We start from the raw sequence: 368,287 nt of genomic DNA on the forward strand, positions 1-368,287 counted from the left end.
CTGTGGACGTGATCCACGCAGCACCAAAACACAGGGCAAGTCCGCCTAGGATCAGAACCTCAGGTGCGGAAACACGCGTCACATAAGGAACGAGCCTTGGGAGAACAAAGCGCAGGCCAACAACAAGTCCAACCGTAACACCGATCAGAGTAACAATGCGGAGCACCACGTCCGCTATCTCTATTGTGCTATCAGACGTTAGCAGGGTGACAATGATCATCATGGGAACCACTGCAATGTCCTGGAAGATCAGGATACCCATTACAGCCCTTCCATGTGGCATTCCCAGCTCTCTCCTATCCTTCAGCATCTTGATACAGATGGCTGTTGAACTCAACGCCATGGACATACCGATCAGGATCGCCCCATTCAGACTGATCGCCTGTCCGGTAAGTGATGCCGCGATCAGCGCACCGCCACCGATCACAATCGTAGATAATGTTACCTGTAGTGGGCCTCCCAGGAGCACGATCTTTCGCAGGCGCTTCAGATCTTCAAGGGAAAACTCAAGACCAATGGTGAAGAGGAGCATCACTACGCCAAGCTCGGATATAGCCGTGATCACAGCCCCTTCTCGAACAAGTCCAAAGCCGCTGGGACCGATGAGGAGTCCAGCTGTGATGAGACCAATGATCGGTGGCAACCTAAATCGCTGAAACACCAAGATCACGGCAAGACCGGCAAAGCAGAGGAGTACGATCTCGTCGAGAAACTCAAAACCGTGCATGGTGCCCCCACGTCATAGTCGCTCGCCAAAGACTGCTGTTCCAACACGAACCATTGTTGATCCCTCAGCCACGGCCCATTCAAGGTCATCGGACATCCCCATGGATAAGTGCGAAGTTGTCCCGTGGTGTGCATCGAATTCGTCTCGGATCAAACGCAGCGATTCGAAACATCGGCGAACCACAACTTCGTCTTCGCTGAGCGCACCGATCGTCATGAAACCGGTGATCCGCATGGTTGAACGGGCCAATACGTCATCAATGACCTTCTGCACGGTGTGGACGGGAGCCCCATGTTTACTCTCTTCACCGGACGTATTCACTTCGATCATCACGTCCACTACGGTGCCTCGCTTCTTGCATTCAGCATCAACAGCTTCAACAAGCGAGGGTCTGTCGATCGATTGGATACACGAGACCTTTCCGATCACATCGCGCACCTTATTTGTTTGCAGGTGACCAATGAATTGCCACGTGATCGGTAGGTCTTTAAGCGCATCACACTTCGGAACAAGCTCCTGGACACGATTCTCTCCGTACAGGGATTCTCCTAATGCAAAGGCCCTACGCAGGATCTCCATGTCTTGCGTTTTAGTGGCTAACATCAGCCGGACCGATGACGGATCTCGACTGACCTGACTGGTAGCCTGTGCTATACGTTCATGGATATGGTGGAGTCTGTCAGCAAGTGTTGGCATAGGACAAATCTATCGGATTGCCTAGCTTTAGCGCCATGAAGAAAAATGTGTTCCTCCGTTTTCTCGATCTCGTTGAGCGCGCCGGCAATCGACTGCCAGATCCGCTGTCTCTCTTCGCCATCGCTGCCGTGATCGTTGTAGGGGGCTCATGGCTTGCCTCCTACCTCGGTGTATCGGTGATCCATCCCGGCACAGGTAAATCCATTGCTGTTGTGAATCTCTTAGCCCCGGAGAATATCCGGCGCATGTTCACTGATGCCGTTGCCAACTTCACAGCATTCCCGCCACTTGGTTTGGTGCTTGTGACGATGATCGGCATTGCGATCGCGGAACGGGGCGGATTCATCACTGCGTTGTTGCGCGTTTCTGTACACAATGTTCCTCGCCCCCTCCTCACAGCGTCATTAGTGTTTGCCGGCGTGAATTCAAGTTTGGTGGCAGATGCCGGATACGTTGTTCTTATCCCGCTCGGTGCTGTGATCTTCGCAGCAGTAGGAAGGCATCCCTTGGCCGGGCTTTCGGCAACGTTCGCCGGAGTGGCTGGTGGGTTCAGTGCAAACCTATCGATCACTTCGCTCGACCCATTGCTTGGCGGACTTACACAGTCAGCAGCCCAATTGATCTCGCCTACCTACGTGGTAAGCGCCGCCGCGAATTGGTATTTCATGATCGCCTCCACCTTCCTTCTTACCGTAGTGGGTACGTGGGTCTGCGATCGCATCATTGAGCCAAGACTGGGTCCGTGGACGTCGTCAACAAATGATGCCGATGACATGTCAAAGCTCTCACCCACTGAAAAGAAGGGGCTTCTGTGGTCGGGCATCGCATTCGTTGTGATGGCCGCCCTCATTGCTCTCATCAGTATTCCCGAAGGCTCCATCCTTCGAGACGAGCATGGAGGAATGAAGCCGCTTGAGAAGAGTATCGTTGTGATCCTGATGGTGATGTTCTTTGTGATGGGCTTGGTATATGGCAAGGTCACCGGGTCCATTCGTAACGACAAGGACATAGCGGATATGGCAGGCGAAGGTATGGCAACGCTCGGTGGCTACATTGTGCTTTCGTTTGTGATGGCACAGTTCATCGCCTACTTCGGCTGGTCCAATCTTGGCGTGGTCACCGCCGTTTCAGGCGCTGAGTTCCTCAAGTCCATGAGTCTCCAAGGTCCGGTACTCCTTGTTGCCTTTGTAGTTGTGGCAATGATCATCAACCTCTTGATCGCCAGCGCCTCCGCCAAATGGGCGATCATGGCACCGGTCTTTGTGCCGATGTTCATGCTCATGGGCATTTCACCGGAGGCCACCCAAGCGGCCTATCGTATCGGCGATTCATCAACGAACATGATCGCCCCACTCTTGAGCTACATTCCGTTGATCCTCGTGGCAATGCGACGGTATGTCAAAGACTCCACATTGGGAACATTGCTTTCGCTCATGTTGCCGTATTCGATCTTCACGGCGATCGCCTGGACGATCTTCATGCTCATTTGGCTCTACGCCGGCATACCTCTCGGACCGGGTGTAAGCGCCTTCTATGCCCCGTGATGATCAACGTTTGATCACGAGGCTCGACGAAACATTGGAAGTGCCGTATTTCGCCGTCACGGTATAGGTCCCGTTTGCAAGGCTTGATACGTCGAGCTGCGTACAGTCACTGATCGACGAGGTGAGCACCAACCGTCCTTCGCTGTTCACCACCTCCAATACCGTGTTCAACGCGACGTTGCTCGGAACGCATACGCGCACAGTGCTTGCTGCGGGATTCGGTTCGATCCGAAGTGATGTTGCACTTGTTTCGGTTTCGTTGAACGAAGACAGAAGCCCCGTAACAAATGATTGGCGATTGGAGAAGAGTCCGATGGTATCAGTGTTGGCACTCCGCACGCGCCAGAAATAGCGCTTGTTACTCTCCAGTCCACGAACGAGAATCGATGTGTCCGCGTGTCCGTCGGTCTTTGACACAACAGGATTGAATGCGGCATTCGGTGAGACTTCTATACCGTAGGAATATGCTTGCGGGACACGTTCCCATGTAAGGACGGCCTGCAGTATTCCAGTTGCACCCGGTGCAGGCGATAGAAGTAGAGGAGGTCGGACAGCGGTGGTAAAGGTCCATGTTTCAGACGGAGTACTGCTGCCGCCTGCTCCAAATGCCTCTACGTTCCAGCTATACACCACCGGTCCTTGCACGAGATCGGCTATCGAGAGTTTTGTCTCGCGGATACCAGCATATGTGCGGGTGTTTTTTGGGGTTGCTGTTTCCCAAAGTTGTACAGCATAGCTCGATGCGAGAGAAGCCTGACTCCACGTAAGGACAGTGTCGGGATAGATCCCATGTGAGCGATAGTCCGGCGATAAAGGAGTGGGCTTCTCTGGCTGTGAAGGCTTTGACGTGATCTTTCCTGTATACACACCGCGTCCATGTGTTGCGATGGCGAATTGACCATCTGAAGCCCTCCCAACAGCCATATCACACGGCACATTGCCGATTTCGTCCGATGCCGTTTGGGTCCACACCGTGGACATTCCAAAGGTAGTATAGGCCACATAGGGTCCGGTTGAGGTTGCTGCAATGAGCACCGTGGTCCACTTATCGTATGGAGCTATCCCAACCCAGTTTACAGCAGGTCCGCTGCCGGATCCGTTCGGCAACTCTTCGAGATTGCCCGATATAGCGCTCCAAGTGGCACCGGCATCGTGAGTCTCCCAGATACTCACAACTCCATAGTTCGAGAAGCACAATACAAGGTGATCCTTCTTCAGAGGATCAACACTGATACTGTTCACATAGGCACCGCGAGGCATGGCCGCAGAGGTAATGTCCACGGGAGTCGGTATACCAACCTCTGCGTTGTCTATCCTGTACACCTTGCCATTATCCGTTCCGAAATACACCACGTGGTGAGCATCATCAGATGTAGACGTAGCACACACTGAGGAGATCACATTTGGTGCAACATTTGTTGTTGACAGTGAATCCCAATTGACCGATGTTGAATCATTCAAACCAGCGGGGATGTCCCGAAGATCATTATTCCTCCACAACACGGAGCCCCCTGCCAGATACATGATGTGCTGGTCTGTAGGGTGAAGCACGTAGGGATTGATGAAGAGATAGTCCTTGCCGCCGCTTGGATCGATACGGGACCGATCAACTTCGTTGCCTGCCGCATCTCGTCGGATGCGGAACATGCGGCCTTGTTGGGAGGAGTAATATTCCGTTCGACCGCTATCGGCGAAGTAGCAATAGGCGCCATCACCGCCGCCAAGTCTCCGCCAGAACGACGTACCTGACGAGTTATCTGTAGCCCAGGTGGCATTGTCCTGCATACCGCCGATCAGTTTCGTACTTTCTGCATACGGCTCTTGGTCGATGGTGTAAAACTGTGTGGTGAGGTATCCTCTGTTGAGATCCGTCCAGCTCACTCGTGAAGCACGGATGCTGTCTGTTCGTTGTATCCCACCATCGTTCACACTCAACATCACGTTTGGCTTCGTGGGATGAAACACAACGTCGTGCTGATCCGGATGATGATTTGGATAGAGTGAGTACTTATCCCAGAACGGGTCGTCCTTATCATAGCCACCGATCCACCTGTTGTTTACCGTTGATGTAAAACCATCGGTAGAGCAATAGAGGTTGGTGCCACCGATCACAACAAGATTGGAATCGAACGGTGAAACGCGAAGGAGAAGGTCGTATCCGCCCTGTGAGTAGAAGTCGCCTCGCTTTGCATCTGTTAACGGAATGTTGGCGCTTCGAACATCCCATTGTCCGCCAGCGCCAGCACCGTCTCCGCTTACATATGTGTACTTCAACAGACTATGCCACTCGTATTGCAACTCACCGCGGTAGGTTGTTGAACCCTGGGCACCTACTCCCGGCGTCTCTGCCAGAACGAAGATCTGATCCGGATTCTGCGGCACGGGAGCAACAACGATACGGCGCGTCTGATTGTTGATCTCCTTTGGCGTGATGTTTACCCACGTTATTCCGTCTGTGGAACGGTACACTCCCCATCGAGATGCAACGCTACCAGTTTGACCCGTATAGGCGCTGAAGGCAGCGTAGAGTGTCCCGTTTGGAGTGATGGTCACATCGCTGAACAAGGCATTGCTTCCGGCAGCTCCTGTCCATGTTGTACCGCCGTTGGTAGAACGCTGAATACCGGATCGTGCGGTGGCTACATACAGTTCGTTGCTGTCTCGAAGCGGATGGGTGACGATCCGCCAGGTATAGGCGAACTGATGAGATGCCGGAGTAGACGCGGACGTTGTGGAGGGCAACACGAACCATGAAGCCCCATGATCGGTGGACTTCCAGATACCATTCCCAGAGATCTGTGAAGAATTGCCATAGATCTCACCCGTACCGTAGTACCATACATTCCGAGACGATGGCCGAGTGTCTTGTGCGATCGTTGTTACGCTGTGGAGTTGATCGGGCTTTGTGGTAAGGGTCCACGTTGAACCGTCATCCGTAGACATCCACATCCCACCGGAGACCGCACCAACGAGGATCGTCTGTTCATCACCAGCATCAAACGCCACGGCACGTGTGCGTCCGCCGATGTTCCAGGGCCCGCGATGTCTCCACTCCCCAAGGTCCTGTACTGTTTCGCCATTGTCCTTGCGCGACAACGAGCCGGGTTGAGTTCTCGCGAACAGCAATTCTCGAGCACGGATATCATCCGGGAATGTCCCCGTTGCCGGATCTCGATACTTCAGAAGTTCGAACTCCCGTCTACCCTGTGCTGATGGAGCGTCGGTAGAGTCATGTGTTGCACATCCGGAGAGAAGAACAGATGCAGTAGAACCCAACAAGATGAGGGAGCGGACGATGTTCATCGTTTGACCAATCGTAGAAGAGTGCGAATAGTTGATGCCCCAAGCACTCGCGTGACAACGAGCAGAAGCACATAGACCGGTAGGGCTGCAGAGCGAGCGATCAATTGTGTTGTGTCATCAGAAGGCAGCATCAGTACGCCTCCATAGATGACCGCGGCGATGATCAATGTGACTGCAACTCGCAGTAGATCATACGGTATCGGATATACCCGCAACAAGGCAATGTAGAGCAGGACCGCACTTGCAACATAGGCAGCAACCTTTGCCCATGCGGCACCCATAATACCGAACTCGGGCACGAGGAACCAGGTGGCTGCAACACTTACAACTGCTGCAACTCCTGTTGCTATTGGAAACAGCGAGGTTCGCTTCTGAATGTGGAATCCGGCTGCCATGTTGATGAAGACGCCGTTGAAGTAGTAAGCGAACATCACAACAGGAACGATGCTCAACCCCGACCAGTATTGTGGGTTGATGAACCGCCCACCGATGAATGGCAGCTGGACAAGGTAGGGCATGAACAGACTCGTCGCCAAGAACAGACCGCCGCAGACAATAGTGAAGAGCGTGAACACACGAGCAAGGAGCCCCTTTACTTCGGGATCTTCACGATGATTCAGGTAGAACGGCTTAAAGGCGTACTCGAACACCGTTACAAACATCATCATCGGGATGGCGAGTCGGAAATTGGTCTGATACATGCCCACCATGGCGCTGCCCGTGAGCATGAGCATGATAGGTCTGTCCGCTACTTGTACCATGATCGATGAAAAATTCGATGGTACCGTTGGGAGACCGAATCGCAGCATCTCCCGCAGCAGTGATGAGGACGCAGCTGTATTCTGACGGATCGTTCCGATCACACCGCGGAGAGAGGGAATGAAGTACAAGAACGTAACAGCACTTCCCAGAACGCCGGCCCACAATACACCTTCGATCTTCATCCCAAGACCAACAACAAACACAAGGTTGAGCGCTACCGTTACGACAATGGAAAGCAGTCGGAGAGCAGCAAAGGAACGGGGCTTCTGCTGCATCCGCAATCGAGCAAAAGGTATCAGCACCAACGCGTCGAGTAATGGAATGAGAGAGGCAATGGCAACGTAGAGCGCCCCGGCTTCCCCCAGCTGAAGGAAGGACGATGTGGCGATCGGACCGGCAAGGAGGGCCGTGATGATGGTAACGACGAAGCTGACACTCACTACGGTGAGGACGGCAACAGAGAACACTCGAGCATTCGATGATTCGTCGGACCGTTCCCAGAACCGCATAAAGGCCGGTTCCATGCCGAGCGAATAGACAATGTTCACAAATGCGATCATGGCGTAGATGGCCGTTACGTCTCCGATCTCCGATGCCGATAAAAAGTTGGTATAGAGCGGCGTTAGGAGAAACGTAAGAAAACGTCCCATCACGGTGGAAACACCGTAGACGATGGTATCGGATGCCAGAGACCGGATCTTCGACTGCATGAGCTATTCGTTGGTGCACGCCCTCGGAGGGACGTAAATTGTCAGCCTACAAACATATGCAGAGCACCATGCCCTACCTTCGCCGCATTCTTCTCGTCTTCGTCCTCTCCCAGATCTCCGCCCTTGCCCAACAGCCAACCACGCCGGAAGGCATACGGATAGCAGACCACGTTCGTGTTCTTGCATCTGACAGTTGCAGCGGCAGAGGACCTGCCACGTCCGGCATTGAAAAGGCCGCAGCCTATATCACAAAGCACTTCGCGGAGTACGGTCTGCAGCCGGCTGGACGGATCGCCTATGCCGACACCTTCAGTCTCACCACCGGCGTCAAACTTGGCGATCAGAACTCCGTTATGTTCGAGGTGGTGATCGAACGTCCGGGTGTTCCCCTTGACAAGACCAAACCAACGAAACTCGGATGGAAGCTCGGAACAGACTATCAGCCGTGGGGATTCAGTGAGTCCGGTACGGTAGTAGGCGACGTGGCCTTTGTTGGCTACGGCATCTCTTCATCAGGCTATGACGACTACAAGGACATCAACGTCAAGGACAAGATCGTTATTGTTCTGCGCGGACTCCCCAAGTGGGCAGAAAAGGACGAGGCACTTAAACAATCGGCCTCCCTCCGCGCCAAGGCTACCTTAGCACGCGACAAAGGTGCAGTGGCGGTTGCCTTTGTGAACGAACGGGGCGATTCAGCCGATGTCCTCGCTCGTTTTGGACTCGACCGCCTCGGCAAGAATTCCGGCATTATCGCGCTTCAAGTTCGGCGTACCCCATGCTCGAAGATCTTCCCACCAAAGGGTACCTCACTCTTCACTGCAGAGACGGCCATTGAGCAGACCAAGAAGCCACAGTCCTTTGTGTTCGCCAACACCAAGGCAACGGTCACTACCTCCCTCGCCTTTGAAGAAGGTACAACGCAGAACATCGTTGGAGTTGTTCGCGGTACGGATCCAACTCTCGCCGGAGAGTATGTGGTAGTGGGCGCACATTATGACCACCTCGGCATGGGTGATGAGAACTCGCTCGCAGCTTCCACAACGCCAAGCATCCACTATGGAGCTGACGATAATGCTTCGGGCACAGCTGGGGTGATCGAACTTGCCGGACGTCTGGCCCGAAATCCGGGTAAACGATCCGTGATCTTCATGACCTATAGCGGTGAGGAAAAGGGGCTCCTTGGTTCGAAGCACTGGGTTTCGAATCCAACGATCCCGCTGACGTCTGTGGTGGCGATGATAAACATGGATATGATCGGTCGACTCAAGGACGGAAAGCTCAACATCCAAGGCCTGGGAACATCCTCAATGTGGCCGGCGCTGATCGATTCAGCAAAGAAGGATCTGCCCCTTACCATCAGTACAACAGCAGACGGGTTCGGTCCGAGTGACCATTCATCGTTCACAGGCAAGGGTATTCCGGTGTTGTTCTATTTCACCGGACTGCACAGCGATTACCACCGCCCATCCGATACATGGGATAAGGTGAATGCCGACGGTGAAGCGTTGGTCCTCACCATGGTAGAACGTTCACTGCGCCTTGTTACCGATGCACCAACTCGTCCCGACTTCACGAAGGGGGCCGATAAACCCGCAGCCAATCAATCAAGCAGCATCGCCCTGAAAGTAACACTGGGTGTGATCCCCGACTATTCAGACGATCCGCAAGGACTTCGCCTTACCGGTGTGAAACCTGGCTCTCCTGCAGAAAAGGCCGGGCTTACCGGAGACGATATCATGACGAAGCTGGGCAACACGCAGATCAAGAACATCTATGATCTGATGACTGCGCTTGGTACGTTCAAGCCGGGCGACCAAGCAGACGTGGAATTCCTTCGCGATGGGAAGAAGATGACAAAGAAGGTCACCTTCTCCGGGAAGTAGGACGTCGAATGTCGCTTCGCACTATGTTCCGTCCGGAACGGCGATACCTTATCGCCTCGGTCCTGGCTTCAAGGTTCATCAACCTTGGAAAGGATCCGTCACAGGTGCGTCCGAAGTCGATCCTCGTCATCAAACTCGACGAGATCGGAGACATGGCAACGGCCGCCCATGTGTTCTCCATGCTCAAGCGCGATCATCCCGATGCCCGACTCACGGTGTTGTGCAAGCCCTTCGTGGCCCCGCTCATAGAAGCCGACCCGAACGTCGATCACATCATGACGTCCGCCGACGGATGGACGGAGCGGTACGATGTGGTGGTGGATCTACGCGGGTCGTGGCAGACGTTGCGGATCACGCTCCGACAGCGTCCCATCCTTCGTCTTGATCGCGCCGGCGTGCGCCTAGCAAACAAGCTAGGCGGAGGCCAGGTACACGAAACGGCAACGAACATCGCCATCATCGCTCCGATCCTGCGGGATGCTTCGCCCCTTACCCCTCGCCTCTACGTGACTGCGTCTGCACGACACCGCGTGGATGCGTTTCTCACACACCACGGCTGCGAGCGATATGCGTTGGTAGCGCCGGGTGCGCGGAGCGTCCTGCGCCGCTGGCCAGCAGATCGGTTCGCAGAGATCGTACGCGATGTGTCGCGTCGGCATGGTCTGCGCTTCATCGGTGTTGGTGGACCGGAGGACCGGCCGGCGATCGACGAGATCGTGCGCTTGTCCGAAGGTTCGGCCGTAGCTGCCCCGGATGACTTCACACTGCGAGAGCTCGTAGCTCTTTGTGAAGGGGCATCCCTGTTCGTGGGCAACGAGAGTGGTCCCATGCACGTGGCCGCATCGTTCGGCATTCCCGTAGTTGGCATCTTCGGTCCAGGCGTGCCGCGAGTCTTCGATCCGATCGGACCCCGCAGCACGAAGGTCCACCATGTGCTGTCATGCAATCCCTGCGATCAGGTCAACTGCGTGCGCCCGCACGACCCATGCATCCTCATGGCCACGGTGGATGAGGTGCGAACCGCTGCCACGTATGTCCTAGGCATGTGATCAACTATTGGCATAACACCAAGCCATAACAGCCATGGCATAGACACAGTCATTCACTTCGTTCTCCTTGAGCTTGTCGATCGTATCGCCCTCTGTGTGGTGATACCAGAAGTACCGTTCTCCCTGCACCATAAGCTCAATTGCAGGCACTCCCAACGGAAGTAATGGACTGGTATCTGCCCCACCCTCACCTGTCACGATCTGTGTTGCATGGATAGGCGCGAGAAGGGTAGCGATATCCTCGATCTTCTTGCGGACCTCATTCGTGTCACTGCACGTGAAACCTATTGGAGCAAAGACACCAGCGTCACTCTCCATCGCCAGAACATGCTTCTCGCCCTTGGTCTGTTCAGCATATCCCTTACCGCCGCGCAGACCATTTTCTTCATTCGTCCAGAAGCAGACCCGGATGGTCCGTTTTGGTCGCAGACCAAGTTCTCGCATCATGTGCAATGCACGCCACGTTACGAAGCACCCGCCGGCATCGTCCATGGCCCCGGTTCCCAGGTCCCATGAGTCGATGTGTCCGCCCATCACCACTACCTCATTCGGCAACTCCGAACCCTTGATCTCAATGATGATATTTCTAGAGGGGGCGTCCGGCATCCACTTTGCCTCCATCGATAGTTGAAGCTCCACCGCCTCGCCACGATCTTGCATGCGCTTCAACAGTAAGGCATCCTCGATCGTGATAGCGCCTGTTGGGATCTTCGGCAAAGAGTCACTGTAGCCCATTCCGCCGGTGTGCACGGTTTGGATACCGAACGGTCCAACACTGCGCACAAGCGAGGCTACCGCACCGTACCGTGCAGCTTCTGAGGCTCCGTTGTATCGATACGCCACGGTTTCACCATAGGTGGTGAACGGCACATTGTAGACAACGATCTTCCCCTTTGCCTCGGCTGAACGCTGGCGGAGCTCCGTCATGGAGCCTACAACGAGGACAGGAGCCGTCAGCGGGCCATTCTGGGTGCCTACGCTACCACCCAGACCACAGAACGGCATCGTTCGCTTCATTGGCTTTGTCATGCCCAAGGACTCATTCCCACGCTTCCAGTTCGGTACCATGATCGGCTGTGTTCGCACATCCCACCCGTCTGCCCGCATCGAAGCGATGATCCAGTCCAGCCCCTTTTCCAAGACCTCCGAGCCGCTGATACGCCGCGGATAGTGGTCTGTGAAGTCGGCGAGAAGTGGATAAAGACCCTTGTCAGCTCTTGTCCAAGCCAGCATGCGCTGGGCATCCGTACGGAACCGGTCAGCCCCTTCACCGGCCATGGCAGTTATGACGGATATGACAGTTATGACGGATATGACAACAGGACGGAGTGACATAGGGGGCTCCAAATGAGGGTTTCGTAGGAACGAAAAGATACGACAGCGAACGGTTGGTATCTTTGCATATGAGCCTAACCATCCGCGCCCTGAAAAAAAGCGAAACGCTGAAGTTCATCAAGGCCCAGTGGCTGTTCTATAAGGACGACCCGTATTGGGTGCCGCCGATGCTCATGGATCGGAAGAAACTGCTGAACGTGGACAAGAATCCGTTCTACAAACATTCCAAGATCCAGCTCTTTCTTGCCGAGCGAGACGGAAAGATCGTGGGGAGGATCGCTGCGATCATCAATGACAACCACAACATTGAGCACAACGACAAGGTTGGGTTCTTTGGATTCTTCGAATGCATCCAAGATCAAGGAGTTGCAACATCTCTGTTCACTGCTGCGGAACAATGGCTGCGTGACCGAGGGATGGAGATCATCCGTGGTCCGGTGAATCCTTCGATGAACGATGAGTGCGGACTGCTTGTCAACGGCTTCGATGGTCCGCCAGTGATCCTCATGACGTACAATCCTCCGTACTACGCCCAGCTTATCGAAGATGCTGGGTATGAGAAATCGCAGGATCTCTTCGCCTATCTCCTTCGGAATGCCAACTACGCTTCGGAGAAGATGAAGCGACTCTTTGACGTGATCGTGAAGCGCAATGATCTTGTCTTTCGTGGTCTTGATTTCAAGGACAAGCCGAAGTTCAAGCGCGATGTAGAGACGTTGAAGTTCATCTACAACGAAGCTTGGGAGAAGAACTGGGGCTTTGTGAAGTTTACGGACGAAGAGTTCGATTTTCTGGCAGCAGACCTCAAGCAGATCGCCGATCCGAACCTCGTCTTCATTGTTGAGAGTAAGGGGCGCATCGCCGGATTCTGTCTCGCACTACCTGACGTGAACCAGGCTCTCATCCATAACAAGAAGGGCAGCCTTTTGCCCGGTGCGTTTCATCTTCTTACGAAGAGCAAGAAGATCGACCTGTGTCGGATCATCGTCCTTGGCGTGCTGCCAGAGTTTCGCAACACGGGCATCGACGCGGCCATCTACATGGAGATCGGTGAACGTGCAAAGCAGCGCGGCATCCTTCTGGGAGAAGCCAGCTGGATCCCTTGAAAGCAACGAAATGATGAATAAGGGGCTTACCACAACAATGCATGGTGAGCGCTATCGAACATACAGACTCTACGACAAGGAATTATAAATGGGCAGAGCTTTTGAATTTCGCCGCGCACGTAAGGAAAAACGCTGGGCGAACATGTCGAAGACCTTCACCAAACTGGGGAAGGAAATTTCTGTAGCGGTGAAGCAAGGTGGTCCGGATCCGGAATTGAACCCACGCCTTCGTGTGATCATCCAGAACGCCAAAGCTGCCAACATGCCCAAGGACAATGTTGAGAACGCCATCAAGAAGGCGTCGGCCAAGGATGCCGCTACTCTCGAAGAGTCCAATTACGAGGGATACGGTCCGCACGGAGTTGCCGTGTGGGTTGAGACCGCAACGGATAATCCAACGCGTACAGTGGCCAACGTACGGTCATACTTCAACAAGGTCAATGGTCAGCTCGGCACATCCGGTTCTTTGGAGTTCATCTTTGATCGCAAGGGTGTGTTCACGATCCCTGCTGCCGGTATCGACCGCGACGAACTGGAGCTAACGCTCATTGAGAATGGCGCTGAGGATATTCAGGAACAGGACGATGACATCATCGCCTACACATCGTTCCAGGACTTCATTACAATGCAACGCGCTCTTGAAACGGCAGGCATCGCAGTAACGAGTGCTGAGCTTCGACGCATCCCGAACAACCTTGTGACGCTAACCGACGAGCAAGCTGAAGACATCATCAAACTCATCGACAAACTTGAAGAAGACGACGATGTTCAGAACGTCTTCCATAACATGAACGAAAGCGAATAATGTGCGGTATCGTTGGCGTCTTTAACCACCCGCAAGCTGCGGTTCTCTCCTACTATGCTTTGCACGCCTTGCAGCACCGAGGTCAGGAAGCATCGGGCATTGTTACGATGTACCATGACGGAGCAAAGAACAAGAAGCGCTTTGGTGTTCACAAGGGTGAAGGATTGGTGCTCGACGTGTTTTCGGAGCACGACGTCTTTACAAAGACGCTTCGCGGCGAGGCCGCTATCGGCCACAACCGATATTCCACAACTGGAAGTAATTCACTTGCGAACATCCAGCCGTTCCATTTCAATTACACGGGTGGAAACTTCGCACTGGCACATAACGGCAACCTGACGAATACTCGTTCACTGCGTGCGAAGATGAAGGACGACGGCGCCATCTTCCAGACCACTACAGACAGCGAGCTCTTCCTTCACCTGATAGCTCGGAGCAGACAGAAAACGCAGATCGAACAGATCCGTGAAGCCGTCCAAACTGCACATGGGGCGTATTCGTTGGTCATGCTGTCGGAAAACGCACTGTATGCCTCACGTGATCCGCACGGCTTCAGACCTCTCTGTGTTGGCCGTATCAAGCACGACGGTGGCTACGCCTACGTTGTGGCATCGGAAACATGTGCCTTAGACATCATCAGCGCCGAGTACATTCGTGATGTAGAACACAACGAGATCTTGGTGATCGACCAAAAGACCGTTGAAACGGGTGAGTTCACCTCGTACTACATCAACGAGTCGATGACGGAGGCTCGCAACTGCATTTTTGAATACGTCTATTTCTCTCGTCCGGATTCTAGGATCTTCGGCACACCGGTAGACAAAGTTCGACGCAAGCTTGGCAAGAATCTCGCTGAAGAGAGTCCGGTAGAAGGAACCGAGGACGACAAGGTGGTGGTGATCGCTGTTCCTGACTCAGGAAACACTGCAACGCTTGGCTACGCCCGCGTGAATGAAAAGAAGTATCCATCTCGATTTGAGATCGGTCTGATCCGCTCACACTATGTAGGCCGCACATTCATCGCTCCCGGGCAGGATAAACGAGAGTTCAAGGTCAAGACCAAATTCAACGTAGTACGCGGCGTACTTGAGGGGAACAAGGTTGTTGTAGTCGACGATTCCATCGTTCGTGGTACAACGTCGAAATCCCTTGTGAATCTCATTCGTGAAGCGAAACCGCGAGAGGTACACGTACGGATCACATCGCCCCCTGTTAAACATCCGTGTATGTATGGCATGGACTTTCCAAGCAGTGAAGAGCTGATTGCGAATCACTACGGTTCGGAGGAAGCCATCGCCAAGGAACTCGGTGCCGACTCACTCCGTTATCTCAGCGTGGAAGGCCTCATGGATGCTGTTCCGCAAGGTCCGGGCATTGGCTACTGTACTGCATGCTTCACTGGCTCGTACCCGGTAAAGGTAGACCTTGCTTCTACCAAACTCGCAACGGAAGACTGAGAATGAGCGAAGAATCAATGTTGCCACCGTCGTCTTCGAACGGTTGGAAGATCGTCTTTGCCTTGTTAGGACTCTTGGCTGTTACGGGGCTTGTCTTATCATTGGTATACCGAGACAGCACCAAGCCTGGTGAAGTGATCCGCAAGGCACAACGTAAGGCAGCAACACGCGTGGTCTACACGATCGTGTTCAGCAGGGTCGATGCAGCACAGTCTGATCGCATCATCACTGAGATCGTTCGCGACCTCGGCACTGATACAGCAACGGCCGACCTCATTATCGGTTCTCCTGTCACCGATCCGTGGTGCGCATCCATCAGCGAATACAAGCGCAACCTCCGCAAGGCAATGACGGAGACAAAAGATCTACCGATCGGCAAACAATCGGTGGTGGTCTCCATGGTAGCAGGCCTGCTCACCAAGAACGAACTTCCAGCGCGCGTCTATTTGGTTGGACGCATCAATGGTGACGATGTGGGTCCGATCGCACAACGCACATCAAAGACCGTAGCCGCAATTGAGCTCCGAGCTAACATCATGGGTCCTGTCTCTGTAGTGTCGTATTTATCGCCGGCAGATGCAGTGGCGAATAAGGGGTACACGAAGCTGTTTGAAAACAAGGGTTTCCCGTTCGAACAGCGAATAGCGAATAGCGAATAGCGAATAGCGAATGAGTTTGTAGCCCATGACGAAGTCATGGGAAAAGAATAGCGAATGAGTTTGTAGCCCATGACGAAGTCATGGGAAAAGAATAGCGAATGGCTATTTCGCGATGATGACGATCTCAGTGCGTCTATTAAGCCCCCTACCGAATTCGGTGCCGTTATCGGCAATAGGGCGTGATGGTCCGTGACCGATGGTCTGGATCCGACGTTGATCGATGCCACGCTGGACGAGGTAGGCCTTCACTGTCTCTGCACGTGCGAGTGAGAGGGCTTTGTTCGCACGGAGGGAGCCTGTGTTGTCGGTATGACCTTCAATGCGCACTTGGACTGCCGGACGGCTCTTCATGAACTCCATGAGAACTTCGAGTTCTTCTACCTTTGGCGGTAGTGTTGCACTGCTGGTTGGGAAGAGCAGGTTTTCAATGATGAACTTGCGGCCGATCTCCACGATCGGAATGATCTGCTTTACAAGTTCTCGCTTCCGCTCATCGAGGATAGCAACGTTGATGGAGTCCCGCACCATCTTGGAATCACTGCGGTAGGTAACTGCATAGAGATTCGTGAGCTGCGTGGAATATTGGTCGAGGATGCGCGAGAAAGGCTGCTTGATGTCAAACACTGCCCCGCGTGTTGCCTCTGTGATGACCTTGTATTCTTCCAGTTGGGGCGGGACGATGGCGAACAAACGGACATTGTTGTCTTTGAGCAATGGAATGATCGTCTCCGTTGTCATGTAGGTCCGCCCGTTCCCCTTCTCTCCAAATTGATGGTAGGGGGCGTCCGTGATGATCACAGCAACACGGTTGGCGGCCGGCACCCATTTCGTACGGGCTACGTCCTTGATGGCCTCAAGAGCATTTTCTTTTTCGTCGAAGCCGCCACTGGCATAAACCTTGGCCATCCACGACAGAAATTCCTTCACATCGGACGTAGGTTGGTAGGAACGCTCAACAAAGTCACTGAAGAGAATAAGGCCAAGGCGGTACTCAATACCGCGATTACGCAACGCCTCAACGAAGCCCTCGATGTTGTCCTTTACTCCGTTGATGTGTGCTTGCATCGTTCCCGTGATGTCAACGAGGAACATGAAGTCCACAGGGATCCGCTCTTGGATCGTGACCTTCTCTACGTTGATCACCGGCTTCTGAACGCCGTTCTCAACTACGATAAGGGTCTTTGGGTCAATCGTATCCATGACGCGAGCACTGTCATCGAGAACTTCCACGATCAGCTTGATCGTAGGGAAGCGCGTGATGTCAACGTTTTGGATCGTCATCCGCACGCCGTCCAGCGACGACTTCACACGGGCATCTTCTGCAACCTTGCGGGCCTTGTCGAGGGAGTCCTGACCATACAGGAGGACGTTTGACATCGCAAGAAGCGCAATGACCGAGAGTGTGAGGTATGGTAAACGTTTGCTCATTACTAAAAACGACAAAGCCCCTTCAATCCACATGAAAGGGGCTTTTGTCGATCATGGTATTTCGTTAGAAGTTGAGTCGGAGGACAGGTGAGAACATAAAGAAGTTCTCCACTTCGAATGGACGGGCATCACGCAATGGCGTTGAATAGCGACCTTCGAGGTAGAACCAATCTCCGAACACAGGGATGTAGGCACGAGCCAGAAGGATCTGATTTGAGAACTGGAGGCTGATACCAAATGGGAAGGCCGCTTGATTACGATACTCAACCTTGGCATAGATCCAATCAAGAGCTTCATTCGGCTTCCAGGTGTTCAGGCCATTCACGCCATCACGACCAAGGAACTGCACATTCTTACCGTCGGTAGTATCGAGGAATACAGCAGCTTCCTGAACTTCTGCATAGTTGAGACCTACGTCGAACCGGAAGAAGTTCTCTGGGACCTTACGATCCAGCCAGAGGTTGTAGAACAACGTTGCCTGGCCCGTTGAACGCATGATGGCCGTTGTTGCGTATGGATCGACAACATAGGACGGAGCAGTAACGCGACGGTTACCGATGTCGAAGATGTAGTACGATGTAACGTCGATCGTGTTGTTTGGATCGATGCTTTGCAACGGAAGTTCGATGTTCAAGCCCAGACCGAACTGCGGATGGAATGGCATATGGAAGTCGAGACCACCAACGATCTTACCACCAGCAGAACCGTTGAGCTTACGACCAGGGATGAAGTCGAGCAAGCGGCTCTGACCATCAAGATTCCCCGTCATGCGGTAGCCGAATCCAAGTCGAGCATTGATGAGATACGGGATAGCCTTACGTGTGTCGGGGTCCGAGTTCTCATACAGGGGGCGTTGCAGGAACACACGGCCTTCGCCGGATGACCAGAACGTGTAGCCAACTTGATCCGTACCGATAGAGGCCTTGAGCCAAAAGCCAGATGTTCCGATCTTCAGAGACTGCTCAAACGCAGAGAGCGTGAACGAGTGGGTAACATTCGTTGGCTCCATGTAGCTGATGATCTCGGCGATCTGTGGTGCAGACGGTGGGGCCGATGGAGGGATCTCGTTGTAGCAGTATGGTCGCTTGCCATCTGCGAGACGCATTGCCAAGCGCTTCATATTCGAGGAGATCTCCGATGCAACCATGCGCTCGGAACCACATTCAATCAGGATGAGTTCGAAGTCTTGTCCTTGCTCGCCTTCCTTGACTGGAGCGGCGGTCACTACGATGGACTTGTCATCGAGGTTTGCCTTCGGATACCCCATCAGGGCAAACGATTGCTTGATCTGAACTTGGAGATCAGGTTCACAGATTCTCCAACGAGGAAAATACTGGAGGATCTCGGGGTCGATCGTCTTCAGTGCCGTAAGTGCCGTATCGGCGAACGTCTGTGTCTGAGCCGGAACGGCTACACATGCGAACGCAACAACGACACTTAGGGTCAAACGGTACATGATCTGCATAAAGCTATTTCCTTCGTTGCGCGTTGGGTCAGAAGTTGAAGATGAAGTTCACGGCAGGCATCACTACAGCGTCGTTCTCCCACTGACGTGGGTCGCGGAACACCGGAGCGAAGATGCGCGCATCGAAGCGTACGGCAAATTGATCCATGATCGGCACTTGAAGCCAAGCTTTGCCGAGGATCGTTTCGTCGAAGTACGACAACGTGAAGCCGACGGGAGTCGACCATGCGGTTGCCATGAAGTCAACGGCTCCGGAGAGTCCGCCAACTGTCTGATTGTCCACCTTACGATAGATAACGGCTGTATCAAGATCCTGTCCGGCCGTTGTAGCCCATGACTCCATGTTATAGACGGTACCACCAAGGCGCATACGGAACATGAATGATTCATCGATCCGAATCGCAAAGGTGTATTGCATCGTTGCGTGGAAACGTACGAGGTAGTCTTCGTTCAGATTTGTCGCAATGTTGTAGACCTGATGGTCTGACTTTACAGCGTCAGAGAAGACATAGCTGCCACCAACGTGGAAGACACCGGATTCCGAGATCACGCGGATCGGGAAGTCAAAGGCACCATTGATACCCATGCCACCGGTTGTCATGCGTTGAGTTGCACCAAGGTCCTTAGAGATGCTGGACCAACCGCTGGTTGGAAGAACAACGCCAAGGTGTGATGCACCCCAGACAGCATTCAAGGTGAGACGCTCAGACCAGATCGACGGGTAGTTGATGTCTTCCAGTCCATACTTCAGCTCTACTCCATACTTCGGGAGATAGGCATTGGTTGGTACTGCTGAATCAACTTCACCTTCATTGATCACAGGACGCTCAAAGCGACGGTACGATACTCCGTCGAGCGCACTCACAATGATCTCATTGTTGTTTTGATAGTTCTGCGGAAGGCCTTCCGTGATACGCATATAGAGAGGCGACGAGTCTTCGTTGATGCCTTCCGTTGTGCCATACCGTTTCTTCACGAAACGAATGCCTTCTTCGCCGATACCTTGAGCTTCAGGAGTAACGTTTTCCATATTCCCCTGAATGACCTGGTTGGTCAAATACTCATACAATGTTGCTGTAGTTGTCTCGAGGATCTCGCGGCCCTTCTTGGCTACACCGCTGACAAGGATCTGCTCATCAAGCTGCTTTGCTTCGAGTTCATTGGCCAGATACTTCCCACTTGGTGGGTCGAGATCTTGACGAAGACCATAGAAACTCTCTGTGTTCTTTTGAACAAGAAGAGCGATCACTCGGAAAGGCTCACCCGGCTGATAGCGCGTGGTGACAACAAATGCCTTCTTGAACTGTGCCTTTTCCCAAGCCACTCGCTGAGAGTAGTAACGCTCGTAGGCTTTACAGCCAGGAGAACGCATCCACTTTTGATATTCTTTTTCGTCAGCACCTTCACCGCCGGAAAGGACATATCCTTCGATCTCGTCCTTGGTGCGACACTGCTTTGCTTCTTCAGGAATAACTGGCTCTGGTGGGCCAAGAAGCATATTCAGCTTATTGACCGTTCCATCTTCCTCATTTACGCGGAAGACGGAAATCATTCCGTACCGCCAGTTTTTGTATTTGTCCAGAATACTGGACACCTGCGAATTCTGTTGCGCCGGCATCGTCCCCACAGCGATGGCCGCAAACAGAAGTGAGCAGATGATTGTCCTCGTGGAAGTCATGGTGTTCCTTGACATGCTTCGAATCTTCAAATTCGGTTTTTAGTTGGCCACTTGTATCGGCTGCGTCTTTACACGTGGCTTTGAGGTTGCACCTTGTGATCGTGCTGTTGCGGAGATCGACAGCTGAACGTTCCCCTTGACCTGTCCCTTGGTCAACGGCAACTTTCCACCAGCAAGCTTCAATGTTACTTCGTACTCGTTGCCGGAGATCTTCCGTGCCTTACCAACCACGGCAACCTTGTACGTTGTGTTTGTCTTGAGGTCGCGAACATTGGATGACGAAACTTGAACTTCAACGTCACCAACTTCAGCTCGCTCAGAATCAGAGATCTGCGGTGGCTTCACCATGATCCCACGAACCTTGAACTCCGGATCACTATTGTTCATGATCGGGTCCACCTTGATGTCTTGGGTAAGGACAAGGGGCTTCTTCAAGCCCACTTCGCCACTGCCATTGAAGAGCTCAACCACATCACCGGAGTTCGGGTCCTTCCAGGAGATCGTCAGCTGAACGTTATCGGTCCCAGGTGGAACCTTGACGTTATCACTCTGACCGATCGACAGCTTACGGATAGGCGGTGTCTGTGTGCCTGCTCCAAGATTGAAGTTCATGATGAACTCGTCCGGCTTGATCGTGTTTCCGGAATTTGGCGAAGCAACAAGTTCAAGTGCATCGCCCCATGAGGCTTCAAGAGCACTCTTCACTTCGTCAGCATTAGCAAGACCGGAGCTATACACATACACAGAACATTGCACAGCTTCCGATGCCTTTGATGCATTCTTTTGCTGAAGCTCAAACACATATGGTTCTTCGCGTGGGGCAAGGTTCCCTGCAACTTGAATGCTCAGATCCTTATTGACCCATTTCGTACCACCACCAGAGGCCGAGGCTGAAGCTGCTCCACCAACGACCTGAGCGTTGCCCGGATTCTTCAAGAAGACCGTTTGGCCATTGGATGGAGTTACAGACATTGGAAGCTTCAACGATGCGAGCTTATCAAAGACACGCACCACGGTCTTCAGATCGGCGATCTTTGGATCTGTGATCTGAGGAGCAGGCTTGAGAACTCGAATGTTGAATTCGATCTCGCCCTGGTTCTGCTTAAAAGCATTCTCTGTCTTAATGCCTGGTGTTGTCAGCTTAATGATGGCACCATACAGTCCGATGCGGCTCTTCTCATTGATATCATCGGTGCCATTGGTTAGCTCATCGAGCTTTTGATCAAAGGCATCCAGATCAGTACGTGCAAGTTCAAGACTTGGGAGTCCTTCGGTATGCTTCACAAGCTGATCACGCACCTTGAGAAGGTCCTTCACTTTGAGCTGAACCGTACCGATATTCACTTTCTCTTCCGGATCGATCTCGAATCCGGCGCCTTCTTTAATGGAGACACCAAGGATCTTGTTTGTACGAGAGGAGAAGCGGAGCTTATACCAGCCGGCTTCCTTCGGTTCAAAGTTCACAACAAAGGAGCGCTTCTTCTTCGAAACCACGGCGCCGAGCTTGGTTGTCTCGTCCTTGGAATAATAGAATTCAGGCTCCGTTACGCGACCCGGCTTGAACATCGACGTCTGCGGAACGTTGTACGAGGCCGCAGTTAAAACATCGAGCATACCATCTGTGAAGGCTTGCGGATTGGTCTTGTTGCGTTCAAAGAGTGCCTCAACCTGACCTTCCATCTCCTGATAGTTCAACTTCAGATCTTGAACGATCTTTGGCTGCCACGTAGCAGGGTCTTGCGGTACCTGTTCGTCCGTCTGGTCGTTGTTATAGAGGATCTCGTATTTGATATCCGACACGTTGGACAAACGCAGGAAGCGCTTGATACGGTCGAGATACTCTTCCGGCTCCTCTGCCTCCGTCATCTTCAGGGCAGATGTAACGTCGGTAATGCCAACTTCAACAAGGTATTTTCGCTCAGGCTTGATATCTGCACCGATCGCCTCTTTGACGTTAACGCCGGGAGGTGGGATCGTGATCTGATCCTGAGGACGCGTATTGATACCTTCAGATCCGGCACCAACCTGCAATTGCGAAAGGATCGATTCGACGATGCGCATCGACTCCTTCTGTTTTGCAATAAGGTGCTCTTCAGCTTCATCTCGCTCCACGATAATGATCAGGAGCTCGAGAATAACAGCTAGATACAATACAAAGTAAACTTTGCCAGCTCCGCCCTTGGACATGGCGTTCCTCTAGGTAATGGGTGAACAGATCCCTCCGTTCAGGACAAGAACGGGAAGCCTGCTGCTTTAGCAGGATTCCCGTTTGTCTCACTTCTTCAATATCGTCACTTTTCCGTCGTGGACGGCGTTACAACTGCTGCTTCTGTAGATGGAGTGATGGCGGCAGACTTTACATCCTTGGCCTTCATCGAACAACATGAGGACGAGTTGCTGACCTTCTTAGCCTTTACACCGGTCGTTGAGCAAGAAGCGCTTTCTGAGCTTTCCTTTGCTTTTACAGCCGTTGTTGAGCAATGATCTTCCGTAGCAGAGACCTTCTTGGCGGCTGCCGTTGTGCTGCTGCAGCACGATGAGGACGATTTTGCCTTCTTTGCAGATGCTTTTTCGTCACACTTCACACCAGCTGTGGCAACGGCGAAGGATGCGGCGGCAACAATTGCCGTCATCGCGATCATGCGAATCTTCATGCCGAACTCCTGAATCGATGGGTAATCACGTTGTCTTTTATTGAAACGGCTCGAAAAATAGGCCGTAACTGCCTGTTCTCCAAAGGAATTTCCGTGCCAAGAGCAGTCATATTGTGAATGAATACCCTTCTACGAAAAAAAACGATCCCATTCTGAGTCTCAGAATGGGATCGTTGCTGAGATTCGCTGTATGCTTACTAGCTGCAACCCGTGGTGGTTCCACAGTTTAGGCACATCGTGCACGCACCGTTCCGAACCACTTGGGTGGACTGACATTTTGAGCAGGATTCGCCGGTATAGCCCATCTTCTTCGGGTCAAACTTGGTGGCATCGAACTTCTTGGGCTCCGTACCATCCGCCTGTGACTGAGAATCCCCATTTCCACTCACAGCTTCCATCACATCGTCGAAGGTGGCAGGGGGCTCACTGGACGTAGGGTCATCCGACGTTCCGCGTACATCAGACGGTGCGTCTGATGATGGCTGACCTCCCGGTGTGCCTTGGTCACCCTTTGGCAGGGTTGGCTGGTCCACAGCGTTCACATGCACAAAATCCGTCCGCTTCAGGTAATCGTATCCGAGTGTTCGGAAGATGTAATCCACGATTGACGTGGCATTCTTGATGGCTTCGTGTCCATCAACAAACCCGGCTGGCTCAAATCTCGTGAAGGTGAAGGTGTCCACGAGCTCATCCAGAGGAACGCCATACTGCAACGCCTTGGAGGCAAGAACAGCGAAACAATTGAGGAGCCCCTTGAACGATGCGCCTTCTTTGTACATGTCGATGAAGATCTCTCCAAGCTGGCCGTCATCGAATTCGCCGGTACGGAGGTAGACCTTGTGGCCGCCAACAGTTGCTTCGCGGACGTAGCCGTGCCGGCGCTTTGGAAGACGACGGCGTTCAGCGATCTGGTAAACGCGCTCAACGATGACCTTTTGAAGGGCCTTGTTGTCAACGGTCTCGTCCCAATCGTCCTTGTCACCCAACAGAACCAACTCGTCAAAGTGGTCGTTGCTGGCGTTAAGGGGCTGAGACAACTTTGAACCATCACGGTAAAGGGCAATGGCCTTTAACATGAGGCGCCAAGAAGCAAGGTGTACGTCGCCCACATTGTCTACCGAGGCTTCGGCAGGCATGTTGATGGTCTTGGAAATAGCGCCGCTGATAAACGGCTGCGCTGCGGCCATCATGCGAACGTGTGCCATGTAATCGATGTAGCGCTCGCCGCGCCGACCGCACTTGTTAGCACAGTCGAAGATCGGGAGGTGCTCGTCCTTGATGTGAGGAGCCCCTTCGATCATCATCGTTCCACAGACATAATCATTGGCTTCTTCAACTTGCTTGGAGGTAAAGCCAAGGCCGGTGAGAAGATCGAAGCCCGGATCGTCGAGCTGGGTATCTGTGAAGCCAAGTGCATGGCACAGTTCATCACCAAGTGTGTAGCGATTGAACGTGAACCGAATGTCGAAGGTGTCCTTCAGCTGCTTACCCACGGCTTCGAGGGCAGCATCTGTGAAGTTGAGGGCCTTGAGAGACTGACGGTTGATGTGCGGGCATCCTGCGATGGAGCCGTGACCCGTGCAGTACTTCTCGATCTCATCGATCTGCAGGTCGCTATAGCCCAGCTTTGTGAGGGCCTTGTGCACGGATTGGTTCACGATCTTGAAGTATCCGCCCCCAGAGAGCTTCTTGTACTTCACGATGGCGAAGTCCGGCTCGATACCTGTTGTATCGCAGTCCATCACAAGTCCGATCGTACCGGTTGGTGCGATCACTGTTGACTGAGCATTACGATAACCGAACTCTTCCCCAAGAGACAGTGCTCGATCCCATGCCTGGCGAGCTGCGGTAAGGAGCTCATCCTGACAATAGTTTGGATCGATGCCTTGCGGCTTGATCGTAAGACCTTCGTATTCCGCTTCCAATGCGTTGTATGCTGCACGCCTGTGATTTCGGATGACGCGGAGCATCGCGTCGCGGTTGTTCTTGAATTTCGGGAACGGCTTCACGTCACGCGCCATTTCGGCACTCGTGGCATAAGATTCACCGGTCATGATGGACGTAAGAGCACCGCAGAAGGCAAGTGCCTTAGGTGAGTCATACGGAATGCCCATCATCATGAGGACTGTTCCAAGGTTGGCGTAGCCAAGACCGAGCGTACGGAAGTCAAAGCTCTTTTGTGCCACTTCCTTGGATGGGAATTGGGCCATAAGAACGGACACTTCGAGCACGATGGTCCAGAGGCGGACGGCGTGACGATAGTCATCTACCTTCATCGTTTGCGTTTCTTCATCATAGAAGTGCGCAAGGTTCATCGATGCAAGGTTGCACGCTGTATCGTCGAGGAACATGTACTCAGAGCAAGGATTCGATCCGTTGATCCGGCCATCATTCGGGCACGTGTGCCATTCGTTGATGGTAGTGTCGAATTGAAGTCCCGGATCTGCACTCTTCCAAGAGCTGAGATTGATCTTCTCCCACAACATGCGAGCGCTCACCGTGGTGCGCTTTTCGCTGTTGGTCCGCCATACAAGATCCCATGATCCATCTGTCATCACGGCTTCCATGAACTCATTCGTTACACGAACGGAGTTGTTGGAGTTCTGGCCGGAAACAGTCTGGTATGCTTCACCCTCGTAGTGTGTGTCATACGAGGAGAAGTCCAACGTTGTGATACCCTGCTTCACCAAGGCAAGCGTACGCTTGATGATGTTGTACGGTACACCACGATTAAGGGCGCGCTGGATCAAGATTCGCAAACGCTCATTCGTTGCTTCATCAGCACCGCTTTCCACGGCTGTTTCAACGATGGCTTCGAGGAAGGTTGATGCGATCTTTGAACCGGCCACAAGTGCAGCCACCTTCTCTTCTTCCTTCGCCTTCCACTCAATGAACTTCTCGATATCCGGGTGATCAACGTTCACGATCACCATCTTCGCAGCTCGGCGGGTTGTTCCACCACTCTTGATGGCGCCGGCTGCACGGTCGAAGATCTTGAGGAACGACATCAGTCCGCTCGAAACGCCCCCTCCCGACAAACGTTCTTGTTCGCCGCGGAGATTGGAGAAGTTTGAGCCTGTACCCGAGCCATACTTAAAGATGCGGGCTTCGCGCGTGGCAAGATCGAAGATCCCGCCTTCGTTCACGAGGTCATCTTCTACCGACTGAATGAAGCAGGCATGGGGCTGTGGGTGGGTGTAGGCATCGCTCGAACGCGTGAGCTTCTTGGTGTCAGGGTCTACGAAATAGTGCCCCTGCGCGCTGCCAGTGATCCCGTACGCATAACTCAGGCCCGTGTTGAACCACTGCGGCGAATTCGGTGCCGCCATCTGCTTGAGCAGCATGTAGGAGATCTCGTCGTAGAATGCCTGTGCGTCTTCGGGCGTGTCGAAGTATCCATACTTCTCACCCCACCAACGCCAACATCCTGCCATACGGTGTACGACCTGACGCACGGAGGTTTCCGGGCCGGTCAGTGGCTTTCCAGATTCATCAAGTTTCGGTTGACCGTTTGCTTCGAGCTGTGGTACTCCCGCCTTGCGGAAATACTTCTGCACAAGAATGTCGGTTGCTACCTGAGACCACGCCTCAGGTACCTCAACCTTGTCCATCCGAAAGATCTCTTTACCACTCTGATTGCGAAGGACTGAGTCCCTCTCCAAGTACCGGAACATATCGTACGGGCTTGTCCCCGACGTCGTAAACCGGCGCGAAATATTCATGCAGTCCCTCCAAATGAGCAATTGTGTTCTACCCCCCTCGGGCAAAAACACCTAACGATCGCTCAGCCTGGCACCGATTCAAGAAGACGCTACCGCAGCGGTGCGGGTAGTATCCGTCCGTTGAAGGTCGTTTCGGGTGATGGGTTGTGGGATCGAAAAGGTTGGACGTTGTCTCTACGACGCGAGTCGTAAGCAAAGGTGCTTTACGGTTGTTCTTCCTCTTCGTGCTGCAACGTTTTGGAGACAACGGGGGGCAAAATAGTGTTAGTCCGGTACGTCGTCAACGTACATCAGTCCGTGTGGAAAACTATAGGTCGGATTGGGTGAAACACAACGAATTCTCAACAGGTCATATAAGGCTCCACGGCCTAAAAAAACCTAGGTTGCGCCCATGATCGATGCGCTCTATTCAGTGGATGTGTGGTTGTTCTACGCTGTCAACCACGGGCTTTCGAACCCGGTGTTCGATCTCCTCATGCCCCTTGTCACAACTACAAAGTGGTGGTATCCGCTCTATGCTGTGGGAATAGGCTATCTGCTTCTACGCGGATGGCAGCAACGTAGCAGTTCGGAGGGTAAAAACCTCATCTGGTGTGCAGCTCTTTTGCTTCTTGCCGTGGCCGTGTTGGATCAGGCAAGTCATCGACTTCTCAAGGAAGTCATCAGTAGACCAAGACCGTACCTCGTTCTAGGCGATGTGTATCAACTTGTTGGTTCGGGAGGGGGCTCCTTCCCCAGTAATCACGCGATGAATAATTCTGCGGCAGCTGTGATCCTCTCTGGGTTCTTTCCAAATAAGCGATGGATCTTCTGGACGATTGCGGCGACTATAACATTCTCTCGTGTCTACTGTGGTGTTCACTACCCTAGCGATGTACTGGGAGGTGCCATCATCGGTGCGGGAGCCGGATTCCTGTTCCTTGTTTCAGCACGGCGTCTGATGCGGTGAATCCGCTCCGGACAGCCCCCTCTAACGTAGCCGGAAGTCCGGTCCGGGTCCAGTCCCCAGCCAAGAACAGATTTCTGGCAGAAGGCGTACCGCACTCTACCCGTTTCTCATCGTCCAACGGAGTGAAGAGCGGTGTAGCCCACTTCTCCTTGATCACCACGCCGTTTATGAGAAGTATCGACGACAATTCTGGGAACAACAACCGCAACTCCTTATCGCATAAGGAGATGATGTCTTCCGAGGGTTCAGCAACGATCCCATGTCCGGCGCTTACCGTGAGTGCAACCAGCCCATTTCGTGTCCGACGTTTATCAAAGACCCACTGAACCGTGGCCCCAAGAGCAGCAGCAAAATCATACGGCATCCACGGTTTGTCATACCACAGATATACGCTGATGATCGGACTCATTTCGGGAGGGGGCGGAAGATCATCGGGAAGTTCAGAGGTCGCAAGGAGTCTACTCAACGCCCGCTGGGGGACTGCGCTGATCACGGCGTCAACGGACAGCGACGTGCCGTTGGAGAGCTCGGCAGAGCGGATCTCGCCGTCAGAGACGACAAGTCTGTCTACCGACGTGCTTGTCATGATCCTGCCGTTGTTCTCCTGCATCCACCGTGGGAATGGCTCAAGCAAAGCACTCAGGCCGGCGGTCGGGATGAGTAACTGCGCGTCCGTGGTAGACCCCAAGAACGCAAGCCGCATCACTTCAACCAGCAAGGACGCAGAGGCCTTCTCGAGTGGGGCGTTCAGGGTAGCAAGAACGATGGGTTCCCAGAACCGACGGATGATGTCGTCCGGCTGACTCTGCTGAGCGAGAAACTCGGCACAACTCATCCCCTTCCCGGTAACGCTCCCGAGTGAGATCCGGAGGGCCAGGCGGAGTCCGGCCAACCGCGAACGAAGCCCGATCCCTCGAAGCATCAACATTCCCACTGCGATCCCGGCCTTTCCCGGCAATCTAGATGCATCGAGAACATCGTGGATACCAGACGGGTCTACGAATGCCACGGTAAGTGCTTTCTGACGCTCCAGGATATGCTCAGTGCCCAGTTCTCGCACTACGCGCAAGAGATCGTGATAACATCCCATCATCACGTGCTGACCATTGTCGATCTCGTCCCCGCTCTGCCTGTCAACAAACGACCTAGCCCGGCCTCCAAGGTATGGACGCTCTTCCACCAAGACAACCTCACAACCGCGCATGGCAAGCCCCATCGCCGCCGCGATGCCAGACCAGCCGCCGCCAATCACAAGCACAAGCACAAATGACCAATGACTAATGACCAATGACCAATGACAAGTTACTCTGTGTTAGCTCAACAACTCCCAGACTACATCCGTACATATCTTGTTATCAGTCATCTGTCATTAGTCATCCGTCATTAGTCATTAGTCATTAGTCATTAGTTTTCTCATGATTACTTGGTCAGATTTCGAGCTCCTCGACATCCGCGTTGGTACCATCGTCCGAGCGGAGGAGTTCCCTGAGGCAAAAAAGCCGGCATTTAAGCTCTGGGTGGATCTTGGAGGGGGCGAAATTCGCCATTCCAGCGCCCAGATCACAGACCTCTACACCCCGGAAGTCCTTGTCGGCAAACAAGTTGTGTGCGTCTGCGGCTTCCCGCCAAAACAGATCGGACCCTGGCTCTCCGAGGTCCTTGTTACCGGATTCCATCAAGAAGACGGCTCCGTAGCCCTGTGTACCCCGGACATGCCTGTCCCCAACGGCACCCCCCTACGGTAGCGCACACGCTTCGCTGGTGGTGGTCATCGGGTCACGGCATGCCGTGACCTTACCGTCGCTGTTCGCTATTCACTATTCACTATTCGCTATTCGCTATTCACTATTCGCTATTCACTATTCACTATTCGCTATTCACTGTTATCTTTGCCGTTCTGCGGAAGTGGCGAAATGGCAGACGCACCAGACTTAGGATCTGGCGGGGCAACCTGTGAGAGTTCGAGTCTCTCCTTCCGCACTATTATCAATGTTGGCTACAAGGAGCCGGATCTTGGAACGTACCCTCATCGAGGTGGAAGCTTGTACGCGTGAAGTTCGTATCGAACTCACCGAGAGTGAGCTCAAGCCGCACTACGAACGCGCCTACGAGCAAGCACAAGCAGGCATCACCCTCCCCGGATTCCGCAAGGGCAAGGTTCCAATCCCGATCATCAAGCAACGCTTTGCTCGCGACATCGAGAACGACGCTCTAGATACCATCGCCGACGCCGAGTTCCGGAAGTTCGCAACAGAAGAAAAACTTCGCGTTGTTGGCAATCCTGCACTGACGGATATTCAGAAGTCGCCATCTGGAGTGACATTCACGATCAAGTTCGACATCATGCCCGACTTCGAACTAGGCTCGTATCGCGGACTCGTTGCCGACAGACATATCAAGCTCGTGACCGAAGCGGACGTTCAAGCTGAAGTGGATCGCATTTGCCTCCGCGCTGCTACGTTCGAACCTGCAGAGCAGATCACGGGAACGATGTTCGTTGCAACGATCTCCCTCCACGAGCTCGACCGCGAATCATCCATGCCGATCATCGGGGCAGAGCCGCGTGAAGAGCGCGTATTTCTCGAAGATGAGAATGTGGATATGCACCTTCGCTCTTCCCTGGCAAATACCAAGGTTGGCGACACATTCTCGTATGTCTCCGAAACGCAGGACGAGAACCAACAGCCAAGCAATAGTCGCGTTACGGTAACAGACATCCAACAGGTCATTCCCGCTGAATTCACGAATGAATTCGTTGAGATGGTCACGGGTGGCCGTTTCAAGACAACCGAAGAACTTCGCGCCGATATCGAACGCCAACTCAGTGAGTACTTCGATCAAGCATCACGCGAGAGCCTCGAGAATCAGATCGTGGACCAACTTGTGAAGTCGCACGAGTTCGAAGTCCCTGAGCCCCTTGTCCATGCCGTGATCCACCAGCTCTTTGACGATTTCAAGAAGCGTAATGAAGGGGCTCCCGGTATCGAGAACGTTACAGCACATGATGTAGAACCACAGTTCCGTCCGTCAGCTGAGCGCATCGTTCGTTGGGAACTCATTCGCGATAAGATCATCGATGCAGAGAAGCTCGTTGTAACAGATGAGGATGTGGCCGTTGCAGCCGGACGTTTCGGACTTCCGGAAGACCAGCTTCGCATGATCATGCGTCAGAATCATACTGTCGAAGATCAACTCCTCGCTGAAAAGGCAGTTCGTACGCTGATAGACTATGCCATTATCAACGACGTCAACGTCGACTCCGAACAACCTGTCATCTAGCGGAGTATAGTAGCCCATGCAGAACCAACTTGTGCCGATGGTCGTTGAACAAACGAGCCGTGGCGAACGTGCATATGACATCTACTCGCGCCTTCTCAAGGAGCGGATCATCTTCATCGGCACGCCGATCGATGACTACGTAGCAAGTCTTACCATCGCACAGCTTCTGTTCCTTCAGAGCGAGGATCCGAATAAGGACATCTCGATCTACATCAACTCCCCGGGTGGCAGTGTTTCCGCAGGTCTTGCCATCTACGATACAATGCAATTCGTGAAGCCGGATGTATCTACCATCTGTGTAGGCATGGCCGCATCAATGGCTCAGGTTCTTCTTTGCGCCGGTGCCAAGGGCAAACGATTTGCCCTACCGAATTCGCGGATCATGATGCACCAGCCTCTGGGCGGTACACAGGGACAGGCAACGGATATCGAGATCTACACGAAAGAGATGCTTCGTATTCGAGACACGCTGTATGGTATCATCCAGAATCATACAGGCAAGGACTACGAAACGATCAAGAAGGATGCCGATCGCGATAACTACATGTCGCCTCAGGAAGCCCTTGATTATGGTCTGATCGATAAGATCATGGAACGTACCGCCTGATCCCCAGTTGGGATTTCAGCGTTATGGTATGATATTGCAGGGAACATGAGTACAACCGACACTACGAATACCGGACATCCTGAGGAATTGCACTGCTCGTTCTGCGGGCGGAGTTCTCGTGAGGTTGTGAGCCTGATCGCTGGTAAAGGTGTCTACATCTGCGACATTTGCGTGCAGAATTCGGTTGAGATCCTCCGCAAGAATCAACCTGCTCCTACGCTACGTAGTGACGTGAAGTCACTGCCACGCCCCTCCGAGATCAAACGTCAACTCGACGGACACGTGATCGGACAAACCGAAGCAAAAGAGGTCCTCTCTGTAGCGGTCTACAACCACTACAAGCGCATTCAGGCTGAAAATCTCGTAAGCGCATTCGACGATGTTGAGATCGAAAAAAGCAACATCCTCCTCCTCGGTCCAACGGGAACCGGCAAAACGCTTCTGGCTCAGACTCTTGCTCGTATCCTTGATGTTCCGTTCGCTATTGCCGATGCAACAACGCTCACGGAAGCAGGATATGTAGGCGATGATGTTGAGTCGATCATCGTGAACCTCCTCCAGAATGCCGATTACAACGTAGAACGCGCCGAACGCGGCATCATCTATGTGGATGAGATCGACAAGATCACTCGCAAGAGTGATTCTGCGTCGATCACCCGTGATGTTTCCGGTGAAGGTGTTCAACAGGGTCTGCTGAAGATCCTCGAAGGGACGATCGCCGGAATTCCGCCAAAGGGTGGACGTAAACATCCGGAACAGCCCCTTATCTATGTGAACACGAGGAACATACTGTTCATCTGTGGTGGTGCCTTTGAAGGTCTGGAAAAGATCATCGCCCGACGGAAGCGTCCGTCCACGATGGGCTTTATGGCACAGACTGCGGCCACGGTCGAAGAGTCGAGCGAAATGCTTCGGCTTGTAGAGCCGGAGGATCTGATGCGCTTCGGATTCATTCCGGAATTCATCGGTCGACTTCCAGTGATCTCTGCACTTGATCCACTCAGTGACGAAGCCATGCTGGACATTCTTACGAACCCGAAGAATGCCATCGTAAAGCAGTATCAGAAGCTGCTTCTCCTGGAAGGCATCGAGCTCCAGTTCGAAACGGACGCCCTCGTAAAGATCGTTACCAAGGCCAAATCTCGCCGCACAGGTGCACGCGCACTTCGCGGTGTGATGGAAGAGGTGATGAATCCGATCATGTATATGCTGCCCGATGCAGGCAATGTTCGCAAGTGTGTCATCACAAGCGAAGTGGTTGAGCGTGGTGCTGCCCCGCTTCTCGAACTCAGCGAACAGGCTACTGCCCGCGGCCGCGCATAAGCGCTCTTGCAAAGACGTCGTTCAACACCGTACGCGTGTGCTCCATAGCATACGTGCTGGTCACATAGTTGCGTCCTGCCTCTGCTAACCGCTCCCTTTCGGCCTCATGCGCAAGAAGATCCATGATGTGCACGGCGAGAGAGTCCGGCGAATCTCCAACACGGATCTCGTCATCAGCTCGGGCGCCCACCGGTTCGTGGCTTATCGGGGTGGTAATACATGCTACACCCATTGCCATCGCTTCTAGAAGCTTGTTCTGAAGTCCCGTTCCGATCCTCATCGGAGCAACGAAGACTCGAGACGCAGCATAGCATGAGCGGATATCGTCAACCCATCCGGTGATCTCAACACGCTCTGATGCCAGTGCCCGCACACTTCGATGCGGCGATGCACCAGCGATCACAACTCGTGCATGAGGCATCGTTTGCCATACGATCGGCATGATGGTGTTCACCAAGTAGATGGCGGCATCAACGTTGGGTGGGTAATTCATGTTGCCAACAAAGGCCACATCCACGGTCTTCGGAACATCCTGTGGAGCGAAATATTCCGTGTCTATCCCATTCGGTAGGACCGTTACGTTGTGTCCACCAGACCGGAACATCACGACCCGATCCTGTTCAGAGATGATGATATGTTCGTTGAACCAAGCAGCAGAACGCGACTCATACGCACGAACGGTTCGCAACTCACGCTTGTACAAAGGAAGCAAGTACCAGGGGGCTGTGGAGACCCTCTGCTCTGTCCCTCGAGAAAACGCGTCTTGGTAGTCGATGACCGATGGAGCGTGTGAACCGCTCTCGGCAAAGTAGGTGGCGGTGCGTATGAGCTGACAATACACAAGGTCCGGCTGTAGAGTCCGCAGGAGCTCTCTCACGCGCCTCTGAGCATGCGGAGAGAGAAAGTACCCTACTTGAAGCGGAAGCCCCCTCACAAACGAACGTAGCAGATTGAACACACGCGTTGTGAATGAGAGTGGCAAGACTGTGATCGAAGCACAGAAGGGGCTCACCATTGCCTGATGTTCTGCGGTGACCGGTACGTCTGAAAGCGCGATCACATGCACCTCATGTCCCGACGCTGCGAGATTCTTGAGGTGTTGGTATGCGCGAAGTTTATCACCCTTCTCAAGCGGATAGGGAAACCGCGAGAGGATAACGGCGACTTTGGAGGGTGGGCAACTCATCGGTAAGGACGAATATACCCACCCTCAATGTCACGGTTATCGAACAACGACCATTGCCTGTGTTCTACGATCGCCGTTCGCTCTCAACTGCACCATGTAGGTGCCACTTGGGAGAGCACTCACGGCGAATGGAGTGGTGTACTCACCTGCGGCTTGTTCTTGATTCACGAGCGTAGCAACGTGGAAGCCGATGCTATCAAACACCTCAAGGCGAATGTACTGCGTGGTGCTAAGGGAGTACCGAATGTTCGCTTCTGAGCGAACCGGATTCGGCGCGATGGGATCAAAACGGAAGCCATTGCCAACTTCGGTCTCGGCAACGCTTGTTGGTGAGGTCTTGATGACGGGAACTGTTGTGAAGTCACCGAACAATACTGTTCGGATCACATTCGGATCGGCACCGAACCACTGTTGCAGAACACTGGCATAGATCTGTCGGAAGTCGTGCTGCATCTTGAGATTGCCGTTCTCCAGATCGGTCAAGCTCGGATTGTTTCCTACAATGCCGTCCTGCACCGGTATACCAAAGAAGAACAACGGAGCAGCCGTGCCGTGGTCGGTCCCCAAGCTTTCATTTGATGCGACGCGTCTGCCGAACTCAGAGAACGTCATCGAAACCACGCGTTCACCTACACCGAGTTTCTCGATATCCTTCTGGAAGGCAGAGACAGCATCGGAAACCTGCTTCAAGAGTCCGGCATGTGCACCGAGAGTTGTGTCCGCTCCATCAACCTGTGCAGAGTGTGTATCGAACCCCGTCATCTGCACCACATAGACCCGCGTCTTCATGCCGCCGGCGATGAGCCGAGCAACGATCTTCAACTGGTCTGCAAGCTTATTCGCTGTTGGATAGGTCTCAATGTTCTGAGCCTTATCTGCAGCGGCCTTGATCACCGTTGAATACTGCATCGATTTGTTCTGCACCTCACGAACGTAGGTGATGTTCTCCGATGCGAACTTTGTTGACGGAAGATCAGAGCCCGGTGCGTCGGAGCCACTGACCAGACGATAGAATGACTCCGGATCTTGCAGAGCGATCCCCATGGACTGATGCTGTAAGCCGGTGAGTGCCAAACCAACAACAGCCGACATCTGAATGGCGATCGGATCGGGCATCGTTGTGTTCGGATATCCCTCGGGATAGTTTGGATACTCTCCATTGAGATACCGTCCAAGCCAGCCTGTGGTCTCATTGATGTTGGAAGCGCTGCCACTCATCCAGATATCGGTTGACCGAAAGTGCGAGAGGTTCGGATTCGGATAGGTAACGCCCTGCACGAGATTCACCTTCTTCTGTCCCCAAAGCTCATGGATGCCGGTCATCACAGGATGAACACCAACGTCATCCCGGAACTTCAAGACCTTGTTCTCGGGGATGGCAATGTTTCCCCGAAGCCCCATATACGTACTGTAGTCACTCAACGGGATCACGGTGTTCAGTCCGTCGTTACCACCATTGAGCTGGATAAGGACCAAGACTCTGTCGGTCTCTGTTTCTACGTTGAAGAGATCGTGCAGTGCCGGACCGTCAAATGCATGAAGCGGGATCCCGTTCATGAACATCGGAAGAGCTAGTGCACCGGTTGTGCGTGCGAGGAATGATCTGCGATCGATTCCGTTCTTGGGCGTTTGGTTTTTCATGTTCAGCTCCTCAACCAAGTTGGAATTCCGCCATGCGGAACATGTATTTGAAAAGCCGATCAAGATTGGTCTTCACGGCGGTCCTGGCAGCGGCGTTGGACTGATTACTGAAGTAGGCATTCCACACATCGCCCCATTCATAATATCGACCACCACTCATCAGAACTTCTTCGGCTAGCATCATCCTGGTCTCTTCGGAGAACGGGACAGCGAACATCAATTCATTGATCTGATCGATCAGTTTGAGTGAATCCTCTACGTCGGTGAATGTCTTCACAAACTCCGGCGAGTCCAGGATTGGCTTCCGCCCGAGTGCATTATTGTTCACGAGCAGGGAGTCCGTGAACCCATTGCGAAGTGGCAGAGTAGCTGTTGTTAGCCAAATGCGGTAGAAGTCCGGTGACTGGTAGTATGCCTCCCATCCCGCAACACTCGCCGGTTCAACGAGATCCATCTGCAATCCTGCCAGTGCGGTTGGGAACGCTTGATAGAACCGATTATACAACGAAGGGTCCGTTGGGGGTGTCCAGGTCGTAGCGGTTCGCATCAGTCCCAACACGAGATCTGCCGGACTCCGCAACTGAGCGCCGCGGAGTTCTGCTTCAAAGAAGTGTTCGGATGCAAGTAGCTTACGCAACACCGGTCCAATCACAAATCCATTCTGCTTGAGTTCTGATGCCAGCGGGATGAGAACCTCATCATCCACTTCCGGCGGTACATAACTGTTCACGAACCAGCGATAGAGCTTGCCAACGATGTAGTGCGCGGTGGCATTCTGTTCGAAGATCATATCGATCATCTCGTACAGCTCGTCTTTTCCGCCATTGACGCCCGTGCGCCCCTTGATCACCTTGTTCTGATAGCGCTGTGAGAACTGCTTGTCCGTTGTGTCGTGATTGTTTGCAACGAATACAGTATTCGGATTGTCGGCGAACATCGGCGGAGTCTTCGGCTCATTGTCGCGCAGATCCCTGTCACCCGTTGTGAACACAAGATCTCTCGTACCAAAGTCTCTCCACCCGGTGAGGACCTTGGCTGCAGCCTGCACGTCTTGTTCAGTATACGTAGTGTAATCGCCCTGAGAGATCTCCGGTCCCTTACCGATGGTAAAGAGCTCTTGCAGTTCACGTCCGTAATTCTCGTTCGGACTCTTCTTTGTGTTCGTGTTGCCGTTGAGGTATCGGAGCATTGCTGCATCAAGGGAGACCCTGCGCGTCATGTCCTTGAAATTGCCGAAGGCATTCGCGCGAAGGTAGGCAAGCAGGTTGAAGGAGAAGATGCCATTCTGCACCGCACTCATTTCTGTTGCGAAATGGTTGGACCAGAAGACTGTGAGCTTTTCATGGATCGAGACGGGGTCGTGGATCATGTTCCGAACCCACCAGGTCTTCGTGATCCCATTGTAGAAGCCGCTCCCCTTTGTCACGTCATAGCCAGTTGACGTGGACGGGTCATTCCTGTCGGAGATCACCACCGTCTTTGTCCAGACCTGACCTTCATCTGGCACCCACTTCGATCCATCAGCCGAATTCACGGGAGGATCCTTCTTGGGAAGGGGCGTGAAGAGCTTGGTAAGGGTCTTGTCCAACCCATCTTTCACCGCCTGGTTCAACTGCTCATTGGATGCGCCGAAAGAAGCTCGCCGCAGCAAATGTGCTGCTTCCCTCCTCGTCCAGGCTCCGGAATATGCCGTAAGCTTTGCCATAGTTCCCTCGTGCTTGAGTTCTGCTCTTTCCCTCGTTCCATCAAACCCGGCCTCAGTGTTCATAAGGCATAAGGGGTTTAATACGTGGAATATACCATGATGATGAGGAGAGTTACGACGTAGGGGCGAGGCCCCGCCTCGCCCGGGGCAACGGTGTTATACCGGGGTTACGGGGTTACGGAGTTACGGGGTTACGGGGTTACGGGGTTACGGAGTTACGGAGTTACGAGGTTACGGGGTTACGGGGTTACGGGGTTACGGGGTTACGAGGTTACGACGTTACGGGGCGTCGTTACGCGTTTGATGGCGGAATTGAGCGAGTTTTCGTTCTCCACGAGGTCTTGGGCGGTTGCATTGATCATCCGCACCTTCCGGATGTCAATGAAGGATAGTCTACGGCGGACGATCGATTGAAGGAGACAGATCTCGATGTAGTTAGAGAGAAATGCAACGTATTCAAGCGGAAGGGGCTTACGAACAACAAATCCGAAGCGTTCGATGGTGTGGCTTGAGAGGAAGTACATCGTTCCGCGAAGCTTGGTATCCATTGGTACTTCGCCGGCTCTGATGGCATCGAGGAGCCCCTTGATCCCAACTCCCAGATGACTGAGGAGGATCTGCTGGCTCACGTTCTTTTGCCCAAAGAAATCCCAAGTAGTGCCGAGATGCAGTTCCAGCCTGCCGGATCCAAAGGGCTGTGTGAAGAACATCGGCGAATAGTAGCGATACAGGCCCAACCGTTTGAAGAGTGGTGTTGTGATGTAGCGGCCCACACGAAAGGCGAGCACAGCCACAAACACCCATAGAAGACTCAGCCCAATGGTAGCGAGTATCATGGTACCAACATCGTCCGGATAACGTTATCGGAACGTGATGTTCACGGTGTGCAACAGTAACCTCTGCGCAACATCACCATGAGCTAGTTTTGTGCAATGGCAAAGTCCCTTGGCACGATCGCACTGGAGAATACACTTACACCGTTCAATGTGGTGAATGTGGTTCTCGTTGCGGGACTGTATTCCGTCTATCTCCTCAATGATGATCAGCGCCTTGCTCTGGACTCCGTAGGGATCATTACGGTGATCGTTGCCAACACGGCCATCGCCATCGTTCAGGAATGGCGGGCACACCGGACGCTCGAAAAGGCCGTGTTATCGGTGAAGACGGCTGATGTCCATGTAGACGATGTCCTCGTCATCAAACGCGGGGACGTAATACCTGCAGACGGCATCGTGGTCACCTCTGAAGAGTGCGAGCTAGACACATCGCTTCTTACCGGTGAGACACATCCCCTAACACTGCATATCGCGGACGTTGTTCATGCAGGCACGTTCTGTGTTGCCGGTGCCGCTACGATACGCGTGACGGCCGTTGGACATGACACAATGGCACAGCGAATTGAAGCAACCGCAAAACGTGTCGATCTCACTGCTTCGCCCCTTCAAAGAACGGTCAACAAGATCTTTGAATGGTCCTTCGTCATGGCTCTGGTTCTCGCCCTCATCGATGTATCCGTAGGCGCAACAACCATCCTCCATGATGTGGACCGTGTTCGTCGTGTTGCAACTCTTCTGCTGGGTCTCATCCCGGAAGGTCTCGTATTCTTCTCGACCATTACCCTCACATTGGGTCTCATTCGCATCGCACAACGAGGCGTGGTGGTGCAGAAGCTGGCAGCATTGGAATCGTTCTCTCGTGCAAGCGTGGTCTGTTTGGATAAGACTGGCACGCTGACAATGAACCGGCTACAGGTGGAGCGCATAGTCCCCATCGGTGCCGTTTCCGAGTCAGAATGTAGGGGGCTCCTTGGCTCCTTTGCCCGTTCCATTGGTGATGAAGGACAGGTCATCGAAGCACTGCAACGCGCTGACACACAGTCGGAACCGCTTGATCCAGTACAACGCATCCCGTTCTCTTCGTCGCGTAAGTACAGCGCGCTTCGATGGGAATCCGGACCGTGGTACACTCTTGGTGCTGCCGAACGTGTACTCACAATAGCGCATGCTGAATGGGAGACGATCGACAGATTGGTAAAGGCGAACGGAATCGATGAGATGCGAACCTTGGTCTTCGCTCGGTCTGGTGAAAACGGTCACGATGTAGTGGGCGCAACCATGGAGCCCCTTTGTTTGATCTCGCTGGATGATGAGATCAGACCGGAAAGCGCTGCTACCCTTCAGCTCTTTGATGAGATGGGGATTCGCACGATGATCCTCACCGGCGACGCACCGGGTCCGGTTCGATCGTTGCTGCGAAGGCTAGGCCTGGAACATTCGGACATTGACGTGAGGTCCCGACTCTCTCCAGAGGACAAACAGGAGATCGTACGGACGCTGCGCACCACGGAGCATGTTGTGATGATCGGTGATGGTGTGAATGATCTGCCGGCCATTAAGGAGGCATCGGTTGGGATCGCTATGTCGGACAGTGCTCCTGTCACAAAGCTTGTGGCCGACGTTGTTCTTGAGCATGCCACGTTCGCTGAGTTCCCGGAGATGATCGCCGAAGGAAGAGCAGCCATTCGCACCGTCCTCAGTGTTGCGAAGCTCTTTCTTGCAAAGAACGTGATCCTTGTTGCGATGAATGCCTTTGCCGCGATCAACATTGCACCGTATCCGCTTACGCCTCGCCGCGGAGCACTTCTCAGCATCATCTCTGTTGGCATACCATCGATGTTCCTCGCGGCAACGGCACGCGTACGCAGAACAACCCATCATTTCATTCGAGAATTGTTCACGTTCGTTGCCGTAGCCGGATGCAGCGCCGTTGTTTCATCGCTGTTGGTTGCCAGCATGTTTTCAACGTCAGTCGATCTTCATGATCGTATGTTGTTTGCATTCCTTGGCAGCCTTTGTTGGTCATTCATTGTGGTGGATGACCTTCCGCGATCAACGCGTATGTGGGCAGGAGTGGTTGGATTCTCCAGCCTCGCGTTGTCCATTGCGCTTGCCCTGACGGATGTTTCTGTATTCCCGCTATCGGTCATTCAGAGCTTCTATGAGATCGGTGGTCCGGGAAGCATGACCGGCGTTGGCATCATCGGCTGCGCCGCCATCGGCATAACGTTTTCCATCGCTGGTCATGGTCTCATGCGTTGGGTATCTTCGCGAACCCACCAACACAAAGCATGATCGTGAGCCCCCTTCGCATTCGCATCATCATCGTACTTGTCTCGCTTCTTCTGTTCGTGCCGTTCCTTGGAAGCGTTCGGCTCTTCGATTGGGATGAGGTGAACTTCGCTGAATGTGCACGCGAGATGATCGTATCGGGCGACTATCTCCATATGCAGATAGACTACCGTCCGTTCTATGAGAAGCCCCCTATCTTCATCTGGCTTCAAGTAGCGTCGATGAAGGTCTTTGGGATCAATGAATTCGCTGCACGACTTCCCAATGCCCTCATCGGTGTAGTGTCCATGCTCGTTCTGTTCAGCATTGGATCCCGAGTGAACGGTACGCGTTTCGGCATCCTATGGTGTGTTGTATACGCAGGATCCTTGCTCCCGCACTTCTATTTCCGATCCGGCATTATCGACCCACTCTTCAACCTCTTCATCTTTTTGAGTGTTTGGTCGATGATAGGGGGCAGACCAGCCAGATTCGGTGACTGGGGTACGGGTCTCTATGCAGGCATGTGGGCAGGCCTTGCCGTGATGACAAAGGGTCCGGTAGGCTTTGGCCTCGTGATGCTCACCACTGCCGTTGCATGGATCGTCCTCCGCAAGCAGATGCCCCTTCCCTGGAAACAGGTCTTGGGAGCGACCATCTCAACCGTGCTTGTTACATCCGTCTGGTTCGGTGTTGACTATCTCCAGAACGGTCCAACGTTCATCATGGAGAACCTTTCGTATCAGGTTCGACTCCTTACCACGGGGGATGCCGGCCATGAACAGCCTTGGTACTACCACAGCATCGTGCTCCTCATCGGTTGTTATCCTGCATCGATCTTCTTCTTTGGCGGCATACGTGCACATGGATCGGAAGGGGCTCAACAGCGCGTGATGCGGATCTGGATGACGGTGCTGTTCTTTGTGGTCCTGGTGGTGTTCTCTGTGGTGAAGACGAAGATCATTCACTACAGTTCAATGACCTACCTTCCGCTGACCTATTTAGCAGCGCTTGCCATTGAACGTTGGATCTCGGGTGCATCACGTTGGACCTGGCGCAGAACCGCCGCGCTTGTAGTGATCGCCGTTCCCGTATCGATCCTGTGTTTTCTCGTGCCGTTGGCCTTTATGAACCGCGACTGGCTTCTCGCTCTGCCAACCTTTCGCGACCAGTTTCTTCGAGCTGCCATTCAAAGAGACGGTGGATGGATCGGCTATGAACCCTACGTGTCGATCGTGCTCGTTGCAGGACTTATCGGTGCATTGCTCGCAAAACGTACAAACCAACCCTTGATATCGATCGGAGTGTTATTCGGAAGTGTGATGCTCTTCATTTCCCTGTTCCTGCCACTCGTTGCACCGCGCATTGAGCCCTATACCCAAGGGGCAGCTCTGGACTTCTACGAGTCTATTCGCGGAAGAGACGTGTATGTAAAGCCCCTTACAATGAAGAGCTATGCCCATCTCTTCTACACTGCCAAGCCGCTATATCTCAGCGGCGCAGCCAAGGGTATTGGAGCTGATGATTGGGAGCCATGGCTGCTCAACGGTCCAGTGGACAAGCCAACCTATTTCGTAGCCAAGGTGAATGACGCCGAGAAATGGCGGTCGCTCCCCGTTCTCCGAGTGATCAAGGAGGAAGGGGGCTTTGTAGTATTCGAACGGATCAAGGCTTCTCAGGTGCCGGGAACGCAGAGCCATAGCCACTGAGTTCGATCTTCTCGTAACCAGGTAACGTTGTGTTCAGGACTGCCTGCACGTTGAACATGCCGGCTTTCTGCGGTGTATAGCGAAACTCGATCTCTGCGGTCTGACCCTTGGTTAGCGTCAGCGGCATAGGTGTGACGATCCGTACACCTTCTGATGGGGACGATGCTATGATCGTCACCGTGGTATCAGCATAGACAGTGAGTCCAACCAGCGCCCTTGAAGAAGCGCCTACATCTACTCTGTCAAATGCCAAGAAACTCGTAGCCAGTTGGATCGGACGTTGCACGAGGACCTTAAGACGCAGGACATGCGCTCCCGATGGGTCGTTGCTGAAGACCGTGACGTACTTCGATAGCTCACCGCTTCCGGTAGGAAGATTCAGTGTGATATTGATTGACGTTTCTTCGCCGGGTAAGAGGGTATCGTCTTCAATGGGTGCCGTGGTACAACCACACTGTACTCGCACATTGGAAATGATCAGCGTGCTGTCTCCAACGTTCTTCACCGGTACACGATACTTTACGCTTTGTGTTTCTGTGAGGGGTCCGTATGGCGTAACGGTTCCCCAGTCAACCTCGTTCTGCATCCCTAGCTTCGGCTGTGCATACCCCATCCCGCTTACAAGGACAAGCATTACCAGAACGTGACGTAGTTTACTCATGTTATGACCTCGATCTCACCAATAATGGCCGTGATAACGGCGTGTACAACCTTTTGCATGTCCGTTCTAACGGTGAACGAACCGCCGCATGTCTATCAAGGCGATGACAGAGCCCCTTCTCAAGAGATCGGTGTGACCCATCTTTCGCGTGCGGCTCGGATCGCTCGACAACACGGCGTTGATTCTACCTTCGTTGCATCCTTGCTGCGAACACCACAGACAGCATTCAACGACCGATTTGTGCGTATCAACGTCACAAACTACGCGCAGAAAACGGATTACTCACATAACTACAACGACCTAGGCGTACGGAAGGTCCGAGAGTTTGTAGACAAGCACGATTCCATCCTAACCCTCGTTGATTCCGTGTACAGCGTTCCGCCGGAAGTGATCGCATCCCTTCTTTGGGTTGAATCCAAACACGGCACTGTTCTCGGGAAGTATCACGTAGCAAGCGTCTATCTCAGCGTCTTGCTCTCATGTGAACCCGAGTTCTTGGAGCAAAACACAGCGTCTGTGATGTCGAGTATGGGGCTTGACTCAACCAAACTCGACAGCGTGCAAAAGGTTGTTGAACGCAAGGCGGTCAAGAAGGTAGCATGGGCTGCCGATCAACTGAAAGCTCTCGCTGAGATCGACAAGCGGGGCACGTTGAATCCTTACACACTTCAAGGGTCTTGGGCCGGAGCATTCGGCATGACGCAATTCTTGCCATCGTCCTATCTCTCGTGGGCCGTTGACGGAGACAAGAATGGCGCCATCGATCTCAACGATCTGGATGACGCCATCTTCAGTGTAGCGAATTATCTCAAGACGAATGGTTGGGGTAGGAGCACCGCTCAACAACGGGCGGCAGTCTTTCACTACAACAACAGTCAGGCCTACGTTGATGCCGTGCTTACGCTTGCTCAGCGATCGAGGCCTCGGCCAGACGCTCCGCCTCGCTGATGAATCGTTCGATGAAGTTCAAGCCTGTACTCCAGAACGTTGGGTCGTTGATATCGATCCCAAACGGCGTAAGGAGATCCTTCGGACACTTCGAGCCGCCATTTGCCAACAACCGCATGTACTTCGGAGTGAAGTCTTCCGGGTCCTTCTTGAAGATCTCATAGAGTGCCAGCACAAGTAGCTCGCCGAACGCATAAGCATAGACATAGCCCGGCGTATGGATGAAGTGTGAGATGTAGGACCACCACATTTCGTATCCGGGAGACAGAATGATGCTATCGCCGAACTGGTCACGCTGAGTACGCACCCAGATCTCGTTGATCTGCGCCAGGCTCAGCTCACCTTGTTCGTGACGTGTTGTGTGCATTGCTTCTTCGAATCGATTGAGGGCGATCTGGCGGAACACCGTTGCGATCATTCCATCGAGCTTCGACATCACAAGAGAGAGTCGTTCGGTGTCTGTAGTCGCACCTTCGTAGAGCTTCTTGAAGGTGATCATCTCGCCGAATACACTAGCCGTTTCTGCGATCGTCAACGGAGTATCCATGAGCAACGGCCCCTGTTGACGAGACAGATACTGGTGGATGCCGTGACCAAGTTCATGAGCCAACGTCTGCACATCGCGGGCGGTGCCTGTGAAGTTGACGAAGACGTACGGATGGACCGATGCTATCGTGCCTGCGCTGTAAGCGCCAGAGCGCTTTCCCTTACGAACAGGAGCATGGATCCAGTTCTTTTCAAAGAACATCGTAGCGATCTCGCCGGCCCGTGGATCAAAGCTTGAATAAGCATCGATCACAAGATCTCTCGCTGCTTCCCACGTCCACGTTGTTGTCTCGGATCCCACTACAGCATTGCGGTCGTAGTCATGAAATTCATCCAGCCCAAGAAGTCGTTGCTTCACACTGTAGTATCGACGAACGAGATCGTAACGATCAACAACGGCATTGATGAGTGTCTGCACTGACTCGTCGGAAACTTCATTCTCGAGGTTCCGAGATGATATCCACGATGGAAATCCTCGAAGGCGTTGATTGGTCTCGCAGTCAGCAATGACGGTATTGAATACAAAGGCGTGTGTCTTTGCTTCCTCAGCAAGTCCGGCTGAAAGCGCTTCTGTTGCCGCCTTGCGGGTCTCTCGGTCCTTCTCATAGCTCAACTTTGAGATCGCCGCCAACGTGAGCTCTTGACCATTGAATCTGAAAACCTGGCTATTGGCCACTTCGTCATGCAAGCGAACCCAGGATGAACGCGCCGTGATGGACTTTGCCGAAAGTGCGCGTTCCACATCTTCTGAAAGTGTGAATGGTTTGAATTCGAGGACACGCTCAAGCCAATGTCGCCTGCTCAACAACTCAGGTGCTGAGAGAAGCTCACTGAAACGTTTTTCCGGGAGATGAGAAAGTTGCGTAGACACAAAGATCAGTTGACTCGAGGCTCTTGAAAGTGTCTCGCGCACTGTCTGCAAGAGGCGTCCGAACTCCGTATTCTCAGAATCCGTAGACCAAAGAAGATTCGTATAGGAACCCATTCGATCAAAGGTTTCGACGAGGTTCTCATATTCTTCGACCATTGTCACGAATTCGGGAATACTGATCTCGTCAAGTCTTCCATTCCATTTTCCGCGGAATGACTGAGCTCTCTTTTCGATCGAGGCAAGATCGCCGCCAAGGCCGGCCTCATCAATGCCTGTGTAGAGATCTGTGAGGTCCCATTCGATGTTTTCGGCTCCGGTTTGGGAGGCCTTTGTTGGATCTGTCGTCATTGTCGTAGAGTAACCATGATGGGAATACAGCTGCTTGTGGTACTTTTCGGCCATGGCCGAACCACGAATGTACAGAAGGAACGTCTATCATCAGAGAGAAGTTGCATGGCTTCTCCTTGTTGCTTCGAGCGCCCTTCTCATCGCCTACCGCGTTCCAACAGTACTGGCGTATCACAAGATCTTTGATGTTCCATGGTTCATCATTGAGATCCTGATCACGGCAGTGTTCATTGTTGACCCATTCGTCAAGTTCGCTTCAGCTCGCCAACGTGGTCCTGAGTTCGTCCGACGGTATGTCCGAACCTGGCTTCCATTCGATGTGATCTCGGCACTGCCAATTGTACTTTTCATTGGCAGCTCTCCTGCATCGTTGTTGATGCTGTTGAAGATCATTCCTGTGTTTGGCTCTCTCTCTCATTGGAGATTGCAGCTCCGACGTGGGAGTAACATAGTGCGCTTTGTCCAGTTCGCCTATATCCTTGCCATCGTCATTCACCTTGTAGCCTGCGGATGGCTAGTACTCCGTTCACAAGGTGGAGAGGTTACAGAGGATCGCTATCTGGAGTCGGTCTATTGGACTGTGACCACTATGTGTACCGTTGGCTACGGAGACATCATCCCGAATAACAACATTCAGATGATCTACGCCACTGTGGTGATGCTCGTTGGATATGTTCTCTTCGCATATCTCGTTGGAAACATCGCCTCACTCTTCAACACTGTAGATCCGCTCCGACAGGAGCACGTGCGAACGATGGACCAGGCATCCTCGTTCATGCAGTATCACAACGTGCCGTCGCACTTGCAGCACCGGATCGTTGACTATCTCGGCTATATGTGGGAACGTAAGGTAACGTACGACGAAACCTTTATGCTGGACATGCTGCCATGGGGCTTGCGGTCTGAAGTGTCCATGTACTTGCGCCGCGAAGTGATCGAGCGTGTTCCTTTCTTCCGTGAGGCGAGTGAAAGTTTCATCCGCGAGGTTGCCGATTCACTTCGCCCTATCGTGGTCACACCGGGAGAATTCGTGTTTCGCTATGGAGACAGAGCCCGTTACATGTACTTCATCAGTCACGGCAGTGTTGAGGTGCTGAGTGCCGAAGACAAGCTGATAGGAACCCTTCAGACAGGCGACTTTTTTGGCGAGATGGCATTACTGGAGAAGCGTCGCAGGGGTGCCAGTATCCGCGCCATTGAATACACAGACCTCTACGTTCTTGATGCAACGGCATTCGATCACATCCTCACGAGTTTCCCCGAGTTTAGAGATGTGATGGAACAGGTATCCAGTGACCGGTCTACGATGGTGTCTGAGCTTCGCCGAATGGTTCAGTGACCGTACCCGCTTACGGTACGATCCTGTAGATCATGCGTGGGAACGGGATCACTTCTCGAATATGATCGGCACCGGTGATCCATTTCACCGTACGTTCTACTCCTAAGCCAAAGCCGGAGTGTGGCACGGAGCCAAACTTGCGCAGATCCAGATACCACTGGAATTCTTCCTGTGGCAGTTCCTCGTGTAAGATCCGTTGCAGAAGCAGATCGTGATCGTCCTCACGTTGTGAGCCACCGATGATCTCGCCAGCCCCCTCCGGAGCAAGCATGTCCATTGCCAGAGCTACCTTCTGATCTGCGGGGTCGCGCTTCATGTAGAACGCCTTCACCTCAGTTGGATAGCGGTGAATGATACACGGCTTATCGAACTGCTGCATGATCGCTTCTTCCTGTGGTGCCCCAAAGTCTTCGCCCCATGGGAAGTCAACCTGGATCTCTGTACCGTCTGCCTGTTTACGGTTGAGCTTCACGTTGTTTTTGTTGAGCCACTCCACTGCCTCTGTGTAGGACATGCGGTAGAAGGGGCGACGCACAGCTTCAAGCTTTGACACATCACGGCCAAGTGTTGCAAGTTCACGCGGACATGCCTTGAGCACACTCTGCACGATATACTCAACAAGGTCTTCTGCCAGATCCATATCGTCGTTCAGATCAAAGTATGCCATCTCCGGTTCCACCATCCAGAATTCCGTGAGGTGACGTCTGGTCTTGGACTTCTCAGCGCGGAACGTTGGTCCGAAGGTATAGACCTTACCAAGAGCCATTGCACTGGCCTCGGCGTAGAGCTGGCCCGACTGAGTGAGATAAGCCTTACCGAGATCGAAGTACTGCGTCTCAAACAACGTTGATGTGCCCTCGCACGCATTTGGTGTGAAGATCGGAGAGTCCATCAAACGGAAACCGTTTCCGTCGAAGAAATCGCGAATGGCCTTTACGACGATAGACCGTACACGCATGATCGCATGCTGACGAGCAGAGCGAAGCCAGAGGTGACGGTGCTCCATCAGGAACTCCACGCCATGCTCCTTGGGCGTGATCGGATAGTCGCGCGAGATCTGCCAAACTTTTACATTCGTCACATCGAGTTCAACACCCGTTGGAGAACGCTCTTCTTTTCTCACGGTTCCAGTGATCGAAACACTCGATTCTTGTGTGAGGGATTGTGCCGCTGCGGCGATCTCTTCCGATACATTCGGTTTGAAGAGGACGCACTGAACTATTCCGCTGCCATCACGAAGCTTGAGAAAGATGAGTTTGCCTTTTTCCGTTTTGTCGTACACCCACCCGTTCAGGGTGATCTCTTCTCCGATGTGCGAATCGAGATGTTCAACGGAAATGTAGCTCTTGTAGCGCGATGACATGTGGTACCTGCGGGGTCTTGGTTCAAAACGAACCACAAATCTACGACGAGCCGACACCACAGCCGAAGACTTACATCAAACGGAAGCCGACCGAGAGATGCACAAAGATGTTCTGAACCGTCCGATCAACCGTTGCAAAGTCCTGACTGAAGATGCTCGTAAGCCCATATATCCCCCTCAGATCAACCCGTAGGTCCTCAAAGATCTGGTATTGTCCACCCACCTGCAGCCCCATATCAAAGCCCTGCATCCGCTCACCGAATTCCAGATTTTTCGTGACAACCTCGGGTCGGATCCCAACAGTCCCTACTCCGGTAGCGTTGCTCTGCGTTTGGATCATCCATCCCACATAGCCCCCTGCCAATAGTCCCCATTGAGACGATGGTTGGAAGCGAGCCAGCACGGGCAACTGAAGGTAGTCTGTGATGAATGCACCGGTTGCCTCACCGGTGAACGTTGTATTCACTTCCAGAACCGTTGTGGAACCGTCCGGTGTTGTGATCGCCACCTTGTCGATGTAGGGCTGGTCTTCAAGGGGCGTATCGAACGTTGCTTCATAGCGAACGAATTGCGGTTCCATGCTTACGGACCAGGTGGCAGACACAGGCACGTCTAATGTCAGTCCGCCAATGAAGCCTGGCACCGGAGACCCGGAGGAACCTTCAGGAACATTACCCACAGGAATGGGAGCACCAACACAGGCGCCGATGCGGATATGGAGAGCAAGGGTGTTGATCGGCGCAACATCCTGTGCGATGACGTGGCATGTCATCAACAAAGCGACACAGATCGTCGCAGGCCATTTCAATGGATATAAAATCCAAGTGAGCGTGCCACAAGAGCGCCGTTGAGATCTCGTGCTGCGAGGAACCACATTCCGCCTCTGCATTGAGAGAGATCCACCTTGCCGTCGGAGCTTACTTGACCAAGGTTGAGCGACCGACCAGTGAGATCCACTGCTTGAACGGACCGTACACGCTCAGCATTTGGGATAGTGGCCGTGGTGCCGGACACGATGATCGCTACTGGTGTTGCTGATTCATGAACATCTGAGGTTGACCACGAGAAGGAAAGGTCATCTACCCATAACGTGGAACCAACGCTCCCTTTGAAATTCTCTCCATCAGCGCTGGATGCTGCTACGACCGACATCGAATCCGGCGCTTCATCAAACAACGGAATGATGACGTCAAACTCCGTCCAGTTTGTCGTTGCTGATTTGATCGAGATACGCGCCTCGTGGATCACAACCCTGGCATTGCCATTCCAACGTGTGAACATTGCATAGACAGCGCCGGAGTCCGTGCCAACAGGTTGATAACGATAGAAGCCGCGGAAATGCGACGGGACAGAGCCCGCAAACGGAATACCCCGCCTGGCGCTCGAAACTGGGTTAGCCAGATTCAACTTGAACACACCGAGGAACATTGAGCCGGATGCTATCTGTCCAAAGATGGAACGTGTTGTGAGTTTTGCTGCGAATTGTCCGCTATGAGCTTCGGTTGTTTTTTCACAAACCGGGTCGGTGCCAGGAGCAACATGGATAACACCATTGCCCGACGTCCAACCATCATTGGGTTCTTCATAGTCCTTGAAGGTGCCGGAACCGGGAACAAGCGTCCACGTCTCTAGTCCCCCGTTTGGTACCTGTTGTTGGGCACTGACCATGCCGAACATCACGATGCTCACAACGACAGCGATCACAAACCTCATAGTTCCTCCGATTGTTCGGAGCGAAAAATGGCGAATTTTGCGACATGCATAGCCCCCTGACCCTTAAGCGAACAAACGCCGTTGTCCTAAGCTCTACGTGGAGTGATGGATTTTCTTCCAGCATCCTCCTATCGGACCTACGAGAGGCATGCCCCTGCGCGCATTGTTCCGGGGAGGAGATCATGGGTCAAACCGTGTTCATCGGGATGAAAACGTTTCAGCCCGGAATGAATGAACTGGAGGCTCTCACGCCGGTTGGCAACTATGGCGTGCAGGCATCGTGGAAGGACGGACATGACACCGGCATCTACACATGGGAGATGCTACGACAGCTATTCGAGCTCAAGAAGCTCCGAGCCGAGACCCTTGCAGAGATCGATAAGCAAGTAGGGTAGGTGGTAGGGGGCTGATCATCGCGTGAGATTCTCGAGGATCACAAACGGGATGGCATTCTTCACCCAGTAGTCTACGAGGTCTTTGCGACCCTTCACTTCCATAACAAGGGATCCGAGGATCAGATCGAGATCCCCATCGTGGTCGATGTCCCCAGAGTCCATTACGATCCAACGTCCAGCGCCAACCTCGGGAAAGGTTGAAGTAGTATATGTTCCCCGTCCCTCGTTCTCGTAGTAGACAAACCCACGAATAGGCTTTTCATTGTGGTCCGGGAAGAACGAGATCGCAGAGATATCGGTATCGCCATCCAAATCGAAGTCTGCGGCTATCGCACTGTAAGCGCCGTGGAGAGGAAGGAACAAGGTGTCTGTAAACCTGTTCTTACCGTCGTTGAAGAAGACCCTCACACCGTGATACGGACGAAGCAGCGGACCGAAGTCTGCATTGTCGCCAGCACAGTGGATTATGTCGTTGTCGCCATCAGTATCGATGTCTTGAATAGCAAAATAACTGGAGCCCCATGACGGAGGAAACTGCAGTACAGTTTCGGCTTCAAAGGAACCATCACCATTGTTAATGAAGGCGGTGATGTTTTCATTGCCTTGAGCAAACAAAGCAACTACATCTAGTAGGCCATCACGATTCCAATCTCGGATCTCTACACGAGTAGCTCCAGGACCTTCACGCAACGAGATCCGTTCATATTCGCCCTTCTTCTTGCATTTCCACCAAGAAAGTCCACCCGTCCACTTTCCGAACTCACAGACAACGATATCATCTTCGCCATTCGCATCGAGGTCTGCAACAGCATGGTGGACGGGGCGTTGCAGTCCGGTGATGACCTCGGAAATGGAACGTTGAGGATCGGAGGGTATCCAAACCACCTTCCCAGTAGGTGCATCGGTAGGAGAGAACGATCCCATGATGGTGGCGATACGTGCTTCATCATTCGACGTGATCCATGCCGGCGCCTCTCCCGTGCTATCGCGGCGTATCACTGAAAGCTGTGGCGTGAGTGAGAATACATTCCCACTCACAGCATCACCGATCGTAACAGATCCGGTTTTGTCGTCGATGTTCACAAAGGTTGTTGACGGCGGTTGAAGTGAGAACGCAGGGCGCACGGCCTTAAACGTTTGGGAAACCGTCAATCGTGTCACTGTAGGTTTTGGCAGCTTAGAAGGGGCATTGCGGACATAGTAGTCTCGGACCTTCTTCCAGGTACGTGCGTCTATCGTAGGAACTTCCGGGTAAACGTTATGCGTGGTGATATACGTTTCGGCAGCACCCTTTTCGATTAACGAAGCCCTCGAGACACCCTTGGGATAGATCCCAAGGAACGTTCCCATTCGGGGTAATACAACGTCCCGCCATGATCTCTTGTCGAGTAGTTCTGGGGTTGGGGCAGAATGACAACTGCCACATACACGAGCCGATAACTGTGCCGTTGATTCGCGCGACGATTCCTGAGGCCACGCTTCTTCAACGCTGCAAAAAAGCAGGAAAAAGACGATAAGCATACCCCAACCTACACTAATAGATTAACGTGGGTGTTACCCTATTATCTCAGCGGTCATACGAAGCTCCTGGAGCTCTGCATCATGGATAACAATCGTCTTTTCTACACCGTCCGGTTGCAAGCCAATCCTCGAGTAGAATCCTATTGCCTGCAAATTCTCTTTGAGTACCCAAACGATAACATGAGTGTATCCTATCGAAGCAAGTGACTCTTTAGCATTCTTCCATAGTGCTTGACCAACACCCCTTTGTATTGCGTTTGGATGAATATAGATGGCCCAGAGTTCTGCCGTGGTTGGGTGTGCATCATCGTCCCTGCAATAGCCACTGTAGCACCAGCCGACGATGACATCATCAATCTCAGCAACGATCAATTTGCATGTGGTTCTCGAAAAGGACCGCATCCATCTCGCGGCGCTATCATCTACACTCATTGTGTCGAGAAACTCTTGCGGAACGATTCCTTTATAGGTGCTCTGCCATGATGCCACGTGAATCTCTGCGATCGCGTGAACATCATCCGGCGTTGCGTCTCGTACGAGCATACTCATTTTGCAAAGTACTCTGTGTACCATGGTGTGAGATGATGATCGGGCTTTCCGATGGAAACGAACTCCGGAGCCTGGCATAGGATGAGCAGCCGCTCGAGTGAGGCATAGTCTCGCTGACTCAATACGGGGATCCCGGCTTCCAGCAGCATTGCTGCAGCAACACCAACCCCTGCGGTGTACTTGCGTGGTTCGGTGAACCTGCAGCCATCGGAGATCACCTGACTTCCACATGCTGCGCTAGCATCGGTTAGGACTGCGAGTTCTATTCTACGATCCACAGCATACTCAACCATCTTCTCGGCTCCGCGGATCATCCCTACTGTGAGATCTGCACCGAACTGGTCGAGGACCCTTGCCGTGCCTCTTAGGACACCAAACCCGTCGCCGCCATGAATATCAGGCATGGTACGGGGCGTACCAATACCCGCATCTTCCGGACAGAATCCAAGAGCTTCAACCGTAGGAAGTGAAACGAGAGGCGTGAGCGCACCGCCCATTCCGTAATCACTTCCATCAACACCGCACTTCAGTCCAAGGATACAACCGCTGATTAGTACTCGAAGCGGATCTTCAATGGATGGTTTTCGTAGAGTATTCCAAAGCCTAGGGGAATGCGCAAGAAGCATCTGATGGAACTGGTCGGAGTTGCTCATGGTGGTTCAGAAATGAAGTTCGTAGTCGACCTTCTCACTGCAGTTCGTGATGTCCAGTTCTGGTCGCGGGTATGCACACGTTGTTTTTTTAGGATCGCTGCCCATCAGCGCTTTGTTCACAAACGTGATCTCAACGGTGTCTGGGAAGTCATTGATCTGACAGTAGCCACCATAGTTGTTTGAATGAATATGAACGATATCAAAACGTTGTTGCAGTTCCTCGATAGCGTTATTGAACGTCTCACTATCGGAAACCAAATCATGAAACTCAGCAGTGATCACACTGATCGAACGCTCATGTGCAACGATCTGCGAGATGACCTCATACTCACTACTCTCGATATCCATCTTCAGGAAGACCGAGTGATCTCGTGATGGTGTGGCCATACGCATGAGCGTATTGAAGGAAATGCAACCAACGCGGTCATCAGATGCTACCATTTTTCGAACATGAACGCTCGGCTGGGTAAAGAGTCGGAAGTAGTCGCCATAGTGCTCACGCAAACGGGTATACTTTCTTCTCTTCTGGTCGTTACGCAGTATCGTATAGATCCAGTTCTTGATCGTGCACCGAACGAGTCCGAACATGAAGGTCCTCGGTTGGATGGAATGGTCCACTCCGATGATCCGCAGAGCAGGATTACGTTCCTGCATTTCCATGTCAAACGTCCACTCTTCTGCCAGTCCCAGGGACAAGAGGACATCGGCTGTATCGACGAGTTTGTCCGGTACAACGTACCCTCCATCACCATTACGATTTCCTAGACGAATAAGGTCAGCGTATTCATAAGGTCTGAGTGTCTTTTTATTGATCATCATGAAGGCATCCGTTGTTGATTTCTATTCCAACAATCCAATCTAACAATCTACCTTTCTAACAATCTACCTTTCTAGCACTCTAACTCTCCACCATTCTAGCACTCTGACATATTAGCATATTTGCATCATGAAACGCATCATCCGTTCCCCTCGCGGCACCGAACTCACATGCAAGAATTGGCAGATCGAAGCTGCCTATCGCATGATCCAGAACAACCTTGATCCGGAGAATGCTGAAAAGCCAGACGAGCTCATTGTCTACGGTGGTTTGGGCAAGGCAGCACGGAATTGGGAGAGCTTCGATGCCATACTATCGTGCTTGCGAGAGATGGAGGTTGACGAGACCCTGCTCGTTCAGAGCGGAAAACCCGTGGGTGTTGTCAAGACTCATGAAGGGGCTCCTCGGGTCATCATTGCAAACTCGAACCTCGTTCCGAAATGGGCCACATGGGATGAGTTTCGAAGGCTCGATGCCCTTGGCCTGATCATGTACGGTCAGATGACGGCGGGCTCATGGATCTACATCGGCACCCAAGGCATCGTGCAGGGCACCTATGAGACATTTGCTGAATGTGCCCGTCAGCACTTTGGCGGCACGCTGAACGGACGCTTCCTGCTCACCGCCGGCCTCGGCGGTATGGGTGGTGCTCAGCCCCTTGCCGCTACTATTGCCGGAGCGGCTGCGCTTTGTATTGAGATCGACGAGGAGCGGATCGATAAGCGGATCCGCGACGGGTATTGCGACCGAAAGATGTTTGACCTCGATGCTGCATTGGCCGTGATCAGAGAATACCAGGAAAAGCGCGAGCCGATCTCCATTGGTCTTGTTGGGAATGCGGCAGAGATCCTGCCGGCATTGGTAGAACGCGGGATCATCCCGGACGTGGTGACAGACCAAACATCTGCGCACGATCCGCTCAATGGATATTACCCAGCCGGGTTGAGCAAAGCCGAAGCAGATAGTCTGCGGATCTCAAACCCCGACGAGTACTTGAAACGAGCCTACACGAGCATTGGCGCCCACGTGCGTGCAATGCTGGCCTTCCAGGCCAAGGGTGCTGTTACGTTTGACTACGGAAACAACATCCGTGGCGTGGCAAGGGATTTTGACGGCGTGGCCAATGCCTTTGACTTCCCGGGCTTCGTTCCCGCATTTGTACGCGAGTTGTTCTGTGACGGCAAGGGTCCGTTCCGCTGGGTTGCCCTCTCGGGCGATCCCGAGGATATCCGGGTGACCGATGACGCGATCATGGAGTTGTTCCCGGAGAATGAGGCCCTGCACAAGTGGATCCGTGAGGCACAGAAGCACATCGGATTCCAGGGTCTGCCGGCCCGGATCTGTTGGCTTGGATACGGGGACAGAGCCAAGGCGGGAAAATTATTTAACGACCTCGTACGCGACGGTAAGGTCAAGGCCCCCATAGTGATAGGCCGAGATCACCTCGATTGCGGAAGCGTTGCTTCGCCGCACCGTGAAACCGAATCGATGAAAGATGGTTCTGATGCTATAGCCGACTGGGTATATCTCAATTTTGCTCTTAATGCCGTTGGCGGGGCAACCTGGGTATCCCTCCACCACGGTGGCGGCGTTGGAATGGGTCTGTCACTTCACGCCGGAATGGTGGTCGTAGCTGATGGAACTATTCAAGCCGAAGAAAAGTTGGCACGAGTGTTGACTTATGATCCCCTAATGGGCATCTTGCGTCACGCCGATGCCGGTTACGATCGAGCGATCTCTAACTCACGAAAGTTTGGCATAGAAATACCACTACCTCTTTCTTGACCTCATCGGTCACTAACACAGGACATAATGGCATAACTGCTACGTCGTTTTTTCAGCCGACCTGACATATCGGCAGAACAATTTCACATACACGTAGCTGGAGGTGTCATGAAGGCAACCGACTTCCGTCGCAAGACGGGTATCACGCCAAGTCCGCGTTGGACAAGAAGTGGAATCACCACAGAGGGTAGTAATGCCATGGATCTAGCTCTGCAGATCGAACAGCTCTTCCGCACAGATCGGAAGAAATATCTCGGATTCATCCGCCAGCGTGTCCGCAACCAAGAGGAAGCGGAAGACATCCTACAGGATGTGTTCGCCAACGTGCTTGCTGCGTCCAAGGACGTGAACAAGCCGATCGACAACCTTGCGTCCTGGGTGTTCACATCCGTGCGCAACCGGATCATCGACTCCTACCGCAAGAAGCGGACAGACAGCTTTGCCGATCTCGGCACGGCCGAGCAAAAAGAAGAGGGAATGGATCATGTGGAGCGCTTTTTGGGCGATTTCTCCTACAATCCGGAACAAGACCTTGTCCGCAAGACCATTTGGGAAGCTGTGATCGAGGGGCTCGAAGAGCTCCCGGCCGAACAAAAGTGGGTCTTCGTAAAAAATGAATTCGAGGGTGTATCGTTTAGAGAGATGTCCGAGGAAACGGGTGTGAACATCAACACGCTCCTCGCACGTAAACGTTATGCTGTGCTGTACCTTCGCAAGAAGCTTCAGGAGCTGTACGACAACGTAAACGATTAGTAAGCCCCCTATGTCGTTATTGACGACCAAAACAGCCCGCTCGATGATGTACCTTCTTGGCATCGGCGGGCTGTTGGTATGTAATGGGCTGCTTGTCTCCGTGATCTGGAACGAGCTATTGTATGAAATGATGGGCAATGACCACCGGCTCACCTTCCTTGAGGGAACCGGGATCACGGCCTTTGCCTACGTGGTAGTTTTTGCCGTGAAGTATGGCAGTGCAACAGGGTCCATCGCCTCGAATAGAACATCACGGCAACCTGTAGAGCGTGAGAGTGGCGTGGCCAAGAAATGCGCCGGCATGACGCCTGAGCAGCGCGCTGCCCTACGTCAGGAACTGGTTCAAACCTGCGGATGCCGAGAAACAGAAGCGAAGTAGTACTTTCGCCCAGCTGATTCTCAATCATTTCCGGGGCAGAACATGAGCATGATCTCCGAATTCAAAGAGTTTATCTCCAAGGGCAACGTCATCGATCTCGCAATAGGCGTGATCATTGGCGGTGCATTCGGCGCTATCACGGCATCGCTAGTCAACGACATCATCATGCCTCCGATCGGCATGATCCTCGGTGGGATCAACTTCACGGACATCGCAACAACGCTAAAAGCCGCAGGTCCAGACGGCAAGGGTGCCGTTATGATCAACTGGGGCAAGTTCTTCCAAGTTGTCCTCAACTTCTTGATCATCGCCTTTGTGATGTTCTTGGTTGTGAAGACCGTCAACGCCATGAAGCGCAAACAAGAAGACGCACCTGCTGCACCTGCTGAACCATCAGATGAAGTGAAGCTCCTTACAGAGATCAGAGACTCGCTACGGAAGTAGCATACACGGTCTGATGGCCGCTTCCCACACGCATCACGATAACTACTCCCGGAGGACCTCCGCTTGCGAATGATAACGCACGGCGAAGGTCCTCCGGGTCGTTTTCCCAGCCGCGTTTCTTGAAGATGGTTGTGGAGCCCCATCCCAGTTCCCGAATCGACTCCTGAATACGCCGCACAGACACACCCTGATCGATCTTCAGCACTCGATACCGCTCATACCATGGCGATGGAGGGGGCTCCGCATTCATCGCACCATAGGCGATGTGTGGGTCAAAAACGGCGGCACCGATCTCGGCAAAGAAGTCTCCAACTCGACCGCTCGCGATGATGGCGTTGTGCGGTTCGATCAGATACTCAGCGGTTGGCACAACGAACGGATCAAGATCCGTGTTCGCCTGCCATGAAAACTGTCTGTCAACCAGCGTGACGGTGTCGACCGTTATGTGTGAAGACCGCCACAGTATTCGCTCCCGGCACTCCTTTCCAAAGCCCACGAACTCGCTCACATAGCCCGTGGTATCTACGTCGTCGCCCGGACCAACCTTGATCCCAACTACGGGAGCAGAAGGAATACTGGAGAGAGACGGTTCATAGGTTGCCCCGGAACGTTGTCTGCCACGCACGGATCTGCGCGAGGGATCGGCCCAGACACCATCATACGTATTGTCTACGGCGTCGGAAGGGGGCCATGCATTACGTACAACATCCACATTGGTGATCCCAGTTCGATGAAGATTCCCGGCAGTGATGTCGGCGATGATCGGATCTGCTTCAAATGATGTGACCCTGCCTGATACCGCTGCAAGAGCTGCTGCGTCGAGTCCGGCACCGGTGCAGATCTCTAGCACATGCTCGCGTCCGGTGAACGGCACAGCATGATGAGCGGCGATACGCGGATGAGTGCATTGTTCGGCCATTTTGTCGGTGAACAGCCAACCATCTCTGCGTTTGCCAAGGCGTTCAGCCCGGAGCGTGCCGAGTGCTACATCGATGATCAACGATGAAGATGCAGCAACGAAAGGGTCTGTTGAACGACGGACAGATTCGATCAGCGAGGGTGTTGGTGCACCACCAGCCCCTTTCAGCTCAATCATGATCCGGTCGATAAGCCCAACTACCTCGTCTCCGGCAAAGAAAGAAGGACGCTTCATCGAAAACCACGATATTTGTGACATTGTCATCTGATTTAACATCTATTGGGACGAGTCATGAGTACGGGAGCCGACCTAGTCGTCACGCAACTCCAGTCAATGGGGCTGCACAATCTCGGAGACATCAACTACAATCTCACTGCACCTGAACTGTATGAGCACGCACTGTCGTACGAAGAAGGTATTCTCTCCGAACACGGCGCACTCTGCGTGAACTCGGTACCGTACACCGGACGTCGTGCCAACGACAAGTTCGTTGTTGAAGAGGACGGAAGCAAGGAAGATGTGTGGTGGGGTAAGGTGAACAAGCCGTTCTCAACGGAGAAGTTCAACACACTCAAGGCCCGCGTCTTTGCATATCTGCAAGGAAGAGACGTGTATGTCCAGGACCTGATCGCCGGCGCAGATGAGAAATATTCCCTCCCTGTCCGTTTCATTCAAGAAGAGGCATACCACTCGCTCTTCGTACAGAACATGTTCATCAAGGCCACGGATGAACAACTCGAAAACTTTGTTCCCGGCTTTACAGTTGTAACTGTCCCTGGTTTCAAATCGATCCCGGAGATCGACGGCACATTGAGCGAAGTGTTCATCATCCTCAGCTTTGAGCAGAAGCTCATTCTCATCGGCGGCACATCGTATGCCGGCGAGAACAAGAAGGTGATCTTTACGGTACTCAACTACCTCATGCCGAAGCTCAAGGTGATGTCGATGCACTGCTCTGCCAACATTGGCAAGGATGGAGACACTGCGCTGTTCTTCGGTCTCTCCGGCACAGGCAAGACAACACTCTCCACAGATCCGGAACGTGCACTGATCGGTGACGACGAGCACGGCTGGAGTGATGATGGCGTGTTCAATTATGAAGGGGGCTGCTACGCCAAGGTCATCAACCTGAATGCAGAAGCAGAACCGATCATCTTCAATCTCACGCGCACCTTTGGCACGATCCTCGAGAATGTCGACATCGATGAAGACACTCGCGTTATCGATCTCGATTCGCAACTCCACACAGAGAACACACGCGCATCGTATACACGCGAGAACATTCCAAACATCGCACCCGGCAACAAGGGCGGTCACCCAAAGAATGTTGTCTTCCTTACAGCAGACGCCTTTGGCGTAATGCCTCCAATCGCAAAGCTCACACCTGAGCAAGCGATGTATCACTTCCTCAGCGGATACACCGCAAAGGTTGCCGGTACAGAAGCAGGCGTAAAGGAACCATCAGCAACATTCTCTACGTGTTTTGGAGCCCCGTTCATGGTGCACCATCCAAGCGTGTATGCGAATCTCTTGCGCGATAAGATCACGCAACACGGCTCACAAGTATGGCTTGTGAACACCGGCTGGAGCGGCGGACCGTATGGCGTTGGAAGCCGTATGAAGATCAAGTACACACGCGCCATGCTTCGCGCAGCACTCAACGGCGAACTCAACAATGTAGAGTTTGTGAAGGACAGCTTCTTCAATCTGAGCATTCCGGCTTCCTGTCCGGACGTTCCTTCAGAAGTTCTCAACCCGCGCAACACGTGGGCAGACACTGCGGCCTACGACAAGCAAGCCGCACATCTTGTGAATCTCTTCGAAGAGAACTTCACTCAGTTCGCAGATAGTGTTGCGGAGAATGTTCGAAATGCGATGAAGAAATGACGTTATGACAATTATGACGTTATGACTTTTATGACGTCATGACAATTACAAAACGTGCGCACCATCGTTGATGGTGCGCACGTTTTTCGTTTACAGATGTGTAGTGCGTGGCGTTGCCCCTCGACTACGCTCGGGGTGACCCCCAAGAAATGACGTAATGACAATCATGACGATTATGACGGTATGACAGTTATGACGTCATAGTTGTCATAGCGTCATAACGTCATAACTGTCATAACGTCATGTCTTCAACGTTATTCGTCGGCGAATTCGTCAAGGTCCAGATCGTCGCCACCAAGGTCTACGAGGTAGTCGTCATCGGAAGAGGCGCGGGCCTCAAGGATCTCCTTGGCTTCTTCAACATCGTCTTCGAAGACGAAGAGCTGAAAGCCGTCGGCCTTGTTTTCTTCGATCTTATGATCGATGCCTGCTTCGCGAAGTTGCGAGGCAAGGAGTTGCGCTTCCATCTCGTTTTCGAATGTCGATAGAAGGATCATGACCCGACTCCTACACTGATGACGTTATTTACCTGGTGCCTGCTGATATTTCTTTGCCTTCTCGGGGTTGGCCTTCATCCATGCTTCTGCCTGACGCCCGATGTTGTCAAATGTACGCTTTTGATGTGCTTCCTTGAGCTTCGACAGTGGTTTTGGGAATGACCATACGATAACCCAATCATCGGTCACGAGGATCTCATCATTGGTGTCCTTGCCGGCTGGCTTTTCATCTGCCTTGTACAAGACCCTGCAGATGGCTTTCCGTGCATCTTGAGGAAGGGGCTTGCCCCACTTGATATACATGATCACACCACCATCAGCTCCGGTGTATGCTTGAGCGATCTTTCGCTCAGGAGCACCAAATGCCGGAAGCACGGTTTCCCATGAATTCCAGAGTGATGTAGCGGCCTTCGTTGCTGGCTTGACGGTCTTGGTCTCTTTATAGCCCTTAGGAACCTCACTCGGAGCCCAGATGAAGGCATCAAGGTTCATCGTGATCTCACGGTTGAACTTCGAGAAGTCATATCTGGTCGTAACGGATTCAACCTTGACGGTGTGTCCCGGCGGTGCCTTGAAGTTTGGCATTTGGGGCATCTGCTGGCCGATCATCGGTGCAGCAACAAGGGCAAGTACAAGAGCGAGTTTCATCATATCAGTCACGGGTTAGTTTACGGTACGAAATGCGGTGCGGTCGGTCGGCCTCAATGCCGAGTCGCTTGCGACGATCCTCTTCATACTGTGAGTAGTTTCCATCGAACCAGACAACCTGGCTGTCTCCCTCAAACGCAAGGATATGCGTTGCAATCCGGTCCAGGAACCAGCGATCGTGGGAAATAACGACGGCACATCCTGCAAATCCTTGTAGGGCCTCCTCAAGGGCTCGGAGGGTGTTCACGTCAAGGTCATTCGTTGGCTCGTCGAGGAGGAGGACGTTAGCCCCCTCCTTCAACATCTTGGCTAGGTGGACACGGTTGCGCTCTCCACCGGAGATCTGGTCTACCTTCTTCTGCTGGTCGCTGCCGTTGAAGTTGAACCTGGAGACATAGGCGCGGGAATTCACTTCGCGAGTACCGATCATGAGAATATCGGCGCCGTCACTGATCTCTTCCCAGATGGATTTCTTGGGATCGAGCGGACGGTTCTGATCGATATAGCCGAGTTTGACGGTTTCGCCTACCTTGAATGAACCACTGTCTGGCTCGAGCTGACCGGTGATCATCTTGAACAATGTTGTCTTACCGGCACCGTTCGGACCAATGATGCCGATGATACCGCCGGGTGGCAATGAGAACGAAAGGTTCTCATACAGGATCTTGTCACCGAAGGCCTTGGAGACATCAACGGCATCCACTACACGCTCGCCGAGACGCGGTCCAACGGGGATGAAGATCTCCATCTCTTCGTTACGCTTTACACTCTCTTCATCAAGCAACTTCTCATAGGCAGAGATACGTGCCTTGCTCTTGGCATGACGTCCCTTCGGATTCATGCGCACCCATTCGAGCTCTTCCTTGAGCGCTTTCTGACGCTTGGATTCTTGCTTTTCCTCAAGTGCTAGGCGAGCAGTCTTCTGCTCAAGCCATGCAGTGTAATTGCCTTCGTATGGTATACCGGCGCCATTGTCGAGCTCCAGGATCCAGCCGGCTACGTTGTCCAGGAAGTACCTGTCGTGCGTTACAGCGATCACGGTTCCTTCGTAGTCATGCAGGTGACGTTCCAACCATGCAACACTGTCGGCATCGAGGTGGTTGGTTGGTTCATCAAGAAGCAGAACATCCGGACGTTTCAACAACAGACGCACGAGGGCTACTCGACGCCTTTCACCACCGGAGATCACACTCACAAGTGTGTCAGGGGGCGGACAGCGCAAGGCATCCATCGCCATCTCCAGCTTGGAGTCGATATCCCAGGCGCCGATCGCATCGATCTTCTCCTGGAGCTTTGCCTGCTGATCCATGAGCTTCTCGTAGTCGGCATCGGGCTCGGCGAACTTCTCGCTGATAGCGTTGTAATCACGTAGAAGACCCACGGCCTCCTCAGCCCCTTCCTCAACAACCTGCCTGACGGTTTTGTTGGGATCGAGTTCCGGCTCCTGGGAGAGGTAACCGAACGTGACGTCCTTGTTCTTGGTGATCTGGCCGACGTATTCTTCGTCGAGTCCGGCGATGATCTTCAACAGTGTGGACTTTCCCGCACCGTTCAGACCAAGCACGCCGATCTTTGCGCCATAATAGAAGCTGAGGTAAATGTCTCGCAGCACTTGGCGGTTTGGCTTGTAGATCTTGCCTACGCCAACCATGCTGAAGATGATCTTTTGGGGTTCAAATACTGCCATAGCCAGCAAAATTACGACTTTGCACGATGTCTCTCTTGGCCGTTCTTCTCGTTCTCTCCTCAGCGGTGATCCACGCGGTCTGGAATCTTCAGGCAAAGAAGGTGGGAGGGGGCCTTCCCTTCGTCCTTCTCACGGGCATCGTCTCCACGGTTCTCTACCTCCCGGTAGTGATTCCCGTCTGGATCTACTTCACCCCGGTGCTGGATGTGCAGTCGGTTCTGCTCATCGGCACGGGAGCAATGATCCACCTTGTCTACTTCATGCTCCTGATGCGCGGATACCGTCACGGCGAGATGTCGGTGGTCTACCCCCTTGCCCGCGGGACCGGTCCGGCCCTCACGATGATCTTTGCGTCACTGTTCTTCGATGAAGTGCCCACACCCGGTGCCGTAGTAGGGATGATCCTCATCGGCAGCGGCGTTGTGATCCTCAGCGTGCCGATGTTCAAAGCCGGACTCGAGCACCTGCGCAAAGGTATCGTATATGCACTCTGTACGGGGCTCCTCATCGCGCTCTATACCACGTTCGACAAACGTATCATGGTCTCCGTGGCCATCCTACCCCTGCTCTACGATTGGAGCGCCAGTGCAACACGAACCATTGCGCTATCGCCGCTGCTCTGGCGCAACCGCATGGGCATACGCGATGTATGGCGCGAGCACAAGGGCAAGGTTCTCTTCATCTGCCTGGTCTCGCCTGCGGGATACATTCTGATGCTCACGGCAATGAAGCTTGCACCTGTGACCAGTATCGCCCCCTTACGAGAGACCAGCATACTCTTTGGTGCGTTTCTCGGAATACGGATGTTGGGTGAGGGGGATCAACGCCGTCGACTCTTTGCCGCAGCAGTGATGGCCACCGGTGCGGTCTCGATCGCATTCTGGTGAGCAACAGTTCGCTAATTTTCGCAATGAAACAACCTACGTGGAAAGAGTTCTTGAGCGATCGCAAGGGAATGGTCCTTGCAGTGGTCACGTTTGCTACACTGTTCATTACGCTGTTCTCCTACACGCGCTTCCTCAACAGCGTGGAACAACGTCAAGGTCTGGTATTCCAGGACCCGATCCACGCCCTCGTTGGTCCAGTCGACATGACGTGGCCGATCTTCATCGTCCTCTACGGCGCACTGATCGTGGCCATTGTAGCGATGGCACGCACTCCAACGACGCTCTTCAAGGCCATACGCGCCTACACGATGCTTATTGGACTCCGCATCATCTGCATGTGGCTTCTGCCGTTGGATCCGCCAACAACGATGATCCCACTTGGTGATCCTTTGGTGCAGATGTTTACCTCCGGATCATCTGTGCCACTCACGCGCGACCTGTTCTTCAGCGGTCACACATCGATACTTTGCGTCATCGGTTTTGTGCTTCCGAACCGCGTGTGGAAGACGGTGTTCTTTGTACTTGCCGGGATCGTTGGCACAGCCGTTATCCTGCAACACGTCCACTATAGTATCGACGTGGTAGTAGCTCCACTTGCCGCATGGGCAGCCGCATCCTTGAGCGGTGCAGCTGAGTGAGTTTTATGATCTCAAGCGCTGAGCGAGGCCGATCAAGACCTCGTTGATCATCGTGGCGGCCAGTTTTGCTGTGCGACCGTCAACATCAAAGTGAGGATTGACCTCAACAACATCGAATGCCGCAAGTGAGCCCGACGCGGCAGCAGTGCGTAAACATGATGCTATCTCGTGTGGAGTGAATCCATCTGCAGCCGGCGCACTAACACCTGGAGCATAGGCAGATGCGAATGCATCCATGTCCAGCGATACATAGGTCCGCTGAGACAATGCAGCATGGGCATACATTCTGTCTCAGATGAAGGCGATGTTCTCACGTCGGATCTCATCAAGCATCACAACGTGCATACCAGCATCGCGCACATAGTTGAGATGTGCAGCGGAAACACTCGCCCCTTGCAGACCAAACTCCACAAAACCGCCGGGCAAGAGGTGGGATGATTCCTGAGAGAGCATCTGTCTGAACGGTGAGCCACTGTGTGCACGTGTTTCATCTTGGAGGGGGCGAACATCAGCGTGCGCATCGATGTTCACAACACCATATTCCTTGCCCGATGATTCCATCGCACGGATGGTTGGCCATGCGCAGTCGTGACCACCTCCAAGCACCACCGGTATGTGTCCGCGAGTTACAACGCGCTTCACTACATCGTGCTGTACATCATGGATCTGCTCAAGGGTCTTGCCCTCGGTACTGATATCACCCATATCTACGATACTCAACAACCCCTGCTCTACCACATCCTGGATCTGTGATGTAGCAAGTTTTTTGAGACTGGCACGAATCGCAGAAGGGGCTTCTGCCGCACCGGGCCTGCCGTTGTTGCGCGCTACTCCGATGTCCTGTGGAACGCCGATAAGGACAACCACGGTTTTGGCTGTTGACGGTACAGACCTCGCATCGGCCAGAAAGTGGCCAATGCGAGGATCTGCGGGATCTACTGGAGACATGATCAGCGTGTGATGACGAGTGGGATGGTCTGGCGGACCATTGTGGACTCAACGCTGATACGGTATGAACCGGACGGGATCGATGTTGGTAGCTCAAAGCGCTGCTCGCCGGCAGCAAGATCACCGCGATGGATCGCAACGATCTGACGTCCAACAAGATCACGCACGATGATCTGCGCGTCGCGCAAAAGTTCCGGACGATATACTTGCAGGCGTACCGTTCCATGGTCAGCAACCGGGTGCGGAACAACATCAAGAACGAAGACGGATGTTGGATCGATGACGTTGTCATCAACACTTGTCGTTCCTACGGTGCCTACCAGACGTACTTGTTTTGCGCTCTGACGTTCATCGTTGGAATAGACACGGATAGAACCGGAAGTGGTGCCTGCGTCAGGACGTTCAAAGGCGAGGATCACAACAATGGAGTCGCCCTTGGCAAGAGTAGCGGGCAGCGCTACCGATGTTGAGACAAGGAAGAAGTGTTTGCGCACAGAGAAGATCGCTAGACTGTCAACGCGCAATGGTGCATCGGTCATTGAGCGGATCACAAACGACTTCTCTTCACGTGCGGGAGCAGCGAGTTGCCACTTTACACTATCGGTGCTCGTTTGAATTGTTGGCTTTGGAGCAACGGTGAACTGCATCCACGCCTTGTTGCCGAAGTCCGGTTCAAACACCTTGATCGTAGCACCGCCGGATTTAAAGCTCAAGCTCCCGGTTCCGAGTTGCGAACGCAAGAACCAGAAGTCGAGACCGTAGCCTTCCTTGTTGACCAGTTCAAAGTCATAACAGCCGCTGGCAAGATCGAAGTCGTAGGTAAATGTTGTTTCGCTTGCAAGGTTCTCACCAGAACCGATCACCTCACCTGTTGTCTTCTTCAGTTTCCATACGTACTGTTCTTCAGCCTGTTTGTTCGTACGAAGAACGATCTGCAGATCATTGTAGTACGCCGGAGGCATTACGAATTGTGTTGCGCGTGTGTTGTTCGGTGCATACTGATCACCGGTGAGCACAACCGTAGCAGCAAAGGATGAAAGACCTTCGGCTGTTGGCCAAGATGCTTCCGGAAGAACAACGGTGTCGCGACCAAGGAACTTGAGATTCCCCGTCCAATTGAACGACTTCTTTCCGGCACCATTCACGGTGTATTCGATCGTGCAGGTCGTGAGGTCAGTTGATCCGGTGTTTTGAATGACGATCACGGGCTCGCCACAGATCGGATTGAGTCTGCCGTAGTACTCCCAATTGTTCGGAGAGATAATGTCTACAACTGCGGCATCCTTTTGGAAGTTGGCATCACCATATCCGATGAGTTGTGTTGACACTTCCCATCTGCCCCATGCTTCATTCGCAGCCTGCTTCTTGATGCCATAGTCGATGCTTACGCTGCTCTTGCCTGTTGCGAACGGCGTGAGTTCGAACTCATACATATCAACAGGTGCACCCGGACACCAACCAGTACGATCGATGAGCCACGTGCCCCCTTGAGGATAGACCGGATTATCACCACCCTCTTTCCAGAGCAACCACGAGAATCGCTCAGTTCCATCCACGCTGAGGAAGTGTGTACGTGGGCAAAACTCTGCGCAGTTGGTTTCATTGCTGAAGTCGTGACCACTTGTAACGGCTTTGAGACGGAAGGTCTTTGCTGCTGCATTGAGTTTCACATCAACCGGTGGCAGAGACGTTCCCGCAAGGACTGCCGGGAACATCGCACCACGATCATAATAGACCTGATCGATCTGCTTCACATCACGAGGCGGGGTGCCCTTGATGAAGATGAACGTCATGTCGATGAGTTCCTGTTGATTGCCTGCCGACAACGTAACATTGTTGCGAAGCAGCGGAGCAAAGTCCGTTACATCATACTCCCAACGGAAGCCATTCGGCCCGAGGTCGAGACCAATGCCATATGGAGTGATGTATCGACCGATCTCGAAGTCCACGATCGGATCGAAGTACGGAGAGAGAACCTTTCTGAGTGTAGTCTCAGCTGCCACGATCGTGGAATCCACCTTGAGACCGGCCTCATCGTACGTGTAGAGTTTCCCTGCTTCTTGAACAAGGAGTGTGTCTGTTGGGACCGACGGATGATCTGCAGCACCCGGACGATAGATGCGTGGCTGCACCGGACGCTCATACAGCACAACAGAGGTTCTGCGTGGTTCCATTGTGACGTCTACATCAACACGTGTTGTTGTTGCCGAAACGGTTCCGAGTTCAAATGTTGCAAAGGGGCGAGCAGTATTCGTCTGCGTCATATACCCCATTTGATCGAGCAGCAGACGGTCGCGTGTTGGTACACCAAAGAGTGCAGCCATAAAGCCCGACCCAGTCTCATCCCGTGCGATCAACGGATCCGTATCGAGCTCACCGCGGTAATAGGCAATGAGTTTCGGGTATTGAGGATGTGTATCGGAGATCTTGCGTGTCATCCACGTCTTGATCGTTGCTTCGTCAAGCGCCGTGTTCCACACCTGGATCTCATCGAGGAGACCCTCGTAGGAACCTGAGTTGCCCGAGCCAACCACAAAACGTGTGATCCCATTCATCTTCTTGGTCATGCCAGCGCCTTCATGGAAGAGGGCACCGTTCAGGTAGATACGCATCACGCCCGACTTGGACTTCGTATACGCCCAGTGATTCCAACGTCCTTCGTATGAGTCTGCAGCAGCGTTCTTCTCAATACGATCTCCGGAGCCATCAGCAGGATTGATCCCCGCATCCCAGTATATCGTGCCATTGTCCCACGGTGCGTGAATATTCAGAACACGTCTGCCCTGCGCATCGTACGCCTCGAGCGTGTTATGTGCACGTGGAAGTTTAGCTGCATTGCCCCAGCACCAATAGGAGATTGTGATTTCATCATTGATCAGCGTGCCGATCTCTCCCGGCACATCGATACGGTCACCTGCCGTAAAGTTGAACACCTTACGCGAGCCATCATCTGCCAATCCGTCCGGCGCACTAGCTGCACTGATCCCCACTATGGAGGGGGCTCCTTGGCACGAAAAGTCGATGATCAGATCCGACGCACCGTCCCACATGAATGGCGTTGAGAACGGGATATGATTCACGCCTTCTACAAAGGAGATGTTCCGCCTGACAACAGTCGTGAGATCTTCATTCTGCATCGTCTTGCCCAGCGTTGCATTCTGCGTTGCCCGGATGCGGATCGTGAACAGCGATACGTTTGGTGCCGCTGCTGACGTGGTCAGCTTTATACCGTTGATTGTCCCGGCCGTCATTCCGGCGGCAGTGAGTTCTGTGGCCTTCCAGATGTATCGTACTCGACCGCCCTCTGGACGGATCACAGCAGAGTTATTCTGTCCTCCGGCACCTATCGGGAAATACTCCCCTTCAGATGAGCGCTGCACGGTTGTTGTCCGGTAACGAACCGTGTTGTTCACAAACGAAGCACGATACGGGAACGAATCCGGAGTTGCTCCGCGTACAATGAAGTTCACCTGCGTTCTCCGCGTAGAGTCAAACTCGCCTGTTGAGTCGCGCAACACTGTATACGTGAGGTAGTCCCACTCTCCGCACGGATAGTTATCCTGCGTGGTTGCCGGGTCGCACTTGAGAGTGTACTGCATGAGCACCTTCTCGTACCGTCCTGGCGGCGGGAACAACCATGTTCCCGATCTCTTTGTGATGTCTGAGAACTGTAGGGTTTTGACCACCACAGTGTCACCATCAGCAGCTATGAGAGCTGCCGACCCAAGGAAGAGAAATAGCGCGGTAGCAATGAATAGGGGGCGTACCGAGAAGAACATAGAACCTCCGAATCGTAGACTCGAAAGTTACGCAGTACGGCGTTACCTCAGCACCACGAACCTACCCATTGCAATGGCCAATCCGTCAGCAAATGCGTACGCCGTATAGGTGCCATTGCCGAGAGTGGTGATGGGAATAGAAGATGCGTTTTCAGCCTGGAGTACAACTCGACCCAGGTGATCCATAATGCGAATGTCCGTTGGCTGTAGGGGGCCATTCACTACGAACGACACATGATCAGTGGCTGGACAAGGACTTACATGTGCTGCTTCGATTGGCAAGACATCGTCATCAACTGAAGTGCTCCCGCCCCCTTCCCCTAGAACCGCAATCTCACTCTCGGAAAGCAGTCGTCGGTAGATCTTCAGATCATCAAGAAGGCTCCCAACATCCTTGCCCGCAAGATGTAGGTAGTGTGCCTCCATAAACGAATTGGCTGAGAGATCACCGATGGTTTGAATCAGTTGTCCATTCCTGTACCCCTTAACCTCACTTGTAACACCCGTAATGCTCCAAACAAAGGCGAAGTGATTCCATGACGTATCAACGTCGATACATACTGCCTCATACCCATCGGCGGTGACTACCTTGAAGCAGAGCCGATCTTGCTGCTGGCTTGAGCGGTGAATGTCAATAGACCACCGTACCCCGCCGGCATTCGTATCAGGTGCTGCGGCTATCGGAAAGCCAGTTGGCTCAGATGGAAGTGAGACACCGTCGACGTTCTTCTTATACCAAAAACTTACCGACAACTGATCTCCATCAAGTTGCTTCGGAAAACTGTACATCTGACCGCTAGCTTCAAAGAAGATGCTCTTGCTTGCAGTCCCTGTTCTGTCAACACCATATCCGTATTCGCCAAACAGATTTCCGTTCGCTCGATTCACGGAGCTGTCAAGAGAATTCCCATCAAAGGCGTAATGAAAATCGGGCGCCTGTGCTGAAGCGCAAATGCTTGCGATCGCAAACGACAAGAGGAAAACCACATGCTTCATTGGAATTCGCCAGTAAAGTGAGACTCTGTCGAATATAGATACTGCCAAGGTCACCTACACAGGTCACCTACACAGGTCACCTTCAGGCTAGTGCCGTGCTACGCCCCCATCCACGTTGATCGTCTGCCCCGTAATGATCCCGGATGCCGGGAGAGCCAGGAAGGCAACCACATTGGCGATGTCTTCCGGTTCATCAGCTCGGTGGACGGCTTGGGCAGGGATGATGTGTTCTAGGAGGGGGCTCATCACGGAAGATGTTCCGGCATTCTGTGTAGCCGTAAGGCCAACCGTGATGGTGTTGACGGTGATTCCGTATTTCCCTACTTCTGCGGCCAATGAACGTGTGAAACCGATGACGCCCATCTTGGCGGTAACGTAGTGCGTGAGATACGGCGTGCCGAGCCAGACAGTATCGCTTGAGAACGTGATGATGCGACCGAATCCGGCGCGCTTCATATGTGGCAGCACTGCACGAACGGTATGAAAAATGGAGTCGAGCGTGATCTCCAAGGTCTTCTTCCATTCAGCGAACGAGAGCAATTCAAACGGCTCTTCGCTGTAGTGTCCAACGTTGTGGACGAGGATGTCGATGTGTCCGAATCGCTCAATGGCGGTGTGAACCACGCGCTCTACATCTGCCGGGTTGGTCATATCCGCACGGATGCTCACCACTTCTCCTCCGAGCTCGAGTACGGCGCGTTCCGTGTCCACAGCTTCTTCGAGATCGGCGATGATGAGCTTTGCACCTTCTTCGGCAAGCCGCTCACAGAATGCGCGGCCATTACCGATGGCTGCACCGGTGACAAGGGCTACACGATCCCGTAAGCCCCGTTCAAAACGTGTGATCTGCATGTCAGCGGTGCCTTAGGCGGAAATGAGGCCGAGCTCGATCCCAACTTCTTGGAAGATGTTGAGGATGGTATCGAGATGTTCGTCTTCGTGTGTAGCCATGTAGCTGGTCCGCATCATGGAGAGATTTGGCGGAACACCCGGTGGTACAAAGGCATTCACAAAGACGCCTTTATCGTAGAGTTTGCGCCAGAAGACAAGTGCGAGTTGTGCGTCGCCAACGATGATCGGTACGATGCCTGTGCGCGACTCAATGACGTTGAATCCGAGCTTCGTGAATCCGGCGCGCATCTTGTCAGCATTGGCGATGAGTTTTGTGATGCGTTCCGGTTCCGCTTCCACGATATCAAGGGCTGCAAGTGCCGATGCTACAGAGGCAGGTGTAGGTGAGGCACTGAAGATGAGTGCCGGGGAGTGATGCTTGATGTAGTTCGTTACGCGTTCCGGACCGGCGATGAAGCCACCAAGGGATGCGAATGTCTTGGAGAACGTACCCATCGTCATGTCGGTCTTTTCTACGAGACCAAAATGTGATGCTGTACCTCTTCCGCCTACACCAACTACACCGGTTGCATGGGCATCGTCTACAAGCACACGTGCACCGTACTTCTCGGCTATCTGTAGCATTTCCGGCAGGTGAACAAGCTCGCCGGAAACAGAGAATACGCCGTCTGTTACGATGAGCTTACCGGCACTGTCTGGGATGCGCTGCATCACGCGTTCGAGATCTTCCATGTCATTGTGCTTGTAGCGCACAAACTCGGCAAAGCCACCCTTTGCCAACAAAGCACCATTGATGATACAGGCGTGGTTCTCCTTGTCGGAGATCACATAATCACCCTTTTGCACGAGCGACGAGATAACGCCGAGTGCAGTCTGGTAGCCCGTTGAGAACAGCAGAACGTCTTCGGTGCCGAGATAGGCAGCGAGACGTTTCTCCAATTCAACATGGAGTTTGATCGTGCCCGTTAGGTAGCGCGACCCTGAGCAGCCGGTTCCATAGCGGTCGATGGCATCCTTGGCGGCCTGCTTCACCTTGGGGTGGGCTGTAAGACCGAGGTAGTTGTTCGAGCCGGCCATGATCACCTTGCGGCCTTCGATGGTGACCACCGGACCTTCGTTCTCTTCAACCGGACGGAAGTACGGATAGAGACCGGCAGCTTTTACTTCATCGGCCCGCGTAAAGTCTCGACACTTCTGGAACAGATCCACATAAACTCCAATTTTGGGAAAACAAATATCGGAAAAGCTAGGGGGCTAACGCAGGTTGTCAATCTGGACCGGAAAGCCGAGGTCGGCTTTTTGTACTGCCGCGATACAATCCTGCAGGTCGTCCTTGCTCTTACCCGTCACGCGAACCTTTTCATCGATGATCTGAGCAGTTACCTTGAGTTTCTGCTCTTTCACCAGCGACGTGATCTTCTTAGCGTCTTCTTTTGTGAGCCCAGCTTTGAGCTTAACGGTCTGGCGCACGCTCTTCCCGCTGAGGAGCTCCACCTTTTGCTCATCCAAGGCAAGTACACTGATGCCCCGCTTGATCATCTTGTTCTTGACGATCTCCAGGGCAGAAACAATGAAGTGCTCGCCGTCGGCCCGGATCTGAAACGATTTGTCGTTCCGCTTAAGTTCAACCTCACAATTCGACCCTTTCAGGTCATACCGGTGGTCGATCTCCTTGATGGCCTGGTTGATGGCGTTGTCCGCCTCTTGCATGTCGACCTCACTGATGAAGTCGAAAGAATACGTTGACATAGATCCTCCTGAGCACAAAGATACGGGGTCGGGAGAGTTTGTAGGGAATGTCAGGGGGCGTAAGTTGTCGTACGTATAATCTCGTACCGCCATCTTTGAGGGGTCATTCGTATGACGACGAACGTTCCGAGAGCCCTGCTGCTCATCCTTTGCCTGACGTTGCTACAAGGCTGCTACCACGTTCGCGTGAATACTGCCGCCTATGACCCATCAACAACCTACCGGTCCGAAACGGTTCACACGCTCTTCTGGGGTTTGGTGCAAGAAGATGTGATCGCATCGAACTGCGACTCCATCAACGTGAAGGGACTGGATGAGGTTCGAGTGACCAACAATTTTGGCTACTCCCTCATCACCGTCCTCACACTGGGCATCTGGTGCCCAACACAGATCGAATGGAAGTGCTCCAAGCCATGTCAGCGCGAAGGTGAACTATGATCATCAGCCGCACCGGTGAACGTCAGTGGATCAACCGCCACGAAACCTTTGAGCAGGAGATCGACGATCTCGTAGACCTTGGCAACAACGACTCCGGCAGCGTCCTTGATGACTACAATGACGCCACACTGGGCATTCAGCTTCTCATTCAAGAGGCAATCGACAAGGGTCAGCATATCCGTGCGGTAGGGGGCGAATGGTCCTGGACCAAGATCGCTTCAACTGACGGACTTCTGTTGAACACCAAGCCCCTTAACCTCACCTTCCGCATTTCGGCTGCCAGTGTCTCCGGGAACTATGCCAAGACGAACGATGACCTCTACTTTGCACAGTGTGGTGCGTCCGTACAGGAGCTGAGTATAGCTCTGAAACGGAGGGGGCGTTCGCTTCGGACCTCGGGCGCCAGCAACGGACAGACGATCGCCGGGGCAATGTCAACCGGGACCCATGGTGCCGCCATTGACTTCGGCGCAATTACGGAGTGTGTTGTTGGACTCCACATCATCGTGAACCCTACACGTCACGTCTGGTTGGAACGAGCATCGTATCCGGTGGCCTCTGACTCCTTTGTCTCGAAGCTCAATGCTGAACGCATCAGCGATGATGAACTATTCAACGCTGCTCTGGTGAGCTTTGGGTCGTTCGGTTTCATTCACGGTGTGATGATCGAGACCGAACCGCTCTTTCTGTATGAATGTCATCGCGTGAACCTACCGTTCAACGATGCGCTTCTGCCAATGATGAAACATCTCGACTTCACGGACTCACCTCTTCCGCACGGAAGTGAACGTCCGTGGCACTTCCAGATCGTTCTCAATCCGTATGATCTGGCAGGGGGCGTTTTGGTGACCTGTATGTACAAACGTCCGTACCGAACCGACTACACGCCTCCCGCCGGACTGCAAGGTGGCGTTGTTCCCGGCGATGACGTCCCAACCTTCATCGGCGGTCTTGTGGGTATTGCAACCGGTCTGATTCCGGCAACGGTCAATACGCTAGTAGGAGCAACCTACAAGCCGTATTCAGATGTATGGGGAACACATGCAGAGATCTTCTCCAACACGGATACCCATGGTAAGGTCCTAAGCAGTGCCGTAGGGATCGATCCGATGGATGTAGACACCGTGACGCAGATCTTGCTTACCATGAACGTCTCAGAACAGTTCTCAGGGATCTTCTCCTACCGATGGGTGAAGAGCACGGAGGCCACGCTTGGATTCACGCAGAATCCTCATACGTGCATTGTGGAGCTCGATGGTGAATACTCCTCACGTTCGGTGGACTTCTGTAGGGACTTCTGGAGAGAGCTGGACAAGGCAGGCATTGCCTATACCTTCCATTGGGGGAAGGTGCTGGAGCTCAACGCCACATCAATTCGCACCATGTATGGCACCGCAAAGGTTGCTTCTTGGCTGAGGGCACGTAGAACACTCATGCAGGATCCGAAGAGCATGGTGGCCTTTACCAATGACCTCATGGTTGACTGGGGGCTCGATTCCACTGCGGATCCGGATGTGATCGTCTAGGGGGCTTGCCATACGGTCCGGGTGCCGTAGATTCATAGTCACTATGAAATACGGTATTTCCCTCCCCAGCCTCTCCTTTGCCTCTCGGGATGTCCCGGCAGGTATTGTTGTTTTCCTTGTAGCTCTTCCGCTGTGCCTTGGAATTGCACTCGCCTCCGGAGCGCCGCTCTTTGCCGGAGTGATCGGTGGTATCATCGGTGGCATCGTTGTAACGCTCTTCTCCGGATCAGAACTTTCCGTGAGTGGACCGGCGGCTGGACTTGCATCCATTGTTGCCTCGGCGATCATCTCGCTTGGATCATTCCCCGTCTTTCTAACGGCGGTTGTTCTTGCAGGCATCATCCAGCTTGGTATTGCAGCAGTGCGTGCCGGCTCACTCGGCAACTTCATTCCGCACAGTGTGATCAAGGGGATGCTTGCTGCTATCGGGATCACCATCATCCTCAAGCAGATCCCTCACGCAGTTGGATACGATCACGGTTTCACCGACGAAGAGATGGCCTTTGCCGGCTGGGACTGGCTTAACATCTTCCTCGATCCGTTCCGCGCATTGGACATGAACATCCTGCAGCCTGGTGCAGTGGTAATCACTGCGGTGTGTCTAGGTATCATCCTATTGTGGGAATGGGGTCCGATCAAGCGTCAAGCATGGACGAAGATCGTACCCGGCGCTCTTGTCAGTGTTCTCGTGGGCGCGCTCATCAATCAAGCGTTTGGGGCCTTTGATACGGGGTGGCAACTCACGGCAGAAAAGGACCACGTAGTTGAGTTGCCGGTTATCACTTCTATTAGCGGATTCTTTGGCCAATTCACCTTTCCGGATCTCTCTGCCGTATTCCGAATCGATGTGTGGACTATTGCTGTAACGATCGCCATCATTGCGAGTATCGAATCTGTCCTCTCCGTAGAAGCCGTTGATAAAATGGATCCAGAAAAACGGATCTCCGACGTGAACCGCGAACTCTACGCCCAGGGCATCGGCAATACTCTGAGCGGTTTCATCGGTGGAATTCCCGTTACGTCCGTTATCGTTCGATCGTCCGCGAATGTCTATGCCGGTGGTCGCAGCAGACTGTCGTCCTTGGTTCACGGACTCCTGCTTCTCCTTGCCGTTGTCCTCATCCCAAGCTTGCTCAATACGATCCCCCTTGCCTGCCTTGCTGCCGTTCTCTTGGTAGTGGGGTACAAGCTTTCCTCCGTTAAACTCATCCGGGCAATGTGGAAGGAAGGGTATACGCAGTTCCTTCCGTTCATCGCAACATGTATTGTGATCGTTGCAACGGACATTCTGGTCGGTGTAGGGATCGGTCTGCTCGTGAGCGTGTTCTTTGTGATGAAGTCCTACCATCGCACTTCGATGACGCTAGTGAGCGAGGGTCGCAATTGGCTCCTTCGTTTCAACAAGGACATGACCTTCGTTCAGAAGTCGTCATTGAAGAATGCTCTTCGTCAGATCCCATCGGATTCGCACGTGATCATCGATGGCACCAAGGCCCTCTATGTTGATCACGATATCTACGAGACGATCCTCGATTTCAATCAGGCGGCGCATCACCGCAACATCACCATTGAGTATCACCACTTCTATGGCAAACAAGGAGCACATACCCATGGATGATTTCCGCAGACTTCTTCTGAACAATCGTGCTTGGGTCAAGGACAAACTCGATCTGCGCGCCGATTTCTTCACGGCATCAGCCCGTGAACAGAGGCCGGAGTACCTCTGGATAGGCTGCTCCGATAGTCGTGTTCCTGCCGAGGAAGTAACCGGCACACAGCCAGGAGAACTCTTCGTCCACCGTAATGTTGCCAACCTCGTTGTTCATACGGACTTCAACATTCTCAGCGTTCTGCAGTTTGCCGTTGACGTATTGCAAGTGAAACACATCATCGTATGTGGTCATTATGGGTGCGGAGGTGTGAAGACCGCCATGACGAAGAAAGACCTGGGCCTCATCAACAAATGGCTGCGCAATATCAAGGACGTATATCGATTCCATGCAGAAGAGTTGGATGCGATATCAGACCTTGAACAACGAACAGATAGACTTGTTGAACTGAATGTTATCGAACAGGTGAGCCACATCTCGGACATTTCCTTTGTCCAGCATGCATGGAAGGATCATCGCAGACCAATGCTTCACGGCTGGGTGTACGATATGAAAACCGGCAAACTGAACGACATCATCAAGGTAGACCCAGGTGAACATCCGCACGACATCTACGAATTCGAGTTTGAATAAAGGGCAGCGGCATGACATCCAACCAGCTAACACCCCTCATCGAGAACTTCTTTGAGGCACGGAAACAACTTGTGGCGGCTCTGCGCTCCACACCAACAACCGTTGAACCGTCGGACTATCAATTGTCTGAAGGGGGCTCTGCAACATCGATCACAGATCTCTTTGATGGTCGCAACGATCTGATCGTGATTCATAACATGGGCAAAAGCTGCGTCTATTGCACGCTGTGGGCTGATGGACTCAACGGAATGCTTCCACATCTTCAAAGTGGTTCGGCGATCGTCCTGATGAATCGCGATCTCCCCGAGATCCAGCGTGAATTCGCCGAGAGTCGCGGTTGGAAGTTCCGCATGATCCGCGATGACGATGGACATTTCACCAAGACCATGGGCTTTGCCTCAGAAACCGATAAGGGTCTTTCCTTGATGCCCGGCTTCTCAACATTCCATCGGAATGATGATGACGGCAGCATCACTCGTGTTGCATATGACTTCTTCGGTCCGGGCGACACCTACATGCCCATCTTCCCGATGTTCGAGCTTCTACACGATGGCGGATCCAACTGGGCACCACAATATTCGTATCAGCAGCCGATCACCATCACCCTCCCAGAAGGACATTGATATGGAACGCAACGCCATCAATTGGTTTGAGATCCCGAGTACCGACTTCGATCGAGCAACAACATTCTATGGTGCCGTCTTTGAAACTTCATTGCCGGTGATGGAAATGCCCATTCCTGGCGGAGACCCGCTGAAGATGGCAATGCTTCCGGCAGATGAGGGCAAGGTAGGCGGGGCCGTTGTTTACCTCAAGGATCATCGTCCAGGAACACAAGGCCCCCTACTCTATCTCAATGCAAATCCGGACCTGCAAGCGTATCTCGATCGTGCAGTAGCTGCCGGCGCAACACTTCTCGTTCCGAAAACAGAGATCGGGAATGGCTACGGTTTTATGGCAGTCTTCCTCGATAGCGAAGGCAATCACATGGCATTCCATTCTAACGCGTGATCGTCATGCTGAGCAAAGAGTACTTCGCGTTCTTTTCGCAACTCGAGAAGAACAACACAAAAGAATGGTTCGATGCGAATCGAAGCACGTATGAACAATACGTGAAGGCACCGTTCAAGAACCTTGTTCAAGAACTCATCGATCAGGTTCGCACCATCGAGCCTGCGTTGCACCTCGAGGCAAAGGATGCGATCTATCGCATCAATCGCGATATCCGGTTCTCGAAGGAGAAGATCCCCTACAAGACCCATCTAGCCGGACACATCAATCTTCGTGGGAAGAAGGCCATGGGCTATCCGGGGTTCTACTTTGAAGTGGGTGCAAAGGGTGGAGCAGTTGGAGGGGGCGCGTACATGCCTGAGAAGGAAGAGCTTGCATCCATCCGCGACCTTATCAGTCACGAAGGCAAGGACCTCCACAAGCTGCTCAAGGCAAAGTCATTTGTGTCGCTGTTCGGAGAACTCAAGGGCGAGAAGAACAAGGTGTTACCAGCTGAGTTCAAAGAGGTGGCTGTTAAGGAGCCCCTTATCGCCAACAAACAGTTCTACTATTGGGCCGACATACCAAAAAGCGTCTTCACCAGTCAGGACTGTGTGAAGACGCTTGTGGAATACTACAAGGCCGCTAAGCCTCTCAATGATTTCTTTGCTCAGGCGCTGGACTGAGCCCTGTACTTAGAAGGTGTACGAGATGGTTCCGGTTACTTGACGTCTGAGGATCGTACCACCGAACACTTCATAGTGTTGACGGTCCAATAGATTGAACACATTCACGGATGCACGCAGATCTGCTGTGATGTAGTAACCCGCATTGAGGTTGACCACCGCGTATGAAGGAACGAATCCTTCGAACAGGCCGGCGATCCACTTGAAGCCTTCCACATATCGGATCTCGATCCCTGCATCGTAGTTACCGGCATTGAGATACGAGATACCGCCGTTGATGCGATGACGTGATGTATTCGGAAGGATCTTTGCCGCCGGCACATCGTTGTCAACCACCTTGGTGTCGAGGTAGGCATAGTTCGCATTTACGCTGAGCTCGTTCGTAAGGAAGTAGGCAGCGCTGATCTCGGTACCGATCTCATTGACGATGGCAATGTTCGTTGGTGCGATCACAAGAGAAGCAAGACCCTTGTAGTAGGCAAGTCTGTTCGGGTCAACCGGCACTCCGCCGGCACGAACCTTGCGGACTTCGGCGAACATCACAGAGTCAGCGATGCGGTCCGTTTCCGCGTCACCCGTGTTACTGCGAACCGGCGCATACACATCAGGCGTGATACCACCCAGCGGCGCAGAGATGAAATCTGCGCGACGGTTGAAGTAGACGTTGAAGCCTACAAAGAGCTTTGCATCGAAGCTGCCTTTGTAGCCGAATTCGAATGACTGCGCCGTTTCCGGATCGAGTTGAACATTGCCCAGGTTCCACTGTGCGGTGTTTGCGGTAAGGGGCAGATTGGCCTGTACCGGACGTCCAACGAGCTGACTCGTAACCGAGTCTACGATACCCGGAATGGCACTGAGATTTGCCGGGGCACCAGCCGGAGAATACCGATAGAGTTCTGCATAGCTAGGACGAAGGAACGAGCGGTTATAGGTGAGGCGGAAGCTCTGTCCCTTCATTGGTTCGAGAACCACGCCGAGCTTCGGCGATAGTTGAAGATCGAACAGGTTCGAGGCATCTACTCGCAATGCACCAACAACGGTCACAACATTTGTAGGCTTCCATTCGAGTTGGGTATAGCCGCCGAGGAAGCGACCATACAATTGTTGCGGATCGGTGAGGCCTACACCTTCAAGGACGGGCGCACCGGTCTTTGTGTAATACGCAATGGTATCAACACGGGCCGGCGAATAGATGTCCTGATACTCGGCATTCACGCCAACGATGTAGTGAAGGTTGGCATCGGCAATGGTGTTGTTGTATTGGGCATCAACACCCATGATGGTCGATTCTTCGGGAGACGCAGCAACAGCATTGTAGACCACTTGCTTGAGCGGCGTTACCCGACGTTGCCAAAGACCCTGAACGTTGAAGTTCTCGCTTTGATAGGCAAGACGTGCAAAGGGTTTTTCAACTCGCTGAACAACTAGTCGACCCGTTTGATTCACATACATTTCGTCGCCGGATGCTGAGAAGCCCCCTTCAGCAAGAACCTTACTTGTTGGTGAGAGATCATAATCGAGACGTAGTGTGCCGCCTACAGCGAACGGATGTCGGTGCGCATCAGAGAGGATGCGCGAATAGCCGCGAGTAGTGTCTGTTACGTCGTACGAGGGACCCGGATATTCGAGACCGTTGTTCGGTTTTGTTGGATCGAGATTCCGCGGCACGAGCGAGTAGTTGTAGGAGTAGTTACCACCGATGGCAAGCTTGTAGGAGAAGTCTCCCATCGCGCCTGCGTGACGGATCGAGGCACGATACGTCTCCCATTCGCCGGCAGATACGGTCACACGGGTACCAAGAACTTCCCGCGGTGAAAAGGTACGCATGTTGATCACGCCGTTGTAGGCGTTAGGACCATAGAGTGCCGATCCCGGACCGTGTACCACTTCGATGGAAGCAAGATCTTCCATCACGGTCTGCATCGAATTCCATTCAATGAGGTTGATAAGGGGCGTTGATGGATCGCGTCCGTCGATGAGTACAAGCATTCGACGGTTGATCGAGCTATTGAAGCCCCGTGCATTCACGTTGAAGTCGTTTGAACCACTCTGCGCAACATCCACACCGGCAAAGTGCTCAAGGGCCTTTGCGGTCTGTCCGTGGGCAGCGGCTTGCTCGAGTGCCATGGGAGTGACGATGTCGATAGCTGCCGGAGCATCCGTGAGTTTCTCTCCTCTACGCGATGCGGCATAGACCATGATCTCGCCCATGTTCCGGTTCGTTGGGTCGAGGACGATAGCTACTCGGACAGTGTCCGATCCCACCACGTCTACTGTACGCTCCTGAGGCAGCCAACCAAGACCCCAGATCTTCACGACGTGCTGACCTGGAGGAACATTACCGATGATAAACGAACCATCACCACGCGTCGTCACCATCTTGGTGCGTCCGGCAAGTAACACATTCAGCCCGTTGAGGTTCTCCTTGGAGATCGCGTCCGACACCTGTCCAATGATCACACCCGAACCTTGCGCCAAAGCGGAAACCGAAAGAAGAACAAGAGCTGTCAAGAGAGAACCAAGCGTGCGCATATTGCTCCAAAATGAAGTCATCCCTGTGAAACCGACCAGTCGGTCGGAGTGCAAACCTATGAAATCTGCCCTTTTCAGCATTCTTTTTACGTTGGTAACGTTCTCTGTGACCGTCTTCATCGCATCCGCACAGCTGGACCATTCGGCCTATTCTGCAGTGCTAGGGTCTCACGTCCGTGATGGAAGAGTGGACTATGCTGGCATCAAGAAGGATGGCAGGTTTGCCCCCTACCTTGCTTCTCTGTCTTCGACCAAGGCGTCTGGGTTAAAGGGTGCAGATCGACTAGCCTTTTGGATCAACGTCTATAATGCGTTCACGATCAAGTTGATCTGTGACAACTTTCCGCTGAAGTCCATTCGGGATCTATCGAATGGAAAGGTTTGGGACCGACCCCTCGTAACGATCGAGCAGACTACGTACTCACTCAATGAGATCGAGAACGATCTGATCCGTCCACTCGGCGACAATCGAATTCATTTTGCTCTGGTTTGCGCAGCCCGGAGTTGTCCGCCCCTCTTGTCAGAAGCATACACAGCCGCGAACGTAGACTCCCTTCTGGACCTTCAAGCGCAGAGGTTTCTCAATGACCCAGCTTTGAACCGATTTGACAACGCAGCAGGAAAGGCCTATCTCTCACACGTATTCGAGTGGTATTTGGCCGATTTCGGGAAGACCCATGCGGACCTTTTGCGGACGATCTCGCGCTACCTGCAACAGCCGATACGGGCTCGTCTTGAAAAAGAGCCTAAGGCATGGACCATCGTGTGGAATGACTACGACTGGTCACTCAACGGCAAATGAGTCGTTGTGTACGGCGATGTCCGGCTGTGACATTCACAAGGATGTACACCCCTCTGCTGAGTCCGCTAACGATCTCTTCCTGCACCACACCTGTTGTGTGTGATACGAGCATTCCGCGTAGGTCATAGACAAAGAACTCACTGGCCGGATCGACGGGACAATACAGTGGGTCTTCAGTGTTGACGCTCACTGTTCGTATGATCGCCGAGATATCGATCGTACGTTCAGTACTGCAGGAATCGAGCGAGAATCTCAGTTTACCCTTCACCTCTCCATCGATAGATATCTGGGAGGGGGCGATGGACACACCGATCGACGTTTGACGTCCGTGAGGCAAGACCAATCCATCGGTCATGGTCGTGGTGAATGGCTCATCGATCCGCACATTCTGCGTTGTGATCTTGTTGCTGCCGATGAGTGACACATTGATTGTGAACATCCGCGTAAGAGACGCTTCTGAAGTGAGCACAGTATCAAAGGAGACCACACTCGGATGGTCGACCGAAAGACCAATAACCCGCATTGTAAGAGGGATGGTAAGAGCCCCTTCACATCCTTCGCTTACAAAGGAGATCGTAAGCGAGTCTGTGTGGACACCCGGAAGTCTCTTGATGTCCGTGGTGATCTGCACGGCCTGCTCGGATGTGGATGGAATGGTGACCGGACCGTTCACGAGAGAGATGTTGTTTCCGAATTGTTTTCCGGACACACTCGTTACCTGGATCGGGAACGGAGACGGATTATCGATCCGTATGGAAGCGAATCGTGGTGTTGGAGTGTCGCACACGATCTTTGCACCAAGATCTGCGGGCAGGGAAGACATGACACGAAGCGTCTCCCGCGAGCCTTGCACAGGGAGCTTGAATCGAGTGTTGCAGAGTCGAGAGATAAAGATCAGTGAGTCCTTGATCAGCCCTGTGGCTTTTGCCGAAACATTCACGTTCCACACAATGGCGCTCGCTGGCGGAATGATGATGGGCAGATCTGTGGAAACAGCAAGTGCTGACCCGGAACGAAGTGAATCGATCACGATGGTCTCAAGTCCATCATTTCGAAGTGTGATCCCCGACGTGAACGAGGCATCACACACCGTCAACGGTGGTATCACAAGCATCGGCGGATCAAGGACAAGTCTGTGGTCGGGCACAGTGATCACGATGTCCGACGTATCGGAGCATCCATTGAGATCCGTTACCATCAATCGGATCGAGGTAGTAGAATCGATTCGCGGCCAGACCATGTCCGATGTTGTGTCGATCACCGTTCCGTTCTTCAACCAACGGTACGTGTATGGAAGTCGTCCGCCGGTGAGCTGACTCGTTACCTCTACAACTGTACCTGTACAAACGCGGTCTTCCGTTGCATTGATGATCGCAAGGGGCTTTGCATTGACCGTTACGTTCGTCGAATCTGTGATCGTACTTCCAACAGAGTCTGTAACGGTAATAAAGAGTTTAAAGGAAGCTGCTGGTGCGATCACCAGCGTCTGACTCTGCGTGGTGGTATCTAGTAGCGGACCGCGCCAACGATAGGAAAGTCTGCCCGTTCCTCCCGTTGCTGTTGCAGTAACACTCGTTGGGTTGCCATTACAGACACTAACCGACGCTGGAACAGTGAGATCGAACAAGGATATGAGCGGCGTACAGGCACTTGCATTCAGCTTGTTCTTCATCAGCGTCACAACACGGCTGTGAAACACAAGCTCGGTTCCTTGTGCTGTGAGATGGCAGTACGACATGATCGTACCCTTCGTTGCCTTTGTTCCGGTGAAACAACTGCCTTCGGCAGTGTAACACGAATCGATCGGTGGATTCCACGTGCACGAATGTGTATGCGGTGAACCAACATTGTGTCCGAGTTCGTGTGAGAACACATCTGTGTCCCACACATAGCCGGCTGCCGGATAGGTAACGTTGTTATTCGTCCCCACCACTGCATAGCCCCATTGCTTATTGCAGAGTTGATCAACATAGGCGATACCACCAATGTTGTTCACGCCAGAGAACAGATGAGCAACGCTGCGATTCACAGTTCCGTTCAGTGTCCGCCATCGATCGCGGAATTGAACGAGCATCTCATCGGGCAAATTTGAGGTATACGGATCCGTTGTGGTCCACACCATCAGCGAACCGATGGTATGTGTAGCTGTTACGTCTCGTTCGTAGATCGCACTCGATGCCGCAACAACGGCTTCCGCATATTGAGTGGCCTTTGTGAGATCGCGACCATGATCGATGTAGAATGGCTCATCACACTCGATGGAGAGCTTGATCTGGCGGAACGTCACTGCCTGCGGACCGTCGGCATTCTTCTCGCTCGGTGTGTGCACATCCGTTGGATCCAACGTGCCGCAGTTCCAATCATTCACCGCCGGCACGTCTGCGCCATCATACACAACCATCGTCTGCGCACCACTCCCATTCGATAGGGGGCTGATGCGATATGTTCTATTCAACGCTAATGGGCCCGTAGTGATAAATCCCGTGCACCAGTTGGGATAGACGGCAAGGATCACATAACTGTCTGGGATGTCGATGATGCGTCCGCGGAGAAGAACACTCTGCGGTGGCGGCACAGGCATCGGACCATTTGCGGTCATGGCAGTAATGGTTGTTTGCTCGTCGATCACTCGGAACCGACTGGCCCTGATCTCTACGGTGCCGAGTTTAGGGAGCTGCACAGTGAGCATGATCGACTCGTCATCTGCCAATGATCGCGCTTGGGAAAACGCCGTTGCATCGATCGAATAGAATGAGGCCGCATGTTTCCCCGTGAACGAGGCAGGCCATTTCTCCGGCGTAAGAAGCGGTTGGTTCTCTGCTGCGAAAATGGGAAGTGTGGCAAACACGAAGAGACAGAGATAGAGAGTTCGCATACTTATTCGCCTTCAACGGTTTCACTGATCGATCCATCATCCCGTACTCGGATCGTGAGACCGGGAAGGGGCTCAGTACGGAGAAATTCATCCTTCTCGCAATCAAAATCATGGCGGAGTTGACCAACCCGAATTGACCCATCGTCTTCCATCGTACAGGCGCGGAGGAAGGTACTCTCGCACGTTGCCTGCAGTGATGCGATCAATGATCGGGCAATGATATTCTGCCGACTCGTTGTTACAACATAGACGTTTTCGTCCTTGGTTCCCTCTATCCCCAACACGCGGAACAGTCGGATCTCCAGTGTGTCGGATTCACGCCCTATGTTGCAGCCTGCGATCTCATCAACACGGATCTTGGATGGGATCGATCCTGTAGAATCGGCGTATCCGGCATTTCGGAGGAAGGTCTCGCGCTCCGCATCTTCAATGCGACGCATATTTGACCATCGCTCAGATACATCCAAGAGATCCTTTTCGCCGATCGTCAAGTTGGGGCGGAGTACTGCCAGGCAGGAGTCCACGGAAGCCGTGGCTGCAACGGTAAACGCGAAGAAGAGCGCGAGCGATATACGGCATTTCATGCCGAAATATAGCAGGTTATGAGCTGTGCTGCATGCGGGCTAAGCGCATGGACTTCGTGCGAAACTTCGGGATGAGGGCTCCGAGGAAGTAAACACGGAAGATGTACCACCAGAAACTCTTCTCGATCAACACAGGGTCGATGTTCTTGGCCACGGCCGCATGAAGTTCCGGAGCCTTGCTCCAATGGGAACCTGCTTTGTCGTGGTGAACAGTGTGATATCCATTGTTGAAGAGGAGGAGATTCAGCCAGCCGGTGAAGTTTCGGGAGTGATTCCACTGCGATTCTTCATCGGCATGCACGTGCTGTACGTAATTGAAGACCAACACTGCGAACAGGCCAACCTGTTGTGGAATAACGACGTAGAGAAGCGCCTTTTGCCAGTCCAGCACCAAGAACGTGCCGATCCACACAAAGAGCATCAAGTACTGTCCGGCCGCCAGTGCCCACTTGCGCCTGTCACCATTCCACATGTTGCGGAGATAGTCGCGGATAGGCTTCTGCTGGAAGTAGGAGCTCATGGTTGGGTAGAACAGCAGCATCAGAAGCGTGTTATTCTCCGTCAACCGATACGTGATCGTGTAGTCGCCCTCTTTGTTATTCAGGCGATGGTGATTCATGTTGTGGGTTGGAATCCACGCAAATGCTGGGAAGCCATAGAACACCGTAAGCCAATAGTCGGTAAGGGTGTTAAGGAATGGCTTGCGGAAAATCGGCAAGTGATTGTGATTGTGTGCGATCACCGTTACAGCAACAGAAAGGAAAAGGTAACCAACATAGAGAAGTGGTTGGAAACCGACGATGGTCCACTGAAGGACGAAGACGAGCGTGGTAACAGCCATATAGGCTACCGTGCGTCTGTCTTCTTTGAATCTGAGCAACATAGGGGGTCGGTCTTTTATGAAACTGGTCATCCTAGAACAACAAATTAACCCCAATGCACGGTTCCTCCGCTACGGTTTGTAACCGATACCCTGTATTTTGACCCATTGCATTCACATGAACCGCCCTAAAGTGTACCAGATGCGTACGATCTCTCTCATTGCCGCAACGTTTTTGATCCATATTTCTGCCATTTCTGGGGAGATTGGGATCGTCTTCAATGCGATGATGAATGGAAATCCATTTGTGATGGATCAACCGGTACCAATGGACAACGGACGGTATTATTTCTCTCCGCGGATGCTTCGATTCTACGTTGCAGAGATCAGCTTTGTCCATGATGGCGGACTACGCACCAAGGCCGATAATGTGTATCTGCTGGTTGATGTGAACGATGTATCGAGGTATGTAGTTGGCAACTATGATATCTCGCGCATCGATAGCCTTGAGATCCACATCGGTGTTGACAGAATTGCGAACCACAATGACCCTTCGATCTATCCACCGGAACATCCTCTTGCACTCAAGGACCCAACGATGCACTGGGGATGGGCTGCAGGATATCGGTTCATCGCTCTTGAGGGATCGGCCGGCTCAACAGCAGCAACAGCAAAGGCAGATGTTCAGGTCCACAGCGTTGGTGATACGCTCTACCGTCGAATCGTGATTCCTGTGACATCTACAGTGACCTCCTCCGGCGTGGACGTGGTCCTCAATGCGGAGTATAGTGCCTTGCTCAAGGATCTGGACGTGTCACAAGGACTCATCTTCCATGGATATGGACCAGAGACCGAGACACTGACCGAGAACATGGCAACGCGAGTCTTTACGGCCGCTGCTCCGTCATCCGTCAACGAAGGTGATCAGGCTATTTCCACATCGGTCCATCCAAACCCCGCTTCTGATGTGGTTTCGGTTACTGTTTCCGAAACAGCGGCGAACGTAATGTTGGTTGACGCTGTTGGTCGGGTAGTGACCACTGCCGAACTCACCGGCGGCAGGTCTTCCATTTCCGTTGCAACACTCTCGGTTGGTTCCTATACCATTGTCATCGACGCCGGAAACGGTCGTATCTCCCATGCTCCGCTCGTCATCATTCGGTAAGGGGCTCTGCACGGTTGGTATCCATGCGCTGGTCATTCTCCTAACAGCGTGTGCCAACGATGTACAGACACCTCCGCTCGATCTACCGCTGATTGACCAACCGCAGGGCTTTCCGGCGCAAGAGTTCCCAGCCGATAACGTTCCCAATGCAGATCGCATTGCCCTCGGCAAGATCCTCTTCTTCAGCACAGAGCTCTCGCGCACCCGCAGTGTTTCATGTGCATCATGTCACGTGCAGTCGAAGGCATTCACAGACGGACTCGCCGTTAGCGTTGGCGTTGACGATCGCAGTGGAACCCGCAATGCCCCTTCACTGTTCAATGTGGGGTACGGTCCATACTTCCTACGGGAAGGGGGCGTTCCCACATTAGAGATGCAAGTGCTTGTTCCGGTACAGGAGCACAACGAATTCGATATGAACATGCTGGAGGTTGTGGATCGGTTTGCGGCCGACACAGCCATTCAACGAATGAGCCGTGCGGCATACGATCGTGATATCGATTCCTACGTGATCACGCGTGCGATAGCATCATTTGAGCGAACACTCATCAGTGGTTCGTCTCGGGCCGACAACAACGATCTCAACGCATCAGAACGTCGAGGCAAGGAGCTCTTTGCCAGCGAGCGTGCTGGGTGCAGCTCATGTCACGGCGGCTTTCTCTACACCACCCACACCTTTGCGAACAACGGGGTCTATGCATCATACACCGACCCAGGGCGCCAGAGACTTACGTTTCGTGCCGAAGATCTGAACGTATTCAAAGTACCGTCCTTGCGTAATGTTGCACGCACAGCCCCCTACATGCATAATGGCGGTATCGGAACGTTGCGGGAAGTGCTGGAGATCTACAATGCAGGGGGCTATGCACATCCCAACAAAGACCCGCGATTGCATGCATTGGGATTGACGACAACGGAACTCGACGAACTTGAGGCATTTTTGAGAACACTTACTGATGAACGATCACTGACCGACCTGCGATATCGACAATGAAGAACTTCGCCCTCATCCTTACAACAGTGATCACGGTGTACGGCTGCACAGAAGAAGCTCCGGCTCCGCCTTCTCCGCCGGTTTACGACCCAACACCGTACGTGATCGACATGACCAGGCTGCCTGCCGGCACTGACATGGTTCCGTTACCTACAGATTGGCCGCTAACGAAACAACGTGTGCTGCTTGGCAGAATGATGTTCCACGACCCGTCGCTCTCGCGAGATGGCACACAGAGTTGTGCATCGTGTCACGTCCAAGGCGATGGCTTCACCGATCTCCGTCGTTTCAGCATCGGCGTTAAGGGACTAGCCGGCACCCGCCAGTCTATGCCCCTTTCAAATCTTGCATGGCACAAGAACGGTTTCTTTTGGGATGGGCGTGCTCCTCGTCTTCGCGAACAAGCTCTGCGTCCGATCCTCGACCCGATCGAGATGAACAACACTATGGCCAATCTCGAGGCCACTCTCAATGCGTCTCAAGTCTATCGCGACCAGTTCACGCGCGCCTTTGAATCAGACACGATCTCCTATGTAGAGATCGGTGTAGCACTTGAACAGTACATGTTCACCCTTATCTCAGGCGACAACAAATTTGATAGGGTGTTTCGCGGAGAGGCTACATTCACAGAACAGGAAGAACGCGGCCGACTTCTCTTCTTTCGAGAGTTTGACGTAACGGGAAAGAAGAAGGGGGCCGAGTGTTTCCACTGTCACGGCGGTCCCAACTTCACCAATGACCGCTACATGAATAACGGTCTTGATGATGATGCTTCCTTTGTTGATCTTGGTCGGGCGAAAGTGACGAAGGTCCCCGCAGATAACGCAAAGTTCAAAACACCATCACTCCGTAACGTAGCCGTCACTCCGCCCTACATGCATGATGGCCGCTTTGCTACCCTTGAGGAAGTGATCGACCATTACAACGCTGGTGTGAAGCAGAGCAGCACCGTTGATCCTCTCATGCAGTTCTTGCTAAATCCGGGCATCAAGCTCACTTCCGACGACAAAGCGGATCTCATTGCCTTCCTTAAGACCTTAACGGACCAGACGTTCCTCACGAATCCTGCGTACGCGAAGCCGTGACGCGTTAAACCCAGGGCTAAAGCCCTGGGTCAAGGCGCACCTTCACTTCAGGAGTCAGCATGCGTTTTTTCTGTGTACTTCTCTTCTTCGTGGTGGTGAGCCCCCTTACAGCACAGGAGCTGTATTTTCCACCGATCGCCGGCACCGAATGGGCAACTACGTCTCCGTCTGAGCTAGAGTGGTGCCAGGAACGCATCGACTCGCTCTACAGCTTCAACGAACGCTCCAACACAAAGGCGCTGATCATTCTCAAGAATGGGAAGATGGTCCTTGAGAAGTATTTCGGAACGTTCACACAGGACAGTCTGTGGTATTGGGCCTCAGCAGGAAAGACGGTAACGTCGGTTTTGGTTGGGCATGCCCAAGAGAATGGTCTGTTGGATATCACAAAGTCGAGCAAGACGTATCTGGGTGCGGGATGGAGTTCGTGCACACCTGAACAAGAAGACGCGATCACTGTTCGACATCACCTCACGATGACCACGGGTCTTGAAGGACGCACGCCTGACGATGATTGCAAGATCCCTACATGTCTAACGTATCGCACAGCTCCGGGGACTCTGTGGGACTACTACAACGCCGGCTATCTGCTTCTGCAAGATGTTGTGGCGAAGGCATCGGGGTTGAGCTATCAGCAGTACTACGCTCGCAATCTTGCAAGTAGGACGGGCATGGGCGGACTCTGGCTGGATGGCGTGTTGTATTCCAAACCACGCGCGATGGCCCGATTTGGACTGATGTTGTTGGCAGGGGGCGTGTGGAATGGAGATACCATCCTCCACGACCGAGAATATTACAATGCGATGAAGAACACATCGCAGGATCTCAATCCTTCCTACGGCTACCTCTTCTGGCTCAACGGCAAGGGGAGCTATATACAGCCGGGCATACCATTTGTTTTCTCGAGCGATATCATCCCATCAGCCCCCGATGATCTCTACTCAGGGCTTGGCAAGAACGACCAAAAAGTCTACGTGGTACCTAGTCAAGGCCTCGTTGTGGTGCGCATGGGCAACAAGGCAGACGATGAGCTCCCTGCGATCAGTGGATTCGATGAAGATCTTTGGACGTTGATATCACAACTGCCGTGCAGTACTACTGCAGTTACTGAAGAACGGGCCGCAAATGCCTCAACCTTCTTGTGGCCGAATCCGGCCATTGACGTACTCTACCACGATGGTGCGGAATACATCATACGATCCTTGGATGGCAGAATCGTGATGCAAGGCATATCACACAGCGTTTCACTAGGACAACTGCCCGCCGGCGTCTATGCCTTTGAATCTAAGGTTGGCTCAACCACACGTCGAACAGTTCTGGTTAAATCGCAGTAGATCACGGAATGTATAGGACTGGAATCTTGAAGACGTCTCTCAGGATCTCACGAGCCTTGTCCTTTCCAGGGAATCCTATTCCAATGTGTCGCTTGAGGTCACTCAACATGTAGTAACTAGGGTCACCCTCCATGTCTTCTATTCTCTGGTAGATGGCTGTTGCCTCGGCATACCGTTCTAACGTTAATAATGCGAGTCCATAGTTGCCTTGGATGTTTTGGTCATCCGGATACTTGTCAGCAAGTTCTTCACAAAGCTCTACGGCCGATCGATCGTCTCGTGCGAGATAAGCCGCCCAGGAAGCAGCCAGCCGTACGGATGTTGTTGTGTCACCATGCTGAATGCACCAGCGATACATGTCCCACTTTTTCTGCCAATCCTGAACAACACCATAACACTTCGCTAGCTCGAGGATCACATCTTGTTGCTCGCCATACTTTGCCATGATGCGAAGGAGCATGTCTAGTGCTTCTAGCGGCAGTTGGTATTCAGACAGAAGTTGGGCGTACTTCATCAAGGAGTCTCTTGATGTTGTGTCACGCGGAAGGAGCGGATCAACGAGATCGTGCTGGACCTTTCCATACCAAGGCAGTTCACAGCCTCTCTTTCGAGCGATATCATAGTCTGTCCGAGCTCGTTCGATATCGCCGTGAATGAATCTCACTCGACCACGACCATAGAATCGTTCTGTATAGTATAACACCCCGATGGTGTGTTCTGGCATATCAAGGAGAGCGTTGTAGTTGACTACAGCATGTTCGTATTGGTCGAGTCCATGGCCTCCATAGTGGCCCCCAAAGCTAAATCTGACATACGCTTCACCATTCGCGACCGCTCTGCCGTTGATCGCTCGAGGCTTAAATCGTAGGCTGCGTATGCCGGATATAACAGCGGAGTCTAGGGGATCACTCATTGAATTCACAATACGCCACGACTTCACATTACCACGCTCGTCAACGCGGACCCAGACGACCACTGTACCCTCAAGTTGATGATCCCTAGCTTCGGCCGGGTATGAGACGTAGAGATCACTGTAGTCCCACCGCACCGGCAGGGTATCCTGAGAGAGGATAGTAGTTGATCCCATGATCACGGCAAAACAGAACATCAATGAAAAGACAAACATGAAGTCGGGTCTCCGATTGCTAGTTAAACGACCTCCACATCGTGGCGAAGTTACGATCAAGAGGGGGCCATTCTTTCACCGACAAGACCTTCTTATAGGCTGGTGATGTAGATTGGAACATGCTTACGCTCCTTACAGTCTGCATGATCACCATGACCTTTGAAACACAGCCAAGGGATACAGTCCTCGTTCCATTGCATGTGGTTGTTCCAGACCTGCTGACTGACGTACGGTACGCCACAGCGGACAACTTCACGAAACGTGTCTTATACACCAGCGATACACTTTCCGCACGTCACATTGTGGCGGAGAGCCTGGCTGTGGCTCAGCGCGCGGCACGTGCACGTGGACTCCAACTCAAGGTCTATGATGCCTATCGCCCCCTAAGCATACAACGTCTGATGTGGAGCATCGTGCCCGACGAACGATACGTAGCAGATCCGGCAAAGGGTTCTCGTCACAATCGAGGATGTGCCCTTGATCTTACGTTATGCGATAGTAGCGGTAACGAGCTTAACATGGGTACCGGCTATGACGAGTTCACAGAACGTGCAGCTGCAACCTATACAAACCTCGATCCTGCAGTTCTTGAGAATCGTAAACTTCTTCAGAACATCATGTCCGATGCGGGTTTTGACGTGTTGCCGAGTGAGTGGTGGCACTTTGACCTGCGTGGGTGGGAGCGATTCGCCATCTTGAACGAATGACCATGCTCATTCGCATCATTACCATCCTTGCTCTTGCTGTAATCGCGCATCCCTTGGTGGCACAGGATTCGCACTATTGGACAAATCAATACGGAACAGAGTCATGGCTGCTCGGTGGCGCAGTGGTGGGATCTCGCACTGACCTTGCATCGACGTACTACAACCCTGCTTCATTGGCGTTCTACCCAGATACCACTGCATTGCAAACGGCGATCTCGTTCAACTGGTCGCGAACCGCAATTGAGGCAAAGGACCTCGATCTTGAGCTTCGGTCAGGATCTTCAGCGCCGCTGCCAACCCTCGTCTCCGTTAACCTTCCGATCAAGTTGTTTGGTTCAAGATCTCTCCAGCTCTCATTTCTTAAGCGCACAAACGTCCGAATGAACCTCAACGGCATCGCCTATTCACCTGCCGGTGCCGATACGAACTATGTTGTCACCGGGTCTATCATTCGCGAACTTTTCGACTCTTGGTTCGGGATCACTTGGTCCAGATCGTTCGGCAAAGAACATGCGATCGGCATCACCGGCTACTTCTCTGCTGTTGCGTCAACGTATTCTTCGGCGTTGACAACTGGGATATCCGGACCCAATACCTCCGGCGCTACAAGTCATACAGACTACCAGACGTACGACAACATTCGATTTCTCGCCAAGGCAGGCTATTTCTACGACGGAAGACCTATCAGTCTTGGCTTGTCCCTTACCACACCAAGCCTGAAACTCTTCAACACCTTTGGCGAAGTCCGTACCTCACAAACGAGTATCATCAACGATTCCGTTGTTACCCTCTACGGCAATAGACAGACCGGACTTGAGGCACAATACAAAACACCACTCTCCATTGCCTTCGGTGCAACGTGGTATGCGCCCAAAACAACGCTATTCCTCACCGTAGAGTGGTTCGACGGACTCGACTCCTATACCCCCCTGCAACCTGAACCCTTCACCGGTACTATTCCGGCAACAACCGTCATCTATGGCACAACAGTGAAACGGTACGGCATTGCCAATGTTGGCCTAGCCATGCGCCAACAAATGACCGCTACCACTTCATTGTACGTTTCCCTCATCCGCGATGGATCTTCGCTTAAGGCGGAGGATGAAGCCGATGAAGCCATTGTGAACTACGACCTCTACCATGCCACTCTTGGCTGGCAGTTCACCATTGATAAAACAGTGATCACAGCTGGTGGTATTGTTGGAGGGGGCTTTGTGGACGATGCATCGTCATCTTCCTTCGATCAGTTCGTAGGGTTACTTAGCGGTGTTCAGATCAATCGATACTTCCTGCGCATCGGTGCGCTGATCGGTATCGTAGCACGATTCTGATGCGATTCTTAGCATACATCATTGCTCTTATGGTGCTGACATCGGCGCGTGTGGTCTCTCAACAAGACACAAATGCGAACCAGATGCCCCCTACCATCGATCCCGTGAGACTGGGCGTTGTTGGTGGGGTGACCATTGCAGGTTTCGTAGTAGGGCATGCCTTGGTCAATGACTTTTGGTGGAAGGGTGAAAAGGTCCCCTTCCATGTGAATACCACAACAGACTACACCTACGCGCTCAATGCCGATAAGCTTGGACATATGGTTTTCTCCTATGCCGCATCAACGGTGTACTCCGATCTCTTTCGGTGGTGTGGAATGGACTCCACAACTGCCGCTTGGTCGGGCTTTGGCGTAGCGATGACCTACCAGACCTACGTTGAGATCCGGGATGGCTTTTCCGCCGGCTATGGTTTTTCCTGGGGCGATATCGCGGCCAATACTATCGGGGCTTCTCTGCCCGTGGCACAGCGATACATACCCGCCTTGCGCAGTATCGATCTTCAGCTGTCGTTCTGGCCTTCCGACGAATTCAAGAACGGTCAATACAACGCCATTATCGACGATTACACATCCACCACACATTGGCTAACGCTCAACGCCTACGATGTTGCCCCAACCTCATGGCAATCATGGTTTCCACCATGGCTCGGACTTGCCATTGGTCATAGCGTCCAGAACCTTGATGGCAACGGTGGCGGACAACACGTTGTGTATCTGTCTCTCGATTGGCAGCTGCACCGGATTCCAAACCTTGCCCCTTGGCTACGAGATGTGTTACGAGTACTCCACCTCTATCACCTGCCAGCACCTGCAGTACGGATCTTGCCGAATGTGGTGTGGTATGGAATCAGATTCTAATGACGGTTATGACGATATGACAGTTATGACGGTATGACGGTTAGTTCTCGGCGATGACGACTACGAGGTCATCGTTTGAGAAGGTGAGAGTTTCGGATTTAGGGATGTTTAGGCGTACAGCCCACTCTCCATTGACCTTGCACTTGAGTCCGATGGCGATCTCATTACACTGTGCCGCTGCATAGACCAACGTTGCCATTGTGTACTGATGAGTGGGAGAGATATACTCCGTGATGGGTTTCAGGTACAGTTCACTGCCTGCTGCATCAAAGAGATCGCGGAACACTGCATGTAGGTCTTGGTTCTCAGCGATCTGCGTAAGCAAGAGCGAAACGATCGTATTGCTGATGATGAAATCGTTGATCCCGTCTGTGGAGGCCAGGGAACGATTACGCTCATCCAACATCTCTGTTACGATGTTCACCGTTGGGAAGGCTGATGTGATATCCCGCAGATGGATCAGCGTCATGATCGTTCTGGCATCTGCTTGTTGCACGTCCAGCGTGGTATCAGCAAGCACGATCACACTATTGAAGGATGGAACATCAAGTTCATCGAGCACGCTGCGAGACGTGGTGCGAGATTGCCTGAATGAAGGACGTGAGCGCTTCACGTTCTTACGAATGATCTCCACGTCCTCAGCCCTGTCCACGTGATCGACAACAACGATCTCCGTTCCTTCCACGACGTATTCATCGAGTTCACGGATGATAAATCTGCCCCGTTCGTTCCATCCAAGCACAAGTATGCGCTCGGAAGCAGGTGTCCGCTGCAACCTTCTTGCCACCATAGATTCATTGATCGATGCACGTTGCTCACGCAGAACGATCGTATCGTCATCTGCACTGAGTGCAATGATCGAATCACCAGCTGCGATCACCGTATCCATCGGCGGATTCAGCTTCAACTGACCGTCGGCATACTTCAGTCCGACGAGACATGATGTTTCATACCATAGCAACGCCTCAGCGAACGTCTTGCCGGCGAGTCTCGGCTCACTATGGATGTAGAGTTCATCGCCGTCAAAATCGAGTAGCTCAGCGTAGACCAAGGACAGTCCGGGTTGACGGCATGTCTGTGTGATGATCTGCGAGATCATCACCTCACTGGGGATGATATGAGCCCGTCCGCCCGTTACAAGCTCCGCCACCTTGACGTTTGCTTCAGAACGCATGGTGGCCACGATCGCACCATTTGGCCGATCCGCATCTAGGCGATTCAGAGCCAGGAGGGTCTTGATCGTATATGCATCGCCGATCTCCGGATCTTCCGTCAACGGATCGAGGATAATAATGCTCTTTGCTTCTGATGGTCGAACGATCGCAAGATCAGTGACGTCGATCGGCGAACCGGACCGACACACGATAGGTGTTGAACCAGAATCGCCAACGCGTGTCCGAATCGCATCCTCCATCTCTACTTTGTCTGTATCAGCGAGGACAACGATGCATGCCCCCTTCACATTCGCGTTCGCAGCGATCAGCTCATGAAGAACCGAGAAGATCTGGTCGCCCCATCCAAGGACAAGCGTATGTCCCGACTCAACCACGATCGACTTTCCCTTGCGCAGAGTCTGAACGGCGTCTGCAAAGCCATTTGCCAGAATACCCACGAGCAACGAGAGGATGAAGATCCCACCCAGACTCGCGAGCAACATCAGTAATCTGTAGATCCAAACGCCATCTTCATACGGCACACCGGAAGGATCAAACGTGTACGTGAAGATCGTCCATATTGTGTCCCAAGATGTCGCTTCCTCTCCTGGTGATACTCCAGCGAACGCCATCGCGACAGCGATCACTGCGATCAGAACCACCATCGACGCACCCAAAACCAAAAGGAGCGCCCACGTACCCTTCGCAAAGAGGTTATCGATGCGATAGCGAATCTTCTCTATCATCCCTCGGAGTCACTCGCAGTTGCAGGCGGCACGGCTGAAGTAGGCGTGGAACTCGAAGTTTGTCCGGCCTTTGCAGCAGTCTGCTTAGCGACCTTCTGTAGTGCTTTCTTCAAGCGTTGCTGGGTTTCTTTCACCTTGTCTCCCTCAACTACCTCCCGCTTTAGGACATCATTCACGAGGATATCCAATATCTGTTCTTGTTCAACCTTGAGCTCTGGAAAGAGCCTCCGGAGCTCTTTGCGAACAACCGATACAGCCGGATCACTCATCAATATCTGTGCGATGGTAAACTTGTTAACCAATTGCGCTTGCTGATGAAAAACGTCCATCGCATCTGAGCTTAGTCCTTCTCTACAAAGCAAGAAGATCCTGTTCAGATCATCATCGTTCTTCAGATTAACAGAGGTGAGATTAAAGGATGACACCTCTTCGAAGTCGATTGGCTGACCAAACTTGATACGATAGAGTCGCCAATCAATGGCATTTGTGAGTACAACCCATTCGATACCCTGATTAGCTCCGTAGTTGACCGCCTGTCGCAGATGAGAGTCATTCAAAGTGACGCCTGCAGACTTCACTTCGATCAGATAGCGGATCTTGTTGTCGATCTTTACAGCGAGGTCGCAGTACGTACCTCGTATCTGCTGCTCGCTGGTGAGCTCTAGATACTTGTCAAAGCCAAAGGAATCAGCAAGAATGTCTTTAACAAGTGTCACAGTGTCGGCCTCTGACACATCTCTTGTCTTTTGAAGCACTGCTACTGCTTGGAATACCTTCACTGTCGCACCAAGGCGGTCTAATACCTTTTTCGGGATCTTCATACCCTCTACCCTCGTTAGAATCTATGAAACGACTATACTTGGCCGTAAAAGTACATATCTATCCTGAACCGAAGACGAAATGACGTCACAACGTCATAATTGTCATAACGTCATAACTCTTTAGCAACATCCACCGCCTGGCACACACACATTTACAGGCTTCACTCCGTATACGGTTGTGCTGATGATGCCTTGCCCCTTCTCATTCATTGCTGTGATCTCGTCTGAGGTGAGATACGCCGAGAGGATGTCATCCGGGAGAACAACGGGACGGGCTTTTTGGACGGTGATGTTTGTGAAGCCTACTTCAGAGAGCATGCGAAGGTAGTCTGATTCTTGGATGGCTCCCGATACACAGCCGGCATACATCTCCGCATCCTTGCGAAGGGGCTCCGGTAGTTCACCACGCAGGACGATGTCGCTCACGCTGAAGTGACCTCCGGGTTTGAGAATGCGGAACATCTCTTGGAAGGCCTTGAGTTTATCCGGTACAAGATTGAGAACACAGTTGCTGATGATCACGTCTGCACGATTGGCAGCAATGGGTATGTTCTCGATATCACCCTGACGGAATTCGACATTGTTGAAGCTGAGCTTGTCGGCATTCTCCCGCGCCTTGGCGATCATCTCGGGTGTCATATCGATACCGATGACCTTCCCACTCTCGCCCGTGATTGCTCTTGCTACAAATGCATCATTGCCGGCACCGGATCCCAGATCAACAACTGTGTCGCCTTCCTTGATCTGTGCGAATTCGGTTGGCACACCACATCCAAGGGCAAGATCCGCATCGGCTACATATCCCTTGAGCTTGGTGTAGTCCTCGGCAAAAATGGTGTAGTCCACCGTTGAACATCCGCCAACACCACAACATGATGCCGCGTTCTGCTCATGAGATTGCTGGGCGATCTCGCCGTATTTGGTGCGAACGAGTTCCTTGAGTTCTGTAGAGGTTTCCATGGTGGTTCTTTTACGTGAACGGGTTTGGGATTGCGATGATCCCTTGAGACAGCATTAACGAAGGATCGAGAGCGTTCGTGTTTCGATCGTGCTGCCGGAGATCATGCGAATCACATAGGTGCCAGTTGCAAGTGAAGAGATGTTGATCAGTGCAGGTGAAGCCACGAACTCGCCCTGGAGAACCGTACGTCCGGTTGCGTCCACAAGGTGATACGTACTGTTTCCGTAGTAGACCGTAGTGATCAGGAGGTGATCACTCGCCGGTTGTGGTTGGATCCATGTGTGTGGAGTGGCTGAAGCGTGTTCCACTGTGCTGGTAGTGGCCTCACAGACGATCTTTCTTGCAAAAGCTGAATCCAAGACGTCGCGTTGAAGACCAAGAGAAGGATCAACGCCGACAGCACTAGTTGGAAAAACATTCTTACTCATCGGACCAAACTCAGTGTACCGAGATGCATTGCCCCCTATCAACACGTTGTCGCTGAAACGTCGGTTAGCGTCTGTGATATCGGGAAAGTAGTGTTGAATGGTTCCATCGCCTTCTGCCTTACCCGGACCATAGATGCCTTGATATCCGCCGGCTGAACGGAAGCAATTCGCAACGTTCTTGGTGAAGACAAATCCGCTTGTGGGTTTGAATGCCCATGTGATGGGACCTGTCTGCTCTATCGTATTGCCGACCACGGAGACGTTCTCTGGGTTGCCGATCTTGAGGAAGGTACCGTCATTGGGACCACTCACGTTCCCATCGCCGAATGCCGGACCGTTGATGTTTGTGAAGAGGTTGTTGGCGATCAAAATCCGGGACGATCTGGTACTGGGAATATCATCCGATCCGGAGATCGTGATTCCTGCACCAACATTGCGAACGATGTTATTGGTGATCGTAACATCACTCACATCGGCTTGTGGTGCCTTGCCCCCTTCAGCTCGAACGGTAAGGAGGATGGCGTAGCCACTCTGACCGATCGGGAGATCTGCCCAAGAGTTCTCCAGCGTGTTTCCATCGAGGAGCACCCTTCTACCTGTCTTCAGTTCAAAGAGGTTCTTGATCGTCCAATGTTTGCCGGCGTAGGTAGCATCACTAACACGCCAGGTAAGGGGCTTATACATGTGGTTCTGACGGATCTCGATGTCCGACGGAACAAGGTTGGGAATGCTCGGCGCGCCTCCACCGAACATGATGTTTTCTCCCGATGCTTCGAGGTAGTTGTTGATGATCTTGAACGGTCCGGGACCATTTACGCCGGCAATGGCCTGTGCATCAAAGCCAATACTGTGAAAGTCCGAGATGTAGGAATCAATGATGGCGGCATTCGCACAATCGAGACGAACGCCAAACTTCATCACGGTTCCATTGGTGTGACCGTGGATGTAGCACCGATCGATGATGAGATGATGCGGCACTTCTTCGAGTGTTGTCTGCGCTGGACCGTTGTCACCAAGAAAGACAAGTCCGTAACTCTCCTGCACCTTTTCGTCGGCCGTGATCTCTATTCCGATCAGTCGATAGTGATGTGCGCCCGACTCTGTGCGCACCGCCGGATGACCTGCTGTATTTGTTGTTACAAAGCGCGGCATCACGGACGCCATGGTGGGTGAGATCCGTAGCCCTTGGTTGGGAAGTGCGTTGATGGTTGATGGCATGATGATGATCCATCCGCTGCCAACATCCTTCTTGCGTAGCACAATGGTTCCCTCGGTGACTTGATCTGCATCGACAACGATCACTGTTCCTAGCTGTGCTGCATCGATCGCCGACTGGAGATCTGTGAACATCCTGCCATTCGATCCAACAGTGAGTCGCGCATACCCCGTGGTGTCAGGGAAACACGTCACAACACTATCAGTATTCGGAAGTGCCGGTGTCACTACTTGTGAAACAGCTACAACCGAAGCAAACACGAGAATGAGAAGGGTTCGGATCATGCCGCCTGACACCCACAGTCTGGATTGGTGCAATGATGTTCATCACCATTTGTTATCTGGCCTCTTCTATTCACTTCAAATTGACAGCATGCCATAACCTGCTCTTTCAATTTGGCTTTGCCACGCTGAACTCTCGACTTTACACCAGAAAGGGAAATGTTGAGCTCATTGGCGATCACACGCATAGGCACACCATCGATCTCACTTCGATGCACAGCTGAACGATATGGTTCCTCGAGCGTTGCGATCATAGAAGTAAGGCACACGGCAATGTGATGTAGGTCTTCGGAAGTTGGCTGGTCCACTGGGTCAATGTCCGACAAAACATCATGATGCCGCACGCGATGATGGTCGCGCACGGCATTCATGGTGATCTGAAACAGCCACGGCAGGAGCATCGATTCATCGCGAAGTGTGGACCGTTTGGTCCATGCCTTCACAAGCGCGTCATGAACGATGTCTTCGGCAATCACATCGTTGTGAACCTTGCTTCGAACAAATCGAACCAGACGTGTTCGATACTCTTGCCAATTGTGTTCTACTTGCTGCATGAACACGTACAGGTGCAGGTGCAAGACTCACATGTACATGTGGTGCAGCAATCTGATGAAGTAGCCATGATCAAACTCCCTAGTGGATTGAAAAATACTGCTTGTATGGAGTAAGACGGTATGGGGCTAAAAAGGACGCAACATTCCTGAACGAACATCAGCTCGCCTTGACTACATTAGGGCTATGGGCAAATGGGGAATGCATCGACTACTGGTCTTGGCAGGGTTCATTACTGCCATTTCAACGGCCTCCGCACAACGTGGGGGTCGCACGGTATTGCAGGAGTGGTACCCTTCAAAACCGGCAGATAGCACTATGACCAGCTGGGCGTTGCGACAGGGCACAACCATGACTGTGCCGCGCGTTTCCCGGTCACCGCGTGGGATCCGGTTATTGGGTCCCTTTGGCGCTGCCGACGCGCTGCGGATGACCCTTAAGGGTCTTCCTCGACACTCCTTGGTGCGCATCGAACTGGGATGGCACATCATCGGACCGTGGCAGGGCACAGATGCCAATGACCGGTTCATGGTGATGGCAGACGGGAAGAATGTGGTTGATGCAACATTCTCCAACACCGCGGCTGCCCAAACCTGGCCGGACGCCTCAAATACGCGCCAACTGCCCCCTAGAACAAGAACTCGCAACAGTAACATGCTCGGCTATCCGTGCACATATGCGATCGACTATTCAGGGCCGATGGATGCCACGTATGAGACCGTTGGTACTATCTCGCATACTGGTAGTACGTTGAACCTCGACATAACAGCACTTCTTGCCTACGTGAAGCTTGATTCTTGTGAGAAACTCTGGGGAATTGATCACATCGTGATCTCTGTATTGGATGCCTACACAGAGAGTGAACTACCCGGACGCTCCTTCACGCGTCCGTTGGTTGATGCCGTGACGTATACCGAGGGTGATGTACGCGAGATAGCAGAGTTCGTTCAAGACGGTGATTTTCCGGGGCTGATCTCTACTTCTGCCCTTGCCAAGGACCTCCACGTTACATACCTCAACAGTGAGTGTCACTCCTGCGGTGATGTGTGCCTCATGTATCACTATCGTCTCTACACCGATGGGTGGATGAGCGTGTGGTCCAATAGAGCGGCACGCGGCAAGGCCACGTTCACTGCCATGCTCACTCCGGAAGAACTCGATACAATGTCGATGATGCTGGCTGACTGTGCTCAAGAGCCGATTATTCCGGCCTATCACGACTCTACCTACGAAGCAGAACACCCCGACCTCACACACTGTGAGCTCGTGATCATTGTGAACGACAAAGAGGCAAAGACCGAGGTGTTTGCCGGTGAGCCCCCTACCATCCGGCGTATGATGAACTACGCCATGGCCATCCTTGAGAGAAGGGGCTGGAGTCCGATCCCGCGGTAGCCTCGGGCTTAAGCCCGAGGCCAGTGCTACGTAACCTTTACAGCATTCTTTCTGTCCTTACCCCCATTATTGCCGCTGGCGAAAGCTGGTGGTTATACTTTTTTCACTCTGGGAGGTAGCATGTCTAAGGTTGTTCATTTTGAGATCCCTGCAGAGGATCCACAGGTTAAGATGACGTTCTTCACAAACGTCTTTGGATGGCAGTTCGAAGCATATGGTGACAGTGACTATTATCTGACAGCTGCAGGTGAAGAAGGGGCTATGGGGATCGGTGGAGCGATCATGAAGCGTAATGACCCAAGCCAACCGCTGGTGAATACGATCAGCGTTGCATCGATCGATGACACTGTTCCGGTGATCGAAGCGAACGGTGGAACAGTGGTTGTTCCTAAGATGGAAGTTGGCGAGATGGGCTGGGTGGCTTACTTCACCGACCCAGAAGGCATGATCCATGGAATCTGGGAGATCAAGCACGCAGGCTGACCTCGGGCTTAAGCCCGAGGCTAGGCAACGGGGATGTAGTAGTCCACCACTCCATCGCCACTCTTTGCGCTAAATCGTTCGTCGTATTTCTCAAAGTCCGGTGCATTGCGTTTGATGAGCCCCGTAGCTGGAAGGTGTTCTCTCCACACAGCATCAATGAACTGCGGGAATCCGGCTATGGGGCCATCGTACGTGAAAATTGCATATCGTCCGGCAGGCACGGGTACAGTTGTGATCCCATCGAGAGAAGGGGCTGAGGGGTCCACAGCAATTCCCACCATGTAGACAAATCCACAATCGGGTCCATCCCCTTCGATCATATCTATACATGCACCGTAGAGTGCTTGCGGATCATGACCAGGCAACGTGAACAGACGCGGCACAGATTCGTCCCATAATTGGGGGATCTGATGTCGCGTTTCTGTGTTGAATGTGCGTGCGATACCACGCAAGGTAAATGCTGGTAGGTCAACGGTAGTTGTTGTCATGGCAACAGATAACACGTGGCTGTAAGTTCGTTTAGTCCTGAGCACTTAGTTAACCTTGGAATTTTAACTCAATACGTTGAGTAATTCAAGGAACAACATCATACTTTTAATTCAACGCCGACTCATCAAGCACTGATGCCGGTGTGTTCTTCCCGTTGGGTTTTGAGGTAGGAACACTACTCGGCTACTCCGCTTATGGGCTTTGCATCTGTGATGGACGTCCTGAGGGCAAGGTAGTGGTCAGTTATTATGTCCAATTAATTGTCCAAGAGATCGTCCAAACCTTGGTCCGTGATCTTGGCAAGTCATTACATTGCTTATGGTTATTGCGTTAGCAAGATTGTCCAGGAGATTGTCCAGGAGATTATCCGGAGGACTGTCCAAGGATAGATCACTCCACTCCGCTGTTCTGTCTCGCAGCAACGCCTGAAACGCTGAGTTTCCTCAGGAGGGAGCGCTTCTTCGAGTGATGTTCTGCCATGCGATGAAGGATGTCGCTGAGAAACTGTACGGTATCAACGATGTACGGACCTTTGTTCAGCATCACACATTCTGCTCGTACAGACATCGCGGCATCACTAACTTCTGCGCGAGAAGGAATGCCTTTTTGCGCCATACCTTCAAGGACCTGAGTAGCCCATATCACCGGTACGTGGGCGGCTTCACAAAGCCAGAGGATCTCCTCTTGTACTTCTGCGAGACGTTCGAAGCCGATCTCAACGGCAAGATCTCCGCGTGCAACCATTATCCCGAATGGTGGGTGACGGAGTCCTTCAAAGAGGATCTGTGGCAGATGTTCAAATCCGTCCTGGGTTTCGATCTTCGCCACTACGCCACGATCTGTAAGACCAAGTCTCTCCATTTCGTTGAAGAGCGAAGCAACATCATGTGCTGATCGTACGAAGCTCATGCCGATGATGTCGGCAAACTGGCCGAGCTGCTCGAGATGTTTCACATCGTCGTTCGTAAGCGCATCGATCTGTAATGGCGTATCGGGCAGGTTGATCCCTTTTTCGGCGCGTAGCCAAGCACCGCCGTGTTTTGTGCGAACGATCTCCACTTCAAAGCCACCTTCGTAGACGTCGATCACACGTGAGGAGACCTTGCCATCATTGATCCACAACGGATCACCGGTTCGAACAGCATCGAATACCTCTTCCGGTTCACACGAGAGAAGGATCCGTTCTTCTGAGGGAGATCGCAGATCACAGGCGTAACCATGGAGCCCCTTTGCAAATCGAATGATGTCACCTTTACGAACCCTTACACGCTCCATCGGTCCGAGACGGAACTTTGGTCCGCCGAGATCGATGTAGACCTTGCACTTCTTCCCGGTCTGTTGTTCAGCCGCGCGAAGATTGCTGATCATCGCCTTCCACGCACCAACGTTGTCGTGTGCAGTATTGATCCGCATGATGTCCATGCCCGACCGTACGAGTTCTAGCACGTGCGTGGGGTCGGTTGCTGCATCGCTCGACATCGTAACCATGATACGCGCTGCTCTCTCACCGTTCGGTGTTCCCATCAACGTGCGAGCGTGATCTGAGAGATACATCGGACCGGTTCTGGCATTTACGGTAGTGGTGACCGGTTCTTCTGTAATGTACTCTTCTCCCATCATGCATTTCAGTGCTGCGATGACGTTTGTAAGCGTGCTAAGAACACATGGTTCACTTCTTCCCAAGGCGCTCAGGCCTAGGAAGTGCAGTTCATCCTGCAACTCACGAACATCAGACCTGCGAAGAGCCAGATAATGGGCAAGGTTCCTTGCCGAGTCACGATACTTTGGATGCACTCTCTCTATCGATTCGGCAAACTCGTCCTGAGTCTCAACGGCACTCGAACGTAGCTCGGAGAGAGCTAGAATCAGATCAGAATGAATCGATTCGGGTTCAAAGGTCATAGTCCAAACCTAGGAGTACCCCAAGGAGTGGACTATGACTTTTGACATGTTACCGGCTTTTAACATTCACGAACAGACTCGTCGCTACTTGAGCTTATAGCCGGCGAGCACATCATCATCCCACGTGATGAGAAAGGGGCTATCCTTAATACTGCTGATGGAGGCGTCATCGGCTATCTCATCTGACCAGAGAGTTAAACCTGTTGCAAGATCAAGGTAGACGATCTTACCTCGAACGGAATAGAGGAGGTTTGTCCCGATCATCCGAGGGACGTATTTCACCTTGTCTCTAGCATACCGCCATTCGTGGACCCAGGTTGTTTTGCCACTTGATGTATTCAGTGCTCCAATGGCGTCCTGACCGAACATGACAAGCGACTTTCCATCCCAGTTCAGTTTCACAGGTTGCGTGAGTACTTGTTCCTTGGTGTCGTAACCAAAGGCATTCTCATAATCAACATCACCGAGACCTGCGTCGTCCAATGACAGGGTCCATGCATGAGTGCCGCCTTGTGGGCCCATCTTCAATGCATATACGTTGTCAAGATCGGAGTAATACAGTTGCTTCTTTGATTCATCAAAAAAGTCACGGAACGAGAACATCTTCATCACCTTGTTACCACGGATCTTGAATTTCCCAACGGCCATTTCCGGATCGGTCTCTACTCCCATATGCCAGAGCAGTTTCCCCGTGGAGGCATCGATGGCGGTGAAGCCAAAGGGTTTGGATGACCATACGTCAGAGGCAGTGAACTTATCAGCACTGGACGTGCTTGTGTAGTTGGCTAAGAAACTGTCATTGCCAAGAGTGTAGACTGCTGTGTATTGCTTCCTTCCAATCTTCGCATATACCACACCATCGATCTGGTCTAGAGCAAAGGCCTGACCACCAAGTTCCTTGTCGATCGTCCACAACTTTTTTCCCGTTGCCAGGTCCACTGCAACAACAGATCTGTTACCAGCCATATAGGCCACTCCACGTATCCACTCAACGGGCGGCTCTCCATAGTCCTCGTCCATTCCCTGAGCAACTGCGAAATACTGGCCGTATTGAACAACTCCGGTCTTGCTATTGAAGGCAACAATTCCTTCTCCGGGCTCGGTTCTCGTAGTTGGATTCAGCAACGACTCGCGAGATGTAACGGCGATGCAAGAGGTACCCTTTAGCTCAAACAGGGAATACCACATGCCGATGTCCTTGAACTCCTTGGAAGAGATCACGTCCTTAGCAACGGTGATCACGTTCTTATACACCACCTTGCCTGTTTGGGCATTGATGCCTTGGGCATAGAGATATGTACCGGGATTGTCTCCGTCGGAGCGCGGTTCTACATAGGCGGCGAGGACAATTCCCCCGTTTTCATTTACTCCGCCCTTAGGAGCAAACACCGAATGAGCAAACCCGGCGTATTGTTTGTCACCAGCTGCAGATTCCCATAACAGAGCAGGTGCTTCTGCATCGAGAACAACCATCTTGTCAACAGATGCCATCCAGATCTGCCACTTGCCATTCACATTCAACAGACTTTGTCCACGCATGTCGGAGTAGGAGAACGGACGTTGCACAGACTTGCCGCTGGACGTGTTCACATACATCAATGCATCGGCACCAAGGATCATGCAGCCGATCGTGTCTGGATAAAGGGGCTTCAAGTCACCATCGATCTTGAAGGGGAGACGCGCAAGCTCCTTGCCATTCACTACATCAAGAATCACAACGTTGTCTTCATCCAGAAGGATAAGCGTATTCTCGGTTTCCGGGACATTCACCCATTCACTGCTCGTTCCCGCAATGTCCATGTTTGGCTTACAGGGAACGCTGAGGATCTTCTTTCCCGACGCATCGTCAAAGACATCCGCCGTTGCGTCCTTCGTAAACACGATCGTGCGTTTCGTTTTCGGGAGCATATAGAGGCTCACTTCGCCCTTCTCTCGCAGATCCATATTGATCGTGGATCTCCAATTCTCCTTGCCTGTAGTTGCGTTGATCTCCACGATCTTCTCCTTATATCGAAGGATGACGCGATCAGCATCGTCATCGGTATATGCTGAGTAGTCGCTTTGATCGATACCATCTAGCGTAAGCTCCCACAACTTCTTACCATCTGCGGTAGCATAACAGAGAACACTGTTCTTGGTTGAGCTCACAAGGAACCTGTCCTTGAGCATGACCATTGCAACTCCGTCACTCTCGTGATCCGGCACTTCAATTGTCCACTCGAGTTGACCTGTAGTGGTGTTATGCGACCACACCTTTGCACCATTTGCGAGCACAACGCGCCCCCGGTCCTGCGGATATCGGATGCTTGCAAAGTCATCCTGTGTCGTTACTCTCCATGCTGCACCGCTACCCTTCTGAGCGTGTGCCGGCCACATGACCAACAGCATAGACATGACCACGAGTGGTATCAGCTTGTTCATCGTCGCTCCTTCGAGAATCACATGATGGAATGGTACGATGATAACCGTCGTAGTAGAACCCAACCGTACTTAGGCCTACGTATTTGAATGTCCCTCGGTTTAGGTATCATTGAGCAGTGAATCTACCGATATATACCCCAAGCACGCTGACAATGTAGAGTCATGCAAAACCTGCTCCGCAAATACGTCCCACCGTCAGACCGCTTCGCAGAGATCCTGTGCGGACTGATCATGCTGCTTACCTTCACCTTGGCGGGCGGGGTAATGGAGGCGTCACCGGATGAGCTTGTGCTCGGGGCTGTGAGCTGTGCGCTCGCATGGGGAGTGATCGATGGTGCGATCTTCATGCTGAACTCACTGTTCCAGCGTGGACGTCAGGAAAAGCTGGTTGCAGAGATCCGTTCGCTTGATAGAGCTACAGCTATTGCCCGACTCCGCGAGGGATTCGATCACAAATATTCAGGGGTTATCAGTCCCGAGATGCGCGAGGAGATCTATCACGACATTGTAGATGTGGCGCGAGAGACTGAACCTCATCGGCCATGGTTCACGCGCGAAGAGGTGTATGGCGGACTCGGTCTTTTAGCCATCGAAGCCATTTGTTCCATCCCAGCCATCCTTCCACTCATCATTCTCGAAGATGATCTGAGAGCTCTTCGGTTCTCAAACGCTCTCTTGCTTGCCACGATGGCCGTGATCGGATATTACTGGGCCGGGTGGTCAGGATGGCAAGGGGCTATGCGGCTTGTGATCGCAGGTTTTGTCCTCGCACTAGGACTGGTAATGGTAGGTGTTGCTATTCTGATGGGCGGTTGAATTCTTACAACGCTATGTCTAGTGTCACGATCCAATACTGATAGTCTGAGCCGGGACCAAGCCAGTGTACTGCTGCATCGATCATATACACCGTTGCTCCAAAAAGAGGTCCGGCTGAAACGTCCTCCACGTCATGAAGTACACGTGTCCGCTGAAGAACGGCGCCGACTCTGAGATTATCCGTTATAGATCCAGTGAGCTCTGTCCAACTATAGAAGAACGTTCCATCAGACGACCGAACATCAACGACGTACTCGTTCTCGATATAGACGTTCAATATCCCATACGATGCTTCGGCCTCCACGCCAACACCCCATCCCATTGTGTTGCCGACCACAACACCTAGCATTGGAGTGACGTAGCCACCTACAGCCCCTTCCCAACTGAAGACGGGTCCAGCCCACAAAGAAGCGGTTTTGAAGTCCTCGTAGTTGTAGCGCAACTCCAAATGCCATTGGTCATTCTCCATCATCGCTACAGGGATCATAAAGAAACCCTCGTCCGGCGTGAAGTAGGCATACGCCATGGCATGAGGTTCCCACGATGGCTTCTCCGGAGTAGTCTGTACATCCTGTGCTTCAAGGAGAGCAGAACAACACATGAGTACGATGTATGATGTGAGCATGCGCATGCGTCATGAAATTACACTTTGAGGGCTTTGCAGATCGTCCTATCGCCGTATGTCATTCAGCTCCGTCCTCACAGCACTCATTCCCGCTCTCGGCGGTTCCCTCACCACAGACCTGATCGCTCGTTACGAGCGGTCACCTCAGTGGCGCAACGGTGAGTTCAGAAACTCAATACCTACCGAACTCAACGTTCATCTCCGTGATGTACCCGGTCTCCTCAAGGCCATGCTCGCGCGCAATACACAGCGTGAGCCGTCCGGTGATCTGCCGGTTGTCCGCGTGGATCCCGCCTCATTGCTTGTGCCGCCAGCCCATCCGCGTCTCACCTGGTTCGGACACTCTGCGGTAATGCTCGAGATCAGCGGCATGTGCGTCCTGCTTGATCCGATGTTGGGTCGGGTGCCTGCCCCCTTCCCCTTCCTTGGCAGAAACAGATACAGCAAAAGCACACCCATCGAGATCGAGGATATGCCGAAGATCGACGTAGTGGTGATCTCCCACGATCACTATGATCATCTTGATCACGGCTCGGTGTTGAGGCTTCTTCCGAAGGTCAAACATTGGGTTGTATGCCTTGGTGTTGCCCGACATCTCATTCGTTGGGGCGTATCACCATCGAACATCATTGAGCTGGATTGGCATGAGGCTGTGCAGATCAAGGATGTACACTTCACCTGTACACCTGCCCGACATTTCTCGGGAAGGGGCTTCTGGGATCGTCACAAGTCGCTGTGGAGTTCATGGGTGATCTCCTCTCCACTGACACGCATCTTCTTCAATGCCGACAGCGGATACGGTCCGCACTTTGCAGAGATCGGCAAGACATATGGTCCGTTCGATCTTGCCCTCGTAGAATGCGGACAATACAACCCCAAGTGGCAAGCCATCCACATGATGCCCGAAGAGTCTGTGCAAGCAGCCATCGATCTGTGCGCCGTTGTTGCCATGCCCATTCACTGGGCTGCGTTCACGCTTGCATTACATCCGTGGTATGAGCCCGTGGAGCGGTTCACGGCGGAAGCACTCCGATTGGGACTTCAAGCGACTACACCACGCATTGGCCAATCGATCACTATTGGCGACGAGCAGCCGAGTGATCGTTGGTGGGGATAGTTGGACGTGTTGCATCCACGGATTTTCCAGGGTAGGCCACCGCTATGGTCTCAAACTGATCATGCCACTCTGGATGGATGTTTACTACGTCGAGTAGCTCCATGTTGCGGCTGCTAACGCCGCCTGGCTTTAGTGTGCCTGAAAGCACGGGCTGCTTCAGTGCAAAGGCGGCATTGGATGCAATGCCAAGTGAGATCACTGCTAACATTGCAGTGACTGATATTCTAGTTATCATGATACCCCTCAAGACACCAAAGTGAGAAATGCGCGTGATTACCACGCGTGAGAAAGCTTCTACCTCGTCACTACAACTAGGTGATGTTCTTGGTTACCACCCCAGAACACAGCAAGGCTGTACACACCTGGGGCAAGGTTCTGCGTATAGAGTGTAGAAGTTGATGATGACTCTAGAATTCTGCCATCAAGTGTTGAGCAGGTAACTCGCGATATCGCTTCACCAAAGGCTTCGTCCGTTGCCGTCAACGCGATTGTGATTGGCGTTCCGATGCTTACTGGATTAGGGAAGACTCGCGAATCCTTGTCTGTTCTCTCAGGAGCATCACCAGCCACCGATGTTGTTCGCGGTGTGGACTTGATGGTATAAGAGTTTAGATACGTCGTTCGACCGGTCGTGCTGTCACGTAACAGAAGCTGATAGGAGCAGTATACTCCGTTGTCAAGGGGATCGATGATGATCGCACGCACACCATTGTACGAAGACATTCGGAGATCGTTCACTTTGAGTATCCACTGCCACGTATTTCCAAAATCAGATGTTGCAGCGACAAAGTTTCTCGGATGCCAAACATTGCCAACAAGCGTGTCGAACCTAAACTCCACAGCAAACGTCTCAGGTCTCTCAGGATGAAACGCAAGGCCGTCGATAGTGCCGGTGGTTTGGCTGCGCCCATAGAAGGAATATCTGAGTTTCTGTGTTGAGGGGTCGTAGTTGGGCAGCAGGGACTTGCGTACGTTGTCCAGCCAGGGCGGACAGATCGATTGGGTAGAAGAGCCGGGCGGAAGTCCAATAGAGTCCGTGGCTATGCAAATGCCAAAATCGTTTGCATATATCCCTCCACCCTTGCTCCATATTCCATACCCAGCTTCACGCATGGGATCGTTGGCATCCTGAGAGATGTAGAACGTCTCGCCATCGTCGTCCGTATAGTGATAGTGTGCCGGTGCGTCTGGATTCAATAGACCAGAACCATCAATCCAGATATAGAGCCTGTTAGGAAAGTTGTAATCAAAGCCGAGTGTATGACCTCTGGCTACGTCGCTCGGGTAGATGGGTGGATTGATCTCCTTCCACGTCTGTCCGTCATCGTTGGTAACGTACGTTGCCGTGTAAGTCCCGTCGAACTTGGTATACTCAAATTGGACATAGATCTTATGTGTGTTAGCTGGGTGTACACGAATGCGTTTCAACGGGGAGACAGAGATCCGGTCTCCTGGCCGACCTGTAGAGTCAATCCTTGTCGTACTTGCATCGCGCATGATCCAATACATCTCCGGGTCTGTGTCATTCTGCGAACCCGCCATCACACATCCCTTCATCGGCGCCTGCGCTTGCGCTCCTGATACTAGTTCTACAGAGTCCCACTGCGCATTTTTGCCGCGTCGGACAAAACCTCTAGCGGGTGGATCTCCAATTCCGGGTACCTCCTCGAAGATCATCACCGTATCACAGTAGGCCTGTACTTTCTGGAGCCATTCGGATACCCTAATAGTATCAATAACACCATATTCTTGAGCATTCGCATTTAACCCAATGAAAATGATCAAAAAACAAAAAAGCCCGAAGCTGAGATAGCCAGAGAAGACGGTCCTGGAAGCTGACATCAATAATCCCCTTGTTAGCGACATAACGACAAGACTTCCAAACTAGCTCTCGTAGCACCGTCCGAGCCGAACCCCCACCCCGATTATTGTATTTGCTAGAAGTCTGTAAAACAACCGAGCCCCTTACCAATCAACAGGCCCGTGCCCTGGATAAAGGTTACATTCCGGAACTGCACAAGGTGTTTTCCTTACTAGCTAGGACATCGTGCCTCACTTCTTCGGATAGATACTCTTATCCAGTCCGGTGAGTTTGGTAGGATCCATTATCTCCTTGATCTGTGCTTCCGTGAGGATCTTCTTCTCGCGGATGATCGTAAGGATTCCCTTCCCCGTCTTGTAGGCTTCTGCTGCAAGTTCTGTTGCACGCTCGTAGCCAAGTACAGGATTGAGTGCTGTTACGATACCCACTGTGGTTTCCATGTTGTGCTGAAGGGTCTTCTCATTCACCGTGATTCCATCGATACACTTCGTTCGGAAGATGATGGATGTGCGGTAGAGGAGGCTTTGAGATTCTATCACGGCAAGTCCGGCAAGGGGCTCATAAGCATTGAGCTGGAGTTGACCATGATGGGCTGCCATGGTAACACTGTAGTCATTACCCATCACGCGGAAGGCAACGATGTTCATCACTTCGGGCACAACGGGGTTCACCTTCCCCGGCATGATAGAAGAGCCAGGCTGCAACGCCGGAAGGTTGATCTCGAAGAGTCCGGCACGTGGACCGGATGTAAGGAGGATCAGATCGTTGGAGATCTTCGAGAGCTTCACTGCCAAACTCTTCAGCGCTGATGAATACACAACATACCCTTGCTGATCCCACGTTGCAGCGATCATGTCCTTGGCCGGTACGATCGGACGTTTGGTGAGCTCGGCCAAGTAGCCTGCACACTTCTCCGGATATCCCTTGGGAACATTGATACCGGTTCCGATGGCGGTTGCACCCATATTCACTTCATACAGGTACCGCTCGGCATCTTTGAGAAAGGCGATCTCGCCTTCAAGTGCGGCTGCAAAGGCGTGGAATTCTTGACCTACGGTCATTGGAACGGCATCCTGCATCTCTGTCCGACCCATCTTTACGATGTCGATGAAGGCATTGCCCTTTGCCCGGAAGGACTGTACCAACAGCTCTAGTTCGTCGATCAACCGTGCATTGCGCAGAATGAAGGCAACCTTGATGGCCGTTGGATAGGAGTCGTTGGTGGACTGCGACATGTTCAAATGATCGTGCGGATCGATGATCGCATATTCACCCTTCTTGTGTCCGCTCAACTCCAATGCAATGTTTGCCAACACTTCATTCGCATTCATGTTGGTGGATGTACCTGCGCCCCCTTGATACCAGTCCACCTGGAACTGATCGTGATACTTTCCGTCAAGCACGGCCTTGCATGCCTTCTCTATAGCATCGTACGTCTCCTTCTTCATCGCACCCACGTCGTAGTTCGCGTGGGCAGCAGCCAATTTCACCATTGCCCACGCTTCGATGAATCCCGGATAGTGATTGATCATCACACCGGAGATCTTGAAGTTCTCCATCGCACGCAGGGTTTGCACGCCATAGTAGGCCTCGCTTGGGATCTGCTTTTCACCAAGCAGATCCCTCTCGGTACGGAATGATTGTTGTGCCATTCCTGTTTGAGAAATGAACAGCATGTGTGAAACACACATTGCGAGTGCGGCAATTGACGTTTTCATGATAATGGTCCTGACGTAGGGTTCACTAGAGGAGAATATTGGCTAAGGCAAGAGCAATAAGGGTTGTTGAGATCGTTGTGACAAGTCCGGGCAGCATGAAGCTGTGGTTGAGCAGATATATCCCGATCCTCGTACTGCCTGTCTGATCAAACGACACAGCCGCAAGGACAGTACCGTAGGTGGGAAGGAAGAAGGAACCGTTGGTAGCCGGATAGACGCCAATGAGAATGGCAAGGGGCATTCCTAACGCAACAGCCACAGGCATAAGAGTCACAACAGTTGCTGCCTGACTGATGAGAAGAATAGAGAGTACGAAGAGTCCGATCGCAAACGCCCAGGGCGCCTGTTCAACGATCCCTCCAATGCCCTGCACGATCTCTGTTCTGTTCCCTTCAAAGAACGAAGAACCCATCCACGATACGCCAAGAATGGAGATCACCGCAACGATCCCACCGCGCATGATGCTGTTCTTCACTGTCTCGTCGGCCTTGGCCTTGAAGATGAGCATGATCAGTGCAGAGGCAGCCAACATCACGATCATCACGGCTTGACCTGTCTCTACATCCACCATTCCGGGGAAGATCCCAAGGATCACCACACACAGAATAGCCAGCAGAAAGATCATCAAGGAGCCGCGAGCGTTTCGAAGCTTCTCTCCTGTTGGTACCTCGGTCGACACGGAGAGGTTCACCTTTCCTGCTGCAACTCGCTCGAGAAACACCGGATCTTCGCTCAGCTTCTTTCCTCTCCATGCAACGGACAGTGTGCCGATCAACACACCAAGAAGAGTTGCCGGAATGATCACAGAGAGGATCTGTACAAGCGAAACGTTCCATGTAACAAGTGCACCGATCATGGCAACCATGGCAGCACTAACAGGTGATGCGATCACGCCCGCTTGCGATGCGATAACACTCATCGAAAGAGGTCGCTCCGGACGAATATCCGCCTTTGCCGAGACCTCTACGATCACCGGCATCAAGGCATAGATCACGTGTTGTGTTCCGCTTGCAAACACGAGCAGGTAGGTAACGTATGGTGCTACAAAGGTGATGTACTCCGGCTTCTTCTTCATCACCCGCGCGGCAAGCAACACGAGGTAGTCCAATCCACCCGCTGCCTGCATCGATGCCAAGGCGGTGATCACGGCGATGATCATTCCTAGTACAACTGTTGGCGGAGATCCCGGTGGCAGACCAAATGCGAACACAAGAATGGCAAGACCCATTCCGCCGGTAGCACCCAACCCAATGCCCCCTAATCGAGCACCGAGAACGATGCACGCAAGAAGGATCAGCAGTTCGATCCACATCATAGTTGTACCTCAACGATTTTGTCAGGGGGCAAGCAGTGAAATGATGATCGAGCCACCAAGTGCGAGAAGGATGTTGCCAAGTGCATAGGTCACTCCATATCCGAGCGTGGGGATCTGACTCTGTGCAGCCTCTTGAACGGCAGCTAGGCCTGGAGCAGACGTTCCGGCGCCGGCACTGATACCGAGCAAGATGCCGGGGTGGACCTTAAAGACATATCGGCCAATGAGGATGGTGGCGAGGTGTGGAATGACCGTTACCGCTACACTGCCGATCACGAGCGCTAGTCCTGAATCCTGGATCGACGTAACAAAGGCGTGACCGGCACATAGTGCGGTTACGGCCACAAATCCCGTGAGTCCCACAGAATCAAAGAACCACAATACCGAATCAGGTATTCGCGGCTGACGCGGATGTGTTGAATACCACCACCCGAGTACAAGTCCGCCGATAAGGATACCCACGCTTACGCTGAGTCCAAGATCTATTCCTGCTACCCTCATGGCTGGGATACCGATGAGTCCGCCTAGGACGATCGTGAGACCAACAACTACCATATCCGTGGAAACGGATGTCTCCTTTACCTTCCCCAACAACCGCGCTACTCTCTCTACGGCGTTCGCTCGTCCGGAGATCGTGAGTACGTCTCCGGACTGCAACACGGTTGACATCGACGTTGGCAACACCTGTCCGGCGCGTTCGTGTTTGACGAGGAATACTCCGCGTGCCTGTGTCTCCTGGCCAAGCTGACTCATCTGCTTGCCAGTGAAGGTGTTTGACGTGACAACAACAGATACGTTCTGGGTTGGAACATTGAGAAGGATCTTGTCGCTGATCTCCTCGCTTCGCAACGGATTGGACGAACTCACCAACACCTCATCCCGTCCGGAAAGTCCAACATGATCACCTTCATGCAGAACAAGATCTGGAGCCGAATCTCGCGATACACCGTCTACGACCACACGTTCAACAAAGACCCGTGCCTCATTGAACCGTGCTTCGAGATCGGCAACGGTGATCCCGGACATATCGGCAGGGATACGATACCCACGCATGACGATGGCGCGATAGGCAGACACTTGCTCCTCACCGATGGCCATCACACCCATTTCTGTCTCAAGGGATCTACAGTCCTCCACGATCTTAGAACGCATGATCACCGGACCCATGCGCGAGAGAAACCATGTGGTGATGATCACGCCGATGAAGTAGCTCGCAGCAAAGGCGCTGGTCATGTTCGACATCAACAATTGTCTCTCGGCTTCGGTAAGGGGCATCTTGGACACGAGGTCTCCCGCAACACCAAGTGCTGCCGAGGCCGTGAGTGCACCTGCAAAGAGTCCAGCCCCTGTACCGGCATCAAATCCGAACAGAACCGCGCAGAGATAGACCACGGCTAGAGCTACAACAAAGAAGACAACGGTAAGTCCGATCTGAACCGCACCGCTCGACCTCAATCCGTGTACGAACTGGGGTCCACATTTGAAGCCGATGGCAAACAGGAAGAGGTAGAATAAGATCCACTTCACATCATCGGCAATAGCGATCCCGATCTGTCCAACAATGAGGCCCACCACGAGCACTCCAAGAACAGCGCCGATCGGTTGTCCGCCGATCTTTATCCGACCAACGAGATATCCTCCGCCGAGCGCAAGAAAGAATGCAAGCTCTGTGTTCGTGCGGAGGATATCGAATAGCTGATCGAGGATGAACATGAGGAACCCGACTCAGTAGGTGTCAAACATCTTCTGGATCGCAAGCGGCTCACTGGTCTTCAGAAGCGCAAGCATGAGGAGAACACGTGCCTTTGACGGAAGGAGTTCCCCTGCTGCTACAAAGCCATACTTGTCGTCATCAACTTCGGAGTTGCGCCACGTGTGGCCGGATGGAACACGTGATGAACGTACGATCACTACGCCGGACTTTGCAGCGCGTGCAAGAGCTTCGAGGGCGGGAGTGGTCATGTTCCCATCACCAACACCGGCAACGATAAGCCCCTTAGCACCGTTCTTCACAGCCGCATCGATAAGATCCGGAGACATGTTGGCATGTGCATAGATCACATCGACGCGTGGGAAGGATGTTACTCCGTCAATCGTGAATTCTGATGTTGTGGTGTTCTTGCGGAAGGGATAGCGGAAGAAGCTTTGTTTGCCATAGAGTGTGGTGCCGATCAATCCGTATTGTGGCGACTCAAATGTCTGAACAGACGTTGTGTTTGTTTTTGTGATCTCACGTCCGCCATGGATGTTATCGTTCACTGCCACAAGAACGCCACGTCCGCGAGAACCCGTATCTCCGGCAACTGCAACCGCATTGTAGATGTTGAGAGGTCCATCTGCGCTGAGTGCTGTTGACGGACGCATCGAACCGGTTAGGACAACGGGTTTACGCCCCTTTACCACAAGTTGGAGGAAGTAGGCAGTTTCTTCCATGGTATCCGTGCCATGAGTGATAACGATACCATCAACCGTATCTGCCTTGAGAATCTCGTTCACACGTTTTGCGAGTTTGAGCCACACCTCATTGTTCATGTCCTGACTACCGATGCTGGCAACCTGTTCACCAGAGATGCGAGCGATCTTGGTGAGTCCGGGTACGGCCTTGATGAGCACATCAACCGTTACAGCGCCGGATGTGTAGCCAACAGATGTTTGACTCTCTGCTGAACCGGCGATGGTACCGCCTGTGGCAAGGATCATCACCTTTGGAAGGTTTGTTGTTTGTCCAAGCAGAGGTGTTGCATGTATGGACAGAACAAAGGCCAACGAAACGAATAGGGCATTCTTCATGGTCTGATATCCTTTGTTAGTTAGAAGTCGAAGAACATTCCAAAGCTGATCCGATGAGCCGGACGTGATTGGTCTATTGAACTAACCACGGCCGTTGGCGTTGTGATCGTTCCAGTGTGTGTTGATCTCTTGTACCCGTAGTTGTATTCTATTCCCAGGATGAGGTTGGGCACAGGATCGAACATGAGATTCACCAGACCATAGAGCATATCGAGTGAGATCTTGCTATCAACTGCTGTATAGCCTGGACCCGGAATGCCGTACGCTGCTATCTCATGTGTTCTAAAGAGCGATAGACCACCGATGAGGTTGAAGTGCCATTTCTTGGAGAGGTAATGTTCATAGGCAGCCCAGCCGCCAACTGTTGGAACAGTTTCGATCTCTCCCTTTGCATTCGGAGCTGCATCGAAGTTGTATCCGCCGAATGAGGCGAGGTAGGTACCGATGCCGGCACCAGCAACAAATTGGAACTGCAAGGTATTCGGTAACACTGAGCTTGTCTTGATGAGTCCGGAGACAGTAGCCCCATATCCCGGAACAGATCTGATGTCCGTACCGCTTGTATAGGTAAGGTTCCGGAAGATAGCAGTGGCACGAATGTGACCGAACGACGTTGTCTGTTTCCATGCTGCGATCACATCGGGCATACGTTGTGATGCAGCGGAGACCGTTGAGTCGATGTCACTGCTATACATCACTTCTGCGCTTGGGGAACCCAGACCGATATCAAAGCGCGAATGTTCTGCAACATCAAAGTAGAACTTCAGTTCCGGTGCTCTGCGCCATACACCTTACGGGGGGCCGTCCCAATCCAGCACATTAGGCCAGATATCTTTATCGCCAAAGAAGCTCCAGTCTTGACCGAAGTGAATGAACTTGAAGTCCACCCATGCGTGGCGAAGTCGGAAATGTTTATTCCCGCCCCAGAAGTCGCCTTCCACGTATCCGATCAACGTTCCCGCTTCTGTCTCACGTTGTCCGCGCAGTCGGATCTGCGTTTGATGCATATCCATCCAGAAGCGATTCTCATTGTTGGTGCCCCACACATCGATCTGTCCAACATTGAACGTTTCGTAGTTCTGGAGTCCACCACTGATGTCATAAATACCATTGAGTTTCGCCTTCACCAGCAAGAAGAAATCGAACGCCGGTTTCCCATTGATGGAATCATTCGATAACAATCTGAGGTTAGGGGGCGTAACGAACGAGACATCGTTCCCAAAGGTCTTGCCCGTTGTTTGGGCAGACAAGGAAGATCCGGCGACGGACATCAAGGCTCCGATGCTCATAGCCCACGAAAGGAGTCGTACCAGTGAAGTTCTCATTCCAGCCTCACGTTTGGGTTTCAACCACTGCAACCTAGAGCCCCTTCCCCCGAGCATCAATGACAAACGTCATGATGTGGCGAAAGTACGACCGCAGATACTATCCAACGGCAACCCATTGGTAACTAACCACTTCCGCCTCTCCGAACGCTTTTACGCAGGATACTGCCCAAATTCACGCAGGATACTGCGCATATTCATTGAGCACCTTTTTCGTATACTTGTAGCCCTTCTGGTCAGGTAGCTCAGTTGGTAGAGCAATGGACTGAAAATCCATGTGTCGGGGGTTCAACTCCCTCCCTGACCACCCCGCGGTTTCTCACGGTTTCCCGTAATTCCGCTAAATATCCTAAGATTCAGCCTCTTACAGCACTTTCAGCGTAAGGGGCTTTTTCGTTGTTTCTAGGTTGTTTTCCCTGTTTTCTGTAAAAATTGCCATCCCTTTTGCATTCCAAAAAATGTCAACTATATTTGACAATGGCATTCGAATTGATCTGTTCTGTGCGAGAGCACCGGAAGGAAAAGGGGTTGACTCAGGGTGAGCTTGCTCAGCGCATTGGCGTGAGTCGCCAGTCCATCAATTACATAGAGAACGGCTCGATCTCCCCTTCAATCAAACTTGCTCTGCTTATCGCGCTCGAGCTGGATTGTTCAATAGAGTCGATCTTCATTCTGAGAGGAACCCATGACTAGCTGGCTATATGATGTCTTTGATGATCAGTTAGCGCGGACGGCAAAAGGTGACGAAGTGCTGCAGACGCTGCGTCACAGAGCAGCTTTTCGGACAATGTTGATAGTAGCAGTCTTAGCTCTCCTGATTGCTCTTTACGGCCGATACATTTCAGAAAGCGAAGCCTGGCATACAGTTACCTTAACGCTTGCCTTTGTATTGATAGCCATCTTCGTCACTTACGAGAGCATTCTCGCATATTATGGTGTGCTAACGGGAGAAGAAGAACTTCTTGAAGAACTTCGATTGCCAAGATCCGTCGTCATTGCTAAGTCTGTCACGGCAGGCATTAGCATGGGAGTGTATATCTCGATCCTACAGTACTTGGCAATGGGAAGCGATGACCTCACAACCGGCCTTCCGGGACTGTTCATTGCCGCAGCATTTGGCGTGATACACTTCCGGAGATGGCGTAAGGCGATCGCTGGATGAGTAGAGGAATTAATAGATCACGTAACCAGCCCGTAGTCAATGCATTCACGAACTCTCAACTAAACGCTAGTCGTATTGACAATGCAATGGCAAAACCAAGGATCACGATCCCAGAGATCCTGTTTACCCACACCAGGACATTGTGATTAACTCTGGTTCGTAGAAGGCCAACGCCGTTGCTTAGGATAAGCCACCAAAAAGCAGATCCGATAAACACGCCGGCAACCAGCAGGACAGCGCCTATATATGATGTTGACGTTGTGATCCCGAAGCCCGCGAAGATGGCTGCAAATGAGACGATCGTTGCCGGGTTCGTCAGCGTGAGGAGAACGGTAGTAGCGTAAACAACGAGCAAACCCCTCCCACTAGCGTTACGTTGTTCTTCAAGCGACGGTGCTTCTGAGAAGGTCGTTACGCCCAAGTAGGTAAGGAAGAGAATACCAAGTACCTGTATCGCGGTTTGATGCCCGGTGATAAACTCTGAAACAAAGGTCAAGCCAAATGCAGCGATCGCCCCATAACAGGCATCAGCTGTGGCAGCCCCTAACCCTGTAGCGAATCCCGCGATTGGTCCATTAGCAAGACTTCTCTTTATGCAAAGTACGCCGATCGACCCCACTGGGGCAGCGATCAGCAAACCAATGATAGCACCCTCTAGCAACATGCTTGTGTCCATGGCTTTAAGGTAGTACTTTTTCAAACACATGGACATCAACCATCACCATCCCTCACCGCATCACACAGAATGTCTGCGTATGTGACCTACGACCATCACTTGCATGGATGAGGTATTGACCCGATGCAAGCATCGACACATCAATGTCTGCAGTTGATCGTATTCTCTGACTGATAATACGTTCGCCTTGCATGGTAATGATGCTCACATCAATCTCTCCGCCCCCTATCACAGAAGTAGTGAGTACTGAGGATGCTGGGTTTGGATATTGTGAGATAAGGGGCGCATTGTTCGCCACCGCTACGGCATCAACAGAGGTTGGAATGGAGTCTGAGCGATGTCCAAGAATAACACGCATCACGGGAACGAATGTCCCTCTTCTGAATGTGAACGCTGCGTTGACCCTTCCGCCAAAGTCTCCATATGTGTAGCTGCGGTAGGCATGGTCACCAACAAAGATTCGACCAGTCGCTGTAGTGCTTTCGTATCGGAATGGAAAAGATGGTTGTGCAGTATCAACGAACCAACTTGGGTCGGCAATGATCTCTGCACCAAGCTCCGGATCTCTGTCAATGGCCGTCTGCACTACTACTCCAGCCCGTGCTGATGTGGCGCAAAGATTGAGACCTTCATGCGTGACTTGATGTAGGGTGAGCTTATAGGTACCTGGCTCTAGAGCAATTGGTACAGGAAGTGAATACGTGCCGATTGTATCAGTCACAACACCAGAATCGTCGCGACCAGGTTGTAGTGTTAACGAAGCATCGGTGATCTGCTGATATGAACTTTGTACGAATCGTACGAGGGTCACAAAACAAGTTGCCTGACGTGGCTCATCTCTATCGAAGGCGAATTGGTAGCCGAAGATCGTGTCGCGCTGACTCACCGTAAACGACATCGAGACACCACCAGGCTCAGTGTTTGCTGGTGAATCTGTACCTCCGTATCGAGAAATAGAATCGTCATTCCGATTCCCACCCGGCGCACGCAGACCAAAGCTGTTTGCCCGACCTGCTTCCTGAGCAACAACGTGATGCCCCTCTGATTCGTAGTTGTCGTAGGCAAGGCTTCTACTAAGGTGGACGGGTAGTTTTCTGTAGATGGTATTGTTGTGTATCACCTCGTCTACATACGATGTGTCATTCCCCTCGTAGATCATTGCCTTGAGGATCACGGTATCGCTATCGGATGTTGTCACCGCAGAAAGGTTGAATGGTGGCATATCGATCGTGCGTTGTTCAAGACCATTGAAGGAGTCAACGAAGCGTTCGATGACAGTGCGTTTCAAGGTGTCCCGAACTGAGTATGCCTCTACCCGCAATCGCACTCTGCGATGCTGGTTTTGCGTATGATTCACCAACCGTACTCGCAGTGGAGCCAATGCCGCTTGTTTGTATGGAATAACGCTATAGGCAAGGGGCACTTCAACATCACTGATGCTGAGATCTCGTTGATCATCAACAAGGACATCTATCCGATCTACGTCCCATGGATCATCGTCATCGTAGGCAGTTCGTGCAGTTGCCTTCAGCATAATGCGAAATCGGAAATTGCGAGCCCCATCATTAGGACTCTTGAGTATCGAGTCGGGGATTGGAATTGTGAACACATCAAACCGATCCTGATAGTTAGGCTCTCGCATGGCCAACGCGGTTTTCATTACCGGTTGTTCAATCCAGTTTGAATCAACGGTGTTGATAATGCCATTGAGTTGATCCGGTGATGGCTTGAGAAGCACGACAACAAGACTGTCACCGGGATATTCAATGTTCTCCCACATTGATGTTGGCTCCGGACCATACAGCGTGTCGTTCATCCATCGTCGGTGTGTTAACCCATGCGGATATGCGCGGCGTGCAGAGATCGAAAGCGTAGCCGATGATAAACGTGAAAGGTTAATCGGGAAGGAAGTGAGAGTGTCGCCAGTAACAACCCCTTGATACGGGGCTCCTTGTTCATTTCGCCGATCGAAACGGATAACGGGGTTTAGAAGCGAGTCCGAATTCGATACGTGCTCATATTTGGTGTTACGATGCAACGTTTGACCAGTCTTCTCAAACGAGGAGACAGTTGTCCCGCCATTGACAAACATCACAGGTGAAGGGATTATGGCTCCTGACGATCTCATTATGCTCAACGATGACGTGTACGGAGACAGATCCGGGAATGTAAATCTAGACAGTCTCCTCACCTTGTATGCAAGGTGGCGAACTGTGTCCTTGGCATCAAGTGCAATTGCATCGAATGACAGTCTACCAATGACGTCATCGAGAAACTCTGCAGGTTCGAATGGCGGCATCCTGACAATAACGAATTCATCAGGAGCCATAGCATACGTGCGGGTTGTTAAAGGAACAGCTCTACCATTTGAATCACAAAGGCTCATGCCAGAGTTCAGAGTGTCTTGTAACGCTTCAAGCGTGATCCACCTACTCGTGTTATAGACAATTTTACCAGTTGCATCATTTGTGATACGATAGCGAACTCGAGTAGTGTCGATCGGTGTTTCGCTCGTACATTTGATTATCACCCTTAATTGTATCGCATCGAGCCTTATATCGCCTGCAAGTCGCTCACGAAACTCATCTGACGAGAGCCTCTTGGTGAAGGATAGGTTTGAATCTGCACTCAGCGGGCGCACATAGAAATGCACATCATGCACAATAAGCTGCGCCGAGACAACAAAAGGCGTCTGGACCAGAAGCACTAGCGATATCAGCAGAATGCGGATCACGAGTAAAAGTAACGTAAACAACGCGAAGTCCATGTAGCAGCACCATAAGGGATTGGTGTGATGCCCATCCTTGTATTTTAGGAACCTACCTCCTAAATAACATGGTTATCCATGCTCTCCCTCCTCATCGCCTCCTTCCTCACTCTTGCTGCCGATGGCCCAACCGCAGAGCAGCAAGCGGTGAACCTGTATCGACTGCGTGTGGCCTATGGGGCGGCTACTGAACAGTCGGTGCGAGATAGCATCCGTCAAGAGGTGTTGCATTCCATTCCCAACCTGCGCGTGGATCAAGAGCATGGGGCGCAACAGGTAGAGCTGTGGGATGCGTGTTGTTCGATGTGGGATGTGGTCGAGATCTTTGAAGATGCCGCACATGTCAAGGCAAGGTCATTGCCGAAGCTGACGATGTATGAAGTGGACGGTATAGAGTTCTACCGTTCGGATACGGCCTTTAATCAAACGAGTGATACAATGTACCTGGCATCGAATTCACTACCCGGACTCGGCGGTGTGGATGTGTACTACTCGCCCCTTCACTACTACGCAATCATCGATGAATACAAATGGCTATCTCCCTATAACTACGGCGATGGGATCAATACCGGCGCTGATGAATTTGGACTCACCAAGGAAGACACAACACTTACCTTTTTCCGTGCCAGCAATGGAACCGTGCGGAAGTATCGCGCAACTCCACGGACCATCGTGCGAAGTGTTGAGATGGACCTTACATGTTCAAGCACGTCCTTCATCTACCTCAACATTTTGAACTGTCGGGACGTGATGATTGGAAGCCTTGTCTTCGACAATGCCTCGCAAAACACCCTTCCACAAGAGACTGCCACCATGCAGTTTCGATGCTGCAAGGACGTTCAGCCTCGTACATTCATTCGATGCAACGTATCGGTCAACACCCTCTCATTGCTTGATACAGACATACGAACCCACCATTGCAGACTAAACGGCATCACTACGTCAAAGAATGGCGAGCAGATCTTTGGTTTTTCGATCTACGAAGACCCAGCGTCCTCGGAAACTGCACTTCGGACTGTGATATCAGAGATGTTCGAAGGGGGCTCTGCACCTACACGTGTTCGTATAGAGCGTGTACCCGGACATCTCACAGAACAGATCGATGAACTTGTTCATGTTCTCTCTATGCGCAAGGTAGAAGTTGACGTTACGTCATCCGGCGTTGCCAGAACAACTGTTGCCATGAAGATGGACTAAGCGACGCTCTCCATCCATTGCTCTATCGGAACGATCGTTATCCCATGTCGAACAAGGCGTTCCCTGCCGCGGTAGAGTAATGTTGCTGTGGTACCTGGGTATTCCTCAACAAAGGCTCGTAGGGCCTTCAGATCTGCATCACGTACCACGTCGGTGCTTTTTACTTCGTATGCTTCAAGAGTATCTGGTCCATACACAATAAAGTCAACTTCAATACCAGTACGAGTGCGCCAATAATAGAGCTGCCTACCATCGGCTGCATAGTCGCATGCGGCGCGGAGATGTTGGGCAACAAGCCCTTCAAGAGCATGTCCACCTATCGCCGACCGATCATCTAGTGGACCTACAGGACGCAGAGACCGAAACACGCCGGTATCAAAGAAGTAGAACTTGGGGTGACCCACCAACTCTCGTTTTGCATGCCGAGTAAACACCGGTACACGATATGCCAACATGAGATCTTCCATGATCTGTATGTAGTTCTCAACGGTCTTTCTGCTTACACCACACTCGCTCGCAACATTCGAGATCGTCAACACCTCACCATGTGAGAAACTGATCGCCTCCAAAAAGCGGGAGAAGTGTTCTGTGTTTCGAACCAGGCCTTCTGCAAACACCTCTTCCTTGATGTACAGCGATGTGTATGCTCGAAGTGTCTCTGATGGTGAATCAGACTCAACAACGATGGGAACAAGACCATTCTCCAGCGCAGATTCCAATGCAAAGGTGTCACCCATCTCTGAGGCCAAATACGGATGCATCGAGACCTGCGATGCTCTACCTCCAAGCAGATTCACGTTTCCTCTTCTCAGTTTCCGAGCGCTGGAACCGGTTAGGACAAATCTGATCGGTGGGCCCGATGAGATCACTTGATGGACTACTTCTAGCAAGACCGGCAACTTCTGGATCTCATCGATCACCACGGTTTGCACGTGCGGCTCTGCTGCGATTCTTTCTCTCAGCCGCTCAGGTCTGGCCGCATACAGACGATACACTTCCGGGTCGAGCAGGTCAATGAACATTGCGTCTGGAAACGTGCTTCGTACCCATACGGACTTACCAGTTCCTCGTGGACCAAGCAAGAAAAAGCTGCCGGTAGGGGGCTTCAATATCCGTTGTTTCATCATTGGCATGGTCGCAATATGGCAACTCTGATGCCATTTTGCAATGCATTATGGCAACTCTGATGCCATTTTGCGACAAATCACTCCCGGTGTCTTACTCTCCCGGAGTCGCTCCCGGCGTGTTACTCTCCCGGAGTCGCTCCCGGCGTCTTACTCTCCCGGAGTCACTCCCGGCGCCATACTCTCCCGGAGTCACTCCCGGTGTCTTACTCTCCCGGAGTGTATCCTACACCCCTCGTTTTTCGATCCTGACGAGCGTTTCTTGCATCTGGCGGAGTTGCTCCTGCATTTGCTGGATGTCTGTGGTTTGCTCGGATTCTTCTTCGCGCACGGACTCCAACTCGGAGAGGATGGTGCCCACAAAGAAGTTCAAGATGGTGAGACCGGCTATGAGGACAAAGGACAGGAAGAAGAGAGGTGAGAGGATGGGATATCCCTCAGGTGCGTTCATCTGTGTGTGCATGATCTCGGCAAAGTCACCAACGGCACACTGACACATCGCCAACAGACTCAGTCCAAGCGTACCAAAGTTCTCGGGATCATTGGTATGGAAGAGGTTATAGCCCATCACCGCATAGGTGTAGACGATACATCCAAGCAGAATGGCCACAACCGTCAGCTGGGGGATGGAACGCAACAGGGTCTCGATCACCACTCGTACACCCTTGAGTTCCGTGGCCAGCCGTAACACACGCAAGGCTCGGAAGGAGCGGGCAAGGCGCAATGCACGAAGCGCAAGTGTTGCTCCGAGCGCCCCCTGCTCATCATAGACAACGTATGGCAACAACGTCAGAACAAAGATCACTACATCAAAGATGTGCCAAGCATCCTTGAGATAGTCCCATGGACGTGGCCAGCGAAAGGCCATCTTGATTCCGATCTCGAGTCCAAAGGCAACCACGATCAAGAGGTCAAGCCACGCAAAGAGTCCCGGCACCGCATTGTAGATACTCGGCACGGTCTCCAACCCCACCACCACGGCGGAGAGCAGAATGAGAACGATGACAACCGTGTCGAGGGGGTTGCTCTCCTGCGCATTGACGGCATCGCGGAATGCTGAGAAACGAGATCGTGATGTCATAGTTTGGTACTCCCAAGTGTACATGTGCCCACCCGAAAAATACCCTAATTCTCATGATGGATTTGATCCGCCCCTTTCATGATGACGATGACATAGAGCGTATCACAGACGTCATTCACAAAGGCTACGCCGTACTTGCCGTGAATGGACTTCGGTTTTGGGGAACGCACCAGTCCGCAAAAGACACCCTAGACCGACTCAACAAGGGGGCTGGGTTTGTAGCCGTACTCGATGGTGTGATCGTTGGCACGGTAACGATCCGTCCGCCGGACCCGGAGTCCGAGGTGGAATTCTATCGTCACCCAACCACGTGGATCTTGAATCAGTTCGCTGTACTCCCCGAACATGCAGGCAAGGGCATAGGTCGCGCCTTGCATGACCATGCGGTGACTCATGCAATGCAAAAGGGTGCAACACGTGTTGCACTCGACACTGCCAATGCAGCAGAACATCTCATTGCAATGTACAAGCGATGGGGCTATGCAGTTGTTGGTACGTGTGATTGGCGACCATTTACAAACTATGAGAGCGTGGTAATGCTACGCACGCTCATCTGATCCAATGACACCAGAACTCACCCTAGCAATAGAAACACTGCGGGCAGCAAAGAACATCGCCGTGGTAGGACTTTCGCGCAGTCCCGGCAAGTCCGCACACGATATCCCGTTGTTCATGGCCAATGCAGGATACAACGTCATCGGCGTCAATCCATTCGCCACACCTGCCGTGGAGAACGTGTCGGTGGTGGAAACACTTTCAGACGTCCCCTTCACCATCGATATCGTCAATGTCTTTCGTCCGTCAGAGGATACAGACGCCATTATCGATGAAGCTATCAAACGCCGATCAAGCCATGGAGACGTGTCCTGCATCTGGCTTCAACAAGGTATCACGAGCAAACACGGCGCCTCCAAATGCGCTGCTGCAGGTATCACGTATATCGAGGATAGTTGCATCTATGTTATTCAGCATTATGCGCATACCTTCTAGGTCCCATGACTACGTCATGGGCTACTGACTTCATTCTCTGTTCGCTGTTCGCTGTTCTCTGCAACTAGCTTTGGAAGATTGCGTAACCAAAGAGGCTGAACATGACGATCAGGTGTACGATCAGCCATGCGCGCTGCCACATCGGACGGTTGTTCCAGGTTACGGCCTGATCAAATGGGTCAAAGATCAGTGCGATGCCAAGGTTGGATGCGGCTGTCATTACGTCATGCGCAATGAAGATGTGGTACACGGTGAACAGCAGAAATCCGCTGTAGAGTATGCGGGCAAATGTAGTATTCATGAGCGCCCTAACGTTTATCCCACTCAAAGAGTTTCGCTTTTAATTGTCCCATGACTACGTCATGGGCTACTGACTTCATTCGCTCTTCGCTGCCTCGACTACGCTCGGCATGACATTCGCTATTCGCTATTCGCTATTCGCTATTCGCTATTCGCTATTCGCTGTTCGCTGTTCGCTATTCGCTGTTCATGACTTTCGTCATAGTCTGCCCCCTCCCAACCCCCTAGATTACAGTAGACATCTAGGAGTCCACCATGAAACGCATCTTCGCTTCCGCCTTCCTGACGCTAACTGTGTCTGTTTTGATCGGTTCGTGTGGGCTGACAGAATCAGATCCAGCAGATCCCAATGATCCGGTAGGGGGCAATACTGAGCTCGAAGACACCAAACCCGGGGCACGACATTCAGCCTATCCCGATCTTGGTGATTGGTTGCCATATGATATGGTCCCACGTGATAGCATCATCATCAAATCTCGCAACAACGGTGTGGTGGTAGTGGATTTCAATGTGACCTTTGACACAGCTTTCACGCTCCGGCTGGACACCATGCTCGGAACTACAATACTCCCCGACAACGCAAAGAAGTCCCTGATCGACACCTACCTCGCTCAGTATGGGGCTACCCTGGATACCACCAACAAGGATCGCATGATCATCCATGCAGAACCAAAGTTCCGTGTTACCTCCGAGGGCATCCAAGACTTTGTTGCCTCCAAGGGAGATGAATCCAAACCCTTCACGATCATCAAATACAACATGAACGTGGGAGATAGCTGGTCCTTCACACGTTCCGATGGTGTAAAGATCACTCGAAAGGTTGTCTATCACTCAACAGAGGACGACTACGAAGTGATCTTCTGGAGACTCAAGGTCTTCAAGACCGAACAGGTCCAGGAAAACGATCCTCTTCTCTCAAAGATCATCTGGGTCACCAACCACAAATACGGCCTCGTTGGCGTCCACATCTTTGATAAAGCCGGCAAGGAGATTCCGATCACGATCGCTCCGCCATCGCTTTAAATCGCCATTATTATTCCCATAGCCCCATGACCCCATGACTTCGTCATGGGCTACAGAATTCATTCTGTGTTCGCTGTTCGCTGTTCTGTGTTCGCTGTTCGCTGTTCTGTGTTCGCTGTTCGCTGTTCGCTGTTCGCTGTTCGCTGTTCGCTGTTCTGTGCCTCGACTACGCTCGGCATGACCTTCTCTATTCGCTATTCGCTATTCTCTATTCGCTATTCTCTATTCACCAAGGGGTCCACGCAACCGCCAGCGCGGGCGCTACATTCGGACCGGGCAGCAGCGTTAATCCGAAGTCGAACGTTATAGCAGTGTTGCACTGACGGAGTCCGAGGAAGAGCGCACTTTGCGATGGGCGTGTGAGATCGGCATTCCACAGCTCTCCCAGGAAGTGCAGGTCATGCATTTCGGGGAACCGCACGTCCATCATAAAGGCAACGCCGATGGTACCGTTGGCATAGGGGAATGTAAAAGGGTCAAAGAGCGAACCGCCACTTACAACGTAGGAGTCTTTGCCGGCAACCTTTGCGTGGATCATTGTGCTCACACGCGTACGCTTGCCGGTGAATGTTGCAACGCCGAAGACGTGACCCATAAAGTTTACATCGTTGATCCACGAGCCGTTCACACCGAATGCATAGATCTGCTTGCCCCCTTCAACCAATCCGTTCTTCCCCTCATACACCGTGCCCTTGATATTCACAGTGCTAAACTGGTTCTGCCAACCAATACCGGGGATAACGGTTCTTCCGCCTGTTATGCTTACGAAGTCTGCGATCCCCACTCCAAGAGTTGGCATCACACCTTCCACAAGAGCGAGATAGTGATCCTTTTTGATGGCCTCTGCTGTTGGGAGGATCAATCCTCTGTTGCGTGCGCGATAGGATTCTTCGAGAAGGCCGATCCACGAGATCTCTGCAGCGTAGAGTCTGGCCCTTCCAAATGGTGTCTTGATGCGGATGAAGGCACCGGCGGAGTCGGAGGACGTTTCTGTGACCGGACCGGAGACAACATCTCCATTCACAAGTCGAACGTAGTATTCGAGCTCCGTATCGAATTCGTATTGCTCCAAGGCTTCGTCTGACATTCCTGACTGTGCCTTCAATACAGGAGCGCTAGCAACAACTGCTACCAAAAGGACAGCAATAGAGATCCATCGTTGAAGGGGGCTCATTGGCCCGCCCCTTCTTTAGAAAATGCGAGTTGACCACAAGCTGCATCGATGTCGAGTCCGGCAGAGGACCGCACGTTCACCTGCACATCCTCGGCACGCAAACTATCAGCGAACCACTGGAACTGCTCCGGCGTTGACGGCGTGAGCGACATATCAAAACCCTCTGGCAATGCGAAGTCGATCTCATGGAAGGGGATCAGATTCACTCGCGTTGGCATACGTCTGGCAAGTTTACCCAAGCGTTTCACATCGGCAAGACTGTCATTGATCCCATTGAAGAGGATGTATTCATACGTCACCGACTTCCGAGTCTTTCGATAGTAATACTCGAGTGCCTCGATCAATTCCGGCAACTGATGCTTCTTTGCGATCGGCATAAGTTCGGCACGCACGTCCTGCACGGTAGCATGCAGAGATACTGCTAGCTTGATGATCTGACCTTCATCGGCCATACGAATGATACCCGGAACAACACCTGCTGTGGAGATGGTAACGCGACGTGGTGCAACCATCTTCGTACGTTGATCTGTGAAGATCTGCGTTGCACGCATCACCTCATCATAGTTGTTCATCGGCTCGCCCATTCCCATGAAGACGATGTTCGTGATGGGTTTCGAAGAGAACTTCTGCGCCTGAAGGAATTGGTCAACGATCTCACCCGACGTGAGATTCCGCGAAAGTTTCAGTGACGCTGTAGCACAGAACACACATCCAAGGTTGCAGCCAACCTGCGTTGATACACAGAGCGTAAGTCTGCGAGGATGCTCACCATCCGGCACCATCTCACTAGGAATGAGAACACTCTCAACAGCACGTCCGTCCCAAAGCTCAAAGAGGAACTTCTTTGTGCCATCCGCCGACTCCTGAACGGTCTGCAACTTCACACTCTGCGTTCGATATTCACTTCCAAGTTTTTCACGCAACGCCTGCGGCAATAGCGCCATCTCCTGCACACTGTCCAGACGTTGGATGTAGATCCCGTCATAGACCTGCTGTGCACGATACTTACGTTCACCCGCATCAACGAACATCTTCTCAAGCTCACTAAGAGGATGCCCCTTGAGCTCGATCGGTCCGTCAACTATGTCTCTCTTTGCTTTTGCCATTCCATTCTCTCATTAGCACATTAACACATTAGCACATTAGCACATTAGCACATTAGCACATTAGCATTCTAGCACTCTCCCTGGCCACATTCGACGATATCGCCACGCCCATGCCGTTGCACCCGAATGCCACAACGCAACGTGGGGAGACGTTTCCAACATACGGTTGTTTTGTTGTTGTGAACGCCATTGTGCCCGCCCAACGGTGCTCGATCTCCAGATCTGGGTGATTTGGCAGGATCACTGTGCGTAGCATGTTCTCCAGCACCGATTGAATGTGCTCCGTGGTCTGATGCGAGGTTGTGCGTTCCCCTTCGAAGTCGAGATTCCGCCCGCCCCCTAACAAGACCCTATCGCCCAAGGACCGGAAGTAATAATACCCCTCGTCCGCATGGAAGGACCCCTTGAGTTTGAGGTTGGTAAGGGGCTTGGTAACGATCACTTGACCTCTTCCTGGGAGAATCTCCGGTAGCGTAGCATCGGGAACGAGACTCGGAATCATTGCGTTGGTGGCAATCACTGTCTGACTGGCAGTGATCTCCAGTTCCTGATGTGTAGTTCGAACAACAAGCTCTACAGAAGTACCTGTATCCAACATGGATACAACCTCTGCTCCGGTTCGGATGTGAACACCGGCACGAGCAGCCAAGTCCCACAATGCCGCTATCAGTTTGCCCGAATGTAGTGTTCCTTCGAAGGGCGTATGTATCAGCGTTGATATCGATGAAGACAAGCCATACTCGGCAATGAGATCATTGCGCTGCGAGAAAGTCGCACATCCAAAGATCGGAGCCAACAGATCGTTCACTTCATCAAGTCGCAACAAGGAGGAGTGATCCTCAAGGAAGATCTCCGAGCCACCGTTCTCGGTGTACCCAATATCGAGACCTGCACAGCGCTCGCGCAAAAGTGTGAGTCCGTCAAGACGCTGTTGGACTAGATTGCGCGCAGCATCACGGCCCATGAGGTCGATGTCCGATGCGATCTCGCTCAGCGAGCCAACGCAAGCAAAACCTGCATTGCGCGTTGAAGCGCCTGTTGGCAGCAGATTGCGTTCCAAAAGCAGAACGCGCCACTCAGGGTGGCGCGTTGCACATTCGATAGCAGTGTTGATCCCGATGATGCCGCCGCCGATGATGACCACGTCATACGTCAGCCACGAATCATATTCCCAAATGCTTCTCATACGTTGCTGTTATTGTGGACTCGTTGGTCGTACGCGAGAGAAGCTGCGGGTTTTGAATACAGCACTATGCAAGGTGAGTGTTTCACCTACAAGTGTTGGGCTTGATATACTGAAGCCCGGCGGGTATGGCTGTGACGTAGTTGGTGTGAATCCACGAGGCCACATCGCTTGGAGCTGGCCATTCACGTAGCCACTATATCCTGTGATCACGTCGCCATCCTTACGAACATCCGTAATGGTGATAGAGCCGCTGATCGGTGCATAGAGGTTACCTCCAATGCTCACGAATGCCCCTTGATCACTTTGCGGAACGTAACCGAGGGTGCCGATCACAACACTTGCACTCGTGAAGGCAAACGTGCCCGGTCCAGTTGGAAGAGTCTTGAATACGAGGCGAAGAGCCGGTATGGAGCTGAGATTGATCGGGGACGTACCCAGCTGAATTTCTGAGGTGAAGATCGAGTCGTGTGGCATGGCAGTGGTCGTCATGGTCACGACAGGTCCTGACGAGATCATCCTGCCACTTACTTCAACCTGGATCCCGGTAACCGGCGGTGCATCATAGATGATCTTGAGTTCAAGTGCTGGGTGTGGTCCGCTCGGTCCGTCTTCACACGACGCCACGAAAAGAGCAAGAACGCATATCGAGAGTATGGTCATCATCTTCATTGTTGTTGCCTTGAGTTGTGGTGTAATGATCAGAATCCGAGCTTGAATTGGTAGCTCAGGCCTAAATGAACGGTCACGGGCGTAAGATTGATCACATCAGATGATGTGGTTGATGGCTTTGGTGCACCCAATGCCGTTACCGGATAGCCGTTCGTGTACATACCGTCTTCATATACGCCAGTTAGGTAGTACTTGGCGAGAAAATCAAGGGTAAGGATACCAAGACCCGAGTTCCAGAGATTGACGGCACCACCGAGACGTACATCGATCGCCATCTTCATTGTGTTCTTATCGACCACGTACACCTCATCAGACCTCTCAGGATGCCACATTTCGCCCTTCATCGGGAAGTTGAACCCTGCACCGATCATGATGCCGTAAAGGCTCAGCTGCGGAGCAACAGAGAAATAGGTGTATCGCTCAATGATGTAGCCCTTCCAATCCGTTTCACTGTCGAAGAATTCATAGGGACGAGTACGAGTACCGGCCGTTGTGACACCTACATCGAGACGTCCACCTAATGAGGATCCCGTTGAGAATGGGGCAAACACCATCACGCCATAGTTCTGCATGAACCAGACATCCGGGTTCACCTCTCGTCCACCAGCGTTCTCTACGGCAATGCCACCGGAGACGATGCCTAGGGTAGGACCTAGACGAAGTACATACTGCTCCTTGGCCGGCTCAGCCGCAACGAACTCTACTGAGTCCTTCGGCACAGTTGAGTCAACGGCATTCACTGCAGGCTTCATTGCAAAGGCATTCACAGCAAAGACCAAGCTCGTAAACCCGAGAACAATGGATCTCATAATTAATCCCTCTCCGGTGATTTTGTACGTATTTTCTCGTAGACCTGCAAAAATACAATGGAAATGGCCCTGTAACGCATACGGGGCTCAGGGTTTCTTCCCCTTGTCACTGTGAACGATCGGACATGACGTATACCCTCCTATCTGACGAAGAGCTGTTTGCACTTGTGCGGGACGGCAATGATGAACTAGCCTACCGAACGCTGTTCAAACGATATGACAAACGGGTGTACGCCTATTGCCTTCGGGCTCTTGGTTCTCACGACGATGCCCAAGACATGTTCCAAACGATCTCATTGACGGTGTTTGACAAACGGTCGTCATTCTCTGATGGATCCTTCGCTGCTTGGTTGTTCACCATCGCTCGCAATTTCTGCCTTAAGGCACTGCGCGGACGGAAACACACAACGGAGCTTACGGATGACATCTTACCGGTAGAGGAAGAGGAAACTCACAGTCAAGACTTCCTTCTCCGACAGGCCCTTCACAAGGCCATCGGTTCACTACCGCAGGAATTCAGAGAAGCTCTCGAGTTGAAATATTTCGAAGACCTGCCGTACGAAGACATCGCAAAGGCATTGGATATAACGGTCTCACTTGCAAAGGTGAGAGTGTTCCGAGCCAAAAAAATGATCCAGCAATCTATGTCCACGATAATCGACGAACTACGATGACGAATCAAGAACTACTCGCCGGCTTCCTCGATCGCTCTTTGAGCGAAGATGGCCTACTCGAGTTCGAAGCACGCAAGACCGCGTCGCCAGAATTCGCAAGCGAAGTACGCGAAATGCTGACCGTGGAGGAACTCCTCACAACAGCAGCACCACGCGTACACTATCCGGTTGAGTTCCTCGCCTCGGTAGAATCCGCCATTGCCACCAAGGTAGCGGCAGGTGCAACTGCATCTGGGTTCTTTACAAGCCTAGCACAGAATGCCTGGACATGGATCGCGGGCGGTACAGCCGCCGTTGTGATCGGAGGCGGTGCCATCTACTTGGCGTCTACTCCGTCACCTGAGCCAACAACTCACGCCAAAGCAATGATCTCAGCTGCACCCTCACCGGGAAACGCTCAGACAGTTGCAACGCCAGCCCCTGCACCAACGGTTGAACATGCACCTGTAGGTACGCGTTCAAATGCGAGACCGCAGCCTACAATGATCTCAACAGAGACAACACCGAGCAGTGTTGAGCTCAATGCCAACACCTCCGAACCTGATCCTGTAACGAAGCAGATCATCGCTGAGTACGAGAAGTGTAAGGGTTCCAACGATCAGGTTCGTTGCGCTCAGCTTGCACTGCAGATCGGTATCAAGCTTCGTAAAGATGATCATGGAACGGAAGCTCGACAGTATCTCGAGGCCGCGATCGGCCATGCACGCCAACTGAAGCTCGCAGAGTTTGAAATGGATGCCAATGGCGAACTCGGTCTGCTAGCAAGCACCGAAGGTGATGAACAACGTGCTGCTGCTGCCTTCCGCCGGGCTATCGAGATCGGTGACGCACAAAAGAAGAATACAAGCCGTTGGTCTTCAGCACTTGAGGATCTCGGAAAGAGATAATTGCCCTGGTATGTGTGTTCAAAGAACGGCGTCCGGATCCCTACGGTCGCCGTTCTGCTTTTATATACAGTTCTGCACGCTGATAGAAGTCTTTCTCAGGCGCCATCAGTCCACGACGGAACCACACATCGGCATTAACGGCTTTGCGAATAACAGGCGCTGATGATTGAAGGTATTCTGCATCATCACTCACAGCTGCCGGATAGAATTCAATGGTCGTAAACTCAGGAGCCCCGTTGAAGAGCTCGCGATCTGGTGTTGCAAGGAAATCTGGGGGCAATACACGAAGGACCTCAACGCGCGGAGAAGGTACGCCCGTTGCATCTGTCACCGACTGTGAACGCACCACTACACGGCCAGGCTCGCTCTTTGTGGTTGCACCCTCCTTGTCCTGAAGCTTGAGTTCTACCAAGATCTGTTGAGACATAACGGCATCTGTTTCAAGGTTCTCGTTCATGTTCCAGAGGATGGCCGGAGGAACAGCTCCGGTATCTGCAAAGGTGCGAACGGCTCGTCCGGATTGGAACATCGACACAGACCACTTCTCAATTCCTGCCTCGCTCACAACATCGGGCATCACGCGAACACTCGGAAGCCGTGTTTCATTCTGAATGTTGGATGCAGCGATGGGCTTGACGAGCAATCGACTAGGTTCAACAAACATCACCCAGGCCGGTTGCGAAGCCTGACCGCGTTTCACTTCAACGGACAGCCTGCGTGCGGGGATGTTGAATGTCTCTGTGAGGTAGGCGCGTACGGCTTCACAACGACGTTCAGCAAGCCCCTTCCCTTCTTCCGTACCATCGTCGTAGGTGAGCAACGTGCAGACCGCAGAAGGATGGACCCTCAGTCGGAACCCAATGATGTTCAGAACGTTGTATTGCCAATGCGTTGTTGCGTCTACAAGTGCAGATGCTTCCTTCCACGTAGACGCTTGAGATGCAGAGAGCTGTACATAGCGTTGTGGAAGTGTTGACGATGTATCATCGAATATCACCAGTGGCATGAAGGGCACCGTTCGCTCGAGTCGAATTCGTTGTGCACTCAAGCGTGCATCATCACTCACAGATCCGTCTTCATGAACAAATGCTAGTCGTAATGATCCGCGAAGGACGGAAGGGGGCTTTGGCAGTAACGTACGGTAGCTCTCACGAACCGTGACTCGTACAAGAGAACCGTCGATCAGAGAGTCGGTTATCGTTGATGCAAGTGTTGTGACCGGCTCGCGAACCTGGGCACTGAGGTCTACTGTGGTATCTCGAATAACCGTAACAAGTCTCTCACGCGCGGGTGGTGCAACATCTGCCGTCTTAGTCTCCGTTGTTGAACCAAGTACGTAGCGTACACCAACTCCAACGGTAAGACTCTGTGCTGTGAATGCACCGTCTGCATTAACGGAGTTGAACATTGTTGTGAAACCAACGTGAGGAACCAAGAACACGTTCTCTTCCGACGTCAGCGGGAATTTGCCTTCCGCACCCAAACTCAGTCCGAATACAGCTGCTGTGTTTGGGATATCACCTTCACCTGTTGTTTGCTCAATGGAACCATCAACAAATGGCAGACCCTCGGGGTCAGAGAAGCGAACTGTCTGCAGATAGTCTGTTGATACTGCGAACGAAACAGGAACACCTAGTCGGAGGCTAAGCCATGAGAGAGGTTCGAATCTGAGGTACGGCTGAATCTCGAGCAACGTAAATGAGCCGGTGAGTTCGTGTGCCAATGAAGCCAGATAGATCCCACCTTCTTCCGTTGCGATCGGTACAGTCTCTCCGGCTTGATAGGTTAGCGATGCATGAGAGAGGTTGAAACGAATGCCCCCTCGTAGTTCATTGAAGACCGGGAGGTCCGCACCTAGACCAAACCACCAGCCTATGGAACCGCCCATAGGTTCATACGTGAGTTGTCCGGGCGACGGGATGCCGGACACAGAGCGGAACGTACCGCTTGGAGCCACTACACTAATGCCACCAAGCGCATCGAATGCAACGGGAAGTGGTGCTTCCTGTGCAGCGATACGGACCGAAGCAATGATGAGGAGGACAAAAAGGAACCGTGGCATCGGTGCAAAATAGGTCTACTGCACCACGAATAGGCGAACAACGCTATTGATCGTATTTCCGGAAGCCCCCTCAACCACGAGTCGGGCATAATACGAGCCCGCAGGAAGGGCGATATCTGCTGCCCCACCGGAGCTGATCGAGAACTCACGTACGCCCGCTCGGAGCTGAGTTGTGAGGTCAACACGGACCTGGCCAAGGGCGTCGATCACGTCCAGACGTCCGGTCTGGACCGGAACATTTGCCACCCTGAGCGTGGATTGGGTCACAACCGGATTGGGATCCACATCGGCCACAAGCGTACTCTGCATGGGGTTCACATATCGCGGACGCCCATCCTGATAACGCCAGACATTGGTGACAAGTACCAGGGACGACCGCGGTTCCACCCTACGAGTGCCATCGTTTCCGACCGTAATGGAGGCTTCGGTGATGGTAAGGGGCGTGCGATCCGCATCACCCAGAACGATCACGCCCCGTGCCTGACCCACAACCAGACCGCTGCTGCCAATAAGTACGGAGCCATTGAGCCCCGTCTTCCCAACCTTAAGCATCGTTCGGTCATCTGCCACCACACGTTGCTGTCCGCTCTGAAGCAACGGCACGAACATTGTTGGGTTATACGTTACGTCACAGACAAAGGACTCCAGTGCCAATGGTACGTCTATCGGGTCATTTGTGGTCACCACAACATCAAACGTTGCGGTATCTCCGATCCGATGATAGAACGTATCGGCAACAAACCCCATGGAGAGAGTTACCGGACGTGGCACCATCGTCAGGTTTACCACGATGTTCGTTGAGTCGAGAGCATCTTGTCCTGCAACGGAACGATACAGAACAAAGCCAAAACGTCCGTCTCCGAACTGTGTAGGAGCGCACGTTACCTCTACAAGGATCTTGTTCTCCTTGGTAGGATTCTTTTGGAGAAGAAGCGTAGATGTAACTGTACTCTGTGACTCTTTTGGTCGGATGCTGTAGCTGAATTCTTGTGAGTGCACCTGCGCCCCAAGTTCAACAGCGATCGTATCCTTGCGGACCTGACCAACCATCATGTTGCTGAATAGTGTTGCCTTCTCTACCGGCATCCGAACACCATTGCCTAAGAAATAGACGAAGATGGTGTCAAGGGGCTTCTCGGTCTGCCGATGGATTCGCTCCAAACCAATGGAATCAACAAAGCGCCCCGTGGTCTTTGGCTGGAACGAAAAAACGAATGCAAGGGTATCGCCGCCAATGAGGACAGGCGAGCGATTGATGAGCTGGAATGGTTCATCCAGGGGCATTGTCTCGAGGACTTCCCAGCGAGAATCATCAGCAAGTTCCTTTCGAATCAAAACGACACGACGGTTGGAATCGCCGGTGAGAACGTTGCCGAACTCGATCTTCTCGTTACGGACAAGTCGGAATGCCGTACCAAAGAGTCGAAGCCGTATCTGATCGTTTGGCGGTTGTACTGCCGGAAAACGCTCAAGGATGATCTCCTCGCGGTAGTCCTTGGGATCCGTAGGCGCAAACTCCACCCGTATCCGGACCTCACCGTTTTGAATTGTGAGATCCTGCGATTTCGTCTTCATAGTGAACGGAGAATTGCACGAGTCAACAACTCGGAATTCACCAGTACCTAACAGTCCCTTTACCTGAACCTCGAGCTCCTTCCGCGTCCCAACGGGCATCGGCGGAAAGTTCATAGACTCATTGATGACACGACCCGGCTGCGCCTCTACAAGGGCAGGGATCGCACTCAGGATCAAGAAAAGAATGGTTAGGTGTTTTTGCATAGGAAGGGTTGAGGAGAAACCCATAACTCATCGAAGAGTTACTAATTACTAGTTACTAATTACTAGTTACTAATTACTAGTTACTAATTACTAGTTACTAATTACTAGTTACTAATTACTAGTTACTAATGACCGAAGACCGGTTATGGATTAAAGGGAAAACCCATGCTTGATGTCATTTATCATCAGTAACTAGTAACTGGTAACTAGTAACTAGTAACTAGTAACTAGTAACTAGTAACTAGTAACTAGTAACTGCCTTACTCCGCATACACCACACACGCCTCACCTTCCCAGTCTTGTCGGACTACCCGTCCGGAGCCTTTGATCCGTACGTCGTAGCCGGCGGCATGGAGAACGGTAACGGCGCGCCTGAGGGGGAATCCAACTACATCGGGGTGCTGTTGACCTTGTTGGGGCTGACCTTCTGCCTTTACAACGGATCCACGTTCTAGGCGGGAACCGCTGATAGGGGTCTGACGCATGACAAGTCCGATTCCGGTAGACATTTCGGCGCGCAGACCGAGTCGGCGAAGAACACTGTCTGCGGTTTGCAGCGACAGTCCACGGATATCCGGTACGATCACGGTGTCTGCCTCGGCAGAAGCGGCGATCTTCTGCTGCGTTGCCGCATCCAGTCGCAGCATCGTCATAGTCTTCTGAACAATGCGACGGAAGATGGGAGCTGCGGTTGTGCCGCCGTAGATGCTTGTTGTTGGTCTGTCCAGCATCACGATCATCGCCACGCGGGGTTTATCGGCTGGGTAATACCCTACGAATGATGCGGTGTAATTCTGTCTTCCGTATTCGCCTTGGGTAAGCTGCTGGGCTGTGCCGGTTTTCCCTGCAATGCGCACACCGGAAATGTGCGCTTCCTGGCCCGTACCGCGTTCAACTACACCAACGAGCATTTCGGTGAGGATGTGGGCTGTTCCCGGACTTATCACGCGACGGATCTGCTGGGGTGGAATCTCGGTATGAACCTTCCCATCACTGGCCAGCAGTGCCTTCACCACACGTGGCTGCATGAGAACACCGCCATTGGCAATGGCTGCATAGGCATCGAGGACCTGGAGTGCCGTTGCGCTGATCTCATAGCCAAAGGACATGTATTGTTTCGTGGAGAGGTCAAACTCGTTCGGACGTTTGAGCCTGCCACGTACTTCGCCGGGGAGGTCGATGCCGCTAGGAATACCAAAACCGAAATCGCGGACGTATTTGTAGTAGACGCGGTCGTCTAGCTTGCGCGCCAGCGATGCGAACACAACGTTTGACGATTGCTCCAATGCTCCCGCAAAAGTTGTCTGCCCAACCGGATGGTCGTCCTTGATCTGCACGCCCCCTGCCATCATCAATACTCCTGTGCCTCCATCCACCTTGTCCGTAGGAGCAAGCTTGCGCTCCTCGAGCAGCGCAGCAGCTGTGATGGCTTTCATCGTTGAGCCCGGTTCGTATTGGTCGGTTACGGCCCGAATACGAATGGCATCATCATTGGCTTTATCAAGTCTGTTGGGATCGAATGACGGGTAGGACGCCATCGCAAGGATGTCACCGGTGGACGGCTCAATTGCTATAACCGTACCCGATAATGCACCACTTTCTCGAACTCCGCGCGCTAGTTCCTGCTCGGCAACACGCTGCATTTCAAGATCAATGGTGAGTTGTAGGCCTTGACCATCTCGAGGTGCTTCGCGCTCGGGATCCACACCCGGACGCAGTCTTCCTCTTCCGTCGCGCTGCATCACAACAAAACCGCTCTGCCCACGGAGGATACCATCATACTGGAGTTCAAGTCCGGTCAAGCCGTTATTGTCAACGTCCGTTGTACCGATCAACTGTGCGGCCAATGGTCCATGTGTGAATGAACGTTTCGGTTCCTTGACACGGATAAGCCCCCTATCGCGGATCGTATCGAGAACAGGAAACATCACGGTGTTCACGCCGCGAGCCAGCCAAACAAAACGTGCCTGTGTTGAACGAAGTCGGTCCATGTAGCTCTGTGCGGATTCACCTGCCGCTGCAGAAAGGAGCTGCGCACACATCTCAGGATGTTCGATCATGGATGGATCTGCAGCGAATGATGTGGTCTTCATCATCGTTGCCAGATCCCGCATCTCACGGTCGAGCAATCGTCCGCGCTCTGCACGCAACGGCACCCTGCTCTCGTATTGTTTCTTTGCGAGGTCCCTGTATCGAGCCCCTTCGATCACCTGCACCCAAAAGAGTCTTCCAAGGATGATCATGAAGGCCACGGAGAAGATCAAGGTGAGCAGGCCCGACTTCCATCGAATGGGTTCGTATGGTTGCGACTGGTCGTTCACTTCTGCTCTGTGTCTTCTAATACAGTAGGTGCCTTAGGGGGCGGGATGAGTCCGAGCTTGTCTTGCGCTATCCGTGTGATGCGCTCGGCAGATTGTAGTCTGTACGACTCCGTACGAAGACTCTCATTCACGGTACGCAATGAATCAATACTGCGCTTAAGCGCATCTGTTTCAACAAGGAGTTTCTTAACACCGATCACATTGCTCACGTAGAGCACCGTGAAGATGGCACTCACAAAGACCAACGCAAAGATGCTCCAACGGTTGAGGAGCCTGCGTTGCTTTACAAGTGCCGTTGGCTCCTTTGTCGGCAATAGCTCATCGATCGGCGGTTCGGGTATGATCCCCCGTGCTGCCATCAGCGAACCTCGGCTCCGGCGCCGATACCGGCATCGGATGGAGTGACCAATGTAAGCCTGCCGTCGGCGTTGGATGCCGCAAGAACCATACCCTGTGATTCCATGCCCATGAGCTTGGCGGGCTTGAGATTGGCAACAACAACAATGGTCTTGCCTATCAGATCCTCAGGCGCATAATGTTTTGCGATGCCGGCCAGGATCTGTCTGCGCTCTGTGCCGATGTCCACTTGAAGCTTGAGGAGTTTCTCCGACTTCGCAACACGCTCTGCTTCGATGATCACAGCGGTGCGCAACTTCACCTTTGAGAAATCATCGATCGTGATGCGGTCATCCTGCTCCTCGACTGCGCTCGGAGTGACGACTGCGCTCGGAGTGACGACTGCGCTCGGAGTGGTACCAACGAGTTTTTCGATCTCACGTTCAACCACTTCGTTCTCCACCTTCGTGAACAGGATTGTAGGCTCGGCAAGGGGCGATCCGGACGCCAATTGAAACTCGTGGGAATGCGACCAAAGATCCTTGCCTGTCTCACCCTCTTTTGGTGAGCCTACGTTCACAGGCAGACCCAACATGGACTGCATGGTAGCAGCTGCTACAGGACAGAACGGCGCAAAGACCACGGATAGCGTACGAATTGCCTGAAGACAGACGTTCATCGTGGCTGCGCAATCCGAAGGATCGCTCTTGATGGACTTCCACGGCGCTTTGTCGTTGAAGTACTTATTGGCAGCACGCGCAATGTTCATTGCCTCCGTTGCAGCGTCACGGAACCGGTAGGCATCAAGGTTGAGCCCAACAGCATTGTGTCCGTCACGCATCGCATCAAGCAAGACCTGCTCATGTTCACCGTGCTCAAAGCCGTCCGGCAAAACCGGAACAGTACCGGCAAAATTCTTCTGCACGAACTGCATCACACGGTTCACGTAATTGCCGAGGATCGCCGCCAGCTCGTTGTTCGTGCGTGCCTGGTAATCTCTCCACGTGAAGTCACTGTCCTTAGTCTCCGGCATGTTCATCGTAAGCACATAACGCACGATGTCTCTATGCTGCGCTTCGGGAAATGCAGCGAGATACTGCATCACATCAATGGCCCAGTTCCGACTCTTCGAAAACTTCTTTCCTTCGAGGTTGAGGAACTCATTGGCCGGTACGTTCTCCGGAAGAATGTATCCCTCTTCCTTACGCGTATTGAGAAGGATCGGAAAGATGATCGTGTGGAATACAATGTTGTCCTTACCAAGGAAGGCAGTGTATTCGGTGTTCGCGTCGCACCACCACCGGCGCCAGTCTTCCGGACGACCTTCGTTGATCGCCCATTGTTTCGTTATGGAGATGTAACCGAGTACCGCCTCGAACCAAACGTAGAGGACCTTTCCTTCGGCACCATCCACGGGGACCGGAATACCCCAAGTCATATCGCGCGTGGCAGAACGTTCTGCAAGACCTTGCTTCAGCCACGATCGGCTTTGCTGCAAGACGTTGTCCTTCCACTGTCCGGCATGGGACTCGATGTATTCTTCACACCATTGTTGGAACTCATTGAGCCGGAAGTACCAGTGTTTTGTCTTTCGTACTACCGGTGTTTTTCTGCTAACGAGAGAGCGTGGACTCTTCAGATCCAACTGATCGTAATAGGCACCGCAATTGTCACATTGATCTCCGCGCGCCTTGTCATATCCGCAGTTCGGACAGATGCCTTCTACATATCGGTCGGGAAGGAAGATCTTTGACTCATCATCATAGAACTGATCGTCCTCGCGTTCTACAAGGAGCCCCTTCTCCTTCCACACCAAGAAGAACTCTTGGGCTGTAGCGGCATGAAGTGGATTGGACGTGCGATCATAGAGATCGAATTCGATATCCAGGCCTTTCAGCGCGCGGGCATTTGCCTCATGATACCGGTCGATCACTTCTCGCGGTGTAATACCTTCCTTCTCTGCTGCAATGGTAATGGCCACGCCGTGTTCATCGGAGCCGCAGATGGAGAGTGTGTCTCGTCCGCGAAGTCTGCAATACCGTGCGTAGATATCTGCCGGAAGCGTAGAGCCCACAACGTTTCCGAGGTGGGTCACTCCACTTGCGTAAGGAAGTGCCGAAGTAATGAGGTAACGTTTCACAGGTTCCGGAAGTGAAATTCGATGGTGATGATGCTACTCGTACATCACAATGTCGGTAGCTATTCTCGTGGCTGTGGCATCGTCTGCAAGTTTTCGAATGAGCGCGAGACAGAATTCAAAGGCAGTACCTGCACCTCTGCTCGTAATGATCGTCCCGTCTGTCGCCACACGGTCAAGAGTGTAGTGATAGGGGGCAAACACATCCGCCGTTGATGGGTGCGACGTAACAATGGCACCGGCAGGTAGCAAGCCGAACTCATGCAGAACCATCGGCGCGGCACAGATCGCACCGATCAGACCCTTCTTGGCCATGTGCCGAAGAAGGATCTGTTCAAGTGCATGGTTGTTCACAAAGTTGCTAACGCCCTGACCACCGCCAGGTAGGACAATGGCATCATAGTGATCGTCTTCTGTGATGTCCTCAACGTTGATATCGGGCACCATACGTACACCACGCGAGCATACCACCACGTTACCATCACCGGCTATGGTCACTTCCATCGATGCGCGACGAAGCATATCGATGATGATCACAGCCTCCATCTCTTCTGTACCGTTGGCGATAGGAACAAGGATCTTCTTCATGGTCAATCGTTGTCCTCGGCAGCTGCAGGGGCTGCAATACCCGACGTCATATCTGGACGTCGGATCTTGCCCCCTTCATGTCCAGTGAGACCGATCTGAATGAAGGCTCCGATAGCTACGATCACAAACACTACGGAGAGGGTTCCGGCAATGCTCTTTCCCTTCCATTGAGTGAATAGCGCTGCTGCTCCTATCGCGGCAGCAGCAAGCATGATCCACAGTGAAAGTTCAGCCATTTCTTCGTGTGACTCGATCACGGTTTCACTGATGCCGGCAATGTTCTCAATGCGCTCTTCAGCGCCTTCGCCCGTAAGGTATGTTGGAATGACGGCCAACGCCATTACGATGTAGACAACCAGTCCCGACATGCGGACTGCATTGTTCTTGGTGACAACACCGATGATCACAACAAGTAGTGCTGCAAGTGCGCCAAGGATAGGCACGTGATTTAAAAACAGGTGGATCTGTAGCTCATTCATGACTTACTCCCATTCAATGGTGGCAGGGGGCTTCGACGATATGTCGTAGACCACTCGATTGATACCTCGAACTTCGTTGATGATACGGTTGCTCATCCGCGCAAGCACATCATACGGCATATGGAACCAGTCGGCCGTCATACCATCAGTACTGGTTACAGCACGTAAACCGCATACGTGCTCATACGTGCGCTCGTCTCCCATCACACCAACCGTGCGAACAGGGAGCAAAACAGCAAAGGCCTGCCAGATCTCGTTGTAGAGACCGGCATTGCGGATCTCTTCCAAATAGATCTCGTCCGCTTCGCGTAGGATATCGAGCTTCTCTGGGGTTATGGCACCGGGGATGCGGATCGCAAGACCAGGACCCGGGAACGGATGTCGTTCAACGAACCAATCCGGGATCCCAAGTTCTCTGCCCACGGCGCGAACCTCATCCTTGAAGAGTTCGCGGAACGGCTCAATGAGTTTGAGATTCATCTTTTCAGGAAGGCCACCCACGTTGTGGTGCGTCTTGATGGTCTGACTCGGACCCTTGGTACTCACCGACTCGATCACATCCGGATACAGCGTCCCTTGTGCAAGGAACTTGGCATCGGCAAACTTCTTGGCCTCTACATCGAAGAGGTCGATAAAGGCACCACCGATGATCTTGCGCTTACGTTCCGGATCTTCCACGCCATGCAGTCGTGATAAGAACATCTCCGTTCCGTCAACAAGGTCAACGGTCATTGCGAAATGTTGCTTGAACATCTCAATGATGTTATCACTTTCGCCCTTCCGCATCAGTCCACTGTCGATATGGATACAGTGCACCTTGTCTCCGATCGCCTTATGCAAGAGGACGGCAGCTACGGTAGAGTCCACACCGCCACTCAGCGCGCAGATAACTCCACCGTCTCCCACCTTTGCGCGGATCTCTGCAACTGCAGCATCAATGAACGACGTTGCATTCCACGTAGTGGCACAGCCGCAGATCAGTGTCACGAAGTTTCTGAGAATGGATTTCCCTTCCGTGCTGTGATGCACTTCGGGATGGAACTGCACGCCCCATATCTGACGATTCACATCTCGGATGGCGCAGATGCCGGCATTCTCTGTGTGAGCGATGCGCTCAAAGCCGGGCGGGATCTCGGTGATGTGATCGCCGTGACTCATCCATACCTGTGTGGTTGAATGTATTCCCGTGAAAAGATCGCTGGTATCATCAACCTCAAGCATAGCCCGCCCAAACTCTCTGCGTGCTGCCTTATCAACAACACCACCGAGTTGGTGTGCTACTAACTGAAGTCCATAGCAGATCCCGAGAACAGGAACACCCATGTCAAAGACATCGAAGTCGGGTATGGGTGCACCGTCTGCATACACACTTGATGGACCACCCGAGAGGATGATGCCCTTTGGAGCTAGATCTGAGAGTGTCTCACGAGAGATGGAGTAGGGATGGATCTCTGCGTAGACGCCTACCTCGCGCACCTTACGGGCAATGAGCTGCGTGTACTGTGATCCGAAGTCGAGAATGATGATACGTTCTGCATGTGTCATAGTGCAAAGTTACCACCTTCGCACTCTGCAAGCAGTATCTCTCCTACCGTTCTAGGTAGTCGAGTTCCTTGCCGTAGGTTTCCTTGAGAAATACAAGTCCGATGAAGGCGATGAGCATTGTGACGCCCCCTACGATCACGGCACTGGAGACAAGGGGCTGACCACTGAACAGCACTGCATCGCTCTTACGAAGGGCTGCAAACACCAAGAGAGCCGGGATCAGACCACCGCGAACAACATTCGGAATGGTGGTGGCAACAGTAGCGCGCAGGTTGGTTCCAAACTGTTCTGCAGCTGTTGTTACAAACACCGCCCAGTACCCAACAGCAAATCCTAATACTCCGGTCTGCAGATAGGTGAGCGCAGCAGATTTAGCAGGCGTGAACAAGTACCATGCAATGGCTGCGGAGGTGAGGACAAGGAAGAGAAGGATGGTCCTGCGTCTGCTTTTCAGGAACTGACTGATGAGTCCACTCACCAGATCCCCTGCCGCAAGTCCAACATAGGCCCACATCACGGCTTGTCCGGCAAGGATCTCTGTAGAGCCCCCTCCCTCCTTTGTGAATTCTGGGGCAAACGTCACCAGAATACCGATCACGTACCATATGGGAACACCAATGGCCACACTGGAGAGGTAGGTACCTATCCGCTGTCGGGTGAAGATCATAAAGACGTTCCCGCGTGCCACCGGGGCGTCCTCGATCTTGTTGAACATGCCGGATTCTCGAACACGGACGCGCATCACCAAGAGGCATAGGCCCATCACACCGCCGATGATGAAGGCTACGCGCCAATCTGACAGTTGATGGACCACATAGGCCCCTACAGCCCCCAGGATGCCCATGGAGGCAACGATGGTGGTTCCGTAGCCGCGGGAATGTTTGGGCATCACCTCGCTCACCAGCGTAATGGCCACACCGAGCTCACCGGCCAGACCGATTCCGGACAGAAACCGGAACATGGCATACATCGGCACGCTGGAGACAAAGGCGTTGGCGATGTTCATCACCGAATACATGAGGATGCTGGCGAGCAGAACGGACAGCCTGCCTCGCTTATCAGCCAAGGCACCGAACAGCAATCCGCCAATGAGCATACCCACCATCTGAGCATTGAGGATGATCTCACTGGCATCCTGCATCTGCGTTGGGAGAACGCCGATGGCTCTCAGAGATTCGGGGCGGACGATCGAAAAGAGGATCAGGTCGTAGATGTCAACGAAGTACCCCAATCCGCAAACTAGAACAGTAAGCCAGATGCGAGACGAGGTGTCAGTATCCTGAGAACGTAGAACCATGGGGTTGAGAGTTGTTGATCAGAATGAATCAGGACCAAAGGCATTTGGGAGCAGATCGTGCAGATCATGCCACACATCATTTCTGGAAGGAGTTGTACAGAGAACGGGCATGGAGACCGAACACTCACTCAAGACCTGTCTGCAGGCTCCGCAGGGGGCTGCAGGGGACGCTGTGTCCATCACAACCACGCAGAGGATCAGATCCCTGCGTCCGGCTACAGTTGCCGCTGCAACAGCAGCCCGTTCGGCACAGTTCGTGAGTCCATAGCTTGCGTTCTCTACATTGCACCCTACGTGAATGCCTCCATCGGCATCCACAACGGCCGAACCAACACGAAACGCAGAGTACGGGGCATACGCATGTTCTCTGGCCTCAATGGCAGCAGCAACGGCTGCTTCTACTAGTTTCGGGTCTATCTCCTTCTTCATTTCGCCAATCTACGTATGGATCATGCACGTTCGCTTCTGCGCTGGTACCGAGCCAATGGCCGGGAATTCCCGTGGCGAACGGCAACTGTAGATCCCTATGTGGTGCTTGTCTCGGAGACGATGCTGCAGCAAACACAGGCTTCGCGTGTTGCAGAGGCCTTGCCCCGATTTCTGGAACGATATCCATCGATCGGATCGCTTGCCAAGGCCGGTAACGGCGAGATCATCAGGCAGTGGAAGGGAATGGGCTACAACTCACGTGCAATGCGATTGCGAGATGCAGCAAAGGCTGTTGTCCGTGATCATAACGGAGTGATCCCGTCTTCTCCGGAGATCTTGCTGTCACTGCCCGGAGTAGGTCCGTATACGTCTGCGGCCGTGGCCTGTTTTGCGTTCAACAAGCGTGTGGTGGTACTCGATGTGAATGTGCGTCGGGTCTATTCGCGGCTTGTGAAACGTCAGACGTACACAACCGACGTAGAGCCCGACGAAGTACTGATCCCCTTTGCGACCTCCGTGATACCTCAACGCAGGTCGGCGCAATGGCATCATGCCGTGATGGATCTTGGTGCCACTATATGCACCGCTCGGGCCCCCCGGTGCACGATGTGTCCGCTCGCAGACCTCTGTCCATCAAATGATGTGCTGCTTGCTGCCACTCGCTCCCGAAAACAAGAACCGGAGTTTCGCGGAGAACCGCAGAGGATCTGGCGCGGCCGGTTCATCGAGGTGTTGAGGGGCAGAAGCCCCATGTATCGATCCGTCCTGCCAGACTCTTTACACTCGCTGCACAAAGCCCCCTATCATCTCACGAAGAGGAGTGGTTCACAGCGGTGTTGAGCAGGCTGGAGACTGACGGGTTGATCGTGCAGACTGGGCGAGGGGTGCGCTTGGCCGACTAGAACTGGTAGGACAGACCCATCGAGAAGATGTTGAAGGTGCTCACGTTGTAATCAAGCGCCAAACGCACAGGGCCATAATACACGGAAGCACCGATGGTCCACTTCACGTTCGTATTCCCGGCAGTGACCACCGATGTTTGCGGATTCTGATCGCCCGGCTGCTCCGGTGTTGGTACCGCCGGTTCACCAGGAGGTGGCTTTGGAAGTAGCCCAAGTTCGATCTGTGTTTCCTGCGGGAGAACGTAGGTGTAGGTACTTGTTACGGAGATGGTCTCCCAGGCGAGTCCGGTATAGACGTCCACTACATCCCACAGATTCTTGCTTGCATGAATGTTTGCGCTGAAGATCGTGGCGTCGGCTTCGAGTTTTGATTCAGTAAAGCCAACGGTATTGCGAAGCGTTGTTCCCTGATAGATCCCCTGTACTGCGAGATCGAAATATCTCTCGGGGAAATATTGAGACAAACTGTGCTTTAGACCAATGCCCCAGAACGAGAACTTGCCAACGTTGGGATCGAACTCCACCGGTGGCACGTAGCGCACTAGAAGTTCTGTTCCATAGAACGATCCGATCTCTATCTGTGGCACGGCAGCAATGATCTTTGACATGTCCACGCCTGGTGGCAGGGTGAGGAAGCCAACCATCTTCACATTCGCGAGCAGGTTCTCTAGGCCCGCCTGACCTGCACTATCAAGCAGTTTGTATTCCGGTCTATTTCTGAGGACCTCTAAGAGCTGATCGTTGGTTGGAAGCAGCACCTTGTTGTCGGGCCTGTACCCAAACAGTGTTGCCGCACTATCCGGCGTAACGATGTATCCACTGTCCTGGCAATCCCGGAAAAGCTCCTTCACCAGCATCGTAGCAAGTCCGAGTGTGTCTTCATACGAATCGCCGATCTCGTATCGCGGACCATTCTGATCGATGAAGATCTGTCCGTACTTCGGCAGTTCTGTAAAGACATTCACTCTTGGGCCGAGATCGATGGTTGGTACATACCAGCGCTGATCTTCATTGATGTATCCAACCATTCCGTTGATGCTAACACGGACATATGGCTTGTCTACCGACTTCGGAACGTATGCCCTATCGTAGAATCGTGCGTTCGAGGTTGCATTGATCGTGTTGACCATCGGCTGGATGTAGGGCACGGCGTTACTCTCAAAGAGATCTTTGAGGATCGACCGTGTAAGATCCACAGCAAGCGGATTGTACATCTGCTGTGCATGCGCCGTGAATGTCAGCAGCAGCATTGTCAGTATGGTAAGGGGCTTGCGCATCGTTACCGCAGAAGCTTTGCACGAATGATAAAGTAGATCGGTACAGCGATCATGGCGATAAGCACAAGGCCCATCAGATCAAAGGCCAACGAAAATGCATGCCGGATGATCCACCAGAATACTTTGAGCAAGATGTATCCTGCTGCAAGAGCAAGGATGATTGCGAGGATCTTCTTGATGTTCATGGGTGTTGCAATTCGTGTAACATGGAGCCAAGCTGAAGTGCCGCAGCACGGCGTTCATACTTGACGATCTCAGAGGCGTTCGGGTGTGTGATCTCCTCGCCCCTTCTCCAACGATCAAGAAACGTGCCGACGATCTCAGCGATCCCTTCTACGTTGTCCTGGGCTGCACTATCTCCTGCAGACGTCTCCTTGATCAGGTTAGCGATCGCACTTCCGCCAGGAGCCAATGCAATGATCGGACGTCCAACACCGAGGTATTCATAGACCTTGCCGGGCACGATCTCTGCACTCTCCTTTGCATCATCGACGATAAGGAGCGAGGCCTCGCTCTGCATCAGGTATCCAATGCTCACATCGTGCGGGACATAGCCGATCCGTTCGATGGAGGGGGCAAAGCGCGAATGATCGAGCATTTCGTGCACTTCGTCACCGAATCGTCCAACAAAACGCAGATGGATCTCCTCAGGTCTAACGCGCCCACTCTCCGCCAAAAGATCCAGGGCGGCGAGGAAGGCCTTTGGCGTGCGTCTGCCGTACATGGATCCTGTATAGGTCACAGTGAATCGATCGTTTCGATTATAGGAGACCTGTGGAAAGTCCGACGCATCAAAGCCATTGGGGACGTGTCGGAATTTCGACCGATCAAGCTCGGGATACTTCCGCATTGCATCGTCGATGATCCCCGTCCAAGCACACTCAACAAGATCGGCTTCGCTGAAAACGGATCGTTCAAGTGATCGATCTATTGCTGCCGGCAAGAACCAACGGTCGGGCGTTGTGAGGAACTCGGTCCAGGGATCCCGGAACCCGGCCACCCACGGTAATCCTGTGGTACGCTTGATCGATCGGGCGATCAGGGCACAGGTGTATGGCGGAGACGAGCTGTAAATGGCATCGACGTGATGTTCCTTCACCATCTCAAGCCCCTTTTTCACGGCTGTTAGGAGCCAGCCAACTCGGGCATCGGGGATGAACAGCGTGGCACGGATCCAATTTGTGATGCGTTCCTTCCAGCCACGTTGTTCGGAGCTGGACTTATTCACGTTCACATCGATCGCGCTTCCTTTGTTACCCATGAACCTGCGATAGAGGTCATAGGGCTCCAGGATGGGCACACGCACAACTGTTACGTCAGAAGGGATCTTCTCTAGGAGTGATTCGTCTCGAGCCGGGAAGTCGCCGTTCTCTACTGTTAACACCACCGGACGCCAACCGGCTTCTCGGAGGTAGGTAACATGCTTCAGAACACGCTGAACACCTGGTCCGCCACCGGGAGGGAAATGATAGGCAATAACGAGAACGGTCTTCATGCAGGCAACTGAAAGACAAATGCGGCCTCCATCGCCAAGGCGCGAACGCCCGGGATCGATCGGAGAGCGGTTATCTCAAAGCTCGGGATAGGACGTTGGTACTTCCAACGAAACACCGGACGCAGTCCGAAGTACCGTTCAGAGCGAACACGAAGTCCGGCTGCGTGTGCTGAGGACAGCACCTTCCGCGCCGAGCAGCGTATGGTATGGAGTCTTTCCAATTCCTCTTGGTTCACGGGGTCTCCGCCCTTCACAAAGCCGCCAAACACGGACCACGGAAGCATGTGGAGGAATGGGATCGCTCCGGCCTTAGTTCCCATCAGCTGTTGATGTCCGCCAAAGGCCGAGGTATACGGTGGGAACGTTACCAACACCACGCCGCCCGGTTTGAGCAAACGAGCGATGTTCTTCAGGGCAATGGCCGGATCATCGAGGTGTTCGATCACATCACGCAACAGCACGATATCAAACCGTGCTCTCCACTCGGGCGGTATCTCTTCATAGATCACATCGTGCTGTGTGAACTCCATGTTCAGTCCCAACCCCCTCCACAACGGATCACTTATTTGCGTGAGGAGAGCCCCTTGAATATCTGTACCCAAGGTATATGACGCACCGAGTTGAGCAAAAGCAGCAAGTACCCCACCCTCGGCACATCCGATCTCGCACACTGCAGCATTGGTCGGTAACTGTCCCAGACCCCGCAGCCACGGAATAAGAGTGTGTTCAGCAAGACGGTACTGCATCCGCACATTGCGGATCGTACGTGGGTGCAGGTCCATCTGTGCGACCTGGTCTACAAGATCTTTAGGGAGGGGGCTCATGGAACCTCAAAGATAGCACGGAGCGCGACCGTATCTTTGCGCACCTTCTATGAAGTACTCCATCATCGTGGCCGTGTTCAACCGGCCGGACGAACTCGACGAATTACTCGAGAGCCTCACGCAGCAGTCCTTTACGGACTTTGAGGTCATCATCGTTGAGGACGGCTCTACCGTATCCTCCGAATCCGTTTGCACACGCTATAACGGTAGGCTCACCATCCGTTATTTCTTCAAGGACAATAGCGGTCCCGGTCCGTCGCGGAATTACGGTTGCCGACGTGCCTCGGGCGACTACTTCCTCTTTATCGATTCTGATTGCACAGTGCCCCCTCACTACCTCTCCTCTATCGATGCAGCGGTCACGGATAAGGGGCTTGATGCATTCGGTGGACCGGACAGGGAACACGAGCGGTTCACACCAACGCAGAAGGCCATCAGCTATGCCATGACGTCGATCCTGACAACCGGTGGCATTCGCGGTGGCAAGGTTCGCGTTGGGGGGGCATTCCATCCGCGATCATTCAACATGGGGATCTCCCGCGACGTCTTCAATGCCACAGATGGTTTTGCTCGCATGCGGTTCGGTGAGGACGTAGAGTTCAGCATCCGCATGATGTCTATGGGGTATAACGTTCAGCTCATCCCAGATGCATGGGTCTACCACAAGCGCAGAACCGATCTGAAGAAATTCTTCAAGCAAGTGCACAACAGCGGGATCGCGCGCATCAACATCACACTGCGTCACCCCGGCACGTTGAAGATCACCCATTTCTTCCCAACTGCATTTACACTGTATGTGGTGTTTGCAATGGGCTACACGCTCTTCATGCCGTATGGCTGGACAACACTCGTACCGTTGCTCGTGTATACACTGGCCCTCTTTGCAGAAAGCTCTCTCCGCTATCGCTCTGTTCTTGCTGGACTACGATGCATATCGGCATCATTCGTTCAGCTCATCGGCTACGGCACGGGATTTATACGCGGAATGTTCTGGCGCGTGATCCTCAATAAACCAGAGCAAGGGGCGTTCGAGAAAACGTTTTATGAATAGCGAATAGCGAATAGTGAATAGTGAATAGCGAATAGCGAATAGCGAATGGCGAATGGTGAATAGTGAATAGTGAATGACTTGGTAGCCCATAACGAAGTCGTAGGACAGTGAATAGCGAAAGGGATTCGCTATTCGCTATTCGCTATTCGCTATTCTGAATTCTAGAGGCGTACCTGCACCATGAACGTAAAGTTCAAGTGGTACACAATGCTTTCTGCCGGTTCATTACGGGAGACCGGTGTAAGGAGCTCACCGCGGCCGCCTTCTGCGGTGGGAGTTTCATCGCGACCGATCAGGTTCATTGCTCCCCATCCAACGCTGGTGTTGATGAAGACAGGGTAGTATACCTCGCCCTCGATACCAAGGCGGGCAAGAGCGCCGAGGCGAGTTGCAGAAGGCTTACCGTTGTACGAACCAGATGTGGTTTGAAGAGTATCGCCTACCAACACATTTCGGGTAGAAGAGATCGTGTTTTCACCAACGATCAGAACACGTGCTTCTGCGCCGATGTAGGCGCGGGCGAATGCCCATGGGAACTCAATGAACGACCATTCAAAGCCCGTGAAACAGGTATAGAGTTCGTTCGAGTGAGTAACACGAACGTTGAATCGCTCACTCTTGATCGTCTGTGTTCCGCTGTAGGTGAAGTAATCAAACCCAAGTGGCACGCGAAACTTCTTTTGCTTGTCGAGATCAGCATAGGCGCGCAAGCCCCAACCCATCTGTGCGCCATCAAATCCTCCACCGAATACTGCTTCTTCTTCAGGAACATCGTTTCCACCGGTTACCATCCACTGTGCTGCTGGATTGTCATTTGTGATCCAGTCAGTTGAGAGTCCGGCTGCTACGCGAAAACGTACCTGACCTTGGGCAGAAGCCACAAGGACTACGGGAAGGAATAGCACGAGAAGGATATAGCGGGTCATGTGTGTTCCAAGATCGGGCGGAGTTTTTGAATTGACCGTTCGAATGGAGGAAGGTTACGTCAGTCGTTCACGAACGCTGAATCTCTGATGTTCGAGGTTGTTCTTAACGATGAGTTCTCCAATGAGACCGATGGAGATCAGCTGAACGCCCACGATGATCATCGCCACTCCAAAGAGGGCAAGTGGACGATTACTGAGGGATGTATGGCCTAGAAACCACTCAACCACCAGATAGAGATCCGTGATGAGTCCAACAATAGCAAAAAGCGACCCTACAGCTCCAAAGAAGTGTAAGGGGCGTTTGATGTACCGTGTAGTGAACATTACCGTCAAAAGATCGAGATATCCCTTCAAGAACCGGCTCATACCGAATTTCGAGGAGCCGAATTGTCGAGCTCTGTGCTGAACAGGAATCTCCGTTACGCGAAAACCCTCCCAATGTGCTAATGCCGGGATGTAACGATGCATCTCACCGTACACCTGCACGCTATTGACCACATCGCGACGGTACGCTTTAAGACCGCAGTTGAAGTCATGCAGCTTGATCCCGCTCATTCGCGACGTAACGGAGTTGAAGAGCTTTGAAGGGATCGTCTTGTGCCATGGGTCGTGACGCTTACGCTTCCAACCGGAAACTAGATCGAAGCCTTCATCGAGTTTCGAGATCAAGGCTGGGATCTCGGCGGGATCATCCTGGAGATCTGCATCCATCGTGATCACGATGTCGCCCTTACTTTCGGCAAAGCCAATAGCAAGTGCAGCCGATTTTCCATGGTTTGTTCGGAAACGTATCGCCTTGAAGCGATTATTCCGTGTATGAAGATCCTGGATCACACCAAACGAGTCATCCGTAGACCCGTCGTCAATGAAAAGAACCTCATAGCGACCGCGCGCCACACGCTCAAGGACACTTTCAAGCTGTTTCGCAAGTTCTGGGAGCGACTCCGCCTCATTAAGCAGTGGGACGACCACAGAAACAGAAGAACTCCCTAGTTGCTCAACACGTGGACGTCTATCGCCGCGAGAGTGTTGGTGTCTCGACTGATCACGTCGTTGGAAGTCCGGACGTGGATGATCCTGGCGCGGATGTTCCTGACGTGGTTGCTCGTGTCGTGGTTGCTCCTGACGTGGTTGCTCCTGACGTGGCTGCTCCTGACGTGGTTGCTCCTGACGCGGCTGCTCCTGACGTTGGCCTTCAACGCGATGTACGTCGGGTGACGTACCGTCTGGCCGACGTCGTGGTCGGCGCCTGCGTGATGGCCTATGACCTTGTTGTTCTTCACTCATGAGTTCAATTCCTATTAATCATCACTGACGCACAACTGTGCGAAATGTGATGCTGCCGTCCGGCGCTACAACTCGAAGTACATAGACGCCGGGTACCAAACCTGAGGTGTCGAGCGTCAAATGATCTGCTACAGCTTTCATCTCCGATAGAAGAGCCCCATTCAAATCGAAGACTCCAATGACGGATCCCTCGCGCACACCGTTGACTTCGATATGATCATAACTCGGATTCGGATAGACGGATAACTGTTCCTGTCTATCATCTTCGACGCTCGTTGTAGTTCCATTATACCACACCAAGACCTTGAATCGGGTTCTTGCTGAATTATCCGTGGAGTATGACGTTCCGGGTCCGATCTTTACCTTAACGAAGTTGTTGGGAAAGTCCGTGAACGCATCAACAAGGTATGCCGAGTCGATCAACTCCGGCATTGGATAGTCCCACGTTATGTCCAGTGTACCACCAGTCCACAGGATATTTACATCATAGTCTTCACGAAACCTGATCCCAGGTTTCATCTGTCGAATATCCTTTGGACTGAGCCAGAGGTATTCTGTTGAAGGAGGTATCGTGTAGACAATAAACACCCCTGCAGGCGGTGGGATTGATGGGATCTCTCGTTCCCCAAGTGCAGTATCAACCTCTGCTGTTGCAAGCGGATGTGCCGCGAACGTGAACATTTGCCCTTTGTTCCCAGCTGGGCTTACGTTGATGAATGAGATAGGGAACTCAACTGTCTGTGCAAAGCACATACTGGATCCGACCGCAAAGAAGAGTCCAGTCAAGAACGATGAGAGTCGTAACATTTCGGCACCTACCGTGAATAAAAAAGGGCAGCAGTTACCTGCTGCCCTTTCTTTTGATTGACCATTGAATTAGCGAACGACGGAGACCGAGTTCGTTGCTGTTGTGCCGTTCATCGTAACCTTAACGATGTAGCGACCTTGTGCAAGCGAAGCGGCGTTCATGTCGAAGCCATAGATACCAGCAGTCTTCTCTTCGTCGACGATCGTCGAGACGAGTTGACCAACTGCATCATACAGGGCTACTGTTACGCGACCTGACTGAGGTACTGTTACGTTCACCATACCGACTGTGCTTGTCGGGTTCGGGGATACAGAAACAGTAAGCTCTGTAAGATCTGCTTCTTGACCCATCAGACGGATGTACGGTGTACGACTGTCTGTGATCGTGATCGTGTTATTGCGCCCAGCAACGATCGTTCCGAGAACTGCACCCGAGATCGGGTTCGTTACAACGTACGAGCGGCTTGGGTTGTTTACAACAACGTTGATCGGGAACGTAGCACCTTGAAGCTGGATCATTGGATTCACATCGTCATTGATGTACGTGTGATTTGAGAAACGAACGTCGAAGAGATTGTTCGGTGGAAGCGGTGGAAGTTCGAAGACGTTACGTGCTTCGAGTGTTCCTTGCTGTGCAACGAATACTTCGCCAACGTTCTCAGCATCATCACTGATCATAACGCGTGTTGCATTCGCCTTGATCGATTCGCGAACACCAGAGAAGTTAACACCGCTCTTTTGAAGTGTACCACAGCACATCGAAAGGTATGCTTGACCGCTGATCTTCATCCAGTAGCCGAGGCCTGGCTGGATCTCAGAGACTGCGATATAGCCACGGTTCGTCACGTAGCCATAGATGTCACCAATGATTGCAGGGAAGGCACCTGAGCCGAATGGCAGAAGTGTAACGTTCTCTGTCGAAGTTGGCGACGAAAGCGAACCGATCGTGTTCCATCCATCATAGACACGTGTTTGATACGTAGCCTCGTTGATGTAGCGGATACGCGATCCAGCAACCGTCTTGTCGATCTCATCAGAATACTTCACAAAGTATCCATGGCCTGGCTGGAGACTTGTTTCGTTTGTCTGATACGAGTTTTGTGCAAAACGAATCGGGATGTTCAGAGCGTTCTTGAAGATGTCCTTCCAGTAGCTCGACGATGGGTTCACGGGAACCGAGAGAAGGTTCCAACCCTTGTTGATGACAGGGAAGCGAGCAACCTTTGGAAGCGTGTACTCGATAACGAATGCATCAATGTCAGCATCACGGATCGTGAACGAACGACGTGATCCACCGGTGACCGTACCTTCACGCATGTTCACGTTGAAGCGCGAACCATTAAGGATGTCACGGATGAAGAGATCGGATTCAGGTGTGAATTCGTCTGTATCCCACGAAACAACAACTGGGTAGTTCAGTGCACTTCCGGCATTGAAGCGGCAAGTGTACAGAAGAGTCGTGTCTGTGTAGATCGAACGGATGTCACGTGATGCACTCTTTGGACGTTGTGCCGTAGCAGAGAAGAGATCACCAAGACCATACTGATAGATCGGTTGACCGTCTTTGTCCATTGGGTACCAGCGAGCACCGAATGAATTGAGTGCGTTCACATAAACAGTTTCACCGAACAGGGTGTCTACCATGTCTGTTGCACGGTTGCCAACACCGAACGTGATGTACGTGCGTTCAATTGGGCTGTTGGAGTTACGGATTTCAAGTGTTACACCGCGACCGAGGAACTCTTGACCGCGCTTCCAACTTTCGTTCTCATCGAAGACGTTAGGCTCGTATGGAGTACGGAAGTAGATGAAGGTAACCTTGAGACGAACTGGCGAAACCTCAAGTGAAGTTGACTTGAAGGATACGTACCCAACATAGGTACCGCATACTTCTTGCTCATCACCGTTTGGAAGTTCGTTCGGATCGCAGATCAGACGGAAGTTAAGGTCACGCTGACCAACAGTTGGATCACCGAATGGTGTTACACCAAGTGTTGTGCCAAGGATACCCTTATCCATATACTGGATGTAACCTTCGCGTACTGGCTGTGGGAATGGATTCAGTTCGCCCTGTCCACCCTTGAGGAATGAACGGAACTTCAACCACTTTGAATCTGACTGAACCATGATCTCATAAGCACGCGTACCTGTCACTGCGTTGATAACGTCAATGTCACGCGTACCCATGCCGTTTGGCTGATCATCGTATGTATTGCCATAATCGATCGTGATCGGATCAACAACGAACCACTGTGAACCGTTTGATTGGTCAACGGAGTCAACAAGACGGAACGAAGGATTTGCAACGTTTGTGAAGGACAAACGTGGCGAGATATCCGTTACTTCAAGCCAGATCATACCAGGCTTGGAAGGACGAAGTGGGTCACGAATTTGCTCTTGACCAATACCATCGATGTAGTAGTTGTCTACGCCACCAAGACCTGCAAACTCACCAGGAGCAACGTCACCAGGGAAGGTGATTTCCTTGCCCATTTGGAAGTCGTTGTAGAAGAGAGTGTCGTTGGTCAGGATGATCGGTGTACGAGCACTTTCTTGGTTCAGATTCGGATTCGCTACAACACGGAAGCGCAAGTACACCAGTTCAGTGTATGGGCGCTGATCACAAGGTTGTGTTACATCACCGGTCTGCGGGAGTGGCTTTGCTGAAACAGCTGTCACCATCACACGCTTACCACGAAGGCGGTTCTGAATCGGAGCCGAGATAACACTTTGATACGTTGTGTCGCGAGCAACAAACGTTGTGTACTCGAAATCACGACCCAAGCAACCAAGTGGCGTGAATTGTGGGCCACGGAGTGGTCCATTCTTATCGATACCGATCATTTCAAGAGCTGTACTGTCGTACTGAACCTTGAATTTGAAGCTATAGATCGGGAAGGCGTCATAATCAGCAGTCGACCGCCAGCAGTTCTTGATGAAGACCGGAACAAGAAGTTCACGATCGCCATTTGCGCCGCGGCTTGACGTCCAGATGCGGCCGTCAGGATAATACGTTTGGTTCCAGCCTCCTCCAGAACCTGTCAGCGAGAGCGTCGGCAACTCGGGCTTGTTCGTTTGTGCATGCAGCACTTGCGAACCGAGGCCGATCAATGCTGCAAGCAGGATAACTACGCTAAGCTTAGCGCTATTACCCCAAAGAGCATATCGACGATTCATACGGAACTCCTCAGATGAGTTGATCAAGAGATTCTTCATTTCATTTTCAGTGTTACTGATTTTTTCGAGCCACAATGCCCAACAATGATGTAGGCACCATGTGGAAGACCATCAATCGACAAAAACGTTTCACTCTCCGGACGAATACCTGTTGTGGCAACGAGCATTCCGTCTATCGAGTATACGTTGATTGCGTTCGTCTGTCCATGATAACACTGGCATCTAATGCTCTGGTCAGCAACCAGTAGATCAGCAGTGTCTTCATCGGCAGAGGATGAAACATATACCATTGGGTTTTCACAGATCACATCTATTGTATCGACAAGGCCTGGCTTTACACAGCCACACGAATCGTTGATCTTCAATTCCATGTCGATCTTCGTTCGAATATTCTCAGCTGCCGTAACGCTTCGAAGGTTGATCAACACTCTAGGTCTAGTTATGCCCTGTTGCGAAAAATGGACGATAACCTTACCCCTGTTGATCCGCTCTATTTCGATCAAGTTGGCATCAGTGAGGGAGACGCTCTCAATCACTGCTACGTTGGTGTCTTGTATAGTGTATGTAGCACTTGCCTGTACACTGGAGAGATCAATCAAAGAGACCAGACTGCTTACAGATCCTAAACTGTCTTTTCCTCTGATCACTACACTGTCCCCAAGAGCAAAAACTCCTACGTTCGTCCGTGTTTTTGCATTTGCAACAGCGAGTATCGGCTCGATCGTATAGACAGAGATTGTTCTCTTGAACTCTTCATTAAAAGTTACCGGCCATGGAATTGAGAGTGAATCAAGATCAGAGCACGAACCTTTGAAGTCCCCAGAGATGGCAACGATCGGTTTGTCGCCAATCATCGGTCTCACAATGTTGAAGCCTGCTATCCTCATTTCTCCCGGTACAACCGTATTTAGAGTCGGCTTGTAGTCGAGGTTGGCAGATAGCGTGCCTTCTGTTAAGACATCGGTCGGTCGAGTGACCGCCGTGTCATACCCAATTGTAATGTCAAAGGACATAAGGCTGTCTTGAGATCTCACGATCCCGAGAGTTGGAGCGATCAACCATCGCCGTTCCGAAGAACACACATCAACTACACGATAGGATCGGATCGTTAATGTGTCCTGAGCGGTGAGGCTGCTGGCCGCCAAGACGGCGGCCAGCATACACATCACCAGAGATTTCAACGTGAAGGTCATTGACCGTTCGATCAACGAACGATTGTGACCATGTTTGAAGTATTGACACCTGCACCATCAACGCGTACAACGTATGTACCAGCAGCAACAGATGCGCCGGTTACGTCTGTACCATTCCATGATGCAGAGAGTGTACCAGCAGAAGCTGCACCGTCGAAGATGGTCTGGACAAGCTTGCCGAATGTATCATACACACGGACAACCACGTTACCAGCTTCAGGAAGAGTTACTGCCATCGACACATTTGACGAAGTAGGATTTGGGAACACCGAGACGGCTGCGCCGTTTTCGTTCTCAACCATATTCACCGTATGTGAACCAACGATGGCTTCATTAAAGCGCACGTTAGAGAACTCAAACGATACTTGTTCCTTCATTGTAACGTAGGCAACAGGTTGCGATGCATCGAACGAACCATTACCAGCAACAACAGCAATATCTGCTGTATTGTCGATAGCAACTGTGTTCTTATCGTTCATCACCGGTGTCACGTCAACAATTTCGCCGTTTGTCTCGAAACGAACACCAAATGCACCGTTGTGAACACCATTCATGTACACTGGTACACGAACAAGGCCATTACCGATGTTCGATGGGGTTCCGAACGAAACGTTGTCAGCATACTTCGTCTCTTTGACCTTGCCGAAGTCCGGGCCTGTTGTGTCGTTGTCATATACCCATGGGAGATACGGCAGACGACCCGAGATATAACGCATGATCAAACCAGCATCATACTCAGTTACTTCATAGTAGATCTGATTTAGGCTACTTACGTCAGGAGCCTTGCCACCAGTACCATAAAGTCCATCACCTTCGTACATCACGCGAAGAACTTGCTTTCCTGTGTTCGGACCAATGGTCTGACCAGGGAAGAATTGCTCGACGTCGATCGTGCGGCGCCAAATGATGACTTGATTGCCAACCATTGAGTCAGCAGAGAAGTCACGCTTCAGCTTTGTGAAGTAGTAGCGACCCGAGTGATTAACATCACCTTGGTATGCTTGACGCTTCCAAACAGAGTCGAGAGGGCGCTTAGTTACGATAGAACGCATGATAACGCGAGCATCGTTAACCGTAACCCGACGGTTCTGTGGAAGACCATCGTGACGCTGTCCACCGGCTGCAGATGTGTCTGCATCGCCAAAGCCCCACATATCAAACGTGAGGTAGACGATTGAACCGAAACGGATGCGTGCATCCGAACGGCCACCAGAAGGCTGCCAGATAGATGTTGAGTCCGTACGCGAATTTGCACCGGCTGCCGGCACCCAAAGAAGACCATTCCAGAAGTCAGAAAGGAAACCAGGGAAGCCGCCATTACCCTTGATACCAACTGTAGCACCACGAGTTACGACCGTTGTGTTCGATGTGTTAGGGTTGCCACCAACTTGCCCGTAAGCAAGTTCGATCTCTCCCTGATTGTTATTCGACGAACCACCGAGATAGAGACGTGCTTGGAAGTTGCCAACACTTGAATTGACGCTAGCGTCATTGATGTTGAGGTTCTTCCATTGAATGATGATACAACGGCGCACTGGCTTGATTGTATCGCAAGCCTCATTACGATCTACATCAACAACCCAAGAGATCTCAGATGGCATGTAGCCAAGGCTGATATCTGATGACGTACGGATACGGTGATCTCCCCAAAACGGAGCGATCACATTATCTGGATACGATGAAGAGTTGATGAAAAGACCTTGAGATTGCTTAGCTGGGACGAGCTTTGTGTTGTCAAAGGTGATGAAACCATTGACGCTGACATATACACCCGTGTAGTTGCGACCATTGTAGTTGTATACAATGCCCGAAGGGAACTGAACGAAGGCATAGCCGTCGTCCAGATCATTCACGAACGTAGGTGGCAGAACGAATTGCGTCGGCTGAATGATCGTCTTGTTCAAACGCGCTGTGTTGCAGTTGTCGATGTCCCGGTACGGGAGACCAACGATGAGTTCGGGTTGGCGGAACTGGTTAAAGATCTGTTGCGCCACACCTTCCACTGCACCGATCGCGAACGAACAGAGTACAATCGCCGAAGCAATTAATACCTGTTTCTTCATAGTTACTCCAAGATTTACGACTTGTTGTTTTTTCGGTGTTAGAGTGGGGCCGGATCAAATCCGGCCCCATCTGAGAAGCTTTAGCGGACGAACACGACTTGTTGTGTGGATGAGCGAACGCCATCTGTTACACGAACCGTGTAAAGACCGCTCGACATCATAACACCATTTGACAAGCCGTTCCACTCGATTGTATGGCTGCCTGCTGTGAACACATCGTTCGCAAGCGTTGCAACTCTTGTTCCAATCGCATCATAGATCTCAACTGCTACGTTCTTCGTTGTTGGAACGTTGAACGTGATCGCTGTTGACGTCGAGAATGGATTAGGAGCTGTGCTTGTGATCGACAGGTCTGTTGTTGGATCTTCATCGTCCACTCCGGAAGCGAAGTCATAGACAATGATGAAGCCGCGTACAGCATCGCGAGAGATAACAAGCGTGTAGCATGCACCAACCGTGTCAAGACGGATGTCACTTGCCGAACGACCTGCACCAGTCTTCATGTCATATGCGAACAATTGACCGTTAGACTGATCATCACGCAGGTAGTACGAACCCTTGTTGTCTGACAGAGCCGGAAGCTGTGCTGGGCACCAGCTAAGCTTGACAGGATAGTATGCTGAGCTCTGACCTGTTTCGCCACCAGCTTGGAAGCGAGCACGGTAGATAGCATCACCCGGCGTGTTCTTGAACGGGAAGATGTTGCGGAGGATACCGTTGCGTGTTGGGATCGTCCAACGAGCGTCAAAGACGTCGACGTACGGAACCGGTGGCAACTCATACTCGCAGTAGTTGGAATCAAGATTGCCGAACGAAGTGATTTCGTCACCCGTAGTTGCAATTGTCTTGCTTCCTGTACCAAACGTGAGGATCTGGAAGGCACCAAGATTGTTTTCAACGCGAACGTCGGCAACAAACTCAGTTTCGTCAGATACTGCCACTTGATACACGAGCGTATCCTTAACACCTTGACGGTCAGTTACAACGACCTTGATCGTGATACGACCATTCACAGGAATGTCTGTGAGGTTCGTCGTGCTGATAACAACAGTTTGTGTATCTGCGATCGGGCTGGAGAGACGCTCAGGTGTGAATGTCCATGTACCAGTTGATTCGATCACTTCAAACGTAAGCTGCTCGTTATCTGCTTGTGTACGGCGAAGATCGATGTCTGTCACCTTGAGTGTATCCGTGTATGGCTTACCCTGCTCAACGCACTTGACGATCGGCGAAGAGAACAGACGTGGATCGTGGTTGCGAGCACGGATGGTAAGATTATACGAACGGATGTCCTTGAGTTGACCGGCATCTGTAACAACAACGGTTACAAGAACAGTCGTGTCAGCATACGGCAGATCAGTTACGCGTGGTGTGCCATAGAGCAGACCGCTTGTTGGGTTGATCTTGAGCCACTTCGGTGTTGTCTTACGCGAACCATCAAGCGTGAATGAACCAGCTTCAGGGAAGTAAGGGTCAACAAGGATCGAGTCGCGCGATTCATCAATGTAGATGAGTTCGAATGACTGAGCCTGACCAAAGTTTGGATCGTAGACATTGATGCGGCGTGAAGAATCGATAAGTGCAACGTTGTAGTCAACGTCTTCATTCGCTTCTGCAAGATTTGCATCAAGAAGTTGCGGTTGAACATTAACGAACAGACGGCGGGTGAGTGTGTTAAGACCACCGTGTCCGTCGTTTACTACAACTGTCATCACTGTATCAGTGTTCAGATCACCGTTGATCGGATTTCCTGGATTGAAGTCATTTGTTGGCTTCAGGATCTCACGGGCTTCAGTACCATCGATACGGACTTCAATGCGACCGCGCGTTGTGAAGTCTTCAGCGAATTGGTCAACTGTTCCAGCACTTTGATAACGACGCATATAGCGTGTTGCGAGCCAGATCGGACGAGCCTGCAGAACTTCATCTACAACAACATCATCAGGATTCTGACGAATAGAAGTTGAGAGGAATCCGTAAGCCGTCTTACCGTAACGGAAGTCCCAGACACCATACTGCTTTACAACAGCACGATTTGTGTCAACTGCTGCAAGGTCTTCGTACTCATCATCCGTATTCACGTCAAGACGGAAGCGGAGCGAGTCTGTAAGGTTTGCAACGAATTGAACATTGAGATCATCAGGTTGCGGTGCTGCTGGATCATTGTACACTTCGTCGAGAATAGCATTTGGTTGGACCAAACGACGTCCAACGCGTGATTCCGTGTTGTACATGCGGAGTGTATCGAGGTACGTTCCTGTTGCAGCATCATACGAACCTGGGTCCGTAGTTGTTGGATCAAGAACGATCGTGGAATCACCCTTCAACATGCCTTGATACGTTACAGCCTGGGACGCGTTTGCACGGTAGTTCCAGAGGAAACGTGGCATTGAGTCTACAACGTGGATGCGGAAGCGATAAGCACTTGTGTCTAGCCAACCGAAGTTCACTGTGTCCTGCTGGAGGAAACGAGCGTTCGTGTTGTCTGGATTGCGCTGATCGAGAGCGATCGAGTTGTTATCGTATTCTTCTGCATGGAAGTACGAAGGATAGATGTAGAACCAACTCGAGATCACGTCTTCGCCAACACCCGACTTGCGAAGTGTATCAACGAGTTCCAATGAAGGCGGGAAGTTCTTCGTTACTACTTCAATCTCTTCACCACCCGGTACGATGTACGGGTTGATCGGACGACCGCGAAGCATACGATATCCTTGTGCACCCCAACGTGGATTGTTCGTGCTAGATGCTCTCACGAGGGTGTCGCGAAGCCAATAGCGAAGAGCAGAGTTACCAGTTGTGATGTTCCAGAAGTACGAAAGCTGCGAATTGAATGTTGAGTCGTTGATGACGCGTGGGTCATAGAACTTGTTAACATCAACAGCTGTGATCGTGAAGATCGAATCGCGCTCGTAGATGTCTTGACCAGGGATCGGTGTACCCGTAGCATCCGAAGGATAGCTCGGTGGCTCATTGAACCAGCTACCGCGACCGCCACCGCGAGGTGATTGTGCTGCAGTTACTGGTGTATAGAGACGATTCTCCGATACAAACACGCGATTGCGCATCTCTGGATGGATGAGAGGCGAAGTACCGAGTGTATCAGCTGCACCTGTGAACTGCGGCGGATTAGTGTTGTTGCCAACTGTGAACGTCAGTCCACCGTTGATAGCATTCACAACGCCGTCTTTCCAGAGGATAGTACGGGATACGATCGTTACTTGGTCACCTTCACGAACTGGAAGTGCACGATAGCGCTCACCACCGAAGTACGTTTCCTTACCACCGTCGCCATTCATAGCGTTCGATGTTGGAAGTGTAGGACGGTTGCCGAGACGGAAGTCGTTGCCGCCGAGTTCGCCAAGGATCGTTGAACCTTCCCACTTGCGACCTTGAAGTGCTGAAGAATCTTCTGCTACTGCATTGTCGGCAATGAAGGAAAGAAGTGTTGCACCCGTACCATACGTAGCAAGACCTTCGTAGGCGCGACGGATGTTAGGGTCACCACCGTTTGTTGAATCCGGTACGAGTTCCACACGTGAGCGGAAGATCGTGTCCGTAAGATTCTTCTGCTTCATGTTCGTACGGATGTAGTCACCTGTACGCTCATTGATCACGAAGAATACTGTTTCGTTAAGAGCACGTGGGTCGTTATTGCTGATCTCAGCAGTTGCACTGTAGTCGGCACGAGCCTCGAGGAACACCGGATAACCAATTGGATGGTTGCCAATGAACTCTGTTTGTACAGCAGCAATGTCAGCATACATCTCGGCATCGAATGGATTGCGAGTTGTGCGCTTTACATACTTGTTGTACGACGGCATCGTTGGGTCTGTGTAGACCTTAAGAACCGGTGGAATACCAACTGCAAAGTCTTCGATCGGTGACATGCGGCGATTTGAATAGTCCGCTGTCTTGATGTCCGTTCCCTTGTCGAAGATATCATAGATACGACCTTCAAGAAGGAGTGTATCTGGGATGGTCCACGTTGGGATCGGCTTGTAGTTGTAACGCCATGCTGATTCGAATGGTCCTTGCTCAGTTACATTGTTCGAAGCTTGGCGCATGAAGCGCATGTGCGTCTTGCCATTGCCAGCGATGAAGAACGTTTCTTGGATACGACCGAACGATGAATTGTTAGCCGATACCGGAAGGATCGTGTTGATGTTCGCTTCCGTACGACCCCAGTAGTTACCACGAAGTGTGTCAACGCCACCAAAACCGATACCAGTTGTGCCTGCAAGAACACCCTTGGTGTCTTGGGCATCTGGAAGACGGATGATGAAGCGAGCATCATTATCGTAGATGGAGTTCGCAGCAAAGCTATACGTTGTCCATGGAAGTGGACCAGTCACTTCACCGTAGAGAACTGCACCAGCGAGATCGCTTGATGCCGGATTCTCAGTGTTGACGAGTGGCCCGCGGATCGAATCGTTTGCACGACCGATATCGGACACAGCCTTGTTACCTGTTACGAGACAGCGAGCGAATGCAAGCTTGAGATCGTAGTTGTCAGAGTAAACAGCAGCACCCGTGAACGCTGTGTTGTTTTGGAAACGAACACGGTCGAAGGCAACTGTGTCTACACGAACGCGAACGCTATCAAGGATATAGTATGCTCCACCAAGACCCGTTCCGTTTTCACGGAGTGTTGTTCCTGGGTGAACCACCTTGATATCACCGCGCTGAGTTGTGCCACTGCCTTGACGGAGTGGGTTTTCAGTAGCGACGTTGTCATAGAAGCGCGTAAGCATGCGCTCATCTGCACGTGGTGTAGATGTCTGGAAGGTGAAGACTTCATTACGCGGCATGTAACCAGTTGCAACGCCGAGGCTGTTGTAATTGATCTCATCAAGGTCTGTTACAAAGAAGCGCTTACGTGTAAGCGTATCAGGTGTAACAACAGCAATAGCACCACCATTACCATTCCATACCTTGTTTGCACGGAATTCAACACCCTTAACAACGTTAAGATCGGCATTGATAGAGTAGATACCACCACCACCACGTACGCTTGCCTTCAAGCTATCAGCAACTTCACCAACACGATTGTTGAAGAAGGTACCACGTACATAGCGAAGTGTGCGGCGCCAGATCGGCAGGTTATTCGGGATATTAACGCAGATAGCGCCACCCGAGAAGTTAGCCGTGTTGTTCTGGAATTCTACACCATAGTTGGTTCCGTAGATCCAGAGTGGACCACTCGTTCCACCTGCACCGTACATCACCATGTTGCGAGCTGTGAAGACAGCACCGCCGTCTACGGATGCACGATTGTCACGGAACTTGATATTGAAACCATAATTGCGAGCATTGATGATACCATCAGAGCCACCGATCCACGGGGACACGAGTGTATCGTTCACACCAGCTGCAACATAAACTGCACCACCGCGAGCTGACTCGTTGCCGAGGAAGTGCGTTGGTGGGTTGTTGTCTAGGTTACCACGGATCTGGATCTGACGAGCTCCCGATGCAGCATAGATACCGCCACCTTGGGAGAAGTTGCCAACCGAGTTGGTTGGATCAGACGATACGTCCGTGATGAACGGTGTTGTTGTCTTGTTCGTCGTATAACGACCGGCGAAGATCACACTTGTTTGATCAGCAACGTGTACAGCACCACCGCGTGCACCAGAAGTGCGCACGTTGTTACCAACCGTTGTTGATGGCTGACGATTCTCGGCATAGTTGCTGTTGAATTCGATTGTGTCCTTGCCTTGGAAATCGTTGATACCGAAACCAACGATCATTGGGTTGCGACCCGAAATGTAAACAGCACCACCAAACGATTCGTTCTTTTGTGAACGTCCCGGTGTAGCAAATACTGTTGCCGGGCGATTAGCATCTGTAACTACACGAATACCACCGATACGGACTGTGTCCACATCGGAGAGAAGTGTGCGGTTCGAAGTGAATCGGATCTGGCGGATACGGCCGAGATACATCGCAAGACGTGCATCGTCGATCGATTGACGGTCTACATCTGTGAACGTTTCTGGAGCTGAGTCATAGATACGGTCTGTGATGCGGAGACCTTGATTGATCGGCTGAGCCGTCGTTGGGTCTGTCAAGAATGGATTTACAGTTGCCGGATATTGTGGCAATGCATTGATCGTAGCTTGAGAAATGATCGGCCAAAGTTGCAGGCTTGTGCTTGCGTATTGGTCAACCGGTGCTTGGAGAACCTGGAGAGCGCCACCACGGTAGCGAGCCATGTTGTTGCGGAATACGCAACCAATGATCCAAGTACGCGAAGAGAACGTTGTGATCGCTCCACCGCCACCATTTGAGGCGCGAAGAAGCAGGTCGTTGGCCGTTTCTGCCTGCGGACGCGTGAATGACTGTCCTGAATTGTTCGAAAGGTACACCGGCTCGTTGTCGACCGTTGTGTCCTTACGGAAGTTCAAGAAGTCTACATCACGGAAGAACGCTGCTCTCGAACCAGGAAGGACCACGATGTGACCCCACTCGCGCGAGAAGTTGTTTACGTCGCCAGCAACGAATGTGATCCGTGCTGCACGAACGTTGATCGCCTGACCCGTTGGACGGAACCAAGGATTCAGACGAATGGCTGAAATGACCGATCCAAGTTCGAGTCGGGCAGCCTTGTACATAATAGCCTTGGCTGGCGTCAAACCTTGAAGGTTCGGATTCGAACCAAGATCCACGTTGAAGATCGTAGGATACTTCGACGGGTGAATGGTCGGCTCCGTAGCGATCGTGGAAGCCACGACGCCTGGTGCTCCAAAGTACGTCGGGTCATCATAGCCCGTGTACGGTGGAAGCAACGGATTCACTGCATTTGGATCATACGTCGCAGACGCACGTCCATCAGCAATGATACGACCACCTGTTGAGTCTACCAGCCGACCGTTCGGCAGGAACTCAACACGTGTTCCGGGCTCGATCAGAAGCGTTCCACCTACGGTGTACGACCCACTGATACGATAAATGGTGTCACGTACGAATACGCGCACCGATCCCGGAGGAAGACTACCACGAACCTCCACGTAACTCTGAGACAGAGCCACATTAAATGCCGTGGTTAGCACAAGCAGCAAGCTGCTTAGACGAAACCAACGTTGCATACAACCTCCAGTTGTAAAAACCTTATGCTTTAATTCTTTCACTCTTTTTTCGCTTCAAATAGGGAAAAGGGCACAAAATGCCGAGGGTTCCTAATCAATTGCCATGCCAAGCCTTGCCAAACCCCCGCGAGCGGAGGCTGCAATCTCTGACATTTCGAATTTCTTCACCACTAAGGTGTATAATTCTATGGCTTTAGGCTTATTCCCGGCTTTTTCAAAACAAAGTGCTGCATTATAGTAGCAACGGTCCTCAAGGCCACTTTTCGCCGCCTGAGTACCTGCCTGCTCATACAATGCTGCTGCGCCCGCAAAATCCTTCGAAGCTTCCTTGCAGGACGCAAGTCCTTGCAAAGCACCAACTTCGATGATCTGAGCATCGGAAGACTGTGCACGCTCAAACTGAGACTGAGCCTCAGTGAACCTGCCCAAATTCAACAATGCATTGCCAGCCATGAGCGATGCTACGGATCCTGCGTCGGTCCCGGCATACTCCTCACTGATCTCAAGAAGCCCCTTAACCTTGTCGGCTCCCACAGGCGGAAGAGAATCTCCCGTCAATGCCTTCGAAAAATCACCCATATCAAATGCCATCCGCACGCGGGACAGTTGCGTGGATGCTTCTTGATTGCGCTCGGCCTTGTCATTGGTGTACCACCAATACGCACCTACCGCAAATGTGATAACAACCACAACTCCAACAATGGCTTTCCATTGTGTGCGTGCTTGCTCAACAAATGATTCTACTCCGGCTCCACCGGCACGTGGCTCGGTTGGCTTACCTAGTACTGTTTCTTGCTGTTCTGTGCTCATGCACTCCTCTGTTGCTCTCGTATGCACGCCCTCACATGAAGACGTACGTTCATTGTCGAAACTTCGTAATCCGTTGGCCATAGGTACGCAGGGGGCGTACCAAGCCCACGGAACGAAGAGTGCAAATATATCGCGGTTCTACGTACCCACCAAAGGGAAAGATGAGAGAGGTCAAATGTCCTAAGCCATACTTGCAAAACGGCTTACGGGCAATTGACCCCTTACACTGTCAGGAGTTATTCACACCGACCCTAGAAAGCCATGGTCTTTCTTATCGTCTCAACCACGTCATCCACGTTGATAAGAATGGCTTTCTCTAGACTCTTTGCAAAGCCCACAGGGGTATCCTTGGACCCTAGCCGCGCAACCGGGGCATCAAGGTATCGGAAGAGCTCTTCACTGATCGAAGAGGCGATCTCACCACCAAAACCGCCGGTCTTTTTGTCCTCGTGAACAACTACACAACGGCCGGTACGCTTTACGCTCTCAAAGACCATCTCTTTGTCCCAAGGAGCTAATGACCGCAAATCGATGACCTCTACACTTACTCCCTCGTTCTGAAGGATCTCAGCTGCTTGGAGACTCCAGTGAACCGGTGTGCCGTACGTTACTACGGTAATGTTCGTGCCTGGACGGCGGATCTTGGCCTTGCCGAATGGGATGATGTAGTCATCCGGTGGCATCGGAGTGGAGGTTGGACGGTAGTTATAGAGGAACTTGGGCTCCAGGAACATGGTCGTCCCGCGCGACCGGATGGCGTTCCGCATCAAACCGATGGCGTCATCAGCAAACGACGGGCACACAACACGGAGACCAGGAAGGGTCGTAAACGTGCCTTCTAGATTCTGCGAGTGATAGAGTCCGCCCTGGATGTATCCGCCGGATGCCAAACGGATCACAACGGCAGGTGAGAACTGACCCTTTGTACGCCAATAGTCATGCGTACACTCGATCAGTTGCTCCATGGCCGGCCAGAAATAGTCGGCAAACTCTGCCCCCTCCACAACAACACGGATGTCATCACGATACCGCGTCATGCCATTGGCCGTACCCACAATGAAGTCCTCGGCGATCGGGGCATTGAAGACTCGGTCGTTCCCGAACTCGTCAAGCATACCCTTGCAGACATTGAAGATGCCCTGCTTCTTCTCTGATGCTACGTCCTGTCCGAATAGGAAGGTTGCCGGATTGCGACGGAACTCGCCCTTCATGGCTTCCACAATGCCTTCGCGGAAGGTCAATACGGGGGCGTCTTCAGCAGGGACCCATCGTTGCTCCGACGTATCATCATACCCAACAACCGGCTCAGGGAGGAGGAAGTCTTTATATGATTCGGGTGCAGGGTCGGGAAGGGGCTCAACAGCATCCGCAGCAGCAAAGATCGCCGTCTTGTTGGCCTCTTCAATTGCTGTCAATTCTTCATCTGTTGCCATACCTGCCGCAATGAGGGTGGCCCGCATGCGTGGCAACGGATCGCGCAGCTTCATCGAATCAATGTCTTCCTTTGTCCGGTACAACTCATGATTATCTGAGTTTGAGTGCGAGCCAATGCGATCACAGTCTGCATGGACCATGGCAGGCCCCTTACCACTCAACGCATAATCACGAGCAGCCATCATCGTGCGGTAGGAGTCCATAGGATCTCTACCATCACACATGAAGATCTTAAGATTGGTGAACCCACTGAAGTTCTCTGCAACAACGGGGTTTGCAGTCTGCTCACGAAGGGGCACCGAGATGCCGTATTTGTTGTTCTGGATCACAAAGACAAGGGGGAGCTTCTCTCTGTCGGCACCGTTCACTGCTTCGTAGTAGTACCCCTCGGAGGTTGTACTGTCTCCCGTGGAGCAGTAGACCACCTCATCACCCTTGAACTTCTTGATCGACCTCGCAGTGCCGGCTGCTTGTTGAGAGTGATTACCGGTGCAAGAGGAACCGTTCTGTAGTCCGATAGAGATCTTTGCAAAGTGATTGCTCATGTGACGTCCGCCACCCGCAACATCGGCATCCTTGGATAGACCGTTTGCGATGATCTCTTCAACGGTAAGACCGGCGGCAAGAGAGGTAAGCATGTCTCGGTAATAACCGAACAAGAAGTCTTTGCCCGGACGGAATACCTTGCCCAATGCAAGCTGGATCCCATCATGTCCTGCAAATGGGGCATGATAGGACCAGCCCTTGGCCATCTTTAGGTAGTTCGCAGCCTTTTCATCCAGCCTGCGTCCAAGGTGCTGTGTGGTATACCAGCTCAGAAGGGTCTCTTTGTCGAATCCGGTTATATCAAACAGGTCTGTGCGCTGTGTCTTTGCAGCCCCATTCCCATTCGATGTACTCTTCGGTGCCGCGTTCTGTACCGTGTTCTTGTTCTTGGCCTTGGCCATGATGGTCTCCAGATTTTATCGTTCGTTTTGTTCTTACTTGGAACGCGTTTTCTTCACGGGAGTGAGCCATCCATACGGATCCTCTCCATCCACCGTGATCTTATGAAACGCTTGCTGCATGGCACGTGTGATCGTACCAACCTTTCCTCTGCCCACAGCGATCCTGTCCACCGAACGTACAGGCGTGATCTCCACGGCTGTACCGGTTAGGAACATCTCATCGCACGTATACAACATCGCACGTGGAATATCTTGTTCGCGAACATTGATGCCAAGTTCATGAGCCAGGGTGATCACTGTGTCGCGCGTGATACCCGGCAAGAGTGATGATGCTGAAGGGGGCGTGATGAGCTCGTCATCAACCACAATAAAGACGTTTTCTCCCGATCCTTCAGCAACATTGCCATAGGTATCGAGACAGATCCCTTCTGCATAACCATTCTCCACAGCTTCCATCTTCACGAGCTGTGAGTTCATGTAGTTGCCGCCAGCCTTGGCCATCGACGGAAGTGCATTGGGTGTGATGCGGTCCCATGAGGAGATACAAACATCAACACCGTTGTCCGAAGCATCGTCACCAAGGTAGGCGCCCCATTCCCATGCCGCGATGTAGACCTCGAGTGGACAACGCAGTCCGTAGACGCCCATATCACCAAACCCACGAAGCGCAAAGGGGCGGATATAGCAACGTCCGAGTTTGTTGCGTCGCACAAGGTCAACTGCTGCCTCCGAGAGCTCATCAACGCTGAATGGCAATTGCGTTCTATACACCTTCAGCGACTGATGGAGCCGCCGCATGTGTTCTTGCAATCGAAAGATGGCAGGACCTTCGGCTGTTTCGTAACAGCGGATCCCTTCAAACCACGATGAGCCGTAATGCACCACGTGCGAGAGAACGTGGATAGACGCTTTTTCAAACGGAATAAAGGTTCCGTTCTTCCAGATCGTACGTGTTGGCGTGATCGGCATTATTCCTCCACCGTGTTCGAGCTCTGTGATGCCTCAAGTGCCTCCTTCATCAGAGCGCTCACCATCGTGGGATTCGCAGATCCACCAGATGCCTTGAGTACCTGTCCAACGAAGAATCCAAAGAGATTCGTCTTGCCTTCGATGTACTTCTTGAGATTGTCCGGATTGTTCCGAACTACTTCATCTACCATTGTCTTGATAGCCCCTTCATCAGAGATCTGACGAAGACCGCGCTCTTCGATGAACTCTTGTGCTGTACGGCCGCTCCCAACCATATCCGGGAATAGCTCTTTCGCTGTTTTACTGCTGATCGAACCGGAGGTGATCGCATCAACGAGCGATGCAAGTTGCTGGGAGGATACCCCAACTTCATTGATGCTGCACTTCTTGTCACCCATGATGCGGAGCATCTCGGTCATCGTCCAGTTGCTGACAAGTTTGAATGCCTCTACAGACCGCTGCTCAAGGAGCGAACAGGTGGTCTCGTAAAACTGAGCAACCTCTCCGTCATCCACCATGATCCCTGCATCATAGGCCGGTATGCCATACTGCTCGATCAACCGACGTTTCTTGGCAAGTGCAAGTTCAGGAAGACCGGCTCGCAGTTCTTCGCGCCATGTCTCGCTTACAACAACCGGAACAAGATCCGGCTCCGGGAAATAGCGATAGTCGTGTGCAAGCTCTTTGGACCGCATGACCTTGGTCTGCTGTGCCGCGGCATCCCACATCAAGGTCTGCTGGATCACGGTTCCGCCATTCGTAACGATATCGATCTGAGCTCCGATCTCGTATTCGATGGCTTTTTCGACGTTGCGGAACGAATTGAGATTCTTGACCTCTCGTCGCGTCCCAAACTTCTCCTGTCCGATCGGACGAATGGAGATGTTGGCATCGCAACGGAGGCTACCTTCCTCGAGATTTCCATCACAGATGCCGAGGTAGACAAGGATCTGACGGATCTGCTGGAGATACTGGTAGGCTTCGTGAGGAGTTCGAATATCGGGCTCACTTACAATCTCGATAAGGGGCACACCTGCACGATTAAGGTCCACCAGCGTGTCGATGTCCAGATCATGTATGCTCTTCCCGGCGTCCTCTTCCATATGGATCCGGGTGATGCCGATGTGCTTGACCCCATTGTCTGTTTCGATCTCTACGGAGCCACCATAACAGATCGGGTCCGCGTATTGCGTGATCTGATATCCTTTGGGAAGGTCCGGATAGAAGTAGTTCTTCCGAGAGAATGTAGACGTTTCCCGAATGGAGCACTGCGTTGCAAGCCCCATCGTAACAGCAAATGCCACAAGATTCTTGTTGAGAACAGGAAGGGTTCCGGGATGTCCAAGACAGATCGGACACACGTTCACATTTGGCTGAGCGCCATATTCTGTTGGGCAGGAACAAAAAGCCTTCGACGCAGTTGTGAGCTGCGCGTGTACTTCGAGTCCGATGACGGCTTCGTAGCCTGACCGCATTCTAACTTCCGTAAGGTCTAAAGGGCCTCAAAAGTACGGAAATCAACGGTGGTCATTTGCCGTTTCGCTCAAGCGCATTCATCTCCCGTGCAACTCGCTTTCTGAGAACGTCCTCAGATGGGTAATCTTCATACTCCAATACCCGTGCAAAATGCTGTTTGGCCGTAGCTGTTTTGTCCTGTTTTACGAGGGTCATGCCAAGGCGATAATGTGAATATGGATGTATCCACGCGTCTGCTCCCTGCATCCCCAAGACGGCAGTGAAACACTTGTCGGCGCGGCCAAAGTTTCCGGTCTCATAACACGCAACTCCTTGCTGGTAAAGCACTTGCGCTAGTGTTTCATTGTCTGAGATCGCTTTTGCTCCAACCACAGAGTCTACCAAAGAAATAACTCGATGGTATAGACCTACACTATGTGCCCAAGAGACTTTTTCAATAAGAAGCTCCTTGGGAGTTCGCATTGTTTTGAGGTTGCGCTGAGCCACCGAATGTGTACCGGCTTTACGATACCATGATATTGCTTGTTCACGGTCGCCGAGAAAGTCATAGGCAATGCCTATCGAGGCGGCCGACTCATGGCGCCGCTCATCCGTAGTTGCAACGTTATACGCCGCCATGTAATACGTGATCGTTTCCGAATACCGTTCTTTTGCCATTGAGATATAGCCAAGTCGGAAGTTCGCCAGCCATCGAACGTAGGATACATCACCATTGTTGATAGGCATCATGCTAAGGGTTTTGTAGGCTGGTTCAGCGCTCGTCGCGTCTCGGATCTGATACAGGGAGATGTCTGCGTACTGTTGAAGAAAGTACCAATTCCTCGGGAATGAGTCCTTTAGCCATCGGATATGCACAATAGAGCGTTTAGGAAGGTCTTCCGCTAGGTAGAAGCCATAGAGCCACCTTCTGGCCTCTTGCTTGGCATACACGCCCTTGCTTGCAGCCTCCTCAAGCATGCGAAGTCCGCCCCAGCGGTCTCCGGTAAGTCCGGCGAGCTTGATCGCTGACTGAAACTCACTGGGCGCCTGTGAGATCATGTATTGGAACATGCCAAGCCCCATCTTGGCGTCCATGTTCGAGGGGTCCTTCTCAACAGCCTCTTCGAGCAGATTGTACCCTTTTTTACCATCCCAGATCGCCTTTAGCGTCTCGCCTCTGTTCACGTAAGCAAGCCCCTTAAACCCGATCGTTCCACCCATGTAGAACATTGCCTTGGTGTCGTTCTCGTTCTGATCCAAGAGCTGTTCGCAGACCTTCGTGACCTTGTCCGCGTGGTAGATGAATGCCCAAAAGGCAGTATCGTTCTTCGACCCACCTTTGAAGGACATGCGGTAGTAGTAGGTCATGGACTTGAAGAAATGTCCGCGAGGGTCGCCAGGCGCCAGACCGATCACTTCATTACACTTCTTCTCCGCTGCACCAAAGTCCAGATTGTACATGAGGTCGATGGCCTCCATCGTACGGTTGTGTACGAGAGTCCAGTCAGTTGCTGCTCGAAGAGGGAGCACGATCAAAAGAAGGGCGACTACGAGTACCGAGCGACGCATGATTCAGATTCGAAGAAGATTGCGTACATCGAGATTACCACCACAGACGATGAGGCCTACCTTCTTACCCGCAACGATCTGCGGATCTTCGATGATCGCACCAAGCGTTACTGAGGCACTAGGTTCTACCATGATCTTCAGACGCTCCATCATCCTAAACATTCCTTCAATGATGGATGCCTCCGACGCTGTCACGATCCTCACGTTCATTTGCCGAAGGATCGCAAACGTGATCTCACCAAGGGAGGTGCGGAGTCCGTCGGCAATGGTCAGTGTTGTGGGAGGGGGCTGACGTATCCCTGTTTCCAACGATCGTTTCGCATCATCAGCGATTGTAGGTTCTGCACCAATGATGGTAATTGACGGATCCATTCCATGAACCGCTATAGCTGTACCACTGAGGAGTCCACCTCCCCCAACGGGAGCCATCACTACGTCAAGGTCCGGATGATCTTCGATGAGTTCAAGTGCTGCCGTGCCCTGACCCGCTATCACGCGGGCATCATCATACGGCGGAATAGGGTGTGCGCCGGTTCGGTCGATCACATCCTGCATAGTATCGAGTCTGGCACGGAGTGTGGGCTCGCAGAGTACCACCGTTGCACCATATTCAGCAACCGCATCCTGCTTCACCGCCGGTGCGTTGCTTGGCATGACAATGGTGCACGGAACACCGCGAAGTCGAGCTGCATAGGCCAGTGCTTGACCGTGGTTTCCGGAGGAATGTGTCACCACTCCACGTCGGGCCGTTTCTTCGTCGAGCATGAGCACGGCATTGCAGGCGCCCCGTGCTTTGAACGCGCCGATCTTCTGAAGGTTCTCGCATTTGAAAAAGAGCTCTGCTCCGACCATCATGTTCAGTGCTTGCGAAGTAAGAACGGGCGTACGATGAACGTAGGGTTTGATCCGATCGGCTGCAGCTTGTACATCAGCGAACGTGGGGAGCGCGGCTGTCACAGGCGGATAAGGTCCATGTTCGTGTAACTCCTTCTGCGTGCACACACCTCGTATCCTTCGCGATCACCGGAGTCGTTGGTATTGCCTTCGATCGTTTCAACATACTCGTCAAAAAATGCTGTTACGATGCCGGTATGGGTCCAATCGTTTGCATTGCGCTTGTTTCGAATAAGGAAGATCGCGCCATTCTTTAGAGATGCACGGTCAACAGCGCCGGAGGAGAGTTCTTTGTCTGATACGAATCTTGCTGCTTTCTTTGCTTGCGCCGCCAAGACATCACATGACAGCGAACCTTTGATCGGTGAGTGATTGGAGTCGGGTTGACCTTCTTCGGCTGCTCGCAATAACGTAGTAACGAATCCGGCACACCATGCCCACGCAGGACCTTCTTTTCCTCCGGTATATAGCCGAACCCATGGACCCGCGTTGGCACCGCCTACTTCACGCGGATGCTCTTTCAAGTGAATGCGTGCCGCTTGTACAACACGTTGAGCAAATGAAGTGCTCGTAGTTGTAAGGGGCGAGGTGGCTCGCACGATCGGTGCAATGAGCTCATCGAACGTTGCTCTATCCACACGTCCGCTCGTTGTGATCCGCCGGGCTGTCTGATATTTCTTAACTGAAGCTTCTGTGGCAGGCCCAAAGCTCCCATCAATAGTAAGCCCCACCCCTTGAAGCGAAAGCCATTCCTGCACCAGTTTGACGGCCTTCCCCTTGGCACCGCGTTTCAGCGGCAGATCGAACGAATACTCTTTTGGCAAGGTCATAGAGCCCCCTGTACTGTGATCTCACATGTTGCGACGATACTGTCCGCCAACCTCATACAATGCATGTGTCATTTGTCCGAGCGAGCAGACCTTGGCGGACTCCATCAACGCGGCAAAGATGTTCTGATTGTGAATGGCCTTCTGACGCAGATCTGCAAGTGTCTCGGATGTGGTAGAAGCATTCCGCTCCTGCACCGACCGCACATTGTTGATCTGTTGCTCTTTCTCATCCGTTGTAGAACGGATCACTTCTTGCGGTATCACCGTTGGAGAGCCCTTGGAGCTGAGAAAGGTATTCACGCCGATGATAGGATATTCCCCTGTATGCTTCAGCGTCTCGTAGTACAAAGACTCTTCCTGGATCTTGTTGCGTTGGTACATGTTTTCCATCGCACCAAGTACACCACCGCGTTCAGCGATACGCTTGAACTCTGTGTACACCGCTTCTTCTACGAGGTCTGTTAGTTCTTCGATGATGAACGAACCCTGAAGCGGGTTTTCATTCTTAGCAAGCCCAAGCTCGCGATTAATGATCAGCTGAATAGCAACAGCTCTGCGGACACTTTCTTCCGTTGGCGTTGTGATAGCCTCATCGTAGGCATTGGTATGCAACGAGTTGCAGTTGTCGTAGATAGCGTAGAGTGCCTGCAGCGATGTACGAATGTCGTTGAAATCGATCTCCTGTGCATGCAACGAGCGACCTGATGTTTGAATGTGATACTTCAACATCTGCGAACGTTCGTTACCGCCGTACATGTTCTTGATCGCCTTAGCCCAGATCTTGCGCGCAACTCTACCGATCACACTGTACTCAGGATCCACACCGTTGGAGAAGAAGAACGACAGGTTCGGCGCAAAGTCATTGATGTCCATCCCACGCGAGAGGTAATACTCAACGTAGGTGAAACCATTCGCCAGCGTAAAGGCAAGTTGGGTGATCGGATTGGCGCCGGCTTCGGCAATGTGATAGCCGGATATCGAGACCGAGTAAAAGTTGCGCACCCCTTCGTCGATGAAGTACTTCTGAACATCACCCATGAGTCGCAGCGCAAACTCCGTTGAGAAGATGCAGGTGTTCTGCGCTTGATCTTCCTTGAGGATGTCTGCCTGAACAGTTCCTCGTACACTCTGCAGCGCACGTTTTCTGCATTCCTCATAGATGTCGGCGGGAAGTACCTGATCACCGGTCACGCCAAGGAGCAGAAGACCGAGACCGTTGTTTCCGTCGGGGAGTTCTGTTGAACCATCGCCGTGACGGTAGATGGGTCTGGTAAGCCCCTTTGCCGCATAGATAGCATCGATCTTTGCTTCAACATCATCAACAAGACCACGTTCGCGGATGACCTTTTCACATTCTTGGTCGATGGCGGCATTCATGAAGAATGCAAGGAGCATCGGTGCCGGACCATTGATCGTCATCGAAACAGATGTGGTAGGAGAGCAGAGATCGAAACCGGAATACAGTTTCTTCGCATCGTCAAGAGAGGCAATGCTTACACCGGAGTTGCCGATCTTTCCGTAGATGTCGGGACGATGATCAGGGTCTTCGCCATAGAGGGTTACACTATCAAAGGCAGTTGACAGACGTGCTGCCGGCATTCCTTTTGAAAGGTAGTGGAACCGCCTGTTTGTACGCTCTGGACCACCTTCGCCCGCGAACATGCGCGTTGGATCTTCATTCGTCCGCTTGAACGGATAGACGCCTGCTGTGTAAGGAAACTCACCAGGCACATTCTCCTGCATACACCAACGAACGATCTCGCCCCAATCTTTGAATTTCGGCAGAGAGATCTTCGGAACCTTGGTATGGCTCAGCGACTCTTCGTGATTGGCAACGCGAATGTCCTTGCCACGCACCGTATAGGTGTAGTGTTCACCTGTGTATGCAGCCTTCTTGCTCTCCCACGAAGCGAGGATCGCACGAACCTCATGATGAAGTTGGGCTTCAAGGTTTAGAGCGGTTGCCTCAAGCGCGGCGATCGCATCCGTGTGATGTTTCGTGGTCATACGTCTCAGTTATGAGTTACGGTATAGAGCTTGGCAGATGCAGCCAGTCCACCGATCCAGATCGTAACGATCTTTCCTGCTTGCACGGTGACCGGTGTTGAGGCCACGACAACCTCTGTTGTACCGGCCTTCTTGAATACCATGTTGTAGGTTGTTGGAAAGCGGCTGAAAAAGGCACCCTTGAACGTGTTACTGTAGCTGGTCTCGCGGAAGGAGAGATCCTGACATTCCACGATCTTCTCTTCACCTGTTGCGGTAACGATATACCCATCAAGATTTGGTGCATCAGGCGACAGATTCACCACGCGGATGCTTGCCTCACTCGTGGAAAGGGGCTTCTTGAGATCTACCAATTCCAACGGCGCAAGGTTGGCCGGAACGATAGAGCCAGAGAGGAACATTGTTGTTCTTCCGCGCTTCACGATCGAAAATGGTGCGTTGGAGATCACTGGTGTACCGCCAACCGTTACAGTGGCTGTATGTGGTCCGGCTGCTAGGTCGATGTACGGAGTCTGAAGCGGAAAGGCAAGGTTGTTGATCGTTGGAGTGGCAGAACCATCGAGGTTAACGGAAGCCGGAGGAGCACCCGGCACGGCGTGGACTACAAGGATCTTACCGCGGTCAGGGGCAACACTCAGATCGCGATACGTGCTACCGTCTCCGTTGTCGTTGTAAAGTCGAGCAATGAATCCCCAACCATCTGCATCAGAAATCGTGCCTGTAAGTACCAACGTATAGGCATTATCAGGTTCGATGCTCACACTATCAAAGGCGAACAACTCATTGGTCGGCGATGCATTCTTCCAGACAGAGAACGTGTATTTCCCTGGATTGATGTCTGAATAGCCTGTGAGTTCGGTATAGGGCTCAGGACCGAGGAGTGGATTGAGTTCATCGGTGATTGCCACAGAAAGTGCACCACCGTCCGGACAGCCATTCACCATTTTGATGCGAGACTTACCGGGTTGGGTAGCACGAACATCATCTCCGAACGAGACAGAGAAAGTACGTGCCGGTGGGAATGCGTAGACGGAGAAGTTTCCGCCGGTATACATCCGCTGCAATGACTCGATACGCGCTTTGGACGAGTCGGCATAATGAACGCCGACCTTAACACTATCACCGCTGGTGCCGGCTAGGACGTAACCACTACTCTTACCCGACTTCACACGTGATGCTACCTTCTTGCCAGCTACATAGAGGTCAAGGCCAAGTGTGTCATCATACACGGTGTTAAGAAGTCGGATCGACGTTTGGTTGTCCGGTGGAGTTGTTGGCTCGTCATCGGAGCAACCAATAACGAATAATGAAGCCAGTATGGCCAGCGCGAAAAATTTCATCATAAGTGCCCCCTTGAATGATCGTCTGTGGAAGGTGGTGGTCATTTGGCTGACGTGAGTTGTTCTATCGCTCCCTGAACGCGCCATAAGGCACGTGCGAGCTCTGATTGTTTTTCAACGAAGGCGTCGTACCGACGGTTGTTTTCAACGATCTCCGCCAGATATCGCGTGCGTTCCGGTGGAATGATGAATATCTTTTCGCTCATCTCGTCGGTGATCTCAAAGTTGGATGTCCATGAGAGGTTGCATCGGCTTGTGAGCAGATCATTCAACGCTCTGTAGAGAGTGTTTGTACCTGGATCGTTGAACTGCGAGGCTATCGTGCCATAGACCGGCATCTCGTCAATCTTTGAGGTAAAGAGCTGCCTGCTTCGCTGATACTGCTTGCGAACATCACGAAGCGCATCAAGGGCGCCACGCTTGTCGAATTTGTTGAGCGCAATGATATCCGCGTAGTCGATCATATCGATCTTCTCGAGTTGTGTGGCCGCGCCGTATTCCGGCGTCATCACGTACATCGAGACGTCTGCCACATCCGTGATCTGCGAATCACTCTGTCCAATACCTGCTGTTTCTACAATGATCAGGTCGAAGCCAGCGTAGGAAAGGATATTGATCGCATTGCGGACATGCGGATTGATAGCAACATTTGCCTCACGCGTGGCGAACGAACGCATGTAGACGCGCGGGTCGCTCACGGCATTCATACGGATGCGGTCTCCCAGGAGCGCACCGCCGGTCTTCCGTTTTGAAGGGTCAACGCTCACAACGGCAATGGTCTTATCGGGGTGATCCAGAAGGAATCGTCGTACGATCTCATCGGTTAGAGATGATTTACCGGCTCCGCCAGTTCCTGTGATCCCAAGTACGGGCGACCTTTTTCCGCCTGTTGTAAAGGCGATCTGATCGGTATCTCCACGTTCAGCACAGGAGATCGCCTGAGCGATGGCCATGGCATCCTTCTCGCGAACGCTTTGAGCCAAGCCGTTGGCGTACACGAGAGGTGTTATGAAGTCGCTCTTCTCCACGAGATCATTGATCATCCCTTGGAGCCCCATAGACCTTCCATCGTCTGGGGAGTAGACCCGAGTGACACCATTAGCATGGAGGGTCTCGATCTCTGTCGGCAGAATGGTTCCTCCACCCCCGGCAAAGATCTTGATGTGACCAGCGCCCCGTTCTACAAGCAGGTTCCGCATGTAGGTAAGGTATTCCACGTGACCGCCCTGATAGGACGTCATGGCAATTGCCTGGGCGTCTTCTTGGATAGCACACTCCACCACATCCAGCACGGAACGGTTGTGGCCCAAATGGATCACTTCACATCCGGTGGCCTGAATGATCCGCCGCATGACGTTGATCGCCGCATCATGCCCGTCAAACAGGGACGCTGCGGTAACGATCCGAACCTTGTTTTTAGGTACGTAGGGGGCTGGTGATTCCATAGACCGATCGGTTGACAGTGTGGACAACGTAGCAAAACTACGCATGTTACCCACGTAAGTGACCTAACTCACTTTAGTGGCGGCGAGTTCTGTGCTATGTTTGATGCGTGTTCTCCCACACAAATGTCACGTTTTCTCACAGTTTTGTTGAGGCGTATATGACAAAGAACATGGGTTCGATCGACCGTGCCTTCCGGGTTTTGGTAGCTGTTGCCATAGGCATCGCTATATACATGGACGCCGTCACAGGCACGTGGGCCTGGGTATTGGGTAGCCTCTCCGTTGTGTTTGTCCTTACGAGTCTGGTGTCGTTTTGCCCCCTCTATACCATCTTCGGTATAAAGACCTGCAAGACTGCCTCGTAACTTCCGCTCTGTGAATGCAGAGCTGATCATGTTGGGAGGCGCCGAGGAGATCGGCGCGAACTGTTGTTATCTGAATCTGGATGGAACGGGCATCTTTGTCGATGCCGGACTCCATCCGAGAGATCGGACGGAAAGGGCGTTTCCGGCGGTTGACCTCATAGGCGACCGAGAGACGGATGTGCTCCTGACCACACATGCGCATACCGACCATATCGGCGCGTTACCCTATGTGATGCGTCGGTTCCCGCATCTGCGTCCGATCATGACCCACGCCACACGCGACCTCAGTCACGTGATGCTCCCCAATGGCGCTCGATTGCTCAAAACAGAGATCTCGGATCATGTTCCGAAGGAATGGCTGGAGTTCTACCACCGAGACGTGATAGAACAACTACGATATGCGTTCGAAGCAATACCGTATGGTGAGCCCCTTACATTTAGGGGCTACAACGGAAGATCGGATGTGAAGGCTGCCTTTCATTGGTCGGGTCACATTCTTGGTTCTGCAGGCATCAGCCTCGCAAACAAGGGCTTCAGCATTCTCCACACGGGGGATGTGCAGTTCGATCACCAAACCGTGATCCCAAAGGCCACACTACCCAGACATCACGTGGATGTGTTGATCACAGAGGCAACAAACGGGGCCTTGGAAGAAATGCCCACCATAGCCGAGGAGACCAAACGTCTTGCTGCCTTCATCAATAGGATCAGTGAACGCAACGGATCCATCCTCATCCCGTGCTTTGCACTTGGGAAAATGCAGGAGATGCTTGCCCTGCTGTATGCAATGATGCGGAGAGGCTCCATTCCGTATCTGCCTATCCATACCGGGGGAATGGGGACACGTATCAGCAAGATCTACGATCAGTATTGCTACAGTGACCCGATGAGACGTCCGGGCTTTGAGATCTCTGATGTTCCCCAAGAGCCTATCCATCGTTTCGATCTTGATACAGGTTCCTACATGAAGACACCTTCGATCGTGTTGGCGTCTTCAGGGATGGTAAATCCGGGTACGATCTCCTTCAACCTCGCTCAGCGATGGATGGCAAAGCCGAAGTTTGGGATCGCCTTCATTGGGTTTCAACATCCAACGAGCCCGGGATATCAATTGATGAATTCAAAACCGAAGACGCCGTTCGACCTCGCAGGCGCTCGTGTGAGTCGCACATGCGAGATCGAACGGTTTCGCTTCAGTGCTCATGCCTCCAGAGAAGGCCTCGTCTCCCTTGCAATGGATGTTCGGCCATCAACGGTGGTTATCATGCATGGTGAACCGGAAGCGTGCGACGGGCTCGCACTCGAAATTCGGGAACGACTCCCGGGTACACGCATCATCATCCCTCGTCTCGGTGTCCCCTACGCTCTAAACAAAGAGCCGGAGTATCTCAGCGTTTGATCATAAACGTCTGCATAACCGTCTGACCTTCTTGTCGATGCAATACGAGCGTATACGCTCCACTTGGCAGACGCTGCGTGTCTATCTCGATCGTTGATGTTTGCGGATGCGTTATCTGATCCCAGTGAAGCTGACCTGCCACGTCTCGAATCTCGAGTTGTGTTACGCCGTCCACAGACCACGTTGCCCGCAGACGGTCGGTTGCGGGCTGAGGTTCGAGCGCGATCGCGAACTTCACCGGCGGCTCTGATGCCACAGTGCTTGTGATGGGATGCGCTCTGACGATGGAGGCAAATCCGTGACTGTACACTGCAATACTCGGACGCGATTCGTCGCGGACCACAAAGCGATAGTGGTTTCCGGATGGTAGATCAGCTGGGATCGTCCATTCATATTGCCTTTCCACCGAACGAATGTGAGTAGCGATCTGCGTCCGAGCAGCTCTCTCTCCGTCCCAAAGTTCGAGGCGTACATGCTGGGAGGAGATAGCGTCATCCCAGGTTATCGTTACCGGCGTTCCGGCGATAAGGGGCTGTTCAGTAGCCCCACCTGACGGCCAAACGTGACCGTGCGCTGAATTGAACATCAGAGCGATAATGCTGATCAAGAGAATGGTTTTCATGGTTGGTTCTCCGTTGTAATGATGATCGGATGAATTGTTGTTTGATGTGGGTCTTGAATGACCACTGCATAAAGTCCACACGACATATGCCCGATATCGATCGTGGTCTCAGCACCTACCTCAATGGATTCATGGGTGCTCCGACCTTGAAGGTCATAGATCGATACTGTATATGGACCACGGCTATCGGACCGAATTCGAATTGCGGATGAACGATGTTCCACCGTCCGTTGTGACGCCACTAAGGGCGTTACTCCCGTCGCTGTCTTTTTGAAATGCCCGATGTATTCCACTGAACGTCCAACCGGCCAACACAGAGAGTCGAGGAATTGCCTGCTCGCCAAAGGATCCGGAAGCAGGTCGACATCTGTCGTTGTCCATCGTTCAAAGGCGTATCTCTGACCATAGAACCCCGTGAGCATCATCCCATCTTGGAGTGAATGATCCTTGTTCTCAAAGGTGGGCTTTACAAGACCAAGCTCTGTGATATCCTCTCCGGTTTCGCTATCCACGGCACGTGCGTAGGCTTTGAACCCATCTGCCTTTGCAAAGAACATCCGTGTAGTGTCGTACTCGCCTTCACCATGCCAGTAGTTGCAATACATCTGGATCATATAGGTGATTGGAACTCCATCGTTGTCCGCTGCAGGAAGGCCGGCCGTCGGGATCACTGTCAGCTGTGAAGGCCCAACACAGGTGATCTGCGCTTGCACTTCGTCATAAACAGGTTTACCATTTATGCGCTGCATGCGAAAGAGGCTTGCACAGACTGTATCCACACTTGATGTGGATCGCTGCATAGCTCGGGTATAGCCAATGCGAAGTGTGTCCATACACCGGGGGATGTATCCGCTCCAGCTATCAACGGGTCGCAGATCGATGAAGGCTTCGTGACAAGTGATGTGATCTTCCCACTGACCGAACGTTGTCTGTGTGGCCGTGCATGTGATCGCCAGAGTGATAATCCGTAGTCCGATGTATCGTGTCATTGTTTCCTCTGTTCGGGTAGATGGTGTTATCGAACAACCGCTCGAGACACGAACCATTGTCCGCGTAGTCGATACGTCACGTTTTCGTGTCGGGCTTCAATCCTTGGCGCAATGGCACTCCGCATTCCCCAGAGATTCTGCCGGTCTTCTAGGAACGATGCCTCGCCTAGCGGTTCATCTTGTTCATCGGGAGGCAATAGAGCAGCGATGATATCCACACCTGTCTTTACGATGTCCGGAAGGATGGTCTTCCAATCGAGGTCCTTCTTTGATCCGGTGCTTCCATACTGCTCTGTACGCTTCTTTACAGCATCGATCACGTCACCAAGTCGGTTCACGAGACAGTCATTTTCATCCTTACAGTCTTCGTCCCATGATGACATGGACCACCAAGCCAGATCGGACTCGCCCATCCATGCGGTTTGAAGCCACACAACTTTGTCGCCGAAGTTCAAGGGGGCTCCTTTATCACTGTGCTCCGTGGTACATTCACCTTGGGCCCCTTGCTGCTGACCACAGTCGGGGATGCGGGCAAAGCCTTGAGTCGTTAGGAGTGCAGCATCTTGTGCCAGATCGGCTCCATACATGGCGTGGTATACTTCACCATCATTTTCAAACGGCCAGAAGTCCCAATCGCCGTCATAGGCGAACTCCGCTTCTCGCAGTCGAAGACCAAGTCCCGGCAGTTCCATCCGGCGGAGGGAGAAGAGGTGGCTATTGCGTAGATGTTCTCCGGAGGCAGACATCAGTCCGGTTGTACACGTGATGTCGATCAGTCCACCATGAAGGGCTTGTTTGATCGGAGTGGTGGTGGGATCGCAGATGAAGAACTCAACGATGTCGGCAGACTGACCATTTGTGGGGAGGAAGTTTGTGTTCCCATTCGGTCCGGTGGTCACGGTAAAGTCCAATCCGGTGGCGTGCGGGTCGGTCACAAGGATGTTGTCCACGCTCTCTGCACTGATCCCGCCAGCCAACACAGATGGACCGTCGATGGGCATAGTGAACTTGAGCTTGACGCTTGTTCCTTTACGTGCGACGTATTCAAGGTGTCTTCCGCTACGGGGCTCATCGGGATCCAGATCGAAATAGGTAGCTGGGTCATACCAGCGTTCTTCAAACTTCGAGCTGTGGCGTTCCCCTTTCGCGTTGCCGCGGACGCGGAGTCCGATGGAGGCAATCCCGAAGTACTGCCGGAAGGCTGCCTGTGTTCTGATCTCACGCAGTCCTGTTGGCTGACCAAGGCAGTTCATACCATCGAATTGAGCCATGTCAAAGTCGACCACCATGGTATATGTCTGCACCTTATCGGTGATGTTCTCCACAGCGGGAATGGCATACCTATCCAACCTACTCCACCAGCGCCATTCCTCACCGCGCTTGGTAGCCGCGCGCACAACAAAGCGAATGTTGTCTCCGCATTTGAATGCATAACGTCCGTACTGATGAGCCCCCTGACTACATGTGATCTGCGACATTGGTTGCCAAACGTACTGTCCGTTGATCCTCTTGCGTAGCTCCACGTCGACTCGTGTTTCGGGATGCGGTTGCCTTCCAACAAGAATGTTGTTGGGATCTTCAGAGCCAAGCAAGACGCGCTCCAGGCGGAGTTCTATCTGCTTTCGCCTGGCATAGATCACCACGTTGTTCTCCGGATCGAGCAGTTTGGAGGTCAGGCAGAGATCGGCTCGTCCTCCGTCAAACCATACCAGCGGGCCAGACGAAGGGTCGTGGTAGCCGATGATCTCCCAACACCGTGAAGCCTGAACGCAGATCGTGCGTTGCCCTTCAACTACATCTTCAAACTCATCCTCGGTTGTGAATGCCACTCCGTCTGCCACATTGAACGTCTCATCCGGATCGGCGTCTGCAATGCGCGCAACAAGCCTGAACATCTCCGTTCGCTGTGGGTTCAATGGTGTGAACCGAGGATTGACATAGGTGCCGGGAACTGCCTTCATGCTTTTTGTTGGGACAACGATCGTTCCGGCTGTGGACCCGTTGATCGACGGCATAGATGACGTCCAACCGGAGAAGGTGTGATGTGCTGATGGCGTAGCGATACAGCTGATGCTCGTAGTTGATGTTGTCACTCCGATGCTTCCGGAAGTAGCGATGTGTCCGAGATGTCTTCCATCCTGATCATAGACATCCACAGTACCGCCTGAATCAATGGTTACGGCAACGTTGATCGTATCGATGTGTTCAACGATCGCTTTTATGGATATCGTTTCCGAATACAAATGGCAGGGTATTGTTTCATCGAGTCGGTGCGATGTCTTTCCATTCACCTGGGGGAGATCCTTGCACTCCCACCGCACAAACCGCCAATGATCCGGGAGCTGAGCGGGGATGGTTGCTACAAGGGGCGTTCCATGGTGTAGCACCCTATCAAACGTTGATGTCACAGCCTGCACTTGTTCTGGTATCGGACGTCCATCTGTAGCTTCTACAGACAAGGTAACCGTGCTTGCACCACGTACAATTCCCGACTCTGTGCGGTCATCATAGTCATCGCCGGTGAGGGTGGACATCATACACCGTAGCCGTATCGATGCTGACGTAGGCCACGAGCCTCGTGGTGAGATCACGATCTTCCTCCTGTCATCAGACAACCGCCGCGCCGACTCCAACGGTTTCCACGTTCCGTCGTGATGAAGTTGTTCGGGAATGACAACCTGATCAATGAGTCCGGGAAAGGGAAGGGGCTCCGTGAATTGTACAAACAGATCTCGCGAACAGGGGAGTACTCTAATAGTGTCGAACGTTGTTGCAGCAATACGTGGTACGTCAGCGGCCGTACGGAACGTAAACTCCAATGGGGCACACATCCGGCCTCCTGCTCGCTGATCGAGCACAACGCCGCGTACGATACAACGGTAGGTTGTGTTCTCCATCAACATGGCCGGAGTCCATCGCAATGTTCGCTGGTCTACGTACTCCGTTCTTCCAATGATTGCCTGCTCTGACAGTCGGAGCGGATCGGTACGCTGCGCAATGGACTCACGCACGACCATGATCGTGGGCTCGGTTGGTCTCCATCCTGATATCTCTGCGTCGGGCGATTGTACTGTTACACTGCGAGCATCGATCGCTGTTGGTGCCCTGATCACGATCGATGATGAGATCGCTACACTGTTCTGTCCGGGCTGCGGAAATACGGGATGGAGGAGAGGAACATTCTGTGCTTGAGAGTGAAGACTCAAAAGCACGATCAAGGATATGACAATACGATACATCACAACCTCCGTTTGTGAGAGTGAAACAAGCCCCTTTCATCATTGAAGAAAGGGGCGTAAGGAGGTTGTGCTTTTGAGCTGACGAAACGTGACGCGTTCCGTGAACTAAATTTTCGAACGGGATCTACTTGCTACTGTATCCGTATTTGGAACATCGAGGGCCAATTCTTTCCCGTAACGTAGATGGCCTTTGCAGCAGAGTCATAGGCGATGCCGTTGAGGACATCCGTGGTGTTATCTCGCGATGAGTTTGGAAGAATTCCTGTGAGATCTACAACACCCGTGACCTTTCCGTTCGCTGGGTTGATGCGAACAATGCGATCAGATTGCCAGATGTTCGCCCAGATCTCGCCGTCGATCCACTCAAGTTCATTGAGTTGATTCACAAATGAACCATCCTGAGTAACGGAAATACTGCGTACCACAGCAAATGTTTGCGGATCGATCACTGAAAGGACATTGGAACCGTTGCTCATAATGAGGTTCGTCCCGTCATTCGTCAGACCCCACCCCTCCCCGGCATAGGAGAACATGTCGAGCTTCTTTAGCGTTGCCGCATCGTAGATAAATCCCGTTTGGTTGAGCCACGTGATCATAAAAGCCTTGCCGTTGAGCACCGTCATACCTTCACCAAAGTACCGGTCATCCAATTTTTCGAGTTTGCGGACCTTCCCGGAGGAGATCTCAACGATCCGAATGCTTGATTGGCCGTTCTGCCCCGTACTCTCCAGAAATACGCCTTTATGAACAACAAGGCCCTGGGTGAAGGCCTTTATGTCATGAGGAAGAGTGCGCACGACCTCAAATCCAAAGGTTCGAACGGTAGGTTCTGATTCTACTTTCGGAAAAGGGGCTTCTGGTATGCGTTCGGTTGCCGGACGTTCTGTTGAACATGCCGCAAGGCTGGCACAAAGAATGATTGGGAGTATTCGGCGTGTCATGGTTTGATATCTCGGTGTGCAGCGAATCTACTGAACACCTTTGGCACGCCGACGTTCTGTAGATTCGAAACTCATCATGCAGCTCAAGACCCGTTCGAAAACACGCAATCGCACCATCCTCTTTTCGATGGCTGCCTCACTGTTCCTTGCATCATGCGGTAAGGAAGCCTCAACGGAAGACGTGGCTGAAAAGCACCGGATCGATTCGGTTCGGGCTATCGAAGAGCAAAGAGATCGCCGTGCAGATTCTCTGAACTCGCGATTTCCGAAGATCACCTATCACAGATTGCCGGTGGACTCCAAGGAAGTGCTCGACAGTATTCGCAGGACGTTCGCAAAGTCCAAGGACACGTGGACGAACTACAGAGCACTGACGCTCCTTAACCGGAAGGACATTCAATACGTCCGCATCGGTGATACCCTAGTACTCCCGGATACAATCATCGAAGACCTCAGAGCATATTCTGTCTTCCCTCAATATTGGCCGGAAGGGGATACGGTCAAGAAGGCTGTCTTCATCAGCAACACGTGGCAATCCTACGCCTGTTATCAGAATGGCGAATTGGTTCGTTTTGCAGCTTGTAACTCGGGTGAAGAACGCAAGCCAACACTTCCCGGTCGCTATGCCGTGAACTGGCGAGATCGCAAGCGCATCTCGTCGCTTGATAGTACGTGGATCCTCCCATTCACTGTCAATTTCCACCTACAGGCCGGGAGCGCCTTCCACCAATTTGACATGCCGGGCAGACCGGTTTCGCACTCATGTGTTCGGCAGTTTCTGTCTGATGCAGAGTGGCTGTACCGTTGGGTTCGCACGGCACGCGTCGACACCGTTCAGCACCGATTCATCCCATGGTCCGGCACTCCCGTTGTGATCCTCGACATCTTCGACTTCAGACGTCGAAGAGGGGGCCCATGGCTTGAGCTCACGTCAAATTCCGATGTTCGAGTTGAAATGCCGAAGGATCTCTATGCGATAGAGGAAGCACTGATCCCGATCTCGCAGATCCCGAAGGAAGTTCGTGGATCCCTGCGAGACAAGAAGCGGTACGTAACGGCTGACAGCGTCTTGCGCGAACGCGGGATCATCCGAGAAGGTGTTCATCTCCGCGAGAGCATCAACTTCAATAAGCTGCGCCAAGAGAAGAAGAAACGTAAGCTTGAGGCAAAGAAGAAGGCCGAATCTCAACAGCCAACATCCTCATCAGCTACGAACTAGCCGTCTAGGAATAGCGCTCTGGCCAGAGATCTCGTAGTCGCCGGGCTATCTCCACTTCACCGCCTTGATCATCCGGACGATAGAATGCCTGAGGTTCGAGCGCCTCAGGAAAGTACCTTTCTCGTACGAAGTGTCCGGGTGAAGCGTGTGGGTAGACGTAGTCCTTACCGTGACCCATTTCCTTCATCAATCGAGTTGGTGCGTTGCGAAGGTGGATCGGAATGGTCACATCTGCCCCTTCCCGAATCAGTGCGAGTGCTGCATCGATCGCCAAGTAAGAGGCATTTGACTTCGGCGCAGATGCGAGATATGTAACACCCTGTGCAAGTGGGATACGCCCCTCCGGCATGCCGATGCGCTCTATGGACTGAAACACGGCCAGGGCTACTTGCAACGCCATTGGATCGGCATTGCCGATATCCTCGCTCGCAAAGATCACCATACGTCGGGCGATGAATGTTGGATCTTCTCCGGCTTCGATCATTACGGCCAAGTAGAGAAGTGCGGCATCGGGGTCACTGCCTCGCATCGATTTGATAAACGCAGATACGGTGTCATAGTGCACGTCGCCTGCTCTGTCGTAGGCCAGAACTCGTCGCTGTACCGTTGTTCGCAGTACATCACGTGTGATGTGAACCATACCATCTGCATCCTGCGGAGCAATGGAGGACGAAGCTTCGATGGCATTGAGGGCGGTACGTGCATCGCCCCCTGCAATACTCAACAAGGCTTCCCAATCATCGATGAGGATGTTTCTGCTCTTCATTTGATCATCGATCGAAAGCGCGCGTTCTAGGATCGAACGAATGTCCGAGTCGCTCAGAGGTTGAAGGCGATAGACCTGGCAACGTGATAACAAAGCGTTGTTCACTTCAAACGACGGGTTTTCGGTTGTTGCGCCGATGAGCGTCACGAGTCCGCGTTCAACTGCGTGGAGGAGAGCGTCTTGCTGCGCCTTGTTGAACCGGTGGATCTCATCGATGAACAGCACGAGACGCCGCCCCATTTTCCGATGGCGTTCAGCTCGCTGCATGGTTTCTCGAAGATCCTTTACTCCTGCTTCTACGGCGGAAAGGCGTTCCATCGGACTTCCGATCGAACCCGTAAGAACACGGGCAAGTGTTGTTTTTCCCGTTCCCGGAGGACCCCACAGAATCATCGATGGGAGTTCGCCTCGATTCACAAAGACGCGTAATGGACACCCCGATGCCAACAAGTGTTGTTGTCCGGCCACGTCGTCGATCGTTCGTGGTCGCATCCTTTCCGCCAACGGTGCATCAGGCGGAGGCACTTCTTGTTTCGGCCGTTCGTCGTCAAACAGACTGTCCATGACTATGTTGCTCGGTATGTTCCTCCCAAACTACTGTATTGCCGGCGTTCTCTTGCTTGTACTCCCACTTGCATGGGGATATGAGTTCGATGCATCTCGAGCAAAAGGCAGGGGGCTTTCTGAATGGTCGGGCACTGCCCCTATCGTCATCACCACAGCCAAACGATCCTACCTTGGACCGTTCGGGAACGACAGTATCAGGCTGACCGCAACAGACCTTCCGGAGCACGATACCATCGTGATCGACCTGTTGCTGTACATTCTTGGCTCTTGGGACGGCGTTGAGGATGACGACCGAATGCTCATTACGCTCGACACCCGAGATACCGTATTCTTCTCAACCTTCAGCAATACGTTTTATCAGCAGAATTTTCCGTCGCCGAGAGGCGGAAAGCAATATGCTCGCCGGACCGGAGCGGCAGAGATCGATGTTACCGGATGGATCTTTTCCGAGCCGAAAGTATTCAACGGTCCACTTGATGCAGCCTATTCTCTCTCGTTTCGAATCCCGCACACGTCTTCCGTATGCAGACTTGACCTCATCGGCGCTCTCAAGGACGTTCGCCCGATCCCGTCCAACGAGGCATGGGGAGTGGGCAGTGCCCGTATTGGTGTTGTGGCAAAGGAGAAGCCCCTTACTCAACCGGAAGAGCCAACGGTTTACCCCGGACGTTAGGCGCGCTGGATAGCAAACGACCCGCCAATGGTTCGAACTGCGAGCTTGGTGTTTGACCGTTCGATGGCCGTGCGAAGTCGATTCATTGGATCGGAAATAGGCTCTTCACTCTGCCGAAACGTGGAGTGATGAATAGGCATCATCGATCTCGCACGCATCATATCCACCATGTTCAGTGATTCTTCCGGATTGCAGTGGGTCTCGGGATACGGATCGTACGCGCCAATGGGCATGATGGCTAGGTCTACCGGTCGTCTGATATCTTGAAATGTCTTCGTGTAGGCGGTATCGCCGCCGAATACCACGCTCACGCCGTTTCGTTCGAGGAGATAGCCATTATAACTCCGCCCTGTACGGGGCTGTCCATTCGCTCGACACGGTTCACCGGGCATTCGCCATCCATTATGGCGCACCTGAAGTGCCGTAAGTGACACTCCGGCAACTGTTGTTCTATCGCCCCAGTCCATTTCGTTCACAGAGCGCCAAGGCAGATCATCGATCACATCCCGAGTGTTTGCAGCTGTGATCACATCGAGTTCACCGGACCACCGCTCACTTATCGCCCCGAGTGATCTCCGATCCATATGGTCGAGATGAGCGTGTGAGAGCAGAACAAGGTCCGGTTTTGGCAATTCATCAACGGACATCGCGGGCGGCGAGATGCGTCGTGGCCCGATCGTGAGTCCTAGCATGGACAGTCCGTATGCATCAAAGAGGACGGGGTCGGTGATGATCCACGACCCTCCGATATTCATCAACACCGTGGAGTGCCCCAACCAGCAGGCCCACAGGCAACAATCATCTGCCTCAGCCAGCGTCAGCTGTGAGACGGATCTCCCGATTCTTCCTTGCGGCGTTAGCGATAGTACCGGAAGCGGTGCTGTTACGATAGCACCACCTACCAGCACCATTGTGCGAAGTAGTTCCCGTCGACTCTGCATGTAGGTTCCCCCCGGAACTGTTTGGTCTCAATCTAGAGTCTACAGACCACGCCACCGAGTTACCATCGCGTTGTAAGGAGATCGTAACTTTGCGAAACAATGTGCGGCCTGTCTCGTATGAGGCGTGTATTATGAAGACAACCCTTGCCAGTTTTCTGTTTGTTGTAGCCGCAGTCACTGGGCTTGCGCAGGCAGATACTTCCTCGCCGTTGCTCACAGCAACAAAACAGACCGACACCGATCAAATGATGATCGACCGGATCAAACAGAACAGTCTGCCCGCTCAGTTCGGCCTCTACTATTCACAATCCATTCCGCAGTCTTCGTTACGGCAGGCATATGATAGCCTAGGCGGACCGAACGTAGGGTATGGCTTCGCTCTCAATGGTGGGTATAATTTCGATCCTATCCCGCTGGTGATAGGGGGCGAGTTTGCCATGCACTTCTTTGGAACACGTGAGCGCACGTTCGGTTCAAGTTCGCTCTTTAGTGATCGCGTGGAACTCTCAACACAAAACTTCACGATCCCCATCCTAGCCTTTGCACGCTTCCAGGCGAACATCGCTACATGGGTCTTTCCTTATGCCGAACTCGTTGGCGGTACCACGATCTATTCCTCCGTACTCACAGCGAAGAAGTACAAGGATGGTGAAGAGATCCCGTCAGAAACGGAAAGCGAAGGAGGGGCGAATCTTACCTATGGAGTTGGAGCTGGCTTTGCTGTGAAGATCGCTGACGTTATTACGTTACCGAATTCGTTGCAGCGGACACTTATCGACGTTCGGATGCGGTACCTCTGGGGAACAAGTGTGGAAGTTCCTCTTGTAGAACCCACGGCCAATCAATCCTTTGCGATCAGGAACGTGTCAGTTGATGCACCGGAACAGATCGTGTTCCAATTGGGCATCATGATCCAACTCTAAATCTTCCATCGACATTTCGGAGACATTACAATGCGAACACTCATGATCGGCGCTGCTGCAGTGATCCTGCTTTCAGTAGGCGCATGCAGAACGGCCCAGGACAATCAGCGAGACCTAAAGTCAACACAAGACCGTGAGATGACGGTTGGTGTGGTGCAACGCGAGATCAAGAAGGGTATGGCCGGCGCGTCTGTTGTTGAAGCACTTGGGTCGCCAAACATCGTTACCAAGGACGAAAAGGAACGCGAAACCTGGGTTTATGACAAGATCGCTACGGAAGCATCGTATTCTGAAAGTCAGAATGGACTCTTTCTGATCTTAGGGGGCTTCAGTAATCAGTCTGGTGCATCCAGCACAACACAGCGTACGCTCACTGTTGTGATCAAATTCGATGCGAATGGTAGAGTGGAATCATTCACATATCATTCAAGTAAGTTCTAATCCGTCGCCCCAATGAAATCAATCCTTCTCATCGGTATCGTGTCTCTTGTTGTATCGTCCTGCACGATCATCAACCAGGCGCCCCCTACTGCTACTCCTCAGACGCAATTGCAGACGCGTGAGTTTCAGACGCGGGAATTTGATACGAACGACGTAAAGCTCATCATGAAGGCAATGCTGAACGTATTGCAGGATGATGGCTTTGTCGTTAAAAATGCAGTTACCGATCTCGGGCTTCTCACAGCAACAAAGGAGATCCAGCTCTCCGGTGGTACGAGTTCTACAGATAAGTACTGGACCGACGTGTTCGAGACCGTTTTTCGGTCATCCACAGGAAGCAGATCCAAGACCACAACGGACCGCCAGGAGCAGCGGTACAATAAATTCAAGCAGATAGAGGTCAGTATCAATGTCTCGGAGTTGGGTCGGCGTAGCAAGGTTCGAGCTAACTTCCAGGCAAAGGTGATCGACAATCTTGGTAACCCGGTTGAGGTCTATGTGATACAAGATCCCAAGTTCTATCAAGACTTCTTCTCAAAGGTCGATAAGGGTATTTTCATCCAGAAGCAAGGTTTCTAAGGGCATATGTACAGAATGTTGATGGTGGTGTTGATCGTTCTAGGGTTGTCTATTGCTGGCAGCCCACTCTCAGTGTATGCCCAGAATCTGATAGAAACGGTCAAGACCGGTAATCTTCGTAGCGTAAAGAAGATCCTTACTAAAAAGACCACGAACGTCAATGAGGTGGATCAAGACGGTCTAACATCGCTGATGATCGCCACCATTGCCAATGATAGTGCCATGGTGGTAACCCTCCTTGAAGCCGGAGCCGATCCAAACATCCAATCCAAAAGCGGAATGACGGCCCTTCATGCTGCAGCCTTCAATAACCGCGATCAGCTCATGCAGTTCATCATTGCAGCCGGAGCAGATCCGAATAGGATCGATAGCAAGGGTCGCACGCCATTGCTTGTAGCCGCGCAAATGGGAAACACCAACCCCATCACCTACCTGATTCAAGCCGGGGCAGTGGTCGAGTTCAAGGATCTAAAAGGTAATACACCATTGATGCTCGCATGCGGTGGTAGGCATCTAGGGGCTGTAGATGAGTTGCTTGAAAAGGGGGCTGACCCAAACGCGAGAGATCTTCAAGGACGCACCCCGCTTATGCTCCTTTCCTTATTGGGAGAGGATGAAATGGTGCGAATCCTGTTGAAGTACAAGGCAGATCTTACCCTTGTTGATCACTCTATGAAGACTGCTCTTGCCTATGCGAGGGAATATCGCCGTAGGGCAGTTATTGCATTATTAGAAAAGGCCGGCGCAAAATATTGATGTTTTAGACCTATGTTGGGCGGTCGTTAATAGACGATAGTTTTTCGTTACTATCTCCAGTTAGGAGCTGATATGGCCCTGTTAAACACCTCTAAGCTTACACGCATTGGGGTCTTTTATGACGGGAATTACTTCCTTCACGTGAGCAACTACTACGCGTTCAACCACCCGCGTAACAGTCGCATCAGCCTCAGAGGCCTCCACGAATTCATTCGTGCACAGGTAGGATTGAAGGAAGCAACCGATACAAGACTTTGCCAGATCGTAGACAGCCACTTCTTCCGCGGACGTATCTCTGCGAATGAAGCCCAAACACGCGGCAATCTCCTGTATTATGATCGCGTCTTCGAAGACATCCTTATGTGGGAAGGCGTTATCACGCACTATCTCCCGATCCGAAACTCCGGAGGCAGACGCGAAGAGAAAGGTATTGATGTGTGGATGGCTCTCGAAGCGTATGAGCTAACACTGCTCAAACAATTCGATGTGGTTGTTCTCATTACGTCTGATGGCGACTACGTTCCACTCGTTCGTAAGCTCAACAACCTCGGTGCCCGTGTGATGGTTCTTTCATGGGATTTTGAGTTTGATGACAACGAAGGCAAACACATCGTAACCCGTACCTCTCAGGAACTGCTCGAAGAAGTTACGTATCCGATCTCCATGCACGAACTCATTGAAAATCGTGCCATGCGAAACGATCCTATCATCCAGAACCTCTTCGTCAAGCGTGACGAAGCAGCCACTCGTCAAGTTGTCTACAGTTCCGATGTTGTGGGTGCCGCCCCCCGTCGCGAGATCAGGGAAACACCGCTCATTAGTGACGTACGCGAACCACGTGCTCCGCGTGTTTTAGCAGCTGATTCGGACGTAGCCATTGAAGAACCAACTGGTGAACGGTTTGACAGCTATGTTCTTAGCCTCAAGAATGGGTATGGCTTCATCAAATATCCACCGAACAACCTCTTCTTCCACGCAACGGATCTGTTGAATGCGGACTTCCCGGAGCTGCAAGAAGGCGATCCGGTTGAATTCAGCATTGGCTTCAATCGTGATGGTGATGAAGTTGCAAAGAGCGTAAAACTTATGCTCGACGATGATGTGGTGGAGGACGACGAACAGGGCATCTAAACATGTTCTCATCAAAGCTCCCAGACGTTGGGACCACGATCTTTTCGACAATGACGGCACTCGCCAATGAGGTGGGTGCCGTCAATTTGTCTCAGGGCTTTCCTGACTATCCTGTAGACCCCAGTCTAGCAGACCTTCTCGCCAAGGCAGTTCAGGATGGATTCAATCAGTATGCACCTATGCCCGGCTTACTGTCTCTCCGCGAAGCAGTGGCAGCAAAATATTGGTCGATGTTCAGCATCACTGTTGACCCAGTTCATGAACTCACCATCACTCCGGGAGGTACCGCTGCGTTAGCCACCGCAATTGCTACGGTAGTGAGACCAGGACACGAAGTGATCGTGTTTGAGCCGTGTTATGATTCGTATGCTCCTGCAGTTCGACTCAATGGTGGCATTGTGGTACCGTCCGTACTTGCCGCCCCTTTGTACCGACCAGATTGGGATCACGTACGATCCCTTGTCTCAGATCGTACGGCGATGATCATCGTGAATTCTCCTCACAACCCTTGTGGTTCTACTCTCACATCGGACGACCTCAATGAGCTCGCCGATATCTGTGAGGGATCGAACATCATCGTCCTTAGTGATGAGGTATATGAACTCATTACCTACGACGGAGCTGTTCATAACTCCGTTCTTGCTCATGCTCGACTTCGTGAACGCTCATTCGTCATCACCTCGTTTGGTAAGACGTTCCATATCACGGGGTGGAAGGTTGGATGTTGCGCAGCCCCGCAGCACCTCACGTCGGAGTTTCGGAAGGCACATCAGTTCATTTCCTTCTGCGTCAACACGCCTGCACAGGCGGTCTTAGGAACCTATATGCAAGATCCGTCTTCATATACAGGTCTGAGCACGTTCTTTCAGCAAAAACGAGATCTGTTCAGGGGGCTTCTCAGCGGTTCCAAATGGACTGTACGGCCTTGTACGGGCACCTATTTTCAATTGCTCGGATATGAACAATTCAGCGACGAGCGAGATGTGGATCTGGCACTGCGCCTAACACGAGAGGTCGGCGTGGCATCAATTCCGATATCACCGTTTGTGAGTGATCATCGAGCTCACTCTGATCGTGCCCTACGGTTTTGTTTTGCAAAGAAAGACGAAACGTTGGAACGTGCTGCAGAACGACTTAGGGCTGTGTTAGGCTGACTTCGGAACAACATCGAGTCGTACGGTCTTCGTCGGATCAGCACACTGCTCAATGATCTTCTGCACTGGCTCCATTCCGATCGCCGTATACCTATCGAGCATGGTGTTAGCATAGGCCGGATCGTTCCAAAAGAGCGTAGACCAAGCAACTGTATCGGACACCCCGTTTACTTTTTGCAATTCTGCAGCGAGATTCGTCTTAAGCCGGTTCACTGCGGCGGAACGTCGCTCTTCAGTGAGAACCAAGCCCCGAACTGCCTCATAGATCGCGTCAACAAGTATCTCGGCAGAGGTTTCTTCTTCGGAAGCATACGCATACATCGTCAACAAGGAAGAATGTGCTCTCCTGTCAATGAAAGCACCCACAGTTGAGGCAATACGCTTTTCAGATACTAAACTCCGGTACAATACAGAGCTACGACCCGAACCCAGGATCGTTGATGCGATCTCGGCATCAAGGAGTTCGCTATGTAGAAATCCGGGGAGGTGAATACTCACATAGACCGCAGTCATCGGAACAGCATCGGCAACTACCTGATGTGTTCCATACCGGCGGTAGTTCTCGTCGAAGACCGTACGCTTGATTGGTTCCATTGAATCGCCAATATCACCGTAGTGTTTTTGTGCGAGTTCGATCGCTTGAGGAACATCTACATCACCCGATACACAGAGAACAGCATTGGAGGGATGGTAGAAACGTTCAAAGAAGCCCCTTGCATCATCCATTGACACACCGGAGACATCATCTGCAGATCCGTAAACATCCCAAGAGTAGGAAGACCGAGCGTCGTACGCAATTGCCTGCTGGGCCTTACGCCAGATACCATAGGGCTGATTGAAGACGTTCTGATTGATCTCCTCAACAACCACGCTGCGTTGCGTCTGAAGCGCATGATCCGTGATCCGGAACGAACGCATCCGTTCTGCCTCCAGCCAATATCCCAGCTCGATCTGGTGGGAGGGGAGATCGATGTGATAGGCGGTATAGTCGAAGGTGGTGTAGGCATTGTTTGAACCACCAGCCTTGGTGCAATACACATCATATTGCTTCTCACTCTCAGGCGCTGCGTTGTCGAACATCAAATGCTCAAAAAGGTGTGCAAGACCAGTTTTGCCGGAATGTTCATCGTGAGAGCCCACGCGATACATCACCGTAACGTTCACAACGGGAGCGGTCCTATCAGGACAAATGATCACACGGAGTCCATTGCTGAGACGTGTGTCGTGAATGTCAATGTGTGCCATGTGGTGATAGCCCTGGTGGTCAGTAGTTTCGAATTACGAGGTCGATGTCGTAGGTTGTTTTTTTTAGACCTCACAAACCTACGACACCAATCGAATAGTCATGGACACTCTTCATCTCCTCGAACAACTCATTGCGATCGACTCTCCCACCGGATTCACATCATCAGCTGCTGATTTTATCGAGGAGACGCTGAGATCCTATGGATTCAGCCCCATTCGTACCGTGAAAGGGGCTGTGAGATGCGGATTGGGTCCCGCACCCACACTTGCCCTGGCTGCTCACACAGATACACTTGGGGCCATCGTTTCCGGATTTAACACCAACGGTACTCTCCGTTTCTCACTACTTGGCGGACCACTACTTCCAAGTTTTGAAGGGGGCTACGTACGACTCCACACCCTCGATGGAAAAGTCGTCACTGGAACTCTCCTACTGAATGACCCTTCTACCCATGCCAATAACAAGGCTGCGTCTCTTGAGAGGACACCGGATGGCATGCATATACGGCTTGATGAGTCGGTGAAGACTGCAGATGAAGTCAGAGCACTTGGAATACGAATTGGCGACATCGTTGCCTTCGATCCAAAGTACCAAGCACTACCGAATGGCTTCGTTAAGAGTCACTTCCTTGACAACAAAGCAGGTTGTTATGTTCTCTTTGAGGTGGCGCGGCAGGTTGCTTCTGGTGGTGTGCCCGTTCCTGTTGAACTTTTCTTCAGCACGTACGAAGAGGTTGGTCACGGTGGAGCCCCTTCCTATAGTGAGACTGTGAATGAGCTCTTGGTGATCGATATGGGGGTAGTAGGAGAGAAGCTCGAAGGCTCAGAACAGAAGTGTTCGATCTGCGCCAAGGACTCGGGAGGCCCATACGATTATGGATTTCGGAAGCGGCTGGTTCAACTGGCAGAGAACCAGTCTATTCCGTTCGCTCTGGATGTCTACCCGTTCTATAGCTCTGACGGAACAGCTGCGTGGCGAGCGGGCGTTGATGCTCGTGTGGCACTTATCGGTCCAGGTGTCCATGCATCACACGGCATGGAACGTACTCACGTTGATGGAATGAAGGCAACCGTGGACCTGTGTATGGCCTACATCAACGATACGTTTAAGGGTTGATGATCGTTCGGCACGTTACAGTTCCGTTCGGCTCGTGAACGGTTACAAAGAGTATTCCACGCGAGATCTCGCTGAGATCCACACCGTTGTTGTTGACATTCGTTTCAGCCGAAACCCTTCCGAGGATATCGGTAACACGAACTGTACTTTCAGGACCGAAACCCCTGCAACGCAGAATTGATCCATCAAGAAATACGGTTTCACTGAGTGGGTTAATGTCTTCGTCAACACTCGTCAAAGATTCTGTTTCGAAGGACCATGTAACGGTCCATGGACCGGACTCCGGGTGTCTGACAACGCGAACATGCCAGTAGTAGGTGGTATTGGGATGTAGTCCAGATATGACTGTATCTGCCAGTTGAGTTCTCATGAACACTTGCGTGGTCTTGAAGTCTGGTTCTGTAGATACTTCGATCTCATAACCATCGGCTCCAAGCGCCGTAGTCCATGATAGATCCACCGACCGTGATGCGACGTCGCTTCTGTTCATTGGGCGCGTGAGTGCCGGCTCCTGACAATACTTTGTTGCGATCATGTACTCGCCATATCTGATCGGCGATATCACAAATGTATTTGAGTTGGGAAGCACGGTTGCGTCAACAGCTGAGAATGGCTCATCACCTTCAATGGCTCGGTGGAACAGCTCTACATCTTGCATCTCGATGTTACCGATAAGACGGGAGACATCCAGACGAAGCGAAGCATCGATCGCCGTTGGATCTCCAGCACGCACGGTCCACCGTGTAGGATAGATCAAACAAGGCACATCGGTGAAGAAGAGTAGATTATGGGGCTGGTAGGGATGCCGTTCGATGACCACGGTAGTTGGTGAATAGACCTGCTGTACGTCTACTCTAGCCTTAGTAGTGCTATCATACCACGCGAAGTTGTATGATCCGGCACTATCGATCGTTCTACGATATCCCGTCATACCGGCAGTTGCCTTACGCACTCGATAGGGAATAATGAGGGGCACATCAGTTCTGATCTCTGCATGGATCGTGTTCGAACGATCAACTTCTGTTGCCACCAACCCTGTTGGAGTTGATCCCCATCCAATAAGAATGTTTCCATCAAACAACTCTTGCACACTTCCCATTGTGGGGGCGAACTGCTTCTGTTGTGGCTGAAACTCCCATTGTTTTGTGGCTATCATCTTCTTCTCGTCGAGCTTGTACGAAACAGCGCGAGAGAATGGATAGGGACGCAGGTTTCCATTATCGAACATCATGATGTCGCCATTGCGAGCGCGAAACACCGAGTGTTGATGAGAGAATCCGGAGAAGCCATTCACGTCATCTCCAATGATCGTAAAGTCGCTTCTCTTCGCTGCCTTACCGCCTAGCCGCCACATGATAGCGCCGGTCTTACGATTGATCTTGATTACCTGATCTGTATTGCGACAAGAGACCAAGAAGTTGTCATCAACATCTTCAACAACCGAGTTCACGTGGATATAGTCAATACGTTTATTTCTTACATCAACATCGTCCGTTGATTCATTAGGTCCTACATGGTCTATGGATTTCCATTCAAATGTCTTCCGACCATAACGGTCGAACTCTTGGATAACGGCACCGATCAGGATCGCATAAGGATCTCCACCTGGAATCTCCATCGACATGTCCTTCTGTCGATCTTCGGTCCCGATCACAATAAACCTTCGTCCACGCTCCTGGTAGCCTTCATGAAAGTCCGTCTTGTAGGGGGCGTGTGTACCAAATGTATCGATCGGATTGAGCCTGTCATCGAGAAGGACATACTTCTGGAGGTTTCCGTTGAAATACGTTACGCCACCATACGGCGTAGGTTCAAGGTTCGTTGTTGGGCCAGTCTGAATGGCATGAACAAGAACACCGGCATTATCGATAAAGCCGATAGAATCCGGGTCGATCGAGCTGATCAGGAAGTACCCAGGAGACGGGGCTCCGGGAGTTGCTACATGAACGCGCGAATTAGGGGCATAGATCAGCCGGAGGCTATCGTCTTGGGGGCATGCAAACGATATGAGCAGGGCGAGTGTTGCCAACGTCATCATGCCCGATTAACTGTATGAAGATCAAAACGTTACGGGTGCAGAAGGGGCTGGGGCTTGTTGTTAACAGTGTTTTTACCATGTTACCAACAATCCACATCAAGGTAAGTTGTTGGTATGTAAGGGTATAATGGAATTGAGACCTTGCAAGTACTTGTATGAACAGATCTATCCACGTTTCGTGTGTTATGGTATGAATAAGTGAAGGAAAGATTTGTCTCTCATACATCGGATGTGGACATCAAGAAGAACATATCCCTTGTTATGAGAAAGGGGGGTGGATTACCACAGTGTTATCCCCTCAGCAACGTGCATTGGGGACGGTGCTGCAAGTAGTAATAAATGTTGATGGTTAACGATCCATAAGAGGTGTAAATATCGTTCTGTCCACCGTTTCCACATCATATTATCATCATCTCCTGTCTTTTCTTCTCTTAAAGAAAAAGAAGAAGAGAAGAATGATGAAGAGGTGTTGTGAATTTTGAGTTCTAGAGAATTACCGATGTTCGCATCTCAGATCACATCGAAACCACAGTATTTCTGCAGGCAAGGAGGGATTTGGATGTGACCGTCTTCCGTTTGGTATTGTTCTAGCAACGCCACCAATACACGCGAGGTTGCAAGTCCACTACCGTTGAGAGTGTGAAGGTATTCTGGCTTTGAAGACGCTGATTCTTTATATCTGATATTGGCCCGACGGGCCTGGAAGGACTCAAAGTTTGTGCAAGAGCTCACCTCAAGCCACTTCTGCTCGTATGGAGACCACACCTCAAGATCATATGTTTTGGATCCACCGAACGTCATGTCTCCGCTGCAAAGGAGAAGCACACGATACGTTAGTCCTAATTGCTGAAGGATATACTCTACATTTCCAACCAAACTCTCCAGTTCATCGTAAGAGGTTTCAGGTCGGACAAACTTTACCAGTTCTACCTTGTTGAATTGGTGAACGCGAAGAAAACCTCTTGTGTCTTTACCGTGACTTCCCGCCTCGCGCCGGAAACAAGCTGAATACCCCGCGTATTTCACCGGAAGGTCTGTTCCAGAAATGATCTCATCTCGGTGGAAGTTTGTGATCGGTACTTCGGCTGTAGGGATGAGGTATAGGTCGTCCTTTTCGACGTAAAACATATCATCTTGGCTCTTCGGTAGCTGACCTGTACCCCGGCAAGAATCGGAGTTCACAACAAACGGAGTCATGATCTCCTTGTATCCGTGTAGTTCGGTGTTGGTATCAACAAAGAAGTTGATCAACGCACGCTCCAACCGAGCCCCCTTCCCCACATAGAAGCCAAATCCAGCACCTGTCACTTTTGCCCCACGTTCGAAATCTAGGATGCCGAGTCGACGAGAGATCTCGATGTGGTCTACGTGCCAAGATCTTTCCAAACACTCACCACTACGACGAACCTCAACGTTATCGTTTGCGTCTTTTCCGATAGGCACGGTTGGATGAGCGATGTTCGGGATCATTAGCATGATCGATGAGATATTCTCTTCAACCTCCCGAAGGATCTCATCGAGCTCCTTGATCTTATCTCCAACCTCTCGCATGGACGTTATCATATCGCTAGCATCCGCACCGCTTTTCTTCAGCGCAGATATTTCAAGCGTAACCGCGTTGCGTTTACTTTTAAGCTCTTCTACTTCTTGAATGATCGCTCTGCGTCGTACATCCAGAGCTACCAGCGCATCGATATCGCTGTTGTCATTCTTGTTGATACAGTTTTGCTTAACGAGTTCTGGGTTCTCGCGAACGAGTTTGATATCGATCATGGCGGGGCGTCTAGCGGTTTGATTTGTAGGGAATTGCTACAAATTTACTGTTTACGCAGAGCCCACGCCTTAGCTACCTTCACGAACGGGTAGAATGATGATAGAACGGACCAGATAAATCCGTGCGTGCCATTGAGAATGTTACCCCATACAACGTAGTTCTTGAGAAAGTAGAAGGGGATCATTAGCCCTGTTAAAACTACACTTCTTGATTTACCGGAATTCACGATCTGCTCGGCCGCAATACTCGTGTACCGATTGAATTTCTCTAGGTACTGGGCAAGATCGACATAACTTTCGTGAAGCATTTCACCATCTACTAGACCGATCTCTCCCTCTACCTTGACAGATTCATGCACTTCCGCATCGTCGAATCTGCAGTAATCTGTTCGGAAGAGTCTGATCGGTAGATCACTCGCTCCGTGACCATGTTTGAACGTCCGTCCCAGAAATCGAAAGCGTCGGGTTATTCTATATGCCGTAATGGTAGACGAGCCTTGAAACTCTTTCAGTTCTTGACCAAGTTCTGGGGATATCACTTCATCGGCATCGACTGACAGTACCCACGGGTTGGTGGCAAGAGAGCAGGCAAACTGTTTCTGTTTCCCATATCCCTCAAAGGCGTGGAACACTGGTTCCAGACCTTCCGAACGCACTACATCGAGCGTTCCGTCCGTACTACCACTATCGACCACCACGATCTCGTCCACGTGCCCCTTAAGAGCCCTTAGAACCGATCGTATGGATCGCACCTCGTTCTTACAGATGATCACTGCAGATATGGGTTGGAAGGCTGAATTCATAGAGTTGACAAAACTACATCGCCCCTTGTCACAAAATCCCGAAATTGAAGTTTCTATCTCACCATCCAACACCACTATGTTCCGCCTCACCATATTCCTTTGCCTTTTATGCGGCATTGTTGTCCGCGGTTTGGGTCAGACCCTTACCCCTGTTGAAGTTACAGTGAACACCACACCTTCACCAGGGTTCATCTATATAGCCCCCAACAGCCGTGTTCCTGCTCCTCCCTATGCCCCCTCACTCATTGTCTTAGACAAAGAGGGCGCAGTGGTCAAATCGAGGTTCATACCGGAATACGCTTTTGACTTTCGTGTATTGCCGGACGGTAGACTGGGCTATTCTGTGTTTCAGGCAGCTGGTTCTGGACCACGCGCGTCATCCTCTATTTACCTGGTTGATTCTACTCTTGCCACTCGGGATTCGATCAACGGTGGAAACGGCTACAACCTCGCAATGCACTCCTTCATGGTGTTGCCCAACGGAAATCGGCTTGTGATCATGCAAGAAGATTTGATCGTTGACATGAGTAAGCTGGTGCCTGGTGGCAACCCCGCTGCCTCAGTTCAGCAAATGATCCTACAAGAGGTTGACATTACAGGACGAATCATCTTTCAGTGGAGAGCGTTGGACCATTTTCCCGTGACCGTATCATATGAGTCACTAACCGCTGCTGCCATCCGGTATTTCCATTTGAATGCCGTGGACGTAGACACGGACGGAAACTTCCTGATAAGTGCCCGTCACGCTTCCCTTGTCGCAAAGATCCATCGCACCACCGGAGAGGTGATGTGGGTGTTGGGAGGAAAACTAAATCAGTTTACGTTTGGTGCAGAAAATGGGATCTCAGACCCACCTGAATTCTCTTACCAACACGATATCCGTCGGCTATCTAACGGAAATATCTCGTTGTTTGATAATGGATCACAACGCACTCCACAATGGTCGCGGGGTGTTGAATATCGATTAGATGAGGTCAACAAGACGTGTACTCTCGTATGGCAATATCGTCACACTCCTGATGTGTATGCCGGTGTACAAGGGTCACTTCAGACATTGCCTGATGGACACCGACTTATGGCGTGGGGCTCTGCCTTTGATGATGGAAAGACATTGATCACAGAAGTAGACGCAGCCGGATCACTTGTTTTCGAGGCAAAGCTTCCCAACATGATGTATCCCTATAAAGCTGAGAAGGGGGCATATCCAACAGGTCGTTCTGCTGCAGATGTCCTCATAGACGAGATCCTTCCAACGAACACCTACACCTATACGAACTCAACAGACACAGTTGGTTTAACGGTAACATACCACACGCTAATCTCCTTCTTCTACAACACAACCACGGCAACTCGTTACCAGTGGTCACCGGAGAGTCCGAGATTTGTTGTCAGGCGTGGTGACACCACAGCCCCTTCTTTGCCACCGAAGACCGTTCAACGGTGTAGGGTTACGCTCACTCAAGAGGGAATGGTTGAACATGCCGGCGAGTTCCGTTTCAAAGTTGATCAGTTAGGTATCATCGGTCCGGAACAGACCGTTGTGTTTTACAGAGATTCGATCGGCAAGGGGCCCTTCCGTCAACTTCGTACTCGCTTTAATCCCTCGTCACGTGAACTCGTTGTGGATACAGCGTGGGCTGGTGAGTTCTGTTTTGGTTCTCCTCTAGAAGGACTACCAGGTACTCTTCTCGCGCCACGTCCGATATCACCTATCGCTGGTAAGGCCGTTTTAGCCGGACAAGGTGTGCCACTCCAGATCTCTCCACAGGGAACAGCATCTAGTTTCACATATGACGTAGTAAGTACAGTCAATGGTCTCACTGTGCACGCATCGCAACGAGCGTCAGACAAGGATACTACAGTTGCGCTGATCCCTGGAACATATCACTGGAGAGCCTCTTCCCATTTCAATGCCCCCAACGACACTCTTTCGGTTTCGAGTGAGTTCTCAAACACGGACTCGTTTGTCGTTCGTACTCCCTTTGTTGAAATGGTTGAACCAGCGAGTTCGGTCGTGTGGACACATGACAGTTCATATGTGATCACATGGAATACCAATCTTGTGGGCCTTGCTAGGATTGAGCTACTCAAGGATGGTTCGGTAGTATCTGTCATCCGTGACAGTGTTAAAGCTTCGTCGGGTGGTTTCTTATGGCGGGTTCCTGTTACTGTTCCGGTTGGAACGGGGTATGTCATTAAGGTCCGTACGTTGGATGGTGACAACATTGCAGCAGATGATGTAACGGCTGCGATCGTTGAGATCAGGGAGATCTCAACGAGTGTAGAAGAGGATGTCATGCTGACGAACATCTCTCTCGCACCAAACCCCGCAACCACTACGTTGTTCGTTGGCGGTTCAACTCCAGTTTCACGTATCCAGTTGTTTGCGCTTTCCGGAGAGCTCGTTCGTGATCACGAACTTGTGGGAACAGGCACAACGTTGAACATCTCGGATTTTTCTATTGGGACGTACATCGTCAGACTCTACACTCCACACGGCGTAGTATCAAAGGTACTCTCAATTACACGGTAAACATATTTACAAAATAAGCGGAGGTATGGGGCTTCCCGTACCTCCGCTTTCTTTTTCGAATGCGATCAACGCAGATAGAGTGCTAGGATCGAAACATCGGATGCTGATACACCCGGGATCCGCGAGGCTTGCCCAAGAGAGGTGGGCTTTATTCTCATAAGTTTTTGACGGGCTTCTGTAGAGAGGCTATTGACTCTGGCGTAATCGAACTCACCCGGTATCCTCATCTGCTCTTGTTCCGAGAAACGTTCAACATCTCGATGAAGCTTTTGAATGTACCCTTCATATTTAACTGCGGTCTCTGTTGCGTGAACTACACGCGGGTGTTCTTCAAGAAGTGTGTGGTCTGAAGCTCCTACGAGATCAAGCAGGGGAGAGAGTCGCACCGCTGGCCGCTTTACCAGGTTGTAAAGAGTTGTGGTCTCTGAGATGGAGTCCTCGCCAAAACCATTCAAGAATGGATTGGCAACCTCAGGAGTGATTTTTGCGGTACTCACCTCGTTCGAGAGTCTCTCCGTTAAGCGTCGCTCCCGTTCAAAGCGCCGGTAGATATCCTCTGATACAACGCCAAGTCTCTTTGCATATGGCATGAGGCGATCATAGACTGTGTCAATTCGCAGCAGGAGTCTATACTCGGCAAGTGAGGTGAACACCCGGTATGGTTCTTCTGTGTTCTTGTTTACAAGATCATCGATCATCACGCCGATATACGCCTCAGAGCGTTGCAGTGAGAATGAACCTTCTCCCCGTACGTGAAGTGCTGCATTGATACCCGCGATCAAGCCTTGAGCCGCCGCCTCTTCATAGCCAGAGGTACCATTGATCTGACCGGCAAAGAAGAGCCCCTTGATGGCCTTTGTCTCGAGTCCGAAGGTCAGTTGGTAGGGAAAGAAGAAGTCATATTCAACAGCATAGCCGTATCTCAGAACATTCGCTTGTTCAAGCCCCTTAATACTCTTCAATCCGGCATCTTGGATATCTGTTGGAAGGCTGGTCGAAAACCCGTTCACGTAGACTGTATCAGTGTTCAGTCCTTCTGGCTCCAATACGATCACATGAGAGTCTTTATCTGAAAAACGGAAGATCTTGTCTTCGATAGAAGGGCAATATCTAGGTCCGGCTCCTGTGATAAGCCCCGTGAACATCGGTGAACGAGAAAAGCCATCTCGCATCATGTCATGGGTCAACGATGAAGTTTTCGTTGCAAAACATGCCAGGCTATTCTTCACCTTCTTTGTGTGGAGCGAAAACGGGGTAGGGAATTCATCTCCCAGGTGGGGCTCAAGACCCCTGTAGTCTATGGACCGCTTGTCGATCCTTGGCGGCGTGCCGGTTTTTAGCCTGCCTTTTTCGAGTCCGTGTGCAGTTAGAAGATCAGATATTCTCTCGGCAGGCCGTTCGCCAACACGCCCACCGGCCGTTGCGTCGGTTCCGGTCCACATTACAGCATTGAGAAAGGTCCCAGAGCACAAAATCACTGCCTGGGCTGTGATATGTTCATTCGACTGTGTTCTGACGCCTTTGATGCGGTCGTTTTCGACAACGATCTCTACTACGGTCTCTGATATCACCGTTAGGTTTGGAGTTGACTTTATGGCGTGCTGGGCAAAAAGAGGGTAGAGGTCTTTATCGTTTTGTGAGCGGGGGGACCATACAGCCGGACCCTTAGATGTGTTTAACATCTTGAACTGAATGCCACTCGCATCCGCTATTCTCGGCATTACTCCCCCAAGAGCATCTATTTCCTTGGCAAGATGACCCTTGGCACTTCCCCCAATAGACGGATTACACGATAGGCGACCTATCGTGTTGAAATCCATCGAGATACAACCAACTCTCAGTCCCATTTTTGCAGAAATGATCGAGGCTTCTATGCCGGCATGACCACCACCAATTACGAGAATATCGAAAGCTGAGGGTGAGGAATGTTTCACGTGGAACATTTCATAAAATGGTGGTTAGTGTTTCGTGAAAAACGGCTCAATATGTTTCACGTGGAACACTATACGAGGAACTTGACCATTAGATATTCGTCGACGTAGGAATTGTCAACCTTCATAGCGCGCGACTCAGTGCCGTAGACCGTGAATCCAAGCCGAAGGTAGAGGCCGTAGGAGGCTTCGTTACGAGTGCTTACAGTCAGCTGGATCTGTTCTACTTCTAAAATGTCCCTAGCTGTCTCTATCAGGGAGGAAATCAATTTGGAGGCAATTCCTTGTCCTCGATATTCCTCAAGGACAAATAGGCCCCAAAGTCGGCCCTTATGGCGCAATTTCAACTGTTCTTGACCAGAATAGCCTATCATTCCGATGATCCGCCCACTTGGATCCACAGCTCCAAGTAGGTACTGATAGGGATAGTTCATGTACTTTTCGTACCGTTGTTCCTTCGAGAGCACCGAAAGACCCTCAAACCAATCGTGGTCAGAGCCAAACACCTCAGGAGCTTGTAGCAGTGCCTCCTTTTGGATGTCGAGAAATGCGGGGAAATCGTCGATCTCTAGAGGGCGAATTGTGTGATCCGTAGTCATAGGATGGTATTCCAAGCGTTGTTATTTACCGATGCAGAATCTGGAGAAGACGGTGTCCAGAACGTCTGGATTCCATGATTCTCCTGAGATGTCACCCAATAGGCGTATTGAAGACCGGATGTCAACTGAAAGGAGGTCTGAGGACAGGCCCGAATCTAGCCCCGCAACAGCAAGGCGTAGATGTCCGGCAATACTTCGTAAGAGTTGAGCCTGCCTGGCGTTGACCAATACATCGGAGATTCCCGAAGTACTGGATCTTACCCGCTCTGCAAATGCTGTTTTGAGGTATTCAAGACCGTATCCGGTAGAAGCAGAACAGAGCACAGAATTCGGATCTTGCACCGGATCCAGCTTTGACGTCACCATATCAACCTTATTCTGAACCGTTAGGACGGGTGTGTAGGGAATCTGGATCCGATCTCATGCACTAGCGACTCGGAATGTGCTTCACCGATGGATAGGTCGTTTACAACCAGTATCAGGTCGCTTTCTTCCAATAGTGAAGTTGTCAGCCTGATTCCTTGTAGTTCGATCTGGTCATCGGTTGGGCGAAGCCCAGCAGTATCGATCAAGTGAATGGAGTATCCGTCAATGAAAAGCGTTTCCGTGAGGTAATCTCGGGTGGTTCCAGGTATGTCACTGACGATCGCTCGCTCCCGTCCCAGCAACGCATTGAAGAGCGAGCTCTTCCCGGCGTTGGGAAATCCGACCACGGCAACGTGAAAGCCAGACCGCAGAACCTCGGCACTATGGGCAGATGCCGCAGTAGCATCAACATCATCGATGATCGTTTGGAGAGTGGAACGTAGAACCGTACGGTTGACGAATTCTACATCCTCCTCGGAGAAATCAAGCTCCAACTCAAGGAGTCCGATTACATCGAGTAACTGTTGACGGAGACCAGTCAAACGGCGCGTGAAGCCCCCTGACAGCTGTCGTGCAGCCGTTTGAGCCCCTACACGGGATCCTGCATGGATCAGGTCCGCCACGGCCTCTGCCTGTGTAAGGTCGAGCTTTCGATTCATGAACGCCCGCTTGGTGAATTCACCGGGTTGGGCAAGCCTTACGCCTGACTCGAGAAGAGAGCCGAGGATCTGTTCCGTAACGAACGAACCGCCGTGACACCCAATCTCTACAACATCCTCCCCAGTATAGGAATGTGGGGCGCGAAAGACCGACGCCGTAATGGAGTCGATTCTAGCGCCCTCGATGATCCACCAACCATACGAAATGGAATGATCAATCGCCTCTGATAGCGTAACAGAACCAGAGAAGAACCGATCTACCGCATTGAATGCAGATGGACCACTGACTCTAACAACGGCCAGTCCGGCAATACCCGGGGGAGTTGCGAGGGCGCAGATAGTATCGGTTAGATGAGGAGTCGTCATAAAGCAAAATATGCAGACGTTGCGGCTATTTGGCGTGAATGTTGAGGGAAGAAGTATGACAGCGAGTCAGCACTTAATAAACAGGTTTACTATCATCGAACCCATAGAATTCCATCTGCCCGTTGTGACATCAACGAACGACTATGCGAAAGAGCTCCTTTCGACGTATCCGTATGTGTTTGTATCAGCACAACACCAAACGGCGGGACGTGGCAGAAACGGACGTACCTGGGTAGGTGATATGCAGGCCAATGCATATTGCTCCATCGGCCTTCTCCATTCACACGAAGAGACGATCGAAGAGCTCTCAGCCTATATGGCAAGGGGCTCCTTGGCTGTCTTGGACACGATCCGCAAGCTGTACCCTGCCATTGAATTGCGGCTCAAGTATCCAAACGATGTACAAGCACGCACCCAACATGGATGGGCAAAGCTTGCAGGGATACTTGTGGAACATGAGTTTCAAGGGCAGCGTTGCACCACGTCTGTGATCGGCATCGGGGTAAACATCAACCAGATGGAGTTCCCGGAGACTATTACACAGCCTTGCACGTCACTACGACTACTTGGGGTGTCTGCCGATTTAGGAGTAGTGATTCATTCACTTCGTAGTTGTTTCTCATGGTGGCGATCCAAGCCTTGGATGGAAGTGCATGAGTTGTGGGTGAAAGAACTTGACCTAGCATCAAAGAACATTCGGATACGGGGCGCTGACGGTGATTGGAAGTTGAAACGTGTACTTCCTGACGGTCGGCTGGTTCTTCAGAATGATGTCACACATACGGAACGGACAATCAGCGATGGCGACACTCTACGATACCAAGATTGAGCTCAACGGTGTTGAGTATGGCATTGCCGGGATCGATGTAGGTAATAGCCGCGTAAAGATCCATCATGATGATGTGTTCTTGTCCTTCCCGTATGACAAGGACTGGAAGAAGAATGTCCAGCATCACTTCCGTGATCATGTTTCCAAACGATATCTGATCGGACTGTCCAGCGTAAATCCAAAACAGACAACTGCAATCGTTAAGGTACTCCAGCGCATTCCGGGTCATTTGGTTCTTAACGCGCATTCGCTGCTCATGAGAAACGATGCACTGCTGTCGCTTGGACGCGTTGAAAACGCTGGTATAGATCGAATGCTAGGAACGATCGGTGCGATGACGCGTGTACAGCCCCCTATCATCACTGTTGATTGTGGCACGGCGGTAACTGTTAATGCCGTGTCGTCCGATCATCACTTCCTAGGCGGTGTGATCTTTGCCGGACTATCAACGCAACTCTTCGGACTCGCAAAACAAACCGCAGCCATTCCAGAGACCAAGTATGCTCCGCCTACCAGCTCCCTTGGCGTGAATACAATGCAGTGTCTGATGTCGGGAGTAACAGCGTCCGTTGTAGGCGGTGTACTCCGTACGATTGCTTCTATCAGATCCAACGATCTTGTAGATACGAACGTGCCGGTTGTGATCACAGGAGGCGAGTCGCAGCAGGTACTCGACACTCTCTTAGCCGAAGGGATCAACGCCGTCTATCACCAGCACATGGTCACCGATGGTATCCTCGCTCTGTTGTCAAAAGCCACTCTTGCTGATCTCCAAGATTCTATCATCGGTAAGATCCTGAACTGATCCATATGCCGAATCCGATCGCACTAGCCATTCATGGCGGAGCAGGCAACCTAGCTCGATATGCCGGCACCGGACGACTTGAACAAGCCGAAGAGATGCTCCGCTGTCTCATACAAGACCTGCATCAGCAATTGAAAGGGGGCTCTCCAGCAATCGAGATCGCAACACAAGCAGTGATAGCGATGGAGGACTCCGGACTTTTTCACGCCGGCAAAGGATCGTCACCGAATTCAAAGGGCTTCGTAGAGCTCGATGCTTCTATCATGCATGGCAGGCATCGCACTGCCGGCTCTATAGCTGCAGCCACCAGCATCAAGAACCCCATCATAACTGCACGATATGTGATGGAGCAGACAGAGCAAGTACTCATCGTTGGTTCAGAAGCCGACTTGCTTGCGGAGTTGTCAGGATCTGAGATCGTAGGACCGGACTACTTTGTGCCATGTGACGAAATCGGTGCGGCATTGCCATCCATGGGTACCGTAGGTGCTGTTGTGTTGGATGTGCGGGGTGACATTGTAGCAGCAACGTCTACAGGTGGGACGCTTCGTAAGCGCGCCGGCAGAGTAGGGGATGCACCCATCATTGGTGCCGGAACGTATGCCGTGAACAACATTGGAGGGATCTCCTGCACAGGTGTAGGTGAGTACTTCCTGCGCGTAAGTGCAGCTTCACGTGCGATCGCGCGAATGGACCTACTCGGTGAGAGCGCAGGGGCGGCTTCCGGTTCGATCCTCTCTGAGATAACCGAACTCGGCGGATCCGGAGGAATGATCGTGATCGATCAGCGAGGCACCGTCTCTATGCCATTCTCAACATCGGGGATGTATCGTGCATCTGTTGATGCCACCGGCCGGGTTGTTGTGGGTTGTCTCTAGCCCCTTCTCAGAATGCCTGGCCGAGACCGATACTGAGTTGCCAGTTTCCTGAGTTCATTGTTCCACGCCGACCGAAGATCCATTTATCATTGGCTCTTGTTGGGTCATAGATACTGGTGGCATAGTCGATACGGAAAGGTCCAACTGGCGTATCGAAACGGTATCCGATCCCGGCAGCAAGCACACTTCCCTTGTAGAGATCTTCGAGACGCATCGAACCGTACAGGTCCGTTGTGAAACGATTGAACGAATTGCCGATGTCGGTGAAGAATGTAAACCCACTTCGTTCCACGATCGAAGCCCATAGGTCATCAACACCACGCGGTCTTTCGAACGTATACCGTACTTCAAAGCCCAGTTCAAGAAGAGAAGCACTGCCGATAACATTCGAATAGATGTATTGATTGTTCGGATCGGGATCATCGATCTGACCAGAATGCGGATCGTGGAGCGTACGAGAGGGAAAGGACCTGATACTTGCCGGACCGCCGGCAAAGAACTGACGCTCAAGCGGAACATAGGTGTTGTCTTGCGTGGTATCTCCACGGACAAACTCTAACAGCTGAATGTGACCGAGTTTGATCTTCGTGGCCCCTACAATTCGGTTTCCTAGAGGAAACGCCGTGGAGAGGAAGGCCTGACCACGAAGGTATTTACCGGCACCCCAACCCCACTCTAAAGACACGCTAGAAAATGTTCCACGAGTTGGGTTGATGGGGTTGTTTCTATGGTCACCACGGACCGTCACACCAAGATTGATACCAGTGAAGAAGTTGCCGGTCTCTTTGAGGTAGGTATCGAGGACAAGAAACTGATTGAAGGTGCTCAGCACATAGGCCGTGTCTTCGGGAGTGGTTGCCTCTGCAAGAGCTGCATCAAGTGCACCGTCAAAGTTCCGAGGTACCTGACGTTCAAGCCCAGCATTCAGATCAATGCCGTTGAAGAACGTGTATGAATAGAGCGAGATAGGGAGTCGGCCATTGATCCCCGCAGACTCCAACCTAAACGAACGCACAAGTTCCCGCACGGAATAATAGGTAGACGTTTGAACCCCGAAACGCTTACCGAAGAGCCGGCCAACATTGGGCCAGGCAAGAACTATAGAGGCCAGTGCTTCGGTCTCCAGCTCCTGTCCTTGTGCGAGGCGGCTAATGTCTTGCAGCACATATTGCAATGTGATCGACGCAACCTGGGCTCCACCAAACACGTTGCGGTATTGAGCGGTAGCACCAACACCAAGATTGAGGTAGTTGTCAACGGCGGTCTGGTAGAACAAGAGGTTCATACCAACATCGTATGGCTTGCTGTTCCTCGTGAAAACACGAATGCCAACTGTTGAATCGCTGCTTCGATACCCGCTGCCAGAAGTGTCGTGAGCCATCGTGTCGATAAGAACGATCTCAAAGGTGCCGAGTGACATTAGGTTGGCACGAGACTGTTCTAACTTTTGTCTACTATACCACTCTCCGACTTCGAAGTCCAACTGACGCATCCTAGTGGATTCGTTCACTGATGGAAACCCTGCTGCGTTTTCCAGGAACATGATACTGTCGATACGTACGCGCCTACCTGGTTCGATCACTACAACAACCGTATCGTGTTGACCGTCCTCAGAGATGCCAACAAGAGGGGGTTGGTAGATCGCACGGTAGTATCCGTTGTTATACAGGACATTCACGACCGAACGAATGCTGCGTTCGATACCCGACTCCGTAAAGGCATCATTCGATCGGAATGTTTGCGCATCCATGGCAAGAGCACGAACAGTTGAATCAATTCCTTCCAATCCCGATATGACAAGGGTGTCAACCTTAGCGCGCTGCCCCTCGTTGATATTGAACGTAAGGGTGTTCTTTTTTGAGGACCGATCGTATTGAAACGAAAACCCAACTGTGGCTTTGTGGTATCCATTCTGATCGAGATAGGTAAGAATGGCGATGCTATCATCGTGGGCAGCGGCAGGATCGTAGTACCGAAGTTCATTTGCTAATTCGTTTCGGATCTTCCCAAGCCGATCCAAAACAACAAGTGGGGTAGCCGGATTCCTTCGGAAATTCTCTTCGTAGTAAAGCGTAAGCTGACGAGTTATCGATAGTTCGCTCGGCAGAGATGATATAACACCGATAAGCTGTTCAGGTGTGGTTTCAACACAACCAACAAACACCACGGCCTGCAACTCCTCGAGTTCCAAGGCGCGAGATCGTTCACCCGACCGCACAACACTATCTGTGTAGTCAGACTGTGCAACAAGGTACGGGGCTCCTGTTGCGCACATAACGAGCACAAAGGCAAGGCGTAGAATGAGGGCTTCAGTACCGGTGCGGATCATCACAGTTTGCAAAATACCGCCATGTATGCCCATGAAACGAACAACGCCCTATCAACATCGGTCGATAGGGCGTAAAAGATCGTTACCATGAAGACGATCTACGATTCGTACGTATCGTCGTCTTCACTGAAGAACATATCATCGGAGGCAGCCTCATATTCAGGCCAAAGGTCCTCGATACCTTCATAGGTGATCTCATCAGAGTCATCGAGTTCACCAAGGTTATCGAGTACTTGCAACGGAGCTCCGCTGCGATTGGCATAGTCAATGAGTTCCTCCTTGGTGGCCGGCCAAGGGGCGTCCTCGAGATACGAGGCAAGTTCGGGCGTCCAAAACATGGGAGGATCCTTGTGAGTGGTTTTCCGGAATTCGTAAGCGGCGCGAATATACACGCGTGAGGCAGTAGACGCAATAACGAATCGTTTTCGGTACAATTGTTACAGCGCGGAGGCGGTCCTTTGGAGGATGAACTCCGCAACGTCCAGATCATAAGAAGTGGTTACCTTAAAATTGGTTTCCTCTCCTGGAACGGTGAACACCGGATATCCGATGCGTTCCACGAGCGAAGCGCAATCTGTGGCCACTAAAGGGCTGCTTTGGGCCGAAGCATAGGCAGCACGGAGGACTACAGCATCAAAGGCCTGTGGGGTCTGGACGCGAAACAGGGCAGACCGATCCACCGTACCGCACACCTGACCAGTCGCATCTACCTGCTTCACGGTATCGGCTATGGGAACAACAGGTACCACTGCTGGGCGCTCCTGAGCCCCCTGAGCCATTCTTTCCCACAACCCGTTGCTTGTTAGGGGGCGAACCGCATCGTGGACGAGAATGACCCCTGCCGTGGCCAACGCCGGGTGAGCCAGGGCGGCAGCTACAGAGTGTTGACGTTCCGAGGAACCAATAACGATATGCAGTCGAGGGTCAGAAAGCCCCAAACGGCTAAACATCTCCGCAACGTAGGCTTCATCTTCAGAATGAATGGCCACCACTACGGCTAGGAGATCGTGCAGCATCAATGCGGTTCTGATGGACCGGACGAGGAGTGGAACGCCCGAAAGTTCAAGGAACTGCTTCGGTATGGCACCCCCAAACCGTGTTCCACGTCCGGCGGCCGGAATGATCACCCCCCGAGATGTACGTCCGTTTATCATGCTTCAAAGATAGATGTAAGAGGGGGCTTGGCAGAAACAGAAACGGGGTACCCTGTTTCCAGGGCACCCCGTTGAAGGGTCGAAATACGAGAGTTCTTTACTTGACGATCATGATCGGCAGAGCGATCACCGTATCGCTGTAGCGAATGACCATTGTGTAGGAACCCGAGGAGACGGAAGCACCAGAAGCATCGCGTCCATTCCAGCGAACCGAACCACCAGCATCAACACCTTCATTGGAGAAGGCAGCTACGGTGCGACCCGTAGAGCTGACCACAGAGATCTCCATGGCTGGTGTTGGCTTTGCGAAGCGGACCTCTACACGATCTGTCATCGGATTAGGCCAAGCTGTAACGCCGGCTTCTGTTGCATCCACAACACCGCCTGGAGTTTCGCCCGAGCCGCTAACAGACATTGACGAGTTACCACCATTCGATGAGCGCAGATTCAGTGTAGCTGTCTTTGCGCCCGGTGAGCCTGGTGTGAACTTCACACAAAGATCAGCAGACTGGCCAGCAGCAATCGCAAGTGGAAGGGTGGTAGTTACCGCGAACTGTCCAGCATTCGCACCAGTAAAGGTTGCCTGTTCGATCGTAATGTTCACGGCCGACGTGTTCGTCACAGCGATACAGCGATCAAGTGATGCGTCTGTAAGAACCGTGCCGAAGTCTTCAGTTGCCGCGTGATCATAACGAAGGACATACGCAGCAGCGAGAGCCACTGTAGCTGTTGGATTAGATGGTGAGTTCGAGGCAATGCTCAGCGAACCGGTGAGTGCACCCTTGGCTGTTGGTGCAGCTTTAAGAGTAACATCTGCCGTCTGGCCAGGTGCCAGCGTTAGTGGCAGGGCTGGCGCATTCGAGATCGTGAAGTCGCTCGGCATGATGGTCATACCAGAGACAAGCAGCGGAGCTGTGCCAACGTTCTTGATAAGACCGCTCACGAGAAGAGTTTTGTCATAGCCCACAGGGATCTCACCGAAGTCTATGCTCTGCGTCGAAAGCTCAAGTGCGGGCGTAGGAACAACCTGGTCGTTTACAACAACATTGCTGTAGGCCGAAGAGGCGCCGCCACACGGGTTCGTAACCACCGCGTTGTAGTATCCGGCGTCACCCTTGCCAACCTTTTCGATCACATAGGTAGCACTTGTAGCACCTTGGATCGGTTGGTCGTTTTTCTTCCACTGGATCGAACGAACATCAGTGGCGTTAACTGTCAGCTCGAGCTTATCGCCAACCGTGAGTGTCTTTGCCGTTGGTTGTGCGATAAAGGTTGGCTTTGCGATAGCTGTAACCTTGGCAACGTTTGAGGTTACGTTGAGTCCGCAAACTGCTGTAACGCGAACACTGTAGTCACCAGTTGTTGCCGGTGTCACACTTGTAAGCAGGAGTTCACTTACATCAGAGTTAGGAATGGCAACACCATTCTTGAACCACTGATAGGAGATACCACTTCCTTGAGCAACAACCTGAAGTGAAAGACGGGAGCCAACGCAGACATCCGTTGAAGTTGGGTGTGTTGTGATCGTTGGTGCCGGGAAGCCCGTGAGTTTTACCTGACGCGACTGAACAGTAAGCTGGCAGTTGTTCGGATTAGGGATGTTCGACTTAACAGCGCAGTAGTACTGGCCGTTGTTATTGTACGAGTACTTTGCGATGGTATACGTTGGGTTGATGGCATCGGGAATGATCGCGCCATCCTTGTACCATTGATACTCCAGATTCAAACCAGTCGCAACAACAGCAATAGTTGCAGGCGTGCCAGGGCAAACATCTTGATTGTTTGGCTGGGATGTGAAACGTGGGCGCATTGCAGCGGTTAGCTGACTCGACGTGCTCGTTACTGAGGGAGAGCAATACCCAGACACAACACAGTCATATGTGCCGTCCTTTGTATTGTCCATGTTGTTGAGGATGTAATCAGCGCTTGTAGCACCCGAGATGTTTGATCCATTCACGCGCCACTGATACGTTACGTCAGTTCCCGTTGCACGAACACGCAGAGTATCATTTGCATTCTCGCAAATGACCTTACTCGATATTGGTTGCGTAACGATCTTCGGAGATTCTGCAACGGTGAGAACTGCTGCTGTACTCTGCTTAAAGGCAATTGCAGGATTACAGTTATCAGCAACGATCACATCGTAGCTACCAGCGTCTGCAAGAGTAACTGCAGGGATCGTGTAAGTGTTCGATGTATTCTTAACGAGTGTAACGCCATTCTTACGCCATTCAAATGTACCGTTTGTCATGTTCGTCGTTACACTGAACGTGACCGGTGAACCAACACAGATCTTTTGGCTTAATGGGTTGGCCGAGATCGTTGGTACAAGACATGGCGGAACCACCGTGAAGGTAGATAAGATCTGGCGTGTGTCACAGGTAGCTGTTGGACCCGGGCACGCCATCGTCTTTGCGCATGTTACACCCGTACCGATTGCGGGGAGTGTAGCAGCGTTTACGAGAAGGATGCCACTTAACTGATACTTGATAGTGACGCTGCACCCATTCCAGCCATCACCATACGAGTCCCAACCGCGCAATTGATACGTGCCTGCAGGAACGCTTAGAGTAACGTTGTTCTGCATTGTTCCAGCGAATGGCTCACAATTGTACACAACATTGGTGCCGGTGTTAACGATCTGCCAGCCAACTTCCGCAACAAAAGATCCTGTTACAGTGGTGAGAGTGAGATTGATCTGCGAACTAGCACTATTAGATGCTAACGCGATCAGAATTGCCAAAAGAGAGACAAACAATCTCCCGGAGTAGAAACGTGTCATACCGAGTTACCTCGTAAGTGTGAATTCTGAATATGTTGTCGAGTGAAATGCCGACGATTCGACAACACCCTTAGATCATTCAGCAGAAGATTCCACTGACCCCCTCTAAAAGCGCAAACCGCTGACACTATTGCCTGTCTCAAGTTATAGTGAATATGAATTCATAACAATCGGTAATCTGTGCGGGCGGCAAAAAAGCACAAAAAAAGGCGCCCCCTATGTAGGGGGCGCCTTTGAGTCTAAATCTCAGACTACGTAATAACTACGTAATTACTACCTGATCACCGTGATCGGTAGGGAAACAGCCGAACCGCCGTAGCGGATGACCATTGTGTAGGAACCTGAAGCAACTGCTGCACCGGATGCGTCGCGTCCGTTCCAGCGGATCGTGCCACCGGCATCAACACCGTCGTGCGAGAACGAGGCAACTGTACGGCCTGTTGAGCTAACAACAGAAACCTCCATAGCCGGGGTGTTCTTTGCAAAACGAACTTCTACGCGGTCGGTCATCGGGTTTGGCCATGCTGTAATACCAGCCTCGGCTGCGTCCACAACGCCACCCGGTGTTTCGCCAACTCCCGAAAGCGAGAGGGACGAGTTACCACCATTGGAGGAGCGGATAGTCAGAGACGCTGTTTTGGAGCCTGCAGAACCCGGGGCAAATGTCACACAGATATCAGCGGACTGCCCGGCAGCGATCGTAAGCGGAAGAGTTGTAGTCACGGTGAACTGTCCTGCATTCGCGCCGGTAACAGTTACCTGTTCGATCGTGATGTCCATTGTTGAGGTATTCGTTACCACAATGCAGCGATCACGAGTTGTGTCCGTCAGCACCGTGTCGAAGTCCTCAGTGGCAGCGTGATCGTAACGAAGCACGTATGCCGCCGAAAGTGCGAGGGATGCAGATGGGTTCGATGGCGAATTCGACGCAATGTTCATCGTACCGGTGAGTGCACCCTTTGTTGTAGGTGATGCCTTAAGAGTAACATCTGCTGATGTACCCGGGGCAAGCGTCAACGGGAGCGTCGGACCGTTTGTGATCGTGAACTCGCTTGGCGTAATGGTAAGACCAGAGACGAGCAATGGTGCTGTACCAACGTTCTTGATCAGACCGTTGAGCTGGAGTGTCTTGTCATAGCCAACTGGGATCTCGCCGAAGTCAACACTTGGGGTGGACAGTTCGAGGATCGGCTCTGGGATTGCCGGGTCAACTACCGAAACGTTCGCGTAGGCAGAAGAAACACCGCCACAATCGTTACGGACAAGGGCATTGTAATAGCCAGCGTCTCCACGACCAACCTTTTCAACAACATATGTTGTCGAGGTTGCACCACTGATCGGCTTATCATTCTTCGTCCATTGGATGGAACGAACGTCTGTTCCTGCTACGGTAAGCTCGAGTCGATCACCAACTGTAAGTGCAGCACCCTTTGGTTCAACAGTGAGCTTCGGCTTGGCAAGCACAGTGATCCTAGCTGAACCGGTTGTTGCACTAAGACCACAAACACCGGTTGCTGTTGCATAATAATCACCGGCTGTAGCAGCTGTTACTGGCGAGATCGTGAGTGAGTTCGAACCAGCATTCGGAATAACAGCGCCATTCTTAAACCACTGATACGTGAGACCCGAACCTTGGAATTCTGAAAGCAATGTTACTGCAGAACCAACACAAGCATCCGTTGTGTCAGGGCTATCCTTCACCACAGGGGCGCGGAAGCCTGATACACGAACAGTGGCTGTCTGGACAGAAACTTGGCAGTTGTTTGGGTTTGGAACGTTAGAGGTAACGAGGCAATAGTATTGCCCATTCGAAGCGTAGTCGTAGCTAGGGAAGTTCAACGTAGCACCAAAGCCGTTTGGAACCGGCTGGCCATCCTTGATCCACTGATACACAACGTTCGTTCCCACAGCAGTAACCGAGATAGAGCCGGCAGTACCAGGACAGATATCTAGGTCTGTAGGTTCTACGGTAACACGAGGACGACCAACAACAGTAATCACACAGGCAGTACTGACAGCCGGCGGCGTGCACGTTCCGGTTACAGTGCAGGTATACGAACCATCTGCAGTAGCAGTTGTTGCATACGTGATCACGTAATTCGAATCAACAGCACCAGCGATCGCAACTCCATTGCGACGCCACTGGAATGTACGACCAGCGCCTGTAGCGCGGATACGAAGTGTGTCGTTTGCATTTTCACAAATACCGCGTGTTGCTGGCATCTGCTGTGTGATCGCAGGAGGAAGAATTGCTTGCAATTCCCAGGAAGCGGAAACTGTGTTCGCAAATGCAGGATCACAATCGTCGCGAACGATCACGTCATAGAGTCCTGCGCTTGAAAGTTGAACCGAAGGGATCGTATATGAATTCGACTTTGAAGTAGTAAGCGTAACGCCGTCCTTGCGCCATTCGTACGTGCCCGTTTCAACATCTGAGATAACTGTGAAGGTCGTGCTTTGACCTACACAAACCGCGCGGCTCGAAGGTGTTGAAAAGATCGTTGGAGGGAAACATCCCTTCAAGACTGTAAATGGTCCGCTAACACCTGGATTGGAGAAACCGCAGCTCCAGCTTGGTCCAGGTACTTCTGAAACTCGGATGTACCAATCAGATCCGGGAGTTACGGTAGCAGGGATGAGCCAGTTATAGGACTGAGCATATCCATCGATGTTGGTCGCGATCAAGTTCCATGTGTATTGTCCATCTGACGAATACTCGATCATGTACTTGCCACCATAGTTACCAATGGTATAGTAGGTACCATACCAGTTGATCGTCATTGTGGTGTTGCGAGTGTACTGCTCTCCGGCTGATGGGCTGGTCACATTGTCGTAACCCCAACCGTAGTAACACTGTGAAGATGCATCAGGTGCAACTACCAGGAGCGCAACCAACGCCATAAGCGTTATAGCCCAACTCTTGGCGTTGTCCACCCACTGTGGCAAAAACTGTGTCATTCCTGACCTCCGTGAAACGTTGAGAAACATTCAAGTTTTCTAAGCGATACGCTTGCGTCATGCAATACAAATGATAACCCCACTCGTAGAAACTCTACGAGCTTAGCCCCATTCAAACCGAAAATATAGTTTTCAGTTACAGAAAAACGATTTTTTTACGGTTTCGTGAAAGCAATTGTTTGCCGACCTCCGCCCATGAACTCAACAATAAGGTAGTAGGATCCCCTTGCGATGGTCCCTAGAGGGAGTCGAAGGATCCGATCACCCGCCGATTGCGTTGAAGTGATCAACTGGCCCTGGATGGTGTAAGCGCTTGCTTTTACAATAGGTTGCAAAGATGAGCCTGCTTCGATGATCAGGTCTTCGCCCGAGACGAAGGCATTTGCGCCGGCAGCAGCAATGGTCTCTTCATCCACATCTGAGACACCAACGGTGGTAAACGACGCTGCAGAGCCATATTCATCGGGTTTCCCAATGGATCTGCCGGCAACGCGCCAGAAATACCGTGTTCCCGCCGAAAGTCCGGTGTAGGCGCAGGTGCCGTTGATCGATGAGAAGCTGTGCTTTGGTGACGTAAAGGATGGGTCCGTATCAAATTGCACTACATACTGACCAAAACGAGGTGCAGTTGTATAGGTCACAACGCCGGTAACGGGAACGTCGATTGATCCCGTGACTGGGCTGATCGGAGTCAATCCCTGGGATGGGCTAGCAACGGTGGTGAACGTGGCGGTGTCCGACCACCTACCCGTTGTTGAATTGTTGTAACCGATCACTCGCCATCCATACGTAGTGCCTGGCTTCAGATTCGGCACGGTCCAGCTTGCACCCGTGATCTTGAAGAACTCAAACTCCGGCTTCGAGAAGTTCGGTTTAGAGGTGATCTGGAGATCATAGAACGTAGCCATCTCCACAAAGCTCCACGAGAACTCTGCGTCAATGGTATCCACGTTGCTCGTGAACTTGGGATCGATCGTTGACGGTGGATGAAGAACCGACGTGGAGATCGTTGTAAAGGTGAACGGATCTGCATCTGGTCCGGGGCCATACTTCCCAACGGCCTTCACAACCCAGCTTGCTCGCATTGCAACAGGTAGCGTTGAGATGGTAAGGGGCGGTGTGGTTGCCGAGTCCACTTTCACGATCGAACTGTCCTGCATCCGCTTGATGGTAATGATGTACCGAAGTGCCCCCGGTACCTCTTCCCACGTGAACACTGGACCGTCGGTTGGCACATTCGTTGTATCGTCTGCAGGATCAAGAAGAACCGGTGCAGGAGGAGAAGTGACGAAGAAGGCACTCGTACTGGATCTCCCAACGATGGTGTCATTGATCGCGCGAACCGTCCACGTATACTTTGTATTCGGACGAAGAAGGGAGTCGGGCACGAAGGTTGTCCCCGTAAAGATCGTATCAAGCGCTGGTGTTGGCGACTGCATCGGCATCACAACCAGACGATACTTCTGAGCACCGGTAGCGGCATTCCATCGGAAGATGTGCGACGGTAGGATGGCGATTGTATCCTTCACAAGCACGGGGGAGACAAGTACGGGCAAACCCAAACGCGTTGTGAACTTCGATACCGTTGACCACGGTCCGTAATCAGAAGTACGCTTTACGCGCACTCTCCAGTAGAGCGTAGTGAAATCCGGGATCGCTGTTATCGTTGTATCCAGTCTGCGAGTTGAAAAACGGGCGTAGACAGTCTGGAAGGTAGGGACGGCGGATAGCTCAACCTGAAACTCTCCAATTCCAACGGCACTGGTCCACTCAAGCTTAACGTCCGGTGCGAGCTCGGTAGCAAGATTTGCAGGGGCAAGAAGGCCTGGAGCAAAACACTTCTCATAGGCGATCATGAACTCGCCCATAAGCAGCTTTGAAACGGTCAACTTCTTGGTTGTTGAACTGTAGGTGGCATTGACGGCACTGAATGCCCCCTGTCCTTCCTTAACCCGATGGAAGAGAGTGATCTGATTAGGAAACTCAACTCCGGGAACGGAGCCGATGTCAAACACCATTGAACCGGCAACGAGGGCGGTATCCTTTACACGAACAACCCAGCGAGTTGGGAGAACGCCGCACGAGACATTGCCCACATAGGATATTGCATGGGGCTGATAGGCATGACGTTCAACGACAGCTTGTGTGGTGTCATCAACTCTAGACCATGTGATAGCAACGTGTGTAGTGCTGTCTCCGCGAGTGAATGATGTAGTTCCCGTGGCGGTGATGCGCCGGAACGCTCCGGTCATGGCAAAGACATCCTTCAGAACACGATAGGATGTGAACCCATTGGCCGTTGGATTATCGATCTGTACCTGAACAACACCGTCTCTGTCAACCTCGTGAGCGATGGTGAAATTCGAACCATTACCCCATCCGATAAGGACGTTCCCATTTTCAAGCTCCTGAACACTGCCCATGGTGGCGGCGTACAGGTCAGGTGTTGGTCTGAACTCCCAGACTCTCCGAACGGTCTTCGCATCTTCATCGATATCAAGCTCGATAGCTCTCGACCGTTGCGGGGCGGGCTTTAGGTTGCCGTTGTCAAAGACAAGGAGTGTTCCAGAGCTTGTGCGCACCGCAGAATGCTGGTGCGAGAAGCCTATGAAATTATCTGTGGTATCGTTGAGCCAGGTGAATTCATTGTGCTTCGATTTCGACCCGCCTAAACGCCACATGATATCACCGGTAACACCATTGATCTTGATGATCTCATCAAGGTGTCGACACGAGGCGAGGTAGTTCCCGTCTGTGTCCTTCCAGATCGAATTGATATGCAAGTAGTCTACAAGTGCCTGTGTAAGCTCAACGCCATCAGCAGCATCCGTCACCGGAATGTGATCCTTGGAATGCCAGCTGAAGAGTGTACGGCCTTCAAAGGTCTTTTCCTGGATGATGTTATACGTGACCTTGGCATCCACTCGTCCTCCCGGTACGATGCCGGAGAGGTCTACGATTCTATCTTCAAATCCAAGGACGAGGTACGACGTGTCAGTAAGGATCCGTGCCTCATGAAAGTCAGTAGTATAGGGGGCGTCTACCTTCATGGTATCGATCACGGCCCGGTTGATGTCACGCCGTATGTAACACGCTACTCCCTGACCGGCCGTGAAATGGGTGATCCACTTCCCCTTGTATGGAGCAACGTTTGCGTGAGGACCGGAACGCGTCTTGAACATGTTCTTGCCGGAATGGTCCATCATGGCAAATGAGTCCATGGCGTTGGGGGCCACAAAAAAGTACCCGGGAGAAGGGTTTTTAAGAACCGAGAGATTCATTTCCCTGAATGCGATCTGACCCAAACTCTCAACAGTAAAAGCAGAGAGAAAGACTGCAAACAGGCTGGTCACGACAATTGTCGATATTTGACGTCTACCCATGAAAATTCTCCGATTCATCACGTTTTCGCTGTGTTTTTGGGTGCTAGCGCACATCAGCGTAACAACTCTTTCAGCGGGTGTTTTGTTACAACCCGATGAACCGTATGCGTTTACGCGTGTGGGTGTTAACACGTTTATTGGTGTGAACGTAATCTACGCTCAAGAAAAGACACTTCTTCTTGCCACCTTTGAGGATCTCTTCAGATCCACAGATAAGGGGGCTACATGGAACACGGTTGCAGAGCCCCTTTCCTACCGACACGTAACATCGATCGATCCGCGTGGGGATACGGTGTTTGCAGGGATGGCCAATGGGTCCACCTTCCGAACAACAAATCATGGGCTGGATTGGAAGTCATATTCTCGGGTAGCTAGAGACAGTGCCTCTGAGCCGACCAGCCTACCCGGAATCCATGCAAAGGGGAACACCCACGTCTGGGTGGGGATCAAGGACAGCATTATGACCATAGAGTACTGGTATGGTGTATCGAGATCGATGTCCCGACCGGAATTCTCCCTGGCTTCGGCCTGCGCTACGGTGGATAGTCTCGTCTTTATTGCTCTGAAACGCTACGGGATACTCAGGCTCAATACGAACAATGATGTTGTTGACACCCTTCCGCTTGGACATTTGAATGGGGCGTTTTTCTCGGCTCTCGCCGTCCAGGATGGATTCTTGTATGCAGGTGTGAAGTTGGGGAGAGGGGGCTTGCATCGCCGTCCACTCTCAGGAACGTTGTTCGAGTCCGTGATCAACGACCGCGAATCTGGCATTATTGAGATCACCTGCCTGCAGCCTTCTGCTCGAGGCATGTATATCGGCACAAAGGAGAACGGAGTTCTTTTTGCGGGTCGTTCATCAAGGCTCATGCGATCGATCAGCGATGGAGTCTACCGCGGCATGGCACAGAACATCGTTGTTATAGATTCAACGGTGTTTGTTGCATGTAGACTTCGTGGTGTCTACGTCATGCACGGAGTTTCGGATGAGATCCGCCCCCTCCCAACCCCGATCCCCCAAAGTCCGGAGTACATTCTTGGCTCATTGGGAACATCGGTGGTTGTGGGATTTGCTGATGGGCGATTGTTGCGAAGTCCGGACAAAGGAAGGACGTGGGACTCTATCCCAAGTCCATTCAAACAAGCCCATCTCAATGCCCTTACAAGCAGAGGCAACACACTCTATGCCGCTACCTTGAATGGAGTTTGGTGTACGAGTGATACGGGGCGAACGTGGCGTCCGCTTGATCCTTCACTCAACAAAGAGAACGTGCAGAAGGTTGTGTTCCACGATAGCGTGATCGTCGTGATCGCTTCATCGAACGCATTCTTCCATTATCCTTCCGGAACAACGATCGCATTCGATCCGAAACTCACGCTGGATCATCTGCCGCGACTTGTAGACGTGCTATTCTATAACAACAAGCTCTATGGTGTTGGCTATCCCGGACTCTATGCCAGCGACGACAACGGCAGGACGTGGACCGTGTACAAGATGCCTCCCAAGGTGATGGTTGTTCGAACTCTTGCCATCACAAACAATACGATGTACATCGCAACCGATATGGGGCAGATAATGTCATGCCCATTGCCATGAGCTTTCTTCCTGCTACCGTCGTCATTTTCCTTGTCATGTGTCTGTCCGCTTCGGCTCAAAAAAAGCAAGACACAACCGTCTACACAAAACCTGAAGTGGTTGTAAGCGCGGTGCGTGCAGAGGAGAACATTCTCGAGATCCCGCTGGCGATCACCGTAGTTCCGGAAATGGTACTGCAGACCCAACGCGGTTATGGCGTGGACGGACTGCTCACTCTTGTTCCAGGAGTGATAGGTCAGTCGAGAACCGGAGGTATGGACTCGCGGATCCAGATCCGCGGCTTCGGCGCACGTGGAGCCGGACAACGGTCCAATGCAGGCACGTCGCGAGGAATTCGGTTCTATACTGATGGTATTCCAGAGACAGAGCCAGATGGCCGGACCTCGTTCGACCTGATCAATACGGTTCATGCATCGCGCGTGGAGGTCATTCGTTCAAATGCATCAACGCTGTGGGGTAATGCCTCCGGTGGTATCGTCTCGGTAAGCACAGTACCAACAACACGTAACGCCTTCACAGACCTTAGCCTATCGGTCGGAAGCTTTGGCTTTCTCCGGCAATCGCTCCTTGCCAACACTCCGATGGGTGACGGCCAGGCATATGCATCGATCACGAACACAGCTATGGACGGATGGCGCCAGAACTCGAGCGGATCGCAAACACTTGGAACGATAGGCATCATTCTCAAGCCGGCACCGCGAACGAACGTCAATGTCTTCTTGACGGCCGCAACGAATGAGTATCAGATCCCAGGTCCGCTTACCCGTGATCAGTGGCTCGGCGATCCGCAACAAGCTCAGGGTGACTCAACGATCTACGACCCAACGTTTGTGGAACGTGATGAGCGTAGGGACAACAACCTCGTTCGCATCGGCACCACCGTTGATCACAACTTCGATCTTGAGAACGGGATCTCAGCAACAGCCTTCGTGCAGAGCAAGAAACTCGCTCGCTCAGAACGGAACACCTGGCGCGATTTCAATCGATATCACATCGGTGGTAATGCCATCTACCGTAACACGCAGTTCTTGAGTACTGAGTCGCAGAACAAGGTATTGGCTGGGGCCGACGTTCAGTACCAAGATGGATCCATTCTCTTCTACAACCTTGATCCCACAACAAAGAGTCGGGGAACCACACTGCGTCAGAACAAACGCGAAGGTGCAATGAACCTAGGTGGTTTTCTTCAGGATGAGTTCATCGCTGGTCCATTCAGTGTAGTGGCCGGACTTCGGTACGACGCTATCACCTACCTCGCTCAAGACTTCATCGAACCTACTGCGGATACAACGGCTACATACTCAAGACTCATTCCCAAGATCGGACTCACGTATCGGCTGGAGCCCCTTGCAAACTTCTACGCAAGTTTTGGAGGGGGCGTTGAAGTACCGGCAGGCAACGAAACAGACCCGCCCAATGTGATCGGCTCTACGGTGCCCACAAAGGCACTGAACCCATTACTTTCTCCGATCGTGAGCACAACGTATGAAGTTGGGATCAAGGGCATTCAGGATATGGACGAAGGATTCTTGCGTGCCTTCCAGTATGACATTGCCGCGTATTACATCAATGTTGAGAACGACATCGTCCCGTACAATAGTGGTTCGTTCTACACAACCGTTGGACAAAGCAAACGAATGGGTGTTGAGCTCGGCGCTGTTGCTGTGAGCGATGTAGGATTCACCCTGGCTACAAGCCTCACCTATATGTCCACGGAGTACGTAGACTATACCGTAGACTCCGGATACATTGACACGAGTTTGGCGGGAAGCACTGTGAGCTACAGCGGAAATGAGCAATCCGGTATACCGGCATTCAACGCCACAGTGCGACTACGATATGACGTCCCGTCCATTCCGGGTCTCTACGGAGAGGTTGAAAGTAGAACGATGAGTTCATACTTCGCAGATGATGCCAACACCATCACCGTTGATGGGTGGACCACTATTTCGGCTGCGATCGGGGCAAGCATTACCATCGTGAGAGACAGAATCACGTTGAACCTACTTGGCAGGGTGGACAATCTCACCGATTCAACCTACATGGCTTCAGCATGGATCAATCCGGACCGCACAGCGGGAGGAACGCCCTACATCGAATCCGGATTGCCTCGGAACTTCACCGGTACCCTTGGAATACGGTATACACCGTAACCGGCCTGTCCGGGTCATTCGTGCGAAGACGTACCACATACACCCCTGGGTCGAACGTTGTCTCGATCCGGGGGTCTATTGTTCCACCAGGCCACTCGTGCGTGAGAACTCGCTTTCCTTGGATGGAGTAGACATCAACAGACTGAACAGAAACGAGTTCGTTCATCTGCGCCACCACAAGTTCGTTGCCCACAAGTGAGACCGTGATCGCAAGATCGTACTGATCTGCATCTATTCCGGTTGTAGCATCAACCGTTGTGAATCGTCCGATTGCACCATCCACCGATGAACCGGAACTGATTCGCCCCCTAACCCGCCAATAGTAGGTTGTTGCTGGAGTGAGACCAGTGTACTGACAGTATCCGTTGTTGGAGACAAACGTGAGTGGATCAGTGAACGTCATACTCGTATCTACAGAAACAGTGTACATGGAATACTTCGTAGACGAGGTGTACTGGAAGATGCCGGACAAAGGCACATCTGTGCTTCCAACAACAGGGACAACAGGTGTTAGACCATCGGTGCCTCGTGCCTTGGTCGTGAACATTGAGGTGTCAGACCACGAACTGACAGAACCGACAGCGCGGGCTATAACACGCCATCCATAGACCTTGCCGGGCTTCAATTGTGGTGCAGTCCACGATGTCGACGTTAGATCGTACACCGTAGTATCTGAAGAAGAGAATGAGCTTTGTGAAGTGAGTTGAACGTCGTAGTGTGTGGCATTCACAACCGGTTCCCAAGAGAACCGCACGTCGATCGTATCCACGTTGTTCGTTGAACGTGGTCCAATTACGATCGGTGCTTGCAGTTTGATCGATGAAGTTGTGATGAAGAACTGAGGACTAGCCTGCTCTCCTCTTCCGTAGCGCCCCACGGCATAACACGTCCACTCATATCGTGTGCCGGCCTGCAATGCCGCTACTACCATAGATCCTTTGATCGTGGAATCACGGACCACCACAACCCCGTCATTTGCACGGATGACAGTGAAGACGTACCTGATCGCGGTGGCAACAGGCAACCATCTGAACGTCACATTCACGGTTTCGACATCTACAGCATCGGGTTCCGGCTTCTGTAGTTCTGGTGCTGCGAGTGCCGTGATGAACTTTTCGGTCTTGCTTGCAGCTCCAGTGATCGTTCCCTTTGTGGCAGCAACTGTCCACGTGTAGGATGTGTTTGATAGGAGGGCTACACTGGGAACAAACGATGAACCGACAACTGTGGTATCTAATACCTTCTCAGCCACTTCCGTTCGTTCGACTCGTATGCGATACCCATCAGCGCCCTCTACTGTATTCCATGAGAACGGAGTGGATCGAAGTACCGCAATTGTGTCCTTGGCGATCATTGGAGAGAGGATCTTTGGTACAAGCATCTTTGTGGTGAATCTGAACACGCTCGACCAAGGCCCGTAGCCTGTGGTTGTTCTGGCTCGTATGCGCCAATAGTAGGTGGTGCCCCTTGCCAACTTCGCGATCGTAGTATCAAGGCGGAAGGTATTCGCTCGAAGGTGGACAACGTTGAAATTGTTGTTCTTCGATACTTCCAGCATGTATTCGCCTGAACCCACTGCAGCGGTCCACGTGAGGGTCTGAACAGTATCAACTTCAACTACACCATCCAATGGAGTTACGAGTAACGGGGGGAAGCACTCCTTGTATGCAAGCATATACTCCCCACTGAGCAGCTCCGCTGTGGTAAGTTGCTTTGTAGCAGCAGAGTACGTCGCATTGATCTGTGTAAAGCCGCCAACACCCTCCACGGGTCGATGGTAGAGTTTGATCATATTCGGATACTCAACGAGCGAGATGGAGCCGAGGTCGAGGCTAAGAGTACCACCCACGCGGTTCAGATGCTTAAATCGAACCGTCCATCGCATCGGGATAACTCCGCATGCAGCGCCTTCGCCATGTGCGATGAGATGGGGCTCATAGGAGTGTCGTTCAACAACAACTGATGTCGGTGCATCCACCCGTGTGATGTTGGCCGACACGTACGTTGTGGAATCGTTTCGCGTGAAGGATATGTTACCAGGGGCGGTAATTCTCCTGAAGACACCCGTCATATACAGTTCACACTTCAGAACACGGTAGGCGGAGAAGTTCGCCTCTTCGTTGTTGGTGATCTGTGCTTGGACCACCCCGTCCCTATCCACTTCGTGGGCAACAACATTGGTGGAACCGGAACCATATCCAATGAGCACGTTACCATTTTCGAGCTCTTGCACATTGCCCATGTTGTTTGCGTACATGGGAGGAGAAGGCTTGTATTCCCAGACACGGGTTGCGGTCTTGGCAACTTCGTCGAGTTGATACTCCACTGCTCTAGACTCAGCCGTTGGTTTCGTGTTGCCATTATCAAACAAGAGCAACGTACCATCTGCCGTTTCGGCAGCACTGTGCTGAAACGAGAAACCTACATAGCCATCTTTCGTGTCATTCAAGAACGTGAACTGATTGTTCTTTGAATCGGAGCCACCGAGTCGCCACATGATCTCTCCTGTGGCGCGATTGACCTTTATAACCTCGCTCAGGTGTCGGCACGAGAGAAGCAGATTGCCATCGCTCGCTATTGCGATGGAGTTGATGTGAATGTAGTCGATCGCACTGGCGGTAAGATCGATAGTTTCAGATGCGTCGGTTACCGGGATGTGTTCAATGGAACGCCACAGAAATAGTGTATTGCCGGAGAAGGTTCGTTCTTCGATCACAGCCGAGACCACTTGCACATCGCGACGTCCGCCAGGTACCGTACTGGAGAGGTCTAGTATCACGATCTCTCGTCCGAGGACATAGTATGAGGAGTCCGAGACGATCCGTATCTCATGAAAGTCCGACACATAGGGGGGGGAAGATCTCAACGTATCAATGAACTCTAGATCGATGTTCCGACGAATGTACATCGTCTGACCAACTTCTGACGTGAAGTAGGTGATCCACTTGTTCTTGTAAGCAGAAAGATTCGATCGGGTTTCAAGCGGCGCCCGATACATATACCGGCCGGCGTTATCGAGTATGGCAAACGAGTCACTGCACGCTTCGCCGATCAGGTAATACCCCGGAGAGGTTTGGCCCGTGACGTTAACCCCAAGCGCATGAAAATCTTCATCTTGGGCAGTAGCCTTCGAGAAGGACATCACTGCCATTGCGCCGAACGTAATGAGCATCGTCAGCACTGCTGATCGAAACATGTGAACCCTGTGGTGAGCAACCCTCCACGATACATAACAACGATCCGGTCGTGGGGTTACATCAATATCCCGAGTTTCATCGCAAAAGCGGATTATCAGAGCGTAAGAATGAACCGGTGCGTAACACATCCAAAACATGATGATATCCAAGCTTTCGTCCGCGCAGGAAGCCAAGCCATGCCATGTCTGCGAACCGACCGTTCTCAATGAGATCGAAAAGCCACTCTGAGGCATACTCAGGCTTTTCCTGACGCATCCCGGCACCGATCTCCAGGAGCCACTTGCGATTGAACTTCTCCTGCGACCCGATGGTCGGCGTCATGATGATCGGCAACCCAAGACCCGCATAGAACGAGAGTTCGCTCGGCTTGGTCCAAAGAATATCTGTGGATCGGATAGCGGAATTGAATGCGGTGAAATATTCATCAAGCGTTTCACCGTAGATCACAGACACGCGAGCATTGGGCCCTACGATATCGTGCTTCTGTTGATCAAACCAACTTTTAACCTCACTGCGCGTGCCGGCCACAAGGTTTAGCTGCATGGAACCGTTCTGCAATCGATCCTTGAATGTGCGCAGTAACGATGCGCCGATCTCCTTCAGGGCACCGGCACCGCCTACGGCATAGGTGATGGTCAATACTCTATCGGCAGGTATTGGGTGCGATGTGTCCGGACCCAAGAAGTGTTCAACATTCTTGCCGTGCAGTGTATGAAAGCGACCATTCGGATCTAAGACCTTTAATCGTACTGAAAGGTCGTTCTTCAACGTTGGTAGATCGCGTCCGCCAAGCAATGAATCATCAAGCGGGAAGCCAGTGAGGAAGATCCGATCCTCCGAAACTCCGTACGACTTCAACCGTTGTGCCGCCTTTCCGCAGGGGGCAAAGTAGTTGATCGATGATTCCCACGGATCCTTTGCCACCCATACTCTGTTCAGATCTGCATCGCAGATAATGCAATAGATCGGCTCGTGTCCGGCCTTATCGGCTACCAACGCCGGTACATAAAACGATGTGAGAAGGGGCTGACGTTTCCCCTCTATGATCCGAGCGATACCAGCCCCTAGCCCCTTTTTCAATTGTTTATCCAGCATCTCCACTTGATACGTGATGTGTGAGAGATTGCGGATGGGGTAGAGCGATGGGATGTGCAGGAGCGAATCGAGCATGCCAAACAGTTGCTTTCCAACGAGAGGAACACCCTTGGCGCGCGAGAACACTTCATACAAACGAAGGTACCTACGCCACAGCCTTCTCTCTGATTCAGCGGCCAGTTCATTGTCACCAGCCGGGATCACTCCGCCGTCAGCAAGGCCACGAAACGGAAAGGCCGCACGCATGTGACCATAGCCCATGTCTGCAGAGACTACCCAGATCTTATCAAGAGATTCGTTCATGGATCCTGTTACCGAACCTTGAACGTGGCCATCGTGATGATGGCAAGCATGATGGCAACGATGTAGAATCGAGTGACGATCTTGGCTTCGTGCCAGCCGCTCTTTTCAAAGTGATGATGGAAGGGGGCCATGAGGAAAATGCGCCTGCCATCTCCGTAGCGCTTCTTTGTGTACTTGAACCAGAGTACCTGGAGGATCACCGACATTGTTTCGGCAAAAAAGACGCCCCCTACGATAGGAAGCAGGAACTCCTTTTTGATGAGGACGCAGAGAACGCCGATAGCGCCGCCGAGTGCGAGTGAGCCCGTATCACCCATGAAGACCTGGGCGGGGTAGGCGTTGTACCATAAGAAGCCCATGGCTGCTCCTACGATGGCCGCGCAGAAGATCGCGAGCTCATCGGTACCGCCGAGATGCATGATGTTGAGGTATCCGGCAAAGAAAGCGTTCCCACTGAAGTAGGCGATCACGGCAAGTGTGAGTGCGCTTACACCAACTGTGCCGATACAAAGTCCGTCAAGTCCGTCCGTGAGATTCACGGCGTTCGACGTTGCCGTGATGATGAAGATCACAAGGGGAATGTAGAGGATGCCGAAATCGAAGTTCGACATCTTCTGAAACGGTACAGTAGTGAGAGTCTTCCAGGGAACGAGTTCGGTTGAGTACCACTCGGGGAAGAAGTAGATGGAACCGCCAACAATGAATCCCACCACTACCTGACCCACGATCTTGTACCGTCCGATAAGCCCCTTAGGATACTTCTTGATGACCTTGAGATAGTCATCGAGGAAGCCCACTGCCCCTAATGCTGCTGTTGTGAAGACCGCCATCACAACGTACATGTTCATGATGTTGGCCCACAGCAGCGTAGGGATGAGTACGGCAGCAAGAACGATGAGTCCGCCCATCGTTGGTGTGCCAGCCTTGAGGGAATGACCTCCCACTTGTTGTAGTTCTGACTTTGCCTGTTCGCCGATCTGACGTCGTTTAAGCGCAGCGATGATGCTCGGTCCAAGCAGGATGGCGATGAGGAGGGCAAAGATCGCAGCGGCCGCTGCACGGAAGGTGACGTAGCCAAAGAGATTGATCCCCGGTACGTCCATCATGGACCGGATCCACAATGCCAGTTGATACAGCATAGTTAGCCCTCATTCCCTTGCAAGTGTTCGATCACACGTTCCATGTGCATGCCGCGAGACCCCTTCACCAAGACAACCACTCCGTCTCCAACATGATCCAGTAGGTCGAGGGCGCAACCGCGATGTGTTTCGTGGAAGATCACACGCTCGTCTTCCGTCGACTCAAGGGTTCGACGGAATTCTTCGCCCATAAGGATCACCATATCTGCGCTGTTCTCTGCCTCTGTCATGATATGCTGGTGCTCTTCCTCTGCGGCCTCACCCAACTCTCGCATATCTCCCAGCACGGCAATACGATGCTGAGCAGGGAAGTGCTGAAGGGTTCGCAAGGCAATGATCATCGACTCGGGATTGGCATTGTACGAATCGTTGAGGATGGTGAGTCCGGCAACACGTTCCACAGACATCCGACCATATCCGTGAGAGGCAGGGGGCTCATAGGTAGCAAGTGCCTTCTGTACATCTGCCGGATGAATCTGCATTGCCCAGGCTACAGCTAATGCACACGCTGCGTTATAGGCTGCCGCAAGACCGTGTGCACGCATTTGAGCACGGAACGTGAACGTACCGTGGACGATATGCACGGTTGGGCGAACGTCTGTATCGAATGAAATGGTTGGATGGATCTCTGCCTTTGACTCAATGCCGAACGTGATACATCTGATGAACGTTGTGGCGTAGTTCCTCAGTCGCTCATCATCCATGTTCACAAGTGCAAGTCCATTGTGCTCTCGAAGCCAGTCAAACAGCGCCGTCTCCTCCTTCTCAACGCCATCAAGGTCAATGAGCTTCTCAAGATGCTCCTTGCCGATGTTCGTGATGAGGCCCAGTGTTGGTTGTACCATTGCACAAAGCGTCTCAATCTCACCTGGCTCGTTTGTGCCGATCTCGATCACGGCCACATCGTGTTCATCTGTGAGTTGCAGGAGGGTAAGGGGCGTACCGATCTGATTGTTGTAGTTGGCCTGTGTCTTAAGAACGCGCATTGTTGATGACAACACGTGCGCTGTGAGGTCCTTGGTAGAGGTCTTTCCTGCGGCACCGGCGATGGCCACGATAGGAATGGTGAACCGTCTGCGATGATGCCACCCAAAGGAACCGAGACACTGAAGTGTAGACGGCACAACCAACCACGGCACATCAGTTGGGAAGTCAGCGCTTAGGCCACCATCAGGTTCATGCTCAGCGATGATGAGAGCAGCACCCTTTGCTATGGCCGTGGGAATGTGATCATGGCCATCGAACTGTTCGCCGCTCAGGGCCACAAAGGCGTTTCCGGGCACAAGGGTGCGCGTATCCGTGCTCACACCGGAGACAATGATTGAAGGCGGTAAATGTGCTGCCGCGCGCCCTGCAATGATCTGCAGGTCGTCGTAGGAAAACCGGGCGGCGTTCGTCATAGGTTCACTCGTTATGCTGCAGTGCAAACATAGTTATGCTCTGCGCTCGGCAACACGCAATCGTGCGCTTCGGGCCCGTGGATTTTGGTACACTTCTTCCGGAGCAGCTTCAACGGCCTTCTTTGTGATAGTGTTGAGAGTATCCGTATTGCCGCGGAAGACATTCTTCACCACGCGATCCTCACCACTGTGATAGCTCATCACTACGATCCGGCCGCCGGGCGCAAGCACCGGGATCATTGAGAGCAACGTTGATTCAAGGCGCTCCAGCTCGCGGTTCACGGCTATCCGAAGTGCCTGGAACAATCGCGCCATGGTCTTTGGCTGATGGTGAGGAGGGATCTGTTGGATCACCAGGTCTCGCAGATCGGCCGTTGTGGCGAAACGAGCGAGTTGACGTCGTTGAGCGATGGCCTTGGCCAGACGCCATGCTTGTGGCTCATCACCGAAGTCGCGAAAGATCTTTGCCAGCTCCGGTTCCGTGCGAGAATTGAGAATATCGGCGGCGGTCTCACCCTCGGGCATGAACCGCATGTCTAGGGGTGCCATGTGCCTGAAACTGAAGCCACGATGATGGTGGTCGAACTGGAAGGATGAAACTCCGAGGTCGAGCAGAATTCCGTTAACGGCATGACCATGTTGTGCGACCCGTTCGTTGAGGACTTCGGCCATAGTGTCGAAATTGGCATGGACCAGAACCAGGCGAGATGCTTCGCCCCTTGCAAGTTCTTCTGCGAATCGTACCTGACAATGTTCAATGGCCTTTTCATCTGCATCGAACGCAAAGATGCGGGACGCATCGGAAGCCACGGAGAGCATGGCAGCGGTATGTCCGCCACCTCCCAAGGTGCCATCCACGTACACACCGCCGGGCTGCATCGCCAGGTAGGTGATGCACTCTTGGAGCATAACGGGGATGTGGTAGGTTTCTGCGTCGAGGCGTGCCATTGTGGGAATTTGCTCATTTTATGGTGATGAATAGGAGTTCAGCTATGAAATGGAACACTGCACTGTTCCTCATACTTGTCACTACAACGGTAGTTCTAGCCACCCGTGACGGAGTTCGTGAACCACGTGCCGAACGTGGACGCGAGGTGTATGATCAATACTGTCTGCGCTGTCATGGCTATGATGGATCAGGCGGAAAGGGGCCGTACGATATTCGCGGTCGCGAGGTCTGGAAGAAGTCACCCCGGGAACTCATTCGAGTATTGGCCTTTGGTGCCAGCGGGCGTACGGTCTATGGCGAACCGGGTGTGCGACTAGGAATGCCCCCTGCACCATACTCCAATGAAGATCTTGCAGCTGTTGCGATGTATGCGATGCAGCACATCGGCGGAAGGACTGTGAAGATCTCGGCAAAGGATGTTGCGTTGGTGAAGAGCGATCAGAGAAAAACGCTCAAGGACGATACGGCAAGGGGCTCCACAGCGAGGTAGGCCTCGGCATATCGAACACCGATGCGACTACCAAGGTAGAGGGCCCGTGCTTCGATCTCTTCGAGGAATCCGGGACGGGAGATGAATGTAGTGGGCTCGTCGCTTGTGTAGAGATCAGGCAGATAGAACTGCGAGGAGAAGGCCTTAATGGAGGCCATCTTTGCGTCGAACGAATCGGTAATGTCTACGTAGACGTCGGGTTCACGAGGGAAGTCATACTGTTGCTGGAAACACAACATCCGATTTGGACGATGTGGCACCTGTTCCTGTCCATTGTGCTGCGTTGAGATCTTTGTGAGTCCGGCGAGGAAGGCAGCTGAACGAGCGAGCTTATGCACGGCTTCGTGATCCGGATGACGTTCATATGGCGGAGGAATGAGAAGGAGACTTGGTCTCCACGTTCTGATGGAACGAACCACCGCATTGATGTTCTCGGTGGTATGCATGATATGTCCGTCGGGCATATCGAGGCACTCACGATCGTTCACCCCAAGGATACGTGCAGCTTCTGTTGCTTCTTGTTCGCGAAGGGAGGCAGAACCTCGCGTACCTAACTCACCACGAGTACACTCAACGAAGACAACGGTCCGACCTTCATTTGTAAGTTTCTTTACAGTTCCGCTGCACGAGAGTTCTGCATCATCGGGATGTGCAGAGAGGACCATTACATCAACACTCATTGAACATCTCCAAGCTCATCGATCTTATCAACGCGGCGCTGATGCCTGCCCCCTTCAAACTCCGTTTTCAAGAAGGCGCGTACCATCTCTTGAGCGAGTTCGAGGGACACGATCCGCTGACCGACGGCGATGATATTCGCATCGTTGTGTAAACGAGAGAGTTGAGCCATTTCTACGCTCGTGCAATTGGCTGCACGAACCCCGCGTACCTTATTGGCTGCGATGGAGATCCCAATGCCTGATCCACAGACCACCACGCCGAAATCTGCATACCCATCACGAACAAGATGGGCGGCCGCAGTGCCAAAGTCGGGGTAGTCAACGGACTCGGCAGTGTATGTGCCAACATCCAGCACCACATATCCGTCATCCACAAGCATCTGCTTGAGTGCTTCTTTGTAGATGAAGCCAGCGTGATCCGATCCGATTGAAATGGTCATGGTTTATCTACCTACCTGTGCTTCCAAAGCCACCTTCACCACGATGTGTATCATCGAGTGATGCAACAACATCCCATTGGACGTTTTCATGTCGTGCTACGACGAGTTGAGCGATCCTCGAACCACGTTCGATGATCACGTCTTCGCTGGAGAAATTGGCAAGGATCACCTTCACTTCTCCGCGATAGTCACTGTCGATCGTTCCCGGCGAATTCAACGCAAACACCCCTTGTTTGGCCGCAAGGCCACTCCGGGAGCGCACTTGCATCTCATACCCTCTCGGGATGGCCACACACACTCCCGTTGGAACCATCACAACCTTCCCAGCTGCGAGGATCATCGGCTCGTTGACAGCAGCACACACATCCATTCCCGCTGCACCTTCAGATGCATAGGTTGGAAGGGGCAGATCTGCCGCATGAGGAAGGAGCTGGAGGTCAATCTTCATAAGAAGCCACGGGTAGTTACTAGTTACTGGTTACTAGTTACTGGTTACTAGTTACTAGTTACTAGTTACTAGTTACTAGTTACTAGTTACTGGTTACTGATTACAAATCTACCATTCGCTATTCGCTATTCACTATTCGCTATTCACTATTCACTATTCGCTATTCGCTATTCACTATTCACTATTCGCTATTCGCTGTTCACTTCCTTCCAAAGTCCGCCGGGTTCTCACCCCACTCCTTTGTTTCCCATTTGAGGACGCGATTCGGATAGGTGTTCTTTTCGAGCCACTGCTCTGCACGTTCGATGAGATCAAAGACGGGCTTATTACCGGCGGTTCGTAGAACGGTTGTTTTTGCCTTGCGGTGTCGGATCCATGCAAGGGCAGTGCGCGAGTCTGTGTAGATAGGCTCCACAAGTCCGCGTTGTTTACAGAAGGCAAGACAATGAACAATGGCAAGGAACTCGCCGAGGTTGTTTGAGGAGTCTAGGTACGGTCCCATGCGAAAGATCTCCGCCCCGGTCTCCACATCAACGCCTCGATACTCCATCACACCGGTGGTCATATCGCAGGCTGCATCCACAGCGAATGATGGGAGGATGCAACCACGTACCGTTGGGGTTGGGCGCTTTGCCGCAAGCCTTACTGGACCTGTCTCAAAGGCCTCCTTGGCCTCTGAATGTGATTCATACGACTTGTATTGTGCGCCGGCCACACCGTGGATCTGCTTCTTCGCTTCATCCCAGGTTGTGTAGATGCCCGGACTGTTTCCGGTCCACACCACATACCACTTCTGTTTTTTTGCTGCTGCCATAGTCTGCAAAGGTACCGCGTCACGTTTTGTCTGGTGTACGACACTTAGAACGTATACGCACAAAAGGACGCTACATGTACGCAAAGACGCATTCTGCATCGGTGGTTGGGATCGGCGCATTTCCTGTGGAGATCGAGGTTACGATCGAGACTGCTCTACCTGCCTTCCAGATCGTGGGGCTTCCTGATAACTCGGTTCGGGAGTCTCGGGAACGGGTGGTGGCAGCGCTGCATCACGCGGGGTTCGACTGGCAACCTCGACGCATCATCGTAAACCTTGCACCTGCCGATGTCCGCAAGGAGGGAAGTGCGTTCGACCTACCTATTGCCATCGGAATTCTCCAAGCTATGGGTTTGATCGAGGCAAAGGATCTCGAAGACATAGCGTTCTTGGGAGAATTGGCATTTGACGGCGTTGTGCGTCCGGCCCACGGCGTCTTGCCCGTAGCCATGATGCTTCACAAGCGCGGCGTGCGAAGACTCATTGTCCCTCGCAAGAATGTTGATGAGGGGGCTATCGTTCGCGGAGTTGAAGTGTTCGGGGTTCAAACCTTGGAAGAGGCCATTGAGCTCGTGACCGGATGTTCCGTGCAGAAGCCCCATACACTCGACATCGAGGCTGTGTTTGCTGCAGCCTCCTCGAGACATACCATGGACCTTCGTGATGTGAAGGGTCAACTCGGTGTGAAACGCGCCCTCGAAGTGGCCGCTGCCGGCGGTCACAACCTCATCATGGTTGGCCCGCCCGGTGCCGGCAAGACCATGCTCGCAAAACGTTTGGCAACCATTCTACCGCCCTTGAGCCTTGCTGAAGCTCTGGAGACCACAACCATTCACTCTGTGGCAGGCCTTCTCCCCCCTGGTCAGCCTCTTGTGACGCAGCGCCCCTTCCGCGCCCCTCATCACACGATCAGTGATGCAGCGTTGGTGGGAGGGGGCGTGGGAGTGGTCAGAGCAGGCGAGATCACTCTTGCGCATCATGGCGTGTTGTTCCTCGATGAGGTTCCGGAGTTTCAACGAAACGTGCTTGAGGTGCTCCGTCAGCCCCTTGAAGAACATCGGATACGACTCTCACGAACACGCATGACCGTGGAGTATCCGGCCAACTTCATGCTGGTGAGTTCCATGAATCCGTGTCCGTGCGGGAATTATGGAAGCATGCGACGTGAATGTCGATGCACGCCGCAGGAGGTTCAGCGTTATATGGCCAAGATCTCCGGACCGTTGCTCGACCGGATAGATATCCATGTGGATGTGCCGGCGGTGAATGTGCCCGACCTCGTTAAACTCGAATCAGGAGAATCATCCGCATCGGTTCGTGAGCGCGTGATCGAGGCACGACAAAAACAGAACGAACGGTTCATGGCTCATCCGCATCTGTACAAGAACGCCGACATGTCAACAAAGGACCTAGAAGTGTTCTGCCACTTGAGCGATCAGGCCAAACAGGCGTTGGGTATTGCGATGAACCGACTCCATCTGTCTGCTCGTGCATATGACAGGATCATCAAGGTCTCGCGGACAATAGCCGATCTGGCCTCAAGTGCAGAGATCAGCGAACATCATGTGAACGAGGCTATTCAGTACCGGAATTTGGACCGGCCATACTGGAATGCCTAGCCATCATGGCATGCCGCACAGAAGCGAGACCACTCTCTACTCCGCGCATGGTCATCCGTAGATCGGTCTCTGCTTTCAAGGAGATAAGTCCGCCGCGCATTGGCCTGCGCGCCGTTTGCGCCAATTCTGCAGTGCTTACCGGTCGGATGAGCGAGGTATTGCCCTTGAAGAACTCCGCGATCTTCACAGCAAACTCGAATCGACTCATGTAGTCTGCGCCACCAACATGGTAGATGCCAGTGCGCTTTCGTTGTACAATGCGCGAGATCGCATCGGCGATGTCTTCTACATAGGTCGGGTTGGAATATTGATCGTCAACAACACGGATCGGCGTGCCCGACTCTAGAGCGTCTATCACCCATCGCACAAAGTCTGGCCTCTCACTCGGCGGACCGTAGACTACGTTGGTGCGCACGATCGCTGCCGCATTGCTACCGCTCAAACACACATTCTCGCCGGCAAGCTTTGACTTGCCGTAGTAGTTGATCGGATTGGGAATGGTGTTCTCTGCATACGGACCCTTCAGTCCGTCAAAGACGTAGTCTGTTGAGACCTGCACCATGCGTGCATCAACGATCCGGGCCAGCCTGGTCAGATTCTCCACAAGCGTAACATTCACCGCCCAAGCCGTCTGCCTGTCCGACTCACACTTGTCTACGTTCGTCATGGCCGCACAATTGATAATGGTCTGCGGCTGCGCCTCCATGATCGCAGTCTTCAGCGCATTCCTATCCGTTACGTCAAGCACCGACATACGAACACGTTCATTCTGGTACGGAAGGTGTCGAGAAGAGACGAGATGCAAGGGGGCTTCTGTCTCCTCGATCAACAGAGGAATAAGTGAAGCAGCAAGCGTGCTGCCGGCGCCAACGATGGTAATCATTTCGAAAGTTACAGAGTTACGGAGTTACTCAGTTACGAGGTTACAAGGTTACAAGGTTACAAGGTTACAAGGTTACAAGGTTACGGGGTTACGGAGTTACGGAGTTACGGAGATACGTAACGTAGCAAGGAATACGGTAAATTCTGAAATGGAAAGAATCACCTCGATATGCTTCGTATTGCTGTTGGTGGGACAGTGCGTTTGGGCGCAACCGGCAGATCTTGCTCCGCTGAAGGTAACCACCAATGTATCGCCGGAGCCGGGGTTTCTGTATCTGGCTCCGAACTGCCGTATCAGTCCGCGACCGTATCAGTCGTACTTGGGTGTGTACAACGTGAATGGGGCGGTACAGAAGGTCGGAAGAACAGCGAACTATCCGTTTGAGTACAAGGTCTTCCCTGACGGACGTCTCGGATATTCAGAACTTGTTGTGTTTGCCGGGGCATCGGTTCCGGCCGGAGTGTACATCGTTGACACCAACTTTGTGACGCAGGAGTTTGTCTCCCAGAAACGTGGCTATCTCACTACGCAACACGACTTCCACATGCTGCCAAATGGGCACCGCATTCTTCTCGGAGCAGAGGATGTAACGGTGGACATGAGTGTTGTGGTTCCGGGCGGACATCCGGCAGCGAATGTTGTTGGCGCGGTGATTCAGGAAGTGGACTGTGATGGAAACGTTGTGATGCAGTGGAGATCATTGGATCATCTTCCGATCACTGACTCGTATGAGAATCTCACCGCCCCTGCTATACGCTATTGCCACAACAACGCTCTTTGGATCGATGACGATGGTAACTGGCTTGTGTCTATGAGACACTCGTCACAGATCATCAAGGTTGATCATACAACGGGTGAGGTGCTGTGGACTCTTGGCGGCAAGCGCAATGAATTCACCTTCATTGGTGAACATGAAGAGAATGCGCCAACGTATTTCAGCTATCAGCACGATATCCGGCGTCTACCGAACGGCAACATTTCGATGTTCGATAATGGAACGCAACGAACACCACAATATTCACGAGGTGTTGAGTATAAGATCGACGAAGTGAACAAGACGTGTGAACTCGTGTGGGAATACCGTCACGTTCCAGACTACTACGTGAGTATTCAAGGGGGCATGCAAACCCTTGACAACGGCCACCGACTTCTTGGCTGGGGCAGTGCTGCCAACGAGGGTTCTGCAGCCGTAACGGAAGTAGATTCAACAGGTGCCGTGGTCTTTGAAGCATCGTATCCAAAGCAGATGTATGTCTATCGTGCAACGAAGTATCCTTTGTGGCCTACCGGACGTGCAAGTGCGACCGTGCAGATCAAGGATGTGTTGTCGGGTGAGACATACAACTACCATCGTGGCACACAAGAAACCGGAATGAAGGTTCAGTACACCTCGCTCACGTCGTCCTTCTATAACACGTCGCTTGCTCATCGCTATCAATGGTCACCCAAGAACCCATTGTGGTCGGAAGAAGCCCCTTTGCTCCATCAAGCGAGAGTGGATCTAGCATTGGAAGGTGTTGCTTCGCATGAGATAACAGCGCGGTTTAATGTTGACACGTTGGGTATCGTTTGGGATCCGACGAAGGTGACGGTGTATCATCGTCCGACGATCGATACGGGTCGGTTTGTGGCGCTTCAAACGCGGTATGAGGCGTCCACTCGCGAGCTTGTCGTAGAAAGAACCACTGCTGGGGAGTTCGCATTCGGGATCGCGTCTCCTGCGCCGGATGCTCCGTTGACGCCGGTGCTTCAATGGCCGATCGCCGGAGAACGAATACTAGAGCTTGATACACATGCGTTGAGAGTGGCAATGAATGGTCGTGCGGACTCCTTGCATGTTCAAGTCTCTCGCGACCCATCATTCACCACAATCGTCTTTGAAGGCACAACACAAAGCGACAGGATAGACTACGTTGCAGGCAATGCCGAGGAGAAGTTCTTCTGGCGTGCTCAGGCGATAACCGGCGTCAAGTTCAGTGGCTGGTCTGCTGTGGACAGTTTCGTTGTGGCCTCAGCATACCTTACCATCCTTCGTCCGGATGAAGATGTGCGATGGACGCATGACAACAGTTATGCCATCTCTTGGAAGACAAACATCACCGGAAGCGTCCGACTCGAGCTGGTGAAGAATGATCAAGTGATCTCCGTCATTCGCGACTCCGTTCCGGCCTCAGCCCAAGGCTTTCTGTGGCTTGTTCCCGTGGCAGTACCTACGGGCACGGAGTATCATGTTCGTATCTCTTCAAGAATGCCGGAGTTCGCACAGATAACGGAGACCGGCACAGAGAACATCGAGATCAGCGGGTTCACATCCGTTGATGATCTGGCAGAAGCCCCTTCTCCTATCTCTCTCTATCCGCAACCGGCTGAAGATCATGTGACCATTGAGAACATTGGGTCCGGCTGTTCTCACGTATCGATCTATGCTGCCACGGGCGAGCAGATCGAGAACATCTACGTCAACGGTGTCCGTACTAGGATCTCAACAATGACGTACGCTCCGGGAGCATATACAGCAGTTGTGACCGATACAATGGGGCGCACCTTCCGCACGATGTTCATTGTGCGACGGTGATCAATATCCTGTTGGGTGACCGTTTGCCTTGCGCCATTCAAAGATCGGCTTGAACGGTCCGTACTTGTGCTGTTCTGGAGAGAACGGATCTGCGTATGGCGGGTGATAGTAGTCAAGGGGCTTTTCCTTTTGCACAGGATACTCCGACGTGAGATCCACAAAAGGTCTCGTGTGCATCTTGTCATCATTCACATAGGCCGCAACATCCATTGCCTCTTCATCTGTAAGCACAGGCTTGTCCCATCGAGCAAGATCGAACGGCATGTTGTATTTGATGAACTGCGCAGACTTGATGAGTCGGTGCATGGATGAGCCCGGCTGATACGACATCGGACCCCAGAGCGGTGGATAGACATAGGCTATTCCGTCGGGCTTAGCTACGCCCTGACCTTCATCGCCGTGACATCGCGTGCAGTGTTTCTGATAGATCACCTGTCCTTTTACCGGATCGGCAGGACGATCCAACAGGGTGATGTCCTTCAGTCGATCACCCGGTACGTTGCCCCCAACCGGCACATTCTTGCCAAGCCATTGCATATAGGCAAGGATGGCTACCATCTCCTTGCTATCGAGTGGCATTGGTTTGCCATTTAAGGGACGTTCGATACAGTTATTCACGCGATCACCGAGCGTTAAGATCTTTCCTTCTCGCGAGCGATACTGCGGATAGCGGGCATGTGCGCTGAAGTAGTTGAGACCATACGGCCGAGCCCCGGCATCAAGGTGACAACTCTGACAGCCAAGTCCATTGCCACCGAACTGTCCAACGGACCCCTTTGGACCAAGGTAGTACGGAAAGTTCACGAGCAACTCCCGCCCGTAGCGGACCATATCACCCGTTGCGTTATGCGGAATAGTCGACGTGTCAGGGGGCGTAAACAGTGAGTCTACCTTCTTCTCAACAACCACTTCCTTCTCATGCTTCGCACAACCAACACAGAGGAGCACACAACACAGCACTACACCGTAACTGCGTAACTGGGTAACTCCGTAACTCCGTAACTGAGTAACTGAGTAACTCAGTAACTGCGTAACTATGGCTTTCACTTCGTTGATCTCCGTTTTTCTTTCGACCACGCGTCAAATCCACCAAGCATGTTATATGCACTCGAAAAGCCCAACTCCTTCATCATCGCAAGAGTTTCCGCACTTCGCCTTCCGGACTTGCAATAGATAAGAACGGTCCTATCCTTTGGCAGTGTCTTGAGTTGATCCTTGAACGTCTTCTCGTAGTAGTTCATCAACCGGGCATTTACCAGGTGCCCCTTTGCATACTCTTCGGGCGTGCGAACATCGAGGATGAGGAGCCCCTTCTTCGATGAGATCATCGAGGAAGCCTTCTTGGTTGTGACGTCTCCAAAGCTTCCGGCATCAACAGATGCAGAAAACAGAAAGAGGAGAACTACTGTGGTGAGGAGGAGTTTCATTGGGAAAAATAGCAACGGAATACATTCAATTGGGTAGAGCTTCCTAACTTCACCCGATGCGAACAACCGCTATTAGTCCCATAGGTTTCATTGTCGCCATCCTTCTTGTGACTGGGAATGGGGCAGGGCTTATAGCCCAAGATCTGAACTGGGGTACCCAGCCTGATACCACAAAGGTCTTGAAGGTGCAGCTCGTAGGGCAGTTCTGGTTGCGGTATAATCAGAGCAATCCTGGGACGATGGTGCAGGGATTGCCGGAGAGCGAGACGTTTGATATTGGCATCCGACGTGCGCGGATCCAGGCTTTTGCGCAGATCACAGACCGCGCGTCGCTCTTTCTGCATTACGGGTTCAACAACTACAACACCAATTTCTCCTATGGTGGAAACCGCCGGATCCAAGCGTTCTTCCACGACTTCTTTGGTGAATACCGCGTGACGAGCGGGAATGAACTCAAGCTCGGTGCCGGACTTGCCTTTGTAAATGGACTGAGTCGGTTCTCACAGCCGGCCGTGATCGCAATGCCTACCATGGACATACCAATGTTCGGTCAGGCAACGGTAGAACAGACCGATGTCTTCGGTCGCAAACTCAGTTTTACGGCTAGGGGGCAGATAGGACCCATCGATTATCGCGTGGCGTTATCTGATCCGTTTCCGGTAACGACCAACGGTCAGACGCCACCGCCGATAAGTGCTTCCTCGAACTTTGCTCAGGTAGGCCACACGCTCCAGCAGCAAGCCTACGTGATCTACCAGTTCCGTGATCACGAACCGCACATGTTGTCGAATCTTGCAGGTACGTATTACGGAACCCGCAACGTCTTTAACATCGCCGCCGGCGTGATCTATCAACCTCGTGCCATGTGGCGCACGCTTGGTGCAGACACGTTGTACGAGAAGCTCTTGCTTATGGCTCTGGAGTCGATGTACGATGCACCGATCGACAGGAACGGAACCACCCTAAGTGCCTACGTCGGTTTCTTCCACAACAACTACGGGAGAAACTACATGAGATACAATGCCGCCATGAACACCGGCACATCCATGCAGGTCCCGTCCGATAGCACGCAACTCAAGCCCCTTACCCAATACGGACCCTCGTTCGGGAACACCTACCCGCTTTACGGAACAGGGAACACCGTGTATTCTCATGTGGGTGTGTTCTTCCCCAAGGTGATCGGAACCGCCGGCCTCATGCCATATGTAAGCACAACACTCTCTTGGTATGAGCGCCTCGATCATCGCCTGTCCGACCTCTACGCTATAGGATGCAGTCTCCTGCTCGATGGAATCAGAAGCAGACTTTCATTAGAAGTTCAGAACCGTCCTACGTGGGGGATCGATGTTGAGACGGATCCGTATGGTCAGTTAGCAACGGGTGTGCGAAGGTCACAAGTTGTAATGCAGTATCAGGTAGTGTGGTAGGGGTAAAAGAAAGGGGCCGACGCTAGTTAGGCGTCGACCCCGTTCATTTGCAAGGTTGTAAGAGTTACTTCGGAACGACAACGGCATCCACTACGTGTACCCAGCCGTTCGAAGCGCGGACAGAACCGACGATCTTAGCGCCATCGATCTTCCAACCGTCTCCGTCGATGGTCATGGTCACGGGAGTACCGTCAAACATCTTTACGACCTGACCGTTGGTGAAGTTCGATTGATCCATTGCCGACGTCAGGACGTGGTGATACAGGATCGTAGAGAGCTTGTCGATGTTCTCCGGCTTCACTAAATCATCAACAGTTCCTGCAGGAAGCTTCCCAAATGCTCCGTCTGTCGGGGCAAAGACGGTGAAGGGACCTGCATTTGATAGTGTGTTCTCGAGTCCCGCAGCCTTTACAGCGGCAACGAGTGTTGTGTGATCCTTGGATCCACCGGCGATCTTGAGGATGTGAGGCTGCGACTCATCATCCTGAACAAGGGCCTGGCCAGATGGTCCCCCTGCTACTGCTTCTGCTTCCTTAGGTTGCTCTGAGCCTGATGAACATCCGAACACGACAGCCGTGGTGCAGATGAGAGCGAGTGTCAATAACGTACGCATGTGAAAACTCCGAAAGTTGGGAGAAGAATTGAGAACGATCACCAGTCTTTACGCCCGAATGCTCTACGGCCAATGAAGACCGGAAGAAGCGTCCAGACAATGAGTGAACAGGAGGAGATAACTACACCGGTTGCTGTGCCGAAGAATTCTTGAAACACAGCCCCCGTATAGCCCATGAGCGCGGCATAGTCAAATGTGAGCATCACAATGATGCGAGCAAGGTCGATGGGGTTGCAGACAACCATGGCAATGGTGGCCTTTTCGAGAGGGTAGTCGGCGAACAGGACTGTCAGAACAAGGATCACACCATCGTAGAGCACGGCAAATGAAAGCCAGGAGATGAATGCTACACCCATCGCGGCTGCCTTGTCCTGAACAACCACGCCGATGAGGTAGGCGATGGCAAAGAAGACCATGGTCAGGGCGCAACCGGTAGCAAGCAGGGTAAGGATGGGTGCGGTAAGCAACACGCCATGCACGGCAGCTGGTACGCCAATGCCGACAACAAATGCAATGAGGAACGGTAGACTTACACCGAGGTAGAGAGCAACGTAGATGGCGTTGCGAGAGACGGGTTGCGTAAGCATGAGCTCTACAAAGTCCCGATTGTGGTGTACGTGAAGTGTACCGAACACTGCAGCTGCGAGCGGTATGAGCAAAAGCACAACGTTCATCAGCCCAACAACGGTCTTTGCCTCGCCGGCAGTGAAGAACAGAAGTCCCTCGGTCACTGCTGCAAAGAAGATCAGATAGAGTCCAAGCCATTTGCTGCGCATCACGTCGCGCACGACGTATTTCAGGAGGAGTGAGGTGGTTCTCATTGCACACCTCCCAATTCTCTCGACATAATTGATGCCACAGACTTCGAAAGAGATGTGTGTCCGGTCTGGGCTAAGAGTTCCCCAACAGCCCCATCGAACATCACAAGACCTTCGTGAAGGTAGATGATGCGGTCTGCGAGTTCTTGGATCTCTGACAACACATGCGACGTGATCAGGATCGTTGTTCCGCCGTCACGGAGTGAGGAGATCCGTTCTTTCAACCGCTCCGTCACCACTGGATCGAGTCCGGCCGTTGGTTCGTCGAGAAGCAATGTTGTTGGACGGAACATGAACGCTATCACAGCTCCCACCTTTTGACGGGTTCCACCGCTCAAGGCGCGCATCGGCTTCTTCATGTGGTCTTCGAGTTGCATGTCGGCAATGAGCTCATCTGCAATGTCAGTGGTGAGTCCGGTCCGCACGCCCCTTACCATTTGGATCAGATCCGTTGGTGTGAGGTTCTCCGGATACCGTGCCACCTGTGACATATAACCGATGTGCATTCGGCTTGATGGGTTGTTGATAGTGGTTGTGCCGTCAACTTCGATCGATCCGGAGTCTGGCTGAACGAGACCAACGATGCTCTTCATGAGTGTCGTTTTCCCGCTGCCATTTGGACCAATGACGGCTGTTACACTCCCGGACGGAAGGGTTGTTGTGAGATCCTTGATCACTCGCAGCGATCGAAAGGACTTCTGAAGATGGTCGATTCGGATCATGGTCGCTTGTTGAGTGGTTTCATAAGGGGCTTGTCATCAACCAGCGTTTCCGGTGTTACCGTAGGAACGATTCGCTCAGCCAGGTCAAGCATGGAAATGAATGCTGTGTGCATCAGGATCACGGACGAGGGGAGCTGCTCAACCAGCAACGAATACAATCGCACAGGGTGATACGGTACGTCGCCTATTCCGTCGCGGTTGAGATCATATCCCTCATAGCCGCTCCAGTAGTTGTTGCGGAAGTAGTTGTAGGACTCGCGTGTATTGGTCGTTACGTCAAAGGTGTTGCCATCGAATGTGTTGTGAACAACGGTGTTGTCCTCACATCCGCCGAGGATGCGGAAGCCATATCCATTTCGGATGAACGTGTTGTTCTCGATAAGGATCCGACTAGCCCCTTCTCCGTGAATGGCAATGCTGTTGTGTTCAAAATGATTGCCATCGAGATGTCCGTCTGTGATGTCCTTGAGCAACAGTCCGTACGAGGTTGGACCCCAGTTATTCCGGAAGGTGTTGCCGATCATCTCGATGTTCTTGGTGTACATCACCGCTACACCGGCCCCATTGGCGCCAAAGATGTTGTTGTGATAGGAGCAGGAGTCCGAGAACATGAAGTGCAGGCCATACCGGGCATTGCGTTCGCTATGGTTGTTGAGGACCGTTCCTCGACGCATGAATTCGAAGTAGATGCCGTCTCGATGGCCAACGATGGTGTTCCCGGTAACAAGGATGTTCCTGCAGGTCCAAGCGTGGATGCCATTACCGGATGCGGACTCATCGCGCATGGTGCCGATGATGGTGTTGTTCGCGATACGGCAATTGGCGGAGTTACTGAGGTAGATGGCAAAGAATCCATTCTCGATCCGACACCCATCGATGTCGATCCCCGAGCGCTTCATCACCTTGATGGCCGCATTGTCATCTACGTAGCTCATGGCCACGTTGCGGATGGTAAGGGAACGAAAGGCCACGCCATCAGCCGTGACGATGAAGATGGAACCGCCCTTGGATCGTGCATCCACGGCAGCCCCCTGCTTACCGATGATCGTGAGGCGCTTGGTAACAAGAAAGTCGCTACCATTGTGAACACCCGGCATGACGAGTATGGTGTCTCCTTCATGCGCAGACGCCAATACAGAACGCAAGGTTGTTGTCCCCGACGTATAGGCACGGAAGGAATGTGCCGATACGTTGAGGGCAAGAAGGGAGACGATGATCGTTGCGATGAATCTCATAGTTCAGCTCGGACGCCAAGATTGAATGAACGTCCGCGAGATGGCATGTTGTTAATGCTGGTGTGCTCGTGATAGAACGTGTCGAGAACGTTCGTGCACGATGCTTGGATCCGTAGTTCGGTGATAGGTCTCCATGCGATCAAGACATCTGCTCGTGCCCAAGAAGCAGTAGCATCCTCCGGCAGGATCGAGCGTGATATGCGTTTCTGGGCAGCGGATGCATAGACCGCCACTTCACCTTGCAGTACACGTTCACCAACAACTGCCCGGATCGATGCCTGGATGGGTGCTATAAGAGGAAGTGGATCATCGATCGTAACACCAACACCCCAGATACCTCGTACCGATGCCTGCATACTCCACCATGGAAGTACGCGAATGGTGGCACTCGCGTCAAAGCCTGTGAGGTCTGCTGTGCCGATACTACCCATATAACGGGTAGGGGGCTGACCAGACGCGGCCGTGTCTTGTGTTGGTACTGGAGCGATATAGTTGTCGATCCGTCGAACCCATGCCGATACAGAAGCACGGAGGTCTTCGGTACGATATGAGGTCCCAACATCGATAGACCATGCACGTTCGTTAGCGAGATCCGGACGACCGATTGTTACGATGTTCGCCTGCGGATCGTAGAGCCAGAAGCCATACATCTCGAGGTGCGTAGGCATACGTTCGCTGCGTGCCAGCACAGACCAAACTTGCACGTCTTCTGCTAGGGTGTAATACACGGCGGCATTGACGGAGATGGCGCCGGCGATCTGATCGAGGTCGACGCCCGGATAATAACCGCCAAGAACACTTCGGAAACTTTGATCTTGTAATGTCCGTGTGGAAACGTCTACGCGAACACCGGTTCGGATAGTAAGATCTTCGCTCACGAGATGCTCCCATGATGCGCTCGTTCCGATCGTTCCGATCCGTGCGTCACCGATGTTTGTCATGTTCATTGTTGACACCGATGTATCCAACGGGATCATCTGCATCGTTGCCGTTGCAGCCAGATACGTAGCGTCAAGAACTACTTTCACAACGTTGGACATCTCCGTGTACGCTCCTTCGGCCAGCAGACCATAGACGTTGGTTGTGCCCGCCATTGGCATGTACATGTTGGGCATGAAGTCGCGGTTTTCGATCTCAGAGAGGGGACGGTCATAATCGTCCATCGTATGGTCAACCGCATTGGCGTAGAGCTTCGCTGAAGTAGTGACCGACGGCGACCACGTAGATCGCCATGCAACGGCACCGATAAGCGCTTGTGCTCTACGCGTGTCCATGATCAGCGACGGATATCCAACGTCCGTGGCAAGATCCGCGATGAACGTGGCTGTGATGGCGTCATGCTTTGCGGCCTGCCACAAGCCCCCTACCTGAATATTGTGCTTGGTGAATCCAGAGAGAGAGATCGTAGACCCGTCGCCGGAACGCAAATCGTCGGCCGATCGAAGCGTATACCCGGCACGAAGCGCTAGATCCGGTGTTCCTCCCGAGAGATCGGCCCGCAACCTCCGCATGGAGGCATTGGACTCACCGGATAGATCGATCACTGATCGAACCGGGGAGTTCAGTGTTGGCTGTTTGAGTGTGAAGTTCACAGAGCCACCGAGGTTCTGGCCGTAACGCAGATCCGTTGCGTCCGACGAGACATCCAGAGTGGAGAGATTGTCGATCTCAACATAAGCGGTTGACGGATCCATCTTATCCACGCAGGCAGCATGGATCTTCATTCCATCGATGGATGTATTCATCTGACCACCGCGGAGACCTAACATGGAGGCTTCGCCCGCAAACCCGTTCGCGCGTTGAATGAGGGTGAGCCCACCTAGACGCATGAGGTCATCAACAGAACTCGACGTAGATATGGGGCGATCCAAACGCCATGTTCTCAAAAGAGGATCTGCCTCGACCACTACTTCGCGCACGATCACGGTGCGAACAGAATCCTGTGCATAAGCTGTTGCAGATGACAGAATGAAGAGAGCGGATATGGTCGTCCGGTACCACATCTTTATTTGGCGACAACTTGGAATGCGGTTGAGATAGTCTGAGAGTCTGCGGTGGTCATGGTCAAAGCGTATTGCCAGTCTCCTGTCATCGTGAGATTGACCTTACCAGTATACCAACTGTTGCCAGTGGAAACCGGGTCGATGTTTCCCATTGATCCGTGCCCCATGGAAGGCATTGTTGGTTCGAGTTTCATGGATGCGTTGTCTACAGGTGTGTAATCAAATCCATCAACCGTACGATAGGCACTGACCGTCACGTCATTCATTCCAACTTTCCATGGAGAGTTGAGAAGTGTGAGAACGTACTTCACGTTGGAGGCGTCTTTAATGGTCTTTACATTGCCGGACGTAGCCACAGAAATTGGTACGTGTACAGTGATGGTTGTGTCGGCCTCGTGATCATGAATGGTAATGCCAACTTTCCACGCCGTGGTGCTAGGCATTGTAAAGATCACAGCACAATGATAGAAACCGTCTTTGTCGGACACTGCGGACTCCGGCTGTTCAACAGGACAGCTATGGTGCATCATACCCATGTCCATATCTGGCACGACCACCATGTGGACGTCGTTCAGGGTCTTGCCGTCATGCTTCACGCGAACGTAGAGTGGATTGTATCCAACATCAACTGCAGCATCAGCATAGATCTCCATTGTGTATCCTAGGTCGGAAGAACTGTTGATGAGCAACCTCTCAACAGTTGGGGGCGGCACCGGTTCCGTCGTGGTACTGCAACTCACAAGGGTGATGGCGGTCAACGAGATAATGAGAAGCTTGAGGATAGTCATTGTATTGATTGAGAAATGTGTGGTGAATGGAGATCAGTCGTTCACGAGCTGAACAACGTCATCATACGTTCTAACCTTGCCCACGAAGTTTACCCGAGCGCGCTCGCAGGCATGTTGATCACGGAAGGCAGCCACGTTCATTCCCATTGGGGAGTGGATCATGTCGCTTTCGAGATAACATGCCGTGCGAGCTTCGATCAGGCTTCCGGGTTGGAGGAAGTCAGTGACCCAATATGAGTGGATATCAGACTTCTGCACGGAGCCCCCTTCAGCCCACTCGATCATACATTCCGGCGAATCGAACATGTAGGTCTTTCCGGTCTTGGTAACGATCTCTGAGCCGAACTTCTGGTCAGTGATGCCCATTCGGCAGGACGCACATTGGTCACTGCCGTAGGCGATGTCCCTTGGTTCTGGTTCAGAGCACGCGGTAACAAGAAGTGTACATGCGAGGATCGAGATGATGACGAGTGTTTTCATGGGGCTTCGATGGATTACGTGTGTGAGGTCTTGGTCTGACGGCTAAGCCACCATGCAACAACGGCAAGGAGTCCGCCTAGTGCGATGAAAGCAAAACCAATAGCAGGGTAGGAGCTGGCGGTGAAGTTCAGGAGTTGTTCTGTGCCGAAGAGAGGGGGCTGATAGGACATTCCCTCGATCTTGATGATCGCATGCGGATCGAGGTTGTGTCCATAGTCGTACTCCCAAAGCCAGAAATCATACATCCCAAGTGTTCCAGCACCGGTCAACAACGCCAACCAGACAAGGATCATCCAACGTTTTCCGAAGGCAGCGACAATGAGGCCGAGACCAACGAGAACGACAACGATCATAGGCATATACTTCAGTTCAGGAATCGAATCAGGCTCGATCCGCTTCATACCGATGTAGTGATTGAGGTTGTTGATGTTGTCGAGATCATTCGGACGGGATCCCTCAACATTGTTGATGTGGATGTTGATACCTAGCTCACTACCTTTCGGATACTGAGGTGCTTCGAGTGTGATAGACCACATTGGGAAGAAGAAGAGTCCAAGAAGCGCCACTGCTCCCAGTGCCATCAGTATCCGATGAAGGGGTTTCATGATGATGCTCCGTTACTTCTTGTTCCACGATACTTGGCCGCTACCGCCGTTGGATACGCGTACGTACCCTTGCATCTCTTGGTGAAGTGCAGAACAGAAGTCCGTGCAATAGAATGGGAAGACGCCGGCGCGTTTTGGTTCCCACAGCATCGTACAGGTTTCGCCCGGCATGATGAGGAGTTCGGAGTTGTTTGCACCTATCACAGCAAAACCGTGCGGAACGTCCCAGTCTTGTTCAAGGTTGGTTACGTGCCAGTAGACCTTGTCGCCAACCTTCACACCTTCGATATTGTCAGGAGAGAAGTGTGAACGGATAGAGGTCATGTAGACGTGTACTTCATTTCCACTGCGAACAACCTTTGTGTCTGCTTCCTTCAGCGTTGCATGGGGGTGTTTGTTCTCCTTGAGCTGATACATCTTGCGAGAGTTCTTCATGATCAGGTCTGCCGGGCATGCAACAGCATAGTGCGGTTCACCGATCGTTGGGAAGTCGAGAAGAAGTTTCATCTTATCACCCGAGATGTCAAAGAGCTGTGCAGACTGCGTGAGCTCCGGACCTGTAGGGAGGTAGCGGTCCTTTGTGATCTTGTTGTAGGCGATCACATACTTACCCCAGGGCTTGGTTGAGTTGCCACCTGGGATGTTGAGGTGACCGATTGAGTAGTACGTTGGTACGCGATCTACGACCTTGAAGTCCTTGAGTGACCACTTAACGATCTCTGACGAAACAAACATCGATGTGTACGCATAACCTTTTCCATCGAACTCTGTATGCAGAGGTCCAAGGCCCGGACGCACAACTTCACCTGCAAGACAGTCCTTGTAGTTCAATACGGGAATGCCGTCGATCTCTTTGTCGAATTTTCCGCTTTCGATAGCCTTCAACATCTTGCTGAACGACATAACAGGAATAACCGTTGCAAGCTTGCCACCTCCAACAATGAGCTCGCCGGAAGGATCAACATCACAACCGTGTGGCGACTTCGGTGTTGGCATGTAGTAGAGGGCACCCTTGATATCTGCTGTTGTGAGGATGCGGATCTGCTTCTTGATGGTAGACGTTGCGGAGTGTGTGGCATCATTGTAGACATTGTGCGCATAGTCTACGTTCATCATCGTGCCCTTGCCTTGCGCAGCAAGTTCCGCACACTTCTTCCAGTTGATCGCAATGATGAAGTCTTTGTCGTTCTGCGAAGCGTTGATCTCCTTCATCGTGTTGGCTTGCTCTGTGTTGTAGCACGACATGAACATCCAATCATGCGATGGGCCCTTACCTGCACGTGCAAGGTCGTAGTCAAATCCAGGAACGAGCAGCTGGAAGTCGATATCCATCTGACCGGATGTTTTATCAACCTTCACAAACGTGAGAGCACCGCGGAACTTCTCCGAGTACTGTGTGATGGAGATGTCTTCCTGTGGGATCGGAACCGAGAAACGCGTACCGGACACTACATACTCTGAGTTCTCGGTTGAGAACGGCGAGGAGTGATTGCCGGCACTGTTCGGGATCTCTAAGATCTCCTTCGTACGGAAATCTGTAAGGTCAATGCGGGCGATACGGGGCGTATTGTTTCCGTTGATGAACACCCACTTACCGTCTGCAACGCCGCTTGTTTGCGACATGTCAGGGTGGTGAGCGTCATCCCACGGTACGAATCCGTGTGATGTATTGAGCATCGGCTTGGTCTCTTCTGTAAAGCCCCATCCCTTTTCCGGATCTACGGAGAAGACAGGGATCACGCGGAAGAGTCTGCCGCTTGGTATGCCATAGACAGCCAATTGACCGCTAAAGCCACCGGAAACGAAACTGTAGAATTCGTCCTTTTGTCCCGGTGCTACGTAGACGCGCGAAGCAGCATCTCCAGAGAGTGCGCCACCGGACGGGCCTTCGTCCTTGGAACACGAGACGAGTGATAGTGCGGCCACGAGCATAAGGCAGCCGCGTAAAATGGATCTCGACGTGATCATACGAGTATTCCTGAAATAGTGAGAGGGCGTGATTTCATCATTTCGCTGTAGCAGCATGTTCGCGGAGGTGTTCGAGAACACTGCGAGCATCCTTTTCATCAACACTTTGATTTGGCATCTTCATCATGAACTCTTGAAGCAGACACTTCACCGTGTCATCGTTCTCGATCATGGTCTCGGTATCGAGGATCATGTTCATGATGTACTCCGGTGTCCGACGCTCAGTAACTTTTCCCAACGCAGGGCCTACATACCGTTCGTCGTACTTGTGGCAGGCCGTACATTTCACTTCAAATGTCTCCTTGCCTGCCTTTGACATCGTGGCATCGATGTTCGGACCCACATCTACCTTCTGGATCTTGCCGTAGGTCTTCTTTTCCTGCTGAGTTTCCATAAAGGAAGGGGCTTCTTCCTTCTTGTCTCCGTTGTCTTGCGAACAAGCAACCAGGCCTGCTGCCATAAGCAGCATTAGCGAGAGGCCAAGTAGCTTGCTATAGAGAGTTGTTTTCATGATAGACTCCGTTCAATGAGAGTAGTACTTAATGGTGGGTTGTTGAGGTTGGAGAGATCTGCTCAAGCATCTGAGGGAACAGCACTGCATTTTCGAGGTAGACATGTTGCATTGTGTCTTCGTAGAAGGCACGCATGGTGGTGTAAGCCGAACGATGAGTTGTGCAGGCACCTTCAGGAGGAGTGAAATCGCTGGTGATAGCACGAAGACGTTGGAGTTTTCTACCCACCTCTTCGTGTTCTGTTTCATGGGCGGCCACGATCGATCGGATCTGCTCCGAGGATAGATTGACTTTGGACGAGGAGAAGAGAACTCGTTCTTCATCATCCAAATGTGAAAGCAGAGCGGATTGCAATTCAAGCAGCAGTTCAAGGATCGCAGGAGCATCCAGGAATCGTTCGCCGTGTTTGGAAACCACCTTAGACATTTGTCCGATGGCAAGTGGAAGAACGGTTCGGAGGAAGCTGTGGTGATTTGCCACGATGAAGGAAACGAGGAAGTCCGTAGACCAGAGGTCCGCATGGAGATTCCCAAATGCCTCTCCATCGGTGATACTGAGAACCTCTCGTAGGACATCTGAAGCATCGATGCCTCGGTCCTGACAAGCCTCGTTTAGAGGGGTCTTTCCTCCGCAGCAATAGTCGATCCCGAGCCTATGGAATACTCCAACAGACTTGGGGGAGTCCCGAAGGATCTCAGAGATAGGTGATTGTATGGTGACCATGGGGATAAAGGAGTCGCATATCACTAACGCGTCCAAGAGCTTCAGGAAATCCTGAATCCCTTTGTTTGGACGCGGCTAGCGATATCGGCCAATGTGGTGGATGAAAACATGAGTCGTAGGCGGGTACGTTCAGTTGCCCAAGCGTTATGCATGGCACAGGGTGTCTTTTCTCCGCAGCCAGGGAGTCCGAGGAGGCACTCATTAAAGAGCGCCGGACCATCTAACGCCACGATGATGTCTACCAACGCGATCGATTTAGCTTCCTTGCTCAGTCCAACTCCACCCTTAGCACTTCGTTGTGAGTGGAGGAGCCCCTTCTGAGCAAGCTCCGCCATGATCTTCTTAAGGAAGTGGTAGGGGATGGACATTGCTTCTGCGATCTCAGAGATCGGCGTGTATTCCGTCTCTGTCCCCTTGGAAGCCAGATAGGCAAGTGCCTGGATGGCATATGTTGAGGACTTGGAGAGCATGGCAGGCGCTGCATTGATTAGTGATACGTGAGTCTCTTATCGCAAACTTAAGCGTGTGGATAATTCCATGCAAGCCTTTTTTGAAAAACATCTTCAACATTGATGCAGACGGTAGATTGAGCCCAGATATGCAATCCCTTATACGGTTCTTCTTGAATGGGTTCGTGCTGGCCTGTACACTGTGTGTTGGGATCATCAGTGCGGCGGAAACGCCCCCTGACACCTTACAAACGGGATTCGATTGGGAGATCATCCCCATCGTGGCGTATTTCCCGGAAACCCGCTTTATGGGTGTTCTCACAGCATTTCTGAAATACAGAACAGAGTCTGATGCAACGTTCAGGGCCTCATCTATGGCTGTTGCGTTGCAGGCCACACAGAATGCACAGTTCTCGGCTGGCGTCTACCCCGAGATCTATCTCGACAGCAATCGAATGCGGATAGAGGGCCTTGCAGAATGGTATCTCTACCCCTACAAGTTCTTTGGGATCGGCAACGAGAACCCATCATCGAATGCTGAACTCTACACTCCCAATGGGTTTCGTGTGCAGGTACGTGCGTTACATGCGTTGAACGGTGCGAAGGTACAGAACGGACTGAGTGCCGGGCTCCGACTTGACGTACGATACGACCACATACAGAAGATCGAACCACGAGAGGATGGGTCAATAGGTCCCCTCGGCAACGGTCAGATCCTCGGCAGCTCCGGCGGATGGTACAATGGTATCGGTCCGATGTTCTCCTATGACACTCGCGACAACAACTTCGATGCAAGGAAGGGGCTCTTCTGTGAGGCAACACTTGTAGCGTATGGTGAGACCCTTGGAAGCACCTACACTGCCACGCTCACCTCGGCTGATCTCAGAGCATACACACAGATCGTTGACGGAGTATCGTTCGCAGCGCGACTGTTGCTCCAGAACGTTGCCGGAACACCAACCTTCATAATGTGGCCTTCTATCGGCGGAAACAACAACCTCCGCGGTGTGATCGACGCACAACAACGAGACCGGATATCCTTCCTCACAAGTGCTGAACTCCGGTTCCCCATCATTTGGAAATTTCGCGGAGCAACCTTTGTCGATGCGGGCCAAGTAGCCCCTTCCTTGGACTTCCTCTCCCCACGATCCCTTTGGATAGGTTGGGGAGGGGGCTTGCGCTTCGTATTTGACGAAAAGGAACGGATCTCACTTCGACTCGATGCGGGTGTAGCGAGAGGGGATGTGCAGTTCTACCTTAGTTTCAATGAAGCTTTCTGAATAGCGAATAGCGAATAGCGAACAGCGAACAGCGAATAGCGAACAGCGAATGGAGATCATCGAACAATCGACGGTAAGGGCACGGCAAGCCGTGCCCGGATGAACACAGCCGAATGTCATGCTGAGCGGAGTCGAGGTAGAGAGAGCAGTAAGGGGTTGGAAACCAAGTCAGGGGAATCTGGTCTATATCAGTTGGAGGGACATGCAATGCGTTTACAGTTAGTAGCTCTTGTCATGTGCGTATCGATATGCGGCACGAAATCGCAATCGATATCGCTTGATACATCGTTCAGATCAATTCTGCCTGTTACATGCACGGACGTACAGCCACGCATTGTTGATGCGATCGTCCACCTTGGAGCTGGAAAAACGATTGCGCTAGGGTCCTTCACTGATCTCAAAGCGGACTCGGTGATGCGCATTGTGCGTCTTGATGCGGCCGGACGATACATTCCCTTGTACCAGCGTGATCCACGGTTCGGTAAGAACATTGAGGACGCAATTCTAAAGAGGTCCGATGGTGATATCAGCATTCTCACTTCTAGAAGTTCAACGGGGGGTAATACGATAGGCCACTTCGTAGTTGGAGCTGACGGAAGCCTTCGCAGTGCTACGTCGAATGATTCGATTGTCAATGGGTATATCTGGGACAAAGCGATTGGCGATGATGATGCTGTCTTCCTTGGCGGACGGTTTATTGTGTCGGAAACAAACATGTCGTATGGATGTGTGAAGATCCGTGCTGATGGAGTGGTGGACCCGCTGTACTCCCGACTACACATCAATAGGAGTGGCGCTCGCACTATTGCCGTCACTGATGATGGCAAGGTCTATCTCGGAGGAAACTTCGACACGGTGGTTGCCTACAGGCGAGTCGGCATCGTGCGATTACAACCCAACGGTGAGGTAGATTCTTCTTTTGATATCGGCCTGGCGAATGGGCAGCTCATCATCGATATACTGGTGCAGTCCGGCAAAGGAATCATCGTTATTGGAAGAGGCCCTGGATTTGCTGATGCAAGCCCCTTCATTAGGCGTTATCATTTTGATGGAACTCTCGATCCATCCTTTGCAGACTATGACACAGCTTCGTACACACCCACCGATGTTATGCATGACGGGAATGGTGGACTCTTTATCATTGGCGGATATTTCAATGGGACGATCCAACGGGCCGACGCTGATGGAAGGATAGATGCAAGTTTCCAACCACCCCCTACAAGCGGCATCATCACCTTTGCGATGGCAGCAAATAGTCGAATCCTGGTAGGCGGAGAGTTTCAAGTGGTTGGCGAACGATATCATCCGGGGCTCATGAACCTTGACGTTGTCGGCACTATCGATCACTCCTACAATCTCCCATGTAATCCAATACGCACGATCGCCTCAGTCCTTCATCGCGAGGATGGAACACTTGTACTTGGAAGTACACTTGTGAGCATTGACACTACAGTGATAGGACCGACGGTTGCAACTAGTAACTCCGGTACTCTGCACCCTGAATTCCGTCAGCGTGGTCTACACCATTCCATCCTTGGAACGGTATATGCACAGAAAATGCTTCAAACTCCGGACGGTTCGCTCCTGGTTTTCGAGAGTGGCTATTCCATGGGCACTCTTTATCGACTGCGCACCGACGGATCTCGCGATACATCGTATCGTCTACCGCCAGATATGGATAGTGCCATCGCCCGAGTGGATTTTCTGCCGGACGGACGTTCTCACGTTGTTTGGACTACACGTGCGATTGGTGCTCCAACGCGTTTTCATCTCTCTCGGCTCAACGCGAACGGAGCCGTTGATCCGACATTCTCCACTGGTACCGGAATAGACGGTAATGTAACGGCGCAACTCATTCAGACAGATGGTCGGGTGCTTCTTGCCGGTGCACTTGTCTCCTATAATGGCACACCAGTACAAAGGCTCATTCGACTGAAACCAGACGGGCAGCTCGATGACACCTTCTCCGCAGACATCACGCTCGGGTATGTAGAGGGTACAACGGTAGCGATTGATCACCTAGCGCAAGATTCGCAAGGGGGCATAATCATTGCCGGTCGGTTCGACAACGTTGATGCTCGTATCTATACCAACATCGCGCGTCTGCGTCCGAATGGAAAGCTAGATCTAACTTTTGCACCAGATATGGGAAGGTTCTCGTCGATCAACGACATAGCTGTTGACGGGGAGGACGGTGTCATCATTGCCGGCAGCTTCACGATGGGGGAGACCTCTGGACTTGCGCGATGCAGCGCAGACGGAGCCCTAGATCCCGCATTCTCTGTAGCCATTAATGGAAGTGTGCTTGATATCCACGTTGTGGCACCTGATACACTCTATGCCGTGGGCTCGTTCGAAACGATCGGCGACATCCAGCAGCCGAGCATGGCGAGGTTCCGTATCGGGACGCCCTCTGGCGTTGTAGAGTCCTATACGTCAAAGCAAGGGGTCAGCATACAACCCAATCCAGCTTCCGAGTATATAAATCTACATTTCCCCGACGTCAAAGGAGTCGTTACTCTGCACATCATTGATGTACGCGGAGTACAGGTGCATACGCTCCAGTGTGAGGCATCCGATGTAATGGTTGATGTACATAACCTATCAACTGGGGTGTACCATATCTTGTATCAATCTGATACATCAAACGGGAGTACCACGATGATCATATCACACTAGTGGATGCCATCTGGTCTCCGTATTCAGTGCATAGAGGGGGCAACATGAGAATTCTAGTACTTGCGCTGTTCTTCAGCGGGTCATTGATCGTCCATGCACAGGTTCTGAAGATAGACACTACGTTTGGAGTGGTTAGTCAATCGCCAAGGAGCTCGGTCGATTTTATAAGACTATATACAATGCTGCCCCTTGAAGATGGTAGTAGGTTTGCGCTCGGCGATTTTACATTGCGTGCCTCTAACCAAACAACCGGCATTGCAAAACTTGATCAGAATGGCCAATGGGTGCCTTGGTTGCCAGTATATAGCAAATCCACAGGACATTACCCGTTCGGGCTTGCGCGTCAAAAGTCAGGAAGAATCGTTGTAGGTATCAGCAAACAAGAGTATGGTCAGACGGCTCGGTTCTACACCTGAATACTTGGGGTCGATGAGAATGGTGTTGTCGACACTGATTTTTCAGCTGACAGTATAACGGGTGCTTTACTGCAAGTCTTGTGCATCGATTCACTCGACAGAATTCTGTTGGGGGGAGTGATTCGAAGTGAGCCGACTCGCACACAGTATGCTTGCATACGCCTAACATCAGAGGGAAAGATAGACCCTAGCTTTCAACGCCTTTCGATGTCGGATGGTAGTGTTAACAGCATAGCAATTGACTCGCTAGGACGCATCTACATCGGCGGTTCATTTGATACCATCGGAGGGATCCGGAGAGTTGGAGTGGCTCGTCTCAACCCGAACGGTGATGTTGATGAGACGTTCGATGTGCGACTTGATTCCGGATCGTGGGTAACCGCTGTTGCGACACAAGGTGGAAACGGAGTGTTGGTTCAGCGTCGCTATTCACACTACGGAGATACGATACCACGGCTGCGTCGATATTCGTTTCAAGGTTTCGTCGATACAACGTTCGTCACAAAATTTGACTACGGGGACCTGATTTCAATCGCTCCGAATGGTAAACTGTACACAACACGTCAAGTGCAAACAAGGACACTATTTGTCGGTCGTGTTGAATTGAAACGACACCTATCCAATGGCGAAGTGGATACCACCTTCACGATGGATGAACTTGGAGAAGGTAGTATCTACGGAATATCGCACGATGGAAGTCCAACAGCACTGGCTTATGGATACCTCGGAATCGTAGATCGGGTAAATCATCAAGGGATGTTTGGATTTGATTCGAGTGGCCGGATCGATCACAGCGTCAATGTCCATAAAGGTCTGGATGGGTCAGTATCAACTGTAGAGGTGACGCCTCGTGGATCGTTGATCATTGGAGGCACACAAGCATCCCTCGACACTGTTGTTCTTGGTCCATCGTTTACCACAGATGCGAGCGGCAACCTTGCCGAAGGATATCGTCAGCGCACGTATCCTAGCGAACAGCTGGGATATCACTCCGTCGCAAAGACCTACCTGCAGGCGGATGGTAGACTGCTTGCACTGGACGTTGAGGAAAAGTCGATGAATCCTGGACCACCAAGGCTTTCAACGCTCTACCGACTCCTTGAAGACGGCACACAAGACACAACGTTTATCATCGATACCAATCTTCTTCACAGTATTAGCGCGGTTCACTTCGATGAGAACGGCGATGTCATTATTGCGGGGTCCTTTAAATACGTACACAACCTTCTTCGACCGGGCATTGCACGCTTGAACTCTGAGGGCGCGGTATATACATCATTTAACCCGGGTACCGGAGTGAAGGGCTTTGTCTATGCTCTAGCCGTTCAGACAGACGGAAAGATCATTGTAGGGGGCTCGATGAACGAATACAATGGTCAGTCAGTGAAGCAGGTTATACGCTTGTTCCCTGACGGCACACTCGACACCTCATTCAAAACCCCGTGGACGTTAACACAGGGACTCAACGCAGGTTCATGGGGGACCGTAACCCATATTGCAATCGATAGCAGAAACAATGTTGTGATCGCGGGAGACTATACTCACGTCGATAATGCCGCCCGCGGAGGAATTCTACGGCTCAATTCCGATGGCCAACTTGATAGCACATTCCGCAGTACCGAGAGGATATACTTAACACTCAACGATCTCATAATTGATCTCGATGATCGACCGTTAATGGCAGGACGTTTGTATGATCACCGCACAAGTATTGACTCCACCCACGTTGCTCGATTCAATAGTGATGGCTCCTGGGACAATACTTTCCGATGTGTGGTCGATGGACAGGTTAGGGGTATAAGAGTTGTTTCACGCGACACCCTGTTTGTATTCGGTGAGTTTGATACCGTCAATTCAGTCGCCCGACAGAACGTCGCCAGACTCCTAGTGAACAACAACTCCACCTCGATCGCCGAAGATGCTGTTTCTGCAACGCAAGGTCCTCTTGTTCGGCTCCATCCGAACCCAGCCACAGAGCAGATAACAGTTGAATTGGCAACTTCATCTGGGCCATGTACTCTCTTGTTGCTTGACTGCACAGGTCAGGTCATTCAACGGAGCAATAACGTCACATCGGATTCGCATATCTTCGATGTACAGGGTGTTCCACCTGGCTTCTATATCGTGATGATTCAACGCGGAGATCACGTTTCATGTTCATCGTTCATTAAGAGTGAGTAGTTACGATGAGAACATTCGTCCTTCTCGCCATGTGCTGCCTTGCAGCATGTTCCTCCAATAAGTCTGCGCGGCCGGAGCATTGGGGGTATACGGGGAAGATCGGACCGCAGAATTGGGGTTCTCTTTCTCCCGTTTATGCCGTATGCGGTAATGGACAGCAGCAATCGCCGATCGACATTCCACAAGGCTCTCCGTCCGGTACCAAGAACGTGAAACGGAAGTATGGTACAACGACGTTGGCGATATCACACAATGAACATGTGGAAGAGATCATCAACAATGGTCACACGATACAGGTTACGTGTGACCCCGGAAGCACGATCGATGTAGATGGCGTAACGTATACTTTGAAACAATTTCACTTTCATACACCAAGTGAACATCAGATAGGGGGCAGGACATTTCCGATGGAAGTCCACTTTGTTCATCAGAGTGATGACGGACGTTTTGCTGTGCTTGCCGTGTTGTGTTCATCTGATAGTTCAGCTGAGTCTAGCTACGACAAGCTGATTCAGCACCTGCCTTCAAAACCAGGAGAAAAGCTCGAGCTTAAGGACGTGATCATCGATCTCGACAAACATCTTCCTTCGTCAACGGCTGCCTATCATTACGTTGGTTCCTACACAACGCCCCCTTGCACAGAAAATGTGCAATGGCTAGTGATGCGTGAGATGCGGCCTACCCACCCTAGGGTGATCGATGAGATTCACAGACGTATCCATGACAATAACAGACCCGTGCAAGCCATCAACGGCAGACGCCCTACGGTTGAACAGCCGAAGTAGGGCAAAAGTTGGGGCGGGAAAGGGGCTAGCAAAAACCAACCCCGATCCCGATTTACCCCAACAACGTTGAGCAAGTATCGGCTGCATGGTCGATATTGCCGGTACTGATATACTACTGAGAGCATGTTTCACCCATGGCCGTTCGATCATCAGTACTAACGGAGCTGCTCCTTCAGGCAAAGGCGAACTCGCGCACCGACCCACTACAAGGGCTTGCGTGTGCAACGGAGGCACGTGAGCGAGCAGAGAGAATTGGAGATAACGAAGCCATCGTTGACGCGCTCAATGCCGCCGCTTGGTGCTACGAAACACGCACAGAGTATTCAGCCGCCTCCCTTAGCGCCACAACGGCTCTGGAACTTGCACGAGATCTTCAAGACAAGATGCGATGCGGAGAGAGTCTGCTTGTGCTTGGTGTTGTTCGGTCAGACATGATGCGTTTTGCCGAAGCACTGACAAGTCTTAAGGAGGCAATTGATGTCTTTGCAGATCTCAACGATGCTCCCGGACTTGCCTCGGCATATAATAACATCGGAATGATTCATCAACAATTGGCCAATTACCCACTGGCATTGGAAGCCTATCTGTCGGCCCTGCGTATCAACGAAACACTCGGCGATCAACGAAATGTTGGTGTGAACATTGGTAACGTCAGCAACATATACTATTACTTGGGCGACATGGATCGGTCGTTTGAATACGACCAACGTTCGCTTGATTTAGCCCGTGCCTCCAACAACACGTACGGAACGGCCCATGCACTCGAAGCCATAGCAACCCACTATAAGGCACGCGGTGCTTTCGATGAGGCAACACATGCATTGACCGATGCATTGGAGATCTTCTCTACGCTTGGTGAGAAGCGCTATGCAGCAGCTACGCACATCAAACTCGGTTCTGTACACGAGTTGCAGAAGAAGTCCAAGAAAGCTCTGGAGCACTATGCAACAGCAGCTAGTATGGCATTGAGCATCAAGAGACACGACCTTCATGCACAAGCGCTGTTGTGTAAGGGGGCGATTCTGTCAACCGGGAAAGCCCCCTCATCATCGATCGAGATCTTCGAGAGTGCGATTGGGATCGCAAGGACACACGCGCTTGATCAATTGCTTGTTGAAGCGTTGGGACATCTTGCTCAAGCATATGCCCGTGCGGGAGATCATCAACGAGCGTATGATGCTCTACAAGAGTGTGCGGAGATGAAGGAGCGATTGTATGCCTTGGACCGACAGCGTGCCGTGGCCGAGATGCAGTCGCGATTCGATGTTGAACGTGCCGAACGCGAGAGCGAAGTGTTCCGGATCAAGAACGCTCATCTCGAAGAACTGATGGAGGTTCGTTCTCAGGAACTCGCGTCGATGGCAATGCGATTGGTGGGCAAGAATGCCTTCCTACAACGACTCCGGAAGCAGATATCAGCACACACCGAACAACATCCCGATTTGCGTGATGTCGTGAAGGATGTGTTGCGAGAGATCAACACTGATCTTCGAGATGACAACGAATGGGTCCGGTTCGAAGAGAAGTTTGAACATCTTCATCAAGACTTTCTTACAAAACTCTCGCAGTCCTATCCAAAACTCACACCAACGGAGCTCAAGGTGTGTGCAATGTTGAAGATCAATCTCTCGAACAAAGAGATTGCCGGGCTGTTGTCTGTTTCATTGCGGAATGTAGAGAGTCATCGCTATTCTATTCGCAAGAAACTCGGGCTTGCATCCGACGTGAATCTCACTGCTGTTCTGATCCGACATTGAATGACGGTTACCGAAGTGCAGCCAGGATCTTCCGCACGTCTCGCGGTTCGGCCCACTTCACCGGACGTAGGATCAGGTTCGCTGTAAAGCCGGGATCGATGATTCGTTGAGCGAACAATGAGATCGACATATCTCGTTCCGCGACGAGTTTCGCATGGTCAAATGCGGGCCACGTGTGTAGTCGTTTCGCAAAATGCCATGCCTCATCTCGTGCAATGCGAATTGAAAACGTAGCGATCCGATCATCGAAAGAACCACCCATATCATCGAGATATCGGATCGGCCACGAGATCGATCGCAGCCGCCCCTTCACAACATTGAACAACGTCGAGATCGTATCATTGATCCGGTCAAAATCAGGCTTCAGTTGATCGATATCCGAACCCAAGGCAACGTTCTGTGTGGCTATTCCAAGATCGAGATTGATATGGGCATTCACACCAAGCAATAGATGCTGGATCGTAGTGATCTCATCGCGCTGACCGTGTGAGAACGCAATTGCCCAGGACTTGGTAGGGGGCTTTCCTGCCCGCCACGTTGCAAAGGCATCGAGATATCGTTGGGCGAACACTACGCAAAGGTGCTCCATTCGGGCGTCGTTATCATAAAGCCCCTTCCCTAAAGCATCTCGGACGGATCGCGTCATGCCAAGGTATAACGTTGCAAAGTATCCATACCGAGCACCTTCGGAAACCGCCAATGAGGAGATCTCTTCAAGCTCCGCTATAACGTCTTGAATGGTCATGTTTCGAAGTTATGTATAAATAATGGTGCTCCAAACAACGAAACGTATAGAGAATTATACGTTTTGTATATATTCGCATCCACTCTTTTTCTATCAATGGAGGTACAATGAGACTAGACCTATTCACCAAGCAGTTGATACTGGAATGCGGTAAATCAAAGAACATGCTGGCCCGCGTGCCGGCTGACAAGCTCGACTGGCGTCCACACCCGAAGAGCATGGTGATGAAGTCATTGGCAACACACGTGGCAGATCTGCCAACGTGGGTAACAATGACGCTTACGTCAGAAGAGCTGGACTTTGCGACGATGCCGTACGACCCGCCTGTTATTGCGTCAGCTGACGATCTGCTTGCTCTCTTGGAGAAGTCGTTGCAGGAGGCTCTCGAAACACTAGCTCAGGCTAAGGAAGAGTCGCTTGACGGGAACTGGACACTTCGAACGGGAGATGTGATCCACTCGGTCTCCACGAGATATGAAGTGATCCAGATGACGATCAGTCAGATCATCCACCACCGCGCCCAACTCGGTGTATACCTCCGTCTGCTCGACGTCCCAATTCCCGGGACATACGGACCAAGTGCAGACGAGCAGAATTTCTAAGGTATAGGTGGTAGATTATTCCCCATGTCTACCATCACCTTTACCCCCGGCGAACGTGAGCTGATCACCACCAAGCTCTTGGCCTATTTCGAATCTGAACTCGATCATGAGATAGGCAGGTTCGACGCGGAATTCTTGCTCGACTTCCTCACGCGCGAGCTTGGGCCGTACTACTACAACCGTGGTCTGTATGATGCCCAAGCTGCGCTGATGAAGCGCATCGATGATGTGAAAGAGGCGATCTACACTCTTGAACAACCTACAGAGTTCAAGAAATAGGCTGCTTCACGTGTACATCAAGTTGTGGAAACGGTATTCGAATGCCGTGCTCTGTGAAGGCCTCGTTGATCGCAAAGTTCAGTTCACTCCTCAGAACCATTGGCTTGTGAGACATTTCTCTGGTCCACACCCATAAGAAGAACTTCATTGCCGAGTCTCCAAACTCCTCAAAGATCACTACGGGAGGGGGCTCTGATAACACATAGGGCTTGGAGCCGGCCACTTGTAAGAGGACATCTCGTATGGTATTAGGATCGGTTCCATAGGCAACATTCACGGGGATACGGTAGCGCACGATCTCATCGTCGAGGGAGCGATTGATCACCGATGAAGAGATAAAATGGGAGTTGGGGACGATAACAGAAACCCCCTCATTGGTTCGAACCGTGGTTGCTCTGATGGCGATCTCCACGATATCTCCCTCCATCCCATCAACTACAGCACGATCACCAAGTTTGACGGGACGTTCCAAGAGAATGAAGAGTCCGCTGACTACGTTGTTGACGATGTTCTGCAGTCCGAATCCAATACCAACACTCAAAGCGCCAAAAACAAAGGCAAGTGCTCTCAGATTGATGCCGAGGAACTGGATCATCAACCAGATCAGTGCAAATCCGATCAGATAATTCGTGATCGTCAAGATCGAATTCGCAAGACCAACATTAATGCCGGGCCGTTTGGAAAGCTTCTTCACTACTGAGCGCCGAATGAACCGCAAAACAACAACAACGACGATCACAAACGCCAGTGCTTCGGCAACGGCCATTAACGAGATCGACCCCTCGTTGTTGCTCACAACCGGCGTGGAAAAGAGGTAGGTGAATATGTCGTTCATTGAAACCCCAGCATGAATGCGCTATTATTGTGTTCCAACACCTTTCATCACATCCTACTCCAGGAATAGCATATGAAGAAGATCCTCGTACTGATACTGGCAGCAATGATGAGCCTTCCCCTTGCAGCTCAAGATCTGAAATTACCGTCATTGAGTCCAACAAGCACTATTACACAAGAGTTCTCAACGTCGAAGACAGAGATCGTGTATAGCAGGCCTTCCATGCGCGGTCGGACAGTCTTTGGCGACCTTGTGCCGTACAACGTTGTGTGGCGTACTGGTGCCAATGCAGCTACGAAGATCACCTTTGGAGAAGATGTAGAGATCGGTGGAACAACAGTGAAGGCCGGCTCATACTCGTTCTACTCCATCCCGGGCGCTTCGGAATGGGAGATCATCCTTAACAAGAACACCGGGAACTGGGGCGCAATGGGCTATGACACGAAGGACGACGTTGTCCGCATGAAGGTGAAGCCAACTACACTTCCAACAACTGTTGAGACCTTCACGATCAACATTGGCAACATCACGTTCTCTTCGTGCACCATCGACCTAGCTTGGGAGCGCACGCACGTGAGTGTTCCGGTGAAGGCGAACAATCAAGAGCGACTTAAGACCAACATCGAAAAAGCCATCAATAATCCTACGATCCCGTATCAACAAGCAGCCACATACTACTTCGAGACCAATCAGAATCTCGACAAAGCCCTCGAATACGCAACGAAGGCTGCGGACAACAATCCAAAGGCTTACTGGCTCTTCATGCTCAAGGCTCGTGTCGCTGCTAAACTTGGCAAGAACGATGTTGCACGTGATGCCGCCACGAAGACCATGGAAGTTGCCAAGGGAACACCGGGTGAAGCCGAATACAACAAGTACGCACAAGACCTCATCAAAACGCTGAAGTAATGTCCAGACTGCCCCTTGCTCTGCTCGCCCTGATCGTAACATTCGTTACGATGGCTGCGCAACCCATACGTCCCAAGCAATCAACACGCATCTATGGTGATCTGCAGCGACTTCGCTCGTTAACGAGTGTTCTCTATGTAGCTGCCCACCCGGATGACGAGAACACGCGACTTCTCTCGTGGCTTGCAACTGGACGTCACATCCGTACTGCCTATCTGTCCATCACCAGGGGTGATGGCGGACAGAACATTATCGGAAGTGAGCAAGGGGCTTCTCTTGGACTCATTCGCACATACGAACTACTCGAAGCACGCAAGCTTGATGGCGCGGGTCAATATTTTGCCCGCGCCATCGACTTCGGCTTTTCGAAGAATCCGGAAGAGACCTTTCGGCAGTGGGATTCGATCATCCTGATCGCAGATGCGGTGCGCACCATTCGGCAATTCCGTCCGGACGTTGTGATCTGTCGATTTCCAAAGGACAGCATGGCCGGTCACGGTCAGCATTCTGCTTCTGCGATCATCGCTGAACGCGCGATCGAATACTGCAATGGAACTCTCGAGGTTTCAGCAGCAGAAGCAGACATTATAGAAGAGCAGCTGCAGGGAACTACACCGTGGAAGCCAACGCGGCTTCTCTTCAATGCCTTTCGTTTTGGCAACCGCAGCACGGTTCGTGATGGAATGTTCAAGCTTGAGGTAGGTCAATACGATCCGCTCATCGGCATGGGCTATGGTGAACTCGCCGGTATAAGCCGGAGCATTCACCGCAGTCAAGGCGCCGGTACGCCGAGCACTCCGGGTGTTCAGCCGGAGTTCTTCGCAACGATCGCCGGACCGGAACCGAAGGTGAGCCTCTTCGACGGCATCGACACCACGTGGTCACGCGTAGGGCGCGCCGACATCGGCAAGGCCATCGACGCCGTTATTCAATCCTTCGATATGCTTCATCCGGAGCGCTCGCTCGAAGCACTGCTTCGCATTCGAACGATGATCCGGTCCGTGAATGACGTCGAGTGGCGCTCACTGAAGACAAGTGAAGTGGAATCGATCATCGCATCCTGCATCGGCCTCTCTGCTGAGGTCACAACGAACGTTCCAATTGCCGTTGCCGGAGACTCCTTGCGGACAACGTTGCGGATCACAACGCGCGCGGGCTCTACGCTGCAACTCGTTTCTGCCCGCTGGCCTGACGGCGCAGAGCGCGGCAGTGTTATGCTCCCGAATGATTCTCTCGTGACCCTTGATGTAGCAACCCGTATTCCCGACAACGTACCCGTGACGCAGCCATACTGGCTAACAACCGAGTCGAGCAGGAATCTCTTCACCTTCACGATCGCATCGCCCCTTGACAAGAGGATCCTACCGATACATGGTTCTTCCTACGCGGTAGTAGCGGTGATCGGCATTGGAAGCGATTCGCTTAACGTACGGCTCCCCGTGAGCTTCAAGAAGCTTGATCCGCTCCGTGGAGATGTGATCGACGTGCTGCGAATTGTGCCACCGGTAAGTGTTGAACCAACGCAGCTCGTGGAGACATCGTCAGACGCTCGTGTGCGGATACGTGCATACAAGCCCGTGAGCAATGCTCGGCTTGTGGTTAGCGGCGACAAAGGCAGCAAGCCCACAGAGATCCGCGACATTTCCATTCGAGCCAACACCGACACATTGATAACGATACCAATACCAATGAATGCTGGTACAAAACTCAGCGTAGGGTTAGAGCTCAATGGTGTTGTTTATGATCGTCAAGTGAAGGCTATTACCTACGACCATCTTCCAACCGTTCAATACACCACACCTGCCCGCATATCTATTCCTGACGAACGTGGTGTTAAGATCGAAGCAAAACGCATAGCCTACATCGCCGGTGCCGGTGAATATGCACCCGAGTTCTTGCGAGGCCTAGGCGTTGTGGTAGATGAGATCGATGATGCCACAATCCTGCGCACCGATGAACTCCTCACCTATGATGCAGTGCTTGTAGGGATCCGAGCAATCAATGTGCGGAAGAGTATGCAGTACCTGATGCCAGCGTTGCTCACCTATGTAGAGCGTGGTGGTACGTTGGTGATGCAGTACAATACCACACAGGATATGTCGACCAAACAACTCGGTCCGTACCCCATGCCCCTTGCCAACAAACGCGTAACAGAAGAGGACGCTGAGGTTACGATCCTCAAGCCCGACCACCCGCTGTTGAATGTGCCAAACAAGATCACCACCGATGATTTCAACGGATGGGTACAAGAGCGTGGATTGTACTTCCCGAACGAGTACGACCAGCGATATGAGTCTGTCCTTTCCATGCACGATGCGAATGAGCAGCCCCTTACCGGATCCCTTCTCTACGCAAAGGTTGGGAAGGGGCATTACATCTCGTGCTCGTTGTCGTTGTTCAGAGAGCTTCCAGCCGGTGTTTCCGGTGCGATGCGACTCTTTGCCAATCTTGTCTCGATGAAGTGACAGAGCAGAACGATCGGGCGCGATGGAGGCGGTGGTACGGAGCGGTGCTCCTGTTTCTTCTTGTGCAGATCGCAGTGTACGCTTGGTTCACTGAGGTGTGGCGATGAGCGCCATCGACTGGGTGGTCTTTGGCTTAACGCTTTTCGGGATCCTCGGATATGGCATGTGGCGAGGGAGAGGTCAGCACGATGCCGACGCCTATCTCCGCGCAGACAGATCCCTTCCCTGGTATGTAGTGTTATTGGGAGTGATGGCTACACAGGCAAGCGCCATCACGTTTCTCAGCGCACCGGGTCAGGCCTTCACCGACGGAATGCGATTTGTGCAGTACTACTTCGGTCTGCCCATCGCGATGGTTGTGATCTGTGTGACCTTCATACCCATCTTCCGCAAGCAGAACGTTTTTACGGCATACGAATTCCTCGAGAAGCGGTTTGACAGGAAGACGCGAGTGGTAACAAGTATTCTGTTCCTGCTTTCGCGTGGATTGAGTACTGGTATCAGCATCTATGCTCCGAGTATCATTGTAGCGAGCATCATGGGGTGGAACATCTACCTCACGAACACCTTGGTTGGTGGATTGCTGCTGCTCTATACTGTGCGTGGTGGTGCAAGGGCAGTTGCACACACGCAGACGCTCATGTTTGGGATCATTCTTGCATCGATGGTGGTTGCAGCACTTGTGTTAGTGGGGTCGATGCCCAATGGTATGGGCTTTACCGATGCACTTACCCTTGCCGGTGCGAGCGGATCGTTGAATGTGATCACCTTCTCGAGTGATCCTCATGATAAGTACAATCTCATCAGTGGATTAGTAGGGGGCTTCTTCCTTGCGCTGTCATATTTCGGTACGGATCAGAGTCAGGTCGGACGGTTCATCACCGGCAAGAACACCGACGAAAGCAGGCGCGGTCTTCTCCTCAATGGCATCGTGAAGATTCCAATGCAATTCGGCATCCTCTTCATCGGTGCCTTGTTGGTAGCATTATACTCCGTTGTGCCTAGCCCCATATTCTTTAATGAGTCAGTGGTGGAGAAGGTGCGAACCGTGCAGTCGCAGCGGTATGAAGAGCTACAGAGCCAGTGGAGTGTGGCTAATGCTGAGCTTGCGAGGGCATCGAACGAACTTCTAACGGAGCGAAGGGGTAACGAGTTTGTTGCTGCGGCCACGTCGAGTACTGATACGTTCTTAAAGGCGAGGAATGAACTTCGCACACTGCGTGCCGAGTTCAAGGACCTTGTGAAGCAGCAGGGGATCGCTGAGAGCAGCGACACGAACTACATCTTCCTACACTTTGTGCGGACCATGCTACCGGTGGGATTGGTGGGGCTCATCTTTGCCGTTGTGATCTTGGCATCATGGGGGAGCATCAGCGCAGCGTTTCATTCATTGGCCACGGCAAGTCTCGTGGACCTGCACTTATTGTTTGGAAGCCACAACGTTGGCGATGTTGGCACCGTGCACAAGGCCCGTCTCCACACCTTCATCTGGGGCATCTTCTGTATAGCCGTGAGTATGCTTGCTACGCGGATGGGGTCGCTCATTGAAGCCGTGAACATCTTAGGGAGTCTGTTCTACGGTCCCATCCTCGGCATCTTCCTCGTGGCCTTCTACATCAGGCGCGCACGGGGGACGATCGTCTTCATCGCCGCGATACTGGCTGAGGTTGTTGTGATCACGTGTTATGCCGTGGATGTTGTGAGTTTCTTGTGGTTGAATGTGATCGGTGCGGGCGTGGTGGTGCTTGTGTGTCTTCCGGCGTCCCTCCGGGCGCCACGCCTCCGGGAACCGCTCCCTCCGGGAACCACTCCGGGAGAGTAAGACTCCGGGAGTGACTCCGGGAGAGTAACACTCCGGGAGTGATGCCGGGAGAGTAAGACGCCGGGAGATCGTTGTACGCGTACTTTTGTTCAATGGATATCAAACCAGGCAGCCCCATAGAGATCGCAGAGTCTCTGCAAGAGTATTGGTCCCCGCGGATCATCGCAGAAGTCGATGACGTCTATATCAAGGTCGCCAAAGTCAAGGGCGACTTCGTATGGCATCAACACGATGACGAAGACGAGTACTTCTATGTCCTCAGGGGAACATTCGTGATACAACTCGAGGGAGATGTATTCACGCTTAGTGCCGGCGAGTCGGTGGTTATACCCAAGGGGACACGACACTGTCCGCGAGCGGATGAAGAGTGTCTGCTCATGGTTATTGAACGCAAGACAACTCTACACACCGGGAATGTGAAGAGCGATCTAACCAAGAGCATCGACCAGCAATGGTCTCCCTCACGACTCCGGGAGAGTAGGACTCCGGGAGTGACTCCGGGAGAGTAAGACTCCGGGAGTGACTCCGGGAGAGTAAGACTCCGGGAGTGACACCGGGAGAGTAAGACTCCCGGCATGACTCCGGGAGTCAGTGCTTCACGAAGACCTTCGTGATCTCCGTACCGGCCACATTCACTCTTGCATAATACGTCCCATCGGGGAGCGACGCAGTATCGATTCCGGCAGCAGAATTCTTCTGTGCGATCATCTCCCTGCCTTCTGCATTAAAGATGCGAATAGCGGTCACATGGTGTTCGATGTCGGAGGAGAGGAATCTGAGGGTCAAGACTGAGCGAACCGGGTTCGGTGCGATCTCTATCTGTTCCATTATTGCGATCGGATCGCCCTCAATACCCGAGACAGTGCAGATCTGTGATGCGCTCGAGGTTGCGCACCCCATTTGAGGCGGACCAATCGTGAAGGCTTTATCAGGATAGCCGGAGAGACAGCGCGGTATAACGGGGTATGTTTCCGTCATCACATAATAATAAGTGCCGCTCGGATAATCTGGAGTGACACCGAATCTTCCGTTACATTCATCGAGCAGGCAATCGCCTTTCGTCAGGTATTCGTAGTCCTGTGTGTACGTGCCATCATACGCCCCGTTCGGTGCGGAGACTCCATCTCCCGGGCGCATTCCGTCCTTGAGTCTGTGGCATGACGTTGCATCGACGATGGTCTTTGACGCACCTGTCGGATCTTCATACACATAGCGGTAATACATCGGAAAACCATCAGCGGCATACCCGATGATCGGAGAATGTGCCGTGGAAGAGACGTTAAGGGACTCGATGAACTTCGTTGGACTGCCGTGATAGTGATACTTGCCTGTAGGCTGAACATGTGCCTGGTTCATATCCAATCCCAGCTTCACATTCGGTGACAAGGCGTTGAGGTTCCAAGAGCGGTTTAGTTGTCCTGTGCTCGTATTGCGAAAGAACTCGTTTGCGATCGGATCGAACTCCAGGCCATTGATACCCACACCGAACACCCAGAATGGACAGCTCCCACTCCCTTGGTCAAGGATCGTTTTTGTAGGGGCTAGGCGTGGTTGAGAACACATCGTAAGAGTGATCCTCTGAGCCTTGATCGAGTTTGGGTTGCCAGGGTTAGGAAATGCACCTGTTTCGTGGTCAGGCAATGCGTTCGAATACACGGTTCGGATCGCCCCCTCAACAGAAATGCAGACCGCATTTGTTGTGGTGTTTGAGAAGACCGATGTTGGGTCGCATTGTGCTTGGGCGGAGAGTACTGTGGAGACAATAACCGCAATAGCAATGATGATGTGTTTCATTTCTTGTCAGAATGTGTGCGTGATGGAACGACGTCGATCGCTCATGCTGTAGGATACGTCGTCCTTGAGCAAGAACCGAACGATGTTTTCAAACTTCGGCTGAACCGTTACAAAACATGTGTTCACGATAGTAATGGACTTAATCGAAGACAGATCGATATCACTAACGGAAAAGAGATAGACCTCATCGCTCTTGGTGTGTGCTGACGAAATGAACATCAAGGAAAGGGGCTTCCCATTCACAAATGCGTTGAAATGCGAGCGAATGTACTCGGCAGTACAGATGGTTTTGTCCTGTCCAGGGTCACACGCCTTAGCTACGGCGAGTACCGTTGTAAGGTCGTGCTCATGAATACGCACCTCCACGACCAATCCCTTCTGTTGAGGTCGCACAGTAAAATACGCGCGATATCCGGCGTGTGATGAGGCGACCGTCTTCATCGTAAGGGTAAGTACCATCACGAGTGAGATGTGAAGGGTGCGCTTTAGCACGTATTCTCCTATGGTCCGCAAATGCCGAAATGAGAGATGACCGGCTGTGACGCTCCAGCATCCGAATGGTTTAACGGATCATTCCGGGAGAGTAAGACTCCCGGCATCACTCCGGGAGAGTAAGACTCCCGGCATCACTCCGGGAGAGTAAGACTCCCGGCATCACTCCCGGTGAGTAAGACTCCCGGCATCACTCCCGGTGAGTAAGACTCCCGGTGTAACTTGTAACCATGCGAACAAATCACATCGAGACACATCGCGCTCATCGCATAGGGTGGCTTCGCGCCTCCGTGCTCGGTGCCAATGACGGCGTAGTTTCCGTTTCCAGTCTTGTTGTTGGTGTTGCAGCAGGTGGTGCAACGTCGGAGGTGATACTTCTCACCGGAGTTGCCGGGCTCGTTGCCGGTGCTCTTTCAATGGCCGCTGGCGAATACATATCTGTCCAATCACAAGCCGACACGGAGAATGCTGATCTGGCTCGTGAACGCCAAGAACTTGCAAAAGAGCCTGAGAAGGAGCTTGAAGAGCTAACGGAAATCTATATCGGGCGCGGACTTGACCAGCCCCTTGCTAGACAGGTTGCGATCAAGCTAATGGAGGGTGATGCATTGACGGCTCACGCTCGAGATGAGCTTGGGATCACCGAAGTCTTGCGCGCAAGACCTGTTCAAGCTGCGTTGGCTTCTGCGGCTGCCTTCTGTGTTGGTGCCGCTATTCCAATTCTCGGAACATTGTTTGCACCGTTAGATTCCGCAACCACCATCACAACCATAATAACGCTACTCAGTCTGACGGTTCTCGGTGCACTTGCGGCGTGGGCCGGCGGAGCTACTATATGGAAAGGGGCTCTACGAGTTACGTTCTGGGGTGCACTTGCAATGGCTGTGACTGCGGCCGTGGGACGTTTGTTTGGTGCGACCGTGTAGTTCCCGGCATGACACCGGGAGAGTAAGACTCCGGGAGTGATTCCGGGAGAGTAAGACTCCGGGAGTGATTCCGGGAGAGTAAGACTCCGGGAGTCACACCGGGAGAGTAAGACTCCGGGAGTCACTCGTTAGGTGCACGTCCATCTGTGCGAATGGGACTCGTATACCAGCTGAGGCAAAGGCCTCGCTTACAGCAAAGTTCACGTCACTGATGATCGAATCTGGACGGTGAGCATACTCACTGGTCCACACCCAGAGGTAGAACCGAAGTGCTGATTCGCCGAAGGCTTCGAAGATCACAACAGGCGCTGGGTCTTTGTGTATGCCTGGATTTGCCTCGGCAATGGCGAGTAGGATCCTTTCAACTTCACGCGGATCGGAATCATACGAGGCATTGGCATAGATCTTCAGTCGGACGGTTTCATAGTCGAGCGAGCGATTGATCACTGCAGAGCCAATGAAATACGAGTTTGGCACGATCACCGAAACACCTTCGTTGGTTCGCAACGTAGATGCCCTGATCGCAATGTCGACGATGTTTCCCTCCACTCCATCGACAACGATCCGATCGCCTAGTTTTATCGGACGCTCAAGGAGGATCACGATCCCACTCACAAAGTTGTTGACGATGTTCTGAAGTCCGAAACCGATACCGACACTTAATGCTCCGAAGATCACCGTAAGAGCGCCGAGATTAAGCCCCGACCATTCTACCACTGTGATAACAGCTACAAGGATGATCACATAGCTAGAGATGATGAGGACGGAATTGATCGGCCCAAGATTAGCCCCCTGTCGTTTCGATACTTTCTTCATCACAGCTCGACGGATGAAGCGTAACACAAGGATCACAACAATCATGGCGCCAACCGTGATCAACAAGGCCTTTACTGTGATTCCATTAGCTCCTGTGTTTAGAATGGGGGTATCGAGCAAGAAAGTCAAGGTTTCGTTCATTTTGATCCGTTGTCAGATTTAATGCGATGTTTCGGCGCCGATCCGCATGTGTGATCGGTCTGGCTTTTGTGCTTACTGTAGGGGGCAGGTATTGTTCCCCGGGGGTGACGCCGGGAGAGTAAGACTCCGGGAGTGACGCCGGGAGAGTAAGACTCCGGGAGTGACGCCGGGAGAGTAAGACTCCGGGAGTGACACCGGGAGAGTAAGACTCCGGGAGTGACACCGGGAGAGTAAGACTCCGGGAGTGACGCCGGGAGAGTAAGACTCCGGGAGTGATGTCTGGTGTCATAAGAATTGGCGGACGTTTGTCGTAATGTCGGAGCAACAATCAGGTCTAATGAAATGCTCTTCCTCAATGATCTTCCTCGGTTTGTGTTCTTCACTGGCAAGGGGGGAGTTGGAAAGACATCGATCGCCTGTGCCACATCAGTGAAACTCGCAAGGGAAGGGAAGAGGGTCCTGCTCGTTAGCACGGACCCGGCATCGAACGTTGGTCAGGTGTTCGGATGTACGATCGGCAATACGATCACATCCATTCGAGCCGTTGACGGTCTTGATGCGCTGGAGATCGATCCGCAACAGGCCGCTCAAGCGTATCGTGATAAGATCGTCGGACCGGCACGCGGAGTGCTTGCTCCGGATGTAGTGAAGAGCATGGAAGAACAGCTTTCGGGGGCCTGCACTACAGAGATCGCGGCGTTCGATGAGTTCACAGAGCTATTGGTCGATTCGGAGCTGACGCATCCGTATGACCACATCGTATTCGATACAGCTCCTACGGGCCACACGATCCGACTTCTACAATTGCCTGGCGCATGGAGTGGATTTCTTGAAACAGGCAAGGGTGATGCGTCATGTCTCGGCCCCTTGGCCGGACTCGATAAACAACGGTCGCAGTATGGCGCCGCCGTTGCTTCACTTTCCGATCCATCGCGTACTCGTCTCGTGCTTGTATCACGTCCGCAACAATCGTCGTTACGAGAAGTAGAATGCACACACAACGAGCTGGCCGCGATCGGATTTCGCAATCAATATCTCGTGATCAACGGCATACTCCCTGCCGAGGATGATCAACGCGATGAACTGGCCCACGCGATCCATCAACGCGAGCAGGGAGCCATCCAAAACATGCCCGGAGTTCTTCGTGCACTCCCCCGCGACGAAGTGAGCACGAAACCGTTCAACATCGTCGGGATTGATGCTCTTTCCGATCTATTCGAGGTGGACGCCACCCGTTCCCTTCATCTGGTCAACACATCGCCCCCTGACATCAACGCCCCACACCTTTCAGCCCTTGTTGACGAGATCGCAAAGGATGGTAAGGGGCTGATCATGCTCATGGGAAAGGGCGGAGTGGGCAAAACAACGATCGCAGCCGCTGTTGCTGTTGAGCTTGCGCATCGGGGATATGCGGTTCATTTGACAACCTCCGATCCTGCGGCACATCTCCAAGAAACGCTCGGAGGAACGGTGGCAAACCTCACAGTGAGCCGGATCGACCCGCGAGAAGAGACAGAGCGATACAAACAGCAGATACGGAGATCGAAGGGCGAACGACTCGATGACGTTGGCAAGGCAGTGTTGGAAGAAGATCTCCGGTCACCGTGCACAGAGGAGATCGCCGTTTTCCATGCCTTTTCTCGTGTCATTCGTGAGGCGAACAGAACGTTCGTGGTGATGGACACTGCCCCCACCGGACATACTCTGCTATTGCTCGACGCTACGGGTTCTTATCACCGAGACGTATCGCGGCAAATGGGCAAGACCGGCATGAACTTCACAACACCTATGATGCAGCTGCAGGATCATCGGCACACAAAGGTGCTCCTCGTTACACTGGCAGAGACAACGCCGGTGCTGGAGGCGGCATCGTTGCAGGAAGACCTCCGAAGAGCAGGTATCGAACCATGGGCGTGGGTCATCAACAACAGCATTGCCGCCGCCAAACCGCGATCGACGCTTCTCGTGCAGCGGGCTAACAATGAATTGCGTGAGATAGAGGCCGTGTCACAAAGACTTTCTACACGATATGCCGTGGTCCCGATGTTGAAGGAAGAGCCGGTAGGGGTGGAGCAGCTGCTGGCACTTTCGCACGTCACACCGGGAGAGTAAGACACCGGGAGTCACTCCGGGAGAGTAAGACTCCCGGCATCACACCGGGAGAGTAAGACTCCCGGCATCACACCGGGAGAGTAAGACTCCCGGCATCACACCGGGAGAGTAAGACACCGGGAGTGACACCGGGAGAGTAAGACACCGGGAGAGTAAGACACCCGGCATCACTCCGGGAGAGTAAGACTCCCGGAGTCACTCGCGTGCGGCGTCACCCGCGAGCGAACACGAACATATCAAGTCCGAGCAAGCGCCCGTCATAGACCGAACGTAGGGCCGACATGATCTGGCCGCGGTGATATGTGGAGTGATTGACCACATGCAACACAACATCCGGGATCGCCTGCACAAAAACGACGCCCTTCGTTGTCGTATATGTCATCGTTGCTTCAGGGCTCATCCACTCTGCATCACGTGCACGATCCGTGACATACTCGACCCAACGTTGTGACCCTACGCGAAGCATGCCCAAGAGTTCGTCAAGAGTCTTGCCTTCGGTGAAGCCAAGGAAATCCGTCGGACTTTGCCCCTTCATTCGCTCTAGCCAGATATTCTCTGCGCCTACGATGTGTCGGAGAGCTTCGTGGATCGATCCGAAAGGGGCTAAGGGTAGCCCATCGATCGATGAAGCAGGAACAGCCGCAATGTTCTCAATGAGTCGAGTGTTCGCCCAGAGATTATAGGTGAGATAGCGCTGTAGCATGTCGGTTTTTGTCTGTGTGTTTAAATGTTGTCGCTATACCGAAATAACAACGTTTCCGATCTTCTGACCGGTCTCCACATACCGATAGGCATCTACGATCTCGTCCAAAGACATCACACGATCAATAAGGGGGCGATATGATCCCTTGATCGCCAGAGACCGAAGGTATTCAACATCACGTGCGGTGATTGTTGGGATAGGGAAGAGGACCCGCTTGCCCCCTAACAATGGAGTGAGCAGAGCCAGGAACGGATTTTCGTATCGCGGTCCGAGTTCGGTTGAGATGTAACATCCTCTGTCGGTGAGGAGGGGTTTGCACCGTGACCATGAGAGCTTTCCGACAGCATCGAAGACAACATCGAACGTTTCGCTCAGGCGGGCGAATTCCGAGGAAGTGAAGTCGATCACACGATCAGCCCCAAGCGATCGAACAAGGTCGAGATGGGCAGCTCCACAAACCGCCGTCACCTTAGCGCCCATGACACGTGCGAGTTGAACAGCTGCAGATCCTATGGCACCGGTTGCACCATAGATGAGAACGGACGTTCCTTCGCCGACGTGTGCGGCGCGGAGATCGCAAAGTGCGTAATGGGAACCTTCGGTAAGGGGCGCTGCATCGATAAAGGACATCGACTCCGGAATGAGGGCAAATGCATCATTCGCGTTGACCACCATGTACTCCGCGTGTCCGCCGAAACGAGTGTCGTTGTATCCAAAAACACGATCACCGGGCTTTACGGTTTTGACACCTTGGACATCGGTCACCTCGCCCGCATACTCACATCCGAGGATGTTTCGTCGAGGCTTGAATAGACCGCTGAAGAGTCGAGAGATAACATAGACGGCACTCCGAAACCCGCAATCCGTTCGATTCACCGTAGAGGCATGTACGCGAACCAAGAATTCGCCGTCCTGCAAAGTGGGACTGGGTACGTCCGATATTGAGACTACTTCTGGGGGGCCATAGCGAAGGTGAATAGCGGCTTTCATGACGTGAAAGATAAGCACCTAGAACGATGCCGGGAGAGTAAGACTCCCGGCATGACTCCGGGAGAGTAAGACTCCCGGCATGACTCCGGGAGAGTAAGACTCCCGGCATGACTCCGGGAGAGTAAGACTCCCGGCATGACTCCGGGAGAGTAAGACTCCCGGCATGACTCCGGGAGAGTAAGACTCCCGGCATGACTCCGGGAGAGTAAGACTCCCGGTATGACTCCGAGAGAGTAAGTCACCCGACATAACTCCGGGAGAGTAAGACTCCCGGAGTTATAGAAGGGTCGATGTGAAGGGGATGAAGTCACAGTGCGTGCATCTCTGCCAGATCTGCGGCGAGCTCTGCATTGTCGATCGGGCCTGAACCTAGCCCGTCATGAACAAACGCCTCGTAGAATGATGCGCCGCCGAACATCTCGCTAACGACATGGTGTTGCCCACTGATGCTAGCGCGCTTGCCTAAGCACTCCAGATAGTTCGAATACTCCCACCCTGATGGGAACTCGGCCAACGCAGACTTAACGGGATTCAAGTGAATGTAGCGACACAGTGACTTGAAGTAGTTGTCGTTGGCTACATGTTTAATGTGGTATCTGCCTTGGAAAACTGTTCCGGCACGCGACAAGTAACGATTGATCTTGCGTGAATACCCTGAGCAAAGCCGTTGCATGAACTGATCGACTGAACCACCCTTTTCTACTCTGATCAAGAGATGGAAGTGGTTCGGCATGAGGCAAAACGCAATGATGCTGATGTGACACTTCTCTGCAAACTCCGTTAAGAGCTTAAGGAAGAGTCCGTACATAAAGGGAGTAAAGAACAGCGTCATGCGCAATGCTCCGCGATTGTAGACGTGGTAGTATTCCCCTTCATGGGCTACCGTGGTGCGTGCTGGCATATCGACCTCCGAGAAAGAAATGAGTGAATTGGTGCGTTCAGTTCTTCGTGCTCTGAGCCCGACCAAACGTGACATTTCACTCCGGGAGAGTAAGACTCCCGGTACGACACCGGGAGAGTAAGACTCCCGGTACGACACCGGGAGAGTAAGACTCCCGGTACGACACCGGGAGAGTAAGACTCCCGGCATGACTCCGGGAGAGTAAGACACCCGGCATGACTCCGGGAGAGTAAGACACCCGGTACGACACCGGGAGAGTAAGACACCCGGTACGACACCGGGAGAGTAAGACTCCCGGTACGACTCCGGGAGAGTAAGACACCCGGCATGACTCCGGGAGAGTAAGACTCCCGGAGTGGTTCCGCGGGAGTGGTTCCGCGGAGCGCGAGTTCCGCGAAGCGCGAGTTTTGCGGAGCGTGGTTCCGCGCAGCGCCGTTCGGCCGCGCAGCGGCGCGGGCGCCGCCGCGGGCGGAAATGCAGTAGCGCGGGCTCTGATTTTCCGTACGTTGGCGGATATCCGGAACCCATCGTTATGGAGGAACAACGATGAAACACAGGCTTCCAGCTCTTATCGCCTGCCTATTGCTCATGCTCGGCACGGCTCGGGCGCAGTACACAGTTACATCTCTTGCAGATGTATCCGACTCGGACCTTACCGATGAGCTCTATTCACCGGCCACTCTTAGGTCGGCGATTGAGAACATCAATAAAAGGGGCGTAGCAGCAACCATACTCATCGCTCCTACGCTAGAGTATAAAACCATCACTCTTGCAAGTACCCTCCCTGCCGTGACGCCGATGATCACGTTCAATGGAAAGGGGATCCATCTCGATGGGGTTAATACCCCAACCATCACCTCGGGATTGTTTGTTCGCGGCAATGGATCGTCCGTGCGGAACATCATGATCGAAAACATCAACGGCTCGGGCCTTGTCTGGCAGGCCAGCGACGGTGTCATTGAAATGATGATCGTCCGGAACTGCAACGGCCCGGGTATGAACTTCAACGGCGCTAAGAACAACGTTATCGGTGGCGCAATGCTCGGCTACTTCAGTAACTATATCTATGGCTGTAGCGGTACCGGCGGCAACGGAATGTCGTTCATTCTTGGTAGCTCAAACAACGAGATCCAATTCACGGCCGTGGGAGTTAATGAGTTATATCGCAAGGCACCAAATTCTCGACATGGCATCTTCTCGGAAGATGAACGACTTCACATCCATCATAATCTCATCAGCGGTAATGAATACGGCGGGATCACGATCGATGGACGCGGCAAGGCGATGTTCACACGCCTTTACGAAAACCGCATCGGTACCGATGATCAGGTAACAGATACCATCCCAAATCTGCAGCACGGCATCAGCATCTCCCGCTCGTCCGACGATACGATACGCAACAACATCGTCAGCGGCAATCAGGGAAATGGGATCATCGTTTCCGATGCCACATCGCGTCGTGTCACCATCATCAACAATATCGTCGGCGTAGATCGCAAGACCAGAAAGCCCCTTCCTAATCAAAACGGGATTCGACTGAATGGGGCTGACCATGTTGTCAAAGGAAATGTAGTGAGTGGCAATACGTTCGCGGGGATCTCTACCTCTGCCAACACAACGGTTATTGAAGGAAACATCATCGGACTCGACTCTACAGCACGCATACCAATGGGAAATGGGAGTCATGGTATACACTGCACCTTCCTCTCAGATGCTGTGATCGGACCAGTGAGTGCTGATGGTTATTGGAACGTGATCGGCTCCAACGGCGGAAGTGGGATCGTCTTGGCATCATCCGGTTTGTCCAACGTGCGTGTCACACACAACCTCATTGGATCTACCTTCCAAATGGACTCCGCTCGTGCCAATGGCAAGAACGGAATTCACATCCTCTATGATGCTCGGAACATCGACATCGAAGACAATTATATTCCTTCGAATTGGGGCGATGGCATTCGCATTGAACGAAACGTTGTGATCTTCCTCGACCCTAAAACCCCTCCGATCTATCAACGTCCAAGCAATATCCGCATTACCGCAAACCTGATCGGCTACGCTACAAATGCTGATTCTGTGCTGTTTCACGGGGAGAATGGTGTGTCCATTCTCAATGCCGACAGCATCTTCATAGAACGGAATATTATCACGGGATGTACCTTTAATGGTGTACAGATCGCCAATGATAGTACGCGGTATGTAGTGGTGCGCAATAATCAGATTGGGGCACTTGAGACCGATCCAATCACGTGGAACAACGGTAGGAGTGGAGTCTATGTTGACGGCGCGAAAGAAGTGACCATTGGCGATGAGTTCGATGGTAAGAAGGGCAATAACATCGAGCGCAATCAATGGTGGGGTGTACAGGTAGCGTATGGCGCGCAGAATGTGAAGATCCTCGGCAATAAGATCTGCGACAATGGAAACGGTGGCATCGCACTCGACACATTTGCGACCTACTATACCGATCACGCCTACGATGCATTCGATGCCGACAGCGGATCGAACATGTTGCAGAACACACCATGGATGTGGATAGGAGCAAAGAAGGATGGTAAGCTTCGTGTAGCTGGATACCTTGATGGAACCGTGAACACAGCGTATCGGATAGATGTTGCGTTGGACGAAGTGATCCCCGACTCGATCTGGTACACCATCACCGGTTGTGACGTAGTAGGATGGTTCTCGGTTCGCACCGATTCGTCGGGATATGCAGTCTTCGACACATTGCTGGACGTATCAGATATCGATGCACGTCTCGCCAAACATCCCATCGTAACCACAACCGCTACGGGCATTCACGGCACGTCTCAATACTCTCTAAAGCCCCTTGCCCCTCCTGAAGAACTTGCGATTGACATTGCGATCACCATCGACACGTCGCGAACGAAGGTCTATAATGACGGAAGGGCAGAGCTTACGGCCATCATCACGAATAAGGGCTTTGACCAGGCAACGCTTGTGACAGTTCACGATTCGCTCGGCGTGTGGTTCAGTGCTGACTCCGTGGGAATCTCGAAAGGTGTCGTGGGTGTGTTCGATACCGTCGTGGTGGCAACCATTCCTACGATCGACCCCGGTGAACAGATCGTCTTGCGTGTTGTAGGCAGATCCCTCCTCACGGGCACGCACGTCCGCCACGTCCGCGCATGGCCATCACAACGAGACCTTGTGGTTACCAACAACCGCGACTCCATCATCCTCGACGTAGAGGTTGTGAACAGCATCGATGTGAAGGGGGCTGAGCAGTCAACCATCAGCTACGGCACCGACGGAACCGCTCGTGTGTTCGGACTCCCTGCCGGATCCTACACCGTGCAGTATTCCGATCTTGGTGGGCGCTCATTCGGAAGTGCGACGAGGATAGAACTCGCCGAAGGCGAACCTCTGAGCGTAGTTCCTCCTCGTGGCGCCCGCCTCCTCCTTGTTGACCACGACGGGCGTCGGGTAGGTCGGTGGGTCGTATGGTGAGCGTCACTCCGGGAGAGTAAGACACCGGGAGTCACTCCGGGAGAGTAAGACACCGGGAGTCACTCCGGGAGAGTAAGACGCCGGGAGTCACTCCGGGAGAGTAAGACGCCGGGAGTCACTCCGGGAGAGTAAGACACCGGGAGTCACTCCGGGAGAGTAAGACGCCGGGAGTCACTCCGGGAGAGTAAGACGCCGGGAGTCACTCCGGGAGAGTAAGACACCGGGAGTCACTCCGGGAGAGTAAGACTCCCGGCATACGCTCTCAGCGTCGGACAGTTAAACCCCTGCGCAAAGCTCGTTTCGCCGTATCGGCGATAGTACTTCCGAAACGCGCTGTGATTGACGCGGCCCAGAGGATTGACCACATACGACCGGCGAGTAAGGCCTAGGGCGGTTAGCTGCCTGTTCCTGTCGCACAGCGCGAGCATGTACTCGGCCTCACTTCGCTCTGCTTCGGAGCTGGCACGGGCACTCGCTTTCCTGTATGCTGCGATTGCCCTACGCAATGAATAATAATCGGCATTCGATCCGATCGATAGTGAGTTTCGCGATCTGTCGGGCATTTCCTTAAAGGCCAATGTACGATAGGTCGTTTCATTGGATGCCTTTGAAGGTTCATCCTCCCCACGCTCCATCCTCGACAACCGCCATGAACTCCCGTAGTAGGTAATGCTATACAAAGCATGTGCTCGGTCGAGTAGTGTTCGACATGAGGCGTTTGCCAACTTTGCCGACTCCTCCAGCGTTGCTAGACTATCGTACAACACCGAGGCTCGCCATCTTCTCAGCGTAACCCGTCGTTTACCTACATACCGGGGCCAGAACGGTTCGAGGCCGTTCACGTCGGAAATGCTATAGATGTCTACACCCCGAACGCTCTCCCATGCCCGTGCAGACGTTGCTGCATCGCGATATCTGCCCTCGGACGCATACGCACATGAAAGTCGTTGATGCATGTATTCGAGGGAAGGGGGCTGTCCAGTGCTCAAGAACCGTGAAACGTTTGGCAGCTCCTTTCCTTCGAGAATGCGAAGGGCGGTGTTGAGCATTGTCGACGTAGCGTATGGCTCATAGTCGGCTACCCATTGACCGTACAAGAAGTAGGTGCTGTATAAGAACGCAAGAGCCGTGTTACCGTTCCTGGCATATTCCCGAGACGCGAGCTGCGCTAACGACGTTGCTACCCACATCGAAGTAGTGTCCGGTGTAGGTTCTGGTTCTTGACGAACCTCAAGCAAAAGTTTTGCAAGTCGCTCCTGCTTAGCCATACCGTGGATCTCGCCTGTTGCGATGTAGTGGTAGGCGAGTAACACTGCATGCTGGTGATCCAGTGCCTTCGTTGGCCGATGCTTCATCGACGTGAGCTGCTCAATAGCGGCTCGATGATCATGACGTAGTGTGGCGCACTGTGCGAGCATCAATCGTACGTAGCATTCCCACTCTGCGTTCTTGAGGGGCAATGTAGAAGTGAGAAACGTTTCAAGCTCGATGATGCGATCAACCTTCGGCACACGTTTGCGACCTGTGTTCCATTCTGCAAGATCATCTTCGAGTTTGTTCAGTTCTCGTGTAGCGAGAAAGATCCAATACCGTGACGATGGATCCAATCGATAGACGCTTCTCACATCTGCCATTCTCGGCAATGGGTCGCGCATCGAGAGCATCGTCTTCAAGATCACACGCTGACGCTTCGATGCTCTCTGAAACGTTGCATCAGTAACGTGGGGTTTGGTGTCCAACAGCTGTAGGGCACGAGGTCTCTTTGATGGACACATGTCGAAGACCTCACACACGGCAAGATTCGCATCAACCGGTCTGTTCTTCGTATGAAGTGCCTCCACATACCGCAAGAGAATCCACCGTTGAATGGTTGTCGTTGCAGGCTTACCGCTGAACTCCTTATCAAGAACGTACACAACAGCGTCTGGCAGCGGGTATGTTCGCAGCCATTGATAGAGGTAACGCTGTCTGAGCCATTGAGGTGGTTGGCGCTGGAGCCCCTTCTCTGCCATAGCCCGTGCTGCTGCATAGTAATGATCCAAACGATACACCCAATCGGCATTGAGCTCTAAACGCTCGATCTCTTTCGCCAACTCGAGATACGTGAGTACTTCGCGATTCTCAGGTCTGCACACGTACGCAATGAACGTGTTTCCAGGGAATCGTTCTGTTAGGGGGCGAGCATCTGTAGAAGACTGAAACGCGCTAGGGTCTGTGTGGTAGAGAATAATCTCTATGTCGCCTCGACGTACCGAGGATCCAAGAGCAGTCATCCACTCGCTGATGTTGTTGGATGCGTCTACGCCATTGGGATCAACAGACGCTACCGTGCGGTCATATCTCCACGTGAAGAACCAGGTGCGGAGATCGGTGAGATCGCGCAGTCCCCCTGTCGTCAAGAGGATCTGCACGTCCGATCGTTCTAGTTCATGCGCACATGCTCTGGATTCATACAGCAAACACGTGAGACAGGAGATCAGAATCAAATACTTCTTGAAGATCATTCGGAGTATATGCTCTTGAGGACGTGAATTCCGATTCGTTCGAATTCGGTCGTGTCGAGGTCGAAGAGGGCGCTCCCGGCGACACGATCATGAGGTATCGTCGTGGAGATGTGATCATGCATTGCGCGGAGCAGATCGGCAGTGCCGCCGTCTACACGAACCACATCGCCCCTTCCGATACGAAGGTCAGCGATCATCGTGTCTGATGTGAACGTATGGCGGCCTACGGGCAGATCCGAATAGATGATCCGTGCATATCGCCAGCTTTCGGCGTTGTTCTGCATATAGACCGTTTGACGGTACGTTGGATAGGCCACGTCGAGCATGAGTGGGTAGGTCCGTGCCGTTTCCGTCTGGACATAGAGTTTCAGCTTCTCGATAGATGCAATGGCATTGTCCGTCCATGGATCATCATATCGATCCATGTTGTAGCACATCAGAAGTCCTCGCTTTACCGGTGGAATACCGGCAAGCGATGGATGTCTGTACTGCCAAAGTCGGATGGTTGTCTCAACCGATGTAGATGGCAGAAGGGCTTGAACATATTGAACGAATTGAAAGTAGGTCGTGCGTGTTGATGGAGTCCAGTCGCAATCAAGGAGAAGCCTTTGGAAGGTCGGCCGAATAGCGATGCCTGCTGCCGAATGGATCACTGTATCGATCTCCCGGAGATATCGAACGAGTCGATAGGCAAGTCCATGCAGCTCAGTGCTATCATGAGCGTCACGCAGCACATCCGGATCCAGGAACACCGTAGGAACAATGGAGAGCCCCTTAACATTGAGCTCACCTTCCGGTTGAATAGGTTGCACTGGACGAGCACCACTAACAGAGTAGCCCGATACATCTAGATAGCGAACGTAGAGAGTTGAGACCTTCATCTCATCAAGCATGGCGCGCTCCCTACTACCAATGGTAAGGGTGGTGCGCCAAAAGAAGACCGACCGTTCGTGCCCTGCATCTAGGGCGAGCTCCGATGTGTCCGGCGGAATACGCGTTGACGACATACAGAGCAGGCCGCAGAGGAGGGAGAGGAGTAAATGTCTCATGGAGACTGGACTCTATGCGAGTCGACGTTTCGTTGTGATCGCATGTGCGAGGTAGGCCATCGGGAAATACGCACCGACCAGATCCAGTGCCATGAACCACGTAGGCGTCGAAGGAATCTGCATAACCATCATCACGCCACCGATGAAGAACGTGGCTGCCACGATCAGCGCGGGGAGTCGAGATGATGTTCCGGACCACTTTGCCGCAATGAATGCACCGACCAGCGTCCCAAGAGCATGTGCAAGGAACGGGACAATGAAGTTCGCCACCGTGAACTGCTGCATCGCCCCTTCGATCCCTTCCGGCGTATTCGGGTCGAAGCCCGCGGGAAACGGAACAACCATCATCCCGGCTTTGAGCGTAGCCATATTGGTCATGGCACCAACGATGATGCCCAGGAGTGTGAGAAGGATCTGGCGTACGAGTGGTGGCATAGGAGGTCTCCGAAGTGTAGGGCGATTTTACGGAAGAACGTCCACATACCTCACGCCGGGAGAGTAACACTCCGGGAGTGACTCCGGGAGAGTAAGACTCCGGGAGTGATGCCGGGAGAGTAAGACTCCGGGAGTGATGCCGGGAGAGTAAGACTCCGGGAGTGACTCCGGGAGAGTAAGACTCCCGGAGTCAAAGAACACGCGATTCGGCAACTTTGCACCAATGAAGCCCCCCTCAGATTCCCTCCATAGCCTCATTCATGCACTGTCTCCCAACGAGAAACGGTACATCGCTCTGCGCTATTCCAATGAGGTGGAGTCTCACTACGTTACGCTATACAGCATCATTGAGCAACAAGAGGTCTATAACGAGACGGAGGTGCTGGAGCGGATCGCGGAACGACATGGCTCGGTCCGACTCCCCATGCTGAAGAAATACCTGGAGCAATCGCTCATCGGCATCCTCTGCGACTACCATGGCGCCTCGGGTTCGTCATGGCAGCAAGCGCGGATCCTGTTCGTTGGGAAGATTCTTCGGAATAAGGGGCTGAACAAGATGACGGGCCGACTGCTCCGACAAGTACGTAGTGCTGCAGAGAAGGACACAAACGCTCTTACCCTGCTCGCTGCAAACAATATCGAAGTGTCGTTTGTGAATGATATCTATGGACTCGATAGCTCAGCCATCCAAGATGCTCTGTATACCGAAGCGCAGCAAGCAATCAAGATCCTCGCAGCAGATGTAGAATACGTCCACCTCCAGAGTACAGCACAACGACTTATGCGCGAAGCTCATGAGGGTCAAGAAGGACGTGCACTGCGCGAACTTCTCGCCCATCCGTTTATGCAGGATGGATCGCCTATCACCTTTAAGCAACGCATCACCTATACAAGCATTCGTAGTCGCATCCATGTTCTGCTTGGCGAAACGGATCTAGCGTTTCATTATGCACAGATGAACATTGACGCGTGGGAGTCATCACCGTCGTTTCGAGATGAACATGCCGTAAGCTATGCCGGAGCATTAACGAATTATTACAGCCGGGCTCTGCAGGCTACGCGGTATGATGTGCTCGATGATATTCATGCTCGACTCCAACAACTCAGCGATGAGTCGCATGAACTTCGACTCTGCAAGTTTCAGGTACTCACCCAACTCGATAATGTCTTGGCATTATTGAAGGGGGCCTTCCACGATAGTACAGAGAGATTGATCTCGTTTGAGGCTCGCCTCGCAGAATATGAACGGTATACAAATCACTACATCGTGCGAAGCATCCGAGCAGGATTTGCCTACGTGTTCCTTCTCTCCGGCAATTGGTCCGACGCACATAAGCAGATCGCAGCGACACTCCTCGACACTCATGCACTCGATCACGTCGTAACCTCAATGCGGGTTATTCAATACGCGGCGTTGTTTGAACTGCAACTGTTTGACCTCATTGAAAGCTCCTACCGTTCGGCAAAACGCTCCACACGCACGAAAAGCAAGATGTCGGACCACGAGAAACATATGCTCGAACTTGTCCGCACATTCATGCTTGCACGGTCCGCAGAGGAAGTGCGTGCCGTAGCTCAACAGGAACTCCAACGTGAAAATGCGTTGTATAAAGAGCTGACAAAGTCCGACGCGATGCTGAGCTACGTACTGCGATGCTGGCTCATATCGCACGCCCAGGGAACGTCGATCGCCAAGGTTTCCGTGGCAGAAAGTCCGGGGCGACAACTCTAGCCCATTCGTGGGAACCTGATTTACGAGGGAAGTTGGTTTCACCATCCGCAATGGATGCCCTAGGTTTCGTTCCATGAAACCTCTCCTTTGTCTCCTTGGGCTTGTGCTAACGTCGTTCATGGCGCATTCTCAGCCCCTTCTCTCCTCCCCAACCAGCGGCGCAACAGACCAACCGCTGGATGTGGTGCTGCAGTGGCGCCCCACCGGAGCACCCACCTACCAAGTCGAATGCCTTCGTACGGGGTCCTCGGAACCTGATGTGGTGCTGTTCTCCGCATCCGGATCGGTAGTGGCTAAGGGGCTTGATTGGTTAACTCAATACCGTTGGCGAGTGCGAGAGATGGACTCAGTGCCCGGACCGTGGAGTGCTGAAGGAACGTTTACAACGGAGGCTTCGGGTAGCCGACCTGTTCCGGTCTCCCCGGCGCACGAGGCTATTGGTGTAGCTCCGATGGTGGTGTTTCAGTGGACAGATGACACACCGTCATCGCAGTATGAGCTGCAGATAGATACCACAGACTTCGTTGCTACTTCGCAAACGTTCACAAGCAGCACGCTATCGATCACGCAGGTCTTGCTCCCGAGCACGGACTACCGCTGGCGGTTGCGTGAGGTATCCGCAGCAGGTGGACCCGGGCCGTGGACAAAGACCATGGAGTTTACCACAGAAGTCCCTCATGGTAATCCAGCTTCAGCGCCGATCCTCCTTGCACCGGCAAACACGTCAACAGTGGAAGGTCAACGCGTGGTGTGCTCGTGGTCTGTCCCTCGAGAAGCCATCGACTATGACCTTCGTCTTGTATCAGATGCTGAAGGGGACACGGGGGTGATCTTCACTGGAATTGAAGACGCCAGCCTCGACGTTCCACTCTCGTCAACCCCCACCACTTGGCACTGGAGTGTGCGTACAAGGACGCAGAATGGCTTGAGCGAATGGTCGGAAGAATGGTCGTTCTCAACTCTCCAGAGTATTGACTCATCACGTCAGATCCCAACACCGGTGCTACCGTTGGACAACTCAACGGTACTCGATGGCTCGCAGGATTCAATAACACTCGAGTGGATTCAGCCCGATAGCGATGTGCAGTTTGTTGTACAGTATGCACTGAATGATGATCTCTCTGATACGTCATCTGTGCAGATCACATCAACACGCTCATTAAGAATTGCCCAGCCTCCTGTTGGAACTGTGGTGCGATGGAGGGTAGCAACGGCAACATGGTGGAGCGTATCGCCATGGTCAACAGAGTTTCTGTTCCGTATTGGTGAGAGTTCCGATGAGCCCCCTTCAAAACCACGGCTCATTGAACCGGCAAATGGAGCAATGAATGTGGATCTCCTTCCATCGTTGTTATGGCAACAAACGCAAGGTTCAGAGTCGTATGAAGTACAGCTCACAGACAGTGAAACATTCGAAACGATAACGTTCTGTATTGGCACTGGAGATACCACAACCGTAGCCGATACGATCCAGCGAGGAAGACAATACTGGTGGAGAGCTCGCGGACTTCGATCATCACTCATCGGTGAATGGTCAGATGTGTATCGTTTTGCGACAAACGCGACATCCGACGTCCAGGACATAAACATAGAATCGGGAGTGGTGATTGCACCACAACCCGCTATCGCTTCTATCCGAGTGATGTTACCAGACCACACCGCCCAGGGAGTACTTGAACTCCTTGATGTTCGGGGCAGACATGTTCGAACGGTAGTTATTGAAGAGAACACACACCATGTCGTAATCGAGGGCGTGGACTTGCCACCCGGATTCTATACGCTGATCGCTCGGTTGGGCGCTACCACTTCGTTCCACTCTGTATCGCTCCTACCATGATCACACTTCCAACACTTCGTTCCGTTGCAGTCATTGTTGCTGTGTGTCTGGCTTCATCGTTCGCACTTGTAGCACAGCAGGGTCCCATATTTCACCGAGCGGATCTCCTATGGAAGGAGCCCTTTCTCGCTACAGGAAAGGGAAGGATCGTAGGTGTGTTTGAGGTAGGGGGCTTTGCAAACATCTATCACACAGAGTTTGTGTCCAAGCGCGTTACAATGCCGATCAACAGCGACTCAGCAGGATTTGCTGAGCACGCCACGAATGTCGTAAGCGTCATTTGTGCACGAGGCAAGAAGCCATCAGCAAAAGGGATGGCACCAGAGAGCAAGGTTCAGAGTTACTATCTCGATCAGATCGAAAGTGAAGCGAAGGTCTTCTCAAAGCTGTTTACAACCCAGAAGTTCTCTGTTTCCAATCACTCCTATGGTATCGGATACGGGTGGCGCACCAGCAGCACGGGCAAGTGGCTATGGTATGGTGCTAATCCACAACAAGGAGTTGACCCATTCGGCGCCTACCTTGCCTCGTCGAGAACGTTTGACTCTGTGGTCTATGCATCGAACTACGTTATTCCTGTTGTTGCAGCCGGCAATGAACGCGGAGATGTGCCAAAGAAGGACTGTACTGTAACAATTCAACGGCCAGGATTTGCCAACAACACCTACAAGTATGACCCAGCTACATCATTGGCCATCTACGGACCGAACGGAGGAGTGGATGGATTTGATGTGCTTCCTCCAACAGCAACAGCGAAGAATGTTATCACCGTTGGCAGCCTCAAAGAGGATAACGTGTTGTCGTCTTTCAGTTCTACCGGACCGACAAATGATGGTCGGATCAAGCCGGATCTTGTTGCGTTAGGCGAAGACATCGTTGCTGCCGGGAGCGAATCCAATCTCAACGGATACACCACTACGCAAGGAACGTCCTTTGCAGCGCCCGCAGTTGCAGGGGTGATAGCACAGTTGCAACAGTACTTTGTTCGGATACATGGGGTGGATATGCTCCCAAGTACCGCAAAGGCAGTTCTCATCCACACAGCGATAGATCAAGGCCCAGCCGGACCCGACTTCAAATACGGATGGGGTGTTATCGATGCCGAAAGTGCGGGATACCAGATAAAGAATGGCTTTGACGACGGTGGATTTTCGCTGAACGAGTTTCGGCTTGTCCAGAACGTGAACCAGCACTTCTATGTAAAGGCAAAGAGAGCCGACCGAAAGCTGCGCATAACGATAGCCTGGAGTGATCCGCCTGCAACGGTTACCGAAGGTGGTGCCGTAGAGGCTGCGTACAAAACCGACACGATGCCGAAGCTTGTGAACGACGTCGATATGTGGATCGATGTGAAGGCGAACGGGAATGTCACCGAGCTTCACCGACCATGGATCCTCAACTTCAAGAACCCGAAGGCCTTGGCAACACGCGGTAGAAATTTCCGTGACAATGTTGAGCAGGTGGTTATCGACAATCCCGTTGTTGGCAAGATCTATCGCGTAAATGTTGTCACAAACGGTCCACTCGTTGGTGGCGAACAACTCTTCTCACGGTGCATCAGCAATGCCGATCTCTACCTGCCCCCTCCTGAGAACATAACAGCAACATCCTCCCTTATGCACACGAAGGAAGCAGACCAACCACAGGCGTTTTCTGTGAACATCAGTTGGCAGCGCGTCCCCGAAGCAGCAGTGTATAAGCTGCGATATAGGAAGGTCGGGACGGCGTTGTGGATCATCAAGGACGATCTAAAGACCAACAGCACCATCATCAACGGTATTGAGTTGGCCACCTATGAGATTCAGGTGATGGCAAGGCGCGGACCATACACATCGTTGTATACCACGATCAAGAAGACCTTTACCGTCACGCCAAAGGTGCCTACGCAATGTGTTGCAGGGAAGATCACACCAACCAGTGTTACGTTCAGTTGGGTGGGTGACCCTAATGCACAAGCGTATCGAGTGATCTACATCCCGGTTGACGGAAGCAATACATCGAAGCAAGAGAACTGGAGCGTTGCCAATGCCGTTGGTACGTCAGTGAAGGTCAATGGACTTGTGTCTGACGGTAGATATGCGTGGGCTGTTCAATCCGTCTATGCGGACAACATCAAGAGCGAATATTCGGCGACCCAGTTCTTTACGCTCGGCAATGACTGCAACACCTACGAGTCCAACAATGCCATAGACATGGCAAAGCCAATTGATGTAGACAGAGTGCTCAACGCGCGCGCATGTGCCAACGATGTGAGCGACTGGTATTCCTTTGTTGTCTCGCCGGATCGAAAGAACATCCGAGTGATCCTTTATCAACAGCCCATTGCCATGAAGATGTCGCTCTACAAACGCGTTAACGGCAATGCAACCCTCATTCTCGAAAGTCCCGACAATGCAGACGGGCTAAAAACAAAGTACCTCACAAAGAACGCACTGGATCCCGGCACCTACTACCTACGCGTCTACAAAGCAGATCCAGGGCAGTCTGCGGAAGGGGCTCCATATCCGTTTACTGTGAGTACCAAGAGCGTCCCTTATTGAGCGCGCGCCTCCGGGAGCGTCTCCGGGAGAGTAAGGCTCCGGGAGTGACTCCGGGAGAGTAAGGCTCCCGGCATGACACCGGGAGAGTAAGACTCCCGGCATGACGCCGGGAGAGTAAGACTCCCGACATGACTCCGGGAGAGTAAGACTCCCGGCATCACTCCGGGAGACAGACGATGATTACGTATCTGTGGGCTCGAAGTCTATGCTAATGCGGGATGCACCTACATCTGAAGATGTGTTCCAACCGTGTATCTCGGAATAGGCATAGGTGAATTCAGCGCCGAACAATATGATCATGGACGAATACGAGACCCAAAGGAGTATGAGAATAATTGAACCGGCGGCTCCGTATCCCGAGCCTGGCTCTGCCGTGCCGAAATAGAGTCCTAAGCAGAACTTTCCCATTTCAAAGAGAACGGCCGTAACGACTGAACCAATCCAGACTTGTCGCCATTCTACTTTTGTGTTCGGGAAATACTTGAACATGAGCGCAAACGACAGGGACAGAACAAGAAGCGATATCAGGCTGTTCGCTATTTCCAAGGCGATGAGAAGGGAGTCGGAAAAACTGCCGGATATCCAAGACCCCAGTGCTGCTAGTATTGAAGACACTACCAATGATGCGATGAGTACGAATGCTAAGGCCATTATCAATCCGAAGGCGAGAATGCGTGCTTTGAGCATCGTCAGTATCTCTGATTCCGAAGCATCTGCCTTTACCTTCCAAACAGTATTCAATGATTGCTGAAACTGTGCAAACACGCCAGTTGCGCCTAATGCTATCGTTACAACTCCAAGGACTGCAGCCCATAGTGAATTCGCTGATTCGGACGCTTTCGCTGTGATGTCTTGTATTTGCCTCGCTGTATCTGCGCCCATCGTTGACGTGATTTGGGCCGAGATTTGTCCGTTGATGGCATCTTGCCCAACGAAATACCCAACAACGGCAATGATCACGACTAGCAGTCCGGGCAACGAGAATATGGCGTAGTACGATATAGCCGCACTTTCTTTAAACGGGTCATTCCTCCACCATGCTTTGAGAGCTGCTTTTAAGGCCTTTAGCACTATTCGTAGATGCTCTTTCACTTTTTCTTCTTCGCCTTATCGTTATTGCCCAGGTTCAGTGCGAGCATGTAGGCGTGTTTAAGGGAAACATCAACCTTAGGTTTCGCGGTGTTATCTACGTAGCGCAAGTGGTCGCCCACTCTACAGACAGGTCTAGCTCTTTGTACTTCTTCTGCATTGTGTGCGTTTCTGTTGTGCGCATTGACACCCGTGTGGGTAATCGTTAGCAAGAGCAAGTGATTGTGGCGGTTGTACAGTAGGTGTTACTGTTAGGTTCCGCTTTGCAGGGGATACCGCACGCAACTGACCACCGCATCTAGGGGTATTCTTATTAGCTAGTCCCAATGATAGATTGTAGATGTGATGATTAACAAGGCTATGCCGAGTGGGAATGGCTAAGTGTAATGTGGTGGCTATAAGGTTCTGAGTATGTGAGGTGCGACGCGCGCAACAATCATCTGCCTAACCCATTTGTCGGATATTGGCTTTCATTGGCATCTAAGCCCGACGGTTTTCGCATCGCTTTTCGTGATGGTATTGATTCTATCTTGGGAGCTGTCTGCATTGCTGCTCAGATATGTTGTGACATGGCATGCTAAAAGTAGGGTTGAATAGGTGTAGGATCCCGAGTATCACCGCACCAAGCGCCCCCTCTCCTCGCTCTGTAACGGCAGCATCGGCACGTGGTCGTCGGGATTACTCCCGACGTGACACCGGGAGAGCAAGACTCCCGGCATGACCAGATACCTAACTCTTCGATAGATTTGGCCAGTAAGAAACAGGCGTCACTCAAAACGACCGCTTTGGAATACCACGGCGTATATAGGGGATCCGGCAATGAAGTATTCTGCAATGACATTGATGCCGCTATTGTGCTCGTTCTTTGTTGTTAGTGCCTGCCCCCTTCGTGCACAGGACGGAGTGCTTGATCCTACGTTCGACGGTGATGGTAGGGTTACGACCACGCTTGGCGTCTTTGATGATGTTGCTCAGGCAATAGGTCTTCAGGAAGATGGAAAGATCGTCGTAGCAGGGAAGACATACCTGGTGGATCGGTACGCGTTCTTTGTTGCCCGGTACCTTCCGAACGGTACCCTGGACCCTTCGTTTGGGTTGGATGGTGTAACGGTTACCCCCATAGGTACCGGAAATGCCTTGGCTCATTCGCTGGCTATTCAGCCTAATGGTGCAATCGTAGTGTGTGGGGTGAGCACAGTAGATGGACGAGAGATGATGAGCCTTGCCCGATATGTGGCAAAAACAGGTCAACTAGATCCAAGCTTTGGCGATGGTGGTATCGTGGTAACCCCTGTTGGAAGTGGATGGTCATCAGGTCGCGGTGTAGCGATCCAGCCAAATGGGACTATTGTGGCCGTTGGCTATGCTCAAGTCGGCTCCGATGCACACTTTGCCATCGTGCGCTACGATCGTTTCGGAGTGCCAGATCCAACCTTTGGAGAAGCAGGAGTTGTCACCACGTCGTTTGGCCCTGGAACAGATATTGCCAATGCCGTGTACGTCATCAACGATGATGCAATTCTTGTGGTTGGCACTTCAGAACCAAATGGTGTTAATGCGGACGCCGTGCTGGCGAGATACAAGGGAAGTGGTGCTTTGGATGGAGCGTTCGGTGTGAACGGAATGAAGCGGATCGAACGAACTGGTACGTTTGACGAGTATGGTAATGCGGTAGTCGTTACGCTAGAAGGGTTGATCGTCATTGCAACCAGCTCGAATAACCGATTCGAAGATTTCGTTGCTATCAGGCTTGCTCCCGATGGAACGCCTGATCCGGGTTTTGGATTGGGTGGTGTGGCCTCCACAGACATCGGTCCGATCGTGGAAGTTGGCGAAGCCTCTAGTGTATTCGTGCAGCCTGATGGAAAGGTCGTCACATCGGGTCTGCGAACGAGCGGCTCAGAGGTCAGCTTTGGTCTCGTACGCTACAATATCAACGGTACGATCGACGAAACGTTCGGCGATTCAGGAACGATCACAACAAGATTCGGATCCAGCAGCGACGAGATCTTTGCCTCGATCCTTCAACCAGATGGTAAGATCCTTGTTGCAGGGGGAAGTCACGACGGAACTCAGTCGCGTATTGCTCTTGCCCGCTACAACAACCCAAGCGTGTCTGGGCCCTCCACCGTGCACGATTCTCATGAGCGCACTATCGTTGTGAGCCCCAACCCAGCCACCACGCTCGTAAAGGTGCAGCTCAAATCGCCCCTTGCCAACCCCGAGATCAAGCTCCTTGATCTGATGGGTGAGAGGGGGCAAGTACACACCACGATCGACGGCGTGCAGGTCACAGTCAACACCACAAACCTTGCGCCAGGCACGTACCTGCTCCACATCGCAGATGCCGATGGCATCGTTGCTGTTAGCCCTGTCGTGATCGTCCGGTGATCTTTGCCGGGAGAGTAAGACACCGGGAGTGACGCCGGGAGAGTAAGACCCCGGGAGTGACGCCGGGAGAGTAAGACCCCGGGAGTGACGCCGGGAGAGTAAGACGCCGGGAGTGACGCTGGGAGAGTAAGACTCCGGGAGTGACGCCGGGAGAGTAAGACGCCGGGAGTGACGCCGGGAGAGTAAGACTCCCGGCATGACTCCGGGAGAGTAAGACTCCCGACATGACTCCGGGAGAGTAAGACACCCGGCATGACTCCGGGAGAGTAAGACTCCCGACGTGATAGCAGCCCCCCCCCATAAAACGCAAAAGCCCCGTCTTGCGACGAGGCCTTGAATGAGTACACCGTACGGGAATTGAACCCGTGTTACCGCTGTGAAAGAGCGGTGTCCTAACCCCTAGACGAACGGTGCGTCTGGTAAAGAGAGCCACAAATATAGGAAAAGATTGAGATACGGAGATATGGAGTTACCTAGTTACGAGGTTACAAGGTTACGGGGTTACTGGCTGACGTTATCTTTGTGCGTAACTCCGTAACCCAGTAACCCCGTAACCCCTTAACCAAGTAACTCTCTTTATATGAAACTCATCGGCATCACGGGCGGGATCGGTACGGGGAAGTCCACGGTGGTGGAGATCCTGCAAAAAAGGGGCTGGAAGGTCTATGCGTCTGATGCTACGGCAAAGGAGATCATGGCTTCCGACGCGGTGGTTAGGGCGGAGCTGAAGGAGGCGTTTGGTGAGGAAGTCCTTACGCCGGAAGGGGTTAACGCGAAGGTGCTGTCGGGGTTGGTGTTTGGGGGGTCGACGGAACACCATCATAGGCTGACAACTCTAAACCGGATCGTCCACCCGCGGGTGCTGGATGCACACCTGGCCACGATCGAGGCTGAACGGGAAAAGGGGACGCCCCTTATGGCCATCGAATCGGCTCTGTTGTTCGAAGTGGAGCTGGAAGAGGGGTTCGACTGGGTAGTGGTGGTAGATGCCCCGGAAGAGGTCTGCATCGATCGGGTGGTGAAACGCTCGGGTGCCTCGCCCGATGAGGTGAAACGCCGTATGAGCGAACAAATGTCGATGGAAGAAAAACGCGGATTGGCGGATTTCGTGATCGATAATGGCGGATCGTACGAAGATCTGGAGGGGGCTGTGGGGCTGGTTGCAATGATCTTGGAATCGTTCCCCGACCCTGACTCAGAAGAAGCCCCTTCAGAAGATTGAACAAGTATCTGTTCACACTTGAGAACGCAGGCATTCGTCGTAGTTCCGTAGGTTTGCACCACTGCAAACGTTTCAAGATTCTTCGTCTCAGGAACCACGCCTCATGGCACAACCAACGCATCTCACTGACGATTCTTTCACCACCGAGATCAATGCCGGTAAGGTTGTTCTCGTTGATTTTTGGGCCGCCTGGTGCGGACCATGCCGCGCGATCGCTCCAATCATGGATGAGCTCGCCGGTGAATATGACGGACGCGCTACCATCGCAAAGGTGGACGTAGATAACAACCCACGCGTTGCTATGGAATTCGGCATCCGCTCGATCCCAGCCCTGCTCATCTTCAAGGGCGGTAAGGTTGTTGACACGATCGTCGGCGCCGTACCAAAGGCCTATATCACAGAAAAGCTCAACGCTCAACTGAACTGATCATGGCACGCCCCGCACCATTGAGCGAGGTTGAACTCTCTGAACATCTGATCGACATTCCACTGTGGCGCCTTGACGGCGCCACTCTTGTTCGTGAGATGCCTACCTCTGATTTTGCAGCCGCCATCGGTCTGGTGAACGCCATCGCCCTGCTCGCAGAAAAGATGGACCACCACCCCGATATCCTTGTCTATGGCTGGAATAAGTTGCGCATCACTGTCTCCACTCATGATCAAGGGGCTTTGACGATTTTGGATGTGAGGCTGGCAAAACAGATCGACGCTCTCAGAATTCAGAATAGCGAATAGCGAATAGCGAATTCGTAACCCTGTAACCCTGTAACCCCGTAACCCCGTAACCCCGTAACTACCATGAGCAACATAACCGATGTCTTTGCCCGGGAGATCCTCGATTCACGAGGAAACCCAACCATTGAAGTAGATGTGATCCTGGAAGACGGATCGTTTGGACGTGCGGCTGTGCCGTCAGGTGCAAGCACGGGTGAACACGAGGCTGTGGAGCTGCGTGATGGTGACGCAGCACGGTACGGCGGAAAGGGTGTAAAGAACGCAGTAGAGAATGTTGATGGTGAGATCTCTGAAGCGTTGATCGGCATGGATGCCTCGGATCAACGTCAGATCGATAGGATCCTGATCGACCTCGATGGCACGGAGAATAAGGCCAGACTCGGCGCCAATGCGCTGTTGGGTGCGTCGATGGCCGTTGCCAAAGCTGCAGCGGAGTTCCATGGACTGCCGCTCTTCCGTTACCTCGGTGGTGTACGGTCAACGCTGCTGCCAACACCAATGATGAACATCCTCAATGGTGGACGTCACGCCGATAACAACGTCGATATCCAAGAGTTCATGGTGATGCCGGTTGGCGCTGAGACCTTCTCCGAGGCCGTTCGTATGGGCACCGAAACCTATCACGCTCTCAAGGGTGTGTTGAAGGCTAAGGGGCTCAACACCAGCATCGGTGATGAAGGTGGGTTTGCCCCCTCCCTCGCCTCAAACGAACAAGCGCTGGATGTGATCATGGAGGCAATTCATAAAGCCGGTTATAAAGCTGGTGAGGATATTGTTCTTGCCCTTGACGTTGCTGCGAGCGAGATGGTGAAGGACGGCGGATATGTGATGTATAAGTCGACGCAGGAGAAACTCTCCACTGCACAGATGGTGGACTGGTATGCAAAGCTTGTGGAGACGTATCCAATCGTGAGCATCGAGGACGGCATGGGCGAGAACGACTGGGAAGGATGGAAGGCACTGACCGACGCAATTGGTGAGAAGGTACAGCTGGTGGGCGACGATCTCTTCGTCACCAACGTTAGCTTCCTTGCACGTGGCATTGCCGAAGGTGTTGCCAACTCCATCCTCGTAAAGGTGAACCAGATCGGAACGCTGACCGAGACGTTTGATGCTGTTGCCATGGCGCAGCGATATGGCTATTCCGCTATTCTCTCGCACCGGTCGGGTGAGACGGAAGATGCCACCATCGCAGACCTAGCCGTAGCCCTCAGCGCCGGACAGATCAAGACAGGAGCCCCTTGTCGCACAGACCGCGTTGCCAAATACAACCAACTGCTCCGCATCGAACAAATGCTGGGCGAAGACGCCGAATACGCCGGCGACACGACGATCGCGTAGCTCCGTATCTCTGTATCTCCGTATCTCCGTATCTCCGTAACTCCGTAACTGAGTAACTGCAATGCATAACATCGTCTTTGGAACCGACGGCTGGCGTGGCCTCATCGCGCGTGACTATACGTTCGAAAACCTTGGGCTTGTGGCTCATGCAACAGCACGGTATGTAAAGAAGCTTAAGGCGAAGGGGGCTTCTGTTGTTGTGGGGCATGATACGCGATTCCTCTCGCGTGAGTTTGCTATCGAGACGTCGCGCATCCTTGCGTCGTACGGCATTACGGTGCATCTCACCGATACGTTCTCCAGCACTCCGCAGGTTTCGTTCCACACGCTGAAGAAGAAGGCGCAGATCGGCATCGTTATCACTGCGTCTCACAACCCTGCTGAATACAACGGCTTCAAGGTAAAGGCCTCATTCGGCGGTCCGGCTCTCCCGGAACAGATCGCCAAGATCGAGAAGGAGCTTGCTGCGCTCAAGGGCAAGGCACCAAAAGCGAACGTTGATACTCTCGATGCCTATCTCGCAAAAAAGACAATCAAGCTGTTCGACGCGAAGGAAGCCTACATTAGCTATCTGAAGAAGAAGATCGATTTCGATCTCATCATGAAGAGCGGTGTGAAGCTTGTTTATGACCCGATGCATGGTGCGGGTATCGATTTCATGCACCGCATTCTTCCTGGGGTGTTCGAGATCCACGGCGACTACAATCCGTCCTTCGGAGAAGTAGATCATCCGGAACCGATCGCAGAATGTCTCCTTCCACTCTCAGCTGCCGTTCGGAAGAAGAAGGCTGATATGGGGCTTGCCACGGACGGTGATGCTGACCGACTCGGCGCAGTGGACCATACCGGAGCCTATGTTGATCCGCATAGGATCTTTGTTCTTCTGATGAAGTATCTCTACGAGGATAAGAAGCGCAAGGGTGCTGTTGTGAAGACGGTGTCTCTATCCTCTATGGTGAACTTGTATTGCGAGAAGAACAAGATCAAGCTCCATGAAACACCTGTTGGGTTTAAGCATGTAGCAAAACTTATGTCCGAGGAAAAGATCATCATCGGTGGCGAAGAATCGGGCGGACTTGGCACCTCACTTCATATCCCTGAACGCGACGGCGTCTTCAATGGCCTTCTCCTTCTGGAAATGATGGCCACAAAGAAGAAGTCCCTCAAACAGCTATGCGATGACCTGGATGTTGAATTCGGTACACATCGCTATCGCCGCCATGATGTGCGCGTTACTGAACAACGCAAGAAGTCGCTCCTAGCAGCACTTGCAAAGAAGCCAATGACCATCGGAAACCACAAGGTCCTGCGCATCGACACAAAGGACGGCTTCAAATTCTACGTAGAGAATGGCTGGCTTCTTGTGCGTACGTCTGGCACAGAACCACTCATCAGATTCTACGCAGAAGCAAACTCACTCGAAGTGGTAGATGAGCTTCTCAATGCTGCTCTGGTGATGAAATGACAAGTGACTGGTTACTGGTTACTAGTTACTAGTTACTGGTTACTAGTTACTAGTTACTAGTTACTAATGACAACACTTCGACTTCGCTCAGTGTGACTCCCCGTCATTAGTCATTAGTAATTAGTAATTAAGAGGCTGTGCATTACGGTCCTTCTCGCTCATCACCGGATCATCAATAAGCCAGCGGATGCCGAGTGAGGGATCGAGTGCATTGATAGCCCCTTCCCCAGAAGGATTGTAGAGGGCTGTGCATTTGTACGAAACATCTGCTTCTTCGCTGAGGACGGCAAAGCCATTGGCAAAGCCGGGTGGGATCCAGACGACGCGACCGTTTTTGTCGGAGACGTCGATGCTCACGTGTTTGCCGTAGGTAGCAGAACCTTTGCGGATGTCGATCTCTACGAGTTGTATCTGACCGCGTACAACTCTCAGCATCTTCCCCATGGGCTCGATGTTTTGAAAGTGCATGCCACGCAACACGCCATAGGTAGAGCGTGAGTGGTTGTCTTGCACGAAGTCAGTAGGAATGCCATATCGTAGACACATGTCTGCACGATAGGTCTCTTCGAAATAACCACGGTGATCATTGAATCTCTCCGGACGGAGAACCATCACTGCATCGAAGATCACCTCTTCAAGCATCAAGGGCATCGAGCTCTTCCCATGTTGGTGGAGTGCGTCGTTCCGTGCGAAGCGGATAGGACTTTCGTAGCTCATCAAACGTATCGGGTGTGATACGCGCATGATGATCATACGGTGCCACTACTGGTTTGATGGTTGTAAGGGGCTTCTGCTCAGCCAATTGTTCCTCGGTGAGTTCTGCTTCATCGCGAATTCGAACGGGATGTCCAACGTATGCCTCATAGGCCATCAGTGCGCCCTTCTCCTTTGCTTCGACGGTATATCCGGCAATGTGCGGCGTGCAACGAGTGATACGTTCGGTCACAAAGGGGTCGATGTTGGGTTCGTTCGCAAACACATCGAGCACAGCACGGAGCGAGCCGGCTGCTGTGCGACTTGCCAAGGCTTGCTCGTCAATGATGCCACCGCGTGCTGTGTTTATGATCAACGCTCCTGGTTTGCACAATGCAAGGAGTTCGGCCGTGATAAGATCGCGCGTTGGATGTGCACCGTCTTCCGTAAGAGGTACATGAAGTGTTACTACGTCTGCAGCTGCAACGAGCTCGTTCAGCGATACTACCCTGACCCATTTGGGGAACGTGGCGCCGGACTCGAGAAGGGGCGGATCGTTCACCAGCACCTTGAATCCTAGCGCTCGTGCATAACGTGCCAAGAGCGAACCTACGTGACCGAATCCAACGATGCCGATCGATGCACCAGGTGCAACAGACTGTTCTTCCAAGGCATCGAGGACATACTCGGCAACGGCGTTGGCATTGCAGCCAGGTGCAGAGGCAAAACGAATATTGCGCGACTCCAGATACTCGATATCGATGTGGTCGATGCCGGACGTTGCGGAGCCTACAAAGGCCACGTCTGTTCCCGCCAAGAGCTTGGCATCAACAGTTGTTACTGAGCGAACAAAGATCGCCGTTGTGCGAGATCTGCGGAGCTGTTCACGTGTGAGTGCTCTTCCGTCGAACCGCGACACACCGTCTGTGTGTGAGAGAATTTCGGCGAGGTGTGGGATCTGATCGTCAATGAAGAGCATGGGTGTTCGCTGTTACTACGGGGCAAGGAGAAATGGTGTGGTTCGTGTGTGACCTCGAGCGGAGACGGATAACGTGTAGACGCCATTGGATGCCGTGCTCGAGAAGGACATAATAGGGATAGAAACTGACGTGCCACTGTGTTCTGCTGAGTAGACGGGTCGGCCAAGCACATCGTGAACGGTGATCATATGTGTTGCGCCGTCCTCAAGCGTGATGTAGAGGGCATCTTTAACGGGCTGCGGAGCGAGTCCAAAACGTGGACCGCGCTCTTCCTCCTCAACACTTACCGGCAACAATTTGATCGAGAAGGTGGCATCACGGAAGGCATCTGTCAAGAGCACAACGTCGATGACCTTGCCTGGCATGATCGGCGGCGTGATCGTGAACGTAAGTGTCTGAACCTCATCGGGCGCAACCATGACGGGGTATTCGAGAGGATCGGCGGTTGCTGAACCGGACGGGCTGAACAGCGCTGACGTTACGGTTACGGTGTCCAAGCCGATATTCCTCACGGAGCATTGAACGGTACTTCCCGCGGATACCATGAACGTGTCCTGCGTAGACCTCACGTATCCCTTCTTGGGAAGTCCGATCAACGTGGCATACTGTGAATGTTCTTCCTCACCGGGGTTGGCATAATACACCGTAGCGGTTGCCACATACGGGAAATCCGTCTGAGGCGTGTATTGGACACGGAAGAGGTAACAATCCGTTCCCTCCGTGGAAGCACCATCTTGCCAGAAACGAGCTTCGAAGATGTTGCCCGGATTTGTTGCGAATCGATTGTAGTTGACCGGTGTACCACCGTCGCTGCAGAATTCCACTGCCGTCTTCACGGTATCGCCTGCATCCGCTCGGTAGACAATCGTATCGAGCGGTACACGGACCTTTGGCTCTTCGTACTCCCAGACCGGAAGGAGCTCAACGATCACATCATGATCAGGTTTTGGAAAGGGGGCGATGTTTCTTGCGTCGTAGTTGCCTGTGCAAACAAAGAGTCTGCCATCACTCATCACGAGGACATCGCGGAGCCGACCATACCGAAACATCAACATGTGATCAGTTTTCGTGATCGTGGACTGATCTTCAGACAGCGTAAAGGCCATCATTCGCGAAGCCTTGAGGAAGACGCCGAGAAGCTTGCCGGTAAGTGCAGGGTAGCGCGTGTGTGGGTAGTACTCAAGTCCGGACGGTGCATACGTAAGCTGTGTGCCGCTTGACCAAACGGGTTCAACAACGTTGTTGGCTGTACAGAAGTCGATCTCTGAAGGAAGGTCACACCTTCCTTCGATCTTGGGCCAACCATAATTAGCCCCCTTAATGATCAAGTTGATCTCGTCTTCGATCCTGTCTCCGTGCTCGGAGGCAAAGATATTGCCGTTGGGGAGCCGACACATCCCTTGCGGATTGCGGTGGCCGATGGACCAGATCTTACTTCCGGGAAAGGGATTATCTGCGGGGATCGATCCGTCGAGGTTGATCCGAATGGTTTTCCCGATCTCTGACGTGAGGCTGAACGTACTGTCGGGAGCCGGCTGGTCTCCGTTGGTAAACATCAGCGTGGTATCCGGCAGGATGATCAGTCTGCATCCTTGATGCCATTGTTGGGCAGGCTTGAGCTCATAGATGTTGGTGATGTCTACGATCTTCGAACCATCGAAACGTCCGCGAAGTACACGCTTGACCCAAGTGTCATAGTCCTTGAAGGCATAGGCAGCATAGACGTATGGCTGCTCCGAGAAGTTCGGGTGAAGCACCATGCCAAGCAATCCGATCTCCACACTATTCGCTACTGATTCACGGAAATCTAGGATCGTGTCCTTTTCCTTGGTGTCGGGGTGGATCCTGCTAACAAGACCTACTCGCTCGGTGAACCAGATCTTTCCGTCCGGACCTTCAAGGAGATCCCATGGGATGTTCAAGTGGTCGGCCACGGGACGTGCCGTGAAGTCAACCTGACCCTTAGCGCTGATCGATACGATCAGGATAGAGAAAAGTACGAGAATTGAACGCACAGGAAGATCCTTGTATAACGAGACCGTTACGGCAAAGATACGGGGTTACACTAGCGTAATACCCTACAATGCATCTATTTGGGAGGGGGCAAACCAAACGGGATACGAACTCCCTCAACGGCCCATCGTGCACGGACCGTCACGGATATAGACGTAGGCCACCATTCTTCGCTGAACGAAAATGGCGTATGATCTCCATGATCGTAGATGCCATTGTCGTTCCGGTCAGCAAAAACGTCGATCTTATAGTCGCCGGCAGGAAGTGCTGCAACGGTGAATGGTTGTCCTGGGGAAACGGCATGTGAATACACGACGATGCCGCCTGACGTGAGGAATCGCAGCTTCAACGACGCATCCGCTGGGGCGAGGCTGAAGGTGTCCACCAGAACCCCACTGAGCGACCCGGGTTCAGACCTGCGCTCTTCGGTAGAGATCCAGTGAATGCGCACGGAATCGTCCAGCTCTGAACCGGTGAATGACCGTACATCATCGAACGTTATCGATGTACGATACCATGTCTTCACGTTTCGTGCTCGTTGTGGCCGCAGCACCAGGCGCGTGGCATCGCTCCAGGTGGCAGTGATCGGCATTGCCCCGTTCGGTGCTTCATGCCAGATGGTCATGCGTGCGTTGGAGGTGTCTACGGCGTCCGAGAACTGAACGATCACTGTTGTATCTACACGCACAGATCTCGAACTATCTGCCGGTGTGATGCTCACGATCCGTAGGGTGGTAGTGTCCGGATTGGTCACACCACGGAACGCAGAACGTCCTACGGAATCGGGTGATACCACACCATTGAGATCAACAACACTCTTTGGAGCACTGTGCACCTCGTATCGAGACGTATCAAGATCACGTCCAAGGCGCAACAAGATTCTCTCTTGTGAACCACTCTCGGGCCAAATGGCAACAACGGGAATTGATGGTTCAGTTGCCGATGTGATGGAGAGAGCGACATGCCAGTTGTTGACTGGCTGCACCGGCTCTGAGAACTGCACACTCACTAAACGCGCATTCAGTGCACGTACCCTAGCCATCAACGGCTGATCTCGGTCGATCGCCTTTCCCAATAGAAGAGCAAGGGGCTTGGCAGATCCATTTACGACAGATACGTCGGCCGGAGCATTCACAAAATCCTCTGTGTTCTCCAGAAGCCCGTTTCGATTGTCGTCGCGCGCCGCCACTACTCGATACAGACCGTCGGGAAGTCCCTTCAATGAAAAAGCGCCTGACGAACCAACGGGTAGACGGAATTTTGGAGCAACGGTACGCGGACTAAAGGTGGACGGTAGCGTGTCTCCGCGCTGATAGCAGAAGATCACAACATTGGCAAGAGACTGACCGAAGACCTGTCCTGAGATACTTCCGGAGTCGATGTGGTCTCCCGTAGAGAAGACCATCGTATAAGACTCACTCGGCTTATTACCGCGCAGGTCCGACCACTCTGTTCCAAGCGTAACAGTGTACGTTGTGTTTGTGTCAAGGGGCTCTTCGAACGTGATATCGAGCTCATCTCCGCTATACGTAGTGGAGAACCGTGCATTCGGCAGGATCGTGATCGCATTACGAACAGAGCGGTCTACGTAGTCGTCGAACTCAAAGGTGATCGTTCGCTCCTTCATGGACGTAGTGCCACTTGGCGGCGTCATCACCGTGAGCACTGCCGGCTCTGCGTCCTTTGGACCGCCCGTAGGAGCAACCTTCATGGCACAACCTGCCAAGAACAAGCAGGCGGAAAGAGCCGTAACGACGGAGGTTGTGGAACGCAAGAACAAGGACATACCGCAAAACTAGCCCGTACTGCCGTAGTTTTGGTGCAATGAAACACGAAGAGCCGCGGATACTGACTCGACTCAAACATGCCTGGGACCTGATCTACGACTTTGTAGACATCACAGACCGTCGACACATCTTCCTTCTGTCGTCGGGAATTGCCTTCAACCTCTTGTTGTGCACCATCCCGCTGGTGATCCTTGTCTTGTCAGTTGTTTCGGGCGTTATCGACGAAGCACAGACGAAGTCCACCGTTCAAAACTTCCTCGTCAACTTCCTCCCGCAGAACACCCAGGCCACAGATCTCATCGGTGTTGTGGTGAAGGAGCTGGGCTCTGTCTTCAATGCACGAACGGTTGCGGGTTGGATAGCCGGCATCGCATTGTTGTGGCTCGCATCAACGCTCTTCAGTTCGCTTCGCACCGGACTCAACGCGATCTTCCACATCCCAACGCCGAAGTTCTTTGTGATCTACCGGCTCAAGGACATGTTGCTCACGATCATCACAACGGTCCTGATCTTAGTTGTGACGCTGATGAGCCCCTTGATGACACTTGCCGAGAGTTACTGGACAGGTGCTCTGCCCGAACTGCGTCAGAGTTTACTCTTTGGATTCACTGTACGTGCTGCATCACTTGTTGCAACAACAGTAGTGTTCTTCTTGCTCTACCGACTTGTTCCGAACAGGAAATTGCCGTGGCCGGTGATCTTGATCAGTACCGGTGTTGCGGTTGTACTATGGGAACTCGCCCGTATTCTGTTCTCGTGGTATGTGAACGGTGCAACGAACTTTAGCAAGTTCTACGGCGGATACGTTGCACTTGCATCGTTTGCACTCTGGCTGTATTACTCAGCATTTGTCTTCTTGCTGGCAGCGGAACTTGGCCAATACATCCATGCGCTGCGAACAAAACACGAGAAGCCGGCTGTTTAGAATCGCAGAAGGTGATCCCACGTAACGAACAGATCCCACGTAGCGGTAACATCGCGCAGACAATACTCTGCAATGGTGTCGTGTTTGCCTTCTTGGAAGAGGTCGCCCACCATTGAACCATCCACACCCTCTGCTTTAGGTGATGTGATGCCGAACGACTTCGCATAGAAGTCGAAATTGAATCTCCGTGTAGCTCCGCTTCCGGAACCTTGGAAGAACGTTAGACGATCGAGTAGATCGATGTGTCCGCTATAGTTGAACCGTGTGCCATCCATGAGATTCTTGGACGGACGAATGCCGAGGACGGCGCTGCGTAACATCAACCACGGCGCATCAAAGTTGCGGCCGTTGAACGAGACCAGAGTGATCCCACGGTGATGATTGAGAAGTTTCCAAAAGTTCTCCAGCATCGTGCGCTCGCTGCTCAGATACCACGTTGAGCCGGAGGGGAGTTCTTCATGTCGCGAAGGAGCCCCGTCTTCCATCGATGGATCCACGGAATAGGCAACACGTTTTGCTTGCCATTCATCACCCTCACGCGTCATCATCTGCATGCCGATACACACGATCCTTCCTGTGAGGGGGCTCAGGGAAAACTCGCCGATCTTCTTCTCGCGCTCTTCTTCTGTAGATGCGCCGCGCAAGAGATACTCGATCTGGACATCGTCGAAGTTCTCAGCGGAATGTCCAACGGTTTCGAGGTCAAAGACGAGGTAGGACGGATCCATGAAGGTCACCGGGTAAGAGAGATGAATTCTGTTCTGCGATTCTGAGCCCTGCCCTCTTCGGTGTCATTCGATGCCACCGGTTCAGAATCTCCGTAACCCTTTACGGCGATACGCTCAGCCTTGATGCCACCACGCACGATCGCATCGCGGACGGCTTCTGCGCGCTTCTGTGAGAGTTTTTTGTTGAAGTCCGGATCCGTTGTGCTGTTTGTATTGTCGGTGTGACCGCGCACTTCGATCGTCATCTTCGGGAGTGCCTTCATCATTGTTACGATGTTGTTGATAGCAACAGAAGATGATGCATCAAGGGTTGCTTTGCCGTGATCGAAATTCACGTTCAAGAGGGCGATGGCTCCAACATCCGGAGTATTGTCATAGTTGAAAGTTGACGAAGCAGTGTCCTTCCCCCAACAGAGTTTCAACTTTACATCGTGCGGACCGTAATCCTGAACAGGGTATTCGATCACGTAACTGTTCTTCAGTCTGCGGTAGACATCTTCGAACATCGGACGGAACTCTGCCGTGCCATAGATGTGCGAGTACGACCCGCCGGTGCTGCGAGCGATGTCCTCCATGTATCCTTCGTTGATACCGGCACCGAAGTCCACTGCACAAACCACGATGTTGGACTTGATAGCACGAGAGATCATCTCATCACGAGAGATCTTTGACGAATTCTCCTGACCATCGGTGAAGATGATCACGGCCTTGCGTGTACCCTTCGGTGCGGTTGCATCCAGATGCTCGATCGCGGCAGCAACACCTGAGTGAATCGCAGTGCCCCCTCCAAAACCCTCCAGGCCATTTTGTTTCAAACGTGCGCGCACTTCGTCGGTGTTGCTCGACAATGCAGATTCCACTTCAGTGTGATGATCGTATCGTACAAGGGCAACAGCATCCTGCGGCTGTTTCAGTCCAAGGAAGTCTTCAACAGAGGCCTGCATTGCTCGTGCACGTGCGTCGCCCATTGAACCGGAGTTGTCCATCACCAAGGCAACGGCGATAGGTTCTTTGTCGCGCTCCGTTACCTCACGGATCGTGTAGTTCTTCACCTCACGAGTTGTACCGTTGATGGTCTCGGTTACCTTGCACCACAGCGCCTTCCCATTTCCCTTCACTCCACCCGTGTAATAGGTTCCGTTGGAATCAAGCACGTGTGCATAGATCTTCACGGTCTTGCCATCGCGCGTATCAACGCGCGTTGCTGTGAGAGCAGCCTTCTGAGGCTTCTTCTCCGGCAGCGGAGCAACAGTCCTCAGAAAGATCGGTGCATAGCCAGGAGGTGGTGTAGCATCGGCCGTAGCCTCCGGCTCTTGCCAGGAAGCGCAACCACCGAGGAGGAGAATGGCGAGAATGACAGAGTGACGCAACGACTTTATGACATTATGACGATACGACGGTGTGACGGCATGACGTGTCAAGGGGGTGCTCGTGAAATTGTTGAGACAAGTCTACGACCCTTATGGGATCACACCATCGAGTTGACGGGTGATGCGATCTTTCGGGTCAAGGCGGCGCGCAAGATCACGATATCTGCGGAAACCTGCAGTATCGGTAAACGCGTCAAGTTGGTAGAACGCCATTGTTCCGAATCCGGCCAGTGCGGTCTGCTGGAGCCCCTTATCGAGTCGGTCTGAACGGCCTCTGAGACTCGTCACCAGTTCTTCCAACCCTGCAATGCCGTGCTTTTGACGGTAGGTGAGGGTGTCTCTGGTGAGTCTCACAAGCGGTCCTGCTGGACGTCGTTCATATCCTTCTGCAAATCCTTGCTCGTCGCTAAGGAGTTCAGGAGTGATATAGACCGGCCTATCCGGGTTTGCGGTGAGAAGGGCGTTCAAGAGTGCAACAAAACGTTGCTGTATGATCCGAACGTTGCCCTGGTTCTTGTTGAAGGCATCTGCATCAGACTCAAACAGCTCGAGATAGGGCATGTAGGCATCCACTTCCGGCTGCACCTTCTTCATCACGTTGGGATATCGCTGAAGGAGGTAGGGGGCGTACCAGGTCCTACGCAGAAGCTCTTTATCGATCAGGGTGATATCTGTCCGCTCGTGATCCACCACCTGACGATACCACGCCGCGGAACAGAAATAGTCCCACTGTCGAGTAAGGATGATGGCATTCGGTTCGGCGTTATCAAAGACCCACGTTGTGTAGTTATCTACGGCCGTATGGTCAGACCTGTCCTGCTGTTGCCATCCCACAACCACCAACACCATTGGCATGGCGAGAGCTGCCCAATGAAGACGCGACGGCAGCTTCTGCAGAAGTGTAGGTAGCCCAACGCAGAACAGCAACACGGCAACGAGAATGGTGGGAAGGAAATATGGTTCCAGATCGGGGATGGCATATCCCAACGAGATCCCAAGATTGCCCGCGACGATGGCCATCAATCCAACCGCTACGCTGCGTCGTGAGGCTATCGTGCGCCAGAGCCCATCCGCGGCCGGAACCAGTCCAACCCAGAGCAGGGTGGAAGAGAGGAGCGACCAGAACATTGCAACGTTGTCGGAGAACGCCTTCTTGTCACTGAACATCCACACCCCAAACTGGGTGCCCTTTACGTGGTAAAGGAAGGATGATAGATCCCGATGAACCATTCCCCAGTTGATAGGGGGCTCCTGCATGCTCCGTAGCGGAAGCACTGCATAAAGGGCAACACCGGCGAGCGCCGGTATCACCACATAGGCCCAATTGCGGAGACGGAGTCTACGGTCCTGATCTCCAGAAAGCCACACCAGAATGAATCCCGGTGCAAGGAAGGCCGAAGACAGGTGATTGGCCAACATCAGGCCGTAGAAGAGTCCGGCTAGTGTGGTCCACCGCTGCGCATTGTAAACATCGTTAGCACTCTTGAAGGCAAAGAGCAACGTAAGCGAGAAGAGAAGCAGATGAAGCGAATAGACCTCTATCGATGTGGCCTGAGCCCAGACAACGCTGCTCCATCCAAGGACAAGAGCGCCGCTTGCGGCGATGATCGAATAGAGGTGGTCAACGCGCGGACCATGCACACGCGCTAGGAGGGGCAGAACCAGGAGGTACATCACGGACACAGAAGAAGCCACCCACACTCCGGCCAAAACGTTCAAGGCGGCAACCGGGGAGCCCCATGACATCATCGTCCATACGTGCCCCAGGAGCGTAAAGAGCGGATAGCCGGTGGGGTGTGCAACACCGAGGGTTGTGCATGCGGCAGCCAGTTCTCCACTGTCCGTATACATCAAACCAGGCGCCATGGTCAGCACATAGGTCGCAAAAACAAGAAGGCCGAGGACAGCTGCCTGGAAACCAGGGGAGGCCAGTCCTCGGCCGATGATATTCTTCATGGGTCGAGCGAAGAGTGGAAGATCAGCGGGAAATGACCACCGGAGAGGCCGACATCGAACCATCGGCTGACGTCATGATGAGACGATAGGTGCCCGAGGCAAGGCCGCTCAACGGCAATGTGGCTGCCGTGGAGGCATACACGCCATACGAACGAACGATGTTGCCGGAGGCGTCGTAGAGGCCGATAGAATTGATCGATGGGAGAACATCGCCGCGTACCGTGATCGATTCAGAGGCTGGAAGCGGACCAACGGAAAGGCCGATCTCAGACGCATCGCGAACAGATGTTGAAGGGGCGATCTTGAAGGTTATCGAAAAGTTGAGCTTGTCGTTCGTATTCGTCTTATCGAACAAGGAGACGCGTACGATGCTTGTGCCTTCTGCACCGCGAGGAGTGAGGTCAACGTAGATCGGGAGGGTACCGCCTACTGCCAGGACCTGGCCTTCGCGGATATATGGGTCGTCTCCCGGGCCCGGATAGAGGGACCAGCAGAGGTTCATGCAGAGTTGTGCCGTATGGTCGAGCGACACGTCGTTCAGGTCGTACGAGAAATACAGCTCTTTCGCCGTTTCGTTCAGGTTTCGAATGGTCCCTTCGCGCTTTACTGTGCCGCCTTCAGGCGTACCGTTGATCGTTTCGCCTTGGAGCCAATCGATCGTATATGTCTGGGCACCAGCCGAGGCAGAAAGGAGGAGTCCTGCGATGAGCGCAAGTACATGAGTTTTCATAATTTGACGTCCCTTGGATTCAATGCGTTCTGCAAACCTACTACACGCCGGCAAATTCCCGAACGTGTGAAGTGTACGACGCCGAAACCACCCATTTGTGACAGGAGAATTCGTGAAAAGGTTCGTTCTGGCGGCGATCGTTGCCCTCGTTGCGCTTTCTGGGATCACTCGCGCTCAGGATTCCTCATCCGCTCGTCTTCCCTCCGTGAAGATCCGTAGCGTTTCCGGCGACCTCGTGAATACGGCCGATATCAGCACAGATAATAAGCCCGTGGTGGTGAGTTTCTGGGCAACATGGTGTAAGCCGTGCCTTCAGGAGCTCCAAACCTACCATGGCCTCTATGCAGAATGGCAAGAGAAGTACGGTGTTAAGCTGGTGGCAGTGTCCATCGATGACTCTCGGAATGCGTCCAAGGTAGCCCCTTTCGTAAAGTCCAGGAATTGGACATATGAGGTGTTGCTCGACATCAACCAAGAGTTCAAGCGCGCCATGAACGTGAACAACGTTCCGCACACATTTGTGATCATGAACGGTAAGGTTGTGTTCTCCCATAGTGCATATTCGTCCGGCGACGAAGATGAGCTGGAAGAGCTCTTCAAGAAACTCACGGGCAAAGAAGGATAATCTGTGAAGGCACTCATTGCCGGGATAGTGACCGTGGTTGCGCTGTCGCTTCCAATGTTTGGTCAAGGTATCGACATTCAGGACATCGGTACCATTAGCGGGTCCCTTCAGTCCGACATTCAGACCTACACAGAAGACACCATTATCGGTGCCCCGGAGGTTCCCGAACGGATCCTCTCCAACACGTTCTTCAATCTCCTGTTCTCCCGCGGCAAGTTCAGCGCCGGCATCAGGTTCGAATCCTATCAGAACCCGCTTCTCGGTATCGATCCGCGATACGGAACATCCGGCAGTGGAACGGGGCTTGGCATTCCATACCGCTTCGCGTCGTACACCGATGACATCTTTGAAGTAACGGCCGGAAACTTCTACGAACAGTTCGGCAGCGGGATGATCTTCCGCACGTATGAAGAACGCAATCTCGGTTTCGACAATTCGATCGATGGTCTGCGGATGCGCTTCATGCCAACACCCGGAATGAAGATCACCGGTCTCATCGGCAGACAACGTGCGTTTTGGGAGTTGAGCAGAGGTATTATGAGAGGGGGCGATCTTAGCCTCGACTTGAATGAGCTAGGAGATTCGCTTCTCCCTTCTGGCATGCACCTCACCCTTGGCGCAAGTGTGATGAGCCGGTATCAGGCAGATGATCAAGATCTCCTGAAGATCCCCGAGAACGTCCTTGCATGGTCCACACGTGCCCACTTCATGTATTCCGACTTCTCGCTCGAACTCGAATACGCGTATAAGATAAATGACCCGAGTGCTGCAAACCTTCTGTCGTTCAATCCCGGTGATGCTCTCTATCTCAATGCATCGTATGCCGGCTCGGGCTTTGGGATGAACTTCGCGGCAAAGCGCATCGACAACATGGACTTCCGGAGCGATCGTACGGCAACGGGATTCGCACAACAGGTGAACTATTTGCCGGCGCTTACAAAACAGCACACGTGGAGACTTATTACGCTCTACCCGTATGCGACCCAGCCTACCGGTGAATTCGGCATGCAGGGCGATGTTTCCATTACCATCCCGAAAGGATCGGGTCTTGGGAATGATGAAACGATGATCACCCTCAATGCGTCGGTGATCCATGCAATGGACACAACACACACCAGCCCCTTTACCTATGATGTGGCATTCTGGTGGGATGATCGCATCTACTACCGAGACATCAACGTGGAGATCTCGCGCAAGTTTGGTAAGGACTTCAAGGCCACTCTTGTCTACATCAATCTTGATTACGACCAGGACATCATTGAACGACGTGCCTCACCAAATGAAACACTCTACGGTGTGATCACCGCCAACTTTGCCTGCCTTGAATTGTGGTTCAAAACAGCAAAGAACCAGAGTCTTCGTACGGAGTTCCAGTTCATGTCGGCTTCTCATCAACCGGGAGCGAAGCTCGCCCTTCAGAACGGCAACTGGGTGATGGCACTTGCAGAGTACACGATCTCGCCACATTGGTACTTCACGGTCTTTGATGAATACAACTACGGGAACGCCGATCCTGCGCTGCAAGTACATTATCCGAATGCCAGTGTTTCCTACAACACAGGCGCACTTCGCGTTCAAGGCGGATACGGACGTGTTCGTGGTGGTATCCTCTGCGTGGGCGGTATCTGCCGTCCTGTACCAGCGTCCAACGGCATGACGCTGAACGTAACGTATTCTTTCTGACGTAACAAAGACAATGAGATGGTGGTCATAGCATCATCGAAACGGAGATAACCCATGAAGACGATCATGCTTGTCATCACGATCACCGTAGCATTGATGATCAATGCCTGTGACGTAGTGGACGCCCCCTACCTGAAGAATCCTATCGATCCGGCAGATACGTTGCTGAAGGATACATCTAGTGTTGTTGTGTCCACTGGCGGACTGCAGAATGTGCTTCTTGAGGACTATACTGGACACACTTGCGGTAACTGTCCGGAGGCAGCAGATATTGCAAAGACGATCGCAGAGGCAAATCCAGGGCGTGTGATCGTTACAGCAGTACATGCCGGCGGTTTTGCCACGCCTGAACTTCCGGACTATCCGTATGATTTTCAGACCGAGGTAGGCACAACGCTTGATCAGACGTTCAAGATCAGTCGTGCAGGAAATCCAAACGGCCTTGTCAATCGAGCCAAATACAATGCGCGGTTCATTCTCGGTCAGAACAATTGGGCGCCGGCCGTTGCTGCGCAACTGTCGCTGAGTCCGATCCTTGATCTTCAGCTTAGCCATACGTATCACGCAGACAAGCGCACGGTGGTGGCTACTGTAGAAGCAACCTACCGCTCGGCTGGTGAGAACGACTACTCACTTGTTGTGTGGTTCATTGAGAACGGGATCGTTCAGGATCAGAAGGACTACCGACTGACGCCATCACACGTAGAGGACTATGACTTTGAGCATGTGTTGCGTGGATCGATGAATGGAGCATGGGGCGATTCACTGAGCACAGATGCAAAACCTGCTGGTGCAAAGGTCAAGAAGGTCCTTCGCTATGCCATTCCTGAGGGCGTAGATTGGAACCTTGAAAACTGCGAACTTGTAGCCTACGTGATCCGCCGCAAGGACGATCAAACACGCGACGTACTTCAGGTTGTGAAGCAGGCGTTTCGGCCTTAATAGCCTATGCGGATCTCAAACGATCCAAAGAAGAAGTTCTCCGGCGCATTACCGCCATTGCGGTTCGTGTAGCCAATGCGGAGGTCTGTAAAGATGTTCGGCATCCACTCTGCAGAGAACCAGAGTCGAACGCGACGTTGATAGCTCACGTTGCCGCGCAGGAAGGTGTTGCCTGCAAGACCGTCTCCATCACCGCGAAGAATATCGCCCCCTACATTGCCGATGGCAACAAGGATCCCGGAGCCGGGATAGTTGGGGTCTTCTGCTGTTTGAATGTTGCCGGTGCTATCGAGGAAGTTCTCGCCGTGACGTGAGTAGTCGAGATCAAGACGAAGGAATGTGCGTGGCGTGAACCAGTGTCGAGCCTGAAACGCAACACGATCGGAATTGGGCTGAAGATCATACCCCACCGGTGCGCTGAAGGTTGTGTACGATGCGTTGATGCTTCGGTGCGAGAACGTAAAGGGATCAACACGAGCATATTCAAGAGACAGCAAGGAACGCGACGAAGAGCCGGGCTGTCCGAGTGCCTGAGAAACGCCAAGTTGGTAGGCAAACTTGTTTTGGTTTCCTCCGGCCGACGAATCTCCCAACGTGGCATAGTTGAGATCGTCGATGATGAGCGAACCATAGACCATGGTCCCCTTGAACGGGCGAACGGCAAGGTCAACACCCATCATGGAATTATCGTTGGCGCTTCGTTCCTGCGTGCTGAGTCCGGCAGAGACAAAGAATGCGAGCGGATTGAGATAGACAAAATCAAGCCCCCTGCCCCAATACACGATCATGTCACTCACGGCAACGCTCAACCAATCAACGGGATCAAAGGCAAGCCGGTGTGTTGCGATGTATTTGCCCATCACGGCAGCACCCGATGTATCTACACCATTCGCGGCTGAGTGCGTCATGGTGAAGCGCACACTCTTGTACGGCACGTCGATGAGAAGTCCGTCCAGTAAGGGGGCTTCAATGGAGTGAACAAAGTTGTCGATAGGGCTGAAGCCGAACTGCATTGCTTCCCGACCGAATCGAATGCGCAGCCAATCACCTTGGTACTGTACGTAGCCGATGTAGCGATCGAAGAAGGCGCTGTCTTCCATCGTAAACTTCAACGTTCGGGAGAGTGTTGGGTCCGTCTTGGCAATAAGGGCCGGATCTCCGGCCAATCGAATGCCATTCGAGAGGTCGAGGAAGTATCCGAAGTTTCCGCCCAGTGAGCCCATAAAGCGTATGGCCGGACGCATCAGCAGGAACGGATCAGACGTTGTTCCGTCATCGTAGTAGCCTGGCCTCATCATCAGGGAGATATCGCCCTGCATGCGTGCGATGCTGTCTGCATAGGACAGCCCGCGGAACCGTCCATTCGTCGTCTCTGCGAACTCCAGATCCCTCGTCAACGGCGCATTAAGCAGCACAGAGCCGTAGTAGGCTCCGATGTAGCGTCCAAATGCATTGGCTGTGTCCTTGCCTTGCTCAGTGAGTGTAAAGGCGGACTGTGGCCACACTGCGGTGGACCCGAGTGGTGCGGCACCATCGATAGCTCGCAGGAGCTGCATATCCATGGAGACGCGTTCGGCGTTCACATCGGCGTTCTGCGCAAACACTGTGCTCAGTGTGAGCGTTAGAAGGAAGATCGAAGCGAGAAAACGCATCAACGCTTTGTCACCGTTGGCTTACACTTACACACCGCACGGACAGCGTCGAGATCCTTGAGGGCCTCCGGTTCCGTTTCGTACTCGCCCACGCTAACGATGTATCGCGTCTTGTTCTTCAACTGTTCAGAGGTGAGCCGTGCACGCATGCGCTTCTTCTTGAATTGCTCAACGAGACCGTCGGCTTCATCCTTGCTGAACGTGGTGCGTGTGACCAACGTATAAGCCTTTGCAGCTGTCTTTGCCGGAGTCTCGGCAACCGGCTCTGCCTTCTTTGGTGCAGGTGCAGCAACAGTTCGGTCTCCGGGAGGAGGAGCCCCAACTGTGGAACGCATCACATCGTACACCACTGGGAGGAGTTCGCTCTGTGAGTACTGTTCTCGCATCGTAATGAAGGTCTTCTTGGCCTTATCTGCTTCTCCCTTTGTTGCTGCGAAGATCACCAACCGAGCTAGTGCATCATCTGCCCATTCGCTCTTCGGATAGGCATCAACAATGCGCTCCAAGAGTGGAGCGGCCTTCTTAGGATCTTCAACGAGGGATGCATGAAGAAAGAGTACGCCCGGATCGTCGGGATTATCGATCAACAGATCCGGCAGTGCCTTCTTTGCGTCAGACGTCCACCCCGAGGCCACCTGTTGAATGTATTGCTTCACACCAACCGTTTGCGCGCGTACGAACACAGGAAGGATGAAGAGAAGTGTAAGGAGCAATAATGTGCGTCGGTGCATGGTGCTTTGGTCAAGAGAATGGGGGAGGACGGCTGAAATTACGGAAGAGGGCCTATTTTGGTGGTGCTTCATCTACTGAGTATCTAAACGTGATCGCAACAGTTGCCCCTTCCAAGAACTTTCGTGTGGTTGTGGCCGCCGGGGGGACCGGTGGACACATCTTTCCTGCTGTTGCTGTTGTTGAGCAATTGGAGGCTCTCACGGGAGGTGACTGCGATGCTGTCTTCATGGGCAGCACGGACCGAATGGAGACCACGCTGGTTCCCAAACTCGGCTATAAGTATGTACCGATGCCGATCACAGGCTTTAAGGGGCTTGCCTTTTCCACGCTCACGCTTCCGGTGAAGGTGCTTACGTCTATTCGCATCGCACGCGAAACCATACGCCAGCACAGACCGCATTGCGTGATCTGTACGGGAGCCTACATCAGCTACCCGGTAGGTGTTGCAGCACTGCGAGAGCGTGTACCGCTTGTTGTATTGGAGAGCAATCTCAACCCGGGCAAGGCTAATGCCCGACTCGCTCCAAAGGCAACGGCCGTTGTTCTGGCCTTCGACGAAAGCAAGGGGTTCTATCCGGATTCGATGTCGCCCAAACTTCATGTCCTCGGTAATCCCGTTCGATCACAGATCCACGCGGCGAAGCCGGTTGACGAGGCACGCCGAGCATATGGACTTGATCCTCATCGACAAACAGTTCTGGTATTCGGCGGAAGCCTCGGAGCTCATACGATCAACACTGCCGTTGAACGTGCACTGCCCGAGATCGCAGAACGTCCGTGGCAGATTCTCTGGCAAACGGGGAAGGGCTTTGCTCCGCAAACCCCACTGCCCCCTAACGTAGTGATGCTTCCGTTCCTCGACGATATGGGAAGTGCCTATGCGGCCGCAGACCTGGTTGTTTCGAGATCCGGGGCTACAACCATCGCTGAGCTGGGAATCGTTGGCAAGCCAGCCATCTTTGTTCCGCTTGCAACAGCATCGACCAATGAACAACAACACAATGCATTGGTCGTTGAGAAGAACAATGCAGCCATTGTGTTGTCTGATGCTGTTCTCAAAGACATTCTCCTTCCCACGATCGATTCCGTCATGAATGATCCAGACAGACGTGCAGTAATGTCCAATGCAATGCTTTCGCTAGGCAGACCATTCGCTGCCAGAGATGCGGCCCAACTTGTTCTCCGCATAGGCGGGTGGAAAGGGGGCTTTGCATGACCGATACACTGCAGAAGGTTCACCTTCCGGCTGAATTTCATGTGAAGCTCGACTTCTATTGGCAGTCCATTGCTGTCTACGCCGTTACCCTGATCGTCTACGTGATGATCAAGGCGATCTGGGATAGCACTATCCAACAGGGTTTGGTAAACGTTGTCCTGACCGATCCTGTTGTAGTCCTCCTTGGATCGTTCGTTTTGATCACAACATTCTCACTCATCGTGAACAGTGTGAGCAGACGGTCCATCATCATCAGCGAAGACGCCGTAACGTATCTCAGCAGGTTCCACGAACGCACCTTCCAACTAGATGAGATCGAAAAGATCGTTGTTGGCAGCGAGCGTCGTACCAACGTGCGCGGTGTGCTTGCGTTGGTGCGGATCTACATACGCGGAAGACGCCGGCCTTTGCGTGTTCGTCCTGGACTCTTTGAGAACGAGCATGGTCTTGTTAGCGCCTTGCTTACTCTACGTCACCAAGCACAACATCCGTGACAACGCGAACCGTTCTGTTGAGCGCAATGTTGTGCGTCATGAGCATGTTCGCACGTGCTCAACAGGTGCCGAATACCATAGACGTGATCGATCAAGCGATCTCCAATGTAGCCGATTCCGTGTGTGCTAACGTACGATCCGACAACCTGAAGTTCTTTGTGTCGGAACATCCTGATCGGGATTGGGCTGCGAGTATCATTGGCAGGCGGATGCAAAAAGCCGGACGCGTAGCGCACCTTGTTCGAATTGAAGATGAATCGGACGTCGTGTTTTCCATTGAAGACATCTCAACGCGGTATACACTTCGAGAAGACTCGGATAGCATTCTTCGTACCATCGTGGTGAAGATCAGCGCACGCAACCGTAGCGCATCGCCATCAGGTCTGATGTTGCCCGTGCCGAGCTTGCGGAGTGATCACGTGATCTCTCGTGATGTTGCCGAAGCAACACAATCGCAGCAACACTCCGGGAGTCACGGTACTGTTCCGCCCCCTCCATCATCGTTTTGGGATGACCTTGCCCAGCCCGTGATCTTCATCGCCGCGGCAGCCACAACGGTCCTTCTGCTCTTCACCGTACGATCACAGTAAGCGACATCCTTCCCATGAAGACTCTCTATGTAGTGCGTCACGCAAAGTCGGCATGGGATGATCTGCGCCTCACTGACAAAGAGCGAACTCTGAATGAACGTGGCCGGCATGATGCACCGATGATGGCGAAGTACGTTGCTAAGCATCACCCACATCCGCACGTTCTGATCTCCAGTACTGCCACGCGGGCATGGTCAACGGCTGAGGAGTTCATTGACGCGTTCGATCTGTCGAAGAACCACGTGATACGTACTGATGCGATCTACGAAGCACCTCTTACATCGCTTCTTGGTGTTGTTACTACGATCGATGACGAGTTTGATAAAGCAATGCTCGTTGGACACAATCCAGGCGTTACAGAACTCATCCGATATCTATCCGGCGACAGCTTCACACACATGCCCACCTGCGGCGTTGTGCTGCTGACATTTTCGCACGCAACATCGTGGCAGGAAATAGGAAAGGGTACAGGATCGATCAAAGCGTTCCTGTACCCTAAGATGCTTGTGTAAGTCTAGTTACCAGTTACTAGTTACTAGTTACTAAGTACGAGGTGCCATTGCTAACTAGTAACCAGTAACTAGTAACTAGTAACCAGTAACCAGTAACTTGGCTACGCATTACCAAAGATGCTTTACACCTTCGCGCTCTTCAACGAGCTCAGCTACAGTTGCATTGAGGCGCTCGCGTGAGAAGTCGGTGATCTCCAGACCTTGAACGATCTGGTATTCGCCGTTCGCACACGTCACTGGATATCCAAACGTAACATCGTCGTTGATGCCATACGAGCCATCGGCCGGGATACCCATTGTTGTCCAGTTACCTGCAGGTGTACCAAGTGCCCAATCGCGCATGTGCTCGATAGCTGCATTTGCAGCCGATGCAGCAGATGAAAATCCGCGAGCTTCAATGATGGCTGCGCCACGCTTGGCAACTGTAGGAATGAACGTGTCTACCAACCACGCGTTGTCGTTGATCGTTGGCCACACAAGCGTTCCGTTGGCTTCAAGAACCGAGATGTCTGGGTATTGCGTCACAGAGTGATTGCCCCACACGATCATCTTCTTCAGATCCGACGTGTGAAGTCCGGTCTTCGCTGCGATCTGCGCAAGGGCGCGATTATGATCGAGGCGCATCAGAGCCGTGATATTCTTTGGGTTGAGATCCGGCGCGCTCATGCGAGTGATGAGTGCGTTGGTGTTGGCAGGATTGCCCACGATGACAACCTTCACGTTGCGATCGGCAACGGCGTTGAGGGCCTTGCCTTGGACAGTGAAGATCTGAGCATTCGCTTCAAGAAGATCCTTGCGTTCCATTCCTTTTGAGCGCGGACGAGCGCCAACAAGGAGAGCGTAATTGGCATCCTTGAAGGCGACCATTGGATCGTCTGACTGCACAATGCCGTGCAGGAGGGGGAATGCGCAATCTTCAAGTTCCATCGCAACACCACGCAGTGCCTGAAGGGCCGGCGTGAGCTCAAGAAGTTGAAGGATGACCGGTTGGTCCTTTCCAAGCATTTCGCCGCTGGCGATGCGGAAAAGAAGGCTGTAGCCGATCTGGCCTGCTGCGCCGGTGACGGCAACGCGAACTGGTGTTTTCATGGTTGTGCTACTGAAAGATGGCAATAAAAAACGCCCCACAAGGAGGCGTTACATATTCGTCAGCAGTTCATCATTAGTTGGCTTCTGGGTAAACAGAAACCTTGAGGCGAACCTTGTCCTTGCGCTCGAACTTCACAACGCCATCCACGAGGGAGAAGATCGTGTAATCCTTGCCGAGGCCAACATTCTTGCCCGGATGAACATTTGTGCCGTTCTGGCGGATGATGATGTTGCCGGCCAACACTGTCTGACCGCCGAACTTCTTCACGCCGAGGCGTTGCGCATTTGAATCACGGCCGTTCTTGGTAGAACCGCCACCTTTTTTGTGTGCCATGACGGAGCCTAATTAGATTTTGATGTCTGTGATGGTAATGCTCGTGAACAACTGACGGTGTCCATTGAGCTTTTGGTATCCCTTGCGGCGCTTCTTGTGGAACACGAGGACCTTTTCGCCCTTGCCATGTTCTACTACAGTTGCCTTGACAGAACCCTTGATGAAGGGTGCGCCTACGGAAACATTGCCGTTATCGCTCGCGAGGAGGATGTTGGTAAATTCAACGGTGTCGCCAACGTTCTTGTCCATAAGCGGCACCTTTACGGTTTGCTTAGGAGCCACGGCGTATTGTTGACCTGAGATCTCTACTACTGCGTACATGTTGTTCTGTTGGCGTTGTACGAAAAAAGGACGCGCAATATACAGGGCAGGGTGCAGATAAACAAACACCTTACAGAGATTTCCACAGTAACCTTTGCCTATTCGATTCGTAGAGAACCCCCATGAAGTCGATTTTGAGCGCGATACCCCGTGAAGCATGGCTCTGGACCGCCGGTTTGGTTGGTCTGGCCGTGCTTGCGCCGAGCCTCGAGAACAGCGTAACCCTATGTGTTCCAACGCTGTTAGGGTTCGACGGCTGCTGGGGGTGCGGTCTTGGTAGGTCTATCGGCCAGCTCGCACATGGCGAGGTGACGGAATCTTTTGCTTCGCATCCTTTTGGCATCCCGGCCGTATTGGTCATTTCGGCACGTATCGTTCACTTGGTTCGGCAAAGCCGGACCGTATCCTGAGGTTTCTATGGCAAATGTTCTACAATACATCCCCGACGCCGATGGCGAAGAGATCGCGTATCTGAACATGATCGTGTCTCCGATGACCGAAGCGCAGGCACAACAATTTGCCATGATGTATCGGTCCCGACGCAAGGAACCACAAATGATCTTGATCCTCGCGATCGTTGGATTCATCGGCATCGCCGGAATTCATCGGTTTGTGATCGGAAACATCGGTCTTGGCGTATTGTACGTCCTCACCGGCGGTCTGTGTTGGATCGGTACGATCATTGACATCGTTAACTATCGCAAGCTCGCATCCGACTACAATCAGGGTCAAGCCTACGAGGTAGCGAATATCATGAGATCGATGGGACAATTGTAATTCGAAGTTCACAACGGACTATGAAGGTCATGAAGTATGTTGCTTCATGACCTTCTTTCGTTCATACCTGTTCTTCATCGCTGCAGCCGTCCTTTGCTGCACTGATGCCTCTGCACAGAAACCACCACGGCTCGTTGTGGTTGTGTCTTTTGATCAATATCGGGGCGACTATCCAACATCCTTTTCTCGCTTCGTTGGATCAAGGGGCTTTGCACGAATGCAAAAAGACGGTGCCACGTTCTCCCAGTGTTACTATGAGCATGCCAGTAACCTAACGGGACCCGGTCACGCATCTCTTTTGACGGGATGTTATCCCTCTCACACGGGCATCGTTGGGAATGACTTCTGTGATATCCGTACCGATGAATGTGTCTACTGCGTAGCAGATGCAGATGGCGCCGTCAGCGCAACACAGTTGGAGATGCCAACTGTTGGTGACAAACTGCGCGAGCGTGATCCTCGCTCTAAGGTTGTAGGAGTTTCCCTCAAGGACCGCGCAGCCATCCTCATGTGTGGGAAGGGGGCGAGTACATGCGTGTGGTTCGATGATGCGTCGGGCACGTGGACAACAAGCCAGGCCTTCCCTCGACCAACGTGGTTGACGTCACTGAATAAGGAAGTGAGCTGCACAACATATTCCAAACGACAGTGGACCATGCAGATCCCGGCATCACTTGATCCTGCCTATGACAGTGTTCGGGCCGAAGGCGCGTTTGCCGGAGGTGATAACGCATTTCCGCACGACGTGCTGCCGGCAACGTCCAAGGACTTTGTTGCGAGCGTTATGCTAAGCCCCTTTAGCATGGATATGGTTTTTGATGCAGCCTCCATGGCGTTAAAGAAGGAGCATCTTGGTAAGGATGGAAGCCCGGATCTGTTGTGTATTGGTGTCTCTACAACGGACTATGTTGGTCATGTATTCGGACCTGACAGCAGAGAAGTTCAAGAACTCTATGTGCGGGCCGACAAACGGATCGAAAGGTTCATTGATGAACTGGACCAACGCGTAGGAAGAGCCAACTACGTCCTGATCATCACCTCTGACCATGGAGTAGCGCCCATTCCGGAAGTCATCCGTGATCTTCCTCAGCAGCAGGGGGCGCGTATCGATGCCGGACGGGTGATGAGAAAGGAGATCCGTGCGATTGTGGATTCTGTCCTGACGTTGCGGTTCGGACCACCGAGAACATCCTCCTATGTGAGGGCGATACATGCCCCCTCCCTGTATCTCAACGATACGGCGGTGTCCGCTCTGAACCGAGCCGAGGTGCTTGCCACTAGTGTTGGTGCGCTGCGAAAACATCCCGGACTAGGCATCGTAACAACGCGAGACACCCTTGCGCTGGGAGACTGTCCCGACGGAACGGATGAAGCCACGTGCAGATATCTCCGCAACAGCTTCCATGCGGCACGAACTGGAGATATTGTGCTCTACCCGAAGCGGTATTGGGTGTTTGGCACCAACACGGCAACACACGGTACACCGCATGACTATGATCGGTACGTGCCGATGATGTTATTTGGCGGGCGCATCAAACCGCAGCGATCCAAGGAGATGGTTGCACCGGTAGACATTGCGCCTACCATAGCAGCATGGTTCGGACTATCGATTGGGCCGGTTGACGGGAGCCCCCTACCACTCAAATAACACGAAGCTCAACAGAGATCACTGGATCTCGGCAAGAAGATTACGAGCGATCACCATCTTCTGGACCTCGCTTGTGCCTTCGCCGATGGTAAGGAGTTTCGAGTCGCGCCAGTACTTCTCAACCGGATACTCCTTCACATAGCCATAGCCCCCGTGGATCTGGATGGCCTCTTCCGCTGTGCGAACGGCTACTTCAGACGAGAACAGTTTTGCTTCCGAAGCGGCGATCGTGAAGTTCATTCCTTGGTCGCGCATCCATGCAGACTTGTACGTAAGGATCCGCGAGGCTTCGATCTCCATCGACATCTTGGCAAGCTTGAACTGAATGGCCTGCATGTCTGCAAGGCGCTTTCCGAACTGAACGCGGTCAACGCTGTACTTCAGTGCAGCTTCAAACGCCCCTTGAGCGAGACCAACACTGAGGGCGGCAATGGAGATCCGTCCACCGTCAAGGATCTGCAGCGCTTGGATGAACCCTTCTCCTTCGTTGCCGATGAGGTGAGATGCCGGTACGCGTACATTGTCGAACGTGAGTCCCGCAGTGTCCGAGCAGCGCATTCCCAGCTTGTTCTCCTTCTTGGAACCGTAGAAGCCGGCCATGGACTTATCAATGGCAAAGGCGGAGATGCCGCGTTTCCCGGCAGACTGATCGGTAACGGCCATCACAACGCAAATATCACCCACGTTTCCGTGTGTGATGAAGTTCTTCGCACCATTGAGTACCCAATGGTCTCCGTCGCGGACGGCCACGGTACGTGTGCCGCCAGCATCAGATCCTGCACTTGGCTCAGTTAAGCCCCATGCACCCATCGTTTCACCCTTCGCCAGGCGGGGGATGTATTTAGCGCGCAATTCATCGGAGCCGAATCGATTAATGTGTCCGGAGCACAGCCCGTTGTGAGCGGCAACACCAAGCGCAATGGAAGGACATCCGCGGGCGACCTCTTCCACAACGATGGCATATTCCATGTATCCCATGCCCGCTCCACCAAGCTCCGGCGGCATCACAATGCCAAGGTAGCCAAGATCGCCAAGCTTGCGGAAGACCTCATGCGGAAACTCCTGCGACTCATCGTATTGCAGGGCAATGGGTTTGATCTCCTCTTCAACAAAGGCGCGGATGTGAGCACGCAATGCCTCTTGATCCTCAGTGAGATCGAACGAGATTCCGGATGTTTCTTGGTCCATGTGGGGTAGCCAGGGAGTGATGTCGATGAAGCAGAGTTGCAAACCTACAAACCGTTCGTATCATCGTCCCTAACACAACATCCGTCTCAAGAGTTCGTGCTTCGCCCCCTCCCCACCATACTGACCAGTATACTCTTCTTGGTCTTGGTCTGCACGGTACGCAGCCAGCCGGAAGAGGTGCGCATTATGCAGCGTGTAGATACGGCACATCCGCATGTCCGAGAGGTGTTGGTGCGGTGGGTAGACAGTCTGCACACATGGCGGAGTGAGGTGTCTGGGCGCAAACGCACGGACGGGTTCTTTACTACTGCCGGGTCCATCGTTAGGGACTGGTTCTTCCAGGACGGCGACGTTGTGATGCAGTTTCCTGCAACGGTCATGAGCGTGGAGTATGATGGAGGGGGCTGGGTGGTTCGTACCATCTTTGCCCGACTCGATCCAACCTCTCGGGTTGTGATTCCATTGGGGATCATTCGGGTGCGATTCATCCTTGCAACGGATGCTTCCGGTACCATCGGGTGGCAGCTAGAAGATCCGCTTTTGAGTGCTACAAAGGCATGGGACACAACTATCGTAGGGTCGATGACCTACATTCACCCATCGGACATCACCGTGGACGAGGGCAGGGCAAAGGAGGCCCCGGAATTCTGTCGGGCTATTGGGGAGCGCTTCGGACTTTCAATACCGAGACGAATTCGCGTTGTCCTCACACACGACCGAGATGAACTATGCCGAATCCTCGGCCTGGAGTATTACGCCTTTCCGCCCCAGGCACTCTCGTTCCCTGAGTCAGATCTTATCATCGAAGCCAGCAATGAGGTCTATCATCCACACGAACTTGTGCACCTTGTGTTTCGGGATTATGACGGGGCTCATCCCATCCTGCGGGAGGGACTTGCAACCCTTCTTGGAGGTACAGGGGTGATGGACTTCTCAGATGCATTGTCTGAGTACCTCGCTGCCCATTCCAATCGGCGTATTCCGTCGTTCGTGGAGCTCTTTACGGGTGTTAAGACCGATCAGTCTGATGAATATGTTCTCGGTGCAGTGATCTGCGACCTCGTGTTGCGTTTCCACGGACGTGCCGCGCTTCTAGAGCTCCTCCAAAATCAACGGTCATCCGATGTGATGATCGCCCTAAGTGCGCTGCTGGGTTTCGATATCGCGGACCGGCAGGAGTCACTTCGCTCCCTGGCCGAGGCTGCCTACAGTAGAGGAGTGACGGGACGCTAGGTCTGATTCGTAGTTTTGCTGTCCGCCCGTTTCGAACTGTAACATTTCGTCACACGGGGCGTTGAGCCGCACGAATCCAATCATCTCTGACGGAGTAACGCATGACCAGACGCATGGTCGCCATTCTGTGTCTTGTCCTCACTGCATTTGCAGCAACGGCACAGACAACATTCGATCTCAAGGACACGGTCCGTTTCAATCCCGATGTGAAGAAGGGTACGCTTTCGAGCGGTATTCCGTATTACCTGATGAAGAACAGTCGACCGGCAAATCGTCTTGAATTGATGCTGGTTGTGAATGCCGGTGCTGTATTAGAGGACGACGATCAGAATGGACTTGCACACTTCTGTGAGCACATGGCCTTCAATGGTACGCAGGGCTTCCCGAAGCAAGAACTCGTAAACTTCCTTGAGTCCATGGGCGTGCGTTTCGGAGCCGATCTTAACGCCTACACCAATCTCGACGAGACGGTATACATGCTTACGATCCCTCTTGATAAACCTCAGAACGTGATCCGAGGCATTCAAGTGATCCGGGACTGGGCCGGCTTTGTGACGTATGATGAGGAAGCTATCAACGCTGAACGCGGTGTGATCATGGAGGAGCTTCGCTTGGGAAGAGGCGCTGAAGAACGGATGCAGGACAAACACCGCGCCAATATGTACTGGGGTTCCAAGTATGCCCAGCGTAATGTGATCGGTGATACGAACATCTTGCTTCGCGCGCCGGGCGACAATCTCCGTCGATTCTATCGTACTTGGTACCGTCCGGAGAACTTTGCCATCGTTGCCGTTGGAGATATTGATCCGTCAACACTTGAGCAATATCTCAACAAGTACTTCAGCTCACCGGCCTCATCCGGTGAACGCAAATCGAGTCGACCGCAGATCACCCTGCCCCCACACAAGGAGACACTGATATCGGTCGCTTCAGACCCTGAGCTTCAAGGCGCTCGGGCAGAGCTCTTTATCAAACGTCCGGCAGACACTGTTCACACGTATGCGGACTACAAGCGGAACATCACTCGCCAGATGATGATGGAGATGTTGAATAATCGTTTGGCTGAACTGTCGCGCAAGAACCCACCGCCATTCGCCAGCGCTGGTACCGGTGGGTACCGTATGGCCCGCGAGGCAATGGCTACGTATGGGATCGTGACGGCGGCTGACAAGAACGTGCTCAAAAGTCTGAACGCGATGTTGACAGAATTGGAACGCGCTAAGCGACACGGATTCACAGCTACTGAGCTTGCACGTGCCAAGGAATCAACCTTGGCCAATATGGAGAAGTATTATAACGAACGTGATAAATCTGAGTCGCAGCAATTCGCTCGAGAACTCACACGACATGTACTTCAAGTAGAGTCGGTTCCAGGAATCGTACATGAGTGGGAGATTTTCCAAGGACTTGTTCCAACGATCACGATCGAAGACGTCAATCGTCTGGCCGGTGGTTTGATCTCTCAGGAAAATCGAGTCATCGCGATCTCCGTGCCGGAAGGCAATGGATTTGTTAAGCCAACGGAACAGCAAGTTCGCGACCTGCTGGCTGCAGTTGAGGCAAAGCAGATCGATGCCTACGTTGATGCGGCTCCTACAAAGCCCCTTATGGAAAAGGCTCCTGAGGCCGGTAAGATCACGGAACTCCGCACGTTGTCTGATATTGGCGCAACGGAGCTTACGCTCTCCAATGGGGCCCGTGTTGTATACAAAAAGACCGACTTTAAGAACGACGAGATCCTGTTCTCGGCTCAGAGCTGGGGTGGCCAATCGCTGGGCCTTGAAGAAGACCACATCACCAATATGGTTGCAGCCACGGTGGTTGATGCCGGCGGTGTAGGTCAGTTCGGTACCAATGAATTGATGAAGATGCTCAGCGGTAAGAATGTTGGCATCGGGCCAAGCATTGGCATGTATCAAGAGACGATCAACGGATCGTCCACACCAAAGGATCTTCGGACGTTTTTTGAGCTCCTCTATCTTGGCTTTACGGCCCCACGCAAGGATGTCGAAGCGTTTGAATCGTGGAAGGCAAAGATGAAGGCTGAGTTGGCCAACAAGGAGAAGAGTCCGGAAGGAGTATTCATCGATACCGTTATGTCTGTGTCCACGGGTAATCATCCTCGTGCTCGCACCATGTCGGAGTCGAGCGTGGATCAGATCAATCTCGAAAAGGCGTTCGAATTCTATAAGAAGCGATTCCAGTACGGATCGGACTTCACGTATTACTTCGTGGGCAATTTTGATGAAGAGGCATTGAAAAAGTACGTTGAGACCTACATCGCATCTCTTCCTTCCGCACCGCCTGATCCAAAATCCAAGGCTGCAAATGGTACAAATACCATTGACCCCAATCTCCGTCCTGTAGCAATGCAAACGCAGGTGTTTGGCCAGTCGGGCGAAGGGGTGCCGGTGGTGGTCAATGCTCCGGTGCCATCGAGCGTGCCAACGGGCGTGCCAATGAAGGAGACATGGAAGGACGTTGGCATCCGCACGAAGAAGGGTCAATACCGCAAGACCGTGTACAAGGGTGTTGAACAGAAGAGCACGGTGTTGCTGTCCGCTTCGGGACCGATGAAGTACACTCCGGAAAGTCGATATGATCTGGTTGCGCTCTGTGAGGTGATGGAGATCACCCTTCGCGAGCAGATGCGCGAAGAAAAGGGTGGCGTCTACTTCGTATCGGTGCAGCCGAACTTTGACAAGATCCCACAAGAAGAGTTTTCTATCAGCGTATACTTTGGCTGCGCTCCTGAGCGTGTGGATGAACTGGTCTCCACGGTGAAGAATGAAATGGTAGCACTTCGTACCAAGACAGTGCCGGACTCGCTCATCGCAAAGGTCAAGGAAATGCAGACCAAGGAACGTGAAACAGGCATTAAGACCAACCGGTTCTGGATGCAGGTGCTGAGTCGGTTCGACCACGACGGAGAACCGTACTCCAACGTCTTCCTCCGTGAGAAATTCATCAAGGAACTCAGCGCCGAACAGGTCAAAAAGACCGCCGAGAAGTATCTAGATGGCAAGAACTTTGCGGAGTTCATTCTCAAGCCGGAGGCATCTGCATCAACAGATCCGAAACCTGCGTCGTCATCGCAGCAAGCGCCGGCACCAAAGAAGAAGTCTAAGAAGAAGTAAGCGATCAGTGAACAAAACGAACGGCGCATCAACCTCCGTGGTTGATGCGCCGTTCGTGTTTGAGGCACATGTGTGAAGTGCTGATGCGTTACTTCTCGAGTGTCTCGATGGAAAGCATGTTCGTGCGTGCCCGCCCAACGAGTGGACGTCCGATCGTAAACACTACCGTAGACCCAGAAGCCAGGTGCTTTTCTTTTACAAGCAGGGATTTGATGTGCTCGATGGTGTCGTCAGTTGTGCTGATCGCATCAAGGACCATACCCGTTACGCCCCACAACAAGCCCATGCGCCGAGCAACGGCGCGCATTGAGGTGATCGCAAAGATCGCGGCTCGCGGACGTCTGTTGGAGATCAGCCGCGCAGTTTCGCCACTATAGCTCAGACTGACGATAGCAGACACGCGGCGCTCCTCGGCGATGTGTGAAACGGCCATGGCAACGGACTCAGTGTTCGTTCGTTTGCCGTCACCCTCGGGTTCGTACCCAGTATGGAGTTTGCCGTCATCCAGAAGCTCTGCCTCAGCCTCCTGACAGATCATACGCATGTAGTGTACCGCTTCGATCGGGTAGGCACCCACGCTGGTCTCAGCGCTCAACATCACGGCATCTGTACCGTCGAGAACAGCATTGGCTACATCGCTTGCCTCGGCACGTGTTGGGCGCGGATTGCGGATCATAGACTCCAGCATCTGTGTTGCCGTGATGACTGGCTTTGCCTTTGAATTGCAGAGGTGGATGAGTTTCTTCTGAACAATTGGAACAGCTGCGGCAGCGATCTCCACGCCAAGATCACCGCGAGCAACCATCACGGCATCAGAAGCATCAACGATCGCTTCGATATTCGTGAGTGCTTCCGGTTTTTCGATCTTCGCGATCACCCATTGTGTGCCGCCATATTTCGTGATGTACTTGCGAACATTCTCAATGTCCGATGCTGATCGTACAAAGGACAGGGCGATATAATCGCACTCCTGTTCTATGGCAAATCGCACATCGGCGCGGTCCTTTGTGGTCATGGCCGGCTGAGATACTGCCGTCTGCGGAAGGTTGATCCCCTTCCGAGGAAGTAAGGTGCCACCATGGACAACGATGGCGCGGATCACGCTTCCGTCTGTCTCCCTCACTTGGATCTTGAGCAACCCGTCATCAAAGAGCAGTACGTCTCCCTTCTTCACATCTTGGGCGATGGTAGGGTACTGAACTGGGATCACGTTGTCCTTTGGACCAAGCTTGAGAGCCCGCATGACCCCTACGTCTGCAAGGCGTATGTCTCGGCCTGACACGAGTGACATCGACTCCCGATCCGAGAAGTCAGCAACACGGATTTTCGGACCCTGCAAGTCTGCGATGATCGGCAAGAGAACCCCGAGCTCTTCTTCGGCCGCGCGGATCGCCTTTACGTATGACTCGTGACTGCTGTATGCCCCGTGAGACATGTTAAGTCGGAAGGCATTGGCGCCAGCCTTCACAAGGGCGACTACTTTTTCTTTGGACGCAACGGCCGGACCCATCGTACAGAGGATCTTCGCCTTTTGATGCATCATGACTCGAGTGGATGCCATGATAGCCTTCTTTTAAGATTTCGTAAGAGTGTTTGTGAGGGGGCGAGGTAGCATGAACGGCTCGATCGAAAGAGCCTTACCCGTATCCTCGTCGATCTGGAGGTGAACACCGCAGACGCGAACGTCGTGCTCAGCAACCTCGTATTTGTGCGCGGTCTGGAGGATCAACCGTTTGATCGCGATGTCTTTTTTCATCCCAAGTACGCTGTCGTACGGACCCGTCATTCCGGTATCTGTCAAGTATGCCGTGCCCTGCGGAAGGATGCGGGCATCGCCGGTCTGCACATGCGTGTGCGTTCCAAGTACGGCGCTCACACGTCCATCGCAATGCCAACCCATGGCGATCTTCTCTGCCGTTGCATCAGCATGGAAATCCAAGAGGATGATCTTTGTCCGCGGAGCCAGCTTATTGATGGCTGCATCCACCGCTTTGAACGGACAGTCAATCGCCTGCATGTACACTCTACCTTGGGCCTGCATGATCCCAACGGTTCGTTGATCCGGAAGAGTGATCACTGTGAAGCCCCTTCCCGGATTCTCGATCGGATAGTTCATCGGGCGCAGCACGTTCTGGTTTGAGGCGAGGAGGGGGCGGGCCTTCCAATTTTCCCAGATGTGGTTTCCGGTGGTGATGCAATGCACCCCGGCATCGAAGAGCTCCGCGGCTTCTTTGTCGGATAGTCCCTTACCGTCAACGATGTTCTCACCGTTCACCACCAGACAATCGGGCTTGTAGTGCTCCTTGAGCGACGGCAGTTGCCGGAGGAGTTCGCGCAGACCCACATGGCCTACTACATCACCGATAAAGAGCAGATTGAAGACTCGCATAGATCACAAACCTACGAAACCCTCTGGTGGGGTATCTTCGTGTCCCATGGCAACTCGCATTTATACCAAGACAGGTGACGACGGAACAACCGGCCTTTTCGGGGGGATTCGCGTCCGAAAGGACGACCTTCGAATCGAAGCATACGGCACTGTAGACGAACTGAACGCAACTATCGGGGTGATCCGTACGTGCACCATGCCGGAGAGCGTTTCTGAGCAGCTCGCATCGATCTCCTCGGTGCTGTTCACTCTCGGAGCAGACCTGGCCACACCGCTTGATCCACCCCCCTCGTTCGACATTCCGAGGATCACGATGGAACACATCGTTGAATTGGAGAGTTTGATCGATCGGTTCGATGAACGGCTGGAGCCCCTTAAAGCGTTCATTTTGCCGGGCGGAACTCCTGCAGCTGCGCATTTGCACGTTGCCCGGACCATCTGCCGGCGAGCTGAGCGATGTGCCGTGGCGCTGGCCGCGCATGAAGATGTTGGGATCTACGTCGTGAAGTACCTCAATCGGCTCTCGGACTACCTATTCACGGCCGCAAGAGCAGTGAATGCAGAGGCCGGTGTTGGCGATGTACCATGGCGAGCCAGAACATGAACGAATATTGATCGCTGTCAATACCTTCACTCTTAACAAATTTGCACGCTGAATTTTTAACACGTCATTCCATCCATATCGGAGAAATCCATGAAGAACATCTTTCGTCTGAACATCGTGATGGTTGCGATCGCCGCCCTTGTGATGGTCGGTTGCAACACAAACGAAGATCCACTCACGCCAACCCCTACCAAGCCATCTGCTCCATCTGGAACGATGGCACAGTCGGCCTCTGCTACCTCCATTCGTTTGAAGTGGACACTACCGACGAGCACAACAGACGTAACCGGTTATGTCCTTATGGCCATCGAGAAGGTTGCCGGCGGAACAGGTGCTAAGCGTGAAGTGATCGTAAGCGGCGCAGGTAGCACAACGGGTGTTGTTGGCGGACTCACAGAAGGAAAGATCTATGAGTGTATGGTACATGCACTCAACGACACTGTTCGTTCCGATGCTTCGCCTTCTGTCGATTGGGCTCCGGCAAGACGTTCGACGGCATCGATTCGCCTTTACTCAAAGCGAAGCTCAACGAATGGTTCAGGGCTTGGCATCTTTGGCCTGGCTGACCCAGCAAGCCTCTTTGTTGCGAATGGTAGTCAGTGGGATGTGTGTTTTGATGACTCAATCTCCGCACAACCGCGTATTGGCTCGCCAGGCGTGAGCTCATATGTAGACGCCGACAACGGCTATACGTTCAAGACCGCGCCTAGCCAAGTAGCCAAGATCGTCTATGTTTCAGATCGTCAATACACGGGCATCAGCTCGCTTGATGATATCTACGAAACATCGGCTCTGGCTATTCCAGCTACCAATGGCGAAAAGTTGTTTGAAATTCCGACTACGGTTGAAACCTCAGACTTCGGCTTCGTTATCGGATCGAAGGGTGCTGGAACTGATGTGAATTTTGCGAAGATCCTCGTTAAGCGAGGCGCGGATGGCAAGTTTATTCAAGGCACTGGTACGGAAACGTACATTGAGTGCGACATCAGCTATCAAACGTTCGCCAATGTACCGTATGCTCTTAAAGCTCGTATCAATGAGACCATCAAGGCTCATGGTACGCGGGTATACACGCCAGCCAGATAAGCCGATCTCCTACAAATAGAGCGCGGGCATCTGTCCTTCATTGGACGGATGCCCGCGTTCGTTTTACGTGATCGAGAGAAATTAGCGGCTTGGTTTTGGCTGCACAGTTTTCACCGCGGGTGCTTCCATCTCCCGGCTTGGCTTTGGTTGCGCCGTTTGCAGGGTGCCATCGTCATTCTTCTTGACAGCCGTTGTTGTTGTCTTCTTCTTCGTTGTTGTGGTTGTCTTCGTCTCTTCTACGGACTTCAGCGTGTCAACCTTTGGCATTGTGTCCACAGATACCGGTGCCGGAGGTGCAGGCATCTCTTGCGGTACAGGTTGTGGTTCTTCCTTCTTACCGCATCCAACAAGGGCGATGACCGATGCTGCTGCGATGACCATTCCGATTCGTTTCATGAAGATCTCCAGATTGATGATGGTGTTAGTGATACGTTACGATCTGCGGACAAGGCGGGCACCAAAGGCGCCGTCAGTTTTATGCTTATGCGGAAAGGTCTGGAGGAAGCCATCCTCACACACATCTGCGGGTAGATGGTTTTCGGCCCGATCGAGTGTGAACTCAGGATGCTTCTCGAGGAACCAGGTCACTACTCCGGAGTTCTCTTCCGGTTCAATCGTACAAGTGCTGTAGACAATGGCTCCACCCGGCTTAACGAGGGTGGCGGCATGATCTAGGATCTCTTTCTGTGTTACGGACATTTTGCGAATGTCATCGATATCTCGACGCCATTTGATGTCGGGCTTCTTCGACAGCGTACCCATTCCCGTACACGGTGCGTCCACCAGAACCAGGTCGGCCTGTTCTTTCTGAGAATATTCACGGGCGTCGCCCTGAGAAGCAGCCACGATAGAGATCCCTGAACGTTGAGCGTTCTCTTCGATGAATCGAAGTTTGGACTCATACTTCTCAAGGGCTACAACCGTTCCCGTGTTGTTCATGAGTTCAGCAGCGTGAACCGCCTTCCCTCCCGGGGCCGCACAGAGGTCGATGACCATCATGCCCGGCTGTGGGTGGGCTAACTGTACTGCAAGGCTTGCACTGGCGTCCTGGACCGTTACAAGGCCATTCTGGAAGAGCGGCAGGGCCCGCACGTCACGAAGTGACGTGATCATGATGCTCGACGGGTGGACCGGTGAGACCTCATACTTAATCTCGGCCTCTGTAAGGAGGCGTTCAATCTCTTCCATTGACGATCGCATGGTATTCACTCGAAGCGTGAGCATCGGGCGATGATTATTCGCAGAAAGAATGGCCTCTGCCTGCTCGCCTCCAAACCGATCAACGTACCGACGAACGATCCATTGGGGATGTGCGTAGTGGATGGACAGGTGAAGAACCTCGTTCTCCTGACGATCCGGATAGCGGATCGTTTGGACGTTCCGAAGGATGTTCCGAAGCACACCATTGACGATCCCGGCGTGTTTGTCCCCCTTGATGCGTTTGACGATCTCAACGGACTCGTTGATCGCAGCCGGAGCGGGGATCTTTGACAGGAATAGCATCTGGTACAGAGCAATTCGCATAGAGTTCTTGACAAGGGGCAGGCATTTCGCAAACTCACCGTGATAGAATCCTGTCAACACCCAGTCAAGTCGGGATTGCCACCGTACGGTTCCGTTTACAAGTTCGGTAACTAGTGCGCGGTCTGCGGGCTCTAGCTCCGAGCGTCGTAACTCACCATCGAGAAGTTTGTCGATGTAGGAGTCACTATTCTCATAACGACTAAGGAGCTTCACGGCCGTGCCGCGAGCGGTTTGGAAGATCGTAGTCGAAGAATCTTCGACACGTGGGGCGGCCTGCTCGTCTCGCATGGCCTCTGAAGGTGCTTGCTGGTCTGTCATAGGGTCACAAGTATACCGAAATGACATGTTGTTTACCGTACTCACAAGTTGCGATTGAACTCCACCCATGATAAGTTTCATCAATGTCTAACATGAACCGCAAGCCCCTTATCCTGATCCTTGCCTGTTTTTTGGCAATGGGCACCCTACATGCACAGGTGAATGTCATGGACAGTGACCCTATTGCTGTCCGCAAGCGTCTGGTATACAGTCAAGTAGGCGCATTCGTCGGTCTTGGGTCTACAACACAGGGCGGAACCTTTACTACGAACTGCAATTGTGATTTCACTGGTGGTGCCGGTGCCGGTTTTGTGGCCGGATTGATGTTCGAGCGGCTCACGAGATCACAATTCACCTGGGGCGTTACCCTCGGTTATGACAGCAGGGGGCTTACGGGACGGTTTCGCGAGGAGGAAGGCGTGGTACAGACCAGCCCTTCCGGGAGGTCCTTCACTGTGCCGATCACCTTCTTGAACGAAGCCCAGCTTGATCTCAATGTCCTCACAGCAATGCCCTACGTGAAGCACCATTTCTTTGATCTGTTCTTTGCCCGGCTTGGCGCCTCTGTTGGTTATGTGTTCTCCTCGGGCTTGAGTCACACCAAGACCTTGGAAACGGAGACCGTAACGTTTCCGAACGGCGAAGTGGCCACGGTAAGCCTTCCTGGTGGGGAAGGAACATCCGTTTCCCTGCAGAACGGGCCCTTGGCAGATCTTAACTCCGTTCAACTGGGAATCGTGGCCGGGGTAGGGATGGAGATCCGACTATCAAAAAAAATGTTTTTGAGCCCAACGGTCCAATTCCTGTTCCCAGTAACCTCTATCAGTGCTCAGGGGGCTGGCTTTTCGGTCCGTTCGCTGCAATTTTCTGCCGAGGTTCGTCACATTCTGTGACGATATACTTTGGTGGTTATCCACATTTACCTATTTTTTCCGTCCGTTGTCTAAAACAACGAATGTCGGAAACGGGACACCCAAGTGGTTGGGACGAAATCATCATTAGGACGGGATGTGTATGATGCAGCGATTGGTGACGGTCTGTGTCGGCGCTTTACTACTTTTTGCGCAAGGTCGGGCCGCAGCATCGAACTCGGAGTTGTATCTCTATGGCGTGACCATAGAGTCAACTGTATCGGCGGATGAAGATTCGCGCGGGGACATCCTGGAGGATCCACGAAAGATCAGGATCCTGAACCTTGGGAAGGTCATCAATCACAAGGGATTGGACTACGGTCCAACGATCAGTGCTGATGGAAAGACACTGTACTATGTGTCTAACCGCCAAGGCAGTCGAGTGACGAAGGATGGGGACTTCTCGCACGACTTCTGGTCGGCGAAGAAGGATAACAACCTCGACACGATCTTCTACGCCCCGGTGAACATCGACACTGTCGATGCGGGTGTGAATACGATCATGAACGAAGGTGTTGCCTCTATCGCTGCGGATCGACAGACCCTGTACTTCACCGGTTGTAACCGTCCGGACGGTCTTGGTGACTGTGATATCTACGTTGCTGAGATCGAAGGTGACCGTTGGTCTAAGCCACGTAACCTTGGCCGTACTGTGAACTCAGAATTCTGGGACTCGCAGCCAACGATCACTCCAGACAAGTCTCGTCTGTATTTCTCCTCGAACCGCCCGTCTCCAACAAACCCGGATGGCGAAGGCGATGATGACATCGACATCTGGTACTGCGACTGGGACGATGATCTTGGTGAGTGGAAAGCCGCCAAGAACATGGGCCCTGAAGTGAACACCGCAAAGCAGGAGGTTTCTCCGTTCATTGGATCCGATGGCTACACACTCTTCTTCGCGTCAAATGGTCTCCTCCCGAATATGGGTGGGCTTGACTTCTACCGCACCAAGAAGACCGGTGAAAAGGATCGCGATGGCCGTGAGAAATGGTCTAAACCAGAGCAGCTTCCTGCTCCGATCAACACGAACCAAGATGAGCAGTTCATTTCCTTGCCAGCCTCTGGCGACGTGTTGTACTTCTCCTCGCGCCGTACGGACATCAGCGGATTCCAGGGAGACCTCGACGTCTTCATGGCCTTCATCCCGTCCTACTTCCGTGCTGTGAACGTGATCGTGAACGTCATTGACGAATGCACGGGTCAGAACATCCCTGCAACTCTCACGTTCCGCAACAACAAAACAGCTCGTACGCAAAAAGACAGTGTTGACCAACAGCGCACGGAAAACAACCTTATCGTGAGCAATGACGATTATGGAACCGGCGCAACTCGCGAAGACTCTACAACACTCACTGTAACGGCGTATTCGCCGAACTATGGAGAGCGTTCGATCGTGATTGGTGTTAAGGATCCGGGTAAGACAACGAATGCTTCAGAAGCGAATCAGCAAACAGAGATCCGCAAGACCATCACCCTTGGTCAGCGTCCGGTCCTGAATGCAGAAATGGAATTCTCTCGCTGGGCCAAGAAGCTGAACAATTCGTTCAAGGGACTCGTGATGGAAGAGCGGGCAACTATCCAGCTCTACCCAATGCTTCCGTATGTGTTCTTCGATCTCAATAGCAGTGCAATGCCTAGCCGCTATAAGCTGATCACAGCATCACAGACAAATGGCTTCAATGACGAACTCCTTCCGGGTGGCACACTCGACAAGTATTACCACGTGCTGAACATCTTTGGATATCGTCTGAAGAAGTATCCAAACGTGAAAGTCGAACTTGTTGGTTGTGTAGACGAGAAGAACGAAGACAAAAACTCCTCGCTTCCAAAAGAACGTGCCCAGCTCGTCTATGATTACCTCAAGAATGTTTGGGGTATCGGTGAAGATCGCATGAAGGTTACTGCTCGTGGTTGGCCGGAACTTCGCTCCAATCCAAACGATACGTTTGGTATTGTAGAGAACCGCCGCACAGAGCTGCGATTCTCAGGCGGGTCATCAGATGATCTCTGGGAAGTTCAACGTCCGATCCTTGACAATGACCCAACGGTTACGCCTGATCCGGATCAGATGAACTGGACCATGAAGAACGGAATCGACGCCGGCATCGTTGCCTCCCGTCGCATCGAGGTCTTCCGTAATAGTCAGCCGTGGAATGTCTTAAAGGAAATTGGTACGGTAGACCCAACCAAGCAGTGGGACTGGACCAACACGGACATGGAGTATCCACAGGAAAAGGGTCCGGAAGGAACAGCAGAGATCAACCTCAATCCTTACAAGGCTGTCCTCGTTGTGACCTCAAAGAACGGTCAAGAGTGCAAGTCGGATACCGTAACCATCCCCGTCAAGCGAGTTTCCTCTAAATCGATTGGCGTAGACAAAGGTGCAGAGTTCACTCTCGAAAAGTATAATCTGATCCTCTTCAAGTTTGACTCTCCGGAAGCCGGTGAACTTAACGAGCGCATCATGTCTACATGGGTGTTCCCTCGCGTGAAGAAGTCCTCTGTGATCAGCATTGACGGTCATACAGACGTTGTTGGTCTGGATACGCGTAACAAGAAACTCTCCGAAGACCGTGCACGCACAGCCGAGAACTTCATCAAGAAGCGCACGTCAGACTTCAAGGAGCTTAACACCCGTGGCACAGGCGAAGAAGAGCCGCTATACTCGAACGAACTTCCTGAAGGACGTTTCTTCAATCGCACGGTTCAGGTGAAGATCGAAACGCCGCTCATCGACGCAGAACTCGGCGAATAACGATCGCCTCACAGTGAAATTCCCAAAGCGCCCGACTAAACGTCGGGCGCTTTCTGTTTACATTCGCAGCTATGATAGAATGGAATGTTGACCCAACGATCTTTACACTCGGCCCGCTTTCACCGCGTTGGTACGGAGTGTTGTTCGCAACCGCGTTTCTCTTGAGTTACCAGGTGATGAAGAAGATCTTCGTTACTGAGAAAAAGGAACTCAAGGATTTGGATCTCCTTACGATCTACATGATCGCTGGTACCATCCTAGGTGCCCGACTGGGTCACGTACTCTTCTACGAGCCCGAGATCGTTCTGAAGAACCCATTTGAACTCTTCGCCATCTGGCATGGCGGACTAGCCAGCCATGGAGGCGCCATAGGCATCATCACTGGGCTGTGGCTCTTCCATCGAAAGCGGAAGGGATATTCGATGACGTGGCTGCTGGATAGGCTTGCCATCGTTGCCGCGCTCTCCGGGATGTGTATCCGAATTGGCAATCTCTTCAACTCAGAGATCGTTGGACGTCCAACGGACGTGCCGTGGGCGTTCTGGTTCAAACTGAATGATGTCCTACCAGTCTGGCGGCACCCGGCACAGGTCTATGAGGCTTTATTGTGCCTTGTGATCTTCATTGGGCTATGGCTGCTCTATCGCAAGGGAGTAGCGATGGCCGCACCAGGTAGGCTGTTCGGGATCTTCCTTGTTGTGCTGTTCACCGGGCGTTTCCTCGTTGAGTTCCTCAAGGAACACCAGGTTGGTTTTGAGGCATCCCTCCCCATCGATATGGGTCAGATCCTCAGCATCCCCTTTATCGCGGCAGGCGTCTGGTACTTGGTACGATCAAGCGGGGATTCCTCACGGTCGGCTTCAGCGCGGTAGGTTTCGCGATCACAGTAAAGCCGAACACACTCTTCACGAGACTAGTGACAGAAGAAGGGTCCTTTGTGGTTGCCTTCGCAGTATAGATCATGCCGTTCGCTTCCACGAACTTCACGCAGACAGTCTCCTGCGTCTGGGGATCTCTATACCAGATCATCACTGTCTTTGCCGCTGAGTCTATCCTCGAGTCAGCCTTGGTTCCGGTGCGCTGCAACGAGTCCAAAAGTCTATGCACCAATCTATCTGGATCGTTTGCTCGCGTCGCTGGCTCAGCACGCACTGTGATCTGACTCCCATCGTTCGCAGAAAGCCTCTGCAGGCCCTCCTTTGTGCGTTCCAGGGTCCATGCTGATGGTCTGTCGCTTGCTAACACGAATCCGGCAGTAGTGTCGACGAGATTCTGACCAGAGAACGCGCCATCGGTCTTGACGCCCGGAATCGACCGTAAAGCGCTGTCCGAGATCGTGCCCGTTGTGAACGTCACACTGTCACCGAACGCTTTGACATTCTCGGACGGCGTGCCCAATTGCGCAGTGATCGGCTGCTCCAGCGTTACCTCAACCCCTTTATCCGTCACCTTCAGCGTTCCACCACGATTGGTAACGTTCTGGAAGAACAACACCGTGGCAAGTACGCCAACGATGGTGATCGCCAAGGCAACGATCAGCGTGCGCTTCGTCTTCTCTCGTTCAACGTGGACCTCTTTTGGCAGGTTTGGATCGTTGCTATCCACAGGCATGGAGCCCCTTCCCATATTTAGAACCGTTCAGCACCGTGAACATACGCCGAAGGGCGTTAATTTTGACGTTCACACCATTAAGGAAATGAAATGTCTGTCCAGAACATCACGGTCATTGGCGGCGGCACAATGGGCAACGGGATCGCTCACGTTGCAGCTCAAAGCGGTTACACGGTCACGCTGGTAGACGTCAGCGATACAGCACTTGAACGAGCCATGAAGACCATCACGTCAAACTTGGAACGTCAGGTCAAGAAGGAAGCCATCACCGCCGATGTGATGACCGAAACGCTCTCCCGCATTTCCACCAACACCTCGCTTGAGGCAGGTGCTGCCAATGCAGACCTTGTGATCGAAGCAGCCAGTGAACGTCTCGAGATCAAGAAGCAGATCTTTGCTACCCTTGATGCGGTGTGCAAACCCGAAGCCATCCTCGCATCCAATACGTCCTCAATCTCGATCACAGAGTTGGCAGGGGGCACAACACGCGCCGACAAGTTCATCGGCATGCACTTCTTCAATCCGGTCCCGGTGATGAAGCTGTGCGAGATCATCCGCGGACTTGCCACGAGTGACGAAACGTACGCCCTCATCAAGGCCCTTGCCGAGAAGATGGGCAAGGTTCCGGTGGAAGTGCAAGACTATCCCGGCTTCATCTCCAATCGCATTCTGATGCCGATGATCAACGAAGCGGTGTATTGTGTGATGGAAGGTATTGCCTCTGTTGAAGACATCGATACGGTGATGAAGCTTGGTATGGCACATCCGATGGGCCCCCTAACACTTGCGGACTTCATTGGCCTTGATGTATGTCTGTCGATCATGGAAGTGTTGCACAATGGCCTTGGCGACTCCAAGTACCGTCCGTGCCCGCTGCTTCGCAAGATGGTTGCTGCCGGACACCTGGGAAGGAAGAGCGGGAAGGGGTTTTATAATTACTAATGACTAATGACTAATTACTAGTTACTAGTTACTAATGACGAATGACGAAATGACTCTTATGACGTTATGACATCATGACGTTTATGACGGGCGCAACTACGAGGTCTAGTCGGGGGGGGGGGGGGGGGGGGGGGGGGGGGGGGGGGGGGGGGGGGGCGGGGGGGGGGGGCCCGGGGGCCCCGGCGGGCCCCGGGGGCCCCGGGGGCCCGGGGGGGCGGGCCGGGGGCGGGGGGCGCGGGGGGCGTCTTCGGGGGGGGGGTTGCGTTTTTGTTTTCCTTTGGGGCTCTTTCTTCCGTGGGGGGGTCCGGGTTGGTTTTTCCCGGCCCGGGGGTGTGGTAGGGGGTTGTTGGGGGGGGGGGGAGGGGGGGGGGGGTGGTGCTGTCCGGGGAGAAGGGGGAAGGGCTGTGGCGCGTCCCCTCGCAGAAAAACAAAAAGGGGTCCTCCGTGGGGGAAAAAAAGGGTTGGCCGCGGTCGGTTGTTGTTCGGGTTTCGTCCTTGGGGGGGGTTCGGGGGGTTTTCCCCCCTTTCGTCCGGCGGGGTCTCCCCCCGGCTCCGTGGGGGTTTCGGCCCCGGCCCTCCGGTGGGTTTTCGGGGTCCCTTGTTTGGGTTCCGCCTGGGGTTTTGGTTTTTTTGGGGGGCGCCCCTCTTAAGTAAAGGTTCCCTGGGGGGTTGGTGGGGGGGGGGTTGTTGGTTGTTTGAGGTTCCCGCCCCCCGCACCGCCCGCCCTTCCCTCTCCGCCCCGGTCCGGGGCCTGGGTTTGGTTGTCCCGGGTCCCCCCCGCCCCCGGGGTTTAGGGGGTCGTGTTCCGAGGGAACGGGGGTTTGGGGGGTCGGGAATTGAGGGGTGCCCCTTTCCCGGGCCCGGGGGGTGGTTTCCCGACCCACCGGGGGGTCGGCCGGCGGGTTCCTCGCCGGGCCCGGCCTGGGAGGGTGATGGGGCCCTTTAGCCCCGGGGGGGGGGGCGGGGGGGGGGGGGGCGCGCGGCGTTGCCGTGCGGGGGGGGGGAGGTTCTTGTTGGTGGGGGGGTGGGGCGATTGGGGGTGGGAACGTGGTGGAAGGGGAGGGGGCGGTTGGGGGGTGGTTTTGTGGACCGGGGGGGGGTGTTTGGTGGTGGGGGGGGGGGGGTTTTTGTGTTTTCCCCCCGTCGGCCCTTTCTCCGCTTCTCCTCTTTCTTCCGCGCCTTTCCCCTCCTCCCCCCCCGGTTGTTTCCTTTTCGGCGCGGCTGGGGGCGTGTTTGGTTTTTTTTGTGGTTCGGGGTTTTCCCCGTCTTTCCCGGTTGTTGTGTTTGTTCGGCGCTCGGTTCTGTTTTCCCCCCTTTTTCAGCGGCGGTGGTGGGTGTGTTTCCGCTTCCGGGTTCTTGGGTTCGGGTGGGGGTGTTTCCGTTCCGCCCCTTTTTTTTTTTTGCGTCCTGTCGCCCGCTTGGGGGGGTGTCCCCCGCGCGGGGGACGCCGGGGGGGGGGTCCGCCCCGCGCCTCGTTTCCGGGCCGGTTTTTCGACCCGTCTTTGTTTTTTTTTTTTTGGCGGGCGGGCGGGGGGCCGCGGGGGGGGGGGGGGTGGGGGCCGGGGGTTGGTGTTTGGTGGGCGGGGGGGTGCCGGGGCGGGGTGTGTTGGGGGGGAGGGTGGGGGGGGGGCCGGGCCGTTGCCGGGGGCGGGGGGCCCCCCCTGCGGTTTCGGGGTTGGGGTGGGTAGGTCGGTTTGGTTTGGCCAAGGGGTTTTTTTTGTTTTTGGGGGGCCGGGGGGTTGCCCTCCCGGGGGGTCCCCCCGGCCTTTTTTTCCCTTTCGGATGTGTTATTGGGCGGTCTCTGCCACCCCCTTGGGTTTGGCGGTTTTCCCGGTCCGGGGGGTACGCCCCGGGGGGGGTGGGGGGGGGGGGGGGTTTGGGTTTGGGGGGGGGGGGGGTGGGCGGGGGTGGTGGTTTTTTTTTTTCCCACACCCCCCCCGCCCGGGGTAGGGTCCATTGGGTGGGTTTTTAGGAGGGGTCCGCTTTGGGTTTCCGACAGGGGGCGTTCTCTGGCGGTTGGGGCTTGGGGGGGAGAGAGGGAATTTTTGTTTGGGAGGGAGAACGGGCTATGTTTTCGTGAATTGGGCCGTGAGGGAGGGGAAATGTATTTTCCTGGGGTGTTTTTTTTTGTCCCGCCTTGCGAGGGAAGGGAGGGGAGGGAAAAGGACAAAGGGGGGGCAAAAAGGGGGAGGAGAAGAAGGGTGGGGTTGGAAGGGAGGCACGTTGTTGAAGGCGGTAAGGCGCGCTTGGTGATGAAACAATGATGAAGATATTCATCTTGGTTGCTGTGTTGTGCAGCATGCACGGGAGTGTGGTTGCGCAGTCCGTTGACTGGATCGTGCGGTTGCCGCGTATGCCGATTGGGTGGCAGGTGGGGACGTCTCGCGTGGTGGAAGATGTTGTGCGCGACCGAATCTTCACGTTGGGATGGAAGCGCGGCACAACGTTGATGTCTGAAGATGGGGGCAGGACGTGGAGCGGTGAATATTCTATCTACACCGACGTGGTGGGGAAGAATGCCAACCTTGTCGTCTTGGCTGACGGCACGTATCTCTACCATGGTCAAACGCCGTTCAATCAGCGCGTTGCGGTTGTGTCTTCGGACGGTGGTGAAACTTGGCGGAAACTCACAGAGGATCCGCGTGTTCTGAAGGAGGGAATTCACAATGGCATCGTTGAGTTCATAGAGCCCCATTACATCACGGCCTTTGATTCGAGTGCGAACAGTGGCGGTACAAGTAAGCTTCTCAGCGCAGACCTGGGCCGCACGTGGAGACCGTTCCCAGTGCAGCCGCTCGATACAGGAGTTGATTCGTACGTGTGGCATCAGGCAGCCCCCTACATCATCTATTGGTCGGGCAAGACATATTGGTATCGCTGTGACGTGCGCACGGATACGGTGTGGGTGAAGACAGCGATCCCGGTTGGACTAGAGAACCCTGTAGAAGTAGGATCAGCAGTTGTTGGTTCGTTGAACGGACAACTTGCCTACATGGCGCATCATGATAGCTCTGTAACGGAGACTGAACACAGTACTCTATCCGTTGTTGCCACAAGTGACAGCACTGCCTATGTGTTCGATAGCGCCGGATGTACGTATGATATCCAACCACGGACAGGATCGATCCGACGACTCTCCTGTGTGAACGGTTCGTCAACAGGAAAGCGGCTTGCACTTGATCTGGCCTCGAAGTATGGCAACCGCGTGCTTGCTGTTTGGAGAGATGCAGCAGACACCTGGATCATGGAAGAGTTCGATCTAGAACCTGGCACTTCAACAGTCAACACTGCACGGTATCGTCGATCACCAGTTCTCTACAACAACACTTCGCCCCTTACGTATCTCGGTGAGAAGGGGCTCTTCATGATCACGGATCAGCCACCGAAGTTCAGAGAGGTAGTAAGAACGCTTGATCTGGGGTCGACGTGGATCCTCAGCGATTCCATTGACGTGAAAGATCTAGAGCCGGCTTACCTTCCGATGTCGAGCGCAGTTGAAACAGAGAATGGGTCCCTGCTTCTTCAATCAGGGTTCGACCATCTGCTCCGCAAGGAGAACGAGCAGTGGAAGGAGCGAATGCAATACCTTACAACAGGTCACGAGCACGTTGTTGAACGCAAGCCAACGTTGTTCGTTGATGAGGACGACGTCCTTGTACCGGGCGCGATGCTGATGAAACTCGACCCAGCTACCTGTGCGTTTGTGGATACTGTTCTTCCACGTCGGGCCACGTTCATGCGTCGGCTCTCCGATGATATGTTGGCGGCAGGAAATGATTCGCTTTGGTTGTCCTTTACCAACAAACGCGAGTGGATCTACGTCCCAGCAGGACTCACAGAGGTCAGACCGTCACAGCGCGGAAAGGTAAGCGATGTTGCCCGACTCCTCAACGGCGATCTCCTCTGTGCGATCCGTGGTGTTGATACTGTAGATCCTGCAGGCGTGCGAGGGATGCTCAAGCGAGGCGGGATCACGAAGAGTACGGATGACGGCGATACGTGGAGATGGACTGATTCTTTGCCAGAGGGAATGACGCACGTAACTACGCTGTTGACACTCACGTCCGGAACCGTCCTTGCCCACTGTGCACGAGTGGTCAATGATCCGGTTTCGCCAATGGTAGAATCAGCAGCACTTCTTCGTAGTGATGACAACGGAGCACGTTGGACCATTGTTGCCCGAGACTTCCGCTCCAACATTCCGTATCCCAACATGGAACCGAACATCGTGCAGGTTGCGAACGGTGCGATCATTGCAACGATGTACTCCGGTAATGTTGTTGTCTCGTTTGACGACGGCGAACGCTGGGATGTGGTTGATGTGGCCGAGCTCGGCACAACACAGGTTAACAACATCACCCTCGGACGTGATAGCTCCCTGCTGGTTTCCACCGACATCGGCGTTGGTAGACTTCGTATCCCCAACGTAACGTCTGTTGATGACCAGAGTACTTCATCACGCGCAAACCAGCTCGTCAACGATGGCATCCTCCTCTATGTTTGGGAGGGGGCAAGTGCCATACTGCAGATACAAGACCTGAACGGCTGCCTCATCAGAACCTTCGTAGTTCAGCACGGGGAGAACCGGATCGACATATCACAACTCGCATCCGGCGTTTATGCCATCTCACGATCAACGGGTTCGACCATTGAACGATCGTTGTTCGTGAAGAACTAGAATTCTATGCAGCTCGATTCAATCGAAGCTGTGCGTCGTACAGATCAAATGAGATCTGCAAATTCATCCAGAAGTGCGGCGACGTCTTAAAAACTCCCGCAAGAAGGATCGCCGTCTCGGCAGAGACAGATCGCTTGCCGTTGATGATGGTATTGATTCGTTGCACCGGAACACCAAGCTGGGCTGCGAGCTCCACCTGTGTCATGGACATAGGAATCAGAAACTCCTCGAGAAGAACTTCCCCCGGGTGCGTGGGCCTTCTATTCTTTGGTGACATTACTCATTCCTCAACGATGGTATCGCGGCCGAACTTAACGCATTAACGTATAGCATGCAATGCAATCTGTGCGGACGAATATCAGCGTCCGCTTGCAACCTTCTGTAGGACGTGCCGTACCGCCTGAATCCAATAATTCAGGAGTGCTGCGATGTCTCTTGTTCTTGTTACGTGTCTTGCAGGGCTCTTAGCCCTACCGGTGGTTGATGATGGGCAGATCTTTGTGAAGGGGCTAGCCGTAAGTGCCCGGGATTCAACTCGACTCTCTCTTGCGAATGTGGCTGTTCTGGATCCGAGGGATTCCACGGTCCTCAAGGGAGTTGTGGCCAAGAAGGATGGCAGCTTCGTTATCGGTGGGATTGATGGGGTGGATCATCTGCTGCGCGTCACATATGCCGGACACCACGCGGCATACCGTGATCTAAGCGAGCAGATCGTCAGCACTGCTAGCGACACGATCGATGTTGGACTGATCGCGCTTGAGTCTGCAACCACCAATGTCGTGGATGTCACAGCCGAACGCCCCCTCATCGAATATCAAGACGGGAAGAAGGTCTTTAACGTTAGTGAATCGATGACCACTGCTGGTGGCAACGCGCTTGATGTCCTCAAGCAAGTGCCAACGGTGAACGTTGATCTTGAGGGTAACGTAACGGTGCATGGGATGCAGGGCGTGAATATCATGATCGACGGAAAGCCCATAACGGCGTATGGGAATGCGAATCAGATCCTCAAAACCCTTCCGTCGGGTGCACTGGAGAAGGTAGAGGTAGTGGCAAATCCTGGTGCGAAGTACGATGCCCAAGGGTCGGGGGGCATCCTGAATCTTGTCCTGAAAAAACAACGCAGATCCGGATTCAATGGCATCGTAGATCTGAACCTGGGTGTCTACGACAACTACAACGGCTCAACTACTCTGAACTCTCGAAACGAGGGAGTGAACTTCTTTGGTGGGGCAGACTTCTATCTCTCGAGGCAACGTCGATATAGAAACGTGGTAAGCGAGTTTGATGATGGAACGGGGCTCTTGCGAACCGGCACTTCGCACAACAACAATCACTCGTATGGATTGCGACTAGGGTCGGATATCACCTTTGATACCGTTCATAGCCTAACGATCAGTGCAGAGGCTAGGGCAAACAACGGAACGAATCAAGACCCATGGATGAATACGTTCACATCGAACGATGGACAAGCCCCCTACTATAGCTCCATGGATCAGACAAGCGGTGGACCGAATAATAGCCTGGGCTTTACGGGTACCTATACGATGCATGTTGGTCCGAAGGAACATGATCTCGTAGCGAACGTCTATTTCTATCCCGACAACTACGACATAACGAATACACTTGTGACCACCCCAACAAATGCTAGTGGAGAGGTGGCCGGACAGTCAACAGGACGGAGATCGCAGACGGTTGGCATTGGGTCGTACTTCGAAGCACTTGCCGACTACACATGGCCGATCACGCCGACCATGAAACTCGGGACCGGTGTAGACGCAACCTTGCAGTTCATTGATTCAGAGTTCAACTTCTCAGAGTTGGATGCCGTGAACAATGTGTTTGTGCCCGCTCCGGTCCTGTCCAATGCAGCTAAACACTATGACGACGTCTATGCGGCCTACGTTGATGCATCCGAACAGTTCGGCGATCTGAATGTTCGCGCTGGACTTCGTGGCGAGCACACGCGCAACCAATTCGAGAGTAGAGATACACCGGCACAGAATTTCGATCGATCATTCGGTAATCTCTTCCCTAGCATGAGTGCGAGCTATGCCTTCTCACAGGAACAAAGTGTACAGTTCTCCTACGCTCGTAGGATCAACCGTCCAACCGGCCCGCAGTTGAATCCATACGTGGACGTAACGGACTCTCTCTACTGGCGAGCCGGCAACCCTGCCTTAATGCCGGAGTACATCAACTCGGTTCAACTTGGCATTCTGCAGTACATCGACGCGTCGGTTGTGAACGTTGAGGCATTCTATCGTCTGACGGAGAACATGATCAACCTTCGGTTCAGGGAAGAAGTGAAGCCTGGTGTTCTTCTCGAACGGCCCTACAACTTCGGTCAGGGTATTGCCTATGGCATGTCAGGCTCTGCGAACCTTTCCCTTGCCCCATGGCTCAGTATCAACAGCGAGCTGAGCTACTATTACCAAGAAGCCGGAGGGACGTTTAAGGGTCAGACGTATGAGAGCACGGGGTATGGATGGAATGCGAGAGTGATCGCAAACGCAACCTTGCCGCTTGACATCAAGAGTCAGATCTTCTTTGATTACACTGCTCCGCAGGTGATCCCGCAAGGTCAGCGTATGCAGTTCTCGATGTTGAGTCTGTCCATGAACCGAGAGTTCAAGGAGCAACATCTCACGATCGGACTGAATTGGATGGACGTCTTTAACAGCGCACAGTTTGGCGGTTCTGTTTCCGGTCCAGGTTTCTCAACCGATCTTCTGAATCGGCGCGACTATCCTCTCGTGAGTCTCAACCTTTCGTACCGGATCAACGATTACAAGGGTCCACGACCACGGCAATCTCCCGGCGTTGGCGGAGGTGGCAACACGATCTGAACGATCAACGGAAACTTTGTAGCACGAATGATGTCTATATCTCTGGTGACACACACTACCAGGGCATGCGTGTTGCGCAGTGATCATGATCTCGGGTTCGGTAAAACGTGCAGCCGAATTCACCACACATGATCGCTACGTGGACATGCATGCTTCTGTGTGTTAAAACCAGCGAGCCGCAGACTTCGGGACATACCATGTAGTGCTGTGTCCGGCCTGATGAGCCCCTTTATCGTGACACCGCATGATGATGATGGTGTTGTTCACGGTACCATGGATGAGCCACTCGTGCCCGATGAATTCAACGGCATTCACAAGCACCTCAAGGGCGATGGAATCCTGCGACGCAACCGTTTCCAGTTTCTCCGGACGAACCCCTAACGTCTTGCCGTTGTGGGGGATCAGATTCATGGACGGGCTGCCGGTGAACGATGCAACGAAGGGCGTTGCGGGATTGTCGTAGATGTCTGCCGGTGTGCCTACTTGCTGCAGAACGCCATCATTCAAGATCGCCATGCGATCGCTCATCGTCATGGCCTCTACCTGATCATGTGTTACGTACACCGTAGTAACGCCAAGTGCACGTTGCAATGAGCGGATCTCTGTACGCATGTGCGCGCGTAGTTGTGCGTCGAGATTGGAAAGGGGCTCATCGAACAAGAACACGCGTGGTTGACGGATGATGGCGCGCCCTACGGCCACGCGCTGACGTTGTCCGCCTGAGAGTTGTTTTGGTCTGCGGTCCAGCATCGAGTCAAGGCTTAGCATCGACGCTACCTCGCGAACACGAGCATTGATCCGCTCCTTTGGTTCCTTGCGGATCGCCAACGGGAAGGCAAGATTTTCAAACACCGTGAGGTGTGGGTACAGTGCATAGTTCTGAAAGACCATGCCAACATCTCGTTGACGTGGCTCTACGTTGTTCATCACTTCATTGTCGAAGCGGACGGTGCCGCTCGTTACGGACTCCAGTCCGGCGATCATGCGCAACAGAGTACTCTTGCCACATCCCGATGGACCAACGAGTACAAAGAACTCGCCCGGTTCGATCGTGAAGGAGACATCCTGCAGTGGTTTAACGGAGTCGAAGGACTTGCTAACGTTTTCGAAGGTGATCCGTGTCATGTGGTGCCTGGTCACAAGCCGAGATCACGAAGCTTCTCTGCCAGCTCTCGTTGTTCATCGGTAAGTGTTGTTGGAATATTGACCGTAAGCTCAACATACAGGTCTCCGCGCGAATTCTCCACGCCATAGACCGGCATGCCCTGCCCCTTTATCCTTAAGATCTTGCCATTCGGGGTCCCGGGCGGAATACTAAGGGCAATGGTGCCCTTTAGCGTCACTACCGGATGTTTCTCTCCCAAGAGTGCCGTTGAGAGTGGGATCACCTCCTTCACCCTCAGGTCGTTCCCCTCACGAATGAAGCGCGTATGGGGCTCAATGGTCACCTCCATTTCACCATTCGGAATGCGGAGTCTCTGGCCAGTGGCCACGCCCGGCTTAAAGGTCACATCCACCTTTGTACCGTCGATGGCGAATCGCTTGGAGGCACCGGTGAAGGCTTCTGCAAGCGTAAGTGTTACAGCGTAGACCTTTGGAGGTGCCGGCCGAGCTTGCGCGGTACGCGTACGTGTTGTGCGGCCGCCCCCTCCACCAAACAACTCAGAGAGAAGGTCTCCGAATGATGTGCCGGAGAACATATCGCCAACATCATCCATCGAGACCTGCGGTCCTCCCGGACGTGGTCTCCTGCCGCGTTGATACGCGGATGTTTGCGACGAGAGCTGGTCGTATTTGGCGCGCTTTGTTTTATCGGACAGCACCTCATACGCCTCGCTGATACGCTTGAACTTCTCCTCGGCGCCGGGTTTATCCGGATTGGTATCAGGGTGATACTGTCGTGCGAGCTTCCGAAAGGCCTTCTTGATCTCATCGTCCGTAGCTGTTCGTTCGAGCTCGAGTTCTTTGTAGTAGTCATTGAAATTCATCAGAGGATATCTCCGATCGAAAGGCCGAACCATTTGTCGAGATAGAGAGCGAAGAGCACAGCAAAGACCAGGATAATGAAGAAGATCACGCCAATGATGCGGCCAGCTCCGCTCTTGGTTTGCTGCATGCTTATCTTGACCACGGCTTCTGTTGCCCGTTCAGTGTAGGCAAAGACCGGAACGAAGATCAAGACGATGATGCCCATTCCGAGCCACGTAGCAGTGGCAGGTCTGAATCGTTCTGTTTCTTGGAGGAGCCGGTCTTCGAGGAGTCCCGTCAACAAGTACGACACCAACACGGTGACGGTGAAGATGACGGCCTTCGTCACGTATTTCATCATGGGATTGAATTCTCTATGAAGTCCAAACTTACGGCTCCGAACATCGTTCTCATGAGCGCGTTGTTTTTAGCGTTCTCACTACTGATCTCGTGCACATCATCAATAGTGGATCCGCAGGACTGTCCGGCTGAGAAGGATATCCTCACAACCATCACAGACTCTGACGGCAACGTCTATACAGTTGGCATAGACGGATTTGTTTACAAGAACGTGGGCAACGGTTGCGAACGTGTGTTGAAGTATTTCGAGCCCGGATTTGAAGCGGCCAACTATGAACGTCGTGGAGACAGCGTCTTCTACAAGACACCTCAGGGGCTCTTTCCGGCGCGGAACACCTTCATCGAATCATGGGATCGATACGCAACATTTGGAGAGGTGTTCATCCAGGAGATCCGGCACGTTGATCGATACTGGAATACGATAACGCTGCAAAGCCCCTAGCCCCATCGTTGAGTGATTATGTGGCGTTGCGGACATGCATTTTCAACGGTACGTGTACGTTCCGTGACAATAGAATCGATCTCGCAACCGACCCGACGAACATTGCTAACAAGGTGATGAAGTTCACGGCAGTTGCGCCATCGATGGGCATGGTAACATCGAAGTCGTCCATGGAGAGCACAACGGCGTATTTCAAGAAGGGAAGTGAGCTTTGGTATGAGGCACGGTACTACTTCACATCACAGCTGCCGTTCAGCATCGCCGATTTCGAGAGTGGATGGATCGATCAATCTCCCGGGCCTCGCATTGTGATCAGTGGCGGTGCGTTGGCCGTAGAGAACAAGTTCGGGAACAAACTCATGTTCCGTCAGGCCACACCTATTCCCATTCCGATCGGCAAGTGGGTAAAGGTCAAGATCCACTTCGTCTTCCACGAAGAGAACGGTCGCATAGAGCTTTGGCAGGACGGAGTGCGAGTATTGGATGTGGATGCGCCCACACTACCACTATCGATCGCGATACAGAACAACATCGAAGTAGGGATCACTGCAACATCGCAAGCATGCGAAGTATTGGTGGACGATGTGCGTCTTTCCCCCTTGCCACTTTAGAGGGGGCTTGGTTGTTCGTCCAACGGCGCCGGGACAGTTGCGAGAGGGTAGAGATCCATTGGCGTGGTATCGTGCACACGGTCTACATGAACGGTCACATCACCTGAGTCAAGGGTTTCGAACATGGACACATACTTCGCCCCTTCCAAGATCTCTTGAGGTCTGTAGGAATAGCGCGAGTAGAACTGTTGTCCAACCGTATCGTCGAATGCTGTGAGGATCACGAGAAACTCAGCATTCCGTTGTACTAGGTCTGCGAGGCGGAGTCCGGACAGCGGGCTATCGGACGTGATCGTATGCACAAGCGTCCAATTGATCGCGAGCGAGCTGATGTGTGAGATGTCGAGATTGAGCTGGTAGTATCGTCTGTTGTGTTGTGGTTCATTCGGATCCTGCATCACCAGGATCAAGTTTGCCGTGCTATCCATCACTACGCTCGAGCGCTCATTCACAAGTCTGCACATGAACGCATTGTATCCGTCGCGATGAGGTCCGAGCACAGCCTTTTCCGCAAACGTAATTCGGGGCTTGATACGCGAGAACCGACCGAACGAGATGCCCGTAAAGATCCCGAAGATGAAGAGTCCGGCAAGAGCCTCCAATGAAGCTATCGCACTGACAAGGGGCGAACCAGGCGCCAGGTTTCCATACCCTACCGTGGTAAGTGTTTGCGCACTGAAAAACATCGCGTCTGAGAGTTCCATCCACCAATCGCCATCCTGGGCGTTGAGGATCTGGTCCGTGCCGATGAGCATGTACAACGTGCCGAAGACAGCATTGACCACTATGTAAAGAACGAGGGTGAGGCCAAGGTACTTTGTCCACGACCACATGAGAGCGGCGTGATAGAGGTCCGACCAATGGAATCTATCGCCAACGCGACCCACGTTGAGCGATCCGTCACGTCTGACAATACGACCTGTACCACCGAGTTTGATCCCGAAGCCCGGGTCATTGATCTGTTTAGCCATGGAATCCTGTGTGGTAAACAACGTTTTGAGCTACATCAGATGTCGCTCTGCGAGAGACGTATATGCATCACCACCAATGATGATGTGATCGAGTACACGAATATCGACGATGCGTCCTGCATCTACGAGTTGTCGGGTGATCGTGATATCCTCTTTTGACGGTTCTGTGTTCCCCGACGGGTGGTTATGCACCAGGATAACAGCAGCGCAATTCTCGGCGATCGCTAGGCGAAACACCTCGCGGGGGTGGATCAGCACGGCATTGAGCGAGCCGTCGCTCACCGCAACATCGCGCATCACCTGGTTGGCGGAATTCAGCAGCACAACATGAAAGCACTCCGTGCGCAGGTGCCTCATGCGTGGTGCCATCAGTTTGGCCAGGACGGCTGGAGAAGTGATCATCGTGCGGTCTGAGAACGGTTCGGCCTGAATGCGGTGAGCCAATTCAAAGGCTGCGCAGAGAGTGGCTGCCTTTGCTGTACCCATGCCATGGATCGCGCGGAGTTCCGCTACGTCGCGTCCGGCCAGGTCTGTAAGCGTCGGGAACCGACGTAGGACATCATTCGCGATCTCTGCCGCAGATGCTCCCGGCGTGCCCACATTGATCAGCAGGGCCAGTAGCTCCTGTGTGCTCAGTGCTTGTGAGCCGTGGCGTATCAAGCGTTCCCGTGGTCTGTCTGCATCGGCTGTTGACATTTGTTGCATTTTTGCATCCCTAAAAGGCAGTTCAAGAACTCTGGCAATCCACCCGTATGATCGATCTCCTCATCTACCACCTGCATATCGTGGGCGTCTTGTATGCCTTTACGATGCGGTGGCAGCGTGAAGGACTCAAGGGCGGATTCCTTGCAGTGGCCACGTGTGGTCTGGTATTCACCATCCTCTGGGCAGTGACCGGACCAATAGCGCGCATCCTTATGCCGCAGGCAGCCCAGCCCGGAGATCTCTTCACATCGGACACCTTGTCCCTTGTGTTGCTGATGATACCCGAGGTGATCTTCTTCCGGGTGTTCTTCCTACGTGCGCCCAGTGTACCCGAACGTGACGCAGCCGTTTAGGGCGGCCCCTTGAACTTTTTTCCACCCCCTGTTTGGTGGAGTCATCGGTTACCCTTATGTTTGTCGTTCCCCCCGCGCCGAACGAAACGGAGCGAAGGGGACGGCGGAAACGCTGGTGTTCTTTGACAACAGGAAGCAAGCAGTAACAAAAAATGGGTAGGACATATGTTCTACCCCCGTCATGGAGTGCACTGTAGAGCTGAGTAATCAGCGAAGTAGTGTTCCATGCGATCAATTCGGAAACAACAACAACAAAGAACTAGAATCAACTTTCTACAACGGAGAGTTTGATCCTGGCTCAGGACGAACGCTGGCGGCATGCCTAACACATGCAAGTCTAGGGGGTAGCAATACCACTGGCGCACGGGTGAGTAACACGTAGGTTATCTGCCCCCCATCACAGACATAACCCCGGGAAACCGGGGCTAATATCTGATGAGGTCGCGAGATCAAAGCTTCGGCGGATGGGGATGAGCCTGCGGCTGATTAGCTAGTTGGTGAGGTAATGGCTCACCAAGGCGACGATCAGTAGCTGGTCTGAGAGGACGAACAGCCACACTGGAACTGAGACACGGTCCAGACTCCTACGGGAGGCAGCAGTGAGGAATATTGGTCAATGGGAGCAATCCTGAACCAGCAATGCCGCGTGTGGGATGACAGGGCTTCGCCTTGTAAACCACTGTCGGACGGGACGAAAGGAGGCCTCGGGCCTCTGGGACGGTACCGTCAAAGGAAGGGTCGGCTAACTACGTGCCAGCAGCCGCGGTAATACGTAGGACCCGAGCGTTGTCCGGATTTACTGGGTATAAAGGGTGCGTAGGCGGCCTTGTGCGTCAGAGGTGAAATATCCGGGCTTAACCCGGAGGGTGCCTTTGATACGGCAGGGCTTGAGTGCGAGAGAGGATGATGGAATTCCTGGTGTAGCGGTGAAATGCGTAGATATCAGGAGGAACACCGGTGGCGAAGGCGGTCATCTGGCTCGTAACTGACGCTGAGGCACGAAAGCGCGGGGATCAAACAGGATTAGATACCCTGGTAGTCCGCGCCCTAAACGATGTATGCTTGGTGTTGGGCCCGCAAGGGTTCAGTGCCGTAGGGAATCTGATAAGCATACCACCTGGGGAGTACGATCGCAAGGTTGAAACTCAAAGGAATTGACGGGGGCCCGCACAAGCGGTGGATCATGTGGTTTAATTCGATGCAACGCGAAGAACCTTACCCGGGCTTGAAGTGTAAGTAGTACAGAGATGAAAGTCGACGGACCCGTTAAGTCGGATGCTTACAGAGGTGCTGCATGGCTGTCGTCAGCTCGTGCCGTGAGGTGTTGGGTTAAGTCCCGCAACGAGCGCAACCCCCTATCTCCAGTTGCCAGCGGTTTGGCCGGGCACTCTGGAGAGACTGCCTACGCAAGTAGAGAGGAAGGTGGGGATGACGTCAAGTCATCATGGCCCTTACGTCCGGGGCTACACACGTGATACAATGGCCGGTCCAACGGGCAAAGCCGCGAGGCAGAGATAATCCCTAAAGCCGGTCTCAGTTCGGATTGGAGTCTGCAACTCGACTCCATGAAGGTGGAATCGCTAGTAATCGCGGATCAGCACGCCGCGGTGAATACGTTCCCGGGCCTTGTACACACCGCCCGTCAAGCCATGGGAGCCGGGGGCGCCCGAAGCCGGCAGTAATGCCGTCGAAGGCGAAATCGGTGACTAGGGCTAAGTCGTAACAAGGTAGCCGTACCGGAAGGTGCGGCTGGATCACCTCCTTTCTAAGGAGACCTGAGAAGAATATTTCTCTACGAGATCTGAGCAATCAGTCTCGATAGTGTCTTTTTAATACTGGAAAGATCGTTCTGTAAATGCTTCCTGTTGTCAAAGAGCACCTAACGGTGTTCTTTGTGATGATGTGAGAGACGGGCCGATAGCTCAGCTGGTTAGAGCACACGCCTGATAAGCGTGAGGCCGGTGGTTCAAGTCCACTTCGGCCCACGTTGGTTCTCTCCATCGGATTCACAATGTTCTTTGAAAACTGAAGAGGTTAATGTTCGTAAAACGAGCAAGCCGTCTATTGAGCAATGCGTGTAGGCATGGCCTAAGAGAGTGCCCGAGGCATCCTGGAAAAAAGGTGTTAAGGAGCGTGATCGAGTCATGACGACGCACAAGCGATAGGCGAGCAAAGACGAAAACGATAGAAAACAAGCAAACGCGTAGAAACAATGCGCAAGCATTGGTGAAGAGAATTAGCGACGAAAGTCGCAGGACGAAAAACAAACGGCAAGTTGTAAAGGGCACACGGTGGATGCCTTGGCACAGAGAGGCGAAGAAGGACGCAGCAACCGGCGAAACGCCGCGGGGAGCAGGAAGCATGCTTTGATCCGCGGATGTCCGAATGGGGAAACCCAATGGGAGTCATGTCCCATTACCCGCAAGGGAGCTAACCCAGGGAAGTGAAACATCTCAGTACCTGGAGGAAGAGAAATCAA

Annotated in this window: 301 protein-coding genes, 4 tRNA genes and 2 rRNA genes (2 of these 307 only partly in view); 126 read left to right on the plus strand and 181 right to left on the minus strand. The window is 52.6% G+C overall.

The window, feature by feature from the left end; all coding sequences use genetic code 11:
* On the minus strand, positions 1 to 727 hold the beginning of the coding sequence (locus tag IPI29_10810) for a cation:proton antiporter (GenBank protein MBK7413033.1). 1,037 nt of this gene lie to the left of the window's left edge; 727 of the gene's 1,764 nt are visible here — the first part of the coding sequence; the start codon lies at positions 725 to 727; its stop codon lies off the left edge, out of view.
* Between the two features lie 12 nt (positions 728 to 739).
* Positions 740 to 1,423, minus strand: coding sequence for a YggS family pyridoxal phosphate-dependent enzyme (locus tag IPI29_10815; GenBank protein MBK7413034.1), 684 nt, complete (start codon positions 1,421 to 1,423; stop codon positions 740 to 742).
* A 35-nt stretch (positions 1,424 to 1,458) separates the two neighbouring features.
* On the opposite strand from IPI29_10815, the gene IPI29_10820 reads away from it, so the two are divergent.
* On the plus strand, positions 1,459 to 2,967 hold the full coding sequence (locus IPI29_10820) for an AbgT family transporter (protein ID MBK7413035.1): 1,509 nt from the start codon (positions 1,459 to 1,461) through the stop codon (positions 2,965 to 2,967).
* A gap of 3 nt (positions 2,968 to 2,970) precedes the next feature.
* Here the strand turns inward: IPI29_10820 and IPI29_10825 are convergent, their stop codons facing one another.
* Positions 2,971 to 6,270 carry a T9SS type A sorting domain-containing protein gene (locus IPI29_10825; protein MBK7413036.1) on the minus strand — a complete coding sequence of 1,100 codons (3,300 nt, stop codon included), beginning with the start codon at positions 6,268 to 6,270 and terminating at the stop codon, positions 2,971 to 2,973.
* A complete protein-coding gene (locus IPI29_10830; protein ID MBK7413037.1) occupies positions 6,267 to 7,742 on the minus strand; it encodes an oligosaccharide flippase family protein in 1,476 nt (491 codons plus the stop codon). Before IPI29_10830 ends, IPI29_10825 begins: the two co-directional genes overlap by 4 nt.
* A 68-nt stretch (positions 7,743 to 7,810) precedes the next feature.
* Between IPI29_10830 and IPI29_10835 the strand changes: the two genes are divergently transcribed.
* Together IPI29_10835 and IPI29_10840 are read left to right on the plus strand one after the other, a co-directional pair.
* Positions 7,811 to 9,628 (plus strand): M28 family peptidase, encoded by a 1,818-nt coding sequence (locus IPI29_10835; protein ID MBK7413038.1) that lies wholly within the window; start codon positions 7,811 to 7,813, stop codon positions 9,626 to 9,628.
* Positions 9,629 to 9,636: 8 nt separating this feature from the next.
* Complete coding sequence (locus IPI29_10840) at positions 9,637 to 10,677, plus strand: glycosyltransferase family 9 protein (GenBank protein ID MBK7413039.1); 1,041 nt, start codon at positions 9,637 to 9,639, stop codon at positions 10,675 to 10,677.
* Here the strand turns inward: IPI29_10840 and IPI29_10845 are convergent, their stop codons facing one another.
* On the minus strand, positions 10,678 to 12,012 hold the full coding sequence (locus IPI29_10845; protein ID MBK7413040.1) for a M20/M25/M40 family metallo-hydrolase: 1,335 nt from the start codon (positions 12,010 to 12,012) through the stop codon (positions 10,678 to 10,680).
* 68 nt (positions 12,013 to 12,080) lie between these two features.
* Between IPI29_10845 and IPI29_10850 the strand changes: the two genes are divergently transcribed.
* From IPI29_10850 to IPI29_10865, 4 genes are all read left to right on the plus strand, one after another.
* Positions 12,081 to 13,118, plus strand: coding sequence for a GNAT family N-acetyltransferase (locus IPI29_10850; protein ID MBK7413041.1), 1,038 nt, complete (start codon positions 12,081 to 12,083; stop codon positions 13,116 to 13,118).
* A gap of 88 nt (positions 13,119 to 13,206) precedes the next feature.
* Positions 13,207 to 13,923, plus strand: a complete 717-nt coding sequence (locus IPI29_10855) for a YebC/PmpR family DNA-binding transcriptional regulator (GenBank protein MBK7413042.1) — start codon at positions 13,207 to 13,209, stop codon at positions 13,921 to 13,923.
* Positions 13,923 to 15,380, plus strand: a complete 1,458-nt coding sequence (locus IPI29_10860; protein MBK7413043.1) for an amidophosphoribosyltransferase — start codon at positions 13,923 to 13,925, stop codon at positions 15,378 to 15,380. Before IPI29_10855 ends, IPI29_10860 begins: the two co-directional genes overlap by 1 nt.
* Before the next feature lie 2 nt (positions 15,381 to 15,382).
* Positions 15,383 to 16,039 (plus strand): hypothetical protein, encoded by a 657-nt coding sequence (locus IPI29_10865; GenBank protein ID MBK7413044.1) that lies wholly within the window; start codon positions 15,383 to 15,385, stop codon positions 16,037 to 16,039.
* Between the two features lie 102 nt (positions 16,040 to 16,141).
* Here the strand turns inward: IPI29_10865 and IPI29_10870 are convergent, their stop codons facing one another.
* The 6 genes from IPI29_10870 to IPI29_10895 all read right to left on the minus strand — a co-directional run bounded on the left by IPI29_10870 (position 16,142) and on the right by IPI29_10895 (position 26,986).
* A complete protein-coding gene (locus tag IPI29_10870; protein ID MBK7413045.1) occupies positions 16,142 to 17,467 on the minus strand; it encodes an OmpA family protein in 1,326 nt (441 codons plus the stop codon).
* A gap of 64 nt (positions 17,468 to 17,531) precedes the next feature.
* A complete protein-coding gene (locus IPI29_10875) occupies positions 17,532 to 18,932 on the minus strand; it encodes a hypothetical protein (protein ID MBK7413046.1) in 1,401 nt (466 codons plus the stop codon).
* Positions 18,933 to 18,960: 28 nt separating this feature from the next.
* Positions 18,961 to 20,610, minus strand: a complete 1,650-nt coding sequence (locus IPI29_10880; GenBank protein MBK7413047.1) for a hypothetical protein — start codon at positions 20,608 to 20,610, stop codon at positions 18,961 to 18,963.
* Between the two features lie 39 nt (positions 20,611 to 20,649).
* Positions 20,650 to 22,797: a hypothetical protein gene (locus IPI29_10885; protein ID MBK7413048.1), complete on the minus strand. Its 2,148-nt coding sequence runs from the start codon at positions 22,795 to 22,797 to the stop codon at positions 20,650 to 20,652.
* A gap of 104 nt (positions 22,798 to 22,901) precedes the next feature.
* Positions 22,902 to 23,264 (minus strand): hypothetical protein, encoded by a 363-nt coding sequence (locus tag IPI29_10890; GenBank protein ID MBK7413049.1) that lies wholly within the window; start codon positions 23,262 to 23,264, stop codon positions 22,902 to 22,904.
* 197 nt (positions 23,265 to 23,461) lie between these two features.
* The gene (locus IPI29_10895) at positions 23,462 to 26,986 is read right to left on the minus strand and encodes a vitamin B12-dependent ribonucleotide reductase (GenBank protein MBK7413050.1); all 3,525 of its coding nucleotides are present in this window, start codon (positions 26,984 to 26,986) and stop codon (positions 23,462 to 23,464) included.
* Between the two features lie 391 nt (positions 26,987 to 27,377).
* Here IPI29_10895 and IPI29_10900 point away from each other — a divergent pair, with 391 nt between their 5' ends.
* Positions 27,378 to 27,935 (plus strand): phosphatase PAP2 family protein, encoded by a 558-nt coding sequence (locus tag IPI29_10900; protein MBK7413051.1) that lies wholly within the window; start codon positions 27,378 to 27,380, stop codon positions 27,933 to 27,935.
* Here IPI29_10900 and IPI29_10905 read toward each other — a convergent pair.
* Positions 27,877 to 29,193, minus strand: coding sequence for an FAD-dependent oxidoreductase (locus tag IPI29_10905; protein MBK7413052.1), 1,317 nt, complete (start codon positions 29,191 to 29,193; stop codon positions 27,877 to 27,879). The two genes, IPI29_10900 and IPI29_10905, sit on opposite strands and share 59 nt — an antisense overlap.
* Positions 29,194 to 29,350: 157 nt before the next feature.
* Between IPI29_10905 and IPI29_10910 the strand changes: the two genes are divergently transcribed.
* The 5 genes from IPI29_10910 to clpX all read left to right on the plus strand — a co-directional run bounded on the left by IPI29_10910 (position 29,351) and on the right by clpX (position 33,144).
* A complete protein-coding gene (locus tag IPI29_10910) occupies positions 29,351 to 29,680 on the plus strand; it encodes a tRNA-binding protein (GenBank protein ID MBK7413053.1) in 330 nt (109 codons plus the stop codon).
* Between the two features lie 154 nt (positions 29,681 to 29,834).
* A tRNA-Leu gene (locus IPI29_10915) sits at positions 29,835 to 29,915 on the plus strand.
* Between the two features lie 33 nt (positions 29,916 to 29,948).
* The gene (gene tig / locus IPI29_10920) at positions 29,949 to 31,214 is read left to right on the plus strand and encodes a trigger factor (protein ID MBK7413054.1); all 1,266 of its coding nucleotides are present in this window, start codon (positions 29,949 to 29,951) and stop codon (positions 31,212 to 31,214) included.
* Positions 31,215 to 31,230: 16 nt separating this feature from the next.
* Entirely contained in the window at positions 31,231 to 31,821 is a 591-nt protein-coding gene (clpP, locus tag IPI29_10925) for an ATP-dependent Clp endopeptidase proteolytic subunit ClpP (protein MBK7413055.1), read from the plus strand.
* 45 nt (positions 31,822 to 31,866) lie between these two features.
* Positions 31,867 to 33,144, plus strand: a complete 1,278-nt coding sequence (gene clpX, locus IPI29_10930) for an ATP-dependent Clp protease ATP-binding subunit ClpX (GenBank protein ID MBK7413056.1) — start codon at positions 31,867 to 31,869, stop codon at positions 33,142 to 33,144.
* On the opposite strand, the gene IPI29_10935 is transcribed toward clpX, so the two are convergent.
* The 4 genes from IPI29_10935 to IPI29_10950 all read right to left on the minus strand — a co-directional run bounded on the left by IPI29_10935 (position 33,122) and on the right by IPI29_10950 (position 38,512).
* On the minus strand, positions 33,122 to 34,330 hold the full coding sequence (locus IPI29_10935; protein MBK7413057.1) for a glycosyltransferase: 1,209 nt from the start codon (positions 34,328 to 34,330) through the stop codon (positions 33,122 to 33,124). The two genes, clpX and IPI29_10935, sit on opposite strands and share 23 nt — an antisense overlap.
* A 36-nt stretch (positions 34,331 to 34,366) precedes the next feature.
* A complete protein-coding gene (locus IPI29_10940) occupies positions 34,367 to 35,971 on the minus strand; it encodes a DUF1501 domain-containing protein (protein ID MBK7413058.1) in 1,605 nt (534 codons plus the stop codon).
* Positions 35,972 to 35,981: 10 nt separating this feature from the next.
* On the minus strand, positions 35,982 to 37,676 hold the full coding sequence (locus IPI29_10945; protein ID MBK7413059.1) for a DUF1800 domain-containing protein: 1,695 nt from the start codon (positions 37,674 to 37,676) through the stop codon (positions 35,982 to 35,984).
* A gap of 263 nt (positions 37,677 to 37,939) precedes the next feature.
* The gene (locus IPI29_10950; protein MBK7413060.1) at positions 37,940 to 38,512 is read right to left on the minus strand and encodes a hypothetical protein; all 573 of its coding nucleotides are present in this window, start codon (positions 38,510 to 38,512) and stop codon (positions 37,940 to 37,942) included.
* A 96-nt stretch (positions 38,513 to 38,608) separates the two neighbouring features.
* Here IPI29_10950 and IPI29_10955 point away from each other — a divergent pair, with 96 nt between their 5' ends.
* On the plus strand, positions 38,609 to 40,807 hold the full coding sequence (locus IPI29_10955) for an HAD-IC family P-type ATPase (GenBank protein ID MBK7413061.1): 2,199 nt from the start codon (positions 38,609 to 38,611) through the stop codon (positions 40,805 to 40,807).
* On the plus strand, positions 40,804 to 42,492 hold the full coding sequence (locus tag IPI29_10960) for a glycosyltransferase family 39 protein (GenBank protein MBK7413062.1): 1,689 nt from the start codon (positions 40,804 to 40,806) through the stop codon (positions 42,490 to 42,492). Before IPI29_10955 ends, IPI29_10960 begins: the two co-directional genes overlap by 4 nt.
* On the opposite strand, the gene IPI29_10965 is transcribed toward IPI29_10960, so the two are convergent.
* On the minus strand, positions 42,449 to 43,153 hold the full coding sequence (locus IPI29_10965) for a DUF1573 domain-containing protein (protein ID MBK7413063.1): 705 nt from the start codon (positions 43,151 to 43,153) through the stop codon (positions 42,449 to 42,451). The genes IPI29_10960 and IPI29_10965 overlap by 44 nt on opposite strands.
* A 57-nt stretch (positions 43,154 to 43,210) precedes the next feature.
* Between IPI29_10965 and IPI29_10970 the strand changes: the two genes are divergently transcribed.
* Positions 43,211 to 44,101: a lytic murein transglycosylase gene (locus IPI29_10970; GenBank protein ID MBK7413064.1), complete on the plus strand. Its 891-nt coding sequence runs from the start codon at positions 43,211 to 43,213 to the stop codon at positions 44,099 to 44,101.
* Here the strand turns inward: IPI29_10970 and IPI29_10975 are convergent.
* A complete protein-coding gene (locus IPI29_10975) occupies positions 44,052 to 45,920 on the minus strand; it encodes a M3 family oligoendopeptidase (protein MBK7413065.1) in 1,869 nt (622 codons plus the stop codon). The two genes, IPI29_10970 and IPI29_10975, sit on opposite strands and share 50 nt — an antisense overlap.
* Here IPI29_10975 and IPI29_10980 point away from each other — a divergent pair.
* Positions 45,919 to 47,205, plus strand: coding sequence for a cyclic nucleotide-binding domain-containing protein (locus IPI29_10980; GenBank protein MBK7413066.1), 1,287 nt, complete (start codon positions 45,919 to 45,921; stop codon positions 47,203 to 47,205). The two genes, IPI29_10975 and IPI29_10980, sit on opposite strands and share 2 nt — an antisense overlap.
* Positions 47,206 to 47,215: 10 nt before the next feature.
* On the opposite strand, the gene asnS is transcribed toward IPI29_10980, so the two are convergent.
* From asnS to IPI29_10995, 3 genes are all read right to left on the minus strand, one after another.
* Positions 47,216 to 48,568, minus strand: a complete 1,353-nt coding sequence (asnS, locus tag IPI29_10985) for an asparagine--tRNA ligase (GenBank protein ID MBK7413067.1) — start codon at positions 48,566 to 48,568, stop codon at positions 47,216 to 47,218.
* A gap of 70 nt (positions 48,569 to 48,638) precedes the next feature.
* The gene (locus IPI29_10990) at positions 48,639 to 49,340 is read right to left on the minus strand and encodes a PorT family protein (GenBank protein MBK7413068.1); all 702 of its coding nucleotides are present in this window, start codon (positions 49,338 to 49,340) and stop codon (positions 48,639 to 48,641) included.
* 32 nt (positions 49,341 to 49,372) lie between these two features.
* Positions 49,373 to 50,281 carry a PCMD domain-containing protein gene (locus tag IPI29_10995; protein ID MBK7413069.1) on the minus strand — a complete coding sequence of 303 codons (909 nt, stop codon included), beginning with the start codon at positions 50,279 to 50,281 and terminating at the stop codon, positions 49,373 to 49,375.
* A gap of 44 nt (positions 50,282 to 50,325) precedes the next feature.
* On the opposite strand from IPI29_10995, the gene IPI29_11000 reads away from it, so the two are divergent.
* The gene (locus IPI29_11000; protein ID MBK7413070.1) at positions 50,326 to 50,676 is read left to right on the plus strand and encodes a DUF971 domain-containing protein; all 351 of its coding nucleotides are present in this window, start codon (positions 50,326 to 50,328) and stop codon (positions 50,674 to 50,676) included.
* A 15-nt stretch (positions 50,677 to 50,691) separates the two neighbouring features.
* Here IPI29_11000 and IPI29_11005 read toward each other — a convergent pair whose 3' ends face one another.
* The 4 genes from IPI29_11005 to IPI29_11020 form a co-directional block, all read right to left on the minus strand.
* Positions 50,692 to 52,026 carry a VCBS repeat-containing protein gene (locus tag IPI29_11005; GenBank protein MBK7413071.1) on the minus strand — a complete coding sequence of 445 codons (1,335 nt, stop codon included), beginning with the start codon at positions 52,024 to 52,026 and terminating at the stop codon, positions 50,692 to 50,694.
* A gap of 204 nt (positions 52,027 to 52,230) precedes the next feature.
* Positions 52,231 to 52,746: a GNAT family N-acetyltransferase gene (locus IPI29_11010; GenBank protein ID MBK7413072.1), complete on the minus strand. Its 516-nt coding sequence runs from the start codon at positions 52,744 to 52,746 to the stop codon at positions 52,231 to 52,233.
* Positions 52,743 to 53,399 carry a DUF523 domain-containing protein gene (locus IPI29_11015; GenBank protein MBK7413073.1) on the minus strand — a complete coding sequence of 219 codons (657 nt, stop codon included), beginning with the start codon at positions 53,397 to 53,399 and terminating at the stop codon, positions 52,743 to 52,745. The genes IPI29_11010 and IPI29_11015 overlap by 4 nt, the downstream gene beginning before the upstream one ends.
* A gap of 6 nt (positions 53,400 to 53,405) precedes the next feature.
* Positions 53,406 to 54,218 carry a hypothetical protein gene (locus IPI29_11020; GenBank protein ID MBK7413074.1) on the minus strand — a complete coding sequence of 271 codons (813 nt, stop codon included), beginning with the start codon at positions 54,216 to 54,218 and terminating at the stop codon, positions 53,406 to 53,408.
* Between the two features lie 127 nt (positions 54,219 to 54,345).
* On the opposite strand from IPI29_11020, the gene hutU reads away from it, so the two are divergent.
* From hutU to mscL, 4 genes are all read left to right on the plus strand, one after another.
* Positions 54,346 to 56,001 carry a urocanate hydratase gene (hutU, locus tag IPI29_11025; GenBank protein MBK7413075.1) on the plus strand — a complete coding sequence of 552 codons (1,656 nt, stop codon included), beginning with the start codon at positions 54,346 to 54,348 and terminating at the stop codon, positions 55,999 to 56,001.
* A 198-nt stretch (positions 56,002 to 56,199) separates the two neighbouring features.
* Positions 56,200 to 56,754, plus strand: coding sequence for an RNA polymerase sigma factor (locus IPI29_11030; GenBank protein MBK7413076.1), 555 nt, complete (start codon positions 56,200 to 56,202; stop codon positions 56,752 to 56,754).
* Between the two features lie 43 nt (positions 56,755 to 56,797).
* Positions 56,798 to 57,133 (plus strand): hypothetical protein, encoded by a 336-nt coding sequence (locus IPI29_11035; GenBank protein MBK7413077.1) that lies wholly within the window; start codon positions 56,798 to 56,800, stop codon positions 57,131 to 57,133.
* A 48-nt stretch (positions 57,134 to 57,181) separates the two neighbouring features.
* Complete coding sequence (gene mscL / locus IPI29_11040; protein ID MBK7413078.1) at positions 57,182 to 57,577, plus strand: large-conductance mechanosensitive channel protein MscL; 396 nt, start codon at positions 57,182 to 57,184, stop codon at positions 57,575 to 57,577.
* Here mscL and IPI29_11045 read toward each other — a convergent pair.
* Positions 57,555 to 58,730, minus strand: a complete 1,176-nt coding sequence (locus IPI29_11045; GenBank protein ID MBK7413079.1) for a hypothetical protein — start codon at positions 58,728 to 58,730, stop codon at positions 57,555 to 57,557. The two genes, mscL and IPI29_11045, sit on opposite strands and share 23 nt — an antisense overlap.
* A 57-nt stretch (positions 58,731 to 58,787) precedes the next feature.
* Here IPI29_11045 and pckA point away from each other — a divergent pair, with 57 nt between their 5' ends.
* The gene (pckA, locus tag IPI29_11050; GenBank protein ID MBK7413080.1) at positions 58,788 to 60,383 is read left to right on the plus strand and encodes a phosphoenolpyruvate carboxykinase (ATP); all 1,596 of its coding nucleotides are present in this window, start codon (positions 58,788 to 58,790) and stop codon (positions 60,381 to 60,383) included.
* Positions 60,384 to 60,637: 254 nt separating this feature from the next.
* On the opposite strand, the gene IPI29_11055 is transcribed toward pckA, so the two are convergent.
* Genes IPI29_11055 through ettA form a run of 3 tightly spaced genes read right to left on the minus strand, consistent with a single transcriptional unit; the run spans position 60,638 to position 63,215 of the window.
* On the minus strand, positions 60,638 to 60,880 hold the full coding sequence (locus IPI29_11055) for a DUF2007 domain-containing protein (protein ID MBK7413081.1): 243 nt from the start codon (positions 60,878 to 60,880) through the stop codon (positions 60,638 to 60,640).
* A 24-nt stretch (positions 60,881 to 60,904) separates the two neighbouring features.
* Positions 60,905 to 61,531, minus strand: a complete 627-nt coding sequence (locus IPI29_11060; protein ID MBK7413082.1) for a hypothetical protein — start codon at positions 61,529 to 61,531, stop codon at positions 60,905 to 60,907.
* A gap of 1 nt (position 61,532) precedes the next feature.
* Positions 61,533 to 63,215, minus strand: a complete 1,683-nt coding sequence (gene ettA, locus IPI29_11065; GenBank protein ID MBK7413083.1) for an energy-dependent translational throttle protein EttA — start codon at positions 63,213 to 63,215, stop codon at positions 61,533 to 61,535.
* Between the two features lie 35 nt (positions 63,216 to 63,250).
* On the opposite strand from ettA, the gene IPI29_11070 reads away from it, so the two are divergent.
* Positions 63,251 to 64,102 carry an EamA family transporter gene (locus IPI29_11070; GenBank protein MBK7413084.1) on the plus strand — a complete coding sequence of 284 codons (852 nt, stop codon included), beginning with the start codon at positions 63,251 to 63,253 and terminating at the stop codon, positions 64,100 to 64,102.
* 23 nt (positions 64,103 to 64,125) lie between these two features.
* Positions 64,126 to 64,740, plus strand: a complete 615-nt coding sequence (locus IPI29_11075; protein MBK7413085.1) for a hypothetical protein — start codon at positions 64,126 to 64,128, stop codon at positions 64,738 to 64,740.
* Positions 64,741 to 64,743: 3 nt separating this feature from the next.
* On the opposite strand, the gene IPI29_11080 is transcribed toward IPI29_11075, so the two are convergent.
* The 7 genes from IPI29_11080 to IPI29_11110 form a co-directional block, all read right to left on the minus strand.
* A complete protein-coding gene (locus tag IPI29_11080; protein ID MBK7413086.1) occupies positions 64,744 to 65,025 on the minus strand; it encodes an arginase family protein in 282 nt (93 codons plus the stop codon).
* A gap of 6 nt (positions 65,026 to 65,031) precedes the next feature.
* Positions 65,032 to 65,688, minus strand: coding sequence for a formimidoylglutamase (locus tag IPI29_11085; protein MBK7413087.1), 657 nt, complete (start codon positions 65,686 to 65,688; stop codon positions 65,032 to 65,034).
* Positions 65,689 to 65,690: 2 nt separating this feature from the next.
* A complete protein-coding gene (locus IPI29_11090; GenBank protein MBK7413088.1) occupies positions 65,691 to 69,467 on the minus strand; it encodes a hypothetical protein in 3,777 nt (1,258 codons plus the stop codon).
* Positions 69,468 to 69,509: 42 nt separating this feature from the next.
* Complete coding sequence (locus IPI29_11095; protein ID MBK7413089.1) at positions 69,510 to 70,463, minus strand: hypothetical protein; 954 nt, start codon at positions 70,461 to 70,463, stop codon at positions 69,510 to 69,512.
* Between the two features lie 87 nt (positions 70,464 to 70,550).
* Positions 70,551 to 71,315 (minus strand): SDR family oxidoreductase, encoded by a 765-nt coding sequence (locus tag IPI29_11100; protein ID MBK7413090.1) that lies wholly within the window; start codon positions 71,313 to 71,315, stop codon positions 70,551 to 70,553.
* 12 nt (positions 71,316 to 71,327) lie between these two features.
* Entirely contained in the window at positions 71,328 to 72,524 is a 1,197-nt protein-coding gene (locus IPI29_11105) for a pyridoxal phosphate-dependent aminotransferase family protein (protein ID MBK7413091.1), read from the minus strand.
* Positions 72,525 to 72,569: 45 nt separating this feature from the next.
* Positions 72,570 to 73,064: a YajQ family cyclic di-GMP-binding protein gene (locus IPI29_11110; GenBank protein MBK7413092.1), complete on the minus strand. Its 495-nt coding sequence runs from the start codon at positions 73,062 to 73,064 to the stop codon at positions 72,570 to 72,572.
* 135 nt (positions 73,065 to 73,199) lie between these two features.
* Here IPI29_11110 and IPI29_11115 point away from each other — a divergent pair, with 135 nt between their 5' ends.
* The 7 genes from IPI29_11115 to IPI29_11145 are packed head-to-tail and all read left to right on the plus strand — an operon-like array spanning position 73,200 to position 78,947.
* Complete coding sequence (locus tag IPI29_11115; GenBank protein ID MBK7413093.1) at positions 73,200 to 73,502, plus strand: hypothetical protein; 303 nt, start codon at positions 73,200 to 73,202, stop codon at positions 73,500 to 73,502.
* On the plus strand, positions 73,499 to 75,028 hold the full coding sequence (locus tag IPI29_11120) for an FAD-binding protein (GenBank protein MBK7413094.1): 1,530 nt from the start codon (positions 73,499 to 73,501) through the stop codon (positions 75,026 to 75,028). The genes IPI29_11115 and IPI29_11120 overlap by 4 nt, the downstream gene beginning before the upstream one ends.
* A 43-nt stretch (positions 75,029 to 75,071) precedes the next feature.
* A complete protein-coding gene (locus IPI29_11125; protein MBK7413095.1) occupies positions 75,072 to 76,646 on the plus strand; it encodes a SulP family inorganic anion transporter in 1,575 nt (524 codons plus the stop codon).
* Positions 76,639 to 77,271 carry a carbonic anhydrase gene (locus tag IPI29_11130; protein ID MBK7413096.1) on the plus strand — a complete coding sequence of 211 codons (633 nt, stop codon included), beginning with the start codon at positions 76,639 to 76,641 and terminating at the stop codon, positions 77,269 to 77,271. Before IPI29_11125 ends, IPI29_11130 begins: the two co-directional genes overlap by 8 nt.
* 11 nt (positions 77,272 to 77,282) lie before the next feature.
* Positions 77,283 to 77,894: a DUF899 family protein gene (locus IPI29_11135; GenBank protein ID MBK7413097.1), complete on the plus strand. Its 612-nt coding sequence runs from the start codon at positions 77,283 to 77,285 to the stop codon at positions 77,892 to 77,894.
* Between the two features lies 1 nt (position 77,895).
* The gene (locus tag IPI29_11140; GenBank protein ID MBK7413098.1) at positions 77,896 to 78,282 is read left to right on the plus strand and encodes a VOC family protein; all 387 of its coding nucleotides are present in this window, start codon (positions 77,896 to 77,898) and stop codon (positions 78,280 to 78,282) included.
* A complete protein-coding gene (locus IPI29_11145; GenBank protein MBK7413099.1) occupies positions 78,279 to 78,947 on the plus strand; it encodes a DUF2461 domain-containing protein in 669 nt (222 codons plus the stop codon). Before IPI29_11140 ends, IPI29_11145 begins: the two co-directional genes overlap by 4 nt.
* Positions 78,948 to 78,956: 9 nt before the next feature.
* Here the strand turns inward: IPI29_11145 and IPI29_11150 are convergent, their stop codons facing one another.
* Positions 78,957 to 81,479, minus strand: coding sequence for a TonB-dependent receptor (locus IPI29_11150; protein ID MBK7413100.1), 2,523 nt, complete (start codon positions 81,477 to 81,479; stop codon positions 78,957 to 78,959).
* A gap of 58 nt (positions 81,480 to 81,537) precedes the next feature.
* Between IPI29_11150 and IPI29_11155 the strand changes: the two genes are divergently transcribed.
* Positions 81,538 to 82,281: a DUF547 domain-containing protein gene (locus IPI29_11155; GenBank protein MBK7413101.1), complete on the plus strand. Its 744-nt coding sequence runs from the start codon at positions 81,538 to 81,540 to the stop codon at positions 82,279 to 82,281.
* On the opposite strand, the gene IPI29_11160 is transcribed toward IPI29_11155, so the two are convergent.
* From IPI29_11160 to IPI29_11170, 3 genes are read right to left on the minus strand one after another with little or no spacing between them, the layout of a single operon-like run.
* A complete protein-coding gene (locus IPI29_11160) occupies positions 82,268 to 85,156 on the minus strand; it encodes a hypothetical protein (protein MBK7413102.1) in 2,889 nt (962 codons plus the stop codon). The two genes, IPI29_11155 and IPI29_11160, sit on opposite strands and share 14 nt — an antisense overlap.
* Positions 85,157 to 85,158: 2 nt before the next feature.
* Positions 85,159 to 85,740 (minus strand): hypothetical protein, encoded by a 582-nt coding sequence (locus IPI29_11165; protein ID MBK7413103.1) that lies wholly within the window; start codon positions 85,738 to 85,740, stop codon positions 85,159 to 85,161.
* A 16-nt stretch (positions 85,741 to 85,756) separates the two neighbouring features.
* A complete protein-coding gene (locus IPI29_11170) occupies positions 85,757 to 86,623 on the minus strand; it encodes a fatty acid desaturase (GenBank protein ID MBK7413104.1) in 867 nt (288 codons plus the stop codon).
* Positions 86,624 to 86,738: 115 nt separating this feature from the next.
* Here IPI29_11170 and IPI29_11175 point away from each other — a divergent pair, with 115 nt between their 5' ends.
* From IPI29_11175 to IPI29_11190, 4 genes are read left to right on the plus strand one after another with little or no spacing between them, the layout of a single operon-like run.
* A complete protein-coding gene (locus IPI29_11175; protein MBK7413105.1) occupies positions 86,739 to 87,725 on the plus strand; it encodes a T9SS type A sorting domain-containing protein in 987 nt (328 codons plus the stop codon).
* Entirely contained in the window at positions 87,700 to 88,719 is a 1,020-nt protein-coding gene (locus tag IPI29_11180; GenBank protein ID MBK7413106.1) for a cytochrome-c peroxidase, read from the plus strand. Before IPI29_11175 ends, IPI29_11180 begins: the two co-directional genes overlap by 26 nt.
* Entirely contained in the window at positions 88,716 to 89,804 is a 1,089-nt protein-coding gene (locus tag IPI29_11185) for a cytochrome-c peroxidase (protein ID MBK7413107.1), read from the plus strand. The genes IPI29_11180 and IPI29_11185 overlap by 4 nt, the downstream gene beginning before the upstream one ends.
* Before the next feature lie 59 nt (positions 89,805 to 89,863).
* Positions 89,864 to 91,138 carry a serine hydrolase gene (locus tag IPI29_11190; protein ID MBK7413108.1) on the plus strand — a complete coding sequence of 425 codons (1,275 nt, stop codon included), beginning with the start codon at positions 89,864 to 89,866 and terminating at the stop codon, positions 91,136 to 91,138.
* A 1-nt stretch (position 91,139) separates the two neighbouring features.
* Here IPI29_11190 and IPI29_11195 read toward each other — a convergent pair whose 3' ends face one another.
* Entirely contained in the window at positions 91,140 to 92,264 is a 1,125-nt protein-coding gene (locus IPI29_11195) for a TonB family protein (protein ID MBK7413109.1), read from the minus strand.
* 119 nt (positions 92,265 to 92,383) lie between these two features.
* Here IPI29_11195 and ddpX point away from each other — a divergent pair, with 119 nt between their 5' ends.
* The 3 genes from ddpX to IPI29_11210 are packed head-to-tail and all read left to right on the plus strand — an operon-like array spanning position 92,384 to position 95,162.
* On the plus strand, positions 92,384 to 92,971 hold the full coding sequence (gene ddpX / locus IPI29_11200; protein ID MBK7413110.1) for a D-alanyl-D-alanine dipeptidase: 588 nt from the start codon (positions 92,384 to 92,386) through the stop codon (positions 92,969 to 92,971).
* Positions 92,968 to 94,302 (plus strand): hypothetical protein, encoded by a 1,335-nt coding sequence (locus IPI29_11205; protein MBK7413111.1) that lies wholly within the window; start codon positions 92,968 to 92,970, stop codon positions 94,300 to 94,302. The genes ddpX and IPI29_11205 overlap by 4 nt, the downstream gene beginning before the upstream one ends.
* Positions 94,302 to 95,162, plus strand: coding sequence for a DUF2279 domain-containing protein (locus IPI29_11210; GenBank protein MBK7413112.1), 861 nt, complete (start codon positions 94,302 to 94,304; stop codon positions 95,160 to 95,162). The genes IPI29_11205 and IPI29_11210 overlap by 1 nt, the downstream gene beginning before the upstream one ends.
* 40 nt (positions 95,163 to 95,202) lie before the next feature.
* On the opposite strand, the gene IPI29_11215 is transcribed toward IPI29_11210, so the two are convergent.
* From IPI29_11215 to IPI29_11235, 5 genes are all read right to left on the minus strand, one after another.
* Positions 95,203 to 97,062 carry an NAD-binding protein gene (locus tag IPI29_11215; GenBank protein ID MBK7413113.1) on the minus strand — a complete coding sequence of 620 codons (1,860 nt, stop codon included), beginning with the start codon at positions 97,060 to 97,062 and terminating at the stop codon, positions 95,203 to 95,205.
* Positions 97,059 to 97,883 carry a type I restriction enzyme HsdR N-terminal domain-containing protein gene (locus IPI29_11220; GenBank protein MBK7413114.1) on the minus strand — a complete coding sequence of 275 codons (825 nt, stop codon included), beginning with the start codon at positions 97,881 to 97,883 and terminating at the stop codon, positions 97,059 to 97,061. Before IPI29_11220 ends, IPI29_11215 begins: the two co-directional genes overlap by 4 nt.
* 120 nt (positions 97,884 to 98,003) lie before the next feature.
* Positions 98,004 to 98,843: an arsenite methyltransferase gene (locus tag IPI29_11225; GenBank protein MBK7413115.1), complete on the minus strand. Its 840-nt coding sequence runs from the start codon at positions 98,841 to 98,843 to the stop codon at positions 98,004 to 98,006.
* A 54-nt stretch (positions 98,844 to 98,897) separates the two neighbouring features.
* Positions 98,898 to 100,772, minus strand: a complete 1,875-nt coding sequence (locus IPI29_11230) for a T9SS type A sorting domain-containing protein (GenBank protein MBK7413116.1) — start codon at positions 100,770 to 100,772, stop codon at positions 98,898 to 98,900.
* The gene (locus tag IPI29_11235) at positions 100,769 to 101,323 is read right to left on the minus strand and encodes a sigma-70 family RNA polymerase sigma factor (protein MBK7413117.1); all 555 of its coding nucleotides are present in this window, start codon (positions 101,321 to 101,323) and stop codon (positions 100,769 to 100,771) included. Before IPI29_11235 ends, IPI29_11230 begins: the two co-directional genes overlap by 4 nt.
* A gap of 199 nt (positions 101,324 to 101,522) precedes the next feature.
* On the opposite strand from IPI29_11235, the gene IPI29_11240 reads away from it, so the two are divergent.
* Together IPI29_11240 and IPI29_11245 are read left to right on the plus strand one after the other, a co-directional pair.
* Positions 101,523 to 102,716 carry a hypothetical protein gene (locus IPI29_11240; protein ID MBK7413118.1) on the plus strand — a complete coding sequence of 398 codons (1,194 nt, stop codon included), beginning with the start codon at positions 101,523 to 101,525 and terminating at the stop codon, positions 102,714 to 102,716.
* Positions 102,717 to 102,836: 120 nt separating this feature from the next.
* Entirely contained in the window at positions 102,837 to 103,199 is a 363-nt protein-coding gene (locus tag IPI29_11245) for a VOC family protein (protein ID MBK7413119.1), read from the plus strand.
* Positions 103,200 to 103,219: 20 nt separating this feature from the next.
* Here IPI29_11245 and IPI29_11250 read toward each other — a convergent pair whose 3' ends face one another.
* From IPI29_11250 to IPI29_11260, 3 genes are all read right to left on the minus strand, one after another.
* On the minus strand, positions 103,220 to 103,687 hold the full coding sequence (locus tag IPI29_11250; GenBank protein ID MBK7413120.1) for an AraC family transcriptional regulator: 468 nt from the start codon (positions 103,685 to 103,687) through the stop codon (positions 103,220 to 103,222).
* Positions 103,688 to 104,078: 391 nt separating this feature from the next.
* The gene (locus IPI29_11255; protein MBK7413121.1) at positions 104,079 to 105,590 is read right to left on the minus strand and encodes a pyruvate kinase; all 1,512 of its coding nucleotides are present in this window, start codon (positions 105,588 to 105,590) and stop codon (positions 104,079 to 104,081) included.
* Between the two features lie 84 nt (positions 105,591 to 105,674).
* Positions 105,675 to 108,011, minus strand: a complete 2,337-nt coding sequence (locus IPI29_11260) for a PQQ-binding-like beta-propeller repeat protein (GenBank protein MBK7413122.1) — start codon at positions 108,009 to 108,011, stop codon at positions 105,675 to 105,677.
* 162 nt (positions 108,012 to 108,173) lie between these two features.
* Between IPI29_11260 and IPI29_11265 the strand changes: the two genes are divergently transcribed.
* A complete protein-coding gene (locus tag IPI29_11265) occupies positions 108,174 to 108,827 on the plus strand; it encodes a hypothetical protein (protein MBK7413123.1) in 654 nt (217 codons plus the stop codon).
* A 4-nt stretch (positions 108,828 to 108,831) separates the two neighbouring features.
* On the opposite strand, the gene IPI29_11270 is transcribed toward IPI29_11265, so the two are convergent.
* Complete coding sequence (locus IPI29_11270; protein MBK7413124.1) at positions 108,832 to 109,458, minus strand: hypothetical protein; 627 nt, start codon at positions 109,456 to 109,458, stop codon at positions 108,832 to 108,834.
* 223 nt (positions 109,459 to 109,681) lie between these two features.
* Between IPI29_11270 and IPI29_11275 the strand changes: the two genes are divergently transcribed.
* A complete protein-coding gene (locus IPI29_11275) occupies positions 109,682 to 110,569 on the plus strand; it encodes an MBL fold metallo-hydrolase (protein MBK7413125.1) in 888 nt (295 codons plus the stop codon).
* On the opposite strand, the gene IPI29_11280 is transcribed toward IPI29_11275, so the two are convergent.
* The 8 genes from IPI29_11280 to IPI29_11315 form a co-directional block, all read right to left on the minus strand.
* Positions 110,529 to 110,804 (minus strand): hypothetical protein, encoded by a 276-nt coding sequence (locus tag IPI29_11280; GenBank protein MBK7413126.1) that lies wholly within the window; start codon positions 110,802 to 110,804, stop codon positions 110,529 to 110,531. The genes IPI29_11275 and IPI29_11280 overlap by 41 nt on opposite strands.
* A 59-nt stretch (positions 110,805 to 110,863) precedes the next feature.
* Entirely contained in the window at positions 110,864 to 112,354 is a 1,491-nt protein-coding gene (locus IPI29_11285; GenBank protein ID MBK7413127.1) for a hypothetical protein, read from the minus strand.
* 267 nt (positions 112,355 to 112,621) lie between these two features.
* The gene (locus IPI29_11290) at positions 112,622 to 114,043 is read right to left on the minus strand and encodes an aspartate ammonia-lyase (protein ID MBK7413128.1); all 1,422 of its coding nucleotides are present in this window, start codon (positions 114,041 to 114,043) and stop codon (positions 112,622 to 112,624) included.
* Positions 114,044 to 114,134: 91 nt separating this feature from the next.
* On the minus strand, positions 114,135 to 115,421 hold the full coding sequence (locus tag IPI29_11295) for an anaerobic C4-dicarboxylate transporter (GenBank protein ID MBK7413129.1): 1,287 nt from the start codon (positions 115,419 to 115,421) through the stop codon (positions 114,135 to 114,137).
* 24 nt (positions 115,422 to 115,445) lie between these two features.
* Positions 115,446 to 117,137, minus strand: a complete 1,692-nt coding sequence (locus tag IPI29_11300; GenBank protein ID MBK7413130.1) for an aspartate-alanine antiporter — start codon at positions 117,135 to 117,137, stop codon at positions 115,446 to 115,448.
* A gap of 12 nt (positions 117,138 to 117,149) precedes the next feature.
* Positions 117,150 to 118,214 carry a type II asparaginase gene (locus tag IPI29_11305; protein ID MBK7413131.1) on the minus strand — a complete coding sequence of 355 codons (1,065 nt, stop codon included), beginning with the start codon at positions 118,212 to 118,214 and terminating at the stop codon, positions 117,150 to 117,152.
* A gap of 20 nt (positions 118,215 to 118,234) precedes the next feature.
* Positions 118,235 to 118,909: a hypothetical protein gene (locus IPI29_11310; protein ID MBK7413132.1), complete on the minus strand. Its 675-nt coding sequence runs from the start codon at positions 118,907 to 118,909 to the stop codon at positions 118,235 to 118,237.
* Positions 118,910 to 119,005: 96 nt separating this feature from the next.
* Positions 119,006 to 119,539 carry a hypothetical protein gene (locus IPI29_11315; GenBank protein MBK7413133.1) on the minus strand — a complete coding sequence of 178 codons (534 nt, stop codon included), beginning with the start codon at positions 119,537 to 119,539 and terminating at the stop codon, positions 119,006 to 119,008.
* Positions 119,540 to 119,773: 234 nt separating this feature from the next.
* Between IPI29_11315 and IPI29_11320 the strand changes: the two genes are divergently transcribed.
* The 3 genes from IPI29_11320 to IPI29_11330 all read left to right on the plus strand — a co-directional run bounded on the left by IPI29_11320 (position 119,774) and on the right by IPI29_11330 (position 120,701).
* A tRNA-Phe gene (locus IPI29_11320) sits at positions 119,774 to 119,846 on the plus strand.
* A gap of 170 nt (positions 119,847 to 120,016) precedes the next feature.
* Entirely contained in the window at positions 120,017 to 120,232 is a 216-nt protein-coding gene (locus IPI29_11325) for a helix-turn-helix transcriptional regulator (GenBank protein MBK7413134.1), read from the plus strand.
* Positions 120,225 to 120,701 carry a hypothetical protein gene (locus IPI29_11330; protein MBK7413135.1) on the plus strand — a complete coding sequence of 159 codons (477 nt, stop codon included), beginning with the start codon at positions 120,225 to 120,227 and terminating at the stop codon, positions 120,699 to 120,701. The genes IPI29_11325 and IPI29_11330 overlap by 8 nt, the downstream gene beginning before the upstream one ends.
* A gap of 55 nt (positions 120,702 to 120,756) precedes the next feature.
* Here the strand turns inward: IPI29_11330 and IPI29_11335 are convergent, their stop codons facing one another.
* Together IPI29_11335 and IPI29_11340 are read right to left on the minus strand one after the other, a co-directional pair.
* Complete coding sequence (locus IPI29_11335; GenBank protein MBK7413136.1) at positions 120,757 to 121,377, minus strand: LysE family translocator; 621 nt, start codon at positions 121,375 to 121,377, stop codon at positions 120,757 to 120,759.
* A gap of 52 nt (positions 121,378 to 121,429) precedes the next feature.
* Positions 121,430 to 124,111, minus strand: coding sequence for a T9SS type A sorting domain-containing protein (locus IPI29_11340; protein ID MBK7413137.1), 2,682 nt, complete (start codon positions 124,109 to 124,111; stop codon positions 121,430 to 121,432).
* Positions 124,112 to 124,222: 111 nt separating this feature from the next.
* On the opposite strand from IPI29_11340, the gene IPI29_11345 reads away from it, so the two are divergent.
* Positions 124,223 to 125,341 carry a hypothetical protein gene (locus IPI29_11345; GenBank protein MBK7413138.1) on the plus strand — a complete coding sequence of 373 codons (1,119 nt, stop codon included), beginning with the start codon at positions 124,223 to 124,225 and terminating at the stop codon, positions 125,339 to 125,341.
* Here IPI29_11345 and IPI29_11350 read toward each other — a convergent pair.
* Entirely contained in the window at positions 125,338 to 126,474 is a 1,137-nt protein-coding gene (locus IPI29_11350; GenBank protein ID MBK7413139.1) for an ATP-binding protein, read from the minus strand. The two genes, IPI29_11345 and IPI29_11350, sit on opposite strands and share 4 nt — an antisense overlap.
* Positions 126,475 to 126,691: 217 nt before the next feature.
* A complete protein-coding gene (locus IPI29_11355; protein MBK7413140.1) occupies positions 126,692 to 127,546 on the minus strand; it encodes an ion transporter in 855 nt (284 codons plus the stop codon).
* A gap of 53 nt (positions 127,547 to 127,599) precedes the next feature.
* Between IPI29_11355 and IPI29_11360 the strand changes: the two genes are divergently transcribed.
* Both IPI29_11360 and IPI29_11365 read left to right on the plus strand, forming a co-directional pair.
* Entirely contained in the window at positions 127,600 to 128,103 is a 504-nt protein-coding gene (locus tag IPI29_11360; GenBank protein MBK7413141.1) for a GNAT family N-acetyltransferase, read from the plus strand.
* A gap of 4 nt (positions 128,104 to 128,107) precedes the next feature.
* Positions 128,108 to 128,536, plus strand: coding sequence for a CoA-binding protein (locus tag IPI29_11365; GenBank protein MBK7413142.1), 429 nt, complete (start codon positions 128,108 to 128,110; stop codon positions 128,534 to 128,536).
* Positions 128,537 to 128,600: 64 nt separating this feature from the next.
* Here the strand turns inward: IPI29_11365 and IPI29_11370 are convergent, their stop codons facing one another.
* Positions 128,601 to 128,837: a hypothetical protein gene (locus IPI29_11370; GenBank protein ID MBK7413143.1), complete on the minus strand. Its 237-nt coding sequence runs from the start codon at positions 128,835 to 128,837 to the stop codon at positions 128,601 to 128,603.
* Positions 128,838 to 129,091: 254 nt separating this feature from the next.
* Between IPI29_11370 and IPI29_11375 the strand changes: the two genes are divergently transcribed.
* Positions 129,092 to 129,859: a hypothetical protein gene (locus tag IPI29_11375; GenBank protein MBK7413144.1), complete on the plus strand. Its 768-nt coding sequence runs from the start codon at positions 129,092 to 129,094 to the stop codon at positions 129,857 to 129,859.
* Between the two features lie 226 nt (positions 129,860 to 130,085).
* On the opposite strand, the gene IPI29_11380 is transcribed toward IPI29_11375, so the two are convergent.
* The 5 genes from IPI29_11380 to IPI29_11400 are packed head-to-tail and all read right to left on the minus strand — an operon-like array spanning position 130,086 to position 134,803.
* Positions 130,086 to 131,033: a hypothetical protein gene (locus IPI29_11380; GenBank protein ID MBK7413145.1), complete on the minus strand. Its 948-nt coding sequence runs from the start codon at positions 131,031 to 131,033 to the stop codon at positions 130,086 to 130,088.
* Complete coding sequence (gene rlmN, locus IPI29_11385; GenBank protein MBK7413146.1) at positions 131,030 to 132,139, minus strand: 23S rRNA (adenine(2503)-C(2))-methyltransferase RlmN; 1,110 nt, start codon at positions 132,137 to 132,139, stop codon at positions 131,030 to 131,032. Before rlmN ends, IPI29_11380 begins: the two co-directional genes overlap by 4 nt.
* Before the next feature lie 52 nt (positions 132,140 to 132,191).
* A complete protein-coding gene (locus IPI29_11390) occupies positions 132,192 to 133,325 on the minus strand; it encodes an FAD-binding oxidoreductase (GenBank protein MBK7413147.1) in 1,134 nt (377 codons plus the stop codon).
* A gap of 9 nt (positions 133,326 to 133,334) precedes the next feature.
* Positions 133,335 to 133,994 (minus strand): hypothetical protein, encoded by a 660-nt coding sequence (locus tag IPI29_11395; GenBank protein MBK7413148.1) that lies wholly within the window; start codon positions 133,992 to 133,994, stop codon positions 133,335 to 133,337.
* A 29-nt stretch (positions 133,995 to 134,023) separates the two neighbouring features.
* Complete coding sequence (locus tag IPI29_11400) at positions 134,024 to 134,803, minus strand: hypothetical protein (GenBank protein ID MBK7413149.1); 780 nt, start codon at positions 134,801 to 134,803, stop codon at positions 134,024 to 134,026.
* Between the two features lie 125 nt (positions 134,804 to 134,928).
* On the opposite strand from IPI29_11400, the gene IPI29_11405 reads away from it, so the two are divergent.
* Together IPI29_11405 and IPI29_11410 are read left to right on the plus strand one after the other, a co-directional pair.
* Positions 134,929 to 135,477: an RNA polymerase sigma factor gene (locus IPI29_11405; protein MBK7413150.1), complete on the plus strand. Its 549-nt coding sequence runs from the start codon at positions 134,929 to 134,931 to the stop codon at positions 135,475 to 135,477.
* A complete protein-coding gene (locus IPI29_11410; protein MBK7413151.1) occupies positions 135,474 to 136,364 on the plus strand; it encodes a hypothetical protein in 891 nt (296 codons plus the stop codon). Before IPI29_11405 ends, IPI29_11410 begins: the two co-directional genes overlap by 4 nt.
* A 40-nt stretch (positions 136,365 to 136,404) precedes the next feature.
* On the opposite strand, the gene IPI29_11415 is transcribed toward IPI29_11410, so the two are convergent.
* The 10 genes from IPI29_11415 to IPI29_11460 form a co-directional block, all read right to left on the minus strand.
* Complete coding sequence (locus IPI29_11415) at positions 136,405 to 138,426, minus strand: hypothetical protein (protein ID MBK7413152.1); 2,022 nt, start codon at positions 138,424 to 138,426, stop codon at positions 136,405 to 136,407.
* Positions 138,427 to 138,441: 15 nt separating this feature from the next.
* The gene (locus IPI29_11420) at positions 138,442 to 140,205 is read right to left on the minus strand and encodes a hypothetical protein (protein MBK7413153.1); all 1,764 of its coding nucleotides are present in this window, start codon (positions 140,203 to 140,205) and stop codon (positions 138,442 to 138,444) included.
* A 260-nt stretch (positions 140,206 to 140,465) separates the two neighbouring features.
* Positions 140,466 to 142,526: a PASTA domain-containing protein gene (locus IPI29_11425; protein MBK7413154.1), complete on the minus strand. Its 2,061-nt coding sequence runs from the start codon at positions 142,524 to 142,526 to the stop codon at positions 140,466 to 140,468.
* Positions 142,523 to 142,885, minus strand: a complete 363-nt coding sequence (locus tag IPI29_11430) for a cell division protein FtsL (protein ID MBK7413155.1) — start codon at positions 142,883 to 142,885, stop codon at positions 142,523 to 142,525. The genes IPI29_11425 and IPI29_11430 overlap by 4 nt, the downstream gene beginning before the upstream one ends.
* Positions 142,885 to 145,002 carry a methionine--tRNA ligase gene (gene metG / locus IPI29_11435; GenBank protein ID MBK7413156.1) on the minus strand — a complete coding sequence of 706 codons (2,118 nt, stop codon included), beginning with the start codon at positions 145,000 to 145,002 and terminating at the stop codon, positions 142,885 to 142,887. The genes IPI29_11430 and metG overlap by 1 nt, the downstream gene beginning before the upstream one ends.
* A 33-nt stretch (positions 145,003 to 145,035) precedes the next feature.
* A complete protein-coding gene (locus tag IPI29_11440; GenBank protein MBK7413157.1) occupies positions 145,036 to 145,587 on the minus strand; it encodes a DJ-1/PfpI family protein in 552 nt (183 codons plus the stop codon).
* 2 nt (positions 145,588 to 145,589) lie between these two features.
* Positions 145,590 to 146,066: a hypothetical protein gene (locus IPI29_11445; GenBank protein MBK7413158.1), complete on the minus strand. Its 477-nt coding sequence runs from the start codon at positions 146,064 to 146,066 to the stop codon at positions 145,590 to 145,592.
* A 3-nt stretch (positions 146,067 to 146,069) separates the two neighbouring features.
* Positions 146,070 to 147,611 carry a glutamine-hydrolyzing GMP synthase gene (guaA, locus tag IPI29_11450; protein ID MBK7413159.1) on the minus strand — a complete coding sequence of 514 codons (1,542 nt, stop codon included), beginning with the start codon at positions 147,609 to 147,611 and terminating at the stop codon, positions 146,070 to 146,072.
* Positions 147,612 to 147,654: 43 nt separating this feature from the next.
* The gene (locus IPI29_11455) at positions 147,655 to 148,908 is read right to left on the minus strand and encodes an MFS transporter (protein ID MBK7413160.1); all 1,254 of its coding nucleotides are present in this window, start codon (positions 148,906 to 148,908) and stop codon (positions 147,655 to 147,657) included.
* Between the two features lie 18 nt (positions 148,909 to 148,926).
* Positions 148,927 to 149,337, minus strand: a complete 411-nt coding sequence (locus tag IPI29_11460; GenBank protein ID MBK7413161.1) for a cytidine deaminase — start codon at positions 149,335 to 149,337, stop codon at positions 148,927 to 148,929.
* Positions 149,338 to 149,352: 15 nt separating this feature from the next.
* On the opposite strand from IPI29_11460, the gene IPI29_11465 reads away from it, so the two are divergent.
* Positions 149,353 to 150,177 (plus strand): A/G-specific adenine glycosylase, encoded by an 825-nt coding sequence (locus IPI29_11465; protein ID MBK7413162.1) that lies wholly within the window; start codon positions 149,353 to 149,355, stop codon positions 150,175 to 150,177.
* Positions 150,178 to 150,235: 58 nt separating this feature from the next.
* Here IPI29_11465 and IPI29_11470 read toward each other — a convergent pair whose 3' ends face one another.
* The 4 genes from IPI29_11470 to IPI29_11485 are packed head-to-tail and all read right to left on the minus strand — an operon-like array spanning position 150,236 to position 153,835.
* On the minus strand, positions 150,236 to 151,516 hold the full coding sequence (locus IPI29_11470) for a hypothetical protein (GenBank protein MBK7413163.1): 1,281 nt from the start codon (positions 151,514 to 151,516) through the stop codon (positions 150,236 to 150,238).
* A 2-nt stretch (positions 151,517 to 151,518) separates the two neighbouring features.
* The gene (locus IPI29_11475) at positions 151,519 to 151,701 is read right to left on the minus strand and encodes a hypothetical protein (GenBank protein MBK7413164.1); all 183 of its coding nucleotides are present in this window, start codon (positions 151,699 to 151,701) and stop codon (positions 151,519 to 151,521) included.
* Positions 151,698 to 153,011, minus strand: coding sequence for a glycosyltransferase (locus IPI29_11480; protein MBK7413165.1), 1,314 nt, complete (start codon positions 153,009 to 153,011; stop codon positions 151,698 to 151,700). Before IPI29_11480 ends, IPI29_11475 begins: the two co-directional genes overlap by 4 nt.
* Positions 153,008 to 153,835, minus strand: coding sequence for a class I SAM-dependent methyltransferase (locus IPI29_11485; protein MBK7413166.1), 828 nt, complete (start codon positions 153,833 to 153,835; stop codon positions 153,008 to 153,010). The genes IPI29_11480 and IPI29_11485 overlap by 4 nt, the downstream gene beginning before the upstream one ends.
* Before the next feature lie 49 nt (positions 153,836 to 153,884).
* Between IPI29_11485 and IPI29_11490 the strand changes: the two genes are divergently transcribed.
* Positions 153,885 to 154,886, plus strand: a complete 1,002-nt coding sequence (locus tag IPI29_11490) for a glycosyltransferase (GenBank protein MBK7413167.1) — start codon at positions 153,885 to 153,887, stop codon at positions 154,884 to 154,886.
* Between the two features lie 161 nt (positions 154,887 to 155,047).
* Here the strand turns inward: IPI29_11490 and IPI29_11495 are convergent, their stop codons facing one another.
* From IPI29_11495 to IPI29_11575, 17 genes are all read right to left on the minus strand, one after another.
* Positions 155,048 to 155,812: a hypothetical protein gene (locus IPI29_11495; GenBank protein MBK7413168.1), complete on the minus strand. Its 765-nt coding sequence runs from the start codon at positions 155,810 to 155,812 to the stop codon at positions 155,048 to 155,050.
* Between the two features lie 54 nt (positions 155,813 to 155,866).
* Positions 155,867 to 157,099, minus strand: a complete 1,233-nt coding sequence (locus tag IPI29_11500) for a glycosyltransferase family 2 protein (GenBank protein ID MBK7413169.1) — start codon at positions 157,097 to 157,099, stop codon at positions 155,867 to 155,869.
* A gap of 21 nt (positions 157,100 to 157,120) precedes the next feature.
* Positions 157,121 to 157,906, minus strand: a complete 786-nt coding sequence (locus IPI29_11505; GenBank protein ID MBK7413170.1) for a T9SS type A sorting domain-containing protein — start codon at positions 157,904 to 157,906, stop codon at positions 157,121 to 157,123.
* A 69-nt stretch (positions 157,907 to 157,975) separates the two neighbouring features.
* Positions 157,976 to 161,083, minus strand: a complete 3,108-nt coding sequence (locus IPI29_11510) for a T9SS type A sorting domain-containing protein (GenBank protein MBK7413171.1) — start codon at positions 161,081 to 161,083, stop codon at positions 157,976 to 157,978.
* Positions 161,084 to 161,118: 35 nt separating this feature from the next.
* Complete coding sequence (locus tag IPI29_11515; protein MBK7413172.1) at positions 161,119 to 162,276, minus strand: hypothetical protein; 1,158 nt, start codon at positions 162,274 to 162,276, stop codon at positions 161,119 to 161,121.
* 11 nt (positions 162,277 to 162,287) lie between these two features.
* Positions 162,288 to 164,339 (minus strand): T9SS type A sorting domain-containing protein, encoded by a 2,052-nt coding sequence (locus IPI29_11520; GenBank protein MBK7413173.1) that lies wholly within the window; start codon positions 164,337 to 164,339, stop codon positions 162,288 to 162,290.
* 80 nt (positions 164,340 to 164,419) lie between these two features.
* On the minus strand, positions 164,420 to 171,430 hold the full coding sequence (locus tag IPI29_11525) for a T9SS type A sorting domain-containing protein (protein ID MBK7413174.1): 7,011 nt from the start codon (positions 171,428 to 171,430) through the stop codon (positions 164,420 to 164,422).
* 90 nt (positions 171,431 to 171,520) lie between these two features.
* Positions 171,521 to 172,240, minus strand: a complete 720-nt coding sequence (locus tag IPI29_11530; GenBank protein MBK7413175.1) for a tetratricopeptide repeat protein — start codon at positions 172,238 to 172,240, stop codon at positions 171,521 to 171,523.
* Positions 172,241 to 172,491: 251 nt separating this feature from the next.
* Positions 172,492 to 174,621: a 2-oxoisovalerate dehydrogenase gene (locus tag IPI29_11535; GenBank protein MBK7413176.1), complete on the minus strand. Its 2,130-nt coding sequence runs from the start codon at positions 174,619 to 174,621 to the stop codon at positions 172,492 to 172,494.
* A gap of 33 nt (positions 174,622 to 174,654) precedes the next feature.
* On the minus strand, positions 174,655 to 175,590 hold the full coding sequence (locus IPI29_11540) for a branched-chain amino acid transaminase (protein ID MBK7413177.1): 936 nt from the start codon (positions 175,588 to 175,590) through the stop codon (positions 174,655 to 174,657).
* Positions 175,590 to 177,065, minus strand: coding sequence for an Asp-tRNA(Asn)/Glu-tRNA(Gln) amidotransferase subunit GatB (gene gatB, locus IPI29_11545; protein ID MBK7413178.1), 1,476 nt, complete (start codon positions 177,063 to 177,065; stop codon positions 175,590 to 175,592). The genes IPI29_11540 and gatB overlap by 1 nt, the downstream gene beginning before the upstream one ends.
* Before the next feature lie 52 nt (positions 177,066 to 177,117).
* Entirely contained in the window at positions 177,118 to 178,614 is a 1,497-nt protein-coding gene (locus IPI29_11550; protein MBK7413179.1) for a DUF3808 domain-containing protein, read from the minus strand.
* Positions 178,615 to 178,617: 3 nt separating this feature from the next.
* Positions 178,618 to 179,571, minus strand: a complete 954-nt coding sequence (locus tag IPI29_11555) for a pyridoxal-phosphate dependent enzyme (protein MBK7413180.1) — start codon at positions 179,569 to 179,571, stop codon at positions 178,618 to 178,620.
* Positions 179,568 to 180,338 (minus strand): peptidoglycan-binding protein, encoded by a 771-nt coding sequence (locus tag IPI29_11560; GenBank protein MBK7413181.1) that lies wholly within the window; start codon positions 180,336 to 180,338, stop codon positions 179,568 to 179,570. The genes IPI29_11555 and IPI29_11560 overlap by 4 nt, the downstream gene beginning before the upstream one ends.
* A gap of 21 nt (positions 180,339 to 180,359) precedes the next feature.
* Entirely contained in the window at positions 180,360 to 182,345 is a 1,986-nt protein-coding gene (locus IPI29_11565; protein MBK7413182.1) for a hypothetical protein, read from the minus strand.
* A 5-nt stretch (positions 182,346 to 182,350) separates the two neighbouring features.
* Positions 182,351 to 183,730: a DUF4397 domain-containing protein gene (locus tag IPI29_11570; protein MBK7413183.1), complete on the minus strand. Its 1,380-nt coding sequence runs from the start codon at positions 183,728 to 183,730 to the stop codon at positions 182,351 to 182,353.
* Complete coding sequence (locus IPI29_11575; protein ID MBK7413184.1) at positions 183,727 to 185,130, minus strand: cobalamin-dependent protein; 1,404 nt, start codon at positions 185,128 to 185,130, stop codon at positions 183,727 to 183,729. The genes IPI29_11570 and IPI29_11575 overlap by 4 nt, the downstream gene beginning before the upstream one ends.
* 158 nt (positions 185,131 to 185,288) lie before the next feature.
* Here IPI29_11575 and IPI29_11580 point away from each other — a divergent pair, with 158 nt between their 5' ends.
* Together IPI29_11580 and IPI29_11585 are read left to right on the plus strand one after the other, a co-directional pair.
* Positions 185,289 to 185,495, plus strand: a complete 207-nt coding sequence (locus IPI29_11580; protein ID MBK7413185.1) for a DUF2892 domain-containing protein — start codon at positions 185,289 to 185,291, stop codon at positions 185,493 to 185,495.
* 10 nt (positions 185,496 to 185,505) lie between these two features.
* Positions 185,506 to 186,894, plus strand: a complete 1,389-nt coding sequence (locus IPI29_11585) for an MBL fold metallo-hydrolase (GenBank protein MBK7413186.1) — start codon at positions 185,506 to 185,508, stop codon at positions 186,892 to 186,894.
* Here IPI29_11585 and IPI29_11590 read toward each other — a convergent pair.
* From IPI29_11590 to IPI29_11605, 4 genes are all read right to left on the minus strand, one after another.
* Positions 186,884 to 187,516, minus strand: a complete 633-nt coding sequence (locus tag IPI29_11590) for a T9SS type A sorting domain-containing protein (protein ID MBK7413187.1) — start codon at positions 187,514 to 187,516, stop codon at positions 186,884 to 186,886. The two genes, IPI29_11585 and IPI29_11590, sit on opposite strands and share 11 nt — an antisense overlap.
* Entirely contained in the window at positions 187,513 to 188,505 is a 993-nt protein-coding gene (locus IPI29_11595; protein ID MBK7413188.1) for a T9SS type A sorting domain-containing protein, read from the minus strand. The genes IPI29_11590 and IPI29_11595 overlap by 4 nt, the downstream gene beginning before the upstream one ends.
* Before the next feature lie 26 nt (positions 188,506 to 188,531).
* The gene (locus IPI29_11600) at positions 188,532 to 191,744 is read right to left on the minus strand and encodes a hypothetical protein (protein MBK7413189.1); all 3,213 of its coding nucleotides are present in this window, start codon (positions 191,742 to 191,744) and stop codon (positions 188,532 to 188,534) included.
* A 131-nt stretch (positions 191,745 to 191,875) separates the two neighbouring features.
* Positions 191,876 to 192,685, minus strand: a complete 810-nt coding sequence (locus IPI29_11605) for a glutaminyl-peptide cyclotransferase (protein MBK7413190.1) — start codon at positions 192,683 to 192,685, stop codon at positions 191,876 to 191,878.
* A gap of 40 nt (positions 192,686 to 192,725) precedes the next feature.
* On the opposite strand from IPI29_11605, the gene IPI29_11610 reads away from it, so the two are divergent.
* Positions 192,726 to 193,904, plus strand: coding sequence for a L,D-transpeptidase family protein (locus tag IPI29_11610; protein MBK7413191.1), 1,179 nt, complete (start codon positions 192,726 to 192,728; stop codon positions 193,902 to 193,904).
* Between the two features lie 4 nt (positions 193,905 to 193,908).
* Here IPI29_11610 and IPI29_11615 read toward each other — a convergent pair whose 3' ends face one another.
* Positions 193,909 to 195,234: a replication-associated recombination protein A gene (locus IPI29_11615; protein ID MBK7413192.1), complete on the minus strand. Its 1,326-nt coding sequence runs from the start codon at positions 195,232 to 195,234 to the stop codon at positions 193,909 to 193,911.
* On the opposite strand from IPI29_11615, the gene IPI29_11620 reads away from it, so the two are divergent.
* Entirely contained in the window at positions 195,233 to 195,910 is a 678-nt protein-coding gene (locus IPI29_11620; protein MBK7413193.1) for a hypothetical protein, read from the plus strand. The genes IPI29_11615 and IPI29_11620 overlap by 2 nt on opposite strands.
* On the opposite strand, the gene IPI29_11625 is transcribed toward IPI29_11620, so the two are convergent.
* A complete protein-coding gene (locus tag IPI29_11625; GenBank protein ID MBK7413194.1) occupies positions 195,907 to 196,851 on the minus strand; it encodes an MBL fold metallo-hydrolase in 945 nt (314 codons plus the stop codon). The genes IPI29_11620 and IPI29_11625 overlap by 4 nt on opposite strands.
* A 131-nt stretch (positions 196,852 to 196,982) precedes the next feature.
* Between IPI29_11625 and IPI29_11630 the strand changes: the two genes are divergently transcribed.
* The 6 genes from IPI29_11630 (at position 196,983) to IPI29_11655 (ending at position 201,835) form a co-directional block, all read left to right on the plus strand.
* Positions 196,983 to 197,774 carry a hypothetical protein gene (locus IPI29_11630; GenBank protein MBK7413195.1) on the plus strand — a complete coding sequence of 264 codons (792 nt, stop codon included), beginning with the start codon at positions 196,983 to 196,985 and terminating at the stop codon, positions 197,772 to 197,774.
* Between the two features lie 42 nt (positions 197,775 to 197,816).
* Positions 197,817 to 198,215 carry a hypothetical protein gene (locus tag IPI29_11635; GenBank protein MBK7413196.1) on the plus strand — a complete coding sequence of 133 codons (399 nt, stop codon included), beginning with the start codon at positions 197,817 to 197,819 and terminating at the stop codon, positions 198,213 to 198,215.
* A 12-nt stretch (positions 198,216 to 198,227) separates the two neighbouring features.
* Positions 198,228 to 198,794: a hypothetical protein gene (locus tag IPI29_11640; GenBank protein ID MBK7413197.1), complete on the plus strand. Its 567-nt coding sequence runs from the start codon at positions 198,228 to 198,230 to the stop codon at positions 198,792 to 198,794.
* Positions 198,795 to 198,821: 27 nt separating this feature from the next.
* On the plus strand, positions 198,822 to 199,550 hold the full coding sequence (locus IPI29_11645; GenBank protein ID MBK7413198.1) for an ankyrin repeat domain-containing protein: 729 nt from the start codon (positions 198,822 to 198,824) through the stop codon (positions 199,548 to 199,550).
* A gap of 72 nt (positions 199,551 to 199,622) precedes the next feature.
* On the plus strand, positions 199,623 to 200,681 hold the full coding sequence (locus tag IPI29_11650; GenBank protein MBK7413199.1) for an NYN domain-containing protein: 1,059 nt from the start codon (positions 199,623 to 199,625) through the stop codon (positions 200,679 to 200,681).
* 2 nt (positions 200,682 to 200,683) lie between these two features.
* Positions 200,684 to 201,835 carry an aminotransferase class I/II-fold pyridoxal phosphate-dependent enzyme gene (locus IPI29_11655; GenBank protein MBK7413200.1) on the plus strand — a complete coding sequence of 384 codons (1,152 nt, stop codon included), beginning with the start codon at positions 200,684 to 200,686 and terminating at the stop codon, positions 201,833 to 201,835.
* On the opposite strand, the gene IPI29_11660 is transcribed toward IPI29_11655, so the two are convergent.
* On the minus strand, positions 201,827 to 203,080 hold the full coding sequence (locus tag IPI29_11660) for an insulinase family protein (GenBank protein MBK7413201.1): 1,254 nt from the start codon (positions 203,078 to 203,080) through the stop codon (positions 201,827 to 201,829). The two genes, IPI29_11655 and IPI29_11660, sit on opposite strands and share 9 nt — an antisense overlap.
* A gap of 100 nt (positions 203,081 to 203,180) precedes the next feature.
* Between IPI29_11660 and IPI29_11665 the strand changes: the two genes are divergently transcribed.
* Positions 203,181 to 204,197: a M42 family metallopeptidase gene (locus IPI29_11665; protein MBK7413202.1), complete on the plus strand. Its 1,017-nt coding sequence runs from the start codon at positions 203,181 to 203,183 to the stop codon at positions 204,195 to 204,197.
* Here the strand turns inward: IPI29_11665 and IPI29_11670 are convergent.
* From IPI29_11670 to IPI29_11680, 3 genes are all read right to left on the minus strand, one after another.
* Positions 204,187 to 206,235, minus strand: a complete 2,049-nt coding sequence (locus IPI29_11670; GenBank protein ID MBK7413203.1) for an aryl-sulfate sulfotransferase — start codon at positions 206,233 to 206,235, stop codon at positions 204,187 to 204,189. The two genes, IPI29_11665 and IPI29_11670, sit on opposite strands and share 11 nt — an antisense overlap.
* Before the next feature lie 510 nt (positions 206,236 to 206,745).
* The gene (gene serS, locus IPI29_11675) at positions 206,746 to 208,008 is read right to left on the minus strand and encodes a serine--tRNA ligase (protein ID MBK7413204.1); all 1,263 of its coding nucleotides are present in this window, start codon (positions 208,006 to 208,008) and stop codon (positions 206,746 to 206,748) included.
* A gap of 44 nt (positions 208,009 to 208,052) precedes the next feature.
* Positions 208,053 to 208,811, minus strand: coding sequence for a glycosyltransferase family 2 protein (locus IPI29_11680; GenBank protein ID MBK7413205.1), 759 nt, complete (start codon positions 208,809 to 208,811; stop codon positions 208,053 to 208,055).
* 76 nt (positions 208,812 to 208,887) lie between these two features.
* On the opposite strand from IPI29_11680, the gene IPI29_11685 reads away from it, so the two are divergent.
* Positions 208,888 to 211,344 carry an aryl-sulfate sulfotransferase gene (locus IPI29_11685; GenBank protein ID MBK7413206.1) on the plus strand — a complete coding sequence of 819 codons (2,457 nt, stop codon included), beginning with the start codon at positions 208,888 to 208,890 and terminating at the stop codon, positions 211,342 to 211,344.
* Between the two features lie 65 nt (positions 211,345 to 211,409).
* Here IPI29_11685 and mnmG read toward each other — a convergent pair whose 3' ends face one another.
* Genes mnmG through mnmE form a run of 4 tightly spaced genes read right to left on the minus strand, consistent with a single transcriptional unit; the run spans position 211,410 to position 215,265 of the window.
* On the minus strand, positions 211,410 to 213,287 hold the full coding sequence (gene mnmG, locus IPI29_11690) for a tRNA uridine-5-carboxymethylaminomethyl(34) synthesis enzyme MnmG (protein ID MBK7413207.1): 1,878 nt from the start codon (positions 213,285 to 213,287) through the stop codon (positions 211,410 to 211,412).
* 59 nt (positions 213,288 to 213,346) lie between these two features.
* Positions 213,347 to 213,874, minus strand: coding sequence for a GNAT family N-acetyltransferase (locus IPI29_11695; GenBank protein ID MBK7413208.1), 528 nt, complete (start codon positions 213,872 to 213,874; stop codon positions 213,347 to 213,349).
* Positions 213,875 to 213,895: 21 nt separating this feature from the next.
* Entirely contained in the window at positions 213,896 to 214,240 is a 345-nt protein-coding gene (locus IPI29_11700; protein MBK7413209.1) for a hypothetical protein, read from the minus strand.
* 20 nt (positions 214,241 to 214,260) lie between these two features.
* Positions 214,261 to 215,265, minus strand: a complete 1,005-nt coding sequence (gene mnmE / locus IPI29_11705; protein MBK7413210.1) for a tRNA uridine-5-carboxymethylaminomethyl(34) synthesis GTPase MnmE — start codon at positions 215,263 to 215,265, stop codon at positions 214,261 to 214,263.
* 124 nt (positions 215,266 to 215,389) lie between these two features.
* Here mnmE and IPI29_11710 point away from each other — a divergent pair, with 124 nt between their 5' ends.
* Genes IPI29_11710 through IPI29_11720 form a run of 3 tightly spaced genes read left to right on the plus strand, consistent with a single transcriptional unit; the run spans position 215,390 to position 217,777 of the window.
* Entirely contained in the window at positions 215,390 to 216,094 is a 705-nt protein-coding gene (locus tag IPI29_11710; GenBank protein ID MBK7413211.1) for a biotin--[acetyl-CoA-carboxylase] ligase, read from the plus strand.
* Positions 216,066 to 216,899 (plus strand): type III pantothenate kinase, encoded by an 834-nt coding sequence (locus IPI29_11715; GenBank protein ID MBK7413212.1) that lies wholly within the window; start codon positions 216,066 to 216,068, stop codon positions 216,897 to 216,899. Before IPI29_11710 ends, IPI29_11715 begins: the two co-directional genes overlap by 29 nt.
* A gap of 5 nt (positions 216,900 to 216,904) precedes the next feature.
* Entirely contained in the window at positions 216,905 to 217,777 is an 873-nt protein-coding gene (locus IPI29_11720; GenBank protein MBK7413213.1) for an isoaspartyl peptidase/L-asparaginase, read from the plus strand.
* A 7-nt stretch (positions 217,778 to 217,784) separates the two neighbouring features.
* Here IPI29_11720 and IPI29_11725 read toward each other — a convergent pair whose 3' ends face one another.
* From IPI29_11725 to IPI29_11750, 6 genes are all read right to left on the minus strand, one after another.
* Complete coding sequence (locus IPI29_11725) at positions 217,785 to 220,106, minus strand: BamA/TamA family outer membrane protein (protein MBK7413214.1); 2,322 nt, start codon at positions 220,104 to 220,106, stop codon at positions 217,785 to 217,787.
* Between the two features lie 98 nt (positions 220,107 to 220,204).
* On the minus strand, positions 220,205 to 220,444 hold the full coding sequence (locus IPI29_11730; GenBank protein MBK7413215.1) for a DUF2795 domain-containing protein: 240 nt from the start codon (positions 220,442 to 220,444) through the stop codon (positions 220,205 to 220,207).
* A gap of 99 nt (positions 220,445 to 220,543) precedes the next feature.
* Positions 220,544 to 221,260 (minus strand): 2-C-methyl-D-erythritol 4-phosphate cytidylyltransferase, encoded by a 717-nt coding sequence (gene ispD, locus IPI29_11735; protein ID MBK7413216.1) that lies wholly within the window; start codon positions 221,258 to 221,260, stop codon positions 220,544 to 220,546.
* A gap of 97 nt (positions 221,261 to 221,357) precedes the next feature.
* Complete coding sequence (locus IPI29_11740; protein ID MBK7413217.1) at positions 221,358 to 224,042, minus strand: choice-of-anchor D domain-containing protein; 2,685 nt, start codon at positions 224,040 to 224,042, stop codon at positions 221,358 to 221,360.
* Positions 224,043 to 224,315: 273 nt separating this feature from the next.
* Positions 224,316 to 227,000: a choice-of-anchor D domain-containing protein gene (locus tag IPI29_11745; GenBank protein MBK7413218.1), complete on the minus strand. Its 2,685-nt coding sequence runs from the start codon at positions 226,998 to 227,000 to the stop codon at positions 224,316 to 224,318.
* Positions 227,001 to 227,155: 155 nt separating this feature from the next.
* Positions 227,156 to 230,383: an aryl-sulfate sulfotransferase gene (locus IPI29_11750; protein ID MBK7413219.1), complete on the minus strand. Its 3,228-nt coding sequence runs from the start codon at positions 230,381 to 230,383 to the stop codon at positions 227,156 to 227,158.
* Between IPI29_11750 and IPI29_11755 the strand changes: the two genes are divergently transcribed.
* Both IPI29_11755 and IPI29_11760 read left to right on the plus strand, forming a co-directional pair.
* The gene (locus IPI29_11755; protein MBK7413220.1) at positions 230,382 to 231,980 is read left to right on the plus strand and encodes a hypothetical protein; all 1,599 of its coding nucleotides are present in this window, start codon (positions 230,382 to 230,384) and stop codon (positions 231,978 to 231,980) included. The genes IPI29_11750 and IPI29_11755 overlap by 2 nt on opposite strands.
* Positions 231,965 to 234,133 carry a TonB-dependent receptor gene (locus IPI29_11760; protein MBK7413221.1) on the plus strand — a complete coding sequence of 723 codons (2,169 nt, stop codon included), beginning with the start codon at positions 231,965 to 231,967 and terminating at the stop codon, positions 234,131 to 234,133. The genes IPI29_11755 and IPI29_11760 overlap by 16 nt, the downstream gene beginning before the upstream one ends.
* Here the strand turns inward: IPI29_11760 and IPI29_11765 are convergent.
* The 5 genes from IPI29_11765 to rsmH form a co-directional block, all read right to left on the minus strand.
* Positions 234,099 to 237,329: an aryl-sulfate sulfotransferase gene (locus IPI29_11765; GenBank protein MBK7413222.1), complete on the minus strand. Its 3,231-nt coding sequence runs from the start codon at positions 237,327 to 237,329 to the stop codon at positions 234,099 to 234,101. The two genes, IPI29_11760 and IPI29_11765, sit on opposite strands and share 35 nt — an antisense overlap.
* Positions 237,330 to 237,405: 76 nt before the next feature.
* Positions 237,406 to 238,728: a hypothetical protein gene (locus IPI29_11770; GenBank protein ID MBK7413223.1), complete on the minus strand. Its 1,323-nt coding sequence runs from the start codon at positions 238,726 to 238,728 to the stop codon at positions 237,406 to 237,408.
* A gap of 8 nt (positions 238,729 to 238,736) precedes the next feature.
* Complete coding sequence (locus IPI29_11775; GenBank protein ID MBK7413224.1) at positions 238,737 to 239,867, minus strand: phospho-N-acetylmuramoyl-pentapeptide-transferase; 1,131 nt, start codon at positions 239,865 to 239,867, stop codon at positions 238,737 to 238,739.
* A 2-nt stretch (positions 239,868 to 239,869) separates the two neighbouring features.
* Positions 239,870 to 241,267 (minus strand): UDP-N-acetylmuramoyl-tripeptide--D-alanyl-D-alanine ligase, encoded by a 1,398-nt coding sequence (locus tag IPI29_11780; GenBank protein ID MBK7413225.1) that lies wholly within the window; start codon positions 241,265 to 241,267, stop codon positions 239,870 to 239,872.
* 33 nt (positions 241,268 to 241,300) lie between these two features.
* Complete coding sequence (gene rsmH, locus IPI29_11785) at positions 241,301 to 242,215, minus strand: 16S rRNA (cytosine(1402)-N(4))-methyltransferase RsmH (protein MBK7413226.1); 915 nt, start codon at positions 242,213 to 242,215, stop codon at positions 241,301 to 241,303.
* A gap of 44 nt (positions 242,216 to 242,259) precedes the next feature.
* On the opposite strand from rsmH, the gene IPI29_11790 reads away from it, so the two are divergent.
* A complete protein-coding gene (locus IPI29_11790) occupies positions 242,260 to 242,706 on the plus strand; it encodes a cytochrome c (protein ID MBK7413227.1) in 447 nt (148 codons plus the stop codon).
* On the opposite strand, the gene bshB1 is transcribed toward IPI29_11790, so the two are convergent.
* The 4 genes from bshB1 to IPI29_11810 form a co-directional block, all read right to left on the minus strand.
* A complete protein-coding gene (gene bshB1 / locus IPI29_11795) occupies positions 242,655 to 243,386 on the minus strand; it encodes a bacillithiol biosynthesis deacetylase BshB1 (GenBank protein ID MBK7413228.1) in 732 nt (243 codons plus the stop codon). The two genes, IPI29_11790 and bshB1, sit on opposite strands and share 52 nt — an antisense overlap.
* Positions 243,383 to 243,826, minus strand: coding sequence for a ribose 5-phosphate isomerase B (gene rpiB / locus IPI29_11800; protein MBK7413229.1), 444 nt, complete (start codon positions 243,824 to 243,826; stop codon positions 243,383 to 243,385). The genes bshB1 and rpiB overlap by 4 nt, the downstream gene beginning before the upstream one ends.
* 7 nt (positions 243,827 to 243,833) lie before the next feature.
* Complete coding sequence (gene dut, locus IPI29_11805) at positions 243,834 to 244,274, minus strand: dUTP diphosphatase (GenBank protein MBK7413230.1); 441 nt, start codon at positions 244,272 to 244,274, stop codon at positions 243,834 to 243,836.
* Positions 244,275 to 244,473: 199 nt separating this feature from the next.
* On the minus strand, positions 244,474 to 245,088 hold the full coding sequence (locus tag IPI29_11810; protein MBK7413231.1) for a ribonuclease H family protein: 615 nt from the start codon (positions 245,086 to 245,088) through the stop codon (positions 244,474 to 244,476).
* A gap of 74 nt (positions 245,089 to 245,162) precedes the next feature.
* On the opposite strand from IPI29_11810, the gene IPI29_11815 reads away from it, so the two are divergent.
* On the plus strand, positions 245,163 to 246,707 hold the full coding sequence (locus tag IPI29_11815) for a YifB family Mg chelatase-like AAA ATPase (GenBank protein ID MBK7413232.1): 1,545 nt from the start codon (positions 245,163 to 245,165) through the stop codon (positions 246,705 to 246,707).
* Here the strand turns inward: IPI29_11815 and rfbD are convergent.
* Positions 246,664 to 247,590: a dTDP-4-dehydrorhamnose reductase gene (rfbD, locus tag IPI29_11820; protein ID MBK7413233.1), complete on the minus strand. Its 927-nt coding sequence runs from the start codon at positions 247,588 to 247,590 to the stop codon at positions 246,664 to 246,666. The genes IPI29_11815 and rfbD overlap by 44 nt on opposite strands.
* Before the next feature lie 148 nt (positions 247,591 to 247,738).
* Here rfbD and IPI29_11825 point away from each other — a divergent pair, with 148 nt between their 5' ends.
* On the plus strand, positions 247,739 to 250,165 hold the full coding sequence (locus tag IPI29_11825) for an aryl-sulfate sulfotransferase (GenBank protein MBK7413234.1): 2,427 nt from the start codon (positions 247,739 to 247,741) through the stop codon (positions 250,163 to 250,165).
* On the opposite strand, the gene IPI29_11830 is transcribed toward IPI29_11825, so the two are convergent.
* A complete protein-coding gene (locus IPI29_11830) occupies positions 250,166 to 251,242 on the minus strand; it encodes a c-type cytochrome (protein MBK7413235.1) in 1,077 nt (358 codons plus the stop codon).
* Positions 251,209 to 251,592 carry a rhodanese-like domain-containing protein gene (locus tag IPI29_11835; GenBank protein MBK7413236.1) on the minus strand — a complete coding sequence of 128 codons (384 nt, stop codon included), beginning with the start codon at positions 251,590 to 251,592 and terminating at the stop codon, positions 251,209 to 251,211. Before IPI29_11835 ends, IPI29_11830 begins: the two co-directional genes overlap by 34 nt.
* Positions 251,593 to 251,648: 56 nt before the next feature.
* On the opposite strand from IPI29_11835, the gene IPI29_11840 reads away from it, so the two are divergent.
* Complete coding sequence (locus IPI29_11840; GenBank protein ID MBK7413237.1) at positions 251,649 to 253,019, plus strand: hypothetical protein; 1,371 nt, start codon at positions 251,649 to 251,651, stop codon at positions 253,017 to 253,019.
* Positions 253,020 to 253,083: 64 nt separating this feature from the next.
* Here IPI29_11840 and IPI29_11845 read toward each other — a convergent pair whose 3' ends face one another.
* The 12 genes from IPI29_11845 to IPI29_11900 all read right to left on the minus strand — a co-directional run bounded on the left by IPI29_11845 (position 253,084) and on the right by IPI29_11900 (position 263,956).
* Complete coding sequence (locus IPI29_11845; protein ID MBK7413238.1) at positions 253,084 to 253,632, minus strand: fasciclin domain-containing protein; 549 nt, start codon at positions 253,630 to 253,632, stop codon at positions 253,084 to 253,086.
* Positions 253,633 to 253,670: 38 nt separating this feature from the next.
* Positions 253,671 to 254,453, minus strand: a complete 783-nt coding sequence (locus IPI29_11850; protein MBK7413239.1) for an ABC transporter permease subunit — start codon at positions 254,451 to 254,453, stop codon at positions 253,671 to 253,673.
* On the minus strand, positions 254,450 to 255,172 hold the full coding sequence (locus tag IPI29_11855; GenBank protein ID MBK7413240.1) for an ABC transporter ATP-binding protein: 723 nt from the start codon (positions 255,170 to 255,172) through the stop codon (positions 254,450 to 254,452). Before IPI29_11855 ends, IPI29_11850 begins: the two co-directional genes overlap by 4 nt.
* Positions 255,169 to 256,407 carry a nitrous oxide reductase family maturation protein NosD gene (gene nosD, locus IPI29_11860; protein ID MBK7413241.1) on the minus strand — a complete coding sequence of 413 codons (1,239 nt, stop codon included), beginning with the start codon at positions 256,405 to 256,407 and terminating at the stop codon, positions 255,169 to 255,171. The genes IPI29_11855 and nosD overlap by 4 nt, the downstream gene beginning before the upstream one ends.
* Positions 256,404 to 258,410: a TonB-dependent receptor gene (locus IPI29_11865; GenBank protein ID MBK7413242.1), complete on the minus strand. Its 2,007-nt coding sequence runs from the start codon at positions 258,408 to 258,410 to the stop codon at positions 256,404 to 256,406. Before IPI29_11865 ends, nosD begins: the two co-directional genes overlap by 4 nt.
* A 2-nt stretch (positions 258,411 to 258,412) precedes the next feature.
* Complete coding sequence (locus IPI29_11870) at positions 258,413 to 259,198, minus strand: FixH family protein (GenBank protein ID MBK7413243.1); 786 nt, start codon at positions 259,196 to 259,198, stop codon at positions 258,413 to 258,415.
* Positions 259,199 to 259,231: 33 nt separating this feature from the next.
* Positions 259,232 to 259,678 carry a nitrous oxide reductase accessory protein NosL gene (locus tag IPI29_11875; protein MBK7413244.1) on the minus strand — a complete coding sequence of 149 codons (447 nt, stop codon included), beginning with the start codon at positions 259,676 to 259,678 and terminating at the stop codon, positions 259,232 to 259,234.
* A gap of 14 nt (positions 259,679 to 259,692) precedes the next feature.
* Positions 259,693 to 260,283 (minus strand): hypothetical protein, encoded by a 591-nt coding sequence (locus tag IPI29_11880; GenBank protein ID MBK7413245.1) that lies wholly within the window; start codon positions 260,281 to 260,283, stop codon positions 259,693 to 259,695.
* A gap of 12 nt (positions 260,284 to 260,295) precedes the next feature.
* Positions 260,296 to 262,215 carry a Sec-dependent nitrous-oxide reductase gene (gene nosZ, locus IPI29_11885; protein ID MBK7413246.1) on the minus strand — a complete coding sequence of 640 codons (1,920 nt, stop codon included), beginning with the start codon at positions 262,213 to 262,215 and terminating at the stop codon, positions 260,296 to 260,298.
* A 73-nt stretch (positions 262,216 to 262,288) separates the two neighbouring features.
* Entirely contained in the window at positions 262,289 to 262,762 is a 474-nt protein-coding gene (locus IPI29_11890; GenBank protein ID MBK7413247.1) for a cytochrome c, read from the minus strand.
* Positions 262,763 to 262,790: 28 nt separating this feature from the next.
* A complete protein-coding gene (locus IPI29_11895) occupies positions 262,791 to 263,486 on the minus strand; it encodes a DUF542 domain-containing protein (GenBank protein MBK7413248.1) in 696 nt (231 codons plus the stop codon).
* A 41-nt stretch (positions 263,487 to 263,527) separates the two neighbouring features.
* Complete coding sequence (locus IPI29_11900) at positions 263,528 to 263,956, minus strand: Rrf2 family transcriptional regulator (GenBank protein MBK7413249.1); 429 nt, start codon at positions 263,954 to 263,956, stop codon at positions 263,528 to 263,530.
* A gap of 128 nt (positions 263,957 to 264,084) precedes the next feature.
* Between IPI29_11900 and IPI29_11905 the strand changes: the two genes are divergently transcribed.
* From IPI29_11905 to IPI29_11925, 5 genes are all read left to right on the plus strand, one after another.
* Positions 264,085 to 265,215: a BamA/TamA family outer membrane protein gene (locus IPI29_11905; GenBank protein MBK7413250.1), complete on the plus strand. Its 1,131-nt coding sequence runs from the start codon at positions 264,085 to 264,087 to the stop codon at positions 265,213 to 265,215.
* A 234-nt stretch (positions 265,216 to 265,449) separates the two neighbouring features.
* Entirely contained in the window at positions 265,450 to 267,894 is a 2,445-nt protein-coding gene (locus IPI29_11910; protein MBK7413251.1) for a hypothetical protein, read from the plus strand.
* 524 nt (positions 267,895 to 268,418) lie between these two features.
* Positions 268,419 to 270,491 (plus strand): T9SS type A sorting domain-containing protein, encoded by a 2,073-nt coding sequence (locus IPI29_11915; GenBank protein MBK7413252.1) that lies wholly within the window; start codon positions 268,419 to 268,421, stop codon positions 270,489 to 270,491.
* Between the two features lie 5 nt (positions 270,492 to 270,496).
* Complete coding sequence (locus IPI29_11920) at positions 270,497 to 271,276, plus strand: carbonic anhydrase family protein (protein ID MBK7413253.1); 780 nt, start codon at positions 270,497 to 270,499, stop codon at positions 271,274 to 271,276.
* 134 nt (positions 271,277 to 271,410) lie between these two features.
* Positions 271,411 to 273,033: a tetratricopeptide repeat protein gene (locus IPI29_11925; protein ID MBK7413254.1), complete on the plus strand. Its 1,623-nt coding sequence runs from the start codon at positions 271,411 to 271,413 to the stop codon at positions 273,031 to 273,033.
* A gap of 7 nt (positions 273,034 to 273,040) precedes the next feature.
* Here IPI29_11925 and IPI29_11930 read toward each other — a convergent pair whose 3' ends face one another.
* Entirely contained in the window at positions 273,041 to 273,778 is a 738-nt protein-coding gene (locus IPI29_11930) for a hypothetical protein (protein MBK7413255.1), read from the minus strand.
* A 107-nt stretch (positions 273,779 to 273,885) separates the two neighbouring features.
* Here IPI29_11930 and IPI29_11935 point away from each other — a divergent pair, with 107 nt between their 5' ends.
* Together IPI29_11935 and IPI29_11940 are read left to right on the plus strand one after the other, a co-directional pair.
* Positions 273,886 to 274,380, plus strand: a complete 495-nt coding sequence (locus IPI29_11935) for a DinB family protein (protein MBK7413256.1) — start codon at positions 273,886 to 273,888, stop codon at positions 274,378 to 274,380.
* Positions 274,381 to 274,404: 24 nt separating this feature from the next.
* Complete coding sequence (locus IPI29_11940; GenBank protein MBK7413257.1) at positions 274,405 to 274,659, plus strand: DUF2164 domain-containing protein; 255 nt, start codon at positions 274,405 to 274,407, stop codon at positions 274,657 to 274,659.
* Here the strand turns inward: IPI29_11940 and IPI29_11945 are convergent.
* On the minus strand, positions 274,649 to 275,494 hold the full coding sequence (locus IPI29_11945) for a mechanosensitive ion channel (GenBank protein ID MBK7413258.1): 846 nt from the start codon (positions 275,492 to 275,494) through the stop codon (positions 274,649 to 274,651). The genes IPI29_11940 and IPI29_11945 overlap by 11 nt on opposite strands.
* A 72-nt stretch (positions 275,495 to 275,566) precedes the next feature.
* Between IPI29_11945 and IPI29_11950 the strand changes: the two genes are divergently transcribed.
* The 4 genes from IPI29_11950 to IPI29_11965 all read left to right on the plus strand — a co-directional run bounded on the left by IPI29_11950 (position 275,567) and on the right by IPI29_11965 (position 281,199).
* A complete protein-coding gene (locus IPI29_11950; protein ID MBK7413259.1) occupies positions 275,567 to 276,403 on the plus strand; it encodes a DUF2911 domain-containing protein in 837 nt (278 codons plus the stop codon).
* Complete coding sequence (locus IPI29_11955) at positions 276,403 to 278,868, plus strand: PIG-L family deacetylase (GenBank protein ID MBK7413260.1); 2,466 nt, start codon at positions 276,403 to 276,405, stop codon at positions 278,866 to 278,868. Before IPI29_11950 ends, IPI29_11955 begins: the two co-directional genes overlap by 1 nt.
* A 103-nt stretch (positions 278,869 to 278,971) precedes the next feature.
* On the plus strand, positions 278,972 to 280,690 hold the full coding sequence (locus IPI29_11960; protein ID MBK7413261.1) for a sodium:solute symporter: 1,719 nt from the start codon (positions 278,972 to 278,974) through the stop codon (positions 280,688 to 280,690).
* 92 nt (positions 280,691 to 280,782) lie between these two features.
* Positions 280,783 to 281,199 (plus strand): cupin domain-containing protein, encoded by a 417-nt coding sequence (locus tag IPI29_11965; GenBank protein ID MBK7413262.1) that lies wholly within the window; start codon positions 280,783 to 280,785, stop codon positions 281,197 to 281,199.
* Positions 281,200 to 281,278: 79 nt separating this feature from the next.
* Here IPI29_11965 and IPI29_11970 read toward each other — a convergent pair whose 3' ends face one another.
* Both IPI29_11970 and IPI29_11975 read right to left on the minus strand, forming a co-directional pair.
* The gene (locus IPI29_11970; protein MBK7413263.1) at positions 281,279 to 282,484 is read right to left on the minus strand and encodes a YHYH protein; all 1,206 of its coding nucleotides are present in this window, start codon (positions 282,482 to 282,484) and stop codon (positions 281,279 to 281,281) included.
* A 6-nt stretch (positions 282,485 to 282,490) separates the two neighbouring features.
* A complete protein-coding gene (locus IPI29_11975) occupies positions 282,491 to 282,976 on the minus strand; it encodes a hypothetical protein (GenBank protein ID MBK7413264.1) in 486 nt (161 codons plus the stop codon).
* Between the two features lie 230 nt (positions 282,977 to 283,206).
* Here IPI29_11975 and IPI29_11980 point away from each other — a divergent pair, with 230 nt between their 5' ends.
* Complete coding sequence (locus IPI29_11980; GenBank protein MBK7413265.1) at positions 283,207 to 283,902, plus strand: VIT1/CCC1 transporter family protein; 696 nt, start codon at positions 283,207 to 283,209, stop codon at positions 283,900 to 283,902.
* 93 nt (positions 283,903 to 283,995) lie between these two features.
* On the opposite strand, the gene IPI29_11985 is transcribed toward IPI29_11980, so the two are convergent.
* A complete protein-coding gene (locus tag IPI29_11985) occupies positions 283,996 to 284,859 on the minus strand; it encodes a mechanosensitive ion channel (GenBank protein MBK7413266.1) in 864 nt (287 codons plus the stop codon).
* A gap of 342 nt (positions 284,860 to 285,201) precedes the next feature.
* Here IPI29_11985 and arsA point away from each other — a divergent pair, with 342 nt between their 5' ends.
* Positions 285,202 to 286,971, plus strand: a complete 1,770-nt coding sequence (gene arsA / locus IPI29_11990; GenBank protein MBK7413267.1) for an arsenical pump-driving ATPase — start codon at positions 285,202 to 285,204, stop codon at positions 286,969 to 286,971.
* 211 nt (positions 286,972 to 287,182) lie between these two features.
* Here the strand turns inward: arsA and IPI29_11995 are convergent, their stop codons facing one another.
* From IPI29_11995 to IPI29_12005, 3 genes are all read right to left on the minus strand, one after another.
* Positions 287,183 to 287,674 (minus strand): DinB family protein, encoded by a 492-nt coding sequence (locus tag IPI29_11995; protein MBK7413268.1) that lies wholly within the window; start codon positions 287,672 to 287,674, stop codon positions 287,183 to 287,185.
* Between the two features lie 33 nt (positions 287,675 to 287,707).
* On the minus strand, positions 287,708 to 288,664 hold the full coding sequence (locus tag IPI29_12000; GenBank protein ID MBK7413269.1) for an NAD(P)-dependent alcohol dehydrogenase: 957 nt from the start codon (positions 288,662 to 288,664) through the stop codon (positions 287,708 to 287,710).
* Positions 288,665 to 288,971: 307 nt separating this feature from the next.
* On the minus strand, positions 288,972 to 289,565 hold the full coding sequence (locus IPI29_12005) for a transposase (protein MBK7413270.1): 594 nt from the start codon (positions 289,563 to 289,565) through the stop codon (positions 288,972 to 288,974).
* A gap of 546 nt (positions 289,566 to 290,111) precedes the next feature.
* Between IPI29_12005 and IPI29_12010 the strand changes: the two genes are divergently transcribed.
* Positions 290,112 to 293,033: a right-handed parallel beta-helix repeat-containing protein gene (locus tag IPI29_12010; GenBank protein ID MBK7413271.1), complete on the plus strand. Its 2,922-nt coding sequence runs from the start codon at positions 290,112 to 290,114 to the stop codon at positions 293,031 to 293,033.
* Between the two features lie 227 nt (positions 293,034 to 293,260).
* Here IPI29_12010 and IPI29_12015 read toward each other — a convergent pair whose 3' ends face one another.
* Genes IPI29_12015 through IPI29_12025 form a run of 3 tightly spaced genes read right to left on the minus strand, consistent with a single transcriptional unit; the run spans position 293,261 to position 297,021 of the window.
* Positions 293,261 to 295,537 (minus strand): hypothetical protein, encoded by a 2,277-nt coding sequence (locus IPI29_12015; protein MBK7413272.1) that lies wholly within the window; start codon positions 295,535 to 295,537, stop codon positions 293,261 to 293,263.
* Positions 295,534 to 296,586, minus strand: coding sequence for a hypothetical protein (locus tag IPI29_12020; GenBank protein ID MBK7413273.1), 1,053 nt, complete (start codon positions 296,584 to 296,586; stop codon positions 295,534 to 295,536). The genes IPI29_12015 and IPI29_12020 overlap by 4 nt, the downstream gene beginning before the upstream one ends.
* Before the next feature lie 12 nt (positions 296,587 to 296,598).
* Positions 296,599 to 297,021: a hypothetical protein gene (locus IPI29_12025; protein MBK7413274.1), complete on the minus strand. Its 423-nt coding sequence runs from the start codon at positions 297,019 to 297,021 to the stop codon at positions 296,599 to 296,601.
* 223 nt (positions 297,022 to 297,244) lie between these two features.
* On the opposite strand from IPI29_12025, the gene IPI29_12030 reads away from it, so the two are divergent.
* The 3 genes from IPI29_12030 (at position 297,245) to IPI29_12040 (ending at position 303,130) form a co-directional block, all read left to right on the plus strand.
* Positions 297,245 to 298,753, plus strand: coding sequence for a hypothetical protein (locus IPI29_12030; protein MBK7413275.1), 1,509 nt, complete (start codon positions 297,245 to 297,247; stop codon positions 298,751 to 298,753).
* Between the two features lie 73 nt (positions 298,754 to 298,826).
* Complete coding sequence (locus IPI29_12035) at positions 298,827 to 300,590, plus strand: hypothetical protein (GenBank protein MBK7413276.1); 1,764 nt, start codon at positions 298,827 to 298,829, stop codon at positions 300,588 to 300,590.
* On the plus strand, positions 300,587 to 303,130 hold the full coding sequence (locus IPI29_12040; GenBank protein ID MBK7413277.1) for a S8 family serine peptidase: 2,544 nt from the start codon (positions 300,587 to 300,589) through the stop codon (positions 303,128 to 303,130). The genes IPI29_12035 and IPI29_12040 overlap by 4 nt, the downstream gene beginning before the upstream one ends.
* Before the next feature lie 180 nt (positions 303,131 to 303,310).
* On the opposite strand, the gene IPI29_12045 is transcribed toward IPI29_12040, so the two are convergent.
* Positions 303,311 to 304,201, minus strand: a complete 891-nt coding sequence (locus IPI29_12045; GenBank protein ID MBK7413278.1) for a YihY/virulence factor BrkB family protein — start codon at positions 304,199 to 304,201, stop codon at positions 303,311 to 303,313.
* Between the two features lie 837 nt (positions 304,202 to 305,038).
* On the opposite strand from IPI29_12045, the gene IPI29_12050 reads away from it, so the two are divergent.
* Complete coding sequence (locus IPI29_12050) at positions 305,039 to 306,610, plus strand: T9SS type A sorting domain-containing protein (protein ID MBK7413279.1); 1,572 nt, start codon at positions 305,039 to 305,041, stop codon at positions 306,608 to 306,610.
* 342 nt (positions 306,611 to 306,952) lie between these two features.
* On the opposite strand, the gene IPI29_12055 is transcribed toward IPI29_12050, so the two are convergent.
* Positions 306,953 to 307,024 (minus strand) — tRNA-Glu (locus IPI29_12055).
* Positions 307,025 to 307,190: 166 nt separating this feature from the next.
* Here IPI29_12055 and IPI29_12060 point away from each other — a divergent pair.
* The 5 genes from IPI29_12060 (at position 307,191) to IPI29_12080 (ending at position 311,373) form a co-directional block, all read left to right on the plus strand.
* On the plus strand, positions 307,191 to 307,832 hold the full coding sequence (locus IPI29_12060) for a dephospho-CoA kinase (GenBank protein MBK7413280.1): 642 nt from the start codon (positions 307,191 to 307,193) through the stop codon (positions 307,830 to 307,832).
* A gap of 103 nt (positions 307,833 to 307,935) precedes the next feature.
* Complete coding sequence (gene trxA / locus IPI29_12065; protein ID MBK7413281.1) at positions 307,936 to 308,259, plus strand: thioredoxin; 324 nt, start codon at positions 307,936 to 307,938, stop codon at positions 308,257 to 308,259.
* A 2-nt stretch (positions 308,260 to 308,261) separates the two neighbouring features.
* The gene (locus tag IPI29_12070; protein MBK7413282.1) at positions 308,262 to 308,567 is read left to right on the plus strand and encodes a 4a-hydroxytetrahydrobiopterin dehydratase; all 306 of its coding nucleotides are present in this window, start codon (positions 308,262 to 308,264) and stop codon (positions 308,565 to 308,567) included.
* A gap of 63 nt (positions 308,568 to 308,630) precedes the next feature.
* Positions 308,631 to 309,908 (plus strand): phosphopyruvate hydratase, encoded by a 1,278-nt coding sequence (gene eno, locus IPI29_12075; protein MBK7413283.1) that lies wholly within the window; start codon positions 308,631 to 308,633, stop codon positions 309,906 to 309,908.
* A 61-nt stretch (positions 309,909 to 309,969) separates the two neighbouring features.
* Positions 309,970 to 311,373, plus strand: a complete 1,404-nt coding sequence (locus IPI29_12080; protein MBK7413284.1) for a phosphoglucomutase/phosphomannomutase family protein — start codon at positions 309,970 to 309,972, stop codon at positions 311,371 to 311,373.
* Between the two features lie 120 nt (positions 311,374 to 311,493).
* Here IPI29_12080 and rfbC read toward each other — a convergent pair whose 3' ends face one another.
* The 4 genes from rfbC to IPI29_12100 all read right to left on the minus strand — a co-directional run bounded on the left by rfbC (position 311,494) and on the right by IPI29_12100 (position 316,770).
* Complete coding sequence (rfbC, locus tag IPI29_12085; GenBank protein ID MBK7413285.1) at positions 311,494 to 312,015, minus strand: dTDP-4-dehydrorhamnose 3,5-epimerase; 522 nt, start codon at positions 312,013 to 312,015, stop codon at positions 311,494 to 311,496.
* A complete protein-coding gene (locus IPI29_12090; GenBank protein MBK7413286.1) occupies positions 312,008 to 313,045 on the minus strand; it encodes a 4-phosphoerythronate dehydrogenase in 1,038 nt (345 codons plus the stop codon). The genes rfbC and IPI29_12090 overlap by 8 nt, the downstream gene beginning before the upstream one ends.
* Positions 313,046 to 313,060: 15 nt before the next feature.
* The gene (locus IPI29_12095; GenBank protein MBK7413287.1) at positions 313,061 to 315,061 is read right to left on the minus strand and encodes a PQQ-dependent sugar dehydrogenase; all 2,001 of its coding nucleotides are present in this window, start codon (positions 315,059 to 315,061) and stop codon (positions 313,061 to 313,063) included.
* A gap of 74 nt (positions 315,062 to 315,135) precedes the next feature.
* Entirely contained in the window at positions 315,136 to 316,770 is a 1,635-nt protein-coding gene (locus IPI29_12100; protein MBK7413288.1) for an Ig-like domain-containing protein, read from the minus strand.
* Positions 316,771 to 316,883: 113 nt separating this feature from the next.
* Between IPI29_12100 and IPI29_12105 the strand changes: the two genes are divergently transcribed.
* Positions 316,884 to 317,771 (plus strand): YihY/virulence factor BrkB family protein, encoded by an 888-nt coding sequence (locus IPI29_12105; GenBank protein ID MBK7413289.1) that lies wholly within the window; start codon positions 316,884 to 316,886, stop codon positions 317,769 to 317,771.
* Here the strand turns inward: IPI29_12105 and IPI29_12110 are convergent.
* The 4 genes from IPI29_12110 to IPI29_12125 are packed head-to-tail and all read right to left on the minus strand — an operon-like array spanning position 317,768 to position 322,555.
* Positions 317,768 to 318,499: a ribonuclease H-like domain-containing protein gene (locus IPI29_12110; protein MBK7413290.1), complete on the minus strand. Its 732-nt coding sequence runs from the start codon at positions 318,497 to 318,499 to the stop codon at positions 317,768 to 317,770. The two genes, IPI29_12105 and IPI29_12110, sit on opposite strands and share 4 nt — an antisense overlap.
* Before the next feature lie 5 nt (positions 318,500 to 318,504).
* Entirely contained in the window at positions 318,505 to 319,920 is a 1,416-nt protein-coding gene (locus tag IPI29_12115) for an OmpA family protein (GenBank protein MBK7413291.1), read from the minus strand.
* A 39-nt stretch (positions 319,921 to 319,959) separates the two neighbouring features.
* The gene (locus tag IPI29_12120; protein MBK7413292.1) at positions 319,960 to 321,825 is read right to left on the minus strand and encodes a DUF2723 domain-containing protein; all 1,866 of its coding nucleotides are present in this window, start codon (positions 321,823 to 321,825) and stop codon (positions 319,960 to 319,962) included.
* Between the two features lie 22 nt (positions 321,826 to 321,847).
* Positions 321,848 to 322,555 (minus strand): T9SS type A sorting domain-containing protein, encoded by a 708-nt coding sequence (locus IPI29_12125; GenBank protein ID MBK7413293.1) that lies wholly within the window; start codon positions 322,553 to 322,555, stop codon positions 321,848 to 321,850.
* 112 nt (positions 322,556 to 322,667) lie between these two features.
* Between IPI29_12125 and IPI29_12130 the strand changes: the two genes are divergently transcribed.
* Genes IPI29_12130 through IPI29_12140 form a run of 3 tightly spaced genes read left to right on the plus strand, consistent with a single transcriptional unit; the run spans position 322,668 to position 325,805 of the window.
* On the plus strand, positions 322,668 to 323,180 hold the full coding sequence (locus IPI29_12130; protein ID MBK7413294.1) for a TlpA family protein disulfide reductase: 513 nt from the start codon (positions 322,668 to 322,670) through the stop codon (positions 323,178 to 323,180).
* Positions 323,181 to 323,183: 3 nt separating this feature from the next.
* A complete protein-coding gene (locus IPI29_12135) occupies positions 323,184 to 324,863 on the plus strand; it encodes a hypothetical protein (GenBank protein ID MBK7413295.1) in 1,680 nt (559 codons plus the stop codon).
* 54 nt (positions 324,864 to 324,917) lie between these two features.
* Positions 324,918 to 325,805: an Omp28-related outer membrane protein gene (locus IPI29_12140; GenBank protein MBK7413296.1), complete on the plus strand. Its 888-nt coding sequence runs from the start codon at positions 324,918 to 324,920 to the stop codon at positions 325,803 to 325,805.
* Here the strand turns inward: IPI29_12140 and IPI29_12145 are convergent.
* Both IPI29_12145 and IPI29_12150 read right to left on the minus strand, forming a co-directional pair.
* Positions 325,802 to 327,460, minus strand: coding sequence for a hypothetical protein (locus IPI29_12145; protein MBK7413297.1), 1,659 nt, complete (start codon positions 327,458 to 327,460; stop codon positions 325,802 to 325,804). The two genes, IPI29_12140 and IPI29_12145, sit on opposite strands and share 4 nt — an antisense overlap.
* The gene (locus IPI29_12150) at positions 327,457 to 328,188 is read right to left on the minus strand and encodes an SPOR domain-containing protein (protein ID MBK7413298.1); all 732 of its coding nucleotides are present in this window, start codon (positions 328,186 to 328,188) and stop codon (positions 327,457 to 327,459) included. Before IPI29_12150 ends, IPI29_12145 begins: the two co-directional genes overlap by 4 nt.
* Before the next feature lie 89 nt (positions 328,189 to 328,277).
* Between IPI29_12150 and murG the strand changes: the two genes are divergently transcribed.
* From murG to IPI29_12170, 4 genes are read left to right on the plus strand one after another with little or no spacing between them, the layout of a single operon-like run.
* A complete protein-coding gene (gene murG / locus IPI29_12155) occupies positions 328,278 to 329,405 on the plus strand; it encodes an undecaprenyldiphospho-muramoylpentapeptide beta-N-acetylglucosaminyltransferase (protein ID MBK7413299.1) in 1,128 nt (375 codons plus the stop codon).
* Complete coding sequence (locus IPI29_12160; GenBank protein ID MBK7413300.1) at positions 329,402 to 329,899, plus strand: hypothetical protein; 498 nt, start codon at positions 329,402 to 329,404, stop codon at positions 329,897 to 329,899. The genes murG and IPI29_12160 overlap by 4 nt, the downstream gene beginning before the upstream one ends.
* A complete protein-coding gene (locus IPI29_12165) occupies positions 329,896 to 330,489 on the plus strand; it encodes a hypothetical protein (protein ID MBK7413301.1) in 594 nt (197 codons plus the stop codon). The genes IPI29_12160 and IPI29_12165 overlap by 4 nt, the downstream gene beginning before the upstream one ends.
* Before the next feature lie 14 nt (positions 330,490 to 330,503).
* Positions 330,504 to 331,001, plus strand: coding sequence for a histidine phosphatase family protein (locus IPI29_12170; protein ID MBK7413302.1), 498 nt, complete (start codon positions 330,504 to 330,506; stop codon positions 330,999 to 331,001).
* Between the two features lie 108 nt (positions 331,002 to 331,109).
* Here IPI29_12170 and IPI29_12175 read toward each other — a convergent pair whose 3' ends face one another.
* The 3 genes from IPI29_12175 to rplU form a co-directional block, all read right to left on the minus strand.
* The gene (locus IPI29_12175) at positions 331,110 to 332,090 is read right to left on the minus strand and encodes a malate dehydrogenase (GenBank protein MBK7413303.1); all 981 of its coding nucleotides are present in this window, start codon (positions 332,088 to 332,090) and stop codon (positions 331,110 to 331,112) included.
* 73 nt (positions 332,091 to 332,163) lie between these two features.
* Positions 332,164 to 332,424, minus strand: a complete 261-nt coding sequence (gene rpmA, locus IPI29_12180; protein ID MBK7413304.1) for a 50S ribosomal protein L27 — start codon at positions 332,422 to 332,424, stop codon at positions 332,164 to 332,166.
* 12 nt (positions 332,425 to 332,436) lie between these two features.
* Positions 332,437 to 332,745, minus strand: a complete 309-nt coding sequence (gene rplU, locus IPI29_12185; GenBank protein MBK7413305.1) for a 50S ribosomal protein L21 — start codon at positions 332,743 to 332,745, stop codon at positions 332,437 to 332,439.
* A gap of 122 nt (positions 332,746 to 332,867) precedes the next feature.
* On the opposite strand from rplU, the gene IPI29_12190 reads away from it, so the two are divergent.
* The 3 genes from IPI29_12190 to IPI29_12200 are packed head-to-tail and all read left to right on the plus strand — an operon-like array spanning position 332,868 to position 335,170.
* The gene (locus tag IPI29_12190; protein MBK7413306.1) at positions 332,868 to 333,155 is read left to right on the plus strand and encodes a DUF2752 domain-containing protein; all 288 of its coding nucleotides are present in this window, start codon (positions 332,868 to 332,870) and stop codon (positions 333,153 to 333,155) included.
* A 7-nt stretch (positions 333,156 to 333,162) separates the two neighbouring features.
* Complete coding sequence (locus IPI29_12195; protein ID MBK7413307.1) at positions 333,163 to 333,522, plus strand: TM2 domain-containing protein; 360 nt, start codon at positions 333,163 to 333,165, stop codon at positions 333,520 to 333,522.
* A gap of 46 nt (positions 333,523 to 333,568) precedes the next feature.
* Positions 333,569 to 335,170: an alkaline phosphatase family protein gene (locus IPI29_12200; GenBank protein ID MBK7413308.1), complete on the plus strand. Its 1,602-nt coding sequence runs from the start codon at positions 333,569 to 333,571 to the stop codon at positions 335,168 to 335,170.
* Positions 335,171 to 335,188: 18 nt separating this feature from the next.
* Here IPI29_12200 and IPI29_12205 read toward each other — a convergent pair whose 3' ends face one another.
* Positions 335,189 to 336,337 (minus strand): acyl-CoA dehydrogenase family protein, encoded by a 1,149-nt coding sequence (locus tag IPI29_12205; protein MBK7413309.1) that lies wholly within the window; start codon positions 336,335 to 336,337, stop codon positions 335,189 to 335,191.
* 117 nt (positions 336,338 to 336,454) lie between these two features.
* Between IPI29_12205 and IPI29_12210 the strand changes: the two genes are divergently transcribed.
* Entirely contained in the window at positions 336,455 to 337,591 is a 1,137-nt protein-coding gene (locus IPI29_12210) for a hypothetical protein (GenBank protein ID MBK7413310.1), read from the plus strand.
* 101 nt (positions 337,592 to 337,692) lie between these two features.
* Positions 337,693 to 340,728: an insulinase family protein gene (locus IPI29_12215; GenBank protein ID MBK7413311.1), complete on the plus strand. Its 3,036-nt coding sequence runs from the start codon at positions 337,693 to 337,695 to the stop codon at positions 340,726 to 340,728.
* Between the two features lie 88 nt (positions 340,729 to 340,816).
* Here IPI29_12215 and pyk read toward each other — a convergent pair whose 3' ends face one another.
* Positions 340,817 to 342,289: a pyruvate kinase gene (gene pyk / locus IPI29_12220; protein ID MBK7413312.1), complete on the minus strand. Its 1,473-nt coding sequence runs from the start codon at positions 342,287 to 342,289 to the stop codon at positions 340,817 to 340,819.
* Between the two features lie 12 nt (positions 342,290 to 342,301).
* Complete coding sequence (locus IPI29_12225; protein ID MBK7413313.1) at positions 342,302 to 343,117, minus strand: TIGR00282 family metallophosphoesterase; 816 nt, start codon at positions 343,115 to 343,117, stop codon at positions 342,302 to 342,304.
* Positions 343,118 to 343,163: 46 nt separating this feature from the next.
* On the opposite strand from IPI29_12225, the gene IPI29_12230 reads away from it, so the two are divergent.
* Positions 343,164 to 343,721 (plus strand): cob(I)yrinic acid a,c-diamide adenosyltransferase, encoded by a 558-nt coding sequence (locus IPI29_12230; protein MBK7413314.1) that lies wholly within the window; start codon positions 343,164 to 343,166, stop codon positions 343,719 to 343,721.
* A 90-nt stretch (positions 343,722 to 343,811) separates the two neighbouring features.
* The gene (locus IPI29_12235; protein ID MBK7413315.1) at positions 343,812 to 344,807 is read left to right on the plus strand and encodes a fibronectin type III domain-containing protein; all 996 of its coding nucleotides are present in this window, start codon (positions 343,812 to 343,814) and stop codon (positions 344,805 to 344,807) included.
* An 81-nt stretch (positions 344,808 to 344,888) separates the two neighbouring features.
* On the opposite strand, the gene IPI29_12240 is transcribed toward IPI29_12235, so the two are convergent.
* Together IPI29_12240 and rsmB are read right to left on the minus strand one after the other, a co-directional pair.
* Positions 344,889 to 345,203: a hypothetical protein gene (locus IPI29_12240; GenBank protein MBK7413316.1), complete on the minus strand. Its 315-nt coding sequence runs from the start codon at positions 345,201 to 345,203 to the stop codon at positions 344,889 to 344,891.
* A gap of 36 nt (positions 345,204 to 345,239) precedes the next feature.
* Complete coding sequence (gene rsmB, locus IPI29_12245) at positions 345,240 to 346,649, minus strand: 16S rRNA (cytosine(967)-C(5))-methyltransferase RsmB (GenBank protein MBK7413317.1); 1,410 nt, start codon at positions 346,647 to 346,649, stop codon at positions 345,240 to 345,242.
* An 83-nt stretch (positions 346,650 to 346,732) separates the two neighbouring features.
* On the opposite strand from rsmB, the gene IPI29_12250 reads away from it, so the two are divergent.
* From IPI29_12250 to lgt, 3 genes are all read left to right on the plus strand, one after another.
* Positions 346,733 to 347,542, plus strand: coding sequence for an outer membrane beta-barrel protein (locus tag IPI29_12250; GenBank protein ID MBK7413318.1), 810 nt, complete (start codon positions 346,733 to 346,735; stop codon positions 347,540 to 347,542).
* A 121-nt stretch (positions 347,543 to 347,663) separates the two neighbouring features.
* Positions 347,664 to 350,318, plus strand: a complete 2,655-nt coding sequence (locus IPI29_12255) for a PD40 domain-containing protein (protein ID MBK7413319.1) — start codon at positions 347,664 to 347,666, stop codon at positions 350,316 to 350,318.
* A gap of 71 nt (positions 350,319 to 350,389) precedes the next feature.
* Entirely contained in the window at positions 350,390 to 351,190 is an 801-nt protein-coding gene (gene lgt, locus IPI29_12260; GenBank protein MBK7413320.1) for a prolipoprotein diacylglyceryl transferase, read from the plus strand.
* Here lgt and IPI29_12265 read toward each other — a convergent pair.
* The gene (locus IPI29_12265) at positions 351,120 to 351,929 is read right to left on the minus strand and encodes a hypothetical protein (GenBank protein ID MBK7413321.1); all 810 of its coding nucleotides are present in this window, start codon (positions 351,927 to 351,929) and stop codon (positions 351,120 to 351,122) included. The two genes, lgt and IPI29_12265, sit on opposite strands and share 71 nt — an antisense overlap.
* 90 nt (positions 351,930 to 352,019) lie before the next feature.
* Here IPI29_12265 and IPI29_12270 point away from each other — a divergent pair, with 90 nt between their 5' ends.
* Positions 352,020 to 352,871, plus strand: coding sequence for a 3-hydroxybutyryl-CoA dehydrogenase (locus IPI29_12270; protein ID MBK7413322.1), 852 nt, complete (start codon positions 352,020 to 352,022; stop codon positions 352,869 to 352,871).
* Positions 352,872 to 355,134: 2,263 nt separating this feature from the next.
* Positions 355,135 to 357,549 (plus strand): exo-alpha-sialidase, encoded by a 2,415-nt coding sequence (locus tag IPI29_12275; protein ID MBK7413323.1) that lies wholly within the window; start codon positions 355,135 to 355,137, stop codon positions 357,547 to 357,549.
* A 4-nt stretch (positions 357,550 to 357,553) separates the two neighbouring features.
* On the opposite strand, the gene IPI29_12280 is transcribed toward IPI29_12275, so the two are convergent.
* Positions 357,554 to 357,826, minus strand: coding sequence for a HigA family addiction module antidote protein (locus IPI29_12280; protein MBK7413324.1), 273 nt, complete (start codon positions 357,824 to 357,826; stop codon positions 357,554 to 357,556).
* A gap of 151 nt (positions 357,827 to 357,977) precedes the next feature.
* On the opposite strand from IPI29_12280, the gene IPI29_12285 reads away from it, so the two are divergent.
* On the plus strand, positions 357,978 to 360,398 hold the full coding sequence (locus IPI29_12285) for a TonB-dependent receptor (protein ID MBK7413325.1): 2,421 nt from the start codon (positions 357,978 to 357,980) through the stop codon (positions 360,396 to 360,398).
* 162 nt (positions 360,399 to 360,560) lie between these two features.
* Here IPI29_12285 and IPI29_12290 read toward each other — a convergent pair whose 3' ends face one another.
* The 3 genes from IPI29_12290 to IPI29_12300 are packed head-to-tail and all read right to left on the minus strand — an operon-like array spanning position 360,561 to position 362,727.
* Complete coding sequence (locus IPI29_12290) at positions 360,561 to 361,523, minus strand: ATP-binding cassette domain-containing protein (GenBank protein MBK7413326.1); 963 nt, start codon at positions 361,521 to 361,523, stop codon at positions 360,561 to 360,563.
* A gap of 11 nt (positions 361,524 to 361,534) precedes the next feature.
* Positions 361,535 to 362,386, minus strand: a complete 852-nt coding sequence (locus IPI29_12295; protein ID MBK7413327.1) for a J domain-containing protein — start codon at positions 362,384 to 362,386, stop codon at positions 361,535 to 361,537.
* On the minus strand, positions 362,386 to 362,727 hold the full coding sequence (locus tag IPI29_12300) for a hypothetical protein (protein MBK7413328.1): 342 nt from the start codon (positions 362,725 to 362,727) through the stop codon (positions 362,386 to 362,388). Before IPI29_12300 ends, IPI29_12295 begins: the two co-directional genes overlap by 1 nt.
* 15 nt (positions 362,728 to 362,742) lie before the next feature.
* Here IPI29_12300 and IPI29_12305 point away from each other — a divergent pair, with 15 nt between their 5' ends.
* Positions 362,743 to 363,168, plus strand: coding sequence for a hypothetical protein (locus IPI29_12305; protein ID MBK7413329.1), 426 nt, complete (start codon positions 362,743 to 362,745; stop codon positions 363,166 to 363,168).
* A gap of 26 nt (positions 363,169 to 363,194) precedes the next feature.
* Entirely contained in the window at positions 363,195 to 363,779 is a 585-nt protein-coding gene (locus IPI29_12310) for a heparin lyase I family protein (GenBank protein ID MBK7413330.1), read from the plus strand.
* Here IPI29_12310 and IPI29_12315 read toward each other — a convergent pair.
* Complete coding sequence (locus IPI29_12315; GenBank protein MBK7413331.1) at positions 363,776 to 364,750, minus strand: potassium transporter; 975 nt, start codon at positions 364,748 to 364,750, stop codon at positions 363,776 to 363,778. The two genes, IPI29_12310 and IPI29_12315, sit on opposite strands and share 4 nt — an antisense overlap.
* Positions 364,751 to 364,780: 30 nt before the next feature.
* Positions 364,781 to 365,446, minus strand: a complete 666-nt coding sequence (radC, locus tag IPI29_12320) for a DNA repair protein RadC (GenBank protein MBK7413332.1) — start codon at positions 365,444 to 365,446, stop codon at positions 364,781 to 364,783.
* A gap of 56 nt (positions 365,447 to 365,502) precedes the next feature.
* Here radC and IPI29_12325 point away from each other — a divergent pair, with 56 nt between their 5' ends.
* The 4 genes from IPI29_12325 to IPI29_12340 form a co-directional block, all read left to right on the plus strand.
* Positions 365,503 to 365,808 carry a hypothetical protein gene (locus IPI29_12325; protein ID MBK7413333.1) on the plus strand — a complete coding sequence of 102 codons (306 nt, stop codon included), beginning with the start codon at positions 365,503 to 365,505 and terminating at the stop codon, positions 365,806 to 365,808.
* A gap of 275 nt (positions 365,809 to 366,083) precedes the next feature.
* Positions 366,084 to 367,573: ribosomal RNA gene (locus IPI29_12330) — 16S ribosomal RNA — on the plus strand.
* A 146-nt stretch (positions 367,574 to 367,719) separates the two neighbouring features.
* Positions 367,720 to 367,793, plus strand: a tRNA-Ile gene (locus tag IPI29_12335).
* Positions 367,794 to 368,076: 283 nt separating this feature from the next.
* Positions 368,077 to 368,287 (plus strand): 23S ribosomal RNA (locus IPI29_12340) (it continues 2,580 nt past the right edge of the window).
* The 16S and 23S rRNA genes sit together here with 1 tRNA gene alongside, the layout of an rRNA operon.

It is taken from the genome of Ignavibacteria bacterium (assembly GCA_016707005.1).
Lineage (GTDB): Bacteria > Bacteroidota > Ignavibacteria > Kapaibacteriales > Kapaibacteriaceae > UBA10438.

Excerpts from the sequence above, each read along its gene's own strand:
- IPI29_11625 (MBK7413194.1), bottom strand. The coding sequence starts at position 196,851 with ATGCAGAGTCGACGGGAACTACTTCGCACAATGGTGCTGGTAGGTGGT.
- IPI29_12285 (MBK7413325.1), top strand. The coding sequence starts at position 357,978 with ATGTCTCTTGTTCTTGTTACGTGTCTTGCAGGGCTCTTAGCCCTACCG.
- IPI29_11390 (MBK7413147.1), bottom strand. The coding sequence starts at position 133,325 with ATGAGAAGCATTTGGGAATATGATTCGTGGCTGACGTATGACGTGGTC.
- IPI29_11845 (MBK7413238.1), bottom strand. The coding sequence starts at position 253,632 with ATGCGTACGTTATTGACACTCGCTCTCATCTGCACCACGGCTGTCGTG.
- IPI29_11315 (MBK7413133.1), bottom strand. The coding sequence starts at position 119,539 with ATGAGAACTTCACTGGTACGACTCCTTTCGTGGGCTATGAGCATCGGA.
- rfbD (MBK7413233.1), bottom strand. The coding sequence starts at position 247,590 with ATGATTACCATCGTTGGCGCCGGCAGCACGCTTGCTGCTTCACTTATT.
- IPI29_11225 (MBK7413115.1), bottom strand. The coding sequence starts at position 98,843 with ATGGAAACCTCTACAGAACTCAAGGAACTCGTTCGCACCAAATACGGC.
- mnmG (MBK7413207.1), bottom strand. The coding sequence starts at position 213,287 with ATGTTCCACGTGAAACATTCCTCACCCTCAGCTTTCGATATTCTCGTA.
- IPI29_11095 (MBK7413089.1), bottom strand. The coding sequence starts at position 70,463 with ATGAAGCATGTGGTTTTCCTCTTGTCGTTTGCGATCGCAAGCATTTGC.
- IPI29_11395 (MBK7413148.1), bottom strand. The coding sequence starts at position 133,994 with ATGAAGATGATGACCATACTCTCGATATGCGTTCTTGCTCTTTTCGTG.
- IPI29_11650 (MBK7413199.1), top strand. The coding sequence starts at position 199,623 with ATGGCCCTGTTAAACACCTCTAAGCTTACACGCATTGGGGTCTTTTAT.
- IPI29_11015 (MBK7413073.1), bottom strand. The coding sequence starts at position 53,399 with ATGAGCAACTCCGACCAGTTCCATCAGATGCTTCTTGCGCATTCCCCT.
- IPI29_12025 (MBK7413274.1), bottom strand. The coding sequence starts at position 297,021 with ATGCCACCACTCGTACGCCAGATCCTTCTCACACTCCTGGGCATCATC.
- IPI29_11290 (MBK7413128.1), bottom strand. The coding sequence starts at position 114,043 with ATGGCACAACAATCATTCCGTACCGAGAGGGATCTGCTTGGTGAAAAG.
- IPI29_12070 (MBK7413282.1), top strand. The coding sequence starts at position 308,262 with ATGGCACGCCCCGCACCATTGAGCGAGGTTGAACTCTCTGAACATCTG.
- IPI29_12195 (MBK7413307.1), top strand. The coding sequence starts at position 333,163 with ATGGCAAATGTTCTACAATACATCCCCGACGCCGATGGCGAAGAGATC.
- IPI29_10820 (MBK7413035.1), top strand. The coding sequence starts at position 1,459 with ATGAAGAAAAATGTGTTCCTCCGTTTTCTCGATCTCGTTGAGCGCGCC.
- IPI29_12080 (MBK7413284.1), top strand. The coding sequence starts at position 309,970 with ATGCATAACATCGTCTTTGGAACCGACGGCTGGCGTGGCCTCATCGCG.
- IPI29_10935 (MBK7413057.1), bottom strand. The coding sequence starts at position 34,330 with ATGAGTTGCCCACCCTCCAAAGTCGCCGTTATCCTCTCGCGGTTTCCC.
- IPI29_11665 (MBK7413202.1), top strand. The coding sequence starts at position 203,181 with ATGGACACTCTTCATCTCCTCGAACAACTCATTGCGATCGACTCTCCC.
- IPI29_11365 (MBK7413142.1), top strand. The coding sequence starts at position 128,108 with ATGACACCAGAACTCACCCTAGCAATAGAAACACTGCGGGCAGCAAAG.
- IPI29_12060 (MBK7413280.1), top strand. The coding sequence starts at position 307,191 with ATGAAACTCATCGGCATCACGGGCGGGATCGGTACGGGGAAGTCCACG.
- IPI29_11985 (MBK7413266.1), bottom strand. The coding sequence starts at position 284,859 with ATGAACGAAACCTTGACTTTCTTGCTCGATACCCCCATTCTAAACACA.
- IPI29_11530 (MBK7413175.1), bottom strand. The coding sequence starts at position 172,240 with ATGAGCACAGAACAGCAAGAAACAGTACTAGGTAAGCCAACCGAGCCA.
- IPI29_11305 (MBK7413131.1), bottom strand. The coding sequence starts at position 118,214 with ATGAAGAATGCCCTATTCGTTTCGTTGGCCTTTGTTCTGTCCATACAT.
- IPI29_11655 (MBK7413200.1), top strand. The coding sequence starts at position 200,684 with ATGTTCTCATCAAAGCTCCCAGACGTTGGGACCACGATCTTTTCGACA.
- IPI29_11185 (MBK7413107.1), top strand. The coding sequence starts at position 88,716 with ATGAAGAACTTCGCCCTCATCCTTACAACAGTGATCACGGTGTACGGC.
- IPI29_11495 (MBK7413168.1), bottom strand. The coding sequence starts at position 155,812 with ATGACCCGCTATATCCTTCTCGTGCTATTCCTTCCCGTAGTCCTTGTG.
- IPI29_11590 (MBK7413187.1), bottom strand. The coding sequence starts at position 187,516 with ATGAAAACCATTCTCTTGATCAGCATTATCGCTCTGATGTTCAATTCA.
- IPI29_11940 (MBK7413257.1), top strand. The coding sequence starts at position 274,405 with ATGTCTACCATCACCTTTACCCCCGGCGAACGTGAGCTGATCACCACC.
- IPI29_11510 (MBK7413171.1), bottom strand. The coding sequence starts at position 161,083 with ATGAATCGTCGATATGCTCTTTGGGGTAATAGCGCTAAGCTTAGCGTA.
- IPI29_11595 (MBK7413188.1), bottom strand. The coding sequence starts at position 188,505 with ATGACACGATACATCGGACTACGGATTATCACTCTGGCGATCACATGC.
- IPI29_10940 (MBK7413058.1), bottom strand. The coding sequence starts at position 35,971 with ATGAAAAACCAAACGCCCAAGAACGGAATCGATCGCAGATCATTCCTC.
- IPI29_11135 (MBK7413097.1), top strand. The coding sequence starts at position 77,283 with ATGACATCCAACCAGCTAACACCCCTCATCGAGAACTTCTTTGAGGCA.
- IPI29_11725 (MBK7413214.1), bottom strand. The coding sequence starts at position 220,106 with ATGATCCGCACCGGTACTGAAGCCCTCATTCTACGCCTTGCCTTTGTG.
- IPI29_11895 (MBK7413248.1), bottom strand. The coding sequence starts at position 263,486 with ATGGTCACCATACAATCACCTATCTCTGAGATCCTTCGGGACTCCCCC.
- IPI29_11490 (MBK7413167.1), top strand. The coding sequence starts at position 153,885 with ATGAAGTACTCCATCATCGTGGCCGTGTTCAACCGGCCGGACGAACTC.
- IPI29_11265 (MBK7413123.1), top strand. The coding sequence starts at position 108,174 with ATGCAAAACCTGCTCCGCAAATACGTCCCACCGTCAGACCGCTTCGCA.
- IPI29_11880 (MBK7413245.1), bottom strand. The coding sequence starts at position 260,283 with ATGAAACCCCTTCATCGGATACTGATGGCACTGGGAGCAGTGGCGCTT.
- IPI29_11255 (MBK7413121.1), bottom strand. The coding sequence starts at position 105,590 with ATGACCTTTGAACCCGAATCGATTCATTCTGATCTGATTCTAGCTCTC.
- IPI29_12240 (MBK7413316.1), bottom strand. The coding sequence starts at position 345,203 with ATGAAACGAATCGGAATGGTCATCGCAGCAGCATCGGTCATCGCCCTT.
- ispD (MBK7413216.1), bottom strand. The coding sequence starts at position 221,260 with ATGATAAACGGACGTACATCTCGGGGGGTGATCATTCCGGCCGCCGGA.
- IPI29_11155 (MBK7413101.1), top strand. The coding sequence starts at position 81,538 with ATGAAATCTGCCCTTTTCAGCATTCTTTTTACGTTGGTAACGTTCTCT.
- IPI29_11485 (MBK7413166.1), bottom strand. The coding sequence starts at position 153,835 with ATGAGCCCCCTCCCTAAAGATCTTGTAGACCAGGTCGCACAGATGGAC.
- IPI29_11000 (MBK7413070.1), top strand. The coding sequence starts at position 50,326 with ATGCATAGCCCCCTGACCCTTAAGCGAACAAACGCCGTTGTCCTAAGC.
- IPI29_11345 (MBK7413138.1), top strand. The coding sequence starts at position 124,223 with ATGCTCTCCCTCCTCATCGCCTCCTTCCTCACTCTTGCTGCCGATGGC.
- IPI29_10970 (MBK7413064.1), top strand. The coding sequence starts at position 43,211 with ATGTCCGTTCTAACGGTGAACGAACCGCCGCATGTCTATCAAGGCGAT.
- IPI29_11160 (MBK7413102.1), bottom strand. The coding sequence starts at position 85,156 with ATGCGAACTCTCTATCTCTGTCTCTTCGTGTTTGCCACACTTCCCATT.
- IPI29_10845 (MBK7413040.1), bottom strand. The coding sequence starts at position 12,012 with ATGTCACTCCGTCCTGTTGTCATATCCGTCATAACTGTCATATCCGTC.
- asnS (MBK7413067.1), bottom strand. The coding sequence starts at position 48,568 with ATGTCATCGCGCTACAAGAGCTACATTTCCGTTGAACATCTCGATTCG.
- IPI29_11080 (MBK7413086.1), bottom strand. The coding sequence starts at position 65,025 with ATGTATGCCCATGCTGCATTGTCTCAGCGGACCTATGTATCGCTGGAC.
- IPI29_10870 (MBK7413045.1), bottom strand. The coding sequence starts at position 17,467 with ATGAGCAAACGTTTACCATACCTCACACTCTCGGTCATTGCGCTTCTT.
- nosD (MBK7413241.1), bottom strand. The coding sequence starts at position 256,407 with ATGAGATTCATCGCAACGATCATCGTCTCCCTTCTTGCCCTCAACGTA.
- IPI29_11030 (MBK7413076.1), top strand. The coding sequence starts at position 56,200 with ATGGATCTAGCTCTGCAGATCGAACAGCTCTTCCGCACAGATCGGAAG.
- IPI29_12295 (MBK7413327.1), bottom strand. The coding sequence starts at position 362,386 with ATGAATTTCAATGACTACTACAAAGAACTCGAGCTCGAACGAACAGCT.
- IPI29_12305 (MBK7413329.1), top strand. The coding sequence starts at position 362,743 with ATGAAGTCCAAACTTACGGCTCCGAACATCGTTCTCATGAGCGCGTTG.
- IPI29_10945 (MBK7413059.1), bottom strand. The coding sequence starts at position 37,676 with ATGGCAAAGCTTACGGCATATTCCGGAGCCTGGACGAGGAGGGAAGCA.
- IPI29_12160 (MBK7413300.1), top strand. The coding sequence starts at position 329,402 with ATGACCGATACACTGCAGAAGGTTCACCTTCCGGCTGAATTTCATGTG.
- IPI29_11630 (MBK7413195.1), top strand. The coding sequence starts at position 196,983 with ATGAAGACAACCCTTGCCAGTTTTCTGTTTGTTGTAGCCGCAGTCACT.
- IPI29_11310 (MBK7413132.1), bottom strand. The coding sequence starts at position 118,909 with ATGTATAGCAGTGACATCGACTCAACGGTCTCCGCTGCATCACAACGT.
- IPI29_10900 (MBK7413051.1), top strand. The coding sequence starts at position 27,378 with ATGATCGATGCGCTCTATTCAGTGGATGTGTGGTTGTTCTACGCTGTC.
- IPI29_11505 (MBK7413170.1), bottom strand. The coding sequence starts at position 157,906 with ATGTTACGACTCTCATCGTTCTTGACTGGACTCTTCTTTGCGGTCGGA.
- IPI29_11700 (MBK7413209.1), bottom strand. The coding sequence starts at position 214,240 with ATGGTGACGTCAAAGCTGGATCCGGTGCAAGATCCGAATTCTGTGCTC.
- IPI29_12235 (MBK7413315.1), top strand. The coding sequence starts at position 343,812 with ATGAAGAACATCTTTCGTCTGAACATCGTGATGGTTGCGATCGCCGCC.
- IPI29_12215 (MBK7413311.1), top strand. The coding sequence starts at position 337,693 with ATGACCAGACGCATGGTCGCCATTCTGTGTCTTGTCCTCACTGCATTT.
- IPI29_10890 (MBK7413049.1), bottom strand. The coding sequence starts at position 23,264 with ATGAAGATTCGCATGATCGCGATGACGGCAATTGTTGCCGCCGCATCC.
- IPI29_11920 (MBK7413253.1), top strand. The coding sequence starts at position 270,497 with ATGAGAACATTCGTCCTTCTCGCCATGTGCTGCCTTGCAGCATGTTCC.
- IPI29_11415 (MBK7413152.1), bottom strand. The coding sequence starts at position 138,426 with ATGCCACGGTTCCTTTTTGTCCTCCTCATCATTGCTTCGGTCCGTATC.
- IPI29_10830 (MBK7413037.1), bottom strand. The coding sequence starts at position 7,742 with ATGCAGTCGAAGATCCGGTCTCTGGCATCCGATACCATCGTCTACGGT.
- IPI29_11180 (MBK7413106.1), top strand. The coding sequence starts at position 87,700 with ATGCTCCGCTCGTCATCATTCGGTAAGGGGCTCTGCACGGTTGGTATC.
- nosZ (MBK7413246.1), bottom strand. The coding sequence starts at position 262,215 with ATGCTCGTGGCCGCACTATCACTCGTCTCGTGTTCCAAGGACGAAGGC.
- IPI29_11855 (MBK7413240.1), bottom strand. The coding sequence starts at position 255,172 with ATGATCCGAATCGACCATCTTCAGAAGTCCTTTCGATCGCTGCGAGTG.
- IPI29_11195 (MBK7413109.1), bottom strand. The coding sequence starts at position 92,264 with ATGTTTGTCTTTTCATTGATGTTCTGTTTTGCCGTGATCATGGGATCA.
- IPI29_12225 (MBK7413313.1), bottom strand. The coding sequence starts at position 343,117 with ATGCGAGTCTTCAATCTGCTCTTTATCGGTGATGTAGTAGGCCATGTG.
- IPI29_11640 (MBK7413197.1), top strand. The coding sequence starts at position 198,228 with ATGAAATCAATCCTTCTCATCGGTATCGTGTCTCTTGTTGTATCGTCC.
- IPI29_12250 (MBK7413318.1), top strand. The coding sequence starts at position 346,733 with ATGTCTAACATGAACCGCAAGCCCCTTATCCTGATCCTTGCCTGTTTT.
- IPI29_11910 (MBK7413251.1), top strand. The coding sequence starts at position 265,450 with ATGTGCGTATCGATATGCGGCACGAAATCGCAATCGATATCGCTTGAT.
- IPI29_12000 (MBK7413269.1), bottom strand. The coding sequence starts at position 288,664 with ATGAAAGCCGCTATTCACCTTCGCTATGGCCCCCCAGAAGTAGTCTCA.
- serS (MBK7413204.1), bottom strand. The coding sequence starts at position 208,008 with ATGATCGATATCAAACTCGTTCGCGAGAACCCAGAACTCGTTAAGCAA.
- IPI29_11470 (MBK7413163.1), bottom strand. The coding sequence starts at position 151,516 with ATGCGCAAGCCCCTTACCATACTGACAATGCTGCTGCTGACATTCACG.
- ddpX (MBK7413110.1), top strand. The coding sequence starts at position 92,384 with ATGCTTACGCTCCTTACAGTCTGCATGATCACCATGACCTTTGAAACA.
- mnmE (MBK7413210.1), bottom strand. The coding sequence starts at position 215,265 with ATGACGACTCCTCATCTAACCGATACTATCTGCGCCCTCGCAACTCCC.
- IPI29_11775 (MBK7413224.1), bottom strand. The coding sequence starts at position 239,867 with ATGCTGTATCAACTGGCATTGTGGATCCGGTCCATGATGGACGTACCG.
- IPI29_11475 (MBK7413164.1), bottom strand. The coding sequence starts at position 151,701 with ATGAACATCAAGAAGATCCTCGCAATCATCCTTGCTCTTGCAGCAGGA.
- IPI29_11635 (MBK7413196.1), top strand. The coding sequence starts at position 197,817 with ATGATCGGCGCTGCTGCAGTGATCCTGCTTTCAGTAGGCGCATGCAGA.
- IPI29_11260 (MBK7413122.1), bottom strand. The coding sequence starts at position 108,011 with ATGAACAAGCTGATACCACTCGTGGTCATGTCTATGCTGTTGGTCATG.
- IPI29_11685 (MBK7413206.1), top strand. The coding sequence starts at position 208,888 with ATGTTCCGCCTCACCATATTCCTTTGCCTTTTATGCGGCATTGTTGTC.
- IPI29_11865 (MBK7413242.1), bottom strand. The coding sequence starts at position 258,410 with ATGTGGTACCGGACGACCATATCCGCTCTCTTCATTCTGTCATCTGCA.
- IPI29_11280 (MBK7413126.1), bottom strand. The coding sequence starts at position 110,804 with ATGATAACTAGAATATCAGTCACTGCAATGTTAGCAGTGATCTCACTT.
- IPI29_11035 (MBK7413077.1), top strand. The coding sequence starts at position 56,798 with ATGATGTACCTTCTTGGCATCGGCGGGCTGTTGGTATGTAATGGGCTG.
- IPI29_11550 (MBK7413179.1), bottom strand. The coding sequence starts at position 178,614 with ATGCGTCGCTCGGTACTCGTAGTCGCCCTTCTTTTGATCGTGCTCCCT.
- clpP (MBK7413055.1), top strand. The coding sequence starts at position 31,231 with ATGCAGAACCAACTTGTGCCGATGGTCGTTGAACAAACGAGCCGTGGC.
- IPI29_11950 (MBK7413259.1), top strand. The coding sequence starts at position 275,567 with ATGAAGAAGATCCTCGTACTGATACTGGCAGCAATGATGAGCCTTCCC.
- IPI29_11140 (MBK7413098.1), top strand. The coding sequence starts at position 77,896 with ATGGAACGCAACGCCATCAATTGGTTTGAGATCCCGAGTACCGACTTC.
- IPI29_11535 (MBK7413176.1), bottom strand. The coding sequence starts at position 174,621 with ATGGCCAAGGCCAAGAACAAGAACACGGTACAGAACGCGGCACCGAAG.
- IPI29_11250 (MBK7413120.1), bottom strand. The coding sequence starts at position 103,687 with ATGACAACAACTACCGTTGACCTACCAGCATTTACCTTGCGTGGTATC.
- clpX (MBK7413056.1), top strand. The coding sequence starts at position 31,867 with ATGAGTACAACCGACACTACGAATACCGGACATCCTGAGGAATTGCAC.
- IPI29_11575 (MBK7413184.1), bottom strand. The coding sequence starts at position 185,130 with ATGGAATCACCAGCCCCCTACGTACCTAAAAACAAGGTTCGGATCGTT.
- IPI29_11945 (MBK7413258.1), bottom strand. The coding sequence starts at position 275,494 with ATGAACGACATATTCACCTACCTCTTTTCCACGCCGGTTGTGAGCAAC.
- IPI29_11020 (MBK7413074.1), bottom strand. The coding sequence starts at position 54,218 with ATGATGATCAATAAAAAGACACTCAGACCTTATGAATACGCTGACCTT.
- IPI29_11995 (MBK7413268.1), bottom strand. The coding sequence starts at position 287,674 with ATGCTACAGCGCTATCTCACCTATAATCTCTGGGCGAACACTCGACTC.
- IPI29_11905 (MBK7413250.1), top strand. The coding sequence starts at position 264,085 with ATGCAATCCCTTATACGGTTCTTCTTGAATGGGTTCGTGCTGGCCTGT.
- IPI29_10850 (MBK7413041.1), top strand. The coding sequence starts at position 12,081 with ATGAGCCTAACCATCCGCGCCCTGAAAAAAAGCGAAACGCTGAAGTTC.
- IPI29_11075 (MBK7413085.1), top strand. The coding sequence starts at position 64,126 with ATGAAACAACCTACGTGGAAAGAGTTCTTGAGCGATCGCAAGGGAATG.
- IPI29_10840 (MBK7413039.1), top strand. The coding sequence starts at position 9,637 with ATGTCGCTTCGCACTATGTTCCGTCCGGAACGGCGATACCTTATCGCC.
- rplU (MBK7413305.1), bottom strand. The coding sequence starts at position 332,745 with ATGTACGCAGTAGTAGAGATCTCAGGTCAACAATACGCCGTGGCTCCT.
- IPI29_11380 (MBK7413145.1), bottom strand. The coding sequence starts at position 131,033 with ATGAGCCCCCTTCAACGATGGATCTCTATTGCTGTCCTTTTGGTAGCA.
- IPI29_11515 (MBK7413172.1), bottom strand. The coding sequence starts at position 162,276 with ATGACCTTCACGTTGAAATCTCTGGTGATGTGTATGCTGGCCGCCGTC.
- IPI29_12100 (MBK7413288.1), bottom strand. The coding sequence starts at position 316,770 with ATGAAGGTTGCTCCTACGGGCGGTCCAAAGGACGCAGAGCCGGCAGTG.
- IPI29_11120 (MBK7413094.1), top strand. The coding sequence starts at position 73,499 with ATGATCATCAGCCGCACCGGTGAACGTCAGTGGATCAACCGCCACGAA.
- IPI29_11970 (MBK7413263.1), bottom strand. The coding sequence starts at position 282,484 with ATGAAACACATCATCATTGCTATTGCGGTTATTGTCTCCACAGTACTC.
- IPI29_11440 (MBK7413157.1), bottom strand. The coding sequence starts at position 145,587 with ATGAAGAAGATCCTTGTTCCTATCGCCAACGGTACAGAAGAGATGGAG.
- IPI29_12140 (MBK7413296.1), top strand. The coding sequence starts at position 324,918 with ATGAAGACGATCATGCTTGTCATCACGATCACCGTAGCATTGATGATC.
- IPI29_11600 (MBK7413189.1), bottom strand. The coding sequence starts at position 191,744 with ATGTATCGTATTGTCATATCCTTGATCGTGCTTTTGAGTCTTCACTCT.
- IPI29_11460 (MBK7413161.1), bottom strand. The coding sequence starts at position 149,337 with ATGAAGAAGGAGATAGACCCGAAACTAGTAGAAGCAGCCGTTGCTGCT.
- IPI29_11750 (MBK7413219.1), bottom strand. The coding sequence starts at position 230,383 with ATGGGTAGACGTCAAATATCGACAATTGTCGTGACCAGCCTGTTTGCA.
- IPI29_11455 (MBK7413160.1), bottom strand. The coding sequence starts at position 148,908 with ATGGTTCTACGTTCTCAGGATACTGACACCTCGTCTCGCATCTGGCTT.
- IPI29_11335 (MBK7413136.1), bottom strand. The coding sequence starts at position 121,377 with ATGGACACAAGCATGTTGCTAGAGGGTGCTATCATTGGTTTGCTGATC.
- IPI29_12300 (MBK7413328.1), bottom strand. The coding sequence starts at position 362,727 with ATGATGAAATACGTGACGAAGGCCGTCATCTTCACCGTCACCGTGTTG.
- IPI29_11045 (MBK7413079.1), bottom strand. The coding sequence starts at position 58,730 with ATGAAGCGTCCTTCTTTCTTTGCCGGAGACGAGGTAGTTGGGCTTATC.
- IPI29_11360 (MBK7413141.1), top strand. The coding sequence starts at position 127,600 with ATGATGGATTTGATCCGCCCCTTTCATGATGACGATGACATAGAGCGT.
- IPI29_12280 (MBK7413324.1), bottom strand. The coding sequence starts at position 357,826 with ATGTCACCAAAGAATAGAAGGCCCACGCACCCGGGGGAAGTTCTTCTC.
- IPI29_10860 (MBK7413043.1), top strand. The coding sequence starts at position 13,923 with ATGTGCGGTATCGTTGGCGTCTTTAACCACCCGCAAGCTGCGGTTCTC.
- IPI29_11670 (MBK7413203.1), bottom strand. The coding sequence starts at position 206,235 with ATGATGACGTTGGCAACACTCGCCCTGCTCATATCGTTTGCATGCCCC.
- IPI29_11150 (MBK7413100.1), bottom strand. The coding sequence starts at position 81,479 with ATGCGCACGCTTGGTTCTCTCTTGACAGCTCTTGTTCTTCTTTCGGTT.
- IPI29_11955 (MBK7413260.1), top strand. The coding sequence starts at position 276,403 with ATGTCCAGACTGCCCCTTGCTCTGCTCGCCCTGATCGTAACATTCGTT.
- IPI29_12010 (MBK7413271.1), top strand. The coding sequence starts at position 290,112 with ATGAAACACAGGCTTCCAGCTCTTATCGCCTGCCTATTGCTCATGCTC.
- IPI29_11170 (MBK7413104.1), bottom strand. The coding sequence starts at position 86,623 with ATGTTGCTCAGATTCAAAGAAGACAGACGCACGGTAGCCTATATGGCT.
- IPI29_12120 (MBK7413292.1), bottom strand. The coding sequence starts at position 321,825 with ATGAAGAATATCATCGGCCGAGGACTGGCCTCCCCTGGTTTCCAGGCA.
- IPI29_10975 (MBK7413065.1), bottom strand. The coding sequence starts at position 45,920 with ATGGCCGAAAAGTACCACAAGCAGCTGTATTCCCATCATGGTTACTCT.
- hutU (MBK7413075.1), top strand. The coding sequence starts at position 54,346 with ATGAAACGCATCATCCGTTCCCCTCGCGGCACCGAACTCACATGCAAG.
- IPI29_11780 (MBK7413225.1), bottom strand. The coding sequence starts at position 241,267 with ATGACGAACGCCGCCCGGTTTTCCTACGACGACCTGCAGATCATTGCA.
- IPI29_12190 (MBK7413306.1), top strand. The coding sequence starts at position 332,868 with ATGAAGTCGATTTTGAGCGCGATACCCCGTGAAGCATGGCTCTGGACC.
- IPI29_11165 (MBK7413103.1), bottom strand. The coding sequence starts at position 85,740 with ATGAAATGCCGTATATCGCTCGCGCTCTTCTTCGCGTTTACCGTTGCA.
- IPI29_11540 (MBK7413177.1), bottom strand. The coding sequence starts at position 175,590 with ATGCCGATCACGCCAACACGTACGATCTGGAAGAACGGAACCTTTATT.
- IPI29_11350 (MBK7413139.1), bottom strand. The coding sequence starts at position 126,474 with ATGCCAATGATGAAACAACGGATATTGAAGCCCCCTACCGGCAGCTTT.
- IPI29_11375 (MBK7413144.1), top strand. The coding sequence starts at position 129,092 with ATGAAACGCATCTTCGCTTCCGCCTTCCTGACGCTAACTGTGTCTGTT.
- IPI29_11790 (MBK7413227.1), top strand. The coding sequence starts at position 242,260 with ATGAAATGGAACACTGCACTGTTCCTCATACTTGTCACTACAACGGTA.
- rpiB (MBK7413229.1), bottom strand. The coding sequence starts at position 243,826 with ATGACCATTTCAATCGGATCGGATCACGCTGGCTTCATCTACAAAGAA.
- IPI29_11560 (MBK7413181.1), bottom strand. The coding sequence starts at position 180,338 with ATGACCTTGCCAAAAGAGTATTCGTTCGATCTGCCGCTGAAACGCGGT.
- IPI29_11875 (MBK7413244.1), bottom strand. The coding sequence starts at position 259,678 with ATGAAAACACTCGTCATCATCTCGATCCTCGCATGTACACTTCTTGTT.
- IPI29_11850 (MBK7413239.1), bottom strand. The coding sequence starts at position 254,453 with ATGAGAACCACCTCACTCCTCCTGAAATACGTCGTGCGCGACGTGATG.
- IPI29_11110 (MBK7413092.1), bottom strand. The coding sequence starts at position 73,064 with ATGTCAACGTATTCTTTCGACTTCATCAGTGAGGTCGACATGCAAGAG.
- IPI29_12105 (MBK7413289.1), top strand. The coding sequence starts at position 316,884 with ATGAAACACGAAGAGCCGCGGATACTGACTCGACTCAAACATGCCTGG.
- IPI29_11430 (MBK7413155.1), bottom strand. The coding sequence starts at position 142,885 with ATGGCAGCACGGGGGATCATACCCGAACCGCCGATCGATGAGCTATTG.
- IPI29_11235 (MBK7413117.1), bottom strand. The coding sequence starts at position 101,323 with ATGCAGCAAGTAGAACACAATTGGCAAGAGTATCGAACACGTCTGGTT.
- IPI29_11935 (MBK7413256.1), top strand. The coding sequence starts at position 273,886 with ATGAGACTAGACCTATTCACCAAGCAGTTGATACTGGAATGCGGTAAA.
- IPI29_11960 (MBK7413261.1), top strand. The coding sequence starts at position 278,972 with ATGAGCGCCATCGACTGGGTGGTCTTTGGCTTAACGCTTTTCGGGATC.
- IPI29_11525 (MBK7413174.1), bottom strand. The coding sequence starts at position 171,430 with ATGCAACGTTGGTTTCGTCTAAGCAGCTTGCTGCTTGTGCTAACCACG.
- IPI29_11245 (MBK7413119.1), top strand. The coding sequence starts at position 102,837 with ATGTCTAAGGTTGTTCATTTTGAGATCCCTGCAGAGGATCCACAGGTT.
- IPI29_10960 (MBK7413062.1), top strand. The coding sequence starts at position 40,804 with ATGATCGTGAGCCCCCTTCGCATTCGCATCATCATCGTACTTGTCTCG.
- IPI29_12090 (MBK7413286.1), bottom strand. The coding sequence starts at position 313,045 with ATGCTCTTCATTGACGATCAGATCCCACACCTCGCCGAAATTCTCTCA.
- mscL (MBK7413078.1), top strand. The coding sequence starts at position 57,182 with ATGATCTCCGAATTCAAAGAGTTTATCTCCAAGGGCAACGTCATCGAT.
- IPI29_11055 (MBK7413081.1), bottom strand. The coding sequence starts at position 60,880 with ATGATCCTTCTATCGACATTCGAAAACGAGATGGAAGCGCAACTCCTT.
- IPI29_12275 (MBK7413323.1), top strand. The coding sequence starts at position 355,135 with ATGAAGATATTCATCTTGGTTGCTGTGTTGTGCAGCATGCACGGGAGT.
- IPI29_11500 (MBK7413169.1), bottom strand. The coding sequence starts at position 157,099 with ATGAGTGAAGAACAACAAGGTCATAGGCCATCACGCAGGCGCCGACCA.
- IPI29_12255 (MBK7413319.1), top strand. The coding sequence starts at position 347,664 with ATGATGCAGCGATTGGTGACGGTCTGTGTCGGCGCTTTACTACTTTTT.
- IPI29_10865 (MBK7413044.1), top strand. The coding sequence starts at position 15,383 with ATGAGCGAAGAATCAATGTTGCCACCGTCGTCTTCGAACGGTTGGAAG.
- IPI29_11215 (MBK7413113.1), bottom strand. The coding sequence starts at position 97,062 with ATGATAGAGAAGATTCGCTATCGCATCGATAACCTCTTTGCGAAGGGT.
- IPI29_11370 (MBK7413143.1), bottom strand. The coding sequence starts at position 128,837 with ATGAATACTACATTTGCCCGCATACTCTACAGCGGATTTCTGCTGTTC.
- IPI29_11605 (MBK7413190.1), bottom strand. The coding sequence starts at position 192,685 with ATGACACGCCGAATACTCCCAATCATTCTTTGTGCCAGCCTTGCGGCA.
- IPI29_11465 (MBK7413162.1), top strand. The coding sequence starts at position 149,353 with ATGGATCATGCACGTTCGCTTCTGCGCTGGTACCGAGCCAATGGCCGG.
- pckA (MBK7413080.1), top strand. The coding sequence starts at position 58,788 with ATGAGTACGGGAGCCGACCTAGTCGTCACGCAACTCCAGTCAATGGGG.
- IPI29_11900 (MBK7413249.1), bottom strand. The coding sequence starts at position 263,956 with ATGCTCTCCAAGTCCTCAACATATGCCATCCAGGCACTTGCCTATCTG.
- IPI29_11615 (MBK7413192.1), bottom strand. The coding sequence starts at position 195,234 with ATGGACAGTCTGTTTGACGACGAACGGCCGAAACAAGAAGTGCCTCCG.
- IPI29_11230 (MBK7413116.1), bottom strand. The coding sequence starts at position 100,772 with ATGATCCGAACCCTTCTCATTCTCGTGTTTGCTTCGGTTGTAGCTGTT.
- IPI29_12020 (MBK7413273.1), bottom strand. The coding sequence starts at position 296,586 with ATGAGACATTTACTCCTCTCCCTCCTCTGCGGCCTGCTCTGTATGTCG.
- IPI29_10825 (MBK7413036.1), bottom strand. The coding sequence starts at position 6,270 with ATGAACATCGTCCGCTCCCTCATCTTGTTGGGTTCTACTGCATCTGTT.
- IPI29_11275 (MBK7413125.1), top strand. The coding sequence starts at position 109,682 with ATGCTCGCGCGCAATACACAGCGTGAGCCGTCCGGTGATCTGCCGGTT.
- IPI29_11220 (MBK7413114.1), bottom strand. The coding sequence starts at position 97,883 with ATGAAGATCCCGAAAAAGGTATTAGACCGCCTTGGTGCGACAGTGAAG.
- IPI29_10815 (MBK7413034.1), bottom strand. The coding sequence starts at position 1,423 with ATGCCAACACTTGCTGACAGACTCCACCATATCCATGAACGTATAGCA.
- IPI29_12035 (MBK7413276.1), top strand. The coding sequence starts at position 298,827 with ATGAAACCTCTCCTTTGTCTCCTTGGGCTTGTGCTAACGTCGTTCATG.
- IPI29_12200 (MBK7413308.1), top strand. The coding sequence starts at position 333,569 with ATGACCTTCTTTCGTTCATACCTGTTCTTCATCGCTGCAGCCGTCCTT.
- IPI29_11100 (MBK7413090.1), bottom strand. The coding sequence starts at position 71,315 with ATGCAGATCACACGTTTTGAACGGGGCTTACGGGATCGTGTAGCCCTT.
- IPI29_11130 (MBK7413096.1), top strand. The coding sequence starts at position 76,639 with ATGGATGATTTCCGCAGACTTCTTCTGAACAATCGTGCTTGGGTCAAG.
- IPI29_11680 (MBK7413205.1), bottom strand. The coding sequence starts at position 208,811 with ATGAATTCAGCCTTCCAACCCATATCTGCAGTGATCATCTGTAAGAAC.
- IPI29_11405 (MBK7413150.1), top strand. The coding sequence starts at position 134,929 with ATGACGTATACCCTCCTATCTGACGAAGAGCTGTTTGCACTTGTGCGG.
- IPI29_12150 (MBK7413298.1), bottom strand. The coding sequence starts at position 328,188 with ATGCACCGACGCACATTATTGCTCCTTACACTTCTCTTCATCCTTCCT.
- IPI29_11570 (MBK7413183.1), bottom strand. The coding sequence starts at position 183,730 with ATGACCACCACCTTCCACAGACGATCATTCAAGGGGGCACTTATGATG.
- pyk (MBK7413312.1), bottom strand. The coding sequence starts at position 342,289 with ATGGCATCCACTCGAGTCATGATGCATCAAAAGGCGAAGATCCTCTGT.
- IPI29_10950 (MBK7413060.1), bottom strand. The coding sequence starts at position 38,512 with ATGATACTCGCTACCATTGGGCTGAGTCTTCTATGGGTGTTTGTGGCT.
- IPI29_12050 (MBK7413279.1), top strand. The coding sequence starts at position 305,039 with ATGAAGTATTCTGCAATGACATTGATGCCGCTATTGTGCTCGTTCTTT.
- IPI29_11125 (MBK7413095.1), top strand. The coding sequence starts at position 75,072 with ATGAAATACGGTATTTCCCTCCCCAGCCTCTCCTTTGCCTCTCGGGAT.
- IPI29_12170 (MBK7413302.1), top strand. The coding sequence starts at position 330,504 with ATGAAGACTCTCTATGTAGTGCGTCACGCAAAGTCGGCATGGGATGAT.
- IPI29_12040 (MBK7413277.1), top strand. The coding sequence starts at position 300,587 with ATGATCACACTTCCAACACTTCGTTCCGTTGCAGTCATTGTTGCTGTG.
- IPI29_10855 (MBK7413042.1), top strand. The coding sequence starts at position 13,207 with ATGGGCAGAGCTTTTGAATTTCGCCGCGCACGTAAGGAAAAACGCTGG.
- rfbC (MBK7413285.1), bottom strand. The coding sequence starts at position 312,015 with ATGCTTGAAGAGGTGATCTTCGATGCAGTGATGGTTCTCCGTCCGGAG.
- IPI29_11930 (MBK7413255.1), bottom strand. The coding sequence starts at position 273,778 with ATGACCATTCAAGACGTTATAGCGGAGCTTGAAGAGATCTCCTCATTG.
- IPI29_11240 (MBK7413118.1), top strand. The coding sequence starts at position 101,523 with ATGCATCGACTACTGGTCTTGGCAGGGTTCATTACTGCCATTTCAACG.
- guaA (MBK7413159.1), bottom strand. The coding sequence starts at position 147,611 with ATGACACATGCAGAACGTATCATCATTCTCGACTTCGGATCACAGTAC.
- IPI29_10955 (MBK7413061.1), top strand. The coding sequence starts at position 38,609 with ATGGCAAAGTCCCTTGGCACGATCGCACTGGAGAATACACTTACACCG.
- IPI29_10980 (MBK7413066.1), top strand. The coding sequence starts at position 45,919 with ATGGCCGAACCACGAATGTACAGAAGGAACGTCTATCATCAGAGAGAA.
- IPI29_12290 (MBK7413326.1), bottom strand. The coding sequence starts at position 361,523 with ATGACACGGATCACCTTCGAAAACGTTAGCAAGTCCTTCGACTCCGTT.
- IPI29_12315 (MBK7413331.1), bottom strand. The coding sequence starts at position 364,750 with ATGGCTAAACAGATCAATGACCCGGGCTTCGGGATCAAACTCGGTGGT.
- IPI29_11325 (MBK7413134.1), top strand. The coding sequence starts at position 120,017 with ATGGCATTCGAATTGATCTGTTCTGTGCGAGAGCACCGGAAGGAAAAG.
- IPI29_12230 (MBK7413314.1), top strand. The coding sequence starts at position 343,164 with ATGGCAACTCGCATTTATACCAAGACAGGTGACGACGGAACAACCGGC.
- IPI29_12175 (MBK7413303.1), bottom strand. The coding sequence starts at position 332,090 with ATGAAAACACCAGTTCGCGTTGCCGTCACCGGCGCAGCAGGCCAGATC.
- IPI29_11400 (MBK7413149.1), bottom strand. The coding sequence starts at position 134,803 with ATGAGATCCATTGTTCTCGGGTTTACGAGCTTGGTCTTTGCTGTGAAT.
- rlmN (MBK7413146.1), bottom strand. The coding sequence starts at position 132,139 with ATGGCAAAAGCAAAGAGAGACATAGTTGACGGACCGATCGAGCTCAAG.
- dut (MBK7413230.1), bottom strand. The coding sequence starts at position 244,274 with ATGAAGATTGACCTCCAGCTCCTTCCTCATGCGGCAGATCTGCCCCTT.
- IPI29_11745 (MBK7413218.1), bottom strand. The coding sequence starts at position 227,000 with ATGACACAGTTTTTGCCACAGTGGGTGGACAACGCCAAGAGTTGGGCT.
- IPI29_10965 (MBK7413063.1), bottom strand. The coding sequence starts at position 43,153 with ATGAGTAAACTACGTCACGTTCTGGTAATGCTTGTCCTTGTAAGCGGG.
- IPI29_11825 (MBK7413234.1), top strand. The coding sequence starts at position 247,739 with ATGGAAAGAATCACCTCGATATGCTTCGTATTGCTGTTGGTGGGACAG.
- IPI29_11085 (MBK7413087.1), bottom strand. The coding sequence starts at position 65,688 with ATGTCTCCAGTAGATCCCGCAGATCCTCGCATTGGCCACTTTCTGGCC.
- IPI29_11770 (MBK7413223.1), bottom strand. The coding sequence starts at position 238,728 with ATGAACGAATCTCTTGATAAGATCTGGGTAGTCTCTGCAGACATGGGC.
- IPI29_11815 (MBK7413232.1), top strand. The coding sequence starts at position 245,163 with ATGTACGCAAAGACGCATTCTGCATCGGTGGTTGGGATCGGCGCATTT.
- IPI29_11090 (MBK7413088.1), bottom strand. The coding sequence starts at position 69,467 with ATGTTCTTCTCGGTACGCCCCCTATTCATTGCTACCGCGCTATTTCTC.
- IPI29_11730 (MBK7413215.1), bottom strand. The coding sequence starts at position 220,444 with ATGTTTTGGACGCCCGAACTTGCCTCGTATCTCGAGGACGCCCCTTGG.
- IPI29_11740 (MBK7413217.1), bottom strand. The coding sequence starts at position 224,042 with ATGACACGTTTCTACTCCGGGAGATTGTTTGTCTCTCTTTTGGCAATT.
- IPI29_12110 (MBK7413290.1), bottom strand. The coding sequence starts at position 318,499 with ATGGATCCGTCCTACCTCGTCTTTGACCTCGAAACCGTTGGACATTCC.
- IPI29_12125 (MBK7413293.1), bottom strand. The coding sequence starts at position 322,555 with ATGAAAACTCATGTACTTGCGCTCATCGCAGGACTCCTCCTTTCTGCC.
- IPI29_11810 (MBK7413231.1), bottom strand. The coding sequence starts at position 245,088 with ATGGCAGCAGCAAAAAAACAGAAGTGGTATGTGGTGTGGACCGGAAAC.
- ettA (MBK7413083.1), bottom strand. The coding sequence starts at position 63,215 with ATGGCAGTATTTGAACCCCAAAAGATCATCTTCAGCATGGTTGGCGTA.
- IPI29_10910 (MBK7413053.1), top strand. The coding sequence starts at position 29,351 with ATGATTACTTGGTCAGATTTCGAGCTCCTCGACATCCGCGTTGGTACC.
- IPI29_11410 (MBK7413151.1), top strand. The coding sequence starts at position 135,474 with ATGACGAATCAAGAACTACTCGCCGGCTTCCTCGATCGCTCTTTGAGC.
- IPI29_11210 (MBK7413112.1), top strand. The coding sequence starts at position 94,302 with ATGCGATTCTTAGCATACATCATTGCTCTTATGGTGCTGACATCGGCG.
- IPI29_11205 (MBK7413111.1), top strand. The coding sequence starts at position 92,968 with ATGACCATGCTCATTCGCATCATTACCATCCTTGCTCTTGCTGTAATC.
- IPI29_11060 (MBK7413082.1), bottom strand. The coding sequence starts at position 61,531 with ATGATGAAACTCGCTCTTGTACTTGCCCTTGTTGCTGCACCGATGATC.
- IPI29_11005 (MBK7413071.1), bottom strand. The coding sequence starts at position 52,026 with ATGGGAACGTTCCTTGGGATCTATCCCAAGGGTGTCTCGAGGGCTTCG.
- IPI29_11300 (MBK7413130.1), bottom strand. The coding sequence starts at position 117,137 with ATGTTCATCCTCGATCAGCTATTCGATATCCTCCGCACGAACACAGAG.
- IPI29_10880 (MBK7413047.1), bottom strand. The coding sequence starts at position 20,610 with ATGACTTCCACGAGGACAATCATCTGCTCACTTCTGTTTGCGGCCATC.
- IPI29_11520 (MBK7413173.1), bottom strand. The coding sequence starts at position 164,339 with ATGAAGAAACAGGTATTAATTGCTTCGGCGATTGTACTCTGTTCGTTC.
- IPI29_10885 (MBK7413048.1), bottom strand. The coding sequence starts at position 22,797 with ATGTCCAAGGGCGGAGCTGGCAAAGTTTACTTTGTATTGTATCTAGCT.
- IPI29_12005 (MBK7413270.1), bottom strand. The coding sequence starts at position 289,565 with ATGCCAGCACGCACCACGGTAGCCCATGAAGGGGAATACTACCACGTC.
- IPI29_11760 (MBK7413221.1), top strand. The coding sequence starts at position 231,965 with ATGCCCATTGCCATGAGCTTTCTTCCTGCTACCGTCGTCATTTTCCTT.
- rpmA (MBK7413304.1), bottom strand. The coding sequence starts at position 332,424 with ATGGCACACAAAAAAGGTGGCGGTTCTACCAAGAACGGCCGTGATTCA.
- rsmB (MBK7413317.1), bottom strand. The coding sequence starts at position 346,649 with ATGACAGACCAGCAAGCACCTTCAGAGGCCATGCGAGACGAGCAGGCC.
- IPI29_11565 (MBK7413182.1), bottom strand. The coding sequence starts at position 182,345 with ATGACCACGAAACATCACACGGATGCGATCGCCGCGCTTGAGGCAACC.
- IPI29_10875 (MBK7413046.1), bottom strand. The coding sequence starts at position 18,932 with ATGCAGATCATGTACCGTTTGACCCTAAGTGTCGTTGTTGCGTTCGCA.
- IPI29_11870 (MBK7413243.1), bottom strand. The coding sequence starts at position 259,198 with ATGACTATCCTCAAGCTTCTCATTATCTCGTTGACCGCCATCACCCTT.
- IPI29_11965 (MBK7413262.1), top strand. The coding sequence starts at position 280,783 with ATGGATATCAAACCAGGCAGCCCCATAGAGATCGCAGAGTCTCTGCAA.
- eno (MBK7413283.1), top strand. The coding sequence starts at position 308,631 with ATGAGCAACATAACCGATGTCTTTGCCCGGGAGATCCTCGATTCACGA.
- IPI29_11755 (MBK7413220.1), top strand. The coding sequence starts at position 230,382 with ATGAAAATTCTCCGATTCATCACGTTTTCGCTGTGTTTTTGGGTGCTA.
- IPI29_11660 (MBK7413201.1), bottom strand. The coding sequence starts at position 203,080 with ATGGCACACATTGACATTCACGACACACGTCTCAGCAATGGACTCCGT.
- IPI29_11695 (MBK7413208.1), bottom strand. The coding sequence starts at position 213,874 with ATGACTACGGATCACACAATTCGCCCTCTAGAGATCGACGATTTCCCC.
- radC (MBK7413332.1), bottom strand. The coding sequence starts at position 365,446 with ATGTCAACAGCCGATGCAGACAGACCACGGGAACGCTTGATACGCCAC.
- IPI29_11840 (MBK7413237.1), top strand. The coding sequence starts at position 251,649 with ATGCGAACAACCGCTATTAGTCCCATAGGTTTCATTGTCGCCATCCTT.
- IPI29_11925 (MBK7413254.1), top strand. The coding sequence starts at position 271,411 with ATGGCCGTTCGATCATCAGTACTAACGGAGCTGCTCCTTCAGGCAAAG.
- IPI29_12030 (MBK7413275.1), top strand. The coding sequence starts at position 297,245 with ATGAAGCCCCCCTCAGATTCCCTCCATAGCCTCATTCATGCACTGTCT.
- IPI29_10895 (MBK7413050.1), bottom strand. The coding sequence starts at position 26,986 with ATGAATATTTCGCGCCGGTTTACGACGTCGGGGACAAGCCCGTACGAT.
- IPI29_11295 (MBK7413129.1), bottom strand. The coding sequence starts at position 115,421 with ATGTGGATCGAACTGCTGATCCTTCTTGCGTGCATCGTTCTCGGTGCT.
- IPI29_10995 (MBK7413069.1), bottom strand. The coding sequence starts at position 50,281 with ATGAGGTTTGTGATCGCTGTCGTTGTGAGCATCGTGATGTTCGGCATG.
- IPI29_12325 (MBK7413333.1), top strand. The coding sequence starts at position 365,503 with ATGATCGATCTCCTCATCTACCACCTGCATATCGTGGGCGTCTTGTAT.
- IPI29_11480 (MBK7413165.1), bottom strand. The coding sequence starts at position 153,011 with ATGAAGACCGTTCTCGTTATTGCCTATCATTTCCCTCCCGGTGGCGGA.
- IPI29_11010 (MBK7413072.1), bottom strand. The coding sequence starts at position 52,746 with ATGAGTATGCTCGTACGAGACGCAACGCCGGATGATGTTCACGCGATC.
- arsA (MBK7413267.1), top strand. The coding sequence starts at position 285,202 with ATGCTCTTCCTCAATGATCTTCCTCGGTTTGTGTTCTTCACTGGCAAG.
- IPI29_12270 (MBK7413322.1), top strand. The coding sequence starts at position 352,020 with ATGTCTGTCCAGAACATCACGGTCATTGGCGGCGGCACAATGGGCAAC.
- IPI29_11620 (MBK7413193.1), top strand. The coding sequence starts at position 195,233 with ATGACTATGTTGCTCGGTATGTTCCTCCCAAACTACTGTATTGCCGGC.
- IPI29_10990 (MBK7413068.1), bottom strand. The coding sequence starts at position 49,340 with ATGACATGCCACGTCATCGCACAGGATGTTGCGCCGATCAACACCCTT.
- IPI29_11980 (MBK7413265.1), top strand. The coding sequence starts at position 283,207 with ATGCGAACAAATCACATCGAGACACATCGCGCTCATCGCATAGGGTGG.
- IPI29_11890 (MBK7413247.1), bottom strand. The coding sequence starts at position 262,762 with ATGAAAACAACTCTCTATAGCAAGCTACTTGGCCTCTCGCTAATGCTG.
- IPI29_11580 (MBK7413185.1), top strand. The coding sequence starts at position 185,289 with ATGACAAAGAACATGGGTTCGATCGACCGTGCCTTCCGGGTTTTGGTA.
- IPI29_10835 (MBK7413038.1), top strand. The coding sequence starts at position 7,811 with ATGCCCTACCTTCGCCGCATTCTTCTCGTCTTCGTCCTCTCCCAGATC.
- gatB (MBK7413178.1), bottom strand. The coding sequence starts at position 177,065 with ATGCGGTCAGGCTACGAAGCCGTCATCGGACTCGAAGTACACGCGCAG.
- IPI29_11765 (MBK7413222.1), bottom strand. The coding sequence starts at position 237,329 with ATGTTTCGATCAGCAGTGCTGACGATGCTCATTACGTTCGGCGCAATG.
- IPI29_12265 (MBK7413321.1), bottom strand. The coding sequence starts at position 351,929 with ATGCCTGTGGATAGCAACGATCCAAACCTGCCAAAAGAGGTCCACGTT.
- trxA (MBK7413281.1), top strand. The coding sequence starts at position 307,936 with ATGGCACAACCAACGCATCTCACTGACGATTCTTTCACCACCGAGATC.
- IPI29_11420 (MBK7413153.1), bottom strand. The coding sequence starts at position 140,205 with ATGCAAAAACACCTAACCATTCTTTTCTTGATCCTGAGTGCGATCCCT.
- lgt (MBK7413320.1), top strand. The coding sequence starts at position 350,390 with ATGATAGAATGGAATGTTGACCCAACGATCTTTACACTCGGCCCGCTT.
- IPI29_11355 (MBK7413140.1), bottom strand. The coding sequence starts at position 127,546 with ATGACATCACGATCTCGTTTCTCAGCATTCCGCGATGCCGTCAATGCG.
- IPI29_11715 (MBK7413212.1), top strand. The coding sequence starts at position 216,066 with ATGGCGACACTCTACGATACCAAGATTGAGCTCAACGGTGTTGAGTAT.
- IPI29_11270 (MBK7413124.1), bottom strand. The coding sequence starts at position 109,458 with ATGCGCATGCTCACATCATACATCGTACTCATGTGTTGTTCTGCTCTC.
- IPI29_12015 (MBK7413272.1), bottom strand. The coding sequence starts at position 295,537 with ATGATCTTCAAGAAGTATTTGATTCTGATCTCCTGTCTCACGTGTTTG.
- IPI29_11445 (MBK7413158.1), bottom strand. The coding sequence starts at position 146,066 with ATGAATGAGCTACAGATCCACCTGTTTTTAAATCACGTGCCTATCCTT.
- IPI29_11835 (MBK7413236.1), bottom strand. The coding sequence starts at position 251,592 with ATGAAACTCCTCCTCACCACAGTAGTTCTCCTCTTTCTGTTTTCTGCA.
- rsmH (MBK7413226.1), bottom strand. The coding sequence starts at position 242,215 with ATGGCACGCCTCGACGCAGAAACCTACCACATCCCCGTTATGCTCCAA.
- IPI29_11720 (MBK7413213.1), top strand. The coding sequence starts at position 216,905 with ATGCCGAATCCGATCGCACTAGCCATTCATGGCGGAGCAGGCAACCTA.
- bshB1 (MBK7413228.1), bottom strand. The coding sequence starts at position 243,386 with ATGAGTGTTGATGTAATGGTCCTCTCTGCACATCCCGATGATGCAGAA.
- IPI29_11330 (MBK7413135.1), top strand. The coding sequence starts at position 120,225 with ATGACTAGCTGGCTATATGATGTCTTTGATGATCAGTTAGCGCGGACG.
- IPI29_11190 (MBK7413108.1), top strand. The coding sequence starts at position 89,864 with ATGCGTTTTTTCTGTGTACTTCTCTTCTTCGTGGTGGTGAGCCCCCTT.
- IPI29_11175 (MBK7413105.1), top strand. The coding sequence starts at position 86,739 with ATGAACCGCCCTAAAGTGTACCAGATGCGTACGATCTCTCTCATTGCC.